This window comes from Bradyrhizobium algeriense, assembly GCF_003062295.1.
GTDB lineage: Bacteria > Pseudomonadota > Alphaproteobacteria > Rhizobiales > Xanthobacteraceae > Bradyrhizobium > Bradyrhizobium algeriense.
The window spans coordinates 527166-892469 of the sequence record NZ_PYCN01000001.1 but is presented as its reverse complement, the minus strand read 5'-3'; the positions used below and the strand labels follow the sequence as shown (position 1 = coordinate 892469).

Here is a 365304-nt window from a genome sequence, read left to right as displayed (position 1 = left end):
TGCTTCTCAAAACTCAAGCAGTTCCGCCGCGTCGCAACCCGCTTCGAAAAGACCGCCCGAAACTATCGGGCCGTCGTTACTCTCGCCGCCATCGTCCTATGGCTCCGCTAAATGTCCACACCACCTAGAGCATGATCCGGAAAAGTGGCCCCCGGTTTTCCGAAAAGATCATGCTCAAATCAAAGAGATAGAGCGGGATGACGATTCGAAGAAAAGTCATCCCGCTCTAGGCAAGAAGTGATGGGTTTCGCTGCGCTCTACCCATCCTACGAAATCTCTAATGCAGTCCGACCTGTCCGGCTTCCCAGCCAAGCATCGCCTGCTTGCGCGTGATGCCCCAGTGATAGCCGGTCAGCGCGCCGCCCTTGCCGAGCGCACGGTGGCAGGGCACCACGAACGACACCGGATTTCTTCCGACGGCGGCGCCGACGGCGCGCGAGGCTTTCGGGTTCTTGATCTTGTTCGCGATGTCGGAATAGCAGACCGCGCGGCCCATCGGAATTTTCAGCAGCGTCTCCCACACCCGCACCTCGAAATCGGTGCCGATCAGGACCACGCGGAGCGGCTGGTCCGGCCGCCACAGCCGCGTATCGAAGATGCGTTGCGCGAGGTCGACCGTGCCGTCGTGGTCCTCGACATAGGTCGCGTTCGGCCAGCGCCGCTTCATATCGGCAAACGCCGTCGGTTCCTCGCCGGGATCGGCGAAGGCAAGTCCCGCCAGTCCGCGGTCACTGGCGATCACGATCGCGGTGCCGAATGGGCAAGCGTGGAAACCGTAGCGCAGCGTCATGCCGGCACCGCCATTCTTCCATTCGCCCGGCGACATCGCCTCGTGGGTGACGAAGAGGTCATGCAGCCGGCCCGGGCCCGAGAGCCCTGAATCGAGCGCGGCATCGAGCACGCTGGCGGAATCGCGCAGCAAGCCCTTCGCATGGTCCAGCGTGAGCGCCTGCATAAAAGCCTTTGGCGTCAGCCCGGCCCAGCGGCGGAATAGATGGTGCAGCTCATCCGGCGTCACGGCGGCAGCGTCCGCCATCGACTCGATGGTCGGCTGCGTGCGCCAGTGCTCGGAGATGAAGGCGATGGCGCGGCGCACGGAGTCGTAGTCGCGGAGCGCGGCGCTCTGGTGGCCTGGCCTGGCCAGGCGCTGGTCATGTATGGCTGATATCATCATGGGGTCTGATTTAGGGCTCATGCGCGGCTCAAACCACCCGATTTCTGACAACGTAGAGTTTTCGAGCGAAGTGGGAACCGGTTCGCGTGAAGAAAACGCGTCAAAAAAAGAGCCTACGCGACCGGATTGTATGTGATCCCGCGCTTGGCGGTCTGCAACGCAGCCAGTAACGCTTTGGCAAAGCTAGCCTTTTCGTCTGGCCCGAGGACATGGCCGACCGAGACCCGGCGGCCGCGGGAGACCAGATAAAGCCGCTCGATGCCGAATTCGGGGTCGCCGGTCTGTTCGAGCTGGACCCAGAGCGGATTGAACGACCATTCGATCAGCCGGCCGCGATGGCTGACCCGCCGCACGCGTAATTCCGATGGCGTAACCACGATATCCTCGGTGGCGTCAGCGCTGCGGAAATTGATCCGGAACGCCCAGTAGATCACCAGTACATCGAGGCCGAAAAACCCTAACACCGGCCACGCGCCCATCAGGCAGAACGCGACGCCGGCGACAAAGCTGACGATGCCGATGAACGTCATCAGCACCAAAAAGCCGATGCGGTTGAGCGAGCGATGCGGCGTCACCCGCGCCGAAAACAGCGTCGGCGGGTCAAGCGGGGGATCAAAGTCGTTGCCTGCGGTCATCGCGTATCAGTATATCCCGATCATGGCCAAAATCACCCGCTCTATCAGCGCCAAAAAATCCAGTGTTCTGTCCGTGCCGAAGAAAGTGGCAAAGAAGGCCGCCAAGAAGACAGTCAAGGCGGGGCCGAAGCGTGTGGCGAAGCAGTCAGCCAAACCGAAACCACCCTGGACGCCGGCCGAGATCCGCGAGGCGTTCAGCCGCTTTCGCAAAGCCAATCCGGAGCCGAAGGGCGAACTCGAACATCTCAATCCCTATACGCTGCTGGTGGCGGTCGTGCTGTCGGCGCAGGCTACCGACGCCGGCGTCAACAAGGCGACGCGCGCGCTGTTTGCGGTCGCCGATACGCCGGAGAAGATGCTGGAGCTCGGTGAAGAGAAAGTGCGCGAATACATCAAGACCATCGGGCTCTATCGCAACAAAGCGAAGAACGTCATCGCGCTCTCGGAAAAACTGATCGCCGAATTCGGCGGTGAGGTGCCGCGCACCCGGGCCGAGATCGAGACGCTGCCCGGCGCCGGGCGCAAGACCGCCAATGTCGTGCTCAACATGGCCTATGGCGAGCACACCATGGCGGTGGATACCCATGTGTTCCGCGTCGGCAACCGGACCGGGCTGGCGCCCGGCAATAACGTGCTTGAGGTCGAGCTCGGGCTGGAGAAGGTGATCCCGTCGGAATTCATGCGCCACGCCCATCACTGGCTGATCCTGCACGGGCGCTACACATGTCTCGCCCGCAAGCCGCGCTGCGAGGTATGCCTGATCAACGATCTTTGCCGGTGGCCGGAAAAGACGGTCTGAGGGGCGTGGTGCAATCCCAAGGCCGTCATTGCGAGCGCAGCGAAGCAATCCACCTCTCCGCACGGGGATAGATGGATTGCTTCGTCGCTTCGCTCCCTTGCGCAAACGCTTTGCGTTTGTCGCAGGCAATGACGGGATTAGCAGCCTGGCGTTAGGCCACCGGCATTCCCGTTTTCCGCGCCGGCTCGATCAGTTCCGGCCGCGGGCCGGAGAGGCGCTTGTGCATGTGGACCATGAAGGCCATGCCGAACAATGGCGTCGCCAGGTTGACGATCGGGATCGAGACAAAAGCTGCGATGAACAGGCCCGCGGTGAACACGGTCGCCGCATTGTCCTTGCGCATCGCCTTGGCTTCAGCGGGCGAGCGGAAACGCATCGCCGCGAGTTCGAAATATTCGCGCCCCAACAGCCAGGCGGTGGCGATGAAGAAGATCAGGAAGCCCGCGCCGGCGAATAGCACGAAGGGCAGCGCGATCAGATAGACCAAAATGGTCAGCAGCGCCGTCTTGATGCCCTCGGGGATCGCGACGCCGAGCGGCAGCGCGTCGCCGGGTCGCTCCGCCGGATAATGTTCGCGCTCGACATGCTCGGCGACGTCGTCGACGAACACGCTCGCGACCAGCGAGGTGACCGCCGGCATCAGGAAAATGCCACCGAGGACGACGCCAAGCCCGGCCGCGATCGAGATGATCCAGGAAAGGATGTTGAGCGAGGTGTGGAAGCCCGGCCCCAGCATCGCTTCGGCCCAGCCCTCGCCGTATTCGGCGAACCAACTCAAGGCGCGCTGCAAGCCGATGGCCAGCACCGTAATCAGCACCAGCGCCAGCCCGATCGAGCGCCACAGGATGGTGCGCATCGGCGGCGACAGGATCTGCGAAAGCGCCTTGACGGCGGCGTCCAACATGGCGGTTCAACCTCTCGTGAAAACCTTCGCGAGAGGTAGATATACGCGAGCCGTTCGGCAAGTGCCGGTTTTGGCCCGGTCGTGGGGCGACGCTGGCGTTATGCGGCAGCGAATGGCAGCGTCTGACAGATTGTGCCTTCCCAAGGGCCGCCGAAGGCCTAGGTTCAGAGTCAAAAGACGGCTGAGGAGACACACGATGACCGGAACGGGACTGCCGCTTGACGGCGTGAGGGTCGTCGAGATGACCCATATGGTGATGGGCCCGACCTGCGGCATGATCCTCGCGCAACTGGGCGCCGAGGTCATCAAGGTCGAGCCGCCGGTGGGCGACAAGACCCGCTCGCTCGGCGGCATGGGAACCTCGTTCTTTCCGCTGTTCAACCGCGGCAAACGCAGTGTGGTGCTTGATTTCGCCAAGGCGGAGGATCTCGAAATCTTGCATCGGCTGCTCGAAAGCGCCGACGTGTTCGTGGAAAATTTTCGCGACGGCCAGCTCGAGAAACAGGGGCTCGGCACCAAGGAGTTGCGCCGCAGGCACCCGCATCTGATTGTCGCTGGTCACAAGGGTTTTCTCTCCGGTCCGTACGAGCATCGGCCGGCGCTGGACGAGGTCGTGCAGATGATGTCGGGGCTCGCCGCCATGACCGGGACGCGCGAGAAGCCGCAACGCGTCGGCTCCTCCGCCAACGACATCATGGGCGGCATGTTCGGCGCGATTGCGATTCTTGCCGCGCTTTACGAGAAGCGGGGCGGCAAGAGGGACGGCGCCGACATCCGCATCGGCCTGTTCGAGAACTGCCTGTTCCTGGTCGCGCAACACATGGTCGAATATGAGATGACCGGCAGGAAGCCGCGCTCGATGCCGGAGCGCGAGCACGCCTGGCCGATCTACGACATCTTCGACACAGCGGACGCCGAGCGCATCTTCATCGGCGTCGTCACCGAGGGCCATTGGTGGAGTTTCTGCCGCGAGTTCGGACTGCAGGAATTTGCCGACGATCCGACCTTGCGCAACACCACGGATCGGATTCTGGCGCGCGGGAGAATCATTCCGCGCGTTGCCGAAGTGATCAAAGGCTGGAAGATCGCCGATCTCTCTGCAAAGCTCGATGCGCTGAATATCGCCTATTCACCGATCAACCGCCCCGAGGATCTCCTGCAAGATCCGCACGTCCTGCGCCCCGGTGGCCTCGTGCAGAATTTCAATGCCGACGGCACGCCGTTCCGCGTTCCGGCGTTGCCGGTGGAGTGGAACGGCGGCAATATCGGCGAAGGGCTGAAGGTGCCGGTGCTGGGCGCCGACACCGAAGCCGTTCGCGCTGAACTCGACAAGCAAGACCCAACACAACGCCGCATGAGGTTGCCATGACCCGCGTCCAGGAACTCTATCCCGACAGCAAAATCATCCTGCGCGAGGTGGGCCTGCGCGACGGCCTGCAGCTCGTGAAGGCATTTCCATCCACCTCCGCCAAACAGCGCTGGATGCGCGATGAATATGCCGCGGGCGTGCGGCACTTCGAGGTCGGCTCGTTCCTGCCGGCAAAGACCTTTCCGCAATTCGCCGACGTGCGCGATATCATCGGGACGGTGGCCTCGTTGCCCGGCGCCTACGGCATCGCGCTGACCCTGAACGAGCGCGGCGTCAACGAGGCGCTGGCCTCCGGTGTCGCGGAAGTGGCGACGGTGGTCTCGGCCACGGAAGAGCACAGCCAGGCCAATGCCAATCGATCGCGCGAGTCAGCGATTGCAAACGTCAGGCGGCTTTGTGAGCTGCGCGACGCCAGTGCGCACAAGCCGGTGGTGAACTCCGCGATCTCGATGGCGCTGGGCTGTTCGATCGTAGGCGCTGTCGATCCGAAGGAAGTGTTGCGGCTGACGGAAAAGCTGTTCGAGGCCGGCGTCGACATGGTCGCAATTGCCGACACGGTCGGTTATGCCGGACCGAAGCAGGTCGGGGAACTGACCGCGGCCGCGGTGAGGATCGCAGGCTCAAAGCCGATCTGCATTCACCTGCACGACACAAGAGGGATGGGCATCGCCAACGCCTCCGCCGCGCTCGATGCCGGCGCGCGCGTGCTGGATGGATCGCTGGGCGGCCTCGGCGGCTGCCCGTTCGCGCCGGGCGCCACCGGGAATGTGGTGTTCGAGGACCTGGTGTTCCTGTGCGAGAGCAAGGGATTCAAGACGGGCATCGATATCGAGAAGCTGGTCGCGGTGCGCGCGATATTGAAATCGGAGATGCCGGGCGAGGCGCTGTATGGCGGGCTGGCGCGTGCGGGATTGCCGGGCGGGACGGCGGCCAGAGCGGCGTGAACTTACAGCCGCGTCATCCTTAGCCGTAACGCATTGCCGACGACGCTCACCGAAGACAGCGCCATCGCCGCTGCGGCGATGATCGGCGACAGCAGCAATCCGAAGGCCGGATAAAGAATGCCTGCGGCGATCGGGATGCCGGCGGCGTTGTAGATGAAGGCGAAGAACAGGTTTTGGCGGATGTTGCGCATGGTTGCCTGCGACAGGCGGCGGGCGCGGACGATGCCGACCAGATCGCCCTTCAACAGCGTGATGCCAGCGCTCTCCATCGCAACATCGGTGCCGGTGCCCATGGCGATGCCGACTTCGGCGGCGGCGAGCGCCGGCGCGTCGTTGACGCCGTCGCCGGCCATCGCGACGATTCGTCCGGCCTTCTGCAGCTTTGCGACCACCGCGCTCTTCTGATCGGGCAGCACCTCCGCCTCGACGTCGGTAATGCCAAGGCTGCGCGCGACGGCGTTTGCCGTGGTCTTGTTGTCGCCCGTGAGCATGATGACCTTGATGCCTTCTGCGGCTAGCGCCTTCAGCGCATCCGGCGTCGACGCCTTCACGGGGTCGGCGATGGCGAACAAGCCTGCCAGCTTGCCGTCAACGGCCATGTTGATCACGGTCGCGCCGTCGCCGCGCAGACGTTCGCCCTTATCGTTCAATGACTGTGTGTCGATGCCAAGCGACTGCAGGAAGTTCGCATTGCCAAGCACGATCGCCTTGCCGTCGACCTTGCCGGTGGCGCCCTTGCCGGTCGGCGAGTGGAATTCTTCCACCTTGCCTAAATCGAGATTGCGCTCTTTGGCCGTTCGCACGATGGCGTCAGCCAGCGGGTGTTCGCTGGCCCGCTCGACGGTCGCCGCCAGTTGCAAAATATCAGTCTCGTTAAATCCATCTGCCGGCACGATGGCGATCACCTTCGGCTTGCCCTCGGTCAGCGTTCCCGTCTTGTCGACCACCAGCGTGTCGACCTTCTCCATGCGCTCGAGCGCTTCGGCGTTCCTGATCAGCACGCCGGCCTGTGCGCCGTGCCCGACGCCGACCATGATCGACATCGGCGTAGCCAAGCCGAGTGCGCAGGGACAGGCGATGATGAGCACGCTGACGGCGGCCACCAGGCCGAACGCCATGCGTGGCTCCGGCCCGAACCAGGCCCAGGCGCCGAACGCGAGCAGCGCGACGAGGATGACGACAGGCACGAACCAGCCGGAAACCTGATCGGCCAGCCGCTGGATCGGCGCGCGGGAACGCTGCGCATCCGCCACCATCTTGACGATCTGGGAAAGCAGCGTGTCGCGCCCGACTTTTTCAGCGCGCATGATGAAGCCGCCGGACTGGTTGAGCGTGCCTGCGATCACCTTGCCGCCCGGCTCCTTGGTGACGGGCATGGATTCGCCGGTCACCAGCGATTCGTCGAGCGAGGAGCGGCCCTCGAGGATGACGCCGTCGACCGGCACCTTTTCGCCCGGCCGGACGCGCAGATGATCGCCCACTGCAAGCGTATCGATTTCCACCTCGTGATCGGCGCCGTCATCGCCGATCCGGCGCGCGGTTTTCGGTGCGAGCTGCAGCAGCGCCTTGATAGCGCCTGATGTCGCCTCTCGCGCGCGAAGTTCGAGCACCTGGCCGAGCAGCACGAGGACGGTGATGACGGCCGCGGATTCGAAATAGACGGCGACCGCGCCGCCATGGCCGCGGAAGGTCGACGGGAAGATTCCGGGCGCGACGGTGCCGATGACGCTGTAGACATAGGCCACGCCGGTGCCGACAGCGATCAGCGTGAACATGTTGAGATGGCGCGTGACGAGCGATTGCCAGCCGCGCACGAAGAACGGCCAGCCGGCCCAGAGCACCACGGGTGTGGCGAAGGCGAGCTGGATCCAGTTCGACAGCGTTGGGTCGAAGAAGCCATGGCCGCCGACGAGATGGCCGCCCATTTCCAGGACGACGGCCGGCAGCGCGAGCACGAGGCCGATCCAGAAGCGGCGCGTCATGTCGGCGAGTTCCGGATTGGGCGGCGCATCGAGGCTCGCGACCTCCGGCTCCAGCGCCATGCCGCAGATCGGGCAGCTTCCGGGGCCGACCTGGCGGATCTCGGGATGCATCGGGCAGGTGTAGATGGTGCCTTCCGGCACCGCGGCCTTCGGCCTGCTGCCCTTTTCCAGATAGGAGACGGGATCGGCGGCGAATTTGGTACGGCAGCTGGCCGAGCAGAAATGGAAGGTCGCGCCGCGGTAGTCGAAGCGGTGCTTGCTGGTCGCGGGGTCGACGCTCATGCCGCAGACGGGATCGCGGACGGTTGCAGCGGTGTGGGTGTGATGATCGTGCTGGCTGTGACTGGCGTGGTCGCAGCAGGCGCTCTTTGACGCGCCGTTTCGCTCGGCGTTTTCATTCCTGTTCATCATCCGCTCCGGCGCTTGAAACCTATACCCTGTAGGGGTATATAGGCCGCATGCGAAAAGACATCAAGGCTTCCTGTCAAAAGCGCCTCAGCCGGATCGAGGGCCAGGTCCGCGGCCTGTCCAAGATGGTCGAGGAGGATCGCTACTGCATCGACATCGTCACGCAGATATCAGCCGTGCGGGCCGCGCTGCGGCGTGTCGAGGAAGAGGTCTTGCGGGATCATGTGTCGCATTGCGTCGAGCACGCGATCACCAGCGGCAACAAGGCCGATCAGCGGGAAAAGATCGCGGAGCTGATGGCCGTGATCGGCCGTTCAGACAGGTAGCGCATATCCGTAGCCCGGATGGAGCGAAGCGTAATCCGGGGTTTGTGGATCCTCGGAGAGTGTTCCCGGATTGCGCTTCGCTCCATCCGGGCTACGCCCTAATCGTGATGACGGCCGTGCTTGCGCGCCTTCGGTTTCTTGTCGGATGCCGTCGGGATCATCACCACGCGGCCGTAGCGCACGCCGCGCTCGGCGATGATGTGGTCGGCAAAGTGCCGGACCTCGCCGCTCCCTCCCTTCAGCGCCGTCACCTCCATGCAGGAGTCGTCGTCGAGATGGACATGGAGCGTCGCCAGCGACAGATCGTGGCGGCCGTGGAAATTCTGCACCAGCCGCTTCGACAGGTCGCGGGCGGCGTGATCGTAGACATAGACCAGCGCGGCGACGCATTGGCCTGAAGGAGTTGCGTCCTCGGCGCTTTGCTGCAGCCCGGCGCGGGCGAGATCGCGGATGATCTCGGAGCGGTTTTGATAGCCGCGGGCTTCCGCCGCCGCATCGATCACGGCGAGCAGATCGTCTTCAATGGTAATGGTGATCCGTTGCATCCCAAATTTTCCGTCCTCGCGCAGTATGATATTTCTATTGTATCGTCATACTGCGCTTGCTAGCGTGAAGCGCCGGGTAAGTCGAACTGATGCGGTCGCGCGCCGATTGTAGCAGTTATCATGCGGGGCATGAGCGTTGCGTAAAACTGCTTGGGGGGCATTTTCCGCGGCCGCATCGCTGTTGGTCACGGTGTCCCCGGCAGACGCGCAGAACGCCGTGGCGGCGGGGGCCGGCCAGCTTCCCGCTGTGACGGTAAATCCGCCCGAAACGAGACCGCGCAACCGGACCAAACTGTCACGCCCTGAGCAGACCGCGCGAAATCCATCCGCGGTTCAATCGAGCGCGCCCACTCCACCGCAGGTCAGCGGCGGCGTGACGTCAGGCACCGCGAGCGCGGGGCCGGCCTATCTTCAGCCGGCCGCTGCCAGCGCGATGACGGTGACGGGTGCGGAAGTCAACGCGCGACCTTTCTCGCGCGTCGGCGAGGCGCTGGAGGTGGTGCCGGGGCTGATCATCACCCAGCATTCCGGCGAGGGCAAAGCCAACCAGTATTTTCTGCGCGGCTTTAACCTGGACCACGGCACGGATCTCGCCATCAGCGTCGACGGCATGCCGGTCAACATGCCGACCCACGGCCACGGGCAGGGCTATGCCGACATCAATTTCCTGATTCCGGAACTGGTGCGGTCGGTCAATGTCCGCAAAGGACCGTACTTCGCCGACCAGGGCGACTTCGCCTCCGCAGGCGCCGTCGCCATCGACTATGTCAACGGGCTGCCGGAGAACATCGCCGAGCTGACGTTCGGCAGTTTTGGCTATCGCCGCGCGCTGGCGGCGGGTTCGACGGCCGTGGGCGCCGGCACGCTGCTCACCGCCTTCGAGGGTATCGGGTATGATGGTCCGTGGGACGTGCCTGATAATGTGCGCAAGCGGAACGGCGTGCTGCGCTACAGCCAGGGCACCGCCACTGACGGGTTCACGCTGTCGGCGATGGCCTATTCCAACGGCTGGAATTCGACCGATCAGGTGGCGCAACGCGCCATCGACCAGGGCCTGATCGGCCGGCTCGGTACGCTCGATCCGACGGATGGCGGCACGTCGAGCCGCTTCTCGCTGTCGAGCAATTGGGCGCACTCGAGCGAATACGGACAGAGCAAGATCAACGCCTATGCGGTCAACTCTTCGCTGCGGCTCTACAACAACTTCACCTATTTTCTCGACGACCCCGTCAATGGCGATCAGTTCAGCCAGATGGACCGGCGCATGGTCTATGGGCTCAACGCCAGCCACGCCTTCGACCTGCGCGTCGCCGGCATCGAGACGCAGACCCGCGTCGGATTGCAGGCGCGCGGCGACGATATCCGGGTCGGGCTGTTCAAGACATTCCAGCGCGAGACGCTCTCGACCGTGCGCGAGGACAGCGTGCGGGAAGGCAATATCGGCCTGTGGGCCGATACGACGGCGCGCTGGACCGATTGGCTGCGCACAACGGTCGGCATCCGCGAGGACTATTTTGCGGGGAGGGTGCTGAGCGACACGCCGGAAAATTCCGGCAATGCGCAGGCGTCGATGGCGAGCCCCAAGGCCGGACTCGTGCTGGGGCCGTGGTACCGGACCGAATTCTACGGCAATGCCGGTTACGGCCTGCACTCGAACGATATCCGCGGCGCGACGATCACGGTCGATCCGATCGACAAGGTGACGCCGCAGGATCGCGTGCCGCTATTGGTGCGATCGAAGGGCGCCGAGCTTGGCATTCGCACCAAGGCGGTCGAAGGCCTCACCAGTTCGCTCGCGGTGTTCGTGCTGGATTTCGATTCGGAGTTGCTTTTCGTCGGCGATGCCGGCACGACCGAAGCCAGCCGGCCGAGCCGGCGTGTCGGCGTCGAGTGGATCAGCCAGTATCAGGTGCTGCCGTGGATGCGGCTTGACCTCGATCTTGCCTATACCCGTGCCCGGTTCACCGATTTCGACCCCGCGGGCAATTTTATCCCGGGCGCGCCGGCATGGGTGGCGAGCGGCGGCGTGACGTTCGGCGGCGAGAGCGGATGGTTCGGCGCATTCCGCGGGCGTTATTTCGGCCAGCGCCCCCTGATCGAGGACGACAGCGTTCGTTCGCAAGCGTCGCTGATCTTCAATGCGCGCGCAGGCTACAAATTCGATAACGGCCTGCGGCTGCAGCTCGACGTGCTCAATCTTTTCAACGCGCGGACCAACCAGATCGAGTATTACTATCTGTCGCGGTTGCCGGGCGAGCCGATCGGCGGCGTCGCGGACCGGCACGTGCATCCGGCCGAGCCGCTGGCGGTGCGGCTGACGCTGGCGGGGAGGTTCTAGGGAATCGTGTAGCCCGGATGGAGCCAACGGGTCGCGCGAACGCGCGCCCCGTTGGCTCCATCCGGGCTACGAATTCTTGCCCCTACGCCACCATCTCGCGCGGCTTCATGCGCCGCTCCGGCGCGCGGACCGGCACGTATTCGACGGCGAGATAATGTTCCGACACGGTGACGCGTTCGATCATCGTCGTTTCGCAGGTCGCTTCTTCAATTGCCATTTCTGCAATTGTCACTTCCTCAGCCGGAAACGGCGCTTCTTGGTCAATCTCTTCAGGAACAAGCGGCGGCGACTTGACCTCTGGAAACACACCGAATTCGCCCGCTACCTCCTGGAGCGGCTTCTGCTTGTCGGCCCAATGCAGGGCCGTGTAGTCGAAGCCGTGCACGATGGTGGGTTTGACGATTTCGAAATAGGGCGAGATGTCGAAATCGCGCGGCATGTAGAGCGAGGAATCGCGGATATGCAGGATCTCGCGCCGGGCCTTTCTTGAGGCGGCACGCGTGATCTTGGGCAGGATCGGGTAGCGCACGGCGTCGAACGCCTGCGCGATCAGCGCCGAGCAGATGATTTTGGTGGGATCGCCGGAGCCGAACGCGATCATGCGGCGGCGCCAGCGCTGCGGCACCGGCAGCGGGATCAAATAACGCATCAGGTCGACGATATTCTTGGTGTCGTAGCCGAAGCCGATCCGGTTTATGGCGTAGCGGCACACCGTGGTGCGGTCCTCATAGGACAGGCCGATCGGGCGGCAGAGCCGGGTGTGATAGGGATAATATTTCGACAGCGGCGCCGAGGTCACGCCTTCGCCGATATTGGCCTCGATCAGGACGTGCGGCTCGCCATCGGGTTCGAACGCGCCGTCGACCGGGCCGACGTAAAGCGCACCGTGCGACCAGGTGGACTGTGTCAGGTATTTGATGATGCCGGAGATGCGGTTGTTGCCTTCGACCAGCAGCACGTCGCCGGGCTCGATGACGCCGCGCAGATGCTCGGGGTCGCTGGGCGTGAACGGCTCATAGCCCGGGACTTCCTTCTGCAGGTAGCCCGCAATCACCTGGCCGATCGTATCGAGCATTACGCCCATGAAACTCCCCCAGAGCGGCTTTTCTCCCGCTTTTTTTGTCTCCTTATCATGGTCGCAAGCCGTTTCAATTTAGTTCATGCGCCAAACGGATCAATCATGATTGATTTACCATGAGTGTTGCTGCGTTACGTGAGATGCGGCACAGTTCGCTAGCTGTTCTCGCTCCTTTCAGGTTCCGGAAACCATGACATGACAATGACCCGCCGCACCTTCCTGTCGGCGTCCGCAGGTCTGGCAGCTATTCCGGTTTTTTGCGGGGGGCGTGCGGGGGCCGCGCCGTTGCCGCGGGAAGCTGACGTTGTAGTGATCGGCGCGGGTGCGGCCGGCATTGCTGCGGCGCGGCGGATCATGGCGGCGAACCGCAAGGTGATCGTGGTGGAGGCGGCGAGCCAGATCGGCGGCCGCTGCCAGACTGATAGTTCGACCTTCGAGGTGCCGTTCGATCGCGGCGCGCGCTGGATGCACAATCCCGAGACCAATCCGATGATCAAGCTGGCGCGTGCAGCCGGCCTCGAGATCACGACCGCGCCCTCGGGCCAGAAGATCCGCATCGGCCGCCGCAACGCCCGCGCCGGCGAGACCGAGCAATTTCTCGCCGCGCTGGTTCGCGCCAACCGCGCGATCGACGACGCCGCGCGGCGGTTCGACGTCTCCTGTGCCTCCGTGCTGCCGAAGGACCTCGGCGACTGGGCCGACACGGTGGAATTTGTGCTGGGCGCCAGTTTCGCGGGCAAGGATTTGAAAGATGTCTCCGTCGGCGACAAAGCCCGCGCACAGGATCGCAATACCGCGATCGGCTGTCGTCAGGGATTGGGCACGCTGATCGCAAAGCTCGGCGAGCAGGTGCCGCTGTCGCTGTCGACACCGGCCAATCGCATTGTCTGGAGCAACCGCGATGTCAGCGTGGAAACGCCGGCGGGAAGAATCACCGCGCGTGCCGCGGTGGTCACTGCGTCGACCAACGTGCTGGCCGCCGGCAACATCAAGTTCGCGCCTGATATCCCGAAGCGCGTGCTCGATGCGGCTTCGAAACTGAGCCTCGGCAGCTACGACCGGATCGCACTGCAGATGGCGGGCAATCCGCTGGGCCTCGCCCGTGACGACGTCGTCATCGAGCAGAACAATTCGACGAAGACAGCGCTGATATCAGCCAATATCGGCGGGTCGTCTCTCTGCACGATCGACGTCGGCGGTTCGTTCGGCCGCGATCTCTCCGCGCAGGGCGAGAAGGCCATGGTGGCGTTCGCGATGGAATGGCTGACGAAACTGTACGGCAGCGAGGCTGCGGCAGCGGTGAGGAAATCGAGCGCGACGCGCTGGAACGCCGCGCCGTTCGCGCTCGGCGCGATGTCGGCGGCCGGGCCCGGCGGGCAGTCGTCGCGAAAGGCTTTGGCCGAACCGTTCGGCTGCATCTATCTGGCCGGCGAGGCCACCCATGAAACGCTGTGGGGTACGATCGACGGCGCCTGGGAAAGCGGCGAGCGCGCTGCGGAAGCGGCGTTGCGGCGGATCGGTGGTGCATTGAGGGATCCCGAGCCGGAAGCGCGGCCGGCGAAGCAGCGGCGGCGCGGGCAGGGATCCTCGATCAACTGATGACACGCCCGAAAGCACTGATCTCCTGGTCGAGCGGCAAGGATTCGGCCTTTGCGCTGCATGAGGTTGCGCGCGGGGGAGAGTTCGAAGTCGTTGGCGCGCTGACCACGGTGACCGAGACGTTCGGCCGGGTATCGATCCACGGCGTGCGGCAGGAGATATTGCAGGCGCAATGCAAGGCCGCAGGCCTGCCGCAGCGAATCGTGCCGATTCCCTATCCCTGTCCGAACGAGATCTATGAGGCGCGGATGGGCGAGGCGATCGCGCAGGCCGTCGCTGACGGCATCACGTACATGATCTTCGGCGATCTGTTTCTGGCGGATATCCGCGCCTACCGCGAACAGAAGCTTGCAGGTACCGGCATCACGCCGGTGTTTCCACTGTGGGAGCGACCTACACTGGGCCTGGCGCAGGCGATGATCGCGAGCGGGCTGGAGGCGCATATCGCCACCGTCGATCTGAAGCAGTTGCCGGCGGCGTTTGCCGGCCGCAAGTTCGATGCGGCGCTGCTGGCCGATTTGCCCGAAGGCGTCGACGCTTGCGGCGAGAACGGCGAGTTTCACACCTGCGTGGTGGCGGGGCCGATGTTTTCGGGGCGGCTTGCGGTCACGACAGGCGAACGCGTCGAGCGTGATGGCTATGCGTATTGCGATCTGGTGATGGATACAGTGCCGTAGGATGGGTAGAGCGAAGCGAAACCCATCATGCCTCCACGCTAGGGATTGATGGGTTTCGCTTCGCTCTACCCATCCTACGCAGCTCGCTCGTCAGCGCAGCACGCCATCCAGCGCCGGCAGGCCGAAGATCACTGCGGCCGCAATCAGCGCGTAGCAAATCGCGCGGAATACGGCTTCGCTGGCCTTGCCGAACAGCGAGGCGCCGAACCAGACGCCGACGGCATAGACCGGGCCGACGACCAGCGAGAACTTGATCGCATCGATCGTGATCAGTCCGGCCGCGGCGTAGCTGACGGCGGAAAAGAAATCCGACGCGCCGAAGAACAGAAAAATATTGGCGCGGGCAATGACGGACGGGATGGGGCGGCCGAGCCAGTAGCCGACGATCGGTGGACCGCCGGTCTGGGCGAGCCCGCTGCAAAAGCCGGATAGCCCGCCGATGCCGACCGAGACCGCCGCGTGGTCCTTGCCGCGGTAGCGCCAGCCCGACAGCAACAGCAACAGCAGTGCGAAGACGAAGCCGGAAATGATCCAGCGCGTCGTCACGGGTTCGAGCCGGCTGAGGAAATAGGTGCCGATGGGGACGCCGATCAGCGCGCCTGTCACCATGATGGCGGTCGCCTTGCGATCGGCCTTTTGCCACGCGCCCGGCAGCAGCGGCGCGGCGGCGACGAAATCGATGATCAGGAGCAGCGCGGCCACGAGCCGCGGGTCGGCGATCGAGCTCGCCAGCGGCATGAAGATCAGCGCGGCGCCGAAGCCGGAAAAACCGCGCGCCGTCCCCGAGACGAAGGCGACCGCGCAGATCGCGATTGCCGCGTTGAGGCTGACGTCAGCCGGAATGAGCGCCGCAGGGTTCATGCGGCATCATGCCCGTAACGTGCCGCCGGTCTTCTTTGTCACCTCGGCCACGATCTTCGCCGCCACTGCGTCGATCTCCTGGTCCGTCAGGGTTTTTTCGCGCGGCTGGATCGTCACGGCAATCGCGATCGACTTCTTGTCGGGATCGATGCCCTTGCCTTCGTAGACGTCGAACACCGTCACATCCGTGATCAGCTTCTTATCCACGCCCTGCGCCGCACGCACGATGTCGCCGGCCTTGACGCCGCGATCGACGATGAAGGCAAAGTCACGCGACACCGGCTGGAACGCGGAGAGTTCGAGCAGCGGCTTGGCGCGGGTCGGCTTCTTCTTGGCGTCGGGAATGCGGTCGAGGATGACTTCGAACGCCACCAGGGGGCCGTCGGCGCCGAGCGCTTCCAGCGTACGCGGATGCAGCTCGCCGAAATAGCCCAGCACATTCTGCGGCCCGATCTGGATGGTGCCGGAGCGGCCGGGATGCAGCCAGCTCGCGCCGCCCGGCACGATCTGCAGCGCCTGCATCGGCGCGCCGGCGGCCGCGAGCACGGCGAACGCATCGGCCTTGGCATCGAGCGCATCTGATATGGCAGAGCCCGACCAATGACGACCCATGCCTTTCGAGGACGCAAAGCCGTGGCGCACGCCTGAGGCCGCAACGAACTGGTTCTCGGGCTTGTCGCCCTTGAAGATCTGGCCGACCTCGAACAGCGCGACGTCCTGATAGCCGCGGTTGGCGTTGGCCTGCGCCGCGGCGACGAGGCCCGGCAGCAGGCTCGGCCGCATGTCGGAGAGGTCGGAGGCGATCGGGTTCGCGAGCGAGAGCTCAGCCTGTCCGCCGCCGAACAATTCGGCGTGCGGTTTGGAAATGAACGACCAGGTCACGGCCTCCACCATGCCGCGCACCGCCAGCGTGCGCTTGGCGCGGCGGGTGCGGTTCTGGATCGTGGTCAGCACCGGCTTGCGGGCGTCGTCGCTGCGCTCGAACGGCGTCATCGGCACCTTGTCGACGCCGACGATGCGCACGATCTCCTCGACGATGTCGGCCTTGCCGTGCACATCGGTGCGCCATGAGGGGACAGCGACCTTCACCACCGGGCCGCTGCCGGCGACCATGAAGCCGAGATGGCCGAGAATGCGCCGCATCTCGACCAGCGACACTTCGATTCCCGCCAGACGTTTGACCTCGCTCAGCGGGAAGTCGATGATACGGTCCTCGCCGAAGGCGTTACCGATGACCACGTTCTCCGATGGCGTGCCGCCGCAGAGCTCCATGACGAGTTTGGTCGCAAGCTCGAGCCCCGGCACCATGAAGGCCGGATCGACGCCGCGCTCGAACCGATATCGCGCATCCGAATTGATGCCGAGCTTGCGGCCGGTCTGCGCGATGTTGATCTCGTTCCACAGCGCCGATTCGATCAGCACGTCGGTGGTGTTCTCGTCGCAGCCGGACGTCTCGCCGCCCATGATGCCGGCCAGCGATTCGACGCCGTGCTCGTCCGCGATCACGCAGATCGAGGGATCGAGCGCGTAGGTGCGGCCGTCGAGCGCCAGCAGGCTTTCGCTGTCTTTGGCGCGGCGCACGGTGAGATTGCCGTTCACCTTCCTGGCGTCGAACACGTGGAGCGGCCGGGCGCGGTCGTAGGTCATGAAATTGGTGATGTCGACCAGTGCATTGATCGGGCGCAGCCCGATCGAGGTCAGCCGCTTCTGCAGCCACTCGGGGGAGGGGCCGTTCTTGACGCCGCGCACCAGCCGCAGCGCAAAGCCCGGACACAGCGTAGCGTCTTCCACCGCAACCTTCACCAGACAGGGGAATTCACCCTTGACCGGCTTGATACCGGGCTCGATGAGCTTGCCCATGTCGGCGGCGGAGAGATCGCGCGCGATGCCGTGCACGCCGGTGCAGTCCTGGCGGTTCGGCGTCAGATTGATTTCGAGCACGGGATCGCCGAGGCCGGCCCATTCGGCATAGCCCTTGCCGACGGGCGCATCCGCCGGCAGCTCCATGATGCCGTCATGGTCCTCGGAAATCTCAAGCTCAGCCGCCGAGCACAGCATGCCGCGGCTTTCGACGCCTCTGATGGTGCCGACGCCGAGCGTGATGTTCTTGCCGGGGATGAAGGTGCCGGGCGGCGAAAACACGCTGACGAGCCCGGCGCGCGCATTCGGTGCTCCGCATACCACCTGCACCGGTGCGCCGCCGTCGCCGGTATCGACCATGCACACGCGCAGGCGATCCGCATTCGGATGCTGCTCGGCGGAAATCACCCGCGCAATCGAAAACGGCGCCAGCGCCTTCGCCTTGTCCTCGATGTTCTCGACCTCGAGCCCGATCATGGTGAGCTTGTCGGCCAGCTTTTCCAGCGGCTCGTCGGTGTCGAGATGTTCCTTCAGCCAGGAGAGCGTGAATTTCATGGTGTTTGCTTCTCTTGTCCGCTCTCCCGCGCGCGGGGCAGGGTCAGGGTGGGGGCGCTCTCCGCAACGGCAGTCTCGGCGGCGTTCACGTGCTCAATCCCCCCGCCAACGTCGGGACGTCGAGCGGCTTGAAGCCGTAGTGATTGAGCCAGCGGACGTCGCTGTCGAACAATTGCCTGAGATCGGCGATGCCGTATTTCAGCATCGCGATGCGGTCGAGGCCCATGCCCCAGGCGAAGCCCTGATAGACGTCGGGATCGATGTTGCAGGCGCGCAGCACGTTCGGGTGCACCATGCCGCAGCCGAGAATCTCGAGCCAGTCCTCGCCTTCGCCGAAGCGGATCTCGCCCTTGTCACGCCGGCACTGGATGTCGACCTCGAGGGAGGGCTCGGTGAACGGGAAGAACGACGGGCGGAACCGCATGTTGATGTGGTCGACCTCGAAGAACGCCTTGCAGAACTCGTGCAGGATCCATTTGAGGTGGCCGAGATGCGAGCCCTTGTCGATGACGAGGCCCTCGACCTGATGGAACTGCGGCGTATGCGTCGCATCCGAATCGATGCGATAGGTGCGGCCCGGGCAGACCACCCGGATCGGCGGCTGCTGGCTCAACATCGTGCGCACCTGCACCGGCGACGTATGCGTGCGCAACAGCATGCGCGAGCCATCCTCCTTCGGGTTGAAGAAGAAGGTGTCGTGCATCTCCCGTGCCGGATGGCCCTCGGGGAAATTCAGTTTTGTGAAGTTGTAATCGTCGGTCTCGATATCGGGACCTTCGGCAATCGCAAATCCCATGTCGGCGAAGATCGTGTTGACCTCCTCGAACACCTGGCTCAGCGGATGGATGCGGCCGGATTCCGCGGGCGCCTCGCGCAGCGGCAGAGTGACGTCGATGGTTTCCGAAGCAAGCCGGGCATCGAGCGCCGCCGATTTCAGGATGTCGCGGCGCGCGGAAAGCGCCTGGGTCACCTTGTCCTTGGCGAGATTGATGGCGGCGCCGTGCGTCTTCCGTTCGTCCGGCGACATCTTGCCGAGCGTGGCGAGCAATGCCGAGATCGAGCCCTTCTTGCCCAGCGCTGCCACGCGCACGGCTTCAAGGGCTGCTTCATCGCCGGCAGCGGCGATCTGGCCGAGGATTTCGGATTCGAGTTGAACTAGGTCGGTCATGGCGATCCTTTTGACTAGGATGCTAAAGCCGATGCTCCTAGCCCGTCATGCCCGGGCTTGTCCCGGGCATCCACGTCTTACAGCGTTCGCGAGAAGGAAGGCGTGGATGGCCGGGACGGGCCCGGCCATGACGCTCTCAAGAACTTTCAGAAGGGTCGAGTGGCGACGGCTTACGCCGCCAGCGCGGCCTTGGCCTTCTCGGCGATCGCCTGGAACGCCGCCGGCTCGGTGATGGCGAGATCCGACAGCACCTTGCGGTCGACCGTGATGCCCGACTTCGACAGACCGTTGATAAAGACGCTGTAGGTCATGCCGAACGGGCGCACGGCGGCATTGATGCGCTGGATCCAGAGCGCGCGGAACGTGCGCTTCTTGCGCTTGCGGTCGCGGAAGGCGTATTGCCCGGCCTTCTCGACCGCAGCCTTGGCGGCGCGAATGGTGTTCTTGCGGCGGCCGCGGAAACCCTTGGCGGCCTTGTAGACTTTCTTGTGCCTGGCGTGAGAGGTCACACCGCGTTTGACGCGAGACATGACTGCTATCCTTGAATTTTTAAATCGGTGATGGATCGCCGCGCGGACGCGGCCGGCTTTAGCGGAATGCGAGCGCGATCAGGCGTTCGGCAAGAAGTACTTCTTGACGTTGTCGCCGTCGGTCTTGAACAGCACGCGGGTGCCGCGGAGCTGACGAATCTGCTTCTTGGTCCGCTTGATCATGCCGTGGCGCTTGCCGCGCTGGGCGTGCATCACTTTGCCGGTGGCAGTCACCTTGAAGCGCTTTTTAGCGCCTGACTTGGTCTTCAGCTTGGGCATTTGGCTCTCCTATCGGCCACAGAAAAATGCGCCCGAGAGGCGCTTTTGCGGCTTAAAATGCTCGTTAGAGCGTTGAAAGTGCTCAGGTTTTTTCGAAAACGAACCAACCCGCACGGACATCGACACGGCAGCCCTTGATCAGCCGGGCGATGAAGGTCGGGCTTATGGCAGAGGAAGCGCCAATTGGCAATGATGAACCGCTGACGCGGGTGCTGCTACCTATCCGCGATGTCGTTAACATCTGAGCCCGGAACAGGAAGAAAATGACCCGTTTTCAGCAACCGATTGCCCGTTTTTCCGCTCTTCCCGGCCGGCGTACCCTGCGCTGGCTCCCGATCCTTGCCGTATTCGCCGCGATGGCCGTGCCGCCTTCGGCCGACGCTGCGACCCGCCGCAGGGCCGGGGTCTATGACGGTATATGGAACGTGGTCTTCGCCACCACGCGGGGCAATTGCAGTTCGGGTTACAGCGTTCCCTTCACTGTCCGCGGCTCTCGCGTTTCATCGGCAGGCGGCGGCAGGGTCTCGGGATCGGTCAATCGGGCCGGTGCGGTTGCGGTCAGGGTTTCGGTCGGCGCATCCCGCGCCAGCGGCGGCGGTCGGCTTGTGGGCAGCTACGGCGCGGGCTCGTGGCGCGGCATCATCACCGGTGACTACTGTAGCGGTACTTGGCAGGCTACGCGGAGCTGACTTTTCAAAAAAGGAAACGGCCCGTCAGATATCTGACGGGCCGCCTCACATCTAACACCGATTCAAATCAGCGCGGCGCCAGCACCATCACGACCTGGCGTCCCTCGAACCTCGCGTCCTGCTCGACCTTGGCGAACTCGGCGACATCGGCCTTGACCTTGTCCAAGAGCTTGGTGCCGATTTCCTGGTGCGCCATTTCGCGGCCACGGTAGCGCAAGGTGATCTTGACCTTGTCGCCTTCCTCGAAGAACCGCTGCATCGCGCGCATCTTCACGTCGTAATCGTGATCGTCGATCATCGGCCGCAGCTTGATCTCCTTGATCTCGACGATCTTCTGCTTCTTGCGGGCCTCGGCAGCTTTCTTCTGTGCCGAATACTTGAACTTCCCGTAGTCCATAATTTTGCAAACGGGAGGATTGTTGTTCGGCGAAATCTCGACGAGATCCATGCCTGCCTCGAGGGCCATCTTGATGGCGACCACGGTCTCGACTGTTCCGTGGTTGAGGCCGGTCTGATCGATCAGCTGGATCTGCGCGTTGCGGATATCATCATTGGTGCGCGGCCCGTCTTTGGTTGCAGCGGGCGGGGCTCTGTTGGGACGGCGAATGGGTAACTCTCCAAAGTTGTGAAAGGAAGGGCCGTAGTTTGAAGCAATACGCTGATAACAGCAAGCGAACTCACGCTCTGCGCCCGAAAACCGTCAAATGCGAGGCATTTCGGTCACGTGCGGCAAATATAGCGCGGCGGGCCGATCCGCAAGCGCCGGGCGGTCGTCTTGACCGATGAAGCGCGCTCACGGACAAAGCAGCCGGGCGAGAGTGACAGATCCATGACCAATTCAGCACCAATCGACCAGGAACCGACCTTTATCGAGGTAGGGGAGGGCAGTGGCCTCCGCCGGATCGCCGTGCGCGCCCGTGACGGCGGCGGGCCCGGGCTGTTCTGGCTGGGCGGCTTCAATTCCGATATGCGGGGCACCAAGGCGCTGGCGCTGGACGCCTGGGCCGCGGAACATGGCCGCGCCTGTATCAGGTTCGATTATTCCGGCCATGGCGAATCGGGCGGCGCTTTCATCGACGGTACCATCGGCCGCTGGCTGGAAGAGGCCATCGCCGTGTTCGAGCAGTTCTGCCGGGGGCCGCAGGTCGTGATCGGCTCGTCGATGGGCGGCTGGATGGCGCTGCTGTTGGCGCGCGCCATCGCCCAACGCGAGGCGAAGCAGGCGACGCTCGCCGGGTTGATACTGATTGCGCCGGCGCCTGATTTCACCGAGCAATTGATGTGGAACGCTTTCTCCGACGAGGTTCGCGTGGAGATCAGCACCAAGGGCGTGTGGATGCGGCCATCGGAGTATGGCGACGGCGCGCCCTATCCGATCACGCGCGCGCTGATCGAGGAGGGCCGCAACCATCTGTTGCTCGGCAGCGCCATCGAGGTCGGATGCCCGGTGCGCATCCTGCAGGGCGCGCAGGATCCCGACGTGCCCTGGCAGCACGCCTTCGCGCTGGCGCACCGGCTGCCGGCGGAGGACGTGGTACTGACCGTGATCCAGGACGGCGATCACCGCCTGTCGCGCCCGCAGGACATTGCACGGATCATGGCGGCGGTGGCGGAGATGGGGTGATCTTTTTTCCTTCTCCCCTTGTGGGAGAAGGTGGCGCGCAGCGCCGGATGAGGGGTCTGTCTCCGTAGAGAGATATCTATCCGCGGAGAGAACCCCTCGCCCGTCTGCGATGCTGCGCATCGCATCCACCCTCTCCCACAAGGGGAGAGGGAAGAAAAACGGGAGACAACGCCATGAACGCATCCACCATGCTCCGCGCCTTCTGCGACGCCGTCGAGCAGCGCAACGGCAAGGCGTTTGCGGAACTGTTCACCGAAGACGGCGTCTATCACGACGTGTTTTACGGCGCGTTCGAAGGCCGCGCGAAAATCGCAGGGATGATCGACGACTGGTTCTATCGCACGGCCACCGATTTCCGCTGGGACATGCACGACCCCATCAGCGACGGACATACGCTGTATGCGCGCTACACCTTCAGCTACCGCTCGACGCTGCCGGAAGCGGAAGGGGCGCGGGCAATGTTCGAGGGCGTGGCCATCATGCGGCTGCGTGACGGCAAGATCACAGAGTACCATGAGGTCGCCAACACCGCGCCGGCCTTCGTCGATATCAAGTTTGCGCCGGAGCGGATCGCCAAGATTGTTGCGAAACAGGGTGCGGCGCTAAAGGCGCGGCCGGAGATGAAGCGGCATTTGGTGTGAGTTAGGCGCGCTCTCTCGGCGGTCATTCCGGGGCGATGCGAAGCATCGAACTATGGTGCGCAATTGCGCACCTGAGAATCTCGAGGTTCTGGGTTCATCGCTCCGCGATGCCCCGGAACGACGGGCTCTTCTCACGGCGGCGGCACGTTGGTCGTCGGCTTGCGCTGCGCGAGCGCCGCGACCGTGGACGTCCCGATCGGGCCCTGCTCGTCATAGAGCCAGCATTCGCCGATCGCGATGCCGTCGGTGGCGTGGTGGTTGACGACCTCGAAGCCGACCCATGGCGTGACCGGCAAGCGATGCAGATAGAGCGTGACGTCGCTGTTGATGTAGCCGAGCCCCTGGTCGCCGGCATTGGCGAACGGGCTAGCGAAATCCGCACCTGTCGCGACATGCACGAAGGGCGACATCGGCACGCCCTCGACGAGTTCGCGCACCTCGCCCATCCACAGCCGCCGCGGCCCGAGCGCACCCATGTGGCCTACGATCGGCCGCGTGGTCCATTTGCCGTTCATGCCGAGCCTGGGATCGGTGGGCTTTGGAATGTCCGACGGCTTCGGCGCATCCCAGTTCGGCGGCGACCAGACATTGCCCGGCGCGTTTTCCGTCTTGCGCAACAACTGGCAGGAGGCGCGCGCCATGCGGGTGCCGCCACTGATGAACTCGGCTTCCACCACCTTGATGCGCATGCCGTCGCGGATAAGCCTGGTCGTGACCTCGATCGGCGTCGTGATGTTGGGAAGGCGGAACATGTCGACGGTGAGCCGCGCCGGCACGAAATCGTCGGAGCCGTGGCGCTGCTCGATCACATGGGCGAGCAGGCCGACAACGACACGGCCGTGCAGGGAATTGGGGTCCCAGGCTCCGTTCGCAACCGGCGTGGGCATGAAGCTATCGTTGACGCGATCGTGGGTGAAGAAAGGCTGATTTTTTGTCATGGCGAGCGACCATGGCGGATTTGGATGCGCCTGTCATCGTGCGCAATTGCGCACCGGGGCGGACGATCCATTACGCCGTGACATATCGGGTTAGCCGAGATGCCCGGGAGTACTGGATGCGCCGCCTTCGCGGGGCATGACGACGGAGGTTTGCCGCCACTCCGCGCGGACATCTTCATCCGTCTCGACGCCGACCGCGTTCGCCGCCAGCGCGTCAAACCTCTCCCGCTCCATCAGCTGCGACAGCGCCCACACCGCCGCGCCGCGAACCAGCGGGCTTGCATCATCCAGCAGGCGTTCGGCCGCCGGCGCCAGCGATGCATCACCCGCGTTGCCGATCGCGATCAGCACGTTGCGGACAAAACGGTCGCGGCCGATGCGCTTGACCGGCGACTTGGTAAACAGCGCGCGGAAGGCGACGTCGTCGAGCCGCGCCAGCTCCGCCAGCGACGGCGCACGCAACTCCGCCCGCGCGGCCAGTTTCGCCTCCCGGCCTTGCTGCGCGAACTTGTTCCACGGGCACACGGCGAGGCAATCATCGCAGCCATAGATGCGGTTGCCGATGCTCTTGCGAAACTCGCGCGGGATCGGGCCCTTGTTCTCGATCGTCAGGTACGAAATGCAGCGCCGCGCATCGAGCTTGTAGGGCGCAGGGAACGCCGCGGTCGGGCAGATCTCCTGGCAAGCATTGCAGGAACCGCAATGATCGCCGTCCGCCGCGTCGCGCGGCAGGTCGGATGCGGAAAAGATCGCGCCGAGAAACAGCCACGAGCCGAACTCGCGCGAGACCAGGTTGGTGTGCTTGCCTTGCCAGCCGAGCCCCGCCGCCTGCGCCAGCGGTTTTTCCATCACCGCTGCGGTATCGATGAATACTTTCACGTCATCGCCTGACGCGGCGACCAGCCATCGCGCCAGCATCTTCAGCCGCTTCTTGATGACGTCGTGATAGTCGTCGCCCTGCGCATAGGCGGAGATTGCGCCGCGCGTACGTTGTTCGAGAAGCGCGAGCGGATTCTCATCGGGTCCATAATTGACGCCGAGCATGATGATCGAGCGCACGCCGGGCCACAGCACGCACGGATCCATCCGCCGTTCGGGTTGCGCGGCGAGCCAGTGCATGTCGCCATGCGCGCCGGCATCGAGGAATTCGCGAAAATATTTGCCGGCAGTGCCGATCGCGTCGGGATCGGTGACGCCGATGCAGTCGAAGCCGAGCGTCTCCGCCTCGCGCTTGAGCGCGGCCTTCAGATCGGCGGCGGAGAGTTTAGCGCCCTTGTTCAGAAGTCGAGGTCCACGTAGGTCCGCGAGGCCGGCACGCCCGCCAGCCATTCGCTGAGCAGCGGGCGGAACGACGGGCGGGATTTCACCCGCGCGTACCACGCCTTTGCCGCCTCGTCCTCGTGCCATGGCACATCGCCCAGATAATCGATCGCCGAAAGATGCGCCGCGGCGGCGAGATCCGCGTAGGTCAGCCGGTCGCCGGCGAGGAAGTTCCGCGTCTGCGCCAGCCAGCCGATATAGGCCAGATGATAGCGCACATTGACCTTGGCTGCGCGGATTACGTCTGTCGCCGGCGCGCCGCCGCCATTCTCCTCGCTCATGAAACGCTTGTAGATGCGCTCGGTCACCAGCGGGTTCGACGCCTCCTCGAAGAATTTTTCGTTGAACCACGCCATCAGTCGGCGCACCTCGACACGCTCGGCCATCGAGGCCGGCAACAGTCGCCGTTCGCCCGCCTCCAGGCCGTGCGTCTCGTCGAGATATTCGGCGATGATCCCGGCGCCCGGAATCGGCGGAAATCCGTCAGCCATCAAGACAGGCGTGGTGCCCGCAGGATTGAGCACGAGAAACCCTTCGCGCCGCTCCCAGGCCCGTTCTTCCACAAGGCGCAGGTCGAGGCCGTGTTCGCCCAGCACCAGGCGAATGAAGCGCGAATGCGGACAGAACGGATGATGATAGAGCGTGTACATGAAATCCTTGGGGCAAAATCGCGCCTATACCGGAACCCTCAAACCGCGTCATGCGAATCGCGACACTAGCCAAGCAGGCGTATCAGGCAACCTATGTTTGGCGTTTTTTTGCGATTGCGGCATCGGATCGAATAGGCGAGAAGGGCGCGGCTTTTCCTGTCAAAATGGACCACATCATGATGTCGGAAGCAGTCAAGGCGGTGATTCTCGGCATCATCGAGGGTATCACGGAATTTCTCCCGGTTTCCTCCACGGGCCATATGCTGCTGGCGCAACGCTACTTCGGTCTTGGCGAGGGCGCGTTCTGGCAGAGCTTTGTGATCCTGATTCAGCTCGGCGCGATTCTCGCCATCGTCATGCTGTATTTCGCCCAATTATGGCGCGTCGCGCTCGGCATGTTCACCAATCCCGACGACCGGCGTTTCGTGATTGGCGTGCTGTTGGCGTTTCTGCCTGCGGTGATCATTGGGCTGATTTTCGGCAAGTACATCAAGGAATTTCTTTTCGATCCGTTTGTGGTGTGTTTCACGCTGATCGCCGGCGGCGCGGTTCTCTTGTGGGTCGATCAACTCGACCTCAAGCCGCGAGAGGACGATGCCACGCGGTACCCGCTGATGATGTATCTGTGGATCGGCATTGCGCAGTGTGTGGCGATGATTCCGGGTGTGTCGCGCTCCGGCGCCAGCATCGTGGCGGCGATGCTGCTCGGCGCCGACAAGCGATCGGCGGCGGAGTTCTCGTTCTTTCTCGCGATCCCGACCATGATCGGTGCGTTCGCCTATGATTTCTACAAGAACCGCGGCGAGATGACGGTCGACCATATTGGCGTCATCGCGATCGGATTCGTGGTGTCGTTCATCACCGCGGCGATCGTGGTGAAGACGTTCCTCACCTACGTCACGCGCCATGGCTTCACATTCTTTGCGTGGTGGCGCGTCATCCTCGGCACGCTCGGCCTGATCGCGCTGGCGCTGGGGAAGTAGGGTTCCAAAAATTGTTGGATTCATCCAACACCGAGCTCGCAATGGTGGGCACGGCGCAAGCGCGCCTTCGCGCCACCCCTACGAACCCCTACACGCTCATGCGCTGGAACTGCCCGGCGGCGCGGAAACGCCAGAGGTATTGCGGGGCGATCGCCTGCATCGACTCCGGCGCGATGCCGAGGCCTGCCAGCGTGAGGCCCGCGGACTTCGCCGCGTCCGATACCACATTGTCGGACTGCAGCATCATCACCTGGTCCGGCGTCAGCTTCAGCATGCCCGGCGCGAACTGCAGGAACATCGCCTGCATCTTCGCCAAACCCCACGGCAGCGAAATCAGCATGCGCTTGCGCCCGGTGATCGCGAGGATGACTTCCATGATCTCGCGCATCGTCAGCACTTCCGGCCCGCCGAGCTCGTAGGTCGCCCCAGATGCGGTCTTGCCGTCGACGGCATTGGCCACCGCGGTCGCGACGTCGCCGACATAGACCGGCTGCATCCGGGTCACGCCGCCGCCGATCAGCGGCAGGAAGGGCGATATCCGGGCCAGCGCCGCAAAGCGGTTGGTAAACTGATCCTCGGGGCCGAACACCACCGAGGGCCGCAGGATCGTGGCGGAGGGGACGGCGGCCAGCACGGCCTTTTCGCCCAATGCCTTGGAGCGGCCGTAGCCCGAGGGCGAGTTCTCGTCGGCGCCGATCGCGGACACGTGCACCATCCGGGCGCCTGCGGCAGCGGCGGCCTTGGCGACCGTTTCAGCGCCCTTGGCCTGTACGGCGTCAAAGGTCTGCGCGCCGCTCTCGGCCAGGGTGCCGACCAGGTTGATTGCGACTTGCGAATCGCGCATCGCCGCCTCGACGGATGCCGGATAGCGCAGATTGGCCTGCACGGCATGGATCTGGCCGACCCGGCCGAGCGGCTGCAGGTGCCCGGCCAGTTCCGGCCGACGCACCGCCACCCTGATCCGGTATTCGCGCTTGGCCAGCGCCCGGACCACGTTTCGCCCCAGAAACCCCGATCCGCCAAAAACCGTGACGAGCGTTTCCAGGTTCGATGCCATGGTCATTTCCTGCGGGTCGAATTCAAGAGATATCGGTTGGATTTAGCGGATTCGCGATACGCCAACACGCGGCCGCTGTACAGCGTATTTGGGCGGCATCGAAGCGATTTGACAAGCGCGTGACCGTTCCTTACTAACCCGCCCGGGCCCAGGTGGCGGAATTGGTAGACGCGCTGGCTTCAGGTGCCAGTGGCTTCACGGCCGTGAAGGTTCGAGTCCTTTCCTGGGCACCATTGCCCTTGCCCATGATTCGCGAAAATGCGGGCGGTTTGATCCGCCGGCGGCGGCAACTAGTCGCCGCGTCGCTGCTGCGTGGACGAAGCCCAGATCGCTTCTGCCTCATCAAGGAGCTGTCGATTTTCAGGATCTATGGAATCGCCGAGCATCGAGCGAACGCCCTTCAGATACGTGCAGATCGCCTCTCGCTGCTGTTCAGAGAATCCTGTCCGGAAATCCGCCCACCACATTCCAGCGGTTCGACGCTTCCTGCCGGCCGGAAAAAGACATTCGAGCGCCCAGTCCAGGTATCTGATTTCCTGGAGGGCACCAATTAACAGCGGATTCCGCCTTGCGAATTTGCGGGTCAATGCTGGTCACGACGATGCTCACTCCGGTTAGGCGCTGAAACCGATCAAACCAATCCTGATCACCATCACGCGCGCAACGTAAGAATGATTTAACTGCCAGCATGCAACTTGCGACGGTCTGATAGCGGTTCCTGAAGGCGACCCTGTCGTCGGCGGCTGCCGCGGGGCCGATGTGAGCCGCGCAGATCCCATTAAATCCCGGCCGGGCTTCTCAGCTGCCAGGCCGGATCGAGTGACACAGGGTTTCGCATGAATTCGGCCGCCGCTGACTGTCCTCAAGAAGGGCAAGTCGACATGTCCGCGCAGCGCGGGCCGAGTTCGCGCTGGCTCCTGACGGCGCTGGCGCTTGCGGTCGTGCTGGCGATTCCCCTCTTCCTCGTCGATGTGCCCCCCATACTGGACTATCCAAACCATTTGGCGCGTTACTTCGTGCTGGCGCATCCGGGCGATCCCGTGCTGTCGCAGATGTACCTTCCGCGTTGGGGGGTGATGCCAAATCTGGGCATGGATGTGCTCGGCGCCGGACTCTTGAGGCTCACCGATGTTCACGTCGGGGGCCGGATCCTGCTGGCCTGCAGTCTTTTCGCGCCAGCGGTGGGCGTGGTCGTCTATAGCCGTGGCGTCTTTGGTGAATTTTCATATTGGCCGCTGGCGTCAGGCACCCTCGCCTTTAACGGCATCTTCCATCTTGGCTTCATGAACTTTCTGCTGGGGCTGGGACTGGCCTTCGCGGCCGCGGCCGGCTGGATTGTATTGCGACGGCGCGGTGAAGCACTGGCTGCGGTCGCGTACGCCGTGGTGGCGACGCCCGTACTGTTCTTTTGCCATCTGTTTGGCGTGCTGGTGTTCGCGTTGTTGATCGGTGCCGAAGAGATCGCGCGTCTGTTGGCCTCACGCCGCATCGGAAAACTGACGGCGGCCGAAGTGATGCGGACGGGGATTTTGCTCGCGATCGCGATCAGCCCGGCGGTCGTGCTGTATCTCGCGGCTCCGCTGGCCGCGGGCGCGGCGGCTCCAGCGCCGATCGCCGGCGTGGGCTACAAGTTGTGGGCGCTCCTGACGCCATTCATGACCACGAATATTTCGCTGACTCTGTGGACGACGGTAATCGTCATCGGCTTCCTTGCCATCGCCTGGCGGCGTACAAGCGTGAGCCCGGGGGTCTGGATTGCTCTCGGAATTCTGGCGATGGTCTATCTGATGGCGCCTTCCGAGATCAAAGGTGGCACCTTCGTCGACGTTCGCTTCGGAATGATCGTTGGTTTGCTCCTCTTCGCTGGATTCAGGCCATCGCTGAGCCCGCGACAGGCTCTGGTGGCCGGCGTGATCTTCGCGGCGCTGATCGGCGTCCGCACGATCTACATCGCCGCAACGTGGATCGACCATCGGCAGACCCTGGCGGAGCTACGCGGAGCGATGGCGCAGATCCTGCCCGCTTCGCGGGTGATGATCGCCCATGGCCCGCGGGCGACCGGGACCTATGCCGAACGACCGGAATGGGCGCTGCCCGGAATTTCCCGGCTCGACGGTCAGTTGAGCGCGTTGATGGTGGTCGAACAGCGCGCGTTCTGGCCCCTGCTATTCGCAGATCCCGCACAACAGCCGATGGAGGTGACGGCGGAGTTCAGGTCGCTGTCGCAGTCTCCCGGCAGCCCGGTGGATTTTGCCTGGCTTTCCGATGCGAATGCGCCTGCCACCAGGCTGAAGCAGGCGCCGTACCTGAAGAGCTGGCGTGCCGACTTCGACGCCGTGCTGCTGATCGATCCGCCGGCGCTTCTTCCGTCAACGCCTGAAGGTCTGACGCCGGTATATGCCGCGCCGTTTGCCGTGCTATATCGAATTCAGCATTGAAGCAGCAGATTCAGGCCGTGCCGTCGGACCTTCTGGCAGGTTCGCGCGCCGGATCTGCCAAATCAGTGATAGGCTCTCCTGCGCACCGAACTCAGGGATTTCCCGACGGCTTTGGCCGGCCGCTCGCCGCGAACGCCGCCTCGACGCGCGCATAGCCTTCGCTTGCGGCAGCCATCCGCGGGTCGAGCCCGCGCGCGACGCGGAAATCGTCGAGCGCTTCCGGCAGCCGGCCGAGCTTCTCGTGGCTTTGCGCACGCTCGACATAGAGGCCCGCCTGCATCGGCGCGTTGCGGATCGCGAGCGTGAAGTCGTCGAGCGCCTTGTCGTGCGCGCCACGCTCGCGAAACATGCCGCCGCGCTGCACATAAGGGCCGACCATGCGCGGGTCGAGGCGGATCGCCTCGCCGAAATCCCGGATGGCGCCATCGAGGTCGCCGTCGGCGCGCCGCAGGATGCCGCGGGCCTCGTAGGCCTCGGCATGTTTCGGATCGAGGCGGATCGCCTCGTTGAAGTCGGCCGCCGCGCGCTCGCGCTGGGCGGCGGCGAGCGCAATCATGCCGCGCGTCACCCGCGCCTCGGCTGACTTCGGATCGAGCCTTACGCCTTCCTCGGCTTCGGCGAGCGGCTCGCCGTGCGCTTTCATCAAGGTGAGGGCTGTGGCGCGGCGGCTGTGTGCGATGGCCAGGCCGGGCTCGAGCTTGATCGCCTGATCGAGGTCGGCGAGTGCGCGTTCGGCGCTGCCGCCTTTGCGCAGCAGGCTGTCGGCCCGCTCGACATAGAACGCGGCGAAGTAGGGCTGGATCGCGATTGCCGCGGCGGCGTCGGTAATGGCGCGGTCGTAGTCGCGCCTGCGGCGGTGGCTCGCCGCCCGAGCGACCTTGTAGAACGGATCGCTCGGGTCCATCACGATCGCCTGGCTGAGGTCCTGGAGCGCGCGCTCGTCGTCGCCCTTTGTCTGATAGGCCTTGCCGCGTGCGGCGTAATGGCTTGCCCGCCGCGGGTCGCGGACGATCAGCTCGCTCAGGTCGGCGACGGCGAAATCGAAGTCGCCGCGCTTCTGGTAGGCCGCGGCGCGCTCGAGCAATGCTTGCGTATCACGCGGCTCGAGCCGGATCACTTTGCCGAAATCGCCGATCGCCGTATCGAGATCGCCCTTGAGATCGCCTTTGGCGGCGAGATGGCGCCCGCGCGCCATGTAAACCTTGGCGAGGTCGCGGTCATCGAATTGCAGGCCGAGCAGCGGGATTTTCGCGACCAGGACGATCCGCGAGCAGGCGCTGATCGCGTCAGGGCCGCCGTCGCCGGCCGTGCAGGCCGCGAAGTCGCCGGATGGCGAGCAGGCGGCGAGGCCGAGGGCAAGCCCGAGCAGCAAGATGACGTCGCGAACCATAACTGCACCTCGGTACCAATTCGCCGAGGATTTGGTCGCCGTGGAGGCGCGCCGGGTTCGAGATCGCCGGGCCACTATGTCCCGCGGGCGGATTTCTTTGGCGCTGGTTCCATCTAACGAGATTCCGACACCAAATTAGCTAAATACAATAGTAAAAACAATGTGTTAATGGTTGATTTTGGGTCTGCGCGAGCGCATACTTCCGGCGTGGAGCATGCCCATGACCGAGAACATCAAGCTACCGCGCAAGCTGTCCGAAGAGCAGACGCCGCCGCCTCCGCTGCGGCCGAGCCATGCTGATGTCATCGAGAATCTCGACCGCTGGGCTAACAGCCCGGAGCTTCAGCCGCCGAAATCGTCCGAGGAGAAGACCGCCTGAATGGCTCGTGCTCTCGAAGCCGGCCGCAACGATGGCGGCGTCGCCGTGACACCCATGGCAGCCGACATGGCAGCTGACTTGGCAGCCGAACGTCCGGTAAGCGGACAAAATCGCCACGAAGCCGCCAATTCCCGTCGTATAAGCCATGTCCAGCCGCTCGCCTCCTGCGGCTCCGGGCGCTAGTGTTTCCGTCGAATCGACCCTGAGATACGAGGCTTTCCTACATGACCATCCGCCTGCATTGCGGCGATCTGCCCGATTTGTCCGGCTACAAGGATTCGGTGGCGATCGATACCGAGACCATGGGGCTCAACCCGCATCGCGACCGGCTTTGCGTGGTGCAGATGTCGAACGGCGACGGCAGCGCCGATGTCATCCAGATCCCCAAGGGCCACACCGACGCGCCGAATCTGAAGGCGCTGCTGGCCAATCCTGCCGTCACGAAGATCTTTCACTTCGCGCGGTTCGATCTCGCCGCGCTCTACAATACCTTTGGCGTGATGCCGCAGCCGGTCTACTGCACCAAGATCGCCTCGCGGCTGACCCGCACCTATACCGACCGGCACGGTCTGAAAGACCTCGTGCGCGAAGTCCTCAACATCGACCTGTCGAAGCAGCAGCAGTCGAGCGACTGGGGATCAGCGAGCCTCAGCGAGGCGCAGCTCGCCTATGCCGCGTCCGACGTGCTGCATCTGCATGGTTTGCGCGAGCGGCTCGACGCGATGCTCGCGCGCGAAGGCCGTACGCATCTGGCGCAGGCCTGTTTCGACTTCCTGCCGACCCGGGCAAAGCTCGATCTCGGCGGCTGGGAGGCCGAGGACATCTTCGCGCATTCGTGAACGAGGCTATTTGAAGCGGTCCGGCCGCCGCTTCCGCCCCGTTTCGGTCACACTCATCGCGAGTGTCCGGGCTGCATAATCCCGCGATTGCGGGTAGAATGACGCTATCCTGGCGTCTTGGCGCCCCTTGGAGCCGCGGTGAATTCGATACAGAACCCAGCCTATGCCACCGGAATGGAGGCCCGCTTTGCCGCGGCCGCCCGCCACAGCCGGATGGTGCATGTGCTGCGCGTCGCGGTCCCGGCGGCCGTGCTGCTGGCCATGGCGGGTATCGTCGCGATCTCGGTCTTCAACCCTTTCCGCATTACGGGGCTGACCAAGCTGCCCGTCGACATCAGCAATCTCGTAGTCTCCGGCACGAAGATCACGATGGAAACGCCGCACCTTGCCGGCTTCTCGACCGACCAGCGTCCCTACGAAGTGTGGGCCAAGTCCGCGATCCAGGATCTGACCGACCCCGATCACGTCGAACTCAGGACGCTGCGCGCCAAGGTCATGATGGAGGACAAGAGCACGGTGACGATGGATGCGCGCACCGGATTCTTCGACAGCAAGCAGCAGATGCTGGACCTGCGCAAGGACATCTTCCTGCAATCCTCCACCGGTTACGAGGCCAAGCTTTCGCAGGCCTATATCGACATCAACAAGGGAACGGTGACGTCGGACGAGCATGTCGACGTCAAACTGCTGAACGGCACGCTCACCGCCGACCGGCTCAGGATCATCAACAGCGGCGAGATCGTACGCTTCGAAGGCAACGTCGTGATGAACCTGATCATGGAAAGCCCGCCGGCGCCTGAGCCCGAGCCTGAACCGCCGCCACCGCCGAGGACGCGGTCAATCTCGGGCAAGTCCGCCAACACGAAATGATATCAATGATGCAGTTCTTCTCGCGCAGTTTTGCGGCCGCAGCGCTTGCGCTCGCGTTGATCGCCTCCGGTGACGCCTTGGCGCAAGGCGCCATGACGGGCGTGCCGAATGCGATGCAGGGCTTTTCGCAAAACCGCGATCAGCCGATTCAGATCGAGGCGGCGTCGCTCGAAATGCGCGACAAGAAAAAGGAGGCGACCTTCTCCGGAAACGTGAAGGTCGTGCAGGGCGACACCACCATGACCTCGAAGTTCCTGGTGGTGTTTTACGATTCCGGCCCGGCGCCGGCGACGCCTGCGCCCGCCGCGCCGCAGCCTGCCGCGCCGAAGGGATCGAAATCCGGGTCGATGCAGTCGGCGACCCCGGGGCCCGGCGGCAGCTCGTCGATCCGCCGGCTGGAGGCCAGGGGCTCTGTCGTGGTCACGCAGAAGGACCAGGTCGTGACCGGGGAGACCGCGATCTTCGACACGCGGGCCAACCTCATCACCATGGCGGGTGGGGTCGTGCTCACCCAGTGCAAGAACGTGCTCAAAGGCGACCGCCTCAAGGTCGATATGACGACCGGCGTGTCGCGCGTCGAATCCGACACCAACAAGGTCCAGGGCATGTTCATCCAGGGAGAGAATTGCGGATCCGGATCGGGTGGGGCGAAGCCGGCTCCGGTGGCCACACCGTCGCTGATCCCCGGTAAAAAATAAGACAGATCAGAGCCTTAAAGAATATTTAGGGGCGCTACGGTTGAAGCCTGTGGCGCGAGCCTGTATCTACTGGGCAGGGCGCACGGCGGGGGTGTTTCGCCGGGCAGTGGACATCCATTCATTCATGGTTCGCTAGCGAAGCGATTCGCCGGCGGACGCGTCGCGGAATCACCGTGAAAGGCGTAAGCGAAGCGGGATGGTGGATTTACTCGGCATGTTCCGTCGACGCCCCGCGAAACGCGGTGCCCCCGGATTTGCGCGCTCGCGCGACGACATCACCGCGCTCGGCGATTCCTTTGGCGACATGCTGAAGAGCCCGGTGCGCGATGGGCCGCCGATGGCGCGCTCCGCCGCACTGCCCGGGCTGGACTTGCCGCAGCCCGACGCCGAGCCGCCGCGCGACTCGCGTCCCCGTGCGCAGGCGCCTCGTTCCAAGTCCAACGCCAAGTCCAACACCAAGCCCAATGGCGGCGAAGCGCCGCGGCTGATCAAGCGGCCCGGCTTCCTCGCCGTGCATAGCGTTGAAAAGAGTTTCGGCACCCGCCAGGTCGTGCGCGGTGTCAGCATCTATGTTCGCCGCGGCGAGGCGGTCGGCCTGTTGGGTCCGAACGGTGCCGGCAAGACCACGGTGTTCTACATGATCACCGGGCTGATCAAGGCGGATCGCGGCGCCATCGAACTCGATGGCCACGACGTCACCAAGCTGCCTATGTATCAGCGCGCGCGGCTCGGCATCGGCTATCTGCCGCAGGAAGCCTCGATCTTCCGCGGCCTCACCGTGGAGCAGAACATCCGCGCCGTGCTCGAGGTCGTCGAGCCCAACAGGAAGAAGCGCGAGGCCGAACTCAATTCGCTGCTCGATGAATTCAACATCACGCGCTTGCGCAAATCGCCCTCGATTGCGTTGTCCGGCGGCGAGCGCCGCCGCGTCGAAATCGCACGCGCACTGGCGACGCGTCCGAACTACATGCTGCTCGACGAACCCTTTGCCGGCATCGATCCAATCGCGGTCGGCGACATTCAGGATCTCGTTCGCCATCTCACCAACCGCGGCATCGGCGTCCTGATCACCGACCACAATGTGCGCGAAACGCTCGGGCTGACCGACCGCGCCTATATCGTCTATGCCGGGCAGATCTTGACAGAAGGCAGTCCGGAAGAAATCGTCAACGATCCGGATGTACGCCGCCTTTACCTTGGCGAGGAATTCCGCCTCTAACCCTTTTTTCGCGCGCGTCAAGCCGTGTACAAGGGCTCTGTACTAATATAAGCAAGAATCGGACCAACTTTTCAGTGGATCGGTTCTTGGCCTCATGGCGCTGACGCAGAGATTAGAGTTCCGCCAGTCGCAGTCGCTGGTGATGACGCCGCAATTGATGCAGGCGATCAAGCTGCTGCAATTGTCGAATCTCGACCTGTCGGCGTTCGTCGAGGAGGAGCTGGAGCGCAATCCGCTCCTGGACCGGGCCAGCGACGGTCCCGAAGCCCCGGTGGCGGGCGAGCCGGCCACTGAGCGTGCCGAATTCTCCGATTCGGGCGATTCCGGCAGCTATGGCGAGGAAGGCGGCGGCGATGCCTCCGATATGGCGTCAGGGCCCGCCGGCGAGGCCTTCGAGCCCGGCCAGGAAGACTGGCTGAACCGCGATTTGGGTAGCCGCACCGAGATCGAGCAGACGCTGGACACCCCGCTCGACAACGTCTTTTCCGAAGAGCCCGCCGAAGCCGCAGCCCGCGTGGCGCAGGATGCGGCACCGACCGCCTACACCGAATGGGGCGGCGGCGCCTCCAACGACGATGACTACAATCTGGAGGCCTTCGTGGCCGCCGAGGTGACGCTCGGCAGCCACCTCGCCGAACAGCTTGCGGTGGCGTTCAGCGCGCCGGCGCAGCGCATGATCGGGCAGTATCTGATCGATCTCGTCGACGATGCCGGCTACCTGCCGCCGGATCTGGGACAGGCCGCCGAGCGGCTGGGCGCCTCGCAAGGGGATGTCTATGCAGTGCTTACCGTGCTGCAGAAATTCGATCCGCCCGGCGTCTGTGCGCGGAATTTGAGCGAGTGCCTCGCAATTCAGCTCCGCGAACTCAACCGCTACGACCCCGCGATGCAAGCGCTGGTGGAAAATCTCGATCTGCTGGCCAAGCGCGACATCGCCTCTCTGCGCAAATTGTGCGGCGTCGACGACGAAGACATCACCGACATGATCGGTGAAATCCGCCGCCTCGATCCCAAGCCCGGCCTGAAATTCGGTTCGGCGCGCACGCAGACCATGGTGCCTGACGTCTATGTGCGGCCCGGCCCGGACGGCGGCTGGCATGTCGAGCTCAACAGCGACACGTTGCCGCGCGTGCTGGTCAATCAGGTCTATTACACCGAGCTGTCGAAGACGATCCGCAAGGACGGCGACAAATCCTATTTCACGGATTGTCTGCAGAACGCGACCTGGCTGGTTCGCGCGCTGGATCAGCGCGCCCGCACCATCCTCAAGGTCGCCACCGAAATCGTGCGCCAGCAGGACGGTTTCTTCACCCATGGCGTCGCGCATCTGCGGCCGCTGAATCTGAAGGCGGTGGCGGACGCGATCCAGATGCACGAATCGACGGTGTCACGGGTTACCGCCAACAAATATATGGCGACCAATCGCGGCAGCTTCGAGCTGAAATATTTCTTCACCGCCTCGATCGCGTCGGCCGATGGCGGCGAGGCGCATTCGGCGGAGGCGGTCCGTCACCACATCAAGCAATTGATCGATGCGGAAGCTCCGGCTGCGATCCTCTCCGACGATACCATCGTGGAACGATTGCGCGCATCCGGCATTGATATTGCCCGCCGCACGGTCGCGAAATACCGCGAAGCGATGCGTATTCCTTCCTCGGTGCAGCGCCGCCGCGACAAACAGAGCATGCTTGGTAACGCCCTTTCCGCTCCCGCCACCTCTTCCGACCGGTCCCGCGATACGGCTCCGGCCTGATTGCGTTCGCGTCAAATCGCGATAGTGTCGGTTCCCCGACAGAGCCGATCAGAGTGGTCGAGGCATCAAGCGAGGCATCAAATGACCCTTCGAATCTCCGGCAAAAGCATCAGCGTCGGCGACGCCCTTCGTTCGCGCGTCAGCGAGCGCACCGATGAGGTCCTGCGAAAATATTTCGACGGGAACTATTCCGGACACATCACGCTGAGCAAGGATGGCTTCGGCTTCCGCACCGATTGCGCGCTGCATCTGGATTCAGGAATTACGCTGGAAGCCGATTCCAACGCCACCGATGCCTATGCCAGCGCCGATCAGGCGCTGCTGATGATCGAGAAGCGCCTGCGCCGCTACAAGAGCCGGCTGAAGGACCGTTCGGCCCGCAAGGCCTATGCGGCTTCCGCGGCGCTCGCGGAGATCGGCGCTCCGGTGCTCGATGCGCCGAGCTATGTGATCGAGGCGCCGGCGGAGGGCGACGAGGAGGTTACCTCCTATAGCCCGGTCATCATTGCCGAGGCGACCACGTCGCTGAAGCGGCTTTCGGTCAGCGAGGCGGTCATGGAACTGGACCTGACCGGGGCCGCCTGCATCGTGTTCCAGCACGGGTCCAGCGGCCGGGTGAACATCATTTACCGCCGGACGGATGGCAATGTCGGCTGGGTCGATCCCCCCTCGGTTACCCCCTGAGATATCTTCCCGATGGCATTGACGCCCCCAGCCACCCTCCCTATGGTCCGCGGCCTTAAGGATAGGGCGCATGAACTGGCCCTTCGGGAGTTGGCACCGCGCATGCGTTGGAGTAGAAGCCCCCAAATCGGGACCCGGGTCTAAGCCCGCCTCCCGTCCCATCTTCTTGACGCCCCGGTTCTAGAACCTATCTCGCAACCTGACGGTTTAATTCACCTCGGAACGCCCCATGACGATTACCGATCTGGTCGCACCCGAGGCGATTCTCCCCGCTTTGAAGGTCATCAGCAAGAAACAGGCGCTGCAGGAGCTGGCGGCGCGTGCCTCCGCCCTGACCGGCCAGAACGAACGTTCGGTGTTCGAGGTGCTGTTGCAGCGGGAGAAACTCGGCACCACCGCCGTCGGCTACGGCGTCGCCATTCCGCACGGCAAGCTGCCGAAACTGGAAAAGCTGTTCGGGTTCTTTGCCCGGCTGGAGCGCCCGATCGATTTCGAGGCGATGGACGGCCAGCCGGTCGACCTGATCTTCCTGCTGCTGGCGCCGGAAGGCGCCGGCGCCGATCATCTGAAGGCGCTGGCGCGAATCGCGCGGCTATTGCGCGACCAGGACGTCGCCAAGAAGCTGCGCGCCTCGCGCGACGCCCAGGCGATCTATTCGGTGCTCGCCCTGCCGCCGGCGAGCGCGGCGTAGTTCCTTAAGGGGACCAGCGGTTTCTCCGGTTGGTAGCAGTCCGGATAAACGCAATTTTAAGCTAAATAGCAGTTATTGCATTCGCTGGGATTTTTCATTACCCGGAGAACATTGCCATGACGCTGCGGCTTACGATTTCGCGCGCAATATTGATTTTTGGATTGGTTACCGCGTTGGGGCTTGGTGCCGTGATTGCCACCAGCGTTTACGGGCTGTCACAGCTCAAGGTGGGCGGCCCACTCTACAACCAGATCAAGCTCGGCAACGACCTGATCGCCGACATCCTGCCGCCGCCGGAATATGTCATCGAAGCCTATCTCGAGGCCACCCTCGTGCTGCACGATCCGGCGCAGCTTGCGGCGCATCGCGACAGGCTTGCACAGCTCAAGAAGGAATATGACGAGCGGCGCGATTTCTGGGTCAAATCCGATCTTGATCCGGGGCTCAAGACCAAGCTGGTGGAAAAATCCGATGGCGAGGTGCGCCGCTTCTGGACCGCGATCCAGGATGGCCTCCTGCCCGCGCTTGCCAGGGGCGACAGCGCCGCGGCGGCGAAATCCTATGCCGAGATCACCGCACGTTATACCGCACACCGCGCCATCATCGACGACATCGTCAAGCAGACCAACGACCAGAACGCGGCGACGGAAGTCGCGGCGACGGGGCGCGTCAGTACATTCACGTGGGTATTGTGGGGCGTTTCGGCCGCGGTGTTTCTCGTCATCGGCGCGGGCATCTTCGGCGTGGCATTCGGCGTCATTCGCCCGATCGCGGCAATGACTGACGTGATGAAGGGGCTCGCGGGTGGCGACCTCAATGTTTCGGTTCCAGCGCTCAGCCGCGGCTATGAAGTCGGCGCCATGGCGCGCGCGGTCCAGGTCTTCAAGGACAACGCGCTCCGCGTTCAGTCGATGGAACAGGAGCAGGCCAACCTGAAGCGGAAGGCGGAAGGCGACCGCAAGGCCGCGATGCAGCAGATGGCGGACGGCTTCGATTCCGCGATCGGAAAAATCATCCAGACCGTATCGACCGCTTCGTCCGAACTCGAATCATCGGCCGGACAACTGACCAAGACCGCCGAAGTGACCCAGGTGCTTTCGGCAACCGTCGCCTCCGCATCGGAGCAATCCTCGGCCAACGCGCAATCCGCTGCGGCGGCCGCGGAAGAGATGGCCTCATCGGTGTCGGAGATCAGCCGCCAGGTGCAGGATTCGCACAAGATCTCCCGCGAGGCGGTCAGCCAGGTCGAGCAGACCAATGCGCGGATTGCGGATCTCGCCCAGTCCGCCAGCCGGATCGGCGAAGTGGTCAAGATGATCAGCGCGGTCGCCGAGCAGACCAACCTGTTGGCGCTGAACGCCACCATCGAAGCGGCGCGCGCCGGCGAGGCCGGACGCGGATTTGCCGTCGTCGCATCCGAGGTCAAGGCGCTTGCCGCACAGACCGCGAAGGCGACCGAGGAAATCAGCGAGCAGATCGGGCAGATGCAGTCGGCGACCAATCAGTCGGTATCCGCCATTCAGGAAATCGGCGGCACCATCGGCCGCATCGCGGAAATCTCGCAGGCGATCGCGGCAGCTGTGGAAGAGCAGGGCGCTGCGACGCAGGAAATCTCGCGCAACGTGCAGCAGGCGGCGCAGGGAGCCACCCAGGTCGCCGGCAGCATCACCGACGTCAACCGCGGGGCGACCGATACCGGCGCGGCCTCGTCGCACGTGCACGGGCTCGCCCGGTCCCTGCTGGGACAGAGCAATCATCTCAAGGGTGAGGTGGAGAAATTCCTTTCGACCGTGCGCGCGGCGTGAGGAACTCGAAATTGTTATGAAGGACGATACGCGGGCGAGGCCCGCGTATCCGAAACCCTCTTCTTACACTCGCTCGGCATCAGGTGAACGACGCCGGCGAAGTTGTGTCAGTGACAGCAGCAAGTGCTGCGTCAGTGACAACGGCAAGCCGCCTCAGTGTACGCTGACGGCCTGAAGCTCGTTGCTCCACGCATTGGCGATCGCCGCTTCACGGCTGTCGGTCAGCATGATCGGGGTGCCGTCGGCGGCATGCAGCGCGAACAGTTTCAGCCCTGGCGCGATTTTCGGCGCCTGCGGAAACAGTCCCGGCACGTCCTCGGAACGGACCTGTTTCACGTAGGCGATGTGGCCTTCACCAAGATGGGCCAGCGCCTCAACGGAAACCTTTTCGGGTTCGAAGGTAACACTCACGTCACTCATGGTCTCGACTCCTTCTGGGTCTAAGCGGTCGAGTCCGCTACTTGTTCCATTATTCGTGCTCATTGATAGCAATTGTCTTAACGACCCTTTCAGGCTCCGGCCTGGCGAGGTCGATCGACAACAGCCCGTTTTTCAGATCCGCGCCCAGCACCAGCATCCCCTCTGCCAGCACGAAGGTGCGCTGGAAGTGGCGCGCGGCGATGCCGCGATGGATGTATTGCCGGGCCTTGTCGTCCTGCTGGCGGCCCCGGATCACGAGCTGGTTTTCCTCAGTGGTTACATCGAGTTGGTCGCGGGTAAAACCTGCCACCGCGAGCGTGATGCGTAACCGTTCGGGCTGGCCGTTGGCACGATCGCACCGCTCGATGTTGTAGGGAGGATAACCGTCGGCGCCTTTGACGACGCGATCGAGCGCACGCTCGATTTCGTCGAACCCAAGCAGGAACGGACTGGATAACGAAGGAACACGAGACATTACAAAGTCCTCTCGAAGCGACTTTGAGGGGCCCTTGCGGCGCCCCATTCAACCGGCCGGCCGACTTGCCGTCCGGTCACCAGGGAATATGGGGGCGATTTGGGAACGGTTCAAGCGCCTCTGAAAGCTGTGTAAATCGGCCGCGGCGGGTTTTTCACGTCAGTTGGAGCTGGTTTCGCATCCCCGGAATAAGGGTCAGGAACCCACGCGCTTGCGGCCGTCGGCGGTAAACAAATGCAGCTTGTCGCTGGCGGCCACCGCCCTGATTCGCTCGCCGATGGCGGGGCCGATGGCGCCGGGAATCCGCACGATCACCTCGCCCGGCGGCAGTTCGCCGGGGGTGGCGGCGACGCCCTGGATTTCCTGCTGTCTCGTGCCGTAGACGAAGGTTTCGGCGCCGACCCGCTCGATCGCTTCCACCGTGAGGCCAAGCGCCACGCCGCCGGCAACCGTTTCGTTGGTAATAACGAAGTCCTCAGGGCGAATGCCGAGGATGCCGGCCTCGCTGATTCTGATATCGCCGGCCAATTGCGATTTGAGTTCGTCGGAGCGCAGCGGCATTAGATTCATCGGCGGCGCACCGATGAAGGAGGCGACGAAGGTAGTCGCCGGCTTCTGGTAGATATCGAGCGGATTGCCGATCTGCTCGACCTGGCCACCGTTCATGACCACGAGAATATCGGCCAGCGTCATCGCTTCGAGCTGGTCGTGGGTGACGTAGATCGAGGTCGTCGACAGGCGGCGCTGCAATTTGCGGATTTCGACCCGCATGGCGATGCGCAGCTTGGCGTCGAGGTTCGACAGCGGCTCGTCGAACAGGAACACTTTTGGCTGCCGCACGATGGCGCGGCCCATCGCCACGCGCTGGCGCTGGCCGCCGGACAATTGCCGCGGCTTGCGCTCGAGCATGGCGCCGAGTTCGAGAATGCGCGCGGCTTCCTCGACGCGGGTCTTGATCTCGGGCTCCGCCATGCCGCGGTTGCGCAGGCCGTAGGCCATGTTGTTGTAGACGCTCATATGCGGGTAGAGCGCGTAGTTCTGGAACACCATCGCGATGTCGCGGTCGGCCGGCTCGATCTGGTTGACGACACGCCCGCCGATATCGATCTCGCCGCCGGTGATGGTCTCCAGGCCTGCGACCATGCGCAGCAGCGTGGACTTGCCGCAGCCGGACGGACCGACCAGCACACAGAACTGGCCGTCGCCGACGTCGAAATCGATGCCCTTGATGGCTTCGAAGCCACCCACATAGGTCTTGCGGACGTTGCGGAGGGTGACGTTGGCCATGGCTACCTTACTTCTCCGTCTCGACCAGGCCGCGCACGAACAGGCGCTGCATGAATATGACGACCGCGACCGGCGGCAGCATCGCGAGAATGGCGGTCGCCATCGCGAGCTGCCACTCGGCGAGTTCGTCGGTCGTGTACAGCATCTTCTTGATGCCGGTGACGATGGTCTGCATCGAATCCTGGGTGGTGATCAAAAGCGGCCACAGATATTGATTCCAGCCATAGATGAACTGGATCACGAACAGGGCTGCGATCGTCGTTACCGACAGCGGCAGCAGCGTATCCCAGAAGAAGCGGAAGGGACCGGCGCCGTCGATCCGCGATGCCTCCAGCAATTCCTCGGGGACGGTCATGAAGAACTGCCGGAACAGCAGCGTCCCCGTGGCGGACGCGATCAGCGGCAGGATCAGCCCGGCATAGGTGTCGAGCATTTTCAGATCCGCGACCACCTTGTAGGTCGGATAGATGCGCACCTCGACCGGCAGCATCAGCGTGACGAAGATGATCCAGAACGCGGTCTTGCGGAACGGAAAGCGGAAATACACCACCGCATAGGCCGACAGCATCGAAATGAAGATCTTGCCGAGCGCAATGCCGATTGCCGAGATGAACGAGTTCATCAGCATGTGGCCGACCGGCTCGCGGCTGGTACGCGATCCCCCGACGAACACCGCGCGATAGTAATTTTCCAGCGTCTGGCTTCCCGGCGACAGCGGCATGTTGCCGCCGACCACGGTGGCGGCATCATGGGTGGAGGCAATCAGCGCCAGATAGACCGGAAAGGCGACGATGAAGATGCCGAGCGTGAGGATCGCATAGGCGATGATGTCGCTGAGCGGGCGATGCTCGACCATCAGTACTGCACCTTGCGCTCGACATATTTGAACTGGATCGCAGTCAGTGCGATCACGATCACCATCAGCACCACCGACTGCGCGGCCGAGCCGCCGAGATCGCCGCCGAGGCGCCCGTCGGCAAACACCTTGTAGACCATGGTGGTGGTGGCGCCGGCCGGGCCGCCGCCGGTGACCGCGTCGATGATGCCGAACGTATCGAAGAAGACGTAGACGACATTGACGACCAGGAGGAAGAACGTGGTCGGCGACAGCAGCGGGAAGGTGATGGTCCAGAACCGTCGCATCGGGCCCGCGCCGTCGATGGCGCCGGCTTCCAGCACGCTTTTGGGGATCGATTGCAGCCCGGCGAGAAAGAACAGGAAATTATAGGAAATCTGTTTCCACACCGCGGCCATCACCACGAGGGTCATGGCGTGGTTGCCGTTCAGCAGCGGATTCCAGTCGAAATTCATCCAGCGCAGCGGCCTTGCCAGCGTGCCGAGCGAGGGATGAAACATGAAGATCCACAGCACGCCGGCGACCGCGGGCGCCACCGCATAAGGCCAGATCATCAGGGTTTTGTAGGCCCCGGCGGCTTTGAGGTTCTTGTCGGCTTGGGTCGCAAACAACAGCGCAATGGAAAGCGAGAGCGCCGCCACCAGCGAGGAGAATATGATCGTCACCAGCATCGAGGCGTAATATTCGGGCTGGGCGAACAGCGACTGGTAGTTTTCCAGTCCGACGAATTCCGACGTCAGCCCGAACGCGTCCTCACGCAAAAAGGATTGCCAGACCGCCTGGCTCGCCGGCCAGTAGAAAAATACGAATGTGATAATGAGCTGCGGCACCAGCAGCAGGTATGGAAGCAGCTTGTTGCTGAAGACGACAGACTTTTCCATTCAAGCCGCTTGCGTGATGCGAGAGAGGCTCCCTCCCCGGGACGGAGAGGGAGCCTTGGTCGGTGTTATTTTGGTCGGCGTTATTTTGCCGTCTTTTCGAATGTCCGCAACATCGCATTGCCGCGCGCGACCGCAGCATCCAGCGCTTCCTTGGCGGTCTTCTTGCCGGCAAGGGCTCCTTCCAGTTCTTCGGCCCAGAGGTCGCGCATCTGCACCATGTTGCCGAAGCGCAGGCCGCGGGAGTTTTCGGTCGGCTCCTTGTTGGTCAGTTCCTTCAGCGGCGTCTGCAGCGTCGGGTTCTTCTCGTAGAAGCCGTCCTTGACGGTCTTCTCATAGGCCGCCTTGGTGATCGGCAGGTAGCCGGACTTCTGGTGCAGATCGGCCTGGCGGTCGGTCGCGGACAGGAAGGTGAAGAACTTGGCGACGCCCTTGTATTCCTCAGGCTTCTTGCCGCCCATCACCCACAGCGAAGCGCCGCCGATGATCGAGTTCTGCGGCGCGCCCTGGACGTCGGGGTAGTAGGGCATCGGTGCCGAGGTGAAGTCGAACTTGGCGGTGCTCTTGGCGGTCGCGTAGTAACCCGACGAGGTCAGGAAGATCGCGCATTCGCCCGAGGCAAAGCGGTTCTCGCTGGCATTGGCGCGGCCCGCATAGTCGTAGGTCTTGTCCTTCTGAAGCTCGATCAGGTTCTCCAGATGCTTCACGTGCAGCGGCGAGTTGAATGTCAGTACGGTGTCGAAACCGTCGAGGCCATTCGCCTTGGTGCCGATCGGCGCGTTATGCCAGGCCGAGAACTGCTCGATATGCACCCAGCTCGCCCACGCATTGGAGAATCCGCAGGTCGTGTGCCCCGCTGCTTTAAGTTTCTTGGCGGCGTCGAACACTTCCGGCCAGGTTTTCGGAATCTCGGCGATGCCGGCCTTCTTCAATTCGTCCTTGTTGATCCACATCACCGTCGACGACGAATTGAAGGGGAATGACAGCATGTCGCCCTTCGAGGTCGAGTAGTAGCCAGTGATCGCCGGCAGGTAGGCCTTGGGGTCGAACGGCTCGCCGGCGTCTTTCATCAACTGGTAGACCGGCTTGATGGCGCCGGTGGCGCTCATCATCGTCGCGGTGCCGACTTCGAACACCTGAATGATGTGCGGCGCGGTGCCGGCGCGGAAGGCGGCGATGCCCGCATTCATGGTGTCGGGGTAGCTGCCCTTGAAGGTCGGGACGACCTTGTAGTCGGACTGGCTGGCGTTGAAATCCTCGGCGAGCTTGTTGACGATGTCGTTGTTGCCGCCGGTCATGGCGTGCCACCACTGGATCTCGGTCACAGCGTAGGCAGGCGTGGCGAGCGCCAGCGCAACCGTCACTGCCGCCGCTGCGCCGAATTTTCGAAGTGCCATGGAATCCTCCGGGTTGGGGTCGTCATCTTCGTTTCGCGCGATAACAGCGTCGGATGACGTGCAAATGACCCTATAAGCGAAAGGATGGTATTGGGAAAGCGGGCGTAAAGGGAAGCCGGAAAATAGGCGAAGGCCAAAGCTCTCCGTCGCCCCTGCCTAGCGCGCAATTGCGCACGGGAGCAGGGGCCCATAACCACAGGCGTGCGTTGCTGGGCCGTAGGTCCGTAGCCCGGATGGAGCGAAGCGCAATCCGGGACCGCTCACGCCGCTTGCACTTTTCCCGGATTTCGCTGCGCTCCATCCGGGCTACGAACTGGGTTTCCCGGCGCTCGCAGGGACGACCGCCTCAGCGCTTGCGCTCGTTGCCGCAGACCGCGCCCTTGCCGACCAGCGCCTCGATCTCGCCCTTGGAATAGCCGAACTCGCCGAGCACCTCTGATGTGTGCTGGCTGAATTTCGGCGGCGTCCGGCGCAGGCTCGGTTTTGTTCGTTCCAGCCGGATCGGGGAGGCGACGCCCTTGTACCAATCCTTCTCAATGATATCGCCGCGATGCAGCGTATGCGGATTGGTCAGCGCCTGGTCGATCTTCTGCACCGGACCTGCGGGTAGCCCGGCCGCCAGCAGGCGATTGCAGAGCGGCTCGGCCTCGTGCTGGCTGAACACGGCGGCGAGTTCGGCACGCAGCGCCTCACGGTTGGCAATGCGGTCCTTGTTACGGGCAAAGCGCGGATCGGTGCCGAGCTCGGGCTTGCCGATCTCCTTGGCGAGCTTGCGGAAGGTGCCGTCATTGCCGACGCCGATGAAGATGTTGTCGGTCTTGGTCGGAAAGATCGCATACGGCACCAGATTGGGGTGCTCGTTGCCGGTCAGCCCGGGCGGCTTGCCATGCATGAAATAATTCGCGGTGTGCGGATGCATGATCGCCAGACCAGTCTCGTACAGCGTGGTTTCCAGAAACTGACCGAGACCCGACCGCTGCCGTTCTGAGAGCGCCATCAGGATGCCGATCGCCGCATAAAGCCCGGTGGTGATGTCGACCAGGGGAACGCCGATCCGCATCGGGCCGCTTTCGGGCGAGCCGGTCGCCGCGATCATGCCGGTCATGGCCTGGATGATTGCGTCATAGCCGGGATTGCCGCCGCGCGGGCCGTTGGCGCCGAAGCCGGAAATCCGGCAATGCACCAGTTTTGGAAATTTCGCTCGCAGCACATCGTTGCCGATGCCCCATTTGTCGAGCGTGCCCGGCTTGAAATTCTCGATCAGGACGTCGGCGGTCTCCAGCATCTTCAGCAGCACCGCGCGGCCGCCTTCGGAGGCGAGGTCGAGCCCGATCGAGCGCTTGTTGCGGTTGATACCGACGAAATAGGCTGCGTCTTCCTCGTGGAATGGAGGGCCCCAGTCGCGCACCTCGTCGCCGGCCGGCGGTTCGACCTTGATAACGTCGGCGCCGTGGTCGGCGAGGATTTGCGTGCAATAGGGGCCGCCGAGCACACGCGTCAGATCGATCACGCGCAGGCCGGTCATTGCGCCGGGAGCGGCTACAGAACTCATGGACAAGAACCTTCGCTCAAGGAGAAAATCGAAGTCTTGAGCTAGCGGTCTTCAGGCGCGGCGGCAATGGCGTCTCGCGCACAGGCGCATGACGCCGCCGCCGTAGCAAAGTTGCGGAAAATTCTGTGGGGCGAACGGCCCGCTGGTATCAGCGGCGGGCCGTTCGAATCCCGTCGTCAGACGATTGTCAGGCGGACATCGATATTGCCGCGGGTGGCGTTGGAATACGGGCACACCTGATGCGCCTTCGCCACCAGGGCTTCCGCATCCGCCTTGGCAACGCCGGGCAGCGAGACGGCGAGTTCGACATCGAGGCCAAAGCCGCCAGCCGAACGCGGGCCGATGCCGACAGTGGAAGTGACAGTGGCGTCCGCGGGTACCTTCGGGCCGCCTTGCGAAGCTACGAACTTCATCGCGCCGATGAAGCAGGCGGCATAGCCGGCCGCAAACAGCTGCTCGGGATTGTTGCCGGCGCCACCGCCGCCGCCGAGTTCTTTCGGGGTCGCGAGCTTGACGTCGAGCGCGCCATCGAGGGTCGCGGCGGTGCCGTCACGGCCGCCGGTGGCCTTGGCGCTGGTCTTGTAGAGCACGTTCACGGACATGTGGTTCTCCCTGGGTTCGCCGTTTCGATGGATAATGTATTGCACGCAATTTGATTGTGCGCAATATAAATTATTGCAAGGTCCGCGATCTAATCGTATACAATTGAAATCAAGCGCTTACGGTTCCAGATCGGGGACAGGGGCGCGGTCCGTTGACGAGGTTGTGATGGCCAGGAAACACGCGGCCGACCTGCCGCTGAGACTCGATAATCAGCTCTGCTTTGCGGTGTATTCCACCGCGCACGCGTTCAACCGCGTCTACAAGCCGCTGCTCGACAAACTCGCTCTGACCTATCCGCAATATCTGGTCATGCTGGTGCTGTGGGAGCGCGACGGCGTGCCGGTGAAAGACATCGGCGAACGGCTGCTGCTGGATTCCGGTACGCTGACGCCGCTGCTCAAGCGGCTCGAGGCGGCCGAACTGGTCAGGCGCACGCGCAGCACCGAGGACGAGCGCCAGGTGCTGATCGCGCTGACGCCAAAGGGCGAAGCGCTGCGCGAGAAAGCGAGAGCGGTGCCGCAATCGATTCTCGCGGCGTCAGCCTGCTCGGTCGGCGAGCTCATGGCGATGAAGAACGAGATCGTCGCGTTGCGCGATCGGTTGAATGCGGTGTTGGGGGAGTAGCCCGTCTTCGCCGCGTGGACACTGTCAGAAGTGTTTCTTTGCAAATGCCCTGCCGGAGCCTGACTTCAGATATTTCTCGAACGCAAGGGCGGACTGCTCGTCGCTAAACGCGATGTAGGTCCTTAGCCGCCAAGGCCCATATTTTGAACTATGAGGCACTTCCCCGGCATTATGCTTCGCTAGGCGGGCGCGTAGATCTTCCGTGATGCCGACGTAGAAATGCTCAGAATCGAGACTCTCCAGGATGTAGACGTACTTCATGTGACCCACCTGCGTTGGATAAGAGCGGCAGGGTATCGCGTTTATGGGCCCGAGAAAGCTTGCCTAGCGGAAGCTTGCGAACTGAGTACTTACGGATGGAGCCCGCCGTCGCCCTTCGGGCTATGGCGAGGCAGCCTTCGCTCACTTCGCTACGAGGGACTTCCCGGGCTTGCCTAGCCGAAGCTCACGAAGCGAGCGAAGGCTGGTGGAGCCAGGCGGGATCGAACCGCCGACCTCTTGCATGCCATGCAAGCGCTCTCCCAGCTGAGCTATGGCCCCGTCACAGTCAAGGCACGGTCTCTTCCGACCATGCTCCCGCAAGCCTTGGGCGACTTGCGGGGGAGACCCAGAACACAGTTCTGGGCCGATCTCAAGTCTCTTCGTCGCCTCCGACATCACCGATGATGTCGGTAACGTCCTCATCGCCTTCTTCCTCGTCGGGAATGAAGGTGGAATCGTCGTCGTCATCGCCCTCGATGGTCTCGTCGATCTCGATGTCGTCTTCCGATTCGGGAACCACGGCCTTGACCTTGCCGGTATTCTCTTCGGCGTCGGCCTCTTCGAGCGAAACCAACTCTTCGGCCTCGGCGGCCTCGGGCAAATCGGCAGCGGCGGTGGCTGAAGCGGCAGCCGCGGCGCGTGCGGCATCGCCACGGGCGGCCCGGGGCGGCGCAATCGGCGCAATCGGCACGACCTCGCCAGTGTAGGGCGAGATCACCGGGTTCTTGTTCAGATCGTAGAATTTCTTACCCGTCGTCGGGCAAATGCGTTTGGTTCCGAGATCGGATTTGGCCACGTGTGGATCCTGGGAAATTCTGAAAAACGGTGCTTCACTTGGCTAGTTAAGGGGCTGGTGTCAATAGCGCTTTGAAGCATTTGACGACCGCGTGACGACGTGGGGCCCCTGTGGTACTGCCGCCCCCGCAAAGGACCACCATCTTGACCCATTCAACCACCCAAACCCCGCTGGAATCCCGCGCAAGCGGCCCATTGAGCGGCCAAGTCCGCGTTCCCGGCGACAAGTCGATTTCGCACCGCGCCCTCATCCTCGGGGCGCTTTCGGTCGGCGAAACCAGGATTTCCGGCCTGCTGGAGGGAGAGGACGTCCTCAATACCGCCAAATCGATGCAGGCGCTGGGCGCCAGGGTCGAGCGAACGGGGCCGTTTGCCTGGCAGGTCAGGGGCGTCGGCGTGGCGGGCTTCGCCCAGCCGGCTTCCCCGCTCGATTTCGGCAATTCCGGCACCGGCTGCCGGCTGGTGATGGGGGCGGTCGCGGGGTGCCCGATCACTGCCGTGTTTGACGGCGACGCCTCGCTGCGCTCCCGACCGATGCGCCGCATCCTCGATCCCCTGGAATTGATGGGGGCCAAAGCCGGTGAGAGCAAGGAAGGCGGCCGCCTGCCGCTGACGCTGCACGGCGCCCGCGATCCCGTGCCGATCCTGTACCGGACCCCCGTGGCTTCGGCCCAGATCAAGTCGGCGGTGCTGCTGGCGGGACTTGCCGCTCCCGGCATCACGACCGTCATCGAGCAGGAAGCCAGTCGCGACCACACCGAACTGATGCTGAAACATTTCGGCGCGGAGATCATCTCGACCACGGAAGGCAGCCATGGCCGCAGGATCGCGCTGACGGGCCAAGGCGAACTGCATGGCGCCGAGGTCGTGGTGCCTGCCGATCCGTCCTCGGCCGCATTCCCGATCGTGGCGGCGCTGGTCGTCGAGGGTTCGGACGTAACTTTTTCCGACGTCATGACCAATCCGCTGCGCACCGGGCTGTTCACGACGCTGCGCGAGATGGGCGCTTCGATCGAGGAAAGCGAAGTGCGCGGTGATGCCGGCGAGCCGATGGCCCGCTTGCGCGTGCGTGCTTCCAAAATGCGCGGCGTCGAGGTGCCGCCGGAGCGCGCGCCCTCGATGATCGACGAATATCTGGTGCTGGCGGTCGCAGCCTCCTTTGCCGAAGGCACCACCATCATGCGCGGCCTGCAGGAACTGCGCGTCAAGGAATCCGATCGGCTGGAGGCGACCGCCGCCATGCTGCGCGTCAACGGCGTCAAGGTCGAGATCGCGGGCGATGATTTGATCGTCGAAGGCCACGGCCACGTGCCCGGCGGCGGCCTCGTCGCCACCCACATGGATCACCGCATCGCGATGTCGGCGCTGGTGATGGGCTTGGCCTCCGACAAGCCGGTCAAGGTGGATGACACGGCTTTCATCGCCACCAGCTTCCCGGATTTCATCCCGATGATGCGAAAGCTCGGGGCGGAGTTTTCATAAGGCAGGAACGCGCTTCAGGATGGCGTCAGCCCGAGGCTCGCCACCGCCTCCAGCCAGACCGGCGCTTCTTCCCTGTATAGTTTCTGCGTCTCCTCAAAGGTCATCGCGGTGTCGTCGACGCCGAATGGTTTCATGACCTGCCGCACTTTTTCGCTCTTGCCGCCGGCGACCAGCAGCTTTGACAGTTTTTGAATGATTTCCGGCGGCGTCCCCGTAGGCACCACGCAGCACTGGAAGCCGGTCAGCTGGAACAGGCGCGGGGTCAAGCCCTGCTCAGTGAAGGTAGGAACGTCAGGTAATACCGACATGCGCTTGCGCGAGACGGCGACCGCATGGCCGCGGCCGCTCTGCAGGACGGGCAACGCCGCGCCGTAGCTGCCGTGGGCGCCGTCGATGAACCCGCCGGCAAGATCGGTCCACATCGGCGCTTCGCCGCGATAGTGGACCGGCTCGATCTTGAGACCATAATGCTTGTTCATCTCGACGATCGCCATATGCGCGTATGAGCCTGCGCCGTAGGTGCCAACGTTGACCTTCTCGGCTTTCCTCGCGTAGGCGACAAATTCGGCGAGCGTCTTGGCGCCGGTCTTCTCGCCGACCACGAACGGCAGGCTGCCCGCCGGCATGATCGAGACGATGACAAAATCCTTTTCGGCGTCGTAAGGGATGTCCTTGATCAGGACGCGGTTCATGATCATCGTCGTTGTGATCGTGAACATCAGCGTGTAGCCGTCGGGCGCGGCACGCTTGGCTTCGGCCGCTGCAACCGATCCGGAGGCGCCGGCCTTGTTTTCCACCACCACGTTCTGGCCGGTCTCGTTCCGGATATATTCGCCATAGGTGCGCGCAAACAAATCCGTCTGCCCTCCGGCCGGATAGCCAGCGATGATCTTGATTTGCCGGTTCGGCCAGTCGGTCTGCTGCGCGTCAGCCGAAGAGCCGGTCAGCTGAAACGCCGAGGCGGCTGCGGCACTTCCAATAAAGCGGCGTCGTGAAATGGCGCTCATCTTGTTTCCTCCGGCCGGTGCAATCTCGAACCGGCGTTGCGCCGGCCCACGGATGGCATTCTCAGGCGGTCGCCAGAATAGAGGTGCTGAGCGGCCCAGGGCGAAGACATTTGGACGCATCGGCCAGGCTTTCGGAATTCACGTCCCTCAGCGGCAGGCGCCACCTTTCCGGGAGACGAAATAACCTCTCCACGGCCTTGACCACATGGCCGCTCTGTCGCACATGGCTCCCATGATTATCGCCATCGACGGACCGGCGGCATCCGGCAAGGGCACGCTCGGCAAGCGGCTCGCTCACCATTACGGCTATCGCCACCTCGATACCGGCGTGATCTATCGCGCGGTGGCGAAAGCGCTGCTGGACGAGGGGTTTGATCTTACCGACGAGGCGCGGGCGGTAGCGGTTGCGATGGCGCTCGATCCCGAAAGCTTCGGCCATCCCGAATTGAAGACGCAGCGCATCGGCGATGCCGCCTCTGTCGTGTCGGCCATACCCAGCGTGCGCGAGGCGCTGGTCAATTTTCAGCGCCAGTTCGCGGCCGATCCGCCGGGCGCTGTGCTCGATGGGCGCGACATCGGAACCGTGATCTGCCCGAATGCCGATGTGAAGATCTTTGTCGTGGCCGACCCGCAGGTGCGGGCCCGTCGCCGGACGCTGGAAGCGCTGGCGCGTGGCGAAGCCGCCGACGAGGCGATGGTGCTGGCCGACATCCTCAAGCGCGATGAACGGGACAAGAACCGCGCCGCCGCGCCGCTCAAGGCGGCGGCGGACGCCCATATCCTCGACAATTCAAATCTCGACATCGAAGGCGGCGTTCGGGCTGCCATTGCGATCGTCGAAGCGGTCCGCGCCGGGCGGGGAAGTTCTCGGTAGCCTGCGTCAATCCGCTATAGCTGGCTCCTGAGTAAAAGTTTCCGATCAGTTCTTCGAGCGTGCGCGGTCGAACGGCAGTCGCTGTTCGGCCATCATGACGGGCTTCGATTTGGCGGCGGCAATCGCCTTGTCGGTCGCAAAAGCGGCCGGCTTGCCGGCAACGGCGGTGGCGACGGTAAAGACGGCGATGGCGGTCAGAGCGATCAGGCTCTTCATGGTGGCACCCCTGTTTTTGAACGGCGCCAACGTGGAGGGCGGCGCTTAAGGTCGGGTTCCATCTGGCCGGGGCTAGCGGGCCTTTCGCGTCATGCGGTCAACAAGGCGTTGAAAGCGCGGGCCTATGGTTAGCGTCCGTCAGCCTTAAGGGCCCGTAAATCAGGCATTTCCGGCTTGCCGAAAATGGCCCTTGGGGCTATATCCACGCCCATCCGGGCCGCCATCGATAAGATCAGGGCTGTCCGAGCGGGCCGGCGGGAGGTTTGAACCCCCGCCGTCATTGGAGGAAAGCCCGCTCCAGGTTCTTGAAGTCGATACGCTCGTTTCAGGCTCCGGATAAATCAAACGTACCGAACGTGCAGGCATGCTGCCGGCCCGCTTTTGCGCACTCCCGCAAACGCGGTCGTTGGGATTTGCGGACCCCGACACTTCACGCGCGATACGCCCTTTAACCCGAATGGCCGGCAATACCGCATCTGGAGAACATATGGCTTCGACTGCTGCTTCTTATAATCCTACCCGCGACGATTTCGCTGCAATGCTGGACGAGTCCTTCGCCGGCGGCAATCTGCAGGAAAGCTCCGTCATCAAGGGCAAGGTAGTTGCAATTGAAAAGGACATGGCCGTCATCGACGTCGGCCTGAAGACCGAGGGCCGCGTGGCGCTGCGCGAATTCGCCGGCCCCGGCCGCGAAAGCGATCTCAAGGTTGGCGACGAAGTCGAGGTGTTCCTCGACCGGATCGAGAATGCGCTCGGCGAAGCCGTGCTGTCGCGCGACAAGGCGCGCCGCGAGGAAAGCTGGGGCAAGCTCGAGAAGGCCTTCAACAACAACGAGAAGGTTCACGGCGTCATCTTCAACCAGGTCAAGGGCGGCTTCACGGTCGACCTCGACGGTGCCGTTGCCTTCCTGCCGCGCTCGCAGGTCGATATCCGCCCGATCCGCGATGTCGCGCCGCTGATGAACAACTCGCAGCCGTTCCAGATCCTCAAGATGGATCGCCGCCGCGGCAACATCGTGGTGTCGCGCCGCACGGTTCTCGAAGAGACCCGCGCCGAGCAGCGCCAGGAGCTGGTGCAGAACCTCGAAGAGGGTCAGGTGATCGACGGTGTGGTCAAGAACATCACCGATTACGGTGCGTTCGTTGATCTCGGCGGCATCGACGGCCTGCTTCACGTCACCGATATCGCCTGGCGCCGGGTCAACCACCCGACCGAAGTGCTCACCATCGGCCAGACGGTGAAGGTCAAGATCATCAAGATCAACCACGAGACCCACCGCATTTCGCTCGGCATGAAGCAGTTGCTGGACGATCCGTGGCAGGGCATCGAGGCGAAGTACCCGCTGAACGCGCGCTTCACCGGCCGCGTCACCAACATCACCGACTACGGCGCGTTCGTCGAACTGGAGCCGGGCATCGAAGGCCTGATCCACGTCTCGGAAATGTCGTGGACCAAGAAGAACATGCACCCCGGCAAGATCGTTTCGACCTCGCAGGAAGTCGAAGTGCAGGTTCTCGAAGTCGATTCGGTCAAGCGCCGCATCTCGCTCGGTCTCAAGCAGACCATGCGCAACCCCTGGGAAGTCTTCGTCGAGAAGTTTCCGGTCGGCTCGACGGTCGAAGGCGAGGTCAAGAACAAGACCGAGTTCGGTCTGTTCCTGGGTCTCGACGGCGACGTCGACGGCATGGTCCATCTGTCCGACCTCGACTGGAAGCTTCCGGGCGAGCAGGTCATCGACAACTTCAAGAAGGGCGACATGGTCAAGGCCGTGGTGCTCGACGTCGATGTCGAAAAGGAGCGCATCTCGCTCGGCGTCAAGCAGCTCGAAGGCGATCCCTTCGCGGAGCCGGGCGACGTCAAGAAGGGCGCGGTCGTGACCTGCGAAGTGCTCGAAGTGAAGGAAGCCGGCATCGAGGTGAAGATCTCGGGCACCGACTTCACCACCTTCATCAAGCGCTCCGAGCTCGCCCGTGACCGCAACGATCAGCGCGCCGAACGTTTCGCCGTCGGCGAGAAGGTCGATGCCCGCGTGATCCAGTTCGACAAGAAGGCCCGCAAGGTGCAGGTCTCGATCAAGGCGCTGGAAGTCGCCGAGGAGAAGGAAGCCATCGCGCAGTACGGCTCCTCCGATTCGGGAGCGACGCTGGGCGATATTCTCGGCACCGCGCTCAAGAACCGCGACAAGTAAGCTTTCGCTGCTTGCCTGCGACATCAGGCCCCGGTTTCGACCGGGGCCTTTTTTGTATCGTCATCCCGGCTGGACCTGTAGCCCGGATGGAGCGAAGCGCAATCCGGGATAACTCAACCCGCTTGCGAGGTTGCCCCGGATTTCGCTCCGCTCCATCCGGGCTACAATTGCCGGGCCTTGTTTTCTTCAAATTGCGTCGCAATTGATGTAATCAACTAACGCTACGCTCACGCTGCGGATGCAAAACGCGGTGGTTACTTCAGGAGAAATTCGATGTCGCTCGATTCGGACGTGATCGTCGATCGCCGCAGGATCCGCCGCAAGCTGACCTTCTGGCGCGTCGTGGCTGGCCTGGTTGCGATCGCGGCGATCGTCACCGTCGGCGCGATCGCGACAAGGAGCGGGCCGGCTGCGCTGACGACATCGGGATCGATCGCGCGGGTCAACATCGAAGGGCTGATCCGCAGCGACCAGCAACGCGTCGAGGCGCTGGAGCGGTTGGAGAAATCGAGCCATGCCGCCGTCATCGTGCACATCAATTCGCCTGGCGGCACCACGGCCGGCTCCGAGCAACTCTATGACGCGCTGGTGCGCCTGAAGGCCAAGAAGCCGCTGGTCGTGGTGGTCGAGGGGCTGGCCGCCTCGGGCGGTTACATCACGGCGATGGCCGCCGATCATATCGTCGCCCGCCAGAGCTCGCTGGTCGGTTCGATCGGCGTGCTGTTCCAGTTCCCGAATTTCACCGAGCTGATGAAGACGGTGGGCGTCAAGGTCGAGGAAGTGAAATCCTCGCCGTTGAAGGCCGCGCCCAACGGTTTCGAGCCGACCAGCCCGGAGGCGCGTGCCGCGCTCGACGCGCTGGTGAAGGATTCCTATGCCTGGTTCCGCGGCCTGGTGAAGGAGCGGCGCGGCATGGACGAAGTACTACTCGAAAAGGTTGCGGACGGGCGGGTGTTCACCGGCCGTCAGGCGGTCGAACTGAAGCTGGTCGATCAGCTCGGTGATGAAAAAGCCGCCGTTGCCTGGCTGGTTGCCGAAAAGAAGATCAAGAGCGACCTGCCGGTGCGCGATTTCAAGCTGACACCGCAATTCGGGGACCTGACGTTCCTGCGCGCGGCAGCATCCATCGCGTTCGATGCGCTCGGCTTGAGTTCCATCGCGCGCCAGATCGAGCAGGCCGGCGTTGCCCAGGCGGTCGATCAGCTTGCGCTCGACGGCATGTTGGCGCTGTGGCGCCCGGCCGCCACCAACTGAGCCGCATCGGCTGCGCTTCGTCACCTTCTCCCGCACTGCGGGTGTCGTCACAAACCCCTCCGGGCGGCTTGTGACGCCATTTCGCGTTGCCCAAAAGTGATTTAGCGTCTTGACAGTTCAAGGTATTTTCACGGAAATGGATTCCGCACGACCCCGGATCCCAACTTCGATGATCAAATCCGAACTTGTTCAGCGCATCGCCGAGCACAACCCGCACCTCTATCAGCGGGATGTGGAGAACATTGTGAACGCGATCCTCGATGAGATCGTCGCGGCGCTAGCGCGCGGCGACCGTGTCGAGCTGCGCGGTTTCGGCGCTTTCTCGGTCAAGCATCGCCCGGCGCGCGCGGGGCGCAATCCACGCACCGGCGCGCATGTGCCGGTCGACCAGAAGAGCGTCCCGTTCTTCAAGACCGGCAAGGAAATGCGCGAGCGGCTGAACCGCGACAACGGTTCGCCCGAGGCCGGCGTATAGGCGCTTTTCGGGTTTAACGATTTGTAGCCGTGTTGCAGGGTTTTGTGCCTGCCGTTCTCCATCACTACAAGAGATGGTCATGCGAAAGTTCTTCACGGCGCTGGTCGTCATTCCCCTAGGGCTAATCTTTATCGTCTTTGCGGTCGCCAACCGCCATTTCGTGACGGTGTCGTTCGATCCCTTCAATTCGACCGATCCGGCGATCGCAGTGTCGATGCCGCTGTTCGCCGTGATCATTGCGGTGGCCATTCTGGGGGTGGCGGCGGGAGGCATGGCGACCTGGTTCCGGCAGCGCCACTGGCGCCGCGCGGCGCGCCAGCATGAGGCGGATGCCCGCCGGGCGCGGGCGGAGACGGCCGATTTGCGGGCTGCGGCGGCGGTTTCCCGGGTCGATCAGCAGCGGCTTCCGGCACCGTCCCAGTACGGATTCTATGGGGTCGCCGGGCGAGACAAGCAGGGCGCGACGTTGTAGAACCCGCCCCGTCAGCCCTGTTCCAGTCGGTTACGGGGCTCGAAATCCGTGCCCGAGAGACCATGCCTCTGCTCGTCAAAATTTGTGGCCTGTCCACGCGCGAGACGCTCGACGCCGCGCTTGAGGCGGGTGCCGACATGGTGGGATTCGTGTTCTTCCCGCCGTCGCCGCGCCATCTCAGCCTCGAGACCGCGCGGGAACTCGGCCGGCAGGCCAAGGGCCGCGCCGCCAAGGTGGCGCTGACGGTCGATGCCGACGACGCCACGCTGGAAAACATCGTCGAGACGCTGCGGCCGGATCTCTTGCAGCTGCACGGCAAGGAACCCATCGCGCGGGTGCGTGACATCAAGGCGAAGTTCGCACTGCCGGTCATGAAGGTGATTGCGGTCGAAACGTCGGCCGATCTCGCCGTGCTGCCGGGCTATGCCAGCGTCGCCGATCGCATCCTGTTCGATGCCCGCGCGCCCAAGGGCGCCACCCGTCCCGGCGGGTTGGGGGCCGTGTTCGACTGGCACGTTTTGGAAAAGCTCGACCTCCAGCTGCCCTTCATGGTCTCGGGCGGGCTTTCCGCCGGCAATGTCGCGGAGGCGGTCCGCGTTACCTGCGCCGGCGGCGTCGATGTATCCTCCGGCGTCGAAAGCGCGCCCGGCGTCAAGGATCCCGAGATGATCCGCCATTTCATTCGCGCCGCGCGCGCCACCGAAGAATTGATGGTCCGATGAATCCAAACCTGCCCAATTCATTCCGCACCGGTCCTGACGAGCGCGGGCATTTCGGCAATTTCGGCGGCCGCTTTGTCGCGGAAACGCTGATGCCGCTGATCCTCGATCTGGAAAAGGCCTATGCGGCGGCCAAGGCCGATCCATCGTTCCAGGCCGAGATGAACGGCTACCTGAAGGATTATGTCGGCCGGCCGTCGCCGCTCTATTTTGCCGAACGCCTGACCGAGCATCTCGGCGGTGCCAAGATTTATCTGAAGCGCGAGGAGCTCAACCACACCGGCTCGCACAAGGTGAACAACGTGCTTGGCCAGATCATGGTCGCGCGGCGCATGGGCAAGAAGCGCATCATTGCCGAGACCGGCGCTGGCCAGCATGGCGTTGCCACCGCGACGCTGTGCGCGCGCTTTGGGCTGGAATGCGTGGTCTATATGGGCGCAGTCGACGTCGCCCGTCAGGCGCCGAACGTGTTCCGCATGGAGATGCTGGGCGCCAAGGTCGTTCCGGTGCAGTCGGGCACGCGCACGCTAAAGGACGCGATGAATGAGGCGCTGCGCGACTGGGTCACCAACGTGCACAACACATTCTATTGCATCGGCACGGTGGCGGGCCCGCACCCCTATCCGATGATGGTGCGCGACTTCCAATCAGTCATTGGCGACGAGACCCGCAAGCAGATGATGGAGTCCGAAGGCCGTCTGCCGAACTCGCTGGTCGCCTGCATCGGCGGCGGCTCCAATGCGATGGGCTTGTTCCATCCATTCCTCGATGATCCCTCCGTCGAAATTTTTGGCGTCGAAGCCGCCGGTCACGGCCTGACGCAGCTGCATGCGGCGTCGATTGCCGGCGGCCGTCCCGGCGTGCTGCACGGCAACCGCACCTATCTCTTGATGGACGATGACGGCCAGATCCAGGACGCGCATTCGATCTCGGCGGGGCTCGACTATCCCGGCATCGGGCCGGAGCATTCCTGGCTGCACGAGACCGGCCGCGTCACCTATCTGTCGGCGACCGACGACGAAGCGCTCGCCGCCTTTATGCTGCTGTCACGGCTGGAGGGCATCCCGCCGGCGCTGGAATCCGCGCATGCGATCGCCAAGCTCACGGAGCTCGCGCCCAAGCGGCCGAAAGATCATCTGATGGTGGTCAATCTGTCCGGCCGTGGCGACAAGGACATTCCGCAGATCACGGAGATTTTGAAAGGCAAGAAGCTGTGACCACCCGCATCGACGCACGCTTTGCCGAACTCAAGAAAGAGGGCCGCTCGGCTTTCGTCACCTTCCTGATGGCCGGCGATCCGGACCCTGCGACGTCGCTCGACATCATCAAGGCGCTGCCGAAGGCGGGCGCCGACATCATCGAGATCGGCATGCCCTTCACCGATCCGATGGCGGACGGGCCCTCGATCCAGGCGGCGGGCCTGCGCGCGCTGAAGGCCGGCATGACGCTGAAGAAGACGCTGGAGATGGTGCGCGGCTTCCGCAAGGACGACAACACCACGCCGCTGGTGCTGATGGGTTACTACAATCCGATCTACATCTATGGCGTCGACAAGTTCCTCGCCGATGCCAAGACGGCCGGCGTCGATGGCCTGATCCTCGTCGACCTGCCGCCTGAGGAGGACGACGAGCTGTGCATTCCCGCGCTGAAGGCCGGGCTCAACTTCATCCGACTGGCGACGCCGACCACCGATGACAAGCGCCTGCCGGCCGTGCTCGCGAACACTTCCGGCTTTGTCTACTACGTCTCGATCACCGGTATCACAGGCGCAGCTGCGGCCGACTCGACGGTCGTCGGGGACGCCGTGGCACGGATCAAGCGCCACACCAAACTGCCGGTGTGTGTCGGCTTCGGCATCCGCACCCCGCAGGCGGCGCGGGCGATTGCCGAGAAGGCCAACGGCGCCGTGGTCGGTACCGCGCTGGTCGACGCGTTGCGCGACAGCCTGGATACGAAGGGGCAGGCGACCACCAAGACGGTCGCGGCGGTGGCCGATCTCGTGGCCTCCCTGGCGCAGGGTGTCCGCGGGGCGAAGCAGGCGGCTGAATAAGCCACAATTGCTTGCCAATTGGACCGAAAGGGGCGGCTTGCCCGGAGTGATTCGGGCCGCCATATATTCCAGTTAATGCGTCCAACCGCATTCGGAGCGAAACATGAATTGGCTCACCAATGTCGTCCGGCCGAAGATCCGCAACATCCTGCGCCGCGAGACGCCGGAGAATCTGTGGATCAAGTGCCCGGATTCCGGGCAGCTCGTGTTCTACAAGGACGTCGAGGCCAACCAGTTCGTCATTCCCGGCTCGAACTACCACATGCGCATGGGCGCGGTGGCGCGGCTTAAGTCGATCTTCGACAATGAGACCTGGTACGACATCGCGCTGCCGGAAGTGACGGCCGATCCGCTCAAGTTCCGCGACGAGCGCAAATATGTCGATCGCATCAAGGATGCGCGCGCCAAGACCGGGCTGAACGACGCCATCAAGGTCGGCTACGGCAAGCTGGAGGGCGCCGGCGTCGTCATCGCGGTGCAGGATTTCGATTTCATGGGCGGTTCGCTCGGCATGGCCGCGGGCGAGGCGATCGTGCGCGGGCTCGAGCTTGCGGTGGAAAAGAAGTCGCCATTCATCATGTTCGCGGCCTCGGGCGGCGCGCGGATGCAGGAAGGCATCCTGTCGCTGATGCAGATGCCGCGCACCACCGTCGGCGTGCAGATGCTGCGCGAAGCGAAGCTGCCCTACATCGTGGTGCTGACCAATCCGACCACCGGCGGCGTCACCGCATCCTATGCCATGCTGGGTGACGTGCAGATTGCCGAACCCGGCGCGCTGATCGGCTTTGCCGGCGCGCGCGTGATCGAGCAGACCATCCGCGAGAAACTGCCGGAAGGATTCCAGCGCGCCGAATATCTGCTCGATCACGGCATGATCGACATGGTCGTGCATCGCCACGAGATGCGTCCGACGCTGGCGCGGCTGTGCCGGATCTTGACCAAATCCCCGGCGCTCGAAGCCGCCTCGAAGCCTTTGCCGCAGGTCACGGATCCGGCGCAGATCGTCTCGGCGCCGGAAGCCGTGCCGGCTGCGCCCCACGCGTGAATCTACCTGCCGCCAAACCCCAGCCGCTCGGTGATTTGATCGCGCGGCTGTCTGCCCTGCATCCGAAGCGCATCGATCTCAGCCTCGATCGCATGCACCGCCTGCTGGCGCGGCTCGATCATCCGGAAGCCCTGTTGCCGCCGGTGATCCATATCGCGGGCACCAACGGCAAGGGTTCGACCATCGCCTATCTGCGCGCGATCCTCGAGGCCGCAGGCCTGCGCGTGCACGTCTATACCTCGCCTTACCTGGTCAGGATCAACGAATGCTTCCGCATCGGCGAGAAGGGCGGTGGCCGGCTGGCTGATGATGCCGAGTTGCGCCGGGTGCTGGAGCACTGCGAACAGGTCAATGCGGGCGAGCCGATCACGATTTTCGAGATGGAGACCGCGGCGGCGTTTTGCCTGTTCGCGGAGCATGAGGCCGATGTCGTGCTGCTGGAAACCGGTCTTGGCGGACGGCTCGACGCCACCAACGTCATCGACAGGCCGATTGCGACGGTCATCACGCCCGTCAGCATGGATCACACGGAATTCCTTGGCAGCACGCTGACCGCGATCGCCGGCGAAAAGGCCGCCATCATCAAGCGCGGAGCGCCGGTGATTTGCGCCGAGCAGGCGCCGGAAGCGATGTCGGTGATCGAGACGCAGGGAAAGCGCATGCGCGCGGCGCTGCATGCGGCCGGACAGCAATGGCATGTCGGCGTCGAGTGCGGGCGGCTGGTCTATCAGGACGAGCGCGGCCTGATGGATCTTGCGGCGCCAAAACTGTTCGGGCGGCATCAATTCGATAATGCCGGTCTTGCGATCGCAACGTTGCGGGCGATCGAGGCGTTCAAAATCAGCATGCCGGCATTCGAGGCCGGCATCGTCAATGCCGAATGGCCGGCGCGGATGCAGCGGCTGGTTTCCGGCGCGCTGGTCGATCAGGGGCCGAAGGGGTGCGAGATCTGGCTCGATGGCGCGCATAATGCGGAAGGCGGACGTGTCACGGCTGCGGCGCTCGGCGATCTCGAAGAGCGCGTGTCGCGCCCGCTGGTGGTGATCGCGGGCATGATGGCGAACAAGGATGCGGGTGCATTTCTCGCCAATTTCGCCGGCCTGACGCGGCACATCATGGCGGTGTCGATTCCCGGCCGCGACAATGCGATGTCGCCGGACCGGCTGGCGGATGCGGCGCGCGCGCTCGGCATGCGCGTGGAAAATGCTGCAAGCGTCGAAGCCGCGCTACATGCGCTGTCGCGGCTGGCTTACGAAGTGCCGCCGCGCATCCTGATCACCGGCTCGCTCTATCTTGCCGGCCATGTGCTTGCGATCAACGGCACGCCGCCGGGATAACGTCCGAAGAAAAATTAGTCCGTAGAAAATTAAATGGCCGCTGAAATTGCTTCCAGCGGCCGCCCGGGTAGAAATATCGATTATTTATGAACTAGCCAGCCCCGGTCTTTGCAAACTCTAGCCAAAGTGCCGCCACACTGCGAGTCGGAACTCGGGTTCCGCCCTAGAACCAAAGAAGAATGTTGCAGGCTGGTTTCACCCAAATGAGTTAGGTGACCTAACATCGTTCTTGCAGCGCCGTACAACCATAACTGTCGAAAGCTGGAATTAACATGCGCTTTGCCGCGATTGCCGATGTGCACGGAAACTATCTCGCGCTCGAAGCCGTGCTGGCCGACATCGGCGCGCAGGGTATTGCCGAGATCGTCAATCTCGGCGACATGGCAAGCGGCCCGCTCGACGCGCGGCGAACCATGGACGCGCTGATGGCGCTCGATGCCGTTCACGTGCTCGGCAATCATGATCGCTGGCTGATCGACCGGCCGGTCGAGCAGATGGGTTTGTGGGAGCGGCCCGCCTATGCGCAACTCGGCATCGAGCATCTCGACTGGTTGCGTACGTTGCCATCGACGCAGATATTTCGCGATCAGGTGTTTCTCTGCCACGCCACACCTGCCGACGATAACGTCTACTGGCTTGAGACAGTGACGCCTGATGGCTCGGTCAGGATGTCGCCGCTGGAGGCGATCGAGAAAGAAGCGGAGGGAATTTCGCAGTCGCTGATTCTGTGCGCGCACACCCACATCGCGCGGGCGGTGCGACTCGGCGACGGGCGTTTGGTGGTCAATCCCGGTAGCGTCGGCGTTCCCGGCTTTTCTTATAACGTTCCGTTCCCGCACCTGATAGAGGCGGGCACGCCCGACGCCCGCTACGCGATTCTGGAATTCGCCGATGCGTCCTGGCGCGTAACCTTTCGCCATGTGCCCTACGATCACGATGCGATGGCAGCATTGGCGCGACAGAACGGCGACGCTGAGTTTGCATCTGCGCTTTCGACGGGATGGATCCGCTGAAAAATCCGTAGCCTGTAGCCCGGGTGGAGCGCAGCGTAACCCGGGATAGCTTCAGCCGCTTGCGAGAAAGCCCCGGGTTACGCTTCGCTGTACCCGGGGCTACGAGATCATTCGCGACAAAAACAAAACGGCCGGCTTTGCGCCGGCCGTTTCACAATCAGCAAATCGAAAGCCGATCAGACCGCGGCGGTAATCCACTGCTGCAGCTTCGCCTTCGGCGCGGCGCCGACCTGACGGGAGGCCATCTCGCCGCCCTTGAAGATCATCAGGGTCGGGATCGACATCACGCCGTATTTCGAGGCCGTCTTCGGGCTCTCGTCGACGTTCAGCTTCACGATCTTGACCTTGTCGCCCATGGCGCCGGAAATCTCGTCGAGCGCAGGCGCGATCATGCGGCAGGGGCCGCACCATTCAGCCCAGAAATCGACGACCACCGGCCCGGTCGCCTTGAGCACTTCGGCTTCGAAATCGGCGTCAGAAACCTTGCCAACGGCCATGGGAATTACCTCGTTCGGTTAGGAATTAAGGGGCGCGGGATGAGAATCGCGCCCGCAATGATAGGATCAAACCTATGAACGCCATCCTGCCGGGTCAAGCACGGGTCACGCCGAGATGATGGATGCCAGCTCGGCCTCCAGCGCGGGGGCTGAAATCTCCATTAGTTCAGCGGTTTCGGTCCAAAGCAGCGCCGCGCGAACCAGCCGCTGGGGATAAAGCTTGCCCAGCACTGCCCGGTATAGCGCGAGCTGGCGGACATAGCCCCTCGGCGCCTCGTCAGGCCTGCTCGGCGGTGTGTGGTTGGTCTTGAAATCGACGATCAGGACCTCGTTTTCCGTGACCATGAGCCGGTCGATCTGCCCGGATACCAGCGCCGGCCGGCCACCCGGCCGCTCCAGCCGGCCGACGATCGAGACTTCGGCGCGGCTGCCGGGGGCGAATACCGGCGCGAAACGCTCATCCGCGATCAGGGCCAGCGTGCTTTCGGCCAGCGCCTGCCATTCCTCCTCGGTCCAGCCGTCGGCATTGCGGGCCAGATAGGCCAGCGCGGCCTCGCGGCGGCGCTCCGCGGCGATATCGGGCAGCGATTGCAGCAGCCGGTGCACCAGCGTGCCGCGCTGCAAGGCGTGGGCGCGCTGCGCGAGCGACTCGGCCGTGCGTACCGGATGGCGTTCGCTGTCTGCGGGGTCCGAGGGCCGCAACAGGCTTTCCGGGGAGACCTCAGGCTGCGCCGGCGTCAGCAGCCAGTTGGGCAGCACCAGCGGCGCCGGCGGGGACGGCGCGGCAGCGGGCGCGGCCGACGGCGTAGCCTCCTCGGGGCGCGTATAGCGCTTCACCCGGCCTATGGCAGTCTCGATCTCCTGAAGCTGCAAGGTGGAACCGGCGAGCCCCTTGGTGATTAGATCGTACCAGGACAGCGGCCGGACGCTCCTCATGTTGCCGGGCAGGCAACCGCCGACGATCAGGCGGTCTGCCGCGCGCGTCATCGCGACATAGAGCAGGCGGCGGTATTCATCCTCGGTATCGCCGATCATCGCCGCGCGCGCCGCAACAACGGCCGGGGGATCCTCGGCCTTGCGGCCGGCCCAGACCACCACACCGGGCGCATGCGGATCGGCATTGCCTTGCGGCAAGTGGATGAGTTTCAGCCGCTGCGTATCCGAGGGCGAGGTCGTGGTGTCCACCAGGAACACGACGGACGCCTCCAGGCCCTTGGCGCCGTGCACGGTCATGACGCGGACCTCGTCGCGCGAGATTTCCATGTCGCGCTTCACCTCGAGATCGGCCGTGCGCAGCCACGCCATAAAACCCTGCAACGAGGCCGGCGCCTTGCGTTCATAGTTCAGCGCCAGCTCCAGGAACTCATCGAGCGCGTCGTTCGCCTCGTGTCCGAGCCGCCGCAGGATTCGGGCACGGCCGCCGTCGCCGCCGAGCAGCCAGGCATAGAATGAAAACGGGGTTTCGCTGACGAAACGGCGTTCACATTGTTCGAGCCGCCACAGCGCATCCCGCAGCCGGCCGTCGGCCGCGGCGCGCTCAGCCAGCGCCGCGCGCAACGATCCCTTGCGCTGCCAGGCGATCTTGAACAAATCGTCATCGCCAAGCCCGAACAGCGGGCTCTTCAGCGCCACCGCCAGCGCCAGATCGTCCTGCGGCAGCAGCAGCGCATCCGCGAGGTTCATCAGGTCGATGATCGCGATATGCTCGGTCAGCTTGAGGCGGTCGGCGCCGGCGACCGGAATGCCGGCGTGCTTCAGCGCCTGGATCACGGCATCGAACGCATTGCCGCGCCGGCGTACCAGTATCAGCATGTCGCCATAGCGCAGCGGCCGGCGGTCGCTCTTGCTGCCGGTCATGACGCCGCTGTCGACCAGCGTCTTGATCTCGGCCTGAATGCGCCGGGCAAGCTTCACCTCGGGGCTGGTCGCGGCGACGCCGTCGAACGGCGCCCGCCAGCCTTCGATGTCCTGCCGGTCGTCGGTTTCCGCGAGTTCCCAGAGATCGATCTGGCCCGGGCCGGCGTCGGCCAGCGCGTGATGGATCGGATTTCCGATGTCGACCGCATGAATGCTGCGAAAGATATCCTGCTCGCGAAACACCTGATCGACCGCATGCAGGATCGCCGGTCCCGACCGGAACGAATAGGTAAAGGATACCGGATCGAACTTCAGTCCGGCGCCCTCGAACTTCCGCTGCAATGCCCGGCGGCGCAGGTCGAACTCGCGTGGCGCGGCGCCCTGAAACGAAAAGATCGACTGCTTCTCGTCCCCGACCGCGAACACCGTTCGCACCACGCCGTCGCGCGCGCCGGCGCCCGAGGTGAATTCGGAAATGATGTGCGCGACGATGTCCCATTGCCGCGGGCTGGTGTCCTGCGCTTCGTCGATCAGCACATGATCGACGCCGCGGTCGAGCTTGTAGTGAACCCAGCCCGAGGAGACGCGGTCGAGCATTTCCAGCGTCTTGTCGATCAGATCGTCATAGTCGAGCAGGCCGCGCTCCTGCTTCTCGCGGCGGTAGTTGGCCGCCGCCGCGGTAGCGATATAAAGAAGCGCCTCGGTGCGGTCGCGGGCCACCAGGGCGCGGCGGCGTTCGATCAGGGGAAGAATTCGCCGGGCTTCCGATTCGATCAACTGGCCTATGGCCGGATTGTTGTCAGAGAATTTCTTCGTCACCACCGATTTGCGGGGCGTGCGATCGGTTTCCGTGAGGAATACGCCGAGATACTCGTCGACCTGCGCAGCGCCGGTGAACATCAGCGCACCGCGCAGCCGCGCGGCCTGGTCCTGATCGGTCTTGTTTCCGGTTTCCAGAACCAGGGCGATGTCCTGCCATCGCGATCGCGGCAGGTTGGGTCCGTCGACGATGTCACGTTCGACATCCTCGATCCGATCGTCGGGATCTACGCCAAGCGCCGCCGAAATTTGCGCGGCGGCGGCATGCGCGCTGCCGGCGGCATCTGTCCATGCCATAAAGTGATCGCGGCTGAGGCAGGCCTCGCGCACGACGTCCTTGAAGGTGACGTCGGCGGCGCTCGCCATCGCCGTCATCAGCGCGCGGCCCGTCGCGCTATCGGGATTGCGCGACGCCTCGAGGAAAACCCCGAGATTGGCGCGCTCCATCATCTCGTTCTGGTCGCGGTCGTCGAGCACGGCAAACCGCGCCGGCACATTGGCCTCGAACGGGAATTGCTGCAGCAGCCGCGTGCACAGCGCGTGGATGGTCTGCACCTTCAGCCCGCCCGGCGTCTCCAGCGCGCAGGCAAACAGTTTGCGCGCCGATTTGCGCAAGCGCGCGCTGGGATTGGGAATGCCGGCATCACGGATCGCCGCATCCAGCGCGTCGTCATCGAGCGTCACCCAATGGCCCAGCGTGGTGAACACCCGTTCCGCCATGTTGGCGGCGGCAGCTTTTGTAAACGTGATGCAGAGGATCTTTTCCGGCGCCACGTCGGCGAGCAGCAGCCGGATCACCCGCTGCACCAGCACATGGGTCTTGCCCGAGCCTGCGTTGGCCGAAACGAAGGCGGAAGCCGCCGGATCGGAGGCACGCGCCTGGGTGGCGCGAACGGCGTCGGGAATGATGCGGGCAGCCTTCACCATTCCTCGATCCCCAATCCACCGGCCGCCGACCATTCCTTGATCCGGGCGAGGTCGTCATAGGCGCCGTAGCGGTTCGACCACATCGACAGGTTCAGCGACGTGTAGGCGGTTTCCTCGTTCTCGAATTTGCGGATCAGCGCTTCGAGCTGTTCAAGGGCGTAGTCGGCTGCCTCGTCCGGCCGCTGCGGCGTATCGTTGTTCCTGATTTTCAGCTCCAGCGAGCGCTGCTCGCCCGGCGGATTGTTGCCGCTGAGCCTGACATAGACGAGTTCGCCGACGGATGAACCGGCGTGGATGTTCTCAAAGCCGCCCTCGCGCAGGATCGCGGCCTCCAGCGTCAGTTGCGGCGACAGGCCCATGCGAACCTGTTTTCCCGTCGGTGGCTGGCCGGTCTTGTAGTCGAGGATCGCAAAGCTGCCGTCGCCACGCTGCTCGATCCGGTCGGCGCGCGCCGACAGCGTGAAGATGCGCTCGTTGTCGAGCGGAATCTTGATCTCGCCCCGGATCTCGGCGGCAATTTTTTCGATATTGTCGCGCCGCGCCAGCTCCCAGTCGGCAAACCATGCGGCGATACGCTGAAACCGAGGCCACCACAGCGCCCGCGCCTCGGGACGCTCCATCAGCGGCGCGAAGAACTTTTCGCCGATGCCGCGCAGCACCAGCGCGGGCTGTGGGGGGAGGGCATCGGCGAATTTTTGCGTGAATTCGCCGAGTGCGCCATGGATTGCCGAGCCGCGGTCGGCCGCCGACAGCGGCATGTCGACGGGGTCGAGCGGATCGAGCCGCAAAATATATTTCGCGTAGATCGTATAGGGATCGCGCAGCCAGTCCTCGATCGCCGTGACCGACAGCTTTAGCGGCCGCGTCGCGACCGGCGGTTTCGGCCCGGGCTGCGGAATCGGTTCGACCGCGTCGGGCTGGTCCAGTTCGGCGGCGAAGCGGACGTAATTTTCTCCGGCACTCTTGGCCGCATCCCAGCGCACTTCGCCGGCGACGGCCTCCAAGCGGTGCAGAAAGCGCGAGGCGACCGCCGGCGCGCCGCCGACTTTCGCCGAATGGGTCAGGATCACATCGTCGGTTCCCAGCAATTGCGCGAAGTCATGGGCGGAGAGGCCGATGCGCCGCTCCGGCAAATCGAGGCCGAGTTCATGGCGCATCGGCCGGCTCAGCCAGGGATCGACCCGCGGCGCCGGCGGCCAGACGCCTTCGACCAGCCCGCCCAGGATGACGCGGTCGGATTCGGTCAGCCGCGCTTCGAGCTGGCCGTAGATGTGCAGATGCGCGCTCGCCGATTCAGCTCGCCGCACCATGCGATCGGCATAGGCGGTCTGGAACACATCAGAGTAATCGCCGGGCTGGACCATCAGGCCGCTCGGCTTTTGCTCGGCGAGCAGGTCGTCGAACGCTGCCGACAATGCAGCGCCTTGCGCTTCCTCGAAGGCGACGGCAACGCCGTTTTGATCCGAGGACAGCGCGATCAGCGTTTCGCGATGGCGCAGCGCCAGCTCGGCGAAATCGTACGGTTTTGACGAGCCCATGATTTCCAGCGGCGCCAGCGCCTTCTGCAACGCCGCGATCAGCGCCTGCGCCTGGTCGAGTTCGTTGTCCCTCAGTTTCGCGCGCGGCTCCGAGGCGTGAAGCGAGGAGGTTTCATGGCTCCTGAGCTTCTTGAGCTCGGCGCGGAAGCGATCGAAATCGCGCGCCAGGCCGGCCGTTCCTGCCTGCGGCCGGGTGCCGCGCAGCAGCGCCAGTTCGAGGATCTCGATGGCGTGCCTGAACGCGCCACATGCGCCGCCGAGCCGAAACAGCGGATGTTTCAAGAGCGCAAGCAAGGTCGGCGGCTCCAGCCCCTTGCTGGCGGCTTCCGCGGCGAGGCGGGCAAAAATGCCACTTGGCGTGTCCATCAATGCGTCGCCGCCGGAATCGTCGAATTCGAGATTCCAGCGGGTCAGCGCCGCCATCACCCGCCGCGCCAGCGCGCGGTCCGGCGTCACCAGCGCGGCTGACTTGCCAAGGTGCCGCGCCTCGCGCATCGCCACCGCAATCGCCAGCGCCTCCATCTCCGAATTGGGCGCTTCGACGGCGGCAAGCTTCATCATGCCGCCTGCGATCTTCGCGGCGACCTCCGGCTGGACCAGACGGTCATGCCATTGTTCGGTCGCGCTCGACGGCCGCATCGTTTCGGACACCAGCACCTCGCGCCCCTGCGGACTTGTCGTGCCGAGGATTTCGACGTCGCTTCGCTTGATGCCGAAGCGATCCAGCAGACCGTGCATCGCGAATTGCGGATGGTTCGAGGAGGGCTGCGTGGTGAATTTGCCCTGCGCGTCCCTGACGCCGCCGATCGTCTGCCAGGCTTCCTCGTCGAGGTCGGTGTCGAGCCCCGGCAGCACCACCGCGCCCTGTTTCAGGCCGGCTACGGCGTTGAGGAATTTCGCGGTCGCCGGCATCGAGCCGGTCGAGCCGGCTGCAATCACCGGTCCCTCGTGATGCGCGGTCAGGCGCGCGGCTTCCGCTTCGATCAGGCGGTCGCGCCGTTCGGTGGGTTCGATCCGGCCGATCTCCCTCAGATGTTCCGGCCATGCCTTGCGCGCGATGCGGAGGAATTCGAGCGAGTGCTGCCAGTATTTGTCGAACTGGTCGGGCACCAGCCTGTCGAGCGCTTCCCAGGCGACGCCGCGCGTCACCATGTCGTCCATCAGCCGTGCCAGGTCGCCGGCCAGCGCCAGTGTCGAGGCCGGGCCGCCGACCACGAGCGGCGCGGACACCGGACTTTTCGCCCATGCCGCGACTAGATGCGCCAGCGTCAGCCGGCGCTCCAGTTCGCCGAGCCGCGGCGGAATGTCGAGCGGCGCCACGCCGCTGAATTGCTCGGCGCCTTCCGCAAACGCCAGCTCATCCTCGTCGATGTCGCCGAGCGCCACGATGCGCGGCAGGATCGCGGCGTCCGTCTTCAGCTCGTCGAGAAAGATCTCCCGCGCCAGCCGCCCGGCGCGCCGGGTCGGCAGATAGAGCGTCGCCGTTGCGAGATTGAGTGGATCCCTGCGCGCCTCGAATCCCTCGACCAGCCGGCCGTCGACCAGCGCCGCGATGACGGTGCGCAGGAACGGCACGGAGAGGGGAACGCTGAAAACGCGCATGGGCTTCCTGATTCGAGGTCAGGCGCCAATATAGGGGGCGATGAGGGAGAGGTCATGCGGGTGAGGGCGGCGTCCCCGCTACTCACTGCCAAAGCAGTCCGGGCCCATTCTACTTTGCATGGGGTTGTTTTCGAGATTTTTTGTCTGAACCGCTGCGGGCGGACCGCCGAAGAGTATCTGCATTGCGGTCCCGGGGGCACGAATCGCTGATGCTTCGCGCCGACGGCGGATCGGTTCGACGCCGGTCCGGCGTCGAATCAGGCCACGCTTTCCAGAAACGCCTCTTCCGCGGCCTGCACCGCGTCGGGGGTTCCGACGTGCATCCAGACGCCGTCGAGCCGCAGGCCGAACAGCCGCTCCTGTTCGTTGGCGCGGTCGAACATTTTTGTCAGCGAAAACTCGCCGGCGGGCGCGTCGGCAAACAGCGAGGGCGACATGATCGCCGCACCCGCATAGACGAACGGCACCACCTGGTGTTCACGCCGCTTGCGCAATGCGCCGTCCGGCAGCATCGCGTAGTCGCCGCGGCCGGCATAGCCGATGCTGCTCGTGGTCGGCGCCATCAATAGCAGGATGTCCATCCGGGCAGGATCGAAGGTTTCGGCGAGCCGCTCCAGATTGGGCCGCACGCCGTCGATCCACATCGTGTCGGCGTTGAGGTGAAAGAACGGGTCCTTGCCGAGCAGGGGCAGCGCCTTCACGACAGCGCCGCCAGTGCCAAGCACGACGTCGCGTTCGTCGGAAATGATGATGCGGGGCCGGGCCCGGCTCGCGGTATGCTGGATGATCTGGTCGGGCAGGTAATGCACGTTGACCACGGCCTCACTGACGCCGGCCCCGGCGAGCTTGTCCAGCACGTGATCGAGCAATGGCTGGCCGGCCACGCGCACCAGCGGCTTCGGCATATGGTCGGTCAATGGGCGCATGCGCAAACCGAGACCGGCGGCAAGGACCATGGCTTTGGTGGGCGTAACGGACATTTTTGGGATTTTCTCGAACCATTCAAATCAGCCTGCGGATCATACCACGGCGATTCGCTTGAACCAGCAACCAGCGAGGCCTTAGTGGCCGCACATGACGGCCGTACGACGGCGGCCAGCGCAGCCAAACCTCAGACTTCGGCCTCCTCGGCCCCCCGCTTGGCCGCCCTCTTCTTCTTGTCGCCCTGCTTCAGGAAGTTGACGCCGATCTGATCGCCATTGACCCAGGCCAACTCGCAGCGCCGATAGGCCAGCCCCGTGGACGACAGCAGCAGGAAGAATTCCTTCAAGTGCAGGCCCTCGACCGAACCTTCGACCGTCAGCTTGGCACCCGTCTCGGAGACGTCTTCCATCACGCAGTCGCGCCGCCAGGTGCCGTCGATGCCCATCATGTGCGCCGCAAAGCCGCGCTCGAATACGACCCGATCTCCCCTCCGACGTTCCGCCCCCGCCATGGCCGTCTTCCCGTGTCAAAACTGAATGCGCCATGCCTCCACGGCATGGCCGGTTCCAGAATAGATGCGGGGTGGCTAACAGGAGGTAAATTCAGGGGACCGGCGGCGGCACGTTGGCGGCATACCACGCGCGAAATGCCGCCAGCGCCGGGTGCGCCAACGAACGGGTCAGGTAGGTCCAGATCCGGGGCTGGTGGCGCAGATATTGCGGCTTGCCGTCCCGCCGGTTGAGCCGGGCGAAGGTGCCGAGCAGGCGGGTATTCCGCTGCGCCGACATGATGGCGTAGAGCTCGGCAAAGCCGGCCGGGTCGAACTGGCTATCGGCCGCGCGGCGCGCCTTGATGTAGCGGGTCAGAAGCGTCAATTCGAGCTGTTCGGGAACGTCGAGCCGGGCGTCCTGCAGCAGCGATACCAGGTCGTAGGCGGCGGGGCCAAGCACGGCATCCTGGAAGTCGATAATCCCGACGCGCAAGATCCCCGTGCGGTCGCCGAGCCAGATGATGTTGGGCGAATGAAAATCCCGCATCACCCAGGTTCGTGGCGCAGCCGCCGGCTTTTCCAGCAGCGTTCGCCACATCGTTGTGAATTCGTCGCGCCGTTGCTGGCTGACCTCGGCGCCGCGATCCGGCAGATACCATTCGAGCATCAGGCTGATCTCAACCAGCCATGTATCGATGTCGTAGACCGGAATTTGGTATGGGCCCAGCGGCTCCAGCGGCGCGGTTTCGGGCAGGGCTTTGCGATGCAGCTCCGCCAGCATGTCGGTCGCCGCCTCGTAGCACTCGACGATCGGCCGCGGCGGATCGCCTTCGACGACGCCGGCGCTGCCGAAATCCTCGGTGATCAGGAAACCCGAATCGAGATCGGCGTGACGGATCGCGGGCGCCGAAAAACCGTGCGCGCGCAGCCCATTGTCGATGGCGACGAACGGCTTGACGTCCTCGGCGAGATGAACGGCCGCGCTGTAGGACTTTCCATTGTAGATCGCAGGCCCGTCCGGGCGGCGCGGCGAATTCATCAGGATCGACGTGCCGTCGTCGCGGATCAGCCGCGCATAGGAGCGCGTCGAGGCGTCGCCGGGCATGCGCTCGCGCCCCGCATTCAGGAAGCCGGCATCGCCGAGAAACTTTCGCAAGACTCTCAATCGCGTCACCTGCGCCGCAGCCCTGCCATAGCCGGTGATTTCGGCGGCGCGCGCGGTGGACCCAAGCGCCGGGCGATGGCTGAAGGCGATGTCGATGCGATCGTCGGGCAATGCATCCGGTGCGCGCTCAGGCCATTCGATCAGCGCCAGCGTGCCCTCGGGCAGCGGCGACAATCCGATTTCCTCCAGCTCACTCGAATCATTGATACGATAGAGATCGGCGTGGACAATCGGGAACGGCAAATCGTAGCTCTGCGCCAGCGTGAATGTCGGGCTTGGCACTTCCAGCGCGGGATCGTCGGCGAGATAGCGGATCATGGCGCGCGCCGCCGCGGTCTTGCCCGCGCCGAGATCGCCCGAGAGCGTGATGACGTCGCCCGGACCGACCAGCAGCGCGAGGTCGGCCATCAGATGCGCGGTCGCCGTCTCGTTCGCCAGCGCTACCGTAAATGTCGTGGGCGCGGTCATTCGGCGGCGTTGCGATGCGCGTTCTGGTCGATTGGAAAGTCGCAGGTGACCGTGGTGCCTTTGCCGACCACCGAATCGACGCGCACCTTGCCGCCATGCAGTTCGACAAAGGAGCGCACCAGCGACAGGCCGAGGCCGGCGCCGCGGTGACGCGAGCCGTGGGAGTGGCTCTCGAACCAGTCGAACACCTTGTCCTTCACCTCAGCCGGAATGCCGGGGCCGGAATCGCTGACGGTGAAGATCACGCGATGCTCGGTCCGCCGCGCGCTGATCGTGACCGCGGCATCGTGCGGTGAGAATCCAACGGCGTTGGCGAGCAAATTATAGAGCACCTGCACCACGCGCCGCTCGTCGCCGGTGAAGTCGCCGATATTGGGATCGATATCGACCTTGAGTTCGATGCGGTCGGTCGCCAGCCGGTCCTGAATGCCTTCGGCGGCGGCCTGGATGGCTTTTTCGATATTGACCGGGCCGAGCTCGAGCTTCATGGCGCCGGCATCGATGGTGGCGAGATCGAGGATGTTGTTGGTGAGCGCGAGCAGCGCGTTGGTCGATTTGGTGACGTAGTCGAGATACTCGGCCTGCTTTGGCGTCAGCGGGCCGGTCGAGGGATCGCTGAGGAAATGCGCAAAGCCGATGATGGTGGTAAGGGGCGCGCGCAGTTCGTAGGAGACGTGGTGGACGAAGTCGACCTTCATCTGGTCGGCGGCTTCGAGCGCTTCGTTACGCTCGCGCAGCGCGCGCTCGACATTCTCGGTGTCGGTGATGTCCTGGAAGGTCAACATGGTCGCGCCGTCGGGCAGCGGCATGGTCATGCAGTCCAGCACGCTGCCGTCCTTGCGCTCGAGCTTCAGCGATACCTGCGCGCGGTTGTCTATCGCGGTGATCGCCTCGCGCAGCGCCCGCCAGGTCAGCGCATCGTCGAACAGCGGCGTGCACCAGGCTTCGACGGTCTCGATGTGCGGCTGTTCCTTGAGCGATTCCGCCGACAGCTTCCACATTTTCTCGAAGGCGGGATTGAACAGTTCCACGCGGCCATTGCTGCCGAACACTGCCACCGCCTCGGCCAGATTGTCGAGCGTCTCGTGCTGGACCCGGGTCAGCCGGTCGTAGCGGCGTGCGAGATCGAGGCTCTCGGTAACATTGTCGAACAGATAGGTGACGCCGCCTTCGAGGTTCGGCGTGGTGACGACGCTGACGGCGCGGCCGTCGGGCAGGAACCAGGTGTAGTTCTCCGGCTCCATGGCGCGGTAGGCTTCGTGCAGCTTGGCCTTCCAGGCCCGGAAGTCGGGCTGTTCGGGCAGTTTGCGCGCCGCGCGCAAGCGGTCGAGCACGCTCGAATCGTCGGGATTGGAATCGAGGAAGGCCTGGTCGAGGCCCCACAGCCGCCGGTAGGATTCATTGTAGAAGGCAAGCCGCCGCTGGCCGTCGAACACGGCAACCCCTGATGACAACTGGTCGAGGGTGCGGCGATGGGCTTCCGCCATCCGCTCCATGGCGTCGCGCAGCGCGGTCGCCTCGCTGGCGTCGATGGCGACGCCGGCGCTGCCGCCGCCGAGCTTGAGCGCCTGAACATCATAGATGCGTCGCTCGCCGCCGACCACGATCGGCAGCCGCGCGCTGAAGGTGGAATTGTCGTTCAGCACCCGGCCCATCTCGGTGCGCTGGTCGTTCTCCAGCAGTTCGAGGTTGCGGTGGATTGTGTCCGCGACGCTTGCGCCCTCGGTGGCCCGCACATAGGCCGCGTTGGCGTAACGCAGATTGCCTTCTGCACTCCTCGCCCACATCGGCCAGGGCGCCGCGGCGGAGAAGTCGCGCAACAGCTCGGTCTCCTCCAACAGCGTCCTGTAGCGGAGATTGGATTCGGCGAGTTCCCGGCGTAAGCCCCCGAGTTCGCGAATCCGCACAATGGCTTGCCCCCCGATGGCGCGGCCCATCGCTTCGATGGCACGGCCGTTCGAGGTGGAGAGATTGAGCAGAAAACCTTCGCCGGCCTCGCGCAGCGCGTCGACCGCATGGTCCATCTGCAGCGCCGGTTCCGGTGGCAGCCAGGTTCCAAAGGCGAGGATGCGCTGCGGTGAATTCGACATCGCGTCCTGCGAAATCAGAAGCGAGCTGTCGCCACTGATCTGGGGCCGGTTGTCGCCCGCGGCCCAGGCGATCAGGATCTGGGGCTCGGCAAACAACAGCGCACGCAGCCGGTCGGCTTGCACCTGCAGGTCGGCGATGTCGGAACGCAGGCTGAGTTCCACTCGGCTGGCGCGAATGCGCGTGCGCATCAGCAGGATCGCAGCCACCACGGTAAAGCCAAGCAGCGACAGCGCCGTCGTCAGTGCCGCAAATTCCTGGTGATTGAGGTCGAACAGGGCGGAAATCACCTGCGGGATGGTCAAATCCGAGGCCCATGCGGGTTCCGGCGAAGCGGAGAGGGCGGTGGCGAGCGCAATCACGCCGTGGCGCGCCAGTGAGGTGCACGACAGCAGGGTTCGACGCATTGCCGCGACTACGCCCGACATTATTTGCCCCAAAAAACGCACGACAGCAGACCCGGCGCTACCCCCAGCGCATGATCCGCCAAGGTGTAAGCGGTTTGGCGTTGAGATTATACGCCGACAATAGGAATGAGCGCGCCCGGACGCAAAACCGGACCCCACTTTTGCTGGTCGCGCTACGCACGAATCGGGTCGAGAGTATCTCCTTCGGGAGTCGAGCGGTAAGAGTCCAGACCGTGAACGCAAATATGGCTGTGAAAAATTCAGCGGATTACCGTTGAGAGCAGTTTTTGCTAGCCGATTCAACGTCCCGTCGAGCCGAAACCGCCACTGCCGCGATCGGTTGTTGAAAGCGACACCGCCGGAACCAGTTCCGCCTGCACGACTGGCGCGATCACCATCTGCGCAATCCGCTCGCCACGCCGGATCAGAAACGGCACATCGCCATGGTTGATCAAGAGGACGTTGATCTCACCGCGATAATCCGCATCCACTGTGCCCGGCGAATTCAGCACCGTGACGCCATGCTTGGCGGCAAGCCCGGAGCGTGGCCGCACCTGCGCCTCATAGCCTGAGGGCAGCGCGATCGTGAGCCCGGTCGGCACCATCGCGTATTTGCCCGGAGGCAGGATCAAGGGCGTCTCCGCCGGCACCGCTGCAAGCAGATCAAGCCCGGCGGCATCCGCGCTCTGATAGGCCGGCAGCGCGAGACCTTCGGCGTGTGGCAATTGGCGGATGTCGACTTTCACCGGTGCGCTCATGAAGTCTTTCCCAACGTCTTGGCTAAGGTTGCCACCAGTTCGGTCGCGACCTGTTCTTTGGTCATCACCGGCCAGGAGTCCACCTTGATGTCGTCACCGTCGCGCGTCAGCAGGTGAACGGTGTTGCGGTCGCCGCCCATCACGCCGGTGGCGGGCGAGACGTCGTTGGCGACGATCCAGTCGCAGCCCTTGCGCGCGATCTTGGCCTTGGCGTTGTCGATCAGATGCTCGGTCTCGGCCGCGAACCCGATCACCAGCGGCGGACGCTTGTCTGTCAGCTTCGAGATCGTCGCGAGAATGTCGGGGTTTTCGACCAGTTGCAGCGGCGGCATGCCGGCGGAGGTCTTTTTCAGCTTCTGCTCGCCTTCGTTGGCGACGCGCCAGTCGGCCACGGCGGCGGCGAAGATCGCGATATCGGCCGGTAAGGCGGCCTCCACCCGGTGCAGCATGTCGCGCGCCGATTCCACCCGGATCACCGTGACACCCGCAGGATCGCGCAATTCGACCGGCCCGGAAACCAGCGTGACGTCGGCGCCTGCGGCCTGCGCCGCGGCGGCGATGGCAAAACCCTGCTTGCCGGAGGAGCGGTTGGCGATATAGCGCACGGGATCGATCGCCTCATGCGTCGGTCCCGCCGTGATCAGCACGCGCTTGCCTGCGAGCGGCCGCGGTCGTGGCGGACGCAGGATGTCGACGGCAGCGGCAGCGATTTCGATCGCCTCCGACATCCGCCCGACGCCGGCTTCGCCGGCTTCAGCCATCTCGCCGGCGTTGGGGCCGATCATGTGGACGCCATCGCGCCGAAGCTGCAGCACATTGCGGCGGGTGGCGGCGTTGTTCCACATCAGGGGGTTCATGGCAGGCGCCAGCAGGATCGGGCGGTTCGCCGCCAGCAGGATCGCGCTCGCAAGATCGTCGGCATGGCCCTGCGCCATCTTCGCCATCAGGTCGGCGGTTGCCGGCGCCACCACGATCAGATCGCATTCGCGCGCGAGGCGGATGTGACCGGCGTCGAACTCGCTCTCGGCGTCGAACAGGTCGGTATAGACACGCTCGTTCGACAGCGCGCTGGCGGAAAGCGGGGTGACGAATTGCCGCGCGGCCTTGGTCAGCACGCAGCGGACGCCGATGTGCCGCTCCTTCAGCCGCCGGATCAGGTCCAGCGCCTTATAGGCGGCGATGCCGCCGCCGATGATCAGGGTGACATTCCGTTCACCGCTGGTGCTGACGGGCCGCAGGGCCTGTGCGGGGCTGTCAACGGATGGAGGCGAGGAGGTTGCGCCCGGTAGTTCGGGGCGCCCCTGTATCAGCTCGCCAAGGATGACCCGGACTTCCTCTTCGACGGAGCGGCCATTCCCGGCCGACCGGAGACGCAGATAGGTTTTGACGGTCTCGTCGAGTTTTCGGATGGTGAGGCTGGCCATGGCGGCCTCCGGAATGATCTGCAATCAATGCTATCACATTATGATAGCATTGCAATCATAACTGCCGGATGGCAACCAGAATTCCGATAAAGGTGGCCGCGATGATCCAGAGCGCCACCGTCCGCCAGCGGCTCTTGCGGCCCTCGGCCCGGCCCATCGCCGCGATCGTCTCCGGCGACAGCGTCATGCCCTCCCGGGTCATCCTCTCCATGTTTTCGAGCACGGCAACCGCCCGCGAGGCGATCGCAGGCAGGCCCGCCGCCACCCGGCCGAGTTCGCCCGCGCCGGACATCGCGCCCTGAATCCGCCCGAGCGGACCGAGATTGCGCTCGATCCATTCGCGCACCACGGGATCGGCGACCTTCCAGATGTCGAGCTTTGGATCGAACCCCCGCGCCACCCCCTCGACCACCACCATGGTCTTCTGCAGCAGGATCAGCTCGGGCCGGGTCTGCATGTCGAACAGGCCGGTGACTTCGAGGAGAAGCGTCAGCAGCTTTGCCATCGAGATTTCTTCGGCGGTGCGGTTATGGATCGGCTCGCCGATGGCGCGGATGGCTTGCGCGAAATTTTCGACCGAATGGTGCCCCGGCACGTAGCCGGCCTCGAAATGCACCTCCGCGACGCGGCGGTAGTCGCGCGTGATGAATCCGAGCAGAATTTCAGCGAGGAAGCGCCGCTCCTTCATGCCGAGCCGGCCCATGATGCCGAAATCGACCGCCACCAGCCGGCCGGTATCGTCGAGGAACAGATTGCCGGGATGCATGTCGGCATGGAAGAAGCCGTCGCGCAGCGCATGGCGCAGGAAACTCTGGATCACTTTGCGCCCGAGATCGGGCAGGTCGATATGCGACTGCGCGAGGCGCGCGTGGTCGTTGAGCGCGATGCCGTCGATCCATTCCATCGTCAGCACGTTGTGGGTGGTGCGGTCCCAATCGACGGTCGGCACCCGGAAATCCGGATCGTCGCTTGTGTTCTCCGCCATCTCGGACAAGGCGGCCGCCTCAAGCCGCAGGTCCATCTCTATCGCGACCGAGCGCGACATCGTGTTGATGACCTCGATCAGCCGCAGCCGCCGCGCCTCGGCCGAATGCGCTTCCGCATTGTGCGCGACAAAGAAAAAATCGGAGAGATCACGGCGAAAACGCGAGCCGACATTGGGCCGGAGCACCTTGACGGCGACCGGCTTGCGGACGCCATCGCGCTCGACCTCGGCGCGATGCACCTGGGCGATCGAGGCGGCGGCAACCGGCGGCCCGAGGCTGACAAACGCCTTAGCCAGCGGGCGTTCCAGCGACGCGGCGATCACGGCCTCGGCTTCGGCCTGCGAAAACGGCGGCAGCCGGTCCTGCAGGGCTTCCAGATCGCGCGCCATGGCGACGCCGACGACGTCGGGCCGCGTCGCCAGAAATTGCCCGAGCTTGAGATAGGCCGGTCCAAGCCGCGTCAGTGCGCGCGACAAACGCGGGCCGGATTTGGCGCCGGGCCGTTCGATCAGCCGCGCCAGCCGCAGCGCGAGCTGTCCGGGTGGCGGCACCAGACTTGGGTCAACGACGCCGAACACGCCTTCGCGCGCGAACACGTAAGCGGCGCGGACGAGCCGCGCGATGTGGGTCGCGGCAGAAATCACAAACGCCAGCCCGAATGCAACGCCACGATGCCGCCGGAGAGGCTTTCCCACTTCACCCGCGCAAAGCCAGCGTCGCGGATCATCTCGGCAAATTGATTGGGCCGGGGGAATTTCCGGATCGATTCGACGAGGTACTGATAGGACTCGGCATCACCCGTCACGGCGCGGCCGAGCGGCGGGATGACGTTGAACGAAAAGAAGTCGTAGAGCCGGTCGAGCCCGGGGACGTCGACGGTGGAGAATTCCAGGCACAGGAACCGGCTGCCGGGCCGCAGCACGCGATAGGCCTCGCGCAGCGCGGCATCGATCCGCGGCACGTTGCGAATGCCGAACGCGATGGTGTAGGCGTCGAAAGAACGGTTCGGAAACGCCAGCGTCTCGGCATTGCCCTCGACAAACGAAACCTGCTGGTCGAGATGGCGCGCCAGCGCGCGGTTGCGGCCAACCCCAAGCATATCGGTATTGATGTCGCAGACGGTGGCATGGAAGCCCAGGCCTGCCGCCTCCGCCGCGCGGAAGGCGATGTCGCCGGTGCCGCCGGCGACGTCGAGCAATGCGAACGGCGCATCGTTTTTCGGCGGGTTCAGCGCATTGATCGTGATGTCCTTCCAGACCCGGTGCAGGCCTCCCGACATCAGATCGTTCATCAGGTCGTAACGGGAGGCCACGCTGTGAAATACGTCGTTCACCAGCGTCTGCTTGTCCCCCAGGGGCACGTCCCTGAAGCCAAAATGGGTGGTTTGGTCCGGCTGGTTCATTCTTCGGCCCTGCTTTTTCCCGTCATTGCGAGCCACCCGGTCGGCGCGGAGCGCCGCCGGATGACAGGCTCCGCGAAGCAATCCACCTCTCCGCCCGGGGATAGATGGATTGCTTCGTCGCTTCGCTCCTCGCAATGACGAGGAGTAGTCTGCCGACCATAGCGCGGCGGCCGCAATGGCGCTATCACGTCACCTCCATAAGGTGAATGCCTGCATGCCTGAATTGCCTGAAGTTGAGACCGTCCGCCGCGGCCTGCAGCCCGCCATGGAGGGGTCGAAAATCGTGAAAGCCGAGGCCCGCCGCAAGGATTTGCGGTTTCCCTTTCAAAAAGATTTTATCGCTCGGCTGGAGGGTCAGACCGTGACCGGCCTCGGCCGCCGCGCCAAATACCTGATGGCGGATCTCGGCTCCGGCGACGTGCTTTTGATGCATCTCGGCATGTCCGGATCGTTCCGGGTGCTGGAAGGCGGCCATAACGACGCGCCGGGCCAATTCCACCATCCGCGCAGCGAGGACCGCGCGCACGACCATGTCGTGTTTCACATGTCATCGGGGGCTTCCGTCGTGTTCAACGATCCGCGCCGCTTCGGCTACATGAAGATCATCGCCCGCAACGCCCTGGAGGACGAGCCGCTGTTGAAGGGCCTCGGTCCGGAGCCGCTCGGCAACGAGTTCGACGCCGTGATGCTGGCGCGCTCATGCTTCAACAAGAAGACCAGCCTGAAGGCCGCGCTGCTTGACCAGCGCGTGGTCGCGGGGCTCGGCAATATCTATGTCTGCGAGGCGCTGTACCGGTCGCAGCTGTCGCCGCGCCGGCTGGCGGCGACGCTTGCGACGAAGAAGGCTGAGCCGACCGATCACGCCGCGCGGCTGGTGGGCGCGATTCATTCCGTGCTGAATCAGGCGATCAAGGCCGGTGGTTCCTCGATCAGCGATCATCGCCTGACCTCGGGCGAGCTCGGCTATTTCCAGCACTCGTTCCAGGTCTATGACCGCGAGGGCGAGAAATGCCAAACTAAAGGCTGCGGCGGGATCGTACGACGCTTCGTTCAGAATGGCCGCTCAACGTTTTGGTGCCCGAAATGCCAAAAATGACCATCACGCCGACGCTCCATACGGGGCGACTGATTTTGCGACCGCTCGCGCTGTCGGATGCGCCGGCGATCCAGCGCCATTTCAACAACTGGAACATCATCCAGCATCTCGCATCGGTTGTCCCCTGGCCATATCCGGAAGACGGCGCGGAGACGTTCATCGCGCAGGAACTGGAAAGAGCCGCTGCGGGGGAAGTGATCTATAACTGGATGCTGGTGCTGCGTGGCGGGGACGGCGAAGCCATCGGCAATATCCGCTTTCGTCCCTGGTCCGGCAATGCGAAGGGCGACCGGGGATTTTGGCTCGCGGAGCGCTACTGGAATCAGGGCTTGATGAGCGAAGCCGTCTCGGCGGTGAACGATTTTGCCTTCCGCGTGCTGGATGTCGATGTCTTCTACGCCTGTAACGCGGTTACCAATGAGGCGTCACGCCGGGTCAAGCAAAAGACCGGCGCCGAATTCCTCGGCTATATCGAACTTGCCCATCACAGCGGTCAGACGCGCGCGGAAAAATGGCGCGTCACGCGGGAAAACTGGTTGCGCCGAAATCCATAGCGAAGCGAAGCAATCCAGCGGGGCTGGTGGTCTGGATTGCTTCCGCGTTCGCCTTGCGCATTTACCTTGCGCGAAGCGTGATGTCAGACGCGAGCGGGGGTTCTCAGGAAGAGTGCGCTGCCGGCGTCGAAAGACGGGAGCGCAGCCCATTTAGGAATAATTGCGGGTATTTCCACGAACTCCTCGATGATCGGTTCGTCAGTAGCCGCAACCGCATTGCCCAGCCGCGATTCGGTCCACTGCCAGAGGGCGCGCATTTCCTCCGCGGATTTGCCGCCCGGTGCATGTTCGCAGACGGCGAGGCCGGCGCTCAGCGCGTCCTGGTGATCGTTGCGCATCACGATAAGGGGTCTGGCAACGATATCGGCGACGTCGAGCGCGGCCTCGTTGCCCAACGCATTTTCCGCACCGGCGAGGCGTGCCGCGGCCCGGATCGGGGTCTGGTTCAGGACGTAGGCGAACGGCTTGTGCCAGGCCCTGATAACGCGGAGCGTCGCGGCGGTCGCCTCTATGTCGGCGATGCTCGGTCGCGTCGGAATCAAGCAGAAGTCGGAATAACGAATCGCCGAATTGGTCGCGGCACTTTCGCCCCCGGCGGTATCCACGATCGTCACCGTCACGCCGTCGTGCGCGAGTGATTGCAGGCGCTGTTCGACCTCCCGCGCGGCGTAGATCGGCTCGATGATCGGCGCAGCATAGGGACGGCGCCGCTTCCAGTTCGAAACGGTGCCCTGCGGGTCCGTCTCGATCAGGCGGACATTATGCCCGGCCCGGATGGCGGCAAGTGCAAGGCCGATGGCAAGCGTGCTTTTCCCAGAGCCGCCCTTCTGGGTGGCCAATACGATCGTCTGCATTTCAGGTCCTCTGGATGGCTTTCAGGTATTTGGGTTGCGCCACACGAGCTGCGCCGCATTCTGCGACGCCGAGTTACGCGCTCGTTCAGACCTGCCCAGCCCGATCCAAAGGTCAGGGGATCGCGGTAGTCCGAATCAGTCACCTTGCAATGATGCCCGATTCTGGAATTGTGGTCATCCGGGCAAATACTGCCGGGCGGTGCATTTGCGCCCGATGAAAACTACAACAAGAAACGGGAAAACAGCATGACGGGTCATTGGCGGGATCGCGCAGCCACCGATTTTCAATGCCGAAAAAGCCGGCATCGGGCAGCCGCGGCATGGTGGTCAGCAATCATCCGCTGGCATCGAATGCGGGCGCGGAAATGCTGGCGGCCGGCGGCAATACAGTCCGAGACGATGCGCGGCGAGGTCGAAGCCTTCCTCAGCAACATCAAGGCGGCTTGATTCTCTCGTGCCCGGACGCAGCGCAGCACCATAAGCGCGTTTACGCGCGTCTGCGATGCGCTATGGCGGTGCATCGCTGAAGAAGCGCTGCACCGCGTCCGGGACACGAGCGCGGGCTACTTCCTCACGCAGATCACGCGGACCACCGACGCCTTCGCATCGCCCGATCCGCTGGCCACATTCACGCCATTGGCCTGGAGGAAATCGCGCACCGTGTCGGCGGTCACCAGCACCGCCTGCGCCGCGGGTACGCCGTTGGTGGGCCCCGCTACCTGAACCGGCTTCAGCAGCGCGATGCCGGCAAACCTGCCGTCGCCATCCTGCGCGGGCGCGCCGGAAAAGCCGAGCGTCGGCGCGGGTGCCAGCGCGATATCGCTGCCGCCGCCGAGCAGAGCCACCGCAGCCTTGACGCTGGTCACCGCAGCCCCGCCGCCCTGGTTCTGCGGATCGGCAATACCTGTGAGGTCGAGCGCGGTCTTGGTGGCGGTGTTGGCGAGGTTGAGCGCTTTCAGCCCGCGCGCGCCATAGATGCGCAGCAGCGCGAGATCGTGCTCCTTGTCCTCGGCGACGCGATCGGCATTGCCGAAGCCTGCGATCGCGACCGTGAGGCAGCCATCGGTGATCTGGCGGTCGGCGATGATCGCGCCGTCGTCACCGACGACGACGCCGGTGCCGTACTCCACCGTCTTGCGTGGTGGAGGCCCGGCTATTTGAGCAGCCGCCGGAAACGCATTGAACGCGCTCGACATCGCGATCACGACCGGCTCCACGGTATTTTCGGTCGCCTGATCGTAGAGGATGGTGAGGATGCGGACCTCGTCGCCCTTGAAGGTGCCGCGGAGATAGAATTTCTTCAGGCCCTGCAGGCCGGACAGCACGAAAAAGTCCGGCTTGACCACGGTGTAGTCAATGCTGCGCCCCGGCTCCTTCTTCTCGCGCTCGGCGAGCTTTGCCGTAACGGGGCCGGCTTCCTTGCGCCGCGCCAGTTGAATCTGGATCGTGCCGGTCGGCGACGTCCATCTGGTGCCGTTGGCGTCGCTGGCTTGCTGCGGCACCAGTTTGGTGGGGATGCCGAGCCGCACGCCGGTACCGGGATCGGTCTGGATCTTCCAGCCGACGCTCTCCTGCTTTTTCTTGGCGGTGTCGGCAAGAATGCCGCGCTCCTGCGGATTGAGCACGCCGGTTTGTTTACCGCCGCGGGATTTCTGGAATTCCTTGATCGCATTGACCATGCGCTCGCTGACGTCGCCCGTGATGGCGCCGTTATATTGCCCGACCCAGGCAAGGTCCGACTGCAGCGCCAGGCGCTCGGCCTGGCCCATCGCGGTGGCCGTGTCCTCCGGCTTCTGCAGCGCGGGGCGGATCGGTATCGTGGTGACCGGTTTCGCCTTGGCGCCGGCCGCAGCGGGTGGCGTCATCTGCGCCCACGCGTCCGAGGCCGCAAAACCTAAGGCCGCGATCATCAATGTTGCCGAAAGCACCGATCTCATGACAAATCCAGGAGAATGCCGGAGGGGAATAGGGAAGCGCGTCATTGACGTCCCGCCAATTAAGCACATCTGCTTAGTCGGCACCAACCGCGTCCCGGTTCAGGAGATTGATTGAGGTAGTGCGACCATGCTGACAGCCGACGAACTCGAACGTTACGCCCGCCATATCGTGCTGCGCGAAGTCGGTGGCCCGGGGCAAGCCGCGCTGAAAGAGGCGTCCGTGCTGGTGATCGGCGCCGGCGGCCTTGGCGCGCCGGTCTTGATGTATCTGGCGGCCGCCGGGGTCGGCACGCTCGGTGCTGTTGATGACGACATCGTCTCGCTGTCCAATCTGCAGCGCCAGGTTATCCACACCACGCCCGACATCGGACGGCGCAAGGTCGACAGCGCCGCCGAAGTGATACACGCGCTCAATCCGCATGTTCATTTCGAGGCGCATGCGGTGCGTCTCGATGCAAAGAACGTGATGTCGCTGATCGGCGGCTACGATCTCGTGCTCGACGGCTCCGACAATTTCGAAACGCGCTATCTCGTGTCCGATGCCTGCTTCTTTGCCGGCAAGCCGCTGATCACGGCGGCGCTGGGGATGTTCGACGGATCGCTGACCACGATCCGCGCCCATGAGCGCAACGAGCAGGGCGAGTTCAATCCGACCTATCGCTGCCTGTTTCCCGAACCGCCGCCGCCCGGCACCGTGCCGGCCTGCGCGGAGGCCGGCGTCATGGGGGCGCTGGCGGGCATGCTGGGATCGATGATGGCGCTGGAGGCGATCCGCGAAATCGTCGGCTTCGGCGAAAGCCTGGTCGGCCGGCTGGTGATGGTGGACGCGCGCGCGATGCGGTTCGAGACGTTGCGCTACACGCGCGATCCGCAAAACCCGCTCAACGGCGATACGCCTGTCATCACCGATCTGAGCGGGCACGCGGCGTAGTATTCAACGCTTCTCGCTATCCATATGCGCGAGCTGCGCCTCGGGATATCGAGCGCCAGCGGCGGCGCCCGGCGGGAAGGCCTTGGCGAGCGCGGCAAGTTGCGCGTCCGTCAATTTCACATCGAGTGCTCCGAGCGCCTCGGAAAGGCGGTCGCGGCGACGTGCGCCGACCAGCGGTACGATGTCGTTGCCCTGCGCTGCGACCCAGGCTATGGCGACCTGCGCCGGTGACGCACCAACCTCGGCTGCAATGGAGCGCAGGGAATCCACCAGCGCGAGATTGGCGTCGAGATTGGAGCCCTGGAAGCGCGGGCTCATCTGACGAAAATCCTGCACAGCAGAGCGTTCCTTCGACCAGTGTCCACTGATCAGTCCGCGCGCCAATACGCCGTAGGCGGTGATGCTGATTCCGAGCTCGCGGCAGGTCTTGAGAATGTCACTCTCGATCCCGCGCGCGACGAGCGAGTATTCGATCTGCAGGTCGACGATCGGATGCACCGCGTGCGCCCTGCGAATGGTGTCGGAGCCGACCTCGGAAAGCCCGATATGCTTGATCCAGCCGGCCTTCACCATGTCGGCCATCGCGCCAACGCTCTCTTCGATCGGCACATCGGGATCGAGCCGTGCGGGCCGATAGATGTCGATGGTGTCGACGCCGAGCCGTTGCAGCGAATAAGCGACAAAATTCCTGATCGCGGCTGGGCGGCTGTCGTAGCCGAGAAAGCCCTTGTTGGGGTCGCGCAGCGCACCGAACTTGACGCTGATCTGGAGATTGTTGCGATTGCGCCCCGTGAGCGCTTCGCGGATCAGCATCTCATTGTGACCCATGCCGTAGAAATCGCCGGTGTCGAGCAAAGTGATCCCGGCATCGAGCGCGGCGTGGAGGGTGGCAATGCTCTCGCTGCGGTCAGCCGGGCCGTAGAAGTCCGACATGCCCATGCAGCCGAGGCCGATGGCCGAGACGGATGGACCTGTCGTGCCGAGTTTGCGCTTTTCCATGATGGTTCTCCTCGTAATCGGCGGCGTGCATTCGCGCCGTGGTGACGAGGCCGATATGAGGGATTTGGGTCGCGCGGATAAGCTGGACAATCATAAATAGCTTGTTCATTATATCGAACAATGAAGAATTTCGACCTCCGCGACCTCGATGCCTTCGTCGCCGTGGCGCGCACCCGGAATTTTCGCCGCGCCGCGGTCGAGCAGGGCGTCTCCGTATCGAGCTTCAGCCAACGGCTGCGCGACATGGAGGAGCGGCTCGGCGTCCGCCTGATGAACCGCACCACGCGCAGCGTCGCGCTTACCGAGGCCGGTGAATTGTTGCTGGCCCGTGTCGGCCCCGCGATGTCGGATGTCGGCGCGGCGCTTGATCTGGTGCGCGGCTTGCGGGCCGTGCCGTCGGGGCGTCTGCGCATCAATGCGCCGCCGCCGGCGATCGATCTGGTGCTGGCGCCGATGGTTGCGCCGTTTCTTGCAGCCCATCCCAAAATCGATCTCGAGATCGTCGGCGAGAGCTCGTTCGTCGATATCGTGGCCGGAGGTTTTGACGCCGGCGTGCGCTATGGCGAACATCTGGCGCAGGACATGATCGCGGTCTCGCTCGGGGCGCCGCAGCGCTATGCGGTGGTGGCCTCGCGCGAATACGTCGCGCAGCATGGAAGCCCGAAACATCCGAAGGATCTGCTGGAACATTCCTGCATCCGCACCCGCTTCGGCAGCGGCGCGATGCTGGACTGGGAATTCGAGAAGGCGGGGCGTGTCGTGAAGGTTTCGCCGCCGGCCAAGCTGATCGCGACCTATCTCGGCCTGGCGCTGCGCGCCGTGCATGACGGCACAGGCTTCTGGCTGACGTTTGAGGGATACGTGCGGTACGGCATCAAGTCGGGCGCGCTGGTCAGCGTGCTCGACGATTGGTGCGCCCCATTCCCGGGCCCATTCCTGTATTACCCTAGCCGCCGCCAACCGCCGCCGGCGCTCGCCGCATTCGTCGCCTTTGTCGCGGAATGGCGAAAGCGGGAACGGCGCAAGAACAAATGATGCCGTAGCCCGCTTCTTGTAGCCCGGATGGAGCGAAGTGCAATCCGGGGCAGTGCGACTTGTCGATCAAGTTATCCCGGATTTCGCTGCGCTCCATCCGGGCTACAAGAGCCTCAGCGACACCCGCTCACAGCATGCTGGGCAGCACGCGGTCCGGCGGCTTGTGGTTGTCGAGAAAGGTCCGGATGTTGATGATCACCTTCTCGCCCATCTCGACGCGGCCTTCGATGGTGGCCGAGCCCATATGCGGCAGCAGCGCCACCTTGCCGGCCTTGGCCAGCCGTACCAGCTTTGGGTTGACCGCGGGCTCGTGCTCGTAGACGTCGAGGCCGGCGCCGCCGATGTCGCCGGCTTCGATCAGCTTGATCAGCGTGTCCTCGTCGATCACCCCGCCGCGCGCGGTGTTGACGATATAGGCGTCCTTGCGGATCAGCTTCAGCCGCCGCGCCGAGAGCAGATGATAGGTCGCCGGCGTATGCGGACAGTTCACCGAGATGATGTCCATCCGCGCCAGCATCTGGTCGAGGCTTTCCCAATAGGTCGCGCCGAGCTCCTCGGCGATAACAGGCGCCACGGGACGGCGGTTGTGATAGTGGATCTGCAGACCGAAGGCGCGCGCCCGGCGGGCCACGGCCTGGCCGATGCGGCCCATGCCGACGATGCCGAGCCGCTTGCCGCCGATTCGGTGGCCGAGCATCCAGGTCGGCGACCATCCCTCCCAGTTCTTGCCCTCGGTCAGAATGGTGGAGCCTTCGATCAATCGCCGCGGCACCGCCAGGATCAGCGCCATGGTCATGTCGGCGGTGTCTTCGGTCAGCACTTTCGGCGTGTTGGTCACCGTGATGCCGCGCGCATGCGCCGCAGTGACGTCGATATTATCGACGCCGTTGCCGAAATTGGCGATCATGCGCAGCTTGCAGTCGGGGTCTTTGAGGATCGCCTCGCTGATCATGTCGGTGACGGTCGGCACCAGCACGTCGGCGGTGCGGGCCGCGTCCGCGATCTGTTCCGGCGTCATCGGCGTGTCGTCGAGATTCAACCTGGCGTCGAACAGCTCGCGCATCCGGGTCTCGATCGAGTCCGGCAGCTTGCGGGTGACGACGACGAGAGGTTTTTTCTTGACCGACATGCTCTGCTCTCATGAGGGACGGCTTTGAGCCCGCCGTTCAGACCTCATTAACCCGGTTGTTCGACACTGCGATGGCCACGCGGTCCCGGTATCCGGCTGTTTCCGTGAGGTAAGTCCCTTGGGTTCCCCAATACTTGCCTTGGATTTTCGGCAGAAAATCCGGGCGTTCTGGTTCTTGGCGTTCCGTCCTCTCTATCAGAAGGCCGGGCCAAGACAAGAACCCCTCGGATGTTAGCAAGCCGGGGTGCGGCCAAAGCGGGGCACAGGGGTCTGGGGTTTTTCGGGCGTTAGCGGGCGGTTTCAACTCGAAGAATTCGAGTTGCGGGTAGCTCGACAGGAGATGGGTTAATGGCGTTGGGGCGTTTCTGTTCGGTGGCGGTGCTGGCGGGGGGCTGGCTTTTGGCATCGGTCAGCACAGGGTTTTCGGCCAAGGATTCGGCCATCACCACGAGCGGCCTGCCGGTGCCGCGGTATGTCAGCCTCAAATCCGACCATGTGAATGTCCGGGCCGGTCCGACCAAGGATAACGATGTCGCCTGGGTCTATACCCGCTCGGGCCTGCCGGTCGAAATCACCGCCGAGTTCGAGAATTGGCGCCGCGTGCGCGATTCGGAAGGCTCCGAGGGCTGGGTCTATCATTCGCTACTGTCGGGCCGCCGCACTGCGGTCGTCACCATGAAGACCAAGGACGAGCTGGCGTCGCTCTATGACCGTCCCGATCCGACCAGCGCAGTTGCGGCCCGCCTGCAGGTCGGCGTCGTCGCCCAGGTCAAGAAATGCGCCAACGGCTGGTGCCGCGTGATCGGCAACGGCTTTGACGGCTGGATCGAGCAACAGCGCCTGTGGGGCGTGTATGCGGATGAGAAGGTGGAGTGAAGCGCACCGTCATTCCGGGGCACGCGAAGCGTGAACCCGGAATCTCGAGATTCTCAGGTGCGCAATTGCGCACCATAGTTCACGCTTCGCGTGCCCCGGAATGACAACCAGTAGTTCGGAGAGAATCAGCGCTTCTTGCGCAGGCGCACGACCATGTCGACGCGCGCGATTTCGTAGCCTTCCGGCACGTCGGGCATCTTCGACAGCACCAGATGCGGATCGGGAATGTCGACCAGCTCGTGGTTGTTCTCGAGATAGAAGTGGTGGTGCGCGGTGACGTTGGTGTCGAAATAGGTCTTGGTGCCGTCGACCGAGACCTGGCGCAACAGACCCGCATCGGTGAGCTGATTGAGCGTGTTGTAGACGGTCGCCAGCGACACCGGAACCTTCGCCAGCGTCGCTTCCTCGTACAGCATTTCCGCGGTCAGATGGCGGGCGCCCTTGCCGAACAGCAACCAGCCCAGCGCCATGCGCTGGCGGGTCGGCCTGAGACCGGCGGCCTGCAGCATTTCGTTGACGTCGTGCCAGGGACAACCGGTCAACGCCGGCTGATGTCCGGCGGCCCGGGCGGCCGGATCGATGCCGTCGTCGTTCAGGGGGGAAGCTTGGTCGTTCATGTCCACTTCGGGCACCACGCGCGCTAACTTGGGCAATAATCTTGCCCAATATAAAAGGAAATCAGGTAGATGCAAGTTTTTCGCAACTAGAACCCGCCCAAGGTTAAAGAGGAACCAGCGTGTAAACGTGGTTTTTTCGCGCGTTCCGGTGCTTTGCCGGGCCCCGGTGCCTATGTTACAGAGCGCGCGGACCACATATGCGATTTCGGCAGAGGCTAATGCCGATAGCACCCTAAGTAGCGCCAATTTTGCGGGAAACAAGCGTTCCCGTAGGGAAACGGGTCCGGTTCGCTCAAAGCGCTCTATCGGGACATCTAAGAGAGGCTGGACACCATGCTGGAACGGCGCAGCGGTTATGAATACGAGGACTTGCTGGCCTGCGGCCGCGGCGAGATGTTCGGCCCGGGCAATGCGCAGCTGCCGCTGCCGCCGATGCTGATGTTCGACCGCATCAGCGAAATCACCGAAAAGGGCGGGGAATTCGGCAAGGGCCTGATTCGGGCCGAACTCGATGTGAAGCCGGACCTGTGGTTTTTCGGCTGCCATTTCAAGAACGATCCGGTCATGCCGGGCTGCCTCGGCCTGGACGCGATGTGGCAGATGGTCGGCTTCTATCTGGGCTGGATCGGCGGCGAGGGACGGGGCCGGGCGCTGGGGCTGGGGGAATTGAAGTTCTCCGGCCAGGTGCTGCCGAATGCTCGCAAGGTTGTGTACAACATCGACATGAAACGCGTGATGCGTTCAAAGCTGGTGCTCGGCGTTGCCGACGGCTGGCTTTCCATGGACGGCGAGATTATCTATCGCGCCAAGGATCTGAAGGTCGGGCTATTCAAGCAGGGCACAGCGCTTGCCTGAGCGGCGCGATCACGCAATCAACATATCTTCACGGACAAACGGAAACGGCAGGGCGAGGCGATCATGAAGCGGGTTGTCATTACGGGGATGGGTATTGTCTCGTCCATCGGAAACAACACCCAGGAAGTGCTTGCGAGCCTTCACGAAGCGAAATCCGGGATCAAGCGCGCGGAAAAATACGCCGAGATGGGCTTCCGTTCGCAGGTGCAGGGCGCGCCGACGCTCAATCCGGCCGACGTCGTCGACCGGCGCGCGATGCGCTTCCTCGGCGAGGGCGCGGCGTGGAATCACATCGCGATGGAGCAGGCAATCCAGGACGCTGGCCTCTCGCCGGAGGAAGTCTCCGACGTCCGCACCGGCATCATCATGGGCTCGGGCGGGCCGTCCGCGCGCACCATCGTGGAAGCGGCCGACATCACGCGAAGCAAGGGCCCCAAACGCGTCGGGCCGTTCGCGGTGCCGAAGGCGATGTCGTCGACGGCATCCGCCACGCTCGCGACCTGGTTCAAGATCAAGGGCGTGAACTATTCGATCTCGTCGGCCTGCGCGACCTCGAACCATTGCATCGGCAACGCCTATGAGACGATCCAGATCGGCAAGCAGGATGTGATCTTCGCCGGCGGCTGCGAGGAACTCGACTGGTCGCTGTCGGTCTTGTTCGACGCCATGGGCGCGATGTCCTCGAAGTACAACGACACGCCCGCCACCGCCTCGCGTCCCTACGACATCAGCCGCGACGGCTTCGTCATCGCCGGCGGCGCCGGCGTGGTGGTGCTGGAAGAGCTCGAACATGCCAAGGCGCGCGGCGCGCGCATCTACGCCGAAGTGGTCGGCTATGGCGCGACATCGGACGGTTACGACATGGTTGCGCCGTCGGGCGAGGGCGCCGAGCGCTGCATGCGCATGGCGCTCGAAACCGTGAAAACTCCGATCGATTACATCAACCCGCATGCCACCTCGACGCCGGCCGGCGATCCCCCGGAAATCGAGGCAATTCGAAAAGTGTTCGGCACCGGCGACAAGTGCCCGCCGATCTCGGCGACCAAGGCGCTGACCGGGCACTCGCTCGGCGCCACCGGCGTGCAGGAAGCGATCTATTCGCTTTTGATGATGAACAACGGTTTTGTGTGCGAGAGCGCCAACATCACCGAGCTCGATCCGGTGTTTGCCGACATGCCGATCGTGCGCAAGCGCATCGACAACGCCAGGCTCGGCACCGTGCTGTCGAACTCCTTCGGCTTCGGCGGCACCAACGCCACGCTGGTGTTCAAGCGGATGGATGCGTGATTTCGCATCTTGCCTCTTCTCGCTCGCGGCGAGAGATCGGCAGGCAGCGGATGGTGACTTTGCAACAATCCAGAATGGGGTGGGCATGATTATCGAACCGCGCGTGCGAGGCTTCATCTGCACGACGGCACATCCTGTCGGCTGCGCCAGAAACGTCCGCGACCAAATCGCTTATGTTCTCCGTCAGGGGTCCATTCCGGAATGCCCAAAGCGTGTTGCCGTGCTGGGATGTTCAACGGGGTACGGCCTCGCGAGCCGCATTGTTGCGACCTTCGCCGGGGGAGCAGAGACCATCGGCGTGTCACTGGAGCGCGAGCCTTCAGCAAGCAGAACGGGCAGCGCCGGCTGGTACAACAACCGCGCATTCGAGATCGAGGCCCGGAAGGTCGGACGATCGCCCCTCACGCTGGAGGGCGACGCCTTCTCCGACAGCATGAAGAAAGACTTCATCGACCGCGTCCGCGAACGGTTCGGACAGCTCGACGTGCTCGTCTACAGCATGGCCGCTCCCGTCCGGACCGACCCGGACACGGGACAGACCTATCGCTCGGCGATCAAGCCGCTGGGTGCTCCCGTCGAGATCAAGACCCTGAACACGGAAACCGGCGAGGTCTTCGAGACGACGATTACGCCGGCAAGTGAGGATGAAGCGACCGCCACGGTGGCGGTGATGGGCGGCGATGACTGGAAGCGCTGGATCGACCAGCTCGCGGATGCCGGCGTCCTGGCGCCAGGCTTCCGGACGCTCAACTACACCTATATCGGCAGCGAACTGACCTGGCCGATCTACTGGAATGGCACTCTGGGTCGCGCCAAGGTCGATCTCGACCGCAAGGCGGAAGCGATCCGGGGCCGGCTCGGCCAGGACGCGGCCCGTGTGGTGGCGCTGAAAGCCGTGGTCACCCAGGCGAGTTCGGCCATTCCGGTGGTGCCGCTCTATGGGACGGTGCTGTTCAAGGTCATGAAGCAACTCGGGCTCCACGAAGGATGCATCGAACAGATCGATCGCCTGTTCCGGACGCGCCTTGGCACGGGTGTCGAAGTTGACGAGGCGCAGCGCATCAGACTCGACGACTGGGAGCTTTCGCCCGAAGTTCAGGCGGAGGTGTTGCGACGATGGCCCCTCCTCTCCACGGAAACGCTCGGCGAATTGGCGGACCTTGCAGAATACAGGAGCCAATTTCTTCGCCTGTTCGGGTTTGGCATCGACGGCGTCGACTACTCAGAGGACGTGGACCCCCGCGTCGTCACGGATTGAGCAAGCTCCATCCGGGCTACGCTTAAATCTATCTCACCTGTCCGCAATCTTCTCCGCGCGCTGGAATGCCGGGCGCGCCGTGCAGCGGTCGATATAGGCGTCGAACGACGGCCGTGGCGGCACCATCTTGAACATCCGCACCGCAAAGTTCAACCCGGAGCCGAGCATGATGTCAGCGGCCGAAAACTTCTCGCCGAGAATCCACGGCCCCTTCTGCAGGGCGGCGTCGAGCACGTCGAAGGTTTGCGTCGCGCTGCCCCACGCCGCCGTGCTTGCCGGTACCTCCAGCTTGGTGAAGAGCTGGATCAGCGCCGGCTCGATGCAGCTTGGCGAAAAGAACAGCCACTGCAGATATCTTGCGCGCAGCGGATCGGTGATGGCTGGCGCCAGCTTGGTTTCGGGATAGCGGTCGGCAATATAGGCGCAGATCGCGGCCGCTTCGCCGAGCGCGGCGTCGCCATCCTTCAGTCCCGGCACCTTGCCCATCGGATTGATAGCTAGATACTCCGGCGCCTTCTGCGCGCCGGTCGAAATGTCGGTCAGCACGCGTTCGTAAGGCAGCCCGGTTTCTTCGAGCAGCCAGATCGCGGAGATCGAGCGCGAGCGCGGCGACCAATAGAGCTTGATCATGGGGCGGAACCTTTCATCGTCGTGAGATGACAGGTGCCTTGTTTTGCGCGTTGGCCGCGAATTGGCAACGCACTACGTCTGGGCTGGACAGGCCGCTATCGGGCGACATGTTGGTCAATCTTATTTCGCACGGCCGATCGGTACGCGATCTCCGGCCGGTCGTGGAAGTCAACTACCGTGCCGCTTCACGGGACTGAGGTCGAAGCATTCCGGGCAGGGTCCTGTCGAGGCTTACCGTCAGCATCTGCCGTACGCCGTCGCGCAGCACCGGGCTCTTGGCGGCATCGGCAGCCTTCTCCGGAAACATCGCGAGATCGATCGGACGGGAGGGGCCTCCGAGATGGTATTTGAAACGGTTTGCGTACGTGTCCTCTTCCATCAATGCCGGCGCCTCATTGATCAATTGAAAGGTTCGTCCGTCATAGACGCGGATGTACATCATGGCGAAGAGGTTCGCATTGCTGCCGAGGTAGTGCTTCGAAATACCAATGCCGAATTCCCGCTGGCTGCCACCATGCCTGTGCACGAGAACGTAACGCTCGCAATTCCTTCCCCGGGCGACATACTTGGCGAATTTCTCGATGGTCTCGTCGCGGCGGAAGCGGAAAGCGGGTCTTGGGTAGTTTGCGAGTTCCTCTTTCGTGAAGGGAATTCGCCGCACCGACATGCCGGGTGCCGCGGCCCGAACGCGCGAGACCACCAACTCGTCAAGTGCCCACCCATCGACCGACACCCGTTCATAGGTGTCTGTGAACGTGAGGGGCCCGAACTTCTCGACGAGGAACAGGTTGCCGGCGATCGGAATGACGCCGATCTGGCACGATCCACTTTCCGCTGGCTTTGTCTTGGGCGCCGCCTTCTTTGCGACTGAGCTGGCGGGCGTCGATGTCGCCGGGGCACTCGTCGCTGATGGAGATTGGGCCCATCCGGCTATCGTGAAGCATAACACGAAGATGGCGGCAGCAGCGAAGCTACGGAGCATGGCCTGAACAATGACGGTTGACGGGATAGAACACGCAAACTAGAGCGTGCGAGCGCCGTCCGCAAGCCGAGCGATGGCTTTCAGGCCGATTTCCTCCAACGATAATACTTCATCATGCGGCCCATCTTCGGCTCGACCTGCTCGTTCTCGAACACAAAGCCTTCGCGTTCGTACCAGCGCCAGGCCTTTTCGTTCTCACGCGCGCAGCGCAGCCAGATTTCATCCGGCAGACGTTCGCGCGTGAAGGCGAGCAGGCGGCGGCCGAGACTGTTGCCCTGATATTCTGGCGCGACGAATAGTTGGTCGAGATAGCGGTCGGGCAGATGCATCGCCAGCATTGCCGCCAATCTTCCATTGTCGTCGGCGACGTAGAGGCTCCAGCCCTTTTCTACTTCCATCGGGACCCGCGCGCGCAATTTTTCCAGCAGGGAGTCGCTGGGTCTTCCAGCCCGGTCGAGACCTAACTGTCCATCCAGACGCGGGCGACCTGGTCATACTCGGATGCGTAGGCAGGGCGGATGATGATTTGTGACAAGGCGGTATCTCCGAGGCTCGTGGCTCGTCAGGCCTTTTATTTCCGCGATGGCGATTTCGCCTTGCGCTGTTCGCGCAACGCATCGGCTGCGAGACAAACCACTTCGGAGATCTGTTGGAGCTGTGCGGCGAGCGGACTCGTCTTGCGCCAGACCATGCCGATGGTTCGCGAGGGCTGCGGATTCCTGAAGCGGGCGACCGAGACCGTCGCTGAGCGTGTTTCCACCGTGACCGCCATTTCCGGGATCAGGGTGACGCCGATGCCGGCGCCGACCATTTGAACGAGCGTCGACAGCGAGCTCGCGTCCAGCACTTCGCGTGGCGGCGACTGCATGTTGCAGAACGACAGCGCCTGATCGCGGAAGCAATGTCCCTCTTCGAGCAGCAAAAGGCGCATCTCGCGCAGCGTCTCGTGGCTCGGCACCGGCGTTCCCTCGTCCTCGCCCGGCCGCACCAGCAGGAAGTTTTCAGAAAAACACACGACTTCGGTCAGCGAAGGCTCGGATACCGGCAGCGCCACGATCGCCGTATCCAGCCGGCCTTCGACCACCTCCTTGATCAGCCTCGGCGTCAGCGTCTCGCGGACATGAATGTCGAGTTCCGGATGCATCCGCGCGAGGTTTTCGATCACCTTCGGCAGCAGATAGGGTGCAATCGTCGGGATCATGCCGATGCGCAGCCGGCCCGCGAGCCGGTCCCGCGACGCGCGTGCAAAATCGCCGAGTTCATCGACCGATCGCAGGATCTCGCGGACGCGCTGGACGATCTCCTCGCCGAATTTCGTCAGCGTCACCTGCCGCGCGCTTCGCTCCAGCAGCACGCCGCCGAGGGTTTCCTCCATTTCCTTGATCTGCATCGACAGCGCCGGCTGCGAGATGGAACACGCCTCCGCCGCACGTCCGAAATGGCCGTGACGTGCCAGCGCATCGAAGTAGCGAAGCTGTCTGAGCGTCATCTGGATCATCAGAACATCTTATCGGCTCGATCATTAAAATCAACTTTACCTGATGGGATGCCGTGCTTAGATTGCCTCCAATCTGAACAGGGACCACCCCAGGAGACGACCATGGATGACCAAACCAAATGCCCGTTCACGGGCTCGCGCGGACCTAAGAACCGCGACTGGTGGCCGGACGCGCTGGACGTTTCGATTCTCCACCGCAATTCCACTCTGTCCGATCCGATGGGCGAGGCGTTCGACTACGCCAAGGAATTCAAGACCCTCGACCTCAACGCCGTGATCAAGGACCTGCACGCCTTGATGACGGAATCGCAGGAATGGTGGCCGGCCGATTTCGGTCACTATGGCGGCCTGATGATCCGCATGGCGTGGCACAGCGCGGGCACCTACCGCATCACGGATGGCCGCGGCGGTGCGGGTGCGGGTCAGCAGCGCTTCGCGCCGCTGAATAGCTGGCCTGACAACGCCAACCTCGACAAGGCGCGCCGGCTATTGTGGCCGGTCAAGCAGAAATACGGCCGCAAACTCTCGTGGGCCGACCTGATGATTCTCGCCGGCAACGTCGCCCTCGAATCGATGGGCTTCAAGACCTTCGGCTTCGCCGGCGGCCGCGCCGACGTCTGGGAGCCCGAAGAGCTGTTCTGGGGGCCTGAAGGCACGTGGCTCGGCGATGAACGCTATAGCGGCGAACGCCAGCTCGCCGAACCCCTGGGCGCCGTGCAGATGGGCCTCATCTACGTCAATCCGGAAGGGCCGAACGGCAATCCGGACCCGCTCGCGGCGGCCAAGGACATCCGCGAAACGTTCTTCCGCATGGCGATGAACGACGAAGAAACCGTCGCCCTGATTGCCGGCGGCCACTCCTTCGGCAAGACCCACGGCGCCGGCGATCCGTCGCTGGTGGGACCGGACCCGGAAAGCGGTGCGCTGGAGGATCAGGGCCTCGGCTGGAAGAGCAAGTATGGCACGGGAGTCGGCGCCGACGCGATCACCGGCGGCCCGGAAGTCACCTGGGTGCAGACGCCGACCAAGTGGAGCAATTTATTCTTCAAGAACCTGTTCGAAAACGAATGGGAGCTGACCCAGAGCCCGGCCGGGGCCAAGCAGTGGAAGGCGAAAGGCGCGGAAGCCTCGATCCCGGACGCCTACGACAAGTCGAAGAAGCATGTGCCGACCATGCTGACCACCGACCTGTCGCTGCGCTTCGATCCGGCCTATGAGAAGATCTCGCGGCGCTTCTACGAGCATCCGGACCAGTTCGCCGACGCGTTCGCGCGGGCCTGGTTCAAGCTCACGCACCGCGACATGGGCCCGATCGCGCGCTACCTCGGCCCGCTGGTGCCGAAGGAAACGCTGATCTGGCAGGACCCGATCCCGGCGGTGGATCATCCGCTGATCGGCGAGGCTGATATCGCGGCGCTGAAGGCGAAGATTCTCGGCTCCGGCCTGTCGGTCTCCCAGCTTGTCACGACCGCATGGGCGTCGGCGTCGACGTTCCGCGGCTCCGACAAGCGCGGCGGCGCGAACGGCGCGCGCATTCGTCTCAGCCCGCAGAAGGACTGGGAGGTTAACCAGCCGGCCGAGCTCAAGACGGTGCTCTCGACGCTCGAAGCGATCCAGAAGGAGTTCGGCAAGAAGGTTTCGCTGGCCGACCTGATCGTTCTCGGCGGCAGTGCTGCGGTCGAAAAGGCCGCAAAGGACGCCGGGCTAGACGTGAAGGTGCCCTTCACGCCGGGCCGCATGGATGCGTCGCAGGATCAAACCGACGTCGAATCCTTCGCGCCGCTCGAGCCGCGTGCCGACGGCTTCCGCAACTTTGTCAGCAGCAAGAAGCATCAGTTCATGAAGCCTGAAGAGGCGTTGGTGGACCGGGCGCAATTGCTGCGGTTGACGGGACCCGAGATGACGGTTCTCGTTGGTGGCCTGCGCGTGCTCGGCGCGAATTTCGGCGGATCCAAGCACGGCGTGTTCACGAGCAAACCGGGCACACTGACGAACGACTTCTTCGTCAACCTGCTCGATATGAGCACGCAATGGCAGCCCGCCGGCTCCGACGGCGCGTATGAGGGCCGCGACCGCAAGACCAATGCGGTCAAGTGGACCGGTACCCGCGTCGACCTCATCTTCGGTTCGCAGGCGCAGCTCCGCGCGTTCGCGGAAGTCTATGCGTGCACGGACTCGAAGGAGAAGTTCGCCAGGGATTTCGTGGCGGCATGGACCAAGGTGATGAACCTCGATCGTTTCGAGGTCGCCTGATCCGAGAAAGCTCGCGCAGTTTGCGCGAAGTCATGCTCTAAACAAAAAGGGCGGCCGAGAGGCCGCCCTTTTCACATGGCATACGATCACGCGCCGAGCGTGCCGGCCTTCGCCGCCGCATAGCGCTCGGCGATCTTGGCCCAGTTCACCGTGTTCCACCACGCCTTGAGATAATCGGCGCGGCGGTTCTGGTAGTTCAGATAGTAAGCGTGCTCCCAGACGTCGTTGCCCATCAAAGCGCGCTTGCCGTCCATCATCGGGTTGTCCTGGTTCGGGCGGGTCTCGATCGCGAGCTTGCCGTCTTTGGCCACGGTCACGAACACCCAGCCCGAGCCGAACTGACGTCCGCCGGCGGCATTGAAGTCGCTCTGGAATTTTTCCATGCCGCCGAGATCCTTGTCGATCGCGGCCAGCACCTCGCCCTCCGGCTTGCCGCCGTTCGGGCCCATGATCTCCCAGAACATGGTGTGGTTGGCGTGGCCGCCGAGATTGTTGCGGACGGTGAATTTGATGCTGTCGTCGAGCGCATTCAGATTACCGAGCACGTCCTCTATCTTCGCCGTTCCCAACTGCGGATTGGTCTTGGCGACGTTATTGAGGTTGGCGACATAGGCCGCGTGGTGCTTGCCGTGATGGATTTCCATCGTCTTGGCGTCGATATGGGGTTCGAACGCATTGGTCGGATAGGTCAGCGGCGGCAGCGTGAATGGGCCGGTTGCGGCGGCAGGCGCGGGGGCGGGCGCCGCGGCCTGCGCGAAGACGATGCGCGGGGTCGCGGCCATGGCAGCGACACCGGTTGCGGCAAACATCAGTTGGCGCCGGGATATGAATGACATCGATTTCTCCTTACCTGTGGGCAATTGGTTGGATACCTGTGAACGGGACGCCATACGCCGCTGCGCGCGGCAAGCTACGGGTGACTATCGGAATCGGGTTTCGTTTTCTGTCCTCGCGCCCTGCGGCGGAACCGCACAGGTGCCTCAATACTCCCAATGTAACGCAGGCGGATAACAAAAAAGGGCGGCCTTTCGGCCGCCCCTTGTTCACATTCCAGCGATACCTTACTCGCCGGCGGCTTCGCGCTGCGGCGCTTCAGCCTTCTGCTTGGCCTCGAGGTCCTCGCCGGTGGCCTGATCGACCACCTTCATCGACAGCCGGGTCTTGCCGCGGTCGTCGAAGCCGAGCAGCTTGACCTTGACCTTGTCGCCTTCCTTGACGACGTCGGAGGTCTTCTGCACGCGCGCCGAAGCGAGCTGGCTGATGTGGACCAGGCCGTCCTTGGCGCCGAAGAAGTTCACGAACGCGCCGAACTCCATCACCTTGACCACGGTGCCTTCGTAGATCTGGCCGATCTCCGGATCGGAGGCGATCGACTTGATCCACTTGATCGCGGCCTTCATCGCCTCGCCGTCGTTGGAGGCGACCTTGACGGTGCCGTCGTCCTCGATGTTGACCTTGGCGCCGGTCTTCTCGACGATCTCGCGGATCACCTTGCCGCCGGTGCCGATCACTTCACGGATCTTGTCGGTGGCGATCTTGAAGGTTTCGATGCGCGGCGCGTATTCGCCGAGCTCGGCACGGGCATTGGTCAGCGCCTTGGACATTTCGCCGAGGATGTGGATACGCCCGTCCTTGGCCTGGCCGAGCGCGACCTTCATGATCTCCTCGGTGATGCCCTCGATCTTGATGTCCATCTGCAGCGAGGTGATGCCCTGGTCGGTGCCGGCCACCTTGAAGTCCATGTCGCCGAGATGATCCTCGTCGCCGAGGATGTCGGACAGAACCGCAAAGCGCGAACCTTCCAGAATGAGACCCATCGCGATACCCGCGGTCGGCCGCTTCAAGGGAACGCCCGCATCCATCAGCGCCAGCGAGGCGCCGCACACCGAGGCCATCGACGACGAGCCGTTGGATTCGGTGATCTCGGAGACCACGCGCACCGTGTAGGGGAATTCGTGGTGCGGCGGCAGGACGGGGTGGATCGCACGCCAGGCGAGCTTGCCGTGGCCGATCTCGCGGCGCTTGGTGCCGCCGAGGCGTCCGGTTTCACCGACCGAGTAGGGAGGGAAGTTGTAGTGCAGCAGGAACGTCTCTTTGTACGTTCCCGACAGCGCGTCGATGTACTGCTCGTCCTCGCCGGTACCGAGCGTGGTTACGACCATCGCCTGGGTTTCACCACGGGTGAACAGCGCCGAACCGTGGGCGCGCGGCAAGACGCCGACTTCGGCGATGATGTTGCGCACCGTCTTGGCGTCGCGGCCGTCGATGCGCTTGCCGGTGTCGAGGATGTTCCAGCGAACGATCTTGGATTCGAGTTCCTTGAACACGGCGGCGATGCGCAGCTTGTCGTATTTCGGCTCCTGCCCTTCCGGGAAGTAGTGCGCCATCACCTTTTCCTTGGCCTTGCCGACCGCGGCGTAGCGGTCCTGCTTGATCGGAATGGCGTAGGCTGCGCGCAGCTCCTGCTCGATCAGGCCGAGCATTTCCTTTTCAAGCGCGCTTTCGTCGACGACCTTGACTTCGCGCGGCTCCTTGGCGGCTTTCTCGGCCAGTTCGATGATCGCCTTGATCACCGGCTGGAAGTGGCGGTGGCCGAACATCACGGCGCCGAGCATGATGTCTTCGTTGAGCTCTTTGGCTTCCGATTCCACCATCAACACGGCATCCGCAGTGCCGGCGACGACCAGGTCGAGCTGGGTCTCGACCATTTCGTCGAGCGTCGGGTTGAGCACATACTCGTCGTTGATGAAGCCGACGCGGGCCGCGCCAATCGGGCCCTTGAACGGAGCGCCGGATATCGTCAGCGCCGCCGAGGAGGCGACCAGCGCCAGGATATCAGGATCGTTTTCCATGTCGTGCGACAGCGTCGTCACGATCACCTGGGTTTCATTGCGCCAGCCGTCAACGAACAGGGGGCGGATCGGGCGGTCGATCAAGCGGGAGACCAGCGTCTCCTTTTCGGTCGGACGGCCCTCGCGCTTGAAGTAGCCGCCGGGAATGCGGCCCGCGGCGTAGGTCTTTTCCTGATAGTCGACGGTCAGCGGCAGGAAATCGACGCCTTCGCGCGGCGTCTTGGCGGCGACGACGGTGGCGAGGACGATGGTCTCGCCATAGGTGGCGAGCACGGCGCCGTCGGCCTGACGGGCGATCTTGCCGGTTTCCAGCTTGAGGGGACGTCCACCCCAGTCGATCTCGACGGAATGCTTATTGAACATAGTGGTTTCTTTCATGGGTTCACGAGAGAGCGGCGCCCAAAAACACAAAGACCATGCGCAAGATTGCGGGACGCTGATCGCAATACGAGATCAGCGTTCGGCGATCCTGCCATGGTCTTTATCTTTCGGATGGCGTCCATCCTCTCGGCAGTCACGGGCACCTTGCCCTGTCCAGCGGCCGGATTGCTGCTGGACGTTTGTCGGGCATGATCCATTTTCGGATGATGCCCTTGCGCATGATCGTCCCCGAAAAATTCGGAGTCCGTTTGTTCGGAAGATCATGCGAAAACGCGCGCAGACAGCGCGCGTACTCTCTCAAATCAACGACGAATGTTATGCTTTTCGAGCAACGCCTTGTAGCGCGCCTCGTCCTTCCTCTTGATGTAGTCGAGAAGGGAACGGCGCGTCTGCACGAGCTTCAGAAGGCCGCGGCGTGAATGATGGTCCTTCACGTGGCTCTTGAAGTGGCCCGTGAGATTGTTGATGCGTTCCGACAGGATCGCAACCTGCACCTCGGGCGAACCGGTGTCGCCGGCTTTGTTGGCATTCGTCTTGATGACTTCCGCTTTGCGTTCGGCGGTAATCGACATCGTCAAACTCTCTCATTGCTGCGACCGGGACTGGCAGTCAGTCCGGTCAGGTTGAACACGCGCTTGGGGATGAGTTCGCCATTGCCAATTTCGGCGAGGGCCAGAAGCCGGCCTGCCACCGTGACATAGACTGTGCCGCTACTATTGGGCGCATCCCGTCCGCGCAACAAAACGGCCTGGCCCCTGTGAAGCCTTGCCGCATCAGCCCGTGTGACGGCCAGTGCCGGGATGTCGTCCAGCGCGGTCTCAACGGGCAAAAGCGCGTCGGCGAGGCTTCCCTCGCCAGACGCGGCTCTATTGCATAAAGCCTCCAACTCTTCCAGCGGAATCATGTCCGTCTCGCGGAATGGGCCGACCAAAGTCCGCCGCAACGCGCAGATATGGCCGAAACAGCCCAGAATCCGGCCGATATCGCGGGCCAGCGCCCGGACATAGGTGCCCTTGCCGCACTCCGCCTCGAACACGGACTGGCCGTTATCTCCATGTTCTACAAGGGTTAATTCGTGAATCTCGACCGGGCGGGGCTTCAATTCGACGGTTTCGCCGTCCCGCGCCAGGTCATAGGCGCGTTCGCCCTGAACCTTGATCGCGGAATATTGCGGCGGGATCTGCTCGATCAGGCCGGTGAAGCGCGGCAGCAGGGCCCGGATCGCGTCGGCGGACGGCCGCAGCTCGCTGGTCTGGGTCGCCCGGCCCTCGGTATCGTCGGTATCGCGCTCCTCGCCCCAGGCGACCGTGAAGCGGTAGCGCTTGCGGCCATCCATCACGAAGGGAACCGTCTTGGTGGCCTCGCCGAGCGCGATCGGCAGGCCGCCGGACGCCAAAGGATCGAGCGTGCCGGCATGGCCGGCGCGCCTGGCCTGGAACAGGCGCTTGAGCACGGCAACCGCGTGCGTCGAGGTCATGCCGATCGGCTTGTCGAGAATTACCCAGCCATGAACGTCGCGCTTGTCGCGGCGGGGCTGGTTGTTCTGGCGCGGCTGCTTGGTGTGGCGTGGATCGTTGTTGCCGCGGCGCTGGCCTTCATCGAGGCGGCGCTCGCCGTCGCCAGCGCGACCCTTGTCGTCGCCGCCGGCGCGACGTTCGTCGTCGCTAGCGCGACCTTGGTCGTCGCCATGCGACTCACTGGAAAAAATATTTTTTTCGGTGTCCTGCGAATCGGCAGTTTGCTGCGCAATCCCGCCGTTGGCGGTGGGCATAATCATCACTTGTCGTCCGAATCGGGTGCGAGGTCTCTTTGCACCGCAGGTGTTCTCAGTAATTTCTCGATCCGTTCCGCTTCGTCGAATCGTTCGTCGACGCGAAAGCGAAGGTCAGGGGCAAATTTCAGGTTAACGCGGTGAGCGATCTCGCCGCGCAGAAACTTTTTGTTACGCGCGAGCGCCGCGAGCACGACATCGGTATCGCGGCCGCCGAGCGGCATCACGTAAATCGTCGCAAGCTTCAGGTCAGGCGACATCCTCACCTCGGGAACGGTGATGATTTGGCCCTCCAGGTCGGGATCGTGCACGTTACCCTGCGACAGAATATCGGCGACGGCATGGCGCACGGTCTCGCCGACGCGCAATTGCCGTTGCGAGCCGCCGGGGGCGGAACCCTTGGTATGATGGCGAGGCATTGTCGGAAATCCCAATTGTCGTCATCACCCGCCTTATGGGCAGGTGATCCAGCATTCCGTGGCCGAAGTTAATTGCGCTGACTACTGGATGCCCCGCCCCAGTGCGCAATTGCGCACAAGGCGGGGCATGACGGTTTACTTCAATAAAATCCGAGGCTCTTCGTAAGACTTGGACTTACAGAGAGCGCTGGATGGTCTCCACGCGATAACACTCGATCACGTCGCCGACACGCATGTCGCCGTAATTTTCGAACGCCATGCCGCATTCCTGGCCGGACTGCACTTCCTTCACTTCATCCTTGAAACGCTTCAGCGTCGAAAGCTTGCCTTCGTGCACGACGACGTTGTCGCGGATCAGGCGCACATTGGCGCCGCGTTCCACGGTGCCGTCGGTGACGCGGCAGCCGGCGACCTTGCCGACCTTGGAAATATTGAACACTTCCAGGATCTGCGCATTGCCCAGCATGGTTTCGCGCAGCGTCGGCGCGAGCAGGCCGGACATCGCCTTTTTGATGTCGTCCACGAGATCGTAGATGATGTTGTAGTAGCGGATTTCGATGCCGTTGCGCTTGGCAGCCGCCGCGGCTTCCTTGTTGGCGCGCACCGAGAAGCCGATGATTGCGGCGTTGAAACCTTCCGCCAGCGTGACGTCGGATTCGGAGATGCCGCCGACGCCCGCATGCAGGATGCGGGCTGCGACTTCGTCGGTGCCGAGTTTCTCCAGCGAACCCAGAATGGCTTCGAGCGAGCCCTGCACGTCGGCTTTCACGATCAGCGGGAATTCCTTGCGGCCCGCGGTCTTGAGCTGCGACATCATCTGCTCGAGCGAGCCGCGCATGCCGGAAATCGAGGCGGCGGCGTTCTCGCGCTTCTGGTGGGCGCGATAGCTCGTGACCTGGCGGGCGCGGGCTTCGTTCTCGACCACGGCGAGGCGGTCGCCGGCTTCCGGCGGGCCGTTGAAGCCCAGCACTTCGACCGGCACCGAAGGTCCGGCTTCGTCGAGGTTCTCGCCCTGGTCCGAAATCAGCGCGCGGACGCGGCCCATTTCGGCGCCGGCCACGATGATGTCGCCGACCTTGAGCGTGCCGCGCTGCACCAGCACGGTCGCCACCGGACCGCGGCCGCGATCGAGCTTGGCTTCGATCACGGTGCCTTCTGCGGGGCGTTCCGAGTTGGTCTTGAGGTCGAGCAGTTCGGCCTGCAGCGCGATCATCTCGAGCAGCTTGTCGAGATTGGTCTTGTTCTTGGCGGAAACCTCGACGTCGACGACTTCACCGCCGAACGATTCGACCTGAACCTCGTGCTGCAGCAGTTCGGTGCGCACACGTTCCGGCTTGGCGTCGGGCTTGTCGATCTTGTTGATCGCGACGATCATCGGAACCTTCGCCGCCTTGGCGTGGTTGATCGCTTCCACCGTCTGCGGCATGACGCCGTCATCGGCCGCCACCACCAGGATCACGATATCGGTGACCTTGGCGCCGCGCGCGCGCATCGCGGTGAACGCGGCGTGGCCGGGCGTATCGATGAAGGTGATCTTCTTGCCGCTTTCCGGCGAGGTCACCTGATAGGCGCCGATATGCTGGGTGATGCCGCCGGCTTCGCCCGACACCACGTTGGCGTGGCGAAGCGCGTCGAGCAGCGAGGTCTTGCCGTGGTCGACATGGCCCATCACGGTGACGACCGGCGAGCGCGGCTCGGTATCGGTGGAATCGTCGACGACGTCGAACAGGCCCTCTTCGACGTCGGACGCGGCGACGCGCTTGACGGAATGGCCCATTTCCTCGGTGATCAACTGCGCGGTGTCGGCGTCGATCACGTCGGTGATCTTGTGCATCGCGCCCTGCTTCATCAGCAGGCGGATGACGTCGACCGCGCGTTCCGACATGCGGTTGGCGAGTTCCTGGATCGTGATCGCTTCCGGGATCACCACTTCACGAATAAGCTTTTCCTTCGGCTCGTTCGCGGCGTGGCCCTTCAGGCGCTGGGTGCGGCGGCGGAACGAGGCGATCGAACGCTCGCGCACGTCGTCGGCATTGAGCGCGGTGACCAGCGTCAGACGGCCGCGTTCCTTCTGCGGACCCGGCTTGTGGGTCGTCTTCGGAGGCGTCACGGCACGGACGGCGCCGCCGGGGCCGCGACGGATCTGGCGCGGACCTTCATCCTCGTCGGAACCGTCGGCGGCAACGCCGGGAGCGCGCGCGGGTGGCACCGCCGCGGTAGCCGGACGGGCGCCAGCCGGGCGGGCTGCGGCCGGTCGGGCTGCAGCGGGTGCCGGTGTCGTCGCCGCCGTTGCGGTCTTGGCCTCGGCCTCGCCAAATCGCTTCTTGGCTTCGACTTCGGCCTTGCGCTTGGCTTCCTCTTCCAGCCGGTGCCGTTCTTCCTCGGCCTTGCGGCGGGCTTCGGCGGCTTCGCGTTCGGCCTGTTCGATGCCTTCACGGCTGGCGCGGCGCTTGGCTTCTTCCTCGGCCAGCCGCCGTTCCTCGACTTCGCGCACCTTGGCGTCGGCCAGCGCGCTCGCGCGCGCCGAACGCTCGTCTTCCGTTAGCGTCCGAAGCACCACGCCGGAGCCGCTTCGTGCTGCGCCGGGCGCTGCCGCGGGGCGGGAGAGGGGGGCCTTTGCAGCGGGCGCCGGCTTGGCGGCGACCGGTTCGGGCGCATGCGTTTCGGTGGCGGGCGCGTCGCCGCCGACGCGGCGCTTGCCACGCTTCTCGACCACGACCTGCTTGGTCCGGCCATGGCTGAAGCTCTGGCGCACGGTGCCCGTCTCGACCCGCGGCTTCAGCGTCAAGGTCTTGGTCGGAACACTCAGAGTCTTGTCGCCAGGCGTTTTGGTATCAACCATTCAGCAGTCCTAATCTCGTTACGTTGTGCGCATCCGCACAGTCATTGAAGCAAGGCTTCGGAACCAATCTTCGTCCGTCAGAATTTCTGGCCGCCATCCCCGGTCTTGTCGTCGTCCATCCGGTATCGAACCAGGATCTGGCAGCGCGACAGGAACGTTTTGCTCGCCGGGCCCGCGAGCAGCGCAGCATGTATCACATTTGACCGGCCCAGTGCCAAATCCAATTGCGCCGAGGTTAAAGCGGTAACGATCGGTAAACCCCGCGATTCGCCGATATTTCCGGTCCTTTGCCCGGCGATAGCGTCCAATTTGCGGATTCCGTCGGCCGCGCCGTCGGAAGCGTGGATCAGGGCTCCGGCCCTGCCCTGTTCGAGCAGGCCCTCGACCTTGGCAAAGCCGGAAATGACCTGCCCGGCCTTGGCCGCCATGGCCAGCGCCTCGGTGCAGCTTCGTTCCAGCAGGGCCTCGGTATCGGCGGGAAGGGTCGGTGCAACCCGAACGTCGCGCTTGAACCCTCGCTTAAATTGGTGACGCCGCACCGCTTCCGCAACGGTCCGGCGCGAGGCCTGGACCCACATACCGCGGCCGGGCAATTTTCGCTTCAAATCGGGGATTACTTCGCCCGACGGGGCCACCACAAACCGGATCAGCTCGTCGATCGGGCGGACCTCGCGACTGACCGCGCACATCCGCATGGTCGCGGACTTGTCGGTCCGCGGCCCATGGTCGAGATCGGGGTCAGCCAAAGCGAGCATGCCTGTTTAGTGGCTCCGGTCATCTGCGCACGGTCTGCGCGCAGAAAAGATTTTCGGTTTTGCGGAACACCCGCATTTACGCCGTCTGGTCTTCGGTGGTCTCGGCCGCCTCGGATTGCTTGGCGAGTTCGGCCTCGGTGATCCAGCCGGCGATGACGCGGGCCTGCATGATCATGCGCTCGGCATCGTCGCGCGAGATCTCGTTGGCGTCGAGAATGCCGGGGAACTTGGTCGGCTCGCCGCCTTCCTTGCGCTCGGTCCAGCCGACCAGATCGTCGGTCGCACAGCCCGCCAGGTCCTCGACGGACTTGATGTCGTTCTCGCCGAACTTGACCAGCATCTTCGAGGTCACGCCGGGCACCGTCTTCAAAGCATCATCCACGCCGAGCTCCTTACGCTTGTTTTCCAGCTCCGTTTCGAGCTGTTCCAGGTATTCTCTCGCCCGGCTCTGCAGCTCGTTGGCGGTTTCTTCGTCAAAGCCTTCGATGCCCGCCAGTTCCTTGGCGTCGACCAGCGCGAGTTCCTCGACCGAGGTAAAGCCTTCCGACGCCAGCAATTGGCCAACGACCTCGTCGACGTTCAGCGCTTCCATGAAGACGCGGGTCGAGTTTTCGAAATCGGCCTGGCGGCGCTCGGATTCTTCCTGCTCGGTGAGGATGTCGATGTCCCAGCCGGTCAGTTGCGAGGCAAGCCGCACGTTCTGGCCGCGGCGGCCGATCGCCAGCGAGAGCTGGTTGTTGGTGTCGGGGACAACGACCTCGATCCGCTCGCGGTCCTCGTCGATCACGACCTTGGCGACTTCGGCGGGCGCCAGTGCGTTGACGACAAAGGTAGCGATGTCGGGCGACCACGGAATGATGTCGATCTTCTCGCCCTGCAGTTCGTTCACCACGGCCTGCACGCGCGAGCCGCGCATGCCGACGCAGGCGCCGACCGGATCCACCGAGGAATCCCTCGAAATCACGCCGATTTTCGCGCGCGAGCCGGGATCGCGGGCCACTGCCTTGATCTCGACGATGCCGTCATAGATTTCCGGCACTTCCTGCGCGAACAGCTTGGCCATGAATTGCGGATGGGTGCGGGAGAGGAAGATCTGCGGTCCGCGGGTTTCGCGGCGTACATCGAAGATGTAGGCGCGGACGCGGTCGCCGTTGCGGAACACCTCGCGCGGCAGCATTTCGTCGCGGCGGATGATGGCTTCACCGCGGCCGAGATCGACGATCACGCTGCCATATTCGACGCGCTTGACGACGCCGTTGACGATATCGCCGATGCGGTCCTTGAATTCCTGGTATTGCCGGTCGCGCTCAGCTTCGCGGACCTTCTGCACGATCACCTGCTTGGCGGATTGCGCGGCGATGCGGCCATATTCCAGCGGCGGCAGGGTGTCGGCGATGGTGTCGCCGACCTGGGCGCCAGGGTTGGCGCGCTGCGCGTCCGCCAGCGAAATCTGGTTCGAGGAGTTCTCGACCTGCTCGACGACAAGCATGTGGCGCGACAGCCGCAGCTCACCCTTCTTGGCGTCGATCTCGGCGTGAACGTCGGTCTCGCTGCCGTAACGGGCGCGGGCCGCCTTGGCGATGGCGTCTTCCATCGCAGCGATCACGATCCCGCGGTCGATCGACTTTTCGCGGGCGACCGCGTCTGCGATCTGCAGCAGTTCGAGTTTGTTGGCACTGACGGCCATAGCCTAGTCTCCTTCGGTAGGATCGAGGTCGCCTCTGCGCAGTCTTTCTGCGGCGAGGCGGTGTTTCTTGGTATTGGTCGGCTCGGGCTTTTTGGGCTCCAGCTTCTTGCCAGTCTTGCTTCCGGTCTTGGGCTTCGGCTTGTTGCTCCTGGCCGGGTCGCTTTTTTTGGCGTGCGGCGGCGGTGGCGGCGCCAGCCCGAGATTCTGTTTCAATTCGCGCTCGGCGGCCTTGCCGCGCCGCATCGATTCCGCAATCAATTCGTCGGTCAAAACCAGTCGCGCATCGGAAATGTCTTCCATCACCAGCAGCACGTCGGCATCTTCGCCCGCGCGTATGTCATCCCGATGTAACCGCACGGCATCGCCTTCGACGCCGCCGAGCGTACCACGGAAACGCTTGCGGCCCTGATGGGCCACAGCCATCTCGACCTTCACGAGATGACCGGCGTAGCGCTCGAAATCGGAGCGGCGCACCAGCGGTCGATCGATGCCCGGCGAGGATATCTCCAGCCGGTAGGCGCGGTCGATCGGATCGGCGACGTCGAGCACCGGCGACAGCGCCCGCGAGATCGCCTCGCAATCCTCGATCTGCATCGTACCATCAGGCCGCTCGGCCATGATCTGGACGGTGCAGCCGGCCTCGCCTGAAATCTTGATCCGGACCAGCCGGTAGCCCATTCCCTGCAAAACCGGTCCGGCCACCGCCGATACCCGCGCGGCGGCGCCCGGCTCGACGACGAGACGGGGCTCGGCCAGCAACTCGGCATCCGCGGAACCAGCAGTTGGATCGGTCATGTCCAGGGTCAAAAGCGTCTTACTTGCATGGGTTTAGGCCGGGCCTTCACCGGCGGTCCGGCCGGTTCCCCGAACCGCGCCTTTAAGGCCCTTCTGGGCCGGGCTCGTTCAGGTAATAAAAAAGAGCGGGTCCCGGGGGGCCCACTCTCAATACGCGATCGTATGAGAACCATAAGTTGGGGCGGATATAGCGGTTTTTGCACAATCCGACAAGGCCCGGGATCCCGTTAAGTCCGATTTTGCCAAGCTTTGCGAGCGGGAGCAAAGTCTAACCCTTCATTCACGAACCCTGCCTAGATTTCCCGAAAACCAGCCAATTCAGGCCGGTTTGAGTGGGTTTATGATAATTTCACCATCGCTGATCCCGGAACTCGACGACATTGTCAGTCGTGGCGACCCCAAGCGCCGCGCCGATGCCGCGCGCCGCATCAGCGAGCTTTTCTTGCAGGGGGCGGCGAGCTTCCGCTCCGACCATGTCGATCTGTTCGACGGTGTCCTGACCAGTCTTGTCCCGCATGCCGAGATTGAAGCGCGCGCCGAGCTGGCCGAGCGCCTGTCGCTGCTGGCGAACGCGCCGCGTGGTCTGGTCGGCCAGCTTGCCCACGAAGATGAGATTACCATTGCAGGCCCGCTGCTGCGCCGCTCGCCGGTCATCGACGAAAAGATGCTGGTCGAAATCGCGTCGATGAAGGGCCAGGGCCATCTGCTGGCGATGGCGGAACGGCCGACGCTTTCAGCCGATCTCACCGACGTCATTGTCGCCCGCGGCGAACGCGACGTCATCAGGCGCACCGCCGGCAATGCGGGCGCAGCCTTCTCCGAGAACAGCTATTCGACGCTGATCAAGCGCGCCGGCCAGGATGGCGTGCTGACGATCAGGCTTGGCCAGCGCGACGATCTGTCACCTACGCATCTGAAGGAGCTGCTCTCCGGCTCCATCGACGTTATCCGCCGCCGCCTGTTCCAGGTCGTCAAGCCCGAGCGGCAGGCCGACATCCAGCAGGCGATGGCCGCCATCACCGGCCTGTCCGAACGCGAGGAGCGGCGCGACTTCATGCCGGCGCAGCGCACGGTGCTGAAGCTCCACCGCGAAGGCATGCTCGGCGAAGGCGCATTGCTCAATTTTGCCAGGGCCTTCAAATACGAGGAGTCGATCGCCGCGCTGTCGGCGATGACTGGCGTCAAGATCGAAACCCTGGATCGCCTGATCAGTGGCGATCGCTACGATCCGATCCTGATCGCCGGGAAGTCCATCGATATCGAATGGGCGACTGTGCGCGCGCTGATCCTGCTTCGGCTCGGTCCAAACCGGACGGCGTCCCCCGCCGACATCGAAAGCGCGCGGATCAACTACGTGCGCCTGATGCCCTCGACCGCCCAGCGTGTCGTCGCGTTCTGGAAGACGCGGTAATCCGGCCTTATCGGCTTGCACTTCATTGCGGGGGCAGCGAAGCAATCTCCGCAAAGAAAGCATGCCGAGGCAAAGGACTGACTCTCTCCCGTTATTCCGGGGCGCGCGATAGCGCGAACTATGGTGCGCAATTGCGCACCTGAGAATCTCGAGGTTCCCCGATGCGCAATTGCGCATCTGAGGTTCGATGCTGCGCATCGCCCGGAAAGACGGCTCTACCCCACCCGCCGAAACCGCAGATACGCTGCCACGCGTCCCTCGCGCTCGGCTTTGCGGCCGTAGCGCGTCATGGTGTAGCCGTCCCACGGCTTTTGCCAATCGATGGCGCGCTCCGCGGTCCAGAGAAAATCGGAGCTGCGCATCAGATGCGCCAGCGTCCACGCGCAATAATCGTCGATGTCGCTGACGAAACGGAATTCGCCGCCCGCTTTGAGGATGCGCGCCATTGCGTTGACGGTAGCGTCCTGCACGAAGCGCCGCTTCCAGTGCCGCCGCTTCGGCCAGGGATCGGGATGGATCAGATCGATCCGCGCCAGCGATCGCGGCGGAGCCCAGGCCAGCAATTCCGCGGCGTCGCCGGCATAGAGCCTGATATTGCCGATGTTGTGGGCTTCGATCTGCGTCAGGATCTTCGCCATGCCGTTGACATAGGGCTCGCAGCCGATGAACCCGATATTCGGAAAGGCTTGCGCCTCCGCGATCAGATGCTCGCCGCCGCCAAATCCGATTTCGAGCCTGACATCATCGATCTCGCCTTCGAAGAGATCGGCGAGACGCGCCGGCGCGGGCGTTGCGATATCGAGCGCCAGATGCGGCAGTAGATTGTCGATCAGGTCGGCCTGATGAATACGGAGCTTGTGACCCTTGCGGCGGCCGAAGAACGAGCCATGCGCATGCGCCGCGCCGCCATCATCCGGCGTCGCGTCGCGGTCGCCGGTATCACGCGGTGCGGTCATCATCGCAGCGTCTGGTACAGCCGGTACAACAGCCGCGCCCTCGGCTCGATCGAGGAGATGTACATCTGCTCGTAATGGGTATGCGCGCCCTGGCCGTCGACGCCGAGTCCGTCCAGCGTTGCGGTATGCGGCGCGGTGAAATTGCCGTCGGAGCCGCCGCCGGTCGACGTATCGACCAGATCGAAACCGATCTCCGCCGCAATCGTTCTGGCATGCTCGTAGAGCGCGGCGCCGGCATTGCTCTTTTCGTAAGGCGGACGGTTCAACTCGCCGATCACCTTGACGGTGACGCCCTCGGTGCGCGATTTCAGATTGAGGATTTTCGCCGTGAGCTCGTCGGAATCCGAAATGGTCGGCACGCGCAAATCGACCTCGGCATAGGCCTCCTCCGCGACCACGTTCGGCTTTGTGCCGCCGCGGACCACGCCGACATTGACGGTGATGCCGCGCGCCAGATCGTTCATCGCCGCCAGCGTCTGGATGACATTGCCGAGTTCGCGGATGGCGCTGCGGCCGTCCTCGGGCCTGGTGCCGGCATGCGAGGGCACGCCCTTGATGAAAACCTCAAAGCGCCCGACGCCCTTGCGCCCCGTCACGATCTTGCCGCCGTCGCGCGCCGGTTCGGTGACCAGCACATATTTCGCTTTCCGTCCCTCGGCCTCGATCAACGCGCGCGACGTCGGGCTGCCGATCTCTTCATCGGAGACATAGAGCTGGGTGATGCCGAGCGACGGCCGCGCGCCGTCAGTGCAAGCCTGGCGAAACGCGTGATAAGCGAGATAGGCGCCGCCCTTCATGTCGTAGATGCCCGGGCCGAAAGCGCTGTCGCCCGCGATCCGGAACGGCAGCCGCTCGATGAAGCCAAGCGGATGTACCGTATCGAGATGGCTCAGCACCAGGATTCCCGGTGCGTCCTGCCCCCATGACGAGCGCGCCACCAGATGATCGCCGCAGCCGGAGTGCCCGGCGATCCGCTCCACGGTGGCGGGCAGGCCGCGATAGCTTTCAGCGACGAGGTCGGCGAGCTTGTTGACCTGCTCGGGCGCTTCGGTGGGGGTCTCGATCTCGACCCAGCGGCGAATACCCTTGAGGATCGTCGTGGAGTCGAACGGATTGGGTGTCGTCATGTCGTATCCGATACGGCGTCATTCTCCGATGCGCAATTGCACATCGCGGCCTCGCACCAACGCGCGTCCGAAATGATGGCATATTCCAGAATACGAAATTATCAAACCGGCGCGGATGAAAATCAGCGCTGATCGGGGCCATCGCGCGACGCGATCTGCTCGACCAGCTCGACGATCGAGCGCCGCATTTTGGAATCGCCGATGCGCGTGAACGCCCGCGTCAGCGCGAGACCCTCCGATGTGGCGAGGAAATCGGACACGTAGGCCGGGGAGGCGCCTTCGGCGAAGCCGTTGCCATTCACCGCGCCGCTCGGCCCGCCATCGAACAGAAACGACACCGGGACCTGCAATATCTCGGATATCTGCTGCAGGCGGCTGGCGCCGACCCGGTTGGTGCCTTTCTCGTATTTCTGAACCTGCTGGAAAGTAAGGCCGAGCGCTTCGCCCAGTTTTTCCTGGCTCATGCCCAGCATGATGCGGCGCATCCGGACGCGGCTGCCGACATACTTGTCAACCGGATTGGGCGCTTTGGTGGACATCTGCATCGCTCCTGGATGGGCGCCGGAATGAGGCAGTGGAAGGCCTGTGCCCCAGGCGCCGATACCGTCAAATCTGCTCGGAGGATCGGGTAGAATTGCGGACGATCTGAGCAATGAAGTGACTGGTTGTTGTTATTCTCTTGCAACCGCAGAAAGCGAATCGCAGGCTGTCTGTCAACTGGTGGAACCGCACAGTCAGCTTTTTTAGTAAACCAGTGACAATTGGCGATGTGCAAATCTCAGGCAGCCTGCTTTGCCGCGCGGCGTCTGGCGATGAAGATCAGGGCGGCGGCCACGATGATGGCGGCCGGGATATCTCCAAGACGAGCATAAATCGTCGGCGGCAGCGCTGACGGCAGGCTGGCATCGAGCACGCCTTCGATGCCGAGACCGAGCCGTGCCACAATTCGTCCCGAGGGATCGATCACCGCCGAGATGCCGGTGTTGGCAGCGCGCACCATCGGCAGCCCCTCTTCGATGGCGCGGAGCCGCGCCTGTTGCAGGTGCTGATAGGGGCCCGTCGAATTTCCGAACCAGCCGTCATTGGTCAGGTTGACGATCCATCCGGGGCGGTCATCACGCGCTGCAATATTCCCGGGAAAAATCGCTTCATAACAAATCAGCGGCAGCGCGCGCGGCGCATTCGGGATCTCCATCGTGCGGCGCCGCGCGCCTGGAATGAAGCCGCCATGCACCTTTGTCAGCTGCACGAAGCCGAGCTTTTCCATCCACTCTTGAAACGGCAGATATTCGCCGAACGGCACCAGATGCAGCTTGTCGTAGACCGACAGCACGCCACCGTCATGGTCGATCACATATATTGAATTGTAGGCGCGGCTGACGCGGGCGCCGGGCGGTCCGTCCGGGGCACGCACCGAGCCGGTCATCAGCACCGTGCCCTTTGGCAGCAGCTCGGCGATCTGCGCCATCGCGTCCGCTTCCCGCGTCAGGAAGAACGGGAAAGCCGATTCCGGCCAGATCAGGATCTGCACGTCGCGCACGCCGGTGGATTGCGGTCCGGAAGCGCGGTCGGACAGAGCAAGGTATTTCTGCATCACCTCCGCCTTGGCGGCGTAGTTGAATTTGACGTCCTGCTGCAGGTTCGGCTGCATGATGCGCAGCCTGACCTTGGTCAATGCGGTCGGCTGCAGCGCCAGCCGCGCAGCGCCGTAGACACCCATCGCGATGAGCAGCGACAGCGCCGCCACCGGCGCGAGCCAGGGCTTTCGGCCGCGCGAAGACCCGTCAATCAGCGCCGCCGGGCTCGCAAAGATCGCTACGCTGAGGAAGGTCATGCCCCACAGCCCGATCAGCGATGCCGTCTGCGCCAGCGCCAGCGGCTCCGACAGCGCGTAGCCGAAGGCATTCCAGGGAAAGCCCGACAGCACATAGCCGCGCAGCCATTCGCTGACCGTGAGCCCGATCGCGAGCGCCAGCACCCGCGAGGCATCCCGCGTCCAGATCAGCCGCGCCAGCGCGAAGCCGAGCGCCGGAAACAAGGCAAGGTAGGCCGGCAGGCCGAGCACCGCGAACGGCATCAGCCAGGCGAAGGTCGGCGCATCGACCAGAAAGGCGTTGCCGGTCCAGTAAAGCCCGGGCACGAAATAGCCGAGCCCGAACCAGAAGCCCGACATCGCCGCCGCCGGCACGCCGCGCCGTTTTCCGGCCGCCGCCCCGTCGATCAGCCAGACCACAACCGGAAAGGTCACGAACAGCACCGGCCAGGCATTGAACGGCGCCATCGCAAGCGCCGACAGCATGCCGGCGCTAAGCGCGATCACCGCGCGCTTCCAGCCCCAGGCAAGGATGATCGAAAGTCCCGCCATGCGGAATTTGCTGGTCGGGATCACTGCGAGCCGGCTCCGTCGCTGGAAGCCGGCGGCGTATTGTCATTGGTCGGCGGCGTGGTGGTGTCGGGCGGGGCCTCGCGGCGGCTTCGCTCGCGTGGCGCGCGCGGCGCCGGGCGTTCTTTCCGGATCCCGATCCGCAACCGCTTGACCCGCCGCGGATCGGCATCGAGCACCTCGATCTCGAAATTGCCCGGGCCCGCAATGACTTCGCCGCGCACCGGCAGGCGGCCGACCTGCGCCACCAGGTAGCCCCCCAGCGTCTCGACTTCCTCGCCGGCCTCGCCGGTCACGAATTCCTCGCCGATCATTGTGCGCGCATCCTCGAGGCTGGCGCGGGCGTCGGCGATGAATGCATTGTCTCCCTGCCGGATAATCGATGGCGGCTCGTCGCTGTCGTGCTCGTCGTCGATCTCGCCGACGATCTGCTCGACGATGTCCTCGATCGACACCAGCCCGTCGGTGCCGCCATATTCGTCGACCACCAGCGCCAGATGGATGCGCGAAGCCTGCATCTGCGCCAAGAGATCGATCGCCCGCATCGACGGCGGCACATACAAAAGCTTGCGGATGATGTTGGCCTCCGCCAGCGGCAATGCGAGGTCGACCGCGCGCAGGTCGAGGCCCGCCGGGAACGGCTTCTTGCGCTTCGGCTTGGTGGGGTCGCCGACCCGCGCCTTCGCGGTCATGAACGCCAGGAGGTCGCGGATGTGAACGATGCCTTCGGGGTCGTCGAGCGTCTCGTTGTAGACCACGAGCCGCGAATGCGCCGCGCTTTCGAACAGGCTCATTAGTTCGCCGAGCGGAATATCTCGCTTGACCGCGACGATGTCGGCGCGATGCACCATCACGTCGGCGATCCGCCGCTCGTTGAGGCCGAGAATGTTGCGCAGCATGGTGCGCTCGATGGCGGAGAAGCCCACATCATCCGGGGTGGAGGCGTCGAGCACGACCTGCAGATCGGCGCGGACCGATCCTGCCCTCCAGCCGAACAGCGTGCGGATCGCGCGCATCAGCCAGCTGTCGGCGGTCGGACGCAGCACCTCGCCTTCCTGCACCACTGCCGGCAGGTTGGGTGTGTCGCGCGGATTGTCCTGTATCGGGTCGGAGTCCGGCATTTTAGTCCATCCGCTCCCGGTCCGCATGCGGGTCTCGATCCGCATACGGATCTGGAATACCGAGCTGCGCGAGAATCTCCCGTTCGAGACCTTCCATGGCTTCGGCGTCGTCGTCTTTCTCGTGATCGTATCCGATCAAATGCAGGAACCCGTGGATCGCCAGATGGCTGAGGTGATGATCGAACGGCTTTTCTTCGTCGTCGGCCTCTTTCCGCGTGGTCTCGTAGGCAATGGCGATATCGCCGAGCATCCGGGGCGCGTCGGCAGGCGCGCTTGCGCTCGGCTGCAGCGCCGGAAACGACAGCACGTTGGTCGGCTTGTCGATGCCGCGCCAGTTGCTGTTGAGCGTGCGGATGCCGGCATCGTCGGTCAGCATGACGGCGAGCTCGGCCTCCCCGACATCGGCATCGGCGATTTCGGCCGCCGCATGGATGGCGCGATGGATCACCGCCTCGGCGTCCGGCTCGGTCTGCCAGCAATCGGCGACGACCAGAACTTCGGTGAACGGAAGGACGGACGACACGAGCGTTCCAGCGCTTTGCATTGCAATGTTCGGGTTACGGCCCGGGCCTGCCTGCGGCAGGCCCGGCGCCGACGATTTCTGGGTCAAGATTTGTTGGTTGCCGGTTTTTGCGGCAATCCCTCATAGGCGGCGACGATCCGCGCCACCAGTTCATGGCGGATGACGTCTTCCGCGGTGAATTTCACCTGCGCAATGCCCTCGACGCCGTCGAGCAGCTTGACCGCTTCGGCAAGCCCGGAGGCCTGTCCGCTCGGAAGGTCGACCTGCGACGGATCGCCGGTGATGATCATGCGGCTGTTCTCGCCGAGCCGGGTCAGGAACATCTTCATCTGCATCGAAGTGGTGTTCTGGGCTTCGTCGAGGATGATGACGGCATTGGTCAGCGTGCGGCCGCGCATGAACGCCAGCGGCGCGATCTCGATCTCGCCGGCCTGCAGCGCGCGCTCGACAATGCGCGAATCCATCAAATCGTACAGCGCGTCGTAGATCGGCCTTAAGTAAGGATCGACCTTTTCCCGCAAGTCGCCGGGCAGGAAGCCGAGCCGCTCGCCGGCCTCGACCGCGGGCCGCGACAGGATGATGCGATCGACTTCCTTGCGTTCGAACAATTGCGCGGCATGCGCCACCGCAAGCCAGGTCTTGCCGGTGCCGGCCGGGCCGACGCCGAACACCATCTCGTGGCGCTTTAACGCACGGATGTAGGAATCCTGCGCGGCGGTGCGTGCCCGCACCGGACGCTTGCGCAGGTTGATGGTCTCGAACGACGATTTGGCGGTCTTGGCGTCGAACTCGAACAGCGAGCCCTGGGCCAGCACGGCGCGGATCGCGCCTTCGACTTCGCCCTGCGAGAGGTCATGTCCCTGCAAGGCCTGGGCATAGAGCGTCTCCAGCACGCGCCGCGCGGCGTCGCAGCCGTCGCGGGAGCCGGCGATGGTGATGTGGTTGCCGCGGGAATCGACGACGATGCCGAGCCGCCGTTCGACCAGCGCCAGGTTTTGCCCGTAGGGGCCGACCAGCGCGGAAGCGGCGCGGTTGTCGTCGAAGTCGATGACGACCTGGGTCTCGGGCGGAACTTGCATGTCGCGGTCAAATTTGCGGCTGGGAGCGAGCGAAGACGAATCCGATGCGCTTTTTGGCAAGGGTTCAGGCTCCCCGATTTTCTAAAGAAGAATTGATCATTTGAGATAGAGCTGATGGCGTCGGCTTCGCTGAGCCGCCGGCGAGTTCGCCGAGCAGGCTGTAACGCTCGAGGCTGCCGATCGTGACCGGCAGCACCTGTCCGATGATGTCAGGCGAGGCAAAGACATGCGCGGGCTGAAGGTACGCGGTGCGGCCGACGATCTGGCCGGGATTGCGGGCCGCGCGTTCGAACAGCACATCGACGGTGTTGCCAATCATGGCCTTGTTGAAGGCCGATTGCTGGCTGTCGATCAATTCCTGAAGCCGCACCAATCGCTCGTCCATTTCAGCCGCTGACACCGTCTCCTGCATGTCCGCCGCCGGCGTGCCGGGCCGGGGCGAATACTTGAACGAATATGCTCCAGCGTATCCGATTTGCATGACAAGCGCGAGGGTCGCGGCGAATTCTCCCTCGGTTTCGCCGGGGAAGCCGACGATAAAATCCGATGAAAAAGCAATGTCTTGGCGCGCGGTACGAAAACGGTCGATGACGCGGCGATAATCATCGGCGGTATGCTTGCGGTTCATGGCCGCCAGGATCCGGTCGGAGCCGGACTGCACCGGAAGGTGCACGAACGGCATCAGCGCGGCGAGATCGCGATGGGCGGCAATCAGCGAATCGTCGACATCGCGGGGGTGGCTGGTGGAGTAGCGCAGCCGCACGATACCTTCGATTTCGGCGAGATGGTGCAGCAGCCTGCCGAGCGGCCAGGTCCGTCCGTCGGGACCCTCGCCGTGATAGGCGTTGACGTTCTGGCCAATGAGCGTGATCTCGCGCACGCCGTTGTCGGCGAGCCGCTTCACGTCGTCGACGATCTTCGCCACCGGGCGCGACACTTCCGCGCCGCGCGTATAGGGCACCACGCAGAAGGTGCAGAACTTGTCGCAACCTTCCTGCACGGTGACGAAAGCGGAGATGCCGCGCGCGCGGATCGCATCCGGTTTGGGAGCCGGGAGAAAACCGAACTTGTCCTCCACCGGGAATTCGGTCTCCAGCGCACGGCCTTCGCTCTTCGCGCGCGCCAGTAATTGCGGCAGATGATGATAGCTCTGTGGCCCGACCACTACGTCGACAACAGGCGCGCGGCGGATGATCTCCTCGCCCTCGGCCTGCGCCACGCAGCCCGCGACCGCGATGCGCATATCGCGCCCCTGGCGCGCCGCTTCATCCTTGGCGACGCGCAGTCGCCCGAGTTCGGAGTAGACCTTCTCGGAAGCTTTTTCCCTGATGTGGCAAGTGTTGAGGATCACCAGATCGGCATCCTCGGCACTGGCTGTCTCCACAAAGCCTTCGCCCGCCAGCGTGTCCACCATGCGTTGCGCATCGTAGACGTTCATCTGGCAGCCATAGGACTTGATATGCAGCTTGCGCGGCGGCTTCATGGAACCTGAGTGCAGGTGGAAAAGGCGCCCTGACGGCGGCTGGGGCTCAGATATAGCCTAAATAGCCAAAAAGCCAGTGTTTGAAGCCGTCATTCTGGGGCGCGAAGCGAACTATGGTGCGCAATTGCGCACTTGAGAATCTCGAGATTCCGGGTTCGATGCTGGCGCATCGCCCCGGAATGACGAGCGGGAATGGCTCAGTTGGCCGTGCCCCAGAGATCGAACAGTTCAGGCGGCGGAACCTCGACCCATTCATTGCCGAGGTTGATGCGGTAGGGGGTGCTGCTCGAAGCGTACGGGCGCCACAATTTTGGATCGACGGGGTGGCCGTTGGCGCGCACCCATCGCGCGATCGGATCGAGCGCCGCCGCCTGCTTTGCCGGCGCCAGGGTAAATCCGCCCAGCATTACGAAGCGCAGTTGCCTGTCCGAGGCCAGTTTTTCGATATCAGAAGCCGTCAGGATCGGATCGTCGCCGAGATAGCCGCCGATCGCCATGACCGGCAGGCCGGTCGAGATAATGAGCGGCGCAGCGACGTTGGCGTTGGGAACAGCGACGAGAAAGTTCGCGGCCTCGCGATTGGCGGTCAGGTAACTGATGAGCTTCTGGCGGCCGGCGTCCAGCCGTGATGTCCGCAATGCCTGGCGCTCCGTATCTGACGGCGTGAGCAAAGCGGTCATGTTGGCGACCGGTGCGGCGATGTTCGGGCGCCTCAGAACGACGCTCGCGGCGGTCAGGGTCGGCGGAACGAGCAGCGCGCCAATGGAAGCGACCGCGAGCAGTTTTGCGAAACTGCTGCCCCGCTGCGGCAATGCATAAAGGACGGCTGCGCAAATCACGGCGATCCCGATCGACGTCAGCCATGTCAGGCTGAGCCAATCGGATCCGATTCCCTCGGATGGCGGCATGCAGAGATAGATTTGCCAAGAGGCGGTGGCCACGATGATCAGCGGCAGATATATCCGCCCCGACTTGCCCGCTTTCCATCTCGACCAGAGGCCGGCGACGGCGATGCCGGAAAACACGGCAAGCGGCGGACCGAGCACGGCGACATAGTAGGTGTGGATCAATCCGCCGGCAAAGCTGAGCACGATCCAGTACAGCACGAGCCAGCCGGTCCATACGCCGGCGCTGATGCGGCGTGACACGGACGCGCCCGGACTTCGTGCGTCCAGCCAGGCGAGAACCAGGCCCGCGAGCGCGAGCGGCAGCAGCCAGGCGAACTGCGCCGCGGCCCGCGGCCGAAACAGGCGGAGCGGGCCTGTCGGCGAGTCGTCGGTCATCACGGGCTGCCGGACTGCCGTGGTTGCCGGCGCTGCCTCGCCGGAGGCGGCGGGCGAGGAGATGGCCGGATTGCCTGCGGGCGCTGATGCCGGAAGGAAGCGGGCCGCGCCATTATGCACCAACGCGAGCTCGAGCATGGAATTGTGCCTGGTGCTGCCCGCATAGGGCCGGTCCCGGGCCGGTGTGAGATCGAAGAAGATCGCCCATGACAGCGAGACGGCAACGAGGACGATGCCTGCGATGGCTTGTCGCCCGAGGTGCCAAGTCGCTTTATGCCAAGTGACGGGAGCGCCGGGCCGGGCGAGGCTGAACGTCAGGGCCAGTACCGGCGCCAACACCAGTGCGGCTCCCATCTTGACGTTGAAGCCGATGCCGATCACGGCCATCGCGGCGCAGAGCATCGCGAGCCGGCCGGTTTCGGCCGCCCGCATCCCCAACCACACGGCGGCCAGCAGCACCAGGATGAGACAGCTGTCGGTATTGTTGGAACGGTCGACGGCAACATTGACCGGGCTGAGCGCGAGCGACAGCGCGGCGATAGCCCCGGCCGTCCCGCCCCAATATTTCCGCACCAGCGCGTAGATGATCAGCACCGCGGCCAATCCCGCCATCGCCTGGGCGAGCAGGATCGAATGCGCGCTAAAGCCGAGCAGCTTGGCGCTGGCGACCTGCAGCCAGATCGCCACCGGCGGCTTGTCGATGGAAACAAAGCCTGCGGGGTCGAATGCGTTGAAGAGAAAATTGTGCCAGCTATCCAGCATGCTGCGCACGCCCGCGGCGTAGTATTGCCTTCCAAACTCGTTCTGCGAAAGCTGCCAGGTGCGCGCAAGCACGGCCACCGCCGCAACGAGTGTGAGCGACGAGGCCGTCTTCAATATTTGGTTGTCGGGTAATCTTGGGATGCGCCGCTCCCCTCGCGCAGGTTCACCTGAAACTATCACCTGCGGGTTCAGTGCCCAGTTAACTCGCGGCAAGATTGTTGATCTGATGTCGGCGGACGCCGGACTTCAACCAAGCGATGCTGATCTAGCCGGCCTTTCGACCGATGCGTGCAATCAGGTCGGGCAGTTGCCGCATATCGTCGAAGATCATGTCCGCTCCGGCGGCGCACAGCTTCTCGGCATGGCCCGGCTGACAATGGCTGCCGCCGTGGAAACCGAGCACGGTCATGCCGGCGGCGCGGCCGCCGGTGACGCCAGGAACGCTGTCCTCGATAACCAGACACTGGGCCGGTTGCACCTTCATCTGCTCGGCGGCAAACAGAAACAGATCGGGCGCCGGTTTACCGCGGCTGACCTGCGTAGCAGAGAAAATATTCGGCGCGAGTTGGTCGTAGAGGCCGGCGCAGCTGAGGCCGTGGCGAATCTTTTCGGGCGTTCCGCTGGAAGCGACGCATTTAGGCAGGCGTATCGCGCCAATGGCGTCGCCGACATGTGCGATCGCCTGCAAATCGCCCTCGTAAAATTTCAGCGTGGCCGCCTTCACCTGTTGTTCGAAGTCATCAGGCAGTTTTCGGTCGATCTCGCGTTCGATCGTTTGGCGCGCCTCGCGGTCAGACACACCGAGAAACCGTTCGAGTACCTGTTCCGATGTGATCGGATAGCCGTGACGCGTCAACGTCTCGGCATGCGCGCGACATGAAATGACTTCGCTGTCGACCAGCACGCCGTCGCAATCGAAAATGATGAGATCGAAATTCACGAAAAGTGATTCACGAAAACTAGGTTTTCTCTTCGTCGAGCGGGACGCAATACAGTTCCAGCCGGTGATCGACCAGCTTGTAGCCCAGCTTGCGGGCAATCTCGGCCTGCAATTTCTCGATCTCCTCGGAGGTGAACTCGATCACCTTGCCGTCGCGCAGATTGATCAGATGGTCGTGGTGGCTGTCGGGCATCTGCTCGTAGCGCGCGCGGCCTTCGCGAAAATCGTGCCGCTCGATGATCCCGGCGTCCTCGAACAGCTTGACGGTGCGGTATACCGTCGAGATCGAGATCTTGTCGTCGACCGCGACACAGCGCCGGTAAAGTTCCTCGACGTCGGGATGGTCGACCGAATCCGCCAGCACGCGCGCGATCACGCGGCGCTGCTCGGTCATGCGCATGCCGGTGGCGGCGCAGCGTGCCTCGATGCCGGTATTCTTGTGCGCAGACGGGGATTTCAGTACGGGCATGGGTCTCAGGGCCTTCGGGCGCAGGTTGCGGGGTCTTTTGCCACCCAGCGCATATTACGACAAGTCACGTCGCATCAGAAGTGCATTCAATTGCTCCCCGCCGGGTTGCTGATAATAGCGTTCCCGGCGGCCAACGACCTCAAATCCGGCCCATTCATACAGGCGCCGCGCCGCCTGATTATTTTCTTCGACCTCGAGGAACACCTTGCATACGCCGCGGCCGGCGAGATGACCGAGATGCGTCAGCAACAGGTTGCGCGACAGGCCGCGGCCACGTTGGGCCGCATCGATGGCGATCGACAATAACTCCGCCTCGTCAGCCGCCCAGCGCGACACCGCAAAGCCGATGGTCTTGCGTCCAAGTCTGAGCCGGTGAACGAGCGTATTGCGCTCGGTCAGCATGACCTCGAATTCGCCTTCGCCCCAGCCGCGGTGAAACGATGCGCCATGCAGTTGCGCCAGACGCGCCGCGTCGCGCGGGCTGGCCGGTTCGATCACGGCCGTGCCGCCGTTCCACCAATCGGAGAGCCATGTCATCATGATGCTGCTGGTGGCTGCGAAGCACCGGACAGCGGATCCTTTGGCGGCTTGGCATCGGGCGCGCGCAGATAATAAGGACGCGCCGGTGAACTCTCGGGATCGACGGCGGCACCCAGCCACGCCACCCAGGCGATATCGGGCGCTGCCTGCTGGTCGGTCTTGAAAGGCGGGGCTGCATCGGCCGGCCAGCGGTCGGCCAGAATCTTCGCCGCATTGCCGACCAGATATGGCGCACCCAAGCGCGCCGCGTCGAGCGCTTCCGCGATCGGGGCGACCTGCGGCTTGATCAATGAACTGCCGTCGCCGCCCAGCATCTGGAAATAGACATGATCATGCCGCGCATCGACGGCGGATATTACCGGATGTTCGCTGGTCTCGCTGACGATAGGGGCGGCAAAAGCGGTCAGCGTTGTCACGCCGACGACCGGCTTGCCGGCGGCGAGCGCAATGCCGCGGGCGGCCGAAAGGCCGACGCGCAATCCGGTAAAGCTGCCGGGACCGGTGGTCGCGGCGATGCGGTCGAGAGCCGTGAACGCAACGCCTGACGCCTTCATCACGCGCGCGATCAGCGGCATCAGGGCTTCGGCATGACCGCGCTTCATCGGCTGCGATTCCCGCGCGATGACGCCGCCCGCGGTGTCGAGCACGGCCGCGGCGCAGGCATCGAGCGCGGTATCGATGGCGAGGATCAGCATGGAGGGAGGTATAGCAGACGCGCAATCATGCCGTCATGTCTTGCGGCTGCGTAGGGTGGGCAAAGCCACCGGGTCGCGCGAATGCGCGCCCGATGACAGGCTCCGCGCGCCCACCATCTAACTATACGGATAGATCATGGTGGGCACGGCGCGAAGCGCGCCTTTGCCCACCCTACGGCACCAACTCAAACCGGCCGGACTTCGACCACGTCGGGCACGAAATGCCTCAGGAGATTCTGAATGCCGTGCTGCAGCGTCGCCGTCGAGGACGGGCAGCCGGCGCAGGAACCCTTCATGTTGAGGTAGACGACGCCGTCCTTAAAGCCGCGGAAGGTGATGTCGCCGCCGTCATTGGCGACCGCCGGCCGCACCCGCGTCTCGATCAGATCCTTGATGGTCGCGACCGTATCGGCGTCGGCCTCGCTGAAGAATTCGCCTTCCTCGTCCGCCGCCTCGTCGTTGCCGGCAGTCCCGTCAGCCAGAAGCGGCGCGCCGGACATGTAGTGCTCCATGATGGCGCCGAGGATCGCGGGCTTGAGGTGCTGCCAGTCGCCATCCGCCTTGGTCACGGTGACGAAATCGTAGCCGTAGAACACGCTGGAGATGCCGGGCACGTCGAACAGACGCTCGGCGAGCGGGGAACGGGCGGCGGCTTCGCGGTTGGCGAATTCCATCGTGCCGGAGTCGAGCACGGTACGGCCCGGAATGAATTTCAGCGTGGCGGGATTGGGCGTGGCTTCGGTCTGAATGAACATGGTTTTTCTCCGGCGTCGCCGGTTCAAGGCCGGCGCGTGGGGTCTCCTGTAGCAGATGGCGACCGGCAGCGCACGATCAAGGGGCGCAATCAGAAATTCCCGAGCCGCATCAAGCCCTAAGACAGGCCGTCGATGTCGGAATCGCTGAGATCGCCGGGCACGATGACCACCGGAATCGGGAACGAGCCGGTGACCTGCGCTATCATGCTGATCAACGGGCCTGGGCCTTCCGGGCCCGGATTGGCCGCCAGCACCAGCATCGAAATATCGACGTCCTTGTCGATCACGTCGAGGATCTGGGTGGTCGGGTCGCCCTCACGAATCACCCGCTCTGGCGTGATCGCGGCAATGCCGTTGGCGCGGCCGGCGGCGCGGTCAAGCGCCTCATTGGCGGCGTCCTCGGCTTCGGCGCGCATCAGGTCGGCAACCCCCAGCCATTGCTGGTTCTGGTCCTCGATTTCGATGATGCGCAGCATCACCACGCCGCCGCCGACGCGAATCGCCCAGCGGCTGGCGTAGTACACCGCGCGGTCCCATTCCGCGGTGTCGTCAACGATGACAAGGCATTTTGGCTGGTGACCCGTCTCGTAGCTTCGTCGCTGGGTGGTCATGCATATCCCGGTGCTGCGCCAAACCGCCGCATGCTGCCACGGCGCAGCCGCCTTCGACAAGCGGCGTCGCTATTGCAACGCCGCGAGAGCCATAGCGTTTTCGAGCGAAGTGGGGACCGGTTCGCGTGAAGAAAACGCGTCAAAACAAGAATCTAGAGCGTTATCGGTTCGGATTCGATCAGAACCGATAACGCGCTAGCTCTTCCGGATGAAACCGACGATATCCTTGGTCGCACGCATGGTTTCGTCGGCGATGACGCGCGCCCGGTCGGCGCCGTCGACCAGGATTTTGTCGACATGGCCGGGGTCGGCGACCAGCCGTTTCATCTCGGAAGCGATCGGCGAGAGTTTTGTGACGCAAAGTTCCACCAGCGCGTTCTTGAAGCTGGAGAATTGCCCGCCGCCGAATTCCGTCAAAATGTCGGCCTTGCTGCGCTCGGAAAGCGCCGCATAGATACCGACGAGGTTGTCGGCCTCGGGCCGGTTCTCCAGGCCCCTTTCTTCCGACGGCAGCGGTTCCGGATCGGTCTTCGCCTTGCGAATCTTTTGCGCGATGGTGTCGGCGTCGTCGGTGAGGTTGATGCGCGAATTGTCCGACGCGTCCGACTTCGACATCTTCTTGGTGCCGTCGCGTAAGGACATCACCCGCGTTGCAGGGCCGGTGATCAGCGGTTCCGGCAGCGGGAAGAACATGCCGTCATCGGCGCCGTGGCCGCGGATCGAATCGGCAAAATCGTTGTTGAACTTCTGCGCGATGTCGCGCGAAAGCTCCAGATGCTGCTTCTGGTCCTCGCCAACCGGCACATGCGTGGCGCGATACAGCAGGATGTCGGCCGCCATCAGCACCGGATAGTCATAGAGACCCACCGACGCGTTCTCGCGGTCCTTGCCGGCCTTCTCCTTGAACTGCGTCATGCGGCTGAGCCAGCCGACCCGCGCGACGCAATTGAAGATCCATGTCAGCTCGGCATGGCCGGTGACCTGGCTCTGGTTGAACACGATGTGCTTCTTCGGGTCGATGCCGGCGGCGATGAAGGCCGCGGTGACCTCGCGGGTATTGCGGGCGAGCTCCGCCGGGCCGCCCCAGACGTCGACGCCTTGCGTGATCGCGTGCATGTCGACGACGCAATAGATGCAGTCATGGGTTTCCTGCATCTTCACGAAGTTGACGATCGCGCCGAGGTAATTGCCGAGATGCAAATTGCCCGTCGGCTGGACGCCCGAAAATACTTTTTCAACAAAAGCCATAGCCAGCTTCCCCAAGGATCCTGTATCGGATGCCTATTTCGCGCTGTCGTTTGCCACGCGAGCCCTATTCGCGCAAGCCGCTAGGCCCTTGTTTGCCTGATCGCGTTAACCGCGTCGCGCCAGCCGGCGACGCCGAAAAGCCGCAGAAACAGGCCGTAGATCGCAATTCCCGCCGATATCACGGCAAGCCACAGGACGGCCTGCACGAGGCCGTGTGCGTCTGAGGCGAGCGCCGTCATCGACCGCGTCGCCAGCCATAGCAGCGCGCCCATGGCGAGCGCTGATAGCAGGATGCGCGGCAGCCGCCGTTTGGCGTCGGCATCGATCGAGAATCCAAAAGTCTCCGCGCCGCGGCGGATCAGGCTGAACGCCATGCCCCACGCGCCGAGCGCAATCGCCGCCGCGATGCCCTCAGTGCCGTACCAGCGGCTGAGCAGGAAGGCGGAAGCGATCGCCAGCACCACGCCCTTCAGCGCTGATACCAGCGGCGTCATCGTATCCTCGCGCGCAAAGAACGCCGGCGACAGCGCCTTCACCAGCACATGCGCAGGCAGCGCCAGCGTCAGCCACATCAGCGCCCGCGCGGTCGCCGCGGTATCATCAGCAGTGAAGGCGCCGTGCTCGAACAGCAGCCGCACGATCGGCTCGCTGAGCACGATCAGCCCGAGCGTCGCCGGCAGCGCCAGGCCAACGGCGAGTTCGAGGCCGCGCGATTCCGCATGCGCAACGCCGGTGTGGTCTGTAGCCCGCACCGCGCGCGTCAGTTCCGGGATCAGCACCGTGCCCATGGCGACGCCGACGATGCCGAGCGGCAGTTCGACCAGCCGGTTGGCGAAATAGAGCCACGACACCGCCGACGGCGACGACGACGCGATGATCGCACCGGCGACCATCAGCAGCTGCGGCGCGCTGGATGCCATCATGCCGGGTGCGGCCTTGCCGAGAAAGCCGCGGATTTCGCCATCGAATGAAATCCGCAAGGGGGCGGCGATGTTGCCGCCTCGGCGCAACACCAGCACCGATAGCTGTAACAGCCCGGCAATGCCTGTTGTCGCGGCGACGATTTGGGCTGATAGCACCGCATCCGGCCGTATGGCGAGCAGTACAATCATCACCGCGATCAGAGCGATGTTGAACAGCAGCGGTGAAAACGCCGTCAGCGCGAAGCGGCCCTGCGCGTTCAACAGTGCCATCATCACGGTCACTGGACCGGCAAAGGCGAGGTACGGCAGCATCAGGCGGGCGTTATCTGTCGCAAGCTGCAGCGTCTCGCGCCCGGCAAACCCCGGCGCCAGCGCTGTCATGATGAGCGGCATCACCAGCGCGAGCACCGCTGTCGCAACGATCAACGCTGTTGTCACCGTGCCGAGTACGCGGCCGGCGAACGCCGCCGCAGCCGTCGCCCCATCGGTCTCGCGCACCCGCAGCCATGCCGGCACCAGCGCGGCGTTCAGCCCGCCCTCGGTCAACAGCCGCCTGATGACATTGACCAGCTGAAACGCCGCCAGAAACGCATCCGCCACCGCGCCAGCGCCGAGCAGCGCCGCCAGCGCCGAATCGCGCACGAATCCAAGCAGCCGTGAGGCCAGCGTTCCCGAGGAGACCGTGAGAAAGGAGCGGATCATTGGAGGTTCTATAGCAGCCGCTTCCCTTGCTGGCGCGGGGCCGATCTGGTAGGCCGCAACCTTCTTAGCCGTGCTCGGCTGCTTCGCACAACGCCGTAAACAGGACGGATGAATGACTGACGCAAAATACGACGTTCTCGGGATTGGCAATGCGATTTTCGACGTACTGGTGCAGACCGACGAGGGTTTTCTCGCCAGCCACGGCATGACCAAGGGTGGCATGGCACTGATCGACGAGGCCCGCGCCGCCGCCATCTACAAGGACATGGGCCCGGCGACCGAAATGAGCGGCGGCTCCGGCGCCAACACCATCGTCGGCGTCGCCGGTTTCGGTGCCCGCGCAGCCTTCATCGGCAAGGTCAAGAACGACCAGATCGGCACCCTCTACACCCACGATATCAGAGCCGCCGGCGTCGCCTTCGAGACCAAGGCGGCCGAGAGCGGCCCGGCCACCGGCTGCTCCTACATCCTGGTGACGCCGGACGGCGAGCGCACCATGAACACCTATCTCGGCGCCGCGCAGGATCTTAACCCCTCCGACATCGATGAAGCGCAGATCGCGGCTTCCAGCATCGTCTATCTCGAAGGCTATCTCTGGGATCCGAAGAACGCCAAGGAAGCCTTCGTCAAGGCCGCGACGATCGCCCACGGTGCCGGCCGCCAGGTGGCGCTGACGCTGTCGGATTCGTTCTGCGTGGATCGCTATCGCGACGAGTTCCTCGATCTGATGCGCAAGGGCACCGTCGACCTCGTGTTCGCCAACGAGGCTGAGTTGCACTCGCTGTACCAGATCTCGGATTTCGAGGGTGCGCTGAAGCAATTCCGCACTGATGCAAAACTCGGAATCGTCACCCGCAGCGAAAAAGGCTGCGTGGTGGCCGCGAAGGATGGCGTGACAGCCGTGCCGGCGTTTCCGATTCAAAAGCTCGTCGACACCACCGGCGCCGGCGACCTGTTCGCCGCAGGATTCCTGTTCGGGCTGGTGCGCAATGCGGGGTATGAGGCCTGCGGCCGGCTAGGGGCGCTGGCGGCGGCGGAAGTGATCCAGCACATCGGGGCGAGGCCGCAGGTGTCGCTGAAGGAACTGGCGGGGCAGAACGGGCTGCCGGTGTAGGGCACGGCCTCTCCACCCGTCATGGCCGGGCTTGTCCCGGCCATCCACGCCTTCCTTGCGGATGCTCTCCCAAGACGTGGATGCCCGGGACAAGCCCGGGTTTGGCAAGCCTCACGCTGTCTTCGCCGCCTTCAGCCCCAGCTTCGCTTCCACGGCTTCCCGCATCAAGAACTTCTGGATTTTCCCCGTCACCGTCATCGGAAACTCGTCGACGAATTCGACATAGCGCGGGATCTTGTTGTGGGCGATCTGGCCCTGGCAGAAGGCGCGGACGTCGTCAGCCGTCAGCGTCTCGCCGGGCCGAGTGCGGATCCAGGCGCAGAGCTCTTCGCCGTAGCGATCATCGGCGACGCCGAAAATCTGCACGTCCTGGATTTTCGGGTGGCGATAGAGGAATTCCTCGATCTCCCTGGGATAAAGATTTTCGCCGCCGCGGATCACCATGTCCTTGATGCGGCCGACGATGTTGCAATAGCCCTCGGCGTCGATGATGGCGATGTCACCGGTGTGCATCCAGCCATTGGCGTCGAGCACGTCTGCGGTCTTTTCCGCTTCGTCCCAATACCCCAGCATGACGCTGTAGCCGCGGGTGCAGAGCTCGCCGCGTTCGCCGCGCGGCACCACGCGGCCCTCGAGGTCGACGACCTTGACCTCGACATGCGGGTGGATACGCCCGACGGTCGACACCCGCCGTTCCAGCGGATCGTCGGTCGAGCTCTGGAAACTCACCGGCGAGGTTTCGGTCATGCCGTAGGCGATGGTGACTTCGCCCATGTTCATCTCGTTGTTGACGCGCTTCATCACCTCGATCGGGCAGGGCGCGCCGGCCATGATGCCGGTGCGCAGCGATTTCAGGTCGAAGCGCGCAAACTCCGGATGATCGAGTTGGGCGATGAACATGGTCGGCACGCCGTAGAGCGCGGTGCATTTCTCTTTCTCGATGGTCTGCAACGTCGTCAGGGGATCAAAGCCTTCGCCGGGATAGACCATGGTCGCGCCGAGCGTGACGGAGGCGAGGTTGCCCATCACCATGCCAAAGCAGTGATAGAGCGGCACGGGAATGCAAATGCGGTCCTTTTCCGTCAGGCGCATCGCGCGGCCGACGAAATAGCCGTTGTTGAGGATGTTGTGATGCGTCAGCGTCACGCCCTTCGGCGAGCCCGTGGTGCCGCTGGTGAATTGAATGTTCACCGCATCGTCGAACTGCAGCGTCGCAGCCAGCTCGGCAAGCTGCTCGCGATGCCGCGCGCCGCCCATTTTCGCCACGTCCTCGAAGGCGAAGGTGCCCGGACATTTGGGTCCGCCGATCTGGATCACCGCCCGCAGTTGCGGCAGCCGCGCCGCCTGCAATTCGCCCGGCTGCGCTGTGGCAAGCTCCGGAAGCAGCGTGTTCAGCATCTCCATGTAGTTGGAAGTCTTGAAGGCAGTCGCGGTGACGATCGCCCCGCAGCCGACTTTTGCCAAAGCGAATTCGAGTTCGCTCAAACGGTAGGCGGGATTGATGGTGACGAGAATGAGTCCCGCTTTCGCTGCAGCGAATTGCGTCAGCGTCCATTCTGGCCGATTGAGCGACCACACCCCGATCCGCGCGCCGCGCTCGAGGCCGAGTGCGAGAAATCCCGCCGCCAACGCGTCGACACGCGCGGCAAATTCCTTCCAGGTCCAGCGTACGTCATGGCTTGGCGACACCAGCGCCTCGCGATCGCTCCAGCGCGCAGCGGCCTGATCGAGACAGCGTCCGATGGTGTCGCCGAGCAGCGGCGCGTTGGCTGTGCCGCAGACGTAGCTATTGGTGGTGTCGGTCAAGACGGGTTCTCCAAAAATAAGATCAAGTATCAAAAAAGAAATGCGCTGCACCCTCCCCCGCAAGGGGGAGGGAATGGCGATCCTGCGGTGAACTAAGCCGCCTTCTGCCCTGCATCGAGCCCGGCATAAACACCACTCTCGAAGCCCGCAAAAGCTTCCAGTGCCTTGGCGTCGGCGAAGGGCAACAACTGCATCAGGATCACGCCGGCGACGTTGCGCGCCGGGTCGATCCAGAAATAGCTGTTGGCAAGACCGGCCCAGGCAAGGCTGCCGGCGCTGCGGCCTTCCGGCGTCTTGGCGGTGTTGATCAGGAACGACAGCCCCCACTTCTTGACGATGTCGGGATAGAGGTCGACATCGTTGGTGTAGACAGGCGCCACCGTGACCATCTTGCCCATGGTGAGATCGCCGATGTGATTCTCGCTCATCAGCGCGACCGTCTCGGGCTTCAAGATCTGGTTGCCGTTGCCGCGGCCCTTGTTGAGGATCATCTGGGTGAAAGTGATGTAGTCGGCCGCCGTGCCGTAAAGGCCGCCGCCGCCCATGTGGAATTCCGGCGCCTGTTCGAGCTCGAACGGGATTGGCGCCAGCGATCCGTCCTCGCCGCGCGCATGCATGCCGACCAGCCGCTGGCGCTGGGAGTCCGTAATCTTGAAACCGATGTCGTTCATGCCAAGTGGCGCGAATATATTGTCACGCAGGTAAGCATCGAGCCGCTTGCCGCTGACCGCTTCGATCGCCTTGCCGACGAAATCGATGTTGGTGCCGTATTCCCAGCGCGTGCCGGGGTCGGACGTGAGCGGCGTCTTCAGCGCGGCGTTCAGGCAGGAGATGATGCCGGGCGTGCCGGTCTTCTCCATGTATTTCCCCATGTCGGCGTTCCACATGTCGTAGGCGAAACCGGCGGTGTGCGTCATCAGATGCCGCAGCGTGATCGGCTTCGTGGCGGGACGCAGTTTCGGCTCGCCGCTGGCGTCAAAACCTTCCAGCACCTGCGGGGAGGCCAAATCAGGCAAGAGCTTGCCGATCGGCTCGTCCAGCGAGAGCTTGCCTTGTTCGACAAGCTGCATGCCGGCGGCGGTCGTGATCGCCTTGGTCATGGAGGCGATCCAGAACACGCTGTCGGCAGTCATGGCGTCGTCCTTGCCGAGGTCGCGCTTGCCGAATGCGCCTTGATAAATCACCTCGCTGCCGGTCGCCGCCATCGCGACCACACCGGGAATCTCCTTGGCCTCGCATTTCTGACGCAGAATCTGATCGATCTGGGCTTTGCTTTGCATGGGTCACCTCCCGCTTTGATTTTTATGGAGTGGAACGATCTTCCTCCCGGCCGCACGATCCGGCAAGCGGCCGCGGACGGCCGCCGCCGATGTCGCGATCTCGTGATGGGCAAGGAGGGTGGGCAGCGGTGGCGCGGTATGGGCGACGCCAAACTGCAACACCTCGCCACAATCCGCGGTGGACGATCTCCCCCGTCGGTGACCGGCTTAACCATCCACGATATCGTGATTTCGCCATGATTCCCGTCGCCGATTTTTTGCAGTAAAGCGTTCAGATTCCAGCACAAACGTTGCTCATCGGCTGGACCAATTGACCAAAATTGTCTCATTTCTGCCTGTCGCGAAGGTGCGCAATGATTTCGACCTGGAGTGAATGGAAGCGCTATCCCCGTGCCGGACGGGGCGAGAACATCGAGGCGCCGATCACCCCCGGCATTTACGAAGTGCGCTACGCCGGCACCGGTGCGCTGCACTCCTTCGAGGCGGTCGAGAACGTAGCGCAAGCGCTGGCGCAGCTTTCGGTCGGGTCCAAATCCTGGTTCGGCCGCCGTGACGCTGCGAAATTGCCCGATCTCGAATACCGCACCTGCGCGACCTCCTCGAAGGCCGATGCCAAGGCCGCCGCGCAACGCATGATCGGCCGCCGCGAAACCTATATGAGCGGCGCGGCGTAAGGGGGGCGCCGTCATTCCGGGATGGTGCGTTAGCACCAGACCTCAGGTGTGCAATTGCACACCGGGGAATCTCGAGCTTCCGGGTTCGATGCTTCGCATCGCCTCGGAATGACGAGCGTCCTCAAAATAGCTTGAAGCAGACCTGCGTCTGTCGCCGGTGCATTGCTGACGATACGGGCCTATACTCGGACCAATACCCCAAGAAAATCCGAGGAGTACGCCATGAACCCGCCCGTCGCCGCTCGCGCTTCAGCCTCCACCCCCTCGCTGCACGATCGCCTGAAAGATCCCTCGCTGCTGCGCGACCGCTGCTACATCGACGGCGCCTGGGTCGGCACGCCGTCGCGCCCGGTCACCAATCCGGTCAATGGCGTGGAGCTCGCAAAAGTGCCGGCCATGAGCACCGCCGAAGCCACGCAAGCCGTCGAAGCCGCCGAGCGCGCGTTCCCGGCCTGGGCCAAGCTGACGGCAAAACATCGCTCCAACATTTTGCGAAAGTGGTTCGATCTGATCATCGCCAACCGCGAGGACCTGGCCCTGATCCTCACCTCCGAGCAGGGCAAGCCGCTGGCGGAAGCGCTCGGCGAGGTCGATATCGGCGGCGCCTATGTCGAATTCTTCGCCGAGGAAGCCCGCCGCGTCTATGGCGAAACCATACCGACCCAGCGGCCGGATGCGCGCCTGCTCGCGATCAAGCAGCCGATCGGCGTCTGCGGGGCCATCACGCCGTGGAATTTTCCGTGCTCGATGATCACGCGGAAAGTCTCGCCGGCACTCGCCGCGGGATGCACCGTCGTGCTCAAGCCGGCCAATGAAACGCCGCTGACCGCGCTGGCGCTGGTCGCGCTCGCCGAAAAGGCCGGCGTGCCGAAAGGCGTGTTCAACATCCTCACCGGCAATTCGTCGGCGATCGGAAAAGTGCTGTGCGAACATCCCGCCGTGCGCTTCATAGGCTTCACCGGCTCGACCGAGGTCGGAAAAATCCTCTATCAGCAGGCTTCAGTGGGCGTGAAGAAGCTCGGGCTCGAACTCGGCGGCAACGCGCCATTCGTCGTGTTCGACGACGCCGATATCGATGCCGCGGTCGAGGGCGCCATCATTTCGAAGTACCGCAACATGGGCCAGACCTGCGTCTGCGCCAACCGCCTCTACGCCCAGGACAAGATCTACGACCAGTTCGTCGAAAAGCTTTCGAAGAAGGTCGCGGCGATGAAGATCGGCGACGGCACGGAAGCGGGCGTGGTGCAGGGGCCGCTGATCAATATGGCTGCGGTCGACAAGGTCGAGAAGCACATTGCGGACGCGGTCAAGGGTGGCGCGAAAATCATCACCGGCGGCAAGCGCCATGCGCTCGGCGGCAGCTTCTTCGAGCCCACGGTGCTTTCGAATGTGAAAGCGGACGCGCTGGTCGCGCATGAAGAGACCTTCGGCCCCTTGGCGCCGGTGTTCCGCTTCAAGGACGAGGCCGAAGTGATCGCGATGTGCAACAACTCGCCGTTCGGGCTGGCGTCGTACTTCTACGCGCGTGATCTCGGTCGCGTCTGGCGCGTCGCCGAAGCGCTGGAAGCCGGCATGGTCGGCGTCAACACTGGCCTCATCACGACGGAAGTAGCGCCCTTCGGCGGAGTGAAGGAGTCAGGCCTCGGCCGCGAAGGCTCCCATCACGGCATGGAGGAATATGTCGAGATCAAATACGTGATGATGGCTGGGGTGTAGCAGTCTCGCTAACGCCGCAGCACCGCGATCGTGCGATTGGCGAAGGAAAGCCGCTCCGCCATCACGGACACAAAGTAAGTCAGGAGCTTTTGGCTCAACTCGGGGACGTCGGTCTTGATCGCCTCGAACTGATGCGTATTCAGCACGTAGAGCACGCTGGCCACCTCGGCCTGGATCGTCGCGCTGCGCGGCGCGTGCGAGACGAGGCCCATCTCGCCGATCGTGGTGTAGCGGCCGAGGCTGCGGACGCGTGTGGTGCGGCCGTCATCGGCCGGCACCATGATGCCGACACGTCCGTCGAGGATGAAATGCATGGAATCGGCGGTATCGCCGGCGCGTACGATGATCTCCGCGGCATCGACTTCGATGCGGTGGCAGCGGCGGATCAGTTCGTCGGCGTCGCCCTCGCTGTCGAGGATCTGGGTGAACCAGTCGCGCAGGTTGGCCGCTTCCTGCGCGAGCCCCTGATGCTGCATGATGATCTCGTTCTCACACCATTCCAGCGCATGGTCGAGTTCGCCGATCATGGTCACGCCATCGGTGACGAAGTCGCTCGAGCGCAGCACCTTCTCGGCGGTGGCGGACAGATGCACCAACACCAGATGGACGCCGAGATCGTGCGCGCTGCGCTTGATCTGGGCAAAACTGTACGCTGCCGACGAATCGATGCCGGTGACGAGTTTGAAGTTGAACAGCAGATAACGGCACTCCGGCTGCTCCTGCAGCAGCGCCTTGACATGCTGATAGAGCCGGTCGGCGGAGCCGAAGAACAGATAGCTCTGCAGGTTCAGCCCCCGGATTTTGCCGCCATGGGCCAGCAACACCCTCTGGTCGTTGCGCGAGCGGTCCAGCGAACTGCGATACTCCGATCCGTCAAAGCTGAACTTGATCGCCTCGATCCGCGCCGCGCTGAGCGCAAAGGTCGCGCAGCCGAAGATGATCCCGATCAGAATGCCCGGCACGAAGCCCCACTGGACGATGATGACGATGATCACCAGCAGCGACGCGTATTCAGTCTTGGTCAGGCGCTTGCGCGACTCGATAATCCATTTGTGCAGTTGGTCCGCGCCCAGATAGAGCAGGAGCCCGCCCAGCACGAATTTCGGCATGTAGCCGAGCAACTCGGGCGCAATCGCCAGCATTAGCAGCGAGACGGCCGCGGCCGTCAGGCCGGACAGCCGGCCCCTGCCACCGCTGCTGAAATTCAGGATGGTGCGGCTTACCGAGATGCAGCCGGCATAGCCGGCCAGCGCCCCGGCCAGGATATTGGCAAAGCCGGTGACGTTGAGTTCGCGTTCCAGATTGGCTTCGCGATGCGCCGCGATCTCGATGCCGGTGGTGTTGAACAGCGTGCTGGCCGCCGCAACGAAGACCACTGCAATCAGATTGCCGAGCAGGTCCGGTACCGCGGTCCAGGGATATTGGGCAAGCGCGTCCGGGTGCCAAGGCAGCATGAACGCCGACGGCGGCGGAGGCCCGAAGGTCCAGCCGGTCGCGCGGGCCTGTTCCGGCGAGATGCCGATGATCCAGAAGGCCAGATGCGCCACGATCACGCCGCCGATCAGGATGATCGGCAGGCCGAACGGGCCGCGCGAACGGTGCCAGGTCAAATACAGCACCAGCGCCATCGCGCAGGCTGCGGCCAGTTCCGATATTGTGACGATATTGGTGAACCGAGGTAGCGAGCTGAATTGCACCGGATGATCGGTGATCACGCGGATCGCACCCAACACGATCAGCAGCCCGGTCGCGCCCAGGAAGCCGCCGACGACGGGATAGGGCACGTAGCGGATGGCGCGGCCCATCCGGGTCAGGCCGAGGCCGCACAGCACCATGCCGGTGACGATGGTCGAGAGGCCGAGCGTGACCAGGACAGGCGTGAGCAGCGGCGCCGACGGATCGGTTGCGATGATGCGCTCGACCAGCGATGCGGCCAGAATTCCAGTCACTGCCGCAGTGGAGCTGTCGGGGCCGGCGACTGCAAATGGCAGTGAGCTGCCAAGCGCGATGATGGTCGCAATCACGGCAGTACTGATGAAGGTTGCCGCGATGCCGTAGGACAAATACGGCGACAGCGGCCCCGTGAAGATCAGCAACGCATAGGACAGGCCGAATGTAATGCTGAGGACGCTCGCCGCGCTCCCACCAACAATATCATTGATGGCCCGCTTTGCCCGCGAGCCGAAATAAGTTGATCGACTAATCACGCGAAAAAATAGCCCCAAAATTCAGCGCGTTAGTCGTAGACGAGGCCGGCGTGGGACGACAACAACAATTTTATGACAACCGGGCTCTTAAAGGAAGCACATGGCTGCGCGGCCGTCAGTCGGTCCCCCCGTCGCCGCCGAACGCGCCACGGCGGCCGACGCCGGAGGCAAACCGTGTCGCGCCCGACAGCGTTTCGCCCGAGGCGATCACCTCCAACCCGCCGCGCATTTCATTGGCGATGGCTTCCTCCTCGGAAAGGTCCCATTGCCGCAGCGCCGACAGCCGATCGGCGCGCAGACACTTTTGCGGAAAGCGCGCGATTTCCCGCGCCAGCGCGATCGCCTGCGCGACGGCCTCGCCGCGGCCGACGACGCGATTGGCGAGCCCCATCCGCAGCGCCTCCTGCGCGCCGACCGGGCGGCCGGTGAGGATCAGGTCGATCGCCTGCGAATGCCCGATCAGCCGCGGCAGGCGGATGGTGCCGAGATCGATCAAGGGTACACCAAAACGGCGGCAGAAGATGCCGAAGGTCGCGTCGTCTGCGACCACGCGCATATCCGCCCACAGTGCCAGTTCCATCCCGCCGGCCACCGCAAAACCTTCGACCGCGGCGATCACCGGCTTTGATAGCCGCAGCCGGCTCGGCCCCATCGGCGCGATCGAATCGTGGCCGCCGAGCTCCCGCTTCTTGTTAGGATCGCCCGCCGCCACCGCCTTGAGGTCGGCGCCCGCGCAGAAATAACCACCGGTGCCGGTGAACACGGCGACGGACGCGCTCTCGTCGGCATCGAAGGCGAGGAAGGCGTCGTAGAGCTTCCGCGCGGTTGCGCCATCGACGGCGTTGCGGCAATGCGGGCGGTTGATGGAAACGATGGTCACGGGACCATCGCGTTCGACGAGCACGCTATCGGCTTCGGTCATGTCTGCGCTCCCGCGTTAGGTTGAAGTAGGTCCCACAGGTTGCCATAGAGATCCCTAAAGACGGCAACCGTGCCGTAGCTCTCTGCCTTTGGTTCTCGGACAAAGATGACGCCCCTGGCCTTGTAGGCGTGATAGTCGCGCCAGAAATCATCGGTGTAGAGAAACAGGAATACACGGCCTCCGGTTTGATTTCCAATGCGGGACGCCTGTTCGTCGTCGACGGCCCGCGCGAGCAGCAAGCGTGACCCGATTGAACCCCGCGGCGCCACGATGACCCAGCGTTTGGCTTGTGCGGGAATCGCCGTGTCTTCGATCAGAGTAAATCCAAGTACATCGACATAGAAATGAATTGCCTCATCGTAATCTCGCACCACGAGAGCTACTTGGCCAATTGTCTGTCCCGCTCCACCAACGGGCGGATCGTTTGCTTCAGCCATATTCATCCTCAACCGCGCGGAGGATCGCTTCCAGGGTTCGGATCGCTTGGTGCCTAGGCGACCTCCAGCTCACTCCCCGTCACCCGACGGTACGCTTCGAGATACCGCTTGCTCGTCGCATCCACCACGCTGTCGGGCAGCGGCGGGGGTGGGGCGTCACCGTTCCAGCGGCCGGCGCGGCGCTCGGCGTCGAGATAGTCGCGCAGCGGCTGCTTGTCGAAGGAGGGCTGCGGCCGGCCGGGCTTGTAGACGTCGGCGGCCCAGAACCGCGAACTGTCAGGCGTCATCACCTCGTCGATCAGGATGATGCGGTTGTCCGCCGCGCGGCCGAACTCGAACTTGGTGTCGGCGATGATGATGCCCTGATGGCGGGCAATCCGTTCGCCGAAATTATAGACGGTGCGGGCCATGCTCTCGAGTTTTTCGGCGACGTCGGCGCCCAAAATCTCACGCACGCGCGCGACCGTGATGTTCTCGTCATGGCCGGTCTCGGCCTTGGTGGCCGGGCTGAAGATCGGCGCGTCGAGCTTCTCGCTTTCGACGAGACCATCCTTCAACTCCTCGCCGGCGAGCGTGCCGGATGCGGCGTACTCCTTCCAGGCCGAGCCCGAGATGTAGCCGCGGATCACGCATTCGACCGGGAACACGGTGGTGCGCCGGCACAGCATTGCGCGCCCGAGAATGTCAGCGCGGTGATTTTTCAGCTCGGGTACCTGACGGATAATCTCGTCGGCATCGGCGCTGATCATGTGATGCGGCACCACGCCTTCGAGCTGCCGGAACCACCACGCGCTGATCTGGGTCAGCACCGCACCCTTCATCGGAATGGTCTCGGCCATCACCACGTCGAACGCGCTGATGCGGTCGGTGGTGAGCAGCAGCACGCGGTCATCGCCGACGGCATAGATATCGCGCACCTTGCCGCGGCCGATCCGTGGCAGGGGCAAGTCGCTGGCGAGCATCGCGTTCATTCGATCGGGCTTTCGAAACGGCACGCCTGCGCAAGCGTGCAAATGAGAAAGCGGAGCAATAGCCTACTCCGGCAGCGGAATGAACTCATGTTCTTGCGGAACAGCTGCAAACCGGCCGGTTTTCCAGTCCTGTTTGGCCTGCTCGATCCGCTCCTTGCTGGAGGAGACGAAATTCCACCAGATGTGCCGCGGCCCCTCCAGTGCGTCGCCGCCCAGAAACATCATCCGCACAGGCCTCACGGCCTTCACGGTGATGCGGTCGCCCGGCCGGAAGATCAGGAGGCGGGGACCCTCATAGCGCTCGCCCGCAATCTCGACCTCGCCGTCGACCAGATAGATCGCGCGCTCTTCATGGTCGGGGTCGAGCGGGACGCTGGTCCCGGCCTGCGCCGTCACTTCGCCATAGAACCAGGGCGATACCATGCTGACCGGCGATTTCACGCCAAAGCCGTGGCCTGCGATGATGCGCGCCGTAAAGCCGCTCTCTTTCACGGTCGGCAGCGCCTCGGCGGCGTAATGCTGAAACGACGGCGCGATCTCTTCCGATCCCGCCGGCAGCGCGATCCAGCTTTGCAGGCCCAGCATCTTCTGGCCGTCACGGCGCTGCACGTCGGGCGTGCGTTCGGAATGCGCGATGCCGCGCCCTGCTGTCATCAGGTTCATCGCGCCGGGCTGGATCTCCTGTATGTTGCCCTCGCTGTCGCGGTGCATGATCGAGCCGTCGAACAGATAGGTGACGGTGGCAAGGCCAATATGCGGATGCGGGCGCACGTCCATGCCCTTGCCGGCGATGAACTGAACGGGACCGAAATGATCGAAGAAGATGAACGGCCCGACCATCTGCCGCTTGCCATGCGGCAGCGCGCGGCGCACCGCAAATCCATCGCCGAGATCGCGGGTGCGCGGCACGATGATGAGCTCGAGCGCGTCGCAGGTCTTGGGATCGCCGAGCACGGGATCGTTGGAGGGTTGCCAGCTCATGGGAGGGCTCCTTGATGTTTTGCGCGAGTATAACAGGAAATGCCCGATTGGGTTCAAATGCCTCCACACGTCGTCCCTGCCTAGTGCGCAATTGCGCACTAGGCAGGGACGACATAGGAGAATGACCCCATGATCCCTCCGCTCAAGCCCGGCGCGAAGCTCCTGAAGGTCGATGGCCCGGTCATCGAGACCGCGCGCCTGATCCTGCGGCCATGGCGCAGTGACGACATTGCGGTGAATACGGCGATGCTGTCCGATCCCGGCACCGCGCGCTACATCACGCCCGACGGTATCGCGATTACCACTGAGATCGGCGGCTGGCGCAACGCCGCCGTGATATCGGGGCACTGGGCGCTGCACGGCTTCGGTATGTTCGCCGTCGAGGAGAAATCGAGCCGCCGATATATCGGCCGCGTCGGGCCGTGGTGCCCGCCGGGATGGCCGGGCTTCGAGGTGGGATGGGGCATCGACCGCGCATACCGCGGCAAGGGTTACGCCGTGGAGGCGGCGCGGGCGTCGATCGACTGGGTGTTCGCGAGCTTTGAGATCGGCGAGATCATCTATTGCATCGAAGCCAGCAACGAACCGTCCAAGAGCGTCGCGCGGCGACTGGGCGCGCGGAGGGATGGCGAAGTCGATCTATTCGGCAAGTCCAATGAGCGCTGGGTAACTTCACGTGCGACCTGGAAGGGCTGAGGTAATTTGAACCAGGCGACGATTCACATTATAGCGTTTTCGAGCGAAGTGGGTACCGGTTCGCGTGAAGAAAACGCGTCAAAACAGGAATCTAGAGCTTCGGTTCTGATTCAATCAGAACCGATAATGCTCTAGTTTCATCGTGCGCGGATGACCGCGCGGACGGACCCGACCGGATGATGCTTCCGACCATCGACATCGCCTTGCGCGGCGCCACCGTGGCGCTGCTGCTGGTGCTGGCGGCGTCGCTGTTTCGAGGTTTTGGAACGGCGCTTGCCGGACGGCTGGCCGCCGCCTTCGCCTTGGGGTCGGCGGCGCATGCCGTGAGCTATTCGATTGGCGCGACATCGCCGGCGCCGATCGCGCATGCGCCCGTGCTCGCGCTGTCGACCGGCAATGTCGTGGTGTTCTGGCTGTTTACGCGTGCGCTGTTCGATGAAACGTTCAGGCTGCGTTGGTGGCATGCGCTGGTCTGGGCGGCGGTCGCAGCTTTCAGTTTCGTCAATTGCATTTGGATAGCGCCGGCATCCGGCGCGCGGTTGTCCATCATCGCGATCAATCTGATCGCACTGGGCTTCATCGCGTTGGCCGTTACGCAGACCGTCGCCTCCTGGCCGTCGGATCTGGTCGAACGCCGCCGGAGCGTCCGCGTCTTTATCGTCAGCGCTGCGGCGCTCTATGGCGGGCTGAATGCGGTGCTGCAAATCGCCATGTCCGGCAGCGGCGGCGCTGAAATCGCCAACACGGTGAATTTAGCCGTTCTGGCGGCTGTGGTGTCCGCGATCTGCTATGCGATGATGCGCGTCGATGGTGCCGACCTGTTTCCGGCGGCGCCTGAGGTTCAGGCCGAGGCAAGCGAAGCGGCTGTGGTCGAATCCGGCGCCGATCAAAAGCTGATCGACGCGCTGATGCGACTGATGGGCGACGAGCGCATCTACCGCCACGACAACGTCACCATCGGCACGCTGGCGACCAAGCTCGGGACACCCGAGTACAGATTGCGGCGGCTGATCAACCAGCGGCTCGGCTACCGCAATTTCAATGTGTTCCTCAACGAGCACCGGATCGCGGAAGCCAAGGCGGCGCTCGCCGATCCGAGTCAGGCTGAAGTCCCAGTGATCACGATCGCGATGGATGCCGGCTTCCAGTCGCTTGGGCCCTTCAACCGCGCCTTCAAGGCTATCACGGGCGTCACGCCGACTGAATATCGCCGGCTCAAGGCGACCGCGGCCTAATCTTCATCCCATTGTTACTGTGACAGAATTTCGGAATCGGCGAGGCGCGTTGAGCTTTCGGCCAGCGCGAATTCCAAATCCGGCGAGCAAGCGGCGGCCGCATCGCCATCCTTCCCGGCAACGCGCTGATGCGTCATGCCGGAGGCCAATGTGACCAGACGAAATCTCATCCTCATCCTCGCCGGCACCACCGCGCTGAGCGCGCTTGCACTAACAGCCGCCCGCGCCCGCGACGTGCCAAAAGTCGCGACCGGCTTCGTCGCCAACGTGGTCTGCACCGAGACCTTCGTCTCCGGCCTCGATCCCGCGCGTGTGTTCGCCGAGACCATGTCGGCCATGCCCGGCACCGGGCTGATCGCCTGGGCGCTCGACTATCGCGTCGACCGCGCGCGCAAGGACGTCACGGTGACGCTGTTCGGCCTGGGCCGGAGCCACGCCGTCTATCGTGGCGAGGGCCTCGGCTGCTATCTCGATCACGGTGGCACAGTCGCCGATATCTCGGTGCCGGCGCCCGAAGCAAAGGCGGCGCTACTGCCTGACATCGCCGGTCCATCCATCGTCGCGCCGCAAACGCCGCAACTGACTACCGCGCTCGACCGCGCCTTTGCCGAGCCGGACAAATCGACGCCGCGCAACACGCGGGCGATCGTGGTCATGAAGGATGGGCGCGTCGTTGCCGAGCGTTATGCCGACGGCATCGGCATCGATACGCCACTGCTCGGATTCTCCGCGACCAAATCGGTCATCTCGGCGCTCGCCGGCATCCTCGTGCGCAAGGGCGCGCTGCGGCTGCATGAGCCCGTGTCGATCGCGGCGTGGCAAGGCCCTGGCGACGCCAGGCGCGCCATCACGCTCGATCATTTGATCCGTCACACCGCAGGGCTCGGGCTCGGCAGTTCGCTGCAGGCGTCGCTGGCATCCGCGCTCGAGCCGGTCAATCGGATGAAATTCATGGAGCCCGACATGGCCGCCTATGCGAAGAGCATGCCGTTGGAGTCAGTGCCAGGCGCAGCGTGGAACTATCACGACGGCAATACCGTCATCCTCGCGCATCTGATCCGCCAGGCCACCGGCGGCCGCGCGGTCGACATGATGCGCTTCGCGCGGCAGGAATTGTTCGACCCGCTCGGCATGCGCAACGTGACGCTCGAATTCGACGCGGCGGGGAATGCGGAAGCGTCGAGCCAGTTGCTGGCCAGCGCGCGCGACTGGGCGCGTTTCGGCCAGCTCTATCTCAATGATGGCACGGCCGGCGGAAAACGCATCCTCCCCGAAGGCTGGGTGAAATATTCGGCGACGCCGACGCCGAACGCCTGGGTCGGGCAGGGCGCGGGATTCTGGACCAATCTCGGCGATAGCTTTGGTGCCAGCTACCGCACCGAACACGGCTGGCCGCGCGATGCATTCTTCGCCAAGGGCACGATCGGGCAGTACGTCATCATCGTGCCCTCCGAGCGGCTTGTGATCGTCCGGCTCGGCCGCTCGCCGAACTGGCCGCCGGAGGCCGACGGCGTGTTCGAGCTGGTGCGCGATGTGGTTGCGGCGATGGGAAGCAAGGGGAAGCTGGCGGGCGGCAATTGACCCGCACGCCTGCTGAGATGCGTAGCCCGGATGGAGCGAAGCGAAATCCGGGGGCGGTATGTCAGCGGATGGTCTGATCCCGGATTGCGCTGCGCTCCATCCGGGCTACGTGCTGAGTGCTACTGCCTTCCCAACTGCGTGGCCTTCTCGACGCGATCGAATCGCTCCAGCGACAGGATCGCGTCGGCGAGCTGGTCGGCGCGACCGTTCAGCACGGGGCGGGCGAGCGTGAGGAATTTTTGCTGCATCGCCTGCGCGTCCGGAAACGAGTTCGGCTCGCCGGAGGGATCGGCATAGAGCCGCTCATGCACGCCGTCATCGGTGGTGATGGAAACGCGGGCGCCGAATGGATGGGTGCGGCCGACCTCGAGGCGGTCGTCCTGCACCACATCGAACTTGTCGGCGAGCGCATTGACCGCGGCATCGCCGAGCCGGTCGTAATCGTCCCAGCCGAAGCTGCCCTGATCGAGCGCCAGCGCGCCGGTGAAGAACATCGAAAACTGCCCGCCGACGATCGACGTCGGATGCCGCTTGGTGGCGGCGTCGCCGGTCAGCGTGATGCCGTTACGATGGAGACCGATCTCGACGCGCTTGATCTGGTCGGGCGTCAGATTGTGCTCCCGGCGCATCGCGATCAGCGCATCCAGCGCCGCATGGGTGTAGCGGCAGCTTGGATACGGCTTCACGCCAATCTTCAGCGTCTCATAGGTCTTGCCGAGGCCGGCGACAGCCTTGTCGGGATGCGCGTCGTCGCTGTAGCCGACCAGAAGGCCATGCTTGCCCTCGACCGATTCGCTCGAACCGACAAAGTCGTTGCGCGCCAGCGTGGCGGCGATGACGCCGTTCATCGCGGCGGCGCCGACCTGGTAGCGTTTGTTCCAGGCGCCGTTGACCAGAAACTGCAGCGAGCCCGCGGCCTGGCTGCCGGACACGCCGAAGGCCGATATGATCTGGTCCTTCGACAGGCCGAACAATTTGCCCGCGGCCGCCGCCGCGCCATAGGTTCCCGCCGTCGCGGTCGGATGAAAGCCGCGCGCATAATGCGAGGTGGGATCGAGCGCGTTGCCGAGCCGGCAGCACACTTCATAGCCGGCCACGATCGCGGTCAGGACGTCGCGCCCCGATGCGCCGACCATTTCGCCGACCGCGAACGCCGCCGGCACCACGGGCGCGCTCGGATGCAGCGAGGAGTCGGCATGGGTGTCATCGAAATCAAGCGAATGGCCGAGCGCGCCGTTAAGGAGAGCGGCGACCGCGGGCGTCCAGGTTTTGCTGTCGCCGAACACGGTGGACTCGCCCTTGCCGTCGAGCGCCAGCGCCTCGAGCATCCCAAGCAGCGATGCCGTGGACTCCGCATCGCGCCGCGCCCGGATCGTGCTGCCGAGGAAATCCAGCGTCAGCACCTTGGCGCGCTCCAGCACCTCCGGCGGGATATCCGCAAATTTCAGGTCGGCGACATAGGCTGCGAGCGTTGCGGTTTCGTTGGCCATCGTGTTTCCTCGTTTTGCGGCGCAGGGTAGGCGGGCTGATTTTGGCTTTCAAGCCGCCTTCCGGCCGCGGGCATCAGCCATGCTCGGCGTCGTCTAGCACAGGCGCGGTCTACAGATTCCGGAATGCGGCGCATGATGGCCTTCGCAAAACGCATGCTTGGATCGCTCCGCGGCCGTAAGACGCAACTGGCGCTGGCGGTCCGGCTCGCGGTTGCCGCCGTCGCGGCCTATGCGATCGCCCGAGCGCTGCATCTGATGCTGCCGCTATGGGCCGTGCTGACCTCGCTGATCGTCACCCAGATGAGCGTCGGCCGCTCCTTGAAAGCGACCCGCGATTACATGGTCGGGACGGTCGGCGGCGCAGTCTATGGCGGCACCATCGCGATGCTGGTCCCGCATTCCGGCGAGGGGGGATTGCTGGCGCTGCTGGTGCTGGCGGTGGCGCCGATGGCCTTCATCGGGGCCATCAATCCCAGCCTGAGCGCCGCCACGGTGACGGCCGTGATCGTGCTGCTGGTCCCGGCCATGAACCACGCCAATCCGCTGGATTCCACGATCGACCGGCTCTGCGAGGTCACCGTCGGCGCGCTCACCGGGCTTGTGGTCTCGTTCCTGGTGTTGCCATCGCGGGCGATCAGCCAGATCCGCATCAATGCGGCGCAGCTTTTGGAACTGCTGGCCGCGGCATTCGCCGAACTGCTCGCAGGCTTGACGCGCGGGCTCGACAACGACGCCCTGCACCGTATCCAGGATGGGATCGGCACGGCGATGGCGAGCCTCCACGCGACCGGCCTGGAAGCCGAGCGCGAGCGCGCGACGCATTTATCGTCGGGACCCGATACCGGCCCATTGCTGCGCACCGTCCAGCGCCTGCGCCACGATGTCGTGATGATCGGGCGCGCCAGCGTGGTGCCGCTGCCGGCCAATGTGCAGGCAAGGCTGGCGCGGCCACTGTCCAATGTCAGCAGCGCGATCGTCGATTATATGCGCGCGGCGGCTGTATCCCTGCGAAGCGGCAGCGGCACCGTGGACATTCAGCCCGTCGATGCGGCGCTGCAGGCCTATGCCGCCGAAGTCGCCGCGTTGCGAAGCGAGGGCCTGATCCGCGGCGTGCCCGTCGATGTCGCGGAGCGGTTCTTCGCGCTGGGATTTTCGCTGGAGCAGATGCGGCAGAATCTGAACGATCTGGATCGCTGTCATCAGGATTGGCGCGAGGCACCGCGACCATCTTGATTCACGTTGGTCAGCCTCAGGCCGCAACCTGGCGCAGCAGGGCCGGCACGATCAGCCGGTGAAACGGCATGATGATCGCCAGATAAGTCCCGCCGAACCAGTTGTGCGTCTTGACCAGCGTCGTTGCGGTGACCTGCCTGATGCCGCCGGGCGCCGTCACGTCGACGACGACGCGAAAATCGAGATGACGGTCGTTGAAGCCGGCGATCAGGCGGTCCGGCGTTTGGCTCACGACCGGAAATATCCCGATCATGTCTCTGGGCGGGACCATGCCCGCACCCGATGTCTTCAGTCCCAGCGGCGCGACCAGCAAATTGCGCAACGACAACAGCGCCTCGGCCCATCGCGGCTGACGCGCCATCATGCGTTCAGCGGCTCGCCTCGCGTCGAGATCACAATCCTCGATTTCAATTTGAAAGGCGTCGGCGAAGTGGGCGCCTGCCAGCAGCGTATCGGTATCGGCGGAGGGGGTGATCTCGCGGACTTTCATCGGAACCCAAGCTTGCTCGTGAGCCCACGGAAGCGCAAGAGCAGAAGCACGGCATAGACGGCGGTTCCGATCGACAGCCCGATCCACACGCCGACGGCGCCCGATGGCGTCCAGAAACCGAGCCAGCAGGCGCAGGCGAAACCGATCAGCCAATAGCTGAGGATCGCGAACAACAGCGGCACGCGCGTGTCGTTCATGCCGCGCAGCGAGCCGGCGGCGACGGTCTGGATGGCGTCGGCGATGAAGAAAGTCGATCCGACCAGCAGCAGCGTCGCGGAAAGTTCGGCCGTCGCGTCGGTGCTCTCGCCCAGGAAAATCTCTGCAATGCTAAAGCGGCTGACGATCACGGCGATTGTCAGAACCGCGACGAGCACGATGCCGAGCCAGGTGGCAACGTAGCCGGCGCGCCGGACTGCGCCCGCGTCGCCGCGGCCGACGGCATGGCCGACCCGCACGGTGGCGGCCATGCCGATGCCGAACGGCACCATGAACAGGATGGCGGCGACCTGCAGCGCAATCTGATGCGCCGCCAGCGCCGTCGTGCTGATCACGCCCATCAAGAGACCGGCGGCGCCGAACAGGCCATACTCGAGCAGGAACGAGAAAGAGATCGGCGCGCCGATGACGACGAGTTGCCGCATCAGCTTCCAGTCGACGCGCCAGAAATAGCCGAGCACGTGATACTTCCGGAATGGGCGGCGGCGGGCGGCAAACCACAGGCCCGCCAGGAACGTGCCGAGATTGACGATCGAGGTCGCCAGCCCAGCGCCGAACAGGCCGAGTTCCGGCAGGCCGAACGCGCCATACAGCAACAGATAGACCAGCACCGCATTGGCCGGGATCGCTGCCAGCGTGATCCACAGGATCGGCTCAGGCCGGTTGATCGCGCTCATGAAGCCGCGGATCGCCAGAAACCACAACCCCGGCAGGATGCTCCACGTCAGCCCGAACAGATACTCCTGCGCGAGGCGCGCCGCCGTCGGCGCCTGGCCCAGCACCAACAGGATCGGTTCGCCGCGGAATGACAGCGCCATCATCGGCAGCGACATCAGCAGTGCGGCCCACAGGCCGACGCGGAGCGAACGCCGGATCGAACGCGGATCACGCGCGCCGAACGCCTGCGCCGCCAAGGGTGCTACCGCGGATACCAGCCCCATGCCGAAGGTGAAGCTGACAAAGAAAACCGTATGCGCCAGCGTGGCTGCCGCCATCGCCTCGGTGCCGAGGCGGCCGATCAGGGCAATGTCGGTCGTCATCATCGCGATCTGCCCGAGCTGCGTCAGCGCGATCGGAACTGCGAGCTTCAGCGTTTCGGCGAGTTCCAGCGCGAGATGACGTCCGGGCACCACTGTGGAATCGGGCGGCGCGACTGATGTGGCTTCGACTTTTTCGAGCATTGCAACGGACTAACACCGACGAAGGTCAGAAAAGTGACTGCGCGCAGGGTCTAGCCACCGTCTCGTGCCGGCACGCGGGTGATTTTTGCACCGAGTGCATTGAGCCGTTCCTCGATGCGCTCATAGCCGCGCTCGATCTGGTCGGCGTTGTTGATTGTGCTGGTGCCCTCGGCAGCCACCGCCGCCAGCAGCATGGCCATGCCGGCGCGGATGTCGGGAGAGATCATCGCCGCGCCGCGCAGCCGGCTCGGGCCGGCCACGATCGCGCGATGCGGATCGCACAGCACGATGCGGGCGCCCATCGAGATCAGCTTGTCGACGAAGAACATCCGCGACTCGAACATCTTTTCGAACATCAGGATGACGCCGTCGCATTGCGTGGCGGTGACGATCGCGATCGACATCAGGTCGGCCGGGAAGGCCGGCCAGGGCTGGTCCTCCAGCTTCGGCACGTGACCGCCGAAATCGTCGTGGATTTTCATGGTCTGGCCCGAGGGCACCACGAGGTCGTCGCCCTCGACGCCGCAGACGATGCCGAGCCGTTCAAAGCCCATCCGGATCGAGCGCAGATGCTCGACGCCGGCTTTCGCGATGCGCAGCGGCGAGCGCGTTACCGCGGCGAGCCCGATCAGGGAGCCGACCTCGATATGGTCGGGCTGAATGGAATAGTTCGTGCCGCCAAGCGTCGCCGGGCCGTGCACGATGATGGTGTTGGTGCCGATGCCCTCGATCTTCGCGCCGAGCGCGACCAGGAAATGCGCGAGGTCCTGCACATGCGGCTCGGAGGCGGCGTTGCGCAAGAATGTGGTGCCGTGGGCGGCGACGGCTGCGACCAGCGCGTTTTCGGTCGCGGTGACGCTGGGCTCATCGAGGAATACGTCGGCTCCCCTCAACTTGGTCGCGCGGAATTCGAGCCGGTGCGTCGCGGTGACGGTGGCGCCCAACTGCTCGAAGGCGAGGAAATGCGTGTCCAGACGTCGCCGGCCGATGACATCGCCGCCGGGCGGCGGCAGCGCCACCTCGCCGCAGCGGGCGAGCAGCGGCCCGGCCAGCAGGATCGAGGCGCGGATCCGGGCACAGAGTTCGGGATCGAGATCCGCGGCGCGAACTTCCTTGGCGTGGATCGCCAACGTATTGCGCTCTCTCCATTCGGCCGAGGCCCCGACCGAACGGATCAGTTCGACCAGCGTCTCGGTGTCGCGGATGCGCGGCACGTTTTCCAGCGTGACCGGGTGCTCGGTGAGCAGGGCGGCAGCGATGATCGGCAGCGCAGAATTCTTGTTGCCGGACGGCTCGATCGTGCCCGCGAGCCGGTGGCCGCCTTCAACGATGTATTGAATGGGTGACACGGGCGCTCGATGCCTCACACGTCGACATTGGCGCTGAGCGAATTATCCTGGATGAATTCGCGGCGCGGCTCGACCACGTCACCCATCAGCTTGGTAAAGATGTCGTCGGCTTCGTCGACCTCCTTGATCTTCACCTGCAGCAGCGAACGCTCGTTGGTGTCGAGCGTGGTTTCCCAGAGCTGGCCGGGGTTCATTTCGCCGAGACCTTTGTAGCGCTGCAACGCCACGCCCTTGCGGCCGGCGTCGGTCACCGCCTCGAACAGGCTGACCGGCCCATGGATCGCGGTCTCCGCATCCTTGCGGCGCAACACACCGCCCATCCGCGGGTAGGACTCCTGTAACCTCACCGCGTAATCGTCGAGCTTGCGTGCGTCGGCGGAACCCAGCAGGGCGTCGTCGATCATGGCGACTTCCTTGACGCCGCGGACCGTGCGCTCGAAAGCAAAACCTTCGCCTTCAGTGAAGCGCCCGATCCAGCCGCGCTCGACCTCGTCGGCCAGCGCATCGAGCCGCCTGGCGATGTAGTCGGCGGCGGCATTGGCGGTGGCGATGTCGCCGGTGATCTTCGGGCTCAGGACGCCCGCGATCGCCGCCTGCTCGACCACCTTGCGGTTATAGCGGCTGTGCAGATTGTTCAGGATGCCGCGAATGATGCGCGCGTCTTCCACCAGCGACAGCAGGTCGCGGCCGCCACGCTCTGCGCCTGACGCTGGCTTGAAGACGCAGTCGTCGAGGCCGGTTGAGATCAGATAATCTTCCAACGCGCGCTCGTCCTTAAGGTACTGCTCGGACTTGCCGCGCGTCACCTTGTAGAGCGGCGGCTGCGCGATATAGAGATGGCCGCGGTCGATCAATTCGCGCATCTGCCGGTAGAAGAAGGTCAGCAGCAGCGTGCGGATATGGGCGCCGTCGACGTCGGCGTCCGTCATCACGATGATCTTGTGGTAGCGCAGCTTGTCGGCCGAGAAATCGTCGCTGATGCCGGTGCCGAGCGCGGTGATCAGCGTGCCGATCTGCTCGCTTGACAGCATCTTGTCGGTGCGGACGCGCTCGACATTGAGGATCTTGCCGCGCAGCGGCAGCACGGCCTGGAATTCGCGGTTGCGGCCTTGCTTGGCGCTGCCGCCGGCCGAGTCGCCCTCGACGATGAACAGTTCCGACTTGGCCGGGTCTTTCTCCTGGCAGTCGGCGAGCTTGCCGGGCAACGAGGAGACGCTCAGGGGACTCTTGCGAGTCAGTTCGCGCGCCTTGCGGGCGGCTTCGCGCGCGGCAGCCGCCTGGATCACCTTGCCGACGATGACTTTCGCCTCGCTCGGATGCTCCTCGAACCACGCCGCCAGCGCCTCGTTGAGTACGTTCTCGACCACGGGGCGGACTTCCGAGGACACCAGCTTGTCCTTGGTCTGCGAGGAGAATTTCGGGTCCGGCACCTTCACCGACAGCACGGCGGTGAGGCCTTCGCGGCAATCGTCGCCGGTCAGCGCGATCTTTTCTTTCTTGGCATTGGCCTCGGCATAGCCGTTGACCTGGCGCGTCAGCGCGCCGCGGAAGCCGGCGAGATGGGTGCCGCCGTCACGCTGCGGGATGTTGTTGGTGAAGCACAGCACGTTCTCATGGTAGCTGTCGTTCCACCACAAGGCGGCCTCGACGCCGATGTCGTTCATCTCGGCCCGAACCATGATCGGGGCAGGCACCATCGCCTTCTTGTTGCGGTCGAGATATTTGACGAATTCCTCGACGCCGCCGTCGTAACGCATCGCCTCGCGCTTCTCGACCGCGTGGCGCATGTCTGACAGCACGATATTGACGCCGGAATTCAGGAACGCGAGCTCGCGCAGGCGATGCTCCAACGTGGGGAAATCATATTCGACGTTGGTAAAAGTCTCGGTGGATGCAAGGAAGGTCACTTCGGTGCCACGCTTGCCATTGGCGTCGCCGACGACCTTGAGCGGGGCGACCGCATCGCCATGGGCGAATTCGATGTAATGCTCTTTGCCGTCGCGCCAGACACGCAGCTGCAGCTTGCTGGACAGCGCGTTGACGACGGAGACGCCGACGCCGTGCAGGCCGCCGGAAACCTTGTAGGAGTTCTGGTCGAACTTTCCGCCGGCGTGGAGCTGGGTCATGATGACCTCCGCCGCGGAGATGCCTTCGCCCTTGTGGATGTCGACCGGAATGCCGCGGCCGTCGTCGCGCACCGTCACGGAGTTGTCAGCGTTGAGGATGACTTCCACCGCGGTGGCGTGGCCCGCGAGCGCTTCGTCGATGGCGTTGTCGACGACCTCGTAGACCATGTGGTGCAGGCCGGAACCGTCATCGGTGTCGCCGATATACATGCCCGGCCGCTTGCGCACGGCGTCGAGCCCCTTCAGCACCCGGATCGATTCCGCGCCATATTCGACCGGAATGGGATGCTCAGTTTCGGCAGGAGTCTGCCGGGCAGGTTCTGTCATGTGAGGCCTTCGCGGGTGTCCCGAATCAGCTGCGCAATATGAGGCGCTGATTGGTCTATTTGTGCCATGAAAGAGGCATCGCGCCTAGCGCAATCTCTCCCTCAACAAGTCATTGAATAAATGGCGATTTTTTACCCTTTTTCAAGGTCTCCGAGGGCCGATTCTGGCGCTCTCGAAAAGCGCGATTCTACGGCTGATTCTGCGCCCTCGGGGTGCGGATTTTTGGCTGTCGTTGCGGCGGGAAATGGCATGCCGCCGCGGACCTGCTAGAGAAAGGCGGCGCGGCAGCTTGTAGTCGTTGTCCGCCGTCAACAGCGATCCCGGGTTAGCGTTCCATTGTCCAAGCCTTCACCAAAATATCGGCCCGATGTCGACGGCCTCCGGGCCGTCGCCGTGATGCTGGTCCTGAATTTCCATGCGTTCCCGGACGCCATGCCGGGCGGCTTCATCGGCGTCGACGTGTTCTTCGTGATTTCGGGCTTTCTGATCACGGGCATCATTACGCGCGAACTGGAACTCGGCCGTTTCAGCCTGGTCGAGTTCTACAACCGGCGGATCCGGCGCATCTTCCCGGCGCTGATCGTGGTGCTCTGCGCCACGTTGGCGCTGGGCTGGTTCTGGATGCTGCCAGAGGCCTTTGTGCAGCTCGGCAGCGATAGCTTCGCCAGCGCGGCGTTTTTGGCCAATATCGCGCTGTTGCTGCAGTCCGGCTATTTCGACGTCGAATCCGCCAAGAAGCCGCTGCTGCATCTATGGTCGCTCGGCATCGAGGAGCAGTTTTATCTGTTCTGGCCGCTGCTGCTGATGTTCGCAGCTCGCTTTCGAATGAGCATTATGGCGATGGCTGCGATGCTCGGCATCGCCTCTTTCCTGCTCAACGTGGCATTGATCGGCTCAAATCCGATCGCGACGTTCTATCTGCCGTTCACGCGCGCGTTTGAATTGCTGATTGGCGCGGTGCTGGCCTGCGGCTGGATCAACGTCAATCATTCCAGCGTGGCGAGCAGCCGGCGCGCCTGGATCGGCGTGACGCTGATCGCTGTTGCAGCCGTCATTCTCGACAGCCACCGCGCCTTTCCGGGCTGGTGGGCGGTGCTGCCGGTTGCCGGCAGCGCGCTTCTGCTATCCGCGCCTGCGGCGTGGGTAAACCGGGTCGTGCTGGCAAGCCCGCCGCTGGTATGGATCGGGCTGATCAGTTACCCGCTCTATCTTTGGCACTGGCCGCTATTGGTGTTCGGCGGGATCATCAAATTCGGTCCGCTGACGCTGCCGGAGCGCCAATTGATATTGCTTGCGAGTGCGCTCTTGGCCTGGGCGACCTACCGGTTTGTCGAGATACCGTTCCGTTTCGGCCTCCCGAACCGGCGCAAGATGTTCAGCCTCGGGGCCGGCATGGCGATGATAGCGGTTGCGGGTATTGCCGTCATTTGGGGCCGCGGCTTCGACTTCCGGCTGCCGCCGGAAATCCGCGCCATGGCCAGCGTGCGGACGGAGAGCTTCAAGTGGCGGTTTCATGAATGTCTGCTCGATCTCAGCCGCGAAACGACGTTTGCCGAAACTTGCGTTGAGCGCGATCGGCGTCCGCTGGTCCTGATCTGGGGCGATTCGACAGCCGGCGCGCTGCTGCCCGGCCTGCGCAAGGCTCAGGAAGCGCGAAATTTCGGCATTGCGCAGCTGACCTCCAGCTCCTGCATTCCGGCGCTGAATGCCGACATCGCGAGCATGCCAAATTGCCGCGCGATGAATGACAAGGTCTTTTCGCTCGTCCGGCAGATCAGCCCGGACGTCGTGTTGTTGCACGGAACCTGGGAAAAGCATCTCGACAACGTGGCTGAGACCGTGGTCGCGCTGAGGAAGGAGACCAACGCACGCGTCGTCGTTCTCGGCGGGGTACCGACGTGGCGGCGCGGGCTTCCCTCCGAGGTGCTCAGGTATTTCATCCTTCATCGCGCGCTGATCCCGGAACGTTCGCCGAATGCCGCACCTCCGACCGCCTATGATGCGGTGATGCGCGCCAGGCTCGAGCCGCTGGGAGCGGAATTCATCTCGGCGTCGGACGTCTTTTGCAATGCGCAGGGTTGCCTGACCCGCATTGGCGATGCGGCGGCGGATATCTCCGTCAGCGATCAGGTGCACATCACTGAAAAGGGATCGGTCTTTCTGATCGCATCCATCATCGACCGCTTGCTCGTCGGCGAGGCGAGCAAGCCGAGATAGGGTACGCGCTCAATACATCTGCAGCGGTAGCACGTCGCCGCCGGGCCCGATCATCACGCCCCAGGTATCGCCGGCGCCGATCTCGATCTGGTTGTTGCGCGCCGGCCCGCCCGCGATTTTCAGCGCATACTGGTATTTGCCCGGCGGCAGATCGATCATCGGAGGCCTTGGCGATTGTGGTCCGCCGGCGCCGGCCGCGATCTTGATCGTCTGCTTATTGATCGAAACGGTGGCGTCGCTCTTGCCGATATTGCCGAACATCAGTTTGGACTGGCCGGGCTTCGGTACGACGTCCGCTTTCCCGGCTGCGGCCGGATATTTCTGGGCGAGGTTGATCGAGGTCGCGCCCTTGCTGCGGCTGAGTTTCAGCGTCGCCGGCCCGTCGGGCGAGGTGAACGCCAGTTGCACCTGGTCAGGTTTCACGATGGCGCCTTCCGCCGTCTCCTGCCAGCCGCGTTTGCCGAGTTCGCTGCGATAGAAGACCAGCACCGAATTGAGCGTGGCGGGAACGCTGGCCTCGAGCTCCCTGCGGAACGGGGCGTCGCTGCCGGGCATCTTTCCGGTTCCGATCGTGCGCATGGTGCGTTTGCTCGGCACCGGCAACGGTGAATCAGCCTCCGCTTCGAGAACCTCGTCGGCGGCTTTGGCCTCCGGTTCATTGGAGGCTTGAGTGCTCGATCCGTCAGCCCTGGCGGCGATCTTGGCGTTTGCCATCACCAGGCCGGTACCATCGGCGCTGACCTTGACCTTGGGTCCCATCTGCATGGCGGTGAGCGAGAATGCTTTGCCGCCTTTGGAAAAGTCCATCACGACCATGTTGGCCTGGTTGATCACCGAAGGCCGCTCCTTCCAGCCCTGCGATTTCAGCGCGCTACGATAGAATGCGGCGATCGCCCTCACGCTGGAGGCGGAATCGAATCCGAGCCGGCCGTCGGCGCCGTCGAATTTCACGTTTTCCGCGTTCTCCGGCAATGGCACCGGGGTCGAACTGTCGGCAAGCGCGCGCAACGGCTCATCCGATAGACCGGTGGCCTGCGCCACCCGCCGCGCTTCATCGGCGGCGATGACCTGCTTTGCCATCGCGGCGGCATCGCTCATGAACTTCGCGTCGGCCTCTTTCTTCGCCCTGGCGCGCGCGGCCAGCGCCGCCTCCTTCATCTGCGTGGTGAGGCTGGCGATGGTCAGGTCGTATTTGCGGCTGAGCTTCAGCGTCGCGGTCTGCTCGGGTGATGAAAAATTCAGTATGACGTTATCCGGCGTAACAGCCGCGCCGGCTGTCTCTTCCATCCAGTTGCGGCTTGCGAGTTCGCGGCGATAGAACGCAAGCGTTGCGGGAAGCTCGGCGATGACGGCGGCCTCCATCTCGCGGCGGACGGAGTCGGAGCCGCCGAGACTCTTCGCGGTCCTGGTCGGCTTCGGCCGCGGCAGGCCGGCCATCTCGGAATCGGCCTCCAGCGTCTCCGGCAGTGCGAACGGCGCGACCCGGATTTCCACGCCGGTCCTGCCATCGTCGCGGCGCAGCAGCGTCAGCATGATCGGCCGCTGCCGGTAGAAACCATCGCCATCGTCATGGCTGTAATAGGCGCGGACGCCGTTTGGGGCCGTCTCGTTGAGCTCCGCATTGGGCCAGCGCGCCGCCGCATCGGCGGCAGCGAGCGGCTTCCAGCCGATCGCGGTCATTTCCTTGCGGAAGAAATCGAGTGTCGCGTCGAGCGCGAGCGGCGCGATGCAGCCGAGATAGGGGCGGTTCTGGTCGAACACGACATCGGTCGCATCGGGCGGGAAGGGCACATTCGCGGTGATCCGGTCGGCGGTGTAGGATACCACCGACTGGTCGGGCCGTCCGGGGCCTTGCGAGAACGAAACGCGCAGCCCCTGCTGAGCCTTCTTGAAAGTCAGGGATGAACTCTTCTCGTCGAGGGGGCGCGCATATTGAATCCAGCCATCGGCGGCGAGCAGCTTTTTGGCAGCAGTGCTCGAGAGTGCGACCACGGTCGGAACGCTGTAGCTCATGCTGTAGGATTGTGTGCGCGAGGAATCTTCGACGGCGCCTTCCAGGCGCGGCAGCGCGCGGACGTCCACGATGCCTTTGTCGGCCTTCGCCGCAAGCGGCGCGCCGACAGCAAGCAGGAAGATCAGCGGCAGCAGGCGTTTTCCGGCCGGGACGATCTCGCGCGCGATCTCAGGCATTTTCGTCTCCGGTATTTGCCGGCGTACTGGCCGCAGGACCGCAATGGCCGCGACGTCGTTGACGCCATTTCCGAAAACTAGTCGCGCCGGCGCAGGAATAGGTTCAAACCGGGCCTATATGGGGTCAGCCGCGGCGGCTCAGGTACGACGGTTCACTTGGCCGGATTCCACGTCGAAAATCTCGCCCGTCGCGCCGATATCGACGAAGGCGGCCGGATCGGCCCCGGTCATCCAGACCTGCGCGCCGAGCTTTGCGAGTTCGTCGAACAGCGCCTTGCGCCTGTTGGGATCGAGATGCGCGACCACTTCGTCGAGCAGCAGCAAGGGCACGATGCCGGTCATTTCGGCAACGAGGGTGGCATGGGCCAGCACCAGCCCGATCAGGAGCGCCTTTTGCTCGCCGGTGGAGGCGTCGCGCGCCGGCATGCTCTTCGGCGCATAGACCACCTGCAGATCGGTGAGGTGGGGGCCGTCCAGCGTGCGGCCTGCCGCGGCGTCGCGGGCGCGGCTCGCACGCAGGATCTCGCGGTAGCGATCCTCCACTGAGGTCGCGGACTCGTTGACCAGCGCGTTTTCCATCCAGCCGTCGAGCATGATCTGCGCCGACGGAAAGGCCGAAGCTTGCCCACGTTCGCGCAGCATCGCCGCCAGCCGCGTCACGGTCTGGCCGCGGGTGGCGGCAACGGCGACCGCAAGCTCGGCGGTTTCGCGCTCGATCGCGTCGCACCAATGGTCGTCATAGTTGCGCACTTCCAGCAGGCGGTTGCGCGAGCGCAACGAGCGCTCCAGTGCCGAGACGCGGCTGGAATGCTCGCTGTCGATCGCTAGCACCAGCCGGTCGAAGAAGCGCCGCCGCTCGGAAGCAGCGCCGAGAAACAGCCCGTCCATCGCGGGCGTCAGCCACACCATGCGCAAATGATCGCCGAATGCTGTGGCCGAACTCACCGGCTCGCGGTCGATCCGGCAGCGCCGGCTGGTCGACGCCGCCTCCGCGGCCGGCGCATCGATGCCGGTGCCGAGCGTGGCAAGCCCGAGCGCGCCCTCAACCTCGGCCGACACCGCCCAGGAACCGTCGCCCTGGTTGTCGGCGACATCCTCCAGCGTCGCGCGCCGCAGGCCGCGCCCCGGCGAGAGAAACGAGATCGCCTCCAGGCAATTGGTCTTGCCGGCGCCGTTCGGCCCCACCAGCACCACGACATCACCGCGCGCCTGCACGCTAGCCGCGCGATAGTTGCGGAAGTGCGTGAGGTTGAGGCGTTGGATGCGGGAAGGGGTCATGGTTGTCCTTCGTCATGCCCGGCCTTGTGCCGGGCATCCACGTCTTTGCTGCGTCCAAGACGTGGATGGCCGGGACAAGCCCGGCCATGACGCAATCTAGTGACTGTTCGAGCGAACAGAAAGTGCGTCACACCCGCATCGGCATCAGCACGTAGAGCGCGCCCTTGTTGTCCTTGTCCTGAACCAGCGTCGGCGAGCCGGGATCGGCGAGGCGCAGCACGGCGACTTCGCCTTCGATCTGGGCGGCGATGTCGAGCAGATAGCGCGAGTTGAAGCCGATATCGAGGGCGTCGGAGGCGTATTCGACTTCCAGCTCTTCAGTGGCGCTGCCGGAATCCGGATTAGTCACCGACAGCACCAGCTTGCCGGCGGACAGCGCCAGTTTCACCGCGCGGCCGCGTTCACTGGAAATGGTCGAGACGCGGTCTACCGCAGCCTCGAAATCCTTCTTGTCGACGATCAGTTCCTTGTCGTTGTTCTGCGGAATGACGCGGCCGTAATCCGGGAAAGTTCCGTCGATCAGCTTCGAGGTCAGCACGACGTTGCCGAGCGTGAAACGGATCTTGCCCTGCGAGAGTTCGATTTTGACTTCGGCCTCGTTGTCCTCGATCAGCCGCTGCACCTCGCCGACCGTCTTGCGCGGCACGATCACGCCGGGCATGCCGGTGGCGCCGGAGGGCAGCGCCAGATCGATCTGCGCCAACCGATGTCCGTCGGTCGCCACGCCGCGAAGCGTTGCGGCCTTGGCGCTGCCAGCGGTGTGCAGATAGATGCCGTTGAGATAATAGCGCGTCTCTTCGGTCGAGATCGCAAACTGCGTGCGATCGATCAGGCGCTTGACGTCGGCAGCCGCAAGCGAGAACGAATGCGTCATGTCGCCGGCGGCGAGATCCGGGAAGTCGCTTTCGGGCAGGGTCTGCAGCGTGAAGCGCGAGCGGCCGGCGCGGATCGCCAGCACCGCACGGTCGCCGTCGGCTTCCAGCACGATCTGCGCGCCATCGGGCAGTTTGCGGACGATGTCGTAGAACATGTGCGCCGGCACGGTGGTGGAGCCGCCGGTCGCGGTTTCCGCCGCCAGCGTTTCGGTCACCTCCAGGTCGAGGTCGGTCGCCTTCAGCGACAGCCGGGCGTTTTCGGCGCGGACCAGCACATTGCCGAGAATCGGGATGGTATTGCGGCGCTCGACCACGCGATGGACGTGACCCAGCGACTTCAGCAGTTGCGCGCGTTCGACGGTGACCTTCATTGCATTACCCGCCAGAGATGGAAAAGCCGGGCGGCCCGTAAAGGCAGCGCCGCGGCATTGGAAACCCGAAAAGCCGGATCAGGATCGGAGTTGATCAAACCCCCGGGGGGACCGCAAGGTGGCGCGGATGGGGCGCCGGTGCAAGGGAGAGCGGGCCCCGTTCCCCACTTTTGCGGCGAAAAATGGCGGCAGAAAAAAATTCTCCCGCCCCAATTCTCCCACATCTGGGATCAGGGGAGGGAGAGGTTGGGAGGAGCCAACTCCTTAAGGCGCAGGTCCTGTTCCGGCTGCCGCTATTCCTGCAACTGCCGTTTGAGCGACTCGACCTCTTCGGACAGCGCGGTATCGCGGGCCACCAGTGCCTCGATCTTGCGCACGGCGTGCAGCACCGTGGTGTGGTCGCGTCCGCCGAACCGGCGGCCGATCTCGGGCAGCGAACGCAGCGTCAGCGTCTTCGCCAGATACATCGCGACTTGGCGCGGCCGGACGACGTTGGCGGTCCGCCGCGACGACAGCAGGTCCGAACGGCTGACATTGTATTGCCGGGCAACCACCCGCTGGATGTCCTCGATCTTGATCCGCTTCGGTTCCTGCGGGCGGATCAGGTCGCGCACCTCGCGCTCGGCCATTTCCAGCGTCACCGGCTGGGCGTTGAGCTTGGAATGGGCGAGCAGGCGGTTGATGGCGCCTTCGAGGTCGCGGCCATTATGGGTGATGGTGCGCGCCAGATAGTCCAGCACCGCTTCCGGCACGTCGAAGCTTGCGTGATGCGCACGCGCCGCCGCCACGCGCGACTTCAGGATTCCGAGCCGCAGTTCTTCGCCGAGCGAACCCATCTCCACGACGAGGCCACCGGCCAGCCGCGAGCGCACGCGATCGTCGAGGCTCTCGAGATCGGATGGCGGGCGGTCGGCGGCGATCACCACCTGGCGGCCGGCATCGATCAGCGCGTTCAGCGTGTGGCAGAACTCGGCCTGGGTCGATTTGCCTTGCAGGAACTGCAGATCGTCGATCACGAGCACGTCGATGCCGCGCAGCGCCTCCTTGAACGCCAGCGCCGTCTGTGTCTTCAGCGCGGCGACGAAGCCGTACATGAATTTCTCGGCGGTGAGATAGAGCACCTTGCGCTCGCTACCCGAATTGCCGGCCCACGTCACCGCCTGCAGCAGGTGGGTTTTGCCGAGGCCCACGCCGGCGTGAATGTAGAGCGGGTTGAACATCACGGGATCGCCGCGGCGTCCTTCGGCGACCTGTCGCGCGGCGGCATGGGCCAGCGTGTTGGAGCGGCCCATCACGAAGCTTGCAAAGGTCAGGCGCGGGTCGAGCGGCGAGCCGCCGAGCGCATCATGGCTGGCGGATACCGGCGCCGTCGCGGTGGCGCGCAATTCCGGCGCGGGCCGGCCATTGGCCTGCTCGACGCGGCGTTGATCGGCCGGCGCGGTGGTTTCCTTGGCGGGCGCGGCACAGCGCATCGCCGTGCGCACGGTGAGGTCGATCCGGTGCACTTCCGGCATCTCGGCCTGCCAGCAGGTCAGGACACGGTCGGCGTAATGCGCCTGGATCCAGCTCTTGAGGAACCGGGTCGGAACCGACAGATGCACGCTTTCGTCCTGCACGCCTTCCAGATCCATGCGAGCGAACCAGCTCGTATAGACGTCCTCGCCCACACTCGTCCGCAACCGTCCCTTCACGCGCGACCAGCGATCCTGTTCGATATTTGTCATTGCCTGAGAACTTTTCTGAATGAGTAATGGTGTTTTACGAAATCGCCTGGCGGGCTGCCTTGCAGGTTTCCTGCCAGACGTGACCTCGACGCGAAGCTTCAGCCACCAGACATGGATCGGGCGTTCGGCGGAATCGCCGTTGTCAGATCAAAGGCTGGATGGAGTGAGAGGCTACCGCGAGGTCAGCGCGTACTCGACGGTCTAGCCGGAGTTCGCGTGGGTGGACTGGAAACCTCGTCCAGGGATTCAGAAGCGGTCTCGATGGAAATGAGCGTGCCGAATGTCGCGTTGATTCCGTAAAGCATAGTACCTCCCCCTCTCACCGCGAGAACGCGCGGCGAGCAATCACATCACCAGTGTTTTCAAAGCCAGTCTGCCGCTACCGAACATCCGCTTGCTCGACCGCTGCGCCGCCGCGTATCTCAGTCTGTCGTCTTCAACACGTTCACGATCTCCGCGTTCCCAATCTTTGCATCGTCGGCAAGCATCTTAGTTCCCCCTGCCTTATTCCCCTTGTCCGGAACGCGCTGAACGCGAGCACCACGCCGGGAAATTTAGACACAGAACAGCCGCTCTCATATTGCTATGAGTTACCAACTCAGCTCCGCTTGGAAAGCGTCGCTAACGCGCACACCGCCGCCGATTTGCACGTCCGCTCTTGGGTCTCATACCGCGCTGGTCAGGAGAGCCTCGGGCGTCGCGAACGAGTAACAAATACACCAAGGGCGATTTCTGACAATCCGTGATTCGACGCTGTTGCCGGACTCTTCGACGGTGTTGCAACACTGCAATTGCGAAACTCCACACCAAGTTTTTGAATCCGCGCGCAGAATCGCGCGGCGTCAACAAGCGTGACAGTTTTCGCTGCACTCGCAAAATTTTTTAAGAAACCGTTACAATCGTGGTTACCGGGACCATTTTTCAAAACGCTTGTGCTCGCTATGTGGATAAGTGATTAGCGAGACGTCGTTTTTCGGAATTGTTTTTCAGGGTAACCCCGCGCGGCAAGGATGCGGGCGGAAGAACCTGGCGTCGGATTGGTCAGCGGTTGCGCTCACGCTTCTCGCAAGTGCGCACAACAACGCCGGTGCAATAAAATGCACCTCGTAAAATTACGGGCGCTGGAAATGTGACACGTAAGGCGGTGTTCAGCAACGGGACAATTGAATTGTCACAGTGCACGCTTTCAGCGTGAGCCCAAAATGCAACAGGATGCATGTGCGTGGCGAAATGGATTTTCGGGTTCGCGCTCGCACGCCCCGGGATGTCCGAAAAAGAAAAAGCCCGGCGAGGCCGGGCTTTTGACGAATATCTATTTCTGTCAGTTTACTTCGCGAGCTTGGCGATCGCGTGCGTCAGGCGCGACACCTTCCGGCTCGCATTGTTCTTGTGAATGATGTTGCGCTGTGCAGCTTGCATGAGTTCCGGTTCCGCGTGCTTCATCGCCTTGAGCGCCGCCTCGCGATCGCCGCTCTTGATCGCTTCCTCGACGGTGCGGACCGCGCCACGCATCTGCGTGCGGCGCGACTTGTTGACGATGGTGCGGCGGGCAATCTTGCGGGTCGCCTTTTTGGCGGAAGTGGTATTGGCCATGTTCTCAACTATCCTTCGGCTGTCATCGCTCGGGTGGTCGGGCTCGAGCGCGCCGGCCGTTCAAATTGCGTGATGGACGCTGGTGGTGTTTTCCAGGGTGTTCTGACGTAAGCCGTTCTTGAGGGTGCCATGGACGGAAGCCAAAGTGCTCCCGAGGTCGGCGCTGCTCAAAGAACAGCGGCGGCGGGATTGCGCCCGCCGCCATTGGGGGTCTTATAGAGGGCGAGTCCGGCACCGTCAACGCTTTCTGCCCTCCCCGAAAGGCCGGGAAGGGAGCCGGAAATAGCGGGTAAGGTGCTGACGAGGTTGAATTTCCGGGGTGCCCCCGGTATTGGCTGACTGCCTTTGGGGGCGACAGATATCAAGGTGACGCATGATCCGCGGTTTTTTCCGGCTAATCGGCCTGCTGCTCCTGGCCGGCGGATTCATCTTCATGGTCTATGACGGCGCCCGTTTCGTCGCCGACCAGACCCTCCGGTTCACCCGGTTTGGCCAGTTCTGGAACGATGTCCATCAGTCCAGCCAGCTGGCATTCCGGACCTGGGTCGAGGGCAACGCGCCCTGGCTCTGGAACAGCGTCCTCAAGGTCCTGCTGGATCAGCCGGTTTTTGCCGTGCTGGGCGTGGTCGGCATTCTGCTCATGATCCTGTTCCGGCCCCGCAAGCCGTTGATCGGCTATTCGCGGGACTGACCCGGCCCCGCCCGCCCTCGGGGCCGGCGTAACAGGGCTGCGGCAACCGGCGTAGAAGACATATATAGAGGGCCAGCTATAGAGGGCCAGCCGGCCGACGCCGTTGTTGCGTCCGCCGATGTCCTGCCTGGAGGTACTCCATGTTGTTCATGCGCAAGACCACCGCGTTGCCGAGCGCAGCCGAAGCGCTGCCGGGCCGCGCCACCCCGATCCCGACCGCCACCACGCATTTCGTCAACGGACGCAAGCTGCAGCCGCCCTATCCAGCCGGCCTCGAGCAGGCGGTGTTTGGCCTCGGCTGTTTCTGGGGCGCAGAGCGCAAGTTCTGGGAGCTCGGTGACGGCATCCATGCGACCGCCGTCGGTTATGCCGGCGGGCATACGCCCAATCCGAGCTATGAAGAGGTTTGTTCGGGACGCACCGGTCATACCGAAGTGGTGCTGGTCGTGTTTGATCCGAAGAAGATCTCCTACGAGCAGCTCCTGAAGACGTTCTGGGAAAATCACAACCCGACGCAGGGCATGCGCCAGGGCAACGATGTCGGCACCCAGTATCGCTCGGCGATCTACACCTTTGGCGATGCGCAGCGCCAGGCCGCCGACGCGTCGAAGGCGATGTATCAGAAGGCGCTGGCGGCGAAGGGGCTCGGCGCCATCACCACCGAGGTCGCGCCATCGGGCGAATTCTATTTCGCCGAAGACTATCATCAGCAATATCTCGCCAAGAACCCGGCGGGCTATTGCGGATTGGGCGGCACCGGCGTGTCGTGCCCGATCGGCGTCGGCGTGAGCGCCTGACTTGCTTCTTAACCTCTCCCCGCAAGAGCGGGGCGAGGGAGTCTCGATCTCCCGTGTCGCGCGCAAAACACCGTTTGTTAACCATACCCGGTGCAAGACTAAAGCTGTCTCGCTTAGAGGGATGGGCTCCGGTGCGGCTTGTGCGCGCGTTTCGACTACCGATCACTGCGATCACCACGGCGCTCGCTCTGTCGGGCTGCATGCGCACGACCGGGCCGGTCGCGGTCGGGCCGCAAGGCGATCTCGATTCAATGGCCTATGGCCAGCCTAACAGCCCACCGCCGCAGGCGGTCGTGGCCGATTCCGGCGGTGGCGCCGTCGGCGCACTTCGCGCTGCCTTCGCCGCGGCGCCGCGCGCAGCACCACCGCCCGTTATCGTTGCCGCGCCCGTCGCCTATGTCGAACCGGTACCGGTGCGATACGACGCGGCCTATCATCTCGATGCCGGCGACAGGCTGCGCGTCGTTGTCTATGGCCAGGAAGGCCTGACCAACACCTACGCGATCGACGCCGGCGGCTCGATCACGATGCCGCTGATCGGTTCGGTGCCGGCGCGCGGCCGCACCACGGCCGGACTGGCGGCGCAGATATCGGCGAAGCTGCGCGGCGGCTTCATCAGGGACCCATCGGTCGCGGTGGAGATCGAGGCGTACCGGCCGTTCTTCATTCTCGGCGAGGTCGCAGCACCCGGGCAATATCCGTACGTACCGAACATGACGGTCGAGAGCGCGGTGGCGATCGCCGGCGGCTTTTCGCCGCGCGCCCGCCGCGATAGCGTCACCGTCACTCACACCGATGCGTCGGGAACGGCGCGCTTCGTCGTTCCGCCCGGTAGTCCGATCGGTCCCGGCGACACCGTGCTCGTCAGCGAGCGCTGGTTCTAGGGCGCCTCTTCATCGACCTGTCATCTCGGCCGGCTGTTTTCTTGAGCAGCTGCGTCAGGCAAATGTCGCGCATTTGACCAAGAAAATTCATCATCCATTTCGCACAGCGGTTCTGCATCTAACTTGCAGTGGCGGACGTGCGGCTTCGCACGTGTCTGGAAGCCTTGACTGAGCCCGTGCATCGGCGTCGAACCGCTTTGGTTGCGATAAATTAGCGCTATCCGCTGACTGCATTCGAAACCTTATTCCAAGTTGCACTGCAGCGATGTAGAAGAACGTCGTCAAATCTAGGCGCGCCGGTTTTGTCGGTTGAGTGCCTGCAATCCGGAGTATGACCATGAACTATCATTTGCCGGTCAGCGTGGTGCGGGCGGCGACCGCGGTAGCGTTGCTCGCCTCCATCGCCGTGACGGCCTTGTGCGCCTCTTCCTATCCGGCCTCGGCGGATACCTATCCGAGCCGACGGATCACCTTCGTCGTGCCCTATCCCGCGGGCGGCGCCACCGACGTGTTGGCCCGGTTGCTTGCCAACAAACTATCGGAGTCGTGGAAGCAAGCCGTCGTCGTGGAGAACAAGTCGGGCGGCGGCGGCGTGGTCGGCAACGACAACGTCGCCAAGGCGCAGCCCGATGGCCACACTGTGCTGATCGGCATCACGCAGATCATTCAGGCGCCGAGCCTTGTTACGAAACTTCCCTATGATGTCTTCAAGGATCTCGCGCCGGTCACCCAGATCGCGCTGTCGACGATCGTTCTGGTGGTCCCCGAGCAGCAGCCGATCAAGTCCGTCAAGGAGCTGATCGATTATGCCAAGGCGAACCCCGGCAAGCCTTACGGCACCTTCGGCAACGCCACGACGTCCCACCTCTACGGCGAATTGCTCAAGAAGACCGCCAATATCGACATGACCCATGTCCCCTATCGCGGCTCGGCGCCTCTCACGAACGACTTGCTCGCCAACACGATTACCTCGGCGTTCCAGGACCTGACCACGGCCAGCGCGCAAATCCAGGCAGGCAAGCTCAGGCCGTTGGCGGTTGGCGGCGAGAAGCGCAGGAAGGCGTTGCCCGACGTGCCGACGATGGCCGAACTCGGTTACCCCGGGTTTGAGATCGAAGGCTGGCTTGGCGTGTTCGTGCCCGCCGGGACGCCCAAGGAGATCGTGAAGAAGCTTTCGGACGAACTCGCCCGCATCATCGCCTCGCCCGAGGGTGTCGCCGGGATCGAGACGCTCAGCCTCGTGCCGGTGGGCGGATCGGCGGAAACGTTCGAGAAAGTCCTGCGCCGCGATTACGAGAAGTGGGCCGATGTCGTGAAGGCAACCGGCGTCAAGGGCGAGTGAGGCGTTAGTTGCGGTCCGTCATTCCGGGGCGATGCGAGAGCATCGAACCCGGAATCTCGAGATTCCGGGTTCGCGCGAAGACGCGCGCCCCGGAATGACGCCCTCCGGGCGTCACTTCAAATTCTTCGCGAAAAACGCCAGGCTGCGCGGCCATGCGATGTCGGCGCTGGCCTTGTCGTAGCTTGCGCGCTCATCGCAGTGAAAGCCGTGCTGTGCGCCGGGATAGACGTGGACTTCGACATCGGGCCGCTTGGCCTTGATGGTTTCGACATCGGTCAGCGGAATGCCCGCATCCTTTTCGCCGAAATGCAGTTGCGTCGGCACTTGCGGCTTGTCGTCGGCGAAACGAACGACGGCGCCGCCGTAGTAGCCGACGGCGGCCGATAGGCCCGACAGCTTGGTCGCCGCCGCATAGGCGATGCTGCCGCCGAGGCAGAAGCCGATGATGCCGACCGGGCCGACATCCTTCACGGCATCGATCGCGGCCTCTGTATCGCGCAGCATCGCGGCCCAGTCGGGATTGGCGATGAACTTTCGCGCGGTCGCGATCTCGTCAGGCGAATAGCCGCACTGGAAGTCCGGCTGGGTGCGATCGAAGATCGATGGCGCGATCGCGACATAGCCTTCGGCGGCCAGCCGGTCGCACACCGAGCGGATGTGGTGGTTGACGCCAAAGATTTCCTGGATCACCACGATGGCCGCCTTCGGCTTGCCTGTGGGATCGGCGCGATAGCCTCCGAGTTTGAAGCGGTCCGAAGCCGTCAGTTTGATATCCTGTCCCACGGGTCATCCCTTCTTATTTTGGGTTGCACGAAGTCGGTTGCGTGAATGTGCGGCGCCGCGCGGCTATTGCCACATCCAGTTGTGACCCCAGTCGCCCTTCCAGCCGGCCAGCCTGCCTTTACGGAATTGCAGAAAGAGCCGGTCCTTCTTGTAGAACAGTCCGCTGCCGCCGACGTTGCGAAACGCGAGGAAGATTTCCTCGCCCGGCCGGCCCCGGACGTAGTTGAGGGGGGTGCCGAGCGCGCGCGCGGCTTCGCCGGCGTCCATGCCGAACGCCAGGGGCGTGTTGTTCGACAGCGTATCGGTGAATGGCGGCGGGTAGGGGCCGCCGATCGGCGGCAGTTTTTGCGCGGCAGCCTGCGTGAAGCTGCCTGCGATCAAAGCGAGGGCTACAGCGGCCGTCTTCATGACGCGGCCTTTGTAGTTGCCGTTTCTTCCGTTGTCTTGGCATCGAGGCCGTCGAGAAACGGCAGCACGGCGTCGATGAAGGCCTGCGGCTGGTCGATGTTGACGGCGTGGCCGGCGGCCGGGATCACCACCTTCTGCGCGCCGGGAATCCTGGCCGCCATATAGTCGGAGGCGGCGAGGAACGGCGTGTCGTCAGCGCCGACCACGATCAGCGACGGCACCTTGATATCGGGCAGGGATTCGATCACGCGCGCATCGCGCTGGGTCAGCATGCCGCGCGCGGCGCGCGCCAGTCCCGACGCGTCCCTGTGGGTGACGCTGGAGCGCTCCCGGCTGGCCGATTTCAGAACCTCCAGCCCTTCGCGCTCGAAGCGGTCGCCGGTGTCATGCGCGCGCTTGTTCCAGGCATCGCGGGCCTCGTCCTTCTTGAAGCCGGGGCCGGTGTCGATGATCAGGAGCGCACGGACGCGCTTCGGATGGGCGCGGTAGAACGCCAGCGACATGTAGCCGCCAAGCGAAAGCCCGCCGACGATCGCCTGCCCGGCGCCGACAGCGTCGAGCAGCGCCGCCATGTCGGCGACTGTCAGTGCTTCGCTGTAGGCGGCGGTATCCTCGGGGTAACCGGACTGGCCATGACCCCGCATGTCCCACAACACGAGCTTGTGATGTTTCGACAAGGCCGCGATCTGGCCCTGCCACATCCCACTGGTCGACGAATAGCCGTGGGTCAGCAAGAGCGGTGGGCCGGAGCCGTGAACCTCGTAATAGATGCGGACTCCGTCGCGATTGATTGTCGGCATTCCTGTTTTTCCCGAAGCAAACGACGCCAAATTCCACTCTCGCCTTATCCTAGCGCGACAGGTTCGCCGTTGGGAAATGCGGAAACGGAAGATGCACCTGCTGCTCGCGCGCTCGATTGACCCGTGACGAACCTTGCCGCAGCGCACAACCCCGATTCCTATATTCATTCCAAATTGCATTGCCTCTAAATCGGTTCCGGATCATGCTCCCGCTACCCGGCATATAGACCCGGTGAATGCCGGCCAATACCCAAGAAAGTGAATTGCCGCCGTAAGCGGCTTCATACACCGGAAGGGGAGCGAACATGCCTAATCTCAATATCAACGGACGGAATATGTCCGTCGAGGCGTCCAATGATACGCCGCTGCTCTGGGTCATCCGCGAGCAATTGCAGATGACCGGTACGAAATTCGGCTGCGGCGCGGGTCTCTGTGGCGCCTGCACGGTTCACGTCAACGGCGAGGCCGTTCGCTCCTGCCAGACGTCGGTCAGCGATGCGCTCGGCAAGAAGATCACCACCATCGAAGGTCTGTCCGCCAGGGGCGATCATCCCTTGCAGAAGGCCTGGATCCTCGAGCAGGTCCCGCAATGCGGCTACTGCCAGTCCGGCCAGATCATGCAGGCGGCATCGCTTCTCTCCAGGAATCCCAATCCGACCAAGGATGAAGTGGTCGCGCATATGGACGGCAATCTGTGCCGTTGCATGACCTATTCGCGCATTCAGAAGGCGATCATGCGCGCCGCATCCGAAATGCGTACCGCCTCCAATGCCGGCACCGAGCGGAGGGCAACATGAATACGCACGTGAAAATCACCGACAGCGCGTCCCCCGATCTCAGCCGCCGCTCGTTCCTGGTCGGCTCCGCGGCCACCGGCCTCGTGCTCGGCTATGCCGGCGTACCCGGCATCGATCAGGCGCTGGCCGCGCCCTCCGCTTTCGAGCCCAGCGTGTGGTACTCGATCGCGCCCGACGGCCTCGTGACCGTCACCTGCGGCAAGGCCGACATGGGCCAGCACATCGCCTCGACGATGGCGCAGATCGTGGCCGAGGAACTCGGCGCGTCCTGGAAGGACATGCGGGTTCAACTCGCCTCCAACGATCCGAAGTTCAACGACCCCGTGCTCGGCGCGCAGATTACCGGCGGCAGCTGGAGCACGATGATGAATTTCGACGCGATGAGCCGCGCGGGCGCCGCGGGGCGCATGGCGCTGACGGAAGCCGCCGCTGCCTCGATGGGCGTTCCGGCCGGCGAACTGGTCGTGCGCGGCTCCGCCGTCTCGCATCCGAAGTCGAAGAAGTCGATGAGCTTTGCCGAGATCGTCAAGAGCGGCAAGATCACCAAGACCTTCACGCCGGATGAGCTCAAGGCGATCAAGCTCAAGACGCCCGACCAGTACACGATGGTCGGCGTCTCGGTTCCGCAGCTCGATATCCCCCCGAAGGTCAACGGCGCGGCGAAGTACGGCATCGACGTCATGCTGCCGGGCATGGTCTACGGCAAGGTGGTCACGCCGCCGGTGCGCTTCGGCGCTACGGTGAAATCGGTCGATGACGCCGCCGCCAAAAAGGTGCCGGGCTTCATCAAGGCGATCACGCTCGACGACAAGACCGGCAGCACTTCCGGCTGGGTGGTGGCGGTAGCCAATACCTATGCCAATGCGAGGAAGGCCGCGGACGCGCTGAAGATCACCTATGACAACGGCCCGAACGCCAAGCTGTCGAGCCAGTCGTTGATCGACGAGGCGAAGCGGCTGCAGGCGCTCGACGATTCCGGGCAGTTCTTCGTCAAGGACGGCGACACGGCGGCGGCCTTCGGGACGGCGGCGAAGGTGATGGAGGCGGAGTACACCACCAGCATCAACATCCATGCGCCGCTGGAGCCGATGAACGCCACGGCCGAGTTCAAGGGCGACATCCTGCACATCTATTCCGGCAACCAGTTCGCGACGCGCTCCGGCGGGATCGCGGCCGGTGCGGCCGGGATCGATCCCAAGTTCGTCGTCATGCACCAGATGTGGCTGGGCGGTGGCTTCGGCCGAAGGCTCGACGCCGACATGATGGTGCCCGCGGTGCAGGCGGCGAAGGCCGTCGGCAAGCCGGTCAAGGTCATCTACAGCCGCGAAAACGACATGACCATGGACTATTCGCGTCCGCTGACCTTCCAGAAGGTGAAGGCGGGCGTGGATGGTGACGGCAAGCTGATCGCGCTCAACCACGACGTGGTCAGTGCCTGGCCGACCGCGCGCTGGGGAATCCCCGATTTCCTGACGCCTTCGGTCGACAAGAAGGGGCCGCTGGACTCGTTCACCGTGAATGGGGCGGACTTCTTCTATTCCGTGCCCAATCACAATGTCCGCGCGATTAAGAACGAGATGGCGCATAACGCCACCCCGTCGGGCCAGTTGCGCTCGGTGGCGCCGGGCTGGACCTTCTGGGCGGTCGAAAGCATGATCGACGAACTCGCCCATGCGGCCGGCCAGGATCCGGCACAATACCGCATCGCGCTGCTCGACGGCAAAGGCAAGAACGACGGCGGCGCGCAGCGGCTGCGCAACACGTTGCTGGCAGCGATGGGCATGGCCGGCTACGGCACCACCAAATTGCCGAAAGGCGAGGGCATGGGTGTCGCCTGCGTCTCGTCGCAGGAGCGGGCAACCGCAAGCTGGACCGCGTGCGTGGCCCACGTCGCCGTGTCGCCGTCCGGCGAGGTCAAGGTCAAGAAGTTGACCGTGGCTACCGACGTCGGCATGCAGGTGCATCCCGACAACATCCGTGCCCAGGTCGAGGGCGCGGCATTGTGGGGCCTTTCGCTCGCCATGTATGAGAAGGCGACGCTGAAGGATGGCGGTATCGAGCAGACCAACTTCGATACCTACACCCCCTTGCGGATGAGCCAGACGCCGGAAGTGGCCGTCAACGTCATCGCCAACGGCGACAAGCCGACCGGCGTCGGCGAGCCGGCGGTGACGGTGATCGCGCCCGCGCTCGGCAACGCCATCTTCAACGCCTGCGGCGCGCGCATCCGCTCGTTGCCGATCACGGCAGAAGCGGTGAAGGCGAATATGAAGGCGTAATGCGACTACGGTATCGATGAGGACGATCCGCCGGAGGCAAGGCTTCCGGCGGATTTTTCTTTGCCGCCCTCCCGTCATGCCCCGCCACCGGGTCTCGCCTTTGGCGAGCCCGATGACAGGCTCCGGCGGGGCATCCAGTACGCCGTGGCCGTGCCGTCTCTAAAGCCGTCACGGCGTACTGGATCATCCGCTTTCGCGGATGATGACAGTCGCGGGATGCCGCAGGTGCAGCGCATCACGAACAAGATCGCTAAAATTTTAGCGTTCCCGGTAGCCTAGATTCACGATGCCTCTTAAGCCCCGAGGAACTCCTTATACGCTAGCCTCGGTTGCACGTCGTCATCGCTAGGGGTCTGGGGTTTCATGACATCGGTAGCCAACAAGACTTCGACCAAGCGCCGGCTGTTGCTGGCTTCGGACCGGAGCGATCAAAGCAGCGAACTCGCCAGCATTCTGCGATCGGTTGGTCAGGTCGACACCATCGCGACGTCAGATATTCCCGATGCGCCGGAACGCGACCTGGCGGGCATCGTCGTCGACATCAACCTGCGTTCCGCCGAGAGCGTGCAGCTGGTGCGCAACAAGCTGCGCGCCGAGGCCTATCGCGAAATGCCGCGGCTGTTCGTGCTGGCGGATGCGCTGCACCACGGATCGATGCAGGCCTGGGCGCTCGGCGCCACCGACACGATCGCGCGGCCATTCGATGCGCAAGGCATCCTGCAGCGGATTCGCGCCGCGTTTCCGGACAGCGATGGATTCGACGAGACCGATCGCGGCAAGGTCCTGAACAGGGGCGTCGAAGCGGCGCATGCCGTGATGGTCAAGATCTTCGAAAAGCTTCCGGCCGGCGTTCCCCTGAAATTCAGCGACATCGTCGAGGCCGAGAACAAGATTCTCAAGGCGATCAAGCATTCGTCCCTGCGCGAATGGCTGACGACGGTCGGCTGCCATCACGCCGGCAGCTATCGCCATTGTCTCTTCGTCACCGGCTTTGCGGTTGCGTATGCGCAGCATCTCGGCATGCGCGACGACGACCAGCGCCGTCTCGCCCGTGCCGCCCTGCTGCACGACGTCGGCAAGGCGTACATTCCGGTGGCGATCCTGGACAAACCGGGCCCGCTGACGCTGGAAGAGATGGAAGAGATGCGCCAGCATCCGCGCCGCGGCTATGACGCGCTGGCTGCGCAGGGCGGTTTCCCACCCGAAATGCTCGACGTGGTGCTGCATCACCACGAGTTCCTCGACGGTACCGGCTATCCCAATGGCCTGAGCGGCAAGCAGATCAGCGACATCGTGCGGCTGACCACGATCGTGGATATCTATGCAGCGCTCGTCGAGAAGCGCGCCTACCGGCTGCAGTTCACCCACGCCAAGGCGTTCGGCATGATGGAAGAAATGGGCGACAAGATCGACCAGCATCTGCTGCACGCCTTCCGCCCGGTGGCGTTCGGGTATTATTGATTGTCTCAGCCGTCATTCCGGGGCGATGCGAAGCATCGAACCCGGAATCTCGAGATTCCGGGTTCGCTTCGCGCCCCGGAAGGACGTGTGCATAACTTCCAGCTGCTCAACGCAAGCATGTGACTTTTCCGCCCGCTAGTTGTCTGTCAATCATCGGCATTCCTACCGATGACCAACGATCGCTGGCAGGAAATCCATGGACGCGACAGCGACCTCGCGCGACAACCCCAACATCCCCGCCGACATCGCGGCCACGCTCGTCAATCCGGCCCCCTATGCCGATCACCGCATTCATGACAGCTACCGCTGGCTGCGTGCCAACAACCCGCGCGGGATCGCGCGGCCCGAGAAGTTCGACCCGTTCTGGGTCGTGACAAAGCATGCGCATATCCAGGCCGTCAGCCGCCAGAACGAGCTGTTCCACAATGCCGACCGCCCGACCACGCCCACCCTACGCACCACGCACTAGCGCTCCCCCGCAAACGGCGGTGCCGCATATACCACCTTGCCACCGAGCATCGTCAGCACCGATTTGATCTTGCCGATCTCCTTCACGGGCGCCGTCATGTAGTCCGCCGACAGCACCGCGAGGTCGGCGAGCTTGCCGGCCTCCAGGGTGCCGCGCTTGTCGTCGTCATTTGCCATGAAGGCGGTGTTGCGGGTGTACATCTCCAGCGCCTGGCGGCGGCTGGGCGCTTCCTCGTCGCCGTGGGTTTTGGCGCCGCCGATCGTGGTGCCGTCGAGATACCATTGCAGCGCCACGAAGGGATTGTGGGACGACACGCGATGCGCGTCGGTGCCGGCGCCGACCACGAGCCCGAGCTTCATTGCGGTGGCGATCCGCGGCATCGCCCTGGCCTGTTCGACACCGACCTCCTTCTGCAGCCGCTCGCCGCCGAAATAGAGCCCATCCTGCACGCCCCAGACCAGGCCGAGCGCCTTCATCCGCTTCAAGCTGGCCTCGGAGGCCGTGTAGAGATGCAGCACAGTCCAGCGCAGGTCGCGCACCGGAAAATCCTTGTTGATGTCCTCGACCACGTCGAGCAGGTCGTGGACGGTGCGGTCCGGGTTCCAGTGCAGCTGGATGGTGTAGCGCTTTGACGCCGCCCAGCGCAGCAGTTCGGCAAGCTTCGCCTTGCCGTCGGGCGTGATGTCGCCGTCGGTCCAGTCGGCCCAGATCAGGATTTCGCCGGGGCCGTTGAAGTGCAGCATCGCGTCGCCAAATCCGGGCGGCGAGAGTTGCGTCAGGTTCTGCAGGTCGGCAAGCTCGCTGCCGGGCTTTGGCGCGCAGAGGTGATAGGCCACGCGCACGGTCAGCTGTCTGTCCTGCCACAGCCGGAACACCGCCTGATAGTTCGCCGGATACATGCTGACGCCGCCGCCATCGACGATGCCGGTGATGCCGAGGCTGTTCATCTCGCGGAAGAATTTTTTGGAGCCATCGACTTGCTGCTCCATGGTTGGCTTGGGCAGCTTGTCGAAAATCTTGCCGAGCGCAGCGCCGCCGGCGTCGATGATGCCGGTCGGCTTGTTGTCACTATCGCGCGCGAGCTTGCCGCCGGGCGTCACATCGCTGTCGTCGCGGATGTTCAGCGCCTCCATCGCTTTCGGCGACAGCAGCAGCCAATCATAGAGATGCTGGATGTAGACGGGATTGTCGGGCGCCACTGCTGTGACCTCCGCCGGTGTCGGCCGGCGCTTCTCGGCAAACTGCTCCTCGGTCCAGCCGCCGGCGACGACGATCCATGATCCGGGCTTCTGCGCCTTCGCCGCTTGACTTATCTTCTCCAGCGCGTCTTTCAGCGTGGGCACGCCGATCCAGTTCACCTCGGTGCCGAAGGTCAGCGCGGCGCGGATGCCGTGGATGTGTCCGTCGGTGAGCCCGGGAATGACGGTGCGGCCACCCAGATCGATCAGTTTTGCGGTTTTGCCGGCGAGCTTCTTCATCGCGGCTGAAGCGCCGGTGGCGAGGATCTTGCCGTCGGCAATCGCCACCGCCTGCTGCGTGGAGAAATCCTTGTCGACGGTGAGGATTTTGCCGTTGAAGAGGATCGTGTCGGCGGTTTGCGCCGAAGCGACGCCGGCCGTGGATGTGGCGATGAAAGCAGCTGCAAAATAGCAAGAAAGCCTCGCAGTATTCGACATCAGTCCCGGCATCACGCGCTCCCCTGTGATTTTTTATGTTATCTGCTCTCCCCGTCATTGCCTGCGGCAAACGCGAAGCGTTTGCGCAAGGGAGCGAAGCGACGAGGCAATCCATTCTTTCTTCGTGTGGGCACGATGGATAGCTTCGCTTCGCTCGCAATGACGAAACCTCACCCCAGCATCTTCCTTAATTCCGCCTTCGCCACCTTCTCCAGTGTCGAGCGCGGCATGTCGTCGACGAAGTGAATCTCGCGCGGCACCTTGAAGTCCGCCAGTCCGTTTCTGCAGGCGGCCAAGACCGTGTCATGCAGATCGGCTGGAGCGCCCTTGACGCCGGCCTGCGGAATGATGAACACGACGGGCACTTCATCCAGCATCGCATGCTTCTTCGCCACCACCGCGGCCTCGCGCACCCCGGGCACCACTGCAATCACCTGCTCGATCTCGGATGCCGCGACATTCTCGCCGCCGACCTTGAGCATGTCCTTGGTGCGGTCGCCGAATTTTATGAAGCCGTTCTCCAGCAGGGTGACGCGGTCGCCGGTGATGAAATAGCCGTGCTCGTCAAAACTTTCGCGCGTGGCCTTTTCGTTGTGCAGATACTCTGAAAACAACGACAGGCCGGGGATGCCCTTGATCAGGAGATTGCCGGTGCCGCCGACGGGGGTAGGCCGGCCGTCCTCTTCAACGATGCGGATCTGATATTCGGGTGCGGCGCGGCCGATCGACATCGGCGTATTGGGCTGGTCGACCTCGCCGACGATGCCGTGGGTGATGGTTTCGGTCATGCCCCACCAGCCGATCGTCTTGACCCCGAACGCGGCAAACGGCGGCGGCTCGGATACCGCGGTGCCCCACAGCCGGAACTTGTGGTTATCAGGAATCTCATGTTCCAGCAGGGCCTTCATGCAGAAGGGGATCGTCGAGGTCCAGGTGCAGTTGTGTTCGAGCGCCACGCCCCAGAAGCGGCTCGCCGAAAATCGCGGCTGGATCACGCAAGTCGCGCCGACCCATAGCGTCGCCAGCATCGAATAGGCCAGCGCGTTGGTGTGGAACAGCGGCAGGTAGGTCTGGTGCACGTCATCAGCGTGCAGGTCTTCGTGCGCGGCATTGATCTTGGCGCCCCACAGCGCATTGGCGTGCGTCCACAACACCGCTTTCGGCCGCGACGTGGTGCCGGAGGTATATTGCACACTGCACGGCGCGAACGGATCGGCGGCGCGGCGCGGCCGGTCGGCGCTGTCGGCAAATAATGATTCAAAACTGTCGCCGCGTGGTGTGCTTTGCGCAGGCGTAGCTCCGGCATCGTGCGAGATCACGGCGATCCAGCGCAGGCCGCGGCAATTGGCCGAGATCAGTTCGGCATAGGCGGGCTGGGTGATGGCGGCGACCGCGCCGCAATGGCCGGCGAAATATTCCATCTCGGCTGCCGCCGAGCGCGTGTTGGTGGTGACGGCAATCGCGCCGAGCTCGACGCAGGCAAACCAGGCGAGCATGGCCTCGATGCAATTGTCGAGATGGATCAGCACATATTCGCCGGGCTTGATGCCGCGTTTGACGAGGCCGGCGGAAAGCGCGCCGACGCGTTCGTGAAACTCGCCATAGGACCAGCTCCGCGCCCGTGCCTCGAACGGCGCCCAGATCAGGAACGGATGGTTGCGGCGGCTCTCGGCGCGCATCCGCAGCAGCCACGGCACGTCGAGCCCTGCGAATGGTCCGACGATACCCGGCGCGGCCTGTGAATTGGTCATTGGTCCTCCCGTGCAGCTTCATCGGCTGCCTTGATTTTGCTTGGGAGTAGTTCTGCCATCGGATGGCGCGATGGGCAAATCGGCATTTGGGGGCCAGCTTTCTCCACGTCATTGCGAGGAGCGAAGCGACGAAGCAATCCATCCATCCGTTATGCTGCGCGATGGATTGCTTCGCGGAGCCTGTCATCCGGCGGCGCTTCGCGCCGACCGGGTGGCTCGCAATGACGGGGAGGGGCCTGCACTAGCCCCCGCCACCCTCATACGACGAAATCTCGATCAGGCTCCCATCGGGATCCCGGCAATAGACCGATCGCAGCGTGCCGCGGGCGCCCTGCTTTGCCACGGGGCCTTCCTCGATCGGCACGCCATTGGATTTCAGGTGCGCCATCACTTCGTCCGGCGTGCTTGACGTCAGGAAGCACAGATCGTCGCTGCCGGCGGCTTCGTGGTCGGCCGTGAACCACTCGACCTTGTTGGCATCGCGCGGCCGCACATTGATCTTCTGGTTACCAAACACCAGCGAGGTCCGCGGCGTTTTGCCCGCACCCGGATCGAATACCTTGACCTCCATGCCGAGAATCTTCCGGTACCACTCGGTAGAACGCGCCACGTCGGACACATTGATGACGAGATGGTCGAGCGCGTTAACCCTGACAGACATGCCTTATCCTTTCGTCGCGGTCGGTGGCGCTTGCGTCGCACTGGCCGCACCTGACTTTGTTTGTTACAACGCGGGCCGCGTTCCGTTCAATAGAGCCGCGCCTCAATAGAAACGGACTGGGCTTTGAATCCCGGCCTCCAAGGAGAAGTTTTATGATTTCACGTCGCACCGCGATTTGCCTGGCCGTCATCGGTCTTTCTACTGCCGCTTCGATGGGCGGCGCTTTGGCGCAGGATTACCCGACCCGCCCGGTGAAATGGGTCGTTGGATATCCGCCGGGCGGCGCGACCGATATTATCGCGCGGCTGCTCGGCCAGCGGCTCTCCGAACGGCTGGGCCAGCAGTTCGTGATCGAGAACAAGCCCGGCGCCGGCAACAATATCGCCACCGAATCGGTGATCAACGCCGAGCCTGACGGCTATACCCTGCTGTTCGTCAATCCCGCGAACTACATCAACGCCTCGCTCTATGCCAACCTGAAGTTCAACGTGGTCCGCGATATTGCGCCGGTCGCAGCGTTCAACCGCGTGCCGAACGTGATGACGGTCAACAAGGACGTGCCGGCGAAGACGGCCGCGGAGTTCATTGCCTATGTGAAAGCCAATCCCGGCAAAGTGAACCTGGCGTCGTCGGGTAACGGTACGTCCGTTCATCTGTCCGGCGAAATGTTCATGGCGATGGCCGGCGTCAAGATGCAGCACGTGCCCTATCGCGGCGCAGCACCCGCGATCACTGATCTGCTCGGCGGTCAGGTCCAGCTGATATTCGACAACATGCCTTCCATCCTTCAGCATGTCCGCGCCGGCTCCGTGCGGGCGCTGGCCGTCACTGGTACGGCGCGGTCGCCGCTGTTGCCTGACGTGCCGGTCCTTGCCGATACTATCCCGGGTTACGAGGCGAGCGCGCTGTTCGGCATGGGCGCCCCGAAGAACACGCCGAAGGCCGTCATCGAGAAGCTGAACAAGGAGATCAATGCTGTGCTGGCCGAGCCGGCGATCAAGGCGCGCCTGCTCGACCTGGGCGGCGAACCACTGATCGGCCCGCCGGAAGCGTTCGGTGCGATGATCGTGGCCGAGACCGAGAAGTGGAAGAAGGTCATCGAGGAAGCCAAGGTCGAAAAAGTGCAGTGATCTACCTCACGGAACGTTGGCGCGGTCGTGGTGTTTTATCGAAAAGGCGACGCGGCTTCTGCGTCATGTGAGGGAGATCGATGATGCGCAATGCAATGTTAGCGATATTGGCGCTGTCGGCGGCGACAGTCGGCACGGTGGCGGGCAGTTCGCCGGCGGCGGCGTACGATTATCCCTATTGCGTCCAGGGCCGGGGCGTCGGCGTTCCCGGCGACTGCTCCTACAGCACCTATGCCCAATGCATGGCCTCGGCGTCCGGGCGCGGCCTCTACTGCAATGTCAATCCGCGCGTTGCCTTCGGACAGCAGCGGCGGATGCGGGTTTATCGGGATTATTGACCGGGCCTCGCGAATCCTTCCCAGGGTGGCCGGACTGACGCGCGAAAGCTTTTTGCGCTGATGATCCGGCCATCTGCTCTTCCGTTGTCACAACTCTCAGCTTCGTGATGCAAACGCCGGCTTGACGGCGTTTCTTTTGCGTCTATACCAAACCGTATGGTTAAGTATCAAGAAGACGTTCTGGACCGCACCTTTGCCGCGCTTTCCGATCCGACCCGGCGCGCGCTGCTGGCGCGGCTCGGCGATCGCGAAAGCCTTTCGGTCAGCGAGCTGGCGCAGCCGTTCTCGATGTCGCTGCCCGCGATCATGAAGCACCTCGATGTGCTGTCTGACGCCGGCCTGATCGCGCGCGAAAAGACCGGCCGCACGGTCGCGTGCCGGTTGACCGCCGAGCCGATGGAGCAGGCGATGGAGTGGATCAATCGCTACCAGCGCTTCTGGTCCGATGCTCTCGACCGCCTTGCCGCTTTTGTGGAGGAAGACCCATGGCCACCCAGTCAAGCCTTGCCAAGCACGACGCTATCAGCGACGCCGAACTCGCTGCGCGGCCAAGCCTCACGCTCACACGCCGGTTCAGCGCGGCGCCCGAAAAAGTCTACGCCGCGTGGGCCGACCCGCAAAAGCTAATGCAATGGTTCGGGCCAACCTCGGTCGAGGAGGGCTCGGTCAAGGCCGATATCGATCTGCGCGTCGGCGGCCGCTACCGCATCAGCTTCAGCGCCAACGGCAATTACAACGAGGTCGGCGGCGTCTATCGCGAGGTCATTCCGAACCAGCGGCTGGTTTTTAGCTGGGCATGGCATTCGACGCCGGAGCGGGAATCGCTGGTGACGATTTCGATCAAGCCGGAAGGCAGCGGCACGCTGCTCATCTTCAATCACGCGCAGTTCGTCGATGCGACCGCACGCGACAATCACGAGCGCGGATGGACGGAATTCCTCGGCAAGCTCGAAAGCTACCTGGCCTGAACGCAGGAGCGCCCCATGCAGCCTCACCCCGTCGTTTCCCGAGAAGAATGGATCGCCGCCCGCGAGGCCCACCTTGCGCAAGAGAAGGAATACACCAAGGCGCGCGAGCGCCTGGCCGAGGAGCGCCGTGCGCTGCCATGGGTCAAGATCGACAAGGATTACGTGTTCGATGGGCCCGATGGAAAAGTGTCGCTGGCCGACCTGTTCAGGGGACGCAGCCAGCTCGTGGTGCAGCACGTCATGTTCGCGCCCGACTGGAACGAGGCCTGCAAGAGCTGTTCGTTCTGGGCCGACGGCTTCGAGCGTATGATCCCGCATCTGGCCGCCCGCGACACCACGATGGTCGCGATCTCGCGCGCGCCGCTGCCAAAGCTTGCCGCCTTCAAGCAGCGGATGGGCTGGACGTTCGACTGGCTGTCGTCAGGCGGCAATACGTTCAACTACGACTACGGCGTTTCATTCACGCCGGAGCAGATCGAGAGAGGCGGCAATTACAATTTCGGAACCACCTCGTTCGGAAGCGAGGAAGCGCCCGGAATCAGCGTGTTCTATCGCGACGAGGAAGGGAACATCTTCCACATCTATTCCTGTTACGCGCGCGGCCTCGACATGATGAATGCCGCCTACCACTATCTCGACCTGACGCCGCTCGGGCGCCACGAGGAAGGCCTGCCCTATCCAATGGACTGGGTGCGGCTACGTGACCAATACCAACCGGCGCCGGTTCAGGCATCTTGTTGTCATGGTTAGCGGCCATTAGCGCTGCATTCTCCGCTGTCATTCCGGGATGGTCCGAAGGACCAGACCCGGAATCTCGAGATTCCGGGTTCGATGCTTTGCATCGCCCCGGAATGACGGCGCCCGCTCGCAATGACTTAAAATAACGGAGAGCAATGTCCATGCCTTACGTCGATGGTTTCATCGTCGCCGTCCCGAAGAAAAACCTCTCGGCCTACGCCGCCTTGTCGAAGAAGTGCGGCAAGATCTGGCGTGAATACGGCGCGCTGGATTACCGCGAATGGGTCGCCGACGACGTCAAGGTCGGCAAGCTCACGTCCTTCCCGCGCAGCGTCAAGCTGAAGCCGGGCGAGACCGTGATATTCTCCTGGATCACCTACAAGTCGCGCGCCCAGCGCGACAGGATCAACGCCAAGGTGATGGCGGATCCGCGGCTTAGCGAGATGATGGATCCGAAAGCGAAGCCGCCGTTCGACGGCAAGCGGATGATCTATGGCGGCTTTGAAAGCCTGGTGAAGGTGTAGCTCGTAATCGTCGCGGCGAGCGGCGCTGATCGTCGTCGGTCATCAAGCGCCGTCAGCGCCGGCGCTAGCTCGCCCGTCAGTTCGGCCGGGCCTGCGCCTCAAGCTGCCGGCTATAGCGGGACATGGCAAAGCAGAAGACGAAATAGATCACCCCTACGAACACGTAGACCTCGACGCTGAACGGCTGCCAGGCCGGATCGATGATTGACGTCTTCGCCGTCGTCAGCAGGTCGAAAATGCCGATGATCAGCACCAGGCTGGTATCCTTGAAGAAGGCGATGAACGTGTTCACCAGCGGCGGGATCACGTGGCGGATCGCCTGCGGCAGGATGATCAGGCCGTTCTTCTTCCAGTAGGAAAGCCCGAGCGCGTCGGCGGCGTCGTGCTGCCCTCTCGGTACGGCCTGCAGTCCGCCGCGGATAACTTCGGCAAGATAGGCGCCGGCATACAGCACGAACGCGATCTGAGCCCGGAGCAGTTTATCGATGTTGACGCCGTCGGGCATGAACAGCGGAAACATCACGCTCGCCATGAACAAGAGGCTGATCAGCGGGACGCCGCGGATCAGTTCGACATAGAGCACGCAGAGCGATCGGATCGCGGGAAGTTTCGAGCGGCGGCCCAGCGCCACGACGATGCCGAGCGGAAAGCCGAAGGCGAGCCCGAACGTTGCCAGGATCAGCGTCACCGGTAGCCCGCCCCAGCGGTCCTGCGACACGTAGGTTAGTCCTGCGATGCCGCCCCACATCAGCACGCCGATCAGCGCCAGCGCCGCCGCCCACACCGCCACCAGTTCCTTGCGCCACCAGCTCCGCCGGCTCGACACATAGAACAGCGCAATGAATGTCAGGCACACCAGCGCCGGACGCCATTGCTCGCTGAATGGATAGGTGCCGAACAGGATGAAGCGATATTTCTCGGGGATCACGGCCCAGCAGGCGCCGAGCCCGCGGATCGACCGGCAGGCGCCGGTCTGGTCGCCGGGCACCGACCAGATCGCATTCCAGTAGCCCCATTGCACGAGGCTCCCGAACGCCTTTGCGAGCAGCGCGATCAGCAGCACGGAAATGACGCTTGAGGTGACCGAGGCGAACAGGTTGGCGCGCAGCCAGCGGATGACGCGCCCGCCCGGGATCTTGCGCGATCGCGCGCTGTTGAACGGCAGCGGATTTTGCGGCGCATCAGTAATCGACGTCATGGGATCAGCGCTCCACCAGCGCGATGCGCGCGTTGTACCAGTTCATGAACAGGCTGATGCCGAGGCTGATGGTCAGGAACACCATCATGATGAGCGCGATGGCTTCGATCGCCTGACCGGTCTGGTTCAGCGTCGTGTTGGCGATCGACACCACGTCCTGATAGCCGACCGCGACGGCCAGCGAGGAATTCTTGGTGAGGTTCAGATACTGGCTGGTCATCGGCGGAATGATGACGCGCAGCGCCTGCGGCAGCACGATGCGCTGAAGCACAAAGCTCCGGCGCAGGCCGAGCGCGTTGGCCGCATCCCATTGGCCCCTGGGCACAGCCTGGATGCCGCTACGGACGATTTCGGCGATGAAGGCAGACGTGTAGGTGACGAGCGCGATCAGCAGCGCGAAATATTCCGGCGCCAGCGTCAGCCCGCCGACGAAATTGAAGCCGCGCAGTTCGGGCAGCGTGACGGTCCAGGATGCGCCGAGGCCAAACGACACCAGCGCCGGCAATCCCACGAGCAGGGCCAGCGCGTAGGGCCAGAGATGGCGCACCTTGCCGTCGGCCATCTGTCGCGCCATCAATTGCCGCCGCAGCACATAGAGGGCGATCAGCCCGGCGATGACGGCCGCGATCACCCAGAGATTTGCTTCCGCGATCGGGACTGATGGAAGCACCAGGCCCCGGTTGGAAAGAAACACTCCCTCGATCGGCTTCCATGCTGCCCGCGCCGCCGGCAATCCCTGCATCAGCACGTACCAGAGCAGCAATTGCAGCAGCAGGGGAATGTCGCGGAGCAGTTCGACATAGACGGCGGCCAGCCGTGACAACAGCCAGTTCGACGACAGCCGCGCGATGCCGATCAGCGTGCCGAGCACGGTCGCCAGCACGATGCCGATCACAGCGACACGAAGCGTATTGACGATGCCGACGATGAAGGCGCGGACGTAGGGGTCCTTCGGGCTATAGGCGAGCCAGGTGTCCGCGATCGGCATGCCGGCTTCGCGGCCGAGAAACGCGAAGCCGGTCGAAATTCGGCGTACCGAAAGATTGTGCAGGGCGTTCGACCACAGGAAGGCGACGATCGCGACCGCGATCCCGACCACTGCGACCTGCCAGAGCAGGCCGATGATCTGCTGGCGGTTCAGCGAGAAGCGCAGCCGCCTGCGGTGTGGGAGGTCGGGTGTGGATGTCGTCACAGCACAAGGATCCTTCTGGCGACAGGCGATCTTCGGCCATGCGCCCTGGGGCGCGTTTCAAACGTTGCACCAAAACGGTATTTGTGCAACATATGTTTCATGGCGCAGTCCCAGCCGAAATCCTCGCCGCTGAGCGAACTATGCAGTGCCCTGCCGTCGCTGCCGGCGCGGCTGCAGCAGGTCGGGCGCTTCGTCGCCGCCAATGATTACGACGCCACCACGCGTTCGATGCGCGATCTGGCCGCCGAGGCCGGCGCCGATCCCGCTGCCTTCACGCGTCTGGCCAAGGCGCTGGGCTATTCCGGATGGGACGAGTTGCGCGCCGCGTTGACCGAGGCGCGCCGGCCGGCGCAGGCCCAGCCGTTCTCGGCCCGCACCCGCGCCGGCCGCAAGGGGCCCAACGCCGACATCTCGCTGGTCGCCGACAAGCTCGAAGCCGAGGCGGCGGGCCTTGCGCGCATTTCCACGAGTTCCGTGGCCGAAGCAGCCAAGGCGCTGCATGCCGCGCGGCGAATCTGGATCGCCGGCTTTCGAAGCTGCCGCAGCGTCGCCGAGTTGCTCAACTATCAGCTCCGGCTGTTTCGGTCTGACGAGGTGCAACTGGTCGGCGGCTCCGGGCCGGAAGATCTCGACCTTGGCGCCTTCCAGCGTGGCGATGCGGTCGTGGTCATCGGCTTTGCGCCCTATTCCAGGGCCAGCGTGCTGTCGGCGCGCGCCGCGCATGATTCCGGCGCCACATTGATTGCGATTGCCGACGCGATCACCGCGCCGATGGCGGAGGGCGCCGATCATCTGCTGCTCTATGAGGCCGCCGCATCGCCCGGATTCTTCCCGAGCCTGACCGGCGCCATTGCGATTGCGCAATCGCTGGCGGCGGTCACCTTCGTGCTGGGCGGCGCCAAGGCAAAGCGCCGCCTTGAGGAGACCGAAGGCCGGCTGGCCGCGATGTCGCAATATGTTGCCGAGGAGGGTTGACCGTCATGCGCGTCAGCAAGAGCCGGGTGCTGCATCGAAGCCTGCGTGACACCCCTCCCAGGGCGATCGGCGGCGAGGGCGTCTGGCTGATTGGCGAGGACGGAAGGCGGATTCTGGATGCATCCGGCGGCGCTGCCGTCTCCTGTCTCGGCCACCAGCATCCGCGCGTGCTCGAGGCGATGTCGCGGCAGGCGTCCAAGCTGGCCTACGCCCACACCAGCTTCTTCTCGTCGGAGCCGGCCGAAGCGCTGGCCGACAAGCTCGTGGGCCACGAGCCCGGCGGTCTGGGTTACGCCTATCTCGTCAGCGGTGGTTCGGAAGCGATCGAGGCCAGTATCAAGCTGGCGCGGCAGTATTTTATCGAGATCGGCCAGCCGCAGCGCCAGCGCTTCATCGCGCGTCGCCAGAGCTATCACGGCAACACGCTGGGAGCGCTGGCTGCCGGCGGCAATGCCTGGCGTCGCGAGCCCTATGCCCCGCTGTTGTCGTCGGCCTTCAGCCACGTGACCCCAGCCTTCGCCTATCACGAAAAACAGGACAGCGAATCCGAGGCGGATTTCGTCGGCCGGCTGGCGGCCGAGCTCGAAGCGGAATTCCAGCGTCTCGGCCCGGATAACGTGGCGGCGTTCATCGCCGAGCCCGTTGTGGGCGCGACCGCCGGCTGCGTGCCGGCGCCGGAGGGATATTTCCGCGCCGTCCGGGAGATCTGCGACCGGTACGGTGCGCTGGTCATCCTCGACGAGGTGATGTGCGGCATGGGCCGCACCGGCACGCGTCACGCCTGGGAGCAGGAAGGCATCGCGCCCGACATCCAGGCGATCGCCAAGGGACTGGGCGGCGGCTACCAGCCGATCGGCGCCATGCTTGCGAGCGCGCGCATCGTCGATGTGATCCGCGACGGTTCGGGCGCGTTCCTGCACGGCCATACTTATATGGCGCATCCGCTGGCCTGCGCCGCGGCGCTCGAGGTGCAGCGGGTGATCGATGACGAGCAATTGCTCGACAGGGTCAGGACTCTCGGCGCCCAGCTCGAGCGGCGGCTGACCGAGCGTTTCGGCAATCACCGCCATGTCGGCGACATCAGGGGCCGCGGCCTGTTCCAGGCCATCGAACTCGTCGCCGATCGCGCCACCCGCGCCCCGTTCGACCCGGCGCTGAAATTGAACCAGCGCATCAAGGCGATCGCGTTCGAAGGCGGCCTTGGCTGCTATCCCGCGGGCGGATGCGTGGATGGCCGCAGCGGCGATCATGTGCTGCTCGCGCCGCCCTATATCGCGACGTCGGACGATATCGACATGATTGTCGACCGCCTCGGTCACGCGGTCGATAGCGCCTTGAAGAGTGTGGGTCATTAGCAGGAGGAACGATATGAAGAAGGTCGTCATCGCTACAGGCTTGCTCGCCGCGTCGTGCCTGACGGCGCAGGCCGGAACGCTTGATACGGTCAAGCAGCGCGGCATGCTGGTGTGCGGCGTCAGCGCCGGTTTTGCCGGCTTCTCGACGCCGGACTCGCAAGGCAATTACAAGGGGCTCGACGTCGACTATTGCCGCGCATTGGCGGCCGGCGTGCTCGGCGACGCCAAAAAAGTGCGATACGTCGCACTCACGGCGCAGAACCGCTTCACCGCCCTGCAGTCAGGCGAAATCGACGTGCTCTACCGCAACTCGACCCAGACCTATCTGCGCGGCGTGACGCTCGGGTTGCGGCAGGGCCCGGTCAATTTCTACGACGGCCAGGGGTTTGTCGTGCGTGCCGATGCCGGCGTCAAAGATCTCAAGGGCCTGAACGGCGCCACCGTCTGCGTCGCGCAGGGCACGACCCACGAAGTCACGCTCGGCGATTACGGCCGCGCCAACGGCATCGAATGGAAGCCGCTGGTGTTCGACCGCACCGACACCATGTACCAGACCTTCTTCGGCGGGCGCTGCGATGCCATGACCCAGGACGCTTCCGCCCTGGCGGGCGCCGTCACCACGGCGGCCTCGAATCCCGCCGACTATGTCGTGCTGCCGCAGACCATCAGCAAGGAGCCGCTCGGCCCGTTCACCCGCAACGGCGACGAGGTGTGGACCGACATCATCGCCTGGCTGCACTACGGCCTGATCGAGGCGGAAGAACTCGGCGTCACCGCGGCCAATGCCGACGAGATGGCGAAGTCCAGCAGCATCCCGGCTATCCAGCGGCTGCTCGGCACGTCAGGCGATCTCGGATCGCGGTTCGGCCTCGACAACAAGTGGATGCTGCAGGCAATCAAGGCGGGTGGCAATTATGGCGAGATATTTGAGCGCAATGTCGGCAAGTCGAGCCCGCTGAAGCTCGATCGCGGCCTGAACGCGGCCTGGGCCAAGGGCGGCCTGATGTACGCCCTGCCGTTTAAATAAACTCACGCTGCGGCGCGTCGGGTTGACACCAGCCGTGCCGCAGCCAGACTGATCCGCATGCGCATCACCCTGATCCACGCCCTGAAACATTCGATCGTGCCGATCGAGGCCTCCTTCGCCAGGCTTTGGCCGGAGGCCCGCCTGATGAACCTGCTCGATGACAGCCTGTCGGCCGATCTGGCGCGGGACGGCGGGCTCACCGAAGCCATGACCGAGCGCTTCCTGAAGTTAGGGCGCTACGCGGCCGGCACCGGTTCGGACGCAATCCTGTTCACCTGCTCCGCCTTCGGTCCCTGCATCGAAGCGGTCGCCCGCGCGCTTGCCCCGATGCCGGTGCTCAAGCCCAATGAGGCGATGATCGAGCAGGCGGTCGCGCGGGGGCGCCGAATTGGGCTGCTGTCGACGTTTCCGCCGACACTGGCCTCGATGCCGCCGGAGTTTCCGCCGTCGATCGAACTGGTGCCGAAACTGGCGGAAGGCGCCATGGCCGCGCTCGATCGCGGCGACCGCGCGACCCATGACCGCCTGGTGGTCGAAGCTTCAATAGATTTGCGCGATTGCGACCTGATCGCGCTGGCGCAATACAGCATGGCGCCTGCGGCAGAACGGGTCGTCGAGGTAACCGGGCGGCCGGTGCTGACAACGCCCGACAGCGCGGTGCTGAAATTGAAGGGAATGCTTTCCGCCGGCCGGCCTTAGGTTCCAGGGCGTTGAGGGGAGCGCGATGACAGTGCGGTTCAGTCGGCGCGATACGTTGTTGCGAACAGCAGCCGCCGCGGCGGCAGGCCTGATCCCCGGTGCAGCCATTCCCGGCCTTGCAACTCCGCTGCGCACGCCGTCTCGTAGCCAGGAAATCGACGCCGTTTTGCAGGCCCGGGTCGATGCGGCAGACGTGCCAGGCGTTGTAGCCATGGCCGCAACGGAGCGGTCGGTGATCTACCAGGGCGCATTTGGCGCGAGAAGCATGGGCGCGGCTGCCAGGATGTCGGCCGATACGGTCTTCAGTATCGCGTCAATGACCAAATTGCTGACATCCGTCGCCGCCCTGCAACTCGTCGAGCGAGACAAACTCAAGCTGGACGAACCGGCGGCGAGAATTGATCCGACGCTTGGGTCGCCTCAAGTTCTCGATGGTTTCGATGCGCACGGGACCCCGCAACTGCGCGCCGCGCGAAAGCCCATCACGCTACGCAATCTGTTGACGCACACATCCGGACTTAGCTACCAGCTTTGGGACACGAATGTCGTTCGCTACGGCAAGGCGTCTCGCAGCGATCCTGCGCTGCCGCGTGCACCGCTGATGTTCGATCCGGAGACGAGGTGGGCCTATGGCGGCAGTCTCGACCGCGTCGGCCGGCTGGTAGAGATCATCAGTGGGCAAAGTCTGGATCGCTATTTCCGCGATCACATCCTGGGTCCGCTCGGGATGCAAGACACCGCCTTCTCGCTCACCGAGAAGCAGCGCGCCCGCCAGGCAAGTCTGCATTTGCGCAAGGCGGATGGGACGCTTGCGCCGCAGCCCTTGGTGAGACGAACCGAGCCGAAAGTGATTTCCGGTGGTGGCGGCATCTATTCCACAGCGCCGGATTATCTGACTCTGCTCCAGGCGCTGTTGAATGGCGGGGCACTTGCCGGGAAGAGCATCCTGCGGCCGCAGACGGTCGCGTTTATGTCCACCAATCAGATCGGCAACCTCGACGCGGGAATTCTCAAGACAACAAATCCGGCATTGTCTGACAACGTCGATTTTTTCCCGGGAGTCCGGCTGCGGTGGGGGCTCGGCGATATGATCAATCTCGATCCTGTGCCTGATGGCCGCAGCGCAGGCAGCCTGACATGGGCCGGACTTTACAACACCTACTATTGGATCGACCCGGCGTCGCGTATCGCGGGCGTGATCATGATGCAAATTTTGCCATTCGCCGACCAGCGCGCGCTTGATGCCTATCGTCTATTCGAGCGTAGTATTTACCGTGCCCATAGGGCAGCCTGAGCGCGGGCGGCCGCTTCAGGCATCTTTCTTCTTGGCGGGCTTTTTCGTCGCCTTCGCAGCCGCGGCTTCCTCGGCGGCGTTCCTGATCGCCCGGGCGTAGCTATCGGCGGTGTTTTCCGCCGAATTCTGCAGCCGCTTGGCCGCCGCCGTGCCGAGCAGCATCGTGCTCTTGGCGATCAGCCGGAATTGATCCCGGGTCTCCTTGTCCTTGGCCTTGGCCGCGCGGGCCATGATCTGGTCGCGCCGCTTCTTGACGGCGGCCATCAGGCTCTTGTTCTGCGCTTTTGCGATTTGCCGGATGAGGATATCGAGATCGGCTTCAGCCATTATGGGTCACTCTTACCGCGGCAAGCCGTCCGCACGGTGCGGCGATCTGGCGCGTCATGTTGGAAGGATAGGTGCGCCATTGTGTCGCCGCAGCGCCGTCATTTCAAGCGCCGATTCTCGCGATCGGACGTCGCGGGCCATCTGCGCAACCCTCCGATAACAGTCGGTTAACGTTGTATTGCTACTGGTCATCAACCAGCAGGATGACCAGCGGCATGCGTAACCTCTCCGTTTATCAGCGTTTTGCGATGATCATTGCGGCGCTGACGTTCGTGCTCTTTGCAGGCTCCGCCTTGCAGATCCTGGTGTTGCGCGACGCGGTTCTGGACGAGCGGCGCACCACGGTCCGCAATCTTGTCGAGGCCGCGACCAAGGTTCTTGCCCACTACGAGGGCGAGGCCAAGGCCGGCAGGATCGAGCCGGACAAGGCGCGCCAGATGGCCTTCGCCGCGATCAGTTCGATGCGCTGGGGCGAATATTCGGACTACATCGGCGTCTACGGCACGGGCAGCGCCGACGCCGGCGTCACCTACGTGCATGCCAATCCCAAATACATCAACGTCAACCGCTGGGAGTTCAAGGACAAGAGCGGCAAGCTCTTGATCCAGGATATCGTGCGGACGGCGCGCGCCGGCGGCGGCTTTGTCGAATATCTCTCGCCCCGCTCCGCCGGTGGCGCTGAACTCCGCAAGGTTTCCTATGTCGGGTCGTTTGGCGCGGGCGACAAGCTGCTGGCGCTTCAGGCCGGCGCCTATGTCGACGATATCGACGCGGTGGTCTTCCGCCGGATGATCTGGGCCGGGATCGGCGGGCTGGCCGGCTTGGCGCTCGCGGGCTTCGTCGCATTTTGGCTCGGCCGCGGCCTGGTCGGTCCCCTCAACAGGACCTGCGCGGCGATGGACGAACTGGCCAAGGGCAATCTTGCGGTCGAGATTCCCTTCGTCGACCGGACCAACGAGATCGGCCGGATTGCGCGAAGCCTGCAGGTCTTCAGGGATCATCTGGTCGAAACGACACGGCTCCGCACCGAACAGGAAGAGATGAAGGTCCGTTCTGCCGAGGAGCGGCGGACGGATCTCGCCCGTATCGCCGACGACTTCGAGCGCAGCATCGGCGGAGTGATCCGGGGCACCGCCACCGCCGCCGACGAACTGCAGGATTCGGCTTCGTCAATGTCCACGATCGCGGTGGGGACGACGGATCAGAGCGCCAAGGTCGCGGCTGCGGCCGAGCAGACCGCATCGAACGTTCAGACGGTTGCAGCCTCTGCGGAGGAATTGTCGTCCTCGATCCAGGAGATCGCGCGGCAGGTCACCCAGTCTTCGTCGATTGCCCAGAGCGCGGTCGGGCAGGCCGGCCGGACCGAGGCCATGGTCGGGCGCCTGGTCGAGGCCTCCCAAAAGATCGGCGAGGTCATGGCGCTGATCCAGACCATCGCGGGACAGACCAACCTGCTGGCCTTGAACGCCACCATCGAGGCCGCCCGGGCCGGCGACGCCGGCAGGGGTTTTGCCGTCGTGGCCAATGAGGTCAAGGCGCTGTCGTCGCAAACCGCCAAGGCCACCGAAGAAATCACGAGCCAGATCCAGGCCATCCGCGACGCGACCGGCTCGACCGTCGCGGCAATCCGCGAAATCGGCACCACGATCGGGCAGATGAACGAAATCACCGGCTCCATTGCGGCCGCGGTCGAAGAGCAGGGCGCTGCGACCAACGAGATTGCCCGCAGCGTGCAGCAGGCGGCACAGGGCGCCCAGGAGGTGATGCAAAACATCACGGGCGTACGCGAAGCGTCGAGCAAGGTCGACGCTGCCGCGACCCTTGTCTTGAACGCAGCAGCCCAGCTCACCTCGCAATCCGAGCAGCTCGAGACCGAAACCGGCAAATTCCTCGGCAACATCCGCGCCGCGTGAGGGCGGGCGTGAGATTTCGGTCGGGGGCCATCAAGGTGCGCTGGCCGTTGATAAGCGAGCTAACCGTCTCTCTATTCAGTAAGCCGACTTTACCCGCGCATCGCAGCCGATGAAGATGTAGGCAGGCGCACTATTCCTGTTCAATGTCTTCAAGCCTGACCCCAAGTCCAGCTCTCAAGCTGCTGCGCGCCTGTTCAATGCGGCGCAAGAAGCGCGGGTCATGTTCGAGACGGTATTCGAACCAGTCGTCTTCCGATTCAAAGCCGATCAGCACGCCCGCCGGTTTACCATGGCGGGTTATGATGATTTCCTGGGTCTCCGCCTCGCGGAGGAAGCGAGACAGATCGTCCTTGATTTCGGACAGGGGGACTTCCTTCATCCCGGATTTCCGAATTGTGCGAGCCATAACTCAGCCTCCGATTTGGCTACGATCGCCAAAACTTCGACGGTCGTGCCGGAAACATCATAGAACACCCGGACTTCATCCACCCGCAGCCGATACTGCGGACGGCGCAATCCTCGTAACCGCTTGATACGACTGCGGCTTACCTTTTCGGGTTCATGTCGCAGATGCGTTTCGAGCGCAGTCCGCACTGCTGCCCGAACATTCGCCGTCAGCCTCCTGAGGTCGTCGACGGCTTCCGGAGCAAGTATGACAGCGAAAGGCATTCTGGCTAGATTATAGCCAGATTTGCGCAGGTGTCAAACGGTGGCCACCGACTTCCGCGCTTAATTCAGCCGCGCGCCGATCCCCGTGAGGATGCGATAATCGGGCTTGGACTGAACGCCGTTGTGCTGGTTGATGACCGGCACGCCGACGGAGACGAAGCTCGAGAAGCGATCGAAACCCACGCGCACGCCGGGCGAGAGGTAGACCGTGGTGCCGCCCGAATTGGGATCCGGAATGCCGGCGATCTTCTGCTTGTCGTGCCACTCGCCATTGAGCTCGAGAACGAGGTCGAGCGTGTAGGGCGTCTTCATCATGTCGCTGTGGTCGTGGTTGGCGTGATAGAGGCAATGCTCCTGCAACTGATTGCGGGGCTGCATGCAGTACTCGTGCAACTCTATCTCTTTCGCCGAGCCGGTGGCGCCGACCAGGCGATATGACACGGCGGTGCCGAACAGGAAGCGGTCGCCGAGATTGGTGTCCTGTGTGCCCGTGCTGATCAGATAGTAAAGGCCGCTCACGTCGAACGACCAGCGGCCTGTGCGCTTGGTGAAGGCGGCGCCGAACAGGCCGTCCCACGAGCCCGAGCCCGGCTGAAATTCGGCCTGGAAAAGCTGGCCGGCGGCGTCGCGCCGGTCGGTGCTGCCGGTCGGCGCCTTGAAGCCGAACAGCACGGCGGCCGACGTTCCCGTTTGCGCGTTGTTGTGGAAGCGATATTGCCCGAGCATCGTCACATCGCCGAAGCCTGCCGAATTGCCGCGTCGGTTGATGCCGTCGGGGCTCATCAGGCTGCTCATGTCGCTCATATTCATCATGCCCATATGGCCGCCGCTCAGCATGTCTTCCCCGGGTTCGCTGATACCCGAGCGGCGGACGCCGCCGGCGCGAACGGCAACCGTGAAGTCATTGGTGATGCCGTAGGCGGCCGAAATCGAGATGGCGTCGATCGAGCGGAGCGAATGCGCGTGCGTGCCTTTGCTCGCAGCGGCAAGCAGGTCGGCGTCGCTGAGCTGGCCCAGGCGGATGAATTCGTAGCGGACCGATGCGGCGATCAGCCCTTCGGAAAGCGTGTCGGCCGAGATGGTGTTGATGGGGCCGCCGCTGCCGGTATTGCCGCCGCCGCCGGGATGATGCGCTTCCGCCGCCGCTGAGAGAAAAAGGATTAAGGATGAAAAGACACCGGCAACCGGCCTTACACGATACGCACACACATACGCCCCCTTTACTTACTGTCGGACGATTAGCCATCGCAATCGGGCGTGAGATTGACTGGATCATGCGAGGAGCGCGGCCGGCTCGCGACGGAAGGGAAGCGGAAAAGCGAAGGCGCCATCGCGGGCGCGGCATCGGTGTGGCTGTCGCGTGTTGAGCGAATGGCGAAAGAGGCGCAGTCCGAATGCCCGGTTGTGTGTCCGATTTTCGTCGCGTCGCGTCACGATGCTGTGGCCGCAATCACGTCCGGCCGTGGCCGCAATCACGGCGAGCACCGGCCGTAATCGCGTCTGATTGTTTCTCTACATGCCTTAACGGTCCAGCGCGCGTATCGGAGTAGGACAATTATGACAACTATCGTCAGAGATATCTTTGTGTTTGTCACCGCGGCCATTTTTGTCGCAGCAAGTTTGCTCATTGCGACTGCGGCCGGCGCGCACGAGTTCAAGGTCGGCGCCATCGACATCGGGCATCCCTGGTCGCGCCCGACCCCGAAAGACGCCAACATCGCGGGCGGCTATCTCACCATCACCAACAAGGGAAAGACCGCGGATCGCCTGATCGGAGGCGCCTCGCCCGCGGCAGGCCAGATCGAGGTGCACGAGATTGTCGATGTGGACGGCGTGACGAAGACACGCCCGCTCGCGAACGGCATCGAGATCAAGCCCGGCAAGACCATCGAGCTCAAGCCCGGCTCGCTTCGTATCGTGCTGCTCGGCCTCAAGGAGCCATTGCAGCTCGGCCAGAAGGTGAAGGGCACGCTGGTGTTCGAGAAGGCCGGGCCTGTCGAGATCGTCTACAACGTCGAGGAAAATCCCGGCGCCGCGGTCAGTGGCGTCGCGCAGCAGCACAAGCACCATTAGGGCGCGGCTTCGCGTGCTCTGCCGGGGAGGGCTCCCCACCCTAGAGCGTCGAACAGGCTCTCGGCAGATCGCGCGATGTCCGTGAGCTGGGGCGGTGCCATGCGCTCGGCGTCACGCGCCGGACCAACAACGCCGGGCCATCGCGATCGGCGATGGCTGGTCTCGAACGCATCATTCTCCAGTCAGGATTCTGACCAGTGTCCAGTTCGAACCAAATCTCAGCCATCGCAGCCGCCAGTCTGCAGCCGTCACCGCAAAGAATGCGGGTGGCATGGCCGTTCGCTGCCACGATGTTGTGCGCATCGCTTCTCGGGATCGGGCTTGCAATTTGTGTCCGCACACTGCTGCCTACATGGACGCTCGATGGGAGCGGCGCGTCTTTCTTCTCGTCGAACGACGTCGTCTGTTCGAGCGGGAATTCGTCAAAGCCACCAGAGACAATTCGCGGGGATGAGTAAAGCGAGCTTGCGGACGCCGAGAGGCCGCACCGTACCGCAACCGTCCGTTGAACGTCCGCCGTCAATAGTTCGGAAACCACACGATCTCTCTTCCGCTCCCGCTAACGAATCGAAAATCGTTGTGCCGCAAATTCGCGCTCGGGAAAGAAAGGGGAGATCCGAACATGAACGGCCTGGCCATCATGGAAAACGTTCGCCGATACCGCACCATCGCGTCGTTGTACCGCCAAACCGCGGCCTTCCGGCCGCTTCATAGCGGCTCCCTCCTGGCGCAAGCCAGGGAATGGGAGCATCGCGCCGTAGCCGAACTGGAAGCCTACTATGAGGCTTTCTGTTACGCGGCGTCCGGCAATACCCCGATCCACTCCGCAAGCTGCGCAGCGTGAGCCGACGGCGGGCGCTCCGGAAAAGGGACGCGCCTCGAATTCATTAAGAATTGCGCCGGCGTGGGATGGCCGGCAATTGGCCTGCCTTCGCCGCCCCCGTCGCCGTGGTTTGGACCACGGCATCGGTCGATAGGGATTTCATCTTTCTGGTCGGGCCCTTCCCCTACGAGAAGACCTGCGTTGATCTGGCGCCGGCTGCTGGCTCGCTGCGCTACCGGCGGTGATGCAGGGCTGACCTGGCCGCGGCGCTGATATGACTACCCCCGACCTCGAAGCTTTCCATAATATTTCTCTTCTGATCACATGATAAACCCTCTCCATCTAATCCTTTCGGGAGATCGTTATGAGCATTGAAGTCGAATGGGCACGCATGACCGCTCCGGATCTGCGCGAGATAGCCGCACGCAAAGGGGCTCTGGCGATCCTGCCCGCTGGCTCGCTGGAGCAGCATGGCCCGCATCTGCCAGTCATCACCGATACCGCCAGCGCCAGCGCGGCGTCGATTGCGGCCGCTCGGTTGGTGGCTCAGGATCCAGATCCGGTGCCGGTCGCTGTGCTGCCCGGCTTATGGTTGGGTTTGAGCGAGCATCATTTGCCTTTTGGCGGCACGATCAGCGTTGACTATGCGGCTTATCGCGCGATCCTTGAAAGCATCGTGCGATCGCTTCGCGCATTGGGCTTTGCCCGCTTGCTGATCGTAAACGGCCACGGCGGTAATATCGATCCTCTTGCTGTGGCATCGCGCGAACTGGCGGTGGCATACGATTTCCCAATCGTAGCCACGACGCCGTGGTTCCTGGCGCCCGCAAAGCTCGCGGCGATCTTCGAGTCCGACACCGCGCCGAAACATGCTTGCGAGGGTGAAACCTCGGTCATGATGGCAATAGCGAAGGATATTGTGAAGGCGCATAAGTTGGACGAGGCGATGCAGCAGGCTCCCGCCCCAGTCCAGGCGCCGGCGGGTTTCTCCCGGTTCTATTCGTTCTCCGAACGCGCGCCGATCACAGGCACCTGGGGAGACCCGCGGACCGCCACGGCCGAAAAGGGCGCGCGTTTCCTTGCCGTGCAGGCAGAGGCATTGGCAGAAGCTATCCGCGACACGGTGCTATGGTCTCGCCCAGATCCGGTCTGGCGGTCGGGCCGTGGGCAAGAGACCACGGCCGGCAAGGCAGAGTGACAACACTGCCCGCTCACTGCTCACACGACGGCGCGCGGACGCTCTTCCGGGCGCCGGCGCCAATGCGCATTGCGAAACCATCGGAGCGACAGTGTTTCGTCGGTGCCTCGGCCGGCATCGGACTCGCCGCGCGCAACTGCCAGGACAGCCCACACTCGCGTGCGGGCCGATAGCGGAGGCTACCGCCGCGATCACATGCGTGCGCTCGCCCAACGGGTCGAAGTCAGAAAGAACTACGCATCATGGGATCGAAAAGCGTGCTCTTGCGCACGCTGGTCGCCGCCTCAAGCGCAAAAATGGCGGGTTTTGGCGCGCCCAGTTCTGTACCTAAGTGGCGCGCCATTCAGAACAAAAAAAGCGAACCCCTACACAATTGAAATTGCTTGTGATTTTGCCAGATAATTGACGGTTCGGCGGTCGTCGGCACCGATTTCGGTCTTACTCGCCACCGTGGGGAATTTTTTGGCACGCCTCACGACAGCTCGCGCCTTGGTCGCTCTGGCATGGTATTGTCATCAGGCGCTACCGAAGCTCCGAAACCGAGGATTTCGCTTTCGCGATCGACCGCGGTCAAGACAATGGCGCTCGTAGAGATGCACTCCAAAATCAAGCGGACGTTCGTGACTGCGGTCGGACGGCGCGGGAAATGGAGGACGTTATGGCGCTGCGTGACGACAAGGCCCGGGCAACACTGATCCGCGAGGCGGCGGGAAGCGTGCGGCCGGGCAAGACCTCCCGGGCCTTTGCCGAGCTCCTGTTCGGCCATACGAACCTCGAGGATCTTGCCAGCTACGACGCCCCGTCCCTGGCCTTCCTGGCGGAACAGGCCTGGGAACATGTGCAGCAGCGTACGGCCGGCAGTGCCGATATCCGCGTGATCAATCCGGCCATGCCTGACGGCCGCGAGATTTCCGTGCTCGAAGTTCTCAACGACAATATGCCCTTCCTGTTCGATTCGACCATGGCGGAACTCGCCGAGCAGGGCATCGACGTCACGCTGGTCGCTCACCCGATCATCGCCGTGGAGCGCGACGGGCAAGGCAAGCTCCTGCGCTTCTACGGCGAAACGCTGCCAGCGGGGGCAAAGGGCGAGCGCGAAAGCCTGATCCATTTCCACATCGCCCGTCTCGACTCCGGTGCCGACCGCGAGAGGCTGATCGACAGCCTTACCAAGACGCTCAATGACGTACGCGCCTGCGTCACCGATTGGCGCGCCATGCGTGCCCGCGTCGAGGAAGCGATCAAGACGCTCGCCTCCAATCCGCCGCCACTGCCGATCGACGATGTCGCCGAAGCCGGCCAGTTCCTGCAATGGCTGTGCGCCGACAACTTCACCTTTCTGGGCCTGCGCGAATATCGCTTCTCGCCAAACAGCGATGCGCTGGACGACATCTCGACCGGCGAAGGCCTTGGCATCCTGCGCGATCCCGATGTGAAGGTCTTGCGCCGCGGCACCGAAATGGTGGTGATGACGCCGGAAATTCGCGAGTTCATGCGCGAGCCGACCGTCCTCATCGTCATCAAGGCCAATGTGAGCAGCCGCGTTCATCGCCGCGTACGGATGGACTACGTCGGCATCAAACTCTATTCGTCCGACGGCAGGCTGGAGGGCGAACTGCGTCTCGTCGGTTTGTTCACCTCGGGCGCCTATACCCGCTCGGTGCGGCAAATCCCCTATGTCCGCCACAAGGTAGAGCTGGTGCTCCAGAGCGCCGGCTTCGATCCGAACAGCCATTCGGGCAAGGCGCTCCTGCACATTCTGGAAGATTATCCGCGTGACGAGATCGTCCAGGTCGACGTCGAGACTCTCTACAATTTCGTCATGGAGGTTCTGATTCTCTACGAGCGCCCCCGCTTGCGGGCGCTGGCCCGGGCTGACAAGTTCGATCGCTTCGTCTCCATCCTCGTCTTCATTCCGCGCGAGAAATACGACACCGACGTGCGCATGCGCGTCGCTGCCTTCCTGGCGCAGATCTACAAGGGAAGCCTTTCCGCCTCTTATGTGTCCTTCCCCGAAGGAGCACTTGCGCGCGTCCACTACATCATCGGACGTTATGAAGGTGAGACGCCCGTCGTCGAGCGCGCCACGCTGGAAGCCGGGATCAGCGCCATTGCCGCGACCTGGGGCGACAAGCTGAAGGCCGCGCTGGCCGGGTCCACTGATGGCATGCGCGCGCGCATGCTTGCCAACCGTTACGCCCAGGCCTTTACCGGCGGCTATACCGAAGTTTTCGATGCATCGCAGGCGATCACCGATATCGCCACCATCGAGAAGATCACGCCCGCCCGTCCGGTGATGATTTCGGTTCACCGCTCCGCGCGCGACGACGATCCTAAGCGCTTCGGCCTGAAGGTATTCTCGCATGGCGCGCCCCTGTCGCTGTCCTATCGCGTGCCGGTAATCGAAAATCACGGCATGCGCGTGATCAACGAACGCACCTATCAGATCTCGCCCCGCGCCACGCCGGTGCCGGCGCCGGTATGGCTGCACGATATGACGATCGAGACCGCCGACGGCCAGCCGATCGAGATCAACCCCGAATTCAACCATCGCCTGGAAGCCTCGATCATGGCGGTGGTCCGCGATCGCGCCGAGTCCGACGGATACAACGCCCTCATCCTGCGCACGGCCCTGAGCTGGCGCGAAGTTTCGGCGATCCGGGCGCTGTCCCGCTACCTGCACCAGATCCGCGCTCCGTTCAGCCAGGACTACATGTGGGAGACCTTGCGCAAGAACGCCGCGATCACCGCCAACATGGTCGCCCTGTTTCAGGCCCGCCTCGATCCGCGCCTCGCCATCACGGATGCCGAGCGTTCGTCGCGTGAGACGACCCTCCTCACCGAGATCGAGGAGCAGCTCAAATCGGTCGCCTCGCTCGATGAAGACCGCATCCTGCGCCGTTTCACCAATCTGGTGCAGGCAACCATCCGCACCAACCTGTGGCAGATCGGCGAGGACGGACATCCGCGTGCGGTGATCTCCTTCAAGTTCGACGCGCGCAAGATCGAGGACCTGCCGGCGCCGCGACCGCTCTACGAGATTTTCGTCTATTCGCCTCGCGTCGAGGGCATCCACCTGCGCTTCGGCAAGGTCGCGCGTGGCGGGTTGCGCTGGTCCGACCGGCCGCAGGATTTCCGCACCGAGATCCTCGGCCTGGTCAAGGCGCAACAGGTCAAGAACGCCGTGATCGTACCGGTCGGCGCCAAAGGCGGCTTTGTGCCAAAGCGCCTGCCGCCGCCCTCCAATCGCGACGCCTGGATGGCGGAAGGCACGGAAGCCTATCGCATCTTCATTCGCTCGCTGCTCGAGCTCACCGACAATCTCGACGGCGACACCATTGTGCCGCCCGATAGCACCGTGCGGCATGACGGCGACGACCCCTATCTCGTGGTAGCCGCCGACAAGGGCACCGCCACCTTCTCCGACATCGCCAACGGTATCTCGGCCGAGAAGGGCCATTGGCTCGGCGATGCCTTCGCCTCCGGCGGCAGCCAGGGCTATGACCACAAGAAGATGGGCATCACCGCGCGCGGTGCCTGGGAAGCGGTCAAGCGCCACTTCCGCGAGCTCGGCACCGACATCCAGACCATGCCCTTCACCGTCGCCGGTGTCGGCGACATGTCCGGCGACGTCTTCGGCAACGGCATGCTGCTTTCGCCGACGACCAGGCTCGTCGCAGCTTTTGATCACCGCGACATTTTCATCGATCCTTCGCCCGACCCCGCGATCAGCCATGCCGAGCGCTTGCGCATGTTCGGCCTGCCGCGATCGAGCTGGCAGGATTATAACAAGTCGCTGATCTCGCAAGGCGGCGGCGTATTCCCTCGCTCGCTCAAGGCAATCCCACTCGCGCCGGAAGTGCGCGCCTTGCTTGATCTCGACAAGCCGCAAGCAACGCCTTTCGAGGTAATGACGGCGATTCTCAAGGCACGCGTCGACCTGCTCTGGTTTGGCGGCATCGGCACCTTGATCCGTGCGTCGGGGGAAAGTGACGATCAGGTTGGCGATCGCGCCAACGATCCGATCCGTGTCACCGGCGCTGATATCCGCGCCCGGGTGATCGGCGAAGGCGCCAATCTCGGCGTGACCCAGCGGGGGCGCATCGAAGCGGCGCAGCACGGCATCAAGCTCAACACCGATGCCATCGACAATTCGGCCGGAGTGAACACCTCCGACGTCGAGGTCAATATCAAGATCGCGCTGGCGCGCCCCGAGCGCGAAGGACGCCTCAGTCCGGCTGACCGCAACAGCCTGCTTGCCGCGATGACCGACGAGGTAAGCGCGCTGGTGTTGCGCAACAATTATCAGCAGACGCTTGCGCTTTCGCTCGCCGAACGCAAGGGGGTGGCCGAGACCGGCTTCCTCTCCCGCCTGATGCAGTCTCTCGAGCAGCGCGGCCTTTTAAGCCGCGCCGTGGAGTTCCTGCCGGACGACGCGGCTATCGCCGAACGCGCCCGCCGCGGCCAAGCCCTGACGCGCCCGGAACTTGCCGTTTTGCTCGCCTACGCCAAGCTGACGCTTTACGATGACCTGCTCGTCAGCGCGGTGCCGGACGATCCCTATCTCGCCCGCGAATTGTCCCAATATTTCCCGCACGAAGTTCAGGACAAATTTCCCGATTCGGTGCAAGCCCATCGCCTTCGGCGGGAGATCATCTCGACCAATCTCGCCAATGCCGTGATCAATCGCTGCGGCCCGGCTTGCGTCGTGCGCCTGATCGACCAGACGGGAGCCGACGTGCCTACCGTCGTCACGGCCCTCGTGGCGGTGGATGAATCCTACGGCCTCAAGCGGCTCCACGATGCGATCGATGGATTAGACACCCGTATCGACGGGCAGTTGCAGCTCAGTCTCTACGCAGCGATTCAGGATCTGCTGCTCTCCCGCATGGTCTGGTATGTGCGCAATGTCGATTTAACGGTCGGCCTGGACTCGGTCATCGCACGCTTCGGCCCCGGTATCCGGCAGATCGCCGCCGGACTTGACAGGACCCTGCCGGAAGACTTGCAGGCCGGGCGCAGCAAGCGGCGGCAGGACCTGATCGATGCCGGCGTCCCGGCCGACCTTGCCGGCGAACTCGCCGATCTCGACGCCCTGGTCTCGGCACCGGATATCGTGCTCGTTGCGGAGCGTACCAACCGGGCCATCAGTGACACCGAGACGACGTTCTTTGCCGCCGAGGCCAATTTCCGCCTCGATCGCATCATCGCCGGCGCACGCAGCGTTCCGGCGAACGATAATTTCGAACGTCTCGCCATCGATCGGGCCATCGACCAGATCGCGGCAGCGGAAAGAAGACTGGTCGCCAGCATGCTGGCAAACGGCGATTCCGGCCAGCAAGCGGCCGGGAACTGGCTCGCGGCCCATCCTGAGGCGACCCGTATCCGACGCTCTGTCGAGGAGATCGCGGCCAGTGGCCTCACGCTTGCCAAGCTGACGGTGGCGGCAAACTTGCTGGGGGATTTGGTCAAGAACTGATGGCTATGCGACAACGAAATGGCACTCTGGAGTGCGATGGGACGAGATTGTTCGGCTCAAGGCTCGTCTCAGCACGGTTCGCGCCGGTACGGGAATCCAATGATCCACGATACTTGCCATACGGCCGATAACGTCCTCTGTTTCGAGTTCGATGCCTCGCCCTGGTTCAGCGAGGCTGACGCTACGAGCATTATCGATTTGGCCCAGCGAGGGTGGGCCAGCACGGCGGTTGCGGAATCCCTTGAGGGCCGACGAGGATACGAACGCTTGCACGAACTCGTTGCGTACGCGGCAGAGCGGCTTCAACCGGAATCCCTCGAGGACCCAACCTGGGAAACGTTCGAGTGCATCGTCGAAGGTCCGGAGGCTCTGGCCTGGCTCGAGAAAAACCGACCTGACGTTGCGGCAAGAATCCCGAGCGGGAGCCGATATCAGCGCTGAGGCATCGTGCTTCTACAAGGGCGCCGGGAATCCAGCCGGGAAATGTCGGACTGCCTGCGATTTTGCGCTACGTTTGCAAACAGTCTTCAGCTGGCCACATCAAAAGGAGCGCAGGTTCACAGGTCCCGCCATGGCTGACACGACAGATACCGCTGGCGTCATTGTCCGGCCGCCGATCGCGTGGGCGCTCGCGGTGTTGGCCGGGCTCGCGCTAAACTGGCTCATGCCCTTGCCGTTCTTGCCGGCCGCGATATCTGCAGGCTGGCTCGGCGCAATAGTGTTTGTCCTTGCGCTGGCGCTGTTCGCGTGGGCGATCTTTACCATGACCCGGGCCGGCTCGAACGTGCCCACCAACCTGCCGACCACGACCATCGTCGAGGCCGGCCCCTACCGCTTCACGCGCAACCCCATCTATCTCGGCATGGTGCTGGGGCTCATCGGCCTGGCCATTGCCTTCGATAGCCTCTGGCTGCTGACGACGCTGGTGCCCTTCGCGCTTGTCATCCGCTACGGTGTGATCGCCCGCGAGGAAGCCTATCTCGAGCGCAAGTTCGGGGACGTCTATCGCCGCTACCGCGCGCGAGTACGGCGCTGGCTGTAGGGCTTGTCGGCCGAGATAGGCAGGGGAACCTATATCTTGCCGTTCCCGCTACGCACAACGGCATGGCACCGGTCCGCGGAAGGCGTATAATCGTGTGGTCCTTCGCGCATTTATGATCCAACCTCACGTGGAGGTAGCCATGAAATATGTGCTGCTTGGTAATCTGAGCCCGGAGTGGGCAAGCAAGCAATCGGACCGAACCGGCAAGGCCAAGGCAAAGCTCGACAAGCTGGGCATCAAGATCGAGTCGATCCACTACACGCAGGGCTACTACGATTTCGTCGACATCGTCGATGCCCCGAATGAGGCGGCGATGCTCGCGTTCTCCGTCTGGTACGCGACCCAGGGTCTGGGGCGGATCCAGAGTATGCCGGCCTTCGACGCAAAGACCTTCGAAACCGCGATCAAGGACGCAGCGAGCTAAGCGCCGGGTAGTGGCCACAGCTCTCCTGCCAACCACCTGTGCCACTCGCATGCGCGAGGTGCGGCATTCCTCTCAGGCGCGAGTAGCGCGAAACCGGAGGAGCCGACTCAATCGGCCGACGCCCGGCTACTTCTTTTTTGGTGTCAACCAGTCGTCGTCTTCCAGGGACGGCGCCAGCTTCTGCTGTTCCAGGATTTTCCTGTGCGCCTCGGGGATCACCTGACTGCGGGATGCCTCGTGCAGCGTATGCGGGAACCAGGTCGCAATGCCGGGGAAGGCGATCATCAGCCCGACGCAGATCACCTGCAGGATCATGAACTGGAACATGCCGGCGTAAATCGTCGCGAGACTCCAGCCCTTGACTACCTGCCTGAGATAGTACGCTGACATGGCGACCGGCGGCGACAGGAAGGCGGTCTGCAGCACCACTGCAACCAATGCTCCGAACCATATGAGGTCGATGCCCATGCCCTTCACGACGGGGTAGAAGATCGGCAGGAACACCAGGATGATGGCTGGCCACTCAAACGGCCAGCCCAGCAGGAAAATCAGCAACAGCACGACAATCAGCATGAGCCCGGACGGCAACTGGAGGCCGAGCATCGTCTCGGTGATCCAGTTCGCCGAGCCGAGGCGAGCGAACACCGCCCCGAAAATGTTCGACGTGACCGCCAGCAGCAGGACCATGCTCGACGTCGCCATCGTCGATATCAGCGCTCGTTGCAGTCCGCCGAGCGAGAACCTGCCATATGCGATGGCCAGGATCAGCGCGCCGACGCTGCCGATGCCGGCGGCCTCCGTCGGCGTCGCAAGACCCCCGATGATCGAGCCAAGCGTCGCCGTGATGAGCCCGAGCAGGGGCAGCGTACCGACGATCACCTCGCGCGCAATGTACCCCATCGAGTAGATCCGCTCGTCCATTGGCACCGGCGGCCCGAGTTTGGGGTTCATGAAGGAGCGGATCATTAGGTAGGCGATGTACATGCCGGCCAGCAGGAAACCCGGCCCGAAGGCTGCAGCATAGAGATCGGCGACCGACACCCCGAGCACCGGCCCCATCACGATCAGCATGACCGACGGGGGAATGAGAATGCCTAGCGTGCCGCCTGCAGTAATGGTGCCCGCTGAAAGCTTGGCGTCATAACCCGCCTTCGTCATGATCGGCGAGGCCATGATGCCAAGAACGGTGACGGCGGCTCCGACGATGCCCGTCGCCATCGCGAAGACGGTCGAGGTCAGGATCACGACGAGAAAGAGTGCGCCGCGCACCGGTGCAAGCAGCATGCGGAACGCCGTGAAAAGGCGTTCCATCAGCCCCGCCTGCTCGGTGATGAAGCCCATGAAGATGAACAGCGGCACGGCGGCCAGCAGTTCTTCTTTCATCAGGCCGATGGTCTGGAAGTAGGCAAGGTCGAAGACCGTCGCGCCCATGCCCAGGTAACCGAACGCAAAGGCGAGAAACAGCAGCGTGAACGAGATCGGCACGCCGATGAAGATCGCTCCGAGCAGCACCAGGAGCATGATGACGCCGATGAGCGCGTCTGCGGTCATATCTCGACCTTCTCCTTGTGCTCGAGCTCGACGCCGGTGCGCACCATGTAGATGCTCTTGATCAACTCGGACACGCCCTGAATCAGCAGCAAGAGGCAGGCGAGCGGTACGACGAACTTGAACGGCCACAGCACCGGCCGCCACGGCGTCTGGTCTGACATCTCGTTGATCTGCCAGGAGTAGTGAAACTCGTTCCAGCTGATCAGCAGTAGCATGATCAGGCTCGGGAAGAAGAAGACAATGTAGGAGATCGTGTCGATCAGGCCCTTCCTGCGGATGGAGAACTTCTCCCAGAAAAAGTCGGTGCGGATGTGAGCGCCCTTGTGCAGCGCGTAAGCCGCGCCGAGCATGAACAGCGAGCCGTAGAGCATGTAGGTTGCGTCGTAGGCCCATATGGTCGGAGCGTTGAACAGGTAGCGCGCTCCAACCTCGTAGGCGACGGCCAGGACAAGCGGCACCGCCAGCCACGAGATGATCGTGCCGGTTCGATCGGTGAAGCCGTCAATGATCCGGATTATGGCCAGCAGCGCCGGCGACTGCCTGTCTGTTATCTCAGCCATCCCTCCCCCTACCACCGGCCGTTCGTGCGGCGCGCCTTGCGGGCGGACGCAGATCGGCTGCGAGCGAATGGAGGGCGGTCGAACCGACCGCCCTCGCAAGAAGCCTATTTCTCGACCGGGAAGTAGTAGTTCGCCATGAAGGAGTATGGCGGGAAATAGGACCGCTTGTACGGCACCACAGCGCTGGCATAAGCCTTCTGCGAGTCGTGCACCTTCTTGAAGAACGGGTTCCTGGCGCCCTCGGCCGCCGCGATCTCGTCCCACTTCTTGATGAAGGTCAGCAGGATCTCGGTCGGCGTGCGCAGGATCTGTACGCCGTGCTTCTGCTGCATCTCAATCAGCGCATCGGCGTTCTGGCGCTGCCACTTGGTCCACCAGACGAGGAATGTCTCGTTGGCCGCCGACTTGATGATTTCCTGGTGCTGCGGGCTGAGCTCCTTCCACACGTCGCCGTTGATCACGAGTTCGCCGACCGTCACGTTCTCATGCAAGCCGGGCGAATAGTGGTACTTCCAGACGTTGTGGAAGCCGAGCTGCATGTCCTCGATGCCGCCGACCCATTCCGCGCAATCGATCACGCCGCGCTGCGCGGAGGGAATGATCTCGCCGCCCGGCATGTTGACCACCGTGAAGCCGAGCGCCTGCCAGACTTCGCCGGCCATGCCGGTCTGGCGGCATTTCATTCCCTTCATGTCCTCGACCGTCTGGATCGGCTTCTTGAACCAGCCGAAAGCCTGCGGCCCTGCAGGCAGGATGGGGAACACGACGACGTTGAGCTTGAGCTCCTTCTGGTAGAACTCGTTGTAAAGATCGAGGCCGCCGCCGTGATAGAACCAGCCCATCACGTCCATGTAGTCCATGCCGAAGGTGCCGCCGGGACCGCCGGTGAACAGAATCGCGGTCTTGCTCTTGCCGGTCCAGTAGCCGGCCCACGCATGCGATCCGTCGAGCACCTTCTTGTGGGTCGCATCCAGCACCTCGAAGGCCGGCACGACCTGGCCGGCGGGCATCGCCTCGATCTTCAAGGTGCCGGCCGACAGCTTGTTCACCCGCTCGGCGAAGTAGGTGAAATTATCATAGAGCGTCAGCGATGCCGGCCATGAGGCCTGCATCTTCAGTGTCTTCGTCTGCGCCATGACTGCGGTGGTAGATACGACAAGCGCCGATGCCATCAGGGCAACGGCGATCGATCCCAGAAACAAGCGTTTCATGAGCCATCTCCTCCCTTTGACGACGTGGCCTTGGCGCGTCCGCTTCGTTCTTATTTTCTTGCTTTTCGTGCCGCGCCTGGCTTGAAAGCAAGTCTGCCACTGTAGCGTCAAGTTGTCATCTTGCTTTGTGGCCGCAGCAGCGTGGCGCGCCTTTGCGCGCGGTCGCGCCGACGGACTTACCGCTGCTTGTTGCACCGCGGTGCCGCACCAGCGTTCGCAATTTCCGGGTCGGAGGCCGCGCTGGACTGAAGGTTCGGGGCCCCTAGAGCATGATCCGGAAAAGTGGGTACCGGTTTTCCGAGAAGATCATGCTCAAATCGAAGAGATAGAGCGGGATGACGATTCGAAGAAGAGTCATCGCGCTCTAGGGGCCGGTGGGGCGTCGGTTCATTTCCTCCAGAAGCTCGCGCATCGCATCGAACTGCGTGCCGAAGCCCTTCCAATCTCCGGACTTCAATCGCTCCACGGCTTGATTGTAGCGATCGAGCGCCTCCCGTGCCTGATTAGCCGCCGGGCCGGTGACGGGCCTCTCCTCTGTCGTGGTTGAAACTGCCGGCGCAGCGCCGGGCTCTATGAACAGCGCTGACAAGGCCTCGGCGAGCGTCTCCTTCATCACCACATGTTCGCCGTAGGCCGCGATCACGCGTTTCAGCTCCGGCAGGTGTCCGTGCTCCGCCCGCAGATAGAGCGGCGTTACGTAGAGGATCGAATTCTCGATCGGGATCACAAGCAAGTTCGCACCGCGTATCACCCGCGAGCCCATCTGATTCCACAGCGTGATTTGTTGCGATATCTCGGTACTCTGATTGATCCGCGCTTCGATCTGGAATGGTCCATAGACGAGCTTCTCCTTGGGAAACTCGTAGACGATCAGTTTGCCGTAGTCGGGCGCGTCGCAGCGCGCGGCGAGCCACGCGATCATGTTGTCGCGGCGGCTCGGCACCATCGGAAGCATGAGGAAGAACTCGGCCTGCGGCTCGCCGGGCAGCCGCATGATGATGTAATAGGGGGCCATCGTTGCAACGCCGCCGCCGCCCGGCTGGCGCGGGAACTGCCAGAGATCCTCGCGGTTGTAGAAAACGTCGGCCGCCTCCATGTGGTAGGTCTGATAGAGCCGCGCCTGAATCAGGAACAGGTCCTCCGGATAGCGAATGTGCTTCTGCAAGTCTGGCGGCATCGCCGCGAATGGCTTGAACAAGCTCGGAAAGATGCGCTGGAAGGTTGCGGCGACCGGGTCACGGGTGTCCATCAGATAAAAGTCGACGGTTCCGTTATAGGCATCAACGATAACCTTTACTGAATTGCGAATGTAGTTGAGGCCCAGCCCTTGCGCCGGCTCTGCATAGGGGAAATAGGAACTCACCGTATAGGCGTCCTGCATCCAGAACATCCGCCCATCGCTGATGACCAGATAAGGATCGTGATCGAGCCTGAGGAAGGGAGCGATCGTTTGTACCCGTTGCTGGATATTGCGGCGGATCATGATCCGGCTGTCGGCGGTAATGTAGCTGGAGAGCACCAGGTTCGGGTCGTTGAAGTAATAAGCAAACAGGCCTCTCCACACCATCGATCCGATCGGAACGCCACCGGTGCCGTCATAGGCCGCGTAGACATTGTCCTTTCCCTTTGGATAGTCGAACTCAGGCGTGCTCCCTTTGACGATGACGTAACTGTCGTGCTCTTCGCCGTAGTAGATGCGCGGTTCGCGGATCTGGGGGCCTCCGTCCGCAACAGGGGGTATGTCGCGCAAATAAAAGAATGGCAGCCCTTCGCTGCTCTTGCGAGTGACCGGGCTCATCACCGCGCCGGTGCCGTGAGTAAACAGCACGTGGCGGTTGACCCAGGTCTGGGCATTCGGCGGCAGCAAGGAGGGCCGCAGTTCGCGGGCCGAGATCATTACGCTTTGGTAGGAGCCGTCGAGCCAATAGCGGTCGACGTCAAGATGATGGAATTTGTAGTAGGTGCGGATCTCCTGCAGCTGCGCGTAGGTGTCCGACAAGGGCTGCCAGTCCCACAGCCTGATATTCTCGATTGTCGCCTTGTTGGCGTCGAGCGTCTTGAAGGTAAGCTTCTGTTCGGCAGCAAACGGCTTGGCTGCGATCTGATCGAGATTGTATGCCTGCCGGGTGAGCGCGATGTTGCGTTCAATGTAGGGCTTCTCCAGCTCCAACTCGCTTGGTTTGACGAAGAACTGCCGGAATAGCACGGGAGCTATGCCTGACAGCACTAAAGAGCCGATGACGACAAGCATGACCGCGGCGGCAGGAAGCCGGTAGGTCCTGACCCGGAGGTTTGCCAACACAGCAACCGCCGCGATGATCGACAGCCCGATCATTAGCCACAGGCCCGGCAGCCCCACATGCACATCAGTGTAACTGGCGCCGACGACGACGCCATTGTCGCCATAGAGCAGCAGATAGCGGTCGAGAATGTACGACCAGGCCTTCACGACGAAGAGGAGAGCAAGCAACACCGAGCCGTGAGCAATCACTGTCGGCGACATTGATCGGCGCTGCACGTCGTATTCGATCTGGCCGTGCACCCAGTAGATCGCCGCGGCGAAAAGCGCGCTCAGAACGAGTGTGAGCAGCATCCAGTTTTTGATGAGGATATAGACCGGCAGTACGAAGAGATAGAAACTGATGTCCTTGTTGAAGAGCGGATCGTCGGCGCCGTAGGGGACGTGATAGAAAAACTGCAGGATGGCGCCCCAATTGGTCACTTCTGCCGCGGCAACCAGCAGAGCGAGCAAACCTGCGCCGCCCGCGATAACCCGGGACCACGGCAGCCGATCGCGCACGACCGCGAACAGGTCGGGCGGCGGCGCATTGCCCGCAAGATTCCACACGAAGGCCGCAACAGATTGCTGCGGCTGCCGTCGGGCAAAGCGCACCGCGAGCCATCCGTTCAACCAAAGGACGACCGCAGTTCCGGTCCAGACTGCAACAAGGACGACGGCTTTGGCGCCGATCGTCGTCCAAAAAACCTCCGGATAGCCGATCGCGGAAAACCACAGCCAGTCAACCAGGAAGTCGCTCGTGAGCCAGAGCAGGATCAGGCAAATCCCGGCGAAGACGGCCGCAATAATCAGCCCCACCACGGCACTTTGCCTTGGTACCTTCCGTTCGGGTCCGGTAATCCCGATCGTCATGGTTCTATTATAGCGGAAATGTGGGGCGCCGGCCGCTTGATTCGTGGTCGGGATTGCACCCGCGAGGAAGCCTATCTCGAGCGCAAGTTCGGGGACGTCTATCGCCGCTACCGCGCGCGAGTACGGCGCTGGCTGTAGGGGCTTGTCGGCCGAGATAGGCCGGGGAGCCCGTATCTTGTGGTTCCCGCTACGCACAACGGCATGGCACCGGTCCGCGGAAGGCGTATAATCGTGTGGTCCTTCGCGCATTTATGATCCAACCTCACGTGGAGGTAGCCATGAAATATGTGCTGCTTGGTAATCTGAGCCCGGAGTGGGCAAGCAAGCAATCGGATCGGACCAGCAAGGCCAAGGCAAAGCTCGACAAGCTGGGCATCAAGATCGAGTCGATCCACTACACGCAGGGCTACTACGATTTCGTCGACATCGTCGATGCCCCGAATGAGGCGGCGATGCTCGCGTTCTCCGTCTGGTACGCGACCCAGGGCCTGGGGCGGATCCAAAGTATGCCGGCCTTCGACGCAAAGACCTTCGAAACCGCGATCAAGGACGCAGCGAGCTAAGCGCCGGGTGGTGGCCGCAGCTTTCCTGCCAACCACCTGTGCCACTTCGCTGGCGCGAGGTGCGGCATTCTTCTCAGGCGCGAGTAGCAGGGAGCGCGGAACCGGCGAAGGTAGTGGGAAGAATGAAGAAGCTGGAGAGGCTCCTCGTGTTGGCGATCTGCTGGGTGTGGGGCGCTGGCGCTGCACACGCATGTCGCTGCGATCCGATCTCTCCCGAGGCTGGCTTCGATCGCGCCCAATATGTGTTTACCGGCAAGGTCGTCCAGTCAGAAAACCATGCATGGCTCATTGAGGTCGACCGCGTGTGGAAAGGCCAGGAAAGGCTCGCGCGCACCATCAAGCTGATGGACGTCTATGCAACGCTGGACTGCGAATTCTTTTTTCAGCCTGGACAGCGCTATGTTTTTTTCGCGATCCTGGCGAAGGGTGGTCGCGAAGTCTTTTATCACCCGCAAGCGTGCAACTGGACGAGACAATTGCAGTCGACGCGCGTCCCCGCCGAGGGGAACGAGTCGTTATGGCTCGAGGACTTGATTGCTCGAGAGCACGGCCCGGGAGAACAACCCCGCGACGAGCGCCGTTGAAAGATTTTATCGAACTTGAAGACCTGCCGTTCTGCAAACTGGGTAACGGGGGAGCCGCAAATTTCCGCGGGCGCGAGCGCGAGATGGAACCGCGCCGCTAGCTCGGCCGCGACGCCGAACAAACGCCGTCGTCCCGCTTTTCCAGATCGAAACTGACGATTTGGCCGTCAACTCTTCGTCTTGGCCTGCATGGGCGCGCACGATGCCCTGACACCCCTTAGTGCTTCCAGTTTCCGATGCCATGCAACGGTGGCAGGTGTCTTTGGCGAAGCGTCGGCAAGTTGGAGTTGGGTCAGGTTCGACGCGATCGACAGGTCCGCGATTGTTGGCGTGTCTCCGGCAACATAAGCAGACTGTGACAGCCTCGTTTCCAGGACCGGAGCGACATCCGCCAATCGCCGTTCGCCACGCTCGATCGCGGATGTGTCGCCGTTGGAGCCGAGGAATACCTTGTTGAGGACGATGTCGACCACAGCGGGGCCGAGGCGACATTGGTTCCAGTCAAGCCATTGCTCCACCTGGGCGCGCGAATCGGGAGCGGGAGGATACCAATCAACGAGGTCATGCTTGGCGCAGAGGTAGCGCAGAATTGCGTTCGATTCGGTGAGGGTGAGATCTCCATCGATCAGCACCGGAACCTGATGGTTCGGATTGACCTTGCGGAAGTCGTCGGAGAGGTGCTGGCCGGCCCCCATGTCGACGATGCGCAATTCATAGGGAAGGCGGGCTTCCTCAAGCAGCGCGACGACCCTTCGCCCATGCTGGGAAAATGGGAAGTGATAAAGGATATACATGGGGTCCCCTTGGCGTTTGGTTGAGATATCTGCATACAGAAACCCAGCTGACAGCCTTCATCATCGTGTGATCTGCCGACAGGTATTTCTGCGGCGAGCATCGCATCGTTCCGATGACGCCGATCGCGCGCAGTTTGCCGCTTGAGATCATCGGCGTGGTACGTCACTGTTACTTTGCACGCCGGATCGGCGCTGTAGGCCAGCCGATGGTGGCTGCCGGAGGTGCGGCGAAACCCGCGCGCTCGATCGCAGCGAAGAGTGGCGCACCCGACACGATTCGAACGTGTGACCTTTGCCTTCGGAGGGCAACGCTCTATCCAGCTGAGCTACGGGTGCTTCGGGGTTCATTTAGCCGATTGGCCGGGCAGGGGCAACGGCCAGTTAAGGGCTTGGAAGGCTCGGTTGGAGGGTTGCGTGGCCCTTTCCAGGCGTCGGTCACACGTTCGAACAGTGTCGGGTGCGCTGGAAGAGCACGTGCCCGAACGTGCCGGGGCTGCGGCGGGCCGAAATCGCTGCGCCGCAGGCGGTTTGCCCGCCTAAGCCGTGACCGAAACCAGGTTCTTCTTCAGCAAGTGAGTTTCCCCCGACCACCGATAAGCCGTTAGATAGCCCTTCCTGGCGACACTAAAGTCCAGACATGCAGCATTGCAAGCTGTCATCGTCGGACTTCCGTGCAGCCAATAGTGGCCGAAGAACACAGGTTTTTTCGCGGTGTATCGGAAATCTCTGGGGAGAGGTGAATCAGGAAGCTCGTCTTCTCGCCCTTCCATGCTGAGAGCTGCGCTTCGGAACGTTTTCGCGTCTTGATCCCACCAACGGAGTCGGACTTCGTCCCGCTTGTGGCCGTCCTTGTCGAAGAAATGAATTCCCTCGGGCAGATGCTGCTCCGGGCCTTTCAAGAGTATCTCGACAGCGGCGTGTGCGTCTGTTCCATGGCGATAACTTTCCCGGATTCCTGCCGCCGTGAGACAGCCCCGCTCGTCCAACAATGACATCAGGACCTCGCGCGAAGGTTCGTGCCAACAAGCGTGAACCACTCGAAGGCCAGGGAGGTCCAACCAAACCGGCAGGCTCTTAAACCAGCTGACGGCATCCCGGTGGGCGGCCGAATTCTCTTCGAGCTGACGGAGAAATTCCGCGTGCTGGTGCGCATTCTTCGGAGAGTGACTTCGTAGAAAGTCCCCATTCTCACTTTGAGTAGCCCAGCCAATGGCGTTGAACTCGTGATTTCCCAAGACCGCGCTGGCTGATCCCGCCTCGCACATCGCGCGGGCAACCCGCAGAACTTCTCGCTGTTGCGGGCCGCGATCAATGAAGTCGCCGACAAAGATCATCTTTCGTTCTGGATGTCGGAAAAACCCCGTCGATCTCGGCATAATCGAGCTTTTGTAGCAATCTGTGCAAGGGATCTGCATGGCCGTGAATATCGCCAACGACATCGTATCCTTGATTGGACATACTCAATTGGCTCATCTTTGCGGTTGGTTGGCGCGGCAAGCCTTGCATTGTTCGCGCACGCCAGAAAACTGACGACGAGGCCGCGAGCTTGGTTGTTTGAGACTGATTCCAAAGGAGATCTGAGCGGGCGCGCTCGGCAGAGAGTCCAGCTTCGGAGGCAACGCTCTATCCAGCTGAGCTACGGATGCTTCGGGGGTTCATCTAGCCGATTGGCCGGGCATGGGCAACGGTCCCCTTGCTGGGGGCGGGGAGACGAAGATGGCGGCCGGTGACCCGCGTTTCCCATGCAAAATTCCGATTCCTTCCCCTCAATTGGTGCTAGTCTTGACGCGTTGATCTTCTAGACCATGGATGGGGACGTCCGATGTATAAGAAGGTTCTTCTCGCCTATGACGGTTCGGTCGAGGGGCGGCGCGCGTTGCGGGAGGGCGCAAAGCTCGCACAACTCTGCCGTTCCGAGGTCTTTTTGCTGGCTGTCGTCGAGGTGTCCTCGATCATGACGCCCGAAGCCGGGCTGACGATCCCGATCGAGCTGCAGACCGAGGACTACAAGGCCATCCTGAACGAAGGCACCGAGCGGCTGAAGGCGCTGGGATTTTCGCCGACCGCGCGGCTCGAGGTCGGCGATGCCGGGCAAAAAATTGCCGAGGTTGCCGAAGAAATCGGCGCGCATCTCGTCGTCGTCGGCCACCACCCGCAGGGGCCGCTGGCGCGGTGGTTCGGCTCGATCGGCAGCTATCTGGTCAAGCGCCTGCGCTGCAGCGTGCTGGTGGCCCAGACCGAGATCAGCGATGCCGAGTTCGAGCGGCTGAAGCCGGCGGAAACGGTGGCCTCGGGATAAGAAGTCTTACCTCTAGGCTGACTTTGGGCTGACCTGAAACTTAAGCCGTGGGAACGATGATCTTGCCAATCGGCCATAGCGCGATTCCGGCAAGCTTCAGGTGTGCCCAGGCAAAGGGAATCCCGATGATGGTCACGGCCAGCACCACGGCCGTGATGACATGCCCGAGCGCCAGCCACCATCCCGCCAGCACCAGCCAGATGATGTTGCCGATCACTCCGAGCGGCCCGGTGCCGATATCCTCTTGGCCCGTATAGGCGTCGCGCGAGATCGCCGTGAAGCCGAACGGGAACAAGGTGTAGGCCGCGATGTTGAACGCAGCCCGCGCCCAGGGAATTCCGATGATCGTGATCGCCATGACGACGGCGGCAACCAGCCAGCCGAACGCCATCCATGCGCCGCCGAGAACGATCCAGATGATGTTGAGCAGCAGCGAGACCGGTGACATGGCTAAAACTCTATCTTGGCGTGGGCGCGATTGAAATCGAAAACCTCCCTGCAACCGGAACCCGATTGCCCCGGCCTTCGCAACCGTTAAACTCGTCTGCCTAACGACCGAGCAACAAGCGTTGATAGGGAGAAACGTTCATGCGTCCGCTCGAATTCGGCTGGTATCTGCCCACGCATGGCGACACCACGGCCTATGGCCTGATGGACGCGCAGATTCCAGGCTCTCCCGAACTGTGCGACCGCGTGGTGCAGGCCGCGGAAGCGGCCGGTTTTGAATATCTCCTGATCCCGGTCGGCTCGGTGTGCTGGGAAGCATGGATCACCGGCGCGTTCATGGCGGCGCGTTCGTCGTCGATCAAGCCGCTGATTGCGGCGCGGCCCGGCTATATCAACCCGGTGCTGCTGGCGAAGATGATCTCGACCTTCGACCAGATGTCGGGCGGGCGCATCTGCATCAATCTGATCGCCGGCCAGAACGAAAGCGAGGTCGAAGGCGAGGGCGTGCGCTACCCGAAGGAAGAGCGCTACGCGCTGATGGAGGAGGAAGTCTCGATCCTGAAAGCGCTGTGGACGACGCGCGGGCCGCTAAACTTCGAAGGAAAATTTCACAAACTTTCGGGCGCGCATATCCGGCCGCGCCCGCACCAGCAGCCGTTTCCAAAATTCTATCTCGGCGGCGGCTCGCGCCAGGCCTGGGAATTGTCGGCGAAGCATTCCGACGTGCATCTGTTCTGGGGCGACCTGCCGGAAAAGATCGCCTCGAACATTGCCGAGATCAGGGAGATGGCGCGCGCGCATGGCCGCGAAAACGACATCGGCTTCGGCATGCGGCTGCAGGTGATCTGCCGCGAGAACGAGGCGGACGCCTGGGAAGCCGCCGATCAACTGGTGCGCCACGCCACCGAGCGGCAGAAGCAGGAAATCCAGACACTTTACAACAAGTCGGAAGCAAACCTGCGCGTGCAGCAGCTTGCGCGCGAGCATGGCGACCTCCTGCTGCCGCATCTATGGACCGGCATCACCAAGGTCCGCCCTGGCGCCGGCATCGCCGTGGTCGGCGATCCCGTCCAGTGTGCCGAGACACTGCAGCAATTCATCGATGCCGGCTGCCATTCCTTCTGCCTGTCCGGCTATCTGCATGACGAAGAGGCGGAGCGCTTCGGCCGGTTGATCCGGCCCATTCTGGCCGAGAACAATCGCGGCCGGTGGGCGGCGTAACGCCGGGACAGATGCGGCGCTCATGTTGCAGTGCATCCGAGCGTATTGCTGCGGTGCGCTCGCGCACGGCTTTATATCGCTCGCGGTGGTGTGGGCCCGGCGCTAAGGTTGAGCCTCGCGAATTCAACTGGGTACCGCTAAATGAGTGGATCGAGCTCGGTGCTTGCGTGGAGCTCCGCCCTGGAGGACTTCGCGCTGTTTCGAACGCTCAGTTCCGAACAGCGGCTGAAGACGCTCAACGCCATGGTCCGCCAGGATCTGGTGCGCGGGCAGATGCTGGTCGCGCAAGGCGGACCTTCGGACTCGCTCTTCCTGGTGCTGCATGGTGCGCTCGCGGTGCGCAAGACCGGCTATATCGAGCCGATCGCCGAGCTTCGGGCCGGCGAACTGGTGGGCGAGATCGGCTTCTTCGCCAATGTCCCGCGCACGGCGGATGTGATCGCCATCCGCGACACCAGCGTGCTGGCATTGACGCGTCCGGCCTACCAGAAGCTCGTCGAGGAAACCCCCGCCATCGTCGAGGCGCTGCTCGCGGCGCTGGCGCGGCGGTTCGCCAAGGAGACCGCGCGCATCGCGCCGTTCCCCACCTCGCCGAAGGCGCGCACCGTAGCGCTGATCGACGGCGGTGTGGAACCGCTGCCTGGCGCTTTCGATCGCCGGATGCGCGAGGGGCTCGCCGCGACCCAAGCCGAGATTATCGACGCCGCCCGCTTGCATGCGATGTTTCCCGGGCGCGCGCTCGATGCGCACGAAGTCACCGAATGGCTCAACAGGCTCGAACACACCGCGCCTCTGGTGGTTTATCTCGGTGGCCGCGACGCCTCGCCATGGGCGCGCAAGGCGATCCGTCAGGCCGACATGGTGGTGTTCGCGTGCCGCGGGGAGGCGCCTGCGGCAGCATTGACCGAGATCGAGGCCTTCGCCTGCGAGGTTCATTCCGTCTCGGCCCGGCGCCTCGTCCGCGTTCATGACCGGCGAAGCGGTGAGGTCTCCGGCACCGCAGCCTGGCTTGCCCGGCTGCCGGCCTTCATGCATCACCATGTCGCTCTCGAAGACCAGATCGATATCGACAGCCTTGTCCGCTTTCTGTGCGGCCGGGCGATCGGCTTCGTCGCCGCCGGCGGCGGCAGTTTTGGCACCGCGCATGTCGGAATCTACAAGGCGTTTCGCGAACGCGGCGTGATGTTCGATATCTTTGTCGGCACCAGCGTCGGCTCCGCCATGGTGGCCGGCTTTGCCAAAAATCTCGAAGCCGAGCATCTCGAGCGCGGCACGCACGAAATCTTCGTCAGGAGCAGAAGCTTCCGGCGGCCGACCTGGCCGCGCTATGCGCTGCTGGATCACAAGGCGTTCGATCGCGCGCTTGCCCATCAGTACGGTCCCGACTGCCGGATCGAGGATTGCTGGCGGCCCTTTGCGGCCGTTGCCACCAATCTTTCGACCCACAATCTCGAACTGATCCGGACGGGGCCGCTCTGGCAGGCGGTCCGCGCATCGAGCGCGATCCCCGGGCTGTTGCCGCCGTTCTACACGCCGGAGGGCGCGATGCTGGTCGATGGGTGTCTTATCGACAACGTGCCCTTGGCGTCGATGCACCAGCTCAAGAGCGGCCCCAACCTGGTCGTGCATTTCGGCGAGCCGGCGGCGGAGATGTTCGACGTCGACTATGCGGCGCTCCCCGGACGGTTCGAACTGATCGCTGCCATGCTGACGCCGTTCCGCAAGAAGCTATTACCCGCCGCACCCAGCGCGGTGAACGTGCTGTGGCGAAGCCTCGTGGCGCATCAGCGCTACGATACGCTGCCGGTCGGGCCGTTCGATACGGTGATGCGGCCGCCGTTTCCGACCGGGATCGACGTGACGGATTTCGATCGCCACACCGAGATCTTTGATGCCTCCTACCGCTGGGCCAAAGAGGCCATTGCGGCGCTGGAGGCGGGAGACAGTTCGGCGATTGCAGCCATACTCGACACTGGCGCGCTGGAACGGCGTCAGGCGACGGCTGTCGCAGCTTCCAATCGCACGCCCAGCAATCGCCTCGCCTCGGCCGCCGGCTTCGGCGCGCTGAACAGATAGCCCTGCATCTGGGTGCAGCCGAGCTGACGCAGCATCTCGCGCTGTTGCTCGGTCTCGACGCCTTCCGCGGTCGTGGTCATGTTGCGCGCCGCTGCGATGTTCACCACCGCCTGCACGATCGCCGCCGAGCCGTCGACCTCGATGTCGCTGACGAAGCAGCGGTCGATCTTGATCTTGTCGAACGGGAACCGCTTCAGGTAGCTCAACGAGGAGAAGCCGGTGCCGAAATCGTCGAGCGCGATGCGCACGCCGATGGCGCGGAGCTGATGCAGGATCGCCAGCGCGCTTTCGTCGTCATGGATCAGCACCGCCTCGGTGATTTCGATCTCGAGCCGATCGGGCGGCAGGCCGGAGGCGGCAAGCGCGCCGGTGATCCGCAGCGCCAGCGTCGGTGATTTCAACTGGATCGGAGAAACGTTGACGGCGAGCCTGACCCGCGACGGCCAGCCGGCCGCCTCGTTGCACGCGGTCTGCATGACCCAGTCGCCGAGTTCGTTGATCAGGCCGGTGTCCTCGGCTACGGGGATGAATTCCGCCGGCGAGATCATGCCGCGTTCGGGATGGCGCCAGCGCAACAGCGCCTCGCAGCCCGTCACCTCGCCGCTCGCGAGATCGAGCAGCGGCTGGTAGTAGATTTCGAAGTCGTCATCGGCCAGCGCCTGCCGCAGATCCTGCTCCATGGTGAGCCGCGCCTTGGCGCGGGCATCCATGGCGGGCTCGAAGAAGCGATGGATGCGGCGTCCCTCGGCCTTGGCGGCGTACATCGCGAGGTCGGCGTGCTTGATCAACTGGTCGAGCTCGGTGCCGTCTTCGGGCGCGATCGCGATGCCGACGCTGGCGTCGGTCGAAAGATGGTGGCCGAGGCATTGATAGGGCTGGCGTATCGCCTCGTAAATGCGGGTCACGAATTCCTCGACCTCGGCGCGGCCGCTGACCGCGGTCTGGATCACCGCAAATTCGTCGCCGCCGAGACGGGCGATGAGATCGCCCGGCTTGGTGCAATCCTTGAGGCTGGCCGCGACCGCCTTCAAAAGTTCATCGCCGACGTGGTGTCCGAGCGAGTCGTTGATGCCTTTGAATTCGTCGATGTCGATATAGAGCAGTGCGAATTGCTGGCCGCCAACGGCCTTGCGCAGCTCGCGCTCGATCTGCTCGCGGAACAGCACCCGGTTCGGAAGGTCGGTCAGCGCGTCGTAATGCGCCAGATGCGCGATCTTCTCGTTGGCAAGCCGGCGCTCGGTCACGTCGTCGACGACGTTGATGATGTAGCGCGCCTGACCCGCCGAATTGCTGATTCCGAGCCGCTTGGAGGTGATGTAGCGCGGGCCCATCCCTTGGGTTTCCCAGACGTGCTCGTCCTTGAACAGGCCGTCGGGAGATTGCAGCGTTTTCTCCTCGTCGGCCGCGATGAGTTCGGCGGCGGCCTTTGGAAAGAGATCAAAGGCCGTCTTGCCGATGATCAGGTCGCGTGAAATGCCGAACTGGGTTTCCGCCACGCGGTTGACCAGCAAATAGCGCCGGTCGTGCACGTCCTTCACGGTGATCTGCGACGGGATGTGATCGATGATCTGGCTCAGGAAGGCGTAGTTGCGGTCGCGCTCCTGCTCGAGGTTGCGCCGCTCGGTGATGTCTTCCATGGTGGCGACCCACCCGCCATCCGCCAGCGGCTTTCGCACCGTTAGGAATGCGCGTCCGTCGGCGCATTGGATGACACTTTGGCCGGCTTGGCCGCGCCCGATGTTCTGTATGACCGACTCACAGAACTCATCGATGTCGCCATCGAACGAGCCGCGATCCTTGCGATGCTGCATCAGGTCGCGAAGATGACAGCCAGGCTTGACCACGTCGGCCGACAGGTTGTGCATGTCGATGTAGCGCTGGTTGAAGGTGACGAGGCGAGCCGAGGCGTCGAACGTCGCAAGACCCTGAATCATGTTGTTCAGGGCGGTATCGAGCCGGCCCCGTTCCGTTTCGAGCCGCTGCTGCGCCTCGCGGTTTTGCCGGGTGATCTGCCTGATGATCAGGAACAGGATCAGGGCGATTACCGCGGCCGCCAGCGTCGCCGCGATAACCAGTAACCTGGTTTGTTCGCGCCAGTCGGCGAGCGCGGCGGCAACCGTGTTGGTCGCGACCACGATGCCCGAGTAGTGGCCGAGCGGGGCTGCAGATCCCAGCCTGTCGGTCTCGTCGATCGGGCTGTGAACGCGCAGCGTCTGCCGGATGCCCCGCTCCCGGACCTGCTGCAGCAGCGGCGCCTTCGCGAAATTCTGGCCGATCAGCTCGTCGACCCGCGGATAGCGCGCCAGCAGGGTGCCGTCGGCATGAAACATCGAGATGGCGGCGCCGGTTCCGAGGGCTACGGAGGCGAAGAATTTTTCGTAATTGACCGGGTTGATGCGCCGCGTCATCACGCCGAGGAAGACGCCGTCCTCGCCTCGCAATCGATGGGCGATGACGGAATTCAGATTGCCGGTGAGATAGCTGCGAACCGACTCGGTCAGAATGGATGGCGATCGCGAATCGAATTTGAAGCTCTTGAAGTAGGCCCGTTCGGAAATGTTGAGCCCCGGGGCCGGCAGCGGCCGCGACCAGTTGATCATGTCGCCGTTGGAATCGAAAATCGAGATGTCGCCGAGATAGGACAGGACGCCCGCCTTGGATCTCAGGATCTCGTGTGCTTTTGAGCTTGCGGCATGTTTCCGGAATTCCTTTTCCGAGGTGATGCCGGAAATTTGCAGCCGGGAAATCACGTCGTCGGCCAGCGTGTCGGAGTCCTCGAACTGCTGGTCGAAGTGACGGGCAAGCAGGAGGACGGTGTTCTCCAGCTCGCGTTCGCTGTTGAGCAGCGCGCGCTCGCGGAATTCACTGGTCATCATGATGGTGCCGACGAAAATCGCCGCGACCAGCAGACCGCCGCAAAGCGTCAGCCACAACACCGGGCCCCGGATGGTCGCGGCAAGGTGCCGCCCGGTGGCTGCGGTTCGGGCCTTCATGCCGTGCAGGTGGTGAAACAGACCGTGCATTCTCCCTTCTCCCGGGAATCTGCATACGATGGGCGGATGTCATAAGCCGTTAGGAAATCCGGTTACCCAAGGCTTAATCGCGTGTCCTTCCGCCGCGATCGCGCGACGAAGCGGTAATCTGCTGCTTCTGCTGTTCTGTTGGCGGGGATGAAGCGTCCGTCGGCGGCAAGCGACCCGTCCCTCAGCGGCGATAACCGCCGGCGCGCGAATAGGTGGGACGGTTTTCCTGTGCCGGCCGGCTAGCCAGGCTTGCGCGCGCCTCGCTGGCGCGGGGGGTCGCCAGCTTGAGGTCTTCCAGGAAAGTCGGCCTCGAGAAGTAAAAGCCCTGAGCGTAGCGGATCTTGGTCGCGGCCTGCAGATAGGCCAGTTCCTCGAAGCTTTCGAGCCCTTCGGCGATCACGGTCATTCCGAGCGCTTCGCTCAAGGATTCGATCGCCCGCAAGATGCCCTGGCTGCGCGGCCGCTTATGGATGTCGGTGATGAAGGAGCGATCGATCTTGATCTCGTCGGCGGTAATGTCGGCCAACGCCGACAGCGACGAATAGCCGATGCCGAAATCGTCGATCGAGATCTTAACGCCGAGCCTGCGGAAGATCGGCAGGATCTCGTCCTGAAAGTGCGTCTTGGTGACGAAGGCGTCTTCCGTCACCTCGATCATGAATCGCGCCGGAAATCCGGTGGCTTCGAGTGCCTCGGCGAACGGCCGCATGAATTCGGGATTGCCGGCCTGCTTGGCTGCGACGTTCATGCTGATCGTGGTATTGGGGCCGAAGGTCTCGTTGATCAGGTCGATCGACTTGACGATCTCCGCCAGCACCAGATGGGTCAGTTCGTCGATCAGGCCCAGTTCGGTGGCAAGGTTGATGAAGGTGCTGGGGGCCTGAATCACCCCCTCGTCGTCGCGCAGGCGCACCAGCGCCTCGACACCCGTGATCTCCTGGGTCCGGATATCGACCTTGGGCTGGAAGGCGCAGCAAAAGCGCTTTTCCAGGATAGCCAGCCGCAGCGATTGCTCGATCTTCATCCGAGCCAGCGCCTCGCGCTCCATGCTGGTATCGAAGAATGCCGCGGCGCCCTTGCTGCCGTTCTTGACGCGGTACATCGCGATGTCGGCGTTCTGGCGCAGCACCTCGTAGCTGCGGCCGTGCTCGGGATAGAGGCTGACGCCGATCGAGGTCGAGGCGAATATCTCGGATTGGTCGATGAAGAACGGCGCCTTCAGCCGCTGCAGGATGAAGTGGATGAACTCTTCGACCTCGGCGTCGTTCTGGATCGGGTTGAGCAGCAGCACGAACTCGTCGCCGCTGATCCGCGACAGGATGTCGGAGTCGCGCAGGTCCAGCCCCAGCCGCTTGGCCATCTCCACCAGCAGCGCGTCGCCGACCGCGTGTCCGTAATAGTCGTTGATGTGCTTGAAATTGTCGATGTCGAGAAACGCCAGCGCGAAACGGCCCTGTCCGTTGTCGTACTTCAGCAGACTGTTGACGCGATGCTCGATCACGCGTCGCGTCGGCAGGCCGGTCAGCTCATCGTAATAGGCGGAGCGGAACAGGTGATCCTCGAACGCTTTCTGTTCAGAGATGTCGGTGGAGCTCGAGATCAGCAAATTGCGCCCGGCAACGCGGACCGGCCGATGCGAGGTGAGAACCACCTGCTTGGCCGCGCCGCCGGCGATGGCTTCTTCCAGCACGGCCGGGCGGCCGGTGCGCAGCAATTCGAGACAGGTTTCACGGCGATCGCTCAGTTGCGAGGCTGACGGCGCCGCGGCGGCCGCTTCCAGCAGGGCAGCGCCGGCATCGTTCATCAGTACGAACTCGCCGTGCTCGTCCTGAACGGTCACACCGGCCGGAAGCAACCTGAAGACATCCCGCAGGATGTTCAGTTCGGATTCAAATATGCTTTCATCGCTGCCCTGCGTCGCGGCCGCCTGAAAGTCGTGCTTGTTGGGACTATGCATGCCACGGAGCTTGGCAAAGTCCCTTGTAGCATTGGTTAAGTGGAACTGCGAAAAACCGGGACAACCGTAGAAGTCGGCGATTTTCAACGGCGTTGGGCGTGATCGTCATTAACAGAATGTCAACGCCGATAGAGAGGGCCGCGTGCGAGGTGAATATCGGTTCACGCGTTTGGCCAGCGCGACGGATTTTGCGTCGGGACTTCGCTGCAAACGCCCTAATTCGCGGGAATCCGGCATTGCATCGTGCAATGCACGCCGGTCTTGAGGAAGCGGATCTCGGTCTTGCCGTCGAACGCGCGAAGCGCCGATTGCAACAGCTTGGTGCCGAAGCCCGCAGGGCCGACGTTTTCGACCGCGGGACCTTCCGTTTCATCCCAGGTGACGTTGAGGCGGCTCTCCGACACCGACCACGACACCTGCAACAGCCCGCGCGCCGAAGAGAACGCGCCGTACTTGCCGGCATTGGTGGCCAGCTCGTGAAAGATCAGCGCCAGGCTGACCGCCAGCTTGGCCGGCAGGAACAGTGCATCGCCGTTCAAGTTGAACCGGACATGGCCGTATGGCCCGAGTTCGGAATGCAGCATGTCCTTGATGTCGCAGCCGCTGCCGTCCAGCCGCGCGATCAAATCGTCGGTCGCCGACAGCGCGCGGAGGCGGCGATCGATGCTGCCCCAGATTTGCGGCTGGTCCTGCAGCACCTGGTGCAGCACGGCGTGGATCGTCGACGTCTTGTTCTTGAGCCGGTGCTGCAACTCCTCGACCAGGAGCTTGCGGTATTCCTCTTCCCGGATCAGGCGCTTCGAATCCTCCCGCTGTTGCGCGACGATCGTTCGGTAATGCTCGACGCCCCAGATGGCGAATCCGCAAACCGCCCAGAACATCAGCAGCAGCGCAAACCGCGCGGAATCCGCAATAGAGCTATCAAAATTGACGGTGACGCCGAGCGCGCCTCCCGCGATTGCCGTCACGATCCCGACCCGGGCGCCGCCGATGGCGGCGGCCAGGAACACGGCCGGGAAATAGGGCGTGAAGAATACGTCGGGACGGATCTGGGCTATGCCCCACCGGGCGATTGTCGACAAAGCGAGGCAGCCGGCCACGAAGACCGAGCTGAAAAGCAGCGAGGGCTGGGAAATTCCCTGCCAGCCGTGCGTGAACTCGTCGATCAATTTCTTCATCGGAGTAGTCACTTCACGTGATCAGCGAATCCAAAATATGGCCGAGCATACCGAAATCAGGGGATTTCGGGGCAGCCGATGGCAGCAAAGCGGCCAAGGCGATGGGCGATCACGATGGAACAAGCTCGCTTGCCTTGTGGGGCGAGAGGCGGGAATATTGGCGGAACCGATTGCGACAGGGGGGACGATATGGGACGGCTGGACGGCAAGGTTGCGGTGATTACCGGAGCGACGAGCGGCATCGGATTGCACACCGCGGAACTATTCGTCGCCGAAGGCGCAAAAATCGTGATCGCCGGGCGTCGCGCGCCGGAGGGCGAGGCGCTGGCCAAAAAGCTTGGCACAAACTGCATCTTTCGCCAGACCGACGTCACGGTGGAAGAGCAGATGAAGGCGCTTATCGCCGTTTCGGTGGAGAAATTCGGCCGCATCGATTGCCTGTTCAACAATGCCGGCGGTCCGGCGCAGACCGGCGGCATCGAGAGCCTTGAGGTCGAGCGTTTCGACGCCGCGATGGCGACGCTGGTGCGCAGCGTGATGCTCGGCATGAAGCATGCGGCCCCCCATATGCGGAAACAGGGTTCCGGCAGCATCATCAACAACGGCAGCATCGCCGGCCGCCTGGCCGGTTTTTCATCGTCGATGGTCTATAGCGCGGCGAAGGCCGCCGTCATCCATCTCACCAAATGCGTGGCAATGGAACTCGGCGAAGCCAACATCCGCGTGAATTCGATTTCGCCCGGCGCGATCGCGACGGGCATTTTCGGCAAGGCGCTCGGCCTGTCGGTGGAGGCCGCCGAAAAGACGCCCGCGGTCATGCGCGAGGTCTACAAATCGGCCCAGCCGATCCCGCGCGCCGGTCTGCCTGAGGATATCGCGCATGCCGCGGTGTTTCTGGCGAGCGACGAATCTTCCTTCATCAACGGTCACGATCTGGTGGTCGACGGCGCCATGACGGGCGGTCGCAACTGGAGCCAGCAGCAGCAGGGTTATGTCACGCTGAAGAAGGCGTTCGATCAGGGCGCGGGGTAGACGGTGAAATTTGGGCGATACAAAGGGAGACGCAAATGTCTGTAGCATTCAGATCATCGCAGCAGGGCGACTTTCGTCCGTTCTACCTCGCCATCATCGCCGGCCTCGCCTGTGCCTTCGTCATCGGCAAGACGCTGCCATCGACCATGGACGCGATCTCGGCGGTCATCGAGCCGCTGTGCGCAAACAGTGTCTCGTCGGGCTCGACACAGGACGTCGTCGAGCCGATCAGCTCGCATGCGCTGCCGAACGTGGCGGGCAAGCGCGTGACGATCGTGCGCGTGTTCTATGGCCCCGGCGGGTTCACGCCGGCGCACCGGCATGCCGGCTCAGTCACCGCCTATGTCACCAAGGGCGAAATCCGCTCGCAATTGGCGGGCGGCCCGGTCGAGACCTTTGGAGTGGGTCAGTCGTTCTTCGAGCCGCCCGGCGCCGTGCATCTGGTTTCGGCCAATGCCAGCATGACCGAGCCCGCCGAATTGATCGCGGTGTTCGTGGCTGACGAGGGCGCTCAACTTACGACGCTCGTGAAGTAGGTTGGGACCTACGCACCAAGTCTCACACCGGCTTCAACACCACGCGCAAACCATCACGCGGTTTCGGAATCGGCCACATCTGCCAGTCCGGCTTATAGCCGGGCTCCAGCGAGACCTCGAGGTTCTGCAGGAAATGCCGCGCAAAACATTTCGCCTGCATGTAGGCGAAGTGCAGGCCGAGGCACATATGCGCGCCGCCGCCATACGGCACCCATGCAAAACGATGGCGGTTGCGCTGCGCCTCGTCGGTGAAGCGCATGGGATCGAAATTTTCAGGCTCGGACCAGATGTCGGGCATGTGATGCGTGAACAGCGGATTGACGCCGACCAGCGTGCCGGCGGGAAGGTCGTAACCCTTAAACGAAAAGGCGCGCACCGCCCGGCGCGGCATCGACGGCACCGGCGGCTTCAGTCGCAGCGCTTCCTTGAACGCCATTTCCGACAGCGGCATCTTTTCGAGATTGTCGATGCTGGAGGGATCGTTGGCCTCGATGCCGAGGCCTTTGACTTCCTCGCGCAACTGCTGCTGCCATTCGGGATGGGCGGCAAGCTCGCCGACAAAGGAGGTCAGCGACGATGTCAGCGTGTCATGCGCCGCCATCATCAGAAAACTCATGTGGTCGATGATGTCCTGGGTTGACAGCAGCGCGCCGTCCTCGTGCGTCGCCTGGCACAGTTGCGAGAACAGGTCATTGCCGCCGCCCCGCGCGCGGCGGATAGGAATCTGCTCGGCGAAGTAGGCGACGATCCGCTTGCGGCCTGCAACGCCGCGGCCCATTTGCGTGAACGGCAGTGGCCGCCGGATCGGCGCCACGGCTGCGGCCACCATGTCGATGAAGGCGCGCGTGATCTCGTCGACCTCAGGCCCGATGTCGGCGCCGAGGAAGGACGTCGCCGCCAGATCGAGCGTGAGCTGCTTCATCGCCGGATACACCGGCATCTCGCCCGGCTGCGCCTTCCACTGCTTGACCCGCGCGGCAATGCCGCGGTCGAGATCGACGAGGTAGGACTTCATCGGCCCCGACTTGAACGCGACCGACAGCGCGCGGCGGTGCAGGCGGTGCTCTTCAAAATCCAGCAGCATCAGCCCGCGCGGAAACAGCAGGCCGAGGATTGGTCCCCAGCCATGGGTGGAGGAGAACAGGCGCGACTGGTCGAACAGCACGAGCTCGTTGGCCTCGGGCCCGAGCATCGTCACGCTGGTCTCGCCGAACAGATGGGTGCGGTAGATCAGACCGTATTTGGCGGCCGACTTCTCAATCTGTCCTTTGGGGTCGGCCAGCACCGCCAGCGTGTTGCCGATGAACGGCCAACCCTCGTTACCGGGAATGTGCCGTAACGCCCTGGGGTTCGGCGGCATGGGGATATTGGCGGGAGAAGCAACACTCTGCATCGACATGGCAATTGCTCCGCCTGAACTCAGAAATCGAAAATATTATCCACCGGATCAGTGGCTTTGTCGCGGCCTGAATATTGGTGCGCGGCGGTCCGAGCATGGTCCGGACCGCCAAGTCCAGAAATATTACGGGAAGTTGACCTCATCAGGAGAAGCGGCGCGGAGCGCACTCCGCGCCGGTCTCATCACGCCTTGCGCTTGGCTGCTTCCTTTTGCAGGTCCGGCGCGTTGATGGTCGGGATCGCCACCCGGCCCGGGCCGGTATGGGCGAGCGCGGCGGCAGCCTTTTCGTTCTCCATGATTTTCGCCATCACGGCCTGACCCGCCCGCTCGAACACCGCGCGGTTCTCGATCAGGAATTTCTGTGATTCGCGCAGCCCCCTGACATAGCCGTTGATTTCCGGGATCACGTAGCGCGCGACCATGTCCCAGCTTCGGCGGGTATTTTCCGGGTTGGCCCAGTCATGCACGAAGCCGATGATGGTGCCGACGCCGCCCGAGACCTGCATCAGGTTCTTGATGGTTTTGACAAGGTCATCCGGCGTGCCGATGGTGGAGGCAGCGTTCTCGCCGCCGGCGGTTTTCTCAATCGCATCCTCGGGCGAGGTGAACGGCTCCAGCCCCGGCCGCTGCAGCGTGCGGACGTTATATTCGTTGTGCCAGCGCATCAGGCCCGGGCCGGCCTCGCGCTGCGCCTGTTCGCGGGTCTCGGCGATGTGCCAGCTCAGCAGCACGCGCCAGTCGGAACGGCTCACGGTGGTGCCGGCCTTCTTGGCGGCGTCTTCGGCAAAGCCCCACTGCGTCGGCAGAGCCATCAGGCCCTGCGTCGACATCGAGCCGAGCGAGATGATGCCGATGCCGTATTTGCCGGCGAGCGTCATGCCCGACGGCGAGATCTGCGACGCCACCACGCAGGGCATCTCTTCCTGCAGCGGCAGCAATTGCAGCGCGGCGTCGTTCATCGTGAACCAGTCGCTCCTGGCGGTGACGCGCTCGCCCCTGAACAGGCGGCGGATGATCGCGAGCGCCTCGTCCTGACGGTCGCGCTGCGTCATCGGGTCGATGCCGAGCGTGTGCGCGTCGGAGGCCAGCGCACCGGGCCCAGAGCCGAAGATGGCGCGGCCGCCGGTCATCCAGTCGAGCTGCACCATGCGCTGCGCGACGTTGTAGGGGTGGTGATAAGGCAGCGAGATCACGCCGGTGCCGAGCTTGATGCGCTTGGTGCGCTCGCCGGCGGCCGCCAGAAACATTTCCGGCGAGGCGATCATTTCCCAGCCGGAGGAATGGTGCTCGCCGCACCAGAATTCATCGAAGCCGAGCGCGTCGATCTGTTCGACGAAATCGAGATCGCGGCGGAACTGCAGCAGCGGATTTTCGCCGATCGGATGATGCGGGGCGAGAAAGGCTCCGAACTTCAGGCGTGCCATGCGTGTTCCTCTCCGGATTTATTTTGCTTTTGGAATTTGCTTAAGCTCGCAAACTACGGGGCGGGAAACGGCAAGGCAATGCTCGAAGCCGGGCGGCCAGCGCATGGTTGTCGCGCAAAGTCGGACGGCATGCCGCGGCCCGGAATTCGTGGGTGATTGCTCTCTTGCGGTCCAGTTGCTTCTGCCGCGTGCGGCGTCGCCTGCACTGTCAGGATGGAGCGGCCTCAAGACTGACCTTCCACGTCTCCTTCGCCGACGACAGCGTGATCAGTGTTTCAGTTCTCTCCACGCCGTCCACCGCCTTGATCGTTTCGCTGAGAAACCGTTCGAGATCGCGCGTGGTGCCGACTCGAACTTTCAGAAGGTGATTCCAGGCGCCGGTGACGTGATGGCACTCCAGTACGTCGGGTGAGGCCTTCACCTTCTCCAGAAATATCGCCTCGACCTTCGGGTTGCTCCAGCCCACCATGATGAAGGCGAGCAGATTGAGCCCCGCCGCTTCCGGCGCGACGTGGGCATGAAAGCCCGAAATGATGCCGGACCGGACCAGCCGCTTGATGCGATCGTTGATGGTGGAGACGGCGACGCCGATCTTTTCGCTGAGCGCAGCCAGCGGCTGCCGGTCGTCCTCCTGCAGCAGCATCAGGAGTTGCCGGTCGGTGTCGTCCAGTTTTGCCATCGAGGCCTCGCCCGGAATTTCGCAAGTCTTACGGAATTAGACGATCTTGCAGGGTCCGCAAAGGCTTTCAGCGACTTTTACAACCAGTCGCCCGATTAATTTCCGGAAAGTGTCACAGAAGCCACAATAAAGACGGGAAATTCACGATATTGCCGTAATATTTACAGTATGGAACCCGAAGTCCGGTATGGTTCCACAACGTCCCGATGCGTCGGGCCGATTGGAATTGGAAGAGAGAGGCCGGATTAGATGCTGCGCAACCTGCTTATCGGAACGTCATCTTGGATGCTGCTCGGAGCCGCTGCCTCCGCGGCGGACCTGCCGGCTTTGACCAAGGCATCGCCGGCGACAGCGCAGTCCTGGGCCGGATTCTACCTCGGCATTCATGGCGGCTACGGCTGGGGTGACAACAAATTCAGCCAGACGCTTTTCCCATTGCCTCCCTACGCGGCCGTTCAGGGCTTCAAGTCGCAAGGTGGGCTTTACGGCGCTCAGGCCGGCTACAACTGGCAATTTGGTCGCGCGGTGACCGGGTTCGAAATCGACTTCAGCGCCGCTGACATCAGCGGCAATTCGGCGACGGCCGCGCAGGAGTTTCCAGGGCAGGGCACCCTTGCGAGCAACCGATTCGATCGCGTGAAATATCTCGGGACCACGCGGGGCCGGCTGGGTTGGTTGCCGACGGACAATTTGCTGCTCTACGGCACCGCGGGCGCGGCATGGGCACGAGTCGACGAGGGACGAAATACTTCGGTGGGCCCGCCGATCAATGTCAACGCCTCCGGCAACGCGCCGTTTGATCGGCTCGGCTGGGTCGCGGGCGTCGGCGTCGAGACGATGCTGTTCGGCTCGAGCTGGATCGGGCGTCTCGAATATCTGCATTACGATTTCGGCGCCGTCGCGCAAACCGCGAGCCGTATCTCGAGCGTGCCTAATGGATCTTTCTCGGACCATGCAGGCCGACAGACCATCGACACGGTGCGCGCGGCGCTGTCCTACAAATTCGGCGACGCCGGCGCCGCCACGCCCGCGGCGTATGCGAAAGCTCCGGCCGTCGCGGCTGTATCCGGCTGGGCCGGATTCTATCTCGGCGCTCACGGCGGCTATGGCTGGGGCGAAAACAATTTCTCCCTGAATGAAAACGAAGTCCCGCCCGTGCAAATCGGCGGTCCCAAATTGAAGGGTGGGGTTTACGGCGGCCATGCCGGTTACAACTGGCAATTCGGCCGCACCGTGACCGGCTTCGAACTCGACTTCAGCGCCGCCGACATCAAGGGCTCGACACAGGTCAATTATTTCCTGCCTGCGCAAGGCGCGGTTACGACAATCTGGGCCAACAAGGTTGAAGCGCTCGGCTCGATCCGCGCTCGGCTGGGTTGGCTGCCGACGGATAATTTAATGTTCTACGGCACCGCCGGCCTCGGCTGGGAACGACTCGATAGAACGTACACCCGTTCGACAACGCCTGCAGGTGGCGTGACCACCTCGGTGAGCGCCTCGGCGGCCGACCGCTTCGGCTGGGTCGCCGGCGCCGGCATCGAAGCCATGTTGCCCGGCGGCAACTGGATCGGCCGGCTCGAATATCTGCATTACGGTTTCGGCACGGTTCAGGGCGCGGCCGTCGAGACCGTCGCCGGTGTCAGCACCGTCTCGACGGCCGGTAACCACGGCGTCGACGTTCTGCGCGCCGGCTTGTCCTACAAGTTCGGCGAACCGGCAGCCGCGGCACCGGCGCGTTATGCCAAGGCTCTTGATACCAAGGCTCCTGCAATGGCGCTCACAACTCTGCCGTCGTCGACCTGGGCCGGTTTCTACCTCGGCGCCCATGGCGGCTATGGCTGGAAGGACAACGACTTTACCCAGCGCATTATTGGCGACACGCCGACCGGCGGCATCAAGTCGAGCGGCGCGCTCGCTGGTGGCCATGCCGGTTACAACTGGCAGTTTGGCCGCGTGGTGACGGGCCTGGAGATCGATTTCAGCCTTGGCGATATCAAGGGGACCTCGACGCCAACCATCAACATTTTTGGCGGCGGCACGCAGACCATCACGCTGCCGGACAAGTTGAAATATCTGGCCACGGCGCGGACGCGTCTCGGCTGGTTGCCGGCGGATAATTTATTGCTCTATGCCACAGGCGGTTTGGCGTGGGAGCGGCTGGAGCGATCCCGAGTCATCGCTCAAATCGGCCCGGGAGCACTCACGCAAACGGAGACGGCAACCTCGCCTTCGGACCGCTTCGGGGCGGTGATCGGCGCCGGTGCGGAATGGATGCCGTTTGGGCCGAACTGGGTGGGGCGGGTCGAATACCTGCATTACGACTTCGGCAAGTTTGAGAACGCGAGGACGTTCACATCGACGGTGCCGGGCGACGTGCCTTTTTCGGAACATCGTGGCCGCCAGACGATCGAGGTCGTGCGCGCCGGCGTTTCCTACAAATTTGGAACAGATCAGCCTATCGCCGCTCGATATTGAGCATGCCCGCAGAATTGAAAGCAGGGCCTGCTTACGTCAGAGGTAATCGCCGGGATAACCAAAGCCTGAGATCGTCGGATGCAAGAGATACAGGACAAGGCTCCTCCTCATGCATCAGATCGTCTCAGCCCCCGTCGATACTTCGCGCCGCTGGTGGGTGCTCGCCACCGTCGTCGCGGCGCAATTCATGTTCGGGGTCGACGCCTTTATCGTCAACGTTGCGATCCCGACGATAGCGACCGAACTGCACGCCAGCGCGGCGCAGATCGAGGCAGTGATTGCGGTCTATCTGATCGCCTATGCCACGCTGGTGATCACCGGCGGGCGGCTCGGCGATATCTACGGCACGCGAAACGTGTTCATCGCGGGCGTGGCGGGCTTCACGGTCACCTCGCTGTGGTGCGCGCTGGCGCTTTCTGGCCCGGAATTGATCGCGGCGCGGCTAGCGCAGGGCGCAACCGCGGCATTGATGGTGCCGCAGGTGCTCGCCACCATTCATCTATTGTTCGCGGATGCCTCGCGCGCCCGCGCCTTCGGCATCTACGGCATCGTACTCGGACTTGCCGGCGCGGCAGGCTTCCTGCTCGGCGGCATCCTGGTGACATCAGACCTCTTAGGGTTCGGCTGGCGCGCGGTGTTTTTCGTCAACGTGCCCTTTGGCGCGATCATCATGGTTGCGGCCTGGAAGATCATGCCGATGGTACCGCGCCGCGCCGGCACGCGGCTGGATATTCCGGGTGCGATCGTGCTGTTTCTCGGCCTGCTGTGCCTGATCGGCCCGTTGCTGTTCGGCCACGATCTGCACTGGTCGCCCCTGACGTGGCTGGTGATGGCCGCAGGCGTCGGCATTGTCGCCGCGTTCCTGCGGCTGGAGCGCGCGGTTGCCCGCCGCGGCGGCATGCCATTGATCGATCTCGCGCTGCTGTCGGACGCGGCATTCATGCGCGGGCTTGCCGCGGTGTTCTTTTTCTTCTTCGCCAATCTGTCGTTCTATCTGGTCATGACCATGTTCATGCAGAAGGGGCTGCATATTCCGCCGCTGCAGGCCGGGCTCGTCTTCCTGCCGCTGGCGCTGACCTTCGTGATCGCCTCGCGGCATAGTGGTGCGCGCGCCAAACATCGCGGCACGCTGGTGCTGATCGAGGGCTGCGCCGTACAGATTGCCGGCCTTGCGGCGTTGGTGATGGCGATCGAATGGATCGATACGCGGTCCGCGATCATGCTTTCGCTGGTGCTGACGATCTTCGGCTACGGCCAGGGGCTCGTCATGGCGCCATTGTCGAGCGCCGTGCTCTCGACCGTGAAGCCGGCCAGCGCCGGCGCGGGCTCCGGCATGTACGGCACGACAGCACAAATCGCCAACGCGGTCGGCGTGGCCGCGATCGGCGCGGTGTTCTTTGCGATCGAGGCTGGTCAATCGGCTCGGCTGGCGCTGCTTGCTGCGTGCGCGCTGTTTGCGTTGTCGATTATCGCCTGCGCCGCATTCCTGACATGGATGCGTCAGGTCACGGGATGACAAATTAACGTCATCTGCCAAAATTTGATTGTGGGGAATGACAGTGCACGGCCTTTCTATTTTGCAGTGCAGCAACTATCTGTGCACGGTAGCGTTAAGAACAATCGCCCCAAACAATCGCCCCAGGAGCCATCGTTGTCGCTCGCGAAGAACGTCGAATTCTTGCGCCATTTCCCGAAGCTGAACGGGTTCAATGGCTTGGGAATCTATGGCCGAAGCATTTCGCCGGGGGCCCGCAGTCCGCTCGTCGAAATCGACGGATTTGGCACCAATCCCGGCGCGCTCAAAATGTTCGCCTATGTGCCGGAGCCGCTACCGCGCGCGTCGGCGCTCGTCGTCGTCCTGCACGGCTGCGGCCAGACCGCGGCCGCTTATGACTTCGGCACCGGCTGGTCGACGCTCGCCAAACGCTATGGCTTTGCGCTGCTGATGCCCGAACAGCAGGGCTCCAACAACGCCAACACCTGCTTCAACTGGTTCAATCCAGGCGATGTCGCGCGCGGCCGGGGCGAAGCCGCCTCGATCCGGCAGATGGTCGCGCGGATGGTCGCCGATCACAAAATCGATCCCCGCCGCATCTACATCACGGGCCTTTCCGCCGGCGGCGCGATGACGTCGGTGATGCTGGCGGCCTATCCGGAAGTGTTCGCGGGCGGCGCCATCATCGCCGGTCTCCCCTACGGCATCGCCAGCAATGTCCGGGAAGCGCTCGGCGGCATGATGCAGTCGACGTCGCGTCCGGCCAACAAGCTGGGCGATCTCGTCCGCAAGGCCTCCAAGCACAAGGGCCCGTGGCCGAAAGTGTCGGTGTGGCACGGCAGCGCCGATCGCACCGTCAATCCGGGCAATGCGAATGAAATCGTCAAACAGTGGCTCGACGTTCACGGCCTGCCGGGCGAGCCGATGTCGATCGGGGATGTCGACGGGCATCCGCGCGAGGTCTGGTGGAATGCCGACGGCGAAACTGTCGTCGAGTCCTACACCATCACGGACATGGCCCACGGCACGCCGCTTGGGCTTTCCGGCAACGACGAGCGCTATGGCGCGGAAGGCGCATTCCTGATCGAAGCGGGGATCTCGTCGTCCTATCACATTGCTGATTTCTTCGGCCTCACCGATCGCGTCAGTCCGGCCAACGAAGCGGCCAAGCCGGCGCCGGCGAAGATCGTTCCATCTGCTGCCACGGAATCCCTGCAGTCGTCCGATCTCGCCGCCACGCTCTGGTCGAGGACCCACAAGCCGGTTCACCAACCCAAGCCAGCACCGCGCGAACCGAAGCGCCGCGGCATCGATGTCGGTGGCGCCATCACCCGCGCGCTGACGGCCGCGGGATTGATGAAGTAGCCGGGCATCCTCCCGGTCAGGCGGGTAATTTCAGCTCACATCTCGCCGGTGATGAACGGATTGGTCAGGCGTTCCTGGCCGATACTGGAGCCCGCGCCATGGCCGCAGATGAAGCCGACATCGTCGCCGAGCGGCAGCAGCTTTTCCTTGATCGAGTTGATCAGCGTGGCGTGGCTGCCGCCGGGCAGATCCGTGCGTCCGACCGAGCCGTTGAACAGCACGTCGCCGACATGGGCGAAGCGCAATTCCTTGTTGAAGAACACCACGCTTCCCGGTGAATGGCCGGGGCAGTGCAGGATGTCGAAGGTGAGATCACCGATCGAGACCTGATCGCCCTCGTCGAGCCAGCGGTCGGGGCCGAAATCGCGCACGCCGGTCATGCCGAAACGCGCGCCACTCGAGACGACATTGTCGAGCAGATACTTGTCGGCGATATGCGGGCCCTCGATCTTTACCTGCAGCGCGTCGCGCAAATCAGCCGCGCCGCCGACATGGTCGATATGGCCGTGGGTGAGCCAGATCTTCTCGACCGTGACGCCGGTCTGCTTGATCGCCTCCAGGATCTTGGGAACGTCCCCGCCGGGGTCGATCACCACGGCCTTCTTGGAAGGCTCGTGCCAGATGATGGTGCAGTTCTGCTCGAACAGCGTCACCGGCACAATCATCGCGCCGGCTTTTGCCTGGGTCTCGGTTTTATCATCCATGGCAGGCACCATATTCTACCTTGAAAAGGGGTCAACTCGGACGGGAACCGATATGGGATCCGTTCCAGTCCGTGATAGGTTTGCACGGGAGGATATTTAGTGGCGAAAGACGGAATTCGCATCGGCGCGGACCGTGATATCGGCCGGGATGCGCAGGTCATGAACCAGGCCACCAAATCGCCGCTCGGCGCGACCCGAACGACGGCCCGTGCGTTTTTTGTCAGCGATCGCCTCAATACGTCGGGCCTCGAGCGCGGCGACGTGCTGGCAACGACGCCGCTGGCGTTTCGCGTCAATGAAAACGGTGTCGCGGTGCTCTTCCGCTATGGCGTGGTGGTCCTGATCGGGCTGAATGCGCTGGAAGAGGAGGAATTCCTTCGCGGCCTGGACCACCGCATGACGGGGAAGTTTGCGCGGCGCGACGAGGAAATCGCAATCATCGAGCTGGCCCCGGAAAAGGAGGACCAGATTGCACCCGGCGGCCCGATCTGCCTGCAAAGCCTGTCGCCTGACCGGCTGATCCTGATTTGCGAGGCGCTGGCGAAGAGCGTCGTCCTGGCCCGGCATGAACGCGAGGTCGCCAGCGTCTTTGATACGACCGAACCGGTCGCGCGGGAACTGGCGCAGAGCGGGCGTATGCGCGGCAGCCGTCGCTCGATCCTGAAAAACATCGGCGGCGCGCTTCTGGTACGGCACCGTGTGTCGGGGCCGGTCGAAGTGGAAGAAAAGCCCGACGTGCTCTGGGACAAGCCGCATCTGGAGCGACTGTATGCCCGGCTGGAGGACGAGTATGAGCTCAAGGAGCGTGCGGAATCGCTGAACGGCAAGCTCGCCGTGATCGCCGAGAGCGCGCAGGTGCTGACCGATATTATCGACACGCGGCGCTCGTTGCGGCTCGAAGTGATTATCGTGCTTCTGATCCTGTTCGAGGTGATTATTACGATCTATCAGCTCGCCATGGGCCGGCATCCATAAAGGGGACCGTCATTCCGGCAACAACTCCCGTCGTCCCGGCCAAGCGAGCAAAGCGAGCGCAGAGCCGGGACCCATAACCACAGGTGTCTGTTGTGCGACGGCTGTAGCTCCAGCCCGGCGCAACGACATGCGCCGGTGGTTATGGGTCCCCGCGTTCGCGGGGACGACTCGTGGCGAGGGCGTCGTTCACCGCTTGATCTGCGCCTTCAGCGTATCCTCGACCACGCGATCGAACGACGACGCTTTCGGCGGCGCCTTGCTGCGCTGGTCGGCAACGTATTTGTCGCGCTTGGCCACCAGCGCCGACAGCTTTTCGTTGAGCGCCTTGCGCTGGCCCATCTGCTTGTTGACCTCATCGGTGCGCTGCTCGGGCTTCATCGCGCGCAGATTGTCGGGCAGGTCTTCTTCCTTGATGGTGGAGAAGCTGCTGCGGCCGGCGGTCACGTCGGCGACGAGGTCGCCATCGCCGGTGACGGCCTCCGAGGTCACTTTCGAGCGCTTGTTGAGATAGCTCGCCATCTCCGAGGCCTGCGCGGGCGCAGCGGCGGCGACCTCGGACAATTGCTTGGTCTTGCCTTCGGTGCGCTTCTGCAGGTGTTTCGGCCCGTAAGGGATCACGGTGCCGTTGATCTCCCGCTGCAGGATGATGATCTCCTCGTCGTAGGGCGTTTCGATGATGACGACCTGGCCGCCGTCCTGCGGGATCGGGATGAAGCGGCCGTTGCCGTTCTGGGCGATGTCACGCCACACCCGCTCGGTATCGCGGGCATCGCCGGCCAGCACCGCGTTGACGATGATATCCTTCTGCTTCGCCACCGAAAGCGTGCGCGGATATTTGGTATCCTGCGCGTAATCCATGTGCGGCGGCGCGTCGCCGACCAGGAACACGATCCGCCTGGTGTCGCCGCCAGAGGTCCATTGCAGCTTGTTGACGGCCACGTCGAGCGCCTCGTTGACGCTCTCCGGCCAGTCGCCGCCGCCGCGGGCTTTCAGTTCCAGAAGGTTGGCGTAGAGATCCTGGATGTCGGTGGTGAGTTCGACCTTCTTGGTCACATAGTCGTCGCCGATGTCGCGATAGGCGACGAGGCCCATGCGGATGTCGGCGTCGGGGTTGGAATCGACGATCGCGGTCGCGATCGACCAGATCCTGCGCTTGGCGCCTTCGAGCAGGCCGCCCATCGAGCCCGTGGTGTCGAGCACGAAGGCGACTTCGACGGCGGGCTTTGCAAGGGCCGGTGACGGGCCGGCGGACAGCGACAGGGCAGTGAGGGCGAGGGCAAAAGCTGATGTAGCGATGCGGGGCATCGTCAGATCTCCTCCAGTGTTTTGTCCCTCAAAGCCAAGGTTCCCTTGGCTTCACGGTGCGCTGAGGTCCAAAAAAGGGCGGGTTGCGGACAAATTTGTGGCTCGCTTTGCGCCGGACTTGGCATCGCTGCTGGGTGGTCGTCGTGAAATCGGATAGGGTTCACGATCATGGAATCGCCTGCCCGCCAGATCAGCCTCGTGCCTCCATTGGACCGCCGCCAGTCGGAGACGGCGCTGGCGATCGCACGCGGCACCGGGCGGCTGTTGCGGTCGCTGGGGTTCTCCTGCATCAGCGAATTGCCGCTGCCCTCGGGGCGGCGCGCCGATCTGGTGGCGCTGAACGAGCGCGGCGAAATCTGGATCGTCGAGATCAAGTCATCGGTGGAAGATCTGCGCGCCGACCAGAAATGGCAGGATTACCGGATGCATTGCGACCGGCTGTTCTTTGCCTTCACGCAGGATTTGCCCTGCGAAATCTTCCCGCAAGACACCGGCCTGATCATCGCCGACGCCTACGGCGCCCACCTGCATTGCGAGGCCCCCGAGCATCGCCTGCCGGCGGCAACGCGCAAATCGATGACGGTGCGCTTCGCGATGGCCGCGGCGCAGCGGATCAATCGGCTAGTCGATCCGCAGGGGCATGTGGAGTTTTAGTTCGTCGTCATGCCCGGGCTTGTCCCGGGCATCCACGTCTTACAATGCTGCGGCGGCAAAGACGTGGATGGCCGGGACAAGCCCGGCCATGACGAGAAGAGCGATCGTCACAAATTAAAATCACCGCGGCGCGCGTTTCGCCAGAATCCGTTGCAAGGTGCGGCGGTGCATGTTGAGCCGCCGCGCGGTTTCGGAGACGTTGCGATTGCACATCTCGTAGATGCGCTGGATGTGTTCCCAGCGCACGCGATCTGCCGACATCGGATTCGACGGCAACTCGGATTTCTCGGTGCCGCTGGCGAGCAGCGCCGCGACGACGTCGTCGGCATCCGCAGGCTTCGAGAGATAATCCACCGCGCCCATCTTCACCGCCGTGACGGCGGTTGCGATATTGCCGTAGCCGGTCAGCACGATGGTGCGCGCGTCGGGGCGCTTGCGCTTCAGCGCCGAGACCACGTCGAGCCCGTTGCCGTCGCCGAGCCGCAGGTCCACCACCGCGAAGGCCGGTGCGGCCTTGTTGATCTGCGCCAGTCCGTCGGACACGGTGTCGCAGGATGTCACCGCGAAGCCGCGGGTTTCCATCGCGCGCGACAGGCGCTCGAGAAACGGCTTGTCGTCCTCGACGATCAGCAGAGAGCGGTCGGCGAGATCGTTCAGTTCGGCGATGGCGTTCAAAGTCGGGTTCCCCCGGGGTTGCGGATGTAGATCATCATATAGAGCATATGGCGCGGTAGTTTTGCACTGCCAAGGCCCCACAAAGTCAATCGACTCGCTTTCGCCTAATCCGCTGGGCCTACAGTACTTTCCTCGAAACGGGCGCGGGGCCAGGCGATCTGCACCACGGCGCCGTGATCGGGAAAGGTCCGGTTGGAGAACGAAACCTTGGCGCCGGTCCGTTCCAGCAGCGTGCGGGCGATGAACACGCCAAGGCCGAGGCCTGTGCGTTCGCGGTGGGCCTCATCGGCGCTGCGGCGCCTTGATAAATAGGGTTCTCCGATCCGTTTCAGCATATCGGGTGCGATGCCGGGGCCGTCGTCCGAAATGACGATTACGACCGAATCGGCGTTCCACCAGGCGTTCACCTCCACCGTCGTCCGCGCGAAATCCACGGCATTTTCCAGGATGTTGCCGACGCCGTACAGGATGGCCGGGTTCCGCGCGACGACCGGCTCCCGCGTGGCTGCGACAGCTAGCCGCACCCTAATGGCGACGCCAAAATCGCGATGCGGCGCCACCGCTTCCTCGATCAGCGTCGAGATCGGCATGAGGTCGAACGGCGCGCCGGAGGAGGAAAGCTGGGTGATCTTGGCCAGGATGTCGCGGCAGCGCTGCGCCTGCTCGCGCAGGGTTTTCAGATCGGACGCCAATGAGTCGTTGCCGTCGACCGTCTTTTCCAGCTCCCGCGAAATCAGGAAGATCGTCGACAGCGGCGTGCCGAGCTCATGCGCGGCGGCAGCAGCAAGGCCATCGAGCTGGGTCAAATGCTGCTCGCGCGTCAGCACCAGCTCGGTCGCGGCCAGCGCGTCAGAAAGTTTTCGCGCCTCCTCGGTCGCCTGGAACGCATAGAGGCTGGTGACGCCGATCGCGAGCACGATCGAGAGCCAGACCCCGAACAGATAGATCGGCGGCAGCACCAGCGGGTCTTCGCTGTCCCACGGCAGCGGCAAATGGAAGAACACCAGCGCCGAGGCGCAGGCGACCGCGAGCAGGCCGAGCCCGACCGTCATCCGAATCGGCAGCACCGTCGCCGAGATCAGGACCGGACCAAGGAACAGGAACGAGAACGGGTTCTGCAACCCCCCGGTCAGGAACAGCAGCGCGGCGAGTTCGACGATGTTGAGCGCGAGCAGCGCCGCTGCATAGGCCGGTTCCAGCCGCTGCATCGGGTCGAAGGCAATCTGCAGCGCGAGATTGAGCAGCGCCGAGATGCCGACGATGGCGACGCAGGCAATGACGGGAAAGGCGAATTCCAGACCATGCGCCACGATGAAGATCGCGGTGAGCTGGCCGAGCGCGGCCAGCCAGCGCAGCCGGAGGATCGTATCGAGACGGACATAGCGGTGCGGCAGGCGGAAATCGGAGGCGGCGACGTCGGTCATATCCGGAGTTTAGCCGTGCGGGCGTATGATCACAAATTCGCGCGGTCAGGTTCGCTTTCTCCGTCATGGCCGGGCATGGCCGTCCTTCCGGACGGCTATGCCCGGGCATGACGACCTTGCATGACGGGGTTCTTGCGCTCACCCCCGTGATGGCCCAATGAACGGGGCAGTCATGGACAATAGTGAGATAGCGCCAGCAAAGCCTCCCGCGGCCGGGCCGGAACGCTCCGCCGCGATCGACGTCGCGCATCTCATAAAACTCTACAAGACCACCCGTGCAGTGGATGACGTGTCGTTCCGGATCGCGCGCGGCAGCATCACCGGCCTGCTCGGCGGCAACGGCGCCGGCAAGACCACGACGATCGCCATGATCATGGGACTGGTGCTCCCGACCTCGGGGCGCGTCCAGGTGCTCGGTCATGCGATGCCGGAGGGAAGCGCCGAGGTGCTCGGCCGGATGAATTTCGAGAGCCCCTATGTCGACATGCCGATGCGGCTCACGGTGCGGCAGAACCTCACCATCTTCGGCCGGCTTTATGCGGTGCAGAATCTCGCCGAGCGCATCGAACAGCTCGCGTCCGACCTCGATCTCAAGGAATTTCTTGATCGCGCCAACGGAAAACTCTCGGCCGGCCAGAAGACCCGCGTCGCGCTGGCGAAAGCGCTGATCAACCAGCCCGAGCTGCTGCTGCTCGACGAGCCGACGGCCTCGCTCGATCCCGATACCGCCGACTGGGTGCGGCAGCATCTGGCGAACTACCGCAAGACCCATGACGCCACCATCCTGCTGGCGTCGCACAACATGCTGGAAGTGGAGCGGCTGTGCGACCGCGTCATCATCATGAAGCGCGGCCGCATCGAGGATGACGACAGCCCCGACCAGATCATGGCGCGCTACAACCGCACCACGCTGGAAGACGTATTCCTCGACGTCGCGCGCGGCCGGGTGGCGGAGGGGACATCATGAGCGACGTCGCCCGCGAGACCGCCACCCATTACGCCATTTCCTGGCATCGCATCCAGGCGATGGTGCTGCGCTACTGGTATCTCCTGATGTCGTCCTGGCCGCGGCTCCTGGAGCTGATCTACTGGCCGGCGCTGCAGATCATCACCTGGGGCTTTCTGCAGAGCTACATTTCGCAGAACGACGGCTTCTTTGCGCGTGCCGGCGGCACGCTGATCGGGGCGGTGATCCTGTGGGACATCCTGTTTCGTGGCCAGCTCGGCTTCTCGATCTCGTTCCTCGAGGAGATGTGGGCGCGCAACCTCGGCAACCTGATGATGAGCCCGCTGAAGCCGATCGAATTCCTGATCTCGCTGATGATCATGAGCCTGATCCGGCTCGCGATCGGCGTCATCCCGATGACGCTGCTGGCGCTGTTCTTCTTCGATTTCAACTTCTTCGCGATCGGGCTGCCGCTGATCGCGTTCTTCTGCAACCTGATCTTCACGAGCTGGTCGGTCGGAATTTTCGTATCCGGCCTGGTGCTGCGCAACGGCCTCGGCGCCGAGAGCATCGTCTGGACCTTGATGTTCGGCGTGATGCCGCTCGCCTGTATCTATTATCCGGTCGCGGTGCTGCCCGGCTGGCTGCAATATATCGCCTGGACGCTGCCGCCGACCTATGTGTTCGAGGGCATGCGCGCACTCCTGATCGATCACGTCTTCAGGGCCGACCTGATGGTCTGGTCGCTTGGCATCAACGTGGTGCTGTTCGTTGCCTCCTTTGCGATCTTCCTTGCCCTTTTGCGCAGCGCCAAACATCACGGATCTTTGCTCGGGGGTGGCGAATAAGTCACAGTTTCCCGTGGTTTTCCGGGGTTTTGCGTCCCTTATACATCTGGATAGGCGCGTTCGGTGCATTGACGCATTATTACGCATTCTGCACTATGCTGCGGCGCAAACAGAGGTCAGAAATAAAATGCCGATTGGTGAGTTTGGCGGCGCACCGCCCCTGGTGGCCGAAGGCAGTCCGGCGCTCACGACGCCGATGTACTGGATGTACGAGATGGGTCACGCGTCGCTCAACCCGGCACGCGCCGTGACCGACGCCACCAAAATCCTGTTTCAAAACCCGCTGAATCCCTGGTCGCACACCGAATTCGGCAAATCGATCGCCGCGGCCTGCGAATTGTTCGAGCGCACCACGCGCCGCTACGGCAAGCCCGAATGGGGTCTCGACACCACCGAGGTCAACGGCGTCCGCACGCCGGTCGAAGTCCGCTCGATCTGGGAAAAGCCGTTCTGCCGTCTGCTGCATTTCGATCGCAAGCTGACCCGGCCCTTGCGCAGCCCGCATCCGCGCGTGCTGATCGTGGCGCCGATGTCCGGCCATTACGCGACGCTGCTGCGCGGCACGGTCGAGGCGTTCCTGCCGACGCATGAAGTCTACATCACCGACTGGTCCGACGCGCGGATGGTTCCTCTCACCGAGGGCCGCTTCGATCTCGATGACTATGTCGATTACGTCATCGAGATGCTGCACGTGCTCGGCGGCAACATGCATGTGATCGCGGTGTGCCAGCCTTCGGTGCCGGTGGTGGCGGCGGTCTCCGTGATGGAAGCCGAGCGCGATCCCTTCGTGCCGCTGTCGATGACGCTGATGGGCGGCCCGATCGATACCCGCCGCAATCCCACGTCAGTGAACAATCTCGCGGCCGAGCGCGGCATCGAATGGTTCCGCAACCATGTCATCACCAAGGTGCCGTTCCCGCATCCCGGCGTGATGCGCGACGTCTATCCGGGCTTTTTGCAGCTCTCGGGCTTCATCACCATGAATCTCGATCGCCATACCGACGCGCACAAGGCCCTGTTCAACAATCTGGTGAAGGGCGACGGCGACATGGTCGACAAGCACCGCGAATTCTATGACGAGTATCTCGCGGTGATGGATCTGACGGCGGAGTATTACCTGCAGACCGTCGATGTCGTCTTCGTCAAGCACGCGCTGCCCAAGGGCGAGATGACCCATCGCGGCAAGCTGGTCGATCCGTCGCAGATCCGCCGCGTGGCGCTGATGACGGTGGAAGGCGAGAAAGACGACATCTCCGGGCTCGGTCAGACCGAAGCGACGCACGCATTGTGCCCGCATATTCCCGATCATCGACGTGTGCATTACGTGCAGAAGGGTGTCGGCCATTACGGCGTGTTCAACGGATCGCGATTCCGTTCCGAAATCGTGCCGCGCATCTCCGATTTCATGATGTCGGCGGCCAATACCAAGATTTCAGCGGCTGCTACCAAGCCAACATTGGTCCGTGCAGCCGAATAGTGCCCCGGGCGACATCGATTCCGGGTCGCCTATAAGTTGCTGAGAAGATTCAAACATTCCGGATTCCGGTCGAATCAAGCAGTGAGTTCAGACTCACTCCTTGAGGCCGTTTTTGACCCCCGGTTCCAGCCGAAATTTTGGGTTCCAGCCCCATTCCCTAGAGGCTATTTGCCGCCAAGCCCCTGTATATTGGGCAAATGATTTGTTTTTGCGCCGAGCAATTTAGATGCGATTTCCCTGGCGGCGGATATGGCAGAATCCGGGCGAACTCCTGCTCCCCGGACTCCAAGACATGGCTACTCGCGCCCTCCTTTATCGGCGGCCCGCCGAACCCGCGACTCTTTTGGTCAAGCACGGCTCGCAAGTCTTTGCGATCAGGCTGCGCCGGCACCGCCGCGCGCGGCGATACACCTTGCGCATTCATCCAACGGATCGCGAAGCCATCCTGACGATGCCGCCGCGCGGCACGATCATGGAAGCCAAGGATTTTGCGCAGCTTCACGGCGGCTGGATCGCCGCCCGTCTCGGCCGTCTGCCGAAGGCCGCACCGTTTCAGGCCGGCACTGTCATACCGTTGCGCGGTGTGCCGCACCGGATCGTGCATCGCGCGGGCGAGCGCGGCACGGTGTGGACCGAAACCCGCGACAGCGGCGAGAAGATTTTGTGCGTCGCTGGCGATTTCGAACACATGGACCGGCGCGTCCACGACTTTCTCAAGCGCGAAGCGCGCAAGGATCTGCACAAGGCATCGCTCGCCTACGCGGCGGATCTCGGCGTGCGGGTCAGGCGGGTGTCGATCCGCGACCAGTCGAGCCGCTGGGGTTCATGCACATCGGCCGGATCGCTGTCGTATTCCTGGCGATTGATCCTCGCGCCGCCCTATGTGCTGGACTATCTCGCCGCCCATGAAGTCGCCCATCTCGTCGAAATGAACCACTCGCCCAGGTTCTGGCGCGTCGTGGATCGTATTTGCGACCATGTCGAACGCGCCAAGCGCTGGCTCGATACCCACGGCAACGATTTGCATCGTTACGGGGTCGAGGATTAGCACTCAATCGTAGCCCGGGTGGAGCGAAGCGAAACCCGGGGGCGGTTTCGAATGCAGCGACCCTGTTCCCGGATTGCGCTTCGCTCCATCCGGGCTACGCGCGAAGCGCCTACCTTCCAAACAGCCGGTCCACCAGCCAGCCATCCAGTCCTGCGGCTGCTTCCGGGCGTGCCGATGGATTCGGCGGTGGCGCGGACGTTCTCGCCGGTGGCGGCCGATATCCGCCGCTCTGCGGGACCGGCGCCGGCTGCGGCGCTGCGCTGACCTGCGACGCGGTCTGGAACAGGTTCGACATGAAGCCGCCACGCTGCGCGTTCGGCAGGCTCGCCACCGCCACGCCCTGATGCGCCGTGCGCATGAAGCGGGTCCATACTTCCACCGGCAGGCCGCCGCCGGTGGCCTTCCTGGTCGGCGAGTTATCGTCATTGCCGAGCCAGACGCCGGTGACGAGGTTCGCCGTGTAGCCGATAAACCAGGCGTCGCGGAAATCCTGGCTGGTGCCGGTCTTGCCGGCGGCCATCCAGCCCGGAATCTCCGCCTTGCGCGCGGTACCGGACAGCAGGGTTTCCAGCATCATCGTGTTCATCATCGCGGCATGGCGCGGCTCGATCACCTGGCCGGTCCGGTCGGGCTGCCGCACATACAGCACCTTGCCCTCATTGGTACGGATCTTGGTCACGACATGCGGGGAGACGCCGAGCCCGCCATTGGCAAAGGGTGCATAGGCGCCGACCAGTTCGATGACCGAGACTTCCGAGGTACCGAGCGCGATCGAAGGATTGGCCTCGAGCTTCGATGAAATCCCCAGCCGGTGCGCGGTCCGCACCACGTTCTTTGGCCCAACCTCGAGGCCGAGCCGCACCGCGACCGTGTTGAGCGACATCGCCAGCGCCTGTGTCAGCGTCACCGAGCCGAAATATTCATGGGTGTAGTTCTCAGGTTTCCAGCCCTTGAGATCGAGCGGCGCGTCCTGGCGGATCGTTTCCGGCGTCAGGCCGCCTTCGATCGCCGTCAGATAGATGAACGGCTTGAACGCCGAGCCGGGCTGGCGTTTAGCCGTCACCGCGCGGTTGTACTGGCTGTCAGCATAGTTCCGCCCGCCGACCATGGCGCGCACCGCGCCTTCGGGCGTCATCGCCACCAGCGCGCCCTGCGTGACGTTGAATTTCACGCTCTTCGCGGCCAGCTCGTCGATGATGGCGGCTTCCGCGACACTCTGCAGTTTCGGATCGATCGTGGTTTCGACCACGATGCTCTGGTCGATCTGGCCGACGAGATCGTCGAGCACCTCGCCGATCCAGTCGGCGACGTAATTGACCGTGCCGGCGCCGGCCGGCTTCACCTTGTACGAGGGATGGCCGATCGAGGCCTTGGCCTGGGCGGCGCTGATGAATTTGCCCTCCGCCATCGCCGCGAGCACGATCTGAGCGCGCGCCTCTGCGCCTTCGGGGTTGCGGTTGGGCGCCAGCCGCGACGGCGATTTGACGAGGCCCGCCAGCATCGCGGCTTCCGCGACCGTGACGTTCTTGGCTGATTTGCCGAAATAGCGTTGCGAAGCCGCCTCGACGCCATAGGCGCCGGAGCCGAAATAGACGCGGTTGAGGTAGAGCTCGAGAATTTCGTTCTTGGAGTGCTTGCGCTCCAGCCACAGCGCCAGCTCCACTTCCTGCAGCTTGCGCGCCATGGTGCGTTCCTGGGTCAGGAACAGGTTTTTCGCGAGCTGCTGCGTTAGCGTCGAGCCGCCCTGCGACACGCCGCGATGCAGGATGTTGGCAACCGCCGCGCGCGCGATGCCGACGGGGTCGATGCCGTAATGCGAATAGAAGCGGCGGTCCTCGATGGCGATGAACGCCTTCGGCAGATAAGGCGGCAGATCCTTCAGTGCGACATTGGTGCCGGCCATTTCGCCGCGCGAGGCCAGCAGGCTGCCGTCGACGCCGACAATCTGAATGGTCGGCGGGCGCTTTGGAATTTCCAGCGACTGGATCGCCGGCAGATGCGCGCCGACCCAGACCACGACGCCGATGATCGCGATCGCGGTCCACAGGCCGAGCACCGCGCCCCAATAGATCAGCCGGCCGAACCTGATCCGGCCGCGTGATTTCGCGCGCCGCTTGGCGCCGCCCTTGGCCGCGCGCGGCTTCCTCTCGCGCGGCGGCGGCTCGTCATCGTCCTCTTCGTGCTTGCGCTTGGGCACTGATTTCTTCGGTTTGTCGTCGTCGACGGCGGCTGGGATGCGATCCTCGGGAGAGAGGCGCAGATCGGCGAGCGCTGCAGGAAGCCCAAACAGCGGCTCCTCGCGTCCGCCGCGCTTTTTCCGTCCCCACGCCATGACAAACGCCGTTCACACCCGTCTCATCGCACGCTAGCGAGGGCTGTTTAAGGGACGGTTACGGAAAGGTTAACGCGGGATTAGGAGGTGCGGCGGGGCGTGCTAGCATCAGCGCAAGGAACCGTGTTTTCGGAGGAAATTTGAGATGGGCCATATCGATCCGACCAAGGAAGTATTCGCGCAATTCAAGGCCAACGACCGGCCGGGGCCCATCCACATGCTCAACCTGGTTCGTTTGCGCGTGCAGGCCGCCTATCCCGACGGCCGCAAGGCGACGGGCGCGGAGGCCTACGCGGCCTATGGGCGCGAAAGCGGCCCGGTGTTCGAACGGCTCGGCGGCCGCATCGTCTGGCAGGGCCGGTTCGAGCTGATGCTGATCGGACCCGAGGCCGAGCGCTGGGACCACTGCTTCATCGCCGAATATCCAAGCGTCGCGGCGTTCGCCGAGATGATCCGCGATCCCGTCTATCGCGAAGCGGTCAAGCACCGCCAGGCCGCGGTGGAGGATTCCCGCCTGATCCGGCACGCGGTGCTGCCGGCCGGCAAGACCTTTGGCGAGATACCGAAGTAGGGCGCGATGCGTAGGATGGGTGGAGCGCAGCGATACCCATCGATCCGGCAACACACGCTCCTGCGATGATGGGTTTCGCTGCGCTCTACCCATCCTACAAAAAATCGGCGGCCCCGAGGGGCCGCCGATCGCTTCTTTCCGCCGATCGTTTCGATTGGGCCGCAGCGACTAGCCCGCCGGGCCGGTGTCCTCGAGGATCGGGCCGAACATTTCCCAACGCTCGCCGTTGAACCGCATCATCTGCAACTGCTTGTTGACGCGGTAATCGTCGGGCGTGGTGTTGGCGAGGATACCCGGCAGCGACAGATCGAGCTGAACATTCTTGAGGCTGGTGGCCTGCTTCATGACGTTTTCGCGGGTGAGATTATCGCCGCACTTTTCGAGCACGTGGATCATCAATTGCGAGGTCGAGTAGGCATAGGAATTGAAGCTCGAATCCTTGTCGCCATCGGGATAGTACTTCGCCATGAACTCGAAATACTTCTTCATGCCGGCGTCGTCCTTCCAGGTCGGATCCAGCGGATCCTTGCCGTAGTTGACGCTGATCACGCCCTTGGAGGCTTCCAGCCCCGCCGGTTTCATCACCGCGCCGACCGAGGTGGCGTTGATGTCGAGGATGTGCACCGGCTTCCAGTTAAGCTCGTGGATCTTCTTGATGGCCTGCGCCGCCTGCTTGGGCGTGGTCGCCGAGAAGAACAGGTCCGCGCCGGCGTCCTTGATCTTGAGGATCTGCGAATCGATGGTCGGGTCGGAGACTTCGTAGGAAGCTTCCGACACGATCATCTTCGCGGCCTTGTCGCCGAGGCCGGACTTGATGCCGTTCAAATAATCCTTGCCGAGGTCGTCGTTCTGATAGAGCACGCCGATCTTGGCGTTCGGATATTCCTTCAGGATGTACTGGCCATAGATCCGGCCCTCGACGAAGTAGTTCGGGTTAAAACCCATCGTCCACGGAAAATTCTTCGGATCGGTGAACTTCGACGCGCCGGTGGCGGCGAACAGCTGCGGCACCTTTTTCGAATTGAGATATTTCTGCACCGCTGCGTTCGAGGGCGTGCCGAGCAGCTGGAAGGTGAGGAGTACTTCGTCGCTCTCGACCAGCTTGCGCACCTGCTCGACCGCTTTGGGCGGCGAGTAGGCGTCGTCATACTGGATCAGGTTGATCTTGCGGCCCTTCACGCCACCCTGATCGTTGATCATCTTCATATAGGCAGCCTGGGTCTTGCCGATGGTGGCATAGGCGGAGGCCGGTCCCGAGAATGGATTGGTCTGGCCGATCTTGATCTCGGTATCGGTCGCGCCGGTGTCGTATTTTTTCTGCGCGTAAGCCGACGACGCCGACAGCGCAACCGCAAGCGCCGTGCCGGTGACCAGATGGAAAATACTCTTCCTCATAATGCTGCGTTCCTCATGTGTTCATGATTGAGCCGATGATCTTGCCGCGGGCTGGATTTGGCCGGCGGCGTCATCGCTGCCACAATAGTGGCGGAAGCCATATTGCAATGCAAGGTATCCAGCAGTCGGGTTTCGGGTACCAGGTTCCGCTTGCTCAAAAAAGAGTCCATACCTTGGTGTCAGGCGCAAAATGATGCAGGTGCGCGGGCAGGGACATCACGGGGGTCAAAACAAAAGCCGCCGGCATCATGGGTGACGCCGACGGCTTCTCTCTTGAATCGGGGCAGGCCGCTAACCGGACGGTCCGGTATCCTCGATGATCGGGCCGAACAGTTCCCAGCGCTCGCCATTGAACTTCATCATCTGCATCTGCTTGTTGATGCGGTAGTCGGTCGGCGAGGTGTTGGTGACCATGCCCGGCAGCGACAGGCTGCCGGTGACGTTCTTCAGGCTGGTGGCCTGCCGCATGATATTCTCGCGCGTGAGATCGTCGCCGCACTGTTGCAGGATCTTCACCAGCAATTCCGCGGTCGCATAGCCGTAGACGTTGACGGTGTTGAGCTTGTCGCCCTCGGGGTAATATTTGTCCATGAAGGCGAAATAGGCCTTCATGCCGGGATCGTCCTTCCATGTCGGATCGAGCGGATCCTTGCCGTAGTTGGTGGAGATGATGTCCTTGGAGATATCGAGGCCTGCGGGCTTGAGCGTGGCGGAGATCGGGCTCGCATTGATGTCGAGGATATGCACCGGCTTCCAGCCGAGGTCGGCGACCTTCTTGATCGCTTGGGCCGCAAATTTCGGCGTCGAGGCATTGTAGAGCAGGTCGGCGCCCGCCGCCTTCAGCTTGACGATCTGCGAGTCGATGGTCGGATCGGTCAGCTCATAGGACGTTTCGGCGACGATCATCGACGGGGCCTTGGCGCCGAGGGCGTCCTTCAAGCCGGTGACATAATCACGGCCAAGATCGTCGTTCTGATAGAGAATACCGATCTTGGCGTTTGGATGGTTCTTCAGAATGTATTGGCCGTAGATGCGGCCCTCCGTCTGGTAGTTGGGATTGTATCCCATCGTCCAGGGGAAGTTCTTCGGGTCGGTGAATTTCGATGCACCGGTCGCGGCGAGGAGCTGCGGCACTTTCTTCGAATTGAGGTATTTCTGCACGGCGGCGTTCGACGGCGTGCCGATGATCTGGAAGGTGAACAGAACCTCGTCGCTCTCGACCAGCTTGCGCACCTGTTCGACGGCTTTCGGCGGCGAGTAGGCGTCGTCATACTGGATCAGGTTGAGCTTGCGGCCGTTGATGCCGCCCTGTTCGTTGATCATCTTGAAATAAGCGGCCTGCGTCTTGCCGATGCCGGCATAGGCCGACGCCGGGCCCGAGAACGGAACGGTCTGGCCGATCTTGATTTCAGTGTCGCTTGCGCCGGTATCGTATTTCTTCTGCGCACTTGCAGATGTCGCCGATAGCGCGATCGCAACCGCCGTGCCTGCAAGGAGATGAAGAATGCCACTTCTCATATCGCTGCCTCCGTTATGTTGACCGATGATCGTGTCCGGTCATCGGTTCGGATGGCCAGCCGTCATCGTTACCAGGGAGTTTGGCGGAACGGATTTGGCAACGCAAGGCAGTGACGGAAAGGTGAGCCTGTCAAGCCAGCCAGAGCAGAACCAAAGCGAGCGCCGCGGGCGCCGCCTGCACGTAGAGGATCCGGCGGCTGACGGTTGCCGCACCATAGCCGCCGGCCACGATCACGCAGAGCAGAAAGAACACCTTGATCTGGAAGGCGAAGGCAGGATTGGGATGGAACAGGCCCCAGACGAGGCCTGCGGCCAGGAAGCCGTTATACAGGCCCTGGTTGGCGGCCAGCACCGCGGAGTCCCTTGCCTTCTCGATTCCGTTGCGGAAGATTTTCAGGCCCAGCGGCCTGGTCCAGAGAAACATCTCCAGCACCAGAAAAAACACATGCAGCGCGGCAACCACCGCGACGAGAAAATTGGCGATGAAGATCATGTTGCGGTCCCCCAACCGGCAGCGGAATTCGGGTGGACGCTAGCACGCGACGGGTGAAAGGTGCGGAACGCCAGCCGATATTTTTCAGGGCAGATATTTTTCAGGGAATACCGATGACAGAGAGTTTTGACCTCGACCGCCTGCCAACGCCAATCGGGACGGCGCTGCTGGTCACCGATGCGGACGGCCTGCTCCGCGCGCTGGACTGGGAGGATCATGAGCCGCGCATGAAGCAGTTGCTGCGGCTGCATTATGGTGCGGTGGAACTGAAGAATGCGCGGGCGCCGCGCGAGCTGCGGGCCGCATTGACCGGCTATTTCAAGGGCGACCTCGACCGCCTTGCTGCGATCGAATGGCGCGTCGCCGGCACGCCGTTTCAGCAAAAGGTCTGGAACGCGCTGCCCCGGATTCCCGCAGGCACGACGCTGAGCTATGGCGCGCTCGCCGCGAAGCTCAAAATGCCCAAAGCCGTCCGCGCCGTCGGCCATGCCAACGGCTCCAATCCGATCAGCGTCGTCCTGCCCTGTCACCGCCTGATCGGCGCCAACGGGTCGCTGGTGAAGTACGGCGGCGGGCTGGAACGTAAGCGCTGGCTGTTGCAGCACGAGGGCGCTCGGATTCAAAAAGGGGACGGGTCAATCAAGCGGCTGGGAGGTGTGCTTGAGGACCCGTCACAAGTTTGATCGAGACTTCAGCTAGAGCATGATCTGGAAAAGTGGGTGCCGGTTTTCCCTCGCGACAAACGCGGAACGCGTTTGCGTGGAGATCATGCTCAAATCAAAGAGATAGAGCGGGATGACGATTCGAAGAAAAGTCATCACGCTCTAATCAAGGCCTCGCGTGTTTCGCATGTCCCGCACGATATAGACGAACACAAGAATCGTGGGTGCCCAGGCCAGTATCGCGCCCGCCAGCATCGCTTGCACTGTCGTCATGATTGCTCCTTGGGTGTCCGTTCCGTGGCTGGATCAGCTTCTTTCCGCGACCGAGGGCTCAGGGCATTTGTAGAGCCATTTCCAGTAGGCCTTGTTGCGTTCCACCTGACGCTTGTAGAGCTCGCGGCACTTCGCCGAGCAAAACTGTTCGAGGTACCAGCTGCGCCGGACCAGCCCGAAGGGGCGCTTGCATTCCGGATTTCCGCAACAATTGGTCATGACGCGACCTCCGCATTCGTACGCCGTATCCAGCGAATGAAATTCTCGTGACCCTTGTCGAGACAGAAGCGTCCGCAGTAGCGCTCAAGCGCAGGATTTCGCAGAGAGATGATTTTCGGGTCTTCACTGTCGCAATGAGAGCAGCGCGGTTCTAAACGCATGGCGACCTCCTCTTAAGGAATTGCCACTTGCCGAATCAAAATGTGATGCTTTGCTGTCGCCTTCGTTCTCTCGAGGAGCGACGATGCGAAGTCTCGCGCCGGCTCCGCCTTTCTTCAACCTGTCTACATGTTTGGCGAGGTCATCCTTGCGTATAGCCGGTCCGCAACACACTAACGCGGCGCCCACCCTGTTGGGTCATTTGCCGGTTGCCGCGCCCTTTCCTTCCAGGGCGGTATCGAGGCATCCGATCAAGACTTCCCCGTCGAAGGGCTTGGTCAGATAGCAGACCGCCCCGGCCTTCAGAGCGCGCGCGCGGTCGCTCTCGACGGCGAAAGCGGTGATGAAAATGAACGGCAGGCTGTGTCCCCGGGCGAGCAGGTGAGCCTGCAATTCGAGCCCGCTCATGGTAGGCATTCTGATATCCGTGATCACGCACGATGTGTCACCCAGCTGGGACGATCGCAAGAACTCCTCGGCCGACGCGAACGTATGGACGACGTAGCCAAGCGATCTCACGAGGTTGTGGGTCGCGGCGCGAACGGATCCATCGTCGTCGATGATTGAAATTACCGGTGGGTTGGACACAGCGGTCCTTCCTGGAGACGACCAGAGGGCGTCTTTGTGCTGCACAGCCGCGTGATGGGAGAGTGCGTCCGAAATCGGAGTCGGAGAATCATACTTAGGTTTGCGGCCCGCCGGATGCGGGCTTGATCCCGAGCATCTCCGCCATCCTCACCAGGTCAGGCAGCGACTTCGCAGCCATTTTCCGCATGATGTGCCCACGGTGTATCTTCACGGTGATCTCGGCAATGCCGATTTCGGCGGCGATCTGCTTGTTCATGAGGCCGGTCGTGACCAGAGCCATCACCTCTCGCTCCCGAGGGGTCAGGGTCGCAAAGCGAGCATGCAAGCCTGAGAGGGCCTTGGCTTCATTGCGGCTAACCCGGTCGCGTTCGATTGCCTTGGTTACGGCGTCCAGCATGTCCTGGTCGCGGAATGGCTTGGTCAGGAAGTCGACGGCTCCGGCCTTCATCGCCCTGACCGTCATCGGGATATCGCCGTGACCCGTCATGAAGATGATCGGAATGTGGATGCCGGCCTTCGCCAGCTCGGCTTGAAAGTCGAGACCGCTCAACCGGGGCAGCCTGATGTCGAGGATCAGGCAGCTGGCCACGTTCGGAAGCGTACTCTGCAGAAACTCGTGAGCCGAACCGAACACTTCGACCCGCAAGCCCACCGACCGGAAAAGATTGCTCAGAGCGTCACGCATCGATGCGTCGTCATCGACAACGAAGACAACTGGTTCTTCGGCACCTGTGAGGTTGTGAGGCGATGCTGGGCGGCCGGTCACGTACCGTCCTCCTGATGCAATGGCAAGGTGAACTGAAACGTCGCGCCGGGGCCGGCATTGCCGGAGGCCGATAGCCGTCCTCCGTGTGCGGTGACAATCGAGCGGCAAATCGACAGGCCCATGCCCATGCCGCTGGATTTGGTGGTGAAGAAGGCATCGAACAGCCGATCGGCATTCTCGGCGGCCACCCCGACACCGCAGTCGCTCACCGTGACCAGCACCTGGCTTGTCTCATCCTGCCATGTCCGGATCACCAGCTCGTGCGGCCGGTCCTTGATCGGCTGCATCGCTTCAATTCCGTTGATGACGAGGTTGAGGATGACTTGCTGCAGCTGGATCCGGTCGGCGAGGACCAGGGGGAGGGCGGGGGCAAGGTCCAGCCGCAGCGCCACCCGATGGCTGAACAGCTGATGCTGCACGAGGCCGATAACCTCGTTGACGACGTCATTGATCTGGAGCGGCGCCTTCTGATCTGCAGTCTTGTCCACGAGCGCACGGACGCGCTGGATCACTTCGCCTGCCCGATTGCCGTCCTTGACAATCGATTGCACGGCGCCGCGCGCTTCTTTCAGGTTGGCAGGTTCGCGGTCGAGCCAGCGCAGGCATGCGGCGGCATTGGTGACGACGGCGGCGAGCGGCTGGTTCACTTCATGGGCGATCGACGCGGCGAGCTCGCCCAGTGCAGTCACGCGCGTGACATGCGCGAGGTTCGCCAGCGCTTCGTGCAACTCCGCTTCGGCTCGCTTGCGGGAGGTGACGTCCGCTACCGCTCCGACAAATTCGATCTCGCCCGACGCATCCGTTACGGCATGCGCGGTGGCATGGACATGCTTGACCGAGCCGTCGGGCATCAGCAATCGATATCCGTGCGCGAAGTCCTTTCCGTCGCGGGATGCGCGGTCGATGATCTGTTGTACGCGCACACGATCGTCTGGATGAACGCGCTGAAAAACCGTGGCGTGTTTGATGGAGGGGGTCTTGTCGTAGCCAAATATTCTGAATGTTTCCTCCGACCAAATGAGCTCGCCGCTGGCGACACGCCAGCCGTAGCTGCCGGTGTGGCTCAATCGCTGGGCTTCGGCCAGATACATTTCACTTTGCCGCAGCGCATCTTCGGCCAGCTTGCGTTCCGTGACGTCCTCGCATGCGATCAGGACGATCAGTTGATTGTCCAGCCGCCGCACGGCCTTGGCGTTTTCACGAACCCAGAGCGACGAACCGTCCTTGCGAACCTTGCATATCTCCCAACTGTGGGTTTGGCCGATATTTTTCAGGCATATGCCAACGTTGCTCCGGGCCGCATGTTGCTCTTCGGCGGGAAAGACTTTCAGCACGGATTGCCCGAGCAATTCGCTGACGGAATAGCCGAGTTGTGCAGCGCCGAATGTGTTGACGGACAGGACGGTGCCGGCCGCGTCGACCATGAAATACATCACCGGGTTGTGCTCGAATACCTCCTTCCATTGCGCTTCGCTATGACGCAGCGCTTCTATCGCGTGTTGTTCGGCCCTCGCGCGGCCGTGGAGCACGGCTTCCATTTGCCTGCGGGTCGTGCCCACCCGGAGCATCATGAACAGGGAGGCGAGAAGCGAGGCGATGAGCAAGGCGACGGCGGTCAAATAGGCGGGGGCCGGCGGTGCGGGGCCGAGCACAAGCCAGATGAAAGCCGCCATCGCCAACGCCAGCACCATGCTGCCCAGCAGCCATTGCTCAGCCGAGCGCCAGGATTTCATGGTCTGGTTACGCATCATCGGCGGCATCGCTCGGCCACATGGGGCCCGCTGCGTCGCTAGGTGATCTCTATCATCAGCGGCGACAACGTCGCCCTCCCAACAGGCTGCATGTTAGCAGCTTTTGGACGTCCGGAGGAAATTCCGGAGGACGTAAAAGTCCGGGGCGGTCCTTGCGTGCCCCGATGCGCCTCCCGGGAGTGCGGCATTCCGTTCACCCGCCGCGGCCCGGATAGCGATCCCAAACCTAGGTATGATCCTGCCAACCGAATGTAACGTGTGGATCAACCTCCGTTCAATGGTCTGTATCGTTTCAATGGTGAAGCTTATCGGGTAACCTGATGGCATAAGATTTTTTATGAAATTGCCCTGCGGGAAAGGCCTTTACGCGAGACCTTCAACTGGACGTCTTGCCGAACGCAAACATCTCGTTGCAGTTGTCAAACCCGTAACCCAGCGCTCGTCGACCGCAAATTTGGGGATTGATATGCCGAAAGCACGCCTGCACTTGATCCGTTGCTCCGATGACATCGGACCCGAAGCACGGCGCCGGAGATCGGACCGCAGCTTCCGACCCTCCGTGATCGATGGCGGCAAGCGGGCCATCGACGCGCCGGCAGGGGGCCCATGGCAAGCTGGCCTCGAACTGTTCGATCTGGGTCTTCTGGTTTTCCAGGCAAACTATCTGGCCTTCGTCGCAGCGAGCCTGACAGTTCTCGAGCTCCATGGGTGGGCTGATTTCCAAACAGAACAATCAGACGCGAGATAGCTCGTTTGCGGTCATCGCCCGATCGGCGCTGATAGTTCGTTGGTCAAATGTTGTAGCGGGCTCGCGCGGAAAGCTCTGCAGCACGAGGGCGTGAGCCTCCAATTGGCGCCAGAATTGCCGCCGGTCCGCGGGGCGCGGGCCATGTCAGGTGATTAGAAGTTGCGGATTCCAGCCACGTGTGCGACGCTCTGTAGCATTAAAGCCCGAGATCGCAAGGTAGCGCCATGGATGACAGCCTGCCCGAACTGGGCGACCTCGAACGCGAGGTCATGCAACTGGTTTGGGCCAATGGTCCTGTCACGGCCGAGGCCGTCCGCGAACGGCTTTCCCGCCCATTGAAAGAATCGACCGTCCGCACCGTGCTGCGACGATTGGAAGACAAGGGCTACACCACGCACACCGTGGATGGACGGACCTATGTCTATCAGGCCGCCGAGCCACGCGCGCGGGTTGCGGCGAAAGCCGTCCAGCGCATCGTCGACTGGTTCTGCAACGGCTCCGTCGAAGAGGTCCTAGTCGGCATGGTGGACACGGCGATGCTCGACCAGCGCCAGCTGCGCACGCTGGCCGATCAGGTTGCCAAGGCCAAGACCAAAATCGAGACCAGGACTGAGAGCAAAGCCGGGACCAAAACCGAGGCGAAGGGACGGAGGAGATAATGCTGGCGATTCTGGCGGAGTCGGCGCTGCGCTCCCTGTTGCTGGGAGGCGTCGTGTGGATCGGCTTGAATCTTTTTCGGGTGCGAAATCCGCACCTGCACATGACCTCCTGGGCCATGGTGCTGCTGGTGTCGCTGTCGATGCCGCTGTTGATGCATTGGACCACGGTGACCGTCACCGTGAACGCGCTGTCGGTGCCGGCGGCCGAACATTTCTGGCCTGCGGGTCCATCGAGCAGTCCGTCGCTGGAGCCGCTGCGTGAGATGCTGCCGGCTGAGCAGAGCATGGCGGCCGCACGCACAGTGTCTGCGCAGCCGCTGAACTGGCTGGCACTGGCCACCATCGTTTATGCCCTCGTCGCCGGCCTCTTGCTATCGAGGCTGGCGGTCGGCCTCTACCTGACCTGGCGGCTGGCCCGCGCCGCCAAGCCGATGCGCGAGCCCTGGACCGCCGACTGGAGCGTGCGCGTGAGCAGCGTGCTCGCCGGGCCCGTCACCTTCGGGTCGACCATTCTGCTTCCGCCGCAATGCTTCGATTGGGATCTGCGCAAGCGCCAGGCCGTGCTGGCCCATGAAGGGGCGCACGTCGCCAACCGCGATTTCTATCTGCTGCTGCTCGCCGCGCTCAATCGTTCGGTGTTCTGGTTCAGTCCGTTCGCGTGGTGGCACCACACTAGGCTGGCCGAATTGGCCGAAATCATTAGCGACGCAAGGGCGCTCGAAGTTGTCGAGGACAGGTTGTCCTACGCCGAGATCCTGCTCGACCTCGTGCAGCACGTTCGGCGGGCGCCGGTGGGAATCGAAATGGCGAGGGCCTGCACGGTGCGCAGCCGGGTGGAGCTCATTCTCGCGGCAACCGCGGCCCCGGCGAAGCTGGGCTGGGGCAAGCGCATCGGGACCGCGGCCGTCATTCTGCCGGTTGTCATCGTCTCTGCCGGCTCGATCGCCTATCGCACCGCGCCGGTGCCTTCGCCGGCGCAAGAGCTCACAGCCTTGCCTGCGACGGCCGTGCGCATGCCGCAGTCCGTCTCCTTCTATTCATTGGGCCGCGCGTCGATCTTCACCGTCTCCCGGGAAGGCGACGAGTTGTTCGGTCAGGTCAGCGGGCAGCGAAAGCTCCGTCTGGCCGCGCTGGGTGATGGGACCTATTTCTACCCGGCGGCGGCCGGCACGATTACGCTGGCCGTCGGCCATGAACGGCGGCCATCCGCTCCGGTGCTGAACCAGAGCGGCCGCAGCATCACCGCGATCAGGACGGCCGAATTGTCGTGGCAAGGGATCGCGGCGGATGCGGCCCGGCTGGATTCATATGTCGGCGCGTACCAGTTGGGACCAGGCCGCGTCCTCACCGTCACCCGCGATGGCGAGCGGCTCTCTGCGCAGGAGACGGGGCGGTCGAAATTCGAGATCGTGGCGCGCGGCGCCGATGCCTTTGCCGGGGGGCATGACGAACTCGTTATTTTTCTGGGCGACAGCCAGGCCAAGATGAACCAGGTTCTGCTTCACGAGCCGGTGTCCGGCGCGCGTCTGGCGCCGCGGGTCTCCGCCGCCAGGGCCAGGCTGATCGAGGAGGAATTCGCGCGCCGAATTGCGGCGGCGCCGGACCGGTTCAGGGAGCAGACCCCGCTGCCAGGCAGCAAGGAGGCGATCCTGCAGGGGATCGAGGGTCTGCAGCGCGGTGCTCCCAATTACGAGCGGATGAGTGAATCGCTGGCGGCCAAGATCCGTCGCCAGTTTTCCGAGTTGCAGTCCACGTTCAAGGCGTTCGGTGCCGTCGAGTCGATTTTCTTTCGCGGCGTCGGCCCCGGCGGTTACGACATCTACGGCGTGAAGTTCGTCAACGGCGTTGCGGAATTCCGCTTGCTGCAAGGAGCGGACGGCAAGGTCGAAGACGTCATTTTCCGGCCCGACGGCAACGACAGGCCGGGCGGGATCGTTGCCTGTTCCGGCGAGCAAGGCTTGAGAGCCGTCAGCGAGACCGCACCGATCAGGGTGCTGATCTACAACGGCAGCGGGAGCGACATTCAGCTCTTCCGGCTGGACGCGGATGGAAACCGCGTAGCCTTCGGCACGATCGGGGAGGAGATGTCATTCCCGATCACGACCAATGTCGAAAGCCCTTGGGTGATCGCCGACGCTTCCGGGAAATGCCTGGAGATCGTGCTGCCGGGGCAGCGGACGCGCTTTCACACGATCGGCGAGCGCGCGGCTCCGCCCCGCACCGTTCCGCTGGCCGGGAGCGAAGTGACGCTGCGCCAGTATATCGAGGCCATGGGCCGCGGCGAGCCGGACTACGAGCGCATGACGTCCGAAGTTGCGGCGCAAACCCGGCAACAACTTCCGTTCAACCAGGCCATTCTTTCCCGGCTCGGCGTCTTGCGCGCGATGTCGTTCCGGGGCGTCTCGAGTCTCGGCAGCGACATCTACATCGCCCAGTTCGCCAACGGTTCGGCGGAGTGGCGGATCGGTCTGCTCAAAGACGGCACGATCGGACGAATTGCGTTGGGTCCGCAGTATTAGCCGCTTCATCCTTCGAGACGCACGCCGACGCCTGCGCCTCGGGATGAGGTCCTCCTCCCCGCGAAACGTGTACAGCCCCTCATGTGTGAGGCGCGCGGCCCCGCCGCACAATCCGGGCGAGCCGCACTCAATCCTTGCTTGCACCGCAGTTCCCTAAGTGCTACGAATCGTAGCACTACAGGATGTCGCATCCTTGGGTGTTGCCATGAGCCGTTCTGCAAAGGCTGAAGCCGCGCTAGCCCTCCATCGGTTCGGAATGGGGCCGCGTCCGGGATCGATCGCGGCGATCGAGGCCGACCCGCGCGGCGCGTTGCTCGCTGACCTCGATCGTCCCGCAACCAGCGAACTCGCTGCCGCCAATCTGCCTTCGAGCGCCAAGGCCTATCGCGCGGTGACCGACGCGCTTGCGAAGCGGCAGGCGAAGGCGATCGTCGCCAAGAAAGAGCAGGACGCGAAACGCCTTCAGATGGCGGAAGCGCCCGCGATGATGGAAGGCGCCGCGCAGGGCACGGGCGAGATGGCGGCGAAGATGGCCGCTGAAGCTGTCCCCGATCCGGGGCGGCGGATCTATCTCGAAGAGGCGCGGATTCGCGTCGCGGCCGCGCTCGGCGCCGAAATCGGTTTTGTCGAGCGGCTGGTCTGGTTCTGGTCCAATCATTTCTGCGTCTCGGCCGACAAGATCAGGAGCATGTCCGGCGCTTACGAGCGCGAGGCCATCCGCCCTCACGTGCTCGGCCGCTTCACCGACCTGTTGCTGGCGGCCGAGGGCCATCCGGCGATGCTGTTCTATCTCGACCAAACGGTTTCGATGGGCGCGAATTCGACCGCCGGCCTCAACCGCAGCCGCGGCCTGAACGAAAATCTCGCCCGCGAGATTCTCGAGTTGCATACGCTGGGCGTGCGGACCGGCTATACCCAGGATGACGTCATCGGCTTCGCCAACATTCTCACCGGATGGACCCTGGTGCCGCCCAGCGACAATCCCGAGCATGGCGGTGAATTCACCTTCAATCCCCGCTTGCACGAGCCCGGCGCGCAGAAGGTGCTGGGAAAGTCTTACGAGGACGAAACGGTGGAGCAGGGCCGTGCCGTGCTGCGCGATCTCGCCGCCAATCCCGCGACAGCTTCGCATGTGGCAACCAAGCTGGCCCGCCATTTCGTGGCCGATGCGCCGCCGCCTGCGCTGCTGGAAAAGATGTCGAAGGCTTTCCTCGATACCGGCGGCGATCTCAAGCAGGTCGCCAGGGCGATGGTCTCGTCCGACGAAGCGTGGAAGCAGCCGCCGGCCAAACTCAAACGGCCCGGCGAGTGGGTCGTCGGCATGGTGCGCGCGACCGGGCTCACGCAGACCGACCCTGTGCGGTACACGGATGGACAGGTCCTGCTCGGCGAACCGTTGTGGCGGCCGCCGTCGCCCAAGGGTTTCCCGGACGACGAAGCATCCTGGATCGACGGCATGGGACGGCGGCTCGACGTCGCCAATTATTTCGCCGAGCGCATCGCAGGCAGGACCGATCCCCAGGACGTCATCGAGACCGTGCTCGGATCGCAGGTGTCGCCGGAGGTGAAACAGGCGGTTGGCCGCGCCGAGAGCCGCCAGCAGGCGCTCGTGCTGTTGTTCATGTCGGCCGAATTCCAGAGGAGGTGAGCATGACCTTTCGCCGCCATCTGCCAAGTCATCTGCCAACTCGCCGCGAAGCGCTGATCGGCGCCGGCAGCCTGTTCGCGTGGAGCCAGATGCCGAAGCTCGCACGCGCCGAGGGCCGCGATCCGCGCATGCTCGTCATTGTGCTGCGGGGCGCGCTCGATGGTCTCGGTGCAGTCGCGCCGGTCGGCGATCCCGCCTGGATCGGCCTGCGCGGCGACCGCGCGCTCGTGCTCGACGGCAAGCCGCCGGCATTGCCGCTCGACAGCTTCTTCGCGCTCAATCCCGCGATGCCGAACCTGTACCGGCTCTACAAGGCGCAGCAAGCGACCATCGTGCACGCCACCGCAACGCCCTATCGCGAGCGCTCGCATTTTGACGGCCAGGACGTTCTCGAAAGCGGCCTCGCGCGGCCGGGCGCTGTCGACACCGGCTGGCTCAACCGTGCACTTGTCGAACTGGCGTCGGATGGCCGGATCGATCCGCGCGGCAGCCGTGTCCTTGGTGTGGGCTCCGTGACGCCGCTGGTGGTCCGCGGTCGCGCGCCGGTGCTGTCATGGGTGCCGCAAAAGCTATTGCCGGCCAACGAAGACACCCAGGCCCGGCTGCTCGATCTCTATAAACACACCGACCCGAAGCTGGCGGCCGCGCTCGAAGCAAGGATTCGTCTGGCTGCGCTCGGCGCTACCGGACCATCGGATGCTGCGATGGTCGACAGTGCTGCTCTTGCTGTTCCCGGCATCGCCGGGGTACGGGCCTATTTTGCGGAAGCTGCCGGCACTGCGGCCCGCTTTCTCGCCAAGCCCGACGGCCCGCGGGTCGGCGCGGTCGGCTTCATCGGCTGGGACACCCATATCAACGAGGGCGCGGCCTCCGGTCAGCTCGCCAACCTCCTGGGTGCGCTCGACGGCGCGCTGGCGGCCATCGAGACCAATATGGGCGACGCCTGGCGCGAGACGGTGGTCGCCGTCATCACCGAGTTCGGACGCACCGCGCGTATCAATGGCACCAACGGAACCGACCACGGCACCGGCACCGTGGCGGTTCTTGCCGGCGGCGCTTTGCGGGGCGGGCGCGTGGTCGCCGACTGGCCGGGACTGAAGCAAGCCCAGCTCTATGAGGAACGCGACCTCAAACCCACCACCGATCTGCGCGCGGTGCTCAAGGGCCTGCTCCGCGATCACTTGAGAGTCGACGAGCGTGCGCTCGCAAGCACCGTGTTTCCCGACAGCATCGGAATCGCGCCGATTGCCGGTCTCGTTGGCTAATCAAGGAGGTCTACCATGAAGTCACTGGTCATCATCCCCCCGCAGAGCGGGGTTTATGTCGGCCCCTACAGCGGCAGGCACTTCGCCGGAATGCAGAAGCTGTAACGGCCTCGCGCAAAAATTGGTTCGATGTCTCCTGCTTCCGTATCCCGGCGCTTCCTATGTCGATATTCACAGGCCGCGAGCTCGAATTCCTCACCAGCTTGAATGGCAGCTGGACGAGGCTCTATCGCAACGAGCTCGCGCGCCTCCTGCACAAGGTTGACGACCGATGCGACGCCCACCGCGAAGCCCGTTCCATCATTCAGATCTCGGCGGCCCCTTCCTCGCCTTCGCGCCGAAAACCTGCGACGACGACCATGAAGTAACGCGCGGGTCGTTGGCGCACGACCACCTGCCTTACCCGGCGCGCCGTCAGCGGTCGTCCGTTCTCTCGCTGCTGATCGATGCGCTGCGCTATCGCAGGCATCGTCCCGTGGCGCGGCCGTCCGTCGCGGACCCGGACGTAGATTGAGTTGGGTGGGCAAAGGCGCGTTAGCGACGTGCCCACCATCCATCGCCGATCACGCCTCTTATGGTGCGCACGCTTCGCTTCGCTCGCAATGACGATGTGGAGGCAAGGGGTGCGACAAAAACCACTTGTCGGGCAAATCACCAAAAGTCTGTCCAGCCCTCCGTGCAAAAATATTCCGCTTTCGTTCTCACCCAAATCACCGGCATAACTCCGCCCGTCTCACGGCAGATGAGGGGCGTTGGCCATCGTCACGAACGCGCGGTGAGATGCGATGGACGCAAGAGCTGCGACTGACGTGTGTGGCTCAAGCGTACGGCGAAGTCGTGTGGTCCTGACGCCGCGGTGCTGGCGCTAAGTTTCACGAGTTACCTCGTGGGGCGACGGTGGCAAGAAAGCCGTTCACCGGGGAGAGCTCGAAGTAAGCCGTAGAGCCATTGCGCAGGGAAGGCCGGAATGCTCCCGCTGCCCTGTATGCTCGTGTGCAGTTTTGTTTGCGCAAATCGCACGCGAGACCGCGGGTGCAGCAAGCACCCGGTCTTCCCTGCGCCCTCTGAACAAGAGGGCGGGAAGTTGATAGCAAACCTCGGACGCAATGCGCCGCGAGATCGCGAAACTATATCCACGTCATTGCGAGCGAAGCGAAGCAATCCACCTCTCCACTTGCCGCGCTATGGATTGCTTCGCTCTGCTCGCAATGACGGTTGGGTAGCCGCGCGAACAACAGCGCATCACGCCGCCGGCTGCGCCACGTTGTCTTCGCTGGCGAGCAGATGAATCAGCGCGCTCTTGATCGCGGCCTGCCGGGTCGGCGCGTTGATCTGGGCACCCAGGAGGTCGGTGACGTAGAACACGTCGCGGGCGCGTTCGCCGAAGGTCGCGACATGGGCCGACGCAATGTTGAGGTTGAGCTTCGAGATCGCGGTCGTCAGCTGATACAGCAGACCGGGGCGGTCGAGGCCGGAGACCTCGATCACGGTGTAGCGGTCCGACCACTGGTTGTTGATGGTCACTTCAGGCTCGACCACGAACGCGCGCACCTTGCCGCGGTTGGCCGCCTTGCGGGCCACCACTTCGGGCAGCCGCAATTTGCCTTCCAGCACCTGCTCGATCATCTCGCCGATGCGGGTCGCGCGCCGTCCCTCGTCCTCGTCGCGATCGTATTCCCTTGATATCGCGATGGTGTCGAGCGCGCGGCCGTCGGTGGTCGTGTAGATCTGCGCGTCGACGATATTGGCGCCGGCCGACGCGCAGGCGCCCGCAATGATCGACAGCAGCCAGGGATGGTCGGTCGCGAGAATCGTCAGTTCGGTGACGCCGCGCGCCTCGTCGAAGCCGACATTGATCGCGAGCTGATGTCCGGCCTGTTCGCTGGCGCGGATGAAGCGCGCCTGGCGGATCTTGCGTTGCAGGTCGACCTTGAGCCAATAGGCGGGATAGTGCCGCCCGATATAGGCGTTGAGTTCAGCTTCCGGCCACTCGTTGAACGCGGCGCGGAATTCGGATTGCGCTACCGCAATGCGCTGCGCGCGGTTCACTTCCGAGAAGCCGCCGGTCAGCGCCGGCTCGGTCTCATAATACAGCGTGCGCAGCAGCTGCGCCTTCCAGCCGTTCCACACGCCGGGGCCGACACCCCTGATGTCGGCGGTGGTCAGGATGGTCAAAAGTTTCATCTGCTCGACGGATTGCACGACGGCAGCAAAATTCTCGATCGTCTTGCGGTCGGAGAGATCGCGCGACTGCGCCACCGTGGACATTGTGAGATGTTCCTCGATCAGCCATGCCACCAGCTCGGTATCGGCGGTGCTGAAACCGAGCCGCGGGCACAATCGCCGCGCCACCTTGGCGCCGGCGATCGAGTGATCCTCGAGCCGGCCCTTGGCGACGTCGTGCAACAGCGTGGTGATGTAGATCACCGCGCGATGCTCGGGTTGAATCTTGCGGAACAGGTCGCTCGCGACCGTGAACTCGTCATTGCCGCCGCGCTCGATCTCCTGCAGGTGGCCTATGCAGCGGATCAGATGCTCGTCCACCGTATAATGGTGGTACATGTTGAACTGCATCATCGACACGATCTTGCCGAAGGCGCGGATGAAGTGACCGAGCACGCCAGTCTCGTTCATGCGCCGCAGCACGGTCTCCGCGTTATCGGACGTCAGGATCTCCATGAACAGCCGGTTGGCTTCCGGATTTTCGCGAAGCTGGGCGTTCACCAGCTTCAGCGAGCGCGTCACCGTGCGCATCGCGTCGGGATGGAAGGCGAGGTTGTTCTTCTGCGCCAGCTGGAAGATCCGGATCAGATTGACCGGGTCGTGCTTGAAGACGTCAGGCGCGGCGAGGTTGATGCGGTTGTTGTCGATGATGAAGTCGTCGCTGTCGGGCACCCGCCGCCGCTTGGTGCCCGGCCGCAACCGCGCCACCATGCGGCTCAAGACCGGCGCGGGCTTGGCCTGTTCCTCTTCCAGCTTGGCGCACAGGATCGCGGTCAGATCGCCGACGTCCTTGGCGACCAGGAAGTAGTGCTTCATGAAGCGTTCGACATCCTGCAAACCGGGATGCGAGGTGTAGCCGAGCCGGACCGCGATCTCGCGCTGCATGTCGAACGACAGCCGCTCTTCGGCGCGCCCCGAGACGAAATGCAAATTGCAGCGCACCGACCACAGGAAATCGGCGCAGCGGCGGAAGGTGCGGTACTCCTGCGCGTCGAACACGCCGCGCTCGACCAGTTCGCCGGTCTCGCGCACGCGGTAGACGTATTTGGCGATCCAGAACAGCGTGTGCAGGTCGCGCAAGCCGCCCTTGCCGTCCTTGACGTTGGGCTCGACCAGATAGCGCGATTGCCCGGCGCGGCGGTGGCGTTCTTCGCGCTCGGCGAGCTTGGCGGTGACGAATTCGGAAGCAGTGCCCTGCACGACGTCCTTGTCGAAGCGGGCGACCAGTTCGTCATAGAGCGGCTGGTCGCCGGTCAAAAACCGCGTCTCCAGGATCGCGGTGCGGATCGTCATGTCGCCGCGCGCCTGGCGGATGCATTCGTCGACCGAGCGTGTGGCGTGGCCGACCTTCAATCCCATGTCCCACAGGCAATAGAGAATGGCTTCCGCGACCTGCTCGCCCCAGGCGGTCTGCTTGTAGGGCAGGATGAACAGCAGATCGATGTCGGACTCGGGTGCCATCAGGCCGCGGCCGTAGCCGCCGGTGGCGACCACCGCCATGCGCTCGGCGCCGGAGGGCACATGCGAGCGATAGAGATGCCGCGTGGCGGCCGAGTAGAGGATGCGGATGATTTCGTCCTGCATGAAGCAGAGCCGCTCCGCGCAGCGGCGGCCGTGGCGATCCCTGAGCAGCACGGCCTGCGCGGTCGCGCGCGCCGTGATCATCTCGGCCTTCAGGAGCTGCGCCAGCGCCGAGCGAAACACGTCCTCGCGGCCGGCATGTTTTTCGGCCAGCGCATCGACCGCCGCGGTGATCCGCGCGGTATCGAAACGTTCATCTTCCCCCGAGGGGGCCTCAATCACGATGCTGTCCATGGCTACCCGATAACGGACGGCACAAAGGCTGTCACGGTGGATTGTACGGTCGGATCAAAGCTATGCTGCCGAGGCCGCGAATGCCAGCCATAAGCTGTTGGAAAAACGTGGATTTCCGACGCGGCGTGTGGATGACCAGCGGCTCGGGATGACAGCGCGTCGATAGCGCTTTATATCCGGTGCACAAACAAAGTCGGGAGAACAAAATGGACGCCGCCGAACTTCGCGCGATGCAGGCCCCGATCAAGGAACGTTACAAGTCCGATCCCTCGGCCGCCGTCATCACCCTCAAAGCCAAAGGCTCGATCGACAATGAAGGCATCGCCTGCAAGGTCGAGACCGGCCGCGCGCTGGCGGTCGCTGGCCTCCACCCCGCCACCGGCGGCTCCGGTCTGGAACTGTGCTCCGGCGACATGCTGCTGGAAGCGCTGGTTGCTTGCGCCGGTGTGACGCTCAAATCGGTGGCCACCGCCGTTGACGTTCCGCTCAGAAGCGGCAACGTCACTGCCGAAGGCGATCTGGATTTTCGCGGCACGCTCGGCGTCGACAAGGAAGCTCCGGTCGGCTTCGAGGAGATCCGCCTGCGCTTCGAGGTCGGCACCGACGCGCCGCAGGACAAGCTCGACCTGTTGCTCAAGCTGACGGAGCGCTATTGCGTGGTCTACCAGACCATCAGGAACGGCCCGAAGGTGTCGGTGTCGATGAAGCGGGTGTGAGGCAATCTCGGTGTCGTCCCTGCGAACGCAGGGACCCATAACCACCGAAGTCCATTGGTGCGGGAAGTATCAACCCGCACCTCCCAAAATCGATAAGCCGCGGCGTATGGGTCCCTGCTTTCGCAGGGACGACGGATAGACCATGTCCCCCGAACTCGCCTTCATCCTGACGCTCGGCCTGCGCATGGCGATCACCGCGGCGTTCGTGGTGACCGCTTCCATCGTCACCGAGCGTTCGGGCCCGGTGATCGGTGCGCTGATCGCAACGCTGCCGATCTCGGCCGGGCCCTCCTACGTGTTCCTCGCGCTCGATCATGACGCGGCCTTCATCGCCGAGGGCGCGCTGGCAAGTCTGCCGATCAACGCCGCGACGATCTTCCTCGGGCTGGCCTATGTCGTGCTGGCGCAGCGTCATGGCGCGCTACTTAGTTGCTTCACGGCGGTGGTCGTGTGGCTGTCGCTCGCCGCCATCATCCGTTCGGTGCAATGGTCGCTGGCCGGCGGCCTGATCGCCAATGTCGTCGCTTACGCCATCTGCGTGCCGCTGCTCGCCCGCTACCGCCACGCCAAGATGCCGCCGATCAAACGCCGCTGGTACGACATTCCGCTGCGGGCGTCGCTGGTCGCAACGCTGGTGGCGACGGTGGTCACCACATCGAGCTGGGTCGGACCCAAGGTCAGCGGCATGATCGCGCTGTTCCCGGTCGTGTTCACCTCCATGATGCTGATCCTGCACCCGCGCATCGGCGGCCCGCCGACCGCGGCCGTACTCGCCAACAGCGCCTGGGGCCTGATCGGCCTGGGCATCGCGATATCAGTGCTGCATGTTGCGGCACTGCAGTTCGGCTCGGCGATCGGGCTGAGCTTGGCGCTGGCGACGTGTGTGGCGTGGAATCTCGGCCTGTGGTGGCTCGGGCGGAGGAAGGCGGCGCGGTGAAGCCGTAGCCCGGAAGGAGCGAAGCGCAATCCGGGGCCGGCCGATCCGCGGGTGAGATTCCCGGATTGCGCTGCGCTCCATCCGAGTTACGGACTCGTTACCCCTTCGGCAATTTCGCCTTCAGCGCATATAGCGCCTCCAGCGCCTCGCGCGGCGACATCTCGTCGGGATGCAGCGCCTTCACGGCTTCCATCATCTGCTCGGCCTCGCTCGGCGGCGCGGGTTCGGCGGCGGCACGGGAGGGGACGGCGAACAGCGGCAAATCGTCGGCCAGCGCACGCGCCGTCTGGCCGCGGTCTTGCGCTTCGAGCTTCGCCAGCACCGACTTGGCGCGCGTGATCACCGCCGACGGAAGGCCAGCGAGTTTGGCGACCTGGATGCCGTAGGAACGGTCGGCCGAACCCGGCAGCACCTCGTGCAGGAATACGACGTCGCCCTGCCATTCCTTGACGCGCACGGTGGCGTTGAACATCCGCGGCAGCTTGGCGGAGAGCGCGGTCAGCTCGTGATAATGTGTGGCGAACAGCGCGCGGCAGCGGTTGGCCTCATGCAGATGCTCGATCGCGGCCCATGCGATCGACAGGCCGTCGAAGGTCGCGGTGCCGCGGCCGATTTCATCGAGGATGACCAGCGAGCGCTCGCTAGCCTGGTTGAGGATGACGGCGGTCTCGACCATCTCGACCATGAAGGTCGAGCGGCCACGCGCGAGATCATCCGCCGCGCCGACGCGGGAGAACAGGCGATCGACGACGCCAATCCGGGCGCGTGATGCCGGCACATAGGAGCCGATCTGCGCCATCAGCGCGATCAGCGCATTCTGGCGCAGGAAGGTCGATTTGCCCGCCATGTTCGGGCCGGTGATCAGCCAGATCTGGCCGGATTTTTGCGCGGGGCTAGGCGACAGGTCGCAGGCGTTGGCGATGAACGGCTGGCCGGCCCGCTTCAGCGCCTGTTCGACGACGGGGTGCCGGCCGCCCTCGACGGCGAAGCCGAGCGAGCCATCGACCTCGGGTCGCACATAATTGTCATCGACCGCCAGCTTTGCGAGCGCGGTCGCGACATCGAGCAGCGCGAACGCATGCGCCGCGGCACGCAGGTCGTCGCTGGCCGCCAGCGCCATCGCGCAAAGCCGCTCGAAAATCTCCAGTTCCAGATTGAGCGCGCGGTCGCCCGCATTGGCGATCTTGGCTTCGATCTCGCCGAGTTCGGACGTCGTAAAGCGAACCTGGCCGGCCAGCGTCTGGCGATGGATAAAGGTCGCATTCAGCGGCGGCGCCATCAGCTTGTCGCCGTGCTGCGCGGTAACCTCGACGAAATAGCCGAGCACGTTGTTGTGCCGGATCTTGAGCGCCTTGATGGAGGTCAGGTCGGCATAGCGGGCCTGCATCGCGGCGACGACGAGGCGGGAGGCGTCGCGGAGATTTCGGCTCTCGTCGAGCGCGGCCTCATAGCCTTCGCGGATGAAGCCGCCGTCGCGCTTGATCAGCGGCAATTGCTCGGCGAGCGCGCGTTCAAACTCGCGCGCGAGGTCGCGCGAGGGACGGCGTAGCGCCTCCATAACGGCTACGACTTCCGATGGCGGCGCTTCGAGCTGCGCAAGCCGCGCCAGTGCCTGGTCGGCGGCAAGGATTCCATCGCGCAAGCCTGCAAGGTCGCGCGGGCCGCCGCGTCCGACCGACAGCCGCGCCAACGCGCGCGACATGTCGGGCGCGGCGCGCAGCGTGGTCCTGACATCGTCACGCGCCGCGCTATCGGCGACAAATGCCGTAATCGCGTCCAGCCGCCGTGCGATTCCTACGCTGTCCGTGAGCGGCGCGGCGAGACGTTGCGCCAATAGCCGCGAGCCCGCGGCGGTAACCGTGCAATCGATCGCATCGAGCAGCGACCCGCGCCGTTCGCCTGACAGCGTGCGGGTCAATTCGAGATTGGCGCGGGTAGCGGGATCGATCGCCATGGTCGTTCCGGCGGCCTCGCGCGAGGGCGGCGACAGCGGCGGGCGCTTTCCGACCTGCGTGCGGTCGATATAGGTGACGGCGGCGGCGGCCGCGGTCGCCTCCAGCCGCGACATCGCGGACAAACCATCCATCGTCGCGACCGCGAAATAGTCGCACAGCCGCCGTTCGGCGGTGGCGCCATCGAAGACGTCGCGGGTGAGCGGCGTTACTGACGGCAATTCGCGCAGCAGCGGGCCCAGATCAGGATCGCCATAGAGCGCGTCGGTGACGATGACCTCATTCGGATTGATCCGCGCCAGCGTCGCCGCGAGTTCCGCGGTCGCGCATTCCGTGACCATGAATTCGGACGTGGAGATGTCGATCCAGGCCAGGCCAATGCGGTCGCCACCGGAGGAGGCCCGCGCGCGCGCGATCGCCAGCAGGTAATTGTTGGTGCGGGCATCCAGCAGCGTGTCTTCGGTCAGCGTGCCCGGCGTCACCAGCCGCACCACGCCGCGGGCCACCACGCTCTTGTTGCCGCGGGCGCGTGCCGCGGCGGGATTCTCGGTCTGCTCACACACCGCGACCCTATGGCCGGCGTTGATCAGCCGATGCAGATAGTCCTCGGAGCGCTCCACCGGCACGCCGCACATCGGGATATCCATGCCCTGATGCTTGCCGCGCTTGGTCAGCACGATACCGAGCGTTCTGGAGGCGATTTCGGCGTCCTCGAAGAACAGCTCGTAGAAATCGCCCATCCGGTAGAACAGTAGGAGCCCGGGATGGGCGGCCTTGATCTCCAAATATTGTTCCATCATCGGCGTGACGCGCGAATTTGCATCAGGTGCCGGCGTGGCCTCGGGCGGTGCGGGGGAGGGGATGGATTGCTGGATCGTCATTACGGGCGGCAAACTACAAAATTTCGCGGTCCGGTCCTATTCCCATACCCGCGTTGTCAGAGTTTTCCACGCCCGGCGCTCTCCATCTCATCACGCCAGCGTTGAGGGCATGACGGACCTGCCGCGAAAGCATCATACGGGAACGTCGCCTCAATTGACCTGTCGCGGGCGCGCTCCTAAAACTCGCCATCAAGCCTAGCGGGTCAACGCCTAAAGCGCGGTATTCAGGGAGAAACTCAATGCGTGATGTGTTCATTTGCGATGCCGTCCGGACCCCGATCGGCCGTTTCGGCGGCTCGCTCGCCAAGGTGCGCGCCGACGATCTGGCCGCCGTTCCGATCAAGGCTCTGATGGCGAAGCATCCCGGGCTCGACTGGGCGCAGGTGGACGAGGTGTTTTTCGGCTGCGCCAACCAGGCCGGCGAGGACAACCGCAACGTCGCGCGCATGGCGCTGTTGCTGGCGGGCATTCCGGAATCGGTTCCCGGCCAGACCCTCAACCGTCTCTGTGCGTCGGGTCTCGATGCCGTCGGCGCCGCGGGCCGGGCGATCCGAGCCGGCGAGATCGATTTCGCGATTGCCGGCGGCGTCGAGTCGATGACCCGCGCACCGTTCGTGATAGGCAAGGCGCCGGAAGCGTTCGCGCGCTCGGCCGAGATCTACGACACCACCATCGGCTGGCGCTTCATCAATCCCTTGATGAAGGCGCAATATGGCGTCGATGCGATGCCGGAGACTGGCGAGAACGTGGCCGAGGAATTCCAGGTTTCGCGCACCGACCAGGATGCGATGGCGATCCGCTCGCAGCAGCGCGCAGGCGCTGCGATCGCTTCCGGCTATTTCGCCGAGGAAATCACGCCGGTGTCGGTGCCGGGCGGCAAGGCCGGGCCGATCACGGTCGATAAGGACGAGCATCCGCGTCCGGAGACCACGCTGGAGGGGCTGACGAAATTGAAGCCGATCGTGCGCAATCCCGGCACGGTGACGGCGGGCAATGCGTCGGGCGTCAATGACGGCGCGGCGGCGATGATCCTGGCGTCGGAAGCTGCGGTGAAGAAGCACGGGCTGACGCCGCGGGCGCGCATCCTTGGGTTAGCCTCGGCTGCGGTGCCGCCGCGCATCATGGGCATCGGCCCGGTGCCGGCGACGAAGAAACTGATGGAGCGGCTCGGCATCAAGATCTCTGACTTCGATTTGATCGAGCTCAATGAAGCCTTCGCCTCGCAGGGCATAGCCTGTCTGCGGCAACTGGGCGTCAAGGACGACGCCGACTTCGTCAACCCGCATGGCGGCGCGATCGCGCTCGGCCATCCGCTCGGCATGAGCGGCGCGCGGCTGGCGTTGACGGCGGTGCACGGCATGGAGAAGCGGGGCGGGAAGCTTGCCTTGGCAACCATGTGCGTCGGCGTCGGTCAGGGCGTTGCGGTCGCGATCGAAAAGATTAATTAAAACAGCTAATTGGGAGAGTGAAAAACAGTCCTTTCCCGGATTAGTTATGTCATATAATGATCTGGCGGGCGCGGCTCAGCGACAAAATTGCAAAGCAATTTTGCGCTGCGAGCGCGATGCGAGGGAGGAATTCGTCATGACATTGGTCTATCCAGTGCAAAGTCTCGCGGCGCATCCGCCGCGGCTGTCCCCCGCCTACAAGAGCACGATCAAGCGCTCACCTTCCAAGCCGCTGATCCCGATGCGGCACACGCTGTCGGAATTGACCGGGCCGGTCTACGGCCACGAGACGGTGCGCGAGAACGATCACGACCTCACCGTTCAAGGCAAGGGCGAGCCGCTCGGCGAGCGCATCATCGTGCACGGCCATGTGCTCGACGAAGACGGCCGCGGCGTGCCGAACGCGCTGGTCGAACTCTGGCAGGCCAACGCCTGCGGCCGTTACGTGCATGTCGTCGACCAGCATCCCGCGCCGCTCGATCCGAATTTCACCGGTGCCGGCCGTGCGCAGTCGGACGCGCAAGGCTATTATCGCTTCGTCACCATCAAGCCCGGCGCCTATCCCTGGGGCAATCACCACAACGCCTGGCGGCCGGCCCACATCCACTTCTCGGTGTTCGGCCATTCGTTCGTGTCGCGTCTGGTGACGCAGATGTATTTCCCAGGTGATCCGCTGTTCCCGTTCGATCCGATCTTCAATTCGGTGACCGACGAGAAGGCGCGCAACCGGATGATTTCCGCGTTCGATCTGGAGAACACCAAGCCGGATTGGGCGCTGTGCTACCGTTTCAACATTGTGCTGCGCGGGCGCAACGCCACGCCGATGGAGAAAAAGTAAGTGCAACAGACCAAGCCAGACGGCCTCACCCCGTCGCAGACCGTTGGCCCCTATTTCGCCTACGGCCTGACCTCGAACGGCAAATACGACTGGAACGACGCCTTCAGCAACAACCTCGTGACGCCTGATACGTCGGGCGAACGCATTCGCATCGAGGGTCAGGTGTTCGATGGCGACGGCGCGGTCGTGCCGGACTGCATGCTGGAGATCTGGCAAGCGGATGCGCAGGGACGGTTCTCCGATCCGCAGGACAAGCGGGCGCTGCCGAATTCATCGTTCAAGGGATTCGGCCGCATCGGCACCGATGCGAAGGGTGGTTATGCCTTCGACACCATCAAGCCGGGCCACGTCGCCGATCCCGACGGCAAGCCGCAGGCGCCGCATATCGTGCTCGCCGTGTTCGCGCGCGGCATGCTGCTGCACAATTATTCGCGGATCTATTTCGACGGCGAGGCCGCCAACGCGTCAGATCCCGTACTGGAGCTGGTGCCGGCCGATCGCCGCGCCACGCTGATCGCGACGCGCCAGCCGGGCGGCAATGCCGTCTATCGTTTCAACATCCACCTGCAGGGCGACAAAGAGACGGTGTTCTTCGACGTGTAGCTGCATTCACATCGCAGCCGAGGCGACGCGAGAGGCAAGACTTCGCACATGATGACGCTTCGCCAGGTCGAGGTGATCCGCGCCGTGATGGTGACCGGCACGATCGGCGGCGCGGCGCGGCTTCTGAATGTATCCGCGCCCGGCATCAGCCGGCTGGTGAAATACACCGAGAAGTCGCTGGGCGTTCGCTTCTTCCAGCGCCAGAACGGGCGCTATTTCCCGACGGCGGAAGCCCGCAACATCTTCGAGCAGATCAACGGCGTCTACGAGAAGATGGATGATCTCTCCGAGATCATTTCCAAGATCGGACGCGGCGATCTGTCCGAACTGCGTATCGGCTCCGTGCCCAGCATCTCGCAGGTCATGGTGCCGCGCGCGATCGAGCGGGTGCGGCGCCGCTATCCGGAACTGCGGATCGACATCAACATCCTCAAGATCGAGGAGGCCGTCGATTATCTGCTGCTGGGACGTGGCGATTGCGTCGCCATGAGTTATCGGCTCGAGCATCCCGGCCTCGACTTCCTGCCGCTGGCGTCGGGCGAGTTGTTCTGCATCGTGCCGGCGGGGCATGAACTTGCCGGATGCAAGCAGGTCTCGGCCGCGGAGATCATCCGCTATCCCCTGATCGGCATCGATCCCAACGATCCCTATGGAAGGATCATGGCGGAGATATTTGCGCGCAACAAACTCGACTACGACATCACCATCCGCGCGCGTTTCGGCACCACCGTGTGCGCGCTGGTCAAGGCCGGTCTAGGCATTGCCGTGATCGACCAGTTCACCGTCGCTCATGGCGGTTATCCCGGTGTCGAATTGTTGAAAATCGTCGAGCCGACCAGGTTCGACACCTACATTGCGGTGAAGCGCGGTGCACCGCTGTCGCTTCACATCGAGCATTTCATCGAATGCCTGCGCTCGGAAATGCGGGCGGTGGGACCGGGCAAGGCGGCGCCGCGGAAGTCCGATTCCAGGCCGCGGAAGAAATAACATGATGTTATCTATACGGCATAAATGGGTAATTGTGTTAGGTCGGCAAAGCGCTATCGTCTGGGCGGATCGGGACCTATCCCGAACCGACCGCTGCCGCCAACGCGCATTGCGCCGATGACGAGATCATGAGCCCTGCCGCCCGACCGCTCGCTCCAGCCGATCGCCGCTTTCTCACCGGCCTGATCGGCGCGCCGATCGCGCATTCGGCGTCGCCGGCGATGCATGAGTGGGCCGCAGAGGCGCTCGGCGCACATTGCCACTACCAATTGATCGAAGTCGCGGGCGCTGGCCGCGAAGAATTGCGGCTGCTGCTCGATGGCGTGCGCCGTCTGGGCTTTGCGGGCGTCAACGTCACCTTTCCGTACAAGGAGGCGGTGGTCTCCCTGCTCGATGAATTGTCGCCGGGTGCGCAGGCGATCGGTGCGGTCAACACCGTCGTGGTCCGCGATGGCCGGCTGATCGGACATAACACCGACGCGACAGGATTTGCCCGGGCGATCACCGAGCTCGTCCGTGATCCCGCACAGAGCTCGGTTGCCGTGATCGGCGCAGGCGGCGTCGGCAAGGCGATTACCTTTGCGTTGGCCGGGCTTGGTGTCGCCGAGATCAGGATCTTCGACACCGACCGCGCCAAGGCTACGCAACTCGCCGCCCAGATCGGGAAACGCGGCAAAACAAGTGTTGCCGGCAGCGTCGAGGATGCGATGAGCGGCGCCACCGGGGTCGTCAACGGCTCGCCGGTCGGCATGCTGCCGAACCGTGGCACGCCCATCCCGGATGCTCTGCTGCATAAGGGCGTGTGGGTCGCCGACGCGGTCTATACGCCGCTCTGGACGCCGCTGTTGAACGCCGCAAAGGCTGAGGGTGCCGAGGTCATGACCGGGCGCGAGCTTGCGATCTATCAGGCCGCGGACGCATTCGAACTGTTCACGGGATTGAAGCCATCGGCCGTCGAGATGGGAAATGCATTCGACGCCGTCATGGCCAAACGCTACGCTAAAGTGAACGCAGCTTAGAGCATGATCCGGAAAAGTGGGCACCGGTTTTCCGAAAAGATCATGCTCAAATCAAAGAACGCGACCGGTCACAAGGTCGCTTGTTGTAACGAGAAGAGGGGATGGAAATGAGATCTCGAATTTTCGCTGGGCTCCTGCTTGCCACCGTGTCGGCCGCAGCCGCGTTCGCGCAAGGGGCGCCAATCAAGCTCGCCAACGTCGCCGAACTGTCCGGCGGCGGGGCCACCGTCGGCAACAACTGGAAAAACGGCATCGACCTTGCGATCGAGGAGATCAACGCCAAGGGTGGGCTGCTCGGCCGCAAGCTGGAAGTCACGCATGCGGATTCGCAGTCGAATCCCGGCGTCGCACGCGCGCAGGTGCAGAAGGCGCTCGACAACGAGCCCTACGTGCTGCTCGGACCCGGCTATTCCGGCTCCGTCAAGGTCACTTCGCCGCTCGCCGCCGAAGCCGGCATCACCCAGATCATGGGTGGCGAGGCCGCCGAACTGACGCAGGGCGGCAACAAGTTTCTGTTCCGCACCTCGTTCGGCCAGCAATCTTCGATGCCGAAGGTCGCCAAATACATCAACGACGAGCTGAAGGCGAAATCGGTCGCGATCGTCTGGGTCAACAACGACTTCGGCAAAGGCGGCCGCGACGTCATCACCAAGGAATTCGCCAAGTACAACATCAAGGTCGCCGCCGACATTTCCACGGAAGCCGGTCAAGCCGACTTTGCCGCCGACGTCAGCAAGATCAAGGCCGCCGCGCCGGACGCGGTGTTCGTCTATGTCAACGAGGAAGAGAGCGCGCGGATGCTCAAAGAGCTGAAGCGCCAGGCGATATCAGTGCCGTTGATGGGCGAGACGACGCTGGTCGGCCAGAAGGTCGTCGAACTCGCCGGCGATGCCGCCAACGGCGCGCGCGGCCATGTCGGCCTCACCACCGATGCGCCGGTCGATCTGGTCAAGGCCTTCCGGGAAAAGTTCGTCAAGAAGTACAATTACGTCCCCGATCATAACGGGCTGAAGGGCTACCTCGCGATCTACATGATCAAGGCGACCACCGAGAAGATGGGCAAGGTCGACGCCAAAAAGTTCGCCGACAATCTGCACGGTCTCACCATCAAGGCCGCGAGCGAGCCCGGCATCCTGATGGATGTCACCTTCGACGAGAAGGGCGACATCGATCGCCAGGGATTCCTGGTCGAGATCGTCGACGGCAAGCAGGTCGTCAAGCAGGTGCTGCCGAAACTGAACTGAGCCGCGACGGGGCGTGCGCGCGATCGTGCGCCCCCGAGATCAGCATGGTGAAAATGATTGACGCCGTCCGCATGTGACGGGTGAGGGGAGGAGCATGTCCAATCTGCTCGATCTGCTCGTGGCGGGCCTTGCGACCGGGGCGATCTATGCCCTCGTCGCAGTCGGTTTCACGCTGCTGTGGCAGACGTCGCAAACCATCAATTTCGCGCAGGGCGAATTCGTGATGCTGCCGGCGTTCCTGATGCTGGCGGTGATGAATGCGGGTGCGCCGTTCTGGCTCGCTATCATCCTCGGCATCCTGCTGTCGCTGCTGCTGCTCGGGCTCGGCTTCAAGCTGCTGCTGGTCGATCCGATGCTGCGGCACGGCGTGCTGCCGCTGGCGATTGCGACCATGGCGCTGGCGATCGGCATGAAAGAGGCGGTGAAGCAGTTCTTCAGCGCCGAGGCGTCGCCATTCCCCTCCATCGTGCCGGCCGGTGATGTCTCGATCCTTGGCCGGGTGGTCTCGTTGCAGAGCCTCGGCGTGCTCGCGCTCGCGATCGCGGTGGTGATCGGATTGACCATGCTCCTGAACCGCACCTCGATCGGCCATCAGATGCAGGCGACCGCGCAGAATCCGACGGTCGCCCGCATCATCGGCGTGCCGGTCGAACGCATGATCCTGTTCACCTTCCTGATCAATGCGTTTCTGGTAGCGCTGGCCTCACTGCTGATCACGCCGATCTATCTGGCGAAATTCTCCTCCGGCGAAGTACTCGGGCAGGCCGCGTTCATCGCGGCGATCGTCGGCGGCTTCAACCAGGTGCGCGGCGCCATCGCTGGCGGGCTTTTGATTGGCGTAGTGGACAATCTCGCCGCCGCCTATGTATCGACGCAGTACCGCGCCGCCGTGCCTCTGATCCTCCTGATCGTCATCATCCTGTTCCGCCCGCAAGGCCTGCTCGGCCGGCCCGAGGAGCGCACGGTATGACCGCAACGGGAAAATATCTGCGCATCGCGGTCGGCATCGCCGTCATCGCGGCGCTGATTATCGTGCCGATGAATTTCAACCGCTATGGCCTCTACATCCTGAGCCAGTGGGCGGTGATGACGATCGCCGCGATGGGGCTCAATCTGACGCTCGGTTACGCCGGCCAGGTCTCGCTGGCGCAGGGCGCGTTCGTCGGCATCGGCGCCTATGCGGCGGCGATCATGACCTCGCAGGGCATGCCGCTGATCGCAGCACTTGGCGTTGCCATCGTGCTGTGCTTCGCCATCGGCTGGATCCTGGGCTATCCGGCGCTGCGCGTGCAGCACCACTACCTTGCCTTCGTGACGCTGGCGTTCTCGACGCTGGCGTTCCTGGTGTTCCGCAACGAGGACTGGCTCACCAAGGGCATCTACGGCATCTCCAACATTCCGCGGCCCAATGTTATGGGCTTCGCCACCAACCGCCCGTTGCCGTTCTATTATTTCTGCCTCGGCTCGCTTGCGCTCGTATCGTTGGCGATGTGGTGGCTGATCCGCTCGCCCTGGGGCCGTGCCTTTGTAGCGCTGCGCGAAAATCCGGTGCGGGCGCTCTCCCTCGGCATCGACACGCGGCGCTATACGCTGATGGCGTTCGCGATCGGATCGGCGCTCGGCGGCGTCGCCGGTACGCTCTATGCCCCGCTGACGCAGTACATCGATCCCGTTCCCTTCAACCTTTCGCTCTCGCTCGATCTGTTGATGATGGTGATTGTCGGCGGCTCCGGATTCTTCTTCGGGCCGTTCCTCGGCGCCATGATCGCGGTGCTCCTGCCGGAATGGCTGCGCTTCACGCACGGCTATTACCTGATGCTGTATGCGGTCGCGGTGATGCTGCTCCTGATCTATTCGCCGACCGGCATCCTCGGTATCCTCGACCGCTATCTGGCCGAACGCCGCACCAAGGCGGCGTCGGCGCTCCGCGCGGTCGCCAAATCCCGGCTGGAGACGGCGCCATGACCGCAGTCCTCGAAGTCAGCGACATCAAGAAGAGCTTCGGCGGCATCAAGGCCGTCGATGGCGTCAGCTTCGACGTGCAGGAGGGCGAGATCCTCGGCCTGATCGGCCCGAACGGTTGCGGCAAGTCCACGCTGTTCAACTGCATCCTCGGTCAGCTCACGCCGACCGGTGGCGAGGTCAAGGTCGACGGCAAGGTCGTGACCGGGTTGCGGCCGTCCGAATTGAATCGTCTCGGCGTCAGCCGCACCTTCCAGCTTCTGCAGGTGTTCCCGAAACTATCGGTGCGCGAGAACCTGATCCTCGCCGGGCAGGAACATCAGGGCAACATGATGTCGCGGCTGCTCGGTCCTTCTGACGCCGGATTATCAGCGGCGGCCGACCAGATGATCGGCTTCTTCAAGCTCGATCATCTCGCCACCGAAGCCGCCGGCGGCCTGTCCTATGGCCAGCAAAAGCTGCTTGATGCCGCGATGGCGTTCATGGGCGGGCCGCGGCTGGTGCTGCTCGATGAACCTGCCGGCGGCGTCAACCTCACCATGCTCGGCGACCTCAAGGAACGGCTGGCGGCGATCAACCGCGAGAAGCGCGCCACCTTTGTCGTGATCGAGCACAACATGGAATTCGTGATGTCGCTGTGTACCCGCGTCATGGTGATGGCGGAAGGCAGGCTGCTGGCGATGGGCACGCCGGCGGAAGTGCGCGCCAATCCCGCCGTCATCGAAGCCTATCTCGGCCACTAGAGGAACAGCCCATGAGCGACCCTATCCTCGAGGTTCAAGGTCTCGTCGGCGGCTACGGCAAGATGACGATCCTCAACGGCACCACCTTCTCGGTGCCCGCGGGCTCCATCACCACCGTGATCGGCCCGAACGGTGCCGGAAAATCCACCGTGTTCAAGGCGATCTTCGGCCTTTTGAAGCTGCGCGAAGGCAGGGTCGTATTCAAAGGGCGCGACATCACCGGGCTGAGCCAGCGCGAATTGCTCACCTCGGGAATTTGCTATGTGCCGCAGGGCCGCAACATCTTTCCGGAACTGTCGGTGCGGGACAACATCCAGCTCGGCGCCGTCGTCGCGGGCAAAGACATCACCGATCTGCCTGCCCGAATCGAAGCCGCGCTCGATAAGTTCCCGGCGCTGCGCAAGAGGGCAGCGCAGCAGGCGTCCACGCTGTCCGGCGGCGAGCAGAAGCAGCTCGAAGTCGCCCGCGGCCTGCTGCTCAATCCGCAGCTGGTGCTGATCGATGAGCCTTCGATCGGGCTGTCTCCGCTGATGGTGCAGCAGACCTTCAACATTCTGAAAGATTTGCGCGACCGCGGCGTGTCGATCCTGATGATCGAACAGAATGCCCGTTCGGCGCTGGAGATTTCCGATTACGGCATCGTGCTCGAACTCGGCCAGACCCGGCTTGTCGACACCGCGCAACGCGTGCTGAACGATCCCCGCATCGGGCAATTGTTCCTGGGCGGCGCCATGACGGAGACGGCCGCATGAACAAGCGCTCGATCGCCACCGTTTCGCTCAGCGGCGCACTTGATGAAAAGCTCCGCGCGATCGCCGCGGCCGGCTTCGATGCCGTCGAGATATTCGAGAACGATTTGCTGTCGTTCAGCGGCAGCCCGCGCGACGTCGGCCAGATGTGCCGGGATCTCGGGCTTTCGATCTGCGCGTTCCAGCCATTCCGCGACTTCGAGGGCATGCCGGAGTCGCAGCGCACCCGCAACTTTGCGCGCGCCGAGCGCAAGTTCGACCTGATGCAGGAACTGCAGACCGATTTGATGCTGATCTGCAGCAATATCTCGCCGGCCTCGCTCGGCGGTATCGACCGTGCGGCCGCCGATTTCCGCGAACTGGGCGAACGCGCCGCCACGCGAGGCCTGCGCGTTGGCTATGAGGCGCTCGCCTGGGGGCTTCACGTCAACGATTACCGCGACGCTTGGGAAATCGTGCGGCGGGCCGATTACAAATCGATCGGAATCATTCTCGACAGTTTTCACGCGCTGGCGCCGTCGTTTCCGACGCTGCCGATTCAATCGATCCCCGCCGACAGGATCTTCCTGGTGCAACTGGCCGACGCGCCAAAACTCGGCCTTGACGTGCTGTCCTGGAGCCGGCACTTCCGCTGCTTCCCGGGACAGGGCGATCTGCCGGTCGCGCAGTTCGTGGAAGCCGTGCTCGCCACCGGCTATGCCGGTCCGCTGTCGCTGGAAATATTCAACGACCAGTTTCGCGCAGGCTCCGCGGTCCGCACCGCGACCGATGGGCTCCGCTCGCTGATCTTGCTTGAAGACGACGTCCGCGGCGCGGTGTCGGGCGCGCCGGCCATGTCACTACAGCCGAAAGCGCGCAGCCGCGGTGTCGGCTTCATTGAGTTTGCTCTCAGCGAAGAAAAGGCCCGTGACCTAGCCGTGCTGTTCGGACAACTCGGTTTTCGCAAGACCGGCGCCCATCGCAGCAAGGACGTCGAACGCTGGTCCCAGGGCCATATCGAGTTGGTGATCAATTGCGAACCTGATGGCTTCGCTCATTCGCACTTTGTCGCGCATGGCCCCGGCGTCTGCGCCGTCGCCGTCGACGTCGATGACGCCGCCAGCACCATGGCGCGGGCGGAGGCGTTGCAGGCGCGGACTTTCTATCAGCCGGTCGGGCCGGGCGAACTCGAAATTCCCGCGATCCGCGGCGTCGGCGGCAGCCTGCTGTATTTCCTGGAGGAGGCCGGCAAGAACTGGGACCTCGATTTCGAGCCGTTGCGCAGCGATGCGGCCAGCGATCGGCTCGATGCCGTCGATCACATCTCGCAGTCGATGCCGTATGACGAGATGCTGTCGTGGCTGTTGTTCTACACCGGCATTCTCGATCTGGAGCGCCTGCCGCAGATGGAGATCGCCGATCCGGTCGGCCTCGTACAGAGCCAGGCGCTGATCAACGGTAACGAAAACCTGCGCATGGTCCTGAACGGCTCGTCTGCGACGCGCACGCTATCGGCCCGCTTCATCCATGAATTCTTCGGCTCCGGCGTCCAACACGTCGCGTTCTCCTGCCGCGATATCTTCGCGGCGGTTGCCGACATGCGCTCGCGCGGTGCGGACTTCCTGAAAATTCCCGATAATTACTACGACGACATCGAAGCCAAATACGGCCTCGACGCCGCGACGATGGCAGCGCTTCGCGACAACCAGATCCTCTACGACCGCGAAGGCGATGGCGAATTCTTCCAGGTCTATACCCACGCCTTCGACGAGCGGTTCTTCTTCGAGATCGTCGAGCGGCGTGACTATCACGGCTTCGGCGCTGCCAACGCCGCGATCAGGCTCGCGGCCCAGACCCGGGAATCGCGGCCGCTGACCATGCCCAAGGCATGACTATTCGAACTGGAAAACAAGACTGGGGAGCGAGACGATGTCAATCAAAGGGAAGGGTATTTGCGCGGCATTGCTGCTCGCGGCTTGCGCCTATTTGACGCCGGCGCTGGCCGATCCGCTGCCTTGCGATGACGGCATCAAGTCGGCCTTTCGTCCCGACGCCGACACAAAGGTCGTCGCGGTTCGGCTGGTGAAAAAGGGTGAGGAGCTGAAGGCGCCCGACGCGCAGCAGCCCATCACGGCGGCGGCCGATCTGTGCCTGGTCAAATTGCTGGTCGGCCCCGGCGCCACGGCGGAGAAGGACAGGACTGCGCGCTCCTATTCGGAAGGCATCGGCATCGAGGTCTGGCTGCCGACGCAGGCCAACTGGAACGAGCGCATCCGCAACTATGGCGGCGGCGGATGGGTTGGCGGCGGTCATCGCCATGCGGACAAGATCGGCAGCAAGGTCCCGGCCATCGTCAACGCCAACATCGGATATGCCTCGGGCACCACGGACGCAGGACAGCCCTGGTACCAGGATGGCTCGTTCACGTTTCTCTCGGACGGCAAGGTCAATACCGAGTCGCTTCGCGACTTCTCGGTGCGCGCCATGGTGGAGCAGGCCGTCAAGACCAAGGCGCTGGTCAGCCTCTATTACGGCAAGGCGCCGAAATTTACCTACTATGACGGCCATTCGCAGGGCGGCCGGCAGGGCATGAAGATCGCACAGGAATATCCGGAACTCTACGACGGCTACATGATCGCCCAGCCGGCGCTGAACATCGCGAAGTTCGGCACGGCGGGACTGTATCCGCAGATCGTGATGAAGACCGAGCTCGGCTTCACCGCGGCGAATAAGCCGGAGGCTGCAGCCTTTGCCACCAGGGTCGCTGCCGCCAGCAAGCGCGCGGTCGCCGTCTGCGACAAGGCGGGTCTCGGGTTCCTGCTCGATCCCTTCACCTGCGATTACAATCCGGCGCGCGATGCTGACATATTGTGTGCAGGCGTGGCCGGCGAAGGCGTGTCCGGCAAGAATAACGACTCGGCAACCTGCATGAATTTGAAGGAAGCGAATGCGCTGAACCGAATCTGGTTCGGCGCCACCAGCGATGGAAGCTTTGACGCCGCGCAGAGCCCCGACGCGCGATCCGGCAAGTCGCTCGGCAGGAACCAGCTCTGGTGGACCTTCACCAAGGGCACCGCCGTCGGCACTCAAATCACGAATGCCGCTTCCCTCGGCGTCGCGTTGGCGTTGCAGGACGTCAGCTATGCCCCCGACTCCAGCACCTCATCGAGCGATCCGATCGCAAATGGTTCGTCTGACGTGCGCAATAAATGGCGTGAACTCGATTACGCCGGGCTCGCCGACGCCGTGAACAAGGGCGTCGCATTGCAGCCGACGCTGTTCAGCGACCTCATCACGGACAAGGCCGATCTCGGGAAGCTGCGCGATCTCGGCCGCAAGGTCGTCGTTTACAGCGGCCTGGTCGACGATGCGATCCCGCCGGCCGGCAACATCAATTATCACGAGCGCGTGGCGGCGGCGATGGGCGGGCACGCCGAGGTGCAGAAGTTCATGCGGATGTACCTCCTGCCGGGTTCAGCGCACTCCTCGCAGGGCCGGGCCTACACAGTTGGCGGCAAGAACGACACCGTGCCGCTGCCGAAGCTGCCTGGTAACACCAACCAGACGCCGACGCGCGAACAGGACCAGTTCTTCACGGCACTGGTGGATTGGGTCGAGAAGGGCACGGCGCCCGGTGAAGTCATGCTGACGTCGCGCGACAACAGCGTCAGCTATCCCGTCTGCGTCTATCCGCTGCGGACGACGTGGAACGGCAATGGGGATGCAAAGCAGGCTTCGAGCTATAGCTGCCGGTAGCTGTCCTTGCGCCGCCGTGGATTATCCGAGGTCTCGCCCGGTTACGACGTCGTCGTGATCGGCGCCGGCGCCGCCGGCATGTCGGCCGCGCTTTTTTCCGCCATTCGCGGCGCTAAAACGCTGCTGGTCGAGAAGACCGGATTTGTCGGCGGTACCTCCGCGCTGTCGGCGGGATCGATCTGGATCCCCAATACGCGCCATGCGTCGGCGGTCGGTGCGACCGATAGCGCGGCGAACGTCGAAAAATATCTGCAGCAGATCGTCGGAAACCATGCCGACGTTGCGCTGCGCGCAGCCTTCCTGAAGGCTGGTCCCGCGGCAATCGAGGTTCTGGAAAATCATTCCGAAGTGAAATTGCGGGCCTATGTTCGTCATCCCGACTATCGCTCGGAGCTTGAGGGCGCGGTGCTGGCCGGGCGCGCGCTGGAGCCGTTGCCGTTCGACGGGCGGTTGCTTGGCGAGGCGTTCAAGCTGGTTCGTCCGCCACTGCCGGAGTTCACGCTGCTTGGCGGGATGATGGTCGACAGAACCGATATCGCTCATCTCTTGTCATCGACGAGGTCCGTCAGATCGTTGTGGCACTCCGCCAAGCTCTTTGCGCGCTACGCGCGCGACAAAGCGAGCCATGGCAGGGGCACGCGGCTCGTGATGGGTAATGCGCTGATCGGCCGGCTTCTGCATTCATTGATACGTCAGGATGTGGATATCCTGACGGGTGCGTCGCTCGCGAAGATCATCCGGGAGCCCGACGGTCCCGTTACCGCCGCGAGTTTGATCTCGGATGGAGTGTCGCGCGAGATCGGCGTCAACGCCGCGCTGATTCTGGCGGGAGGTGGGTTCAACCGCCATGCCAGGCGGCGCCCCGCCGCGCTTGGAACGGAAGCCGGCTGGTCGTCCGTTGCGCCGGGCTCGAGCGGCGACGCGCAGGACAAGGCCCTCGAGATCGGTGCGCGGCTCAGCGGGCGCGATGTCAGCGCCGCATTCTGGGCGCCCGCATCGATCCGGCGGCGGCGCGACGGATCACAAGCGGTCTTTCCGCACTTCGTGCTCGACCGTGCCAAACCGGGGACGCTGGTTGTCGACAGCAACGGGCGCCGGTTCGTCAACGAAGCGATCTCCTATCACCAGTTTGCGCTGGAGATGTTGGCAAAGGGACAATCGGCCATTCCGGCGTTTCTGATCGCAGATGCGGTTTCAGTCCGGAAGTATGGTCTTGGCATGGTGCGGCCCGGTGGCTGGGGCGCGAGAGCCGCTGTCGCCGACGGCTATCTCGTCGCTGCCGACACCATCGAGCAGCTTGCGCTGCGATTGAACATCGATCCCGGTCAATTGCGTGAGACGGTCGACAGGATGAACCTGTATGCGCAAACTGGTCGTGATCCTGAATTTGGCAGGGGAAGCACGGTGTATCAAAATCACAACGGCGATGCGTCTGCCGGCGGGGCCAATCCCAATCTTGGCCCCATCGCGACGGCCCCCTTCTACGCGGTCCGGCTTTATCCTTCCGATATCGGCACCTCCTCCGGACTTGTCACGGACGAGGTTGCCCGCGTTCTCGATGCCGGCAATCAGCCCATTGCCGGCCTCTACGCTTGCGGAAATGACATGCAGTCGGTCATGGGCGGAACTTACCCCGGACCGGGCATCACGCTCGGACCGGCGATCGCGTTTGCCTATATCGCCGTGTCCGGTGCGCTCGATGTTCGCATCATGAGTGTCGAATGATGCCGTCGTTCTCCCTTGCTGCGCTGACCGCGCTCGAACTTGCACCGCCGGAATTGATCGATGTCGCCGCCGCCTGCGGTTACGGCCATGTTGGACTCCGGCTTCTGCCCGCGATGCCCGGAGGCGTCGCCTATCCGTTAATGGAGGATCACGCGGCATTGCGCGAAACCATCGAGCGGCTGGATGCGACCGGCGTGACCGTCGCGGACCTGGAAGTGGTCGCCATCCGGCCGGAAACGGAAATCGCGGCGTTCTCGGCGTTCTTCGAGGCCGGTGCGCGCCTTCGCGCCAAGCATGTTCTGGTCGCGGCATACGATCCCGACCTAGACCGGTTTGCGGATCGCTTTGCCGGTTTTTGCGAGGCTGCGGCGCCCTATGGATTAACCGCCGATCTCGAGTTCATGCCGTGGACCAGCGTGCCGGATCTCAAGACTGCAATGCGAATTGTCGAACAGGTTGCGCAAGCAAATGGCGGGGTTCTGGTGGATGCCCTGCATTTCGACCGGTCGCAAAGCTCGGTCGGCGACATCGCAGCCATCCCCGCCGGCAAGCTTCACTATTGGCAATTATGCGACGCGCCGGCCGAACGGCCGGCGACATCAGAGGAAATGATGCACGCCGCTCGAAATGCGCGGATGTTTCCCGGAGAGGGTGGTCTCGATCTGGTTTCGCTGACGCGAGCCATGCCGCCGGATATCGCCATCAGCATCGAGGTCCCGACCGCGACGCTCGCGCGGACGGTGGGTGCGGAGGCGCGGGCCCGGCGCGCGCTAGAAGCGGCGAGGCGCATCGTCGCGGCGGCGAGGTAACTACCTCGGATTCGGTTGACAGTCCGATGAGCAACTTGACGCTTATGATGGACGACGTGGAATTGCGGGGATGCGAAGCAAACTTCGAGCTATAGCTGTGCGTAAGCTGACGAGTTAGGATCGTGTCGTCCGTAGGGGCGGAACCACCGGATTACCCATGATCGAATCCAAGGAAGCCGCCAATAGAGCGCGAGAAGTGTTGGGCCTGCTCGGCTTTCTGCTGGTGGCAACGGCGCAGGTCTCCAACATGATCCTGGCGCGCGGCGTGGCCGGAAGCGTGCCGCCATTCTCGATCGCGTTCTTTCGCTGGAGCATCGTTGCGCTTGGGCTGTTGCCGGCCGTGGTGATGGCATTGCGGGAAAAGCCCGGCGTGCTGCATCGGCAGACGCTCGGCATCGTCGCGGCAGGTTTTCTCGGCATGTTCGTCTGCGGCGGCCCGGTCTATCTCGCTGGCGTCACGACCACGGCGATCAACCTGGCTCTGATCATGGCGCTCGCGCCGCTAGCGGTGCTACTGTTCTCTTTCATATCGGGCCAGGAAGCGATCCATCGAAGCCAGGTCATCGGCATGCTGCTCTCGCTGGCGGGCGCGGCGCTGATCATTACCAAGGGACAAGCCGCCGTTGGAGCCGGCGTGGTGACCGGCGATCTGCTCGCACTGATGGCGATGCTGGGTTGGGCGGGATACACCCTGCTGCAAAACCGTGTGGGCAGCGGTGTGGGCTTTCTGGCGCGGATCGGCCTGTTCGCGGCAGCAGGTGCGCTGTTCTCGCTGCCTTTCGCGATCCATGAAATGTGGTCCGCGCCTGCCGCCGCCTTCAGCGGGCGTGCAGCGCTGGTCTATCTCTTCGCAGGGTTGGTGCCCGGGCTTTTTGCCTATTCGGCCTATGCCTATCTCGGCTCGAAATTCGGTGCGGTGTCGACTTCGCTAAGCCTCTATCTCGGACCGATCGTCAGTGCGGTGCTGTCGATCCTCTTTCTCGGCGAGGCGCCGACCGTGATTCATCTGATCGGTGGCGCGCTGTCGCTCGGCGGCATGTGGTTGAGCCTGCAAGCCAAGCAGGGCAGGCCACCGGCCTAACCCGACTTCGGCTGCCTCATCCGGAAATCTATCAAGGCATCTTCGCGCTCAATGCGCGCATCGCCGATTGCACCTGGAAGCACCGCTCCTCCGAGCGGCCCGGCGCGAGCGGGGACCGCCGTCGCATCGACTTGACAATAAGATACCAGTTATATAACTTATCTGTTATATAACTGGTATGAGATGTACGATGTCGAAACTCGATGCCGCCTTTTCCGCGCTGGCCGACCCGACACGCCGGGCGATTCTGGCACGCCTCGCGTTGGGTGAGGCCACCGTCATGGAACTGGTCGAGCCGTTCGAGATGACGCAGCCCGCCATCTCCCGCCATCTCAAGGTTCTCGAGGGTGCAGGGCTGATTATCCGCCGCGTCGAAGGCACGAAGCGGCCGTGCCGGCTGGCGCCGGCAGCGGTCAACGAGATCGACCAATGGCTTGCGATGCTCCGGCACGCCCTGTCCGCGAATTACAACCGGCTCGACGACGTTCTGGCCGGCATGAAAACCGAAGAGTGAAAGGCAAACCCTATGAGCAAGATGACGCTGAAGACCGAAGGCGACCGCCATGTCGTTGTTACCAGGCATTTCGCCGCCGCGCCGGAAGCGGTGTATCGCGCGCATACCGAGCCAGCGCTGATCCAGAAGTGGCTGCTGGGCCCAGACGGCTGGACAATGCCGGTTTGCATCAACGAGGCGCGACCGGGCGGCAAGATCCGCTACGAGTGGACGAACGGCGAAGGCGGCGGATTTTATCTGACCGGTGAGTATCTCGAACTGGTGCCATTCAGCCGGCTCGTTCATGTCGAGCGGATGCACATGCCGGATGCCACGCCGGACAATCACGTCGAAACGACCTTCGCGCCGGACGGGACCGGCACATTGATGACCATGCGGATGACCTTGCCCGATGCCGCGACGCGGGCCGCCATGCTGTCGACCGGCATGGAGCATGGAATGGAAGCGAGCTACGCGCGGCTTGAGACAACTCTCAAATCATAAGCCGTGTCCCATCAGCGACGCATGCACCGCGCTCTACGTCAGCCGAGTGGAACGCGCGAGGACGCTCGTTCGCTACCACCTCAAATCTGGAGACCAGCTGTGATCGAACCGCTTCGCGTCCTTCAAACCAGGCCGCTGCTCACGGCCTTGATTCCGATCAAGGTTCCGCGCGAAGACATTCGCAAGGTCATGGGACCCGGCCTTGCTGAACTAAAGGCCGCCGTCGCCGCGCAGAACGTTGCGATCCTCGGTCCTTGGTTCACCCACCATCTTCGCAACCCCGGTGAGATCTTCGATTTCGAGATATGCCTGCCGGTCGCCACGCCCGTCGCGCCGGTAAATCGCGTGAAACCAGGGCAGTGGTCCGCCATGAAGATTGTCCAGACTACCTATCATGGCGGCTACGAAGGCCTCGGCAGCGCCTGGGGCGAATTCATGGGGACGATCAAGGCGGCCGGACACAGAACCGCGGATGGCCTTTATGAATCCTATGAGGTCGGCCCGGAGGCGAGCACGGATCCGAGCGCCTGGCGGACGGTTCTTAGCCGGGAATTGGTCGAAACCTAAAATACCGGCTCGGCACGCAATGCGGAGAAAAAGCGTACATCAACCAAGCCTTACTCCATCACCGCATGATCCGGCGCGGTTGACTGCTCGCGCAGCGTGGCCTTGGTCGAGCCAATCATGATCGCGAGCGGGATCGCGCAGGCGGTGAAGATCATCACCATCTGGTAGTCGTACGAGAACGCGATGATCTGCGCCTGCACCTTGACCAGCATATCCGCCATGGCGCGGCCCTGGTCGGTCGCGAGATCGATCATGCCGCGCACCGCGGGCATCTGCAGGGCATGATTGAACGGGTTGATGTGCTCCGACAGGACTGCGTAGGTGTAGCGCGTGCCCTGCGTCAGTTGTGCGATCACGAGCGAAATGCCGATCGAGCTTGCGACGTTGCGCATCAAGGTCAGCATCGAGGTGCCGTCGGTGCGCAGATGATTGGGCAGCGTCAGGAACGCCACGGTGGAAAGCGGCACGAACACCAGGCCGAAGCCAAAGCCCTGGACCACGCTGATGATGACGATCTCGGTCACGCCGGTCTGGTCGGTCCAGCCGGTCATGTAGAACAGCGAGGCCGCGGTCAGGCTGAGGCCTGCGACGATCAGCGTCCGCGCCTCGATATGGCGCATCAGGCGGCCGACCAGCATCATCGCCACGAAGGTGCCGCAGCCGCGGCTCGCCAACAGCAGGCCTGCCGTAATGATCGGATAGCCGATCACGTTCTGCAGGAAGGGTGACGACAGTGCCATGGTCGAGAACAGCACCAGCCCCATCACGGCCATGAACACGCAGCCGCCGACGAAATTCTTGTCCTTGAACAGCGCGAACTGGATAAACGGATGCTGCGTGGTCAGGGAATGCGCAAGGAAGTAGTAGAAGCCGATCGCCGATATGATGAACTCGGCGATGATCTCGTTGGATTCCAGCCAGCCGAGCTGCTCGCCGCGGTCGAGCGCGAGCTGCAGCGCGCCGATCGCGATCGCAAGCGCGGTGAATCCGAACCAGTCGAAGCGCAGCGCGACGTCCTTCCTGGTCTCGTCCATGAAGATCACGAGGCCGAGCACGGTGATGATGCCGAACGGCAGGTTGACGAAGAACACCCAGTGCCAGGAATAGGTCTCGGTCAGCCAGGCGCCGAGCGACGGGCCCATGATCGGCCCCATCATCACGCCCATGCCCCAGATCGCCATCGCTTTCGCGCGCTCATGCAACGCATAGGAGTCGAGCATGACGGCCTGCGACAGCGGCACCAGCGCCGCCCCGAACACGCCCTGCAGCAGACGGAACAGCACCATCTGGCCGATGTCCTGCGCCAGCCCGCACATCACGGAGGCAATGGTGAAGCCGGCCGAGCAGATGATGAAGATGCGCTTGCGGCCGAAGCGGTTGGCGATCCACCCCACCGGCGCGGTCATGATCGCGGCGGCGACGATGTAGGAGGTCAGCACCCAGTTGATCTGGTCTTGTGAGGCCGACAGTGTGCCCTGCATGTAGGGCAGCGCGACGTTGGCGATGGTCGTATCCAGCGCCTGCATGATCGTTGCCGTCATGGCGCAGATCGTCACCATGTTCCGGCGCAGGCCGGGAACGGCAGCCGATGGTGCGCCCGTTGTCATGACGTTATTCGTGGTCCTGGTTCGCCACCGCCGGCGACAGGCCGAGCAGGGCGGACAGCGAGCGGCGATGATTGGTGTCGATGGTAGCGTAGACGCTCATGCCGGCCTTCAGCTTGCGGACGAACTTGTCGTTCTTGTCGAAATAGATCCGCACCGGCACGCGCTGCACTACCTTGACGAAATTGCCGGACGCGTTCTGCGGCGGCAGGATCGCGAACTGCGCGCCGGTGCCGGGCGAGAGCGAGCCGACCGTGCCCTTGAACGGGTGGTTCGGGAACGCATCGACATCGAGCGTGACGGACTGGCCGACCGCGACATAGGTGAAATCGGATTCCTTCGGATTGGCGTCGACCCAGGGGTTCGAGGTGTCGATGATGCTGAACACCGGCGCGCCCGCCATCACGAAGCGGCCGAGCTGGATCTGTTCGACCTGCGTGGCGATGCCCGCCATCGGCGCGCGCATCACCGTGTGGTCGAGATTGCGCTGGGCCTGATCGAGCGCCGCCTTGGCCTGGGCATAGGGCGGGAATTCGTCGAGCGGCAGTTCGGGATTGCCGAGCAGTTGCGCCTTGGCGGTGGCGATCTTCTGTTGCAGCAACTGGAACTGGGCGCTGGCGGTGACGAGGGCGGTAGAAGCATTGTCGAGGTCGAGCTGCGAGCCGAAATTGTTCTTCACCAGCGAAGACTTGCGGTCGACGTCACGCCGCTTCAGGTCCATGCCCTGTTGCGACAGCTCGCTCATCTGACCGTAGATCCTGAGGTCGGCGATCAAATTGTCATAGGTGACCTTAGTCTGCGCGAGATTGGCTTTGGCCTGTGCCACGGCGAGGCGGAACGGGACGGGATCGATCTCGAACAGCACATCGCCTGGACCAACCTGCTGGCCCTCTTTCACCACGACCTTCTCGATCTTGCCGGAGATATCGGGCGTGATCAGCACCTTCTGCGCGCCGACATAGGCGTCGTCGGTGGTCACGTAGCGGCCGCCATTGAGATAGAACGTCACGCCGGCCACCAGTGCCACCAGTGGCAACACCACGAGCAGCAGGAAGCGGCGGTAGCGGCGCATGCCGGCCATCAGCCGGCGACGCGGCTCGGCCGCGAGTTTCGGCCGCGGCGTCGCGGGATTGCCCTTCTGCTCGGGCGGGAATTTGAGCACGGGATCAGCCATAACGCTGCTCCTTTCGCGGAGGTTCGTTCGCCGGATGCTGGATCGCGTTGCGAACGTTCTCCTTGATCAGATCGAGTTGGTCCAGAAGGCGGTGGGCATCGGTGGGGTTGATGCCGTCGAGCGCGGTGGCCGTCAGTTCGGAGCGAAGCCCGGCGAGCTTGCCGAGCAAGGGACGCGCGGCCTTGCGCAGGTAGAGGCGATTGACGCGGCGGTCGCTCTCGTCGCCGCGGCGCTCGATCCAGCCATTGTCGCAGAGCTTGTCGATCAGCCGCGTCAGCGTGATCGGCTGCATCTCCATCAATTCGGCGAGTTCCGACTGCTTCAAACCCTCGCTGCGTTCGACCTTGGCCAGAACCGCCCATTGCGCGCGGGTGATGCCGTAGCGCGCCGCCTGCCGGTCGGCGTAGGCGCGCACCATCCGTTGCACTTCGCCGAGCGTAAACAGGAAGTTCATATCCACGGAACCGCGCATGGTTTCAGCCTCCATAAGCTTGTGATATGATAAGCTTGCTCATGAATTCTGCATGGCGAGTTAACAATGGCCTGATCCGCTTCCAGCACATGGCTGGGAACCGGCGGGTGACCGGGCTTTGGGATTGGCATTCAAACTGCTACAAAAGCCGGATATGACCCTGACGAAGCCGACATTTCCCGCGCCCGACCACGATCACGGCCGCTGCACTGCGGAAGCGATGGCGCATGCGGAAGCGGTTTGCGCGCGGCGGGCGCAGAAATTCACGCCAATCCGGCGCCAGGTGCTGCAGGCGCTGCTGTCCAGCCACCGCCCGCTCGGCGCCTATGAGGTGATCGACGAGCTCGCCAAATCGATGCCGCGGCCGGCGCCGATCACGGTCTACCGCGCGCTCGATTTTTTGATGGAGAACGGCCTGGTCCACCGGATCGAGAGCCGCAATGCGTTCCTTGCCTGCGCGCATGACCACGACGAGACCTCGATGGTAGCGTTCCTGATCTGCGATCATTGCGGCTCCGTCGGCGAAATTCCCGCGGCCCCCGTGGCGCAAAGCCTCAATGCGGCGGCGCGCGCCTCCGGATTTGCGCCAAAGCTCTCCGTCGTCGAGATCGCCGGCACCTGCGCTCACTGTCAAAAATAACAAAAACACGGCGCCAAGCCGGCCACGAGGATAGATGTCGTCGAACAAAGTGATTTCTTCGGCCGGGCGTTCGCTCACTCCGGGCGCTGTCGCATTGATGCTGATGCTGTGCCTCAGCTGGGGGTTCAACCAGATCGCGGTGAAGCTGGTGTTGCCGGACGTGCCGCCGATGCTGCAGGCATTGGCCCGCTCCATCGGCGCGTTGCCGGTGCTGCTCGTGATCGGCTGGTTTCGCGGCGTTAAATTCTTCGAGCGTGACGGCACGCTGTGGCCAGGCGTGATTGCGGGCGCCATCTTCGGCATCGAATTCGTGCTGATCTATCGCGGCTTGCTGCTGACATCGGCGTCGCGCGCGGTGGTGTTTCTGTATGTGGCGCCGTTCTTCGTCGCGCTCGGCTCGTTTGTCTTTCTGGGCGAACGGCTGCGAGCGCCGCAATGGGGCGGCCTGGCCCTGAGTTTCGCCGGGGTCGCGCTGGCGATCGGCGTCCCCCAGACCAATGTCGACGCGAAGGTCTTGCTGGGCGATTTCCTGATCGTCGTCGGTGGTGCGCTCTGGGCGGCCACGACGCTGATCGTCAAGACCACCGCGCTGATCAAGGCCCCCGCCGAAAAGGGGCTCGGCTATCAGGTGGCGATCTCGATCCCGATTCTCGCCCTTGCTGCGTGGATATCGGGCGAAACCATCACCCGTGTTCCCGGGCCGCTGTCGCTGGCGTTGCTGGCCTATCAGGCGTTCTGGGTGGTGGGTCTGACGTTCCTGTTGTGGTTCGCATTGGTCAAAACCTACTCCGCCAGCAAATTGTCAGCGTTCACCTTCGTTACGCCGCTGTTCGGCGTCGCCGCCAGCTATTTCATCATGCATGATACGCTGACCATCGCCTTCGGTGTCGCCGCGCTGCTGGTCATTGCCGGGCTCTATCTCGTCAACAAGCCGGATCCGAAGATCGTGCCGGATCCGAACCTGCCGGCGTGATGGGGGCGGGATCCGCCGCCAACCTCGTCATTGCCTGCGACAAACGCGAAGCGTTTGGGCAAGGAAGCGTAGCGACGAAACAATCCATTTTTCAGCGCGCATGGAAGGATGGATTGCTTCGCTTCGCTCGCAATGACGTGGAGAGAGCGGAGTTTGTGTCCTATCCCGTCTCGATCGGCAGCGACGTGTCCTTGGCCCATTCGCCCATCGAGCCATCGTAGAGGGTCAGGTTGTCGTAGCCGAGCTGGTGCAGCAGGAAGAGATCGATCGTTGCCGAGATGCCGCCGCCGCAGTAGGCGACCACGCGCTTGTCTTTCGTGATGCCCTGCGCCTTGAATTTTGCTTCGGCCTCGCCAAGCGGGACGAAGGCCTTGGTCTTTGGGTCGAGCAATGTGGCTGCCGAGACGTTGCAACTGCCGGGAACGCGGCCGGGCCGGCCGTAGCGGCTGGGCTCAAGGCCCTTGTGAAACTGCGGGCCGAGTGCATTGACGACGACGGTGCCTCGCTCGGCGGTGGCGGCTAGCGTTTCATGTTTGTCGACGAAAAATCCGTTCTTTGGTTTGGCCGTAAACGTTGCCGGCTTATATCCCTGCGCCGGTCCGGTTTCGAGCGGGCGGCCTTCGAGCTTCCATTTGTCGAGCCCGCCGTCGAGCACCGCGGCGCTCTCGAAGCCGAGCGACTGGAGCATCCACCAGAACCGCGTCGCCCACATCGGCGTGCCGATGCTGTACAGCACCACCTGGCTTTCGTTGGATACACCGTGACGGCCGAACGCCCGCTCGAGATGCGCAACATCCGGCATCATGAAGCGAAGTTCCGTATTGGGATCGGAAAACTCGCTTTGCAGATCGAGAAAATCCGCGCCCGGAATGTGCCCGGCCTCGAACGTGTGCCGGCCGGGTACGGCGAGATAGGGCAGGCTACTGCCTTCGGGCGCAGGTTCGAGGTAGGTGGTGCAGTCGAACAGGCGCAGATCGGCCTGGTGCAGAATATCAGCGAGTTCCGCCGTAGAAATGAGCCCGTTACGCCCCGACATTTGTTGGCCTCCCGCCATTTCAAGCCGATGCTAGGGCCTGCATCGGGCCATGAAAAGGCGGCCGGGAAGCGCGCCCGCCCTTTCAATTCGGCGATTCCTGTCCAATATAGCGGTTAACGGACGTAGCGGTATTTCCGCCTGCTTCCGGTCGCCTTCATCGGCTTAAGCTATTGAATATACAACGCAAAAATCCCCATGTGACGGGGCGCACAGACCTTTCGCCGCCCCCTTGGTGAATGTCACCAAAACCTGATATTCGAGGCCCCATGAACAAGCCCGAAGTAATTCCGCAAGACGACGTCGCTGGTCCCCGCGCCCGGCATAAAACCACCCAGGTCATGGTCGGCAATGTTGCCGTCGGCGGGGGTGCGCCGATCGTCGTGCAGTCGATGACCAATACCGACACCGCCGATGTCGACGGCACGATCGCGCAGGTCGCGGCACTGTCGCGCGCCGGATCGGAAATGGTGCGCATCACCGTCGATCGCGAGGAGGCGGCTGCCGCCGTCCCGCACATCCGCGACGGCCTGCGCAAGCGCGGCATCACCACGCCGTTGATCGGCGACTTCCATTACATCGGCCACAAGCTGCTCGCCGAATATCCGGCCTGTGCTGAGGCGCTCGACAAATACCGCATCAATCCCGGCAATGTCGGCTTCAAGAATAAGCGCGACTCGCAATTCGCAGATATCATCGAGATCGCGAACAAGAACAACAAAGCGGTCCGCATCGGCGCCAATTGGGGTTCGCTCGACCAGGAATTGCTCACCAAGCTGATGGACGAAAACACCGCGTCAGCGAACCCGCGCGATGCCCGCGCGGTGACCCGCGAGGCGATGGTGCAGTCGGCGCTGTTGTCGGCCGCCCGCGCCCAAGAACTCGGCATGCCCAAGAACAAGATGATCCTGTCGGCAAAGGTTTCCGCCGTGCAGGACCTGATCGCGGTCTATCAGACGCTCGCCTCGCGTTCGGACTATGCGATCCACCTCGGCCTCACCGAAGCCGGCATGGGATCGAAGGGCATCGTGGCGTCGTCGGCCGCGCTCGGCATCCTGTTGCAGGACGGCATCGGCGACACCATCCGCATTTCGCTCACCCCCGAACCCGGCGGCGACCGCACGCTGGAAGTCCAGGTTGCGCAGGAACTGCTGCAGACCATGGGCTTCCGCACCTTCGTGCCGCTGGTCGCGGCATGCCCGGGCTGCGGCCGCACCACCTCGACCACGTTCCAGGAACTGGCGCGCTCGATCCAGGATTTCATCCGCGAGGAAATGCCGGGCTGGAAGACGCAATATCCCGGCGTCGAGACGCTCAACGTCGCCGTCATGGGCTGCATCGTCAACGGCCCCGGCGAATCCAAGCACGCCAATATCGGCATCTCCTTGCCCGGCACCGGCGAAGCGCCGGCCGCGCCCGTGTTCGTCGACGGCAAGAAGTTCCGCACCCTGCGCGGGCCGACGATCGCCGCCGACTTCAAGGCGCTGGTGATCGACTATATTGATCAGCGGTATGGGGCGGGCGCCAAGGCGCCGGAGACGACAGCGGCGGAGTAGGGCCGTAGCCCGGGTGGAGCGAAGCGAAACCCGGGACGCTGTCGCAATCTGATGGACCGATCCCGGATTGCGCTTCGCTCCATCCGGGCTACGATGCGCCCCAATCAAGAACGATTGGGAGAATCGCAGATGTCTTCGCTGTCCGGCAAGCAAGGTCCTCGTTACAGGCACACCGCCGGCGACACCGATCCCTACGAGACCATCCGCGTCGAAAAACTCACCCCGATCATCGGCGCGGAAATCTCCGGCGTCGATATCGGCAAGCTCGTCTCGGACGACGCGCGTTCCAATCGGCAGATGGACGAAATCCACCGGGCGTTCGCCGAAAACCTCGTGATCTTCTTCCGCGACCAGCACATCACGCCGCAGCAGCATCTCGCGTTCGGGCGCAAATTCGGCGAATTGCATGTGCACCCGGCGGCGCCCAACGAGGGCGATCCCGCTCTGATGAAGATCTATGCCGACAAGGATTCCCCGCGCGCCAATGGCGAGGGCTGGCACACCGACGTCTCCTGCGACGTCGAGCCGCCGATGGGATCGATTCTCTACATCAGGCAATGCCCGCCGCGCGGCGGCGATACGCTGTTCGCCAACATGTACGCTGCCTATGAGGCGCTGTCGGACCGCATGAAGGCCTATCTCGACGGGCTGACCGCGCTGCACGACGGCGAGCAGACCTATCGCGGGCTCTACGCCAATTACGGCGTCGCCGACCGGGTGGAATATCCGCGCGCCGAGCATCCCGTGGTGCGCACCCATCCGGTCACGGGCAAGAAGGCGCTTTACGTCAACCGCGGCTTCACCCGCTTCATCGTCGGCATCCCCCGCGACGAGAGCGACGCCATGCTGGCCTATCTCTACCAGCACGCGGAAAATCCACTGTTCCAGTGCCGCTTCCGCTGGACCGAAAACGCGGTCGCCTTCTGGGACAACCGCTGCGCCCAGCATCGCGCGATGTGGGACTACTGGCCGCACACAAGGTCAGGCACGCGGGTGACGGTGAAGGGGGAGCGGCCGGTGTAATCCGGCCTAAGCCTTTCGCGCGATCAGTTCGACCGGTGCGATGCGGCCATTGGCTATGTTCTGGGTCATATTTTGCACTTTTTCCGGCGTGTTCCTGCCCATCAGGACATGAAGCCCAAGCGGCGGGGGACCACCTGCCGCCATGGTTCTGGCACGCAGTTGCTCAAAGAACTGCAGCGCAAAGTCGCGTCGGGTGCGTTCCGCAATCACCACAAAACCGGCGGCTTCAAGTGCGCTGCGGTACTTTTCGGGCTTTGCCACCGCGCTAGACTCAGGCGTTGTTGCCCATGGCACAGGAAAAGTCAGCTCGCCATCATCAGTTTTCATTACGTCGTAGATTCCGAAAAGCGAGCCCGGCCGCAACACGCGGCCCACCTCAAGGCAGAGCCCGGCCTTGTCTTCGATATTCATTCCGACATGCAGCATATAGGCGCCGTCAAAGGTGCCGTCCGCAAACGGCATCGACAATGCGCTGCCCTGATGCAGCGAAATGCGGTCGGCGAGGCTGACCCATTTGCAGATCTCCTGTCCGGTCTCGACGTATTCGGGGGTCAGGTCAATGCCATCCACACGGCAACGATACCGGCTGGCAACAAACCGCGCGGGTCCGCCAAGACCACATCCGACATCGAGAATGTGCATTTCGGGTGTGAGATCGAGTTGCTCGAGAAAATGTTCGGAGGCCTGGCGGCCGCCGATATGAAACTCATCAACAGGAGCTAGATCATCGACGGTCACGGAATCGGTTGTCTTGCCAAGAGATTCAATCCCGCTGCGGATCGCTGCAATCAATTTGCCATGCGTGTAGTGGGCAGAAATATCTTGTTGAGTCAGCATTGCTACCCCCAAAATTTCAGAAATTCCTCAGGCGTAAGGTCGCCCCGCAGGCTAATTCAGCAGCGTTGTGTCGTCTATGGCTCAAAGCCCTGACGTGACAAGGACGTCCCCGCGAGGCGGGCAAACATTGACGCCTCGCTCCACCTGCGTCAATCTCGGTCAAAAGCAAGAACAACCCGGAGGCCGCCCCATGCTCCGCGCCGAAGACAACAAATTCCTCACCGAAAGCGGTGCAGGCACCGGCATGGGCGAATTGCTGCGGCGCTTCTGGATTCCCGTGCTGCTCTCCGCAGAATTGCCCGAAGCCGACGGCACGCCGAAGAAGATTGTCGTCATGGGCGAGGAGCTGCTCGCCTTCCGCGACACCCGTGGCGTAGTCGGCGTCATCGATCAATATTGCCCGCATCGCGGCGCCAATCTCTGGCTCGGCCGCAACGAGGAATGCGGCATCCGCTGCGTCTATCACGGCTGGAAGTTCGACACCGATGGCCGCTGCGTCGACATGCCGACCTCCTATCCCGACCTCAACGCCAAGGACCTGATCCGCATCAAGTCCTATCCGGTGCGGGAATGGGGCGACATGATCTGGGCCTATATGGGTCCGGCGGATCAGGTGCCCGAATTGCCTGATCTGGAAATGGCGCTGGTACCGGCCTCGCACCGCTATGTCTCGAAGAAATGGCAGGACTGCAATTGGGTGCAGGCGGTGGAAGGCTCGATCGACACCGCGCATTTCACCTTCGCGCATCTCTCCTTCGAAAAGGAAGAGAACGAAATCCTCGACATCAAGAAGCATTTTGTGAATCCGCTGACGCGGGTCGCGACCGATCACATGCGATGGATTGCCGAAGACCCGCGTCCCGTGATCAAGATCAGTCCGCACGAGGCCGGCCTCACGGTCGCCGGAGGACGGCTCACCGGAACCGACAACATTTACTGGCGGATCGCTCAATTCCTGATGCCGGTTCACGCCTATGCGCCGAGTTCGATGCCGGGTGAGAATATTTTCGGCCAGAGTTTCATTCCGGTGAACGATACGAGCTGCTGGATCTACACCTATGCCTGGAATCCGGAGCGCCCGCTGACGCAGGCCGAGCGCGACGGCTATGACCGCGGCAACGGTGTGATGTCGGAGGTCGACGAGAATTACATTCCGCTGCGCAACAAGGCGAACGACTATCTGATCGATCGCAAGCTGCAGAAGACCACCAGCTACACCGGCATCAAGGGCGTGTCCGAACAGGACGCCGCTGTGCAGGACAGCCAGGGTCCGATCGCCGACCGCACCCGCGAACATCTCGGCCCGACCGATCTCGGCATCATGCATTTCCGCAAGCTCGTCATGGATGCCGCCCGCGCGCTCCAGAAGGGCGAGGCGCCGCCGCACCTCAAGCATCAGGACCGCTACGCTGTGCGCTCCGGCGCCTGCGTCACCAGCAAGACAAAGGACCTCACCGCGGTCATGATCGAGCGGTTCGGCGACGCGGCCGGCTTTGTCGGGCGTCCCGGCAGGAATGCGGCGGCAGAGTAGGGATCTGTCCATAGAGGGCACACGCGTCGCGTCTTGAAGTTGCGATAGCCTGCACGACGATGAGGCCGTGGATCGCAGGCCGTCACAGGATCATAGCGCGAACTTCCGGTACTCCCGATTGCTCAAGCTCGCTTCCTCCAGGTCGAGGTCGCGCTCGATCCGCCGCCTGCTTTCGTCGGTGATCTTGCCGTCGCGGAGCAGGGCGTGGATGAATTTTCGCTCCGCCGCGATCAATTCCCGCGTCAGCGCGGTGCCGGCCACCGTGATGTCGTGCGCGCCGGGGTCAAGTGAGTTGGGTAGCTGGTTGGCGCGGATTTCATGCCGTGCCCTGAGCAGCTTCACGACTTCATCGGAGAGTTCGCGGTCGTCGGTGATGGCGTCGAGCGACTTGAGCGCGGCATCAAGCGCCTCGCGCCGGGCCGCGATCTCGGCCTCATGTTCCGTGACATGCTCGCTGCGGCCGTCTTTGGCGACCCCGAGCCATCGCACCACCGCCGGCAATCCAAGCCCCAATCCCACCAGGGTGATGAAGATGACGCCGAAGGCAACGAACAGGATCATGTCGCGGTGGGGAAAGCCCTCACCGCTGGGCAGCGCCAATGGCAACGCCAGCGCCGCTGCGAGCGACACCGCGCCGCGCACGCCGGTGAAGGCCACCACGAACACGGTCTGCCAGGATGGCGGCGGATCACGTTGACGGATTCGTCTGCTGATCAGACGCGGCAGATAGGTTGCGGGGTAGACCCAGGCAAAGCGGGCCAGGATGACGATGATTGCGACCAGCGCGGTGGCGAACAGGATATCCTGCAGCGGAAACGCCTTCGATTTCTCGAACAGCAGCCGCATCTGGAATCCCGTCAGCAGGAACAGCGAGCCCTCGACCAGATAGATCACGAGGTCCCAGAAGAAGATGCCCTGCAGGCGCGTCGCCGATGAAATCAAAAGCGGTCCGTTCCAGCTTATGTAGAGCCCGCAGGCTACCGTTGCGATCACGCCGGAACCGCCGAGATGCTCGGGGATCCAGAAGGCGAGGTAAGGGGTGATCAGCGACAGCGTGATCTCGACCTGCGGATCCCGCGCACGATGGCGTGCGCGCAAGGAGAGCCATCCGACTGCCGCACCGAACAGGATTTCGCCGACCACGATGACGGCAAAGGTGCCGGTGGCCTTCGGCAGCGAGAACAGCCCGGTCGAAATCGCCGCCACCGCGAACCGATAGAGGATCAATGCGGTGGCGTCGTTGGCAAGCCCCTCGCCCTCGAGCACGACGAGGATGCGGCGCGGCATGCCGAGCTTGCGCGCAATCGCCAGCGGGGCCACCACGTCCGGCGGTGCGACGATCGCCCCCAGCAGGAAGCCGACGCCCCAGGGCAGCCCGATCAGATAATGCGTCGCGGTCGCGACCGCGAAGGCGGTGAAGATCACGCAGCCGACCGACAGCAGGATGATCGGACGGAGATTGGACTTGAACTCGCGCCAGCTCATGGCGACGCTCGCCGAATAGATCAGCGGCGGCAGGAATACGAGCAACACCAGCTCGGGCGGCAATTCCACCGCCGGCATGCCGGGCACGAAGGCGAGCGCGATGCCGGCGAGCAGCAGCAGGATGGCCGGTGCGACGTTGATCCGCCGCGCCAGCAGCGCGGTCCCTGCCAGCACCGCGAGCAGGATCAAGAAGATCTGAAACTTGGCTTCCATGATCGCCCCCATTCGCAGGGAAAAACCGCGAGGTCAATGCGCAAGGCACGCGCTCACGGGCGAATCGGAGAGGCGGTACGGAAGCTGCACCGGCGGGGGCGCAAGCCTGAGGCGATATTACTCGCGCAGATCGTAGCGGTAGGATTTGGATACGATCTTCCAGCCGTCGCGCAGTTTCATTGCCACCAGATAGTCGGTGAAATAGCGCGGCGGCAACTGGCAGCGTACCTTGATGAAGGCGGTCTGATCGTCGGAGCGGTCGATCGTGACGATGAAATCCTCGCGCGGCTTGCCTTCCGCCTTGGCTGAGGGGCGCTTGCGCACGCGATCGAGCCAGTCCGGCACGGTCAGCACCTGCAACTCGCCCTTTTCCAGCCAGCGCAGATCGGCAGTGGGGTCGAATATCGCGCCGAGCTTGTCGGCATCGCCTTCATAAAGGCCATCGAAATAATTCTTGACCACGGCTTCCACGGTCGATCGGTCGTGACTCACGGCAGTTCCTCCCGGCGAAAAGAAATTTGTTCGAATTGGATTAAGCCACGAACCTCTTCGTTGCGCTAGGTTGACTTGATCACGGTTGCGAGGAGTTGCAGGTGGCGGGTTCAGCAAAATCGAATGCTCGCATTCTTGCCGGAGAATGCTTTTGCCGCGCGGTGAGCTACGCCGTGGTTGACGAATTCGGCTACGCCTTGAACTGCCATTGCTCGAATTGCCGGCGCACCACCGGTGCGGCGTTCAAGCCGTTCGCCGGCATCGCGCGCGACAAATTCAGCGTCACCAGGGGCGAGGACAATCTCATGATCTATGGCGACGAGGCCGGCCACGACGCGCATTGCCGGAAATGCGGCTCGTTGCTCTATTCGGTGGTGCGTGAAGGCGCTTTCGTCCATGTCGCCATGGGCACACTGGTTGACGATCCCTCGATCCGCCCGACCGCTCACATTTTTGTCGGCTCCAAGGCATCGTGGTTTGCGATCACGGACGACCTGCCGCAATACCGGGAGCATGTCGTGCCGCGTTGAGCGGCTTACGCTGCTCCGGGAATACATGCTCGTCGCCGGAGGTTTATACCTGGACGGGAACCCGGCGGAAAAGGTGATCGGCCATGGCCGAACCGACGGGGTGCTGGCCCCGACTAAGGATATAGCGAGGCGCGGTTCACGTCGGCGTGGATCGTGACTTAACTCACAAAGCCGGGCTCTGGCTTCTGATAGGCAGGCCGGTGTGGTAAAAAAGTACGAGACTCCGGAGGAGTCATGATGATGTCTGGATCGCAAAAGTTGTGCCGATGGGCACTTGCAGCCGCCGCCTTCCTGCTGGTGAGCGGGCCGGCATTTGCCGAAAAGCGCGTGGCACTGGTGCTCGGCAATTCCAACTACCAGAATGTCGCACCGCTGGCCAATCCGGTTAACGACAGCGCCAGGATCGCGGCGACGCTGAAAGAGGCCGGCTTCGACGTCGTCGATTCCCGCCGGGACATGGCCGCAGCCGAAACCCGGCGCGCGTTGCGCGACTTCGCCGACCGCGCGCGCGATGCCGATATCGCGGTGGTCTATTATGCCGGCCACGGCATCGAGGTGGACGGCGCGAACTACCTGATCCCCGTCGATGCCCGGCTGGAACGCGACACCGACATCTACGACGAAGGCCTCTCGCTCGACCGCATTCTGATCGCGATCGAGCCGGCCAAGAAGCTGCGGTTGGTGATTCTCGACGCCTGCCGCGACAATCCGTTCTCCCGGACCATGAAGCGCACGGTCGCTTCGCGCGCGATCGGGCAGGGCCTGGCCAAGGTCGAGCCGACCAGCCCGAACGTTCTGATCGCCTATTCGGCGAAGGCCGGGTCCACCGCGGCCGATGGCGACGGCAAGAACAGCCCGTTCACGGCGGCGCTGTCGCACCATTTGACGAAGCCCGGGCTCGACGTGCGCCGCGCCTTCGGCTTCGTGCGCGACGAGGTGCTCAAGACCACAAACAACCGGCAGGAACCCTTTGTGTATGGTTCGCTCGGCGGTGACGACGTGCCGCTGGTTCCGGCGCCGCGTCAGGCGCCCGCGGCGGCGGCTGCTCCGACGCCTGCCCAGAGCGCGCAGGCCGAGGCCCGCCGCGATTACGAACTCGCGCTGCAGATAGGCAACAAGAGCGCGCTCAACGCCTTCCTCGCGCAAAATCCCGATGGCTTCTATGCCAGCCTTGCCAAGCTTCAGCTCGACAAGATCGCCGCCGAGGAAACACGCGTCGCGGCGACTGAAAAAGCGCGGCTGGCCGAACAGGAGCGGGCGCGGCTCGCCGCCGAGGGCGCCCGGAAGTCGCAGCAGGCAAAGGCCGAGGCCGAAGCCAAGGCTGCCGAGCAGGCGCGCATCGCGGCTGAAAAGGCCAAGCAACTGGCGCAGGAACAGGCGGCCGCGGCCGAACAGAAGCGTGTCGCTGCCGAAAGCGCTACCGCCGACAAGGCGTCCGCTCCCGCTCCGGCGCCCGCGGACAAGGCGGTGAACGTTGCTGCCCTCGCCGCGGGGCCGCCGCAGGCTGACGTCACCAAATCGGTGCAGGACGAACTGCGCCGCGTCGGCTGCCTGTCCGGAAATACCGATGGCAACTGGAACAGCGCCTCGCAGCGATCGCTGACGCTGTTCAACCGCTACGCCGGGACCAAGCTCGATACCAAGGTCGCCAGCATCGATACGCTCGATACGATCAAGCTGAAGTCGTCACGGGTGTGCCCGCTGGTCTGCGAACACGGCTACAAGGTCGACGGCGAGCGCTGCACGAAAATCACCTGTGCCGAGGGCTCGTTCCTCAACGATGATAATGAATGCGAGCCGCGTCGCGCCAAAAAGCCGGTGGCAACGCGCGACAGGCCGGAATCACGGCGCGTTCCCGAAGCAAGGCAAGCTAGGGAACCAAGGCAAGTTATCGTCAGGCGTTCTCAGGGACCGACGGGTCCAGGGTACTCATCTACAGGCCGGCCGCTTACCGGCCAGGAACGTCAGGTGGGTTGCCACTCCTACGGGGCCATCATGTCCGGCGTGTGCCCGTAGCCACAGCCGCGTGTTATCGAACACGCCACGGCCCCGGCTTAATCTCTGTCCTCACGGCAGGGGGCCGGGGCCAGATTCAAGGCGCCGGGACGACGGGGACTAGATCGCGCTTGCCGCGATATTCACCATCAATGCCAGCAGCGCCGTGTTGAACACGAACGAGATGATGCCGTGCACGGTCGCGGTGCGGCGGATGACCCTGTCGGTGATGCCGACGTCGGAGACCTGCGCGGTCATGCCGATCACGAACGAGAAGTAGACGAAGTCCCAGTAATCCGCCTCGGCATGCGCGTCGCCGCCCGGAAACTGCAGGCCGCCCGGCTCGCTGCCGCGGTAAAACTCGTGCGCGTAGTGCAGCGAGAAGGCGGTGTGAACGGTGGCCCATGACAGCACGATCGTCACCGTGGCCAGGATCAGCCCGGCCGGGTTGCCCTTCGAGGCGCCAAGCTCGAACACGATCGCGGCAAGGCTCGCAAAGGCGCCGAGCGCGGTGACCAGCAGCATCACGAAGCGCCCGTCGTCCTGCAACACCGCGCTGCGCCTTATATGGCCGACGTCACAGCGCAGCATCATGATGTAGGCGAGCACGAGGTACAGTGCGGCGAACACGTCCCAGCCGACGACAAGCCGCGTCGGCAGCCGCAGCGTGCCGGGCAGCAGGAAGAACGCGATGACGCCGACGGCGAGCGCGATGAAGGTGCGCGGCCTGCCATAGACCACGCGGACCGGCAGCGGCAGGTTGCGGAACCGAACAAGGTGTTCTTCGAATTCCCTGCTCATCCGCTGCCTTTGATTGACTGCGCTAGTTCTTGCGCTCCGCGACGAAGCGCGCGGCTGCCCGCAATGTGTCGCCCTTTGTCCCGAAGATCGAAAGTGCTGAATCGGCGCGCGCCAGCAGGTCGCGCACGCGCTGCTTGGCGCCGTCGATGCCGAGCTGGGTGACGAAGGTGGTCTTGCCGAGCGCGGCATCGGCGCCGGCCGGCTTGCCGAGCGCCGCGGCGTCGCCCTCGACGTCGAGCAGGTCGTCGGCGATCTGGAACGCCTCGCCGAGCGCGCGGCCGTAATCGTCGAGCGCCTGATACTCGCTCGGAGTGGACTGGCCGAGGATCGCGCCGGCGATGCAGCCATAGCGCAACAGCGCGCCGGTCTTCATCTGCTGCAGCCGCGCCACGTCGACCGGCTCGCGGTCGCCGAACCGCCCCTCCCCGGCGAGGTCCAGGATCTGGCCGCCGACCATGCCGCCAATTCCGGAGGCGCGCGCCAGCGCTCGCGTCAGGAGCAGGCGCACCGTGGCGTCGTTGTGGATCTCGTCGCGGGTGACGATGTCGAATGCCAGCGTCAGCAGACCGTCGCCGGCGAGGATCGCGGTGGCGTCGTCGGTCTTCTTGTGCAGCGTGGGCCGGCCGCGGCGCAGGTCGCTGTTGTCCATCGCCGGCAAATCGTCATGGATCAGGGAATAGCAGTGGATGCATTCCAGCGCCGCGCCGACCAAAAGGGCGGCTTCGCGCGGGACGCCGAACACGGCCGAACTTTCGACCACCAGAAAAGGGCGCAGCCGCTTTCCGCCGTTGAGGCTGGAATAGCGCATCGCGTCCATCAGCCGCTTCGGCCGCACGATCTCGTCGGGCAGCAGCGTATCGGACAACAACTCCGCCAGCAGGGCTTCGGTATCGTCCGCGGTCTGGTCCAGGCGTTTGGAAAAATCGGCAGTGGCGGGGGTCATTAAGAATAGCTCCAGATCAATTTGGCCGGACAATCGTTGATGGCAAGGGCTTCGTCAATTCCATGACCCCGGTCACAAAAGCGCTGGAAAACGCACGAAATATCATGGAGATGTCACGCGGGTGGGGCCAATTCATCGGCCCCGGGCCGGCCTGGGCTGAACCGGAAGCGTCCAATTTGCGCATTGTCCGAATTTTGCTGCTGATCCTGCTCGCGGTGCTGTTGCTGCCCTATCTGGTGACGCCGTTCTACCGAACCGGCCATCCGGTGTCGGCGCTGATGGCCTGGCGCTGGCTCAAGGGCGCGCCGGTGTCCCGGCAATGGGTCGATTTCAAAGCGATTTCGCCCTCACTGCCGCGCTCGGTGGTGGGCTCCGAAGATGCCAGATTCTGCAGCCATCGTGGGGTCGATTGGGACGCGCTGCAGGACGCGATCGACGATGCCGAGGACGGCGAGCCCGCCCGCGGCGGTTCGACCATCACCCAGCAGGTGGCGAAAAACCTGTTCCTGTGGTCGGGCCGCAGCGTGGTCCGCAAGGCGCTGGAACTGCCGCTTGCGATGTGGATCGATCTGGTGCTGCCCAAGCAGCGGATCCTGGAAATTTACCTCAACATCGCCGAGCTCGGCCCGTCCGGGCAGTTCGGGGCCGAGGCCGGTTCCCTTTACGCCTTCGGCCGCTCGGCCGCTTCGCTTTCGGCGCGCGAGGCTGCCTTGCTGGCGGCGATCCTGCCCAATCCCGTCAGGCGCAGCGCCCGCAATCCCGGCCCCGGGGTACGCCGTCTGGCCGGGACCTATATGGCGCGAGCGGGTGCAGTACAGCGCTGCTGGAACGAAAATCGTGCTTTCTGAGCCAATTTTCGGCCCCTTTAACCGCAAGCTGGCCTAGCTTTACGCCATCCCATCCTCTATAAGCGCGGCCTTATCGGCATCGCAGCCCCTGCGCGACGCGCTGGGCCGTCCGGCTTGTGGACGATGCCTCCGACAACACCCCTAGAGGACCGTTATGGCCGTTCCCAGAAGAAAAACATCGCCCTCGCGGCGTGGCATGCGCCGCTCGGCGGACGCGCTGAAGAAGCCGACCTATGCCGAGGACAAGGATTCCGGCGAGCTGCGCCGTCCGCACCACCTCGACCTCAAGACCGGCATGTACAAGGGCCGGCAGGTGCTGAAAAAGAAGGAATCCTGATCGGATCGGGGATAAGGCGCCGCGTCTGGCGGCGTCTGCCCGAATTTGGCCAACGAGTGGGCCAACGGTTCCACAGGGCAAAGCGACGCTTTGCCCGGGGGACATTCCGGTTATCCTAGGAAGGCGCGATACCCATGGTCGGTTTTCCGCTGCTTCTGATTCCGCTCGCGATCTACAACATTATCGTCTTCCTGATGCCCGGCGTATCGTTCACCGATCCGCTGGTGAAGCTGACGTTGGTGTCGGGCGCGGAACTGCCGGTGACGCTGAGCGACGTGCTGCTCACGCTGGGCATCCTGCTGCTGCTTGCCGAAGTCATCAAGGGCGCGCGCCCCGGCGCGAAATACCTCACCGACCATCTGCTATCGCTGATCGTGTTCGGCGCGGCGGCGGCCGAATTCGTGCTGTGGCCGAAATTCGGCACCTCGACCTATTTTCTGCTGACGGCGCTTGCGCTGGTGGATTTCCTCTCCGGCCTCGCATTGCGAACGCGGCGCCGGGCAGTTGCAGTAGCGGCGGCGCCCACGCCTGCGCCTCAGCCAAAAGCCGCCGAACCTCCGCCAAAGGCCGCCGAAAAAGTCGAAGCGCCAGCCGAGCCCAAGCTCGACCCCGCGCCGGCTGCCGCACCTGCGCCTGCTGCGCCATCGGTGCCTCCGGCAGTCGCTGTTGCCGAATCCGTGTTGAAGGACATCGCGGAGCCGAAACCGGTGCAGCCCGCCGTTGCGCCCGAGGCGGCCCCGCCGAAAACGCCGTCTCCGGAAGTCCATTCGCCGGAAGTCGTGTCACCGGAAGTCTCGTCGCCGGAAGTCCAGTCGCCGGAGGTCCCGTCACCGGGACTGCAGCCGGGCCCAGGCTTTCCGCCACCGCCGGATAAGTCGGATAAGCCGGACACGCCTCAGCGCTGATCCATAGCGTTTTCGAGCGCAGCATGCCCTCGGACTTGATCCGTGGGTGGAGGCCGGTTCGCGGTCCACGAAAACGCGTCAAAACAAAAAGCTAGACGATTTGCCGGGTCCGGAAGCCGGTGCCGCAACGCCGGATCTGGCTGGCACCGTAGGCTGTCTGCGCATCCGCCAGCGAAGCCCGCCTCAGGCTGCGGGTTTGCGGCGCCCGGTCGGCAGTCGCGATCAGCTGCGCGACGAAGGTTGGATCGGGCCGGGGCGCCAGTCTCGACAAAAACTGCACGGACTGGGTCACCGGCACCAGCTCGCCGCGGGCCGGCTCGTCGAGGTTGACGAACTCGCCGTCCGAAATTTCGTCTGATCGATCGATATCCAGCATCGCGCACCGAAAACCCGGCTAAACTGTCATGTTTTGGGACGTTACGCCCCACCTGCGATCTGACCTCGCAAGGCGTATGCCGCTTCCTCCCGGTTCGTTCCCGCCGGGCCCGGGAAGTCTGCGAAACGTGGTTTCCGGATTATTTATGAACTTGGCCTAGCCTGCGATTCGAAAGACCCACTATCCTCAGGATGTTGGGAATCACCCGCTGGTGTCCCGAATTGAGGCGACCCGATGCCCCATGTCCCGCAAGCCGCCAGCATTCTTGCCTCGCTCGGGCAGGCTGCTTTCGTCTGGGACTTGGCGGCCGACACCATCGCCTGGAGCGACAATGCCGGTGCGGTCTTCACCGATATTCCACCGGAGGCGCTGGCCAGCGGTTCCGGCTTCGCCAGGCTGATCGAGCCCTCCCGTTCGATCCGCAGCGAGGCGCTTGCTCAATCGGGGCCGGCGCGGACCGGCGAAGAAGGGGTCGCCTACCGGATCGAATATGGCGTACGGGCCGCGGCCTCGGCGCCCGTGATCTGGATCGAGGAGACCGGTTGCTGGTTTGCCGGGGCCGACGGCAAGGCGGTGCGCGCGCAAGGTATCGTCCGTATCAATAACGAGCGCCACGCCCGCGACGAACAGCTCATGCGGCTGTCGAGGCACGACCCGCTGACCGGTGAACTCAATCGCACGCATCTCGTCGCCTCACTGGCGGAGTCGATCGAAGAAACCATGCGTTTCCGATCGTCCTCCGCCTTCATGCTGATCGGCATCGATCATCTGGCACGCGTCAACGACGCCTTTGGCTTCGATGTCGCGGACGCCGTGATCGCCGAGGTCGGAAAACGCATCCGCGCCAAGCTGCGCGGCGGCGATATGCTCGGCCGGTTCTCCGGCAACAAGTTCGGGCTGGTCTTGAGGAACTGCACGGTCGACGACACCAATACCGCAGCCGAGCGCTTTCTGGCAGGGGTCCGCGACGAGGTGATCCCGACCAAATCCGGCCCGGTCTCGGTGACGGCCTCGATCGGTGCGGTCAGCATCCCGCGCTACGCCCGCACTGCCGATGAGGCCATCACCCGCGCCCAGGAAACACTCGATGGCGCCAAGCGCCGCCGCGCCGGATCGTTCTCGCTGTGGCGTCCGAATGTCGAACGCGATGCCCAGCGCCGCGTCAACATCCGCGTCACCGACGAGATCGTCACGGCGCTGAACGAGCGCCGCATCGTCACGGCGTTTGAGCCGGTGGTCGAAGCGCGCTCGCGGCAGCCGGCGTTCTACGAGTGCCTGGTGCGGATGGAGCAGGCGGACGGGCAGGCGCTGCTGGCGCCCGATATCGTTCCGGTCGCCGAGCGATTGGGGCTGATCCGGCTGGTCGATCACCGCGTGCTTGAACTCGCGGTTGCCGAACTTGCGGCGTCGCCGAACGTGCGGCTCAGCCTCAACATCTCTCCCGACACCACGATGGATCCGGACTGGTGGACTTCAATCGAATCGCTGATGCAGGCGCATCCCGGCGCCGGTGAGCGGCTGATCGTCGAAATCACCGAAACGGTTGCGATCCAGGATATCGATGACATCAGGGGCTTCATTACGCGACTGAAAAACTTCGGCAGCCAGATCGCGATCGACGATTTCGGCGCCGGCTACACTTCATTCCGAAATTTGCGCAAGCTCGGCGTCGATATCGTGAAGATCGACGGCGCCTTCGTGCAGAACATCGCACGCTCCGCGGACGATCGCGCCTTCGTGCATACGCTGATCGATCTGGCCAACCGCCTGCAGATCAAGACGGTGGCGGAATGGGTGCAGGACGAGGAAGCCGCCGTGATGCTGCGCGAATGGGGCTGCGATTACATCCAGGGCCGCCTGATCGGGCTGGCCTCGCCGGAACGGCCGTGGGCCGTGGCGGGAGATGCGGCGCTGCCGGCGGCGGGCTGATTCGCTCTCTTGTGGTAAAAAATCTCTCCGTCGTCCCCGCGAACGCGGGGACCCATACGCCGCGGCCTATCGGTGAGGCGGCGTAGGGAGAGACCTTCAGTAACAACAAATGCCAGTGGCTATGGGTCCCCGCTTTCGCGGGGACGACGAGGCAGTGAACCCTGTCACTCTTCCTTCTTCGGCTCTTTCGACATGCGCTCGAGGCGTTCCTGCATGTCCTTCATCTGGCGGCGAAGATCGTCGATATTGTCTTCGTCGGGCGCCGGCTCCGGCACCTTCTCGGGCTCGGTCGTGCTTGAGCCGGGGCGCGGCGGCACGAACGGCTTGAACATCGAGAACGTCTGCTGAAACAATTCCATATTGCGGCGGACGTGTTCCTCGAGCGGCGCGAACGGCGTTCCGCTGAAGGTGTTGGTGAGCTGCTTGCGGAATTTTTCCTGTTCGCGCGTCAGCGTGTCGATCGACTGCTCCAGATATTTCGGCACCACCATTTGCATGCTGTCGCCGTAGAAGCGGATCAACTGTCGCAGGAAAGTGGTCGGCAACAGATTCTGTCCGGCCTTGTTTTCCTGTTCGAAGATGATCTGCGCCAGCACCGAGCGGGTGATGTCGTCGCCGGTCTTGGCGTCATAGACGAGAAAATCCTCGCCATCCTTCACCATCGCCGCGAGATCCTCGAGCGTCACATAGGTGCTGGTGCCGGTATTATAGAGCCGCCGGTTGGCGTATTTCTTGATGGTCGTAGGTTGGTCTGACTTTGCCATGGCTCACACATCGACACCGAGAACGGGGAACCCGACGGCATCGCCGACGGGCAGACGAGCAACGCAACGCAGCAAAGTAAGCATTTTCAATGCGGTTCGGCTACCGTTTTGTGCGGCACGGTTAATTCCAAGGCATGGACCCTGCTATGGAAACCCTCACGTGGATCAATTTGAATGCGCCGCGGCAGGATTTTGGGCCCTCGCCGATTGACATGGCTCAACGAGGTTATGAGGATAAGGCGAGAGACAGGCACGCCGTCCGGCCGCCCGCCGTCACAAGAAACCTCAACCTCAGGAGATGTCCATGTCAGACGATGTCGTCATCGTCAGCGCCGCCCGCACCCCGGTCGGCAGTTTCAACGGCGCGTTCGCCACCATGCCTGCCCATGACCTCGGCGCCGTCGCCATCAAGGCCGCGCTTGAGCGGGCCGGCATTGAGCCTGGCCGCGTCTCCGAAGTCATCATGGGCCAGATACTGACGGCAGCCCAGGGCCAGAACCCGGCCCGCCAAGCCTCGATCGCCGCCGGTATTCCGGTAGAAAGCCCGGCCTGGGGCGTCAACCAGCTTTGCGGCAGCGGTCTGCGCACGGTGGCACTGGGCTATCAGGCGCTGCTCAACGGCGATTCCGAAATCGTGGTCGCCGGTGGCCAGGAATCCATGAGCATGGCCCCGCACGCGCAGTATCTGCGCGGCGGCGTCAAGATGGGCGGCCTCGAACTGGTCGACACCATGATCAAGGACGGCCTGTGGGACGCCTTCAACGGCTACCACATGGGCAACACTGCCGAGAACGTCGCTCGCCAGTATCAGATCACCCGCGCGCAGCAGGACGAGTTCGCGGTTCACTCGCAGAACAAGGCCGAGGCGGCGCAGAAGGCCGGCAAGTTCAAGGACGAGATCGTCCCCGTCACCATCAAGACCCGCAAGGGCGATATTATCGTCAGCGACGACGAATATCCGCGCCACGGCGCCACCCTCGACTCGATGGCGAAGCTGAAGCCCGCGTTCGAGAAGGACGGCACCGTCACCGCCGGCAGCGCGTCCGGCATCAATGACGGTGCCGCCGCGGTGGTGTTGATGACCGCCAGGCAGGCCGCCAAGGAAGGCAAGAAAGTGCTCGGCCGCATCGTGTCGTGGGGCCAGGCCGGCGTCGATCCCAAGATCATGGGCACCGGGCCGATCCCCGCGTCCCGCGCCGCGCTGAAGAAGGCTGGCTGGAACATCGGCGATCTCGACCTGATCGAGGCCAACGAGGCATTCGCGGCGCAGGCCTGCGCGGTCAACAAGGACCTCGGCTGGGATACCGGCAAGGTCAACGTCAATGGCGGCGCGATCGCGATCGGCCACCCGGTCGGCGCATCAGGCGCGCGCGTGCTGGTGACGCTGCTGCACGAGATGCAGAAGCGCGATGCCAAGAAGGGCCTCGCCACGCTGTGCATCGGCGGCGGCATGGGCATCGCGATGTGCATTGCACGCGACTGAACTAAAGGCAGAGTGACTGGTTGAATGATGAAAAGATCATCTCGCAACCGCAGCTCGAATTGGTAAAGATGAAATGCCCGGTCTCGCGCCGGGCATTTTCATCTTGCGCAAGTGTTTCCAAGAGCGCTTGAAAAACAAGAGCGCTTGAAAACTTGAAGATTGAGTTTCGTCAAAAGACCGGAGCAATTCCGGCGTAGAAAAAAGACCACCAAGGAGGACTACGACATGGCACGTGTTGCATTGGTTACGGGGGGGACGAGGGGCATTGGCGCGGCGATCAGCAAGGCGCTGAAGGCTGCGGGCTATACGGTGGCGGCGAGCTACGCCGGCAACGACGCTGCGGCCGAAAAATTCAAATCCGAGACCGGCATCCCCGTCTACAAATGGGACGTCAGCTCGTTCGATGCCTGCGCGGCCGGCGTCAAGCAGGTCGAAGCCGATCTCGGTCCGGTCGACGTGCTGATCAATAACGCCGGCATCACCAAGGACGGCGCCTTCCACAAGATGACGCTCGATCAGTGGAACGCGGTCATCAACACCAATCTCGGCTCGCTGTTCAACATGACGCGCCAGGTGATCGAAGGCATGCGCGCCCGCAAATTCGGCCGCGTCATCAACATCTCCTCGATCAACGGCCAGAAGGGCCAGTTCGGCCAGGTCAATTATTCCGCGGCCAAGGCCGGCGACATCGGCTTTACCAAGGCGCTCGCGCTGGAGAACGCCAAGGGCGGCATCACCGTGAATGCGATCTGCCCCGGCTACATCAACACCGAAATGGTGCAGGCGGTGCCGAAGGAGGTGCTTGAGAAAAGCATCCTGCCGCTGATCCCGGTCAATCGCCTCGGCGAGCCCGAGGAAATCGCCCGCGCGGTGGTGTTCCTCGCCGCCGACGAGGCCGGAGGCATCACCGGCTCGACCATGACGGTCAACGGCGGTCAGTACATGGTGTGATGGCGCGCTCGTCATTGCGACGAGGCGTTGTGTGAAAAAGTCGTCATGCCCGGGCTTGTCCCGGGCATCCACGTCTTTACAAACAGCGACAAGAAAAGACGTGGATGGCCGGGACAAGCCCGGCCATGACGAGAGAACTCTGCCCATGACTCCCCGCACCGCCACGCTGATCGGACTGACCGCGATCCTGATGTGGTCGCTTTTGTCGGTGTTGACGGTCGCCACCGGGAAGATTCCCGCATTCCAGCTCGCCGCGATGACATTTGCGATCGGCGCGGCGGTGGCGTTCGCCAGCTTCCTGTTCCGGCCCTCTGCCTTCAATGCGCTTAGGCAGCCGCCGATCGCCTGGGTCGTCGGTGTCGGCGGCCTGTTCGGCTATCACGCGCTGTATTTCCTCGCGCTGCGCTTTGCGCCGCCCGCGGAAGCCGGCCTGTTGAACTATCTCTGGCCACTCCTGATCGTGCTGTTCTCCTCGCTGCTGCCGGGCGAGCGGCTGGCACCGCATCACATCATCGGCGCCGTGTTGGGTCTGGCCGGAACGGTACTGCTGTTCGCCGGCAACACCGGCAGCTTTACGCCGGGCCAGATCCCGGGCCTGGCCGCAGCCTTCGTCGCCGCCTTTGTGTGGGCGGCCTACTCGGTGATGTCGCGCAAGCTCAAGGCGGTGCCGACGGATGCGGTGGCAGGCTTCTGTCTCGCCACTGCGCTGCTGGCCGCGCTCGTCCATGGCATGGTCGAGACCACGGTGTGGCCTGAGACGGTTGGGCAGTGGCTGGCAATCATTGCGCTCGGCGTCGGCCCCGTGGGGGTCGCGTTCTTCGTCTGGGACATCGGCATGAAACGCGGCGATATCCGCGTGCTCGGCGCCGCGTCCTACGCGACGCCATTGCTGTCGACGACATTTCTGATTCTCGCCGGCTTTGCGCAGCCGACCGCCACGATCGCCATCGCCGCGATCCTGATCGCCGGCGGCGGCCTGATCGCGGCGAAAGATATGGTGTGGAAAAAGATGTAGGATGGGTAGAGCGAAGCGAAACCCATCATGCTTCGGCATGCCACGGTTGATGGGTATCGCTTCGCTCCACCCATCCTACGAAGAGGGCTGCCATCCCTTCGGCGCCATCTCGAATTTCGCAAACTCGAACCCAGGCGCCACGGTGCAGCCGACCAGGGTCCAATCGCCAGTACTCTCGGCGGCCTGCCAGGCGTGCGGTGGCACGATCGCCTGTGGCGCTTCGCCGGCTACGAGATCCGCGCCGAGCTTCACGCTGCGTTGGCCTTTGTCGTCGGCGATCTGCAGGGTCAGCGTCGCGCCGGCATAATAGTGCCAGGTCTCCACGGCATCGACGCGATGCCAGTGCGAGCGTTCGCCGCGGGCCAGCAGGAAATAAATCGCGGTCGATCGCGAGCGTCCGTCGGCATCCACGCTCACGTCGCGAAACGTCTCGCGATAGTGCCCGCCTTCCGGATGCGGCTTGAGGTCCAGCCGCGCGATGATCTCGGCGGCGTCGTGCGGCAGCGCCATCAGGATTTGTTCTTGCGTTCGCGGAGTTCGCCGAACACCTCGGCCGCGCCGGCGCCCTTCATGTGCAGCTTCGCCGCCACCGACGGTTCGTCAGCGCGCAGGAACACGTTGGCTTGCTTTTCCTCGCCCAGCAGCACCGGGATCGTCGGCTTGTTTTCCGCACGCAGCCGCGTCACTTCTTCGGCGCGCGCCTTCAGCGCGGGGTTATCGCCGTCGACTGTGAGCGCGAACTTGACGTTCGATGCCGTATACTCATGGCCGCAATAGAGTTTGAAATCGTCCGGCAGCGCGCGCAGCTTCAACAGCGAATCCCACATCATGGGATAGGTGCCCTCGAACACCCGGCCGCAGCCGATCGAGAACAACGTGTCGGCGGCAAACACCGCCTTTTCGGTGTCGAATACGTAGGAGATATGATCGAGCGTATGGCCGGGCGTTTCCAGCACCCGCGCCAGCAGGCTGCCCACCTTGATCACGTCGCCATGGGCCGCGCGCAGGTCGACATTGGCGATCTTGGTGGATTTGTCGTTGGGGGCGACGACCCGGCAACTATATTTCTGCTTCAGTTCGGCGACGCCGCCGACATGGTCGTGATGGTGGTGGGTGACGAGGATATCCGTCAGCGTCCAGCCCTCGCGCTCCAGCGCCTTGATGATCGGGCCGGCTTCCGGCGCGTCGATCGATGCGGTGGCCTTGGTCGTGGGATCGTGGATCAAATAGCCGAAATTGTCGTTGAGGCAGGTGAAGGTGCGAATTTCTGCGGCCATGATAGCTCCGTGATTAAGGCTTTCAACGCCCCAGTAATTCCAAAGAAATATGGCGTTAACGCTCACGCGGCAATGCCATTTTCGAAGCGCCCAGACGAAACACGGTGTGGTAGATTACGTCCATGACCATCGACGTCATCGATCTCCGCGATTTCTATTCGCAGCGCCTCGGCATCGTGGCGCGGCAGTTGATCAACCGCGGCATCCGGGCGCGCTGGCCCGATGCGGCCGGGCAGCGCGTGCTCGGGCTCGGCTACCCGACGCCCTATCTCGGCCTGTTTCGCGAGGATTCCGAACGCTGTATCGCCTTCATGCCGGCAGCACAGGGCGTCTTGAAGTGGCCGACGGGGCGGCCTGCGCTGGCTTCCCTGATCGACGAATTCTCGATGCCATTGCCGGACGCTGCAGTCGACCGCATTCTGCTGGTCCACGCGCTGGAAATGTCCGACGATCCGGAAAGCTTGCTGCGCGAAGTATGGCGGATACTGGCACCATCCGGCCGCTTGATCGCGGTGATTCCGAACCGGCGCGGCGTGTGGACGCGCACCGACAACACGCCGTTCGGTCACGGCCGGCCCTATTCGCGCGCGCAGATCACGCAATTGCTGCGGCAGACCTGGTTCACGCCGGCTTCGTGGGGCGAGGCGCTGTTCCTGCCGCCGGTCGGCAATAGCTGGTTCCTGCGCTCCGCGATGGCGTGGGAGCGCGTCGGCGCCGCGCTGTCGCTGCCGTTCGCGGGCGTCCATATCGTGGAGGCGACCAAGCAGGTCTATCGCGCGATCCCCGCGGGCCGCGAACGCACGCGGCTGATTCCATCGCTGGAGCCGGTGCTGGTGCCGTCGTCGACGGCGACAAGGGATAAGGCGTAGTCTCAGTGGTCGTCCCTGCGAACGCAGGGACCCATAACCACAGGCGGTATTTGTTTGAAAGATCGTCGACCTGCGTGCCTCAGATGAAAGGCCGCGGCGTATGGGTCCCCGCGTTCGCGGGGACGACGAGATACCGAGAGTTGCCGCTACCTACTCATTCCCCGGATTGAAATCTTCGCTGGGCGCGGCAGGTGCGGCTATGCCCTCGGGACGCGGACCGTGCGGCCGGCGGCGCCGGCGCGGGAAACGCTCGCCGCCACGGCCCTCTTCATACCCGCCGGGCGTGCCGTTCACCTGCGGCTGCGGGCCGGTGATGAAGGAGGGCAGGCGATCGACGCCGCCGGTGTCGGCAATCACCGGCTGCGGCTGGGGTTGCGGCTGATATTGCGGTTGCGGACGGTGCTCGCGCTCGCGATGGTGTTCGCGCGGCTGCTGGTCGCGCTGGAAGGGCTGGCCGTCGCCGCGCTGCTCGCGCGGATTGTTGTCGCGGACGTAAGGCTGTGGCTGCTGCGGGACGAAGCCCGGCTCCTGGCCGAAATGCGAGAAGCTCTCGCCGTCGTCGTCGCCGTCTTCCGTCACCGGCTGCATTTCGGTATCGACGCGCGGCTGCGGCTGGTTCTGCCGGAATTGCTCCTGCGCGGCTGCGATCAGGCGGAAATAATGTTCGGCGTGCTGGTAGTAGTTCTCGGCCGCGACCGGGTCGCCGGAAGAGCGCGCGTCACGCGCCAGCTGAACGTATTTCTCGGCGACGTGCGAGGCGGTGCCGCGGATCTTGATATCGGGCCCGTTCGATTCGAACACCCGGGTCATCGGGTTTTGACCGCGCCGGTTATTATTGTTGTTGTTGCTATTGTTATTATTCCGGTTACGCATCCGCTTGTTGTTCTGACCGTTTCTCATGTCTCGCCTTTATTCCAGCCCTGAAGTTAATGCAGTTGCCGTCGTAGCCTGATCCGACCCGGCGCGCGTTCAGACGCACCGAATCACGATGCCGTTCAGATTCATGTCGTCGATGTCGCCAACCGTCGCGTTCAGCAAAGACGCGTTCCCCAACCGGCGGCGTACAACGCCCGCCGGACCAAATCGTTCAGCCTGCCAAAACCAGCCCAATCGTCTTGCGTGACGACTTTGCGTGACCAGCTGTTGCGTAAGTCTTCAAGCGCAATATCAGGCTTTCGTTCGCTTTACGGTCGAGAGCAGCACAGCTCCAGCTATTGCGCTCAATTCGACCTGCTTTTGGAACCTTTCACTCGGCGGGCTCTCGTTTCGAGAACTCTGGCCTCACCCGCATCGTCTTACGGGGCCAGCAACCCTGGACCGATGTTGTGGCCGGAACGTAGTCGTTCCCGGGGAATATTCCAAGGGGTTTTTTTGCGTTTCAAAAGGACTTTATCGGGCCATTTTGTGACCCGCGACGGCCCTCGGAATGCCCGCCAGGTCGGTTTTGGGGGCTGTCACAGGCATTAACCCTGCGGTCGCCATCAGGGCCTGGATAGGGCCGCTTTGGCCTTGTCCGGCTTCCACAACGAGGGGGGCGCCCGCTGCCAGAAGGCGCGCCGCCTGGGGGATTAGGGCGCGGTAGGCATCCAGCCCGTCGGCGCCGCCATCGAGCGCGGCCGGCGGATCATGATTCCGCACCTCTGCCGCCAGCCCATCGATATCCGCCGTGCGGATATAGGGCGGATTCGAAACGATCAGATCGAACGGCCCGATTAGTCCGCTTGCATAATCGCACGCGATGAACGTCGCGCGATCCGATAGCCCTGCGCGCGCTGCATTGGCTCCGGCGGTTTGCAAGGCGGCTTGCGAAATGTCGGTCCCGAATCCTTGCGCCGCCGGCAATTCGGACAGCAGCGCCAGAAGAATTGCGCCGGTGCCGGTGCCGAGGTCGGCGATGCGCAACGGGCGATCGAGGTCGCCATCGGCGCGCAGCAGCTCCAGCGCCAGTTCGACTACCGTCTCGGTATCGGGCCGCGGCACCAGTGTCGCGGATGAGAGCTGCAGCGGCAGGCCCCAAAATTCCTTCTCGCCGAGAATGCGCGCAACCGGCTCGCCCGCGAGACGACGGCGCGCGAATTCCTCGAGGCGGGCCGATTCGTCCGGGGTGAGTTGGCGGCGTGCGGCCGATATCAAGCCGGTCAGGTCGAGGCCAAGTGCATGGCCTGTCAGGAGCCGCGCGTCGAGTTCGGCGGATTCGATGGCGGCGGTTTTGAGTCGCGCGGTGAGCATGCGCCGTGCGGCTTCGACGGTTTGGCCAGCGAAATCCGTCATGCGGCGTTCTCGCGCAAATCTCTCCACACGTCGTCCCTGCGAACGCAGGGACCCCGAGCGTGAGCGCAAGTGCGCTCATCGCGGCCCCGCGGCCTTGCGGTTGAGGCAGTGTGAGTTGATATCTTCCGTTGCAACGAACGGCTGTGGTTATGGGTCCCTGCGTTCGCAGGGACGACATCGAAACTGTTGATGGGTCCCCGCGTTCGCGGGGACGGCAGCCGGATGGTCCTCACGCGGCCGCGCCTTGCGCAGCAAGCTGGGCGGCCTGATGCTCGGTGGTCAGCGCGTCGATCAATTCGCCCAGCGCCTCGCCCGCGATCACCTGCGGCAATTTGTAGAGCGTCAGGTTGATGCGGTGGTCGGTGACGCGGCCTTGCGGGAAATTATAGGTGCGGATGCGCTCGCTTCGGTCGCCGGAGCCGACCTTCTCCTTGCGATCCGCGGAGCGCACCGCATCGACGCGCTGGCGCTCGGCGTCATAGATGCGCGAGCGCAGGATGTTCATCGCGGAGGCGCGGTTTTTATGCTGCGAGCGGCTGTCCTGCATCATCACGACAATGCCGGTCGGAATATGGGTGATGCGGATGGCTGACTCGGTCTTGTTGACGTGCTGGCCGCCGGCGCCCTGCGCGCGCATGGTCTCGATCCGCAGATCGTCGTTCTTGATGTCGACATCGACGTCCTCGACCTCGGGCAGCACGGCGACCGTTGCCGCTGAAGTGTGAATGCGTCCCTGCGTTTCGGTGTCGGGCACGCGCTGCACGCGGTGCACGCCGGATTCGAATTTCAGCTTGGCGAACGCGCCGCGGCCCTGCACTTCGGCGATGATTTCCTTGTAGCCGCCCATGGTGCCTTCGGAGGCCGAAATCACCTCGACCTTCCAGCCCTGCAGGCCGGCAAACCGTTCATACATGCGGAACAGGTCGCCGGCGAACAGCGAGGCTTCGTCACCGCCGGTGCCGGCGCGGATTTCCAGCATCACGTTGCGGTCGTCCATGGCGTCCTTGGGCAGCAGCGCCACGCGGATCTTCTGCTCCAGTTCGGCTGTGCGCGCCTGCAGCGTTTCGAGTTCGGCTTCGGCCATGCTGCGCATTTCGGCATCGGTGGCGGCATCCGCCAGCAGCGATTCGGCGCCCGCAATCTCGGCCCGTGCCGCGCGATAGTCTTTCACCGCGTCGATCAGCGGGTTGAGCTCGGCGAGCTCGCGCGTGATCTGGACGTATTTCTCGGAATTCACCTGGCCCAGCAACTCGGCTTCGAGCGAGGCGTGGTGGGCGAGCAGGATATCGAGTTTGGCTTCGGGTAGCATGGCGTTGTTCTCAGGGCAGCGGATGCGGACGGCTAAGTTGTCGGGACCGAGCCTCGCTACAACGACAGCCCCTCGGCTTCCGCGAATTCCGTCAGTTTCTTCCGGATCGAGACGCTGCCGGCCGGCGCGTCGAGCAGCGGCATGAGGACAGCTTCGGCCTTCTTGGCGTCGAGGTCGAGGATCATGGCCTTCACAGGACCGTGCGCGGTGGCGGATAGCGACAGCGAGCGGTAACCCAGCGCAATCAGCGCCAGCGCGCCAAGCGGCTTTGAAGCCATCTCGCCGCAGAGCGACGCCGCCTTCTTCGCCGACTGCGCCTTGCGCACGATGTCGCGCAGCGCACGCATGATCGGCGCCGACATGGTGTCGAACCGTTCGGAAACCTTGGCGTTGCCGCGATCGACCGCGAACATGAACTGGAACAGATCGTTCGACCCGACCGAAACGAAATCGACCTTCTTCAGGAGCTCGTCGAGCTGATAGAGCAGCGCCGGCACCTCTATCATGGTGCCGACGTCGATACGTTCCGGCAGTGCATGGCCGTGCTGGCGCAAATAGGTCAGCTCGCGCTCGACAATCGCCTTGGCCTGGTCGAATTCGGCGACATCGGAAATCATCGGGAACATGATCTTCAGCGCGCGGCCGCCGCCGGCCCGCAGCAACGCGCGGATCTGGCCGCGCAATAGCCCCGGCCGGTCCAGCCCGAGCCGGATCGCCCGCCAGCCGAGCGCGGGATTTTCCTCGACCACGGTCTCCATATAGGGCAGCGCCTTGTCGCCGCCAATATCGAGGGTGCGGAACGTCACGGGCTTGGAGCCGGCGGCGTCCAGTACGGTGCGATAGAGCGCCAACTGGTCGGAGGATCGCGGCAGGCTCTGGCCGACCATGAACTGCAACTCGGTGCGGAACAGCCCGATGCCGGCGCTACCGGTGTCGTCGATATGCGGCAGGTCGATCACGAGGCCCGCATTGATCATCAGTTCGACCGGCTGGCCATCCTTGGTGATGCAGGGCTTGTCGCGCAGCGCCGCATACTGCGCCTGCCGCCGCGCGCGGAACCGCACCCGCTCGGCATAGGCCGATTCGATCTCGGCCGAGGGGCGGACATAGATCGAGCCCGAAGTGCCGTCGACGATGATGGCGTCGCCGGGATCGGCGATGCCGGGCGCGTTCGGCACCTCGCCGACGGCGGGGATACCGAGCGCGCGCGCCACGATCGAGACGTGGGAGTTCGCGGTGCCTTCCTCCAGCACCAGGCCGCGCAGCCGTTTGCGGTCGTAGTCGAGCAGCGCCGCAGGTCCCATCGCGCGCGCGATCAGGATGGCGTTCTCGGGAAGCTGCTCGCGCGACGGCGCGTGATCCTGCCCCACCAATTGTCGCATCAGGCGATGGCCGAGGTCTTCCAGATCGTGCAGGCGGTCGCGCAAATAGGGATCGGTCGAGCGCAGCATGCGCGCGCGGGTATCGGATTGCACGCGTTCGACGGCGGCTTCCGCGGTGAGGCCGGTGGCGACCGCCTCGTGCAATTTGTGCGACCAGCCGTGGTCGTTGGCGAACATCCGGTAGGCTTCGAGCACGTCGCGGTGCTCGCCGCCGTCGGCGACGTCGCCGCGCTCCAGCATGCGGTCGAGGTCGGCGCGCAGCTTGGTCAGCGCCGCATCCAGCTTCTTGATTTCCTTCGGCAGGTCTTCGGCGATGTAGTTGGTGATGACGACGCGCGGCTCGTGCAGCACGACATGGCCGAGCGCGATGCCGTCGGAGAGGATCGCGCCTGTCTTGTGCAGGGAATGCCGCGCCGCCGGTTCCGCGCCGGGTTGTGCCAGCGCCGCCAGTTCGCCGGAGGCGATCATTTCCGCCAGCACCATGGCGGTGGTCTGCAGCGCCTCGACCTCTTCCTCGACATAGGTGCGCTTGGCGCGGTTCTGGACGACCAGCACGCCGAGCGTGTTGCCGGCCCGCAGGATCGGCACGCCGAGGAACGAATGGTAGATTTCTTCGCCGGTCTCGGGGCGGAACGAGAAGGCCGGGTGGTTTTGCGCGTCCGAGAGGTTGAGCGGGCTCGCCTCGCTGGCGACCAGGCCGACGAGGCCCTCATGCGCGTTCAGCACCGTTCGGTGCACCGCGTCACGGTTCAGACCTTCGGTGGCATATAGCTCGAGCGTGTTATCGATGCGCAGCACGTAGCAGGAGCAGACCTCGGCCACCATGTTGGCCGCGATCAGCACCACGATCTTGTCCAGGCGCTCCTGCGCCGAGACCTTCTCCGCCATGGTTTCGCGGAGCCGTCTCAACAAGACGCGGGGGCCTCCCGACGTGCTCCGCATGTGCTGATATCCTCCCCCGCGAGTCCAGCCTGCCGGGTGGCCGGCAGCTGGCGTGAAACGCACGAAACACTACAATTTTATTCATTCGGCGCGACCGCAGGCACCTGATCCCGGCCGAATCGGGATCGCCAAAACCGTGGCGCAGTTTGCGGCAACCCACCTCACAGGCCGTATAGCCAATCGAGGCTTGTTTTGCCAAGCAAAACGCTTGCCAGAAGCAATAACGTATGTGTCAGAGCCGATGCTGCGCCAGCGAAGTGCATGGTCTGCCAAAACGCCTCCGGTTTGGCGATCAGATCATGCGCTAAATTTGAGAGAAAATCGTTCTAAGCCTGGTCGAGCCCGTAGAGCGTGTGCAGCGTGCGCACCGCAAGTTCGGTATAGGCGGCGTCGATCAGCACCGAAAACTTGATCTCGGAGGTGGTAATGGCGCGGATGTTGATATTGCGCTCGGACAACGCCTTGAATGCCTTCGCCGCGACGCCGGCATGGCTGCGCATGCCGCTGCCGATCACGGAAACCTTCGACACGTCGGTGGCACTGTCGAGCCTGATATAGCCGATCTTGCCCTTTGACGAGGTAATGGTGTCGCGGGCGCGGTTATAGTCGGAGGCCGGAACGGTGAAGGTAAGATCGGTGGTCTTGCCGTCCTCGGAGACGTTCTGGACGATCATGTCGACATTGATGTTGGCATCCGCCAGCGGCCCGAAGATCGCGGCGGCAACGCCGGGCTTGTCCTCGATCTGGCGCAGGGAAATCTGGGCTTCGTCCTTGGTGAAGGCGATGCCGGTGACGACGTGGCTTTCCATGATTTCCTCCTCGCTGCAGATCAGCGTGCCCGGCGGCGTGCCGTGCGGGTCGATGTCCTCGGGCTTGTCGAAACTGGAACGGACGAACACGGGCATGTTGTGCACCATGCCGAGTTCCACCGAGCGCACCTGCAGGACCTTGGCGCCCAGCGACGCCAGTTCCAGCATATCCTCGAAGGCGATCTTGTCGAGCCGCCGCGCCTTGGGAACCACCCGCGGATCGGTGGTGTAGACGCCGTCCACGTCGGTATAGATGTCGCAGCGGTCGGCGCGGATCGCGGCCGCAATGGCCACCGCCGAGGTGTCCGAGCCGCCGCGCCCGAGCGTGGTGATTCGGTTGGTCTGCGGATTGATGCCCTGAAAGCCGGCAATGACGGCGACTTCCTTGCGATCCTTGAAGCGGGCACTGATCTCGGTGCCGTCGATCTCCAGAATCCGCGCCGAGGCGTGGGCGTCGGAGGTCTTGATCGGGATCTGCCAGCCCTGCCAGGAGCGGGCCTGGATCCCCATGCCCTGCAACACGATCGCGAGCAGGCCCGAGGTTACCTGTTCGCCGGATGCCACCACGGCGTCATATTCCCGCGCATCATGCAGCGGCGAGGCGTCGCGGCACCATTCCACCAGCTCGTTGGTCTTGCCGGCCATGGCCGACACGACGATGGCGACATCGTGTCCGGCATCGACTTCGCGCTTGACGTGACGCGCGACGTTGCGGATTCGATCGATGTTGGCGACGGACGTACCGCCGAATTTCATCACGAGGCGGCCCATAACGACGCGTGCATTCCCTGTGAGGATAAGTTAGGTGACCCGTACGGAAAGTGGAGCGCCCGGGCCGAAAGCGGCGTATACATAGCGGCGCGGTCCGGAGCAAGCAACCAGCTTCGTTTTCGGCCCAAAAATGGCGCAAATGGCTGTGGTAGCGGGTTAATTCAGGGTAGGCGTATGGGTCGTTATATCGATGATATCCTGCAGCCCGGCGAGAGGGTGCTGTATTCGACCAACGCGCACTGGATATTTTTCCTGCCTGCGATCGCAGGCTGGGTCGTGGCGATCGCATTTCTGGTGCTCTCCCGCCTGGTCGCGGCCGACACGCCGATGTTGCTGTGCCTGTCGATGGCCGCGATAGCCGCGATTTTCGCGCTGTACAAAACGGCCACCGCCTGGTTCTACCACTGGACCACCGAGACTGACGTTACGAATATGCGCGTGGTCCACAAGACCGGCTTCATCAAGCGGCAAACGTTCGAGATGGGCATCGACAAGGTCGAGAGCGTCGACGTCAACCAGAGCATTCTCGGTCGCATCCTCAATTACGGCGACGTGTCGATCTTCGGAGTCGGCGAGGGCAACAAGACGATCGACACCATTGCGTCGCCGCTGGCGTTTCGCAATGCCATCACGACGCGACCGCCCGGCACCTGAACCATGGCCATGCAGCAAAATTCCTCCGCCGGTTTCTCCGGTTCCACGGTCGACCCCGCCGAAGTCGCAAAATTTTCAAAATTGTCGGACGAGTGGTGGGACCCCAAAGGCAAGATGGCCCCGCTGCACAAGATCAATCCGCTGCGGCTGGCCTATATCCGCGACGCCGCATGCCGCAAGTTCGACCGCAACGCCAGGAGCCTGAGTTGCCTGTCGGGCCTGCGCATCCTCGATATCGGTTGCGGCGCGGGGCTGTTGTGCGAGCCGTTCACGCGGCTGGGCGCGCAGGTGATCGGGATCGATCCATCCGCGACCAACATCGCCGCCGCGAGGCTGCATGCCGACAAGGGACATCTGTCGATCGACTACCGCTGCACCACGGTCGAGACGATGGACGTGCGCGAGCGCTTCGACGTCGTGCTGGCGATGGAAGTGATCGAGCACGTCACCGATGTCGGCGCGTTCCTCGCCCGCTGCGCGGCGATGGTCAAGCCGGGCGGGTTGATGGTGGTCTCGACGCTGAACCGCAACTGGAAGAGCTTTGCGCTCGCGATCGTCGGTGCCGAATATGTGCTGCGCTGGCTGCCGCGCGGCACCCACCAGTGGGACAAGTTCGTCACCCCCGACGAACTCGCCCGGCATCTCGCCCACAACAAGCTCACCATCACCGAGCAGGCCGGCGTGGTCTATAACCCGCTTGCCGATCGATGGAGCATCTCGTCCGACATGGACGTGAATTACATGGTGGTGGCGGAGGGGATGTGAGTTGATCCCAGCACCGTAGCCATATAACCGGTGTCGTCCCTGCGAACGCAGGGACCCATAACCACATGTGTTCATTGTTGCGCGAAAGTCGTCGACCAGCTGAATAAGATTGAGAAGCCGCGGCGTATGGGTCCCTGCGTTCGCAGGGACGACACCGCCTTTTGGGGCGGACGCAATCCTGTCATGACGCCCCTCCGGTTGACCGCATCCGTTCCGCCCGGCACGGTGCGGCAGCTTCCCGCCGGTACTCCCCAAATGCTCTCCGTCGCCACGCTCTGGATTCCCTTCACTATCATCGCTGCGCTGGGCCAAGTCGCCCGCAATGCGATGCAGCGATCGTTGACGGGGCCGCTCGGGACCTGGGGCGCGACCAATATCCGCTTCCTGTTCGGCTTTCCGTTCTCGATCATCTTCTTTGCCGTCGTGGTGGCGGTGACTGGCGACGGCGTACCGTGGCCGGCCGCGGTGTTTTGGCCGTGGCTGCTACTCGGCGCGCTCAGCCAGATCGTCGCCACCGGTTTGATGTTGCTGGCGATGAACGATCGCTCCTTCGTCGTGACGACGGCGTACCTCAAGACCGAAGCGATCCAGACCGCGATCTTCGGCTTCATCTTTCTCAGCGACCATCTGACGGTGCTGAAAGTGATCGCGATCCTGATCGCGACCGTCGGCGTGGTCATCACGGCGCTGCGGCCGGGCGGCGAAAAAGGCTTTGCGGAGTTGAAGCCGACGATCATCGGCCTGGTTGCCGCCGGTTGTTTCGCGCTCTCGGCGATCGGCTTTCGCGGCGCCATCATCACCGTGCCCGGCGTCTCCTTCGTGACGGCGGCGTCCTATACGCTGGTGTTCGGCCTGTTCGTGCAGACGCTGGTGTTGACGATTTATCTGCTCGTCCGCGCGCCTGATGTGCTGATGAAGATTTTCGGACTGTGGCGGCCCTCGATGCTCGCGGGCTTCATGGGCGCATTCGCCTCGCAATTCTGGTTCCTGGCATTTGCGCTGACGGCGGCCGCGAATGTGCGGACGCTGGCGCTGATCGAGGTGCTGTTCGCGCAGGCCGTGGCGCATTATTCATTCAAGCAGCCATTATCGGCGCGTGAACTGTCCGGCATCGTGCTGATCGTGGTGGGCGTTGCGCTGCTGGTGGCGGTGTGATCCGAAAATCGTAGGATGGGTGGAGCGAAGCGATACCCATCGCCACACGCACCGGCATTGATGGGTATCGCTTCGCTCCACCCATCCTACGGAAAATGCGGTTACCGCATCAATTCCTATCGTCCGGCAGCACCGGCAGCGGGGTGACCTCGACGCCTTCGTCGATCAGCGCGCGCGCCTCGTCCGGCGAGGCCTCGCCGTAGATCGGGCGATGCTCGATGTCGCCGTAATGCATCTTGCGCGCTTCGTTGGGGAAGCGCTCGCCGACATTGTCGGCATTTTTGACGATGTGATCGCGCAATTCCTTGAGCTTGGCGCGCAGCTCGCGCTCCTGCGCCATCAGGAGTGGCGTCGATTCCGATGATGCCGTTGCTTCCGCAGGCGCTGCCGGCGTCGGCCGGGCGGCCTCGCGGCCCTTCTTGCTCACGATCTGCGGGGCCATGATGGCGCGCTCGACCTTGACGGAGCCGCAGGCGGGGCAGCTCACCAGTCTGCGCTTTTCCTGGCTTTCATAGGCCGCGGAGCTTTGAAACCAGCTTTCGAACGCATGGCCCTTCTCGCAGCGAAGGTTGTAGCGGATCATGCCGAACCCCGGACCAGATGCAGATGCTCAGGCCCTGCCTTGGGATCGGCAATGCCGAAGCGCCGTCCGTGCTGCAGCGACGGCACGGCTTTCCGCGCCGTCTCGACCCTGGAGGTATCGATCTCGGCGAGGAACACGCCGGGCTCGACGCCGCCCTCGGCGAGAATTTCGCCCCAGGGGGCGATGATCAACGAATGGCCATAGGTCTCGCGCTTGTTCTCATGCATGCCGGCCTGCGCCGCGGCGAAGACGAAGCAACCGGTCTCGATGGCGCGGGCGCGCAACAGCGTGTGCCAATGCGCCTCGCCGGTCTTTCTGGTGAAGGCCGATGGCACGGTGAGGAACGACGCGCCGGCTTCGGCCAATGCGCGATAGAGCGCCGGAAAGCGCACGTCGTAACAGATCGTGAGACCAATCCGGCCCCACGGCAGATCCGAGATCACGGCCGTTTCGCCCGGCTGATAATTGGCTGACTCGCGATAGCTCTCGCCGCCGGGCAGATCGATATCGAACATATGGATCTTGTCGTAGCAGGCGAGCAGATTGCCGTCGGGCCCGATCAGGAAGGAGCGATTGACCGCGCGCTCCGGCGAAAAGCGCAGCGCCAGCGAGCCGATATGGAGATGGATCTTCAATTCAGCGGCGAGCGCGCGATAGGCTTTCAGCGAGAGATCGTCTTCCTCGGAGGCGAGATGCTCGAACAGCGCCTTGCGGTTCAGTTGCATCATGTTGCTCACCTCGGGGGTAAGCACGTAATCGGCGCCTTGGGCTGCGGCATCGCGAATCAGCCTGGTGCCCTGCTCGAGGCTCGGCTCGGGCAACAGCCCGGTGCGCATCTGCACCATGGCGGCGGTAAAGGTCGAGCCAGCGCTCATGAGGAAGCCTCTTCTGCCGCCAGCAGGCCATCGAGCTTGCCCGCGCGGTCCAGCGCGTAGAGCTCGTCACAGCCGCCGACATGGGTTGTGCCGATAAAAATCTGCGGAAAGGTCGAGCCGTGGCCAGCGCGATCGTACATCTGCTCGCGATAGGCCGCGTCAGTCGCCACGTTCAATTCTGTGAACGTGGCGTTCTTGCGCGTCAGCAACGATTTGGCAGCGGTGCAATAGCCGCAGCCCGGGCGGGTGTAGATTTCAATGGCAGTCATGGCGCGCTCTGGTTGGCAAGTGTTTGAATTATATGGGAGCGCGGTGGCTGTCCACAACCCGCGCGAATACCAGTACGTCGACCTGTGCGGCTTTGGCGCGCAGGAGCGCCCGGGCGCAGGCGTCGGTCGTGGCGCCTGACGTCAGCACATCGTCGACCAGGACGACGCGGCGGCCCTGAATATCAGCCATGCGATCGGCGGCGACCTTGAAGGCGCCCTGCACATTGCTGGCGCGCTGCGGCCGGGACAGGCCAATCTGCTGCTCAGTCGCGCGAATGCGGCGAAGCGCCTCAGTGGCCAGTTTCACGCCGCTTTGGCGCGAAATCACCCGCGCCAGCGCGCCCGACTGGTTGTAGCGGCGGCTCCAGCCGCGCCGCCAGTGGAGCGGAACCGGCACCAGCACGTCGGCCTCGTCGAGCAATTCCTTGCCGGCGCGGGCCATCCAGCGGCCCATCGCGGGCGCCAGATCCGTGCGGTCCTGGTATTTCAGTGAATGAACCAGCGTGCGGGCAACGTCGTCATAGCGCACGGCGGCGCGGGCGCGCTGGTAGGCCGGCGGACTGGCGATCGCCTCCATCGACAGCAATTCCGGACCGGGATCGTACACAAAGGGAATGCCAAGCCGCGGACAGAACGGCGGAGCGATGAACGACAATTTGGCCCAGCACGCCGCGCAGACACCCTCGCCATCCACCGGCTCGCGGCAGGAAACGCACAGCGTCGGCAGCGCGATGTCGAGCGCAAGCCGCGGCAGATGCGCAAACGCGTCGCGGCAGGCGCCGAGCGCGCTGCGAAGATGGCTGGAGATGGAGCGTGGTGGTGATGCTTCGGCGTCCATCGCGAGAAGCTAGCCCCAGTGGGCATCGTGCTCAAGCGCAGGATTGCCAGAGATGGGTTAGGCGGCGTACCAACCGGCATGGCCTCCGACCCGACCACCGCACCCATCCTGTTCGACCGCGCACTGCTGCGCGCGCGGATCGAACGCGCGCGGCGCAGCGGGGCGGTGACGTTCCTGCTTGATCGCGTCAGGGAGGACATGGAGGAGCGGCTGCAGGCGGTGATGCGGAATTTTGCCGATGTCGCCGATATCTGGACGCCGGGCGAATTGTTGCGAAAGCCTGTCGCGGATCGCTTCCAGTCGATCAGGCGTATCGATCTCGATCAATCGGAAACGCTGCGCTTGCCGCCGCAATCGCTCGACCTCGCGGTCTCCGCGCTGGCGTTCCAGTTCGTCAACGATCTTCCGGGCGTGCTCGCGCAGATGCGGCGCGCTCTAAAGCCCGACGGGCTGTTGCTCGCGGCAATGCTCGGCGGCGATACGCTGACTGAGCTTCGGCAAAGCTTTGCCGCAGCAGAAGCCGAATGCGAGGGCGGGGTGTCGCCGCGGGTCGCGCCGTTTGCGGACTTGCGCGATATTGGCGCGCTGCTGCAGCGCGCCGGCTTTGCGCTGCCGGTCACCGACGTCGACCGCGTTGTGGTGCGCTACGACAGCGCGTTCGCGCTGATGCAGGATTTGAGGCGCATGGGCGCGACCAACATCCTTCGCGAACGCCGGCGCACGCCGACCCGCCGCGCCACTATGCTGCGCATGGCGCAGATTTACGGTGAACGTTTTGCCGACGCGGACGGCCGCATCCGTGCCACCTTCGATATCGTCTGGCTCTCTGGCTGGGCGCCGCATGAGAGCCAGCAAAAGCCGTTGAAGCCGGGCTCGGCGAAAGCGAGCCTGGAGGCGGCGGTGAAGAAGACTGCTCCCAAATAGACAACCTAAAGCGGGATGAGATCAGGCCGTGTACCCATAACCCGCCGGCGCGACGCGACGAAGGTTATGCCCGCTTTGCCCAGTCCGCGGCCAGGCTTGCGCAGCGGCGCAATATGTCGCGAAGGGCCAAAAGCGGAATTGGATTTGGCAGCCATTCAAGGCAGTCGCCCCCCTACGGCTGGGTGTGGTACTCGCAGGTTGGTGCGAGTTGCAAGCGGGCTTCGCGTATTCCGATTCGATCGGATCTCTTTCGTTCTCGACGACAGACGAATAGCTTTTCCCCGGCCCGAGAAAGACCGCAAATTATTTCCGGCAAAAGGATGCCGGACAGAACATTCATGCCAAATGACGAAGAAATTGCCGAAATCAGGGCAAGCACAGTTAAGGTGGCCATTCCGCACGCAGGCAAGGAAGCGAAAAAGCGAGGAAGGGGGCTAGCCACCATGAAGTTCGTTCGGGTTTTCTAGAAGCCATTGGCAATACGCCATTGATCAGGCTACGCGCGGCGTCGGACATCACGGGTTGCGATATCTACGGCAAAGCCGAATTTCTTAATCCGGGCGGATCGATCAAAGATCGTGCGGCCTTGGCCATTATCAATGATGCCGAGCAGCGCGGCCAGCTCAAGCCGGGCGGCGTTATCGTGGAGGGCACAGCTGGCAACGTCGGTATCGGCATTGCGCTCGTGGCCAATGTGCGCGGTTATCGTTCCGTGATCGTGATGCCCGACACGCAAAGTCAGGAAAAGAAGGACATGCTACGGCTATGCGGGGCAGATCTGCGTCTGATACCGGCCGTGCCCTATTCCAATCCCGGCAACTATGCTCGCTATTCCGGTCGCCTCGCTGAGGAACTGGCCGCAAAGGAACCAAACGGGGCATTCTGGGCAAATCAGTTCGACAACGTCGCCAACCGCGATGGCCACTATCGCACGACTGGCCCTGAAATTTGGGAGCAGACAAACGGAAAGATCGACGGCTTCACTTGCGCTGTCGGTAGTGGCGGGACTTTGGGTGGAGTCGCGCGCGCCCTCAAGGAACGCAATCCCGCCGTGAAGATTGCACTCAGCGATCCAATGGGTGCCGCTCTCTACAATTGGTTTACTAGGGGTGAGCTGACGACAGAAGGCGACTCGATCACAGAAGGTATCGGGCAAGTACGCGTGACGAAGAACCTTGAAGGCACGCCGATCGACATGGCCTACCAGATCACTGATGAGGAGGCGCTACCCGTTTTGTTCGACCTGATCGAGCATGAGGGGCTTGTGCTGGGTGGGTCTAGCGCGATCAACATCGTGGGGGCTATGCGGCTTGCGCGACCTTGGGCCAGGCAAGACCGTCGTCACCATCCTCGCGGATGGTGGCCAGCGCTATCAGTCCAAGCTCTTCAATCCGGACTTCTTGCGCAAGAAGAACCTGCCGCTACCGCCTTGGATGAAGTAAGCCGGAGGAACTTCCGGCTCATATCGCGGCGCGTTCCTAGCGGCGGTGCAACTGCGCCAAGATTACGGTAAAGCGATGAGATTGCGCCATGACAATTGAGTTCCGCCAGATCCGGGAAAACGACACGGAAGCGTTTCGTGCTGCCGTCGACGCCGTTGCCCGAGAACGCAAGTACCTCGCCCTCTTGGAGGCTCCTCCGATTGAACAAGTGCGCGCTTTCGTTAAGCGTAACGTACAACACGGCTATCCACAGATCATTGCCCTTATGGACGATGTGGTTATTGGATGGTGCAATGTACCGCCCGCGAGTCGAGCGGTTTCCGCTCATGTCGGCGACCTCTTTATGGGCCTTCTGCCGGAATGGAGGGGCAAAGGGATCGGCGAAAGACTGCTGCGACACGCCGTGCACGCTGCAGACCTATTCGGATTTCAACGTGTCGAGCTGGGAGTGTTCGCAACCAATACCGCGGCAGCAGCCCTCTATCGAAAGGTGGGATTTGTGGAGGAAGGCACCAAGCGAAAGGCAATCTTGATTGATGGTGTCCATCACGACGAAATCATAATGGCGCGCCTCAAACCGTGACGTGCAATGCCTGCGCCAGTGCGGAGCCTGCTTATCCTCGAGAACCGCCTAGGGTATAGGTCGGCAGATTGGCAGCTTCGGGTCATTTTCGACAGATTCGCCGGCGCGTGTGGACTAGTCGATGTCGGCTTTACCCCGAAAGCGCCGAAGCCGAGCCAGGCCCCGGACGCAAGCAGCACGAGTGCGGCGAGCCGGCCCCATTCTACTTTGCATGGGGTTGTTTTCGCGATTTTGTGTCTGGGCTCTGCGTGCCGCCGAAGAGGCGCTGCGCTCACATCAGCAAATCGATCAGATGCGGGATCAGCGGAATGTCCGCAGGCGGCATCGGATAATCGCGCAGCTTGTTGGCGCGGACCCAGGCCAGTTGCTGGCCTTCACGCGCGATCACCATGCCCTCCCAGCGCCGGCAGATGTAGAGCGGCATCAGCAAATGGAAGCTGTCATAGGCATAGCTCGCGAAGGTCAGCGGCGCCAGGCATGGCTCGCTGACGTCGATCCCGATCTCCTCGTGTAGTTCGCGGATCAGCGTCTGCTCCGGCCGTTCGCCGGGCTCGACCTTGCCGCCGGGAAATTCCCACAGGCCCGCGAGCGCCTTGCCTTCCGGGCGTTGCGCGATCAGCACGCGCTTGTCGGTATCGACCAGCGCGCAGGCGACCACGAGGGTGAGCTTGATGTCAGCCATGCGCCGGTGTCTCGCTTACGATCGGTAATCGCCATTGATCGCGACATATTCCTTGGTGAGGTCGCAGGTCAGCACGCGGTCGCGGCCCTTGCCGAGGCCGAGCGCGACCTTGATCTGGATCTTCGGGTTCTTCATCACCTCGGAAACCTCGGCCTCGTTGTAGGACGGATCGCGCGCACCGCTTTTGGCGACGCGAATGCCGTTGAACGAGATCGAAAGCTTGTCGCGGTTGGCGGGCTCGCCGGCCTTGCCGACCGCCATCACCACGCGGCCCCAATTGGCGTCTTCGCCGGCGATCGCCGTCTTCACCAGCGGCGAATTCGCGATCGACATCGCGATTCGGCGCGCCGAGGTTTTTGTGGTCGCGCCTTCGACGATCACCTCGACCAGCTTGCGCGCGCCTTCGCCGTCGCGGGCCACCTGTTCGGCAAGGTTGGCGAGCACGTCGCGGAACGCCTTGGCAAAAGCCTTCAGCCTGATATCGCTGGCGCGGCTGATCTTCGGCGCGCCGTTGGCTGCGGCCGCGCCGGTCGCAAAGGCGAGCAGCGTATCCGACGTCGAGGTGTCGCTGTCGATGGTGACGGCGTTGAACGTATCCTCGACGCCGCTCTTGAGCAGCGATTGCAGCACGGCCGATGACAGCGGCGCATCGGTGAACACAAAGGACAGCATGGTGGCCATATCGGGCATGATCATGCCGGCGCCCTTGGCCATGCCGTTGATGGTGACCTTGGCCTTGCCGAGCTTCACCGTAGCGGTTGCGACCTTCGGGAAAGTATCGGTGGTCATGATTGCCTTGGCAGCATCCATCCAGTGGTCGGGCGTGGCGGCCTCAGTCAGCGTCGCCAGCACGCCGTCGAATTTGGTGGCGTCGAGCGGCTCGCCGATCACGCCGGTGGAGGCAAGAAAGACCTCGTTGGCGCTGCAGCCTACCGCCTTCGCTGCGGTTTGCGCGGTCAGCGCCGTCGACTGCTTGCCGGTCTTGCCGGTGAATGCGTTGGCGTTGCCGGAATTCACCACCAGCGCGCGGGCAAATCCTGCCTTAGAAGATCCGCCCCGGCCGAGCTTGGCGCGGCACCATTCAACGGGAGCGGACGGGCATTTCGATTTGGTGAAGACGCCGGCGACCGTGGTGCCCTTGTCCATGACGGCGAGCAGCACGTCGGTCCGCCCCTTGTAGCGGATGCCGGCGGCGGCTGTTGCGAGCCTGACGCCCGCAATCGCGGGCATGTCGGGGACATCGGTCGGGGCGAGAGGGGAGACGGGTGTGGACATGGGTGCACCTTCTTCGACCAGATCAACCGTAGCCGGACCTGGCCCGGCCATCCACGCCTTCAGGGCCGGTCAACAGGTCCCCCAGACATGGAACGGCCGGGCGCTTCGGCCCGGCCATGACGATGGTAGATACTATCGGTCTCGAAGAAGTGACAGCGATTTCTTACTTCTTCGGCGGCGCCATCTTGGAATCCGCAGGCTTGGCGGCGTCCGGCTTGGCGGCTTCGGCCGGCTTGTCCATGCGCTCGACCTTGGCGGCCTCACGCAGCTTGGCGACGTATTCGGCCTGCGCCTTGCGCGTCACATAGGTCTCGATCTGGGCCTTGACCTGCTCGAAGTCGGGGGCCTTGCGGGCGCGCTTTTCCTCGACCTTGATGACGTGCCAGCCGAACTGCGACTTGACGGGATCGGAGATCTTGCCGGGTTCGAGCGTGAAGGCCACGGCGGAGAATTCCGGCACCATCTGTTCCTTGGTGAAGAAGCCGAGATCGCCGCCATCGGAGGCGCCGGGGTCCTTGGACTTCTTCTTCGCCAGTTCGGCGAAGTCGCCGCCCTTCTTCAGTTCTTCCGCGATCGCCTTGGCCTCGTCCTCGGTCTCGACCAGGATGTGCCGGGCGTGGACTTCCATTTCGCCGGTGATCTGCTTGGCGGCTTCCTCATAGACCTTCTTCATGGCCTCGTCGGTGGTCGCAGCCTTGCCCTCGGTGGCGAGCAGGTTATCCATCAGCAGGCGGCTGCGGCTAAACGCCAGGCGCCTCTTGAAGTCTTCGGAACTCTCGACCTTCTTGTCCTCGGCGGCCTTGGCGACGATTTTCAGGTCGATCAGGAAGGCCAGCACGTTGTCCTTCTTGGTCGCCGGGTCCATTTGCGCGAGGCTGGGGCCGAGTTCCTCTTCCGCGAGCGCCACATCGCTCTGGCGGATCTCGACACCGTTAACCTTGGCGAGAACGGGGTTGTCCTGGGCACGAACCGGCAGGCTGGCGGCCAGAATCGCAGCCAGACAGGCCGTCGCGGCCAGGGAGGCGAGGCCGAAGCGCAGGCCGGTTTTCGTTTCCGGGAACGAGGTGGTCATGGAAAATCCTTGTCTTGAAGAAGGGGCGGCAAAGGCGGCGGGACACTCGCCCAATCATGCGGCCTTGGCAACGCGAAAAGTCTGTCAAAATGATGAATTCCTTGACAGATGGACCCACGTTGACAAGGCCCGAACCCAGCCATATCTGTGCCGGATCGTACGGCGGCGATAGCGCTTATTTTACTGCGTTTTTTGCCGTTGAACCTTGGATTGCTTAATTCCCACTCATTAGGCGGATGATGCCCCGGAACGGGGTATTTGCCGCGATGCGTCACGGTGAGTTGATAGGCAACTTGGTGGACCACGTCACGGCTTGCAACGCAAGTAACGGCAAAGGCAGGAATTGGCATGATCGGCGCGCTCGCCCGCAAGTTTTTCGGCTCCGCCAACGACCGGCGGGTGAAGGGGTATCAGTCCCGCGTCAACGACATCAACGCGCTTGAGCCCGAGCTCGCCGCGCTGTCGGACGAGGCGCTGAAAGCGCGCACCGCCGAGTTCCGCCAGCAGCTTGCCGACGGCAAGACGCTCGATGACATCCTGGTTCCGGCCTTCGCCACTGTGCGCGAGGCCGCCAAGCGCACCCTCGGCCAACGGCATTTCGACGTCCAGCTGATCGGCGGCATGGTGCTGCATGAGGGCGACATCGCCGAGATGAAGACCGGCGAAGGCAAGACGCTGGTGGCAACGCTGGCGGTCTATCTCAACGCGCTGGCCGGCAAGGGCGTCCATGTCGTCACCGTCAACGACTACCTCGCGCGTCGCGACTCTGAATGGATGGGCCAGATCTATAATTTCCTCGGGCTGACCGTCGGCGTGATCGTCCACGGCCTCGACGATGCCGAGCGCAAGGAAGCCTATTCGCGCGACATCACCTACGGCACCAACAACGAATACGGTTTCGATTATCTGCGCGACAACATGAAGTACCGGCTCGAGGACATGGTCCAGCGCGGCCATTCCTACGCCATCGTCGACGAAGTCGACTCGATCCTGATCGACGAGGCGCGCACGCCGCTGATCATCTCCGGCCCGCTCGACGACCGCTCGGATTTCTACAATACCATCGACACCTTCTTCCCCCAGCTCGACAAGACGGATTACGAGGTCGACGAGAAGCAGCGCACGGTGACGCTTACCGAAGGCGGCATGGAGAAGCTCGAAAATCTGCTTCGCGATGCCGGCCAGCTCAAGGGCGAATCGCTCTACGACGTCGAAAACGTCTCCGTGGTCCACCACGTCAACCAGGCCCTGCGGGCGCATACGCTGTTCAACCGCGACAAGGACTACATCGTCCGCGACGGCGAAGTCATCATCATCGACGAGTTCACCGGCCGCATGATGCAGGGCCGCCGCTATTCCGAAGGCCTGCACCAGGCGCTGGAAGCCAAGGAACACGTCCAGGTCCAGCCGGAAAACCAGACGCTGGCCTCGATCACCTTCCAGAACTATTTCCGGATGTACCAAAAGCTCGCCGGCATGACCGGTACGGCGCTGACCGAAGCCGACGAACTGTTCGACATCTACAAGCTCGAGGTCGTGGAAATCCCGACCAACGTAGCGGTGGCGCGTCTCGACGAGGACGATGAGGTCTACCGCACCCAGAACGAGAAATACGCCGCGATCCTGGCCGAGATTGAACGCGCCAACAAGCGGCTGCAGCCGGTGCTGGTCGGCACCGCCTCGATCGAAAAGTCGGAAGTGCTGGCCGAGTATTTGAAGAAGCACGGCTACAAGCAGATCGATTTCGGTTCGCAGTCCGGAATGGAGAAGCTCTACGCCGCGGCGCGTGCGGGCAAGCCTGCCAAGCTGTTTGCGGTTCTGAACGCGCGCTTCCACGAACAGGAAGCCTACATCGTCGCCGAAGCCGGCGTTCCGGGCGCGATCACGATCGCGACCAACATGGCCGGCCGCGGTACCGACATCAAGCTCGGCGGTTCGCTCGATATGCGGATCCAGCAGGAGACCGCTGACATTACCGACGAGGCCGAGAAGGCCAAAAAGATCGAACAGATCAAGGCCGACATCGAACGCTTCCGCGAGATCGTGCTGAAGGCCGAGGACGTGGTCGAGGTCGAGCCTGCCAAGGGCAACAAGCCGGCCAAGACCATCACCAAGCCGGGTGGGCTCTACATCATGGGCTCGGAGCGGCATGAATCCCGCCGCATCGACAACCAGTTGCGCGGCCGTTCCGGCCGTCAGGGCGACCCCGGACGCTCAAAATTCTTCCTGTCGCTGGAAGACGATCTGATGCGGATCTTCGGCTCCGACCGGCTCGACAGCATGCTGCAGCGGCTCGGCCTGCAAGAGGGCGAGGCCATCATCCATCCCTGGATCAACAAGGCGCTCGAAAAAGCGCAGCAGAAGGTCGAAGCCCGCAACTTCGACATCCGCAAGAACCTGCTGAAGTTCGACAACGTCCAGAACGACCAGCGCAAGGTGATCTTCGAGCAGCGCGTCGAACTGATGAGGAGCGACAGCGTGGCCGAAATGGTCGCAGACATGCGTCACGATTTCATCGACGACATCGTCGTCAAGCATGTGCCGGAACACGCCTATGCCGAGCAGTGGGATGTCGCGGGCCTCAAGGAAGAACTGAAGCGCGTGCTCGACGTCGACCTGCCGGTCGACGAATGGGCCAAGGAAGAGGGTATTGCCGACGAGGAATTGCTGACGCGGATCGAGCAGCGCGTCGACGAGCACATGGCGGCCAAGGTCGCGCAATGGGGCCCCGACGTGATGCGCTACGTCGAGAAGACCATCCTGCTGCAGACGCTGGATCACCTCTGGCGCGAGCACCTGATCATGCTCGATCATCTGCGGCAGGTGATCGGCCTGCGCGGCTACGGCCAGCGCGATCCGTTGCAGGAATACAAGTCGGAAGCCTTCGGCCTGTATGAGGCGATGACCGCGCATCTGCGCGAGGCGGTGACGGCGCAATTGATGCGCGTCGAGATCGTGCCGCCGGAAGAGCAGCAACCGCTGCCGGCGATGGAGCCGCACAAGTTCGATCCGAATACCGGCGAAGACGAGATGGCCTTCGCCAACGCCTCCCTGGTACCCGAGGCCATCGCGGCCGATCGCGATCCGAAAAACCCTGCAAGCTGGGGCAAGGTCGGCCGCAACGAGGATTGCCCCTGCGGCAGCGGCAAGAAGTACAAGCACTGCCACGGCAAATACGGCTGAGCCTGCGCTGACGCATCGGTTGGCGAGGCCGTTACGCCGCGGCCTGCCGGCTCGCACCTTTCTGTTTCGTCTGACGGCTGAACTCGCCCTTGAGGGCGGGATACCGTGCGCCGGCCCTGCAACCTGGGATTGAAAGTAACGGAGAGTGCTTGCAAATCATCAATCTTTGCGGGCATTTCAACGGGTTGTTAGGAGGTTGTGTCTAATTTCTCGACCGCGCGTTGCGCGGGTTTGCCAAGCGCACCTATAGGACCCGTCCTGGGGCTCCATCAGAGGGCAGCGTCTTGCAATCCATATCCAAGATTCACGGCCGCTATTATTTGGCGATCTTCGTGCTGGCGTCGGCGACGCTTTCCTACCAGATACTGATAACGCGCTTCTTCAGCGTTATGCTCTATTATCATTTCGCGTTCGCCGCCATTTCACTGGCCATGCTCGGGCTGACCCGCGGAGCGATGGAGGTCTACGGCAAGCCCGAACGCTATACGTCCGAACGGGTAGGCGTCGAATTCGCGCGCCACGCATCGTGGTTCGCGCTCAGTAGCGTTGGCGCAATGGTCGTGCTTCTGTGCACGCCGCTCGTGATGTCCACTGACACCACCGTGACGATCGTCCTTGCGCTGGCGATCATCGCCTTCGTGTGGCCTTTCACCGAAGGCGGCGTTTGCATAACGCTCTTGCTGACCCGTTTGCCATATCGTGGCGGATGGCTCTACGCAGCCGATCTTCTGGGGGCCGCAGTTGGATGCCTCGGCGTGATCTTCCTGCTGCTGGTAATCGATCCCGTGAGCGCCACGTTATGGATCGCGGCCCTTTCTGCCGGCGTCGGTTGGATTGTCGTCCGGAACAGCGACGAGGTCCGTAGCCTGCGCTTGAGCGGCGCTGTCGCGCTGACGATGGCCGTTTTGGCCACCGTGCATACCGGCCTTGACCTGACCGGCAAGAGCCACCTCGGCGTGTTCTGGGCCAAGGGTGAGGCGCAGGCCGGCACGTTGTTCGAGCGCTGGAATACCTATTCGCGGGTACGGGTACGGGAGTGGCCCGAGAAAGCTCCGTTCGGCTGGGGATACGCCCGCCCGCCTGAGGTCAGGGTCGATCAGCATTTCATCGATATCGATGCCGATGCAGGCACGGTTATCACCAGGCATGATGGCGACATCGGCAAACTCAGCTACCTGAAAGATGACGTCATCAATGCCGCCTACCTCGTACAGCCCGCAGCCGACGTCGCGGTCGTTGGCGTCGGTGGCGGCCGCGACATCCTTTCTGGTCTGGTTTTCGGCGCCAAGCAGATACGCGGCATTGAGATCAATCCAGCGATCTTTGAGGTGCTCACTGAAAAATTCGCCGATTTCGCCGGCCATCTTGAGCGCCAGCCCGGTGTTTCCCTGGTCAATGCCGAAGCGCGAAGCTATATCAACCACTCGTCAGAGCGGTACGACCTGGTCCAGATTTCACTGATCGACACCTGGGCGGCGACGGCGGCCGGCGGTCTGACGCTCACGGAAAACCGTCTCTACACCGTCGAAGCGTGGGATGATTTTTACCGCGCGCTGAAGCCTGGCGGGCTGCTGTCGGTCTCGCGCTGGTACGGCGGGGAAAAGCACCGCGGCGAATTCTATCGGCTGGTTGCGATCGCGGCCAGCGCCCTGCAGCACAAAGGCGTGCCGGCCGCCGAGCTGCGACATCATATTGTCGCGTTGAACGTCGGCAACATCGTGACGGTCATTACGCGACCCGACGCGTTCACCGATGCGCAATGGCAAGGGGCGCGCGAAAGGCTCCAGGCGCAGGGATTCAAGATATTCCTGGGGCCGGATGTCACCTTTGATACGATCACCTCGACGTTGCTGTCCGACAAGGCGGACGCAGCATTCTTCGATTCTTTGCCGGAGAACATCGCTCCATCGACGGATGACAAACCGTTCTTCTTCTTCACTTCGCGCCTCGGCGATCTGACGAACATGTATCCATGGGGAGCAATGAACAACAATGTTGCGGTCAGCATGACCGGCTTGCTGATCATCGTCGCGCTCCTTGCCTGCGGATACTACATCGTCCTGCCGTTCCTCGGTCTTGCGAGGCGGATGCCGTTATCGACGCTGGCGCCGCCGATGGCCTATTTCAGTGCGATCGGGATGGGTTTCATGCTGATCGAGATATCGCAAATGCAGCGCCTGATGGTCTTCCTCGGCCATCCCGTCTACGGGCTGAGCGTGGTGCTCTTTACGATTCTTCTCTTCAGCGGTATCGGCAGTGCCACAGTCGGCGCGGATAGCCCTCGGCCACGCGCCATTTTCTGGAGGTTTGCAGTCCTCCTGATCACGATCGTGGCAGCCGGGCTGCTAACGCCGCTGGTTACCACCTGGACGCGGTCGCAACCAACCGACATGCGCATTCTGGTTTCCGTCCTGCTGCTGGCACCCCCGGCGTTCTGCATGGGGATGATGTTTCCGCTCGGCCTCAGTATCTGGCGCCGTCAAGAAGCGCTGTTGCCGTTCTTCTGGAGCACCAACGGGGTTACGTCGATGCTGGCGTCGGTGCTGGGTATGGCCTTGTCGATCCAGTTCGGTATCGCCAAGACCTACGCGCTCGGCGCGTGCTTCTATGTGGTCTGCGCCATCGCGATCGCCGCAAGTCGCCGGGCTGACCCCATCGCCACGCTCGCAACGAAGCCCGTCACCGGCGTCGGTCTCGTGCCGCAGGACGAAGCGGCTTCATGACTCGACCGCGCTCTGCGCCGCGGGCGTCGGTGCGATAAAGACTGTCGGGGAATTCGGAAAAGTTGCCGCTTGCGTTCGTCGGGCATGGCGGCGGCTTGGCCGCGGCAGCAAAGTGAAGCCGTTACTTCACCGCGCCGAAGCGGCTGTCGAACGAGTTCGGCGGCACGATCGGTGCGGAACCGGCGACCTGATTGTCCTTGGCGGAGGCCGGGGTGTCGGACACCGACGATCTTAGCGGCGGTCGGGCGGCGGCCTGTTTGCTGTCAGGCTTTGGCGCGGTGGTCTTCGGCGCCGCCGCCTCGGGACGGGGCGCGGTTTGCTTGGCCTCGACCTTCGGCTTCGAAGGCGGCGTGCTTGCGGTAGCGTCAGCCGCGCCGCCGATACCGACCTTGCGAGCAAGATTGGAGAAGAACCCGTCATTCTGGGCCGGCGGCGCCGCATTGGCGACGCGCGTCGGCGTCGCGGCAGGGGTGGGGGCCGGGGCTGCGGCAAGCTTCGGCGGTTCCGGCGCACCCATCAGCAGATTATCGGAGGGCGCCTTGGGCGGATTGACGTGGGAAGGAACGGTGCCGGGCGCGCGAGCCATCAACGACAGGCTTGAGCCGTCGCCTGCTTCCGAAAGGCCGGTGCTGGCCTCAGGCACGCGGGCGGCGAACACCCGGTGCATGCCGCCGTCGATGCCGGTGTTGGCCCGGGCGACCGGGGTTCCCTTGGCGATCAGCCGCGCGGTTTCGGCGAGGTCGGTCGCCTGCTTTTCGCGCACGGCAGCGGCGACTTCGTCGGGAATCACATAGGCCGGGCACTTGGCCGAAGCATCGAATACCAGGTCACGCGCGGCGTTCGGCGGCTTGGCGGCATCGAACACGTATTTCTTCTCGCAGAAATCGACCTTCGGCTCCTGCTTCGTCACCTCGAAATGATCATTGCCTTCCTTGATCATCTTCCAGAACGGCATGTTCGGATTGTTGCGATGCTTCGCCATGTTCATTGGCGTCATCTTGAACGGATAGGCCTGCAGCTGGAACGATTTCTGACCGCCGAAGAAGGATTCGCGGCCCAGCGAATAGATTTCCGCGATCTGCTCGTCGGTCATCGCGTAGCAGCCGCGCGAGGAGCAGTCGCCATGCACCATCAACTGCGAGCCGGTCCGCCCCAGCGCCTTGTCGAACGCGTTCGGATAGCCGGTGTTGAAGGAAAGGTAATAGGCCGACTGCGGGTTCATCTGCGCCGGTGAAATCGCATAGAAGCCTTCCGGCGCCTGGCGGTCGCCCTCGCGGACCTTGGGTCCGAGATCGCCCGACCAGCGGCAGATCGGATAGGTTTTCAGGAGCGCGAAACGGCCGGAGCGGTCCTGCTTCCAGATCTCGAGTTCGGCTTCCTGTTTGAACAGGCGAACGAGGATCGGCGACTGCAGGTCCATGTCTTTCGCCGTCATGTCGGCGATCAGTTTTGGCGGGACCGGCTGGTTGGCCTTGGCGTTGTTGGCCAGCGAGATGTCGTCGCCGTTGCAACTGGCCAGCAGTGCGCCTGCGCCCGCGAGGGCAGCCGACGTGAGAAGCGCGCGAACCAGCGAGCGGTTAATCAAAGGCTAAGCTCCACACCCACCGGGCATTTTCGCACCCCAAATCACAGCGAACATGCCCTGAAGCCAATGCATAAAATAGTACCCTTTGACCTTCCGCGCCGCAACCCGAACGCGATGCGCCAGCCGCTTCCACGGCCAAGCATGGTCAATAGAGTTTAAAGACTGGGTCTGGGCCTAATTAGGGCCGAATCAAGTGATCCGACGAAATAAAGCACCTTTAAGGCGGCGTTGACGAATGGGATGCCGGGCCGGCCGACCCCTCATCATTCCAGGGGGACAGGGCCAATCAGCCGAGCTTGCGGCCGATATCGAGGAATTTCTGCCGCCGCTGCCGGCGGATGCCGTCCGCGTCCAGATTGCGGAGGTCGTTGAAGGCCTCGGCGATGGCATCGCCCGTGGCCGAGATCATGGCAACGGAATCGCGGTGGGCTCCGCCGGAGGGTTCTTTCAGGATCTGGTCGATCACGCCGAATCGCAGCATGTCCTGGGCGGTGATCTTCATGCCGTTGGCGACTTCCTGGGCCTTGGTGCCGTCGCGCCACAGGATCGAGGAGGCCGCCTCCGGGGAGATCACGCTGTAGATCGCGTGTTCGAACATCAGCACCTTGTTCGCAGTCGTGATGGCGATGGCGCCGCCCGACATGCCCTCGCCGGTGATGATCGCGACATTGGGGACGCCGAGCGAGAGGCATGTGTCGGTCGAGCGTGCGATCGCTTCCGCCACGCCGCGCTCCTCGGCGCCGATGCCGGGATAGGCGCCGGCGGAATCGACGATAGACAGCACGGGAATGCCGAAACGATCGGCCATCTCCATCAGCCGGACGGCCTTGCGATAGCCTTCCGGGCGCGCCATGCCGAAATTGTGCTTGATGCGGCCGTCGGTGGTGGCGCCCTTTTCCTGGCCGACCACGCAGATGCTCTCGCCGCGAAAACGGCCGAAGCCGCCCACCAGCGCCTCGTCCTCGGCGAACTTGCGGTCGCCGGCCATCGGCGTGAATTCCGTCATCAGCGCTTTGACGAAATCGGTGAAATGCGGGCGCTGCGGATGGCGCGCCACCAGCGTCTTCTGCCATGGCGTCAAATTGGCGTAGAGGTCGCTCAGCGCCTGCTGCGCCTTGTCCTCTATGCGCGCGATTTCGTCGCCGATGTCGCTGCCGGACGCCGCCAGCGCACGCAGTTCATCGACCTTGGCCTCTAGTTCGGCGACTGGTTTTTCAAAGTCGAGATAGCTGCGCATCTGATCCGGCATCGAAACAATATAGGTAACAACGTGCTTTGAGGCGAAGCGGTTTCGATTCGCTTAAGGAAAGCACGCATCTTCAATGATTTAGCGTGCATTCGATCCAGGTGACCCCGGGTTGCCGAAAGCGCGCCAAACAAGGCCGCGGGCGGGACGGCTGTTTCGGGGGAGATCGCTCGGAAGTCAAGGCGGGAGGCACAGCTCTCCGCGAACAAATCCATTCTCGTAGCCCGGATGGAGCCAACGGGTCGCGCGAATGCGCGCCCGATGACAGGCTCCGCGCAATCTGGGACTCGGGCTGCTTGCGGGAGGGACCCCCGGATTTCGCTTGGCTCCATCCGGGCTACGGCTTGCTACGACTTCTCCGCCAGCGGATGCAGGTCGCGCACCAGGCTTTTCAGCCGCTCCTCGACCACGTGGGTGTAGATCTGCGTGGTCGAGATGTCGGTGTGGCCGAGCAGCGTCTGCACGATGCGCAGGTCCGCGCCGTTATGCAGCAGATGGCTGGCAAAGGCATGGCGCAGCACGTGCGGCGAGACCAGCCGCGGCGCGAGGCCCGAGGCCGCCGCCAGTTCCTTCAGGTCGCGCGCAAAATGCTGCCGCGTCAGATGGCCGCTCTCGCCGAAGGAGGGAAACAGCCATTTCGAGCCGGGCGCGTTTTTCTTGTTCTCGGGCTTGAGCGCTTCCATCGCGGCGAGATAGTCGGCCATCGCCTGCCGCGACGCTTCGTTGAGCGGCACCAGCCGTTCCTTGTTGCCCTTGCCGCGCACCACGATCATGCGGGCGTCGCGCCGCGAGGCCGACAGCGGCAGCGCCACCAGTTCCGAGACGCGCAAGCCGGTGGCGTACAGCACCTCCAGCAGGCAATACAGCCGCATCGCGCGCAGCCGCGCCTGCGGCGAAGCGTTATGGCCTAGCGTCAACTCCTTGGCCCGCGTCAGCATGCGGTCGACGTCCGCGATCGACAGCACCTTCGGCAAGCCCCGGCCGCGTTTCGGGCCGGACAGGATCGCCGCCGGATCGTCGCTGCGGATGCGCTCGTTCAGGAGGAAGCGGAACAGATGCCGCATCGCCGATAGCCGGCGCGCCACGCTGGAGGATTTGAAGCCGCGGGTATCGAGGTCGGCGAGGTAGTCGCGCAGCACGTCGGTCTCCGCGCCGGCAAAGTTTTGTCCCTTGCGGCCGAGAAACTCGGAGAAATCCGTGAGGTCGCGGCGATAGGCGTCGAGCGTGTTGTCGCCCGCCCCCTGTTCCGCCGCGAGCATGTCGAGGAACAGGTTGATCAGTTTGCCGTCGGAGGGTGTCATGCGCATTCGGTATGATAGCGCATGATCTGGGCAGGATGGAGGAGCTTTCAGACACGCTCCAACGTTATCCGGGAGCTAGGGCATCTGACTGATTGAAGTGGCCTGCGACCAGACGACCACCCATTGCCCGTCGCGATATTCGTAGGTGTCGGTGTGCCAGTAATCGCTCGGCGCGACTCGGTGGCCGCCGAAGACCACTTCGAGCCTGGCGCGATACCGGATCACCGCGTGGCTCTGGTGATGCCGCACGGCGATGGGTCCAGGCTCCCAAGCGAGATATTTGATCTGCCCGCTCGCAATCGCTCCCAGATAATCGTTCTTGGACAAGGCCATTCCGATCGGCGTGATCAACTGGAACTCGGTCGCATGAAGTCTCCCGGCCGTCTCGACGTCGCCGCCGACCAGCGCGCGAAGTCGGGCACGCTCGGTGTCGCGGATGAATTCCGCTTCGGGCGACGAATCCAGCTCGGTCGCGTGCGTAGACATTGGTTGTTCTCCATGGTCGTGTGGTGGTGGGGCACGGCGGCAGCCGCCGATCTATGCTGTTGCGATCAGGCCGTGGTCGATCAGGCTCTGCGCAGTGGCGCGGATGCAATCCTCGTCAGGCCGCGCTTTCCAGTTCAGCACCCGGCGCGCCTTGGCTGCGCTTACGCTCAGGTCGCGATTGAGCTCGTGAACGATCATGCGCGAACGCGCGCTGAAGGGAGCCATCATTCTCACCATCCAGTCGGGCACTTCGCCTGACGGCAAATGCGCGGCGTGCGCCGGAAACGACTTTGCGAGCACCTCGGCCAATTCCCACAACCAGAAAAACCGCCCGCCGACGATGAAACGCTGGCCGGACGCGTCAGGATGGGTCATTGCCCGGACATGCGCATCGGCCGCGTCTCGCACATCGACAACCGAAAAGCCGAAGCGCGGGACACGCTTGAGCTTGCCGCTCATCATTTGCCTGATCAGCCCAACCGACGTGCCGTGTTCCGGGCGAAGCAGCGGCCCAAAGATGGTGGCGGGATTGATGACAGCCAGATCGAGTCCGGTTTCCCTCGCAAAGGTCCAGGCGGCCTGCTCGGCCAGCGTTTTCGACCGGTAATAGGGCGTCGCCCGGGCGCTGGCCGGATCGGTCCAATCGTTCTCGGTGAAGGGCGCCTGCCCGTTGCCATGATTGGTGGCCGCGATCGACGACGTCAGCACCGCGCGCTCAACGCCGGCTTCTTGGGCCGCGCGCAGCACACGTAGCGTGCCGTCCCACGCGGTTCGGATCATTACGTTAGCGTCCCTTGGAAGGGTCGCCGGAAAAGGCGAGGCCGTGTGAATGACGTAGCGGCATCCCCGCAGCGCGACATCCCATCCGGCATCGGAGCATAGATCCGCCTCGACAAAGCTAATCCGTTCGGTCGCCGTATCCGGACAAAGCTGCCGCCTGATCCTGTCGCAAACGGCAACGCTGCGCACACTGCCTCGAACGCGATAGCCGGCTGCCAGCAATTGCCTGGCGATGTGTCCGCCGAGGAATCCGCTGATGCCCGTGACGAGAACAAGGGCGGGCGCGGGGTCGTTCAATCTGGAAGGCATTTATCAACTCCTCGGCCTGCGGAAGTGCCGGGCCACGGCCTCATTAGACAGTTAGGCAATTATTGTCTAGCTGTTTTTGACAGATTGGACGAAAACCGTCAGGTTGCCTAAATGGATCACAGCGACCAGAAATCCGAGGCGATTCTTGATGCGGCGCTGCCGGTTTTCGTGCGTCACGGTTTTCGCAAGGCGTCCATGGCCGACATCGCGCGTGCAGCACGCATGTCGCGCGCGGCGCTTTATCTAAGCTTCAGCAGCAAGGAGGAGCTGTTCCGGGCGGGGTCCGCGCGCGCGCATGCCCGTACCATGCGGAATGTCGAGGCTGCGCTCGCGGCCGACGGCGATGTGTTCAGCCGGGTGGAGTCGGCGGTTGCGGTTTTCCAACGAGAACTGGTTGCTCCATTCGCAGGCAGCGCAGACGCGGCCGAGCTATTCGACGTCAACATGACGCTGGCGAGGGACATTACCCTTGGGGCGCGAGCCAGGCTGGTGGCTCTCCTCGCGCAAACTCTATCCGACGCAGAAGCAAGCGGCGCCCTATCCTTGCAGGTCCTCAAGGCTAAGCCTGCCGATGTGGCCGGCATGATCGTCGCGGCAATTGAGGGCATTAAAGATGCGAAAGACGCTGGCCAGAGCCTTGATGACGGCACGCGACTTTTCATGCGCCTGCTACGTGCCGCGCTAAGTCGGGATGTGCCGAGAAGCTGACCCGCGAGGGGTCGCTTCAAGCTTACCTCTTGAGGAACTTGTCTGCGGGGATGGTGACCGTCATTTCCCGTGGCTTTGGCGTGACGAAGTTCGCCAGCGAAAAAATCACGCCATAGATCACCCCGGCGATGATGCCGACGACCGTCAGAAAGCGGAACAAACTGGGCATAGGGGGGCTCAGGGCGGCGAATTAACCAATGAAATCATCCATCATGTTCCCATCCCCATGGCAAGAGTCTCTGGCGGGGGCGTCAATGGGGGTAGTATAGGTGTCGCAGCCGCGGGCAAATCCCGCAAAACGACCGAGTTTTTGATGTCCGAGACCGCCGCACCGGCACCAGCGACCACCCCCCAGGAGGCCGACATCACGTCGGCGCTGGGAGGGCGTTCGGTCGTGCTGGTCGGCATGATGGGCGCCGGCAAGTCGACGATCGGCCGGCGGCTGGCGGCCCGGCTGCGGCTGCCGTTTCTCGACGCCGATATCGAGATCGAGGCTGCGGCCGGGATGTCGATCCCGGACATTTTCGAAACCCATGGCGAGCCGCATTTCCGCGACGGCGAGGCGCGGGTAATCGCGCGGCTGCTCGACAGCGGCCCGGCCGTGATCGCCACCGGCGGCGGCGCCTTCATGCGCGAGGAAACCCGCAACCGCATCCGCGACAAAGCTATCTCGATCTGGCTCCAGGCGGATGTCGAAATCATCATGAAGCGCGTCAAGCGCCGCGCCGACCGGCCGTTGCTGCAGACCGAGGATCCGGTTGCGACCGTCAGCCGTCTGCTCGAAGCGCGCGAGCCGGTCTATCGAACCGCCGACCTGATCATCCTGTCGCGCGATGTGCCGCACGACCGTATCGTCGACGAATGTATCGATGCCCTGCGCGCCTGGCTGTGCGCAGGCAGCCCTTCTGCCCAGCCGACAACCGACGGGATTAGCGTTACGCCATGACTGCGCCACTGAAACATTCCGCCGATATCACGGTCGACGTCGTCCTCGGCGATCGCACCTATGACATCGTCATCGGCCGTGGCGTGCTGGCCTCGCTCGGCGCGCGCGTCGCGGCGTTGCGCCCCGGTGTGCGGACCGCCATCGTCACTGACCGCACCGTGGCCAAGCACTGGCTGGAGCAGACCGAGCATTCGCTTACCGAAGCCGGCATCCAGACGTCACGCGTCATTGTCGACGAAGGCGAAGTGTCGAAGACCTATGCCGGTCTCGAAAACGTCTCTGAGGCGCTGATTGAGGCCAGAATCGAGCGCAACGATCTGGTGATCGCGCTCGGCGGCGGCGTGGTCGGCGATCTCGCCGGCTTCGCGGCGGCGATCCTGCGCCGTGGCGTCGATTTCGTGCAGGTGCCGACCTCGCTTCTGGCCCAGGTCGATTCCTCGGTCGGCGGCAAGACCGGCATCAACTCGCCGCAGGGCAAGAACCTGCTCGGCGCGTTTCATCAGCCGGTGCTTGTCATCGCCGATACGTCGGTATTGGACACGCTGTCGCCGCGCCAGTTCCGCGCCGGCTACGCCGAGGTGGCCAAGTACGGCGTGCTCGGCGATGAAGCCTTTTTCAGCTGGCTCGAAGCCAACCATACCGACATCTTCTCCGGCGGCGCGGCGCGCGAGCACGCGATTGCGACCTCCTGCCGCGCCAAGGCTGCGATCGTCTCCCGCGACGAGCGCGAGAACGGCGAGCGTGCGCTGCTCAATCTCGGCCACACGTTCGGCCATGCGCTGGAGGCCGCGACCGGCTTTTCCGATCGCCTGTTCCACGGCGAAGGCGTCTCCGTCGGCATGGTGCTGGCGGCGGAATTTTCCGCCAAGCTCGGCATGATCTCCGAGGCCGATGCCGCCCGCGTCGAACGCCATCTTGCTTCCGTCGGCCTGCCGACCCATTTGCAGGATATCGCGGGCTTCGCCCAGGAAGGGCTGGTGGGTGCCGACGCCCTGATGGCGCTGATGGCGCAGGATAAGAAGGTCAAGCGCGGCAAGCTCACGTTCATTCTGCTGCACGCGATTGGCCGCGCGGTGATCGCAAACGACGTCGAGCCGGCGCTGGTGCGCGATTTCCTGCAACAGAAGTTGTCGGGATGAGAACGGGATTGCCGGGACGCAGCTTGGCGCAAGCGTCGCGCGGGGCCGGGGCCGCCACGAGGCATATATGAGTTCGACCGCGTTCAATCTGCTGCTCGCGATCCTGCTGCTCGCGGCGAACGCGTTCTACGTGGCCGCCGAGTTCGCGCTGGTGAAGAGCCGCGGGTTTCGTATCAGGGCGATGGTTGAGCAGGACCGCTTCGGCGCGCGCCTGCTGCACAGCATGATGGGCAATATCGAGGCCTATCTCGCCTGCTGCCAGCTCGGCATCACCATGGCCTCGCTTGGCCTCGGCTGGGTCGGCGAACCCACCGTTTCGGCGCTGCTCGAGCCGTTGCTGATTCCACTTGGAATGTCGCAGGCCACGTTGCATTTCGTGTCGTTCCTGACCGGCTTCCTGGTGTTCTCCTCGCTCCATATCGTGATCGGCGAGCAGGTGCCGAAGACGCTGGCGATCAGGCAGCCGATGCCGGTCTCGCAATGGATCGCGTATCCGCTGCATCTGTCCTATCTGGTGTTCTGGCCGCTGAACTGGCTGCTCAACGCCGCCTCGCGCGGGATCTTGCGCCTGCTTGGCGTCAAGGAATCCTCCCAGCATGAAATCCTCACCGATTCCGAGATCGAGGGGCTGGTGGAGGAATCGGCCGAGCACGGTGGGATCGAAAGCGGTGAAGCCGAATACATTCAAAATGTCTTCCGCTTTGGCGACCTGGCGGTGTCCGACGTCATGGTTCATCGCACCGCGATGGTGATGATCAATGCCGATCTGCCGCCGGACGAACTGGTGGGCGAGGTGCTGGCCACCGAATACACCCGCATCCCGTTATGGCGCGACAAGCCGGAGAACATCATCGGCGTGCTGCACGCCAAGGATTTGCTGCGCGCGATCCGTGCGTCCGAAGGCGACACCTCGCACATCAATGTTTCGGCGATCATGCTGCCGCCCTGGTTCGTGCCGGAGATGCGGCCTCTGTCCGAACAATTGAAGGCGTTTCGCCGCCGCAAGACCCACTTCGCCCTTGTCGTCGACGAATATGGCGAGGTCGAAGGCATGGTGACGCTGGAAGACGTGCTGGAAGAGATCGTCGGCGATATTTCCGACGAGCATGACGTGGTGGTGGCCGGCGTCCGCATCCAGGCTGACGGCTCCGTGGTGGTCGACGGCTCGGTGCCGATCCGCGATCTCAACCGCGCCATGAACTGGCATCTGCCGGACGAGGAGGCAACGACCGTCGCCGGCCTCGTGATTCACGAAGCGCGCTCGATCCCCGAGCGCGGCCAGAGTTTCACTTTCCACGGTTTTCGCTTCCGCGTGCTGCGGCGTGAGCGCAACCGCATCACGGCGCTCAAGATCGCGCCGGTGCCGCGCGAGGCCGAGGGCGAGGATCCGAAGCCGAAGCGGGCGGGGACGGCGTTTTAGAGCGTTATCGGTTCTGATGAAATCAGAACCGATGCTCTAGCTTCTTGTTTTGACGCGTTTTCTTGACGCGAACCGGTATCCACTTCGCTCGAAAACGCTATAAGACGCCCGCTATTCGATATCGATGGTGATGCCGCTGAGCTTCCACTGACCGTCGGAGGGGATGAAGCCGAGCTGGTACTTCACCTTTTTGGGCGTCGTGTCGAAATGACCTTTAAGGCGCAGCACGCCTTTGTCGTCGATCTTGGCATCTTCATCCGGAATGACCGGGTTGGCGACGATCGCGTCGAACACGGCGTGCTTCTCGACCAGGTCCTTGAAGACGGCCCGCAGCTTCTCGGGCGGAAACTGATCGCGGAACGGCTTTGAAATCTTGGCGTGGAGCACCGTGAAATTATCCGATGCCACCGCGTCGTTGAGCGTCACCAGAATGCTCTTGATCAGCACTTCCTGGACAAAGGGGCTCGGCATATCAAGCGCGTGTGCCCTGGTTGGAGAGGCCGCAACCAGCAGCGCCACGGCGGCGGCCCATCTGAAGCGTGCCCAATATCGCATCGGACGACCCCATCGACCTGAGACGGCATCGGGGTCAGCCCGACCCCGCGTCCGAACGGAACCTGATCCACCGCTTCGGTGATTGTCTCACAGTTGCGAAATCGGTTCTACCGTCCCGGCCGATCTTCACAGGAAGCTGGCGGCGTCCGCGACCGACCGTTCGGCTGGGTGTGCCGAAATATCCATCGTCAGCGGACGCTCATATTCTTGCGGCCATATTCTTGCGGCAGGTTTGCCAAATTACCGGCCGGCGGTTTCTCCCGGCGCCTGCGCCTTGATGGCGAGCGCGTGGACGGAGCCCTTGAGTTCCGCTGCAAGCGTCGCATTTACCATACGATGGCGCTCGATCCGGCTCTTCCCTTCGAAGGCCGGAGATACGATATACACCCTGAAATGCGTCTCGCCGCCCGGCCGGTGGCCCGCATGGCCCTCATGCAGATGAGATTCGTCCGCAACGTCGAGGCTTTCCGGCAAGAAAGCTTCACGCAACTTGTTTATGATAGCGTCTTTGGTGCTCATGATAACGGCAGATAATTCTGCATCAGCTTTCCGTCAATGGCGCCATCGAAGAGAGGGATTCGCAATGTCAAGACTTGAAGCCGCGGGCATTGCGTAGTCAAAGTCACCCATGGCAATTGATTCATCAAAATTCTTCGATTCCATTCGCATCAAGCCCAACAAGCTGAGCGCGAAGCAGCAGGCGCAGGCGCGCGAGGAAGCCGCCATGTGCGAGTGGGCGGGCTGCCAGAACAAGGGCCCGCACCGCGCGCCCAAGGGCCGGGAGAATTCGCGGGAGTACTTTCACTTCTGCCTCAATCACGTCCGCGAATACAACCAGAACTACAATTTCTTCCAGGGCATGAATGCCGACGCCGTCGCGCGCTACCAGAAGGATGCGCTGACCGGCCATCGCCCGACCTGGAAGATGGGCGCCAACACGGCCGGCAAGAAGGGCAAGCAGGCCGCCGAGGATTTTGACGGCGCCTCAGATCCCTTCAGCATGTTCTCCGAGCTCAACGGCCGCGGCCGCTGGCGGCCCGGACCGGGCGCCGAGGCCAAGGCGGAAACCCGCAAGGTGATGAACGCCGAGCGCAAGGCGCTGCAGGTGATGGGGCTCACCGCCGAAGCCACCCTCGAGGAGGTCAAGGCGAAGTACAAGGCGCTGGTCAAGCAGCACCATCCCGACGCCAATGGCGGCGACCGCTCCACCGAGGATCGCCTGATCGAGATCATCAAGGCGTATAATTATCTGAAGACCGTGGTGCGCGGCGCGTAGCTACGGTTTCCAATCACCCCGGCATTGCCCCGATATAAGCCGAACTCGGCCGTATCAGCCTGCCGCCGCGCTGCTGCTCGCGGGCATGCGCGGTCCATCCGGCGGCGCGAGCCACGGCAAAGATCGGCGTAAACGCCTGCCGCGGGATTTTCAGGGCGTCGAGCAGGATGGCGGTGAAGAACTCGACATTGGTGTCGAGCGGGCGCTCCGGATTTTTCCGCCGCAGCGCGTCGCGGATGTAGGCCTCGACCTCGCCGGCAAAGGGTAAGTCGGCGCCGTCACCGGCGAGCCGCTCGATCGCGTCCTTCAGCACATCGGCGCGCGGATCGCGGACGCGATAGATGCGGTGGCCGAATCCCATCAGCCGCTCGCCGCGGGCCAGCGCGCTGTCGACCCATGGCTTGATGCGCTCGCGGGAGCCGATCGCATCGAGCATTTCCAGCACCGGCTCCGGGGCGCCGCCGTGCAGCGGGCCGGTCAGCGCGCAATAGCCGGCAGTGACGGCTGCGAACAAATCCGCCTGCGTCGAGGCTACCACCCGCGTGGTGAAGGTTGACGCATTCATGCCGTGGTCGCACACCGTGACGAAATAGGCGTCCAGCGCCGCCACCTCGCGCGCGTTGGGCTTGCGGCCGAGCATCATCGACAGCGTGTCGGCGGCATGGCTTAGGGTTGCATCGGGTGCGATCGGATCGTTGCCCTTGGTCCGCTGCACCAGCGCGCCAGCGATGACCGGAAACGCGCCGACGATGGTGGCCTCGTGCGCCAACCCTGCTTCCGCGCGCAACCCTGCGATCGCCGCGCGAAATCCGTCGACGATCGATAGGCCGCGTGTGATGCCGAGCAGATCCGGCAGCCGGGCAAAGGCACGTTCGCGGCCTGCACCGAGGGCGGCGCGCACCGCGGCTTCGCCGACCGGCTGGCCGGTTCCGCCGCTCCACAGCCGGGCTGTCACGCCCTCAAAACCGGTCTTGCGGGCGAGGTTGCCGACCCGCTCGCCGGCGATGATCAGTTCGCCGCGCTCGCCATCGACATGGCTGAGCACGGTTTCGGCGGCGGGAATGCCGTCCAGGCCGATCGGAGTCTTTGAAAGCTGCATGTTCATGGAAGTTCTCCTTTTGTCGCTTTCAAAGGTCGGGTCCCTCGACAGATTGATCAAGCTTGATTATGTAAATCAATATGAAAAAATCCGCTGGCCTTTACCTCTCGGCCCGCGAGGCCTCTGCCGAACTCGCGATCTCGCAGGCGACGCTCTACGCCTATGTCAGCCGCGGACTGATCCGCTCGGAGCCGTCGCAGGATTCCCGCAGCCACCGCTACCGGGCCGAGGACGTCCGCACGCTGAAGGAGCGACGCACGCCGGCACCCGAGCCACGCGGCATGCGCAGCTTCGACGCCGATCTGCCGGTCATGGATTCGGCGGTCGCGACCATCACCGAGGACGGGCCGATCTATCGCGGCGTCAATTGCGTCGACCTCGCCGAACGCGACACGCTCGAACATGCCGCGACCTTGCTGTGGGATGTCACCGGCGCCGATCCGTTCGAACAGGACAATTGCCCCGTCGTGTCGGACGAAATGCGCGCCGTGGCGGAGGCTGCGCGCGGGGCCAATGCGATCGATCGCGCCATCGCCGTGCTGGCGCTGGCGGCCAGCGCCGATCCGCGCGCGTTTACCCGTGCGCCCGAAGGCCGCGCGATGCTCGGCGGCCGCATCATGCGGCTCGTGGTCGCGACCATGCTGAACGCCAAATCCTCGGCAAAGCCGCTTCATTTGCAGATCGCGCGCGTCTGGGCGCCGGAGCACAAGCATGCTGCCGATCTGATCCGCCGCGCGCTGGTGCTGCTGGCCGATCATGAGCTGAATGCCTCGACCTTCACCGTGCGCTGCGCGGCCTCGACCGGCTTGAACCTCTATGACGCTATTATCGCTGGCCTCGTCGCGTTGAAGGGCCCGAAGCACGGCGGCGCCGGCGTGCTGGCAGCGCAGCTCCTGAAGACGCTCGCCAATGGCGAGGTCGCGCCCGTCATCCGCGAGCGCGTCGCGCTCGGCGAACGCTTCGCGGGCTTTGGCCATGGGGTCTACAAGCACGGCGATCCCCGCGCATGGGCGCTACTGGAAGCGCTGGCGCGCTCCGGGGCTGACCGCAAGCTCACCCATGAAATCCCTGACCGTATCGCGGAGGCGACCGGCGAATTCGTCAATATCGACTATGCCCTTGCGGTGCTGGTGCACACGCTCGGCCTGCCGCCCGGCCATGAGCTGGTGCTGTTCTCGATGGCGCGCACGGTGGGGTGGATCGCGCATGCCTGCGAGCAATTGCAGCATGGCCGGTTGATCCGGCCGCGCGCCCGCTACGTCGGTCCGGCGCCAGGGCGCGGTCCCGGCAAGGCCTGATCTGAAGAGGCCTGATCTGAAGAGGCCTGATCTAAAGCGGCCTTGTCTGAAGAGGCCTTGCCGATCCGGCGGCGGCGCAGCGTCCAGACGCCGAGCGCGATGATCGCCGATGCGAACACCGCCAGCATCCACAGATGCTTGCCAATGCCCTGATGATGCGGCAGGCCGGCATATTCATGCAAGGCCGAGACTGCGAGCACGCCGGGCAGCACATGGGCCAACGCCCAGGCAAGCACCGCGGGAATATTGACGCCGAAGAAAACGACCGGCGGCATTCCGAGTGCGCCCGCCGTCACCGGCACGAAGGCGCGGATCGGCGGCACAAAGCGCGCGAAAAATACGGCCAGCGTTCCCCAGCGATGGAAGAACGCCTCGCTCTGCGCCATGACGCCCGGATATCTCGACATCGGCCAGGCGCCCAGAATTTCGCGTTGCGAGCGATGGCCGGCCCAGAACGCCGAGCCGTCGCCGAGCAGGGCGCCGGCGATCGCTGCCGCCAGCACACCCCACAGCTTCAGTTCGCCGCCCGGCACCAGCGCGCTCAGGGCAAGGATGATGGTCGAGCCCGGCACCAGCGCCCCCACCACCGGGATCGCCTCCAGCAAGGCCGCGAGAAATAGCGTCAAATAGGCCAGCCACGGATGAGCCGAAACGAAAGCGATCACGGGATCGAGGAATGAAGTCACAATCATGCCGTCCGATAGGTGGGTCGCCTGAACTCAGCTACCAAGCCCGCACAGGGGCCGGAAGTGCCGCGACCTCCGGTTTTGAGCCTGGCGGGGCGGTCAAGCCGGCAAAAGTGCGGCGTGATTCGCAGGGCAGCCCTCCAAAAACCTGATACACGACCTATCTCAATGATAAAGCAACGGAACTTTGATTGCGCCGCGGGCTTCTGCCGGCCCCTGCTCTCTGCTAGGTTTGTATTAGCCCCCATCCGCAGCCATTCAACAGATCTGGTTTCGGGACCGCCCGGGACCTCGGAGGATTGATGACGACCGCCGCCATGAGCAAAGTTTCGGAGCCCGCCGGTATGCCCGACATGAAGGTGTCGGTCCGGCAGGTTTTCGGTATCGACAGCGATCTCGAAGTGCCGGCCTATGCCGAGGTCGACCCGCATGTGCCGGAAGTCGATTCGGACTACCGCTTCGACCGCGCCACCACGCTCGCGATCCTCGCCGGTTTTGCCAAGAACCGCCGCGTCATGGTCACCGGCTATCACGGCACAGGCAAATCGACCCACATCGAGCAGGTTGCGGCGCGGCTGAACTGGCCCTGCGTGCGCGTCAACCTCGACAGCCACATCAGCCGTATCGACCTGGTCGGCAAGGACTCGATCGTCGTCAGGGAAGGCAAGCAGGTCACCGAATTCCGCGACGGCATCCTGCCTTGGGCGCTGCAGCACAATATCGCGCTGGTGTTCGACGAATACGACGCCGGCCGCCCGGACGTGATGTTCGTGATCCAGCGCGTGCTGGAAGTTTCCGGCCGCCTGACGCTCTTGGACCAGAACAAGGTGATCAAGCCGCACCCGGCGTTCCGGCTGTTCTCGACCGCCAACACGGTCGGTCTCGGCGATACGTCGGGCCTCTATCACGGCACCCAGCAGATCAACCAGGGCCAGATGGACCGCTGGTCGATCGTCACGACGCTGAACTACCTCGCCCATGACGAGGAAGTCGAGATCGTGCTTTCGAAGGCGCATCACTACCGCACGACGGAAGGCCGCGACATCGTCAACAAGATGGTGCGGCTTGCCGACCTGACCCGCAACGCGTTCGCCAATGGCGACCTGTCGACGGTGATGAGCCCGCGCACGGTGATCACCTGGGCCGAGAACGCGGACATCTTCGGCGACATCGGCTTTGCGTTCCGCGTCACCTTCCTCAACAAGTGCGACGAACTGGAGCGGCCGCTGGTGGCCGAATTCTATCAGCGCTGCTTCAATGCGGAGTTGCCCGAGAGTTCGGTGAACGTGGCGCTCTCGTAGTCGTCGTCCCCGCCTAGTGCGCAATCGCGCACGGGGCGCGGGGACCCATACGCCGCGGCGTTTCGGTAGGATGATGGTGCTAGAGATCGGCAGAACAATAATCGCCGGTGGTTATGGGTCCCTGCGTTCGCAGGGACGACGGCGGTGAGGTGGCAATGACGACATCCAACTCCAAATTCCGTACCGGATCCAAGGAAGCCCCGACCGAGCCGTTCAAGCGCGCGGTAACCTCTTGCCTGCGTGCGATCGCAAGGGCGCCGGAGCTGGAAGTGACGTTTGCGGCCGAGCGTCCGGGTCTCGCGCCGGGCAAGGCGCGGTTGCCGGAGCCGGCCCGCAAGATGACCAAACGCGATGCGGCCATCGTGCGCGGCCATTCCGACTCGATCGCGCTCAAGCTCGCCTGTCACGATCCCAAGGTGCACCGCAAGCTGATACCGGGAAATCCGCAGGCGCGCGGCGTATTCGAGGCGGTGGAGCAGGCGCGCGTCGAGGCGATCGGCTCGCGCCGGATGGCGGGCGTTGCAAAGAACCTGACCGCGATGCTCGACGATCATTTCCATCGCGGCAAATATGACGAGATCACCGACCGCGCCGATGCGCCGCTGTCGGACGCGCTGGCGATGCTGGTGCGCGAACGGCTGACGGGCCTCGCGCCGCCGGCGGCCGCGAAAAAGATGGTCGACCTCTGGCGGCCGGTGCTGGAAGACAAGATCGGCGCTCGGCTCGACAAGCTCAGCCGCGTCACCGAGGACCAGGCGAGGTTCGGCGATCTCGTGCATGACCTGCTGTCGGCGCTCGATCTCGGCGACGACCGCGATGCGGACGCCGATGACGACGAGAACGACGAGAATCAGGACGGCGAGAGCGACCAGTCCGGCGCCGAGGGCTCGCCTGATTCCGATGCCGCGCAGGAAATGAGCGCCGACCAGGCGCAGGCCTCCACCGACGAAATGTCTGAGAGTGCGATGGAGAGCGCGCAGGCCTCCACCAGCGATACGTTCGACGACGGCGAACTCGGCGACGACGAGACGCCGGGCGAGGCGACGCGGCCGAATACGCGCGGTGCCAACGAGCCGCGCGGGCCGGAATATCACGCCTTTGCGCCGAAGTTCGACGAGGTGATCGCGGCCGAAGATCTCTGCGACCATGACGAACTGGAACGGTTGCGCAGCTACCTCGACAAGCAGCTCGCGCATCTGCAGGGCATCGTCGCGCGGCTCGCCAACCGGCTGCAGCGTCGGCTGATGGCGCAGCAGAACCGCGCCTGGGAGTTCGACCTCGAGGAAGGCATCCTCGATCCGGCGCGGCTGTCGCGCGTGGTCACCGATCCCTATCATCCGCTGTCCTTCATGCATGAGAAGGAAGCGACCTTCCGCGATACGGTCGTAACGCTGCTCTTGGACAATTCCGGCTCGATGCGCGGCCGTCCCATTACGGTGGCGGCGACCTGCGCTGACATTCTCGCTCGCACGCTGGAGCGTTGCGGCGTCAAGGTCGAGATTTTGGGCTTCACCACCCGCGCCTGGAAGGGCGGGCAGTCGCGTGAGGCGTGGCTCGCCGCCGGCAAGCCGGCCGGTCCCGGACGCCTCAACGACCTCCGCCACATCATCTACAAATCCGCCGATGCGCCGTGGCGGCGCTCGCGGAAGAATCTCGGACTGATGATGCGCGAGGGGCTGCTGAAGGAAAACATCGACGGCGAGGCGCTGGACTGGGCGCACAAGCGGCTGCTCGGCCGGGCCGAACAGCGCAAGATCCTGATGATGATTTCGGACGGTGCGCCGGTCGACGATTCCACGCTGTCGGTCAATCCCGGCAATTACCTCGAGCGGCACCTGCGCCACATCATCGAGGAGATCGAGACCCGCTCGCCGGTCGAACTGATCGCGATCGGCATCGGTCACGACGTCACGCGCTACTATCGCCGTGCCGTCACCATCGTCGATGCCGAGGAGCTCGGCGGCGCCATCACCGAGAAACTCGCCGAACTGTTCAGCGAGACTCACGGCGCCGCGCCTGTCTCGGGCCACCACCGGCCGCGCCGGTTGCATTCGTGAGAGCATGCGCCCGCTCATAGGCCGCCGCCGCCTTTTGAAATATGCAGCGGCGGGGCTTTCGGTGGCGGCCGTGCCCGGGGTGGCGCTGGCGCAAACCGCCGTTCAGCGGCCCCCGAAGCAGACCGTTCCCGACGAATTCTCGATCACCGCGCCGGTCTCGATCGAGGTCAATGCCCGGCCGCTGCCCTCGTTCGATACCCGCGACCGGTCGCGTCTGCGGTTTGGCGAACTCGAATATCGCAGCGGGCTCATCCTGACCTCGCGGTTTCGCGGCTTCGGCGGATTGTCGGGTCTGCGGCTCGATGCAAAGGGCGAGCGCTTCATCGCGATCAGCGACAAGGGGGGCTGGTTCACCGGGCGCATTGTCTACAAGGGCCGCGAGATGACCGGGCTGGACGACGTCGAGGCCTCGCCGATGCTGGGTCCCGACGGCAAGCCGATCACCTCGCGCGGCTGGTTCGATACCGAGGCGTTCGCGCTCGACGGCTCGCTGGTCTATGTCGGCCTCGAACGCGTCAATCAGATACTGCGGTTCGACTTCGCCAAGGGATTTACGCGCGCGCACGGCGAATTGATTCAGTTGCCGCTGGGCGTGCGCAAGCTGCCCTACAACAAGGGAATCGAGGCGCTTGTCGTGGTGCCGAAGGGCCTGCCGCTGGCGGGAACGCTGATCGCGATCTCCGAACGCGGGCTCGACGCGCAGGGCAACATCACAGCCTTCCTGATCGGCAAGACGCTGGGGCTGTTCAGCATTCGCCGCACCGACAATTTCGATGTCAGCGATGCGGTGCTGTTGCCGTCCGGCAGCCTGTTGCTGCTGGAGCGAAAATTCTCCTGGCTCGGCGGGGTCGGCATCCGCATCCGCCGCGTTGCGCTTGCCTCCCTGGCCCCCGGCGCTGTCATCGACGGGCCTTCGATCTTCGAGGCCGATCTCGGCCACGAGATCGACAACATGGAAGGTATCGACGTCCACGTCACGCCGGAGGGCGATACAGTGCTGACGCTGGTCTCCGACGACAATTTTTCGATGATCCAGCGCAATCTGCTGCTGCAATTCACGCTGGTGGAGTGAGTGGCGAAAGCGGAATGGTTCTTGCATCGCTCCGGGCGATGAACCGGAGTTTTTGATGTACAAGTCCCTTCGCGTTATTTGCGTCCTGACCAGCCTTTTTGCCGCCACCGCCGCACATGCCGAAGGCTGGCCGTCGCGCTTGATCAAGGCGACCATTCCGTTCGGCGCCGGCAGCGCGGCCGATGTGGTGCCGCGGCTGGTGTTCGAACGTCTTGCGGCCGAACTCGGCCAACCGATCGTGATCGAAAACCGGGCCGGCGCCGGTGGTGCGCTCGGTTCGGCGCTGGTGGCGAAAGCCGAGCCCGATGGCTACAGCATTCTCGCCCAATCGTCGGCGCTGGCGATCGCGCCGGCTATTTTCCCGAGCGCAACTTTCGACGTCACCCGGGATCTCGCCTCGGTACTGATGATCGGATCCAGCGCCAACGTGATGATCGTGCCGAACGCGCGACCCTGGAAAACCATTCAGGACTTCATCACAGACGCCAGGGCCAAACCCGGCTCGATCTCGTTCGGTTCGGTCGGCATCGGCAGCGCCGTGCATATCAGCACTGAAAAATTCCGCATTGCCGCCGGTATCGAGGCGACGCACGTGCCCTATCGCGCCGGTCCGGAAGTGATCGCCGACATCATCGGCGGGCGGATCGACCTGTATTTCTGCCCGCTCTCGACCGCGCTGCCTTTGATCCGCGACGGCCAGGTGCGCGCGCTGGTGGTCTCGACGGCGAAACGCGTCGCCGACCTGCCCGACGTGCCGACGCCGGTCGAGACCGGATTGAAGGACGCCGACAGCGCGATCTGGTTCGGCGTGTTTGCCCCGGCGAAGACGCCACGCGACATTGTCGAGCGGCTGCATGCGGCCGGCGCGAAGGTGCTGACCGATCCGGCCATGCAGGCGAGTCTTAAGAAACTCGGCATCGAGCCGATGCCGATGAAGCCGGCCGAGATGGACGAACTCGTGAAGCGCGAGACGGCGGCCAATCTCGAGCTGATCAAGGCGGCGGGCATCAAGCCGTAGGGGGAGGGTTGCAATCCCGGCAGGTTGAGGAGAGGGGAGCTGCTCGCTAGATATCAAGGGTCGCTTTCTCTCCCGTCTGGACCCCATCCCATGAGCGCTCTGTTTACCCCGATCAAGCTGCGCGGCCTTAACCTTGCCAACCGCATCATGGTGGCGCCGATGTGCCAGTATTCGTCCGTCGACGGCGAGGCCAATGACTGGCACTTCACCCACATCAATTCGCTGGCGCTGTCGGGCGCCGCGATCTTTTGCATCGAGGCGACGGCGGTCGAGGCGAGCGGCCGCATCACGCCCGGCTGTCTCGGCCTCTACAACGACGCCACCGAAGCCGCGCTGAAGCCGATCCTGGCCTCGGTGCGCAAGCGCTCGAAGGCTAAGGTGATGATCCAGCTCGCGCATGCCGGCCGCAAGGCCTCGAGCCACACGCCGTGGGACGGCGGGCAACTGATTCCGGTGACCAAGGGCGGCTGGCGTGCGGAGGGGCCCTCGGCGATTCCGCACAAGGAGGGCGAGACGCCGCCTTTGGCGTTCGACGCGGCAGGACTTAAGCGCGTGCGCGAGGCCTTCGTGGCGGCGGCCAAGCGCTCCGAGCGGCTCGGCATCGACGCCATCGAGGTGCACTCCGCGCACGGCTATCTCCTGCATCAGTTCCTGTCGCCGATCGCCAACCAGCGCACCGACCAATATGGCGGCTCCTTGCAGAACCGCATGCGCTTTCCGCTCGAAGTGTTCGACGCGGTGCGCGAGGCGTTTCCGCAATCCAAGCCGGTGGGATTGCGTGTGTCCTGCACCGACTGGGTCGAGGGCGGCTGGGACCTGGCACAGACCATCGAGTTTGCGCGCGAATTGAAGGGCCGCGGCGTCGACTGGATCGACGCGTCCTCGGGCGGCGTCTCGCCGCTGCAAAAAATTCCGCTCGGCCCCGGTTATCAAGTGCCGTTCGCGCAGGCGATCCGCGAGGCGACTGGCCTTCCCACCATCGCCGTCGGCCTGATCACGGAAGCCAGGCAGGCCGAGGAGATCGTAGCCTCCGGCAAAGCCGACATGGTCGCGCTCGCCCGCGCCATGCTCTACGACCCGCGCTGGGGCTGGCATGCCGCGGCCGAACTCGGCGGCGAGGTTTCCGCCCCGCCGCAATACTGGCGCTCGCAACCCTCGACGCAGAAGGCGCTGTTCGGCGCGACGACGTTCGGGACAAGGTAGATCCTTACTTCCTTCTCCCCTTGTGGGAGAAGGTGCCTTCGCGGAACGCGAAGGCGGATGAGGGGTTCTCTCCGCGGAGACAGACCCCTCATCCGTCTCGCTGCCGATCCGCGTCCATAGCCGACGCAAAGCATCGGCGTTATTTTCGAAGTACGGCGGCCGACGGCCGCCTATGCCACCTTCTCCCACAAGGGGAGAAGGGAAGGCGGCGTCACGCGTCCTCGCGAACCTCTGCCCATCCGTTTCGTCATATCTCAGCCACACGCGTCGCGTGCTATGCTCTCGCTTGCGCGCGACAGACGCGTTTTGAAAAAATGAACAGCGAGAGGACAGCCCATGGAGATCGGATATTTCACGATGCCGTCCCATCCGCCGGAGTGCGGGTTAAAGGAGGGTCACGACTGGGACCTGCAGACGCTGCGATGGCTCGATGAGCTCGGCTATCAGGAAGCCTGGATCGGCGAGCACCACACCGCGCCGTGG

At 63.5% G+C, this 365304-nt stretch carries 322 protein-coding genes, 3 tRNA genes and 4 pseudogenes (1 of these 329 cut by a window edge); 158 read left to right on the top strand and 171 right to left on the bottom strand.

Annotation, left to right across the window (positions count from 1 at the left end):
- Positions 1–111: pseudogene (locus C7G61_RS04185) on the top strand (IS5/IS1182 family transposase); the annotation flags it as partial.
- Between the two features lie 166 nt (positions 112–277).
- On the opposite strand, the gene C7G61_RS04180 reads toward C7G61_RS04185, so the two are convergent.
- Together C7G61_RS04180 and C7G61_RS04175 are read right to left on the bottom strand one after the other, a co-directional pair.
- A complete protein-coding gene (locus C7G61_RS04180; RefSeq protein WP_108512743.1) occupies positions 278–1174 on the bottom strand; it encodes a methylated-DNA--[protein]-cysteine S-methyltransferase in 897 nt (298 codons plus the stop codon).
- A 113-nt stretch (positions 1175–1287) separates the two neighbouring features.
- On the bottom strand, positions 1288–1809 hold the full coding sequence (locus C7G61_RS04175) for a DUF2244 domain-containing protein (RefSeq protein WP_108512742.1): 522 nt from the start codon (positions 1807–1809) through the stop codon (positions 1288–1290).
- 22 nt (positions 1810–1831) lie between these two features.
- Here C7G61_RS04175 and nth point away from each other — a divergent pair, with 22 nt between their 5' ends.
- Entirely contained in the window at positions 1832–2608 is a 777-nt protein-coding gene (gene nth / locus C7G61_RS04170) for an endonuclease III (RefSeq protein ID WP_108512850.1), read from the top strand.
- A gap of 151 nt (positions 2609–2759) precedes the next feature.
- Here the strand turns inward: nth and C7G61_RS04165 are convergent, their stop codons facing one another.
- Positions 2760–3512 (bottom strand): sulfate transporter family protein, encoded by a 753-nt coding sequence (locus C7G61_RS04165; protein ID WP_108512741.1) that lies wholly within the window; start codon positions 3510–3512, stop codon positions 2760–2762.
- A 196-nt stretch (positions 3513–3708) separates the two neighbouring features.
- Between C7G61_RS04165 and C7G61_RS04160 the strand changes: the two genes are divergently transcribed.
- Both C7G61_RS04160 and C7G61_RS04155 read left to right on the top strand, forming a co-directional pair.
- Complete coding sequence (locus tag C7G61_RS04160) at positions 3709–4881, top strand: CaiB/BaiF CoA transferase family protein (RefSeq protein ID WP_108512740.1); 1173 nt, start codon at positions 3709–3711, stop codon at positions 4879–4881.
- Complete coding sequence (locus C7G61_RS04155) at positions 4878–5825, top strand: beta/alpha barrel domain-containing protein (RefSeq protein WP_108512739.1); 948 nt, start codon at positions 4878–4880, stop codon at positions 5823–5825. The genes C7G61_RS04160 and C7G61_RS04155 overlap by 4 nt, the downstream gene beginning before the upstream one ends.
- A gap of 2 nt (positions 5826–5827) precedes the next feature.
- Here C7G61_RS04155 and C7G61_RS04150 read toward each other — a convergent pair whose 3' ends face one another.
- A complete protein-coding gene (locus tag C7G61_RS04150) occupies positions 5828–8215 on the bottom strand; it encodes a heavy metal translocating P-type ATPase (protein ID WP_274542257.1) in 2388 nt (795 codons plus the stop codon).
- A gap of 50 nt (positions 8216–8265) precedes the next feature.
- Between C7G61_RS04150 and C7G61_RS04145 the strand changes: the two genes are divergently transcribed.
- On the top strand, positions 8266–8541 hold the full coding sequence (locus C7G61_RS04145) for a metal-sensitive transcriptional regulator (RefSeq protein ID WP_108512737.1): 276 nt from the start codon (positions 8266–8268) through the stop codon (positions 8539–8541).
- Positions 8542–8639: 98 nt separating this feature from the next.
- On the opposite strand, the gene nikR is transcribed toward C7G61_RS04145, so the two are convergent.
- The gene (nikR, locus tag C7G61_RS04140; protein ID WP_108512736.1) at positions 8640–9086 is read right to left on the bottom strand and encodes a nickel-responsive transcriptional regulator NikR; all 447 of its coding nucleotides are present in this window, start codon (positions 9084–9086) and stop codon (positions 8640–8642) included.
- A gap of 136 nt (positions 9087–9222) precedes the next feature.
- On the opposite strand from nikR, the gene C7G61_RS04135 reads away from it, so the two are divergent.
- The gene (locus tag C7G61_RS04135) at positions 9223–11424 is read left to right on the top strand and encodes a TonB-dependent receptor (protein ID WP_244608116.1); all 2202 of its coding nucleotides are present in this window, start codon (positions 9223–9225) and stop codon (positions 11422–11424) included.
- Between the two features lie 82 nt (positions 11425–11506).
- On the opposite strand, the gene C7G61_RS04130 is transcribed toward C7G61_RS04135, so the two are convergent.
- Positions 11507–12508 (bottom strand): C40 family peptidase, encoded by a 1002-nt coding sequence (locus tag C7G61_RS04130; protein ID WP_108512735.1) that lies wholly within the window; start codon positions 12506–12508, stop codon positions 11507–11509.
- Between the two features lie 189 nt (positions 12509–12697).
- Here C7G61_RS04130 and C7G61_RS04125 point away from each other — a divergent pair, with 189 nt between their 5' ends.
- Together C7G61_RS04125 and C7G61_RS04120 are read left to right on the top strand one after the other, a co-directional pair.
- Complete coding sequence (locus tag C7G61_RS04125; RefSeq protein ID WP_108512734.1) at positions 12698–14101, top strand: flavin monoamine oxidase family protein; 1404 nt, start codon at positions 12698–12700, stop codon at positions 14099–14101.
- Positions 14101–14778, top strand: a complete 678-nt coding sequence (locus tag C7G61_RS04120) for a Dph6-related ATP pyrophosphatase (RefSeq protein WP_108512733.1) — start codon at positions 14101–14103, stop codon at positions 14776–14778. The genes C7G61_RS04125 and C7G61_RS04120 overlap by 1 nt, the downstream gene beginning before the upstream one ends.
- Positions 14779–14868: 90 nt before the next feature.
- On the opposite strand, the gene C7G61_RS04115 is transcribed toward C7G61_RS04120, so the two are convergent.
- The 5 genes from C7G61_RS04115 to rpmI form a co-directional block, all read right to left on the bottom strand.
- Positions 14869–15639, bottom strand: a complete 771-nt coding sequence (locus C7G61_RS04115; RefSeq protein WP_108512732.1) for a sulfite exporter TauE/SafE family protein — start codon at positions 15637–15639, stop codon at positions 14869–14871.
- Between the two features lie 6 nt (positions 15640–15645).
- Positions 15646–18054: a phenylalanine--tRNA ligase subunit beta gene (pheT, locus tag C7G61_RS04110; RefSeq protein ID WP_108512731.1), complete on the bottom strand. Its 2409-nt coding sequence runs from the start codon at positions 18052–18054 to the stop codon at positions 15646–15648.
- 85 nt (positions 18055–18139) lie between these two features.
- On the bottom strand, positions 18140–19222 hold the full coding sequence (gene pheS, locus C7G61_RS04105; protein WP_108512730.1) for a phenylalanine--tRNA ligase subunit alpha: 1083 nt from the start codon (positions 19220–19222) through the stop codon (positions 18140–18142).
- 170 nt (positions 19223–19392) lie between these two features.
- A complete protein-coding gene (gene rplT, locus C7G61_RS04100) occupies positions 19393–19752 on the bottom strand; it encodes a 50S ribosomal protein L20 (RefSeq protein ID WP_108512729.1) in 360 nt (119 codons plus the stop codon).
- 78 nt (positions 19753–19830) lie between these two features.
- A complete protein-coding gene (gene rpmI / locus C7G61_RS04095) occupies positions 19831–20031 on the bottom strand; it encodes a 50S ribosomal protein L35 (RefSeq protein ID WP_008539890.1) in 201 nt (66 codons plus the stop codon).
- Positions 20032–20294: 263 nt separating this feature from the next.
- Here rpmI and C7G61_RS04090 point away from each other — a divergent pair, with 263 nt between their 5' ends.
- Complete coding sequence (locus tag C7G61_RS04090) at positions 20295–20720, top strand: hypothetical protein (protein WP_108512728.1); 426 nt, start codon at positions 20295–20297, stop codon at positions 20718–20720.
- Between the two features lie 67 nt (positions 20721–20787).
- Here C7G61_RS04090 and infC read toward each other — a convergent pair whose 3' ends face one another.
- A complete protein-coding gene (gene infC / locus C7G61_RS04085; protein ID WP_057849055.1) occupies positions 20788–21327 on the bottom strand; it encodes a translation initiation factor IF-3 in 540 nt (179 codons plus the stop codon).
- A gap of 222 nt (positions 21328–21549) precedes the next feature.
- On the opposite strand from infC, the gene C7G61_RS04080 reads away from it, so the two are divergent.
- Both C7G61_RS04080 and C7G61_RS04075 read left to right on the top strand, forming a co-directional pair.
- Entirely contained in the window at positions 21550–22344 is a 795-nt protein-coding gene (locus C7G61_RS04080; RefSeq protein WP_108512727.1) for an alpha/beta hydrolase, read from the top strand.
- A 173-nt stretch (positions 22345–22517) separates the two neighbouring features.
- Entirely contained in the window at positions 22518–22985 is a 468-nt protein-coding gene (locus C7G61_RS04075) for a nuclear transport factor 2 family protein (RefSeq protein ID WP_108512726.1), read from the top strand.
- Between the two features lie 131 nt (positions 22986–23116).
- On the opposite strand, the gene C7G61_RS04070 is transcribed toward C7G61_RS04075, so the two are convergent.
- From C7G61_RS04070 to C7G61_RS04060, 3 genes are all read right to left on the bottom strand, one after another.
- Positions 23117–23923, bottom strand: coding sequence for an acyl-CoA thioesterase domain-containing protein (locus C7G61_RS04070; RefSeq protein ID WP_108512725.1), 807 nt, complete (start codon positions 23921–23923; stop codon positions 23117–23119).
- A 90-nt stretch (positions 23924–24013) separates the two neighbouring features.
- A complete protein-coding gene (gene queG / locus C7G61_RS04065) occupies positions 24014–25252 on the bottom strand; it encodes a tRNA epoxyqueuosine(34) reductase QueG (RefSeq protein WP_108512724.1) in 1239 nt (412 codons plus the stop codon).
- Positions 25201–25893, bottom strand: coding sequence for a glutathione S-transferase family protein (locus C7G61_RS04060; protein ID WP_108512723.1), 693 nt, complete (start codon positions 25891–25893; stop codon positions 25201–25203). Before C7G61_RS04060 ends, queG begins: the two co-directional genes overlap by 52 nt.
- A 176-nt stretch (positions 25894–26069) precedes the next feature.
- Here C7G61_RS04060 and C7G61_RS04055 point away from each other — a divergent pair, with 176 nt between their 5' ends.
- Positions 26070–26876 (top strand): undecaprenyl-diphosphate phosphatase, encoded by an 807-nt coding sequence (locus C7G61_RS04055; protein ID WP_190241646.1) that lies wholly within the window; start codon positions 26070–26072, stop codon positions 26874–26876.
- A gap of 88 nt (positions 26877–26964) precedes the next feature.
- Here the strand turns inward: C7G61_RS04055 and C7G61_RS04050 are convergent, their stop codons facing one another.
- Positions 26965–27933 carry a complex I NDUFA9 subunit family protein gene (locus tag C7G61_RS04050; RefSeq protein WP_108512722.1) on the bottom strand — a complete coding sequence of 323 codons (969 nt, stop codon included), beginning with the start codon at positions 27931–27933 and terminating at the stop codon, positions 26965–26967.
- 146 nt (positions 27934–28079) lie between these two features.
- Between C7G61_RS04050 and C7G61_RS04045 the strand changes: the two genes are divergently transcribed.
- Positions 28080–28166, top strand: a tRNA-Leu gene (locus C7G61_RS04045).
- 57 nt (positions 28167–28223) lie between these two features.
- Here C7G61_RS04045 and C7G61_RS43780 read toward each other — a convergent pair.
- Positions 28224–28520 (bottom strand): hypothetical protein, encoded by a 297-nt coding sequence (locus tag C7G61_RS43780; RefSeq protein ID WP_145963549.1) that lies wholly within the window; start codon positions 28518–28520, stop codon positions 28224–28226.
- Between the two features lie 249 nt (positions 28521–28769).
- Between C7G61_RS43780 and C7G61_RS04035 the strand changes: the two genes are divergently transcribed.
- Complete coding sequence (locus C7G61_RS04035; RefSeq protein ID WP_244608115.1) at positions 28770–30371, top strand: hypothetical protein; 1602 nt, start codon at positions 28770–28772, stop codon at positions 30369–30371.
- Positions 30372–30462: 91 nt separating this feature from the next.
- Here C7G61_RS04035 and C7G61_RS04030 read toward each other — a convergent pair whose 3' ends face one another.
- Positions 30463–31761, bottom strand: coding sequence for a tetratricopeptide repeat protein (locus C7G61_RS04030; protein ID WP_108512720.1), 1299 nt, complete (start codon positions 31759–31761; stop codon positions 30463–30465).
- 220 nt (positions 31762–31981) lie between these two features.
- Between C7G61_RS04030 and C7G61_RS44450 the strand changes: the two genes are divergently transcribed.
- The 9 genes from C7G61_RS44450 (at position 31982) to C7G61_RS03990 (ending at position 40699) form a co-directional block, all read left to right on the top strand.
- Positions 31982–32140: a hypothetical protein gene (locus C7G61_RS44450; protein WP_190241645.1), complete on the top strand. Its 159-nt coding sequence runs from the start codon at positions 31982–31984 to the stop codon at positions 32138–32140.
- Positions 32141–32364: 224 nt separating this feature from the next.
- The gene (locus C7G61_RS04025; protein WP_108512719.1) at positions 32365–32979 is read left to right on the top strand and encodes a ribonuclease D; all 615 of its coding nucleotides are present in this window, start codon (positions 32365–32367) and stop codon (positions 32977–32979) included.
- A gap of 138 nt (positions 32980–33117) precedes the next feature.
- Positions 33118–33849, top strand: coding sequence for an LPS export ABC transporter periplasmic protein LptC (lptC, locus tag C7G61_RS04020; RefSeq protein ID WP_108512718.1), 732 nt, complete (start codon positions 33118–33120; stop codon positions 33847–33849).
- A gap of 5 nt (positions 33850–33854) precedes the next feature.
- Positions 33855–34547 carry an LptA/OstA family protein gene (locus C7G61_RS04015; protein ID WP_420836729.1) on the top strand — a complete coding sequence of 231 codons (693 nt, stop codon included), beginning with the start codon at positions 33855–33857 and terminating at the stop codon, positions 34545–34547.
- A gap of 196 nt (positions 34548–34743) precedes the next feature.
- On the top strand, positions 34744–35766 hold the full coding sequence (lptB, locus tag C7G61_RS04010) for an LPS export ABC transporter ATP-binding protein (protein WP_108512716.1): 1023 nt from the start codon (positions 34744–34746) through the stop codon (positions 35764–35766).
- A 94-nt stretch (positions 35767–35860) separates the two neighbouring features.
- Complete coding sequence (gene rpoN, locus C7G61_RS04005; protein WP_108512715.1) at positions 35861–37519, top strand: RNA polymerase factor sigma-54; 1659 nt, start codon at positions 35861–35863, stop codon at positions 37517–37519.
- Between the two features lie 81 nt (positions 37520–37600).
- On the top strand, positions 37601–38203 hold the full coding sequence (gene hpf / locus C7G61_RS04000) for a ribosome hibernation-promoting factor, HPF/YfiA family (protein ID WP_108512714.1): 603 nt from the start codon (positions 37601–37603) through the stop codon (positions 38201–38203).
- Positions 38204–38432: 229 nt separating this feature from the next.
- A complete protein-coding gene (ptsN, locus tag C7G61_RS03995; protein WP_108512713.1) occupies positions 38433–38894 on the top strand; it encodes a PTS IIA-like nitrogen regulatory protein PtsN in 462 nt (153 codons plus the stop codon).
- Between the two features lie 116 nt (positions 38895–39010).
- Positions 39011–40699: a methyl-accepting chemotaxis protein gene (locus C7G61_RS03990; protein ID WP_190241644.1), complete on the top strand. Its 1689-nt coding sequence runs from the start codon at positions 39011–39013 to the stop codon at positions 40697–40699.
- 153 nt (positions 40700–40852) lie between these two features.
- Here C7G61_RS03990 and C7G61_RS03985 read toward each other — a convergent pair whose 3' ends face one another.
- The 8 genes from C7G61_RS03985 to C7G61_RS03950 all read right to left on the bottom strand — a co-directional run bounded on the left by C7G61_RS03985 (position 40853) and on the right by C7G61_RS03950 (position 48166).
- Positions 40853–41119 (bottom strand): BQ00720 family protein, encoded by a 267-nt coding sequence (locus tag C7G61_RS03985; protein WP_057850486.1) that lies wholly within the window; start codon positions 41117–41119, stop codon positions 40853–40855.
- A 49-nt stretch (positions 41120–41168) separates the two neighbouring features.
- Positions 41169–41594 (bottom strand): Hsp20 family protein, encoded by a 426-nt coding sequence (locus tag C7G61_RS03980; protein WP_057839164.1) that lies wholly within the window; start codon positions 41592–41594, stop codon positions 41169–41171.
- Positions 41595–41789: 195 nt separating this feature from the next.
- On the bottom strand, positions 41790–42881 hold the full coding sequence (locus C7G61_RS03975) for a sn-glycerol-3-phosphate import ATP-binding protein UgpC (RefSeq protein ID WP_108512712.1): 1092 nt from the start codon (positions 42879–42881) through the stop codon (positions 41790–41792).
- 7 nt (positions 42882–42888) lie between these two features.
- On the bottom strand, positions 42889–43737 hold the full coding sequence (ugpE, locus tag C7G61_RS03970; RefSeq protein ID WP_108512711.1) for a sn-glycerol-3-phosphate ABC transporter permease UgpE: 849 nt from the start codon (positions 43735–43737) through the stop codon (positions 42889–42891).
- Entirely contained in the window at positions 43737–44618 is an 882-nt protein-coding gene (gene ugpA, locus C7G61_RS03965) for a sn-glycerol-3-phosphate ABC transporter permease UgpA (RefSeq protein WP_108512710.1), read from the bottom strand. The genes ugpE and ugpA overlap by 1 nt, the downstream gene beginning before the upstream one ends.
- An 80-nt stretch (positions 44619–44698) precedes the next feature.
- A complete protein-coding gene (gene ugpB / locus C7G61_RS03960) occupies positions 44699–46012 on the bottom strand; it encodes a sn-glycerol-3-phosphate ABC transporter substrate-binding protein UgpB (RefSeq protein WP_108512709.1) in 1314 nt (437 codons plus the stop codon).
- A gap of 346 nt (positions 46013–46358) precedes the next feature.
- Positions 46359–47564, bottom strand: coding sequence for a CaiB/BaiF CoA transferase family protein (locus C7G61_RS03955; protein WP_108512708.1), 1206 nt, complete (start codon positions 47562–47564; stop codon positions 46359–46361).
- A gap of 176 nt (positions 47565–47740) precedes the next feature.
- Entirely contained in the window at positions 47741–48166 is a 426-nt protein-coding gene (locus C7G61_RS03950) for an organic hydroperoxide resistance protein (RefSeq protein WP_108512707.1), read from the bottom strand.
- A gap of 166 nt (positions 48167–48332) precedes the next feature.
- Here C7G61_RS03950 and C7G61_RS03945 point away from each other — a divergent pair, with 166 nt between their 5' ends.
- On the top strand, positions 48333–48791 hold the full coding sequence (locus tag C7G61_RS03945; protein WP_108512706.1) for a MarR family winged helix-turn-helix transcriptional regulator: 459 nt from the start codon (positions 48333–48335) through the stop codon (positions 48789–48791).
- A 24-nt stretch (positions 48792–48815) separates the two neighbouring features.
- Here C7G61_RS03945 and C7G61_RS03940 read toward each other — a convergent pair whose 3' ends face one another.
- The 3 genes from C7G61_RS03940 to C7G61_RS03930 form a co-directional block, all read right to left on the bottom strand.
- The gene (locus tag C7G61_RS03940; protein WP_108512705.1) at positions 48816–49052 is read right to left on the bottom strand and encodes a GIY-YIG nuclease family protein; all 237 of its coding nucleotides are present in this window, start codon (positions 49050–49052) and stop codon (positions 48816–48818) included.
- 203 nt (positions 49053–49255) lie between these two features.
- Positions 49256–49331: transfer RNA gene (locus tag C7G61_RS03935), tRNA-Ala, on the bottom strand.
- Between the two features lie 91 nt (positions 49332–49422).
- Positions 49423–49848, bottom strand: a complete 426-nt coding sequence (locus C7G61_RS03930) for a TIGR02300 family protein (RefSeq protein ID WP_108512704.1) — start codon at positions 49846–49848, stop codon at positions 49423–49425.
- Between the two features lie 143 nt (positions 49849–49991).
- Here C7G61_RS03930 and aroA point away from each other — a divergent pair, with 143 nt between their 5' ends.
- Positions 49992–51329: a 3-phosphoshikimate 1-carboxyvinyltransferase gene (gene aroA, locus C7G61_RS03925; protein ID WP_108512703.1), complete on the top strand. Its 1338-nt coding sequence runs from the start codon at positions 49992–49994 to the stop codon at positions 51327–51329.
- A 14-nt stretch (positions 51330–51343) separates the two neighbouring features.
- Here the strand turns inward: aroA and C7G61_RS03920 are convergent, their stop codons facing one another.
- On the bottom strand, positions 51344–52336 hold the full coding sequence (locus tag C7G61_RS03920; protein WP_108512702.1) for a Bug family tripartite tricarboxylate transporter substrate binding protein: 993 nt from the start codon (positions 52334–52336) through the stop codon (positions 51344–51346).
- 232 nt (positions 52337–52568) lie between these two features.
- Here C7G61_RS03920 and cmk point away from each other — a divergent pair, with 232 nt between their 5' ends.
- Positions 52569–53210 (top strand): (d)CMP kinase, encoded by a 642-nt coding sequence (cmk, locus tag C7G61_RS03915; protein ID WP_108512845.1) that lies wholly within the window; start codon positions 52569–52571, stop codon positions 53208–53210.
- A gap of 45 nt (positions 53211–53255) precedes the next feature.
- Here cmk and C7G61_RS44445 read toward each other — a convergent pair whose 3' ends face one another.
- Positions 53256–53426, bottom strand: a complete 171-nt coding sequence (locus C7G61_RS44445; RefSeq protein WP_190241643.1) for a hypothetical protein — start codon at positions 53424–53426, stop codon at positions 53256–53258.
- Between the two features lie 457 nt (positions 53427–53883).
- Between C7G61_RS44445 and rpsA the strand changes: the two genes are divergently transcribed.
- The 10 genes from rpsA (at position 53884) to C7G61_RS03860 (ending at position 63979) form a co-directional block, all read left to right on the top strand.
- The gene (rpsA, locus tag C7G61_RS03905) at positions 53884–55614 is read left to right on the top strand and encodes a 30S ribosomal protein S1 (RefSeq protein WP_108512700.1); all 1731 of its coding nucleotides are present in this window, start codon (positions 53884–53886) and stop codon (positions 55612–55614) included.
- Between the two features lie 273 nt (positions 55615–55887).
- Entirely contained in the window at positions 55888–56868 is a 981-nt protein-coding gene (gene sppA, locus C7G61_RS03900) for a signal peptide peptidase SppA (protein ID WP_108512699.1), read from the top strand.
- Between the two features lie 169 nt (positions 56869–57037).
- The gene (locus tag C7G61_RS03895; RefSeq protein WP_108512698.1) at positions 57038–57343 is read left to right on the top strand and encodes an integration host factor subunit beta; all 306 of its coding nucleotides are present in this window, start codon (positions 57038–57040) and stop codon (positions 57341–57343) included.
- A gap of 79 nt (positions 57344–57422) precedes the next feature.
- Positions 57423–57815 (top strand): LapA family protein, encoded by a 393-nt coding sequence (locus tag C7G61_RS03890; protein WP_190241641.1) that lies wholly within the window; start codon positions 57423–57425, stop codon positions 57813–57815.
- Between the two features lie 62 nt (positions 57816–57877).
- Positions 57878–58537, top strand: a complete 660-nt coding sequence (locus tag C7G61_RS03885; protein WP_108512696.1) for a phosphoribosylanthranilate isomerase — start codon at positions 57878–57880, stop codon at positions 58535–58537.
- On the top strand, positions 58534–59751 hold the full coding sequence (trpB, locus tag C7G61_RS03880) for a tryptophan synthase subunit beta (RefSeq protein WP_108512695.1): 1218 nt from the start codon (positions 58534–58536) through the stop codon (positions 59749–59751). The genes C7G61_RS03885 and trpB overlap by 4 nt, the downstream gene beginning before the upstream one ends.
- A complete protein-coding gene (trpA, locus tag C7G61_RS03875; RefSeq protein ID WP_108512694.1) occupies positions 59748–60584 on the top strand; it encodes a tryptophan synthase subunit alpha in 837 nt (278 codons plus the stop codon). The genes trpB and trpA overlap by 4 nt, the downstream gene beginning before the upstream one ends.
- A gap of 103 nt (positions 60585–60687) precedes the next feature.
- Positions 60688–61629: an acetyl-CoA carboxylase, carboxyltransferase subunit beta gene (gene accD / locus C7G61_RS03870; RefSeq protein WP_108512693.1), complete on the top strand. Its 942-nt coding sequence runs from the start codon at positions 60688–60690 to the stop codon at positions 61627–61629.
- Positions 61626–62966: a bifunctional folylpolyglutamate synthase/dihydrofolate synthase gene (locus C7G61_RS03865; RefSeq protein WP_108512692.1), complete on the top strand. Its 1341-nt coding sequence runs from the start codon at positions 61626–61628 to the stop codon at positions 62964–62966. Before accD ends, C7G61_RS03865 begins: the two co-directional genes overlap by 4 nt.
- 272 nt (positions 62967–63238) lie before the next feature.
- Entirely contained in the window at positions 63239–63979 is a 741-nt protein-coding gene (locus C7G61_RS03860; protein WP_108512691.1) for a metallophosphoesterase family protein, read from the top strand.
- A 176-nt stretch (positions 63980–64155) separates the two neighbouring features.
- Here C7G61_RS03860 and trxA read toward each other — a convergent pair whose 3' ends face one another.
- The 11 genes from trxA to ubiE form a co-directional block, all read right to left on the bottom strand.
- Positions 64156–64476: a thioredoxin gene (gene trxA / locus C7G61_RS03855; protein ID WP_016847387.1), complete on the bottom strand. Its 321-nt coding sequence runs from the start codon at positions 64474–64476 to the stop codon at positions 64156–64158.
- Positions 64477–64581: 105 nt separating this feature from the next.
- A complete protein-coding gene (gene addA / locus C7G61_RS03850) occupies positions 64582–68079 on the bottom strand; it encodes a double-strand break repair helicase AddA (protein WP_190241640.1) in 3498 nt (1165 codons plus the stop codon).
- Positions 68073–71219: a double-strand break repair protein AddB gene (addB, locus tag C7G61_RS03845; protein WP_108512689.1), complete on the bottom strand. Its 3147-nt coding sequence runs from the start codon at positions 71217–71219 to the stop codon at positions 68073–68075. The genes addA and addB overlap by 7 nt, the downstream gene beginning before the upstream one ends.
- A 257-nt stretch (positions 71220–71476) precedes the next feature.
- Entirely contained in the window at positions 71477–72199 is a 723-nt protein-coding gene (locus C7G61_RS03840; RefSeq protein WP_108512688.1) for a nucleotidyltransferase family protein, read from the bottom strand.
- 131 nt (positions 72200–72330) lie between these two features.
- Positions 72331–72654 (bottom strand): PilZ domain-containing protein, encoded by a 324-nt coding sequence (locus C7G61_RS03835; RefSeq protein ID WP_108512687.1) that lies wholly within the window; start codon positions 72652–72654, stop codon positions 72331–72333.
- A gap of 91 nt (positions 72655–72745) precedes the next feature.
- Positions 72746–74266: a tRNA (adenosine(37)-N6)-threonylcarbamoyltransferase complex ATPase subunit type 1 TsaE gene (gene tsaE, locus C7G61_RS03830; protein ID WP_108512686.1), complete on the bottom strand. Its 1521-nt coding sequence runs from the start codon at positions 74264–74266 to the stop codon at positions 72746–72748.
- Positions 74263–76782, bottom strand: coding sequence for a PAS domain-containing sensor histidine kinase (locus tag C7G61_RS03825; protein WP_108512685.1), 2520 nt, complete (start codon positions 76780–76782; stop codon positions 74263–74265). Before C7G61_RS03825 ends, tsaE begins: the two co-directional genes overlap by 4 nt.
- Positions 76783–77060: 278 nt before the next feature.
- Complete coding sequence (dut, locus tag C7G61_RS03820) at positions 77061–77519, bottom strand: dUTP diphosphatase (RefSeq protein WP_108512684.1); 459 nt, start codon at positions 77517–77519, stop codon at positions 77061–77063.
- A complete protein-coding gene (gene coaBC / locus C7G61_RS03815) occupies positions 77516–78943 on the bottom strand; it encodes a bifunctional phosphopantothenoylcysteine decarboxylase/phosphopantothenate--cysteine ligase CoaBC (protein ID WP_108512844.1) in 1428 nt (475 codons plus the stop codon). Before coaBC ends, dut begins: the two co-directional genes overlap by 4 nt.
- A gap of 55 nt (positions 78944–78998) precedes the next feature.
- On the bottom strand, positions 78999–80573 hold the full coding sequence (ubiB, locus tag C7G61_RS03810; protein ID WP_108512682.1) for a 2-polyprenylphenol 6-hydroxylase: 1575 nt from the start codon (positions 80571–80573) through the stop codon (positions 78999–79001).
- Positions 80570–81331 (bottom strand): bifunctional demethylmenaquinone methyltransferase/2-methoxy-6-polyprenyl-1,4-benzoquinol methylase UbiE, encoded by a 762-nt coding sequence (gene ubiE, locus C7G61_RS03805; protein ID WP_108512681.1) that lies wholly within the window; start codon positions 81329–81331, stop codon positions 80570–80572. Before ubiE ends, ubiB begins: the two co-directional genes overlap by 4 nt.
- 214 nt (positions 81332–81545) lie before the next feature.
- Here ubiE and mutM point away from each other — a divergent pair, with 214 nt between their 5' ends.
- Positions 81546–82427, top strand: a complete 882-nt coding sequence (gene mutM / locus C7G61_RS03800) for a bifunctional DNA-formamidopyrimidine glycosylase/DNA-(apurinic or apyrimidinic site) lyase (RefSeq protein WP_108512680.1) — start codon at positions 81546–81548, stop codon at positions 82425–82427.
- Entirely contained in the window at positions 82415–82981 is a 567-nt protein-coding gene (locus tag C7G61_RS03795; protein WP_244608114.1) for a GNAT family N-acetyltransferase, read from the top strand. Before mutM ends, C7G61_RS03795 begins: the two co-directional genes overlap by 13 nt.
- An 83-nt stretch (positions 82982–83064) precedes the next feature.
- Here the strand turns inward: C7G61_RS03795 and C7G61_RS03790 are convergent, their stop codons facing one another.
- The 3 genes from C7G61_RS03790 to C7G61_RS03785 all read right to left on the bottom strand — a co-directional run bounded on the left by C7G61_RS03790 (position 83065) and on the right by C7G61_RS03785 (position 85772).
- Complete coding sequence (locus tag C7G61_RS03790; protein WP_108512678.1) at positions 83065–83835, bottom strand: ParA family protein; 771 nt, start codon at positions 83833–83835, stop codon at positions 83065–83067.
- Between the two features lie 139 nt (positions 83836–83974).
- Positions 83975–84169, bottom strand: a complete 195-nt coding sequence (locus tag C7G61_RS44440; protein WP_190241639.1) for a hypothetical protein — start codon at positions 84167–84169, stop codon at positions 83975–83977.
- Between the two features lie 229 nt (positions 84170–84398).
- Positions 84399–85772, bottom strand: a complete 1374-nt coding sequence (locus C7G61_RS03785) for a serine protease (RefSeq protein ID WP_108512677.1) — start codon at positions 85770–85772, stop codon at positions 84399–84401.
- A 127-nt stretch (positions 85773–85899) separates the two neighbouring features.
- Between C7G61_RS03785 and C7G61_RS03780 the strand changes: the two genes are divergently transcribed.
- Entirely contained in the window at positions 85900–86703 is an 804-nt protein-coding gene (locus tag C7G61_RS03780) for a HesA/MoeB/ThiF family protein (protein WP_108512676.1), read from the top strand.
- Between the two features lie 3 nt (positions 86704–86706).
- On the opposite strand, the gene C7G61_RS03775 is transcribed toward C7G61_RS03780, so the two are convergent.
- Entirely contained in the window at positions 86707–87702 is a 996-nt protein-coding gene (locus tag C7G61_RS03775) for an aldo/keto reductase (protein WP_108512675.1), read from the bottom strand.
- Positions 87703–87822: 120 nt separating this feature from the next.
- Here C7G61_RS03775 and C7G61_RS03770 point away from each other — a divergent pair, with 120 nt between their 5' ends.
- A complete protein-coding gene (locus C7G61_RS03770; RefSeq protein WP_108512674.1) occupies positions 87823–88737 on the top strand; it encodes a LysR family transcriptional regulator in 915 nt (304 codons plus the stop codon).
- A 127-nt stretch (positions 88738–88864) separates the two neighbouring features.
- Here the strand turns inward: C7G61_RS03770 and C7G61_RS03765 are convergent, their stop codons facing one another.
- The gene (locus C7G61_RS03765) at positions 88865–89866 is read right to left on the bottom strand and encodes a 2-hydroxyacid dehydrogenase (RefSeq protein WP_108512673.1); all 1002 of its coding nucleotides are present in this window, start codon (positions 89864–89866) and stop codon (positions 88865–88867) included.
- A 348-nt stretch (positions 89867–90214) separates the two neighbouring features.
- Between C7G61_RS03765 and C7G61_RS03760 the strand changes: the two genes are divergently transcribed.
- Positions 90215–90742: an SH3 domain-containing protein gene (locus tag C7G61_RS03760; protein WP_108512672.1), complete on the top strand. Its 528-nt coding sequence runs from the start codon at positions 90215–90217 to the stop codon at positions 90740–90742.
- A 125-nt stretch (positions 90743–90867) separates the two neighbouring features.
- On the opposite strand, the gene irrA is transcribed toward C7G61_RS03760, so the two are convergent.
- Entirely contained in the window at positions 90868–91359 is a 492-nt protein-coding gene (gene irrA, locus C7G61_RS03755; protein WP_057844747.1) for an iron response transcriptional regulator IrrA, read from the bottom strand.
- A gap of 333 nt (positions 91360–91692) precedes the next feature.
- Here irrA and fabA point away from each other — a divergent pair, with 333 nt between their 5' ends.
- The 3 genes from fabA (at position 91693) to fabV (ending at position 94759) form a co-directional block, all read left to right on the top strand.
- On the top strand, positions 91693–92214 hold the full coding sequence (gene fabA, locus C7G61_RS03750) for a 3-hydroxyacyl-[acyl-carrier-protein] dehydratase FabA (RefSeq protein WP_108512671.1): 522 nt from the start codon (positions 91693–91695) through the stop codon (positions 92212–92214).
- A 63-nt stretch (positions 92215–92277) separates the two neighbouring features.
- Positions 92278–93501 (top strand): beta-ketoacyl-ACP synthase I, encoded by a 1224-nt coding sequence (gene fabB, locus C7G61_RS03745; RefSeq protein ID WP_108512670.1) that lies wholly within the window; start codon positions 92278–92280, stop codon positions 93499–93501.
- An 85-nt stretch (positions 93502–93586) separates the two neighbouring features.
- Positions 93587–94759: an enoyl-ACP reductase FabV gene (gene fabV / locus C7G61_RS03740; protein WP_108512669.1), complete on the top strand. Its 1173-nt coding sequence runs from the start codon at positions 93587–93589 to the stop codon at positions 94757–94759.
- A gap of 33 nt (positions 94760–94792) precedes the next feature.
- On the opposite strand, the gene C7G61_RS03735 is transcribed toward fabV, so the two are convergent.
- The 4 genes and pseudogenes from C7G61_RS03735 to C7G61_RS03720 form a co-directional block, all read right to left on the bottom strand.
- Entirely contained in the window at positions 94793–95389 is a 597-nt protein-coding gene (locus C7G61_RS03735; RefSeq protein WP_108512668.1) for a glutathione S-transferase family protein, read from the bottom strand.
- A 172-nt stretch (positions 95390–95561) separates the two neighbouring features.
- Positions 95562–96371: a hypothetical protein gene (locus tag C7G61_RS03730; RefSeq protein ID WP_108512667.1), complete on the bottom strand. Its 810-nt coding sequence runs from the start codon at positions 96369–96371 to the stop codon at positions 95562–95564.
- An 80-nt stretch (positions 96372–96451) separates the two neighbouring features.
- Positions 96452–96906: pseudogene (locus C7G61_RS03725) on the bottom strand (GNAT family N-acetyltransferase).
- A gap of 36 nt (positions 96907–96942) precedes the next feature.
- Entirely contained in the window at positions 96943–97869 is a 927-nt protein-coding gene (locus C7G61_RS03720) for a LysR substrate-binding domain-containing protein (protein WP_108512666.1), read from the bottom strand.
- 102 nt (positions 97870–97971) lie between these two features.
- Between C7G61_RS03720 and katG the strand changes: the two genes are divergently transcribed.
- Positions 97972–100122 (top strand): catalase/peroxidase HPI, encoded by a 2151-nt coding sequence (gene katG, locus C7G61_RS03715; RefSeq protein WP_190241638.1) that lies wholly within the window; start codon positions 97972–97974, stop codon positions 100120–100122.
- 86 nt (positions 100123–100208) lie between these two features.
- Here katG and C7G61_RS03710 read toward each other — a convergent pair whose 3' ends face one another.
- The 9 genes from C7G61_RS03710 to rimP form a co-directional block, all read right to left on the bottom strand.
- Entirely contained in the window at positions 100209–100958 is a 750-nt protein-coding gene (locus C7G61_RS03710) for a superoxide dismutase (protein ID WP_108512664.1), read from the bottom strand.
- Between the two features lie 225 nt (positions 100959–101183).
- Entirely contained in the window at positions 101184–103337 is a 2154-nt protein-coding gene (gene pnp / locus C7G61_RS03705) for a polyribonucleotide nucleotidyltransferase (RefSeq protein WP_108512663.1), read from the bottom strand.
- A 320-nt stretch (positions 103338–103657) separates the two neighbouring features.
- Positions 103658–103927: a 30S ribosomal protein S15 gene (gene rpsO / locus C7G61_RS03700; protein WP_108512662.1), complete on the bottom strand. Its 270-nt coding sequence runs from the start codon at positions 103925–103927 to the stop codon at positions 103658–103660.
- A gap of 2 nt (positions 103928–103929) precedes the next feature.
- Positions 103930–105132, bottom strand: a complete 1203-nt coding sequence (truB, locus tag C7G61_RS03695; RefSeq protein WP_108512661.1) for a tRNA pseudouridine(55) synthase TruB — start codon at positions 105130–105132, stop codon at positions 103930–103932.
- The gene (gene rbfA, locus C7G61_RS03690; RefSeq protein ID WP_108512660.1) at positions 105132–105545 is read right to left on the bottom strand and encodes a 30S ribosome-binding factor RbfA; all 414 of its coding nucleotides are present in this window, start codon (positions 105543–105545) and stop codon (positions 105132–105134) included. The genes truB and rbfA overlap by 1 nt, the downstream gene beginning before the upstream one ends.
- A 175-nt stretch (positions 105546–105720) precedes the next feature.
- The gene (gene infB, locus C7G61_RS03685; RefSeq protein ID WP_108512659.1) at positions 105721–108387 is read right to left on the bottom strand and encodes a translation initiation factor IF-2; all 2667 of its coding nucleotides are present in this window, start codon (positions 108385–108387) and stop codon (positions 105721–105723) included.
- Between the two features lie 77 nt (positions 108388–108464).
- The gene (locus tag C7G61_RS03680; protein WP_108512658.1) at positions 108465–109142 is read right to left on the bottom strand and encodes an RNA-binding protein; all 678 of its coding nucleotides are present in this window, start codon (positions 109140–109142) and stop codon (positions 108465–108467) included.
- Between the two features lie 76 nt (positions 109143–109218).
- A complete protein-coding gene (gene nusA, locus C7G61_RS03675; RefSeq protein ID WP_108512657.1) occupies positions 109219–110829 on the bottom strand; it encodes a transcription termination factor NusA in 1611 nt (536 codons plus the stop codon).
- Between the two features lie 3 nt (positions 110830–110832).
- Positions 110833–111624 carry a ribosome maturation factor RimP gene (gene rimP / locus C7G61_RS03670; protein WP_108512656.1) on the bottom strand — a complete coding sequence of 264 codons (792 nt, stop codon included), beginning with the start codon at positions 111622–111624 and terminating at the stop codon, positions 110833–110835.
- Positions 111625–111964: 340 nt separating this feature from the next.
- Here rimP and C7G61_RS03665 point away from each other — a divergent pair, with 340 nt between their 5' ends.
- Complete coding sequence (locus C7G61_RS03665; protein ID WP_108512655.1) at positions 111965–113035, top strand: DUF2336 domain-containing protein; 1071 nt, start codon at positions 111965–111967, stop codon at positions 113033–113035.
- Positions 113036–113250: 215 nt separating this feature from the next.
- On the opposite strand, the gene trmB is transcribed toward C7G61_RS03665, so the two are convergent.
- The 17 genes from trmB to murJ all read right to left on the bottom strand — a co-directional run bounded on the left by trmB (position 113251) and on the right by murJ (position 130635).
- Positions 113251–113991: a tRNA (guanosine(46)-N7)-methyltransferase TrmB gene (gene trmB, locus C7G61_RS03655; RefSeq protein WP_244608113.1), complete on the bottom strand. Its 741-nt coding sequence runs from the start codon at positions 113989–113991 to the stop codon at positions 113251–113253.
- Positions 113991–115118, bottom strand: coding sequence for a M20 family metallopeptidase (locus C7G61_RS03650; RefSeq protein WP_108512653.1), 1128 nt, complete (start codon positions 115116–115118; stop codon positions 113991–113993). The genes trmB and C7G61_RS03650 overlap by 1 nt, the downstream gene beginning before the upstream one ends.
- A gap of 122 nt (positions 115119–115240) precedes the next feature.
- On the bottom strand, positions 115241–115657 hold the full coding sequence (locus tag C7G61_RS03645; protein ID WP_108512652.1) for a helix-turn-helix domain-containing protein: 417 nt from the start codon (positions 115655–115657) through the stop codon (positions 115241–115243).
- A gap of 239 nt (positions 115658–115896) precedes the next feature.
- Positions 115897–117483, bottom strand: a complete 1587-nt coding sequence (lnt, locus tag C7G61_RS03640; protein WP_108512843.1) for an apolipoprotein N-acyltransferase — start codon at positions 117481–117483, stop codon at positions 115897–115899.
- 20 nt (positions 117484–117503) lie between these two features.
- On the bottom strand, positions 117504–118622 hold the full coding sequence (locus C7G61_RS03635) for a hemolysin family protein (RefSeq protein ID WP_108512651.1): 1119 nt from the start codon (positions 118620–118622) through the stop codon (positions 117504–117506).
- Between the two features lies 1 nt (position 118623).
- Positions 118624–119166, bottom strand: a complete 543-nt coding sequence (ybeY, locus tag C7G61_RS03630; protein WP_108512650.1) for an rRNA maturation RNase YbeY — start codon at positions 119164–119166, stop codon at positions 118624–118626.
- Positions 119167–119228: 62 nt separating this feature from the next.
- On the bottom strand, positions 119229–120284 hold the full coding sequence (locus C7G61_RS03625; RefSeq protein WP_108512649.1) for a PhoH family protein: 1056 nt from the start codon (positions 120282–120284) through the stop codon (positions 119229–119231).
- 4 nt (positions 120285–120288) lie between these two features.
- The gene (miaB, locus tag C7G61_RS03620; RefSeq protein ID WP_108512648.1) at positions 120289–121707 is read right to left on the bottom strand and encodes a tRNA (N6-isopentenyl adenosine(37)-C2)-methylthiotransferase MiaB; all 1419 of its coding nucleotides are present in this window, start codon (positions 121705–121707) and stop codon (positions 120289–120291) included.
- 197 nt (positions 121708–121904) lie between these two features.
- Positions 121905–123866 (bottom strand): glycosyltransferase family 39 protein, encoded by a 1962-nt coding sequence (locus C7G61_RS03615; RefSeq protein ID WP_108512647.1) that lies wholly within the window; start codon positions 123864–123866, stop codon positions 121905–121907.
- Between the two features lie 151 nt (positions 123867–124017).
- Positions 124018–124692 (bottom strand): HAD family hydrolase, encoded by a 675-nt coding sequence (locus tag C7G61_RS03610; protein WP_108512646.1) that lies wholly within the window; start codon positions 124690–124692, stop codon positions 124018–124020.
- A gap of 19 nt (positions 124693–124711) precedes the next feature.
- Positions 124712–125161, bottom strand: coding sequence for a Fur family transcriptional regulator (locus tag C7G61_RS03605; RefSeq protein ID WP_108512645.1), 450 nt, complete (start codon positions 125159–125161; stop codon positions 124712–124714).
- 54 nt (positions 125162–125215) lie between these two features.
- Positions 125216–125701: a ribosomal protein S18-alanine N-acetyltransferase gene (gene rimI / locus C7G61_RS03600; protein ID WP_108512644.1), complete on the bottom strand. Its 486-nt coding sequence runs from the start codon at positions 125699–125701 to the stop codon at positions 125216–125218.
- On the bottom strand, positions 125698–126396 hold the full coding sequence (tsaB, locus tag C7G61_RS03595) for a tRNA (adenosine(37)-N6)-threonylcarbamoyltransferase complex dimerization subunit type 1 TsaB (protein WP_108512643.1): 699 nt from the start codon (positions 126394–126396) through the stop codon (positions 125698–125700). Before tsaB ends, rimI begins: the two co-directional genes overlap by 4 nt.
- Positions 126397–126581: 185 nt before the next feature.
- The gene (locus C7G61_RS03590) at positions 126582–127151 is read right to left on the bottom strand and encodes a NifU family protein (protein WP_108512642.1); all 570 of its coding nucleotides are present in this window, start codon (positions 127149–127151) and stop codon (positions 126582–126584) included.
- A gap of 116 nt (positions 127152–127267) precedes the next feature.
- A complete protein-coding gene (locus C7G61_RS03585; protein ID WP_108512641.1) occupies positions 127268–127762 on the bottom strand; it encodes a universal stress protein in 495 nt (164 codons plus the stop codon).
- Between the two features lie 195 nt (positions 127763–127957).
- Positions 127958–129010: a tryptophan--tRNA ligase gene (gene trpS / locus C7G61_RS03575; RefSeq protein WP_108512639.1), complete on the bottom strand. Its 1053-nt coding sequence runs from the start codon at positions 129008–129010 to the stop codon at positions 127958–127960.
- A gap of 80 nt (positions 129011–129090) precedes the next feature.
- Positions 129091–130635, bottom strand: coding sequence for a murein biosynthesis integral membrane protein MurJ (gene murJ, locus C7G61_RS03570; protein ID WP_108512638.1), 1545 nt, complete (start codon positions 130633–130635; stop codon positions 129091–129093).
- A gap of 112 nt (positions 130636–130747) precedes the next feature.
- On the opposite strand from murJ, the gene C7G61_RS03565 reads away from it, so the two are divergent.
- On the top strand, positions 130748–131749 hold the full coding sequence (locus tag C7G61_RS03565) for an adenosine kinase (protein ID WP_108512637.1): 1002 nt from the start codon (positions 130748–130750) through the stop codon (positions 131747–131749).
- A 111-nt stretch (positions 131750–131860) separates the two neighbouring features.
- On the opposite strand, the gene C7G61_RS03560 is transcribed toward C7G61_RS03565, so the two are convergent.
- Both C7G61_RS03560 and C7G61_RS03555 read right to left on the bottom strand, forming a co-directional pair.
- The gene (locus tag C7G61_RS03560; protein WP_108512636.1) at positions 131861–133555 is read right to left on the bottom strand and encodes an AMP-binding protein; all 1695 of its coding nucleotides are present in this window, start codon (positions 133553–133555) and stop codon (positions 131861–131863) included.
- A gap of 92 nt (positions 133556–133647) precedes the next feature.
- The gene (locus C7G61_RS03555) at positions 133648–134835 is read right to left on the bottom strand and encodes a serine hydrolase domain-containing protein (RefSeq protein ID WP_108512635.1); all 1188 of its coding nucleotides are present in this window, start codon (positions 134833–134835) and stop codon (positions 133648–133650) included.
- A 353-nt stretch (positions 134836–135188) separates the two neighbouring features.
- Here C7G61_RS03555 and C7G61_RS03550 point away from each other — a divergent pair, with 353 nt between their 5' ends.
- Both C7G61_RS03550 and C7G61_RS03545 read left to right on the top strand, forming a co-directional pair.
- Complete coding sequence (locus C7G61_RS03550) at positions 135189–135509, top strand: hypothetical protein (protein ID WP_108512634.1); 321 nt, start codon at positions 135189–135191, stop codon at positions 135507–135509.
- A gap of 222 nt (positions 135510–135731) precedes the next feature.
- Positions 135732–137225, top strand: a complete 1494-nt coding sequence (locus C7G61_RS03545) for an NAD-dependent succinate-semialdehyde dehydrogenase (RefSeq protein WP_108512633.1) — start codon at positions 135732–135734, stop codon at positions 137223–137225.
- Between the two features lie 8 nt (positions 137226–137233).
- Here the strand turns inward: C7G61_RS03545 and C7G61_RS03540 are convergent, their stop codons facing one another.
- The 5 genes from C7G61_RS03540 to C7G61_RS03520 form a co-directional block, all read right to left on the bottom strand.
- Positions 137234–139432, bottom strand: coding sequence for an SLC26A/SulP transporter family protein (locus C7G61_RS03540; RefSeq protein ID WP_244608112.1), 2199 nt, complete (start codon positions 139430–139432; stop codon positions 137234–137236).
- 115 nt (positions 139433–139547) lie between these two features.
- The gene (locus tag C7G61_RS03535; RefSeq protein WP_108512631.1) at positions 139548–140354 is read right to left on the bottom strand and encodes a crotonase/enoyl-CoA hydratase family protein; all 807 of its coding nucleotides are present in this window, start codon (positions 140352–140354) and stop codon (positions 139548–139550) included.
- Complete coding sequence (locus C7G61_RS03530) at positions 140351–140791, bottom strand: VOC family protein (RefSeq protein ID WP_108512842.1); 441 nt, start codon at positions 140789–140791, stop codon at positions 140351–140353. The genes C7G61_RS03535 and C7G61_RS03530 overlap by 4 nt, the downstream gene beginning before the upstream one ends.
- A gap of 53 nt (positions 140792–140844) precedes the next feature.
- A complete protein-coding gene (locus C7G61_RS03525; RefSeq protein ID WP_108512630.1) occupies positions 140845–141762 on the bottom strand; it encodes a phosphoribosylaminoimidazolesuccinocarboxamide synthase in 918 nt (305 codons plus the stop codon).
- Between the two features lie 63 nt (positions 141763–141825).
- Positions 141826–142743, bottom strand: a complete 918-nt coding sequence (locus tag C7G61_RS03520) for a pirin family protein (protein WP_108512629.1) — start codon at positions 142741–142743, stop codon at positions 141826–141828.
- Between the two features lie 129 nt (positions 142744–142872).
- Here C7G61_RS03520 and C7G61_RS03515 point away from each other — a divergent pair, with 129 nt between their 5' ends.
- From C7G61_RS03515 to C7G61_RS03505, 3 genes are all read left to right on the top strand, one after another.
- Positions 142873–143439 carry a GNAT family N-acetyltransferase gene (locus C7G61_RS03515; RefSeq protein WP_108512628.1) on the top strand — a complete coding sequence of 189 codons (567 nt, stop codon included), beginning with the start codon at positions 142873–142875 and terminating at the stop codon, positions 143437–143439.
- A 176-nt stretch (positions 143440–143615) separates the two neighbouring features.
- Positions 143616–144674 carry an AraC family transcriptional regulator gene (locus C7G61_RS03510; protein WP_108512627.1) on the top strand — a complete coding sequence of 353 codons (1059 nt, stop codon included), beginning with the start codon at positions 143616–143618 and terminating at the stop codon, positions 144672–144674.
- Between the two features lie 150 nt (positions 144675–144824).
- Complete coding sequence (locus tag C7G61_RS03505; protein ID WP_108512841.1) at positions 144825–146255, top strand: serine hydrolase domain-containing protein; 1431 nt, start codon at positions 144825–144827, stop codon at positions 146253–146255.
- Between the two features lie 119 nt (positions 146256–146374).
- Here C7G61_RS03505 and C7G61_RS03500 read toward each other — a convergent pair whose 3' ends face one another.
- Positions 146375–147745 carry an MmgE/PrpD family protein gene (locus C7G61_RS03500; RefSeq protein ID WP_108512626.1) on the bottom strand — a complete coding sequence of 457 codons (1371 nt, stop codon included), beginning with the start codon at positions 147743–147745 and terminating at the stop codon, positions 146375–146377.
- 135 nt (positions 147746–147880) lie between these two features.
- Here C7G61_RS03500 and C7G61_RS03495 point away from each other — a divergent pair, with 135 nt between their 5' ends.
- Positions 147881–148978: an FUSC family protein gene (locus tag C7G61_RS03495; protein ID WP_190241657.1), complete on the top strand. Its 1098-nt coding sequence runs from the start codon at positions 147881–147883 to the stop codon at positions 148976–148978.
- Between the two features lie 16 nt (positions 148979–148994).
- Here C7G61_RS03495 and C7G61_RS03490 read toward each other — a convergent pair whose 3' ends face one another.
- The 4 genes from C7G61_RS03490 to gyrB are packed head-to-tail and all read right to left on the bottom strand — an operon-like array spanning position 148995 to position 154667.
- Positions 148995–149468: a DUF2867 domain-containing protein gene (locus C7G61_RS03490; RefSeq protein ID WP_108512624.1), complete on the bottom strand. Its 474-nt coding sequence runs from the start codon at positions 149466–149468 to the stop codon at positions 148995–148997.
- Complete coding sequence (locus C7G61_RS03485; RefSeq protein WP_108512623.1) at positions 149465–150865, bottom strand: MATE family efflux transporter; 1401 nt, start codon at positions 150863–150865, stop codon at positions 149465–149467. The genes C7G61_RS03490 and C7G61_RS03485 overlap by 4 nt, the downstream gene beginning before the upstream one ends.
- Before the next feature lie 50 nt (positions 150866–150915).
- Complete coding sequence (gene murA / locus C7G61_RS03480) at positions 150916–152214, bottom strand: UDP-N-acetylglucosamine 1-carboxyvinyltransferase (protein WP_108512622.1); 1299 nt, start codon at positions 152212–152214, stop codon at positions 150916–150918.
- Positions 152215–152228: 14 nt separating this feature from the next.
- Positions 152229–154667, bottom strand: a complete 2439-nt coding sequence (gyrB, locus tag C7G61_RS03475; RefSeq protein ID WP_108512621.1) for a DNA topoisomerase (ATP-hydrolyzing) subunit B — start codon at positions 154665–154667, stop codon at positions 152229–152231.
- Between the two features lie 336 nt (positions 154668–155003).
- Here gyrB and C7G61_RS03470 point away from each other — a divergent pair, with 336 nt between their 5' ends.
- Complete coding sequence (locus C7G61_RS03470; RefSeq protein WP_108512620.1) at positions 155004–156884, top strand: acyltransferase family protein; 1881 nt, start codon at positions 155004–155006, stop codon at positions 156882–156884.
- A gap of 9 nt (positions 156885–156893) precedes the next feature.
- On the opposite strand, the gene C7G61_RS03465 is transcribed toward C7G61_RS03470, so the two are convergent.
- From C7G61_RS03465 to rpsT, 5 genes are all read right to left on the bottom strand, one after another.
- The gene (locus C7G61_RS03465) at positions 156894–159074 is read right to left on the bottom strand and encodes a hypothetical protein (RefSeq protein ID WP_108512619.1); all 2181 of its coding nucleotides are present in this window, start codon (positions 159072–159074) and stop codon (positions 156894–156896) included.
- 138 nt (positions 159075–159212) lie between these two features.
- Complete coding sequence (gene recF / locus C7G61_RS03460; protein WP_108512618.1) at positions 159213–160352, bottom strand: DNA replication/repair protein RecF; 1140 nt, start codon at positions 160350–160352, stop codon at positions 159213–159215.
- Between the two features lie 127 nt (positions 160353–160479).
- Positions 160480–161598, bottom strand: a complete 1119-nt coding sequence (gene dnaN, locus C7G61_RS03455) for a DNA polymerase III subunit beta (protein ID WP_108512617.1) — start codon at positions 161596–161598, stop codon at positions 160480–160482.
- Between the two features lie 293 nt (positions 161599–161891).
- The gene (gene dnaA / locus C7G61_RS03450) at positions 161892–163322 is read right to left on the bottom strand and encodes a chromosomal replication initiator protein DnaA (protein ID WP_108512616.1); all 1431 of its coding nucleotides are present in this window, start codon (positions 163320–163322) and stop codon (positions 161892–161894) included.
- A gap of 1326 nt (positions 163323–164648) precedes the next feature.
- Positions 164649–164915 (bottom strand): 30S ribosomal protein S20, encoded by a 267-nt coding sequence (rpsT, locus tag C7G61_RS03445; RefSeq protein WP_108512615.1) that lies wholly within the window; start codon positions 164913–164915, stop codon positions 164649–164651.
- Positions 164916–165288: 373 nt separating this feature from the next.
- Here rpsT and C7G61_RS03440 point away from each other — a divergent pair, with 373 nt between their 5' ends.
- The 4 genes from C7G61_RS03440 (at position 165289) to C7G61_RS03425 (ending at position 168629) form a co-directional block, all read left to right on the top strand.
- Entirely contained in the window at positions 165289–165606 is a 318-nt protein-coding gene (locus C7G61_RS03440; protein ID WP_108512614.1) for a hypothetical protein, read from the top strand.
- A 140-nt stretch (positions 165607–165746) separates the two neighbouring features.
- Positions 165747–166403 (top strand): peptide-methionine (S)-S-oxide reductase MsrA, encoded by a 657-nt coding sequence (gene msrA / locus C7G61_RS03435; protein WP_108512613.1) that lies wholly within the window; start codon positions 165747–165749, stop codon positions 166401–166403.
- A 140-nt stretch (positions 166404–166543) separates the two neighbouring features.
- On the top strand, positions 166544–167287 hold the full coding sequence (locus C7G61_RS03430) for a polysaccharide biosynthesis/export family protein (RefSeq protein ID WP_108512840.1): 744 nt from the start codon (positions 166544–166546) through the stop codon (positions 167285–167287).
- 337 nt (positions 167288–167624) lie between these two features.
- Entirely contained in the window at positions 167625–168629 is a 1005-nt protein-coding gene (locus tag C7G61_RS03425; protein ID WP_108512612.1) for a Bug family tripartite tricarboxylate transporter substrate binding protein, read from the top strand.
- Between the two features lie 111 nt (positions 168630–168740).
- Here the strand turns inward: C7G61_RS03425 and C7G61_RS03420 are convergent, their stop codons facing one another.
- From C7G61_RS03420 to C7G61_RS03410, 3 genes are all read right to left on the bottom strand, one after another.
- Positions 168741–169412, bottom strand: a complete 672-nt coding sequence (locus C7G61_RS03420) for a dienelactone hydrolase family protein (protein WP_108512611.1) — start codon at positions 169410–169412, stop codon at positions 168741–168743.
- A 63-nt stretch (positions 169413–169475) separates the two neighbouring features.
- Entirely contained in the window at positions 169476–169820 is a 345-nt protein-coding gene (locus tag C7G61_RS03415; protein WP_108512610.1) for a hypothetical protein, read from the bottom strand.
- Positions 169817–170620 (bottom strand): alpha/beta fold hydrolase, encoded by an 804-nt coding sequence (locus C7G61_RS03410; RefSeq protein ID WP_108512609.1) that lies wholly within the window; start codon positions 170618–170620, stop codon positions 169817–169819. Before C7G61_RS03410 ends, C7G61_RS03415 begins: the two co-directional genes overlap by 4 nt.
- A 305-nt stretch (positions 170621–170925) precedes the next feature.
- On the opposite strand from C7G61_RS03410, the gene C7G61_RS03405 reads away from it, so the two are divergent.
- From C7G61_RS03405 to C7G61_RS03390, 4 genes are all read left to right on the top strand, one after another.
- Positions 170926–171417 carry a (2Fe-2S)-binding protein gene (locus tag C7G61_RS03405; protein WP_108512608.1) on the top strand — a complete coding sequence of 164 codons (492 nt, stop codon included), beginning with the start codon at positions 170926–170928 and terminating at the stop codon, positions 171415–171417.
- Positions 171414–173696 carry a xanthine dehydrogenase family protein molybdopterin-binding subunit gene (locus tag C7G61_RS03400; protein WP_108512607.1) on the top strand — a complete coding sequence of 761 codons (2283 nt, stop codon included), beginning with the start codon at positions 171414–171416 and terminating at the stop codon, positions 173694–173696. Before C7G61_RS03405 ends, C7G61_RS03400 begins: the two co-directional genes overlap by 4 nt.
- A 363-nt stretch (positions 173697–174059) precedes the next feature.
- The gene (locus C7G61_RS03395) at positions 174060–175157 is read left to right on the top strand and encodes an HD-GYP domain-containing protein (RefSeq protein WP_108512606.1); all 1098 of its coding nucleotides are present in this window, start codon (positions 174060–174062) and stop codon (positions 175155–175157) included.
- Positions 175158–175353: 196 nt separating this feature from the next.
- The gene (locus tag C7G61_RS03390; RefSeq protein ID WP_244608111.1) at positions 175354–175626 is read left to right on the top strand and encodes a hypothetical protein; all 273 of its coding nucleotides are present in this window, start codon (positions 175354–175356) and stop codon (positions 175624–175626) included.
- Here C7G61_RS03390 and C7G61_RS03385 read toward each other — a convergent pair.
- The 3 genes from C7G61_RS03385 to C7G61_RS03370 form a co-directional block, all read right to left on the bottom strand.
- A complete protein-coding gene (locus tag C7G61_RS03385) occupies positions 175623–177314 on the bottom strand; it encodes an amidohydrolase (protein ID WP_244608110.1) in 1692 nt (563 codons plus the stop codon). The two genes, C7G61_RS03390 and C7G61_RS03385, sit on opposite strands and share 4 nt — an antisense overlap.
- Before the next feature lie 158 nt (positions 177315–177472).
- Positions 177473–179053, bottom strand: coding sequence for an AMP-binding protein (locus tag C7G61_RS03380; protein ID WP_108512605.1), 1581 nt, complete (start codon positions 179051–179053; stop codon positions 177473–177475).
- Between the two features lie 241 nt (positions 179054–179294).
- Positions 179295–179714 (bottom strand): VOC family protein, encoded by a 420-nt coding sequence (locus C7G61_RS03370; protein WP_108512603.1) that lies wholly within the window; start codon positions 179712–179714, stop codon positions 179295–179297.
- Between the two features lie 152 nt (positions 179715–179866).
- Between C7G61_RS03370 and C7G61_RS03365 the strand changes: the two genes are divergently transcribed.
- From C7G61_RS03365 to C7G61_RS03335, 6 genes are all read left to right on the top strand, one after another.
- Positions 179867–180844, top strand: a complete 978-nt coding sequence (locus C7G61_RS03365; protein ID WP_108512602.1) for a Bug family tripartite tricarboxylate transporter substrate binding protein — start codon at positions 179867–179869, stop codon at positions 180842–180844.
- Between the two features lie 83 nt (positions 180845–180927).
- Positions 180928–181182, top strand: coding sequence for a DUF3551 domain-containing protein (locus tag C7G61_RS03360; RefSeq protein ID WP_108512838.1), 255 nt, complete (start codon positions 180928–180930; stop codon positions 181180–181182).
- A 156-nt stretch (positions 181183–181338) separates the two neighbouring features.
- Positions 181339–181809, top strand: a complete 471-nt coding sequence (locus C7G61_RS03355; RefSeq protein WP_108512601.1) for an ArsR/SmtB family transcription factor — start codon at positions 181339–181341, stop codon at positions 181807–181809.
- Positions 181809–182150: an SRPBCC family protein gene (locus C7G61_RS03350; RefSeq protein ID WP_244608109.1), complete on the top strand. Its 342-nt coding sequence runs from the start codon at positions 181809–181811 to the stop codon at positions 182148–182150. The genes C7G61_RS03355 and C7G61_RS03350 overlap by 1 nt, the downstream gene beginning before the upstream one ends.
- A 15-nt stretch (positions 182151–182165) precedes the next feature.
- Positions 182166–182900 (top strand): DUF899 domain-containing protein, encoded by a 735-nt coding sequence (locus C7G61_RS03345; RefSeq protein WP_108512600.1) that lies wholly within the window; start codon positions 182166–182168, stop codon positions 182898–182900.
- A 149-nt stretch (positions 182901–183049) separates the two neighbouring features.
- Complete coding sequence (locus C7G61_RS03335; RefSeq protein WP_108512836.1) at positions 183050–183412, top strand: DUF1428 domain-containing protein; 363 nt, start codon at positions 183050–183052, stop codon at positions 183410–183412.
- Positions 183413–183488: 76 nt separating this feature from the next.
- On the opposite strand, the gene C7G61_RS03330 is transcribed toward C7G61_RS03335, so the two are convergent.
- Complete coding sequence (locus tag C7G61_RS03330) at positions 183489–184610, bottom strand: amino acid ABC transporter permease (protein ID WP_108512599.1); 1122 nt, start codon at positions 184608–184610, stop codon at positions 183489–183491.
- Positions 184611–184614: 4 nt separating this feature from the next.
- Positions 184615–185802, bottom strand: a complete 1188-nt coding sequence (locus C7G61_RS03325) for an amino acid ABC transporter permease (RefSeq protein ID WP_108512598.1) — start codon at positions 185800–185802, stop codon at positions 184615–184617.
- Positions 185803–185901: 99 nt separating this feature from the next.
- Between C7G61_RS03325 and C7G61_RS03320 the strand changes: the two genes are divergently transcribed.
- The 5 genes from C7G61_RS03320 to C7G61_RS03300 are packed head-to-tail and all read left to right on the top strand — an operon-like array spanning position 185902 to position 191152.
- The gene (locus tag C7G61_RS03320) at positions 185902–186777 is read left to right on the top strand and encodes a MurR/RpiR family transcriptional regulator (RefSeq protein ID WP_108512597.1); all 876 of its coding nucleotides are present in this window, start codon (positions 185902–185904) and stop codon (positions 186775–186777) included.
- A 5-nt stretch (positions 186778–186782) separates the two neighbouring features.
- Entirely contained in the window at positions 186783–188132 is a 1350-nt protein-coding gene (locus C7G61_RS03315) for an aspartate aminotransferase family protein (protein ID WP_108512596.1), read from the top strand.
- Positions 188133–188145: 13 nt separating this feature from the next.
- Positions 188146–189159 carry an amino acid ABC transporter substrate-binding protein gene (locus C7G61_RS03310; protein ID WP_108512595.1) on the top strand — a complete coding sequence of 338 codons (1014 nt, stop codon included), beginning with the start codon at positions 188146–188148 and terminating at the stop codon, positions 189157–189159.
- A gap of 57 nt (positions 189160–189216) precedes the next feature.
- Positions 189217–189858, top strand: a complete 642-nt coding sequence (locus tag C7G61_RS03305) for an arylsulfatase (RefSeq protein ID WP_108512594.1) — start codon at positions 189217–189219, stop codon at positions 189856–189858.
- A 25-nt stretch (positions 189859–189883) separates the two neighbouring features.
- Positions 189884–191152 (top strand): serine hydrolase domain-containing protein, encoded by a 1269-nt coding sequence (locus C7G61_RS03300; RefSeq protein ID WP_108512593.1) that lies wholly within the window; start codon positions 189884–189886, stop codon positions 191150–191152.
- A 15-nt stretch (positions 191153–191167) separates the two neighbouring features.
- Here the strand turns inward: C7G61_RS03300 and C7G61_RS03295 are convergent, their stop codons facing one another.
- Complete coding sequence (locus C7G61_RS03295) at positions 191168–191479, bottom strand: hypothetical protein (protein WP_108512592.1); 312 nt, start codon at positions 191477–191479, stop codon at positions 191168–191170.
- Positions 191480–191694: 215 nt separating this feature from the next.
- Here C7G61_RS03295 and C7G61_RS03290 point away from each other — a divergent pair, with 215 nt between their 5' ends.
- Positions 191695–193392, top strand: a complete 1698-nt coding sequence (locus C7G61_RS03290; RefSeq protein ID WP_108512591.1) for a methyl-accepting chemotaxis protein — start codon at positions 191695–191697, stop codon at positions 193390–193392.
- A 130-nt stretch (positions 193393–193522) separates the two neighbouring features.
- Here the strand turns inward: C7G61_RS03290 and C7G61_RS03285 are convergent, their stop codons facing one another.
- From C7G61_RS03285 to C7G61_RS03275, 3 genes are read right to left on the bottom strand one after another with little or no spacing between them, the layout of a single operon-like run.
- Positions 193523–193771 carry a type II toxin-antitoxin system Phd/YefM family antitoxin gene (locus C7G61_RS03285; protein WP_190241637.1) on the bottom strand — a complete coding sequence of 83 codons (249 nt, stop codon included), beginning with the start codon at positions 193769–193771 and terminating at the stop codon, positions 193523–193525.
- Entirely contained in the window at positions 193768–194061 is a 294-nt protein-coding gene (locus tag C7G61_RS47340; RefSeq protein WP_108512589.1) for a type II toxin-antitoxin system RelE family toxin, read from the bottom strand. The genes C7G61_RS03285 and C7G61_RS47340 overlap by 4 nt, the downstream gene beginning before the upstream one ends.
- Positions 194062–194121: 60 nt before the next feature.
- Positions 194122–195270 (bottom strand): transporter, encoded by a 1149-nt coding sequence (locus tag C7G61_RS03275; RefSeq protein ID WP_108512588.1) that lies wholly within the window; start codon positions 195268–195270, stop codon positions 194122–194124.
- Positions 195271–195618: 348 nt separating this feature from the next.
- On the opposite strand from C7G61_RS03275, the gene C7G61_RS03265 reads away from it, so the two are divergent.
- The 7 genes from C7G61_RS03265 to C7G61_RS03230 all read left to right on the top strand — a co-directional run bounded on the left by C7G61_RS03265 (position 195619) and on the right by C7G61_RS03230 (position 205100).
- A complete protein-coding gene (locus tag C7G61_RS03265; RefSeq protein WP_108512586.1) occupies positions 195619–196134 on the top strand; it encodes a copper chaperone PCu(A)C in 516 nt (171 codons plus the stop codon).
- Positions 196135–196756: 622 nt separating this feature from the next.
- Positions 196757–196978, top strand: a complete 222-nt coding sequence (locus tag C7G61_RS03260) for a hypothetical protein (protein ID WP_108512585.1) — start codon at positions 196757–196759, stop codon at positions 196976–196978.
- Between the two features lie 65 nt (positions 196979–197043).
- Positions 197044–197202 carry a hypothetical protein gene (locus C7G61_RS44435; protein ID WP_190241636.1) on the top strand — a complete coding sequence of 53 codons (159 nt, stop codon included), beginning with the start codon at positions 197044–197046 and terminating at the stop codon, positions 197200–197202.
- Positions 197203–197321: 119 nt separating this feature from the next.
- Positions 197322–198155, top strand: a complete 834-nt coding sequence (locus C7G61_RS03255) for a creatininase family protein (protein ID WP_108512584.1) — start codon at positions 197322–197324, stop codon at positions 198153–198155.
- Between the two features lie 646 nt (positions 198156–198801).
- Positions 198802–203634: an NAD-glutamate dehydrogenase gene (locus tag C7G61_RS03245; protein ID WP_108512583.1), complete on the top strand. Its 4833-nt coding sequence runs from the start codon at positions 198802–198804 to the stop codon at positions 203632–203634.
- A gap of 571 nt (positions 203635–204205) precedes the next feature.
- Positions 204206–204676 carry a methyltransferase family protein gene (locus tag C7G61_RS03235; protein WP_108512581.1) on the top strand — a complete coding sequence of 157 codons (471 nt, stop codon included), beginning with the start codon at positions 204206–204208 and terminating at the stop codon, positions 204674–204676.
- A 139-nt stretch (positions 204677–204815) separates the two neighbouring features.
- Positions 204816–205100, top strand: a complete 285-nt coding sequence (locus tag C7G61_RS03230; RefSeq protein WP_108512580.1) for a GYD domain-containing protein — start codon at positions 204816–204818, stop codon at positions 205098–205100.
- Between the two features lie 126 nt (positions 205101–205226).
- On the opposite strand, the gene C7G61_RS03225 is transcribed toward C7G61_RS03230, so the two are convergent.
- From C7G61_RS03225 to C7G61_RS03210, 4 genes are all read right to left on the bottom strand, one after another.
- A complete protein-coding gene (locus tag C7G61_RS03225; protein WP_108512579.1) occupies positions 205227–206651 on the bottom strand; it encodes a TRAP transporter large permease in 1425 nt (474 codons plus the stop codon).
- Positions 206648–207211: a TRAP transporter small permease subunit gene (locus C7G61_RS03220; protein WP_108512578.1), complete on the bottom strand. Its 564-nt coding sequence runs from the start codon at positions 207209–207211 to the stop codon at positions 206648–206650. Before C7G61_RS03220 ends, C7G61_RS03225 begins: the two co-directional genes overlap by 4 nt.
- Before the next feature lie 104 nt (positions 207212–207315).
- On the bottom strand, positions 207316–208422 hold the full coding sequence (locus C7G61_RS03215) for a TRAP transporter substrate-binding protein (protein WP_108512577.1): 1107 nt from the start codon (positions 208420–208422) through the stop codon (positions 207316–207318).
- A 364-nt stretch (positions 208423–208786) separates the two neighbouring features.
- On the bottom strand, positions 208787–211573 hold the full coding sequence (locus C7G61_RS03210; protein ID WP_108512576.1) for a UPF0182 family membrane protein: 2787 nt from the start codon (positions 211571–211573) through the stop codon (positions 208787–208789).
- Between the two features lie 278 nt (positions 211574–211851).
- Between C7G61_RS03210 and C7G61_RS03205 the strand changes: the two genes are divergently transcribed.
- Entirely contained in the window at positions 211852–212136 is a 285-nt protein-coding gene (locus tag C7G61_RS03205; RefSeq protein WP_108512575.1) for a GYD domain-containing protein, read from the top strand.
- Positions 212137–212258: 122 nt separating this feature from the next.
- The gene (locus tag C7G61_RS03200; protein WP_108512574.1) at positions 212259–212720 is read left to right on the top strand and encodes a hypothetical protein; all 462 of its coding nucleotides are present in this window, start codon (positions 212259–212261) and stop codon (positions 212718–212720) included.
- 167 nt (positions 212721–212887) lie between these two features.
- Here the strand turns inward: C7G61_RS03200 and C7G61_RS03195 are convergent, their stop codons facing one another.
- The 3 genes from C7G61_RS03195 to C7G61_RS03185 all read right to left on the bottom strand — a co-directional run bounded on the left by C7G61_RS03195 (position 212888) and on the right by C7G61_RS03185 (position 214848).
- On the bottom strand, positions 212888–213514 hold the full coding sequence (locus C7G61_RS03195; protein WP_108512573.1) for a glutathione S-transferase family protein: 627 nt from the start codon (positions 213512–213514) through the stop codon (positions 212888–212890).
- 259 nt (positions 213515–213773) lie between these two features.
- Positions 213774–213850 (bottom strand) — tRNA-Arg (locus C7G61_RS03190).
- A gap of 200 nt (positions 213851–214050) precedes the next feature.
- Positions 214051–214848 (bottom strand): metallophosphoesterase, encoded by a 798-nt coding sequence (locus tag C7G61_RS03185; RefSeq protein ID WP_202975748.1) that lies wholly within the window; start codon positions 214846–214848, stop codon positions 214051–214053.
- Between the two features lie 488 nt (positions 214849–215336).
- On the opposite strand from C7G61_RS03185, the gene C7G61_RS03180 reads away from it, so the two are divergent.
- Entirely contained in the window at positions 215337–215813 is a 477-nt protein-coding gene (locus tag C7G61_RS03180) for a universal stress protein (protein ID WP_108512572.1), read from the top strand.
- Positions 215814–215853: 40 nt separating this feature from the next.
- Here the strand turns inward: C7G61_RS03180 and C7G61_RS03175 are convergent, their stop codons facing one another.
- Positions 215854–216261 (bottom strand): YccF domain-containing protein, encoded by a 408-nt coding sequence (locus tag C7G61_RS03175; protein ID WP_108512571.1) that lies wholly within the window; start codon positions 216259–216261, stop codon positions 215854–215856.
- 140 nt (positions 216262–216401) lie between these two features.
- Here C7G61_RS03175 and C7G61_RS03170 point away from each other — a divergent pair, with 140 nt between their 5' ends.
- Together C7G61_RS03170 and C7G61_RS03165 are read left to right on the top strand one after the other, a co-directional pair.
- Positions 216402–217481 carry an LLM class flavin-dependent oxidoreductase gene (locus C7G61_RS03170; RefSeq protein ID WP_108512570.1) on the top strand — a complete coding sequence of 360 codons (1080 nt, stop codon included), beginning with the start codon at positions 216402–216404 and terminating at the stop codon, positions 217479–217481.
- 141 nt (positions 217482–217622) lie between these two features.
- Complete coding sequence (locus tag C7G61_RS03165) at positions 217623–219557, top strand: patatin-like phospholipase family protein (RefSeq protein WP_108512569.1); 1935 nt, start codon at positions 217623–217625, stop codon at positions 219555–219557.
- Here the strand turns inward: C7G61_RS03165 and C7G61_RS03160 are convergent.
- The 3 genes from C7G61_RS03160 to C7G61_RS03150 form a co-directional block, all read right to left on the bottom strand.
- A complete protein-coding gene (locus C7G61_RS03160; protein WP_420836728.1) occupies positions 219473–222580 on the bottom strand; it encodes a bifunctional diguanylate cyclase/phosphodiesterase in 3108 nt (1035 codons plus the stop codon). The two genes, C7G61_RS03165 and C7G61_RS03160, sit on opposite strands and share 85 nt — an antisense overlap.
- Positions 222581–222761: 181 nt before the next feature.
- Positions 222762–224537: a putative bifunctional diguanylate cyclase/phosphodiesterase gene (locus C7G61_RS03155; RefSeq protein ID WP_108512568.1), complete on the bottom strand. Its 1776-nt coding sequence runs from the start codon at positions 224535–224537 to the stop codon at positions 222762–222764.
- 215 nt (positions 224538–224752) lie between these two features.
- A complete protein-coding gene (locus tag C7G61_RS03150) occupies positions 224753–225715 on the bottom strand; it encodes a sensor histidine kinase (RefSeq protein WP_108512567.1) in 963 nt (320 codons plus the stop codon).
- 189 nt (positions 225716–225904) lie between these two features.
- Between C7G61_RS03150 and C7G61_RS03145 the strand changes: the two genes are divergently transcribed.
- Both C7G61_RS03145 and C7G61_RS03140 read left to right on the top strand, forming a co-directional pair.
- On the top strand, positions 225905–226747 hold the full coding sequence (locus tag C7G61_RS03145; RefSeq protein WP_108512566.1) for an SDR family NAD(P)-dependent oxidoreductase: 843 nt from the start codon (positions 225905–225907) through the stop codon (positions 226745–226747).
- Between the two features lie 35 nt (positions 226748–226782).
- Positions 226783–227283 (top strand): cupin domain-containing protein, encoded by a 501-nt coding sequence (locus C7G61_RS03140; protein ID WP_108512565.1) that lies wholly within the window; start codon positions 226783–226785, stop codon positions 227281–227283.
- A gap of 22 nt (positions 227284–227305) precedes the next feature.
- On the opposite strand, the gene C7G61_RS03135 is transcribed toward C7G61_RS03140, so the two are convergent.
- The 3 genes from C7G61_RS03135 to C7G61_RS03125 all read right to left on the bottom strand — a co-directional run bounded on the left by C7G61_RS03135 (position 227306) and on the right by C7G61_RS03125 (position 230785).
- Positions 227306–228682, bottom strand: a complete 1377-nt coding sequence (locus tag C7G61_RS03135) for a cytochrome P450 (protein WP_108512564.1) — start codon at positions 228680–228682, stop codon at positions 227306–227308.
- Between the two features lie 182 nt (positions 228683–228864).
- A complete protein-coding gene (locus C7G61_RS03130; protein WP_108512563.1) occupies positions 228865–230106 on the bottom strand; it encodes an LLM class flavin-dependent oxidoreductase in 1242 nt (413 codons plus the stop codon).
- Between the two features lie 208 nt (positions 230107–230314).
- On the bottom strand, positions 230315–230785 hold the full coding sequence (locus C7G61_RS03125) for an Lrp/AsnC family transcriptional regulator (RefSeq protein WP_108512562.1): 471 nt from the start codon (positions 230783–230785) through the stop codon (positions 230315–230317).
- Between the two features lie 285 nt (positions 230786–231070).
- On the opposite strand from C7G61_RS03125, the gene C7G61_RS03120 reads away from it, so the two are divergent.
- The 3 genes from C7G61_RS03120 to C7G61_RS03110 all read left to right on the top strand — a co-directional run bounded on the left by C7G61_RS03120 (position 231071) and on the right by C7G61_RS03110 (position 236120).
- A complete protein-coding gene (locus tag C7G61_RS03120; protein ID WP_145963548.1) occupies positions 231071–233260 on the top strand; it encodes an outer membrane protein in 2190 nt (729 codons plus the stop codon).
- 109 nt (positions 233261–233369) lie between these two features.
- Positions 233370–234776, top strand: a complete 1407-nt coding sequence (locus C7G61_RS03115) for an MFS transporter (protein WP_108512560.1) — start codon at positions 233370–233372, stop codon at positions 234774–234776.
- Between the two features lie 135 nt (positions 234777–234911).
- A complete protein-coding gene (locus tag C7G61_RS03110) occupies positions 234912–236120 on the top strand; it encodes an extracellular catalytic domain type 1 short-chain-length polyhydroxyalkanoate depolymerase (protein ID WP_108512559.1) in 1209 nt (402 codons plus the stop codon).
- A gap of 35 nt (positions 236121–236155) precedes the next feature.
- Here the strand turns inward: C7G61_RS03110 and C7G61_RS03105 are convergent, their stop codons facing one another.
- Positions 236156–236824 carry an MBL fold metallo-hydrolase gene (locus C7G61_RS03105; protein WP_108512558.1) on the bottom strand — a complete coding sequence of 223 codons (669 nt, stop codon included), beginning with the start codon at positions 236822–236824 and terminating at the stop codon, positions 236156–236158.
- A 159-nt stretch (positions 236825–236983) separates the two neighbouring features.
- Here C7G61_RS03105 and C7G61_RS03100 point away from each other — a divergent pair, with 159 nt between their 5' ends.
- Positions 236984–237799 (top strand): RMD1 family protein, encoded by an 816-nt coding sequence (locus C7G61_RS03100; protein ID WP_108512834.1) that lies wholly within the window; start codon positions 236984–236986, stop codon positions 237797–237799.
- Positions 237800–237985: 186 nt separating this feature from the next.
- Here C7G61_RS03100 and C7G61_RS03095 read toward each other — a convergent pair whose 3' ends face one another.
- Positions 237986–239104: a vWA domain-containing protein gene (locus C7G61_RS03095; protein ID WP_108512557.1), complete on the bottom strand. Its 1119-nt coding sequence runs from the start codon at positions 239102–239104 to the stop codon at positions 237986–237988.
- 168 nt (positions 239105–239272) lie between these two features.
- Here C7G61_RS03095 and C7G61_RS03090 point away from each other — a divergent pair, with 168 nt between their 5' ends.
- Positions 239273–239758 (top strand): MmcB family DNA repair protein, encoded by a 486-nt coding sequence (locus C7G61_RS03090; RefSeq protein ID WP_108512556.1) that lies wholly within the window; start codon positions 239273–239275, stop codon positions 239756–239758.
- 120 nt (positions 239759–239878) lie between these two features.
- Here C7G61_RS03090 and C7G61_RS03085 read toward each other — a convergent pair whose 3' ends face one another.
- Both C7G61_RS03085 and C7G61_RS03080 read right to left on the bottom strand, forming a co-directional pair.
- On the bottom strand, positions 239879–240433 hold the full coding sequence (locus tag C7G61_RS03085; protein WP_057852373.1) for an ActR/PrrA/RegA family redox response regulator transcription factor: 555 nt from the start codon (positions 240431–240433) through the stop codon (positions 239879–239881).
- A gap of 104 nt (positions 240434–240537) precedes the next feature.
- A complete protein-coding gene (locus C7G61_RS03080) occupies positions 240538–241857 on the bottom strand; it encodes an ActS/PrrB/RegB family redox-sensitive histidine kinase (protein WP_108512555.1) in 1320 nt (439 codons plus the stop codon).
- A 172-nt stretch (positions 241858–242029) separates the two neighbouring features.
- On the opposite strand from C7G61_RS03080, the gene C7G61_RS03075 reads away from it, so the two are divergent.
- The 4 genes and pseudogenes from C7G61_RS03075 to C7G61_RS03060 all read left to right on the top strand — a co-directional run bounded on the left by C7G61_RS03075 (position 242030) and on the right by C7G61_RS03060 (position 246176).
- A complete protein-coding gene (locus C7G61_RS03075) occupies positions 242030–242824 on the top strand; it encodes an ABC transporter ATP-binding protein (protein WP_108512554.1) in 795 nt (264 codons plus the stop codon).
- Positions 242821–243651 (top strand): ABC transporter permease, encoded by an 831-nt coding sequence (locus C7G61_RS03070; protein WP_108512553.1) that lies wholly within the window; start codon positions 242821–242823, stop codon positions 243649–243651. Before C7G61_RS03075 ends, C7G61_RS03070 begins: the two co-directional genes overlap by 4 nt.
- Before the next feature lie 127 nt (positions 243652–243778).
- Positions 243779–245128: a polyhydroxyalkanoate depolymerase gene (locus tag C7G61_RS03065; protein ID WP_108512552.1), complete on the top strand. Its 1350-nt coding sequence runs from the start codon at positions 243779–243781 to the stop codon at positions 245126–245128.
- 197 nt (positions 245129–245325) lie between these two features.
- Positions 245326–246176: pseudogene (locus tag C7G61_RS03060) on the top strand (M48 family metallopeptidase).
- Positions 246177–246285: 109 nt separating this feature from the next.
- On the opposite strand, the gene C7G61_RS03055 reads toward C7G61_RS03060, so the two are convergent.
- Entirely contained in the window at positions 246286–248508 is a 2223-nt protein-coding gene (locus tag C7G61_RS03055) for a penicillin-binding protein 1A (protein ID WP_108512551.1), read from the bottom strand.
- Between the two features lie 145 nt (positions 248509–248653).
- Between C7G61_RS03055 and C7G61_RS03050 the strand changes: the two genes are divergently transcribed.
- Positions 248654–249079 (top strand): DUF1330 domain-containing protein, encoded by a 426-nt coding sequence (locus C7G61_RS03050; RefSeq protein WP_108512550.1) that lies wholly within the window; start codon positions 248654–248656, stop codon positions 249077–249079.
- A gap of 168 nt (positions 249080–249247) precedes the next feature.
- Here the strand turns inward: C7G61_RS03050 and C7G61_RS03045 are convergent, their stop codons facing one another.
- The 3 genes from C7G61_RS03045 to C7G61_RS03035 form a co-directional block, all read right to left on the bottom strand.
- Positions 249248–250474, bottom strand: a complete 1227-nt coding sequence (locus tag C7G61_RS03045; protein ID WP_108512549.1) for an ABC transporter substrate-binding protein — start codon at positions 250472–250474, stop codon at positions 249248–249250.
- A gap of 291 nt (positions 250475–250765) precedes the next feature.
- Positions 250766–251992 carry an ABC transporter substrate-binding protein gene (locus tag C7G61_RS03040; RefSeq protein ID WP_108512548.1) on the bottom strand — a complete coding sequence of 409 codons (1227 nt, stop codon included), beginning with the start codon at positions 251990–251992 and terminating at the stop codon, positions 250766–250768.
- Between the two features lie 130 nt (positions 251993–252122).
- Positions 252123–252485 (bottom strand): DUF1304 domain-containing protein, encoded by a 363-nt coding sequence (locus C7G61_RS03035; RefSeq protein WP_108512547.1) that lies wholly within the window; start codon positions 252483–252485, stop codon positions 252123–252125.
- Between the two features lie 113 nt (positions 252486–252598).
- On the opposite strand from C7G61_RS03035, the gene C7G61_RS03030 reads away from it, so the two are divergent.
- Positions 252599–253168: a methylated-DNA--[protein]-cysteine S-methyltransferase gene (locus tag C7G61_RS03030; RefSeq protein ID WP_108512546.1), complete on the top strand. Its 570-nt coding sequence runs from the start codon at positions 252599–252601 to the stop codon at positions 253166–253168.
- A 285-nt stretch (positions 253169–253453) separates the two neighbouring features.
- On the opposite strand, the gene C7G61_RS03025 is transcribed toward C7G61_RS03030, so the two are convergent.
- The 5 genes from C7G61_RS03025 to C7G61_RS44425 all read right to left on the bottom strand — a co-directional run bounded on the left by C7G61_RS03025 (position 253454) and on the right by C7G61_RS44425 (position 257609).
- Positions 253454–253639, bottom strand: a complete 186-nt coding sequence (locus C7G61_RS03025) for a hypothetical protein (protein WP_108512545.1) — start codon at positions 253637–253639, stop codon at positions 253454–253456.
- A gap of 357 nt (positions 253640–253996) precedes the next feature.
- The gene (locus tag C7G61_RS03020; RefSeq protein WP_108512544.1) at positions 253997–254386 is read right to left on the bottom strand and encodes a response regulator transcription factor; all 390 of its coding nucleotides are present in this window, start codon (positions 254384–254386) and stop codon (positions 253997–253999) included.
- 94 nt (positions 254387–254480) lie between these two features.
- Positions 254481–255152, bottom strand: a complete 672-nt coding sequence (locus C7G61_RS03015) for a response regulator transcription factor (protein ID WP_108512543.1) — start codon at positions 255150–255152, stop codon at positions 254481–254483.
- Positions 255149–256903 carry a PAS domain-containing sensor histidine kinase gene (locus C7G61_RS03010; RefSeq protein WP_108512833.1) on the bottom strand — a complete coding sequence of 585 codons (1755 nt, stop codon included), beginning with the start codon at positions 256901–256903 and terminating at the stop codon, positions 255149–255151. Before C7G61_RS03010 ends, C7G61_RS03015 begins: the two co-directional genes overlap by 4 nt.
- A 376-nt stretch (positions 256904–257279) precedes the next feature.
- A complete protein-coding gene (locus tag C7G61_RS44425) occupies positions 257280–257609 on the bottom strand; it encodes a hypothetical protein (protein ID WP_190241634.1) in 330 nt (109 codons plus the stop codon).
- 266 nt (positions 257610–257875) lie between these two features.
- Between C7G61_RS44425 and C7G61_RS03000 the strand changes: the two genes are divergently transcribed.
- The 4 genes from C7G61_RS03000 to C7G61_RS02985 all read left to right on the top strand — a co-directional run bounded on the left by C7G61_RS03000 (position 257876) and on the right by C7G61_RS02985 (position 263742).
- A complete protein-coding gene (locus C7G61_RS03000) occupies positions 257876–258310 on the top strand; it encodes a BlaI/MecI/CopY family transcriptional regulator (RefSeq protein ID WP_108512541.1) in 435 nt (144 codons plus the stop codon).
- Complete coding sequence (locus C7G61_RS02995) at positions 258310–260829, top strand: M56 family metallopeptidase (RefSeq protein WP_108512540.1); 2520 nt, start codon at positions 258310–258312, stop codon at positions 260827–260829. The genes C7G61_RS03000 and C7G61_RS02995 overlap by 1 nt, the downstream gene beginning before the upstream one ends.
- 205 nt (positions 260830–261034) lie before the next feature.
- On the top strand, positions 261035–262477 hold the full coding sequence (locus C7G61_RS02990; RefSeq protein ID WP_108512539.1) for a DUF1800 domain-containing protein: 1443 nt from the start codon (positions 261035–261037) through the stop codon (positions 262475–262477).
- A gap of 2 nt (positions 262478–262479) precedes the next feature.
- The gene (locus C7G61_RS02985) at positions 262480–263742 is read left to right on the top strand and encodes a DUF1501 domain-containing protein (protein ID WP_108512538.1); all 1263 of its coding nucleotides are present in this window, start codon (positions 262480–262482) and stop codon (positions 263740–263742) included.
- A gap of 1242 nt (positions 263743–264984) precedes the next feature.
- Here C7G61_RS02985 and C7G61_RS02975 read toward each other — a convergent pair.
- Positions 264985–267780 carry a [protein-PII] uridylyltransferase gene (locus tag C7G61_RS02975; RefSeq protein ID WP_108512536.1) on the bottom strand — a complete coding sequence of 932 codons (2796 nt, stop codon included), beginning with the start codon at positions 267778–267780 and terminating at the stop codon, positions 264985–264987.
- A gap of 206 nt (positions 267781–267986) precedes the next feature.
- On the opposite strand from C7G61_RS02975, the gene C7G61_RS02970 reads away from it, so the two are divergent.
- Positions 267987–268496: an OsmC family protein gene (locus C7G61_RS02970; protein WP_108512535.1), complete on the top strand. Its 510-nt coding sequence runs from the start codon at positions 267987–267989 to the stop codon at positions 268494–268496.
- A 142-nt stretch (positions 268497–268638) separates the two neighbouring features.
- A complete protein-coding gene (locus C7G61_RS02965) occupies positions 268639–269433 on the top strand; it encodes a hypothetical protein (protein WP_108512534.1) in 795 nt (264 codons plus the stop codon).
- Positions 269434–269530: 97 nt separating this feature from the next.
- Here the strand turns inward: C7G61_RS02965 and mutS are convergent, their stop codons facing one another.
- The gene (gene mutS, locus C7G61_RS02960; protein ID WP_108512533.1) at positions 269531–272266 is read right to left on the bottom strand and encodes a DNA mismatch repair protein MutS; all 2736 of its coding nucleotides are present in this window, start codon (positions 272264–272266) and stop codon (positions 269531–269533) included.
- A 239-nt stretch (positions 272267–272505) separates the two neighbouring features.
- Here mutS and pcaF point away from each other — a divergent pair, with 239 nt between their 5' ends.
- The 18 genes from pcaF (at position 272506) to C7G61_RS02870 (ending at position 290773) form a co-directional block, all read left to right on the top strand.
- Positions 272506–273714 carry a 3-oxoadipyl-CoA thiolase gene (gene pcaF, locus C7G61_RS02955; RefSeq protein WP_108512532.1) on the top strand — a complete coding sequence of 403 codons (1209 nt, stop codon included), beginning with the start codon at positions 272506–272508 and terminating at the stop codon, positions 273712–273714.
- A 136-nt stretch (positions 273715–273850) separates the two neighbouring features.
- On the top strand, positions 273851–274552 hold the full coding sequence (pcaH, locus tag C7G61_RS02950; protein WP_108512832.1) for a protocatechuate 3,4-dioxygenase subunit beta: 702 nt from the start codon (positions 273851–273853) through the stop codon (positions 274550–274552).
- Complete coding sequence (gene pcaG, locus C7G61_RS02945) at positions 274553–275155, top strand: protocatechuate 3,4-dioxygenase subunit alpha (protein WP_108512531.1); 603 nt, start codon at positions 274553–274555, stop codon at positions 275153–275155.
- A 48-nt stretch (positions 275156–275203) separates the two neighbouring features.
- Positions 275204–276142, top strand: coding sequence for a LysR family transcriptional regulator (locus C7G61_RS02940; protein ID WP_108512530.1), 939 nt, complete (start codon positions 275204–275206; stop codon positions 276140–276142).
- Between the two features lie 128 nt (positions 276143–276270).
- Positions 276271–277161, top strand: coding sequence for a shikimate dehydrogenase (locus tag C7G61_RS02935; RefSeq protein ID WP_108512529.1), 891 nt, complete (start codon positions 276271–276273; stop codon positions 277159–277161).
- Positions 277162–277268: 107 nt separating this feature from the next.
- The gene (locus C7G61_RS02930) at positions 277269–278405 is read left to right on the top strand and encodes an ABC transporter substrate-binding protein (protein ID WP_108512831.1); all 1137 of its coding nucleotides are present in this window, start codon (positions 277269–277271) and stop codon (positions 278403–278405) included.
- Between the two features lie 94 nt (positions 278406–278499).
- Positions 278500–279375: a branched-chain amino acid ABC transporter permease gene (locus tag C7G61_RS02925; protein WP_108512528.1), complete on the top strand. Its 876-nt coding sequence runs from the start codon at positions 278500–278502 to the stop codon at positions 279373–279375.
- Positions 279372–280370 (top strand): branched-chain amino acid ABC transporter permease, encoded by a 999-nt coding sequence (locus C7G61_RS02920; protein ID WP_108512527.1) that lies wholly within the window; start codon positions 279372–279374, stop codon positions 280368–280370. Before C7G61_RS02925 ends, C7G61_RS02920 begins: the two co-directional genes overlap by 4 nt.
- Entirely contained in the window at positions 280367–281110 is a 744-nt protein-coding gene (locus C7G61_RS02915) for an ABC transporter ATP-binding protein (RefSeq protein WP_108512526.1), read from the top strand. Before C7G61_RS02920 ends, C7G61_RS02915 begins: the two co-directional genes overlap by 4 nt.
- Before the next feature lie 11 nt (positions 281111–281121).
- On the top strand, positions 281122–281862 hold the full coding sequence (locus C7G61_RS02910; RefSeq protein ID WP_108512525.1) for an ABC transporter ATP-binding protein: 741 nt from the start codon (positions 281122–281124) through the stop codon (positions 281860–281862).
- On the top strand, positions 281859–283730 hold the full coding sequence (locus C7G61_RS02905) for a bifunctional sugar phosphate isomerase/epimerase/4-hydroxyphenylpyruvate dioxygenase family protein (protein WP_108512524.1): 1872 nt from the start codon (positions 281859–281861) through the stop codon (positions 283728–283730). The genes C7G61_RS02910 and C7G61_RS02905 overlap by 4 nt, the downstream gene beginning before the upstream one ends.
- Positions 283731–283767: 37 nt before the next feature.
- Positions 283768–285594 carry a tannase/feruloyl esterase family alpha/beta hydrolase gene (locus C7G61_RS02900; protein WP_108512523.1) on the top strand — a complete coding sequence of 609 codons (1827 nt, stop codon included), beginning with the start codon at positions 283768–283770 and terminating at the stop codon, positions 285592–285594.
- A gap of 6 nt (positions 285595–285600) precedes the next feature.
- Positions 285601–287319: an FAD-dependent oxidoreductase gene (locus C7G61_RS02895; protein ID WP_244608107.1), complete on the top strand. Its 1719-nt coding sequence runs from the start codon at positions 285601–285603 to the stop codon at positions 287317–287319.
- Positions 287316–288128, top strand: coding sequence for a sugar phosphate isomerase/epimerase family protein (locus C7G61_RS02890; RefSeq protein ID WP_244608106.1), 813 nt, complete (start codon positions 287316–287318; stop codon positions 288126–288128). The genes C7G61_RS02895 and C7G61_RS02890 overlap by 4 nt, the downstream gene beginning before the upstream one ends.
- 157 nt (positions 288129–288285) lie before the next feature.
- On the top strand, positions 288286–289209 hold the full coding sequence (locus C7G61_RS02885) for a DMT family transporter (protein ID WP_108512521.1): 924 nt from the start codon (positions 288286–288288) through the stop codon (positions 289207–289209).
- A 190-nt stretch (positions 289210–289399) separates the two neighbouring features.
- Complete coding sequence (locus C7G61_RS02880; protein ID WP_108512520.1) at positions 289400–289723, top strand: ArsR/SmtB family transcription factor; 324 nt, start codon at positions 289400–289402, stop codon at positions 289721–289723.
- Between the two features lie 12 nt (positions 289724–289735).
- The gene (locus C7G61_RS02875) at positions 289736–290206 is read left to right on the top strand and encodes an SRPBCC domain-containing protein (RefSeq protein WP_108512519.1); all 471 of its coding nucleotides are present in this window, start codon (positions 289736–289738) and stop codon (positions 290204–290206) included.
- Positions 290207–290305: 99 nt separating this feature from the next.
- Positions 290306–290773 (top strand): GyrI-like domain-containing protein, encoded by a 468-nt coding sequence (locus C7G61_RS02870; RefSeq protein ID WP_108512518.1) that lies wholly within the window; start codon positions 290306–290308, stop codon positions 290771–290773.
- A gap of 50 nt (positions 290774–290823) precedes the next feature.
- On the opposite strand, the gene C7G61_RS02865 is transcribed toward C7G61_RS02870, so the two are convergent.
- The 3 genes from C7G61_RS02865 to C7G61_RS02855 are packed head-to-tail and all read right to left on the bottom strand — an operon-like array spanning position 290824 to position 294023.
- Positions 290824–292380, bottom strand: coding sequence for an MDR family MFS transporter (locus C7G61_RS02865; protein ID WP_108512517.1), 1557 nt, complete (start codon positions 292378–292380; stop codon positions 290824–290826).
- Between the two features lie 4 nt (positions 292381–292384).
- A complete protein-coding gene (locus C7G61_RS02860; RefSeq protein ID WP_108512516.1) occupies positions 292385–293551 on the bottom strand; it encodes an HlyD family secretion protein in 1167 nt (388 codons plus the stop codon).
- Positions 293544–294023 (bottom strand): MarR family winged helix-turn-helix transcriptional regulator, encoded by a 480-nt coding sequence (locus tag C7G61_RS02855; RefSeq protein ID WP_108512829.1) that lies wholly within the window; start codon positions 294021–294023, stop codon positions 293544–293546. Before C7G61_RS02855 ends, C7G61_RS02860 begins: the two co-directional genes overlap by 8 nt.
- A 154-nt stretch (positions 294024–294177) precedes the next feature.
- Here C7G61_RS02855 and C7G61_RS02850 point away from each other — a divergent pair, with 154 nt between their 5' ends.
- Both C7G61_RS02850 and C7G61_RS02845 read left to right on the top strand, forming a co-directional pair.
- The gene (locus tag C7G61_RS02850; RefSeq protein ID WP_108512828.1) at positions 294178–294663 is read left to right on the top strand and encodes a Fur family transcriptional regulator; all 486 of its coding nucleotides are present in this window, start codon (positions 294178–294180) and stop codon (positions 294661–294663) included.
- 34 nt (positions 294664–294697) lie between these two features.
- A complete protein-coding gene (locus C7G61_RS02845; protein WP_108512515.1) occupies positions 294698–295636 on the top strand; it encodes a DMT family transporter in 939 nt (312 codons plus the stop codon).
- A 160-nt stretch (positions 295637–295796) separates the two neighbouring features.
- Here C7G61_RS02845 and C7G61_RS02840 read toward each other — a convergent pair whose 3' ends face one another.
- Positions 295797–296672 (bottom strand): sulfurtransferase, encoded by an 876-nt coding sequence (locus tag C7G61_RS02840; protein ID WP_108512514.1) that lies wholly within the window; start codon positions 296670–296672, stop codon positions 295797–295799.
- A gap of 266 nt (positions 296673–296938) precedes the next feature.
- On the opposite strand from C7G61_RS02840, the gene ispG reads away from it, so the two are divergent.
- Positions 296939–298225 carry a flavodoxin-dependent (E)-4-hydroxy-3-methylbut-2-enyl-diphosphate synthase gene (gene ispG / locus C7G61_RS02835; RefSeq protein ID WP_108512513.1) on the top strand — a complete coding sequence of 429 codons (1287 nt, stop codon included), beginning with the start codon at positions 296939–296941 and terminating at the stop codon, positions 298223–298225.
- A gap of 129 nt (positions 298226–298354) precedes the next feature.
- Entirely contained in the window at positions 298355–299248 is an 894-nt protein-coding gene (locus C7G61_RS02830) for a TauD/TfdA dioxygenase family protein (protein ID WP_108512512.1), read from the top strand.
- 6 nt (positions 299249–299254) lie between these two features.
- Here C7G61_RS02830 and C7G61_RS02825 read toward each other — a convergent pair whose 3' ends face one another.
- The gene (locus tag C7G61_RS02825; protein WP_108512511.1) at positions 299255–300085 is read right to left on the bottom strand and encodes a class I SAM-dependent methyltransferase; all 831 of its coding nucleotides are present in this window, start codon (positions 300083–300085) and stop codon (positions 299255–299257) included.
- A 190-nt stretch (positions 300086–300275) separates the two neighbouring features.
- Between C7G61_RS02825 and C7G61_RS02820 the strand changes: the two genes are divergently transcribed.
- Positions 300276–301616 carry a Rieske 2Fe-2S domain-containing protein gene (locus C7G61_RS02820; protein WP_108512510.1) on the top strand — a complete coding sequence of 447 codons (1341 nt, stop codon included), beginning with the start codon at positions 300276–300278 and terminating at the stop codon, positions 301614–301616.
- A gap of 90 nt (positions 301617–301706) precedes the next feature.
- Here C7G61_RS02820 and C7G61_RS02815 read toward each other — a convergent pair whose 3' ends face one another.
- Together C7G61_RS02815 and C7G61_RS02810 are read right to left on the bottom strand one after the other, a co-directional pair.
- Positions 301707–303314, bottom strand: coding sequence for a Na+/H+ antiporter (locus C7G61_RS02815; protein WP_190241632.1), 1608 nt, complete (start codon positions 303312–303314; stop codon positions 301707–301709).
- Between the two features lie 117 nt (positions 303315–303431).
- Positions 303432–303806, bottom strand: coding sequence for a nuclear transport factor 2 family protein (locus tag C7G61_RS02810; protein ID WP_108512509.1), 375 nt, complete (start codon positions 303804–303806; stop codon positions 303432–303434).
- 101 nt (positions 303807–303907) lie between these two features.
- Between C7G61_RS02810 and C7G61_RS02805 the strand changes: the two genes are divergently transcribed.
- Positions 303908–304336 carry a GFA family protein gene (locus C7G61_RS02805; RefSeq protein ID WP_108512508.1) on the top strand — a complete coding sequence of 143 codons (429 nt, stop codon included), beginning with the start codon at positions 303908–303910 and terminating at the stop codon, positions 304334–304336.
- A 240-nt stretch (positions 304337–304576) separates the two neighbouring features.
- A complete protein-coding gene (locus C7G61_RS02800) occupies positions 304577–306352 on the top strand; it encodes a caspase family protein (protein ID WP_108512826.1) in 1776 nt (591 codons plus the stop codon).
- A 99-nt stretch (positions 306353–306451) separates the two neighbouring features.
- Here the strand turns inward: C7G61_RS02800 and C7G61_RS02795 are convergent, their stop codons facing one another.
- Positions 306452–307132: a DUF1345 domain-containing protein gene (locus C7G61_RS02795; RefSeq protein ID WP_108512507.1), complete on the bottom strand. Its 681-nt coding sequence runs from the start codon at positions 307130–307132 to the stop codon at positions 306452–306454.
- A gap of 22 nt (positions 307133–307154) precedes the next feature.
- Positions 307155–308075: a polyprenyl synthetase family protein gene (locus C7G61_RS02790; protein ID WP_108512506.1), complete on the bottom strand. Its 921-nt coding sequence runs from the start codon at positions 308073–308075 to the stop codon at positions 307155–307157.
- A gap of 176 nt (positions 308076–308251) precedes the next feature.
- Here C7G61_RS02790 and mtgA point away from each other — a divergent pair, with 176 nt between their 5' ends.
- From mtgA to C7G61_RS02775, 3 genes are all read left to right on the top strand, one after another.
- Positions 308252–308923 carry a monofunctional biosynthetic peptidoglycan transglycosylase gene (gene mtgA / locus C7G61_RS02785; protein WP_108512825.1) on the top strand — a complete coding sequence of 224 codons (672 nt, stop codon included), beginning with the start codon at positions 308252–308254 and terminating at the stop codon, positions 308921–308923.
- 154 nt (positions 308924–309077) lie between these two features.
- Positions 309078–309260: a 50S ribosomal protein L32 gene (gene rpmF / locus C7G61_RS02780; protein ID WP_028347701.1), complete on the top strand. Its 183-nt coding sequence runs from the start codon at positions 309078–309080 to the stop codon at positions 309258–309260.
- Positions 309261–309394: 134 nt separating this feature from the next.
- Positions 309395–310165 carry a hypothetical protein gene (locus tag C7G61_RS02775; RefSeq protein ID WP_108512505.1) on the top strand — a complete coding sequence of 257 codons (771 nt, stop codon included), beginning with the start codon at positions 309395–309397 and terminating at the stop codon, positions 310163–310165.
- Positions 310166–310256: 91 nt separating this feature from the next.
- On the opposite strand, the gene C7G61_RS02770 is transcribed toward C7G61_RS02775, so the two are convergent.
- Positions 310257–310541, bottom strand: coding sequence for a hypothetical protein (locus C7G61_RS02770; protein WP_108512504.1), 285 nt, complete (start codon positions 310539–310541; stop codon positions 310257–310259).
- Between the two features lie 234 nt (positions 310542–310775).
- Between C7G61_RS02770 and C7G61_RS02765 the strand changes: the two genes are divergently transcribed.
- The gene (locus C7G61_RS02765; RefSeq protein ID WP_108512503.1) at positions 310776–312470 is read left to right on the top strand and encodes a putative bifunctional diguanylate cyclase/phosphodiesterase; all 1695 of its coding nucleotides are present in this window, start codon (positions 310776–310778) and stop codon (positions 312468–312470) included.
- Positions 312471–312634: 164 nt separating this feature from the next.
- On the opposite strand, the gene phaR is transcribed toward C7G61_RS02765, so the two are convergent.
- Positions 312635–313234, bottom strand: a complete 600-nt coding sequence (gene phaR / locus C7G61_RS02760) for a polyhydroxyalkanoate synthesis repressor PhaR (protein ID WP_108512502.1) — start codon at positions 313232–313234, stop codon at positions 312635–312637.
- 304 nt (positions 313235–313538) lie between these two features.
- Between phaR and C7G61_RS02755 the strand changes: the two genes are divergently transcribed.
- The 3 genes from C7G61_RS02755 (at position 313539) to yddG (ending at position 316683) form a co-directional block, all read left to right on the top strand.
- On the top strand, positions 313539–314717 hold the full coding sequence (locus tag C7G61_RS02755) for an acetyl-CoA C-acetyltransferase (RefSeq protein WP_108512501.1): 1179 nt from the start codon (positions 313539–313541) through the stop codon (positions 314715–314717).
- Positions 314718–314942: 225 nt separating this feature from the next.
- The gene (gene phbB / locus C7G61_RS02750) at positions 314943–315668 is read left to right on the top strand and encodes an acetoacetyl-CoA reductase (protein WP_108512500.1); all 726 of its coding nucleotides are present in this window, start codon (positions 314943–314945) and stop codon (positions 315666–315668) included.
- A gap of 145 nt (positions 315669–315813) precedes the next feature.
- Positions 315814–316683, top strand: coding sequence for an aromatic amino acid exporter YddG (gene yddG, locus C7G61_RS02745; protein ID WP_108512499.1), 870 nt, complete (start codon positions 315814–315816; stop codon positions 316681–316683).
- Positions 316684–316758: 75 nt separating this feature from the next.
- On the opposite strand, the gene C7G61_RS02740 is transcribed toward yddG, so the two are convergent.
- Positions 316759–317193, bottom strand: a complete 435-nt coding sequence (locus C7G61_RS02740; protein ID WP_420836727.1) for a cupin domain-containing protein — start codon at positions 317191–317193, stop codon at positions 316759–316761.
- A complete protein-coding gene (gene gloB, locus C7G61_RS02735; RefSeq protein WP_108512498.1) occupies positions 317193–317960 on the bottom strand; it encodes a hydroxyacylglutathione hydrolase in 768 nt (255 codons plus the stop codon). Before gloB ends, C7G61_RS02740 begins: the two co-directional genes overlap by 1 nt.
- A 122-nt stretch (positions 317961–318082) precedes the next feature.
- On the opposite strand from gloB, the gene C7G61_RS02730 reads away from it, so the two are divergent.
- Positions 318083–318829: a methyltransferase domain-containing protein gene (locus C7G61_RS02730; protein ID WP_108512497.1), complete on the top strand. Its 747-nt coding sequence runs from the start codon at positions 318083–318085 to the stop codon at positions 318827–318829.
- A 150-nt stretch (positions 318830–318979) separates the two neighbouring features.
- Here C7G61_RS02730 and C7G61_RS02725 read toward each other — a convergent pair whose 3' ends face one another.
- The 5 genes from C7G61_RS02725 to C7G61_RS02705 form a co-directional block, all read right to left on the bottom strand.
- Positions 318980–319729 carry a DUF4167 domain-containing protein gene (locus tag C7G61_RS02725; RefSeq protein WP_108512496.1) on the bottom strand — a complete coding sequence of 250 codons (750 nt, stop codon included), beginning with the start codon at positions 319727–319729 and terminating at the stop codon, positions 318980–318982.
- Positions 319730–320218: 489 nt separating this feature from the next.
- Complete coding sequence (prmC, locus tag C7G61_RS02720; protein ID WP_108512495.1) at positions 320219–321100, bottom strand: peptide chain release factor N(5)-glutamine methyltransferase; 882 nt, start codon at positions 321098–321100, stop codon at positions 320219–320221.
- Between the two features lie 229 nt (positions 321101–321329).
- Positions 321330–322409, bottom strand: coding sequence for a peptide chain release factor 1 (prfA, locus tag C7G61_RS02715; protein ID WP_108512494.1), 1080 nt, complete (start codon positions 322407–322409; stop codon positions 321330–321332).
- Between the two features lie 56 nt (positions 322410–322465).
- Positions 322466–324733 carry a phosphoenolpyruvate--protein phosphotransferase gene (gene ptsP, locus C7G61_RS02710; RefSeq protein WP_108512493.1) on the bottom strand — a complete coding sequence of 756 codons (2268 nt, stop codon included), beginning with the start codon at positions 324731–324733 and terminating at the stop codon, positions 322466–322468.
- A gap of 326 nt (positions 324734–325059) precedes the next feature.
- Entirely contained in the window at positions 325060–326313 is a 1254-nt protein-coding gene (locus tag C7G61_RS02705) for an aspartate kinase (protein ID WP_108512492.1), read from the bottom strand.
- A 174-nt stretch (positions 326314–326487) separates the two neighbouring features.
- On the opposite strand from C7G61_RS02705, the gene C7G61_RS02700 reads away from it, so the two are divergent.
- The 3 genes from C7G61_RS02700 (at position 326488) to C7G61_RS02690 (ending at position 328887) form a co-directional block, all read left to right on the top strand.
- On the top strand, positions 326488–326967 hold the full coding sequence (locus tag C7G61_RS02700) for a PH domain-containing protein (RefSeq protein WP_108512491.1): 480 nt from the start codon (positions 326488–326490) through the stop codon (positions 326965–326967).
- A gap of 3 nt (positions 326968–326970) precedes the next feature.
- Entirely contained in the window at positions 326971–327732 is a 762-nt protein-coding gene (gene ubiG, locus C7G61_RS02695) for a bifunctional 2-polyprenyl-6-hydroxyphenol methylase/3-demethylubiquinol 3-O-methyltransferase UbiG (protein ID WP_108512490.1), read from the top strand.
- Positions 327733–327987: 255 nt separating this feature from the next.
- Complete coding sequence (locus tag C7G61_RS02690) at positions 327988–328887, top strand: EamA family transporter (RefSeq protein WP_108512489.1); 900 nt, start codon at positions 327988–327990, stop codon at positions 328885–328887.
- A gap of 109 nt (positions 328888–328996) precedes the next feature.
- Here C7G61_RS02690 and C7G61_RS02685 read toward each other — a convergent pair whose 3' ends face one another.
- The 4 genes from C7G61_RS02685 to C7G61_RS02670 are packed head-to-tail and all read right to left on the bottom strand — an operon-like array spanning position 328997 to position 331452.
- Complete coding sequence (locus C7G61_RS02685) at positions 328997–329470, bottom strand: DUF1178 family protein (protein ID WP_108512488.1); 474 nt, start codon at positions 329468–329470, stop codon at positions 328997–328999.
- The gene (locus C7G61_RS02680; protein WP_108512487.1) at positions 329467–330345 is read right to left on the bottom strand and encodes a carbon-nitrogen hydrolase family protein; all 879 of its coding nucleotides are present in this window, start codon (positions 330343–330345) and stop codon (positions 329467–329469) included. The genes C7G61_RS02685 and C7G61_RS02680 overlap by 4 nt, the downstream gene beginning before the upstream one ends.
- On the bottom strand, positions 330342–330614 hold the full coding sequence (gene grxC, locus C7G61_RS02675; RefSeq protein ID WP_108512486.1) for a glutaredoxin 3: 273 nt from the start codon (positions 330612–330614) through the stop codon (positions 330342–330344). The genes C7G61_RS02680 and grxC overlap by 4 nt, the downstream gene beginning before the upstream one ends.
- 28 nt (positions 330615–330642) lie before the next feature.
- Positions 330643–331452 (bottom strand): ComF family protein, encoded by an 810-nt coding sequence (locus C7G61_RS02670; RefSeq protein ID WP_108512485.1) that lies wholly within the window; start codon positions 331450–331452, stop codon positions 330643–330645.
- 78 nt (positions 331453–331530) lie between these two features.
- Between C7G61_RS02670 and C7G61_RS02665 the strand changes: the two genes are divergently transcribed.
- The 3 genes and pseudogenes from C7G61_RS02665 (at position 331531) to C7G61_RS02655 (ending at position 334401) form a co-directional block, all read left to right on the top strand.
- Complete coding sequence (locus C7G61_RS02665; RefSeq protein WP_108512484.1) at positions 331531–332376, top strand: methyltransferase domain-containing protein; 846 nt, start codon at positions 331531–331533, stop codon at positions 332374–332376.
- Positions 332377–332848: 472 nt separating this feature from the next.
- Positions 332849–333818: pseudogene (locus C7G61_RS02660) on the top strand (cysteine synthase A).
- Positions 333819–333906: 88 nt separating this feature from the next.
- Positions 333907–334401, top strand: coding sequence for a GNAT family N-acetyltransferase (locus C7G61_RS02655; protein WP_108512483.1), 495 nt, complete (start codon positions 333907–333909; stop codon positions 334399–334401).
- A gap of 271 nt (positions 334402–334672) precedes the next feature.
- Here the strand turns inward: C7G61_RS02655 and C7G61_RS02650 are convergent, their stop codons facing one another.
- The 3 genes from C7G61_RS02650 to C7G61_RS02640 form a co-directional block, all read right to left on the bottom strand.
- Positions 334673–335083 carry a (deoxy)nucleoside triphosphate pyrophosphohydrolase gene (locus C7G61_RS02650; protein WP_108512482.1) on the bottom strand — a complete coding sequence of 137 codons (411 nt, stop codon included), beginning with the start codon at positions 335081–335083 and terminating at the stop codon, positions 334673–334675.
- A gap of 15 nt (positions 335084–335098) precedes the next feature.
- Positions 335099–336358 (bottom strand): bifunctional glutamate N-acetyltransferase/amino-acid acetyltransferase ArgJ, encoded by a 1260-nt coding sequence (gene argJ / locus C7G61_RS02645; protein WP_108512481.1) that lies wholly within the window; start codon positions 336356–336358, stop codon positions 335099–335101.
- A gap of 163 nt (positions 336359–336521) precedes the next feature.
- On the bottom strand, positions 336522–337430 hold the full coding sequence (locus tag C7G61_RS02640) for a peptidylprolyl isomerase (protein WP_108512480.1): 909 nt from the start codon (positions 337428–337430) through the stop codon (positions 336522–336524).
- A 348-nt stretch (positions 337431–337778) separates the two neighbouring features.
- Between C7G61_RS02640 and secA the strand changes: the two genes are divergently transcribed.
- Together secA and C7G61_RS02630 are read left to right on the top strand one after the other, a co-directional pair.
- Positions 337779–340613: a preprotein translocase subunit SecA gene (gene secA, locus C7G61_RS02635; RefSeq protein ID WP_108512479.1), complete on the top strand. Its 2835-nt coding sequence runs from the start codon at positions 337779–337781 to the stop codon at positions 340611–340613.
- Positions 340614–340897: 284 nt separating this feature from the next.
- Entirely contained in the window at positions 340898–343336 is a 2439-nt protein-coding gene (locus C7G61_RS02630; protein ID WP_108512478.1) for a spermidine synthase family protein, read from the top strand.
- 121 nt (positions 343337–343457) lie between these two features.
- On the opposite strand, the gene C7G61_RS02625 is transcribed toward C7G61_RS02630, so the two are convergent.
- From C7G61_RS02625 to C7G61_RS02605, 5 genes are all read right to left on the bottom strand, one after another.
- Entirely contained in the window at positions 343458–344921 is a 1464-nt protein-coding gene (locus C7G61_RS02625) for a L,D-transpeptidase family protein (protein ID WP_108512477.1), read from the bottom strand.
- A 286-nt stretch (positions 344922–345207) separates the two neighbouring features.
- Positions 345208–346170, bottom strand: a complete 963-nt coding sequence (locus C7G61_RS02620) for an acetyl-CoA carboxylase carboxyltransferase subunit alpha (RefSeq protein ID WP_108512476.1) — start codon at positions 346168–346170, stop codon at positions 345208–345210.
- 344 nt (positions 346171–346514) lie between these two features.
- The gene (gene xerD / locus C7G61_RS02615; protein WP_108512475.1) at positions 346515–347474 is read right to left on the bottom strand and encodes a site-specific tyrosine recombinase XerD; all 960 of its coding nucleotides are present in this window, start codon (positions 347472–347474) and stop codon (positions 346515–346517) included.
- Between the two features lie 69 nt (positions 347475–347543).
- On the bottom strand, positions 347544–347954 hold the full coding sequence (locus tag C7G61_RS02610; RefSeq protein ID WP_108512474.1) for a nuclear transport factor 2 family protein: 411 nt from the start codon (positions 347952–347954) through the stop codon (positions 347544–347546).
- A 51-nt stretch (positions 347955–348005) separates the two neighbouring features.
- Positions 348006–349043: an SDR family oxidoreductase gene (locus C7G61_RS02605; RefSeq protein WP_108512473.1), complete on the bottom strand. Its 1038-nt coding sequence runs from the start codon at positions 349041–349043 to the stop codon at positions 348006–348008.
- Positions 349044–349154: 111 nt separating this feature from the next.
- Between C7G61_RS02605 and C7G61_RS02600 the strand changes: the two genes are divergently transcribed.
- Positions 349155–349751 carry a TetR/AcrR family transcriptional regulator gene (locus C7G61_RS02600; protein ID WP_108512472.1) on the top strand — a complete coding sequence of 199 codons (597 nt, stop codon included), beginning with the start codon at positions 349155–349157 and terminating at the stop codon, positions 349749–349751.
- 22 nt (positions 349752–349773) lie between these two features.
- Here the strand turns inward: C7G61_RS02600 and C7G61_RS02595 are convergent, their stop codons facing one another.
- Positions 349774–349920 (bottom strand): histidine kinase, encoded by a 147-nt coding sequence (locus C7G61_RS02595; protein WP_108512471.1) that lies wholly within the window; start codon positions 349918–349920, stop codon positions 349774–349776.
- A gap of 144 nt (positions 349921–350064) precedes the next feature.
- On the opposite strand from C7G61_RS02595, the gene C7G61_RS02590 reads away from it, so the two are divergent.
- The 3 genes from C7G61_RS02590 (at position 350065) to C7G61_RS02580 (ending at position 353256) form a co-directional block, all read left to right on the top strand.
- Positions 350065–350697, top strand: coding sequence for a shikimate kinase (locus C7G61_RS02590; RefSeq protein ID WP_108512470.1), 633 nt, complete (start codon positions 350065–350067; stop codon positions 350695–350697).
- Positions 350694–351836, top strand: coding sequence for a 3-dehydroquinate synthase (aroB, locus tag C7G61_RS02585; RefSeq protein WP_108512469.1), 1143 nt, complete (start codon positions 350694–350696; stop codon positions 351834–351836). The genes C7G61_RS02590 and aroB overlap by 4 nt, the downstream gene beginning before the upstream one ends.
- 67 nt (positions 351837–351903) lie before the next feature.
- A complete protein-coding gene (locus tag C7G61_RS02580; RefSeq protein ID WP_108512468.1) occupies positions 351904–353256 on the top strand; it encodes a hemolysin family protein in 1353 nt (450 codons plus the stop codon).
- A 111-nt stretch (positions 353257–353367) separates the two neighbouring features.
- Here C7G61_RS02580 and C7G61_RS02575 read toward each other — a convergent pair whose 3' ends face one another.
- The gene (locus tag C7G61_RS02575; protein ID WP_244608105.1) at positions 353368–353811 is read right to left on the bottom strand and encodes a hypothetical protein; all 444 of its coding nucleotides are present in this window, start codon (positions 353809–353811) and stop codon (positions 353368–353370) included.
- Between the two features lie 240 nt (positions 353812–354051).
- A complete protein-coding gene (locus tag C7G61_RS02570) occupies positions 354052–354330 on the bottom strand; it encodes a BolA family protein (protein WP_108512467.1) in 279 nt (92 codons plus the stop codon).
- A gap of 109 nt (positions 354331–354439) precedes the next feature.
- Here C7G61_RS02570 and C7G61_RS02565 point away from each other — a divergent pair, with 109 nt between their 5' ends.
- Positions 354440–355087: a J domain-containing protein gene (locus C7G61_RS02565; RefSeq protein WP_108512466.1), complete on the top strand. Its 648-nt coding sequence runs from the start codon at positions 354440–354442 to the stop codon at positions 355085–355087.
- A gap of 13 nt (positions 355088–355100) precedes the next feature.
- On the opposite strand, the gene C7G61_RS02560 is transcribed toward C7G61_RS02565, so the two are convergent.
- Positions 355101–356192, bottom strand: a complete 1092-nt coding sequence (locus C7G61_RS02560; protein ID WP_108512465.1) for a citrate synthase/methylcitrate synthase — start codon at positions 356190–356192, stop codon at positions 355101–355103.
- A 74-nt stretch (positions 356193–356266) separates the two neighbouring features.
- On the opposite strand from C7G61_RS02560, the gene C7G61_RS02555 reads away from it, so the two are divergent.
- On the top strand, positions 356267–357484 hold the full coding sequence (locus C7G61_RS02555) for a citrate synthase family protein (protein WP_108512464.1): 1218 nt from the start codon (positions 356267–356269) through the stop codon (positions 357482–357484).
- On the opposite strand, the gene C7G61_RS02550 is transcribed toward C7G61_RS02555, so the two are convergent.
- Positions 357442–358170, bottom strand: coding sequence for a DedA family protein (locus C7G61_RS02550; RefSeq protein WP_108512823.1), 729 nt, complete (start codon positions 358168–358170; stop codon positions 357442–357444). The two genes, C7G61_RS02555 and C7G61_RS02550, sit on opposite strands and share 43 nt — an antisense overlap.
- A gap of 302 nt (positions 358171–358472) precedes the next feature.
- Here C7G61_RS02550 and cobS point away from each other — a divergent pair, with 302 nt between their 5' ends.
- From cobS to C7G61_RS02520, 6 genes are all read left to right on the top strand, one after another.
- Positions 358473–359471 (top strand): cobaltochelatase subunit CobS, encoded by a 999-nt coding sequence (gene cobS, locus C7G61_RS02545; protein WP_420836726.1) that lies wholly within the window; start codon positions 358473–358475, stop codon positions 359469–359471.
- A 155-nt stretch (positions 359472–359626) separates the two neighbouring features.
- Positions 359627–361528 (top strand): cobaltochelatase subunit CobT, encoded by a 1902-nt coding sequence (cobT, locus tag C7G61_RS02540; RefSeq protein ID WP_108512463.1) that lies wholly within the window; start codon positions 359627–359629, stop codon positions 361526–361528.
- A gap of 4 nt (positions 361529–361532) precedes the next feature.
- Complete coding sequence (locus C7G61_RS02535) at positions 361533–362600, top strand: esterase-like activity of phytase family protein (protein WP_108512462.1); 1068 nt, start codon at positions 361533–361535, stop codon at positions 362598–362600.
- A gap of 55 nt (positions 362601–362655) precedes the next feature.
- A complete protein-coding gene (locus tag C7G61_RS02530; RefSeq protein ID WP_108512461.1) occupies positions 362656–363618 on the top strand; it encodes a Bug family tripartite tricarboxylate transporter substrate binding protein in 963 nt (320 codons plus the stop codon).
- 90 nt (positions 363619–363708) lie between these two features.
- Entirely contained in the window at positions 363709–364821 is a 1113-nt protein-coding gene (locus C7G61_RS02525) for an NADH:flavin oxidoreductase/NADH oxidase (RefSeq protein WP_108512460.1), read from the top strand.
- Positions 364822–365157: 336 nt separating this feature from the next.
- Positions 365158–365304 carry the 5' portion of an LLM class flavin-dependent oxidoreductase gene (locus tag C7G61_RS02520; RefSeq protein ID WP_108512459.1) on the top strand. The gene runs 954 nt beyond the window's last position, so the window shows 147 of its 1101 coding nt (coding positions 1–147); the start codon lies at positions 365158–365160; the stop codon falls past the right edge of the window.

Bases quoted from the DNA above. Each gene is read 5' to 3' on its own strand.
- C7G61_RS02755 (WP_108512501.1), top strand. From the start codon at position 313,539: ATGTCAGACGATGTCGTCATCGTCAGCGCCGCCCGCACCCCGGTCGGC.
- C7G61_RS03090 (WP_108512556.1), top strand. From the start codon at position 239,273: ATGGAATCGCCTGCCCGCCAGATCAGCCTCGTGCCTCCATTGGACCGC.
- phaR (WP_108512502.1), bottom strand. From the start codon at position 313,234: ATGGCAAAGTCAGACCAACCTACGACCATCAAGAAATACGCCAACCGG.
- C7G61_RS03255 (WP_108512584.1), top strand. From the start codon at position 197,322: ATGAGCATTGAAGTCGAATGGGCACGCATGACCGCTCCGGATCTGCGC.
- sppA (WP_108512699.1), top strand. From the start codon at position 55,888: ATGTCGCTCGATTCGGACGTGATCGTCGATCGCCGCAGGATCCGCCGC.
- C7G61_RS04015 (WP_420836729.1), top strand. From the start codon at position 33,855: ATGATGCAGTTCTTCTCGCGCAGTTTTGCGGCCGCAGCGCTTGCGCTC.
- C7G61_RS02690 (WP_108512489.1), top strand. From the start codon at position 327,988: ATGCTCTCCGTCGCCACGCTCTGGATTCCCTTCACTATCATCGCTGCG.
- coaBC (WP_108512844.1), bottom strand. From the start codon at position 78,943: ATGGCCAGCCTCACCATCCGAAAACTCGACGAGACCGTCAAAACCTAT.
- ispG (WP_108512513.1), top strand. From the start codon at position 296,939: ATGAACAAGCCCGAAGTAATTCCGCAAGACGACGTCGCTGGTCCCCGC.
- C7G61_RS02765 (WP_108512503.1), top strand. From the start codon at position 310,776: ATGCCCCATGTCCCGCAAGCCGCCAGCATTCTTGCCTCGCTCGGGCAG.
- C7G61_RS04145 (WP_108512737.1), top strand. From the start codon at position 8,266: ATGCGAAAAGACATCAAGGCTTCCTGTCAAAAGCGCCTCAGCCGGATC.
- C7G61_RS02790 (WP_108512506.1), bottom strand. From the start codon at position 308,075: ATGACCCCCGCCACTGCCGATTTTTCCAAACGCCTGGACCAGACCGCG.
- trxA (WP_016847387.1), bottom strand. From the start codon at position 64,476: ATGGCCGTTGGCAAGGTTTCTGACGCCGATTTCGAAGCCGAAGTGCTC.
- C7G61_RS03890 (WP_190241641.1), top strand. From the start codon at position 57,423: ATGCGAAAGTTCTTCACGGCGCTGGTCGTCATTCCCCTAGGGCTAATC.
- C7G61_RS03950 (WP_108512707.1), bottom strand. From the start codon at position 48,166: ATGTCCGTGAACGTGCTCTACAAGACCAGCGCCAAGGCCACCGGCGGC.
- C7G61_RS03210 (WP_108512576.1), bottom strand. From the start codon at position 211,573: ATGACGATCGGGATTACCGGACCCGAACGGAAGGTACCAAGGCAAAGT.
- C7G61_RS04125 (WP_108512734.1), top strand. From the start codon at position 12,698: ATGACAATGACCCGCCGCACCTTCCTGTCGGCGTCCGCAGGTCTGGCA.
- C7G61_RS02725 (WP_108512496.1), bottom strand. From the start codon at position 319,729: ATGAGAAACGGTCAGAACAACAAGCGGATGCGTAACCGGAATAATAAC.
- trmB (WP_244608113.1), bottom strand. From the start codon at position 113,991: ATGACCGCACCGCGTGATACCGGCGACCGCGACGCGACGCCGGATGAT.
- ugpB (WP_108512709.1), bottom strand. From the start codon at position 46,012: ATGGCACTTCGAAAATTCGGCGCAGCGGCGGCAGTGACGGTTGCGCTG.
- C7G61_RS03550 (WP_108512634.1), top strand. From the start codon at position 135,189: ATGATTTCGACCTGGAGTGAATGGAAGCGCTATCCCCGTGCCGGACGG.
- C7G61_RS03520 (WP_108512629.1), bottom strand. From the start codon at position 142,743: ATGAGCTGGCAACCCTCCAACGATCCCGTGCTCGGCGATCCCAAGACC.
- tsaE (WP_108512686.1), bottom strand. From the start codon at position 74,266: ATGACCGCGCCCACGACATTTACGGTAGCGCTGGCGAACGAGACGGCG.
- C7G61_RS03040 (WP_108512548.1), bottom strand. From the start codon at position 251,992: ATGAGAAGTGGCATTCTTCATCTCCTTGCAGGCACGGCGGTTGCGATC.
- C7G61_RS03070 (WP_108512553.1), top strand. From the start codon at position 242,821: ATGAGCGACGTCGCCCGCGAGACCGCCACCCATTACGCCATTTCCTGG.
- aroB (WP_108512469.1), top strand. From the start codon at position 350,694: ATGACTGCGCCACTGAAACATTCCGCCGATATCACGGTCGACGTCGTC.
- C7G61_RS02600 (WP_108512472.1), top strand. From the start codon at position 349,155: ATGGATCACAGCGACCAGAAATCCGAGGCGATTCTTGATGCGGCGCTG.
- C7G61_RS02525 (WP_108512460.1), top strand. From the start codon at position 363,709: ATGAGCGCTCTGTTTACCCCGATCAAGCTGCGCGGCCTTAACCTTGCC.
- C7G61_RS03345 (WP_108512600.1), top strand. From the start codon at position 182,166: ATGCAGCCTCACCCCGTCGTTTCCCGAGAAGAATGGATCGCCGCCCGC.
- C7G61_RS03145 (WP_108512566.1), top strand. From the start codon at position 225,905: ATGGGACGGCTGGACGGCAAGGTTGCGGTGATTACCGGAGCGACGAGC.
- C7G61_RS02930 (WP_108512831.1), top strand. From the start codon at position 277,269: ATGAGATCTCGAATTTTCGCTGGGCTCCTGCTTGCCACCGTGTCGGCC.
- C7G61_RS03790 (WP_108512678.1), bottom strand. From the start codon at position 83,835: ATGCAGACGATCGTATTGGCCACCCAGAAGGGCGGCTCTGGGAAAAGC.
- C7G61_RS02815 (WP_190241632.1), bottom strand. From the start codon at position 303,314: ATGGAAGCCAAGTTTCAGATCTTCTTGATCCTGCTCGCGGTGCTGGCA.
- cobS (WP_420836726.1), top strand. From the start codon at position 358,473: ATGACGACCGCCGCCATGAGCAAAGTTTCGGAGCCCGCCGGTATGCCC.
- C7G61_RS03405 (WP_108512608.1), top strand. From the start codon at position 170,926: ATGCCTAATCTCAATATCAACGGACGGAATATGTCCGTCGAGGCGTCC.
- C7G61_RS03095 (WP_108512557.1), bottom strand. From the start codon at position 239,104: ATGCCCCGCATCGCTACATCAGCTTTTGCCCTCGCCCTCACTGCCCTG.
- C7G61_RS03295 (WP_108512592.1), bottom strand. From the start codon at position 191,479: ATGGCTGAAGCCGATCTCGATATCCTCATCCGGCAAATCGCAAAAGCG.
- C7G61_RS03895 (WP_108512698.1), top strand. From the start codon at position 57,038: ATGATCAAATCCGAACTTGTTCAGCGCATCGCCGAGCACAACCCGCAC.
- C7G61_RS03045 (WP_108512549.1), bottom strand. From the start codon at position 250,474: ATGAGGAAGAGTATTTTCCATCTGGTCACCGGCACGGCGCTTGCGGTT.
- C7G61_RS02665 (WP_108512484.1), top strand. From the start codon at position 331,531: ATGGCCTCCGACCCGACCACCGCACCCATCCTGTTCGACCGCGCACTG.
- C7G61_RS03010 (WP_108512833.1), bottom strand. From the start codon at position 256,903: ATGATGCGTAACCAGACCATGAAATCCTGGCGCTCGGCTGAGCAATGG.
- C7G61_RS03265 (WP_108512586.1), top strand. From the start codon at position 195,619: ATGACAACTATCGTCAGAGATATCTTTGTGTTTGTCACCGCGGCCATT.
- pcaH (WP_108512832.1), top strand. From the start codon at position 273,851: ATGACATTGGTCTATCCAGTGCAAAGTCTCGCGGCGCATCCGCCGCGG.
- C7G61_RS02640 (WP_108512480.1), bottom strand. From the start codon at position 337,430: ATGACCACCTCGTTCCCGGAAACGAAAACCGGCCTGCGCTTCGGCCTC.
- C7G61_RS03225 (WP_108512579.1), bottom strand. From the start codon at position 206,651: ATGACCGCAGACGCGCTCATCGGCGTCATCATGCTCCTGGTGCTGCTC.
- C7G61_RS47340 (WP_108512589.1), bottom strand. From the start codon at position 194,061: ATGCCTTTCGCTGTCATACTTGCTCCGGAAGCCGTCGACGACCTCAGG.
- pheS (WP_108512730.1), bottom strand. From the start codon at position 19,222: ATGACCGACCTAGTTCAACTCGAATCCGAAATCCTCGGCCAGATCGCC.
- C7G61_RS02875 (WP_108512519.1), top strand. From the start codon at position 289,736: ATGAGCAAGATGACGCTGAAGACCGAAGGCGACCGCCATGTCGTTGTT.
- ugpA (WP_108512710.1), bottom strand. From the start codon at position 44,618: ATGGAAAAGTCTGTCGTCTTCAGCAACAAGCTGCTTCCATACCTGCTG.
- C7G61_RS02595 (WP_108512471.1), bottom strand. From the start codon at position 349,920: ATGCCCAGTTTGTTCCGCTTTCTGACGGTCGTCGGCATCATCGCCGGG.
- C7G61_RS03635 (WP_108512651.1), bottom strand. From the start codon at position 118,622: ATGCCGGACTCCGACCCGATACAGGACAATCCGCGCGACACACCCAAC.
- queG (WP_108512724.1), bottom strand. From the start codon at position 25,252: ATGGCTGGCGGGCGTGCCGGCCTCGCGGACCTACGTGGACCTCGACTT.
- C7G61_RS03245 (WP_108512583.1), top strand. From the start codon at position 198,802: ATGGAGGACGTTATGGCGCTGCGTGACGACAAGGCCCGGGCAACACTG.
- C7G61_RS03050 (WP_108512550.1), top strand. From the start codon at position 248,654: ATGGGCCATATCGATCCGACCAAGGAAGTATTCGCGCAATTCAAGGCC.
- C7G61_RS03730 (WP_108512667.1), bottom strand. From the start codon at position 96,371: ATGCTCCGTAGCTTCGCTGCTGCCGCCATCTTCGTGTTATGCTTCACG.
- pcaF (WP_108512532.1), top strand. From the start codon at position 272,506: ATGCGTGATGTGTTCATTTGCGATGCCGTCCGGACCCCGATCGGCCGT.
- C7G61_RS03860 (WP_108512691.1), top strand. From the start codon at position 63,239: ATGCGCTTTGCCGCGATTGCCGATGTGCACGGAAACTATCTCGCGCTC.
- rbfA (WP_108512660.1), bottom strand. From the start codon at position 105,545: ATGCCTCGCCATCATACCAAGGGTTCCGCCCCCGGCGGCTCGCAACGG.
- C7G61_RS02575 (WP_244608105.1), bottom strand. From the start codon at position 353,811: ATGCGATATTGGGCACGCTTCAGATGGGCCGCCGCCGTGGCGCTGCTG.
- C7G61_RS02620 (WP_108512476.1), bottom strand. From the start codon at position 346,170: ATGCCGGATCAGATGCGCAGCTATCTCGACTTTGAAAAACCAGTCGCC.
- C7G61_RS04080 (WP_108512727.1), top strand. From the start codon at position 21,550: ATGACCAATTCAGCACCAATCGACCAGGAACCGACCTTTATCGAGGTA.
- C7G61_RS02855 (WP_108512829.1), bottom strand. From the start codon at position 294,023: ATGCGCGGTTCCGTGGATATGAACTTCCTGTTTACGCTCGGCGAAGTG.
- hpf (WP_108512714.1), top strand. From the start codon at position 37,601: ATGACCCTTCGAATCTCCGGCAAAAGCATCAGCGTCGGCGACGCCCTT.
- C7G61_RS02990 (WP_108512539.1), top strand. From the start codon at position 261,035: ATGAGCCGTTCTGCAAAGGCTGAAGCCGCGCTAGCCCTCCATCGGTTC.
- C7G61_RS03180 (WP_108512572.1), top strand. From the start codon at position 215,337: ATGTATAAGAAGGTTCTTCTCGCCTATGACGGTTCGGTCGAGGGGCGG.
- prmC (WP_108512495.1), bottom strand. From the start codon at position 321,100: ATGACGGATTTCGCTGGCCAAACCGTCGAAGCCGCACGGCGCATGCTC.
- C7G61_RS03390 (WP_244608111.1), top strand. From the start codon at position 175,354: ATGGACGCGACAGCGACCTCGCGCGACAACCCCAACATCCCCGCCGAC.
- miaB (WP_108512648.1), bottom strand. From the start codon at position 121,707: ATGAAGCCGCCGCGCAAGCTGCATATCAAGTCCTATGGCTGCCAGATG.
- C7G61_RS04130 (WP_108512735.1), bottom strand. From the start codon at position 12,508: ATGGGCGTAATGCTCGATACGATCGGCCAGGTGATTGCGGGCTACCTG.
- C7G61_RS03525 (WP_108512630.1), bottom strand. From the start codon at position 141,762: ATGAACGCGATGCTCGCCAGCGACTTGCCCCTGCCACGGATCGGCCGC.
- C7G61_RS44445 (WP_190241643.1), bottom strand. From the start codon at position 53,426: ATGAAGAGCCTGATCGCTCTGACCGCCATCGCCGTCTTTACCGTCGCC.
- C7G61_RS03440 (WP_108512614.1), top strand. From the start codon at position 165,289: ATGATCCGCGGTTTTTTCCGGCTAATCGGCCTGCTGCTCCTGGCCGGC.
- C7G61_RS03585 (WP_108512641.1), bottom strand. From the start codon at position 127,762: ATGACCACCCAGCGACGAAGCTACGAGACGGGTCACCAGCCAAAATGC.
- C7G61_RS02925 (WP_108512528.1), top strand. From the start codon at position 278,500: ATGTCCAATCTGCTCGATCTGCTCGTGGCGGGCCTTGCGACCGGGGCG.
- C7G61_RS03985 (WP_057850486.1), bottom strand. From the start codon at position 41,119: ATGAGTGACGTGAGTGTTACCTTCGAACCCGAAAAGGTTTCCGTTGAG.
- C7G61_RS03495 (WP_190241657.1), top strand. From the start codon at position 147,881: ATGGCCTTCGCAAAACGCATGCTTGGATCGCTCCGCGGCCGTAAGACG.
- infB (WP_108512659.1), bottom strand. From the start codon at position 108,387: ATGGTTGATACCAAAACGCCTGGCGACAAGACTCTGAGTGTTCCGACC.
- C7G61_RS04115 (WP_108512732.1), bottom strand. From the start codon at position 15,639: ATGAACCCTGCGGCGCTCATTCCGGCTGACGTCAGCCTCAACGCGGCA.
- C7G61_RS03415 (WP_108512610.1), bottom strand. From the start codon at position 169,820: ATGAAGACGGCCGCTGTAGCCCTCGCTTTGATCGCAGGCAGCTTCACG.
- C7G61_RS04155 (WP_108512739.1), top strand. From the start codon at position 4,878: ATGACCCGCGTCCAGGAACTCTATCCCGACAGCAAAATCATCCTGCGC.
- C7G61_RS02655 (WP_108512483.1), top strand. From the start codon at position 333,907: ATGACAATTGAGTTCCGCCAGATCCGGGAAAACGACACGGAAGCGTTT.
- C7G61_RS03380 (WP_108512605.1), bottom strand. From the start codon at position 179,053: ATGACCAATTCACAGGCCGCGCCGGGTATCGTCGGACCATTCGCAGGG.
- C7G61_RS02825 (WP_108512511.1), bottom strand. From the start codon at position 300,085: ATGCTGACTCAACAAGATATTTCTGCCCACTACACGCATGGCAAATTG.
- rpsA (WP_108512700.1), top strand. From the start codon at position 53,884: ATGGCCGGCAATACCGCATCTGGAGAACATATGGCTTCGACTGCTGCT.
- rimP (WP_108512656.1), bottom strand. From the start codon at position 111,624: ATGACCGATCCAACTGCTGGTTCCGCGGATGCCGAGTTGCTGGCCGAG.
- fabB (WP_108512670.1), top strand. From the start codon at position 92,278: ATGAAGCGGGTTGTCATTACGGGGATGGGTATTGTCTCGTCCATCGGA.
- C7G61_RS04160 (WP_108512740.1), top strand. From the start codon at position 3,709: ATGACCGGAACGGGACTGCCGCTTGACGGCGTGAGGGTCGTCGAGATG.
- C7G61_RS03155 (WP_108512568.1), bottom strand. From the start codon at position 224,537: ATGCATAGTCCCAACAAGCACGACTTTCAGGCGGCCGCGACGCAGGGC.
- C7G61_RS03320 (WP_108512597.1), top strand. From the start codon at position 185,902: ATGGCGCAGTCCCAGCCGAAATCCTCGCCGCTGAGCGAACTATGCAGT.
- C7G61_RS03150 (WP_108512567.1), bottom strand. From the start codon at position 225,715: ATGAAGAAATTGATCGACGAGTTCACGCACGGCTGGCAGGGAATTTCC.
- C7G61_RS02975 (WP_108512536.1), bottom strand. From the start codon at position 267,780: ATGGACAGCATCGTGATTGAGGCCCCCTCGGGGGAAGATGAACGTTTC.
- C7G61_RS03535 (WP_108512631.1), bottom strand. From the start codon at position 140,354: ATGACCGAAGCCGATAGCGTGCTCGTCGAACGCGATGGTCCCGTGACC.
- mutM (WP_108512680.1), top strand. From the start codon at position 81,546: ATGCCTGAATTGCCTGAAGTTGAGACCGTCCGCCGCGGCCTGCAGCCC.
- C7G61_RS02605 (WP_108512473.1), bottom strand. From the start codon at position 349,043: ATGCCTTCCAGATTGAACGACCCCGCGCCCGCCCTTGTTCTCGTCACG.
- C7G61_RS03120 (WP_145963548.1), top strand. From the start codon at position 231,071: ATGCTGCTCGGAGCCGCTGCCTCCGCGGCGGACCTGCCGGCTTTGACC.
- C7G61_RS03920 (WP_108512702.1), bottom strand. From the start codon at position 52,336: ATGAGCGCCATTTCACGACGCCGCTTTATTGGAAGTGCCGCAGCCGCC.
- C7G61_RS03075 (WP_108512554.1), top strand. From the start codon at position 242,030: ATGGACAATAGTGAGATAGCGCCAGCAAAGCCTCCCGCGGCCGGGCCG.
- C7G61_RS04180 (WP_108512743.1), bottom strand. From the start codon at position 1,174: ATGATGATATCAGCCATACATGACCAGCGCCTGGCCAGGCCAGGCCAC.
- C7G61_RS03315 (WP_108512596.1), top strand. From the start codon at position 186,783: ATGCGCGTCAGCAAGAGCCGGGTGCTGCATCGAAGCCTGCGTGACACC.
- C7G61_RS04025 (WP_108512719.1), top strand. From the start codon at position 32,365: ATGACCATCCGCCTGCATTGCGGCGATCTGCCCGATTTGTCCGGCTAC.
- C7G61_RS04050 (WP_108512722.1), bottom strand. From the start codon at position 27,933: ATGGCATCGAACCTGGAAACGCTCGTCACGGTTTTTGGCGGATCGGGG.
- addB (WP_108512689.1), bottom strand. From the start codon at position 71,219: ATGCGCGTTTTCAGCGTTCCCCTCTCCGTGCCGTTCCTGCGCACCGTC.
- C7G61_RS03735 (WP_108512668.1), bottom strand. From the start codon at position 95,389: ATGATCAAGCTCTATTGGTCGCCGCGCTCGCGCTCGATCTCCGCGATC.
- fabA (WP_108512671.1), top strand. From the start codon at position 91,693: ATGCTGGAACGGCGCAGCGGTTATGAATACGAGGACTTGCTGGCCTGC.
- C7G61_RS02685 (WP_108512488.1), bottom strand. From the start codon at position 329,470: ATGATCCGCTACAACCTTCGCTGCGAGAAGGGCCATGCGTTCGAAAGC.
- C7G61_RS03955 (WP_108512708.1), bottom strand. From the start codon at position 47,564: ATGAGTTCTGTAGCCGCTCCCGGCGCAATGACCGGCCTGCGCGTGATC.
- C7G61_RS03285 (WP_190241637.1), bottom strand. From the start codon at position 193,771: ATGAAGGAAGTCCCCCTGTCCGAAATCAAGGACGATCTGTCTCGCTTC.
- C7G61_RS03500 (WP_108512626.1), bottom strand. From the start codon at position 147,745: ATGGCCAACGAAACCGCAACGCTCGCAGCCTATGTCGCCGACCTGAAA.
- C7G61_RS02865 (WP_108512517.1), bottom strand. From the start codon at position 292,380: ATGACAACGGGCGCACCATCGGCTGCCGTTCCCGGCCTGCGCCGGAAC.
- irrA (WP_057844747.1), bottom strand. From the start codon at position 91,359: ATGAACGACCAAGCTTCCCCCCTGAACGACGACGGCATCGATCCGGCC.
- C7G61_RS02900 (WP_108512523.1), top strand. From the start codon at position 283,768: ATGTCAATCAAAGGGAAGGGTATTTGCGCGGCATTGCTGCTCGCGGCT.
- C7G61_RS03395 (WP_108512606.1), top strand. From the start codon at position 174,060: ATGACATCGGTAGCCAACAAGACTTCGACCAAGCGCCGGCTGTTGCTG.
- rpoN (WP_108512715.1), top strand. From the start codon at position 35,861: ATGGCGCTGACGCAGAGATTAGAGTTCCGCCAGTCGCAGTCGCTGGTG.
- rimI (WP_108512644.1), bottom strand. From the start codon at position 125,701: ATGATGACATGGCTCTCCGATTGGTGGAACGGCGGCACGGCCGTGATC.
- secA (WP_108512479.1), top strand. From the start codon at position 337,779: ATGATCGGCGCGCTCGCCCGCAAGTTTTTCGGCTCCGCCAACGACCGG.
- C7G61_RS03795 (WP_244608114.1), top strand. From the start codon at position 82,415: ATGCCAAAAATGACCATCACGCCGACGCTCCATACGGGGCGACTGATT.
- C7G61_RS02535 (WP_108512462.1), top strand. From the start codon at position 361,533: ATGCGCCCGCTCATAGGCCGCCGCCGCCTTTTGAAATATGCAGCGGCG.
- prfA (WP_108512494.1), bottom strand. From the start codon at position 322,409: ATGCTACCCGAAGCCAAACTCGATATCCTGCTCGCCCACCACGCCTCG.
- C7G61_RS03770 (WP_108512674.1), top strand. From the start codon at position 87,823: ATGAAGAATTTCGACCTCCGCGACCTCGATGCCTTCGTCGCCGTGGCG.
- C7G61_RS02985 (WP_108512538.1), top strand. From the start codon at position 262,480: ATGACCTTTCGCCGCCATCTGCCAAGTCATCTGCCAACTCGCCGCGAA.
- tsaB (WP_108512643.1), bottom strand. From the start codon at position 126,396: ATGCTGATCCTCGCCATCGATACCGCGCTCGATGCCTGCGCCGCGGCC.
- C7G61_RS03990 (WP_190241644.1), top strand. From the start codon at position 39,011: ATGACGCTGCGGCTTACGATTTCGCGCGCAATATTGATTTTTGGATTG.
- C7G61_RS04035 (WP_244608115.1), top strand. From the start codon at position 28,770: ATGAATTCGGCCGCCGCTGACTGTCCTCAAGAAGGGCAAGTCGACATG.
- C7G61_RS03360 (WP_108512838.1), top strand. From the start codon at position 180,928: ATGCGCAATGCAATGTTAGCGATATTGGCGCTGTCGGCGGCGACAGTC.
- C7G61_RS03105 (WP_108512558.1), bottom strand. From the start codon at position 236,824: ATGGATGATAAAACCGAGACCCAGGCAAAAGCCGGCGCGATGATTGTG.
- dnaN (WP_108512617.1), bottom strand. From the start codon at position 161,598: ATGAAGGTCACCGTCGAACGCGCGCAACTGCTGAAGTCGCTGGGTCAC.
- C7G61_RS03235 (WP_108512581.1), top strand. From the start codon at position 204,206: ATGGCTGACACGACAGATACCGCTGGCGTCATTGTCCGGCCGCCGATC.
- C7G61_RS03355 (WP_108512601.1), top strand. From the start codon at position 181,339: ATGGTTAAGTATCAAGAAGACGTTCTGGACCGCACCTTTGCCGCGCTT.
- C7G61_RS03080 (WP_108512555.1), bottom strand. From the start codon at position 241,857: ATGACCGACGTCGCCGCCTCCGATTTCCGCCTGCCGCACCGCTATGTC.
- C7G61_RS03400 (WP_108512607.1), top strand. From the start codon at position 171,414: ATGAATACGCACGTGAAAATCACCGACAGCGCGTCCCCCGATCTCAGC.
- C7G61_RS03350 (WP_244608109.1), top strand. From the start codon at position 181,809: ATGCAATGGTTCGGGCCAACCTCGGTCGAGGAGGGCTCGGTCAAGGCC.
- C7G61_RS02940 (WP_108512530.1), top strand. From the start codon at position 275,204: ATGATGACGCTTCGCCAGGTCGAGGTGATCCGCGCCGTGATGGTGACC.
- C7G61_RS02830 (WP_108512512.1), top strand. From the start codon at position 298,355: ATGTCTTCGCTGTCCGGCAAGCAAGGTCCTCGTTACAGGCACACCGCC.
- recF (WP_108512618.1), bottom strand. From the start codon at position 160,352: ATGACCCCTTCCCGCATCCAACGCCTCAACCTCACGCACTTCCGCAAC.
- C7G61_RS02800 (WP_108512826.1), top strand. From the start codon at position 304,577: ATGTCTGGATCGCAAAAGTTGTGCCGATGGGCACTTGCAGCCGCCGCC.
- C7G61_RS03310 (WP_108512595.1), top strand. From the start codon at position 188,146: ATGAAGAAGGTCGTCATCGCTACAGGCTTGCTCGCCGCGTCGTGCCTG.
- C7G61_RS02820 (WP_108512510.1), top strand. From the start codon at position 300,276: ATGCTCCGCGCCGAAGACAACAAATTCCTCACCGAAAGCGGTGCAGGC.
- msrA (WP_108512613.1), top strand. From the start codon at position 165,747: ATGTTGTTCATGCGCAAGACCACCGCGTTGCCGAGCGCAGCCGAAGCG.
- C7G61_RS03485 (WP_108512623.1), bottom strand. From the start codon at position 150,865: ATGCTCGAAAAAGTCGAAGCCACATCAGTCGCGCCGCCCGATTCCACA.
- C7G61_RS03195 (WP_108512573.1), bottom strand. From the start codon at position 213,514: ATGTATATCCTTTATCACTTCCCATTTTCCCAGCATGGGCGAAGGGTC.
- C7G61_RS03775 (WP_108512675.1), bottom strand. From the start codon at position 87,702: ATGGAAAAGCGCAAACTCGGCACGACAGGTCCATCCGTCTCGGCCATC.
- C7G61_RS03025 (WP_108512545.1), bottom strand. From the start codon at position 253,639: ATGACCAATTGTTGCGGAAATCCGGAATGCAAGCGCCCCTTCGGGCTG.
- C7G61_RS03780 (WP_108512676.1), top strand. From the start codon at position 85,900: ATGCTGACAGCCGACGAACTCGAACGTTACGCCCGCCATATCGTGCTG.
- C7G61_RS03130 (WP_108512563.1), bottom strand. From the start codon at position 230,106: ATGGCACGCCTGAAGTTCGGAGCCTTTCTCGCCCCGCATCATCCGATC.
- C7G61_RS04075 (WP_108512726.1), top strand. From the start codon at position 22,518: ATGAACGCATCCACCATGCTCCGCGCCTTCTGCGACGCCGTCGAGCAG.
- addA (WP_190241640.1), bottom strand. From the start codon at position 68,079: ATGGTGAAGGCTGCCCGCATCATTCCCGACGCCGTTCGCGCCACCCAG.
- C7G61_RS03665 (WP_108512655.1), top strand. From the start codon at position 111,965: ATGATAATTTCACCATCGCTGATCCCGGAACTCGACGACATTGTCAGT.
- C7G61_RS03885 (WP_108512696.1), top strand. From the start codon at position 57,878: ATGCCTCTGCTCGTCAAAATTTGTGGCCTGTCCACGCGCGAGACGCTC.
- C7G61_RS02770 (WP_108512504.1), bottom strand. From the start codon at position 310,541: ATGCTGGATATCGATCGATCAGACGAAATTTCGGACGGCGAGTTCGTC.
- nikR (WP_108512736.1), bottom strand. From the start codon at position 9,086: ATGCAACGGATCACCATTACCATTGAAGACGATCTGCTCGCCGTGATC.
- C7G61_RS04175 (WP_108512742.1), bottom strand. From the start codon at position 1,809: ATGACCGCAGGCAACGACTTTGATCCCCCGCTTGACCCGCCGACGCTG.
- C7G61_RS02680 (WP_108512487.1), bottom strand. From the start codon at position 330,345: ATGAGCGCTGGCTCGACCTTTACCGCCGCCATGGTGCAGATGCGCACC.
- C7G61_RS03065 (WP_108512552.1), top strand. From the start codon at position 243,779: ATGCCGATTGGTGAGTTTGGCGGCGCACCGCCCCTGGTGGCCGAAGGC.
- truB (WP_108512661.1), bottom strand. From the start codon at position 105,132: ATGATTATGCCCACCGCCAACGGCGGGATTGCGCAGCAAACTGCCGAT.
- trpB (WP_108512695.1), top strand. From the start codon at position 58,534: ATGAATCCAAACCTGCCCAATTCATTCCGCACCGGTCCTGACGAGCGC.
- C7G61_RS03160 (WP_420836728.1), bottom strand. From the start codon at position 222,580: ATGCACGGTCTGTTTCACCACCTGCACGGCATGAAGGCCCGAACCGCA.
- C7G61_RS02580 (WP_108512468.1), top strand. From the start codon at position 351,904: ATGAGTTCGACCGCGTTCAATCTGCTGCTCGCGATCCTGCTGCTCGCG.
- murJ (WP_108512638.1), bottom strand. From the start codon at position 130,635: ATGATCCGCTCCTTTCTCACGGTCTCCTCGGGAACGCTGGCCTCACGG.
- C7G61_RS02920 (WP_108512527.1), top strand. From the start codon at position 279,372: ATGACCGCAACGGGAAAATATCTGCGCATCGCGGTCGGCATCGCCGTC.
- yddG (WP_108512499.1), top strand. From the start codon at position 315,814: ATGACTCCCCGCACCGCCACGCTGATCGGACTGACCGCGATCCTGATG.
- C7G61_RS04070 (WP_108512725.1), bottom strand. From the start codon at position 23,923: ATGACAAAAAATCAGCCTTTCTTCACCCACGATCGCGTCAACGATAGC.
- C7G61_RS03205 (WP_108512575.1), top strand. From the start codon at position 211,852: ATGAAATATGTGCTGCTTGGTAATCTGAGCCCGGAGTGGGCAAGCAAG.
- C7G61_RS02885 (WP_108512521.1), top strand. From the start codon at position 288,286: ATGATCGAATCCAAGGAAGCCGCCAATAGAGCGCGAGAAGTGTTGGGC.
- C7G61_RS03335 (WP_108512836.1), top strand. From the start codon at position 183,050: ATGCCTTACGTCGATGGTTTCATCGTCGCCGTCCCGAAGAAAAACCTC.
- phbB (WP_108512500.1), top strand. From the start codon at position 314,943: ATGGCACGTGTTGCATTGGTTACGGGGGGGACGAGGGGCATTGGCGCG.
- grxC (WP_108512486.1), bottom strand. From the start codon at position 330,614: ATGACTGCCATTGAAATCTACACCCGCCCGGGCTGCGGCTATTGCACC.
- C7G61_RS03650 (WP_108512653.1), bottom strand. From the start codon at position 115,118: ATGACGACACCCAATCCGTTCGACTCCACGACGATCCTCAAGGGTATT.
- rpmF (WP_028347701.1), top strand. From the start codon at position 309,078: ATGGCCGTTCCCAGAAGAAAAACATCGCCCTCGCGGCGTGGCATGCGC.
- C7G61_RS02700 (WP_108512491.1), top strand. From the start codon at position 326,488: ATGGGTCGTTATATCGATGATATCCTGCAGCCCGGCGAGAGGGTGCTG.
- C7G61_RS44425 (WP_190241634.1), bottom strand. From the start codon at position 257,609: ATGGAGCTCGAGAACTGTCAGGCTCGCTGCGACGAAGGCCAGATAGTT.
- C7G61_RS03835 (WP_108512687.1), bottom strand. From the start codon at position 72,654: ATGGCGGGGGCGGAACGTCGGAGGGGAGATCGGGTCGTATTCGAGCGC.
- C7G61_RS03135 (WP_108512564.1), bottom strand. From the start codon at position 228,682: ATGTCGATGCAGAGTGTTGCTTCTCCCGCCAATATCCCCATGCCGCCG.
- C7G61_RS02560 (WP_108512465.1), bottom strand. From the start codon at position 356,192: ATGAACATGCAGCTTTCAAAGACTCCGATCGGCCTGGACGGCATTCCC.
- C7G61_RS03115 (WP_108512560.1), top strand. From the start codon at position 233,370: ATGCATCAGATCGTCTCAGCCCCCGTCGATACTTCGCGCCGCTGGTGG.
- C7G61_RS02845 (WP_108512515.1), top strand. From the start codon at position 294,698: ATGTCGTCGAACAAAGTGATTTCTTCGGCCGGGCGTTCGCTCACTCCG.
- C7G61_RS02530 (WP_108512461.1), top strand. From the start codon at position 362,656: ATGTACAAGTCCCTTCGCGTTATTTGCGTCCTGACCAGCCTTTTTGCC.
- C7G61_RS03000 (WP_108512541.1), top strand. From the start codon at position 257,876: ATGGATGACAGCCTGCCCGAACTGGGCGACCTCGAACGCGAGGTCATG.
- accD (WP_108512693.1), top strand. From the start codon at position 60,688: ATGAATTGGCTCACCAATGTCGTCCGGCCGAAGATCCGCAACATCCTG.
- C7G61_RS02670 (WP_108512485.1), bottom strand. From the start codon at position 331,452: ATGGACGCCGAAGCATCACCACCACGCTCCATCTCCAGCCATCTTCGC.
- C7G61_RS03100 (WP_108512834.1), top strand. From the start codon at position 236,984: ATGAACCAGGCCACCAAATCGCCGCTCGGCGCGACCCGAACGACGGCC.
- C7G61_RS03200 (WP_108512574.1), top strand. From the start codon at position 212,259: ATGAAGAAGCTGGAGAGGCTCCTCGTGTTGGCGATCTGCTGGGTGTGG.
- argJ (WP_108512481.1), bottom strand. From the start codon at position 336,358: ATGTCCACACCCGTCTCCCCTCTCGCCCCGACCGATGTCCCCGACATG.
- C7G61_RS02850 (WP_108512828.1), top strand. From the start codon at position 294,178: ATGACCCTGACGAAGCCGACATTTCCCGCGCCCGACCACGATCACGGC.
- C7G61_RS03760 (WP_108512672.1), top strand. From the start codon at position 90,215: ATGGCGTTGGGGCGTTTCTGTTCGGTGGCGGTGCTGGCGGGGGGCTGG.
- pnp (WP_108512663.1), bottom strand. From the start codon at position 103,337: ATGTTCAATAAGCATTCCGTCGAGATCGACTGGGGTGGACGTCCCCTC.
- ptsN (WP_108512713.1), top strand. From the start codon at position 38,433: ATGACGATTACCGATCTGGTCGCACCCGAGGCGATTCTCCCCGCTTTG.
- C7G61_RS03305 (WP_108512594.1), top strand. From the start codon at position 189,217: ATGCGCATCACCCTGATCCACGCCCTGAAACATTCGATCGTGCCGATC.
- rpsO (WP_108512662.1), bottom strand. From the start codon at position 103,927: ATGTCGATTACCGCCGAACGCAAAGCGGAAGTCATCAAGACGAATGCC.
- C7G61_RS04060 (WP_108512723.1), bottom strand. From the start codon at position 25,893: ATGTACACGCTCTATCATCATCCGTTCTGTCCGCATTCGCGCTTCATT.
- C7G61_RS02705 (WP_108512492.1), bottom strand. From the start codon at position 326,313: ATGGGCCGCCTCGTGATGAAATTCGGCGGTACGTCCGTCGCCAACATC.
- C7G61_RS02965 (WP_108512534.1), top strand. From the start codon at position 268,639: ATGTCCCCCGAACTCGCCTTCATCCTGACGCTCGGCCTGCGCATGGCG.
- C7G61_RS03230 (WP_108512580.1), top strand. From the start codon at position 204,816: ATGAAATATGTGCTGCTTGGTAATCTGAGCCCGGAGTGGGCAAGCAAG.
- C7G61_RS02795 (WP_108512507.1), bottom strand. From the start codon at position 307,132: ATGAGCAGGGAATTCGAAGAACACCTTGTTCGGTTCCGCAACCTGCCG.
- C7G61_RS02555 (WP_108512464.1), top strand. From the start codon at position 356,267: ATGAAAAAATCCGCTGGCCTTTACCTCTCGGCCCGCGAGGCCTCTGCC.
- C7G61_RS03840 (WP_108512688.1), bottom strand. From the start codon at position 72,199: ATGTCCGTTACGCCCACCAAAGCCATGGTCCTTGCCGCCGGTCTCGGT.
- C7G61_RS04030 (WP_108512720.1), bottom strand. From the start codon at position 31,761: ATGGTTCGCGACGTCATCTTGCTGCTCGGGCTTGCCCTCGGCCTCGCC.
- C7G61_RS03980 (WP_057839164.1), bottom strand. From the start codon at position 41,594: ATGTCTCGTGTTCCTTCGTTATCCAGTCCGTTCCTGCTTGGGTTCGAC.
- C7G61_RS03720 (WP_108512666.1), bottom strand. From the start codon at position 97,869: ATGATCCAGATGACGCTCAGACAGCTTCGCTACTTCGATGCGCTGGCA.
- C7G61_RS03140 (WP_108512565.1), top strand. From the start codon at position 226,783: ATGTCTGTAGCATTCAGATCATCGCAGCAGGGCGACTTTCGTCCGTTC.
- C7G61_RS03290 (WP_108512591.1), top strand. From the start codon at position 191,695: ATGCGTAACCTCTCCGTTTATCAGCGTTTTGCGATGATCATTGCGGCG.
- C7G61_RS03125 (WP_108512562.1), bottom strand. From the start codon at position 230,785: ATGGCAAAACTGGACGACACCGACCGGCAACTCCTGATGCTGCTGCAG.
- lnt (WP_108512843.1), bottom strand. From the start codon at position 117,483: ATGGCGGGACTTTCGATCATCCTTGCCTGGGGCTGGAAGCGCGCGGTG.
- C7G61_RS02890 (WP_244608106.1), top strand. From the start codon at position 287,316: ATGATGCCGTCGTTCTCCCTTGCTGCGCTGACCGCGCTCGAACTTGCA.
- nth (WP_108512850.1), top strand. From the start codon at position 1,832: ATGGCCAAAATCACCCGCTCTATCAGCGCCAAAAAATCCAGTGTTCTG.
- rpmI (WP_008539890.1), bottom strand. From the start codon at position 20,031: ATGCCCAAGCTGAAGACCAAGTCAGGCGCTAAAAAGCGCTTCAAGGTG.
- C7G61_RS02775 (WP_108512505.1), top strand. From the start codon at position 309,395: ATGGTCGGTTTTCCGCTGCTTCTGATTCCGCTCGCGATCTACAACATT.
- pheT (WP_108512731.1), bottom strand. From the start codon at position 18,054: ATGAAATTCACGCTCTCCTGGCTGAAGGAACATCTCGACACCGACGAG.
- C7G61_RS03940 (WP_108512705.1), bottom strand. From the start codon at position 49,052: ATGAAGTACGTCTACATCCTGGAGAGTCTCGATTCTGAGCATTTCTAC.
- C7G61_RS03170 (WP_108512570.1), top strand. From the start codon at position 216,402: ATGCGTCCGCTCGAATTCGGCTGGTATCTGCCCACGCATGGCGACACC.
- C7G61_RS02610 (WP_108512474.1), bottom strand. From the start codon at position 347,954: ATGTCTACGCACGCGACCGAGCTGGATTCGTCGCCCGAAGCGGAATTC.
- C7G61_RS03175 (WP_108512571.1), bottom strand. From the start codon at position 216,261: ATGTCACCGGTCTCGCTGCTGCTCAACATCATCTGGATCGTTCTCGGC.
- C7G61_RS03545 (WP_108512633.1), top strand. From the start codon at position 135,732: ATGAACCCGCCCGTCGCCGCTCGCGCTTCAGCCTCCACCCCCTCGCTG.
- C7G61_RS02650 (WP_108512482.1), bottom strand. From the start codon at position 335,083: ATGGCTGACATCAAGCTCACCCTCGTGGTCGCCTGCGCGCTGGTCGAT.
- ybeY (WP_108512650.1), bottom strand. From the start codon at position 119,166: ATGCAAAGCGCTGGAACGCTCGTGTCGTCCGTCCTTCCGTTCACCGAA.
- C7G61_RS03605 (WP_108512645.1), bottom strand. From the start codon at position 125,161: ATGCCCGTACTGAAATCCCCGTCTGCGCACAAGAATACCGGCATCGAG.
- C7G61_RS03765 (WP_108512673.1), bottom strand. From the start codon at position 89,866: ATGTCGGTCAAGAAAAAACCTCTCGTCGTCGTCACCCGCAAGCTGCCG.
- C7G61_RS03365 (WP_108512602.1), top strand. From the start codon at position 179,867: ATGATTTCACGTCGCACCGCGATTTGCCTGGCCGTCATCGGTCTTTCT.
- C7G61_RS03385 (WP_244608110.1), bottom strand. From the start codon at position 177,314: ATGCCGGGACTGATGTCGAATACTGCGAGGCTTTCTTGCTATTTTGCA.
- C7G61_RS03465 (WP_108512619.1), bottom strand. From the start codon at position 159,074: ATGCCTGAGATCGCGCGCGAGATCGTCCCGGCCGGAAAACGCCTGCTG.
- cmk (WP_108512845.1), top strand. From the start codon at position 52,569: ATGATTATCGCCATCGACGGACCGGCGGCATCCGGCAAGGGCACGCTC.
- C7G61_RS04150 (WP_274542257.1), bottom strand. From the start codon at position 8,215: ATGAACAGGAATGAAAACGCCGAGCGAAACGGCGCGTCAAAGAGCGCC.
- C7G61_RS03975 (WP_108512712.1), bottom strand. From the start codon at position 42,881: ATGGCCAACGTCACCCTCCGCAACGTCCGCAAGACCTATGTGGGTGGC.
- ubiE (WP_108512681.1), bottom strand. From the start codon at position 81,331: ATGAACCAGCCGGACCAAACCACCCATTTTGGCTTCAGGGACGTGCCC.
- C7G61_RS03555 (WP_108512635.1), bottom strand. From the start codon at position 134,835: ATGCAAAGCAAAGCCCAGATCGATCAGATTCTGCGTCAGAAATGCGAG.
- C7G61_RS03680 (WP_108512658.1), bottom strand. From the start codon at position 109,142: ATGCTCGCTTTGGCTGACCCCGATCTCGACCATGGGCCGCGGACCGAC.
- C7G61_RS04120 (WP_108512733.1), top strand. From the start codon at position 14,101: ATGACACGCCCGAAAGCACTGATCTCCTGGTCGAGCGGCAAGGATTCG.
- cobT (WP_108512463.1), top strand. From the start codon at position 359,627: ATGACGACATCCAACTCCAAATTCCGTACCGGATCCAAGGAAGCCCCG.
- C7G61_RS02905 (WP_108512524.1), top strand. From the start codon at position 281,859: ATGAACAAGCGCTCGATCGCCACCGTTTCGCTCAGCGGCGCACTTGAT.
- C7G61_RS03370 (WP_108512603.1), bottom strand. From the start codon at position 179,714: ATGTCTGTCAGGGTTAACGCGCTCGACCATCTCGTCATCAATGTGTCC.
- C7G61_RS03565 (WP_108512637.1), top strand. From the start codon at position 130,748: ATGACTGACGCAAAATACGACGTTCTCGGGATTGGCAATGCGATTTTC.
- C7G61_RS02590 (WP_108512470.1), top strand. From the start codon at position 350,065: ATGTCCGAGACCGCCGCACCGGCACCAGCGACCACCCCCCAGGAGGCC.
- C7G61_RS03945 (WP_108512706.1), top strand. From the start codon at position 48,333: ATGGCCAGGAAACACGCGGCCGACCTGCCGCTGAGACTCGATAATCAG.
- C7G61_RS02910 (WP_108512525.1), top strand. From the start codon at position 281,122: ATGAGCGACCCTATCCTCGAGGTTCAAGGTCTCGTCGGCGGCTACGGC.
- C7G61_RS03330 (WP_108512599.1), bottom strand. From the start codon at position 184,610: ATGACGTCGATTACTGATGCGCCGCAAAATCCGCTGCCGTTCAACAGC.
- dnaA (WP_108512616.1), bottom strand. From the start codon at position 163,322: ATGACAAATATCGAACAGGATCGCTGGTCGCGCGTGAAGGGACGGTTG.
- C7G61_RS03185 (WP_202975748.1), bottom strand. From the start codon at position 214,848: ATGATCTTTGTCGGCGACTTCATTGATCGCGGCCCGCAACAGCGAGAA.
- C7G61_RS44435 (WP_190241636.1), top strand. From the start codon at position 197,044: ATGGCCGGCAATTGGCCTGCCTTCGCCGCCCCCGTCGCCGTGGTTTGG.
- C7G61_RS02740 (WP_420836727.1), bottom strand. From the start codon at position 317,193: ATGGCGCTGCCGCACGACGCCGCCGAGATCATCGCGCGGCTGGACCTC.
- C7G61_RS03490 (WP_108512624.1), bottom strand. From the start codon at position 149,468: ATGAAAGTCCGCGAGATCACCCCCTCCGCCGATACCGATACGCTGCTG.
- C7G61_RS03710 (WP_108512664.1), bottom strand. From the start codon at position 100,958: ATGTCATTCATATCCCGGCGCCAACTGATGTTTGCCGCAACCGGTGTC.
- C7G61_RS03645 (WP_108512652.1), bottom strand. From the start codon at position 115,657: ATGTCCACCAAAGCGCCCAATCCGGTTGACAAGTATGTCGGCAGCCGC.
- C7G61_RS02915 (WP_108512526.1), top strand. From the start codon at position 280,367: ATGACCGCAGTCCTCGAAGTCAGCGACATCAAGAAGAGCTTCGGCGGC.
- C7G61_RS03825 (WP_108512685.1), bottom strand. From the start codon at position 76,782: ATGTCGGGCGTAGTCGCGGCAATGCGTCGAACCCTGCTGTCGTGCACC.
- C7G61_RS02570 (WP_108512467.1), bottom strand. From the start codon at position 354,330: ATGAGCACCAAAGACGCTATCATAAACAAGTTGCGTGAAGCTTTCTTG.
- rplT (WP_108512729.1), bottom strand. From the start codon at position 19,752: ATGTCTCGCGTCAAACGCGGTGTGACCTCTCACGCCAGGCACAAGAAA.
- C7G61_RS03300 (WP_108512593.1), top strand. From the start codon at position 189,884: ATGACAGTGCGGTTCAGTCGGCGCGATACGTTGTTGCGAACAGCAGCC.
- C7G61_RS03215 (WP_108512577.1), bottom strand. From the start codon at position 208,422: ATGAAACGCTTGTTTCTGGGATCGATCGCCGTTGCCCTGATGGCATCG.
- ubiG (WP_108512490.1), top strand. From the start codon at position 326,971: ATGGCCATGCAGCAAAATTCCTCCGCCGGTTTCTCCGGTTCCACGGTC.
- C7G61_RS03220 (WP_108512578.1), bottom strand. From the start codon at position 207,211: ATGGCTGAGATAACAGACAGGCAGTCGCCGGCGCTGCTGGCCATAATC.
- C7G61_RS02995 (WP_108512540.1), top strand. From the start codon at position 258,310: ATGCTGGCGATTCTGGCGGAGTCGGCGCTGCGCTCCCTGTTGCTGGGA.
- xerD (WP_108512475.1), bottom strand. From the start codon at position 347,474: ATGCGCATGACACCCTCCGACGGCAAACTGATCAACCTGTTCCTCGAC.
- C7G61_RS03425 (WP_108512612.1), top strand. From the start codon at position 167,625: ATGAACTATCATTTGCCGGTCAGCGTGGTGCGGGCGGCGACCGCGGTA.
- ugpE (WP_108512711.1), bottom strand. From the start codon at position 43,737: ATGGTCGAGCATCGCCCGCTCAGCGACATCATCGCCTATGCGATCCTC.
- C7G61_RS04090 (WP_108512728.1), top strand. From the start codon at position 20,295: ATGACCCGTTTTCAGCAACCGATTGCCCGTTTTTCCGCTCTTCCCGGC.
- C7G61_RS04055 (WP_190241646.1), top strand. From the start codon at position 26,070: ATGATGTCGGAAGCAGTCAAGGCGGTGATTCTCGGCATCATCGAGGGT.
- mutS (WP_108512533.1), bottom strand. From the start codon at position 272,266: ATGACGATCCAGCAATCCATCCCCTCCCCCGCACCGCCCGAGGCCACG.
- C7G61_RS03510 (WP_108512627.1), top strand. From the start codon at position 143,616: ATGATGCTTCCGACCATCGACATCGCCTTGCGCGGCGCCACCGTGGCG.
- C7G61_RS02970 (WP_108512535.1), top strand. From the start codon at position 267,987: ATGGACGCCGCCGAACTTCGCGCGATGCAGGCCCCGATCAAGGAACGT.
- dut (WP_108512684.1), bottom strand. From the start codon at position 77,519: ATGAGCGCACCGGTGAAAGTCGACATCCGCCAATTGCCACACGCCGAA.
- C7G61_RS02860 (WP_108512516.1), bottom strand. From the start codon at position 293,551: ATGGCTGATCCCGTGCTCAAATTCCCGCCCGAGCAGAAGGGCAATCCC.
- C7G61_RS03530 (WP_108512842.1), bottom strand. From the start codon at position 140,791: ATGGCTGAAGCAAACGATCCGCCCGTTGGTGGAGCGGGACAGACAATT.
- C7G61_RS02840 (WP_108512514.1), bottom strand. From the start codon at position 296,672: ATGTCGGGGCGTAACGGGCTCATTTCTACGGCGGAACTCGCTGATATT.
- katG (WP_190241638.1), top strand. From the start codon at position 97,972: ATGGATGACCAAACCAAATGCCCGTTCACGGGCTCGCGCGGACCTAAG.
- nusA (WP_108512657.1), bottom strand. From the start codon at position 110,829: ATGGCCGTCAGTGCCAACAAACTCGAACTGCTGCAGATCGCAGACGCG.
- gyrB (WP_108512621.1), bottom strand. From the start codon at position 154,667: ATGACAGAACCTGCCCGGCAGACTCCTGCCGAAACTGAGCATCCCATT.
- C7G61_RS03035 (WP_108512547.1), bottom strand. From the start codon at position 252,485: ATGATCTTCATCGCCAATTTTCTCGTCGCGGTGGTTGCCGCGCTGCAT.
- gloB (WP_108512498.1), bottom strand. From the start codon at position 317,960: ATGGCCGCAGAAATTCGCACCTTCACCTGCCTCAACGACAATTTCGGC.
- C7G61_RS03165 (WP_108512569.1), top strand. From the start codon at position 217,623: ATGAGTGGATCGAGCTCGGTGCTTGCGTGGAGCTCCGCCCTGGAGGAC.
- fabV (WP_108512669.1), top strand. From the start codon at position 93,587: ATGATTATCGAACCGCGCGTGCGAGGCTTCATCTGCACGACGGCACAT.
- C7G61_RS03785 (WP_108512677.1), bottom strand. From the start codon at position 85,772: ATGAGATCGGTGCTTTCGGCAACATTGATGATCGCGGCCTTAGGTTTT.
- rpsT (WP_108512615.1), bottom strand. From the start codon at position 164,915: ATGGCCAATACCACTTCCGCCAAAAAGGCGACCCGCAAGATTGCCCGC.
- C7G61_RS02730 (WP_108512497.1), top strand. From the start codon at position 318,083: ATGACCATCGACGTCATCGATCTCCGCGATTTCTATTCGCAGCGCCTC.
- ptsP (WP_108512493.1), bottom strand. From the start codon at position 324,733: ATGCGGAGCACGTCGGGAGGCCCCCGCGTCTTGTTGAGACGGCTCCGC.
- C7G61_RS02565 (WP_108512466.1), top strand. From the start codon at position 354,440: ATGGCAATTGATTCATCAAAATTCTTCGATTCCATTCGCATCAAGCCC.
- C7G61_RS44450 (WP_190241645.1), top strand. From the start codon at position 31,982: ATGACCGAGAACATCAAGCTACCGCGCAAGCTGTCCGAAGAGCAGACG.
- trpS (WP_108512639.1), bottom strand. From the start codon at position 129,010: ATGGCTTTTGTTGAAAAAGTATTTTCGGGCGTCCAGCCGACGGGCAAT.
- C7G61_RS03260 (WP_108512585.1), top strand. From the start codon at position 196,757: ATGAACGGCCTGGCCATCATGGAAAACGTTCGCCGATACCGCACCATC.
- C7G61_RS03515 (WP_108512628.1), top strand. From the start codon at position 142,873: ATGATCCCTCCGCTCAAGCCCGGCGCGAAGCTCCTGAAGGTCGATGGC.
- C7G61_RS03590 (WP_108512642.1), bottom strand. From the start codon at position 127,151: ATGTTCATTCAGACCGAAGCCACGCCCAATCCCGCCACGCTGAAATTC.
- C7G61_RS04165 (WP_108512741.1), bottom strand. From the start codon at position 3,512: ATGTTGGACGCCGCCGTCAAGGCGCTTTCGCAGATCCTGTCGCCGCCG.
- C7G61_RS03410 (WP_108512609.1), bottom strand. From the start codon at position 170,620: ATGCCGACAATCAATCGCGACGGAGTCCGCATCTATTACGAGGTTCAC.
- C7G61_RS03055 (WP_108512551.1), bottom strand. From the start codon at position 248,508: ATGGCGTGGGGACGGAAAAAGCGCGGCGGACGCGAGGAGCCGCTGTTT.
- C7G61_RS02880 (WP_108512520.1), top strand. From the start codon at position 289,400: ATGTCGAAACTCGATGCCGCCTTTTCCGCGCTGGCCGACCCGACACGC.
- C7G61_RS03030 (WP_108512546.1), top strand. From the start codon at position 252,599: ATGACAGAGAGTTTTGACCTCGACCGCCTGCCAACGCCAATCGGGACG.
- C7G61_RS02935 (WP_108512529.1), top strand. From the start codon at position 276,271: ATGAGCCCTGCCGCCCGACCGCTCGCTCCAGCCGATCGCCGCTTTCTC.
- lptB (WP_108512716.1), top strand. From the start codon at position 34,744: ATGGTGGATTTACTCGGCATGTTCCGTCGACGCCCCGCGAAACGCGGT.